Source organism: Xenorhabdus doucetiae (assembly GCF_000968195.1).
GTDB lineage: Bacteria > Pseudomonadota > Gammaproteobacteria > Enterobacterales > Enterobacteriaceae > Xenorhabdus > Xenorhabdus doucetiae.
Genome location: NZ_FO704550.1, coordinates 3,342,642 through 3,804,014, shown reverse-complemented (window position 1 = coordinate 3,804,014; position 461,373 = coordinate 3,342,642). Strand labels below are relative to the sequence as shown.

Below are 461,373 nucleotides of genomic sequence, written 5' to 3'. Positions count from 1 at the left end.
TAGCCTCTGTGCTGCCTTTCCATCAAGCGGTGATGGAGCACCCTGATTTTATTTCTGGTGATACCTTCAAGGTGCATACCCGCTGGATCGAAACGGATTTTGTGAATGAGCTGGAGGCTTCGTTGCGCCAGTTGCCGGTTGAAGATAAAAGTATTACCCGCACTTTTATTGAGATTGATGGCCGCAGGCATGAATTAGGATTGCCTGTAGATTTATTGGCGGGATTGGCACATTTAGCGCCTGTTGGTGAACAGCAATCTTCCCAATCTGCCATCAAGGAAAAATCGCCGGAAGATCCCCGTCAGGTCAAAGCGCCTATTTCCGGTATCCTGCACTCTTGGATGGTTAAAACAGGTGAGCAAGTCAGTGAAGGCGATGTAATTGCCGTTATGGAAGCTATGAAAATGGAAGTACAGATCCATGCTCATCGCGCAGGAAAAATCGCATTTTGTGTTCAGACAGGGGCTTATCAGGATGCAGAGTCTGTTCTGGCGCACATAGAGTAATTATTTTGGCTAAAACAGCAGGATCTGTTGATCCTGCTCCCCACATGACGGCATAAGACGTTGAAAAACACTGTTCCATTCGCCGAATTCAGGAGGAAGATCGCGCCAGAGAATCCCTTTGTATCTGTTAATAGAGTTCGCGGCATGATGGTGAGGTTGGGTTGTTTTTTTGGCGCTTAATGTCATCATTATCATTGGCGCAATAACTAAATGCGAAAAATGCAATTATTGATGGAATGATTATCGTGAAAAATAACCAAAACATTTTCATACCTCCTTCTTAGTAAAATGTTTATTAGGCATTCTATTTTACACATTCCAAAAGATCAAAGATTATTTTTTAGTCAATTTGAGGTTGCCGGATTACTATTACTGTGCCACGAATGTATCCAATGGCTTGATAGTGGATGTATTCTCAGATTTTCCAGATCCGCGTTGTCAGGGAAAGGTCGAGCACCTTTTTATTGATATCTTAGTGATAGCGGTGTGCGCTTCATGGACAGATATTGAACAGTGTGGCCAGCGTAAAAAGGGATTGGCTGCGTTTATTTCTTCAGAAAAGCGGGAAATTATCGCCATTGATAGTCAAAGTTCACGCCATTCGTTTGATAAGAAAATTGAACAAAGCCGATTACATGGAGAGTATCCAGATATGCACCATCCCCGTCTTTAAAGTTATTTACATTTCCCAAAGAAATGTAAATAATAATGCTTCTCAATAGTATCTTTGCTTAAAAATAAATGACTAAAATTACCCAAATTTACGCTAGCCTGGCGAAAAGTGGCCTGTGTGTTCCTTTGATGTCCGCATCAATGCTGACCGTTGCTATCTCTGCCAACGCATTTGCAACCACCGAAGAATCAACCAAAAAAGCAGCAATCACTGGCGATACACTTGTTGTTATTGCAGATAACAATGCAGAACAAGAGAGTGGAAAAGTCAACCGTAATGAAATCAAAGTCAGACAGGCACAAAGTGTCGGTGAGATTTTAAAAAATGTACCGGGCGTCCAAGCGGGTCACCCCAGCGCTTTAGGGCAGCGTTTCAAAATTCGTGGTATGGATGATCAATTTATCAACGTTACGGTTGATGGTGCACGACAAGAGGGATATCACTTCCATCATGCAGGCAACTACGGCATCGATCCTGAAATGCTCAAGCAAATTGATATCAGTGTCGGTACTAACAGTATTACCTATGATACCGGTGCCCTTGGCGGTGCCTTAAAATTTGAAACCGTTGATGCGGGGGATTTATTAGCGCCGGGCCAATTATTTGGTGCAAAAGGTAAATTAAGCTACGTCAGCAATGGTTCTGAGTTCCAGCAATCTTTAGCTACTTACGGCAGAGTAGGTGCCGTTGATTTATTAGGCTACTTTAACCACCGTGATATAAATGATGCTGAATCGGGCAGAGATAGCCGCGGAAGAAGCTCAATTCCGACCGATGGGAAACTGGTTAACTATTTATTAAAAGCGAAATTCAATCTGACTGATGAGCAGTACATCAATGTATCCAAAGAACATTATCAGAATGATGCGGAAACTAATTTCCGATTGAATTTTGGTTCAGATATCAATAAAGGGAGAAAAGGAAAGTACGCTTCAGAGCGTGATGCGTATAATCTCACTTACCGATATGTCCCCGCCGATAATGATTTCATTGATTTAAAAATTTCTGCCTATCACACCGAACAAAGCTTCAACCATATGAGGGAAGTCGGTGGGCCTGGAAAAGGATTTGACAGTATTGTTGAAACCCAAGGTATCAGGGCGCGTAATGTCTCTCATTTTGATACCCAGAAATTATCCCATGTTTTAACTTATGGGTATGAATATTTTGATACCAGAATGGCATACACTGATGTATCAGAAAATGTCCACAAAAAAGCGGTAGAAACCGGAAAATCATCATCTGTTTATTTGGAAGATGATATTCAACTTGCTGATTTCCACGTCATACCGGGTGTCAGATGGGATCATTACCAATACAACACGCTTAATAAAAAACTTGAACCGTTTGAGAGAACCTATGCGCGTATCTCAAAAGCATTGGGTTTGAAATACGAACTGGGTGCATCGACCACCTTATTTGCCAATTATACCGAACTCTTCAGAGGGCCGTTGGGCAAAGAAATTGGTTTGGGGCCAAGCAATCATAATGCTAATTTGAAAGCGACAACAGGGTACAACTTAGAAACGGGTGTAGCGGGAACCTATTCGAGTGTTTTTGCTGAAAATGACTCATTTACTGTCATCGGTAAAGTCTTCCAGACCAACTTCAAAGACCTGTCTACGACTTTAGCCAAGAGAACACTGGACAATATCCCGAAATCCAGATTGGAAGGGTTTGAATTAGCGACCAAATATAAACTGGATAATTGGTCCTTAAGAGCGACTTACGCCAAAGCGAATAACAAAATTATCAAAGGTAATGAGTTATTTGACAGAAGATTAGAGTTTACACCAACCATTGGTGATTCTTTCACTGTTGGCGGAAGCTACTTGTTTGATAAAACTGACATTGAACTCGGTTGGAATTCCCGCTTTGTCCGTTCAGCAAACGCGAAAGGGACTGATAGCGGTCAGGTGGTAAATGTACATAAAACAGGTTACGGCGTCAGTGATATGTATATTTCCTGGGCACCAAAAGCGGGTACATTCAAAAACACCGAAATCCAGCTTGGTATCGATAATGTCTTCGATAAACGTTACAACGAGCAGTCTTACTATCTGAATACGTATAAAGGGCAGGAAGAGAAAGGCCGTACCTATAAAGCGACCATTTCCTACAAGTTCTAATAAAAGTCTCAAGCGATACGTCTAATAAAAAGTCTGCGGCTTACCCGCAGACTTTTTTTCAAGGTTATCGCAACTACAGCGTAACAACCCCAATCAACGCGATAACCGTTAAAATCGCGGCGGCACCATAAAACACCCACTTACTGGCCGGAACAGGGATTTGCAGGTCGTGCATACCGTGATGCAGACGGTGCAGGCCACACCATAAGGGCAGGCTAATCATCAACAGCAAAAAGAGGCGGCCAATAAGACTCTGGCAAAATGTCAGGATGCGTTCATAAGAGAGCGCTTCGCCTGCCAATCCCAGAGGCAGCAGGATACCCAACAGCAGAATAATGGCTGGCGCAACGATGGCACTCCACATACCGCCGGCACCAAACAGACCCCAGAAAATCGGTTCATCGGAACGCTTAGGCACTTGATTCATCAGATCCTCCTTGGGGTCAGAAAAACAGGGCTACGCCGAAGATCACGGCGGTAGCAATCAGGGTGATGGCCCATAACAGCTTGATAATCGGCCCCGGTGACAGTTTCTCATTTCTGACAATGATATTGAGTGCCTTGGGCGCCAGTTCAAACCAGGTTTTGGTGTGCAGCAATGCCGCCAGCAGGGTGATGATATTAATCAGCAACACCAGTGGGTTTTGCAGAAAGGAGACAAACCCTGTCCAACTTTCCGGGCCACCTTTCAGGGCAAACAGACCGTAAAGTACCAAAACACTGAACCAAACGGTGGGAATGGCGGTGCCTTCACGCAACATATAGAAGCGATAAAAACCCAACTTACGCCACCAATTGGCTTCCATACCACGCACATAAGGCTTACGTTTCGTCGTCATTACTCTCTCCTTCCTTATTGTGGTTTCAGCATGGAGATCAGGAAATCTTTGGCACTTTCTGCCTTGCTTTGCTGGATTGCACCGGCGGGATCGACATGTTTCGGGCACACTTCAGAACAGTAACCGACAAAAGTACAAGACCAGACACCATTATCACTGTTGATTTGCGGCATGCGTGCTTGCTTGCCGTGGTCGCGGCTATCAAGGTTATAGCGGTGTGCCAGTGTGATTGCTGCCGGCCCGATAAATTCAGGGTTCAGGCCGAACTGGGGACAGGCGGCATAACACAGGCCACAATTGATACAGCCGGAAAACTGATGATATTTCGCCATCTGGGCAGGCGTTTGCACATTCGCGCCATCGGCGGGTTTGCGATCGTTGCCAATGATATAAGGCTTGATCGCTTCCAGGCTCTCAATAAAGTGTGTCATATCCACCACTAAATCCCGCTCAATGGGGAAGTTGCCCAGTGCTTCGACTTTCATTCCTTGGTCTTGGGCTATTCCTTGGGCGTAGTCGCGCAGGAAAACTTTACAGGCCAGCTTCGGGACACGGTTGACCATCATGCCGCAGGAGCCACAGATTGCCATACGGCAAGACCAGCGGTAAGCGAGGTCAGGCGCCAGATTGTCCTTGATGTAACCCAAGGCATCCAGCAGTGACGTTTGCTCATCGTAAGGCACTTCATAAGTGGCGAAATAGGGTTCACTGTCAATTTCCGGGTTATAGCGCATGACTTCCATGTTCATACTTTTCATCTCAGCCATTCGCTTGCTCCTTCTGTGCTTGCTCTTGTGCCGCCGCTTCACCCCCATAGACGCGTTTTGCGGGTTGGGATTTAGTGATCTTCACCTCACTGTATTCCAGACGCGGGGCACCTTCCGGGTGATAGAACGCCAGCGTATGTTTCAGGAAATTCTCATCATCACGTTCGGTACAACCTGCATCAAGACGCTGGTGGGCGCCACGGGATTCTTTGCGATTCATGGCGGAATGGGCCATACACTCAGCGACATCCAAGCCAAAGCCTAATTCGAGGGTGTAGAGCAGATCGGTATTGAAGACACTGGAACGGTCGCTGATTGCGATATGTTTGAAGCGTGCTTTCAATTCGGCAATTTTGTCGATGGTTTTCTGCATCAGCTCGGGTGTGCGGTAAATGCCGCAGCCTTCTTCCATTGACGTGCCCAGTTCATCGCGAATTTTCGCCCAGTTTTCGCCGCCTTTCTGATTCAGCAAGTTAGTGAGTTTATCTTCAACATCACGGGCTTGGGCATCCAGTGCGCTATGATTGGCGGGCTTTATTTCTTGGCTATGTTTGGCCGCTTCTTCACCGGCCAGACGGCCAAACACAACCAACTCAGCCAGCGAGTTAGAGCCGAGGCGGTTTGCACCATGCAGGCCAACCGAAGAACATTCCCCGACCGCAAATAATCCCTTGATACGGGTTTCGCCCCGTTGATCCGTTTCGATGCCTCCCATCGTGTAATGCGCCGTTGGACGAACAGGGATCGGTTCTTTGACCGGATCAACACCGACATAGGCTTTTGCCAGCTCACAGATAAACGGCAGGCGTTCGAGCAATTTTTTCTCACCCAAATGGCGTAAATCCAGATGGACGACATCGCCACGCGGCGTTGCGATGGTGCGGCCTGCCCGCCACTCATGCCAGAATGCCTGGGAGACTTTGTCGCGCGGGCCTAATTCCATATATTTATTCTCAGGATGGCCGAGCGGGGTTTCTGGCCCCAAGCCATAATCCTGTAGATAACGATAACCTTCCTTGTTCACCAAAATCCCGCCTTCACCCCGACAACCTTCGGTCATCAAAATACCGGAACCGGGCAGGCCGGTGGGGTGATACTGCACGAATTCCATATCGCGCAAGGGCACACCGTGGCGGAATGCGATCCCCATGCCGTCACCCGTGACAATGCCGCCATTGGTGTTATAACGGTAGACCCGTCCGGCACCGCCGGTGGCCATAATGACTGCGTTGGCACGGATCTGAACTTTCGTCCCTTCCATCATATTCAGCGCCACTAATCCGCGCGCTTGCCCGTCATCCACCAAAATATCGAGAACAAAATGCTCATCAAAGCGCTGGATTTGCGGGTACTTAAGCGACGTCTGGAACAGCGTATGGAGCATATGGAAGCCGGTCTTATCGGCGGCAAACCAGGTGCGCTCAATTTTCATGCCGCCGAAACGACGCACGTTCACCGAGCCATCGTCTTTGCGGCTCCACGGGCAGCCCCATTGTTCCAGTTGGATCATTTCTGTCGGGCAATGTTTAACAAAATACTCAACCACATCTTGTTCACACAGCCAGTCACCCCCGGATACGGTGTCGTTGAAGTGAAAGTCATAGGAATCGTGCGACTGAGTAACAGCGGCGGAGCCTCCTTCTGCGGCCACAGTATGGCTACGCATAGGGTAAACTTTTGAGATTAAGGCGATTTTAAGTTGAGGATGGGTTTCCGCAGCGGCGATGGCAGCTCGCAGCCCTGCACCACCGGCGCCGATAATCGCAAGGTCGACATTGAAGGTTTGCACTGCTCTTCTCCATTGTTTAAGTGGGAGCAAACAAAGTAAATAAAAATAACGATTTGGTTTCACTCTCTGTGACTGTTTGTATGGTTTAATTGTAGCGAATAATACGGCGGATAAATTTGATTTGAATGCGGGTTTTGTGGGTTTAATGCTGAAAATTTGTCTGGCGGCCTTGATATGAGTAAACTGCGCGTTTTGTTTTATTTTGGAGTCATAGGAATATGAACGAAATCGCGAATTGGCAGCCAAGTGCCCCTATCGCCAATTTATTGAAAAGGGCGGAGATCTTAGCAGAAATACGGCGCTTTTTCGCAGATCGTGGGGTGTTGGAAGTCGAAACGCCTGCTATGAGTCAGGCGACTGTCACCGACGTTCATTTGGTCCCTTTCCAGACACAGTTCGTTGGGCCGGGAGCGGCAGAGGGTTTGACCCTGTACCTGATGACTAGCCCTGAATACCATATGAAGCGTCTGCTGGCAGCCGGCAGTGGTTCCATTTATCAGATGGGGAAAAGTTTCCGTAATGAGGAAGCGGGTCGTCATCATAATCCAGAGTTCACGATGCTGGAATGGTATCGTCCGCACTACGACATGTATCGTTTGATGAATGAAGTGGATGATCTGTTGCAACAGATTTTGGATTGTGAAAGTGCTGAATCACTCTCTTACCAACAGGCCTTCGTGCGATATCTGGGGGTTGATCCCTTGACTGCAAGCAAAGAGAAATTGCGTGAAGTGGCGGCGAAACTCGATCTCAGCAATATTGCTGATCAGGAGGAAGATCGGGACACCTTGTTGCAGCTACTTTTCGTCATGGGTGTGGAACCCCAGATCGGCATTGAAAAACCTACATTTATCTACCATTTCCCTGCATCCCAAGCGGCATTGGCAGAAATCAGCAAGGAAGATCATCGTGTTGCGGAGCGTTTTGAAGTCTATTTCAAGGGCATGGAGTTGGCGAATGGTTTTCGTGAACTGACCGACAGCCATGAACAACGTCTGCGTTTCGAACAGGATAACCGTAAGCGTGAAGCGATGGGGTTGCCGGTTCAACCGATTGATGAACACCTGCTGGCTGCCCTTGCTCACGGGATGCCTGAATGTGCTGGTGTTGCATTGGGGGTGGATCGTCTGATTATGTTGGCATTGGGTGCTGAACGGATTAGTGAGGTGATTGCTTTCCCTGTGGGGATCTCATGACAAAATTATTGATGTGATACACCTGAATCACGAGAGGGGCAGTCTTGGACTGCCCCGCTATTTTTATTGATGCTCGTGATGTTTTCTCAGGAACTTGACGGCTAAATCAGGAAAATCGGTGAATGCACCATCAACATTAGCCTTGTCGAAAACGATATCGAATAATTGGTTACCGCTGGTGGCATATTTTGGTAATTGGTCGATACGGATAGTATAGGGATGTACCGCCAAATGGCTGGCGTGAGCCTCTTTCACCATCCCCGTCAACTTAACGTGGTTTGGCGTAGAGTCATTGGCGATAAGCATGTGGTAGTCAGGGCCGATGCCATCCGCATAGGTAGCCACTTCTTTCATCGCACCCGGTTTAAACATCCAGTCATAGCTATAATTTTGCCATGTGCCATCGGGTTTCTGTTCGTAAGTTTCGTTCCAGTCGGTGTAAGCGATAAGCTGAATCAGTTTCAGATCCATCCCCAATTTCGGCTCCAGCTCATTTTTAATGCGTTTGAGTTCATTGGCATCAAAGCATTGCAGATAAACTTTATCGCTCTTTTTGGTGTAGCCATACTGTTTCAGGACTTCCAGTACCTTGCTGGTGATATCTTTGCCTTCTTGACGATGGAACCACGGCGCCTTAATTTCAGGGTAGATGCCGATATTTTTGCCCGTGGATTTATTCAGACCTTGAATAAACTCCAGCTCTTCCTGAAAGGTATGAATGTGGAAATCGGATTTCCCCATGGGGAAACGTCCGGGATAACTCTGGACTTTTTTGCCATCCTTGATATCAAAACCCTCAGTAAATTGCAGTGACTTAATTTCTGGCAGGGTAAAATCGATAGCATAATAGCGACCGTCAGCACGGGCGCGGTTTGGGAAACGTTCTGCCACATCCGTTACGCGATCAAGGTAGTGGTCGTGCAGTACAATCAGTTGGTCATCTTTCGTCATGACCAGATCTTGCTCAAGATAATCCGCACCTTGTGCATAGGCCAGTGCTTTGGCGGGTAAGGTATGTTCAGGCAAGTAACCGCTGGCGCCACGATGAGCGATCACAATCTTATCTGCTGCATGGGCAATGCCTGACATTGATGAAGCTAACAAAATACCGGCCATAATTGCCTTGATAGGGGTCTGCATTGGGATTCTCCATTTATTCTAATTCGCCAATCGTATTCTACCTATTTTTAAATAAACAGAAGCATAAGGGGGAATAGGTTTTTTATCTTCAAATGTCTAAGAGCTGAATACATCAACGAAAGGCTAAGGGATGAATTAAATTATATTGATTACAGTCGATATGAAAAATATATCTATATGGGAATTAAATGTTCAATATCACTCATGAAATCGCAGTACAATTTTATTTTATTGGCATTGTACTGCGATTGATAGGGTGATTAATTAGCGTCTCTCAGTGATATCACTGACCTTGACGAGCCAATTCTTGTTTGTGTTTGTTTTCACTTAACATAACAAGCAGCAGCAGAATAACGGACAGGGCGCTACCGCCGATCATGACCATAAAGCCACCGTTCCAACCAAAATAATCAACGGTATAACCGACGATGATACTGGCCGCAACAGAACCCCCCAGATAGCCAAACAGACCGGTAAATCCGGCCGCGGTTCCGGCGGCTTTTTTCGGCGCCAATTCCAGAGCATGCAGACCGATCAGCATGACTGGGCCGTAAATCAGGAAGCCGATAACCAGCATACAGAGCATATCGATATTAGGGTTACCCGCTGGATTCAACCAGAATACGATAGTGGCGATGGTAACCAGTATCATGAAAAATACCCCTGTGGCACCCCGGTTACCTTTGAAGACTTTGTCCGACATCCAACCACACAGCAGGGTGCCTGGAATGCCCGCATATTCATACAGGAAATAGGCCCAGGAAGACTTATCCATAGTAAAGTCTTTCACTTCCTTCAAATAAGTCGGTGACCAGTCAAGAATACCGTAGCGCAGCAAGTAGACGAATACGTTGGCAACGGCGATCATCCACAGCAATTTATTCGGCAAAACGTACTGCATGAAAATTTCTTTTGCTGTCAGTTCCTTTTCGTCTTTTTCCGTATAATCCGGTGGATAATCATTTTTATACTCTTCGATTGGCGGTAAGCCACAGGATTGCGGGGTATCGCGCATTAAGGCGAAAACAATGATTGCCACCAGGATAGCCGCAAACGCCGGCATATAAAACGCGGCTTTCCAGTCATTGAACCAAGCCATACCCAACATAAACAGTAAGGGTGGAACGCCCCCGCCAACGTTATGGGCACAGTTCCAGACGGAAACAATGCCACCGCGCTCTTTCTGTGACCACCAGTGAACCATGGTACGTCCGCAAGGAGGCCAACCCATACCCTGAAACCAGCCGCAGAGGAACAGCAGAACAAACATGATAGCTATGCTGGAAGTGGCCCACGGGACAAAGCCCATAAACAGCATCACCAATGCCGCCAGTATCAACCCCGCAGGCAAGAAAACACGTGGATTAGAACGGTCAGAAACGGAACCCATAATAAATTTTGAGAATCCGTAGGCAATTGAAATTCCTGATAATGCAAAACCAAGATCGCCTTTGGAAAAACCCTGATCAATCAAGGAAGGGATGGCGAGTGCAAAGTTTTTTCTTACCAGGTAGTAAGCGGCATAGCCAAAGAAAATCCCTATAAAAATTTGCCAGCGCAAGCGACGATAGAGTGGATCTATTTCTTGCGCAGGCAACCGGGCCTTATGAGGCGCTGGCTTGAAAATACTTAACATATTTTTTGTCTCCACGTGACTTTTGTGTGAGCGAATCACCACCATTAAGCAGTGATGGCGTTAAACGAAAATTTTAACTATTTATTTTCTATATCGAAGCTAATATTAGCTGAAAACGACCTTATATGACTGTGAGGTATCGCTAACATATAGATATAATTTCGCAAAGTCGATAATTTTGAGTGAATTAGCACTTTTTTTGAATACAATGTATTTACGTTAGTGTGATGACTGTCACAGTAGGTGGTTTTTTGGTTATTTTTTATTTCCGGATGTTTAAGTTTTGTTGATATTATCGACCCAATAAAAGCTCAGTATTATTAGGGGAATTTTCCTGATGCAATAACCATGAGAAAAATAGATAAATATAATCCACACAAACGTTCCCATTATAAAAGTTATTTAATAAATAAACGGTACTTTTTTTGTGCCCACTGTTTTTAACAAGTTGTACTATTTACCTGATGGTGTTATTTAAATAATATTCTCATTTGTTCATGTAAATCATTTTTTATTTACATGCTTTGCGTTTTTTATAACGTGGTTATAAATAAAATGTTTGAAATTAAAATTCAAAATAACGGATATTACTACAAATGGTTATTCATGCTCATAATCGAAGTTTTTAAGCAGGGTTGAATAGCTATTTTTACGTTAAATATAATAATATCAATGTCTTAACTAAAATTGGTTACAGGCTGTATAGGCGTAATACACTCTGTCTTCCAAACAATAATTTGCTTTATATAAGTTGATTGTTCAATTAATAAAAGATTACAGATTAATACTAATTAATATATTTATTAAATTCGCGATAGATTTTCGCAATTTATTTTTCTAATTCAATTCGCGTCAACATAAGGTATTCGCAAATACTGAATGTAGACAACAGTTGAAAGATAACGACTACCCGCATTGATGCCTCTATTCATCATGAAAAGTGATGAAACCAATGAGGCTCAGAATGAGAGCATCATTATGAATACTGACACACACAAGGCAATATTACACACAGCATTGACTACTGGGCAAAAAAATTCTCCTGCTGTTAAACCTGAATTTGATCGTAATATCAGTTACATGACAGCAGATCTAGAACCGTGGTTTAACAACGTTCCTTCTCGGTTGGCTGAGTTGGCAAAAATGATACCTAATGCTATCGCTGTTTCTGATCCACATGAAACGTTAACATTTGGTGAGTTGAATCAACGCATTGAGAATGCGGCACATGTTTTGCGTGACCACGGCGTCAAAATGGGGGGCAATGTTGCCATTGCCGCCCGGCGGGGGATTGCATGGTTTGTCACCATGCAGGCAATTTGGCGAATTGGGGCGGTGTATATCCCCCTGAATACCATGATGCCAGAAAAACGCCTGAATGATATTCTCGCCAGTCTGCCGGAAAGTACTCTGGTATTTGACGATACAGTGTCGGCGGGGCTTAAGGCATCAACATTAATCGCTGTGGATACCCTTTTAAATAAGAGAGGCAAGGCTGAAATAGCAGAACATATTGATCCCCCTGTATTGGGTGATCATTCTGCTTATGTGATGTTTACTTCTGGCTCCACAGGATTGCCAAAAGCGGTACAGGTTCAGCATGACAATCTGGCTGCTTGTCTGTGCGGATTTGGCAAACTGTTGTCAATCAGTCAGCGTGACCACATGCTGGCATTAACAACTTTCTCTTTTGATACCTCCGTGCTGGAATTGTTGCTGACCCTCGTTCATGGCGGCAGTATCCACATCGCTTCAATTGATATTCAACGTGATGCAATGGCGTTATCTGAAACGCTGTCAGATCCACAATTCACTTTCGCCCAAGCAACACCGTTAACTTGGTCAATGGCCCTGAATGCGGGATGGAAACCTCGCCCTGCAATGAGCATGCTTTGCGGGGGAGAGGCGTTGTCACAAGATCTGGCAGATCAACTGACCGCTACCGGAGGCACATTATGGAACGTCTACGGTTCAACGGAAACGAGCATCTGGTCAACCGCGTTCCGCATGAAAAAAGGCGACAAGGTTCAACTAGGAGGGCCTATTCCGGGCACCAGCATTACGATTGTGGATAAACATTTACGGCCGGTTCCCAAAGGGACGGTAGGAGAAATTCTTATCGGTGGATTGGGTGTGACCGCAGGCTACCGCAATAACCCCATTGAGACGGTCAAAAGATATGTCCCCGATATAACTCGAAAAGGTAAAAGAGCCTATTTGACAGGCGATCTGGCACGCATGCTTGCAGATGGCTCTCTCATTTATATGGGGAGACTAGATGATCAGGTGAAAATACGGGGATATCGGATTGGTCTAGATGAGATAGAAATTGCCTTGAGAAAACAACGTGGCGTACAAGATGCCATTATCCGAGTCACAGGCAGTGGCGATTTTGCCAAGATCCAAGCGTTTGTCTTGTTCGATCCTAATTTGATTGTGCCGGAAGATTGGGTACGCGAGACCCAACTCTCTCTCAGGGAAGCTCTGCATGAAGCCTGGATACCTGGCGAATATTACCGTATTCCTTATATTCCGCAGACAAGCCGTGGTAAAAGGGATCAAAAACGGTTGGAAAACGTTGCGGAACGATTAAATGCCAGCTATGACCATGAGCATGACATAGTGCAGCCGCGAAATGAAACGGAAAAACGCGTTTATGAAATTTGGCATGGTTTACTGGGGAAGTCAGATCCGTTGCCCAACCATTACGGCTGAATATGTTCATCAGGTATGACGTTACCTGATAGGCATTGGATTCTTGCGTTATTTCATGTGCGATTCTTGCTCGTTTTTGTGCCTTATCAAATCTGTTTTTTGGGGCTTATTTGGGATACGAACTGTTTGGAAAACCGTCAGGGCGGGAATTCCCGCCCAAAAGTAGCAACATCAACTTAATACAACCAATCTTTACCCATTCGATCTGCGGCCAAAATTGCGGCGTAAACCTGCTCTGGGGTTACCGCAAATGGCATATTGTGGATGGTTTCACCTTCGGCGCAGCTTGCGATAGCGACTTGCATGATTTTTTGATGCAGCTTTTCATTATCACGTAAGCCCAATTGTTCCAGCGTGACGGGCAGTCCGACTTGTACGCAAAAATCGAGCACGGTTTCCAACTCTTCACTTGGGCTGTTTTCTAATATCAATTGTGTCAGGGTGCCAAACGCGACTTTTTCACCATGATAGAGGTGATGGCACTCTTCCAGCACAGTAAAACCGTTGTGGATGGCATGTGCGGCAGCCAGTCCCGCACTTTCAAAACCAATACCGCTCAGATAGGTATTGGCCTCCACAATATTTTCAACTGCCGGTGTACTAACACCGGCTTCTACCGCCAGTTTAGCTTTGTAACCTTCCGCCAGTATGGTTTCATAACACAGTTTTGCCAACGCCAACCCGGTGGTGGACGTCGCACCTCCCGCCATCGTGGGTTTATGGGCTGCACTATTGGCTCGCGCCTCAAAGTAGGTAGCGAGCGCATCCCCCATACCTGCCACAAGTAAGCGAACCGGTGCCTTGGCAATGATATTGGTATCCATCAGCACGATATTGGGATTTTGTGGGTAGAACAGATAGCTGTCGAATTCGCCGAGTTCAGTGTAAAGAACAGAAAGGGCACTGGTCGGTGCATCCGTTGACGCAAGGGTAGGCGAAATAATCACCGGTATTTTAGATTCGTGTGCAACCGCCTTGGCGGTATCAATCGTTTTTCCTCCTCCGATCCCGATGATAGCCTGACATTGATGTTGCAACAGAATGGCAGACAAGCGTTGGATCTCACTACGGCTACATTCACCATTGAAAAGTTCGAAATGGCTGGTGACTTCGTGTTCTTCTAAGCTCCTGCTGACGGTATCCCCAATCAGGTTCATCACGAAATTATCGGCAATGACGAAGACGTGGTCAGCAAGCATTTTGGTATATCGGCCAAGGTGGGATAACGCACCCGGCCCTTGGATATATTTGGATGGAGACTGGATCACTTTCAGCATAAGAAATATTCCTTAGTATGAGTTTACCTGCCCATTAACGCTATATGATATGAAAAACCACACGGCAAAACTATACGATAAAATAAACAAAGAAGTGATGAGCAAAAGCAGGAAATGGGGGATTTGAGCGGAAATATTTGCAAGAATGTTTGACACCCTGATGGATTCAGGGTGCTGTTTTTTTAGTGAGCTTTGATCAGCGTCTTATCTACTGTTTGAGCGAAAAAATGTCGCAGGATTAAGTTCAACAAAATGCCATAAGCGGGCAGGAAGAAGAGCATGCAGATAAACAGCTTGAAAGCATAATCCACTAACGCAATTTCTACCCAATGCGTCGCCATAAATACATCAGTGCTGCGGTAAAACGCGATAAAGAAAAAGGCCAGTGTATCGAGCATATTACCGAAAAACATAGCGGCAGCGGGCGCTATCCACCAGCGACTTTTTTGGCGAAGACGATTGAAGACACCGACATCTAATATCTGACCCAGCACATAGGCCATAAAGCTGGCGGCTGCAATCCGGGCGACAAACAGATTAAAGGTGCCCAATGTTTCGAATCCCTGCCAGGTTCCCTGGAAAAACAGCGCAGAAATTAGATAAGAGATCAGCAGTGCCGGCAGCATGACGGAAATAATGATCCGGCGAGCCAATGGCGCACCATAAATACGCACGGTCAGGTCAGTCGCCAAAAAGATAAAGGGAAAGGTAAATGCTCCCCAAGTGGTATGCAAACCCAAAATGGAGATGGGCAGTTGCACCAGATAGTTACTGGAAGTAATGATCAAAATGTGGAAAAGCGAAAGCCAGATCAATGCCGTGGCGCGTTGTTGCACAGTCAATTGGAACATATTGTACCTTTTTGGTGGATGGGGTGAGGGAACCCAAAAAAATCAATGTACCTGAAAGATCAGGCAGTCGGATCATACGAATTGTACAATAAAAGTAAAGTACGGCAGTTGACGATATTTTGTAATATAATCCACCGCCATAGATTGTTTGAACCTACAGAGATTGTTATGGCCGATGTTTTTGCCAACCCTGACAAAACACTTGATACATTGGGACTGCGTTGCCCAGAACCCGTCATGATGGTACGCAAGACGGTTCGCCATATGACGGCGGGTCAGACGTTGTTGATCATTGCGGACGATCCGGCGACCACCCGTGATATTCCGGGCTTCTGCCGCTTTATGGATCATGCGCTGATCGCCCAAGAGACAGCGCAAACGCCTTATCGATACCTGCTCAAAAAAAGCGAAAATTCTGTTTAATTGAGAAAAATATATACAATTAACTAGCAGAAAATAGGGATCGTGCTAGGCTTTAAATATGGCATTTGGTCAACTTATCACCTCGCTGAATGCCATATTCCTTTTTCCTTAATAGCAATCTTATGTACTTAATTTGTACTTAATTGTGATTTTTGAAAAGGTGCATAGTCGTACCATGCACCTTTTCAGTTTGTTATTTTCCTTTATGGCCTTTTGCCTGCTTGTGGCAATTCAGGTTGATGTTCCCTTCACTGCTTCTGTGATTTGCTCCGCAGCAATCGGACGGCGTTTGCGGTGACCAATGCTGTGGCACCCGAATCGGCCAGAACAGCCATCCAAAGTCCGGTGATACCCAATAGACTCGTGATAAGAAATATCGCCTTTAAACCTAATGCAATGGTGATATTTTGGCGAATGTTATAGTGAGTTGTTCGGGACAGCGCGATAATTTCAGGTAAACCAGTCAGCCGGTTGTGCGTCAGGGCGGCGTCGGCGGTTTCCAACGCCACATCCGTGCCGCTGCCCATAGCGACGCCGATACTGGCCGCTTTCATCGCCGGGGCATCGTTGATGCCATCGCCGACCATCATAGTGCGGTGTTTTTGATTCAACTCCGTGACTGCTTTCACTTTATCTTCCGGTAACAGCCCTGCCCGGTAATCGATGCCCAGCCGGTTCGCAATGGCGGCAGCGGCACGGGGATTATCACCGGTCAGCATCACGGCATCTATCCCCTGTTTTTTCAGGCTACGAATGGCGTCTATGGCATCCTGACGCAAGGTATCCTGCATCGCGATCAACCCCACAAGGAGATCATTCCGAATAACCGCAACCGCGGTTTTGCCACTGTTTTCCAGTTCAGTCACTCGCTGTTGCCATTTCTCGGACAATGTATTTTCCGGCAATCTGCCGGGGGCTGCGACGAGAATTTTCTGCTCCGATAATTGCCCCTCAACCCCTATTCCAGCCAGTGCCTTGCGATGTTCAGCTTCAACAATCGTCACGCCCCGGTTTTCTGCGGCATTCAGAATCGCTTTTGCTAAGGGGTGATGGGAGCCACTTTCCACCGCACCCGCCAGTGCCAGCAGGATTTCTGCGCTGATATTTTCCACGGGTTCAATGTCAGTTACCTGTGGTTTGCCTTCGGTCAAAGTGCCGGTTTTATCCAGTGCGATGGTGCTGACTAACCCCAATTGCTCTAAAGCTGCTCCGCCTTTGATTAAGGAGCCACGACGGGTCGCCGCGGCCAGTGCGGACGTAATGGCGGCAGGCGTCGAGATGACCAATGCGCAAGGGCAACCGATCAAAAGCAGAGTCAGGCCCCGGTAAACCCAGGTTTCCCATGAACCGGCAAACAACAGCGGTGGGATCAAGACCACCAGCGCTGAGAACAAGATAATCAACGGCGTATAGATACGACTGAATCGGTCGATAAAACGTTCAATTGGCGCACGACGCTCTTCCGCTTCTTCAATCAGTTGCAGGATGCGGTCAATGGCGTTGTGGCCCGGTTCAGAGATCACCTTCATCTGCACCGCACTATCGACAGAAAGACAGCCCGCGGCGACCTTTTCGCCTTGCAGCCGCTCAACCGGAACCGATTCCCCGGTCAGGGCACTTTCATCGAAACTGGCAAATGGGTTGAGGAGTTCGGCATCCGTCGGTAAGCGGGCACCTGGGGCGATTTCAATGATATCACCCGGACGCAGATCCGCAGCTGAGACGGTTTTCTTTTTTCCCTCTTTAATCAGCAAGGCTTGATCAGGCACCAATGCCATCAAGGCACTGACGCCACGACGAGCACGCCCCGCGGCATAGGATTCCAGTATTTCCCCTAATTTGAACAGAAGAATAACCATCGCGGCTTCTGCGGTGGCATCAATGAACAAGGCACCAATAGCCGCAACACTCATCAACGTTTCAATGGCAAAAGGGGTGCCGGAACGCATCAGTTTGATAGCCTTGGTCGCGACCGGATATAACCCAATCAGCGTTGTGATGATGAAAGCGATCCGTCCTGCGGGCGCATGGGCTGCTGAGATTCCCCAACTGACGAACATCAAAGCGGCCAGAATCAGGATTGGGGCGAAAGTCTTCCAGTGACTGACTGCCGGAGGTAGTTTAGAGGCCGAATTTGTCCCCTTGATTTCAAAGCCCGCCTGTTTTACGGCTTGCTCAACGGCGGCACGAATATCAATATCCGCATCGACCACCAGTTTCTCGGTGGTAAACAACACCTTGACCTGTTTGGCGTCTGGCAGTTTTTTCACCGCATTTTCGATCTTGCCTGCACAGCTTGGGCAATCCATGCCTTGGATAGTCCAGTGAAAACGTTGTTGTGCCGTTAATTCGGGAGGAGCGCTATCTTGCATGGCATGAGCATGATCGTGTGAACAGTGTGCGCCGCTATGTTTATGAGTATGTTCATGAGAATGTTCATGGGGATGCTCATGTTCATGTGAATGTGCTGCGCCGGTGGAACAACAAGCATGATTGGTAACATGCTGATGATCATCTTTTTGGCAAGATGAAGAATTGGGCTGTGATTGCTTATGTTTTTGGGAGGTGGAGAACATAGGCGACCTCTTAAATAGAGTTAATATTAATTATTAACGTTAACTCTACACATTGGAGTGAACTCCAGAGTCAAATCCGATAAGAGGAATTCTTTTGATGATTTGTGCTATTCAGGATAGATGCTCATCATCAATATCCTTCCTCTAAGAAATACGGAGTATGGAACGTTATTTTTTCTCTCGTTGATGCTCTTTTTGTTGTTTTTTTTGCCAGGCCAATAATTCAAAGACCCCGAAAAAGAAGATCTTGGTCTGGAGAAAACTCGACAGCTTTTGATCTTTGGGCTGGGAGTTTTTCAGCAGCAGCAACTGAAAAGCATGCATAATGACCGTAAATACCATCGCAATATCCATAAAATATCTTAATGGTTTAGGGAATGGGTGAAACAAATTGAAGATCATAATCCCCCACACTAAGATCATGATCCCTCTACCTAATTGAATAAACATCATCGACTCCAAAATCGTGTTTAAGCTGTTTGGACACCAGACTACGGGTGACGAATATATAACCGGTAAGCCACTTGCCCGGCGATTTTTTCCCGATGTAGTTGCCAGTTGGGCGGAACTTCTGTCGCAGCAGATTCTGCTTCTGCCTCAACATAAATCCAGCTTTCTTCTGCCAGCCAACCGTGGGTTTCCAATAAATGGATGGTTTCAGCCAACATTCCCTGACGGAATGGCGGATCGAGGAAAACCACATCAAACGGTGTTCCAACGCCGTTAAGGTATTGTAGTGCATTACCTTGTATCACATTGGCATTTTCAGCGTTCAGCATGGCTAAGTTAGCCGAGAGTTGTTTCGCCACATTGCGATCGTATTCAATTAAGGTCGCGTGACCTGCATAACGTGACAAAGCCTCAAATCCGAGGGCGCCACTGCCGGAAAAACAATCCAGGCAACGCGCCCCCTGAATCATTGGCATCAGCCAGTTAAAAAGTGTCTCGCGGACGCGGTCGGTGGTTGGGCGCAGGCCGGTACTCTCCGGCACCGGTAATTTTCTCCCGCGCCATTTTCCGCCAATAATGCGGATTTGCCCCAAAGACGCGCGCTGTGGTTTTTTAGTCATAATTTACATAGCTTAAGCATTTGTCATCCGATGCGATTAAATAATCTCTGGCGGAGACAAAAAGTGAATGAAAACGAAGAAATTCATTGATTAATTTACCACGAAATCCGCTATAGATATGTTTTGTGGTGTGATGAAAATGTTAGACTGGATTTTATCACCGTTAGAACCTATCTCAGTGGATATAACGACCCATATCTAATATTAACCGCGAGGAGTGTAGTGGCCGATGGCAAAAGAGAAAAAAAAGGGTTTCTTCTCTTGGTTTGGACTTGGTCGTCAAGATAAGCAACAGCAAGAGGAACAAGAAAGCGTTGCAGCAGAAGCAGCCGCCCGTCAAGCAGCAGAAGAGGCGGAGCAGCAGCGTTTGGCGGAAGAAGCGGCCCGCCGTGCAGCAGAAGAGGCAGAACAACAGCGTTTAGCGGAAGCAGCCGCCCGCCGTGCAGCAGAAGAGGCAGAGCAACAGCGTTTGGCGGAAGAAGCGGCCCGCCGTGCAGCAGAAGAGGCAGAACAACAGCGTTTAGCGGAAGCAGCCGCCCGCCGTGCAGCAGAAGAGGCAGAGCAACAGCGTCTGGCGGAAGAAGCGGCCCGCCGTGCAGCAGAAGAGGCAGAACAACAGCGTCTGGCGGAAGAAGCCGCCCGTCAAGCAGCGGAAGAGGCGGAGCAGCAGCGTCTGGCGGAAGCAGCCGCCCGCCGTGCAGCGGAAGAGGCGGAGCAACAGCGTCTGGCGGAAGCAGCCGCCCGCCGTGCAGCGGAAGAGGTAGAACAACAGCGTTTGGCGGAAGCAGCCGCCCGTCAAGCAGCGGAAGAGGCAGAGCAACAGCGTTTAGCGGAAGCGGCAGAACAAGTAACCTTACCTAAGGAACAAGAGCGGCCAACCAAAGAAGGGTTCTTTGCCCGTCTGAAACGCAGCTTAATGAAAACCCGTCAAAATTTTGGCTCCGGTTTTCTGGGGCTATTTCGTGGCAAGAAAATTGATGATGATCTGTTTGAAGAGCTGGAAGAGCATCTACTGATTGCCGATGTGGGTGTCGAAACGACCCGTAAGATCATCACCAGCCTGACAGATCACGCCAGTCGCAAAGAGTTGAAAGATGCGGAAGCGCTTTACGCTAAACTGAAAGAAGAGATGTCGGCTATTTTGGCGAAAGTGGATAAGCCGCTGGCGATCGAAAATAAATCACCGTATGTCATTCTGATGGTAGGCGTGAATGGCGTGGGTAAAACCACCACCATTGGTAAATTGGCACGTCAATTCCAGTCTCAGGGGAAATCCGTCATGCTGGCCGCCGGGGATACCTTCCGGGCAGCCGCAGTAGAACAATTACAGGTTTGGGGCGAACGCAACAAAATCCCGGTGATTGCCCAACATACGGGCGCCGATCCCGCCTCAGTGATTTTTGATGCCATCCAGTCAGCCAAGGCCAAAGGGGTTGATGTCCTGATTGCCGATACCGCAGGGCGCTTGCAGAACAAAGCACATTTGATGGAAGAGCTGAAAAAAATCGTTCGAGTGATGAAAAAACTGGACGAAGAGGCTCCTCATGAAATTATGCTGACGCTGGATGCCAGCACAGGCCAAAATGCAGTAAGTCAGGCTAAACTATTCCATGAAGCGGTAGGATTGACGGGTATTTCACTGACCAAACTGGATGGTACTGCGAAAGGGGGCGTTATCTTCGCCATTGCCGACCAATTTGAGATCCCCATCCGCTACATTGGCGTGGGTGAAGGCATTGAAGATCTCCGTCCATTTAAGGCAGACGATTTTATTGAGGCGCTTTTTGCCAGAGAGGATTAACTATCAATGATTCGCTTTGAACAGGTCAGTAAAGCCTATCTGGGAGGGCGGCAGGCGCTGCAAGGGGTGGAGTTTCATCTCCTTCCAGGGGAAATGGCATTTTTAACCGGTCATTCAGGGGCGGGTAAAAGTACACTTTTGAAACTTATCTGTGGCATCGAACGCCCCAGTGCCGGCCATATTTGGTTTTCTGGTCATGACATCAGCCGACTAAAATCCCGCGAGATCCCCTTTCTGCGCCGTCAGATCGGCATGATTTTTCAGGATCACCACCTGCTTTTGGATCGCACGGTATACGAGAACGTCGCCATGCCGCTGATCATCTCAGGAGCCAGTGCTGAGGATATTCGTCGGCGGGTATCTGCGGCATTGGATAAGGTCGGCTTGCTGGACAAAGCGAAAAATTTCCCCATTCAACTTTCTGGCGGAGAGCAACAACGTGTTGGTATTGCCCGCGCGGTGGTGAACAAACCCACGGTATTGCTGGCGGATGAACCAACGGGAAATTTGGATGGGGCATTATCAGAGGGGATCATCCGTCTGTTTGAAGAATTTAACCGAGTTGGCGTGACCGTTCTGATGGCGACGCATGATACCGCCCTGATTGAACGAAGAAATTACCGTATCTTGACCCTGAATCAGGGGCGCATGCAAGGAGGGCATCATGGTTAAGCATGTCCGTCATTTAGCGAAAAAAGGCTATTCGCCAAAATCCAAGTCCAGGTCATTGAAAGGGGGATGGCGCGTACAGCAGCGTTATGCGTGGAAAAGTACGCTGTCTGATATGTTCCGCCAGCCATTGGCGACGCTGTTGACCATGATGGTGGTTGCCATTTCCCTGACCTTACCGAGTGTGTTTTATATCGTTTGGAAAAACGTCGATCAAGCTGTGATGCAGTGGTATCCCATCCCGCAACTCACGGTCTATTTGGATAAGTCACTGAATGACAAGAGTGTCAAACAGGTCATTGATCAGTTGCAAGGCATGGACGGCGTGAAATCGGTGAATTATCTTTCCCGTGAAGATGCGGTAAACGAATTCCGGGCATGGTCGGGTTTTGCCAGTGCCCTGGATTTGCTGGAGGAGAACCCGTTGCCGGCGGTCGCCATCGTCTCGCCTCAATTGAATTTCCAAAGCAATCAGACACTCACGACATTGCGCGATCAGGTTGCGCAGATTAAAGGCATTGAAGACGTCAGGATGGATGATAGCTGGTTTGCCCGCCTGACCGCGCTGACCGTCCTTGTCGGCAGAATTGCGGCCGTGATAGGTATTTTGATGGTGGTTGCGCTACTCTTGGTCATTGGTAACAGCGTCCGGCTGAGTATCTTTAGCCGCCGTGAGACGATTAATGTCATGAAGCTGATTGGGGCAACGGATGGTTTTATTCTGCGTCCTTTCCTGAATGGCGGTGCCTTACTGGGCGTACTGGGCGCCATATTTTCCCTGATCCTCTCCTCTCTGCTGGTGTGGAAACTTTCCGATGTGGTCACGGAAGTCGCGAGTGTTTTTGGCACCAGTTTTAAGCTGCATGGCTTGGGATGGGATGAATCACTCTTATTAGTCCTTATTTCAGGTATGATTGGTTGGATTGCAGCATGGTTTGCGACAATTCAGCATTTGCGTCGTTTCAGGCCGGAATAGCGGCGTTGGTCAGGCTTGCCAGTGAACTTTTGGGCTTCATCGTGGTCGAAATCACAGTTATGATTTTGTATTGATGTTTACACTATTGAGATGATTTGAATATGATCGCTACGGTGGTAAAATAGACATATCTTTGGCTTGAATAACCCTCATGGGTTAACTCAGGCAAACTTGAAAGCCGTCAATTTAGATCTAATTTTGAGAGAATTTGAATGACAAAAGAAATGCAAACTTTGGCATTAGTTCCACAAGGTAGTTTGGAAGGATACATCCGTGCCTCCAATGCTTACCCTATGCTTTCCGCAGAGGAAGAGAGGGAACTGGCAAAAAGGCTGCATTACCAGGGAGATCTGGATGCAGCGAAAAAGCTGATTCTTTCTCACCTGCGCTTCGTTGTTCATGTTGCCCGCAGTTATGCCGGTTATGGTCTGCCGCAAGCGGATTTGATTCAGGAAGGTAATATTGGCCTGATGAAAGCGGTTCGTCGATTTAATCCAGAAGTAGGTGTACGTTTGGTTTCTTTTGCTGTTCACTGGATTAAGGCAGAAATCCATGAGTACGTATTACGTAATTGGCGTATCGTGAAAGTCGCAACAACCAAAGCCCAGCGTAAGCTGTTCTTTAATTTGCGCAAGGCGAAACAACGTCTGGGGTGGTTCAATCAGGACGAAATTGAGCTGGTTGCCAAAGAATTAGGCGTGACCAGCAAAGACGTCCGCGAGATGGAATCGCGCATGTCAGCGCAGGATATGGCATTCGATATGCCCTCTGATGATGATAATCATGACAGCCATCCCGTGGCTCCGGTGCTGTATTTGCAAGACAAGGCGTCTGACTTTGCTGATGGCATTGAAGAAGATAACTGGGAAAACCACGCAGCGGATAAACTTTCTGTCGCGATGGAAGGGCTGGATGAGCGTAGCCAAGACATCATTCGTTCCCGTTGGTTGGATGATGATAACAAAACCACCTTGCAAGAACTGGCAGACAAATACGGTGTATCTGCGGAGCGTGTTAGACAGCTCGAAAAAAATGCAATGAAGAAATTGCGACTGGCGATTGAAGCGTAATTTCTTAGACGACATCCCTGCTTGCCGGATTAAAAAGCGATAATGAGTTTATCGCTTTTTTTATACATACGTGCCAGAGAAGCGAGGAAATTCCATGATGAAAATTGTGATTGCTCCTGATTCGTTTAAGGAAAGCCTGAGCGCCCTGCAAGTCGCACAGGCGATAGAGCGGGGATTTAAAGAAATTTATCCACACGCAAACTATCTCACATTGCCTATGGCGGATGGTGGAGAAGGGACAGTCGAATCACTGGTTGCTGCCACAGGGGGAAAACGCATCGCATGTACTGTCACCGATCCCTTGGGGCAGCCGGTTGAGGCATTTTTTGGTCTGCTTGGCGATGGAAAAACCGCTGTGATTGAAATGGCCGCCGCTTCTGGCCTGCATTTGGTGCCGATGGCGCAGCGCAATCCGTTGCTAACGACGAGTTATGGAACGGGAGAGCTGATTCTGGCTGCGTTGGAACATGGCGTGCGCAAACTCATTTTAGGCATTGGGGGCAGTGCAACCAACGATGGTGGCGCAGGGATGATGCAGGCACTGGGGGCAAATTTACTGGATGGTGACGGCCGCATATTGCCATTTGGCGGCGCGGCATTGACCCGGCTGGAAAGTATCGACTTAACCCACCTTGAACCACGCCTTGGGAAGATTGAACTGACAGTAGCCTGTGATGTGAATAACCCGCTATGTGGTGAATCGGGGGCATCAGCCGTATTTGGCCCACAAAAAGGGGCAACCCCGGAAATGGTTAAGTTATTGGATTCGGCACTGCGTCATTATGGAATGAAAATGGAATCGCTCACAGGGAAAAGCATCATTGATGCCGCGGGTGCCGGCGCGGCTGGGGGGATGGGGGCTTCTTTATTGGGATGTCTGGGGGCGAAATTACAGTCAGGTATTGAGATTGTTATCGAAACCTTGAAACTGGAAGACGCTGTTCAGGGTGCCGATCTGGTCATTACAGGGGAAGGTCGTCTGGATAGCCAAACCCTGCACGGTAAAACCCCTCTTGGTGTTGCCCGTGTTGCGAAAAAGTTTGCTATTCCCACCATCGCTTTAGTTGGAAGCATGAGCCGGGATTATCATGTTGTTCATCAATATGGGCTGGATGCCGTATTTTCCATCATACCGGAAGTTTGTACCCTTTCAGATGCCCTTGCCAATAGCGCTGATAACTTACAGGTAACAGCCCGTAATATTGCCGCGGTTTGGGCGATTTCTCATTGAAAACCAAACGATAAAAAACGGCATCAGCAAGCAGAAGCAAGATGGTTGCAACTAAAAATATTCGCCGGCAGAGTTGATGACCATTAAGCAATTTATGCCGATATGGCTGAACCTGACAAGGGTCAGAAGCCTGAATGAGGTAATTGAAATGAGTAACACAACAGGCTTCTGACGAATTTATCTTGTCCCATTTAACAACCATTCTTTCCTATAATTGTTTCAGCAATGGGAATATATTGATCTACGAGTTTATTAACAGTGTTGTCCTCTTTCTTGTTTTCTTCGCAATCCAGGAAAAACCACCCAATTGGCGTATTTAATATCCGGGCAATTCTAACCAGATGGGCGATATTAATTCGGTTTGCGCCCGTTTCGTAACGTGAAAGTTGTTGTTGACTGATGCCAATTTGTTTTGCTAATGCTGTGGCAGTGATGCCCAGTTGTTTCCTTTTGGTCTGAATACGTTTTCCGACTAATAGGTTTGCATCTTCCATATCTTATCCTTTTTTAATCAGTAAGTTATGGCGTTATCAAGGAAAATTGCCGGAGCTTAAAATGAGTTCAATGTTCTGCTCCACCACTCGCTCGTAAAATAGAGCCTGCCTTGACGGATTCACTACCGTTCACGGTATGCCTATTGTTACCACCTGATTCGCCGTTTTGTTTTCTGACATGCGTCTTGTTTTTGTAATGAGATAATTTTTTTATTAACGTGTTGTAAAAAAACAGCCCTTCACCGAAACAAGGAGTGTCCTTCCATGATACGAATTACATTTCTCTGTTTTATCGCTTCCTCTGCACATTTTTGACTGCACCATCGCTATGGCTTAAGTAGCACTCCTGTTCTCCTTACATAAGAGATAACCAATATGCTCCTAACTCTTATCTTATGGGATTTTTTGTAATTTTATAAATATAATTATTTGATTTTTAAATATTTTTACGTATTTATGTAAGATAAATGCGTAAAAAACAACAAATTTATAACTAATCTCATATTAATTGGCATGTCTTATTCTTGTTGATGATTTTTGTGAGGTTATAAACTGGACAAAATATACCAAACTGTCTAGTTTGGATTTATAATCCATATGATTGATACTAAATAGAATTAAATTTTGGATATGTAATGCTTTGGAAACATTAATTCTGGTTGATCCTGCCATACTTGACTGGCATCAAGTGACATTTTTTCACCATCAATTTTATTTCAGCGCAATAAAATATGTGAATAACAAAAAAAATTCATATATTATAATTGCTTAAGTGGAATGATTTGTAGTATGTAATAAAATTTGACTTAAGTTACATTATGTAGGATTATGTTTACAGTTTGGTATAAATTGTTTTGTTTTTTAATAAAATTTTATCGATTTGACTTATATAAAGACATTTTAATGTTTTTATCTATTGTTGCGGTTGATTTACCATTTTTTAATTAAAAATATTATTTACTATTACCTTTTCCACTAAATAGACTTTTAATTCGTCTAAAACTGGCGTTCACTCGCACTTTTGAATTTTTTGCAAGCAGCAGGAGTATTCTTACGTGATATTGAGTTATGTCTGTTATTTTTTTATTAAAAAACAATAAGATACTTGGTTTTGTTGGGTGGGGAGTTGTTTTATCAACTTGTATTCCGTTTTTCTTTGATGATTTGTCTACGGAAAATCACGGCTTTGAGGTGTTTTTTCAGGATATTGTCCTAAAACCGAAAAAAAACACTTGCTGTTGTACAAGGTTCCCAGAAGAACATTGTCGTTAGGTAGGGATGTGTTATCGGCAGGACGGCAGATATAGAAGAAGAGTGTTGATGTTTTTCTTTGCAAGCAAATAAAGCACCGAAGTCATTAACATTCGGTGCCTATATTCTGCAAAATTAGCGGGCTATTAGGAAGATAATGCCATGCTTAAGGTCTTAGCCAGAATCGTTTTATTTTCACTATCTTCCATCAGGCTAAAATGATCCCCTGGAACAGAAGTTAATTGTAGCGAAGATTCGGGAACTATCTGTTCCCAACCTAACGATGGTTCCATCGTGATGGACTGTAGCACAACGTCCGTCACAAACGGGATCTGTGGATAAGATTTCATTGCATAGAATTGATGCAATGTTATTGCAAGGGATTTGGGTTCATAATCTTTGACCATTTGGACATAATTCCCCATCTGTTCCCAACGTCTGGCAATTAAATCAGCAGGTAGATTCGATGGGTATAATTCCAATTCCTGCGCGGCGGCAATAAATTGCACTAAATTCAGTTCGTCCATTTTCTGATGCAATGCCGCAATCTCCTGAGGATGTTCATCCACGGACTGCCTTGCCAATTCAGCCAGAAACTGAAGTTTAGGTTGAACGGCGAGCGTCTTGAAACGGTGAGGCGCAGGCGTATCAATCAGACCTAAAAAGTTGACTGTCTCTCCGGCATTCAAGAGTTGCTGGGCAATGGCATAAGCCAGTACGCCGCCAGAAGAGTAGCCGTATATCCGGTACGGGCCTTCCGCTCGCACCGCCTTCATAAAGGTGATCATTCTGGCTGCCAGCGCTTCAATGTTCGACATCCGCTCATCATTGAGGGACGGCCAAGGGAGCGCATAAATCGGGTAGTCCGCCTGAATATGCTGAGCCAGCCCGAAAACATAGGAATAGTCATCCATGCCGCTGGGAACAAAGAATAACGGCGGTTCGGTACCATCTGGTCGTATTGGTATGGCGCTGTTTTGTGATTGAGACAGCGGATTTGAGGCGATCTCTGCGGCCAGTTCCGCCAGCACCGGGAATTGGAACAGATTATTCAATGAGCAAATCAATCCTCGCTCTGCGGCCAAGTTGATCATCCGCATGGCAAGCAAGGAGTGCCCCCCCAAGGTAAAGAAATTGTCATGCCGGCCAATCCGCTCAATACCCAGTAATTCACGCCAGATAGCGGCCAGAACGATCTCTGTTTCCCCTTGCGGCGCTTCATAGATCTGACGGGCAAAAGCGTGCTGATCAGGCACAGGCAACGCCCGGTGATCCAGTTTGCCGTTCGGGGTCAGCGGAAAGGCATCCAGCCGCACAAAGGCTGCCGGCACCATATAGTCAGGCAATAAAGTTCTTAAATGATGATGTAATTGGCTTGCCAACTCGTTATCCTCTGGCGCTACAATATTATTCGCTTGCGCGACGATATAAGCCACCAGCCGTTTATCTTGCCCATCACCGCGCGCCAGTACCAGCGCTTCACGGACATCAGGGTGCTCCGTCAGCCGCGCTTCGATTTCCCCCGGTTCAATGCGGAAGCCGCGGATTTTAACCTGTTGATCATTACGGCCAACGAAGAGCAGATTGCCGTCCGGCAGATAGCGAACCAAATCGCCGGTTCGGTACATCCGTGCTCCTTTAACATCACTAAATAGATCGGTAAGGAAACGTTCAGCAGTCAAATCAGGCCGGTTGAGATAGCCACGGGTGACACCCGCACCACCAATGTACAATTCCCCCACCGCTCCAAACGGCGCTGGCTGGCCGTGACTGTCCAGCAGATAAATACGGCTATTCGCTGTCGGGCGGCCGATCGGGATCAGCCTGTCCGTAGAGTCTGGCGGGCAACGCCAGCAGGTGGCACAGACGGTAATTTCTGTCGGGCCGTAAGCATTAAACAGCGTTGCCCGGCCACGCAAGGCCTGAAACAACGCGGCACTTGGGGCTTCTCCACCCAGTATCAGGGTGGGTTTTATCGTGATCGCCGGCAAGTCAGCGCCATCGCGCAGCAGGGCCGGAGTCAAACAGGCGTGGGTGACCTGATGTTCTTCCAGATAATGCCAAAGGCGCAGTGGGTCTTGGCGAACGCTGTCAACCGGAATATCCAGGGTCGCACCGCTGCACAGTGCCAGCATGATTTCCCAGACACTGGCATCGAAACCCAATGAGGCAAACTGCAACATCCGGCTATCCGGGCGAATGTCAAATTGGCTGATTTTCTCCCAAATCAAATTAACCAAACCACGATGCTCTACCATTACCCCTTTCGGCGTTCCGGTGGAACCGGAGGTGTAAATCACATACGCCAGATGTTGTGCAGTCAGCACCGGGATGTCTGGATTGTTGCCTTGATCAATGTTATCCGGCTGATCAGGCGGGAGAGTGGGATCAAGTACCGTGAATGCGGCAAGCGCCTGTTCGCCTAGCACAGCCCGTCCAGTCTCATCCGCCAGTACCACTGACGGTGCCGAATCATTGAGCAGATAAGCCAGCCGATCGCCCGGATAAGCCGGGTCCAAGGGAACATAAGCCCCACCCGCTTTCAGTACCGCCAGAAGTGCGACCACGCTTGCCGGTGAGCGTGCAACACAAATCGCCACCCGTTGATCGGGTTCCACGCCCAGTGCCATTAACTGGTTGGCCAGTCGGTTGGCACGCGCGTTCAGTTCCGCATAGCTGAACGTTTGTGCTTCATAGACCAGCGCCGTTGCATCAGGATTGTTCTCCACCTGCTGTTCAAACAGGTGATGAATGCACAGTGCATCAGGATAAGTGGTTTGTGCGGCATGGCCGGTTTCCAACAGCAAATGCTTTTCCGCTGCCGGCAAAATATCCAGCTCTCGAACCGGCGTTTCCGGGGCAGACTCAAGGGCTGCCACTAAACTCTCCAGCGCCTGCTGCATATAACCGCATACCCGCCCGGCATCAAACGGCTGGACGATTTGCGCTGTCAGTCCCAAAGCATCGCCAAAATCTTCCACGGACAGCGTAAACGGATAGTTAGTCCGCTCCTGCGCACCAAGGAATTCGACACCCGGCATGATTTCATTCGACGTTGCCGCAGCCATATTGTGTCGGTAGTTCAGCAAGGTACTAAACAGCGGCGTTCCTCCTTGTACACTACTGCAACGTTGAGCCAGTGCCAGCGAGGCATATTCATGTTCCAACAATCCCGCCAGCCGCTGATGTGCGACCTGTACGCTGTCTCGCACCGGGGTATCATCCATATCCAGGCGCAGCGGCAAGGTATTGATAAACAGCCCCATGCCATTTTCAGCCCCTTCACCCGCCGCCATGCGGCCAAACAAGACGGTTCCAAAGACCACCTGTTGCTGTCCGCTGGTACGCGACAGCACTTGTGCCCAAGCCAGATGGCACAACGCCGCCAGACTGACCCCCAACCGCCGCGCCTGACCCCGTAAGCGGTCATTTAATTCAGCGGTTAACATCCGGTGTGATTCGGTCATCTGTGAACCATCATGGCGGACTTCCGCCAACCCAAACGGTAACGTCGGTTCATCGACCTCAGCCAGCATTTCAGTAAAGAAACGGGCGTGTTGTTCCTGACTCATGCCAAGCCGGGCTTGTGCCACTAGATTGCGGAAAGGTGCCGGCGTCGGCAGGTGGCTGTCTTGCTCGTCAAGGCAGGCCTGAACTTCATGACTCATCACATCCAGCGCGGTATGGTCACCAATTAAATGGTGCATCAGTTGCAACACAATCCAGCGGCCATCGTGCTCCTGTGCCACCATTTCTTTCGCTATGACAAAGCGCAGCAACGGTGCCTGCCCCAAATCGAGACGGTAATGGCGTGGGTTAAATCGTTGCGCCAGTTGGTCGCTGATCGCCCCGTCAGCCGGATCTAAGGTTAATTCCGTCACCGACAACGGCACCTGACGACAAACGACCTGAGCCGGCACCGATAATCCCTGCCAGATAAAGGCGGTACGCAGAATGTCATGGCGGTTAATCACTTGCTGTACGGCGGCCAGATAACGATCTAACAGAGTCCGGTCCGCAAAGGCCATTTGACCCGCCAGCAGATAGGGGTCGCCTTCATCGGCTAACAGATGGTGAAACAAGATCCCATCCTGCAACGGCGACAAGGCATAGATATCCTGAATATTGGCTATCCCGCCCGGCACCTGCCCGATGATGTGGTCGATTTCAGGTTGGGTGAGATCAATCAGCGGTAACATTTCTGGCGTTAACGCCGTGGTAGCCGGTGTAATCACGTTGGCCGGTACTTTTTCGGTCTGGTTCCGCTTCAATGTTTGCGCCAGTTCAGACAGCACCGGAGACTGGAACAGATCACGTACTGCCAGCGTTAAGCCCAAATGCCGCAGGCGTTCAACCATCCGTACTGCCAGCAGCGAATGGCCGCCCAAGGCAAAGAAACTGTCATACCGGCTGATCTGTTCAACGCCGAGTAGTTCGCGCCAGATGGCAGCCAGCGCGGTTTCGGTTTCTCCCTGTGGTGCCGCGTAAATCTGGCGGGCAAAGGCATCTTCGCCCGGCGCCGGTAACGCCCGGCGATCCAGCTTACCGTTAGGCGTCAGCGGGAACGTATCCAGTCGCACAAAGGCGGCCGGCACCATGTAGTCAGGCAACCGCGCACTCAGATGTTCACGTAGGTGGTTCACCAGCCCGCTATCCGCTGGCGCGACGACATAAGCCACCAGCCGTTTATCCTGCCCGTCCCCCAAAGCCAGTACCAGCGCTTCACGCACATCGGGGTATTCTGTCAGCCGGGCTTCGATTTCTCCCGGTTCAATGCGGAAACCACGGATTTTAATCTGCTGGTCGTTACGGCCAACAAACACCAGATTGCCATCCGGCAGATAACGCACCAAGTCCCCGGTTCGGTACATCCGGGCATCAGCGTTATCACTGAACGGATCGGTAAGGAAACGTTCGTCGGTCAGATCAGGGCGATTGAGATAACCCCGCGCGACACCGACGCCGCCAATATAAAGCTCACCCACGGCCCCTAACGGCACGGGTTGGCCGAGGGCATTTAACAGGTAGAGACGGGTATTAGCGGTTGGGCGCCCGATGGGAATGAATCCCTCGGTATTGTTCACGCCGGTATCATCTGACGGACAACGCCAATGGGTGGCACAAACGGTGATTTCTGTCGGGCCATACGCATTGAATACTGTGGCCTTGTGGCGCAGCGCCTTAAGTAACGCCGCACTGGGTGCCTCACCGCCCAATATCAGGGTCGGTTTTATCGTTATTGCCGGCAAATCAGTGCCATCGCGCAGCAACGCCGGAGTCAGGCAGGCGTGCGTCACTGATTGTGCTTGCAGATAATGCCACAGGCGGTGTGGGTCCTGACGAACCGCCTCATCAGGGATAACCAGCGTGGCACCACTGCACAGCGCCATCATGATTTCCCAGACACCCGCATCAAAACCAAATGACGCAAACTGTAACATCCGGCTGGTGGGAAGCAGATCAAATCGGGCGATTTTATCCTGAATCAGATTGACCAGCCCACGATGTTCCACCATCACCCCTTTGGGCGTGCCGGTTGAGCCAGAGGTGTAAATCACATACGCCAGATGACGGGAGGTCAGTGCCGGCCGTTGTGGATTGTGATCCGGTTGATCAGGCAATAAATTCGGATCAAGCACGGTCTGCCCCGCAAGCATGGGCTCACCCAAGGCTGAACGGCCGACACGATCTGCCAATAACAGAATCGGTTGTGCATCAGTCAGAATATGCGCCAAACGCTCACCCGGATAGGCTGGATCTAACGGTACATAAGCCCCTCCCGCTTTTAACACCGCCAACAGCGCTACTATTCGCGCCGGTGAACTGGCGACGCAAATCGCGACCCGCTGATCCGGCGCGACACCCAAAGCGATAAGCTGGTGCGCCAATCGGTTAGCATTTGCATTTAATTCGGCATAACTGAGGCGCTGATCTTCACACACCAGCGCCGTGGCATCCGGCGTTTTTTCCGCCTGCTGTTCAAACCGTTGATGAATGCACAACGCCTCAGGCCAGGCGGTTTCAGTGGCGTTCCAAGTGGTTAACAGCAAGGAGCGTTCCGTTGCCGGCAGAATGTCTAATTGCTGTACCGGCGTATCGGGCGCTTGCTCAAGGGCGTCTGCCAGACTTTCCAGCGCCTGCTGCATATAGCCGCATATCCGTTCCGGATCAAAGGGCTGCACCACTTGCGCCGTCAGCCCCAGATCCGTGCCGCCATCTTCTACCGACAACACAAACGGATAGTTGGTTCGCTCCTGTGCCCCAAGGAATTCGATGCCACTCACGATGTCATTCGGCGTTACCGGTTGGGTATTATGCCGATAGTTCAATAACGCATTAAACAGCGGTGTTCCACGGGCTACACCATTGCAACGTTGCGCCAGCGCCAGTGAAGCGTGTTCATGTTCCAGCAATCCTGCCAATCGGCCATGGGCTGTACGGACACTGTCCTGCACCGGAGTACTATCGATATCCAATCGCAACGGCAAGGTGTTAATAAACAGCCCCATGCCGCTGTCCGATCCTTCACCTGCCTGCATACGGCCAAACAGCACGGTGCCGAACACCACGCGATCTTGCCCACTGGTACGCGCCAGCACCTGCGCCCAAGCCAGATGGCACAGCGCCGCCACACTGACGCCCAACCGCCGCGCCTGACTGCGCAAGCGATCGTTCAGTGCTGCGGGCAACAGCCGGTGAGATTCCGTCACCTGTGAACCATCATGGTGCACTTCCGTCAAGCCAAAGGGCAGGGTTGGTTCCTCGATCTCAGCCAACATCGCGCTAAAGAAGCGCGTATGTTCTGCCTGACTGCCTCCCTGCCGTGCCTGTGCCACCAGATGGCGGAACGGCACCGGTGCCGGCAAGCTGTCTGTTCGCCCGGAAAGAAAGGCCTGAACTTCGCTGTTCATCACTTCCAGCGTGGTATGGTCGCCAATCAGGTGATGCAACAATTGCAGCACAATCCAACGGCCATCGCGCTCTGGTGCCACCACAAAACGTAATAAAGGTGCCTGACTCAGGTCAATACGATGCCGGCGCGGGTCAAAACGTCGGGCGAGTTGGTCACTGATCGGCCCGTCAGCCGGGTCGAGGGTCAATTCTGTCACTGACAACGGTGCCTGACGGCAAACGACCTGAGCCGGCGCAGATAACCCTTGCCAGATAAAGGCGGTACGCAAGATATCATGGCGGTCAACCACCTGCTGAACGGCGGCCAGATAACGGTCGAGTAACCGCCGATCGGCAAACGCCTGTTGCGTGATCAGCAGATAGGGATCGCCCTCATTGGCCATCAGATGGTGGAATAAAATGCCATCCTGTAACGGTGACAGCGCATAGATATCCTGAATATTGGCTATCCCACCCGGCACTTGTTCAACAATGCGATCAATGTCAGATTGCGTGAGATCAATCAGCGGCAACATGGCGGGTGTCAGCTTCGTCGTATCCGCAGTAATACCGTTATCAGGCACACGGATTTCATTAGGTTGAGTGAGGGAATGTTGAACCAGAGATTGCGCTAAGACACTTAAGGTCGGATGCTGGAACAGTGTTTGTACTGACAGACCCAAGCCAATCCGTCGTAAACGTTCAATCATCTTGACGGCCAACAGCGAGTGCCCCCCCAAGGCGAAGAAACTGTCATGCCGGCCAATCTGCTCAACATTCAGTAATTCGCACCAGAGAGTCGCCAAAGCGATTTCCATTTCCCCTTGCGGCGCTTGGTAAGCTTGGCGGGCAAAGGCATGTTGATCCGGGGCCGGCAGCGACTGACGATCCAGCTTGCCGTTCGGGGTCAGCGGAAAGGCATCCAAACGCACAAAAGCCGCCGGCACCATATAGTCAGGCAAAATCGCATTCAGGTGTTCACGCAGTCGGGTTGCCAGATTGTCTGCTTGTGTCTCAGCATCATTCGCTTGCGCGGTTATATCGTCCGCCTGAGCGATGACATAAGCTACCAGCCGTTTCTCCTGCCCGTCACCCAAGGCCAACACCAGTGCTTCACTGACCTCTGCGTGTTCAATCAGCCGCGCTTCAATTTCGCCCGGTTCAATACGGAAGCCACGGATTTTAACCTGTTGGTCATTGCGGCCAAGGAATTCCAGATTGCCGTCCGGCCGATAGCGGGCCACATCGCCGGTCCGGTACATCCGGGCATTCGCTGCCTCACTAAACGGATCAGGCAGGAAACGTTCCGCCGTCAATTCAGGGCGATTGAGGTAGCCGCGTGCGACGCCAACACCACCAATATACAATTCCCCCACGGTGCCTAATGGAACGGGCTGGCGGTGTTCATCCAATAGATAGAGACGTTTGTTGGCGGTCGGTCTGCCGATGGGGATTAATCCCCCGGTATAATCAGACGGGCAATGCCACGTCGTTGCACACACAGTGATTTCCGTTGGCCCATAAGCGTTAAAGAGATCAGCCCGGCCGCACAGTGCCTGAAACAGCGCGGGACTCGGCGCTTCTCCGGCAAATATGACGGTGGGTTTTATCGCTATCGCCGGTAAATCGGCACCGTCGTGAAACATCGCCGGTGTCAAACACGCGTGCGTCACCGCCTGTTCTTCCAGATAATGCCAGAGGCGCTGCGGATCTTGCCGCACGGCTTCTGTCGGAATGACCAGCGTTGCCCCACAACCCAATGCCATCATCATTTCCCAGACACTGGCATCGAAACCAAATGAAGCAAACTGCAACATCCGGCTGGTGGCATTAACCTCAAACTGGCTGATTTGTGTCAGCGCCAGATTCACCACGCTGCCATGTTCAATCATCACCCCTTTGGGGCGGCCGGTTGAACCAGAAGTGTAAATCACGTAGGCCAGATGCTGGGGAGTCAATTCAAAGACTTGCGGGTTATGCTCCGGCTGCTCCGGCAAGATATTCGGATCGAGCACTGTCAGCGGTGCCAGAACGTCTTCACCCAGCACGGCCCGCCCGGTATCGTCCGCCAGCAAAATAACGGGGGCGGCGTCAGTGAGCATATAAGCCAGACGTTCACCGGGATAGGACGGATCTAACGGCACATAGGCACCCCCCGCTTTCAGCACAGCCAACAACCCGATGATCCTCGCCAGTGAACGTGTCACACAAATCGCCACTCGCTGATCCGGCGCGACGCCCAAGGCGATAAGCTGGTGAGCCAGCCGGTTGGCGCGGGCATTCAATTCTGCATAGCTGAGCGTCTGATGTTCATACATTACCGCGCTGGCGTCCGGGGTCTTTTCTGCCTGTTGTTCAAATAACTGATGAAAACATACCTGAGTAGGATAGGGTACTTCGGCGGTATTCCCATGTTCCAACAAGCGGTTCCGTTCAGTGGGCGACAAGATATCGATAGCCGTCACTGATTGTTGCGGCTGGTTCACCATGGCCCGCAAGATGGCCTGCAAATAACCCACTTGTCTTTCAATCGTTTCATGGTTGAACAAGGCGGAAGAGTAGGTCAGTTCTCCCACAATTTCGCCTGCCTGCTCCGTCAATTCCAGTTGCAGATCGAATTTCGCGATATCGTATTCCTGTTTGAATGGCGTGACCGTCAATTCCGGTAGTTGCCACTCCTCAATTTCACTCTCCTGCCAGGCAAACATCACTTGGAACAGTGGCGTATGTTCCGGTCTGCGCGGTGGTTGAACAATTTCCACCACTTGCTCAAAAGGCAGGTCTTGATGATCCTGCGCGCCCAGTGTTGTCTGCTGCACACGCCGCAACAGTGTGACCACATCCGGCATACCGGACAAATCAATGCGCAATGCCAAGGTGTTGACAAAGAAACCAAGTAGCGGTTCTATTTCCCGCCGGTTGCGGTTGGCGCTCGGTATCCCAATCACCACATCATCCTGCCCGGACAAACGCGACAACAACGTCGCCCAAGCGGTCAACAGGGTCATAAACAGCGTGGTTCCGTGCTGTTGCCCCAACTGTTTTAGCGCTTGCACCAACGTGGCATCAAGGTGCACGGCGACCCGGCCGCCAGCGAATGATTGTTGGGCGGGGCGGGGTCTGTCGGTCGGCAATTCAAGTAATACCGGGGCATCTGCCAGCGTCCGGCGCCAGTAATCGCTCTGTGCTTGTACGCCTTCACCAGCAAATACCTGCCGCTGCCAGGCCGCATAATCAGGATATTGCAGGGTCAATGGCGGCAACGGATCAGGTTGTTGATTCAGGCAGGCAGCATAAAGTGCCGCCAGTTCTGATTTCAGTATCCCTAAAGACCAACCATCGGAGATGATGTGATGTTGCGTCAGTAAGAACAGGTGATCGTCTTCGGCCAATTGGATCAGTGAGCAACGAATCAGCGGGCCGTGGGCAAGATCAAACGGCGTTTCGGCTTCCTGTGCACATAAACGCTCAAGCTGTTTATCCATGTCAGATGTTTTATGGTCAAATGTTTTACGGTCAATTGTTTGGCGTAAATCGTATTGTTGCACCGGCAGACCCAACTCAGCCGGCAACAGTTTAACCTGAGGCTGACCCTCCACGGTGATAAAGAGGGAACGCAGCGCCTCATGGCGGGAAAACAGGCAATTCAGGGCTTCTTGCCAAGCAGAAAGGTTAAGCCGGCCGTGTAAACGCAGGGCGGTCGGAATATGATAGGTATCACTGACCCCCTCAAATTGTGCCAGAAACCACAGGCGCTGCTGACCAAACGATAAGGGCAGGGCGCGATCACGGGATATTGGCCTGATGTCAGGCAATGTATCCCTGTTCGCCGTGTCCGCATGGCGTTGGGCACTGATCTTCTTGGCAAATTCCGCCAGTGACGGCGACATAAACAACGTGGCTAATGGCAGATCGACACCGAAAGCGGCTAGTCGGTTCACCATCCGTACCGCCAACAAAGAATGTCCGCCCAAGGCAAAGAAATTGTCATAGCGGCCGATCTGCTCAATGCCCAATAATTCACGCCAGATAGCCGCCACGGCGATTTCCATTTCTCCCTGTGGCGCAACATAACTCTGGCGGGCGAAGGCATCTTCTCCCGGTACCGGTAATGCCCGATGATCCAATTTACCGTTTGGTGTCAGCGGGAAAGCCGCCAGACGGACAAAGGCCGCCGGCACCATATAATCCGGTAATACCGCACTCAAATGGGTGTGCAAACTGGCCGCCAATCCGCTATCTGCGTCGGCGACAACATAGGCAACCAAACGCTTATCCTGTTCCTCACCGAAGGTCACTGCCACTACCCGCGCTTCCCGCACTTCGGGGTGTTCTGCCAACCGGGCTTCAATTTCACCCGGTTCAATGCGGAAACCACGGATCTTGAGCTGCTGGTCGTTGCGGCCAACAAACACCAGATTGCCGTCCGGCAAATAGCGCACTAAATCCCCGGTTCGGTACATCCGGGCATCAGCCGCATTACTAAACGGATCAGTTAGGAAACGTTCGTTGGTCAGATCAGGACGATTAAGGTAACCACGGGCAACACCGGCACCCCCAATATACAATTCTCCCACCGCGCCCAATGGGACTGGCTGGCCGTGGTTATCCAGCAGATAAATACGGGTATTTGCCGTCGGGCGGCCAATGGGAACCCGCGCATCAGTACGGTTCACCCCGGTATCGTTTGGCGGACAACGCCAATGGGTGGCACAGACGGTAATTTCTGTCGGGCCATAGGCATTAAACAGGGTTGCCCGGTGACTCAGTGACTGAAGCAACGCGGAACTGGGCGCTTCACCTCCCAATATCAAGGTCGGTTTTATCGCTATCGCCGGCAAATCCGAGCCATCCCGCAGCAAAGCCGGAGTCAGGCAGGCGTGAGTCACCGATTGTTCTTCAAGGTAATGCCAGAGATGATGCGGATTCTGACGAACCGCCTCATCAGGAATAACCAGCGTGGCACCACTGCCCAATGCCATCATGATTTCCCAGACACTGGCATCAAAGCCAAATGACGCAAACTGTAACATCCGGCTGGCAGGGAGAAGGTCGAATCGGGCGATTTTATCCTGAATAAGATTGACCAGCCCCCAATGTTCCACCATCACCCCTTTGGGCGTCCCGGTTGAACCAGACGTGTAAATCACGTAGGCCAGATGGCGGGCGGTCAGGGCCGGCACCTGCGGATTGCTGTCTGGCTGGTCAGGTAAGCGATGTGGATCTAACACCGTCAGCCCGCTAAGCGCTGGCTTACCCAATGCCGCCCGCCCGGTACTGTCCGCCAGCACGATAGCCGGAGCCGCATCGGTCAGGATATGCGACAGACGCTCTCCCGGATAAGCCGGATCTAACGGCACATAGGCACCGCCTGCTTTCAGCACGGCCAGCACCGCGATCACCCGTGCCGATGAACTGGCCATGCAAATTGCCACCCGTTGATCGGGCATAACATTTAAGGCGATCAGTTGATGGGCCAGCCGGTTAGCACGGGCATTTAATTGCTGATAGCTGAGCGTCTGATTTTCATGCACCAGCGCGGTGGCTTCCGGGGTTTTCTCCGCCTGCTGTTCAAACAACTGATGGATACACTCTTGCTCAGGATAGGGGGTTTTGGTCGCATTCCACGTTTCCAGCAATAAGGTACGTTCCGGGGCAGGCAACACGTTTAGCGCCCGTACCGGCGTTTCCGGTGCCAGTTCAAGGGCAGCCGCCAGACTTTCCAGCGCCTGCTGCATATAACCGCATACCCGTTCTGAATCAAACGGCTGTACCACCTGAGCCGTCAGCCCCAGCGTAGTGCCGCCATCTTCCACCGACAGGACAAACGGGTAGTTGGTGCGCTCCTGCTCGCCAAGGAATTCAATACCCGGCACCGCCTCATGCGGAACCACCGGTTGCTCATTATGCCGGTAGTTCAACAGGGCACTAAACAGCGGTGTGCCGCCCTGTACCCCACTGCAACGTTGGGCCAACGCCAGCGAGGCATGTTCATAATCCAGCAATCCGGCTAATCGGGCATGTGCCGCCTGGACGCTATCGTGCAGCGAGGTATCATCGATATCCAAGCGTAGCGGCAGGGTATTGATAAACAGCCCCATGCCGCTGTCTGCGCCTTCCCCCGCCGCCATGCGCCCGAACAGCACCGTGCCGAACACCACTTTCTCTTGTCCGCTGGTGCGCGATAACACTTGTGCCCAAGCCAGATGACACAGGGTTGCCAGACTGACGCCCTGACGCCTTGCCTGTACACGCAGACGGTCATTCAGTGACGGCGTTAACATCCGGTGTGCTTGGGTGACTTGCGAGCCATCACGATGAACCTCGGTCAGCCCAAACGGTAACGTCGGTTCATCCACCTCCGCCAGCAGGTCGGTAAAGAAGCGAGTGTGTGCTTCCTGATTCACCCCCTGCCGCGTCTGAGCCACCAGATGGCGGAAAGGTACGGGGGCCGTCAGGTTATCGGCCTGTCCGTCAAGATAGGCCCGAACTTCTCGGTTCATCACTTCCAGCGTGGTATGGTCGCCAATCAGGTGATGCTGTAATTGCAGCACGTACCAGCGGCCATCCGTTTCCTGCGCGATGACAAAGCGCAGCAACGGTGCCTGACTCAGATCGAGGCGGTATTGGCGCGGATCAAAACGTTGCGCCAGTTGGTCACTGACCGACCCGTCAGCCGGATTCAGCGTCAGTTCAGTGACTGACAATGGTGCCTGACGCCAGACCACCTGCGCCGGCACAGATAATCCTTGCCAGATAAATGCGGTACGAAAAATATCATGGCGGTCAACCACCTGTTGTACCGCCGATAAATAGCGATCCAGCAAATCCCGGTCAGCAAAGATCATCGGATAAGCCAGTAAGTAAGGATCACCTTCTTTCGCCAGCAGATGGTGAAACAGGATGCCGTCCTGCAACGGTGACAGCGCATAGATATCTTGAATATTGCTTATCCCACCCGGCACCCGCCCGACGATGTGATCAATCTCAGGTTGAGTCAAATCAATCAGCGGTAACATCGCCGGGGTCAGCGCCGTGGCCGCCGGGGTAATGGCATTCGGCGGCACTGCCACACTCTGATGCTGCCCCAAGGTTTGCGCCAACTCTGCCAATACTGGCGATTGAAACAGGTCGCGGGCAGTCAATGTCAGCCCTAAATGGCGTAACTGTTCAATCATGCGCACGCCGAGCAGTGAATGGCCGCCCAGCGCAAAAAAACTGTCATGCCGGCTTATCTGTTCAATGCCCAGTAACTCACGCCAGATAACCGCCAATGCCATTTCCCGCTCCCCTTGCGGTGCAGTGTAAACCTGACGGGCAAAGGCGTCTTCTCCCGGCACCGGCAATGCCCGGCGATCCAATTTGCCATTAGGTGTTAACGGAAATTCATCCAAACGTACAAAGGCCGCCGGCACCATATAATCAGGCAAGCGTGCACTAAGATGTTCACGCAAATGGGCAGGCAATGCGTTATCCGGCTCTGCCAGCACATAAGCCACTAACTGTTTGTCCTGCCCTTCGCCCAACGCCAATACCACCGCTTCATGGATTGCTGAATACTCCACCAGTCGGGATGCAATTTCCCCCGGCTCAATCCGAAAACCGCGGATTTTCACCTGCTGATCGTTGCGGCCAAGGAATTCCAGATTGCCGTCCGGCAGGTAGCGGGCCAAATCGCCGGTCCGGTACATCCGCGCCTCCGCTGCATCACTAAAGGGATCAACCAAAAAGCGTTCAGCGGTCAGTTCAGGGCGGTTGAGATAACCGCAAGCTACTCCGTCGCCACCCACATAAATCTCGCCAACTTTCCCCAATGGTACCGGTTGTCCCTGTTCATCCAGTAAGTAAACCCGCGTGTTGGCAATAGGCCGGCCAATAGGAATATGGGTCGTTCCGGCGGCCAAGGTTTCAATTAGGTATGTGGTGGTAAAGGTGGTGCCTTCGGTCGGTCCATAGGCATTCAATAACCGCTGAGGTGGATTGTTGCGTAAAACTTGGGCAATGATATGCGGGTCAAGAACATCGCCGCCGACAATCAGGTTTTTCACCTGCGGCAAAACCGGGGATAACTCCGCCGCCAACCGGTTAAACAGGCCGGAGCTTAACCATAAGATATTAATTTTATGGTAGTTTAATGCCTGAATAAATTCCGCTGGCGTCAACAACGTGGTGTGGTCGATAACTACCAATGCTCCGCCATTGAGCAAAGGCGCCCACACTTCAAAAGTGCTGGCATCGAACGCCGGATTAGCCGCGAAAGCAACCCGGTCATTGGAGTTAATTTCAATATAGCCATTATTAATCACGAGCCGAACCACCGCGCGGTGAGGCACGATCACCCCTTTGGGAGTGCCGGTCGAGCCGGAGGTGTACATGATGTACGCGGGCGCAGTACTGGAACAAAGTAAGTCAGGATTAACGCTCTCTTCCGCCTTGTCCGCGTCTGTTTCCTCAGAGAGACGCATTAGCGGGACATCCAGATCCGCCGGGATAGTGGTTTGTGTATCGGTGAGCACCAATTTGGCTAAGCCGTCGTTTATCAGCCAGTTTTTTCTTTCGTCCGGCACACCGATATCGATAGGGACATAAACCGCGCCTGCCTTGAGAATCGCCAATTGAGCGACCACCAATTCAACAGATCGTTCTAACAGGATTGCCACATGATCATTCGGGCAAATCCCCCGTTTAATCAGTTGATGAGTTAGTCGGTTAGCACGGGCATTCAATTGCGCATAACTCAGGGTCTTATCCCCGGCGATTAACGCCGTCGCGGTCGGGGTTTTCTCCACTTGTCGTTCGAATAATTGATGGATACCTAACTGGTCAGGATAGACGGTTTCAGTGGCATTCCAGGTTTCTAACAACAGTGTGCGTTCAGCCCCAGACAACAAATTAAGTTTCTGAACAGATATATCGTCACTGACCTTTTCTGGCGGTATTTGTTCTAATTCAGCGTCAAAGATAATTTCCTTTTTAGCCCTGCTATCTTTCATCTACTTACTACCTCAACGAATCTGTTAGTTATTTGAAAACTGTCACTCTCAACAGTCATCACAAATGTTTTGCCGCTATTTCTTTTCGCAAAGAAATAAAAACGGGCACGCATCAGGCATCAATTAAGATTCTTAGGCAGCACATTCTCTTGGACGCTGGATGTAATAGACCGGTTAATAACCGCATAATTAAAAATTCGTAGGCAATTATTTTCCTGATAACGGAATAAACGATTCACAGAGTGAACCGGAAAAAGACATTCCATTTTTTTCCTATTTTTTATAAGCGCCATTGATTTTGTGCAATTTTTATTGGCCGACGCGGTATTCCATCACTAAATAAAAATGGATTTATTGAATATTTACTGGCATGAGTGCTAAATCCCTGCTGTATTTTGTCCACTTTTGAATTAATATCGTGTGTAAATTATTTCATTGAAAATTAAATGGTTAGAAAGACGGATTCCCCCTCCTGATCTTCAATTAACACCGGATTTACTTTGATAATTTTCTGCAAAACGGATCCGCCCGTATTCCCGCAGGAAACAGATTTCACCATAAAAACATTATTTCTAATTTTGTTATGTTGATTAATGTATATTTATACACGTAAATATCGTCAATCAGCCTGATTACAGGTTATTTTATAATAATCAAATTATACAACTAATGTAAACGTTAATTATATTTAACACCGAAATGAAATAGTTTCAAAATATAATTACCACATATATTTTTTATAATAATAAAGTAATATTACCAATGTGTATTGATTGCTTTTAATGTAATTAATAAATGGTTTCAGAATAAAAATAGATTATTTGTTTATTATTTTGAAATAAAATTGTCACTCAATTGAAATATATTTTATTTGTTATAAATAGGTTTTCAAAATAGTAGATCACTTGAAGGGAACTCAGTCCGATTTTCGCGATCTGATTAATCGCCAAATCAAAACAAATCCCAAAATGGACTGAGTCATGCCAATCATAACATCAATACCCCGAAATGAACGACGTCAAATGAAAAAAGCTATCCAGAAAACCCGGGATAAGAACTATGCACGTCGCCTCACCGCGCTCTTGATGTTGCATGAAGGGAGTACGGTTTCTCACGTTTCCAGAACGCTTCACTGTTCACGTTCTTCAGTTAATCGTTGGGTAAATTGGTTAACATTATACGGGTTGGAAGGGCTTAAAAGCCTCCCTGCGGGAAGGCCTGCCATCTGGAATTTAGCCCCGCTTCTCTCCGTCATTTCTTTCTTATTACAGCACTCTCCACAACATCTTGGCTATCTCCGTTCACGATGGAGCCTTGAACTGATTACACTTAAAATCAATGAGATACTGAATATATCGCTCCTCTCAAAGTACACTCTATCGCTACTTTTGTCGGGCGGGCATCGTTTGGCGAAGGGCGGCGCCAACCTTAAAATTACCTGACCCTGAGTATGATGAAAAAATGGCCAAAATCAGCGAGGCGTTATCCAATGCCTCAGGGAAACATCCTGTCTTATATGAGGATGAAGTGGACATCAACCTTAACCCGAAAATCGGTGCAGACTGGTGCTTCAAAGGACAGCAAAAGCGTGTTGTTACCCCCGGAAAGAACCAAAAACACTACCTTGCGGGTTGCCTCAATGCGAAAACGAAAGAAATCACGTATGTCGGTGGCTTGAGAAAGAACTCAGATTTATTTATCAAATTGTTAGATGAAATTAATCATCAATATACCAGTGCCAAGACAATCACGTTAATTTTAGATAACTATTGCATTCATAAGAGCCGGAAGGTCAGGGTTTGGCTGGCAAAAAATCCCCAATTTAACCTTCTCTTTTTACCGTCCTATTCCCCGTGGTTGAATAAAATTGAACGTCTATGGCAATCCTTGCATGAAACCGTGACACGAAACCACTGCTGCCAATTTATGTGGCAGTTGCTTCACCATGTCAAAATCTTCATGGAAACCGCTTCCTTACAACAGCAGAAACCGGGGATGAGAAAAATGGGTGTATCACAATTATGAAAACCTATTTATATCGTTATACTTCAAACGGCTTTCGCCTTATGAGCTACAATTTGAAATTGATAGGGTTATAGCGGGTCATGTATCTAATCTCTCAATCGATTCCGGTGGAATTTATCGCAACGCTCCCTCAATGTGTTTTTTTATTAGGGTACTATCTGAAATTTAAATTAGGTAATTATCTGATTTTATTTAAGAAGAGAGGTTAATCACAATTTAACTGGTGGGCTTTTATCCATGCTGGAATAGATAAGACTGGCTGTTATATCCTGTTTAATTGATGCTGTAATGAGCATTAATTGAAAATCAGATGACAGGAGACAGGAATGTCCTATCTTATTTACTTGTCGTTAAAGGGCAAGAAACAAGGCTTAATCTCGGCGGGCTGTTCAACCCCCGAATCTATCGGCAACCGCTATCAGGCCGGGCGGGAAGATGAAATACAGGTATTACACCTCAGCCACATGATGACCCGCGATCAGAACGTCAATCACCTTCCGGTCAGCTTTACCAAACCCATTGATAAATCTTCCCCGTTGCTGGGGTTGGCGATAGACAAGAACGAGTTGCTGGATGCCCTTTTTAAGTGTTACCGCGTAAACCTTGTCGGACAATTGGAATTTTTCTATGAGATCAAACTGACAGGTGCCACCATTGTTGATTTTTCCTGCCACTATCCGCATTCAATTGATGACAATGACCAGATCCCGTATGAAACGGTGCAGCTTGATTATAAGTCGGTGTCATTTACGCACCGCGCGGCAGGGACAACAGGCTATGCGATATCGCAATTGCAGGGGCGTGAAGAGGAAAGGCCGCTGCTTTCGGGGTTTTCGTCGTTGATTAAGCCACTTGAAACGGCAGTAGAAGACTTATTTAGCAAAAAATTTATGCTGAAAAATGAGGTTACTGGGGATAATTGTTGCCATGTTGCTTATGGTATTAATACGGCAAAGGGACTGAAAAAAGGCGTTTCGAAAGAGGCTGGTATCACGGATACGATAAATTCAAAAGTAGAAGAAGATCTCGAAGTTGAATATTTATACCAAACAAAAATAGGGATGAAAAAATGAGTATTTTAAAAACGAAAACCGTCAAAGGCGGTGCAACTACAACGATTCTATTTGATGAATTATCGCTTTATGATATTCCAAAAATCATGGATAAGATGGGGTGGACGACAGCATCAGCTTTGATGAAACATTGGTTTTCAATTACGCCAGCATTTAAATTTAATGACAAAACAAGAGGTGGTTTTGTCCGAGGTAATTCAATGGAAATACCGAAGGAAAGGGTGAATAATTCAATTGTAAAAATGGATTGGGCTAGAAATTATGACGTGGTAAATAGTTGCATTGATGATTTAAAAAATATTTGGGCAAGTCCAAATGGAAAGAAGCAATTATTTGTTAATGTCTTCGACAGAAATAAAGAAAAAGAAATAGATGGACTAATACATGTAGGTTATGAAAATAGTGCAATTGAATTAGATCATCTTGCTCAAGTTAATTATAAAGAATTTGGTTCGTATTTAGATACAATGGATGAATTAATGGGGGCGATAGGAGTTGGTACTTTGAAAGTTGCAGTAAGAGGTTATTTTGATATAAGGGGAAATAAAAAGAAATTCACAGTGGAAAATTTAGGGTTTTATATAAAAGATACCTATGATTTTACTGATAAGTATTATCCAGACAAAGGTATTATTTCTGATGGAAATAATATTGCAAGTGAGATATTAGGCATATGGTCAAGAGACGGTGTTATACCAAGAAAGGAAATCCCTGTATACATGGCAAGTTTCGCTTCTGGCGATTTTGGGTGGTTGTACAGAAATTATAGAGGTTATGTTCCTGTATTTAACAGAGACTTTAGAGAGTGGCAAAATATACATGATGAAGGTGGAGATTTTGTTGTATTTTCTGATGTGTTTTGGACAGAACCACTAGAAAAGGATAGAATAATATATGAAGGTAAGTAAGCTCCTTAAATATGGAGTCATATCTATATTTTTTCTATGGTGGTTTTTCTTATCACATGTAACCTTTTTACCGTCTTTTTTAGAGAATGGTGAACGTGAGAAAGATGATTATCATGTTATTTTCTACACCCCTCTTCCCGTGAATCCATTGGGTATCTGGTATCATATAAATTATCCAAGACCATACTTTGCAGTCCTGTACAAAGACAATAAATATATTGGTCAAAGCTCTCCATTCTATATTAGTAATGATTCTGATATGATGGGAGATAATTATGGTTTTCCTAATAATATGGACGACTACTTTTATATTGTTTGCTGTGAAGAGTACAATATTTCAATAAACCACAAAAAATGGTGGAGTCAAATCCTCCAATACTTCCATTTGTAAAGTTTAATATTTTGTAAATATTCCGTCCTCATGTTTTCGCAAGTTTATCCTCTGAATTTCAGGGGCTTTTTTATTATTTTCCGTTATGCTAAGAACGAAAATCTGCTAGTGTTGAAGAAATAACAACAAGTAAGGTGGATACATGAATAATAAGGTTATAGAAATACTCCAGTATGAGTTAAAAAAAGGAACAGGCAAACAGTTCCACAAAATCATGACAAGTATCAGCGTCCCATTACATCGCTCACAAGGAATTGATGTTGTGAGTTTTGGTAATTCACTACACAACCAAGATTATTATTACCTCATCCGAGCGTTTAAAGATATGGATGAACTATCAGCGATACAGGAAAGATTTTATAAAAGCGCTGAATGGATCAACGGTCCCAGAACAGGAATTATTGAGAGAATAGATAAGAGCGTTAAAACGGTTATCGAAATGCCTGTATCTACGATAGATGCCTTGCGAACCGAATAATGCCAGAAGGCTTATAGGTTTGTTCGGTGAACAATGTATCAACATTTGTATAAACACAAACAAAAAAAGCACAACAGTTATTCACTATTGTGCCTTTTCTTCAAGCAGTTACGAATGAACGATTAGTTCATGCCGTATTTTTTCAGTTTCTTACGCAGAGTACCACGGTTGATGCCCATCATCAGTGCTGCGCGAGTCTGGTTGCCACGGGTGTATTGCATCACCATGTCCAACAGTGGCTGTTCTACTTCAGCCAGTACCAGCTCATACAGGTCATTAACGTCTTGACCGTTCAGTTGAGCAAAATAGTTCTTCAGTGCTTGTTTAACTGAATCACGCAGAGGTTTTTGTGTTACCTGATCTTGTGAATTTACAGTAGCAACGGTTAGTACATCAGAATTTACGCGTTGTTCGAACATAGTTCTGTCAGCTCTTTTCTTTATTTACGCAAAAATTTTCGAAGTATGCCTCCAACGCCTCCAGCTGTTCGCTGGCATCCTCAATGGCGTTGAATGTGCGCCGAAACTGGTCAGCAGGGGCATGTTCCTTGAGATACCAAGATACATGCTTGCGAGCAATACGAACTCCTTTGCCTTGACCGTAAAAATCATGCAGTTCTCGCATATGCTCACTCATTAAACGCTGCACGTCGCCAAGGGGCATCGGTGGCAGCAATTCTCCTGTTTCCAGATAGTGCTGGATTTCCCGAAAGATCCAGGGTCTTCCCTGAGCAGCACGGCCTATCATTAGGGCATCAGCCCCAGTGTATTCAAGCACTGCTCTGGCTTTTAGCGGGTCAGTAATGTCACCATTGGCAATAATTGGTATGGCAACAGTCTGCTTAACTGTCCGAATGTTGTCGTACTCGGCCTCACCATTAAACAGGCAAGATCGTGTCCTGCCATGTATCGTAAGAGCCTGAATACCGCAACGCTCGGCCAATTGGGCAATTTCTACACAGTTACGTTCTTCCGGTGACCAGCCTGTGCGGATCTTCAAAGTGACAGGAACATCCACTGCATTGACTACCGCAGAAAGGATTTTTTCAACCAGTTCTGGATAACGCAGTAATGCAGAGCCTGCCAGCTTACGATTCACCTTCTTAGCTGGGCACCCCATATTGATATCGATGATCTGAGCGCCGTTGGCTACGTTAATTTTCGCTGCCGCCGCCATATCATCGGGATCACTACCGGCAATTTGTACAGAACGCACGCCGGGTTCGTCGCTATGAACCATACGCAGCCGGGATTTATCCGTCTTCCAAACTTGGGGATTGGAAGAAAGCATTTCTGAGACTGCCATTCCTGCACCCATGTGGTAGCAAAGAGATCGAAACGGGCGATCTGTAATGCCTGCCATAGGAGCCGCAATAAGACAGTTTTTCAACTGGTATTGTCCGATACGCATAGACGAAGAAAGAGTGGTCAACTGTGACTAAGGGCGCGTATATTACGCATTTTTCACAAGATATGAAAGGCCAAACTTTGAGCGAATCGATATTTATAACGGATTTTTTCCAGTTGATTTTTTCAGATTTGTTTAATTAGTCTTAAATAACATGTGGTTACATGTTTTTGATAAAATTTATTATTACTTATATTTCTAATCACAAAGAGAGCGGATTACCCCCAATTTGACCTCCCAAGTGATCATTTTAGTGGATAATCGCGCTTTGCAATAGGTATCAGGTGATTATTTTTTAATCCCTGTGATGCGGCACCATTCTTCTTGTTCAACGATCGGATCGACAATAAATTCATTGTCATAGGCTTGGGCAACACCTTCCGCCTGACTGGCCAGAACACCGGACAAGCCCAATAATCCACCCGATTTCGGCAGTGAGCCGATAACAGGGGCAAGTTCACGCAGTGGACCTGCCAAAATATTGGCGATCACGATATCGCATTCGAGGTCTTTAGGTTGGTCTTTAGACAGATAGAGCGTCAGTTGGTCAGAGACGCCGTTGCGTTCAGCGTTATCCCGGCTGGCTTGAATGGCTTGTGGGTCGATATCGATACCGATGGCGTGTTTCGCCCCCAGTTTCAGGGCGGCGATAGCCAGGATGCCTGAACCGCAGCCGAAGTCGATCACGGTTTTATCGGTGAGGTCAAGGCCATCTAACCATTGCAGGCAAAGAGAAGTGGTTGGGTGAGTGCCTGTCCCGAATGCCAGACCGGGATCCAGCATGACATTGACCGCCTGCGGGTCGGGCACTTCGCGCCAGCTAGGGCAAATCCACAGACGTTGACCGAAGCGCATCGGGTGGAAGTTGTCCATCCATTCACGCTCCCAATCTTTGTCTTCCAGTTGTTCAATTTTGTGGATAAAGCCTGTGCCCAGTTGGGGAACCTGCTCCAATTGGCTGACAACTGCTTTCATATCCATTTCAGCGTCATACAGGCCAATGACATCAGTATCGCCCCATAAACGGGTCTCGCCCGGCAGAGGCTCAAAAATGGGGGTATCATGGCTATCCTGAAAGGTGACCGAGACAGCCCCACTTTCCATCAGCTCATCGCCCAAGGCTTCCGCTTGTTGTCCCGTGGTGTTTAATCTTAATTGTATCCAAGGCATAAAAATTCTCGTTTTGTAAATGACGTTGTTGTATAAAATTAAATCGCGCCGCAATTATTGAGAAACAGCAGCTTGTTGTGTGCGTTTATTCCCCAACATATTCCCGATCCAAAATGCCAGTAAACTTAACAATAGTGATGGCACGATGGGATGGAAACCCAGAAGCTGGAGATTGAACGTTGCCAGCAAAGTATAACTTGCCGCACCGGTCAGCATTGAGCTGATTGCCCCTTGGGCATTGGCTTTTTCCCAATATAACCCCAGAACCAGCGGCCAGAGGAAAACGGCTTGCAGCCCTCCAAATGCCAGCAGGTTCAGCCAGATAATCATCTCCGGTGGACGCCAGGCTGCCAGCAGTAATAATGCGCCTAAAAACAGGGTGGAGTAGCTGGAGAGGCGTGAAAGTTTTTTCTCCTGACGGATCTGTTGTGGGTACAGGTTTAAATAGAGATCTTTGACGATAGTGGCCGAAGATTGCAGCAGTTGGGCATTAATGGTGGACATAATCGCCGCCATGGGCGCAGCCAGAAAAATCCCGGCGGCAACAGGCGGCAGCACGGTGATCATCAAGGTTGGGATCACTTGGTCGGGGATGGTCAGGTCAGGAATGATGGCCCGGCCAAGGGCACCCGCAAGGTGCATACCGAACATCAGGAATGCCATGATGAGGGTGCCAAGTACAATACCACGGTGAACCGCCTTGCTGTCTTTATACGAGATGCAGCGTACAGCGGTGTGTGGCAGCCCGACGACACCAAAGCAGACCAAGACCCAGAAAGACGCCATAAATGGCCCAGAGAGGATATTATCGGCACCATAAGGCGAAACCAGATTGGGATCGATGGTGCGCAGGGTAGTTACTGCCGCTGATATCCCGCCGGCTTTGTAGATAATGCCTGCCAGCAATAACACTGTTCCCAGCAGCATCACCAGCCCTTGCAGGGCGTCATTGAGGACACTGGCCCTAAAACCGCCAAATGCGGTATAGAGGGCAATTGACACGCCAAAAATCAGTAACCCGGTATCGTAGGGGATACCCGCCGCAGTTTCCAGCAAACGTGCCCCGCCAATGAATTGCACGGTCATGGCACCGACAAAAGCAACCAGCAGGCTTATGCTGGCAAACCAGACCAGAAAGCGGCTCTGGTAGCGCGCATACAGCATGTCATTGAGCGTAACCGCATTGTAACGGCGGGCGAGGATAGCAAATTTTTTCCCCAGTACGCTCAGTGAGAGCCAGATCGCAGGCAGTTGGATCAGTGATAACAGCACCCAACCGATACCATACTTATAAGCAGCACCGGGGCCGCCAATAAATGAGCTGGCACTGATATAGGTGGCGGTAATGGTCATGGCCAGTACGAAACCGCCCATGGAACGGTTGCCGAGAAAATACTCATTCAGGAATTCACCAGTTTGCCGGCGGCGATAAGCATAGATTGAGAGTATGAAAACCAAGGCCAGATAGCCCACGAGAGGCAGAATCACTTCACTTTGCATCACTATTCTCCAGTGTACGATCCTCCAGCGCACCATCCTCCAGCGGAATATCCTTGAACAGGTACTTCACCATCAACCCGCAAAGGATGATAAATAAGGTGGGTAGCAGCAGGCAAGCCAGCTCAAACCAGCGGGGCAGCCCGGTTATGCCGATGGCATCGCTGGGCAGGTAAGCACACAGAAGCCAACCAACGAGATAAGCCAATGTCAGGAATATTGCCCAGCGTGCTTCTTTGTTGGATTGAACAAATCGTCCGTCCATCCGTTCTCCGAGTAATTTACATGAAACAATATGGGAGGGAATTGTACGGTAATGTGCGGATTTATTCAGGGGAAAAATGGGTTGTGGAAATAAGAATTAAATCAGAATACTGTCTTGATTTTCAATGAAATAATATTTTTTAAAAGGTCGTATGTATTTTGTCTTTTGGTTAAGTTGTTATTTTGGAAGTCAGTATGTCCATATTCATTTAAATATTTATCGGGTGTTTTTGAACGCGGATTAAATAAAAAATCCCACCGGTAAAAGATGGGATTTTATTGATTTTAGGCAATGCTGCCTGAACGTTAGAAAGAAGACTTACTTATCCTGCAAGCCCAGTTTCTTCTCCAGATAGTGGATATTGGTGCCACCTTGCTGGAAGTTCTCGTCATTCATGATGGCCAGTTGCAGGTCGATATTGGTCTTGATGCCATCAATGATCAATTCGGCCAGCGCATTCTTCATGCGGGCAATCGCCACTTCACGGGTCTCGCCGTAAGTGATTAACTTACCGATCATCGAATCATAGTAAGGCGGTACGGTATAGCCTGCATAGATATGGGATTCCCAACGCACACCAAACCCGCCCGGCGAGTGGAAATGGGTGATCTTGCCCGGACTTGGCAGGAAGGTTTTCGGATCTTCCGCATTGATACGGCATTCGATCGCATGACCGTTGATTTCGATGTCTTCCTGTTTGATGGACAGCGGCAGGCCAGAGGCAATACGTAACTGTTCCTTAATCAAGTCAACGCCGGTGATCATTTCAGTCACGGGATGTTCAACCTGAATACGGGTATTCATCTCAATAAAGTAGAATTCGTCGTTTTCGTACAGAAACTCAAAGGTACCCGCTCCGCGATAGCCGATTTCGATACAGGCATTGGCACAGCGCTCACCGATGCTGCGGCGCAGCTCTGGTGAAATGCCCGGTGCCGGCGCTTCTTCCACCACTTTCTGGTGGCGGCGCTGCATGGAGCAGTCACGTTCAGCCAGATAGAGCGCATTACCCTGACCATCAGCCAAAACCTGAATTTCAACGTGACGTGGGTTCTCAAGGAATTTCTCCATGTAGACCATGTCGTTGTTGAACGCGGCTTTGGCTTCTGCGCGGGTCATGGCGATGGATTGTTCCAGATCTTTGTCGCTGCGGACAACGCGCATACCACGACCGCCGCCGCCGCCGGATGCCTTGATGATCACCGGATAACCGATGCGGTTGGCAATGACTTTGTTTTTCTCGGCATCGTCACCCAATGGGCCATCAGAGCCAGGAACGCAAGGAACGCCCGCTTTTTTCATCGCACTGATAGCGGAAACTTTATCGCCCATCAAACGGATAGTCTCTGCTTTCGGGCCGATGAAAATAAAGCCGGAACGCTCGACCTGTTCAGCGAAGTCGGCATTTTCAGACAGGAAGCCATAACCGGGATGGATGGCCTGCGCACAAGTGATTTCCGCCGCAGAGATAATAGCAGGAATATTCAGGTAACTTTTTGCCGAGGCGGCAGGGCCGATGCAGACGGTTTCATCCGCCAGCAGGACGTGCTTCAGGTCACGATCTGCCGCAGAGTGCACCGCTACGGTTTTGATCCCAAGTTCTTTACAGGCTCTCAGGATACGCAGTGCAATTTCACCGCGGTTAGCAATGACAATTTTTTCAAGCATGGGGTGCGCCTCGTTATTCGATGACGACCAATGGCTCGTCGAATTCAACCGGTTGACCGTCTTGAGCCAGAATCGCTTTCACGACACCTGTTTTGTCAGCTTCGATCTGGTTCATCATTTTCATGGCTTCAACGATACACAGGGTTTCGCCCTGATTCACATGCTGGCCGACTTCGATGAAAGGTTTCGCATCTGGGCTGGGTGAACGGTAGAACGTTCCCACCATTGGGGAGCGAACGATGTGACCGCTGATTTCAGCCGATCTGTCAGCGATGGCGGGTGCTGCGGGCGCTGCGGCATGCACTGGCTGCTGGGCAGGTGCAGAAATATATTGCTGGGTCACAGGGATTGCCGTGGCTACCGTTGTCCGGCTGATGCGTACTGACTCTTCACCTTCAGAAATTTCCAGTTCAGAAATGCCAGATTCTTCAACCAGCTCGATCAATTTTTTTATCTTACGAATATCCATGAGTGTGGTTCCGTACTTTTTCAGTCAATTAGTTGGATGTTGACAAGCGGTTGACCGCTGCCTGTAATGCGAAACGATAACCATCCGCTCCCAACCCGCAGATTACGCCGACTGCAATATCGGAAAGATATGAGTGGTGGCGGAATGGTTCGCGGGCGTGCACGTTGGAAAGGTGAATCTCAATAAATGGGATATCGACCGCCAGAAGTGCGTCGCGCAATGCTACGCTGGTATGCGTGTATGCCGCAGGGTTAATTAAAATAAAATCCGTATTGCCTCGCGCTGAATGAATTCTCTCAATTAATTCAGATTCTGCGTTGGATTGCAGATGGGATAATTCAGCCCCCGATTGGTGAGCTTCTTTTGACAGTCTGTTAACGATGTCATCAAGCGTTAACTTGCCGTAGGTCTCTGGCTCTCGCGTTCCCAACAGGTTCAGGTTGGGGCCATTCAAGAGTAAAATGCGAAACTTATCTGCCATTGTGCGGGTATCTCCGGCAATCTGTCAACAATCGACCAAGATAACTCGATGTTAACGGTTTGTCATCTCTTTCTGATATCTAGAATTGTAAATTTGGCGATAAAGCCCGACATTATAAACATATCGTGGCATTTGGCAGCAAAATACTGGTCTTATCAGCGCACCTTCACGATTGTCCTGCCCGTAATTTGATTGTTTATCAACTTATTGGCGTATTCGATCACGTGCTCTAGTGTAATTTCATTGGCGGTTTGTTGATAAAAGGCCGCTGGCAACAGCTTCTGCAAACGCTGCCAAATGGCAGAGCGTTTGGCGGCCGGAACCGTCACAGATGCCACACCCTGCAAGCGAACATTACGCAGGATAAACGGCATCACACTGGTGGGAAGCTGGCTGTCACTGGCCATGCCACAGGCCGCCACCGTGCCGTTGTAATGGATTTGGGCCAGCAATGTTGCCAAGGTTACGCCGCCAACCGTATCTATCACACCTGCCCAACGCTGTTTTTCCAGCGGGCGTGATGGTTGGTTGAAGTCACCGGCAGGCAAAACCGTATTTGCCCCCAGTGAGAGCAGGTAATCTCGACTATCGGGTTTGCTGCTAATCGCGGTCACGGAATAGCCCAGTTGTGACAGCAAGGTGATTGCCGTGCTGCCAACACCGCCACTGGCGCCCGTCACGGCAATCTCTCCGCTGTCAGGCGTTACCCCCCCTTGTTCCAACGCCATGACGCATAACATGGCCGTAAAACCCGCTGTGCCGATGATCATGGCTTGTCGGGGCGTTAATGCGTGCGGCAAGGGTGTCAGCCATTCACCCGATACCCGCGCTTGTTCTGCCAGTCCCCCCCAGTGCGTTTCTCCCACACCCCAGCCTGTCAGTAAAACCTGTTGCCCGACGTGAAAACGGGGATCTTCACAATGATGGACCACACCCGAAAAATCGATCCCCGGCACCATAGGAAATTGGCGGATAATCTTTCCTTTGCCGGTAATCGCAAGGGCATCTTTGTAATTGAGAGTGGACCAATGAATATCAACAACCACATTCCCCGCGGGCAATTGAGAGGCATCAATCTCTTGAATAGAGGCTGATAATGTTTCGTGTTGTTCCAGTAATAAGGCTTTCATGATAATTCTCCCTTGATGGGTATCTATCTGACATCACCACAATTTTTCATCACTACAATTTCTTATCACCACAATATAGATAAAATCTGATGTACTGAAATGGGCGGGCAACAATATTGTGATAGAGAGTGGTAAAACGGTGGTTACTTATTTTTGTTCAGGATGGTACTGGAAAAGATAATAATATATAGGCGCCCAAATATTATTCCTAATCTCACCAAATTCATCGATTGCTTTTATAATTAATACACTATCCCGCGTTGGAGCATGTGGGTTTTTGGGTGTATTGGCTGATTTTGAAGGGCGGTGATGAGATTATCGGTGAAATTAACCCATTTTTATGCAGTTTTTTTCTGCTCCGTTAGAGAAAAGTAACGTAGAATATCGTATTTCTGATGTGAATAACGTAGCCACTTTTATTGAAGTAGTAAAAGTAGTTAATTATGCGCCTTGTCGCTGCTTCATGTGGTTGGTAGAGTAGACGGACAATCTCCGTCCCCGGCTTGCAGGATTATCCTTTCGTTATGTTAAAGAAATTTCGTGGCATGTTTTCCAACGATTTGTCCATTGACTTGGGTACTGCCAATACCCTTATTTATGTCAAAGGCCAAGGAATAGTATTGGATCAACCTTCTGTCGTTGCCATTCGTCAAGACAGGGCTGGTTCACCAAAAAGTGTTGCAGCAGTAGGGCTGGAAGCAAAGCAGATGCTGGGACGTACGCCGGGTAATATCGCCGCTATCCGTCCCATGAAGGATGGGGTCATTGCTGATTTTTATGTTACCGAAAAGATGCTACAGCATTTTATCAAACAGGTTCACAACAACAGTTTCATGCGCCCAAGTCCGCGCGTGTTGGTCTGTGTGCCTGTTGGTGCGACCCAAGTTGAGCGTCGTGCCATTCGTGAATCTGCCCAAAGCGCAGGCGCCAGGGAAGTCTTTTTGATTGAAGAACCCATGGCGGCCGCCATCGGCGCAGGTTTGCCCGTTTCCGAAGCAACGGGTTCAATGGTGGTTGATATTGGTGGGGGAACCACGGAAGTGGCGGTTATCTCCCTGAATGGCGTGGTTTATTCTTCTTCGGTACGTATTGGTGGTGACCGTTTTGATGAAGCTATCATCAATTATGTTCGCCGCAATTATGGCTCCCTGATTGGGGAAGCAACGGCAGAGCGCATCAAGCATGAAATTGGTTCTGCCTATCCCACGGATGAAGTACGGGAAATTGAAGTGCGTGGCCGTAACCTTGCGGAAGGTGTCCCGCGCAGTTTTACGCTGAATTCCAATGAAATTCTTGAAGCACTGCAAGAACCCTTAACGGGGATTGTAAGTGCGGTGATGGTTGCTTTGGAACAGTGTCCACCAGAATTGGCCTCTGATATTTCTGAGCGCGGCATGGTGCTGACGGGCGGTGGCGCGTTATTGCGTAATCTTGACCGTTTGTTGATGGAAGAAACCGGCATTCCTGTTATTGTTGCTGAAGATCCACTGACCTGTGTTGCCCGTGGTGGTGGCAAGGCACTGGAGATGATCGACATGCACGGCGGCGATCTGTTCAGCGAAGACTGAAAGTAACTCTGCGAGCTGGGAGGTGGATAAGCTTTATCGCAGCCTCCTTGCTGACCGTTGCGGGGTTTTACCCTTTATAAGATAACACAGCCCGATAATACGCCATTTATGAAGCCGATTTTCAGCAGAGGGCCTTCTCTGCAACTACGACTCTTTTTTGCTATCATTATTGCCATTATTTTGGTTGTGGTAGACAGCCGACTTGGTGTTTTCAATAAAGTCCGTAGCTACATGGATACGGCTGTGAGTCCTTTTTACTTTCTTGCCAACGGGCCACGCCAGTTTTTGGATGGCATCTCAGAATCCCTTGCCAGCCGTAATCATCTTGAGCTGGAAAATAGAACCCTGCGTAACGAATTGCGGTTACAGGACAGTAAATTGTTGCTGTTGGGGCAACTGAAACAAGAAAACTCCCGTTTACGTGAATTACTGGGGTCGCCTCTGCGTAATGATGAACACATGATGGTATCGCAGGTGATTTCCGGGGGGATGGACCCCTATCGGGAGCAAATCGTCATTGATAAAGGGGCGAAAGAGGGAGTGTACGAAGGGCAGCCGGTTATCAGTGATCGGGGTGTGGTGGGGCAGGTTACTGCCGTGAGTCAGTTGAGCAGCCGGATATTGCTGATTTGCGATCCCTCTCACGCCATTCCAGTGCAGGTTTTGCGCAATGATATTCGGGTTATCGCGAATGGGGCAGGGTGTACGGATGATCTTCTGCTAGAACCTTTGCCAAGTGATACTGATATCCGCGTCGGTGATGTATTGGTGACATCGGGATTGGGGGGGCGTTTTCCTGAAGGTTATCCTGTAGCTGTTGTTTCTGCTGTCAAAATTGATAACCAGCGGGCCCATGCGGTCATTCATGCCCGTCCATTGGCGGAATTGCGGCGTTTGCGCTATTTACTGCTACTATGGGGAGCTGATAATAATCCGTCTGAACCGTTACCCCCTTCGGAAGTCTATCGGGCGGCCAATGAACGTTTGATGCAGATGTTACCACAGGTGTTGCCAAACCCATCAAATGAGATACCGCAATTGCCGGCACCCAAATCCGTAGAAAAAGAAACATCAGCGGAAAAACCGATATCGAAACCGTCATCACCCGCTACAGGAAATCATCAATGAGTCAATACCATAGCCAAGGACTTTGGGTTATTTGGTTATCTTTCCTGATTGCAATCGTGCTACAGATTATGCCGTGGCCGGAGCAATTCTTTATGTTCCGGCCCACTTTATTGATGCTGTGCTTAATTTACTGGTTGCTGGCGCTTCCTCATCGTGTCAGCGTAGGTACAGGCTTTGTCTTGGGAATGATTACTGACCTGTTGCACGGCAGTATTTTGGGCGCACATGCCTTGGCATTTAGCCTTATCAGCTTTCTGGTTGCTTTCAAATTCCAGCTTATCCGCAATATGGCGCTTTGGCAGCAAGCGCTGGTTGTGGTGGGGCTTTCAACATTGATGAACCTCTGCGTTTTTCTGGTCCATGCTTTGCTACTAAAACCCCTCTTTCATCCGGAAGTGTTCTGGAATGGGGTGGTTAATGGTATTCTCTGGCCTTGGCTATTCCTATTAATGCGGAAAATCCGTCGTCAATTTTCAATTCGTTAACGTAGTCTCCTAACAAAAAATAGCTGATGAGATAGATTCCTAAGGATTATTCACGATGAAAACCATTTACTTAGCTTCTGGCTCACCAAGACGGCGTGAGCTGGTGGAATTGTTGGATTTTAACTTTGAAATCCTGGCACCTCAGGTCGAAGAAAAATGGCGTGAAGGGGAGTCTCCACAGCAATATGTTACCCGGCTGGCCAGAGAAAAAGCGCGGGCCGGCGTCGCCATTGCGCCACACGATCACCCCGTTCTGGGGGCGGATACCATCGTTGTCTTGAATAACCGTATCTTAGAGAAACCGCGCGATCAGCAACACGCTGCAAAAGTGCTTAATGCTTTGTCAGGTCAGTGCCATCAAGTGATGACGGCTGTTGCTTTATCGAGCAGTCAACATACCTTGAGTGAGATAGTCATTACGGATGTGATATTCCGCCAGTTATCCCAACCGGAAATACAGGAATATATCGCCACTGGGGAGCCAATGGATAAAGCCGGCGCTTATGGCATTCAAGGTAAAGGCGGTTGTTTTGTCAGAAAAATTAATGGCAGTTACCACGCTGTTGTCGGCTTGCCACTGGTGGAAACCCATGAATTAATCACACGGTTTTTAGCGTTAGCAGATGGGAAGGATTATTCATGACAGCAGAGTTATTAGTCAATGTAACACCATCCGAAACGCGGGTTGCTTATATTGACGGCGGTATCTTGCAAGAAGTGCATATTGAACGGGAAGCTAAAAGAGGCATTGTCGGGAACATTTACAAAGGGCGCGTAAGTCGGGTTCTGCCCGGTATGCAGGCGGCTTTTGTGGATATCGGGCTGGAGAAAGCCGCTTTTTTGCACGCTTCAGATATTGTGCCGCATACGGAGTGTATAGCAGGCGAAGAGCGGAAAAATTTCCATGTCAGGGACATTGGCGAATTGGTGCGTCAGGGGCAGGATTTACTGGTTCAGGTCGTAAAAGATCCGCTGGGAACCAAAGGTGCCCGTCTGACAACGGATATCACCTTACCGTCACGTTATTTGGTGTTTATGCCGGGGGCATCCCATGTGGGTGTTTCGCAACGCATTGAGAGCGAAGAAGAGCGTGAACGCCTGAAAAGCATCGTCATGGCGTATTGTGATGAGCATGGCGGTTTTATTATCCGCACGGCGGCTGAAGGGGTGGGAAGCGAAGAGCTGGCACAGGATGCAGCATTTTTGAAGCGTCTGTGGAGTAAGGTGATTGAACGTAAAAAACGCAATATCACCAAAAACAAGGTTTATGGGGAATTGGCACTGGCGCAACGTGTTTTGCGCGATTTTGTCGGCGCTTCCCTCGACCGCATTCGCGTTGATTCCCGCCAGACGTTTGTCCAATTACAGGAATTTATTGATGAATATATTCCTGAGATGAACGCGAAACTGGAATATTATCAGGGAAATCAGCCGATCTTCGATCTGTATGACGTGGAACGTGAAATTCAGCGGGCGCTGGAACGTAAAGTAGAATTAAAGTCAGGTGGCTATCTGATTATTGATCAGACGGAAGCCATGACGACCATCGATATTAATACCGGTGCTTTTGTTGGGCATCGCAATTTAGAAGAGACTATCTTTAATACCAATATCGAAGCCACACAGGCGATCGCCCGGCAGTTAAGGCTGCGTAATCTGGGCGGCATCATTATCATTGATTTTATTGACATGGGTAATGGAGAACACCGTCGCCGTGTCTTGGCTTCCCTCGAACAGGCATTAAGCAAAGACCGGGTGAAAACAACCATCAATGGTTTTTCACAACTGGGATTGGTTGAGATGACGCGCAAGCGTACACGGGAAAGTATCGAACATATTCTGTGTGATCATTGCCCGACGTGTCAGGGACGCGGCACGGTAAAATCTGTCGAAACGGTATGTTATGAAATCTTGCGTGAAATTGTCCGTGTCAATCGTGCCATTGATGCGGATCGTTTTCTGGTTTATGCCTCTCCCACTGTCAGCGAAGTCCTGAAAGGGGATGAATCCCACGCATTGGCAGAAGTCGAAATTTTTGTAGGTAAACAGGTCAAAGTGCAGACAGAGCAGCGTTACAGCCAGGAGCAATTTGACGTTATTATGATGTAGAGCAATAGCGCTGACAACCAAGGAGAAATGCGTGAAGCGACTGCCGGGGATATTATTAGCGACAGCCGCAATAGTCATTATCATTGTGGCTTTGCTTGTCAGCGGGTTACGTTTTTTCCTGCCACATATCAATGAATATCGTCAGCAATTAGCCGAAAAAATGGCTGACGTGACGGGCATTCCTGTCAAGATGGGGGATATCAACGGTCATTGGGAAACGTTTGGCCCCAGTCTGGAAATTCGTGATATCAGTGCGAAAACGGAAGATGTCGATATTCATGCTAAAAAGATCACCCTTTCTTTGGATGTCTGGCGTTCCCTGTTACAACGGCGCTGGCATTTTCGTGATCTCTCTTTTTACCAGCTTCAGGTCAATTACAATAAAGCGTTGTTTGGCGAAGGTGGCGAAAACAGGCTTTCTCAGCCAGATAGCCTCTCGACGCTGTTTCTCGAACAACTCAATCATTTTGACCTGCATGACAGCCGGTTAACCTTTTTGACCCCATCGGGTGAAAAAGCCGATCTGCGCTTGCCGCAATTAACGTGGCTGAATAAAGATAACCGCCATCGGGCACAAGGCAGCGTCAACCTCTCTTCGATTAATGGGCAAGAAGGGGTTGTGCAGGTGAAATTTGACCTGAAAGACAGCAACGGAATGCTGGATAACGGCACGGTTTATTTGCAGGCTGATGATATCGATATGCGGCTGTGGTTAAGTCGTTGGTTAAAGGACAACACCGGCTTGGAGAATGCCCATTTCAGCTTAGCCAGTTGGATTACCTTGAAGGAAGGGCGAATTGATAGCGGGCGTTTGCAGCTCAGGCACGGTGGCGTCAACTGGCACGTCGGCAATGAAAAACATCAACTTGCCGTGAGTGACTTTCTGGTGCAGATGCGCCGTCAGGGCGAAGGGTGGTTGTTTGAAGTCCCCAATCTGGCCAGCCTGAAAACTGATGATCAACCGTGGCCACAGGGCAAGCTCTCGACCCTGTATGTCAAGCAGTCCCACGAATATCAGGGTAACGATCATTGGCGTATTCGAGCCGAAAATATCCGGCTTGAATATTTGAACGGAATATTGCCGACATTGTCTTTTGTGACACCCGCTTTTGTGACACCGGAGACCATCAAGGATTGGCAGCACCGCCAGCCGAAAGGCATGATTGACAACTTTGCCCTCGATATTACACCCGCGCATCCCAATGAGACGGGCATTCGCCTGAAATGGCGGGATGTCAGTTGGTTACGTTGGAAAGAACTGCCCTCAATCAGCCATTTCAGTGGCCGGTTAGAGGGGAATAAACAGGGGGGAAATGTCAATTTTGCACTGAAAAACAGCACCATTGATTATGGCGATAGGTTTCAGGCTCCGCTGGATATTGCCCGCAGCGCAGGGCAGATCGCTTGGAAAAGTGACCAAAATGGCACCCAGGTATGGAGTCAGGGGCTGGATTTGCAAGCCAAATCGCTCTGGTTCAATGGGGATTTCCATTACCTGAAACCGCACAACCAACCGCCGGTTTTGTCCATGTTAGCCGGGATTCGGGCTAGTGATCTGGGTGAAGCCTGGCGCTATTTTCCCAAACCCCTGATGGGCGATTCCCTGACCGACTATTTGACGGCCTCCCTGATTAAGGGAAAAGTCGATAATGCGACTCTGGTTTTTCGCGGTAATCCCCATGATTTCCCGTTTAAACAGAACCACGGTCAATTTCAGGTGCTGGTGCCTGTGCGCCATGCCACCTTTCAATACCAACCCAATTGGCCGGCGCTGTTTGATTTGGATATCGACCTGAATTTCCACAATAACGGATTGTGGATGCTGGCACAGAAAGCGCAGTTGGGAAAAGTGCAGGCGACGCAAGTGTCGGCCGTGATCCCCGATTATGGCAAGCATAAGTTGTTTATCGATGCGGCATTATCCGGCGATGGGAAGGGTATTCATGATTATTTCAACCACAGCCCGATGGCGGATACGATTGGTGGCGCATTAGAGAACTTGCAGCTTGATGGCCGGGTGGATGGCAAGCTCCATCTGGATATTCCCTTGCAGCATGGCGAAGTGGCGGCGAGCGGGGAAGTGGCGCTGAAAGATACCCATCTGTTCATTAAGCCATTAAACAGCAAGATGGAGCACCTTAATGGCAAATTTCGCTTTGACAATGGTCAGTTAAACAGTGAGACATTATCGGCCCATTGGCTGGGCAATCCCTTATCCCTGAAATTTGCTACCCAAGACCTGCCAAAACATTATCAGGTCGATGTGAAACTGGGTGCACATTGGGCGGCAAAGGCATTACCGGCACTGCCTGTGGAGATCCGGAACAAGCTATCTGGAGCGCTGAACTGGCAGGGAGATGTGAGAGTTACGCTGCCGTCTGATAAGTCTCCAGCAAATAAGTTACCGCGAAAGAAAGACGTGCAATATCGTGTCGCCATTAATGCAGATTTATCACATTTGAACAGCAAATTACCCATATTGGACACAGAATCGCTGAGAGAATGGAATAAGATTAATATTCATGCCGAAGGTGATATAAACCAACTCCGGATCAACGGATTAATGGGTAAGCGATACGCGTTCAACACGCAGTGGAAGTTGGAAGAAACACAGGCCAGATTGCAGCGAGGTATTTTTGATACCGATGGCAATGGGCTGCCTGCCCTGCCGAAAAAATCGGTGTTGGCACTCAATTTGCCGGCGATTGAGGGTGAAAAACTATTGGCACTGTTCGCTCCCTTGCGCTGGAACGCCTCGGAAGATAAGGGTGTATTGTGGCCAAATGTATTTGAAATTTCATTGCCTTCATTGGATCTTGTTGGACAGCGTTGGAATCAGCTCACATTCAATATCGTGCGACAAAACGGCGCAATAACAGTGAGTGCCAAGGGGAACGAAATTAATGGTCATCTTTTGATGCAAAAGCATAAACCGATGCAGGCATCCATTGATTATCTTTACTATGACCCCTTGTTTGCGGCAAATTCGTCGATGGATAACCCAAAGTCGGCGTCAGATAAGGCTCCTGCACCGCATTATGCGTTGAACCGTTGGCCGGCATTAGATGTCAAATGCGCAGAATGCTGGGTTGCCGGATTAAAACTCGGCAAAGTGTCTGGATCGATTATGCCGGAAGGGGATGCTCTGGTTTTGACCCACGGGAAAATGGAGAACAGCACTGGAAAGCTGACACTCTCCGGCCGCTGGGATGAAAACGATACCAGAGAAAGCAATACCAGAGAAAGTAATACCGGAAGCCATAGCTATATCAAAGGGCAGTTATCAGGCGAAAAATTCGACGATATGGCCGCTTATCTGGGCTTTATCGTGCCGATTGTGGATGCGCCTTTCAAATTTGATTTTAATTTGAACTGGCAAAATGTCCCGTGGCAGCCCGATCTCAAAACATTGAACGGAACGCTGACCGGAGACATGAAAAAAGGTGCCATCGCCAAGCTGGGAGGTGGCAGAGCTGGGCAATTATTAAGGCTCATCAGTTTTGATGCGTTGTTGCGTAAATTACAATTGGATTTCAGTGACACATTCAGTAATGATTTCAACTTTGATTCCATTCGTGGTGACGCAACGATAAAAAATGGCGTCATGTATACCGATAACTTTTTCATCGATGGACTGGCGGCGGATATCAATGCGACAGGGCAGACCGATTTAGTTAAGCGTCAGATCAACATGGAACTGGTCATCACGCCGGAAATTTCGACAACGGTGGGGGTTGCGGCGGCCTTTGCGGTCAATCCTGTGGCTGGTGCGGCAATTTTTGCCGCAACAAAAGCACTAAGGCCCTTATGGCACAAGATATCGGTGATCCGCTATCGGTTAACGGGCAGCCTAGAACAGCCTAAAATTGATGAAGTTTTACGTCAGCTTAAGGAGAATAAAGGGCCATGAGAAACGTCAATGTTGCACTTTTACAATTATGTAGTGGGACGAATGTTAAACACAATTTAGCGCAAATTGAGCAACAGATTAAGCAATTGCCAGATACCGTCAAACTGGTTCTGACACCCGAAAATGCGCTGTTGTTCGCTGATGCTGATACCTACCGCGCACAGGCAGAAACGCAAGGAAGCGGGCCAATGCAGCAGGCCGTGAGCGAGATCGCACAACGTTACGGCATTTGGCTGCTGATTGGCTCTATGCCGATGGTCAGTCGGGAAGATCCCACCCGTATCACAAGCAGTAGTCTGTTGTTTGATGATCAAGGAGAAATTCAAGCCCGTTACGACAAAATCCACATGTTTGATGTCAATATCAACGATGAACACGGTGCCTATAATGAATCCGCTATCTACCAGCGTGGGGAACATATCACCGTGGTTGATACCCCCGTGGGGCGCTTAGGGATGACGATCTGCTATGATCTGCGTTTTCCGGGACTGTTTCAGGCCTTGCGTGAACAGGGTGCGGAACTGATTTCTGTCCCCGCTGCTTTCACCCGCTTGACGGGTAAGGCGCATTGGGAGCCATTGCTGAGAGCCCGTGCCATCGAGAACCAATGTATTATTTTGGCACCGGCACAAGTTGGCGTACACGGTACGCGCAGAACCTGGGGGCACACCATGGCGGTGAGTGGTTGGGGAGAAATTATCAAGAAAAATGCTCTGACCGTCAGCGCATTGCAGCTTAATATCCGTCGGGATAGTTTGATTCACATGCGTGAGCAGATCAAAGTGGTGAAACACAATCGCTTCCGTCCACAACTGACTTCTTTGATAAAAAAGAATACCAATTAAAGTAAAAGAGTAATCAATATGAGTTTAACTTATGTCAGTGAATGTTTGCTGACTGCTAATAATTTGAATCATCAAGACTTATTTTCTGTACTGGGTCAATTGGCGGAACGTCGTCTGGACTATGCCGATCTCTATTTCCAATCCAGTTACCATGAAACATGGGTACTGGAAGACCGCATCATCAAAGATGGCTCCTATAATATCGATCAGGGGGTCGGCGTGCGTGCGGTCAGTGGAGAAAAAACGGGTTTTGCTTACGCAGATCAAATCACATTGAATGCGTTACAGCAAAGCGCCCAGGCTGCGCGCAGCATTGTGCGGGAAGCGGGTAATGGCATTGCGCATACATTGGGTGCAGTGGCGTATCCGGCACTTTATCCGACAGTTGATCCTTTGCAGAGCATGAGCCGGGAAGAAAAAATTGCGTTGTTGCATCGGGTGGATCACATTGCACGAGCGGAAGATCCCCGTGTACAGGAAGTCAATGCCAGCCTGACCGGGGTGTATGAGCAAGTGCTGGTCGCGGCGACAGACGGTACACTGGCAGCGGATATTCGTCCATTGGTACGCCTTTCTGTCAGTGTATTGGTGGAAGAAGGGGGCAAGCGTGAGCGTGGTGGCAGCGGTGGCGGTGCCCGTCATGGCTACGACTATTTCCTGCGTACCGAAGATGGCGAGATTCTGGCAGAGCAGTTTGCGCGTGAAGCGGTGCGCATGGCACTGATCAACTTGTCGGCGGTTGCCGCCCCTGCGGGCACCATGCCGGTGGTATTGGGTGCCGGATGGCCGGGCGTGCTGCTGCATGAAGCGGTCGGTCACGGTCTGGAGGGAGACTTTAACCGTCGCGGTACTTCTGTTTTCTCCGGCCAGATTGGGCAAAAAGTGGCATCAGAACTGTGTACCGTGGTTGATGACGGCACACTTGTAGGGCGCCGTGGCTCACTGGCCATTGATGATGAAGGGGTGCCGGGGCAATACAACGTGCTGATTGAAAATGGCATTTTGAAAGGCTACATGCAGGATAAACTCAATGCCCGCCTGATGGGTGTGGCGCCGACAGGTAACGGCCGCCGTGAATCCTATGCCCACCTGCCGATGCCACGGATGACCAATACCTACATGCTGGCAGGGAATTCCACGCCAGAAGAGATTATCGCCAGTGTGGATCGTGGGCTGTACGCACCGAATTTCGGTGGGGGTCAGGTGGATATCACCTCGGGTAAATTTGTTTTCTCGACGTCCGAAGCCTATCTGATTGAAAACGGCAAAATCACCAAGCCAGTCAAAGGGGCGACCCTGATTGGTTCTGGTATTGAAGCCATGCAGCAAATTTCCATGGTGGGCAATGACTTGGCACTCGACAAAGGGGTTGGTGTCTGTGGCAAGGAGGGCCAAAGCGTGCCGGTAGGTGTGGGGCAGCCAACCCTGAAACTGGATAGCCTGACCGTCGGCGGAACTGCCTGATAGTTTTTTGAGCGCTTTTCTTGAGCAAATAGCATGAATAAGGTCATCACGCGTTGCCAGACCATGATATGACGAAAAAGCAGGTTCGTCGCCTTGGCTGGCATACGCGTGAAGGCCATGTTTGTGAAGACATGGCCTGTTTCTGGCTCTTTATTCCGCTAATTGCTGTTTTCTGGCGGTTGTCGCGCTGGCTGAATGATTTCGTGCCAACAAGGTATAGATTGTCGGTAACACAAATAAGGTAAAGAAGGTCCCCACTAACAGGCCGGACACAATCACGGTGCCAATACCAAAACGGCTGTTCGCCCCCGCACCACTGGCAAATAACAGCGGGATCAGGCCGATAACCATGGCGGCGGTTGTCATCAATACCGGACGCAAGCGAATCTTAGCCGCCTGTAAGATGGCAGAGCGGCGGCTTATCCCTTCAATCGCCTGCAATTCATTAGCAAACTCCACCATCAGGATGCCATGCTTACTGATAAGGCCAATCAGGGTCACTAATCCAATCTGGGTATAAATGTTTAATGTGATATACCCCATTGCCAATGGGATCAACGCACCACAGATAGAAAGCGGGACAGTGATCAGAATAATCAAAGGATCAACCAGGCTTTCATATTGAGCCGCCAGAACCAGATAAATGATGATCAATGCTGACAGAAAAGCAAAAATCAGGGTATTTCCTTCCTGCTGATACTGACGTGAATCAGACTGCCAGTCATGGCTGAATCCCGCAGGTAAACGGTTTGCGATATCTTCAAGGAAAACGAGTGCTTGCCCCAGCGTTACGCCCTGAGCAGGAATGGCCTGAAAAATGGCTGCATTTTGTTGATTGAACTGGGTCAATTTATTGGGTTCAATTTTTGTCGAAACAGAAACAACGCTAGAAAGAGGGATCATGCTTTGGTTGTCGCTTCGTACATTTTCGCTTCGTATAAAGTGACGTGCCAACGCTTCCGGTGTTAACCGCTGACTGCGCAGACTTTGCGGGATGACATCATACGAGCGCCCTTCCATACCAAACCGGTTGATATAGTTTTCTCCCACCAGCACAGTCAGTGATTCGCCAATGTCCTGCATCCGAATGCCCAGACTATTGGCTTTAGCGCGATCAACCTGCACCTGTACCACCGGATTGTTATAATCAAGATCACTGTCTACAACGGCAAATAACCCACTTTGGCGTGCCCGTTGTTTGATCTCTTCCATTGTCTGATACAACACGGGATACCCCAGTGGACTGCGCAAGACCATTTGTATTGGCAAGCCGCCCGTGGAGCCGGGTAAAGGCGGAAGCTGGAAAATAAAAATACTGTTTCCTTCTACTGCACCGACGGCCGATTGTAACTGGCGCTGAATTTCCGAAGCTGTCCGCTTGCGTTCCTCCCATCCGGATAAACTCACGCCGCCAAAGCTCGACGATGGCCCGTCAGTGCCATTAATGATCCACGTTCCAACCGATTCCGGGATCTCGTTAAACACGCGCTCCAATTTATGAGCAAACCGCTCTACATAATCCAGATTGGCATGTTGGGGCGATTTTATCGCGGCCAGAACACCCGCTTGATCTTCCGTTGGTGCCAGCTCTTGTTTGGCTTGTTGATAGAGTAAAGGAAGACTGAAACAAACCAGCAACGCAAAGCCGCCGGTCACCCATCGGTGTCTCAGGGAAACATCAAGGGCAAGCGAGTAATAATGGGCCAGACCATCGAAAAATGATCCGGCTGCCTGAGCCATCCGGCTTTCCTGCTGTTTTGACTGCAAGAGAAAAGAACTCATTACCGGAGATAACGTCAAAGCAACAATGCCAGAGACAACCACCGCTCCCGCCAACGTCAGGGCAAATTCTTTAAATAGCGCCCCGGTCAGGCCGGACATCAACCCAATCGGCGCGTAAACCGCAGCCAGCGTCATCGTCATGGCAATGACCGGCCCGGCGACTTCCCGTGCACCAATTAACGCGGCCACCACCGGCGATTTCCCCTCCTCAATATGGCGATGCACGTTTTCCACCACCACAATGGCATCATCGACGACAAGGCCGATAGCCAACACCATTGCCAGCAGGGTCAATAAATTAATACTGAACCCAAATACCAGCATTAACCCTGCCGCACCCAGCATGGATAATGGGATAGCAACAATCGGAATCAATACACTGCGCAACGATCCCAGACAGAGATAGATCACCGCAATAACAATCATCAGCGCTTCCAGAAGGGTATGCGCGACTTCGTTAATCGACGCTTTAATAAAGCGTGAAGTCTCAAATGCTAACTCGACTTTCACTCCCGGCGGCAATGTTTTCTGGATATCCGGCAATAATCGCTTGATGCCGTCAACAATAATCAGCGGATTACCCGTTGGGGTAGAAAATAATCCTAAATGAACGGCGGACTTGCCATTCAACAATGCGCTGGTTTCTGTTGCCGCGGCGCCCAACTCGATGGTTCCGACATCTTTCAGGCGCACTAAGCCATTGCCGTCATGACGAATGACGAGATCACGGAACTCCTCAACATGGGTAAGATCGGTATTCACGCGGACATTCGAGATGACATATTCACCTTTGACTTTCCCCGGTGCCGCCTGATAGTTATTTTGCCTGACCGCTGCGGCAACATCTGCCGCCGTGATGCCGCGTCCGGCAAGGCGATCCGCATCCAGCCACAAGCGCATCGCCAGTTGTTGGCCACCAAATACCTGTACTTTGGATACCCCTTCGATAGAGGAAAACATCGGCTCAACCACTCTGGAAAGATAATCCGTCACGGCGGATACCGGTAAAGAATCGCTGGAAAATCCCACATACGCAACGGCCGTTGATTCCCCCGATGACAGTTCAATCACCGGATCGTAAGCCTGTTGCGGCAACTTGTACCTGACCTGATTCACTTTCGCCATCACTTGGGTCAACGCTTGGGTCGAATCACGGTTAAGCTCCATGCGGATAGTCACGCTGCTTCTACCTTGCACCGAAGAAGAAGACATATAATCCACCCCTTCAACCGAAGAGACGGCCTGTGAAATAGGCTGAGTCACAAATCCTTGGATCATATCCGCAGAAACACCCGGATATTCCGTGGTGACCGTGAGGGTTGAACTCTCCAACTGGGGATATTGTCGGATCGGCAATTGACTCAGGGCAAATAGCCCGAACAGAACGATCAGAGAACTGACGACCAATGCCAGTACCGGACGGCGAACGAAAATATCCGTAAATGTCATTGCCCTGCCTCCGCCGTGGATAACTGCGTTATTTTCAACGTATCATCAGCAGAAGCGATCACGGGGGTGCCATCATTCAATTTCAATTGCCCTGATGTCACGACCTGATCTCCCCGACTCACCCCTTTTTGGATCTCCACCAGACCCTCCCAACGTTGCCCCACATCCACCGGGACTCGCTTGACGGTCATGACCTGATTAGCCGACGACGGCGGGTTGACGACAAATACCGTACTCCCGTAGGCGGTATAGGTCACGGCGGTTTCAGGAAGGATTAAGCTCGGTGCTTTATCCTGATGCACAACCTGAATATTGGCGTACATGCCCGCTTTTAGCTTTCCATCAGGATTGTTGAGTATGGCCTGAACCTGCACCATGCGGGATTGAGCAATTAATGGATCAATGGCACTGATTTTGGCGGGAAACGTTTGATCCTGATATGCATCAACCCGCACATTCACCTGTTGACCCACTTTCAGTTCAGGACTGGCCTGTTCATCCAATGAAAAATTCAATCTGAGGTGCTTGGCATCCACCAAATTAGCGATGGGATCACCCGCTTGCAGATATTGCCCTTCATGTACCTGTCGGATACCTATCGTGCCGGAAAATGGCGCACGAATGGCTTTCTGGGCAATCAAGGCCTCGGTCTGGCGGATGGCGGCGCGCGCCATATCACGTTCAGCCTGTACACTATCCCATTGTGCGGCGGAAACAACATGACTGGAGAATAACTGGCGGGTGCGTTGATAAAGCTTGTCAGCATTTTTCCACTGCGCCTGCAATCGCACTAATTCGGCTTGTTCAATCGCATCATTGAGATGGACCAAGAGTTGACCTTTCTCAACATACTGCCCTGATGCAAACGCGATATGCGTAATACGGCCTCCGGTCTCTGCCGCGACATGAACCTGTCGGGCCGCCTCAAGCTCTCCCACCCCATGGAGGATTCTGGGAATATGGCGCTCTTTTACCTCCGCCAAGGCAACCATCACAGGGGGATAGGCCTGATTTTGCCTGTCTGATGTCGAACCATTCACGCGATAAATAGAAAAACCGACCATTCCCACCAATAAAACCGTTCCAAAACCCATAACCATTTTCTTTCTCATCATCTGCGTCTACCTTTTCTGTTTTTTTCTCAAATGGCTGGCAATCGCAGCCGCCATCAATCCGCCAATCACCGTGGTATGTTCAAGCGCAAAATAGAGGGAGGTTTTGGCGTACGCGCCAGAGAAAAGCCAAAAGGTATGCACAATAACAATGGTCAAAATGAGAAAAACGGACAGTATTCCGGCACCAAGCCAGACAAGGCGGTCAAATAAGATCAAGACTGAGCCGGAAAGTAAAACCAGGGCTGAAACGAGATTAAACAGCCAAGCCGGATGCAATCCCGCCGCGCGCATTTCTGCCAGACTCCCTTCGAAGTCGAGAAGTTTGGCCAGCCCGGAAGAGACGAAAATAACCAGCAGCAGTAACCGGACAACCCGCCACAACCCATTGCTCTCAAGTAGGTTTTCAATAAAACGTTGCATCATCTATTTTCCTGATCATTAAATAAAAACAACCCTGCCTTTCGGGTTCAAAAAAACGACAGAGCGATCTTTTTATGCGTTGACAGAGACAGCAATTCTGGACTATAAATCCTCAAGTTAACTTGAGGTCAATAGAGATGACAAAAGATAAAAGCATTGATTTCAATCGGGCTTTGACGATCGGCGAAGTCTCAAAACGAAGTGGCATTGCCGTTTCAGCGATTCATTTTTATGAAGCTAAGGGGCTGATCAAAAGTTCACGCAGCCACGGCAATCAACGCCGTTTTCCTTCCGTGGTTCTGCGCTATCTGGCCATTATCAAAGTCGCACAAAGTACCGGTATTCCACTTAAAGAGATTCAGGAAGTTTTAGGTCAATTCCCGCCCAACAGTAATTTAACGGCGGAACAGTGGCAGATAATCTCTTCGCAATGGCGGGACAGGCTGGATAAGCGCATTAATACACTGACTAAACTGCGCAACCACTTAAATAGCTGCATCGGCTGTGGCTGCCTTTCACTGACTGACTGCCCATTACGCAATCCGAATGATGTTTTGGGAGAAAAAGGAACAGGGGCTATTCTGTTGAAAAAAGGCTAAAAAACCAGATATAGTTTAATGAGTACTGTCTTGGTACGACAGCCATAACCCATCACCACTATAGAATAATGCCCCTTTTTGTATGGAACGCGATCAGTTATCTATATATTTCGGCAGTTCCATTTAAATTATTCTGACCAACAACCGAAATAATACGGAAATATTTGGCTCCAGCTTCCTCCGCTTTTTGGGATAATTTATCAGTGAGTGTATCCAGGGTTTCTGCACCTGTTACGGAAATAATTCCAACCTTTTCTCCGACAGCGGATTTAACCTCAGTCGCGGCTGATGAACCAAATGAAATAGCCGTTAATGCGAATAAGACAGCAATATATTTTGAAGTTTTCATCGTGTGATCCTATGGTTGTTTTCAATTTATGAAAAAGCTGTGCGGCAATTTTGCCCATTGACAGAAACGTCAGATGCACACTATAAAACCTCAAGTTAACTTGAGGTCAATAGGTAGGAAGAAAGATAAAGGCATTGATTTGAATAGGGCTTTAGTCATCATCTGCGGATAAGAAAAATATCCGCAAGTGACATTACCCGCGAGCAATTTGAGCGGGTATTAATAAAATCATGCTGGCACGCTGAATTTCTCCCAATGGAGTGAATCGAGTACTATTGAATTTAGCCACCATTTCTATTTATTAATCACATGGCTCTCATCGCCAGAAAAATATCTCTCAATATTTTCAAACGCGCTGGCAAAATACAGGTCATAACTGCTTTTTGTGACGTAACCAATATGCGGGCTGCAAAGTACGTTATTGCGTTTTAATAAAGGGTGATTGCTATCCCAGATTGGCTCAATATCAAAAACATCCAATGCGGCAAAACCCGGCGTGCCTAAATCAAGGGCTTTTTCCAGTGCTCCGGCTTCTATCAACCCTGAGCGGGCAGTATTGACCAAGAGTGCGCTGGGTTTCATGTTGGTTAAATCAGAAAACGTAATACCACCTGCGGTTTCTTTGACTAATCGTTGGTGCAGGGTGATGACATCCGAAGTCTGGAAAAATGCTGCACGGGAGTCGGGAACCATTAACCCTTCCTGGCGGGCTTGATTTTTGGCACGGTCTGAACCCCAAACCTGCACTTTCATATCAAAGGCTTGTGCGTACTTGGCAACCCGTTGGCCTATCTTGCCATAACCGACGATGCCAAGGGTTTTGCCCGCGACGGTATCGCCAAATTCAGTTTGCCAGTGCCCTTTTTTCATCATTGCGACAGAAGGTGCAAACCGCCGTATTGCGCTTTGAATTAACAACCAGGTTAATTCTGCTGCCGAAACCGGTGAACCCGTACCTTCAACAACCGCGATGCCCCGTTGTTTGCACAATGCCAGATCGATATTGTAAGCCACCCTTCCTGTCTGGCTGATGAGCTTTAGATTGGGCGTTTTAGCCAAAAATTTCTCATCAATCAGGGTTCTTTCGCGGATCAATATGAGGGCATCAGCTTTGGACAAATATTCTTCTGCTTTGGCATCACGGTCGAGGGCACCGAGGCAAACGACGTCAAAGTCACTGTTTTGATGTAAAGCCTGAATTTGTTTTGTGGCACGTTGATAATCATCAGGAATAACAACTAATGGCATGTGAAATATCCTTTAGATAAAGGCTGAGTGAATGTCGGGAAATAGAATGAAAATAAGGTTATCTGATTTTTGTTACAAATCCATAATATTTAACCAATATCATTAACTTAATCCGGTTAATGTCATGAAAGAGAAGGAGGAAAATAACCGCCAGTTCTTAATGAATTGGCGGTGATGGAGGATTAAGCGGATTCCGAGAGTTCTTTCAGATATTGGAAAATCTGACGGTAGGATTTAGGCGGCTTATTGGTTGCCTTCTCCTTTTTAGCATTACGCACCAATGCACGAAGTTGCTGGCGATCAGTATGTGGATACAGTGCGAGGACTTCTTCAAAGGCGTCATCACTTTCGATCAGTTTGTCACGTAGCTCTTCCAGTTTATGCAAAATAATGACTTGCTGGTTGTGACGGTTTTTCAGTTTATCCAATGCCGTGGTGATCGGCTCAGGATCGCGGGCACGCAACAATTTACCGATTAACTGTAACTGGCGGCGGCGTCCTTCCCGTTTGATTTTCTGTGCCAGCTCAATGGCGGCCAGCAAATCTTCATCCAGTGGAATGCGCTCCAGTTGGCCTTTACTGAGTTCAACCAGCTCCGTGCCCAACTTTTTCAGTATTTCCGCATCCCGCTTGATTTCACTTTTACTGACCCAAATTATCTCTTCTTCTTCCTCTTCAGCAGGATAATTGTCGAGCCAATCTTCAGGCTGCTTTGCCATAATTGTTTTCCTTCTAAAAAGGCCGGATAAGGTACGTTTTGCAGCATGACCTATCGTCCGGTGGGTGTTAACATCCTAATATTGTGTATTGTAACTGGGAAAATTGTCTGATTACCACCCGGCATTCGTATCGCGAACCGGAAGCAGGCATTTTTTCTGACGAATTCTCCCTTTAATTCATTGGATTACGGTTAATTAATGATAGTTACCAATCAACAAATCGCACAGCAGCGTAAGCAACTGGAAGATGCGGTTGCCCATGCTCTGGAATTAGCAAAAGCCGGTTGTGATGCGGCGGAAGTCGCCGTCAATAAAACGACGGGAATTAGTGTCAGCACCCGTTTTAGTGAAGTCGAAAATGTTGAGTTTAACAGCGATGGCGCACTGGGGATCACGGTTTATCACCAGCAGCGCAAAGGCAGCGCTTCCTCAACAGACCTTAGCCCAGAGGCGATTGCCCGCACGGTACAGGCTGCCATTGATATTGCGCGTTATACCTCCCCCGATCCTTATGCCGGCCCAGCCGATAAAGAATTATTGGCGTTTGAAGCCCCGGAGTTAGATCTTTTCCACCCCGCTGATCTGGATGCCGATAAGGCCATTGAGTTGGCAGCCCGTGCGGAACAGGCATCGTTGCAGGCAGATGAGCGCATTACCAATACGGAAGGCGGCAGTTTCAACAGCCATTATGGTATTCGGGTATTTGGTAACAGTCATGGCATGCTGCAAAGCTACTGTTCAAGCCGACATTCTATGTCGAGCTGTGTCATTGCCGAGCAAGATGGCAATATGGAACGCGATTATGCCTATACCCTCGGTCGCCATTTTGATGAGCTGCAATCACCGGAGTGGGTGGGGCAGGAGTGCGCCCGCCGTACACTTTCCCGTTTGGGCGCGCGTAAATTACCCACGATGAAAGCGCCGGTTATTTTTTCGGCAGAAGTGGCGACAGGGTTGTTCGGTCATTTGGTGGGTGCAATCAGTGGTAGCAGCATTTATCGTAAATCATCTTTCTTGCTGGATAGTCTGGGCCAACCGATTTTGCCTTCATGGCTGACGATTGAAGAACAGCCTCATTTGCTGCGTGGATTGGCTTCAACGCCTTTTGACAGCGAAGGTGTGCGTACCACCTCACGTGACATTGTTAAAGAAGGGATTTTGCAGACTTGGCTGCTGACTTCCTATTCTGCCCGTAAGTTGGGCATGGTGAACACCGGTCATGCAGGCGGCATTCATAACTGGCGCATTGCCGGGCAGGGGCTGGATTTTGCCGGCCTGCTGCGTGAAATGGGTACCGGCTTGCTCGTTACCGAGTTAATGGGGCAGGGCGTTAGTGCGGTGACAGGGGATTATTCCCGCGGCGCATCCGGTTTTTGGGTCGAGAATGGCGAGATCCAATATCCGGTCAGTGAGATCACCATTGCAGGTAATTTGAAAGAGATGTGGGCAAATATGGTGACAATCGGCAATGATATCGAAACACGCAGCAATATTCAGTGTGGTTCGGTGTTGCTGCCGGAAATGAGTATCGCCGGTCAATAATTCGCTTGTGATTGGCTAATAATGGAGTCAGGGCAGTTACCTGCCCTGACTTATTAAGGGTGAGCAATTTCTTTTCTGGCTAATTCAGCGAGGAAAGCAGAACGATTTTTATAGTAACCGTTTTCTTCAATGTAGCGATCTATAGCGGTTAATAGATTGCCAGGCATGGTTAAATTGAATTTGACCGCCTTTGACTCATATTTCGCAGGATCTAACTCAATCAGTGCAATAACTCCGCCATCCTCAGATAAGCGAGAATCATTGATGTAACCTGATGGGTCTTTAGGTGCGGGAACGTACCCGCCTTGCTCAGTTAAAACTTCCATGTGCTGGCCGAAAGCTTTTTCAGCATCACGGATAGCTTCTTCCAAGGTATTGCCGGCGAAAAAACAGCCTTCAACATCTGGAAAGTAACCGTCAAACCCATCTTCTGCTTTAAAGATAAAGAGCGGATAAATCATAGTATACCTCGTCGTTTTATGATGAGTCGTACAGAGAAGGAGCGGTCAGACCGCTCCTTGTGTTACAGCAATTTCAATCCTGAAATATTTTGTGCCTGCCGGATAACCCCTTTTGAAGCATCCTTTCTAGGATGCGGTACGGTGATTATCTTCGTGACTCCCGGCTTGGTTAATGTGACATGACTACCGTCTTGTCTATCCTTTATCCATCCATTAGCCATTAGGCGCTTTATTAACTCTGTACTGCTCATCAACCCTCCATTTCGTTAATGTGTAGGTATCATGCCCACAAATGGCCGGTAGGTCAATATTTCTATGGGTATTATACCCATGACTTTTTATGTATGTTATTTGCCCTTTTTCATGTTAAAGAATTCAGGGTGTGTGCGGGCTTGAGGGAAAGGGGAGTTGAAATTTATTGCTTCAATGCATGATTACTGGGGCTAGGTTCTATCTATAAGAAACAAAAAAACCACTTGCTAGGTAGTGGTTTAATGTATTGATTTTTTAAGGTATTTATCTGTGATACTCCCCTGCGGCTTCAGGTTGGTAAAGTATTTCCAACACTTTTAGCCGGGTTATTTCACCGTTTGGCAGCTGCCACGTGATTTCATCATTGACCCGCAGACCCAAAAGCGCCGCCCCCAACGGTGCCATGACGGACAGATGTTGAGTGCTGTCTTGCAGGGCGGCAGGATAAACCAGTGTACGGACACGTTCTTCATTGCTGCCCAGATCAATAAAGCGGATTTCACTGTTCATTGTGACCACATCGGCGGGAATATCTACCGGAGCCACGATTTCTGCCCGATCCAACTCTTCATTCAAAGCTTCTGCGATGCGGGTATTGGCAAATGCAGGTTGTTCCAACAGAGAATCTAAACGTTCGGCATCCAATTCATTGATAATGATTTTAGGTTTTTTCATACCACACTCCAAATTAGACTCAATATAAAATAACACCCCGCGTCGCAAGGAGGGGGGTGTTATTTTCAAAGTAATTTAAATGATATTAGGCTGTTCTGTCGTGAAAATAAAGAGATCATGATCACGAACTGTTTTGCATTGTTAATGAAACAAGGCTTATCCCGATGAAGGAAAAGAACAATCTGCCATCATTTCGGATCGTGGATTATTTGTCTGTGGTCACGACGATACGTGGGTTGGTTTCTCCCCAAATGGAAGAAAACTCAACAACGTGCATGCCGGCCCATTTCTGAATATCAGACTGGGTGATTTCGTCATTGCCTTGTTTACCGAAAATAACCACTTCATCGCCACTCTTCACGTCCGGCAGATCAGTGACATCGACCATCACGGTATTCATGGAAACGCTGCCGACAACAGGAGCACGGTGACCGTTGATCAGGACATAGGCTTTGTTTGACAGGGCAGAGCTAAAGCCATCGGAGAAACCCACCGGCAAGTTAGCGAGCTTGGAATCCCGTTTCAGAATATGAGTATTGTCGTAGCCGACACCGTTACCTTTAGGGTAAGGCTTCACCGAAGCCACACGGGTTTTCACTTCAATCAATGGCTTAAATTCCGGGTGGCTGGCGGTCAGAATGCCGTACAGCGCACTGCCCACGCGAGCCATGTCGAATTGGGCTTCAGGAAGGCTGAGTGAGGCAAAAGAGCTTGATGCGTGCAGCGTGATTTCATCTCTTTTCAGATTGGCGGTTTTGATCAACCAAGAAGTTTGTTCCTGGAAATTTTTAATGCTGTCACGGATAGCATCCATCCCAGTGAACGCATGGTGGCTCATCATGCCGACCAGTTTCAGGTTAGGCAATTGAGCGATTTCCAGCGCTTCTTGTTTGCCCTGCTCAGTTTTCATTTCCAAACCATTGCGGCTCATGAGACCGGTGTTCAGCATCAGATGGACGCGAATTTCTTTACCGTGTTTTTTAGCCAGCGCATCAATGGCCTTGGCATGATCCAAATCGCCGATCATCTCTTCCATCTCATAGCCCAGTGTGCTTTCGATTTCAGCGATGTCAGCCGTACGGACACGGAGCAGTTGTCCTTTAAAGCCGCTTTCACGCACGATGCGGGCTTCTTCATTACTGGTGATCCCGACGCAAGGTACGCCTGTTTTGATGATGGATGGCATCAACAGGCCGAGACCATGACCATAAGCATCACCTTTCAGAACCGCACACATTTTGGTGCCGTTGTTCAGCTTTTTTTGCAATGTGTGGATATTATTTTCGAAAGTGGTGGTATTGATTTCAACCCAAGCGTTATTGGTTGCTGCGATGCTTTCTGCGTGGGTGTTATCTAAAGAGAGCACGGGTGCTGCTTGAGAAACACCCTGAAACAGACTCAGTCCAAGCAGGATCGCTAATGTAGTTTTATTAAAACGCATGAAGTAAATCTCCAGTTTAGGATTTATGCGTGCAATGCACGGTACGTAAACGCCCCTTGATGATAAGTTTTTTATTAATATATTTCACATGGTTAACTTATTGAAAGCTAACATTTATTGTATATTTAATACTATTTATAAATAGTCAGTATGATTAACTAAGTTAATGGTTTCAGCCGATTGTTTTTAGGGTTGGAGAAGGATTTACAGGCAGGATATATGAAGGTTTTTTTATCTTTTGTCAGTTTTAATGACTTGTTTTTTGATATTGCCAAAATCTGTTATCGCCAAAAAATGTGAGTTAGCGATTGAAACAGAGATGAAGAAAATGGGAAGTAGTGCGGGGGGTTTTTAGGCAGTGAAATTGTCAGTGGTATATTTGAGATCTATTGGGTATATGCGCGATTATTCCTCATCAAACCCGGCGTTGAAAAGTTTGATAATCGCGGCCAGCGCTTGCTGTTCATCCGGCCCGCTGACCTCAACATCAATATGGCTGCCTTGTTCGGAATCCAGCATTAACATGGCTATAACGCTACGGGCTTCGGCCTGTAAGTGACTGCTGTTACGCAGAATCACTTCTGATTGAAACTGTTGTACCAGATCATAGAGTTTCATCGCAGGCCGGGCGTGCATGCCGAGCCGGTTTTTAATTTCAAGTCGTTGCTTGACTGTCATGGCTTGCGCGATTCATCTTATTTGCGTTTTTCCAGTGTGCGGTGACGCGACTGCACGTTTTTGCCACGGGAACGGAAATAATCGGCCAGTTGTTCTGCCACATAAACGGAACGGTGTTTACCGCCGGTGCAACCAATCGCGACAGTCAGATAGCTGCGATTGTTGGTTTCCAGCATGGGGAGCCAAAGTTCAAGGTAGCTACGGGTCTGGTAAATAAAATTATGTACCTCAGTATGACGATCCAAAAACGCGGCCACCGGGCGATCCAAACCGGTCATGGGGCGCAGTTTCGGGTCCCAGTGCGGGTTTGGCAGGAATCGCACATCGAAAACGTAGTCTGCATCAATCGGAATGCCATGTTTGAAACCAAAGGATTCGAACACCATAGTCAATTCCCTTTCCCGTTTGCCCAATAAGCGCGTCCTGAGCATTTCTGCCAGTTCATGAACGGACATTTCAGAGGTATCAATGATCAAATCAGCACGTGAGCGCAGCGGTTCGAGCAAATCGCTCTCTTGGTCAATGGCGCTTTCCAGTGACAAGTTTTTGCTGGATAGCGGGTGTAAACGGCGCGTGTCGCTGTAGCGACGGATCAGGGTATTACGATCCGCATCAAGAAACAGTAATTGTGGCGAAAAACTGTCCGGCAACCGTGTCAGCGCTTCTTCAAAAATTTCTGGCGACTCCGGCATATTTCTGACATCAATGCTAACCGCCGCCGAAATATCACGATCGGCCAGTGTGTTTGCCAATTCTGGCAACAACACCACGGGTAGGTTATCCACGCAGTAGAAGCCCATGTCTTCCAGCGCACGCAGGGCAACGGATTTCCCAGAACCTGAACGACCACTGACTATCATCAGCACCATGAGGTGACTCCCCCTAAATGTTTATAATTATAATCGCTATTTATTCAGTAATGATTTTATACAGTTCCTCATCACTCTGCGCGGAACGCAGACGACGGCAGAGATTTTTATCTGCAAGGCGCTTTGCAATCAATGATAGTGAGTGTAAATGGGTTTGACACTGGTCTGATGGCACCAATAAAGCAAACAGCAAGTCAACAGGTTGATTATCGATAGCATCAAAGGTAATGGGGTGTTCCAGATGCAAAAAGACCCCAACGGCATTGTCCGAACACTCTTTATCCAATTTGCCGTGAGGAATGGCAACCCCGTTGCCAATGCCGGTTGTGCCGACTTTTTCGCGGGAAAGAATCGCTTCGAATACGGTGTTTTCCGGCACTCCGAGCTGTTTTGATGCCAGCTCACTGATAATCTCTAAGGCGCGCTTTTTGCTCGAACAAGGGACGTTGTTGCGTGTACATTCGGGTGAAAGCACCGAGCTTAGTGGTAAATCTGTTTCGTTGTTCATTTCTTTATTCACTTAGGGCCTTGTTATACCAGATGCCTGATAAGGCATCTGGTATGGATTCACTGCGCTAAAACGAATCTATAGCGCGTAGTCGGTGCTATAGAAAGTGTTATAGAGAGAACAGTGATCATTTTATGACGGCCCCGTTGCCTGAAAGCGATTAATGTTGTCTCAATTTACTTTTGTGTTTGGTCAATTGACGCGCCAGCTTATCGACGAGTGCATCAATTGCCGCATACATGTCTTCATGTTCTGAGGTTGCATGCAACTCACCTCCATTAACATACACCGTGGCTTCAGCGATTCTTTGCACTTTTTCCACTCGGAGAATGACCTGGATGAGGTTAATTTTATCGAAATATTGATCCAATTTGCCGCATTTGGTGTTCACGACGTTGCGAAGTGCATCTGTGATTTCAATATTGTGACCTGTAACATTGAGTTGCATAGTGTTTTCCTTCTCTGTGTGGTTCAAACCAGTTTTTTACGTTGGTTTGAAGGCGGGATGGATAACGACTCTCTATATTTTGCGACAGTCCGGCGAGCCACTTGAATACCTTGTTCAGCAAGTATGCTGGTCAATTTACTGTCACTCAGTGGCTTGGCCGGGTTTTCTGCCGCGACCAGTTTTTTCACCAGCGCACGTATGGCGGTAGAAGAGGCTTCACCTCCGCTATCCGTATTGACGTGGCTGGAGAAAAAATATTTAAGTTCAACGATCCCGCGTGGACTATACAGATACTTCTGGGTTGTCACACGGGAAATGGTGGACTCATGCATGTCAACCTGATAGGCGATATCAGCCAGTACCAGTGGTTTCATGTGTTCCTCACCATGCTCAAAAAAATCTTGTTGCCGTTCAACAATGCAGCTTGCAACTTTCAACAGTGTTTCATTGCGGCTTTCGAGGCTTTTGATCAGCCACTTGGCCTCTTGTAAATTATTGCGTATGAACAAACTGTCACTTTCATTGTTGGCTCGTTGCCCCAGTGCTGCGTAGTGTTGGTTGATGCGCAGGCGGGGGATGCTATCGGTATTTAGCCTGACTTGCCAGTTTGCATTTTCTTTCTGTACCAATACATCGGGAATAACATACTCGGATTCACCGGTATTGACTATCAAACCCGGCTTTGGCTCCAGTGACTGAATGATATCAATAGCCCCTTTCAACGCACTCTCTTTTAATTTGCTCTGACGTAATAAATGACGGAAGTCCCGGTTACCCAGTCGTTCAAGGTATTTGCTGACAATCAGTCTGGCATCATTCAGGTGAGGTGTTTCCGGTGGCAGCATGGAGAGCTGGATAAGCAAGCATTCACGTAAGTCACGGGCGGCAACCCCAATCGGATCGAAATGTTGTATCCGCTTGAGAACGGTTTCAACCTCTGCCGACGTCAGCTCATCATCACCCATGCTGGCAAGGATCTCTTCAATGGAAAGGGTCAGGTAGCCGGTATCATCAATGGCATCAATGATTGACGTGGCAATGGCCGCGTCCGTTTCAGTAAATGGCGTTAATCCTGCCTGCCACATCAGGTAATCTTGCAGTGTTTGGGTGGTTTCTCCCTGATAGACGGGGAAATCCTCCCCGCTATAATCACTGCCGGTGCCTGAAGGCGTGCCAGCGGTGTAAATTTCATCCCAACTGGTATCCAGTGGCAGCTCTTCAGGCATCTCCCGCTGTTCAAGCGCTTCCCGGCTATCCATGACTTCCGTTTCGCCATCAGGCGCCTGATTCTCCACTTCCTGATGCAGATCATCTTGTTCAAGCAGCGGATTAGTTTCCAAAGCCTGCTGAATCTCCTGTTGAAGCTCAAGCGTAGAGAGCTGCAACAAACGGATGGCTTGCTGGAGTTGTGGCGTCATCGTCAATTGTTGACTGAGCCTGAGTTGCAAACTTTGCTTCATAGCGTTACCACTTTCTCCTTAATCTCGCCTGAATGGTTCCTTGAATCGCGCCTGATAGCAGGATAACCGTTAAAGACGGAAACCTTCGCCCAAATAGACGCGTTTGACTTGCTCGTTATTCAGGATGTCATCCGGAGTACCGTGAGCAATCAAATGACCTTGGCTAACGATATAGGCTCGTTCGCAGACATCCAGTGTTTCACGGACATTGTGGTCAGTAATCAGGACACCCAAACCGTAATCCCGCAGGTGTTGGATGATCTTTTTAATATCCAGTACGGAAATGGGGTCAACGCCGGCAAAAGGTTCATCCAACAGGATGAATTTGGGGTTGGCAGCCAGAGCACGGGCTATCTCCACCCGACGGCGTTCACCACCGGAAAGGGATTGCCCAAGGTTATCACGCAGGTGAGAGATGTGAAATTCTTCCATCAACTCTTCTGCCCGTGCTTTTCGCTGCTCTTGGGTCAAGTCCTTGCGGATCTCCAGTACTGCCATCAAATTGTCGAAGACACTTAAGCGCCGGAAGATAGAGGCTTCCTGAGGCAAGTAACCTATCCCACGGCGTGCACGCTCATGCAGGGGCAGCAGACTGATATCTTCTTCATCAATGGTGATCGCGCCGGCATCACGTGGAACAATGCCGACGACCATATAGAAAGTGGTGGTTTTACCTGCTCCATTGGGGCCAAGTAAGCCAACGATCTCCCCGGACTTCACGTTTAGGCTGACATTCTCAACGACCTTGCGGCCTTTATAGGCTTTCGCCAGATTTTCTGCATTTAGTATTGCCATCAGTCGTTATTTACCCTTTTTCTGAGCATCAGCGCCGTGAACACCTGAGCCTTTTTCCTGTAGCTGGGCAGGTAACAGGACGGTGGTGACATGTTTACCTTTATCACTAAAGGCTTCCATCTGTTGTGTTGGGACGAGATAAGTGATCTTATCGCCCTTGATATTACTGTCTAGCTGTTCAAGATAGGCATCACCGGTTAGCGTGACCAGCTCTTTGTCCATCTCATAGCGCATTTTTGCAGCATGGCCGGTGAGGGGTTTGCCATCATCTTGCAATTGATAAAACGTGGCCGGATTACCGTAAGCCTCGATAACGGTCTTGTTGGCATCCCCCTCAGGGCGGGTCACCACGACTTTGTCTGCACGAATGTCAATAGAGCCTTGTTTTACGATCACATTATCCGTAAAGGTGGCAATGTTTCCCGTTAAATCCAAAGATTGTCTTGCTGAGTCGATGGTAATGGGCTTTTTGGTATCCTCTTTCAAGGCCAGTACAGGCAGGCTGACGGCAAAAAGTGTACTGGCAATAACGGTATTACGGATTAGGTTGTTCATGTGGAATCTCATATTGAGTGGTCACCTTTTCAATCAATTCAGCAGTTTTATTTCGCAGATTGCCGCGCATTTTCATGCCAACAGATTTTAATCCGACACCGATAAGCGTCACGCGGTCATCGGATGCGACATCTTGTGTGGTGAGATTAACGGTCGCATTGTCTGTTGTGATCCGCTGCAATTGTGACGCATCGGTCAAGCTATCCACTTGGACATCCCCATACAGGTAAAGCATCTGATCATGGGTCAGTTTGGCTTTGTTGGCGCGTACTGTCCATGTCGCTATCGGGGTTCCGGGGGCACCATTCGGGTCAAATGTGGTCAATACGGGGTTAGTAAACCAGGTCAGTTTGGTTTCTGTATAGTTTTTAACATCATCAGCGACCAGTTTATAAGTCAGTTTTCCTGCCGGATCATAGACAAAAGTCACGGCTTCCTGTGTTTGATAAGTCGGATAACCATCATCCACAATCGCTGATGAAGTATCATCATTGACATTCGATAAATTCCAGCCAATCAGCGCAAGCGCGATCAGTGCCAGTATTGTGATCAGCCAGGATTGAATTTTACTCATTCTTTTTTCAGTTTTAATTTATATGGATAACCCTTTGGCACCTTCGAGCTTATTTTGCGCGAAGAGCACCAAATCACACAGTTCCCTGACTGCACCACGACCGCCGGCAATCTGAGTCACATAATCTGCTTTTGGCAACAGTAATGGATGGGCATCAGCAACGGCAACCGATAACCCCACTTGTGCCATGACAGGCCAGTCAATAAGATCGTCACCTATATAAGCGACGTGTTCTGGTTGCAACGCTAGTTTATCCAACAGTTCCTTATACGCCAAAACCTTATCGTTTTGTCCTTGGTAAAGATGTGTAATACCCAGAGTTTCTGCCCGATTTTCCAGCAGTTTTGCTTTGCGGCCGGTAATAATGGCAACCTCAATACCTGAGGTGATTAAACAACGGATGCCATAACCATCACGAACGTTAAAGGCTTTCAGTTCTTCGCCTTCATTGCCCATATAGATAAGCCCGTCAGACATCACGCCATCAACATCACAAATCAGCAGACGGATTTGACGGGCTTTTTCGATAATTGCTTTATTGACTGGACCATAACAGGTGTCCAGATACTCTTTTTGACTCATTAAGACATTCTCTTAAGATTAATATCATGCTTATTTATATCAGTTTACTTGCCTTACACGACGCCGGCCTGCAAAAGATCGTGCATGTGGAGCACACCCAGTAATTTGTCACCTTCTGTGACCAGTAGTGAGGTGATGTGGCGCAATTGCATCAGGTTCAAGGCATCAACCGCCAGTGCATTGGGTTTGATACGGATGCCACCGGCAGTCATGACATCAGAGATGTTTGCATGGTTTAAATCGATACCCATATCAAAAACACGGCGCAAATCACCATCGGTAAAAATACCGCGGATCTGCATGTCATCATCACAGATCACTGTCATGCCCAATTTTTTGCGGGTGATTTCCACCAACGCTTCGCGCAGCGTCGCGGTGTGGGGAACATGGGGAATGTCATCACCGATGGTCATTAAATCGCTGGCCAGTAGCAGAAGTTTGCGTCCCAATGCCCCTCCGGGATGGGAAAGCGCGAAATCTTCGGCAGTAAAGCCACGAGCTTGCAAAAGCGCAACGGCCAAGGCATCTCCCATGACAAGTGTTGCGGTGGTGCTGGTGGTGGGTGCCAATCCCAATGGGCAGGCTTCTTGTGGGACTTTGATGCACAAGTGGATATCTGCGGCTTTACCCATGTTGCTGTCGCGATTATTTGTCATGCAGATGAGTGGGACGTTCTGTCGCTTGAGAACGGGAATTAACGCCAGAATTTCATTTGATTCACCGGAATTGGAAATCGCCAGCACGATGTCTTTGGCCGTTACCATGCCGAGATCGCCATGACTGGCTTCGCCGGGATGAACAAAGAAAGAAGGTGTGCCGGTACTGGCAAATGTTGCCGCGATTTTTCGCCCAATGTGACCGGATTTGCCCATCCCCATCACAATGACTTTTCCTTCACAGGCAAACATTAATTCACAGGCTTGGCTGAAATCGTCATTAATATATTGCTCCAGGCCGGCCAGCCCTTCGAGTTCACTCTGTAATACTTCCTTACCTGCTTGCTGAAAATCGATCTTAGGCATGTTGACTTCCCACTCTTTTCCCATTCAATCGGCAATTACTCAGTACCGTAATAATTAGAAACAAAAAGTACGATAAAATACGCGATAAAACAGCCCAGTAACAAGATGCCGTTCAATCGGTTCAATCGATGCTTTCTTCCCAGACAAAAGACTGTGAATAGTACACTCGCCGCCATCATGACCCAAAAATCCCGCGAAAATGCGTCAGGTGAAAAGACGCTGGGGGAAAGGATGGCGGGAACCCCCAAGACAAGGGTCACATTGAATACATTCGAGCCAACGATATTGCCCATTGCCATGTCGTTCTCGCCTTTTATGGCGGCGGCAATGGTGGTGGCAAGCTCAGGCAAGCTGGTTCCCACGGCAAGAATTGTCAGGCCAATCACCAGTTCACTGACACCATAAATACGTGCAATCACGGTTGCATTGTCAATCACCATACGGGTGGAAATGGGGAGAATCATTAACCCCAAAACAACCCAAAGCAGTGCAATTCCTTTGTTGCCTTCGACAGGCAATTCTGAATTTCGTTCTTGGGTATAACTATCAACACGACTATTTTGGGAGAAAGTCGTCATCTTTATCATCAGTGAGATGAAAAAGAGGGCGGAAAGCACCAAAAGAATACCATCCAACCGGCTCAGGTATCCATTGGACAGTAAATACCCTGCAAATGCGGTGATCGCCAACATCAGGGGCACTTCTTGCCGCAGAATTTCTGATTTTACCCTGATTGGCCTGATAAACGCTGCAGCCCCCGTAATGAGCAGCAGATTAGTAATATTGGAACCAATGGCATTGCCCACGGCCATGTCCGGCTGCCCGTCTAAAATTGCGGTGACAGACACCATCAGTTCTGGCAACGAGGTTCCGATTCCCATAATGACCAAGCCGACAATAAAAGGGGGGATTTTCATGGTGCGGGCAAAAACCGCCGCACCATAAACTAATCTATCGGAACCATACACCAGTAAAATCAACCCGGTAATGAGCAGTACAATAGTCAGAAACATGGCGTGTCCCTTAAATCAGTTTTATTCCGAGCATAATGCTAATAATGGTTGATTTTTAAACATGGAACGTTTATTCAGCTAGACTTATACATTCTGACGATCAAGCGATAAAAAGTAAAATTTGTCACAACTTCGCTAACGCAAATTAGGCAATTTTTTGTAGTATGCATTATTAATTATTTAAATACAGTCATGAAGACAGTTCTATTAACGGTTAGGGGCTTCTAATAATGAGTCAACAAACAGCAAATCTTATTGAGATCTGCGGTATGTATTTCACCCGAGGCCAACGCCCGATTTTTGCTGATATTAATCTGACTGTTCCGAAAGGAAAAATTACCGCCATCATGGGACCTTCTGGTATCGGGAAAACCACCTTGCTGCGCTTGATTGGAGGGCAAATTCGTCCGGAACGCGGTGAGATTTGGTTTGATGGCGATAATATTCCGGCATTGTCCCGCCCACGCCTTTATGCTGCCCGCAAGAAAATGAGCATGTTATTTCAGTCAGGTGCTTTGTTTACCGACCTGAATGTCTTTGACAATGTGGCTTTTCCCCTGCGTGAGCATACCCAACTGCCTGAAGCGTTGATTCACACCACGGTGATGATGAAGCTGGAAGCGGTGGGATTGCGTGGTGCTGCGCACTTGATGCCATCGGAACTCTCTGGCGGCATGGCAAGGCGAGCGGCATTAGCCAGGGCGATTGCTCTCGATCCCGATTTAATCATGTTTGATGAACCTTTTGTCGGCCAGGACCCCATCACGATGGGCGTTTTGGTGAAGCTGATTGATGAGCTGAATCATGCGTTGGGAGTGACGTGTGTCGTCGTTTCCCACGATGTACCGGAAGTCCTGAGCATTGCCGATTATGCTTATATTGTGGCCGAACGGAAAGTGATCGCCGAAGGTACGCCAGATCAGTTGAGAACGAATCAGGATCAGCGGGTACGGCAATTTCTTGATGGGATTGCTGACGGGCCTGTGCCTTTCCGTTTCCCGGCCGGGGATTACAAAACTGAGTTATTAGGATGATGGAATGTTGATGTTAACACGGGCATTAGCGGCAATGGGCCGGCGCACGATTGAGGTGACGGCTTCATTCGGTCGTGCGGGCTTTATGCTGTTCAATGCCATCATTGGTAAACCTGAACCTGCCAAACAATGGACGCTATTGCGCCAGCAACTTTATAGCGTCGGTGTTCAATCACTGTTGATCATTGTGGTTTCAGGGCTGTTTATTGGCATGGTGTTGGCCTTGCAAGGCTATCTGGTTTTGACCACATTTAGTGCGGAAGGTAGCCTCGGTATGATGGTGGCGTTATCCTTGCTGCGTGAGTTGGGGCCAGTGGTAACCGCACTTTTGTTTGCGGGGCGGGCGGGATCAGCGCTGACCGCAGAAATTGGTTTGATGAAAGCCACTGAACAGATTTCCAGTCTGGAAATGATGGCGGTTGACCCGCTGCGCCGGGTCGTTGCTCCCCGCTTCTGGGCGGGGTTTATCAGTATGCCTTTGCTCTCTCTGATCTTTGTTGCTGTGGGGATTTTGGGCGGTGCCATGGTCGGTGTTGATTGGAAAGGTATTGATGGTGGCTTTTTCTGGTCGTCGATGCAAGCCGCGGTGGAATGGCAAAAAGATTTGCTCAACTGTTTTCTCAAGAGTGTGGTTTTTGCGATTACGGTAACGTGGATTGCACTGTTCAATGGTTATGACGCTATCCCAACATCGGAAGGGATCAGCAGGGCGACGACGCGCACAGTAGTTCATGCGTCGTTGGCGGTATTGGGTTTGGATTTTGTGCTGACAGCACTGATGTTCGGGAACTAAGTCGATGCAAAGCAAGAAAAATGAAATTTGGGTTGGGGCTTTTGTCTTGATTGCGCTGGCAGCAATCATTTTTTTATGCCTCAAAGTGGCAAATATCCAATCTTTCGGCAGTCAGCCAACGTATCGTGTCTATGCTGCATTTGACAATATCGGTGGACTGAAAGTCCGTTCACCGGTGAAAGTCGGCGGAGTAGTGATTGGCCGTGTGGAGAAAATCTGGCTGGATCACAAAACCTATACGCCACAAGTTGAATTAGATATTTTCACGCAGTACGACAATATTCCCAATACCAGTTCGCTCTCTATCCGAACGTCAGGGTTGTTGGGAGAGCAATATATTGCGCTCAATATCGGGTTTGATGACCCTGATTTAGGAACGGCTATGTTGAAAGATGGCGATCGTGTTGAAGACACCAAGCCCGCGATGGTACTTGAAGACTTGATTGGCCAGTTCTTGTATAAAAGTAGTAGCGTAAACAGTAGCGGAACTCAGGAAAAATCCGCTCTGGCACCTGAACAAACACACTAACCGGCAATCCACTGCTTAGGAGAAATAATACTTATGTTCAAGCGATTACTTATGATTGCGTTGCTGGTGGTTGCGCCATTGGCCAGCGCGACAGATCAAACCAATCCTTACGCATTGATGAAAGATGCAGCAGAAAAAACATTTACCCATTTGAAGGATGAGCAGTCGCAGATTCAAGCCAATCCAGACCTCTTGCGCCAGATTGTGCGTCAGGAATTGCTGCCTTATGTGCAAATAAAATATGCCGGCGCACTGGTTCTGGGGCCTTACTACAAACAAGCCACACCTGAGCAGCGTGAGGCTTATTTCAAAGCGTTTGAATCCTATCTGGAACAGGCATATGGTCAGGCTTTGGCGATGTATCATGGGCAAAACTACCAGATTGCCCCAGAACAACCATTAGGTGATAAAACAATAGTGGCTATTCGTGTCACGATTACGGATCCCAACGGGCAACCGCCAGTGCGTTTGGATTTCCAATGGCGTAAAAACAGCAAAACGGGTTATTGGCAGGCTTACGACATGATCGCGGAAGGCGTGAGCATGATCACGACCAAGCAGAATGAGTGGGTAGATATCCTGCGTCAGAAAGGCATTGATGGCCTGACTGAACAATTGCTTATCAGCGCGAAAGCCCCGATCACTTTAGAAAAGAAAAAGTGACATGGAAAAAGATACTCTTGATAACGGCATGATGAGTAAAGAAAAAATCAATCAGGAAACGGTGAGTTGGGAAAAGGACGGTAACACATTGTTTCTGCAAGGCACATTGGATCGTGATAGTTTGCTTCCCCTTTGGCAACAAAAAGAGCGTGCTCTGGAAGACATCGACAATATTGATGTTTCTCAGCTCAGTCATGTGGATTCCACCGGGTTGGCCCTGTTTGTCCAATTCAAAGGGGAATGTCAGCAACGTGGCAGGATACTGACTTTTTCAGGGGTGAGTGAGCGCTTGGGCACGTTGATAACGTTATATGGATTGCAAACATGTTTTGACGATAATCAGCCCAAGGCATAATTCTTTTTTTGCTAATCCACGCCCCTGTAAGCCATTCGCTTGCAGGGGCGTTTTTCTTGGTTTAAGAGTCGGCTGGATTCCATTAGGATAGGCGTCTACTATTATTTTCTAATATTTTCTAACGACGAATGTGAGCAATTTATGGATATTGATGAAATTAAAAAAGTGCTGATGGAAAATTTGGCACTTGATGAAGTTATCGTTAGCGGTGATGGCAGCCATTTTCAGGTTATTGTCGTTGGTGCCCTTTTTGATGGACTGAGCCGCGTTAAACAACAGCAAACAGTTTATGCTCCTCTGATGGAATATATCGCGGATAACCGTATTCATGCGTTATCAATCAAGGCTTATACCCCTGCACAGTGGCAGCGTGACCGCAAGCTTCAAGGGTTTTGAGGCTGTTTGCCTCGCCGCGGACAGCACACTTTGAATTAAATAATAGGATCATAACAGATGGATAAATTTCGTGTGAAAGGGCCTACCTGCTTGTCGGGAGAAGTGGCGATTTCCGGGGCAAAAAATGCCGCATTACCAATTATGTTCGCGGCACTACTGGCAGAAGAGCCGGTTGAATTACAGAATGTGCCTGAATTGAAAGACATTGACACCACGATCAAACTTCTCAATCGTTTGGGAACCAAAGTAGAACGTAACGGTTCTGTTTTTATTGATGCCAGTGGGGTCAACGAATATTGTGCCCCTTATGAACTGGTCAAAACAATGCGCGCGTCCATCTGGGCATTGGGGCCGTTGGTAGCGCGTTTCGGTCGGGGGCAGGTCTCTTTGCCCGGTGGTTGCGCCATTGGCGCGCGTCCGGTTGATCTTCATATTTCTGGTTTGGAGCAGCTTGGTGCAAACATCGAGCTGGATGAGGGCTATGTCAAAGCCACGGTAAATGGCCGCTTAAAAGGTGCCAGTATTGTGATGGATAAAGTCAGTGTTGGGGCAACGGTGACGATCATGACGGCGGCCACATTAGCAGAAGGCACAACCACCATTGAAAATGCCGCGCGTGAGCCAGAAATTGAAGATACGGCTAATTTCCTCAATACGTTGGGCGCGAAAATCAGGGGGGCGGGTTCCGATCGCATTGTGATTGAGGGAGTCGAGCGTTTAGGGGGCGGTGTTCATCGTATACTGCCTGATCGTATCGAAACCGGCACCTTCTTGATCGCGGCGGCAATTTCGCGTGGCAAGGTGATTTGTCGTCACGCGAAACCCGATACCCTGGATGCGGTTTTAGCTAAACTGCGTGAAGCGGGGGCAGATATCAACGTGGGAGAAGACTGGATTAGCCTTGATATGCACGGCCAGCGGCCGAAAGCAGTGACATTCCGCACGGCTCCACATCCGGGTTTCCCAACGGATATGCAGGCACAATTCAGCCTGCTGAATATGGTCGCGGATGGCGCAGGCATGATCACCGAAACCATTTTTGAAAATCGCTTCATGCATATCCCTGAATTGATTCGCATGGGTGCACGGGCTGAAATTGAAAGCAATACCGTACTGTGTCATGGCGTTGAACAATTATCGGGTGCTCAGGTCATGGCGACGGATTTGCGGGCTTCTGCCAGTTTAGTCTTGGCGGGTTGCATTGCGGAAGGAACAACAGTCGTAGACCGTATTTATCATATTGACCGGGGTTATGAGCATATTGAAGATAAGCTGCGTGGTCTTGGGGCAAATATAGAGCGCATTAAGACAACTGGCTAAACGAAATCGCCTCGCCCAACATGGGCGAGGATTAGTAACCATCAAACTCATCAATGGTGACGTTAAGTGTGAGGGAGGCACCATCGCGTAATACAGTGACAGGTACGACACTGCCCGGACGAATTTCCGCGACGCGATCCATCGTTTCGACGGGTGAGATTGCTGGCTGGTGATTGACGCTGGTAATGATATCTCCCACTTTGATACCCGCTTTTTCAGCAGGACCGTTTGGAGCAACCTGAAAAACACGTAACCCTTGGATTTGATTGATATGACTGCCTGATGAGCGAATATAGGGTAACTCTCTGGCAGTGATACCGATATATCCCCTGATAACCCGGCCATCACGGATCAATTTCTGCATAATGGTTGTCGCCAGTTTCGTTGGAATGGCAAACCCCAATCCTTCCGGTGTTGAACCAAACTCTGACTTATCGAACGTCAACGTATTGATACCCACCAATTCCCCTAGTGTATTGACCAAAGCACCACCGGAGTTACCTTGATTAATTGACGCATCTGTTTGCAGGAAATTCTGGCGACGTGTCGGACTAAGGCCAACGCGCCCGGTTGCACTGATAATGCCTTGCGTGATGGTTTGTCCCAAATTGTATGGATTACCGATAGCCAACACGATATCCCCCACATGAGCCATACGTTTAGGATTAATTGGGATCAAGGGAAGGTTTGTGGCATTAATTTTTAAGACGGCCAAATCCGTTGGGCCATCCGAACCGACTAACAGTGCTTCATAAAAGCGCCCATCTTGCAACGCAACAATAATGGAGCCTGCTTTATTGATGACATGCCTGTTAGTGAGAATATAGCCCTGTTCACTCATAATGACACCGGAACCCAAGGGAAGGAGTTCCCGGCTTTCATGGGAAAAACTGCCCATGCTGCTGCTATAAATATTGACCACGGCGGGAGCAGCCCGGCGGACGGCTTTGCTGAAACTGGATATTTTATCGCTGTTGTTGCCGCTCAGGAAATCCTTTAAGCCATTGGGACGCAGGGAAGGTATAGCAACCAGCAAAATAGCTGCAATCAATAAGCCTATGAGTATAGCGCGCAATAACTTGATCAGCATGACATTATTCAGTAGTAAGTGATTGAAGGAAGGATAGCACAGAAGTGGACAGACACAGCATCATACTGTGTCTGTCGTGGATACGATACTCTTCATCCATCCATCAATTAATTACGCAGTAATAGATAAACATTGTCGTCACCACGTAAGACATTCAGGGCGATAACAGAAGGCTTCTCTTCGGTGATCTTGCGTAATTCACTGATATTTCTTACACGCACATTGTTGGCACCCACAATTAAGTCATCTTTCTGTAAACCCGATAGGGCAGCCGGTGAATTCTGGATAATCGAATCCACTTTGATGCCTTGGGTTCTGTTTATGGTGGCATTGCTCAGGGTGGCACCTTGCAGGGCAATACTCAGTTTTTCTGCCTTGGTTGACTCACCTTCACTGTTATCCAGAATGACGGTGACTTCAAGGGGTTTTCCTTTACGCAGCAGACCAATTTTGATCTCTTTGCCTGGAGCGGTTGTACCCACTTTCGCCCGGAGTTCAGAAAAACTGCTGATTTTCTTGCCATCAAAGGAAATCAGGACATCGCCGGGTTTGATCCCTGCTTTAGCGGCGGCCGATTTAGGAATAACTTCACTGACGAATGCCCCTTGCTGCGCTTCAACATTGAGTGCCTGGGCGATATCTGCTGTCATTTCGGTTCCCTTGATACCGAGTATGCCGCGTTTGACTTCGCCGTGGGCAATAAGCTGGGCGGAAAGAGCCTTCGCCATATTACTTGGGATAGCAAACCCGATACCGACGTTACCCCCGCTTGGTGCAACAATGGCGGTGTTAATCCCGATCAACTCGCCTTGCAGGTTAATCAATGCACCCCCAGAGTTACCACGGTTAATGGAGGCATCAGTCTGGATAAAGTTTTCCAAACCTTCCAGATTCAGACCGCTGCGGCCAAGGGCGGAAATGATCCCAGAGGTGACGGTTTGCCCTATGCCAAATGGGTTACCGATGGCTATCGCGTAATCGCCAACGCGCAGTTGGTCAGAATCCGCGAACTTGATAGCCGTCAGGTTCTTGGCATCTTTCAATTGTAAAAGGGCAATGTCGGTTTGTGGATCAAGCCCAATGAGCTTTGCGGAGTATTTACGGCCATCGTTTAATTGAATGCTGATTTTATTTGCATTATTGATAACATGGCTGTTGGTCAAAACATAACCTTTTTGGGCGTCAATAATCACCCCAGAGCCTAAGCCTGTGAATGGACGCTTTCTGGGTTCTTGTGGCGGAAAAGCAGGTCCGAAGAAGAACTGGAAATCATCGGGTAATTGAAGCTGTTGGCTTTGCACTTCTGTACCCGAAACATGAACAGTGACAACAGAAGGCAGCACTTTTTCCAGCATGGGGGCGAGGCTGGGTGATCCTTGAGTGGCCATGGCAGCAGGTAAGGCTGCATGGCTTACCATTGGAACTGAAGCTAAAGACAGTCCGATACTAATAGCGAGTGCACTGAGCAATGTATTTTTTCTTTTCATGAATACGTTCTCTTAATACCTAAGCCTAATTGTTTCGATGCTGTTATGACTACCAATGATTCAGCAAAGTTCACTAATAAAGTCGTTTCAATGCGCTTCTTTACAGGTATTTACGTGAATTAAAAATAAAAAACAAAACTTTTTCTATTGAATGAAAGGCACCACACAGTGCCGTGGCAGCAGTGGTTACCACGGCAAAGTTTATGCGTTATTTATCTTGAATAGGACGGAATAAGCCAGATGCACCCTCAGAATAATCCCGCGGGGGCATGTTAGTCGTCACTTTATTTGTTTCGGCGTCGGATTCGGTCAGACGATAATTGAAAGGATTATCCTGTACCGGCATGTTAGGCATCAATTCATTAGAACTTTTCGCCATATGCTGATACAACTGACGATAATCGCGCGCCATATTGTCAAGTAATTCAGCGCTGCGGGCGAAATGGCTGACCAGCTCTTTGCGGTATTCTTCCAATTCAGCCCGATTTTTCTCCAACTCGGCCTGTAGCGCATTTTGTTGGCGTAGTTTTGAGCTGCCAAAGCGGACAGCCAGCGCGCCGACGATAAAACCAATGATTAATCCGATCAGTGCATATTCCCAAGTCATGGCAACTCCTTTAGTCACATCATTATTCTGCAATGTTCTAGAACCTTATCCCATATACTACAACGATCGGGATAGACTCTCGGTATCATGATGACCACTATAACCGTTAATTTAGTCAGAGTGGAATATTGATTATTATTTAATTTATTTGCTATCTGTACCTAATAAACTTCAAGTTGCATTGTGCAAAATTGTGTAAAACAGAGGCTGCCTTATTCTCCCTCGTGACGCGAGAGAGAATAAATATATCCCCAAGTACGCGGAGTATAATAGATATATTTTATACAGCTTTGCCAAAGCCGGTAGTCAAAAATTCGTCGCTAAAAAATCGTCAGCATAGGTAATTCGAATAAAAAATTTTAAGGATTTTTACTTTCATGACACCGATAACACCCTCATCACTCTATCAATTAGCACTGTCTGATGGCCAGTATCAACCTGACGAAGTACAACGCAATACGGTTGAACGTCTTGATATTATCCATCGTGAACTCATCCATGCCCGACCCTGCCCGACTCCGCAAGTCAGTGGACTGAAAGGCATATTGGGTAAGTTGTTTGGTCGGCAAGCCCTTGAGCAATGCCGCCCTGTTCAAGGACTTTATATGTGGGGAGGTGTTGGCCGTGGAAAAACGTGGTTGATGGATATGTTTTATCAAAGTTTGCCCACTGAACGAAAACTGCGTCTCCATTTTCACCGTTTTATGTTGCGGGTACATGAAGAACTGACTACGTTGCAAGGACAGGAGAACCCTTTGGAGAGCATCGCGGAGGGTTTCAAGGCGCAGACCGATATCCTCTGTTTCGATGAGTTTTTTGTCTCTGACATTACGGATGCCATGATCCTCGGTACCTTGCTGGAGGCTCTGTTTGCCCGGGGAATTGCCTTGGTAGCAACATCCAACATTCCACCGGACGAGCTATACCGAAATGGATTGCAGCGTGCGCGGTTTCTGCCTGCCATTGAGCAGATCAAACAATATTGCGATGTGATGAATGTGGATGCCGGTATCGATTATCGCTTACGGACACTGACTCAGGCTTATCTCTATTTGACGCCATTGTCAGAAAAAAATCGGCAGGCGATGCGGAGCATGTTCCAACGTTTGGCTGGGCGGGAAGGCGAGCCGAATCCGGTATTGGAAATTAATCATCGTGACATGCCGGCAATCCGTTGTGTTGATGGGGTGTTGGCCATCCATTTCAAAACACTGTGCGAAGATCCCCGCAGCCAACTGGACTATATTGCCTTGTCGAAACTTTATCATTCGGTTTTTTTACATGATATGCCCGTGATGACAGGATTGAATGAAAATGCGGCGCGGCGTTTTATCGCACTGGTGGATGAATTCTATGAACGCCAAGTGAAACTCATCATTAATGCTGATGCGCCGATGGAGCAGATTTATCAAGGTGAATTATTGACGTTTGAATATCAACGTTGCCTGTCCCGCTTGCAAGAGATGCAAAGTGAGGAATACCTGAAACTCCCACATTTACCCTGATTTCTTTATCAATAGGATAATTATTGAATTTGGGGTCGATTTTTTATGATGAGTTCTCTATAATCTTGCGACCCCACGTTACGAGCAGGATTTTTTATTTCCCAAAAAACTTGCATTAGTGCCGGCATAGGCTATTCGAAGGGGTAGGTTTGCTGGACATGAGTCGTGTGAACCTCAAAACAGTTTCTGAACATCGAGTGTTCACCAACGTGTAACTTATAATCGGGTAAGCTTTAATGAAAACTTTTACAGCTAAACCAGAAACCGTAAAACGCGACTGGTATGTTGTTGATGCAGATGGCAAAACTTTAGGCCGTCTTGCAACTGAAATCGCTCGTCGCCTGCGCGGCAAGCACAAAGCGGAATACACTCCGCACGTTGATACTGGTGATTACATCATTATTGTTAACGCAGAGAAGGTTGCTGTAACCGGCAACAAACGTGCTGACAAAATCTATTATCACCACACTGGCCACATCGGTGGTATCAAGCAAGCGACCTTTGAAGAGATGATTGCCCGCCGTCCTGAGCGTGTCATTGAAATCGCGGTTAAAGGCATGCTGCCAAAAGGGCCACTGGGTCGTGCAATGTACCGTAAACTGAAAGTTTACGCGGGCAGCGAGCACAACCACGCGGCACAGCAACCACAAGTTCTGGACATTTAATCGGGATTATAGGCAATGGCTGAAAATCAATACTACGGCACTGGTCGCCGCAAAAGCTCTTCCGCTCGTGTCTTCATTAAGCCAGGTAGCGGTAACATCGTCATCAACCAACGCAGCCTCGAAGTTTACTTCGGTCGTGAAACTGCGCGCATGGTTGTTCGTCAGCCACTAGAGCTGGTTGATATGATGAACAAACTGGATCTGTACATCACTGTTAAAGGTGGTGGTATTTCTGGTCAGGCAGGCGCAATCCGTCACGGTATCACCCGTGCACTGATGGCTTATGACGAGACTCTGCGTTCTGAACTTCGCAAAGCTGGCTTCGTGACTCGCGATGCTCGTGAAGTTGAACGTAAAAAAGTGGGTCTGCGCAAAGCACGTCGTCGTCCACAGTTCTCCAAACGTTAATTTATTGCCGCAATTGTGGCAGTGGGTTAAAGTTAAAAACCCGTCATTTTTATGGCGGGTTTTTTATTCCTTCAACTTTTTCACTCTTCGATAACGCTCTATTTTTGGCAAAAAAATAGCATAATTGGGAAATAAATTCCCAGACTCTAATATTTCATCATTAATTCTCAATGTACTTCCCCACAAAATGTGCAAAATCTGGTAGACTAATAACAATTTTTTGCCTTATCCATGAATTTGCCTGATTTGGCAGAGGTAAAACCGGAAGATAAAGGGGATAACCTCGGATAATAAGTGCGAAACAGGATGAGAATATGAGCGAGAATAGCCGCTGTTTGTTGAAGGGCTGTTCGTTCCTTTGTTTAGATAAACTTGGAGGTTTTCATGGCTGTCGCTGCCAACAAACGTTCGGTAATGACTCTGTTTTCCGGCCCGACCGACATTTTTAGCCATCAAGTGCGAATTGTACTGGCGGAAAAAGGGGTCAGCGTAGAGATTGAACACGTTGAAGCGGGTAATTTACCTCAGGATTTGATTGACTTGAATCCTTACCAGTCGGTTCCTACTCTCGTTGATCGTGAGCTGACCCTGTATGATTCTCGTATCATTATGGAATATCTGGATGAGCGTTTTCCGCATCCACCCCTCATGCCTGTGTATCCTGTCGCACGTGGTTCCAGTCGCCTGATGATGCATAGAATTGAAAAAGACTGGTATTCCCTGATGTATAAAATTCAGGAAGGCAGTGTGCAGGAAGCGAATGCTGCACGCAAACAGCTTGCTGAAGAATTGCTGGCTATTGGGCCGATTTTCAGAGAAATGCCGTTCTTCATGAGTGAAGAATTCAGTTTGGTGGATTGTTATTTGTCTCCGCTGCTGTGGCGTTTGCCTGTTTTGGGTGTTGAACTGTCAGGTTCTGGCGCAAAAGATCTTCAAATCTATATGCAGCGTGTGTTTGAACGTGACGCATTCTTGGCTTCACTGACGGAAGCAGAACGTGAAATGCGTTTACAATCACGGAGTTAATATATGGAGATGACTCAAATGTCTCCACGCCGCCCCTATCTTTTGCGGGCACATTATGAATGGCTGTTGGATAATGACATGACCCCGCATATTGTTGTGGATATTAACTATTATGGTGTTAATGTCCCGCTGGAATATGCACAAAATGGGCAAATTATTTTGAATATCTCGCCGAGAGCGGTTGGCAATTTACAATTGACGAACGATGAAGTGAGGTTCAATGCCCGATTTGGCGGTGTTGCTCGTCAAGTGAATGTTCCGATGGCGGCTGTGATTGCGGTTTATGCCCGTGAAAATGGCGCAGGAATGATGTTTGAGCCAGAACTTGCCTATGATGCGGACAATACGGGATCAGAAGAAATGGATACACCGACAGCAGATAATTTGGTGCTTATCCATAATAGTAAGTCGGCTAGAAAAGCCCCCCACCATGCTGATTCGCCAGATGACGAGCCACCTCCTCAACCGCCAAAAGGCCGTCCAACCTTGCGCGTCGTAAAATAGTTGATCAAAGCGCATACCCAATAGATTTCAAGTTGCATCCAGCAAGGCTGCGGCTTGAAAAGTGAAGGGGATCGTCAGGAACAAAAATAGAGGAGATATTGCATCTCCTTTATTTTTTAGTACTGCCAATGAATACTGCAATTGATTATTAATACTACAAACCATTAATACTATAAATAAGTACTATGCGCTCTCTCAAATGCCCATATGCAGGATTCGATATTATATCGATCTTCTCCCTTATTTGTTTTTTCCGCCAGTTTTAGGCTATCTATCATTTTCTTGGCAAATGCTCTCTGTTGACTCAGCCCCGTGATCGTTGGAGGCATATTGCAGATATCAGAGAATGAGAGTGAGCGGTGTGTTTTTGTCAATGCTAATACCTCTACAGGGTTTTCAACTAAAGCAATCGATAAAGCATTAATGATTTTCTGAGAAAACGCTGGATGAATATTCGGCGAGAGTTTAAAGGCAATTTGCAGCCATTGTTTATCACCGGTCGAAATATGATGGAGAATTTTGTCCTGCTCATATTCTGCGTTTATTTCGGCCACCACAGAATTGACTCCTCTTTCTTGTACTTGCTGAATAATTCTGGCAGGTGTAGAGAATTTGGCAAGCGAGGGCAAACTTATCAAGGAGATGAAAGAGAAGAAGAGTATCTGTATGGGTAAGCGCATCTGTTTCTACCTGTTATTATCACTTTAATGGTCTTTTATTTCACGTCTATTTAATCAGTTCTGCTAAGTCATTTTCTTTTCGAAAAAAAGAAACCTTATTGCTGTATTACGGTATTGCACTATTGCTGTACTGCTATATCGCATGGGAGATTAAATCGATATATTTAACTTTAGTGTATAAGAATAGTCGCATAAATCCCAAAAATACAACTAATCTGGTAGTAAAAGAAAATAAAAAAATGAGGGGGTTTTTATTTTTGAGATCTTCTCCGGCTAAAGGGCCGGAGAAGTCATTAGGAAAAGGAATTGAATCTACACTTCAAGATAATCGAGAATACCGAAAGCGGCTTTTCTGCCTTCATCAATGGCGGTTACGACCAAGTCGGAACCACGTACAGCGTCCCCACCCGCGAATATCTTTGGGTTACTGGTCTGGAAAGGCAGATCACTGGATTCTGGCGCGATAATGCGGCCTTTTTGGTCGAGCTTGACTTGATGTTCATCCAGCCAGCCCATCGTGTGAGGTTGGAAACCAAATGCCATGATCACTGCATCGGCTTCGAGCAAAAATTCAGAGCCTTGGATAATTTCAGCCTGGCGACGGCCTTTTTCATCGACGGCACCCAGTTGGGTCTTCACCACCTTGACACCACAAACCTGCCCGGCGCTGTTAATTTCAATGCGCACTGGCTGGAGGTTAAAGCAAAACTCTACCCCTTCTTCTTTCGCATTTTTGACTTCGCGGCGGGAACCCGGCATATTTTCTTCATCCCGCCGATAGGCGCAGGTAACCTGAGTTGCCCCCTGACGAACCGAAGTGCGGACGCAGTCCATTGCGGTATCACCACCGCCCAGTACCAAAACACGTTTACCCTTCATATCAATATAGGGCTGTTCAGGCAGGGAAGGGTAATCCATCAAATGACGGGTGTTGGCGATGAGGAAAGGTAAGGCGTCATAGACCCCGTCAGCGTTTTCGTTCTCCAACCCGCCGTGGATGGATTGATAGGTGCCAACGCCAAGAAAGACTGCATCAAATTCTTTGTTGAGTTCGGCCAGCGTGATGTCTCGGCCTATCTCGGTATTGAGGCGGAATTCAATCCCCATCCCGGAAAACATTTCACGGCGGCGGATCATCACCTCTTTTTCCAGTTTAAAGGCGGGAATACCAAATGTGAGCAAGCCGCCAATTTCAGGGTGGCGATCATAAACCACCACTTGTACGCCATTGCGGGTCAGGACATCGGCACACGCCAGCCCTGCCGGACCTGCGCCAACCACGGCAACACGTTTACCGGTTGGGATAACATGCGACAAATCCGGTTTCCAGCCCATCGCAATAGCGGTGTCGTTAATATAGCGCTCAATATTGCCGATAGTGACAGCGCCGAAGTCGTCATTGAGGGTACAAGCCCCTTCACACAGGCGGTCTTGCGGACAGACCCGCCCGCAGACTTCGGGTAAGCTGTTGGTCTGGTGTGATAACTCTGCGGCTTCGATGATGCGCCCTTCATTGGCGAGTTTCAGCCAATTCGGAATGTAGTTATGCACCGGGCATTTCCATTCACAATAGGGATTACCACAAGAGAGACAGCGATCGGCTTGTGCCTGTGCCTGAATTTCAGAAAAGGGTTCATAAATTTCAACAAACTCTATTTTTCTGATTTTCAATGACTTCTTCGGTGGATCGACACGTTGTAAGTCGATAAATTGATAAACATTCTGACTCATTATTGACTCCTTACTGTGCCTGAACCCGCAGTTCTGCTGAAGAACGGCTACGGTGCCCTAACAATGCACTGACATCACTGGATTTAGGTTTGACCAATGCGAATTTATTGACCCATTGAGACCAATTTTCCAGAATGCTTTCGCCGTGTTGAGAGTGGGTCAGGCGCACGTGTTCGGTGATTAACCCCCGCAGATGCTCTTTATGAATGGCAAGGGTATCGATTGAGAGCACTTCCACCAGTTCGGGATTGACGCGCTTGCGGAAGTCATCAAATTCATCCAGCACATAAGCAAATCCCCCGGTCATGCCGGCGCCGAAATTGACGCCGGTGCTGCCCAGCACACAGACAATCCCGCCGGTCATATATTCACAGCCATTGTCGCCGATCCCTTCAATCACCGTGATAGCCCCTGAATTACGCACGGCGAAACGTTCGCCGGCATGTCCGGCAGCAAAGAGTTTCCCGCCGGTTGCCCCATACAGGCAGGTATTGCCGATAATCGTGGTTTCGTGACTTTTAAAGGCTGAACCGGCAGGGGGAAGGATCGCAATGCGGCCGCCAGCCATCCCCTTACCGACATAATCATTGGCATCGCCGATTAACGTCAGTTCAACACCGGCTGCGTTCCAGACGCCAAAACTTTGTCCGGCGGTTCCACTGAAATTCAGTTTGATCGGATCGGCCGCCCGCCCCTGATCACCATACCGAGCCGCAATCTCACCGGAGAGAGAAGCACCCACAGAGCGATCCGTATTTTGGATATCAAAATAGAAGGTCTTGCTTTGCGAGTTCTCCACATAAGGCATCGCCTGGGTGACGATGAGTTTATTCAGCGTACCCTGGTCAAAAGGAGGATTACCTTCTGTGCAATGCAGCGCTTTACCCGTGTGAGGCTCTGCGGTTTCCAGCAAAGGCTCAAGATTGAGCTTGCTTTGCTTGGCCGAAATTCCCTCAAGGATTGCCAGCAAGTCTGTCCGGCCAATCAGGTCAGTCAGTTTTTTCACCCCTAATTGCGCCATTAACTCGCGTGTTTCCTGCGCAATAAAGCGGAAATAATGCATGACGCGTTCCGGCAGGCCGTGATAATGAGATTGGCGCAGTTTTTCGTCTTGCGTCGCAACACCGGTCGCGCAGTTATTTAAGTGGCAGATCCGCAGATATTTACAGCCGAGAGCTACCATTGGGCCGGTGCCGAAACCGAAACTTTCGGCTCCTAAAATAGCCGCTTTGATGATATCCAGCCCGGTTTTCAATCCACCGTCAACCTGAAGGCGGATTTTATGGCGCAGCCCATTGGCAACCAGTGCTTGTTGGGTTTCCACCAGCCCCAATTCCCACGGGCAACCTGCGTATTTGACTGAAGACAACGGGCTTGCTCCCGTTCCGCCATCGTATCCGGCAATGGTGATCAGGTCGGCATAGGCTTTGGCAACACCGGTGGCAATGGTGCCTACTCCGGGTTCGGAAACCAGTTTGACCGAGATCAGCGCCTTTGGATTGACCTGCTTAAGATCGAAAATCAATTGAGCCAGATCTTCAATTGAATAAATATCGTGATGGGGCGGCGGAGAAATCAGGGTCACGCCCGGAACCGAATAGCGCAGCTTGGCAATATAAGGCGTGACCTTATCGCCCGGCAATTGGCCGCCTTCCCCGGGTTTTGCGCCTTGGGCGACTTTTATCTGGATCACATCGGCACTGGCCAAATACGCGGGCGTCACCCCAAACCGGCCGGAGGCGACTTGCTTAATGCGGGATACTTTCTTGGTATGATAACGCGCGGGATCTTCCCCACCTTCGCCAGAGTTAGAAAAACCACCCAGCGTATTCATCGCTTCTGCCAGCGCCTCATGAGCCTCAGGGCTGAGTGCACCGATTGACATGGCGGCAGTATCAAAACGCTTAAACAGAGCTTCTGCCGGTTCCACATCGTCAATGCTGACGGGTTCACCTTTAGGCGCAAGCGTCAATAGATCGCGTAATGTGGCGATGGGACGCCCATTAACCAGCTCGGCATATTTCAGGTAATCACGGTAATCGCCACTGTGAACGGCGGCCTGCAAGGTACTGACAATATCCGGGTTATAAGCGTGATATTCGCCATTATGCACATATTTCAGCAGCCCTCCTTGATCGATGGTGTGGCGATGCAGCCATGCCCGTTTGGCAAGGTTACGCAGATCTTGTTCAAAATCGCTGAAATCTGCCCCGCCAATACGACTGACGACGCCATTGAAACAAATGTCTGTCACATCGGGATGCAACCCGACGGCTTCAAACAATTTGGAACAGCGATAAGAGGAGATGGTAGAGATGCCCATTTTGGACATAATCTTATACAGCCCCTTATTGATGCCATTGCGGTAATTCAGCATAACGCGGGCATACGGCGTATTGATGGTGCCGTCGTCCACCATTTTCCCCAGTGACTCATAGGCCAGATAGGGGTAAACCGCAGTCGCGCCAAAACCGATCAAGACCGCAAAATGATGGGGATCACGTGCACCGGCGGTTTCGACGATCAAATTGGTATCACAGCGCAGGTTTTTCTCCACCAAACAGTGCTGGATCGCCCCGACCGCCATAGGCGCAGGAATGGGCACGTTTTCTGGTGCAATATTGCGATCGGACAGCACCAGTAATACAGCCCCATGGCGAGCGAGATCTTCCGCTCTTTCACATAACGTTGAAACCGCCTGTTTCAGCGAGGTTTCCTGTGGATTGAAGGTCAAATCCAAGCGTTCAGCGCGATAATAGGACTCCTGATGGGTGGTCAGTTGCACAAAATCCGAGTAGAGCAGAACCGGTGATTCAAAGCACAGCCGATGCGCCTGTCCCTCCGCTTCACAAAAAACATTCATTTCCCGCCCGATGCGCGTCGCCAGTGACATCACATGGGCTTCACGCAAGGGATCGATGGGGGGATTGGTGACTTGGGCGAATTGCTGGCGAAAATAGTCGTAGATAATGCGCGGGCGGCTGGAAAGCACGGCCAGCGGCGTATCATCGCCCATTGAACCTGTCGCTTCTTGGCCATTTTCGCCGAGGGTACGGATGATTTGATCCAACTCTTCATTACTGTAGGCAAACTGTTTGTGATAAGTCGCCAACAAGCGATCATCCAAATCCCGTTGCCCGACTTGTTCTTCCGGCAACGCTTCAAATGGGATCAAACGCTTAACATTTTTCTCCAGCCATTCTTTATAAGGATGGCGGCTTTTTAAATCATTATCCGTCTCAGCCGAGTGGAGAATACGGCCCTCATAGGTATCGATGACCATTAATTCACCCGGCCCAACACGGCCTTTCTCGACAACTTCATCAGGCTGGTAATCCCAAATACCGACTTCGGAAGCACAGGTAATCAGCTTATCTTTGGTGATCACATAACGGGCAGGGCGCAGGCCATTACGATCCAGATTACAGGCGGCATAGCGCCCGTCGGAAATAACGATGCCGGCCGGCCCATCCCAGGGTTCCATGTGCATGGAATTAAAATCGAAAAACGCCCGCAGATCCTCATCCATATCCGGGTTATTTTGCCAGGCTGGTGGAACGAGCAAACGCATTGCGCGGATTAAATCCATCCCCCCATTGAGAAACAGTTCCAGCATGTTATCCAGTGAACTGGAATCAGATCCCGTTTCATTCACAAAAGGCGCGGCAGTCTGTAAATCAGGGATAAGCGGCGTGCGGAACTTATAGGCCCGCGCCTTGGCCCACTCACGGTTTCCCGTAATAGTGTTGATTTCCCCATTGTGAGCCAGATAACGAAAGGGCTGTGCCAACGGCCAGCGGGGCACTGTATTGGTTGAAAAGCGCTGATGGAACAAACAAATAGCAGATTCCATGCGCAAATCGGCTAAATCGGGGTAGAAACGCGGTAAATCCGCCGCCATGCACAGCCCTTTATAAATCGTAACCAGATTGGACAGGCTGCAAATATAAAAATCGTTATCGGTGATGCGTTTTTCGATGCGGCGCCGGGAAACGAACAGGCGGCGTTCCAGATCTTGCGCCCGCCATCCGGCCGGTGCGTTGATAAAAACTTGCTCAATACGGGGAAGACTGGATAAGGCAATATCACCCAAGATATCGCGATTGATAGGGACTTCCCGCCAGCCCACAATGGACAGGGTTTCATGTTGTAATTCCTGTTCGATAATATCACGACATGATTGGGCAATTTGGGCATCCTGACTGAGAAACAGCATGCCGACAGCATAATTTTTAGCGAGCCGCCATGACTGCTCGCTGGCGATCATCTGAAAGAAACGGTCTGGCTTCTGCATCAACAAACCACAGCCGTCCCCGGTTTTTCCATCCGCCAGAATCGCACCGCGGTGCTGCATCCTAGCCAGTGCGTGTATGGCGGTGCGCACCACCTTGTGGCTTGGCTCTCCTTCAATATGTGCGATTAACCCAAAGCCACAGTTATCTTTTTCCTGCAATCTATCATACAACATTGTAACGCTCCCCAAGTTCTGTCCGACTTTCTGTCTGACTCTCACATCACTCGCGAGATGGTCTAGAGATCTATTATTTCTACGGGCGTCTAATTCGCGCCCTCAGTAAAACGCCACTTGTTTTATTGGCATTAACAAGCGGTAAATCAAAATGATGTTATGTCATTTGTCACTGCATAAATATGAATCAGATAATTCTCTGACGGGTGATTTTCAGTGAATTCCCAACTTAACGGTAAAAATAGAGTAGGTCAAATAGTGTTAAATCACGTTTTTTGGCGATATTTTCTCTTTATTTTGTTGATTTTAATGAGTAAATAACGAATTTTTTGATTTTGTGACCAAGATCATTTCTATTAAATGATGTGAGTTATATCACTAAAATCACCACATTATCTATTTTAGATATGCTTTGAAACGTATTATTTGCGATATTTTAATCTAATTTTTCATCATAAATCGGATTTATATTGCATATTTTTCGATTTCTAAGAGAAAGTGATTGGGCGTTTTTTCGTCTAAAAAAGGATAACTGAAACTCAATTGCATAATTATTCTTATTTGTTGATGTTTTATTCCTTGCGGGAAATTGAGGGTAATATCCCTTAACGAAGTTGGGATTTTTTTACGTTATGATTCAATTTGGTGACTTTGACTGGGAATAATTTTTTACTGGGAGCGGTTATGAAACTCATTCGGGGGCTTGCCCAATATTATGTCGATTTAATGATGAAACTGGGGCTGGTGCGCTTTTCCCTATTACTGGCATCTGCTTTGGTGATCCTTGCGATGGCTATGCAGATGGCGGTGACATTCGTACTGCATGGAGAAGTACAGCTTATTGATTTAATTCGCTCCATCTTTTTTGGTTTATTGATTACTCCTTGGGCGGTCTATTTTCTCTCCATTGTTGTCGAGCAACTTGAAGAGTCCCGCCAGCGCTTATCGAGTCTGGTGGCAAAACTGGAAGAAATGCGTCAGCGTGATGCGACCTTAAACCAACAACTCAAAGAAAACATTGCGCAATTGAATCAGGAGATCAGTGACAGGGAAAAGGCGGAAAAAGCCCATTTGGTTTTGCTGGATAAGCTCAAACTGGAGATGGAGCACCGCGAAAAAACCCAGATTGAACTTGAACAGCAATCCGTACTGTTGCGTTCATTTCTGGATGCTTCGCCGGATTTGGTTTATTACCGCAATGAAGATAACGAATTTTCCGGCTGTAACCGGGCGATGGAGTTACTGACGGGCAAAAGCGAAAAACAGCTTATTGGCCTGACGCCGACGGATGTTTACGACAAAGAAATTGCCAGTAAGGTGATGGAAACCGACGAAAAAGTCTTTCGCCACAATGTCTCCCTGACTTACGAACAATGGCTGGTTTATCCCGATGGGCGCAAGGCCTGTTTTGAACTCAGGAAAGTCCCTTTTTACGATCGCGTTGGCAAACGGCATGGGCTTATGGGATTTGGGCGCGATATCACGGAGCGTAAGCGCTATCAGGATGCGTTGGAGAACGCCAGCAGGGATAAGACGACGTTTATCTCCACGATTAGCCATGAGCTTCGTACGCCTTTAAATGGCATCGTGGGCCTGAGCCGGATCTTGCTGGATACCGACTTAACCCCAGAGCAAAGTAAATACTTGGAAACGATCCATGTCAGCGCCATTACTTTGGGTAATATTTTCAATGATATCATTGAATTAGATAAAATTGAGCGTCGTAAGATCCAGCTTGATAACCAACCGATTGACTTCACGGGGTTTATGACCGATTTGGAGAACATTTCAGGCTTATTAGCGCAGCCGAAAGGGATTAAATTTGTTCTGGAACCAGAGCAACCATTACCCGCCAAGGTGCTGACCGATGGAACCCGTTTGCGCCAAATCTTGTGGAACCTGATTAGCAATGCCGTGAAATTTACCCCTAAAGGGGAAATTAAGGTGCGTATCTGGCGTGAAGAAGGGGAGCGCTTATTGTTTGAAGTGACGGACTCCGGTATTGGTATTCCTGCTGATGAGCTGGAAAAAATCTTCGCCATGTATTATCAGGTCAAAGACAGTGCGGGCGGGCGTCCTGCCACCGGCACCGGGATTGGCCTTGCTGTTTCGAAGCGCCTTGCCCAAAGTATGGGCGGGGATATCGTAGTGAAAAGTACATTAGGCAAAGGTTCTTGCTTCACGTTGTCTGTCATTGCCCCTGCCATTGATGAACAGCCCGAAGGGAAAGTTGAACAAGAGACGATGCCGTTGCCGGCACTTAACATCTTACTGGTCGAAGATATTGAATTGAACGTCATTGTGGCTCGTTCCGTACTGGAGAAACTGGGCAACAGTGTGGATGTTGCCATGAACGGTCATGATGCACTGGCCATGTTTGATCCTGATGAATATGACTTAGTGTTACTGGATATCCAATTGCCGGATATGACGGGGCTGGATATCGCCCGCCAATTGCACCAGCGTTACGCTTCTCAATCCTTACCGCCTTTGATCGCGCTGACGGCGAATGTATTAAAGGATAAAAAAGAATATCTTGATGCCGGCATGGATGGGGTGCTCAATAAACCTTTATCCGTCAAAGAATTGACTACCGTGATAGAAAAATATTGGGGTAAGGGAGCGGAATCTGAAAACATTTTACCGGAGGTGGATATGATGAATCGCGATGAAGAACGGCTGGATACGGAGATGCTAAACCAATATATCGAACTGGTGGGGGCAAAAATGATTGCCGATAACCTGGCTATTTTTGAAACCATGATGCCCGGTTACCTTGCCTTGCTGGACTCCAATATGACCGCCAGAGATCAAAAAGGGATCACGGAAGAAGCGCATAAGATTAAGGGAGCGGCGGGTTCGGTAGGGTTACGCCATTTACAGCAATTGGCGCAACAGATTCAGTCACCGGATTTACCTGCGTGGTGGGACAATGTTCAGGAGTGGGTGGATGAGTTAAAGTTGGAATGGAAGCAGGATATAGAAATATTAAGAAATTGGTTACCAAGCGTTACAAAAAAATAACCCCAACCGAAGTTGGGGTGCGCTAATACTGCGCCAACACCAGGGAAACTTGTTTACCCGCTTATCTATGGTTTATTTTCGATGCGAGCAATGAAAGAATTCTTTCACACAGAACACAAGTACCAACATAGCAAAGATAAGAATTTTTGTTACAAGATTCATTAAAATCTGTGATGAAGATTGGTGTTTAACCCTCTAAGGGGTTAAGCATTAATCTACTACAAATGGAGAGGAATATGAAATCGGTTGCCGTTATATTGAGTGGATGTGGAGTGTACGACGGAAGTGAAATTCACGAATCCGTTCTGACTATGCTCTCTTTAAGCCGTCTTGGTGCCAAAGTGTCTTTTTTTTCGCCTGATGAGGTACAACATCATGTTATTAATCACCTTAATGGAGAAGAGAAAGCAGAAAGCCGCCACATAATGGAAGAGTCAGCCCGTATAACACGGGGAAATATACAGCCTTTATCCAAAGTTAATATCAATGAGTTGGATGCGTTAATTATTCCCGGTGGTTTTGGTGCTGCCAAAAATTTATGTAATTTCGCATTCAAAGGATCAGATTGTGAAATAAATAAGGAATTATTAAGTATCGTGCAGGGCTTGCACCAGCAAGGTAAGCCGATGGGGTTTATATGTATTGCCCCGGTGATGGTGCCTAAAATATTAGGCAAACCGATAAAAGTCACCATCGGCAACGATCCAGAAACTGTGGCTCAAATAGAGAAGATGGGCGGGGTACATATTGAGTGTCCTGTTGATGATGTTATTATTGATTTTGAACACAAAATTGTAACAACACCCGCCTATATGCTCGCCGAATCTTTGGCTCAAGCGGAAAAGGGAATTGATAAATTGGTGAGAAAAATATGGGAAATGATTGAGTAAACGGATGAGAAATCCTTTTTCAATAGTGTGGCACTGGCTGAAAAGAATTGTCGTGTCGATCACAGTTCTATGGTTTGTTGCTGTCATCGCTTTTTCATTTCTGCCGGTGCCGTTTTCCATGATAATGATTGAGAGACAACTTGGCGCCTTAGCGTCAATTAATTTCTCTTATGTTTCTCGTTCAACATGGGTGGACCAGAATCAAATTTCACCTTATATGGCATTAGCCGTTATGGCCGCAGAAGATCAAAAATTCCCAAAACATTGGGGATTTGATTTTGATGCTATCGAAACGGCTATGGCATATAACAAAAAATATCAGAAACGAATTCGGGGAGCGTCAACCATTTCCCAGCAAACCAGCAAGAATTTATTTCTCTGGGAAGGGCGTAGTTGGATAAGAAAGGGGTTAGAGGCGGGAATGACCACCGTGTTAGAATTATTGTGGTCAAAGCAACGTATTTTAACGGTCTATCTGAATATTGCTGAGTTTGGCGATGGCATTTTTGGCGTTGAGGAAGCCGCCCGGCGTTATTTCGGCAAACCTGCCAGCCGCTTAACGGCTTCTGAATCTGCCTTGCTCGCTGCTGTGTTGCCGAACCCGCATCGTTATAAAGTCAATGCGCCCTCCAAATATGTATTGCAGCGTCAACAATGGATTTTACGGCAAATGCAGTTAATGGGGGGCGTGAATTATTTGAAACAAAATGATTTGCGATGGGAGAGGCGATAAGCCCTTTCCTCTCCCTATGATGCAGCCACATGCAATTTGCGTTTCTCCGCCTTATATCAAATAAGGCGGAATTTATTTGATTAAGCCAGAAAATCTTTCTGGCTGGCAATCAGCTTAGCACCACAGGCGGTTTGCATACCTTCCAGCGCAATCGGCGTACCATGCGACTTCAACGATTCACTCCCATCAATAATCGGATACGTTCCCTCGCATTTTGGACAAGTGACCAAATCGCCTTTGCCGGCAACCGGCACGCCCTGATAGGTATAACCGCCAATTGCGGTGATCACCTTGCCACCGTGATCGGTGGCATCATTTAAAAGAATCACTGCTTTACCTGCCATGTTTATCTCTCCGTTGTCATAGTGATATTTTTTAATATCCCAGTATCAAAAATGCTTTTTGTGGTGTTTACGATGAGACTTCGTAAAATGAACTGCGATATTATTATCACGGTTCCTGCTGTTTAATGTGTTGATTAAATAACGTTTATTGTGACTCCCACTGAGATGTATTATTTATTTTCCAATAGTCAATAGAGTCTCTGTTTAAGTCTATTTTACCGTCTGGGTATTCAACTCTGGATGGTTCCCCGCCTCCAGGGATAATAATCTTAGTGATTTTTGATTCATCTAATTTGGGATTGTAGTGAATATATCCATTCATTTTCTTTGATAGAAAAATTGTTGAATCCCCTTCTCCATTGGGTTTAATAAAAAATATTCTTTTATATTTCCCTTTAACTTCTTCATGAACGGGATAAAGTGTAGAAGTATAGTTTATAGTGTTATTTAGTTTGTCTTGATTAATTTTTCTATTTTTTTTGTCTTCTATATTTTTTATATGAAATACGGCCATTTTTCCTGTGCTAATCTGAATGTTTTTATCAATAACGTTTTTTTTATTATACTCAAGTCCTATTTTAATTGTACTTAGCTTCCAGTTACACCACCCCCTTCCATTAATAGGAATCTTTGTTTCTAATTTATCATTTTTATTAGGTTTTATGTCCCATTTAATCTCTCTTGTTCTATATTTTCTTCCGTTAGGAAGAAAATCTGAATCTAATTGTATTGTTGAGCATTTACTGGAAAAGTATTCTGCAAAAATTTTTGGTTTAGTATTATATGAAGAAATGCTTGATATTATAATAAATAGGTTTTCATAATTGTGATACACCCATTTTTCTCATCCCCGGTTTCTGCTGTTGTAAGGAAGCGGTTTCCATGAAGATTTTGACATGGTGAAGCAACTGCCACATAAATTGGCAGCAGTGGTTTCGTGTCACGGTTTCATGCAAGGATTGCCATAGACGTTCAATTTTATTCAACCACGGGGAATAGGACGGTAAAAAGAGAAGGTTAAATTGGGGATTTTTTGCCAGCCAAACCCTGACCTTCCGGCTCTTATGAATGCAATAGTTATCTAAAAATTAACCGGGATTTTTTTGGGCACTGGTATATTGATTATTAATTTATTCCTAACAATTGATTAAATAATTTTGAGTTCTTTCCCCAAGCCACCGAAATTACGTGATTTTTTTTGTTTTCGCCTTGAGGCAACCGGCAAGGTAGTGTTTTGGGTCTTTCCCGGGGGTAACAACACGCTTTTGCTGTCCTTTGAAGCCCCAGTCTGCACGATTTTTCGGTTAAAGGTTGATGTCCACTTCATCTTCATATAAGACAGGATGTTCCCCTGAGGCATTGGATAACGCCTCGCTGATTTTGGCCATTTTTTCATCATACTCAGGGTCAGGTAATTTTAAGGTTGGCGCCGCCCTTCGCCAAACGATGCCCGCCCGACAAAAGTAGCGATAGAGTGTACTTTGAGAGAGCGATATATTCAGTATCTCATTGATTTTAAGTGTAATCAGTTCAAGGCTCCATCGTGAACGGAGATAGCCAAGATGTTGTGGAGAGTGCTGTAATAAGAAAGAAATGACGGAGAGAAGCGGGGCTAAATTCCAGATGGCAGGCCTTCCCGCAGGGAGGCTTTTAAGCCCTTCCAACCCGTATAATGTTAACCAATTTACCCAACGATTAACTGAAGAACGTGAACAGTGAAGCGTTCTGGAAACGTGAGAAACCGTACTCCCTTCATGCAACATCAAGAGCGCGGTGAGGCGACGTGCATAGTTCTTATCCCGGGTTTTCTGGATAGCTTTTTTCATTTGACGTCGTTCATTTCGGGGTATTGATGTTATGATTGGCATGACTCAGTCCATTTTGGGATTTGTTTTGATTTGGCGATTAATCAGATCGCGAAAATCGGACTGAGTTCCCTTCAAGTGATCTACTATTTTGAAAACCTATTTATATTGACCATTGTATTGTGGGTTAATTGGAAAGTATTTATCGATCTGAGAATCGATGACTTCACCACATCCTGATAAGAATGGAGTAATTGAAGTAATAAAAATAAATTTTACTTTATTCATACCAATTAGCTCTTATTAGATTTTTCATTGTGTATAAAATAATCGAACGCTCGTTTCCCTGACTCACTTTCTTGACTAAAAGATAGTCGTGAACCAATTTGTTGCTCTAGTTTTAAAAAATATTGATAATTTAAATACTCCTCTTTCAATTCATCTCTTTGTTTATTCATCTTATCTTTAAAATTTTGCATCTTTTCCTTATAAATTATATTGTTATCAGGGATGCATAATGAAACGAGTTTTTCTTTTATAAAGTCTATATAAACTCCACTAAAATGATGAAGTATATTATTTGAGTTTGACTTATTGGGTTGCCTGTGATTTGGAAAGAAATTTTCGATTGCAGAATCGTTTGGTAATAATGATGGAACTAAATAGAAATTAAATTCTATCTTTTGGGGGGTGTTTATTGGAGAAATCAGATTTGCAGTGGAACCGTATATAACCTCTCCTTTAACCGGCGTGCCGGCCGGGATGTCAACGGTACCCTGTTGCTCTCCATCGGTGGGATAAAACTGCATGATTGTTGTGGGCGGAATGGGACTCAGGGCTAACGGCCAGATGCGGGACAGGATACCGTGGGTAATTTCGGGAAAATCATCTTCCAGCTTATCCCGTAAGTTGGAAACCAGCGCCCGCAGGTAGGCCAATACTTTCAGGTACAGCGATTCCTTATTGTTTTTCATTTAACTTTTTATATCCCTAATGCAATGATTAATAATTAATCGGCACATTATGGATAAAGTTTACGCAAAATCAATTGGCTATAATTAAAGGTGATTTATTGCTCTCATTTATTGATTGAAAATATTGATTAAATTCAAATTTTTTATGATTTGGGAAAAGTCTTAAGAGCAGCAAATAAAAAAGCGGCATAGATTCGTGCCGCTTTGATAATTTTCAGTTGAGATAGGTAAATGCGGTGGTGACTCGTTTTATGCCGCTGGTTTCGCTGGCGATTTTCGCCGCGGCAGCGCCTTCTTGTTGTGTGACGATGCCAAACAAAAAGACTTCACCATCTTCTGTCACCACTTTGATGCTGGATGATTTCACGGCATCGCTGGCTAAAATTTTGGAGCGTACTTTGGTTGTCAACCAAGTATCCGCGGAGGCCGTGGCTAACGTGACGGGATTACCCTGACGGATCTCGTTATATACCACGTCGGTGCCTTCAATTTTTGACGCAATCTGTTTTGCCCGTTCAGCCAGAGCCATATTCGGGCTTTGGCCTGTTAAAAGAATTTTACCCTGATACACCGTCACGACCACGCGGGCCTGGGACTTGATTTGTGCGTCCTTACTGATGGCATTGCTGACACGTGCTTCCAGCGTGGTATCGTCAACTTGTTGCCCGACGGTTCGCGGATCTGAACCGGCTTTTGTGGCAATCGCAGCGGAACCCACGACGGCGGCACCAATACATCCCTGCAATAGCATGGCACTGAAACAGACCAATAATAGAGAAAATAACCGCATGACTTGGCTCCTTATTCATCCTGATGAGGAAATAACGTGTTGTCGATTAAGTCGCACAGGCAGTTGATTGTCAACATATGAACTTCTTGTATTCTGACGCTGTGATGTGAGGGTATGCGTATCTCAACATCCTGAGGGCCGAGTAAACCCGCCAGTTCGCCGCCATCGTAGCCCGTCAGTGCGACAATCGTCATATCACGTGTCACCGCCGCTTCCACCGCTTTGATGATGTCCCGACTGTTGCCGTGGGTCGAAATGGCAAGCAGGACGTCCCCGGCATGTCCCAGCGCCCTGACTTGCTTGGCGTAGATTTCGTCAGGCTGCTTACTATTGGCGATAGCCGTGACCACGACATTATCAGCATTCAGCGACAGAGCAGGCAGACTTGGCCGATCGGTTTCAAAGCGGTTGATCATGCTGGCGGCAAAACGTTGTGCGGTTGCGGCAGACCCACCGTTACCACAGCAAAGAATTTTGTTGCCGTTCAGCAGTGATTGCACCATCATCATTGCGGCGCGTGCTATGGCGTCGGGTAATGCTTCTGCTGCTGCGATCTGAGTTTGAATACTCTCTGTAAAGCAGACTTTAATTCTATCCAGCACGTTATGACCTATGTATATTGGAATTATTGAGTTAGCGAGAACATTGAGCACCTAATAAAACAGGCTCTCATTCAGGGTGAAGGCGTTTTTCAGCCATTCAAATTTCTGTCCTGTTATGGCACAAACATCAAAACGGCACGGTGCCGTTTCCAGACATTCATTGCGTTGGGACAGCCAGACAGCCGCTGTATACAAGAGCTTTCTGCGCTTACTTTGGGTAATTGTAGCAATGGCTCCACCATATTGTGCATTCTGGCGGAAACGGACTTCAACAAATACCCATGTGTGTCTATCACGCATAATCAGATCGATTTCCCCGCCACGAATTTTCACATTCTCAGCAACGAAGACAAGCCCTTGTTTTTGCAAAAACAGTTTAACCTGATGTTCATAATGGCGCCCCAGCGCATAGTGATTGTTCGTCGGTTTTTTCATCCTGAAATGACCACGATATTTTTAATCATAGAGAATAATCACAACGTATTATTCACCTTATTGGGATTATTCCCTTGGCCAGCACTATTGGTATCAGTACCATCGGTATTTTCTGGGTTATCGATACCTTCTGGATTATGGGTATTTTCAGTGCGATTTTCGAGAGTGATGCGTCCATGATTGAATTGCATCCAAGGCAACTGACGCAAGACGGTACAGTTATCTGTCACGGAAAGCTCTCCCGAAGCGCCGCTCAGGTGGAATCCCATTTCTTGCTGCATTTGGGTAAATTGATTGGCCAGTGACCACGCATCAATGCCCATGGCATAGAGGCGCATCAGGGAATAATCATTGGCAAATTTTTGGGCTGCTTGCTGCATTAATGGCACATTGATGCCGGTTAGCAATGGGATGTCGCTGAACTGCATGCCATCCATCTCCAGGCGGAAATCAGGGCCTGAACCAGATTTATTACTGCGCGAACTGGCGTAGAGAGTGGGTTTTTTACGGGAACTGATGGCCATATCGATCATGGGCTTGATGATTGTCAACTCGTCTGCTGTCGCAACAATGTAAACGGCATCGACCGGGCCGGTGGCTGAACTGGCAGTACTCACCGGCGTACCGGACAAGCGAATGCCAACACCGCGATTCATGGATTGGCGCATTTCATACGGTGTGCCAAAAGTCTGTTGCAATACCGTCTGACCACCCAGTTTTTGCCACTCTTGTGCAAAGGCGTTGGCAACGCGGGTGCCTAATTCAGTACGAGGGATTAACACCAAGGGGTTACTCTTTTGCTGTTGCCAGATATGCAGGGCGGCATTTTTCGCCTCATCCTCAGGAGAGAGTGAGAAATAACAGATATTCGGCTGTCTTTGCGGCATATCGAGTTCATTAAGCGCCAGAATATTTAACGGCGTTTCAATTTGAGCCAATTGTTCCACATTGGGTTTCAGCAATGGCCCAACAACCAAGGTCACGCCATCTTGTTTAGCCTGTTCCAGCAGTTCGGTGAGTGGCTGGCTGTCGGTGTCATAGACTTTTACCGGTTGATTGTTTACTGGCTGATCATTGATAGGAGCATCATTAATCTCGGTATTTTCGGGACTGGCCGATGGTTCGGCGTTAACCGCTTCATTTGCATCGGTCGCATTGGTTGGCAATGATGATTCTGGCAACGAAGGATTTGGTAGCGATGGGTTGGGTAACGCTGGTTTTGGTAATCCTTTTTGTGCATCAAGGAAACCCTGACGAATCGCTTCACCGAATATTTTTGCCTGACCGCTCAAAGGCAGAAATAACCCAATCGTCGCAGGGCTGCCTTGGCCTTCTTGCAGCATTTGTTGCAGGGCAGTGGGTAAACTGCGCGCAGCCGGATTGTTGGGATAGCGGATTTGCCAATCGTGGATCGCCAGACGCAGTTTGTCGAGATCCTGTTTATTGGACTGCTGTTTATTGGATTGATAGGTATTGAGTAAATCAAGCCAGCCCTGCAACGTATATTCATTGGCATTAATCACCAATTCACTCATTTGCTGTGGGGAGAGTTGCGTCAGTAATTGCCAAGTCTCATCAAGGTTTTTTTGGCGGGCAGCGTCATCGGTGGCGTAAGACTCCAATGCGATGTAAGCACGGATAACCGCCAACGAGGGTTGATTGTGTGCTGCGTCAATAATGGCTTGGTAGCGGTTAATCTCTGCGCTGATATTGTCCTGAGGCGCAGAAGTGGGTTGCCCTTGCGGTTTGGGCATGGTACACCCTGCAATAATCATAGCTGACAGCAATGCTGTATAAACTAAACCAGTTTTGAAACGCACAAAAATTGAGGGAAGCATACTGTATCCAGTGATGTTTTTTTCAAAGATGCTCAATTTTAAATCGGTCATTCGGATGAAACAATGAATCAAACCAATCGAGCAGTGGTTACGACATCCACGCTGTATGTTGTGCCAACCCCTATTGGAAATTTGGGGGATATGACTCAGCGCGCTCTTGAAGTGCTTAAACATGTCGATCTGATTGCAGCAGAAGATACGCGACACACTGGCTTGTTGCTTCAACATTTTGCCATTAATGCGCGCATGTTCGCACTTCACGATCATAATGAACAGCAGAAAGCAGATCAATTGCTTACGAAGCTCGAACAAGGGGCAAGCATCGCATTGGTCTCTGATGCGGGGACACCGTTGATTAACGATCCGGGTTATCACTTGGTTCGCCGTTGCCGTGAAGCCGGCATCAATGTGGTTCCATTGCCCGGCCCTTGTGCGGCAATCACAGCCCTGTCTGCGGCTGGCTTGCCTTCCGATCGCTTTTGTTATGAAGGTTTTTTGCCTGCCAAAAGTAAGGGGCGTCAGGATACCTTGCGTGAGTTGGCACAAGAGCCACGAACGCTGATTTTCTACGAATCGACCCACCGTCTGCTGGACAGTTTAGAAGATATTGTCAAAGTGTGGGGCGCAGATCGCTATGTTGTGTTGGCGCGGGAATTGACCAAGACGTGGGAATCGATTCAAGGGATGCCCGCAGGTGAACTTCTGGCATGGGTCAGGGAAGATGAAACCCGCCGTCGGGGCGAAATGGTGCTGATTGTGGAAGGGTATCGCAAGCCCGCGGAGGATAGTTTGCCACCGGAAGCGTTGCGGACTCTGGCCGTGCTGCAAAAGGAGTTGCCATTGAAAAAAGCGGCGGCATTGGCGGCAGAGATCCACGGCGTAAAGAAAAATGCCCTGTATCGCTATTCTCTCGATAAAAACCAGTCGCTCGATCAAAACACGGCCTTGGATCAAATTGAAGAAGACGCTTAAAACCCCTATACATTGGATAGTAAACCTCTTATAATCCGCGCCGGAGTTGACCAGACAGTCGCTGCTTTATTGCTCTTTCGGGAGACGTAAAGGGGAGGAAAGTCCGGGCTCCACAGGGCAGGGTGCCAGATAACGTCTGGGAGGTGAAAGCCTACGACCAGTGCAACAGAGAGCAAACCGCCGATGGCCCAGTTTTGTTTGCAAAAACAAAGTTGGGATCAGGTAAGGGTGAAAGGGTGCGGTAAGAGCGCACCGCGCGATTGGTAACAGTTCGTGGCACGGTAAACTCCACCCGGAGCAAGACCAAATAGGGGTTCATAGGGTACGGCCCGTACCGAACCCGGGTAGGTTGCTTGAGCCAGTGCGCAAGTGCTGGCCTAGATGAATGGCTGTCCAAGACAGAACCCGGCTTATCGGTCAACTTCACAAATTTAGCCCTATAGAGCAGATGGCTTTATAGGGCTTATTTCTTTTTATTTGGCAGCAAACGGTTTGGCAGTAAAAGGAATTAGGCGAAAAAGGCATTAATCCGCTAAATCAATCAATAATCCGCGAAATGGCGTTTCCGCCTGTAATATCACTTTTTGCTCTTCCTGAATAAATACCCCATCCCCGCATTTTATTTTTACGTTGTTGTTTTTGTGACCCGCAGTGATTGCGTTTCCGCTAATGGATTGCAGGTAAGCATGTTTGCCGCGTAAAGCCAAAATCTGGCGGCTATGGGGATTAAGTACGAGATAGCTTATCCAGACTTGCTGACGCAGAGACATGCTATTGTTTTCTGACGTCGGAGAAGCCAGTAATGTGAGCGGCTTATCTGGCAGTACCTTGCGCTGTAATGGCTGTGTTTCTTGCTGAGGACAGGCATTGAGCCAGAGTTGCAGCCGAGTCAGTGGCATCGTGTCACTGGTATTGTGCTCACTGTAACGAATTCCCTGACGGGCAGAAAACAGCAAGCAATCCCCCTGCCGTGCATGAACGTGATTGCCTTCACTGTCCCGATATTGGGCTTCTCCTTGCAGGATAATATTCAGGACATCAACATGAGGGTAAGATTTGGGTTGGAATTCGGCTTTGGGGGCTAAAACTTCCTGATTAAGCACCCGCAGCGCTCGGTAGTTCAAAAATTTTGGGTCAAAATAGTGACCAAATGAAAAAGTATAGCGAGCCTGTAGCCAGCCATAATCCGCTTTTCCGCATTGATTTGCTGTTCTCGTTATTATCATGCCTGTTATCTCTTTTTAACCATAGATCTATGACCCTCGATCTTAATTATCTGGACGTTGAAATGTTAGCCAGTTAATCTGGTGACTATATTCAAAATTCCTGATTGAGAAAAATATGGGCAAAGAACGTGCGCTTACTTTGGAATCCCTGCGGGTCATGGATGCGATAGACCGGCGGGGAAGTTTTGCCGCCGCAGCGGATGAGTTGGGTCGGGTTCCTTCTGCACTGAGTTATACCATGCAGAAATTGGAAGAAGAATTGGATGTCGTCCTGTTTGATCGCTCTGGTCATCGCACGAAATTTACCAATGTTGGCCGGATGCTACTGGAGCGAGGGCGCTTACTGCTTGAAGCGGCGGATAAATTAACCGCAGATGCCGAAGCGCTTGCCCGCGGTTGGGAAACCCACCTGACGATTGTGTGTGAAGCGCTGTTTCCAATCTCATCACTTTTTCCGCTGGTGGATAAATTGGCGGCCAAATCGAATACCCAACTTTCGCTCATGACGGAAGTGCTGGCGGGGGCCTGGGAACGTTTGGAAACGGGGCAGGCTGATATTGTGATTGCCCCGGATCTGCATTTCAGGGCTTGCGCCGAAATAAATTCGCGAGTGCTTTATTCTATTCATAATGTCTATGTTGCTGGTGTGGATCATCCGATTCATCATGAACCGGAACCCTTGTCTGATGCCACACGGGTGAAATATCGTGGCATTGCTGTGGCGGATACGGCAAGGGAGCGTCCGGTGTTGACGGTGCAATTATTGGATAAACAACCGCGTTTGACGGTGAGTTCACTGGAAGATAAACGTCGGGCGCTGTTGGCCGGATTGGGCGTGGCAACCATGCCATACCCAATGGTGGAACACGATATTGCCGAAGGTCGCTTGCGGGTGATTGGTTCGGAATATAGCCATGAAACCAGCATTATCATGGCATGGCGGCGTGACAGCATGGGAGAAGCCAAGTCTTGGTGCTTGCGTGAAATCCCTAAATTGTTTGCGAAGAAATAATGCCAAAAGCCCCTGCCGGATAAACAGGGGCTAGCAAAGGAAAAGTAATTACCAATTTTTCTTCAATACATGGTCAAGACTAAATCTTCCCGGACCCATCATCGCCAGCAGCAAGTAGCCTGCGCCGATGGAGAAGTTTTTCAGGAACATGGTCAGGTTCATGTCATTTGAAAAATCACTGTGGAACAGCAGTGCAGTCAGGATACAGAAAATAAAAGTAAACACCGCCGTGGTACGGGTCAGCAGGCCGAACATCACCGCAAGCCCGCCACCCAGTTCAAGTAAGATAGTCAGTGGCAGCAGAATGCCCGGCACTTTCATCGCTTCCATAAATGCCTGCGTTCCCGCGTAGGCATCACCCAATTTTCCATATCCTGCGATAATGAAAAGCACGGAGATTAAAATACGGGCAACCAGCAGGCCGCTATCTTCAAATTTTTTCATGATTGTTTCCCAAAATACCGCAGGTAGCGATAAATAAGCTGTTTGTTTAGGTTTCATCGTCCAAAAAATGGACTAAATGGCACGATTTGTTCATCGTTATCGGATGGGAGGTATTCTAAAGAGAGGCATTATGGGTTGATAGTAAGGAATATTAACCATTTCATGCAGTTTTTTTGAAGGGATTATGGTCAGGGGTGATTTTTATATAGCGTATTCCGTACCATTTTCACGACGCCTAAGATACTGATCATACGGCGTGACCAGCGATAAAACCGCTTGGGGTGACGTAATCCATAAAGCAAAACAAGGCCAGAGCCAATGGCGATATAAGGCTTGAAAGCGGCGAGGGCTTGCCAGCCTTTATCATACGGTTGTGTGACTTCAAGCCATTTCCGTCCATAGGCAGCAAGCAACTGACGTTGTTGCTGGATTTCGTTTAATAACTGTTGCTTGCGCAACTTTCGCTGATAATGCCCAGATTTATTCATGCTGATCATCTTCCAGCATGTTGCGGTCAATGTTCAATTGCTCTCTGGTTGCGCTGAGAAAGGTCAATCTGCGGGCTTTTCTGAGTGTCCATATGGCACTCAAGACAGCGAGGAGCAGCAGGGTTCCGGCCATAATAACGATTGCCGTGATGCGGTAGGCGGGTTCGATGATCCAGAATACCAGCACCAATAGGCACATCAGGCCAAAGCCCGCGAATAGCAGCGTTAATCCTGCCAGCAGTAGCAATTGTATTAGTGTTGCCGCTCCCTTCTCCAACTCAACCGCAGCGAGTTGGAGACGGGTTGCAACCATATGCACAACCAGTGCGGCGATTCGCCGTACCGTATCAAACAGCCCTTTGCCAGGGCCTTTCGCGTGGGGGAGTTGAGTCATGTCAGCGCCTTGCAAGCAGAACGCCCAATATCACACCAATGGCCGCACCAATACCGACACCTGTCCACGGATTTTCACGCACATAATTATCCGCATGGCCGGCAATCTCTTTGGTTTGGCCGACCAGCTTATCGCTGGCTTCACTGAGCGTGACACGCGCATCTTTCAGCGTTTTTTCTGCTTTGCTGCGTAGTTTTTCCAGTTCCGCCTTTGGCTTGTCGCCGGCGTTATTGAGCACTTCTTCCAGCGTATCCGCAAGGGATTGTAATTCAGCACGTAGATCTTCAGAGCTTTTTTTCTGTGGCATTGCCCGTCTTCTTAAATATACGATGGATGAATTTCAAACATAGACGCTTTTAGCAGGAGAGGAAAGGTTGAATTGATGAAAAATTGTCACGAACGATTTTAATGGCGATACCCTGTGGTCTATTTCACGGCAATACCACAGGGAAACCAAAGAAAAATAAAGCGTTACGACAGCGGTTTATTCGTGCGCTTTTTGCGCCAAATCACCGTCAGGCTGCCAATTAAGCCAATGAATAACAGGCCGACAGGCAACAAAACCAAAAAATTCATCAGGTATTCTTCATACTGGCAAAACAGCGGGCTTTTACCCAGTGCGTAACCCAATGCGGTGAGAATAGCGACCCACAGGAACCCACTCAGCCAATTGAATAGTTGAAAACGCCCACTGTTTAGCCCCGCAAGGCCGGCCAGTGTGGGCAGCAATGTTCTGATAAACGCCAGAAAACGGCCTATCAGTAAGGCAGATAAGCCATGACGATGGAATAAGTTATGTGCGCGTTGATGATAATGTGCGGGAAGATGTGACAACCAGCCCTGAACTAATTTTGTATTGCCAAGCCACCTTCCCTGAAGATAGCCAATCCAGCAGCCAAGGCTGGCTCCGGCGGTGAGAATGGCTAAGGTTACAGGAAAACTCATGGCTTCTTTTGCAATGAGAACACCGACTAAGATCAGCAGGCTGTCGCCCGGTAAAAAAGCCGCGGGTAAGATCCCGTTTTCCAGAAACAGGATGGTAAAGAGGAGTATGTAGATTGCCCATACCAACGACGGATTAGCCAGTGTTTCGTAATCTTGGTGCCAGAGTGCATAAATAAGGTCTGTTACAATTTCCATCAAATGTTCCTAAAACGCGGATTAAGGATGACATCTTACTTCTATGGTGTATTTATGGTTAATTTCTATTAAATACGTTGTATACCCGTCGTCTTTCAAGCTGCCTCTTTGTTGGCTGCGCTCACTCACCCCAGTCACATAGTTATCTATGCTCCCGGGGATTCATTCCCTTGCCGCCGCGATGCAACTTGAAATCCATTGGGTATAAGTACAAAGTATTTAATATCAGTTGTCATAAAATGATCTCGAAATCCTTTCAAGATGGCCTAAAGATCGACTGGCACACTTTAACAAAATCAACAGTATCGAGACAGAAAATTTTGTTGATCAATTGAACATTTACCTCAAGGTAAAAGTAAGTTCATTTAGATATATCCGTTAATTAATCGTTTGATAATATTTTATAAAATAGCATTAACGTGTTATTTAGCATGCGGGTGGACTAAATTTACGTATATTTCCAGTTAAATTCACTATTACTCATTAATTAATAGTGAAAAGTAATCACTCCATCCTATCCATATTAGAAATAATCTGTCTCTATTATTGAAAGTTGTTTTTGGGTAATCATTTGAATTTATAACTTAATTTGGTTTCTTGAAGGTAGCGTCCATTACACCATGAATACATCTGAATGTATTGTGATGGGAAAATTGCAGTTTTGATCACACAAATGTAATCAAGTTGTTATCAATTGTTGGGTTGTCTGTATATTGCAACGAATGACTTTTTGCAGTTCCTTTAATTTCCCTTATTGGGAAAGCAAGTACAAAACATCAGGCTCGGCGAGCCAAAATACCAACAAATGGATAGGCTATGAAAAAACAACAAAAAGGCTTTATGCAGTTTATTGTACAAGGAAGCCTGGTAAAACAAATTCTTATCGGATTAATACTGGGGATATTACTGGCATGGCTGGCGCCTTCCGCGGCTAAGTCAGTTGAATTGCTGGGAACCCTCTTTATCGGTGCGTTGAAAGCGGTGGCGCCTGTATTGGTGTGGGTCTTGGTCATGTCTTCGATAGCCAATCATAAAGCAGGCCAAAAAAGTAATATTCGCCCCATTCTGGTCTTATATCTGGTAGGTACATTCTGTGCGGCTGTTGTAGCGGTCATTGGCAGTTTGTTGTTCCCATCGACGTTGACGCTGGTGACAAATGAGACTCAGGTGTCACCACCTGAAAATATCGTTGAAGTGCTGAGGGGATTGCTGCTGAATATCGTCGCTAACCCGGTTGATGCGATCCTGAAAGGCAATTATGTGGGGATTCTGGCATGGTCAATTGGTTTGGGCATTGCTTTACGTCATGCCAACGAAGCGACGAAGACAGTGATGCAGGATCTGTCAGGAGCCGTGACCCAGCTTGTGCGTGTTGTGATCCGCCTGGCACCTCTTGGTATTTTCGGATTAGTTTCCTCAACCATTGCGACGACCGGTTTTGAAACCTTGTTCGGTTATGTTCATTTGTTAACCGTGCTAATTGGCTGCATGATTATCGTTGCGCTAGTGGTCAATCCACTGATTGTCTATTGGAAAATTCGCCGCAATCCTTATCCCCTGGTTTTTGACTGCTTGCGCGAAAGTGGTGTTATGGCGTTCTTTACCCGTAGTTCAGCCGCCAATATCCCTGTCAATATGGCAATGTGCCGTCGTATGAACCTTGATGAAGATACTTACTCGGTTTCCATTCCCTTGGGAGCCACTATCAATATGGCGGGTGCGGCAGTGACGATCACTGTATTGACACTGGCAGCGGCGAATACACTGGGTATGGCTGTCGATATTCCGCAAGCAATATTGCTGAGCGTCGTTTCAGTCATTGCCGCCTGTGGATCATCAGGCGTAGCGGGTGGTTCATTATTGTTGATCCCTTTGGCGTGCGGCATGTTTGGTATTCCCAATGAAATTGCCATGCAGGTGGTGGCGGTAGGTTTTATCATCGGTGTATTGCAGGACTCTGCTGAGACGGGCCTGAACTCTTCTACTGATGTGCTGTTTACCGCCGCCGCTTGTCAGGCTGAAGAGTCCCGTATAGCCGCGGATCAACTGACACAGCGTTAACTTGAATTATTAGCGGTTATTAGCGGAATGAAAAAACGGTGATAATGGAGTGAATATCCATTATCACCGTTTTTGCCTGACACTTTATTTTTCTGACACTTTATTCGCCTTATAACTTAAGCGCCAGCCGGGTTCCCTGCGCGATAGCCCGACGGGCATCCAATTCGGCGGCGATATCTGCCCCGCCAATGATATGCACACTTTTTCCCATTGCCTGTAACGGTGGGAAGAGGGCTTTCAATGGTTCCTGTCCGGCACAAATAATCACATTATCCACGTCAAGGCATTGTTGTTCATCGCCACGGCGGATATGTAATCCCTGATCATCAATCTTCACGTATTGAACGCGGTTTAACATTGTAACGCCGCGCATCAACAGGCTGGCCTGATGCACCCATCCCGTGGTTTTTCCCAGACTCTCCCCGACCTTGGAATCCTTGCGTTGCAGCAGATAAATCTTGCGGGGGGAACGTTCGGCCTGCGCGCCTTCTGGCTGTAGTCCTCCCCGATGCCTGATGGTCCGGTCAATGCCCCACTCATGACTAAAAGCATGGCTGCTCAAGCTGGTGCTTTGCCCGCTTTGGCTCAGGTACTCCGCGGTATCGAAACCAATACCGCCCGCGCCGATAATGGCAATACGTTTGCCGACCGGCCGCTTGTGTTTTAAGACATCAAGGTAAGTCAGCACCTTTTCATGTTCAATGCCGTCGATATTGGGAATGCGTGGTGTGATGCCGGTTGCGAGAACAACTTCATCAAACGCTGCAAGCTGATCAGCCGTTGCCGTCTGGTTGAGGCGAACTTCAACGCCGTTCAAGGCCAATTGGCGGGAAAAATAGCGTAAGGTTTCATGAAATTCTTCTTTGCCGGGAATTTGCTTGGCGATATTAAATTGCCCGCCGATTTGATTTTCCCGTTCAAACAGCGTGACATGGTGCCCCCGGCTGGCGGCGGTGACGGCAAAGGATAATCCGGCCGGCCCTGCACCGATCACCGCGATAGTTTTGGGAATTTTTACCGGGGCGGCAATGAATTCGGTTTCATGGCAGGCGCGTGGATTGACCAGACAAGATGCCAGCTTGCCGACAAAAACTTTGTCCAGACAGGCTTGGTTGCAACCGATGCAGGTATTGATTTCATCGGCGCGGTTTTGTTCGGCTTTCAGGACAAATTCGGCATCCGCGAGAAGCGGCCGCGCCATAGAAACCATATCGGCGTAGCCTTCACTGAGAACTTGTTCAGCAATTTTGGGATCATTAATGCGGTTGGCGGTAACTAAAGGGATGTTGACTTTTCCCATCAATTTTTGCGTGACCCAACTGAATCCGGCTCTGGGCACCATCGTGGCAATGGTTGGAATACGGGCCTCATGCCAGCCAATACCCGTATTGATGATCGATGCACCAGCTTTCTCAATCGCCAGAGCCAGTTGTTCGATCTCTTGCCAGTTAGAACCCTCTTCCACGAGATCCAGCATGGAAAGGCGGTAGATAAGGATAAAATGCTTTCCCGTGATGGCGCGGACAGCTTTGACAATCTCGACAGCAAAGCGCATGCGGTTTTCGAAGGTGCCACCCCACTTGTCCTGTCGCTGATTAGTGCGTGTGACCAGAAACTGATTAATGAGATAACCTTCTGAACCCATGATTTCCACCCCATCATAGCCTGCTTGCTGGGCGAGTTGGGCACAGCGGGCAAAATCCTGGATGGTCTGATTGATATCTTCCTCAGCCATTTCTCTGGGCATAAAGGGATTAATCGGCGCTTGAATTGCCGAGGGCGCGACGGAATTTTTCTGATAGCTGTAACGTCCGGCATGCAGGATTTGCAACGCAATTTTCCCCCCAGCCTGATGTACCGCATCGGTAATGAGCTGATGATGCGGCAGTTGAGTTTCACTATTCAGGACGCTTGCCCCTGCTGCAACCACGCCCTGCGGGTTTGGTGCGATACCGCCTGTCACGATCAATGCGACGCCGCCCGCCGCCCGTTCGGCATAAAATTGTGCTAAACGTTGGGCACCGTCAGGGTATTCTTCAAGCCCTGTGTGCATTGAACCCATCAATACACGGTTTTTTAGTGTGGTAAAGCCCAAATCCAGCGGTGTAAGCAGGTGGGGGTAATTGCTCATTGCATTCTCCATCAAATATTTGGTAGCCCAAGAAATAAAACAGCCAAGTGGTCGGATGAGATGATGATTAAATTTAGACAGTTCCGGCATTATTGGAACCACTTTGTTAATTGATTGTGACAAATATCATGGAATAGCGCATCAATGACACCTTAATGAAAATCTATTGGGCTGGAATTGCCTCTTATTTGTGATTGTTTCTAGGGTTGTTATTTTTATGTGAAAATATTCTTCCATAATGCTAAATAAGAGTGGCAGAATTAAATCTTAGTAGAAAGACGTATGATGGAAACAAATATGGAGGATATAACGATGGAAAAAATAACAGATTGGGTTACATTGACCGGAAATAGTGTCACTTTAATCCCCTTGTCATATGACAGACATGATGAATTTGTTCGTGCCATTGAAGATGGGCAATTATATCAACTGTGGTATGCCAATGTGCCTGAACCCGTTAATGTTCATGCGGAAATTGAACGCCGTTTGTCCCTGCACGCCAAGGGCAGCATGTTACCTTTTGCTGTCATTAATAATGCAACGGGAATGGCGGTTGGTATGACATCCTATATGAATATTGATGCGAATACGCCCAGATTAGAAATTGGTTCTACATGGTATGCACATTCTGTCCAACGCACCGCGATTAATACGGAAGCAAAATTTCTATTGTTGCAGTATGCGTTTGAAGAACTGGAATGCGTTGCGGTGGAACTGCGTACCCATTTTTTAAATCACCAAAGTCGCAAAGCGATTGAACGATTGGGCGCTAAACTGGACGGTATTTTGCGTCATCACTTGCGTGCCAAAGATGGTTCGATAAGGGATACTTGTGTTTATAGCATCCTCCTTAATGAATGGCCCGCCATTAAAACGCATCTTATATGGTTAACGACGAAGCCACGTTGAGTACCCGATGGGTCTTCTTTTTTGTTTGGCTGGAAATCAGGTGGCGGAAAGGGAGGCCTTAATATTGTTTTCCAGATCATCCAGTAATTGATAGCGGCGGCGATATTCGGCGCGTTTTTTACTGGGGATATCATCCAAAGATTTTCTTTCTATGAATGATGGCAAATGGAAATCATTATTTTCCTTTCTGACGCCGCTTAGCGATTCCCAGAAAGCGTTATAATCGGCTACCATCTGATTTTTCTTTTTATGCCAATAACGAATGCTACGGTAGATATGGGTTTCGTTACTGACCGCTAAGATCTGTTCGCAATGCATATGCTCGGCAAAACGACAAATCGCCTCAATCAACAGGCGCTTGGGAAATAACCCATAACACTCTTTCGTCGCATGGCGGATAATCTCCAGCGCATTATCTCCTTTTGTTGGCCCTTGCAGTACACCGATAAAGAGTGTTTGTTTGCCATCAATCGTTAATAACGTAAATGCACATTTGGCCAGAATGACATTTTCCGCCGTGGTAATATATAAAGAGAGTTCACCTTCTTTATTCAGATTGTCCAGCGAATCAAGATATATCAGAAATGTTTCATTTTTCCCTTGAAGGGTTGCTAGTAAATAAGCCTGAATATCAAAGATCCGACTAATAACAGTAGGTTCTAATTGTTTGAATAATAATTGATAGTGCTCATTCAGGGCACCAACGATCTGCTTGCGCTTGAAATTAATGCTCAAGTATGGGCGATGTAATTTGCAAGGCAAACTGGGTTGTTTTTTCAAGATATCCAAATAGCGAGGCGTTCTGGCAAGGCCATTCAACAGTTTCAAGGTAGAAACGGGGGTCAGGAGACTGCGCAGGGCAAATTTGGTGCGATTGCTGGAAGAGTGCCAGTGTTCACCGGGAGTTACACGTTTTCCGATAAGATCAGCAAATAACTTCATTCCTGAAGAAGTAGGTGGTTGTAAATGATTCATTAATGCTTAAACTCAATAAAAACAAGAATATTGATACCCACTGGATTTCAAGTTGCAACGCAGCGGCAAGAGACAAAGCTCCACCCAAGAGCAGGGTGAATGCTATGTTTATCACTACGTAACTGGGGGGACGGACGTAGCCAGCAAAGCTGCAACTTGAAAGGTGGCGGGTCTATAAAAAATCCATTATATCATTGAATTACCCAGTTCTAATCAGATGTTTACAAAATATTCCATTACTTTAAATTTATTTATTTTTAAATAGGTTTTCATCATAGTGAGAATTTGTCATCTTGTCCGCGCGTCGTGCGAGACAAGATTTACTCCTATCATTATCGAGTTATTACTGGATGGGCGAAGATTGGAGGGCAAGCTTCATATGTAATAGGGGGAATGGATTTCCTTCTCCATCAAGCTCTGAGCGGGAAAATACCTGAAATCCCATATGCTGGTAGAAGCCAACACCTTGCCCATTTTGTTCGTTAACATCCAACTCGTTGACTTGTAATTCGTTAATGGCAAATTGCAGTAACATCTTACCGATCCCGGTTCCCCGTGCTTGTGGTGCAATAAACAACATTTCTACCCGATGTTGGGCGGTACTAATGAATCCTGCGATATTATTTTGTTCATCTACCGCCTTATAAACCGTGAGATTAGGTAAGTAGTCGTTAAGGATCTGTGGACGTAAAACCTCAATCATACTTTTGGGTAAAAAATCATGCGTGGCCAATACTGAGGCTTCCCACACCTGAATCAGCGCCGCGAAATCCGCTTCGGTGGCTGGTTGTATTTGCATGAATTATCTCTCCATTCAGATTATTTTGTTATTAGCTTGCCAATACACGGCCTTTGCGCTGCAAGCTCGCCAGCAGCATATAAAGCGCAGTTGCCAATAAGACAATAAAAAAGAAACTCATCAATCCATTGTGCTGAACTTTAAAGTAATGTTGTAGCATAAAATGCCCGGCTACCAGCGGGCCCATGGCGGAACCGATACTGTAACTTAGCAACATGACTTGGCTTGCCGCGACAATATAGGACGCATCCAGCTTGTCACAAGCCAAGGTGATCGCAATGGGATACAACGCAAAGGACGACATCCCCAAAAGCGCCAGTGCTACTATCATGATAATGTAATGTTCAAAGAGATACATGATTCCTATGGCGAAGACACCCAGTAATGAGACCATTGCCAATAGGAATATTTTGCTCATGATGACGGACAGCTTGCTGATAATCGGTTGTATCACCATTCCGCCCAGAATAATGGCTGCCATCAAGACACCCACCTGATCCGTACTGAAATGGCTCTGGCTGAGTGATAAAGGCATCAAACCATAGATAGTGCCCATCACAATACCCGACGTCATGCAGCCCACGATCGCGGGTTTGCTGAATTCGGTGATTTTTCTCAACGACATACTTTGGTGGCGGAGTGCAGGAGGCTGCCCATGACGCACGAATAATGGAGGCAAAATAGCGACAAACAGCAGTGCCGAAATCACCATAAAAGGGATCATCCCCTGAGTGCCGATAGGCCCAATCAATAACTGGCCTAAAGTTGTTCCACCGTAAAGAGAAGTCATATAAAAGCTCAGGCGTTTGGCGCGTTCTTTGGGATTATCGCCAATCAACAACCAAGATTCGACCACGACAAAAACGCCGGCAACCGCCACGCCAGCCATACACCGCACAAGTAACCAAATTTCTTTATTGGGAAAAAACGGCAATGCAATAACGGTCACTGATAAAAGCAATAAAAAAACAATAAATGACATACGGTGACCTATCTTGGCAATAACAGGCTCAATCATCATAGAACCTATCAGTAAACCGACATAATAAGCACTGGCTAACCAACTGGCATAAGCGGTATCAATGCGGAAACTTGCCATCGACAAAGGAATTAAGCTCATGAGGTAACCAGAAGCAATGGCAAAAACAGTTAAGCCAGCGACAGGTACAAATGCACTGTCATTGTTGCGCAGCAGTTTCACTACTGTCGTCTCCACATAAAAAATCAGTCAGAAATGCGCTGCTTCTCATCAAGAACTTGCCGAATGGCGGTCAAGATATAGGCCAAGGACTGGAATATATCTGGGTGATTTAAGCAGTAGGTCAGTGACTCAATAACCTTGAGTGGTGCGGACTATAGCCCTTTCTTACAAAGAGATACAACGAGAAAAACTGATACTCATGAGTGAAAAGATTTATGGAAAAAGGGAATATAAAGGAACGATGACGATGAGGTTTCGACAAATGGTTTGGAGGCTCATGTCGCTACCAAAATGGATAATAAGCCTGACAAAGCGCCGATTTTGAACCGGTGCTTTGTCAGCGGTCTTAACGCACTAAAACTAAGCCCAACGCCGGATCACAATCGAAGTATTGATCCCACCAAAAGCAAAGTTATTGCTTTGGATAAACTCGGTTTGGATGTTACGCGGCTGGTGGATAATATAATCTAACTCACCACAAGCGGGATCAATCTGGTTGAGATTGATAGTCGGGGCAAACCAGCCTGCATTCATCATTTCCAGGCTTAACCATGCTTCAAGGGCGCCACAAGCTCCCAGAGTATGGCCGAAATAGCTTTTCAGTGAAGAGATAGGTGTTTGGTTGCCAAAAATATTGGCGGTGGCGTGGCTCTCAGCCACATCCCCCCGATCGGTGGCAGTACCGTGGGCACTGATGTAACCGATATCGGCTGGCTGTAAGCCCGCGGATTTCAGCGCCATTTCAATGCATATTTGCATCGTTTCGGATTTTGGCTGGGTGATATGGGAAGCGTCACAGTTAGTGGCAAATCCGATGATTTCACCATAAATTTTGGCGCCACGCGTTTTGGCGTGTTCCAGTTCTTCGAGGATCAATGTCCCTGCACCTTCACCAATCACCAACCCGTCGCGATGAACATCAAACGGGGAAGGGGTGGTTTTGGGGGCTGCATTTTTCTGGCTGGTGGCGAATAGCGTATCAAACACGGCTGCTTCGGATGGACACAATTCTTCGGCTCCGCCTGCCACCATAACCGTTTGATAGCCATGACGGATAGCTTCCCACGCATAACCAATCGCTTGGCTACCCGATGTGCAAGCACTTGAGGTGGGGATCACCCGGCCGCGCAGACCAAAGAACAGGCCGGTGTTAACGGCAGTGGTATGCGGCATCATCTGCACATAAGTCGTGCCCGTAATGTTATTGGTGTGCTTTTCCGTCAGCATGGTTGCAAATTCGCTGACAGGCTTGGTACTGCCTGTCGAAGAGCCATAGGCAATGCCGGTTTCTCCGTTGGTCAGTATGGGATCACCAAGCAAACCTGCCATCTCCAGGGCCAGCTCTGTGGCGCGTGTTGACATCAGGGAAACCCGTCCCATGGAGCGAATGCGCTTGCGGGTATAGTGTTCGGGCAACATAAAATCCGTGACGGGTGCGCCGAGATGGGTATTAAGCCCGTCATATTCAGCCCATGCCGGCATCTGTTGAACGGCGTTGATCCCCGCTTTCAATCCCGCGGAAACCGATAGCCAATCCTGTCCCAATGCGGTAATGCCACCCATGCCGGTAATCACTACCCTGCGGGGCCTTTCCTGATGGGATGTCGCATTATGGCTCATAGCATCCCTCCGTTGATTGAGATGACCTGACGAGTCACATATCCCGCAATATCAGACATCAAATAACTGGCAAGACCCGCCACTTCATCCACTTGTCCCATGCGTTTCATTGGGATCATATTCATCGCTTCTTTCAAGGCGGCTTCTTCCATTTGAATCATGTCTGTCCCAATCAGGCCGGGCGCAATACAGTTCACGGTGATTTTTCTTTTCGCTAATTCGATGGCCAGCGCTTTTGTTGCCCCGATAATACCGGCTTTCGCGGCGCTGTAATTGACTTGTCCGCGGTTGCCCATCAAACCCGATACGGAGGATAACGTGATGATACGCCCTCCCTGACGCAGGCCGATCATCGGCATGATGCAGGGATGGATAACATTGTAGAAGCCATCTAAATTGGTATGGATGACACTATCCCAGTCATCGCCTGCCAGTGCCGGGAACGCCCCATCTTTGGCAATCCCGGCATTGCAGACGATGCCATAGTAAGCACCGTGGGTTTCGATGTCTTTTTCCAGTACTGCACGGCAGGCAGTGCGATCCGAAACATCAAAATTCAGTGTACGGCCACGGCCTCCGCTTGCCTGAATGTGTTCCAGTGTCTCCTTCGCACCCTTGGCATCGCGGTGATAATGCACAACGACCGTAAAACCCTCCGTCGCCAGTCGGCAGGCAATCGCCCGGCCTATCCCTTTGCTGGCACCGGTCACGAGAACTGAACGCATTATGCTACTCCATCCTGTTTATTTATGAGTTGTATAAGTTCTGTTTTGTTAGGTTGGTAGGTGTTCAGGCGGCCTGTCACCAGTACAGTGCCATAACAACTGATTTCACCTTCAAAACTGCCAAATTTTTCATCTTGCAGTAATAAATTCATCTGAATATCCAGTACGCTGCCTTGTGTGAAAGCAGGCACTTGGCAGCGTACTGCACGTCCGCCCAGTAACATGCCTAATGCGGAATCTGCTTCTTTTCTTTCTTTTCGGTGCCAGCCAGACCAGACACCAATGGCCTGAGCCATCATTTCAATGGCAAACCAACCCGGCAGGTGACCATCCTGATTGAGAAAGGGGGATAGCACACCGTCTCGGCTGACGGTAACCTGACAATGAACATGGTTGTCGGATACGTTGATCACCTGTTCCAGTAACACCATCGGTGCCTCATGGGGAAGATAACGATCCACGGGTAAATAGCGATCCACGGGTAAATAGTCAGGCATTAAGCCACTCCCAATATCAGGCTGGTATTGTTTCCACCAAAGGCAAAAGAATTTGACATGACAATCGGTTTTTCCAGTGGTTGTGATTGGGTCAGCAAACCACAAGCCGGCAGGGCGATATCAATGCCTGAGCGGGTAAAATCTTGAGCAGGTAGCGGTAAGTGTCGTGTCAGCAGTAACCAGCAAAGCCCGGCTTCACAGGCACCTGCGGCTCCCAGAGTATGGCCGGTTAAATACTTGGTCGAACTGCATGGGGTATTTTCACCAAAAATCTGATTGATGACGATCGACTCCATCTGGTCATTTAATTTCGTGCCGGTTCCGTGCAGGTTGATATAACCTATCTCTGCCGGCGAGATCCCGGCCTTTCTCAAGGCCATATTGATCGCTGCAATGGCGCCTCTCCCTTCAGGATGCGGGGCTGACATATGCCATGCGTCACTGGATTCTCCCACACCAAGTAAGGCTATCGGTTGAGGTTCTCGCGTTAGTAGCAGCAAGGTGGAGGCTTCTCCGATGGTGATGCCTTGGCGATCCTGACAAAAGGGTTCACACAAGGTTGGGGACAGGGATTCCAGACTATCGAAGCCATTGATTGGCATCCGGCTCAATGTGTCCGCACCTCCCACAATCGCGGCATCCACCAGACCCATTTCAATCAGGCGTTGACCGCTGATAATCGCCCGTGAACTGGATGAACAGGCGGTAGAGAGGGTAAATGCAGGCCCCTCAATAGCAAGGTAACGGGCAAGGAAGCGGGAAGGATCACCCAATTCCTGCTGGTAGTAGTGGTAATCGTGGTAAGACCCATGTGATTGCTGGTAGACCGTGCGGCTGACATGCTGATCACCCTCATCAAGGCCAGATGTACTGGTGCCCATGATCACGGCGATGCGCTCCCGACCATGACGGGCGATGGCTTCGTCCACTTGTGGCTTTATTTGCATCAAGGCAGCCAGTAACAACCGATTATTGCGGCTGTTGTGTTCAGACAGCATGTCAGGCATGGCGGGCAATTCAGCGTCAACGCCTCCCAGACAGCAGGTTTTGCCAGGTTGTAACCAGCCAGAGCGCTCATACATGCCGGGGGCTTGACCGAGCACGAGATTCTGCGCAATGTCATCCACGTTATCGCCCAAGGCATTGAGCATACCTACGGCAGAAATATAAATCATGTTTTACTCTTCCAAATGCTGAATGGCGATGTCATAACCAAAAATGAACTGCCGGACGTGAATCGGACGTCGTTTGCCATTTGGGGCATCATAATGAATCTCTGTGATTAATTTCCCTTTTTTGTCATGTAGCTGGCGCAGGTTATCACTGTCCTTAAGTGTCCAGCCATCGGGTAGCCGGTTCTGCCAGGCAGAAACAGGCCAATAACTGAGCATAATATCGGCCAAAACTTGATTGGCGGGAGGAAGTTCCGGCAAGACAAGGGACTGTTCGGTATGAATACCCTGTTTGTCGTAATCCAATTTGAACAACCGGATACCCAGTGAAGAGAGTCCGGCCAGCGACAGGTGTTGTTCATTGGCGTTGAGCAGCACAATCAACGATTGTTGTTTGCCTTTTACGGTAGCGGTTAACAGTTGCTGTTCATTAATCACCGGCGTTATTGTCGGTTCCGGCAATGAAACCCGTACACCCGGTTTCAGCCACGCACTGGGGCTGCCATCTTGCGGAGAGTTCGTACACGCTGCCAGCAGGCAGGTCAGGGACAGGATGAATAACCGTATCATGATTGCTTTTTCCTTTTTTGGCGCTCAGGCATGGCCAGTGGGGATAGCAGGAAAGCGGTCAAGATCCCGCTGCATAACACGATGCCAAAGCTACTGATGGCTTGGGTGCTACTGAATATCAACATGCCCAGTGTGAGCAATGAGGTACACATTGCCACGCTGATCGCCAAGAGTGAGGTCAGCGGCGTACCACGGGGATTGCTGAAAAACAGGCTGTAGTTGATGCCAATGCCAAGCACCAGCACCAGAGCCAATATGGAAAATAAGTTCAGGCTATGACCACTGAAACCGAGCACCGCCATCCCACAGCCAAGGGATAGCAGGGACGGCAATAAACTGATGGTTCCGCGACGCAAGCCGAGCCGTACCAGATAACTTATGGCGATCAGTACAATAGAAGCTGCCAGCAACCCGCCAAGCAGGGTTCGGTAAAATTGAAACATCTCATCGAAAGCCAGCTTGCGATCAACCCAACTGACGCCTTGCTGTTTTTCTGCCAACTGGCGCATCAAAACGCTGTCTTTAACGCCGTTGACAGGCAGCAGGACGCCACTGTGACCATTTGGCAGGGTTATCCACATCAGACGCCAGCCTTCACTGACCACACTGTTGAGCCAGTCATTTGGCGTGACGGTCATGGGGTGGAGATCCGGCGGTTTGATTGCCAGCCCGGCTTCTGTCAGGCGAGCCATGATATTGGGGGTAGCGGCTTTGATCAGCTCAAGATCTCTGTGTTGCTGAACAACAGAGGAGAGCGGGAATCGTTGGTAATGACTGAGATTACCTTGCTGTTTTTCTGCCTCTAATTCAGGGATAAAGGATTCCAGTCGTTGCAACGTTTTTTCTGCGTCATCACCGTAAATAACGAACCATTTTTGATCGCTTCGTTGTCCGGTGAGTGCAGCAATGCGTTTTTCCTGTTGATGGATATCCTGTGGCAGCGCCTGTAATTGGGCAATGTCATCATTGACTTGCAAACGGAACATGCCCAGTAGTGCAAAAATCGCCAGTACGGCAGGCAGGCCGATATAAAACCGCCGATTGTGCCGCCATAACGCCAGCCAACGCAGTAATATGATCATGGCGGGGACAGGGCGCACTGGCAGGGTTTTAGCCAACCGGGGATACCAACAGACGACGGTCAGGCAGGAAGCGGTCAAACCCGCCGCCGCGAACACCGCCAACTGGCGTAAGCCGGGGAAGGGGGCAAACATCATGATGAGATAGGCAATAACCGTGGTTGCCAATGCCATCAATAAGGCTGGCAAAACCTTCCGCATACTTTGCCACGGCGTCACTTCCTGACCATGTACCATGCGTTCGGTGAGATAGTAAATGGCGTAGTCCGCAGAAATGCCGATGATACTAAGGCTCATCACCAGCGTCATAAAATGAAGTTCGCCAAAGATCCCCAACGTCACTACCGTTCCTGCCAGCGCGCCAATACTGATGGATAGCACACACAGCAACAATGGTTTCAGGGAGCGAAAAACCCCGTAGATAAGTAGTAAGACACCCAGCACGGTGGCGCTGCCCAAGGTTGAAATATCGTGTTTTGCCTGCTGGGTCGCGTAATCACTGTAAAACAGGGTTCCCCGTGAAATCACTTCGGCGTCAGGAAATTGAGCTTTCAGCGCTTGCTGCAACTGACCCAATTCAGTGACAGCATGATGCCCCTGCTGCATATCAAAGGAAGCGCTTTTTAACTCCCCGTGAAGTAAATACCAGCTTCTTCCGGCTTGATCTTTGGCCACTAACCAGCCGTTCTGGAGCCGCAATTGGCTGGATGTCTGTTGCAGTGCCAGTTGTGAGCCTCTGACCAGCATCAAGGGATCGTTATTCAGCTCCTGCCCGCTGACGCCGGAAAATGCAGAATAAACCTGAGACAAAACCCAGTTTGCTTGCTGATTGCCGTCATCTGCCAGTCTGGCACGGGTAGCAGGATCGAGCATCGCATTACGGTGTTCATAGTAAAAACGCCCCCATGCCTGTTGCTGTTCTGCCGTCATTGGCCCTTTGACATGGGTCAGAAACGGTGCTTTTTGCAACTGTGCCAGCCAATATTGGGCGGGCGCGCTATCCTCTTTTTTCCCCGGACTCACCATCCACACCAGTTGGCGATCAAGACGTTGCATAAACTCTTCTTGCAAGGCGGGTGGCATGTTTCCCGCACTTTGTGCCGGTAATAATGCCAGTACACTGGTGGAAAGACGGGATTGGGGCAACAGGACGGCCATTAATACCATCAAGATAGCGCATATTAGCAGCCAGAATCGTGCCAGCAGACGTGGCTCAGAATGTGAAGCGTTGCTCTTCTTCATGGCTCAGCGTCTCTGGTGTTAATTGGTGTCGGGTAAAAGCAAGCTCGGTACGATCACCTTGGCGATCCGTCAGTAAAATAGCATCAAGGTTAGCCTGACCGTTCAGCGTAATCGCCGTGAACAGTTTATCCAAAGGCGAGGTTTTGGGTGTCAGTACCAAGCGCCATTTTCCCTGCCCAAGGTCATTGAACTCGATGTTGAAATTTTCTTCCAGTACCGCACGATCGGCCTGAAACAGCGCCCGCATCAAATGGTTGAACTGAAACAGTTGTGGATTGGAATCGGCGGTGATCACTTGGGGTGTTTGCCCCGCCATCACTTGCACCATACGGTTATCATCCAGCACCAGTGTCAGTGGAAACGGTTTTTGCTGATGCCACCATAGCCCTTTATAGTGTGAAACCAGCATTTCACCGCTGGAAGACAGGGGTTGAGGCATGCCTTGGATTTGTCGCACTTGGGTGAAGTGCGCTCTTACGACGGGCTGGTGAGCGAACCGTTGTTGCAATTCATCAAGGGTAATGGCCTGTGCCACGTTATTGAGTGTCAGCAAACTGGTTGTCAGAAACAGCAGTATCCCGCGCCATTTTTTCACGGCTTGACCCCCATGCGTTCAAACAGAATATCCGGGCTGACAAAGCTCATTTCCCGTGTTGCTTGAGAAACGGCGACCTGAATGGTATAGCCTGTGGTGGTTTTCTCTCCGCTGGCGGCATCAAAAACCTGATAAGCGATTTTCAGGCGATTCTCAAACTCTTCGATGGTGGCCCTGACACGTATTTTTTGTTCAAAGGACACGGAGGCTCGGTATTTGATTTTGGCGTCAACGACAGGCCAAACATAGCCGGATTCACGCATTTCCCGATAACCATAATGGATTTGGTTCATCAGGGCCTCGCGGGCAATTTCGAAATAGCGGAAGTAATTTCCATGCCACACCACGCCCATGGGATCAGCATCATGAAATGGCACCGTTAGTTCAACCTCAGCAGTAAAACGAGGATCAGTCAGCATTTTTTTATTCCTTATTTGTCCGGGCAGATGGCAATTGCCAAAAGTCGAAAAAATTAAACCAATCAAGCGGGGATTGCAGGGCATAATGTTCCAATCGGGAAGCGTAGCGATCCACCGCTTGCTGCAACGCCTGTTCTCTTTGTTGACGTGGCAGTTCCAGCGGATTGGCAAAGTGCTCACAATAAATTTTGAATTGGTTATTTTGCCGGAGAGCGAACATCAACAGCACCGGGCAGCGCAACACCGAAGCGAGGATAAACGGCCCTTGCGGAAAGGGAGCCGGATGACCGAGAAATTGACTCCATACCACGCGCTGGGTGTTGGCTCGCGAAAGATTAACGGCAACCCGATCACCGACAATGGCTACCCATTCGCCGGCATCAATTTTTTCTTTCAACAGGATGGCGGTATCAGCCCCGACATCCGTTACCGGCAATAAATTGATCCCCGCCTGTGGTGAGACTTCTTCAATGATCTGTTTGAACCGTTGAGCATGTTCAGTAAAAACCAGTGCATTGATCGTCTGTTTACCCGCTCGTTGAGCCAGTGCCCGGCAGACTTCAATATCCCCCAAATGTGAAACCAACAACAGTTTCCCGCTGGCATCGCCATCTAAAAGCGTCTGTTCTGCTCCCTGCGCAAACGCAATATCTTTGCCCCATTTTAGGTCACCCCGCCAGCTTGCGATTTTATCCAGCATGGCTCTGCCAAAACGCAGATAGTGGCGGTAACTATTAAGGTGTTTTGGCATAGCGATGCCCTTGTGTTGCAAGGTTTGTTTCAGTCGCTCAAGGTATTGGCGCGATGCCTGCCGCTGCGATCCACCCGTTGCCCAGAAATAGCCAACAACCGGGTAAAGCAGACACTCAAAGGGCTTGCGTCCGAACCCTCGGTAAACGGCCAGCATGAACTTCATGCCAAGCAACCCCTTGCGTTCTTGAATATCTGACCAATGACGGTGCTTACGCCATAACTGTTTACGCCATAATAGCGAAGGAATGCGCGGTAACATGCCGAAAAACAGGCGGGTGTGCATCCATGAGATACTGAGGTTATCCCTCAAGGCATCGAAATGAGACAGGCCATTTTCAGGATAAGTGACTTTTGTCGGCACAAATTGACTTTCTGTTCCCTGCCAATAGAGCCGCACCATGATTTCGATATCAAAATCCATGCGACGGCCAACTTCTTTGTTCGCCAACAGTTGCAGCGTCGGTGCCAATGGATAAACCCGAAAACCACACATACTGTCTTTGATAGATAAAGACAGTGTTTCCACCCAAACCCAGAAATGGGTGATATAGCGTCCATACAGGCGGGATTTTGGCACGGAAACATCATATTGTGGGCGGCCGGAAATTAAGTGATTGGGGTACTGCCGCGCCTTTGCCAAAAACAGGGGAATATCTTCAAGACAGTGCTGACCATCGGCATCAACTTGTAAAGCATGGCTATACCCTGAATCTGCGGCTGCCCGCATGCCTGCCATGACAGCTCCGCCTTTGCCCTGATTGTGTTCAAGGCGGATAAGCGTGACATTCGGCGTGGATTTCGCCAAACCTTCAAGGCAATGCTGCGTTTCAGGCTCACTGCCATCATCCACGATAAAACAGTGGAGATGATAAGGGGATAATCTTTCCAGTACCGCAGGCAGGGTTTTGCCGTGGTTATAACAAGGGATCACCACGCAGGGCGTCATCGTATTCACGCTCAACGACATAACTTTATCTTTCCTTGGCTGGCAGTCTGGCCTTCGCTGCCGTTGTGGGTATCCAGATCATAACGGAAGGTCAGCAGGTGTTTTTTTTCATCCCAGTTGATTTTCAACAACAGTGTGTTACCGGGTTGCAGGGGAAACTGGAATTTCACCATTTCAATCGAAGAAAAAGACCAGCCCGGTGCCAGCAAGGTTTGGGCATAGTGCATGACCCAATCGATTTGAGCCACGCCCGGCAGAAGGGGTTGCACGGGAAAATGTCCCCGGAACCAATCCAAAGTGGGGTCTAAATACAGTTGTATCATGGCTTCATGTTGAGCAGGTTGCTCGCGGTGAATTTCAATGGGTTTCATTAAATAGCTCCTGTAATGCAGGCCATGAGCGCTTGCTTTGGGCATTCAAGGGAATGGTTTCGACGACTCGCCAATAACGCGGTAATGCGACAGGTTCCAGCCAAGGCTTTAACTGGTGACGCCACGCTTTTGCCAGCTCGCGAATGCCTTGCTGCTGATAATGTTGGTAGGTTTCATGCTCTAACACGACGACCGCCCCAATGTGATTGCGTTTACCCCGATTAATGGGCAATACAGCCGCATCCGTGATCCCAGAAATTTCACACAGACGGCGTTCGATTTCTGACAGGGAGATGCGCTTTTCTTCAATTTTCACCAGACGGTCCCGACGCCCCAATAAGGCAAAATTCCCTTGGTCATCGAAGACCAACTGATCGTCCAGCGTCAGGCCAGCGGGATCAGGCAGTAGAGGCGAAGAAACACGTACACGCTTTTGGGCATCCTCCTGAAATGAAACACCTGCAAATGTCGTCCAGATTGCGTTGTCCGTTTTACGGCTTCGCCAGGCCATGATGCCCGTTTCGGTACAGCCATAAATTTCATGAGGAGGCGTATTGAGCCACCGCGTTGCCCGTTGTGCATAGGCAAAATGCAAAGGCCCACCCGCAGAGACGACAAAAGGGCAATCCGGGGCGGGAAGTTTATCATCAAGCCGTTGCAGAAAGGCGGGGCTACTGATCAGGGCACAGCGCGGGCTATGGGTTAGTTGTTCGGGAAATTCCACCATTTTGCGATCAAATGGTAACCCCAGTGACATGGGCAACCAGATGCGGAAAGTCAAACCATACAAATGCTGGTGGCTGACCGAGGATCTGATCACGCAGGATTGCAGCTTATCGCCCCACAGAGCAGCCAGCCATTGGGATTCAAGATCCATGACTGCCACGGATTTAAGGACTTGTTGAGGAACACCGGTTGAACCTGACGTGAACATCACTAAAGTGGCATCAGGCGGAATGGCTGGCAATGTGATATTAAGTGCAGTTTTGTCTGTCGCACCCATCTCTGGATTAGGGGGGGTAATCTGCCAGCAAGGGCAGGACAAGGTCAGCGGCAGATCCGTCAATACACCGTCAAACAGGGGTTGTTGTTCCTGCAATTGCGCTTCGCGGCAATGACCCGGAATCACCGGGATCTTACCCGCATGTAATGTTGCCAGCAGTGCGACACAGAAGTCATAGCTGTCATTAAAACACAGTGCCCAGCGGGAAGCTGCGTGCAGGTTTTGCAGGCGTAGATATAACGCGGTGACATCCTGCCGAAGTTTATTCAGGCTGACAGTATGATCGATCGTATGATCCCCCCAACTGACTCGCCTGTTGGGGCAATTGTCTTCCGATAGCCATTGGGAGATTGATCGTGCTTTTATCATTTTTTTACCCGTTGGCGTACCAGCCATTCAATGGAAATGAGCAACCCAATTAATAGGTAACTCACTATTCCGTTCCACAACGTCCACAACGTCATATCGCTATACAGGCAAGTTCCAAGTGCGACTGTGCCATTGAACATAAAGAACAGGCACCAGAGGTAAGTCACTTTACGTGTATAGATAACGCCTTCTGGGGGTAAATCAGGCTCTTTGATCCGCGCCATCCTTTCAATGACAGGTGGCCCATAACGCAAAGAGCTGCTAAACAGGATCAGCAGAACAGCATTCACAACCACGGGATAGTACATAAGAAGTTGATGATTGCGCAGGAATAAACTGGCCAGCCCCAAGATTATCCCTGCTATGGGCAATATCCAGCCGGTTTTCGGCTGATTGTGAGTCTGATGTTTGCTTAACCATAGTCGCAAAACAAAAAACAGAATAATGACAATTAACATGGCATGAAATTGACCGTAGTTAACCATCGCGAAGACCAAGAAAGGCCAGGCGATTAACATGACGGTATTGGCAATGCGGAGCAATAAAATCAATAACTTCAATTAACTACCCAAATGTTTGCTGTTTGTTTTGCTGATGGTTTATGGCTGATTATTGTTCTTTCAACAACTGTTCTACCGCATCCACGACATCCTGTACGGTACGGACAGACTTGAATGCTTCCGGTTTGATTTTGCGTCCGGTTTTCTTCTGTAAGTGGACAACCATATCAACGGCATCAATACTGTCGAGTTCCAGATCTTCATAGAGTCGTGATTCAGGCGTAATATCTTCGGCAGACAGTTCAAATAACTGAACCAATAACTGAGAAACTTCCTGAAAAATCTTTTGTTTTTCCATGATGGCACCTGCTCTTATGCTTTCTGTGATTGGATGTAAGCGGCCAGTGTAGCGACAGAAGTGAAGTGTTGACGCATCTCTTCGCTTTCAGAGGAGAGTACGATGCCATAGCAATTTTTTACTGCCAGCCCCAGCTCCAGAGCATCGATTGAATCTAAGCCTAAGCCGTCACCAAACAGGGGGGCATCGGTCTCAATCTCCGCAGGGGTAAGATCTTCCAGATTCAGGGTGTCTATAATCAATCGTTTTATTTCAATATATAACTCTTGCATCATCGTATCCGATATCTATTAGTTTGACGGTGTTAGTAATTGAGTAAGCTGGCGATTGAGTTGGCGGGCAGCGACGGCGTGCCCGTTTTCTGTATCAACCGCAAAATCTGCATTGGTGAGTTGATCACCAATAGTAATCGTATAAACGGGTTTTTTCGGTGGGATTTGATACCACTTGCTTTTTTTATCCAGCATCTTTTGGCTGCAAGTAATATGGATGATCCGTAAATCGCACTCACATCGCACGGCGATATTGGCGGCACCTCGTTGAAGTGAAATGGGATGGCCGGGCGTTGTGCGCGTGCCTTCTGGAAAAATCAGGATATTGTGACCGGAAACCAGTCGATCGCGGCAGACAGGGAGCAAAGTTTCTGCATCACGGTTGATCAGGTAACGTGCTGAACGGATTGCGCCGCTGACAAAAGGGTTACGCAGCAATGCTGCTTTTACGATGCAATCCACATCGGGCAGTTTCGAGGCCAGAATAACGTAATCCAGCAAGGTTGGGTGATTAGCAACAATCAAACAACCTTTATCCACACGGAGTTTATCCAATCCCCTGAAATGGTAATCCAGTACACCTAATTTTCGGGTCAGAAAAAGGAACAGACGAAAACTGAATGAAATGCTATGACGTGCAAGATGGCAACGCTTGTCTTCATTGCGTTGAAAAATCAGCAATAAATTAAACCAAATCAGGGAGAGTAGTAACCCACCTATACCAAACAGGGCAAAACAAAATCCGGTCATGAGCAGACGCCAGAACCAGTTAATGCGCCCAGTAATATTGGCTGAAATCCTTTTCATCATCTTATCGGCTCCAATTCCACTGACAATGATCCCCTGAGACAACGAAATGTTGTTCACCTCGTAACCAGCCATGAAGAAACTGGAGGCTTTGAGGAAGGCTGGGTTCTGTTTCCATGGAAGACTGCTTGGTACAGCTCAAACCAGCGCCTTGTTCCAGCAGCAGAGCGACCGCAAATGGATAGGTTGGGGTCTTGGCATCGATGACATTGTGATAAAAGCCGGGGATCTCACCCTCAAAATCGACGAATAAGACCTTACGATGACCCGCATGGATCAATGTTAAGGCTTCAAACAACCCTTGCTGAAAACTGTCAATACCTGCCGAAACGGAAGAGGAAACCAAGGGTGCTTTAGCGACAATGGTTAAATTTCCGACAGAGGAATTATGAACTGACATGGCAAAATTGGTTGGCGAAATACTCTCTTGTTGCGCCAAGTTTTGCAATATCTGGTAATTGCGCTCCAACTCGCCATGACGACTGGTATAGACAATGGCATCGACTTGATGGCGACGCAGGAGGCTTAAGCCACAGTCCACGGCAAGACGACTGCCGGAGCTTAAGCGGCGGGCTGTCATCATCGGTAATTGGGTACACTTTTCTAATGGCCGTGATTTATCAATAGCGGCGGGTAATGTCGCAGACCATGCTTTCCACTCCTCAGTAAGAGAAAGCCCCGGGGCGATGGCTTGCCAGTCTGTAATATCCAATGTCAATTTCATGAAATACCGTTCGTTACTGCTTCTTGCAGATCAGTAATGTATGACCCAGCCCTAACTGATCAATTTGGTTTTCTATTACCAACCCGGCTTTATTAAGGAATTGGGTAAAATCATCAATGCTGTAAAAACGACTATTACCATTTGCCATACAAGTAAAATAAAGCGAGGTCGCATTGAGGCTATAAGCTGCTGCTTCAAAAGGCTGGCAATCCCAAAACAGTTCCATGATGCAAATTCGTGCATCAGGTTTCATCGCTGCGGAGATCTTGCGTAAAATGCCTATAATTTGATCTTCGGAAAAACAATCCAAGAATTGGCTCATCCACCAGATATCTGCTTCTGTGGGTAAGTTGTTATCCGACAGCATATCAACAGGATAGCCAAAAATACGATCAGCCATACCTTGGCTGCGTATATTTTCTTCAGCCAATTTTATTTGCTGGGGTAAATCCAGAATAGTGACGCTGACTTTACTGTCATATTGGCAGCAGCGCAATGCCCATTTTCCTGTATTGCCACCGACATCATAAATCACCTTAGGATTCATGGAAAAAACCGTTTTCAACGCTGCACTAAAGGCGACATCAGAATAAAAATGATCAAATGAAAACCAACTTGTTTTTGCAGGTTCGGGTAATTGACTTAGGGCAGGATAAATCGTTGGCCATTCACCGAACACTTTTAATCCGGCAGGCTTATTTTTCAGAAGAGATTCTTTCAGGTAAAATAGCCCTTGATAACAAACGTCTTGAGTGAAATCCATATTGACGCGGGTCATCTTGTCATGTAGTAAATAATGCCCAATCTTGCTGATGAAATAATGGTCATCTTGTTTAATAATAATTCTGCCACTTAATCCCATATCCAGCAAAATACCTACACCGTAGCTGTCTAACGCGGAATTTCTGCAAATCTCATCTTTAGTTGCCCCATTTTTAGGGTTTTTATCCAAGAAAGATAAAATCCCGCAATCGCGCAGTCCAAGTGCAGTTTGAAATAGCATAGGGGCGAAAGCAATGCGTTGGGCTTCTGTAATCGCCTCAAGTGCACTGAGTTCATCTTTGTCATAATTATAGGGTGAGGTCATATATCCATATATCCGATAGGTAGCATATAGCCAGAAAGTATATTGACAAACTAAAGCCTATCCCGCCACGTCAGGATGTTTTATTTATCGGGATAGGCTTTAACATGGATGTTTATTGATTAGCCAGCAGGGCCAAATTTAATTGAATATCTCTATCCAAGTTATTGACCCAACGGTTATAGTTGCGGTGAATTTTTCCGTTATTTTCTCTTAGGTTATGGCTGTTGACATAATTGATAGAGTAGGTCTTGGCGGTATAGTTGATACGTATTTTGACGTCATGTTCCCGATTTTTCAGGAAGCCATCAATAACGCCGGGAGAGACTTCTGCCATTATCCATTTGCGTTTCTTACCCGCTTCCAAAATCGCTTTTTTCACGGAAGGTAGGGAGTTTTGGGTCATGATAGTGGTTTGGGGAGTTAATATGGGGACGTTACGGGCACAACCCGCGAGCGTGACAACGCAAGCCAGACTGATTAATAGCTTATGTGAAGTTTTCATTATTTTTCTCTTATTAGATGAAACGAGATAGATTGTAAGATAGTGATGTTACGCAAAATAGTTTAAATAAATTCTTACAATACTGCTATACCTTATAAACTGCAAATTGCAGCTCGCAAGACGAAAGCCATTTATTCTGCTGATTTGAAATTAGGCGGGTAATATTAATTTCCGCAGTTATTTATCGCCTGAATATACATTTTGTAATATGGGTGATAAAGAGCTTATTAATGATAACTTTGGTTATTAATCAGGTTCATGCTTGAATCCGGCATTAGGAGGATTCAAGTGGCGATTAGGGAAGCAGAAGGTATCCTAGAAAAAAATAAGGGGTCGCACTTTTGATGCAACCCCTTGATAATTCTGGTGGCCCCTGCTGGACTTGAACCAGCGACCAAGCGATTATGAGAACCTATAAGGATAACCAAGAATCAATAAGTTACTTTATTTATCATTGACATACATTGCCATTGTTTGCAATTTAATTGCCAATATATGCCATCTCTACCGCCACTCTATCGCCACTTGTCGCCAGTGGATTTAACCTGACTGCATCCTCTAAATGGTCGGGTGCAAAGTGTGCATATCGCATTGTCATTTTTATGTCAGTGTGGCCGAGTACACGTTGTAACACGAGTATGTTTCCACCGTTCATCATAAAGTGACTGGCAAAAGTATGCCTTAGAACATGGGTCAATTGGCCTGCGGGTAATTCGATATCGGTTCTTTCTAAGGCAGAACGGAATGCGCCATAACAATCGGTAAAGAGCCTACCTTTTTTATCATTTGGAAGAGAATCATAAAGCTCTTTGCTGATGGGTATCGTTCTGTTTTTTCTGCCTTTTGTATTCGTATAGGTAATTTTGTATTTTGCGAGCTGGCTTTTACGCAGTCCTTCCGCCTCTGACCATCTCGCACCTGTGGTAAGGCATATTCTGACAACAGCTTCCAAGTCCATGTGATCATGGCGTTTGCATTCAGCTAGAAGTAACGTAATCTGTTCGTGGGTAAGCCATGCCATTTCCATTTCTTCAGTACGGAAAGGGCGCATATTTTTTAAGGGGTTTTCCCCTTTCCATTCACCAAGGCGATTCAGCTCATTGAATACTGCGCGAAAGTAAGCCAGTTCAAGGTTAAGCGTGCGGGGTGAAACTTCTTTAACTCGATTAGAACGGGCATATTCCCCTTTGAGTCTTTTCTCTCTGTAGCGAGAAAACATCTGCGCATCGAAATCTCTGGCTAGTGGTTCGCCCATGCATTCGAAAGCATGATGCATTGCCAGTTGACGCTTAAGGCCGTCTTTAAGCGTGATACCATGAGCGCTATACCAAGCGTCAATAAGTTCTTTTAAAGTGCGCCTGTCTTCTTTCTCTTCCTGCCACGGGTTTTGTATTGTGTACTGTTCGAAAGCTAGGGCTTCACCTTTAGTGGCGAATTTTTTTCTAATACGTTTGCCTTTTGCTCCATTAGGGTAAAGTTCGCAAATCCATCCGCCCGCTGGGTTTTTACGAACAGTCATTGATTAATCTCACTATATATACCCACAACCCGACCCAATGTTTTTATATCATCAATACTACATTCAAAAGGTACTTTGCCGCCTGCTATATGTAACTTTTTACCCGGTAATTTAGTCAACTCACGAATACTAATAGCTCCTTCAATATCGACCAACCACATACCGTCGGACATTGATGCTGCTTTATCGATAAAATAAAGCTTTCCATCTGTACGAACAGCTATTCCTTTGGATAAGGGTTTCGAAAAAAAATGGCCATCAATACTAAGAGAATCCTCGCTTTTGAGGATTTCTTCACTTAATGTGAAAGCTTCAAGTTTTTTAGTGTCTACTGATGAAGATTTTCCATCGAATTGCTGTCCTTCTCCTGTCAATAACCATTTAAGACTTGCTCCAGTTTCTAATGCGCAATGTGCTGCAAAGTCATAAGAGATAGCACCACGAGTATATCTGTTAGACAGAGAGCTAGATGCTATGTCGAAGTGGTTAGCTAATTGAATTTTTTGAGAAAATCCATACGCCATGCAGATTCGATCCAGAACGTCTATGTTGCTCCACCCTAAAGAATCAATTCTCATTTCGATAAAACCTATTTACAGTTACTCAATATGGAGATATAGTTAGGCAATTAATGGCAATCATTGGCAAATAAAGGCACATTAATTGTAAATAATGTCAAAATGGGGATCATGCAATATGGCTTCTGAAACCGCAATCATTAAAATACCTGCTCCTGTCGTTTCTCTTCAAGAATTCGCATTCCTTGAGGGGGTTTCTGAACGCACCGCCTACCGCTGGTCTACTGGCGATAACCCTCGCTTACCAATTGAGCCGCGAGTTATCCGCAAAGGGAAAAAAAAAGCAGGTGGTCCCATTCGCATCTATTACGCACGCTGGAAAGAAGAACAGTTGCGTAAGGCGTTCGGTCATTCTCGCTTTCAACTCGTTATTGGTGATTGATTCATTTTATGTGAATCATAAGGATGCAACATGTTTGATTATCGCGTTTCCAAACAATCGCACTTTGATAATGCGTGTCGTGCGTTCTCCAATACGCATAAAGGTAGCTTAGTACAAATCGCGGAAGCTATCGGATTAACTCCGCAAATTCTGCGAAATAAATTGAACCCTGAGCAGCCTCACATGCTGACTTGTGTTGACTTGATGAAGTTAACGGATGTGACAGAAGACGCCTCCCTTTTGGATGGTCTACTGGAGCAATTACAGTGTCAGCCATCTGTGCCGGTTAATGAAGTTTGTGAAGCCAACATGCCAGGCTATTTATTAGGAGCAACGGCAGAAGTGGGCAAGCTGGCAAGTGAGGCTGTTTCGGGTGAGCGTCTTACTTACACCCGTGTGGCGGAGTTTAAGAAGACGGTTAATAACGCAGTCCGGTTATTAACCTTGGCGGGTGTAACCATATCATCAAGATTGCACTCAAACCCTGCGTTTAATTCGGCGGTTGATGCAGTGGCAGGGATGGGCGCATCGTTAGTCTGAGGTCAGCATGAATGCGTTAAAGCAACAGCAGCACCAGTACAAACTAACCAGTAAGTCGTTTCATACAAAGCAAAGTGACGGATTTATTTTTCCCATTGTCTTATGCTCCGTTGCTTATTTTATTCTGTTTCTTATTCGTGAGGTTTAAATGAACACCGAATACCATTTTGAATCAACAGAACAACGTGCTGTCGAGATGCCCTTTGAAATGCGCGTTAATGGTTTAAATTCAGTCGCTAAACTCAAAGCGGAAGTCTTTAAGTCGTCTGATAATAAAGAGTTGACGCTCTTTGTTGATGAAATGCGCAATAAACGCAATGCGCACTACGCGGATAATAAGCGTTTTTTAGCGGCTATTTTCTATCTTGCCTACATTCCCACAGAACGGCATGAGTTGGAATTAAATCAATTCACCCGTGAAGAAATGTGTAGCCTGATACGGGCAATAAACTTAATTAGGGCAGCAAGTCCATTATTGCCAAGTAAGTTATCGTTGCCCAATTAAATAACAATAATGACCGATTTAATTTTAATGGCGTCAACACGTCAGGGATTCTTTTTATCTAAAAACAGGAAATGAATAAATGGAAAATATAAATATTGAACAGTTAATAAAACAAGTCCGGGAGGATGAACGCAAGCATTATGCCGATTGGTATTCATCCCGTTTAGACAAATTGTCAACGTATGTTTTGAAAAACAAAATGGAATATTCCGCCAGTGCCGAACTTCTGCAAAGTGAATCCGAAAGCATCAACCGTCAAGCACAGGAGTGGAGTTATGTTTGATGTGATTGATCGTGCTTGCCAGCACGCAGAAAAAGTACTGGAACGCAGGATCGCAGAGCATGTAAACCGTCCTGTCAGTAGTTCAGCGTTTGAATGTGAAGATTGCGGCGAAGCAATTCCGGAAATACGCCGTACTGAAGTTATTGGTTGTTCTCGCTGTGTTGATTGCCAGAATGATTTTGAGTTAATTAATAAACATTATCGGAGTATATAAGATGGCTAATCTTCACTTTGTTAACCTTGATGAAAAATCCTTCTCTATCATCATAAATAATCAATACGATTGTATTGGCGTTATAAATGGCAATGGTAACGATTTTAATTTAGAAGCGTTAGAAAAATTCAGAAACTCTTTTGTTAGTGAAAGTCTAGGTGTTGAAAGCTTTTTTGGTATTGAAAGCTTTTTTGATAATCAGCATTTTCCTACCCGCTTTAAAAAAGGGGATTATGTCGTACTTTCTCGGGAAGATGGATGGGATTGGCTTGATGATATTGGATGCCGAATCACTGTGCTAATTGATGACGTTCATCATTTTCATAGCAGAATCAACACGAGCGATGAAATCAATGTGTTAGTTTATGCATATTCATTATTAACACCTGAGCATTTTTTTGATTCTGCTGATCACGTGATTGCCGCATATGATGCACGTCGCTCAGTGTCTGCCGGGGTTTGTGAGTGAACCCCGTACCAGAAAACAGCGGCACACAATCCCAACCGCGCCGCCAACGCAGCAAATTCCAGCCAGAGATGCCACAAAATGCAGCTCTGGCTGCGTGCGTTTCTTTACCGTGGGATAAACCTATCCAGCCGATAACAAGGCCGTTCCCGACTTATGCCGAGCAATACCAGAAGGAAGAAGAGTGCCGCGTGCTTGCAAAGGAGCATAAAGCGCGTGCCCATATTCAGGACTTATTGTGCGAGCTTAAAAATCAGCCCAGAGTTGTCCGCCTTGATGTCCATTACAAAGCGAGTGTTTTAGAAAAGGAGCAAGGGCTTTACCGTGCCGAGGCTTTTTTGTCTAAGACAGTCCTCGAACGCATCTTACCCCGCGTCAATTTGGTGACCGAGCGCTACCAGATCCAAGAAGTTGAGGCGGATAACGCGTTTTATCGGGATCGGTTTAACCGCATTCCGGATATGAAAAGGGAAGATATCGAGTTACTGTCGAGTGATATTGCTCAATTTGTCCTTCAGAAGTTGGAAACCGTCGCGAGTGAAAGGCCGGAAGAAAGCGATCTGAAAAGGGCGTATGCTTTATATCTGCGCGCGGCGGCGATCACTAAAGCTTATCGCCAGCCTGCCCCTTACTGGGATAAGCTGACAGGCCGCTTTTTTGCTGAAACTGAGGCTATCGCTGCTATTTCCCGTATGACCTCGGATAAATGGTGGTTAGGCCGCTTGCGCCGTCTGGCGGCCGAGTGGCGCGAGCATTTGCAGATATCCATCAACCGCGTCAGCAAGCAAGCCAGTATCTACGCCAGCAAGATGACCATTGCCGAATGGAAAGAGCAAAAGCACCGTACCAAAGAATTTATCAAGTCCATGGAGCTGGAAGATGAAGAAGGGAACCGCATCAGCCTGATTGATAAATATTATGGCAGTGTGGCTAACCCGGCGATCCGCCGTACTGAAATGATGGTGCGTATTCGCGGCTTTGAAAATATTTGCAATGAACTGGGTTACGTCGCTGAATTCTATACGTTAACTGCGCCCTCTAAATATCACGCCACAACCCGCCACGGACACCGCAACCGCAAGTGGAACGGCAGCAGCCCGGCAGACACCCAGAAGTATTTAAGCGGTGTCTGGGCAAAGGTCAGGGCTAAATTACACCGTGATAATTTGCGTATCTTTGGCATCCGCGTGGCTGAACCTCATCATGATGGCACGCCGCACTGGCATATGCTGTTTTTTATGCGCCCCGAACAAGCTGAGCAGATACGTGAAATTTTGCGCCATTATGCCTTTCAAGAAGACGGTGCCGAATTACGCACTGAAAAAGCCATGAAAGCCCGCTTCCATGCTGAGGTGATTGATCCGCAAAAGGGGTCTGCGACCGGGTATGTAGCTAAATACATTTCTAAGAATATTGATGGCTACGCGATGGACGACGAGCTGGATGATGAAAGCAACCGCCCCATTAAAGACGCCGCTATAGCAGCCAGTGCCTGGGCGGCGCGTTGGCGCATTCGCCAGTTTCAATTTGTCGGTGGTGCACCTGTGACAGTTTACCGTGAGTTACGCCGGATGGCCGATCATGAGACAGCCATGGGTTTAAGTGTGGAGTTCGCCGCCGTGCATGATGCTGCGGATAACGGGGACTGGGCAAATTATATCAATGCACAGGGTGGGCCTTTTGTTCGCCGGGAAGATTTGGTTGCCCGCCTGTGGTATGAAACTGAGCAGGAAACCAACGCCCACGGGGAAGATGTGATCCGGATTAAGGGGGTTTTCTCGCCTTTTGTCGGGATGGATACGCCGATATTAACCCGGTTGAAGAGCTGGAAGATTGTGCCGAAGTTGGCCGAAGCGACAGCGGAGGCGGGTTTTAGCGGTGCGTCCGCACCGCCTAGGAGTTCTGTCAATAACTGTACGGTGGCACACTGTACAATTGATAAGGCTATACAAAAAAGTGACCTGTGTCTGGATGAGTTTTACCACGGTTGGCTGCAACTGAGTCAGCCAGAACAGGTAAAACGGGTGCAGGAATCGGCTAATTTTCAGGACTTAGAAATGAGTGAGGGTTTAGCGCAGGCCTTAATCAGGGGGAGCAGTATGACGGTAGAGGGTCAGCGCTATCGCTTATCGATGTTTGGCCAAATCGTCAAAGCCAAGCCGCCGTATACAGAAAGAACAAAATCACTGCTGGACAGGGTAAGTAAAATTCCATCTATCAGTATGAATAATAAAGAAAATAATGGCGAACTAAAAGGCCATCAGCCGGGTATTTTGCAGGGAATATCTGAAAATACTACATTAATCACATAACTTACTATTTCTTAATGAAATTAATTCAATTGCTAATTATATTATTGGGCTGTTCATGCATACAGTATTATAAATGATGGAGCTATGATGTTTGATTCTTTGGATAAATTTGTTCTTTTGGAACGTATTGAATTAATTGCTAAAGTTGGGGGTTCGGAAGGTTGTAATGATAGGGACAGACAGGTGGCATTATATTGGGTTGGTGAAATGGTGGAACAGATTAAAGGGGAGCTGGTAATAGAAAAGCCACTCAATAGTGGCTCACGGTTAACATTAAGCGGCACTGCTCTGCAACAAATCTAAGGCCATCTGGCGCTGTTGCGGATTGAGGTTATTGATCACAGTCTGCAACAGGATATCACCTGTTTTTGCGCTGGGGCTGATAGTGTGTGAAAAGGTTAAATTCATCACAAACGTATGGCCGCACTCTACATCCGCACAGGCACAATAAATATCTGCAATTTCGTGGTGCATCCGGTTGGTTTTGCGAATGACAGCCTTAGCGCCGCACTCCGGGCAGGTTATTTTTAATACGCGCATGTTCCTCATTCCAAAAGTGTCGAATTTCTTCGATTTTACCATTTTCTTGCTCATTCTGCACCCGAACTTGCGTTATCTTGTTTGAAATGAAGGTGTAATATTTCTGGCACATCGCGGCGGTTTATCGCATTCATGAACATATTTTGCACGGGAATGACTTCATCCTTGCGATAGGCATCACGGGCTTTTTCCGGGTCACCCAACCCGCCGACGTTGGTCGGGATAATGCCCGCCAGTCCGGCCGGGAATCGGTGGGCGGTCAGCACATCCTGTGAACTGATGCTTTTCACATTGGCAAACTCATCATTGGCGGAAATATCCCCGACCGGAATAAACTTGATGCCGTCCGGGTCGCCATTGGGAATATTCACAAACAGGGTGTCAAAATTGCCGATCCCCTTGCTTTGTTGCAGTTTCCAGATAATTTCTTCCTCGGTTTCATCGGAGATATTCGGGTCGTTGGTGTAGATGATACCGCCCGTGTGGGCACCATTGTGGTAATAGCGGCGGCGGAATATGGTGGCTTCCGAGTTCAGCAAGGCAGCATGGATACCGCCGATATAATCCGGCAGGCCGTAAACCTGTTGCTGGGGATCATATTGCTTGATAAAAATAACCTCGTCCGGGGTGTAAACCAACGGTTCACCCTCCTGCAAGACCACAAAATCCCCGTCCTTACGGCGGCGCAGGTAGAGCGAGGGCAACACGTCCAGTCTCACCACATCGCCCCAGAAGTTGCACACTTTCAGGATGGCCACATCGCCGAAAATCAGGAAGTTCATCATGGCCGCCTTGAATTGTTCATGGCTCAGGCCGCCGCCGAGGTAATCGGAGGCAATCATATTGTGGCGGGCATAGAGCACGCCGCCATGCTGCCCGTTCATATTGGTCAGTTGCGCCAGTGCCAAACGGTCAATCGGCAGCGTGTAATGGTCATAATCATTGTCATACCAGATTTTCTGGTAATCGGTCTGGGTCGTCAGTATCGGCTCCGGCTTGCCCAGCGTGATCAGGCTCATTTTCCGTTGCTGTGGTTGGGGCTGTTTTGCCTTGGCGGTCTTCCTTAACGTCTTCTTGCTCATTATGCGGCCTTTTGGAATTGATATTTAGACTTGCGTTTCTTCTCGTAATTTAACGGTTCGTTCATCAGGGCGTGGGCGATAGCCCAGAACACGTCAGCGTGCCCGGTTTCCTGTGAACGGTCGGCCACAAAGGTCATGGCACCGCCTTTGCCCGTGGTGGTGTGCCGGATAGCCAGAAATGAGGCCAGGATTTCTTTTTGTTCCTGATCCCATTCCAGGCGTTCTTCACTGACCACATCGATCATCTTCATTACCAGTTGATTTTTGCTCTGCTGGCTGTAGTGGATAGCCTGCGTCTGGCGTGGGGCGAAGTCCTGTACCATCTCATAGACCCCGTGCCCAATCCCCGTGGTATCAATGCCGATATGGGTAAAGCGATAACGCTTGAACAACTCTTCAATCAGCTTCGCCTGATGCTTCCAGTTCATGCCTTGCCAGTAGAACGTGGCGAGCACCCGAAAGGCTTCGCCTGCCATCAGCGGCGGGGCGACAATCACAAAGGTGGAGGTATCACCGGAGCGTGCCGGGTCGAAGCCGCCCCAGACTTCACGCTCACCAAAGGGGCGCGGGGCGTTGGGGGCGTGGTCTTCCCACAGCCTGACTTCAACCCCGCATTTTTCCAGTTGGTGATATTTAAAGACCGATGCGCCGCTATCAACAAATACGCACATATAGAGCATGTTAAAGGTGTCAGCATTATACTTGTTGCGTAGACGGTCGATATTGGCAAGGTTATACCCACCTTTGATAGCATCGGCCATGGTGATGACATAACGCCACTGGCTATCAGGGCAATCGCGTCCGCCATCGCGGTATTCATCAAAAGCAGGAAAGGCCACATTCTTACGTTTGGCATCGTTGCCGCGCCATGTATCACCTGTCCAGAACGGGTAGGCGGAATGCGTTTTAGCACTGGGGGTTGAAAAATAAGTGGTACGCCATTGCTCAATAGTCGCCATTGCGGAAGCCACTTCATTCAGGTGCTTAAAATCAGGTATCCAAAAGTATTCATCACAATATAAATGACCGTTGTAAGATTGCGCGGTGTTCTTATTGGTGGATAAGAAACGCAGTTCAGCCCCATTGCTTAAGCGTATTGGGTTACCCGTCAGTGTTACACCAAAGAATTGCTCGGCAAAATTGACAATATAGGAGCGGAAGACTTCTGCCTGCGGTTTGGAGGCGGACATAAATATCTGCGGATTACCCGTTAGTACCGCATCTTCCAAAGCTTCAAACGCAAAATACCAGGTTGCCCCAATTTGGCGCGATTTTAAAATATTGCGTATTTGCTTATGCTTGTTGTTGCGCAGGTGTTTCTGATAGCCAAACAGATTGCCATCAACAAAGGTCTGGAAGTCTTCTTCCGTCAGCGCTGAAATATCATTTTTACGCTGGCGTTTCTTTTTCTTCGGCTCACCGTCACCGGATGGCACATCGTCACCGCCCGATTGTGACTGAACCTTAATTTCAGCCAGCTTTTCTTGGTGCTTATTCTCCTGTGCCATCAATTTCACATGATGGGCAATCAGGCGGTCGAGTTCGTCCAGCTCCAGCGCATTTTTATTATTACGTTCACTGAGCAGGGCAATACGGCGGTTGACTGCCTCAATCACACTTTCATGGCTGAGCATATCCGCCCAGCACCCTTTTTCCGCCCAGTAGTAAATGATCCGCCGATTGGGCAGGTTGAGTTCTTCGGCAATCTCTGCCGGGGTATAGCGGCGCAGGTAGAGCGACTTTGCCACTTTGATTAATTCATCCGAATATTTAGCCATGCCTTAAGCATCCTTGTCTTGAGTCACTTTATTATGCAGGGCGAATACCTTGCTTTCGTCCGGCCAAATTCGGTTTGATTCGGTTATGCGGGATATCCGAATTCATCCGAATTGCGCCCCTCGCGGCCGCCGATGGAATTCGCAATACTGTGTGGGAAGCAAACGAAAAGGATGCGATATGTCTCAGTTAATGACTAACTGGATATGTATTGCCATGGAGGGCGACACGGTTGATGGCCGGGATATGGAACCACAATGGATTCTGGATGCGGCCGAACTTTATGACCCTCAACTGTATACCGCCCTGATTTGGCCGGAACATGAACGCTGGATGGGGCCAATGGGCGAAGTGCTCGCGGTCAAGGCCGAACGCGGTGAGGACGGGACTTTGCGTCTTTATGCGCAATTGCGACCCAATCACCGTTTGTTGGACGCCAACCGGGACGGGCAACTGCTGTTTACCTCCGTGGAGTTTACGCCCGATGGTAACTGGCGCGGTACAGGCAAAACCTATCTGCAAGGGCTGGCAGTGACAAGTTCGCCAGCCAGTGTAGGCACAACCCGCCTACAGTTTAGTAAAAAGAAAAAATCTCATCGGTCAGGCACCTATAAGCCGCTGGTGATTGACGAAGTTAAACAGATTAAGGAAAGCAAGATGGCAAAGGCCAAAAAAGGATGGAGAAGTTTTTTTAACGTTGAAGAACCGGAAGAAACCCCGGCCGAAACCACGGGTGATGATGCGTTGCAGGCCATCGCTGAGGCACTGGCCGAGATGGATAAGCGCATGACCGCCGTTGAAAGCCAACTGGCATCCACTGAACAGGTCGTGGAAGAAGTACAGGAAGATGTCGAAACCGTTAAAGAAGTGGTTGATACCGAAGATTTTGCACTCCTGCGCGATAACCTGTCAAAGATTGTGAAAAACTTCAACAAGCTGGACACGCTGGCAACCCGTGTGCCGTCTAAAAACCCGAAAGGCAACAAAAACAAGCAGTTTAAATTTCTGTGATCCCTGACGGGAAAAAGCAAAGGGAAGAGCGATGCAATTAAATCAACGGGCGCGAGCCTTTTTACAGCAATATTCAGCGGGCTTGGCCGAATCCTATGGCGTTGAGGACACAGCGCGTTACTTTGCGCTGAGCGACCCTAAAGAAACCGCCCTGCGCAGTGCGCTGCTGGAGTCGGTCGAGTTCCTCAGCATGATCACCTGTGCGGATGTGGATCACCTGTCCGGCCAAGTGGTGTCGGTGGGCAACCCCGGCCTCTTTACGGGGCGCAAGAAAGATGGCCGCTTTATCCGTGCAACGGGTGTTGACGGCAATGAATATAAGTTGCAGGAAACCGATTCCGGTGCCGCGCTGAAATGGGACTTGTTGTCCATCTGGGCGAATTCCGGCAGTGAAGAAGAGTTTTTCCAGCGTATGCAGGCGTTTACCAATGAATCTTTTGCGCTCGATATGCTTCGCGTCGGCTTTCACGGCCAGCGTGTGGCGGAGACAACCAACCCCGACGAGAACCCGAACGGGGAAGATGTCAATAAAGGCTGGCACCAAATTGCCAAGGACTGGAACGGCGGCAAGCAGGTGATCACTACGTCAGTGAAACTGGATGAACACGGCGATTTTAACTCGCTGGATGCGATGGCGTCCGACCTGGTTAATACCTGTATTCCGCAACAGTTCCGCCATGACCCGCGTTTGGTGGTACTGGTCGGCGCGGATTTAGTGGCAGCGGAGCAGTACCGGCTTTATCAGGCTGCGGATAAACCGACAGAAAAAATTGCCGCGCAGATGCTGGGCAGCTCGATTGCTGGCCGTCCGGCGATGGTGCCGCCGTTTATGCCGGGCAAGCGCATGGTGGTCACCATGTTGCCAAACCTGCAAATTCTGACCCAGCGCAATACCCGTCAGCGCAAGGCGGAATTTGTGGACGACCGCAAACAGTTCGAAAACAAGTACCTGCGTAATGAGGGCTACGCGATTGAAACGCCGGAATTGTACGCGGCCTATGATGAGAACGCCGTCACGATTGGCAAAGTGGCCGAACCGGCTGAAAAAACGGGTACAGACTAATGCTGTCACCTGCCCAACGACACCGGGCAGCGGTTGAACTGCGCCAGAAACTGGCACGGCAACAAGCGGTTGCCATTGCGGACGGTGCCAGCCAGCACCTGCAAGCCCGTGCCATTGAGCAGGATGTCAAGCGGTTGCGCCAGTTAACGACAACGGCGGAACGGGTGGAGATGAAACGGCGGGAACTGCTGCCCAATTATCTCCCCACGGCACAACGCTATCTGGATGAAGGCGAGGTGTACTGCAACCCGATTTTTGTTTACTGCGTGATTTGGTTGTTTGATATCGGGGAGTTTGCCCACGGATTGGATTGGGCAGATATGGCCATTGAGCAAGGACAGCTCACCCCCGACCATTTTCGCAGTGGCTTTCCGGCGTTTGTGGCCGACACCGTTTTACTCTGGTCACAGGCGGAAGCCGAAGCGGGTAACCCGGTGGAACCCTATTTTTCAAGGACATTTCAGAATGTCACTGAAAAATGGCAAGTTCACGAGAAAATCAAGGCCAAATACTACAAATTTGCTGCCTTAAACCTGCTGAAAGGGGATAACGCCGAAATTAAGGCAAGTTCGGTGGAGAAACTGGATGTGCTGGAGCAGGCCGATAACTGGCTGACCAAAGCCCATCAGTGTAATCCCAAATCCGGGGTTAAAACCTATCGGCAACGGATTGCCGCCCGTATACGGGCATTATCCATGGAATAACAACGACTACCGCAAGCCGGAGCGGGCGCGGTGGAGGCATCGCAACGTGGTTGCAGATGGCCGTGGAAACCGGACAGCCCGCTTTTTTTCTCAGGAGAGGCACGATGTTTAATGGCAATACCGTGGATTACCGGGACGCCCCGCTGACCAATGACGGCTTTTGGCCGGATTTGAATTTGCGGGAATTTCAGGTTAACCGCAAGCTGCCTGCTGATCTGGATAACGACATGCTGGCCAATGCGCTGCTGGCAACGGTGGCCGAAATCAACCTTGACCTTCAACGCCTGAAATCGCGCTTGCAGGCCAAGGGCTACCGGACAGCGGCCAACGTGCCGGGCATTACCATTAATGGCAGCACCGCGTTGGTCAGCCAGTATAAAAAAGCGGTTTATGCGCGGGCAAAGGCCGATTTACTGGGGGAATATACGTCACTGGTCAGCCGTGCCCCCAATCCGGGACAGGAAAGCCCGGAAGTGCGCAATCGGCTGCTGGCCGAAGCCTCAATGGTGCTGCGCAATATGAAAGGACATGGACGCACAACGGTACGTTTGATATGAGCCAATTACAGCAATTAACCGCCTTTTTGCGGGAAAATCTGCCGGAACGGATTTGTGAGACGGAATTTACCAGCGAAATGGATGAAATCCGCTTTATTCCGGCGCAACGGGATCTCGGGCTGGGGCAATACCAGATGTTTGTCCAGCAATATGAAGCGGTGATTGCGTGGGGGCGTTTCCCCTATCGGGAGTGTGATCCGCGCAATATTCCGCTGTTGATTGATATCTGGCTGACTGAGCAGGGGGATAGCCTCAGTAATGCCAATGTTGAGCAGGAACGGCCGACCTTAACGGTGGAAGTGGATGGCGAGACGGCGGTTGTCGTGGTGTCGCTGTCATTGGCGGAACCTGTGGTGATACGGGAAGACCCCAAGGGCATGATCCCGTTTGACGGCAAGCGCTGGTCACTGGCTGAGGCTGAGGTGTGGTTTGCGGAACAAGGCGCGGTGCACAGTGTGGACGAAACCGGGGCAGCAATTGGGAACAGGGCATGATCCACGGCCAGTTAAACCGCAACCAGCTTAAGGAAATGCAGGACGCCTTAAGCCGTTTTGACCTGCCGCCGCAAAAACGGCAACGCTTGTTATGGCGCATGGCGAAATATGGACTGATTGATTCTGCGAAACGTCATATACGCAATCAACAATCACCGGACGGCGAAAGCTGGCCTGCCAGAAAAAGCCCGCGCCGCCAGAAGATGCTCAGGAATATGCCGAAACTTTTGCATATTCGGGAAATGCCGGAAATTGACGCTGTGCGCATTTATCTGCAAGGCGGGCATTACCGGAACGGCAAGCAGCCAGTGCCAGCGGGGGTTGTAGGCTATGCCCAGCAAAATGGGATGCGTTTTCAAATTACCCGGCAACAGGTGAAAAAAAACGTTGACCGTGAGCGGATGGCGACGATCAAGCAGGCAAAGAAACTGCGCACCTTAGGTTATAAAGTTAAAAAAGGTAAACGTTGGCGCAAACCTGCGATCAAGGAAATTACCGCCAATATGAAATTCATTCAGGCCGGAACCCTGATCCGCGTATTGAGCGGTGAAGAAACTAAAAGCAAATGGGAAATTACCATTCCTTCCCGTGCGTTCTTAGGCATGAACGAAGAAGAATTCAGCAAAGCGCTGGCGCGCCAGTTGCAAGGCATTGGATACGGCGCTTAGCGCCTGATAAGGGATTAGATTATGTGGCCACATGTTCAGGTTAACCAGGTTAACCAACTGCAAGGCGAAACCAAGGAAATAGAACGGGTCTTGCTGTTCTTAGGGGCAGGCAAGACCAACGTGGGCAAGACCATTGCCGTCAATACCCAGACCGACTTTGACGCCGTGCTGGGCACGGCACAAACCGCGCTGAAACGTCATGTACTGGCGGCAATGGCCAACGCCGGGCAAAACTGGTCGGGTTATGTGCATATCCTGCCCGAAGCGGCGGACGGGCTGGCTTTTGTCGAGGCGGTGACGGCGGCGCAACCCGTCGCCAGTGTTGAGGGCTATGTGCTGACCCTCGGTGCCAGTAAAGACATTATCAAGGCTGCCCAGACCCTGCGCGCCAATACGATTGCTAAATTTGGCCGTTGGCAGTGGGCAATTCTGGCCGTGGATGCGCCGCAGTCCAAGGAGGCGTGGGCGGATTACGTCACCCGCTTGGCCGAACTGCAAAAGGGCGAGGCCGTGGCATCAGTGCAACTGGTGCCGTGTCTGTGGGGCAATGAGGCGGGCGTACTGGCCGGGCGGTTGTGTAATCGTGCCGTCACCGTGGCCGACAGCCCGGCGCGGGTGCAGACAGGTGCCCTGATGGATTTGGGCAGGGCTGATTTTCCGCTGGATGGCACAGGCAAAACCATTGATTTAGCGACCCTGCAAGCACTGGAAAAACTGCGTTTCAGTGTACCGATGTGGTACCCCGATTATGACGGCATGTACTGGTCGGATGGCCGCACGCTGGATGTGGAAGGGGGCGACTACCAGAGCATCGAAAATTTGCGCATTGTCGATAAGGTCGCGCGGCGTGTGCGTTTGCAGGCGATTGCCAAAATTGCCGATCGCAGCCTGAACAGCACACCGGGCAGCATCGCCACGCATCAGGCTTACTTTGCCCGTACCTTGCGTGAGATGTCGCGCAGTAGCGAGATTAACGGCGTGACCTTTCCGGGCGAAGTGAAATCGCCGAAAGACGGCGACGTCGTGATCACATGGCGCAATAAAAACACGGTGGAAATTTATATCACGATCCGCACTTACGAATGCCCGAAAGGCATATCAGTCAGTCTGTTGCTGGACAGCCAACTGGAGAAAACCGCATGAGCCAGCGTATTTCAGGGCAGTCGATTGATTTTAATATGGACGGGGATCTGGTTCATGCCGAAAAGGTCAACCTGTCCATTACCGACAACACCGCCGCCGCGCAAACGCAGGGCGTGCCGGATGGTTATATCGCCGGGGATGTGGCCGCTGAGGGGGAAATTGAACTCAGTACCAAATACTTGGAGATTGTGACCGCCAAGGCGCGGGCGGCGGGATCATGGCGGGGCATTCAGCCCGTCGATTTGATGTGGTACGCCAAGGCAGGCAAGGAAGAGATCAAAGTGGAAGCCTACGGCTGCAAGCTGATCCTCAGTGACATTCTGGACGTTGACCCGAAAGGCGGCAGTGTCATGACCCATAAAGTCAAGTTTGTCGTCACATCACCCGACTTTGTGCGCATTAATGGCATCCCTTATCTGGAAGCGGAACTGACGCAAAGCCTGATAGGGTAAGGATGGGGTTCATGGAAGAACATGAAAAAACGTTTGTTACGCTGGTGCTATTGGGGGCACTGATTGCGTTGGGCAAAATGCTGACCGGCAACGAGCCGATCACCTTACGGCTGTTTATCGGCCGCATTATCTTGGGGTCGGCGGTGTCGGTGATGGCCGGGGCGTTGCTGATTTGGTGGCCGGGCATTAGCCCGGTAGCCGTGACAGGCATAGGCAGCGCCTTGGGGATTGCCGGATACCAGTTAATTGAAGTGTGGTTACGCAAGCGCGGCAGCGCGTTGCTGACAGGGAAGTTAAAAAAATGACGTTAAGTGAAAAACAACAGTTATTTGCGGTACTGGTTGCCCAATTGATCGAATGGGCAGACGAACGCGGCTATCGGGTAACATTGGGTGAAGCCTACCGTACCCCGGAACAGGCGGCGCTGAATGCCAAGAAAGGCACGGGCATTGCCAACAGTTTGCATACCCAGCGCTTGGCGCTTGACCTGAATCTGTTTATCCAGGGCAAGTACCAGACCCACAGTGACGCTTACCTTCCCCTGGGCGAATATTGGGAATCCCTTGGCGGCACATGGGGCGGGCGTTTCTCACGTCCCGATGGCAATCATTTCTCGCTGGCACATAACGGGGTGAAATGATGTTCAAGGCACTGCCGCTCTCTTTTTTGGTTGTGGCGCTGGCGTTCGGGGCGGGCTGGCAGGTCAATGATTATTACCGTGACAGCATCGAACTGGAAATCACACGGGCAGCGGCGGAAACGGGCGAACAAATCCGCCACGCCTTGCAAGCGGTTTCCAGTGCGTCCGCCCGCCAACTGGAAGAAAAACTAGAGGGGATCACCCATGCCGCCCCGCGAGAAATTCGTACTGAAGTGGTTAAGCCTGTTTTTACTGCTGTGTGCGTTAGCCCTGAGTTTGTCCGGCTGTACAACCAAACCGCCGACCAGATTGAGCGCACCTTATCAGGAAAACCTGCTGACACGGTGTCCGGCCAAATTACCGAAACTGGCCGGAACAACCGGAAATAATTTGGTTTATATCATCATGGAGTATTCCACCTTATATGGAACGTGTGCCGCCCGGCATAATCAATTAGTGGATGAAATTAATAAAAGAAAGGAAATTACAAAATGAAAGAAAATAAAATCATTACCTTAATTATCGGCGAAAAAGAAATAAACTTTGAACCGAATATTATTGCCTATAACAGCATGATTAATGATATGACGATGGATAATAAGATTGTTCCCATTGTCGCTTATTTACGTCGCATTGTGCAGCCTGCCTCAAAAGCGGCGCTGGATGAACTCCTGCAAATCCCCGGCGCAGCCATGCAGATTGTCGAGCGCGTGAATTCGGAATATGCGCCTAAATTGGAAATCGAAATAAAAAACTAAATGCGCGGGTCAGGGCGATTGATAATAGCTTATTCGAACAGGCATTAATATTACGCCGCCACTATTTACCGAATGAGCCGGATAATACCGAAAGTTTAGCCCGTGCTATTTGGCTGGATAACCGTTATTGGGAATATACGCGCGTGTCAACCGCCAATGGCATTGCGCTGGCATTTAAGGGTGAAGCATGAGTAACGAATTAGATTTTACCTTAAGTCTGATTGATAAAATCACCAAACCCCTTGCCAGTGTCAAAGCGTCGGTCGCGGGGTTTGCCGAGGCCTCACAGGATGCTTTCGGCAAGCTGGCCATCGGCGGGGCGGGGTTGGCCGCTTCGTTCTGGTCAATCAAGGGCTTTCTTGATCCGGCCATTGAAATGGAAGAAGCACTGCAAACCGCCTCCTTGCAGGGAATTGACAGCAATGTAATGGATAAGGTGGCGAAAGATGCCATGACCTTTAGTTCCCGCTATGGCAAATCGTCGATAGAGTTTGTGCAATCGGCGTCAGCCATCAGCAAGGCCATTGGCAGCCTGTCACAAAATGACCTGCCGCAGATGACCCATATCGTGAACACCACGGCCGCCGCCCTGAAAAGCAGTGCCGAGGATGCCAGCACGTATATGGGGCAGATGTTTGCCCAGTTCTCCAGCCATGCAAAAGACGTCGGGCACCTGCAATTTGCCGAAGAGTTGGCAGGCAAGGCGGTGTTGATGTCGAAAACCTTCGGCACTTCCATGACCGATATTGCCGATTTGATGGAGGGTGCCCGCGCAGCCGGGACAAACTTTGGTATCGGTATTGATGAACAGTTGGCGGTCTTGGGGGAATTGCAACGCTCGCTGGGTTCAGAATCCAGCGGGGCGTATGAGTCCTTTATCACCACGGCGGAAGCTGGCGGGAAGAAACTGGGGTTAAGTTTCGTTAATGCGTCGGGCAAATTGCTGTCCATGCCGGAAATGCTGGAGAAGCTACAGGCCAAATACGGCAAGAGCATTGAAGGGAACCTGAAAGCACAGGCAGAGATTGATGAAGCCTTTGGGGATTCCGCCGTGGTCATTAAACAGCTTTACGGCAATGTTGATGTGCTGCGCAAAAACATGACGGCACTCGGTGCCAATGACGGCATGAAGCGCACCCGCGAGATGGCCGAACGGATGGCGAACCCGTGGGAACGGCTGGAAGCGATTTGGCAGAATATCCGCATTGCCATTGGTTCAACCCTGCTGCCGGTGATTAAGCCGTTGGTCAATCAGATGGCGGATGCCAGTCAGACACTGGTGCGCTGGCTAAAACTGTTTCCTAATATCGCGCGTTGGGTCGGTTATATCTCGCTCGGTATCCTGAGCTTTGCCGCCGCAGGGGCGCTAGCCAATATCGTCATGGGGGTGTCCCGCTTTATCTGGCTGGGTTTAATTCCCTTGTGGAACACGGGGGCGTTTATGTTTTCCCTGTTGACGGGAAAAATGAACGTCATGTCAACAACCAGTACAAAATTAGCCAGCCTGTTAACGCGCCTGCGCGCCAGTCTGGTTATGACCCAGATAGCCTCTTGGGCAACGGCGGCCGGGTTTACGGCCATGGCATGGCCTGTGTTGGCGATCATTGCGGTGATTGCGGCGTTGGTGATTGCGGTCATTAAATTCTGGCAACCGATTAAGGCCTTTATTAAAGGGTTTATGCAGGGGTTCAGCGAGGCGGGCAGTTCGCTTGCCCCGTTGTCACCGGCTTTTGATGCCATAGGCGCGGCCATGGGGTTTGTCTGGGAGGGGGTTAAAAGCCTGTTCGGCTGGTTCGCCAAGTTACTGTCGCCGATCCAATACACTGATGAAGAGTTACAGGGAGTGACTGAGGCGGGCAGTTCGTTTGGCCGCATTGTGGCGGGTGCCATTGGCCTGATGATGATGCCGTTTAATCTGGTGATTCAGGTGATTGGCACGCTGATACAGGCGTTTCAACGTGCCGGGCAGTTGATTAGGCAGGGCTGGGATGCGCTGTGGAACTGGGTTGGCAGCTTTTCACTGGTGGATACTTTGTCCGGCATGGCGGACAGTGTCGGTGATCTGTTCAGTGGCTTATGGGACAGCATTAAAGCCTCATTCGGGGAAGCCTATAACTGGATTATCGAGAAGTTAAATTATATTCCGGGCATCAACATTGAAACCAAGGCCATTGAGGGCGCAGTTTCAACCCCTAAATCGGTTGTCCAGCCCTCCGTGGATAATCAGCAGGTGGCGGCGTCCATCATTACAGGCGGGCAACTGAAAGGCATCAACAAGGGCGGGCTGAGTCAGAACCTGAACAGTCATAAACAGACGTCAATTGATAACAGCCGCCGGATTGAAAACGTGACCGTCAAGGTCAACGGCAGCATCACACCGGAACAATTAACGGAATGGGAGCAGGTGGCTTATGGATGAGCCGAAATACATTGATTTATTGATAACCAAGGGCAACTTTACCCTGAACTCCGGGAATGAGCCGCGTTTTTGCCACAATCGCTTTTCTGTCGGTCAGGATTGTGTGCACGCCATTATGGAAAGTGGCCTTGCAACCGAACTGGTCGCAGAGCGCAGCCCGACCCTGCGCGCGGATATTCGCACCCAGATAGAAATTTTGGTTGAAGATGACGAAAGGATTATTCCGGGCACGGTCATCATTAACGAAGAGACGCCAACCCAGTTATGGATCACGGCGGAAACTTATGATTTTGGCCGCCTGAATGTGAGTGTGGGGCATGGAAACTAAACCGTCGATTGATTACGAAAAGGTACTGCGTGACAGCGGGATGCCGACCACGGAAGCCGATATCAGCGCCGCCTTTACCAAGGTTGTGGATGACGCCGGGTTAGTCACCAATACCTCGCGCATGTCCCCGTTCTGGCGGCTGGTCAACACCCTCGTGACGCGCCCGGTGTTGTGGCTGAAAGAGGCGTTAATCAACGTCACCCTGAAAAATATGTATCTGGCGACGGCATCGGGATCATGGCTGGATATGTTTGCATGGGGCGTCAACCTGAAACGCAAGCAGGCAACCGCCGCGCAGGGGGTGATCCGTTTCTACAAGGCGGCGGGAGCCTCGGCGGTGATGGTGCCTGCCGGAACGGTTGTCCAGACTGAGCGCATTAATGGCGAAATCTACCGGGTCAGCACCACGGAAAGCGTGGTGATAGCCGAAGGTGTCACCAGTGCCTTGCTGCCTGTGGCCGCAGAATTGGCAGGCGGTGCCTTTAACTTGGCATCCGGCTATTTCCGGCTCCTGCCTGTGGCAGTGTCCGGCATTGAGCGGGTACAAAATGAAGAAGGCTGGCTGTTAACGCCCGGCGCGGATGCCGAGTCCGATGATGATTTGCGTGACCGTTGCCGCAACCAATATAACCTGGTGGGAAACTACCACACCGATGCCGTTTATCGAGGCATGATAGCCAGCCGCGTGGGCTTGAGTATTGACCGCATCTTCTTTTTGCATGATGCGCCCCGTGGGGCAGGCACGGCCAATGCTTACCTGTTGCTGGATTCGGGCGTCATTAGCCAGCCGTTTATCAATGCGGTGAATGATTACATCAGCAATCAGGGGCATCACGGGCACGGGGATGATATGCAGTGCCTGCCGATGCCGGAAACCCATCATGTACTGACAGTAACGCTGTTTGTAGTGAATCTGGCGAACTACAGTCAGGAACAGATAGACACATTAAAAACCGATGCCGGCAACCTGATCCGCTGCGCCTTTCGGGAAAATACCGACTATCCGGTGAAGAAAACGTGGCCGTACTCGCGTTTTTCCTTTTCCAACTTGGGACGGGAGATCCATCGCGAGTTCAGCGAGGTGGAATCACTGACCTTTTCATTGGGTGACATTCTCAGTGAACTGAGTGTGCCGCGCCTGCAATCGCTCACGGTGGAGGTGAAAAATGGCTGAGTTCCGGGAACGTCTCGCCCGGCTGGCGTTGCCCTCATGGATGAACAAGGGCGAACCCGCCAAGTTATTGCAGGCGGCGCGGGTATTCTGGTTGGGCGTGTATGACTGGTTAAAGTGGCCGTTAGCCCAACTGGACGCCGAAACCTGTTCAGAGGCGCTGTTGTCGGTGCTGGCGTACCAGCGGGATATCCAGCGCTTTAACGGTGAACCGCTGCCGTTGTTTCGCAAGCGGGTGAAATACGCCTTTATCAATGCCAAAGACGCGGGCAGCGTGGCAGGTTTCATTGCCATCTTTGATCGGCTGGGCGTGGGCTATGTCGAATTGCTGGAGCGCCAGCCGGGCATTGACTGGGATGTGATTATCCTGCGCCTCAGCGACGGCCAGATAGCCGCCAATCCCGATTTGCTGATGAATATCATCCGCCAGTATGGCCGCACCTGCCGCCGCTACCGTTTTGAGGTGATCGCCAAAAATCAATTGCTGATGCGGGCAGGCAGCGTGGGGGCAGACTATTGCTGTTATGCCGCTGCCATGCCGACCCAGCCGTTATTGTTAAGAGTCGGCCATATCGCGGGCGTTGCCGTCTGTGACCATGCCAGCCTCAAGGAAAATACCGCACCGAATGTCACTTACGGTGCTTCATTATAAGGAAATAGAACATGTCCTCAGTGATTACCTTGGACTTTGAAAAATGGAAAGCGCAACAAGTCGCTGCCGGAAACGCAGTAATACTGGACGAGTTTATTTTTGCTAATGTGCCGGGTTTAGATCCGTCTCAGGATATTAGCCGCAGTGAGCAACTGCCTGCCGCGCAATATATCGTACACCGTCAGGCGGTGAATAAAACCGGGCTTGCCAGTGAGAACGCCGTGGCTTACAGCGTCACATTGGGCACCGAAGTGGGTAACTTTGATTTTAACTGGATTGGCTTGCTGAATAAGGCGTCGGGCGTGATTGGCATGATCACCCATGCGCCAGCCCAGAAGAAAATCAAGACCGCCAACGGCTTGCAGGGCAACGTCTTAACCCGTTCTTTCTTGCTGGAGTTTGACGGCGCGGCCAAAGAGACGGCCATCACCACGACAGCCGAAACATGGCAGATTGATTTTACCGCGCGTTTGTCCGGTATGGATGAAATGCAGCGCCTGATCAATACCGACAGCTACGGCGAGGCGGCTTTTTTCGGCGATGGCTTTGCGGTGATCCGCAACGGTGATCAGTACACGGTGAAAAAAGGGTTGGCCTATGTCGGCGGGCTGCGCGGGGTATTGGAACATGACCAAACGTTAAACACGATGCGCAATACCCGTGTGTATGCCGATTTTAGCTATCAGGGCAATCTGGTGAGCCAGTGGAAGACGGTTGTTAAAATTACCGTTGCGAATGACCTGAAAAATTATGTGGATGCGGCGGGGTATCCGCATTATGTGTTTGCGATTGCGAGTATTGATGGTAACGGGAATGTGATTGATTTGCGTCCTAAAGGCGCATTGAGTGATCGTGCTATTGCAGACCTCAATACCCGAAAAATTAACGGAAAATCGCTATCATCTGACGTCAATTTGAATGCGAATGATATAAATGCTGTTTCTGTGTTCGGAGGGGTGATCATTTCAGATAACAAAATAATCGAATTGAGAAACGCGACGCCGAACGCTGCAAACTATATTTATGGAACTGACGCCCGCGGAAATGCACGCTATCTGCTAGGTTGTGGTTCAGGAAAAAACACTGTGTCGTTAACTAATAACCAGACGCAAACTGATCTGGAGATCGGTGATAAACGCGCGTTTATCGACGGCGAGGAAATTGCAACGGTAAAAATAGTTAACGACAACGCTAACGGGCGAGTGCCAGTTACTCGGAAAATAAACGGAAAATCAATGCGATATGATGTTTTTTTGAATGCTGGCGATGTGAATGCGGTATCTGCATTTGGGGGTACAATTATTTCAGACAATAAAGTTATTGAATTGAGAAATGCGACGCCCGGTGCTGCAAACTACATTTATGGAACTGATGCCAGCGGAGACGCTCGTTATCTGTTGGGCTGCGGTGCCGAATCCAATCATGTGTCATTAACTAATGTGAAAACGAGTACACATTTAGAAGTGGGAAACGGGTCAGTATCGTTAAATGGGAAATTATTGGCTACCGTTGAAACCATCCCAACAGATATATTGGTTAAATCAACTACTGGACACTGGAAAAACGTTGACACAGGTATGATCTTACAGTGGGGGACAATCAATATGACGTATCCGGGGACGTATCCGATACAGTTCCCCGCAATGTTTCCAACGGAATGTGTCAATGTGCAGATGACAATATCAGATTCTGCCAATAATCCCAGTATAAACAATGTGCAGGCACGCGACCGCACCACAACGGGGTTTACTGCCATTACGGCGGAAAATGGTATCCAATGCAACTGGTTCGCAGTGGGGTATTAACATGAATTATATCTATAGTGCAAAAACTAACGCATTCTACCCGGTTGATTGGAAATCAGATTACATTAACGCAGGGTCATGGCCGGATGATGGGATAGTGGTTAATCAGGCTGTTTTCAACGAATTTGCAGGCAATGAGCCACCCATAGGGAAACTGCGCATTGCTGGTTATGGCGGATTACCTGCATGGGGAGATATTCCACCGCCGACACCGGAGGAATTGCAGAGCCAGGCAGAACAGGAAAAAAGGCAATTGTTGCGCGTTGCTAATGAAAAAATTGGTATTTGTCAGGATGCAGTTGACTTGAATATCGCTACAGTTTCGGAAAAAGTTGTTTTAAACGAATGGCGACGCTATAGGGTATTACTCAACCGAGTGGATTGCTCGACCGCCCCTGATATCGATTGGCCGGAGCAACCCGAATAATGCACTGGCAACGTAAAACCCTGCAATTGTCCCCGGCGCTGTCGGGGCTGTCTGCCAGCATCGTGCCCGTACACCCGTTTATTTACGGTGTCGGGCAGCAGGCCGACAGTGGCAGCTACTTAAGCCCGGCCAACGCCATTCATTACCTGTCAAATAAGCTGACAGGCGCAGGTCACCTGAATGCCCTTGTGTTAATGGTCTGTGCCAAGACCCACGCTGAATTTATGCAGCACTTAACGCAATTTTCATCCGTGTTGCCGTTGCCGGTCTTTTCCCAAGTCACGCGCATGGCAAAAACCGCCGAACGCCTGAGCATCAGCAAAATGCAATTGCCGGGCAAACAGGGCGGCGGGTTGCCACTGCCACAACCATTGTCAACCGCAAGTAGCCGCTTGGCCGCCAATGCCCAACTGATTGAACAGGCCAAAGCACAGGCCAGCGCGGGCAGCAGCCTTGCCGGATTAAAAGCACAGTTAAGCGGATTTACCACGGCCAGACAAAACGCCTTGCAGCAAGTCAGTGATGCCCTGAGTGGCGCAATGGGCAACACCGCCCCCGTTTGGGCATTTAGCGGAACAGGCCACGGTGCGCTGTTGGCCGAGAAGCTGCGCAAGGAAATACCGGAACCGGACGCCGTGTATACACTGGCAACCCTGTTTGCCGGAGACAACATCAGCGCATTAGAAAGGATGCTATCGCATGAGCCAAATTATCACCCTCGCCCTTGACGGCGAGGCCATCCCCTTAAAAAGCCTGACCGTCACCCCTTCGGTGATGTTTCAGGATCAAGACCAAAGCGGGCAGTCATCCAGCACCGCTGTAGCGGAACAGGGCATTAAGCCGAAAGAACTGCGCATCACGGGCGTGATTCCCTTTACTGAACAGAAAACCTTGTCGCGCCTGTTTGCGCTGGCCGAAGCCAAGGAAAACGGCAACCTGAAACGCTACCGGGTTGCCAACCTGACTGCGCAGGCCATTAATTTTCGCATTGGCACGTTCACGGGCACGATTGATGCCAGCAAGGTGGACGGCAAGCAGGCATGGCAGGTCACTTTTACCTTACGGGAACATTTATCGGTGTCGGAGAAACGCGATGCCCGTGCGGCCGGCAATATTCCGGCCAAAAAGCAGACCGGACAGGGCGGCAGTGCCGCCAAGGAAGAGCCGGAACAGTTAAGCTGGTTTGAACGAAAAGTGCTGAAACCGATTAATGACAAAATAGGGGCAGCTAATGAAACCGATTAACCGGCTTTATCTCTCCGGGGATGAAGTGCATCTGGTTGACGCCAATCTGATGCTGGAACTGTCAGCCTGTGGCCGGGGCTTTATCACGGCCGAGACGGCCACCGATTACACCGGAAAACTCGTCCGGTTGGATGTGGGTTACACCGATTTGGTGCTGCGCTGGTTTACGGGCTATGTGGAGCGTTCGCAGCCTGCCCAGAACGGCTACCAGCGCTTATTTGTGCGTGAGCTGGCCGGGGTGTTTGATCGTCCTTGGCCGTGCTCGTTTCAGCATCCGACCCTGCGCCAGATTGTGGACTACTTGCAGGCGCACAGCGGGCTGACCTTTATCTTGCCGCAGGCACCCTATACTGATAAACCGATCCCGCACTACACCCATAACGGCACGGGCTATCAGTTGCTGGCGAACTTGGGGCAGGTCTTCGCCATTGAAGATTATATCTGGCAACAACTGCCAGATGGTTCGGTGTATCTGGGCAGTTGGGCGCATTCGCTGTTTGCCGGGAAGCCCGTCGATATTCCCAATGAATTCAGCAAGAGCCAGTCCGCAGGCAATGCCATGACCCTCCCGATGATCCAATCGCTGCGCCCTGGTGTCGTGGTCAATCAGCAACGGCTGACCAAGGTCAACCTGAACAATGAAAACATGACCCTCACATGGCAGCCCAAAGGCCAACCGGAGAGTAAAACGCCCGCCCAGCGCCAGATTGATGCGGCTTACCCCGAATTATCGGCCGGGCTGCATTTGCCGAAATTCGCCCGTATTGAGGCGCACACCGAAAACACGGCCAGCGGCGATATTTCCGATCCCTTCCGGCCGCGCTATGCGGTTGATGTGCAATTGCTGGATGATAACGGTCAGGATGCTGCCGCCCCGGTTTATCAGGCTGTCCCGCTGCCGTTGCCAATGGCGGGCGGCGAATCGGGCATGTTCCAGTATCCGCCTATCGGCACAATGGTAGAAATTGCTTTTGAGGGCGGCCGCCCGGACAAGCCCTTTATCCGCCAGACCCTGAGCCAGGGCAACACCCTGCCCGATATCAAGCCGGGTGAACAGTTGCAGCAGCAGCGGGCGGAAGTGTCGCAAAGAGTGACGCAGGAGGGCAGTTGGATACGGCAAACTGACCAGACCATTAACGAGTCCTCCATGCACCGCATTGTCAAGGCCGACACGGAAACCCGCACCCTCGTGGCACGGGAAACCACGCTACAGGCCACGGACAAGACCACGGTGTTGGGCACATCGACCTTACTGGCGGGTGCAGTTCAGCAGATTGCAGACGGTGATTACTGCATGGCGACCTCATCAAATCTTGTCGCCAGCGTGGGAAAGGTCGCGGATATTGAAGTCGGCCAAAAGCTGATAGAAAAAATCGGCCTGATCCGCCAGAGCATCGCCGGAGCCAAGCAAGAGATTGTCGCGCCGGTGGTCTGGGTAGGCAGCCAGCAACTTAACGTGATGACCCTGATGTTAGATACGTTGGATGTAGTCAGGGAACTGGCCGAACTGACCGCCGCCCATACCCATCACAACACCGGCACCCCGGAGAACGCCAGCGCAATACGCAACACGGCGCATAAATCGGATGGGCTTAAACAGAAGTATTCGCCTGTGATTGGGTGAGTATCATCCCTTTGTATGAGATTTTTTACGCCATAGCATAGGTTGATATTTTATGTGTGAGTATTAGAATAGTAGATATCAATAAACGCTTTCATCTGATGGCTAGGAAGTTATCGCGCTGTGACTTAGGTTGCTCCTCCTTAGTCACCGTATGGATAACCATCCATCTCGTCAAAGTCAAAACAGAAAATCAACCTCACCAATTGATTTTCTGTTTTACCAAATTAACCCTGCTTCGGCGGGGTTTTTGTTTTTCTGGGGTAATAAAAAAATATTACAAATGCATTGACAAGGTAATAAAAAAATATTACTATTTTACCATGTTAAACAGAATGGAGGATGAGTGAAGCAGAGTGAGTTCAGGCGGTGGCTTGAGTCTCAAGGGGTGAAAATCAAGAATGGAAAGAATCACTTGATACTCTTATATGGAGACGCGAGAAGTGCAATGCCAAGACATCCGAGCAAAGAGATTAACGAAAAATTAAGGTTAGGTATCCTTAAACAGTTAAAACTCAAATAACTAACCAGCCCCTTAAGGGGCTGGTTCTTGGGCTAACTCTCATCACTATATGATTATGCGATATCCAGTCAATATCGAAGAAGACGGAACGAACTTGTTTGTCTCGTTCCCTGATATACCCGAAGCACTAACGTGCGGCGATGATTTGGCCGACGCAAAAGCGATGGCCTATGATGCGTTACTCACTGCTTTTTCCATGTACTTTGATGATGAGGATAAAGAAATTCCGTTACCAGGTCATACGGTAACAGAACACTATATTGATATTCCGGCCAGCGTTGCAGCTAAAATACTTTTGCTTAATGCAATGGTAAGGTCAGGCGTCAGCCGTTCGGAACTGGGGCGCCGTGTTGGCATTCAAAAGCAGAACGTCAAGCAATTGCTGGATGTGTATCACGCGACAAAGATTGACACAATAGAAAAGGCGCTATCAAGTTTAGGTTATGAATTAATCCTAACGGCTGCTTAACCTGACTGATAGTGCTTATCGTTAGATCAAAAGGCTACCCCTCTTTGGTGTAGTCTTTTTGTTTATGTTTTTACCCTCCTCATAAAGCGCAGCCCGCCGCACGCCACGCCGTTCACTGTCTCACTCGTTGCCCAGCCGTGGTTAATTTGGATCGCGTCCCTGCGTCGCGCTCAGGCTGCGCAATCCCCACGAAATAAAAGTAAACCCGACGTAAAACGGACTACACCGCACCCGCCTGCACGTTTTGGATCAAAAAATGTTTTCAGTTTTAAAATCTTACAAGACGAACCGCCAGACCGCGCCAGCACTGGCGGTGTGGGAGGAGTCGCAAAATGAAACGGGTGAAAAGATTTTCAGGAAATTACAGTTTTTGGATCAAAAACGGATCGCGGGGAAAGTATCATTGCATTGATATTAAAGGGAAAATCCTATTTTACGTGAGAATTAAGATCACGAGGAAAGGTTAAGGAGAATTTCGAAATGCAGCAATGGTGCGGTTTTGTGGTCATCAGGAAACTGAAATCAACAGAATCAATAAGCATCTTTTCACTGACCGAAAAAGTTTTTTTTGCTTGGTTTAATTGAATGAAAAACATCCGGTAAAAAATGGGATAGAGAATGCTAAAAAATTCTATCGCCATTTTATCGCCACTGATCTATAAAAACAAAAAAGCCACTTGTCTAAAAGTGGCCTAATATACTGATTTTACGGCTAAAATTTGGTGGCCCCTGCTGGACTTGAACCAGCGACCAAGCGATTATGAGTCGCCTGCTCTAACCACTGAGCTAAGGGGCCAGTGAAGTGGGGGAGATTATACGGTACAGTTTGGTCTTAGGTCTAGCCCCCCAAATTTATATGCGTGTTTTATATACAATAATGAGTCTCTTTTAACGCTTTTTAGCCTGTAGGAAGTCATCTGAACCCTTTTTTAGTGATGTGGGCTGCTTTTATAATAAATATTTCTGATTATTTACTGTGCTTTGTCCATAATTTGGCCAATATAATCTTGTCAGCATAGTTTTGTGTTTTTTATAAAAAATTTTGGTAAATCAATATGAAAAAATCCCCTTTATCAGCCGCTGTTTATGCCCATCACCAAATAGAGGATCACTTTTTCTCATCGATTAGCCAAATGTCTTGGCATATCAGTCAAAGTGTTCGGGCTTATGTAACAGGCGTTGAAACGCAATCATTGAACTTTTTATTGGTGACTGATATTGATGAGCAAACAGCAGAGGATCTACAAACAGGAATTCGATTGCTGGATGAGAAAACCTATGTCCCTTTTTCGATTGTCACCGTAGAACCCAATAGCCAAATTTTGGCGGTGATCCAGCAGGCTGGGTTTACGTTTGATGCTGATAGCATCACTACGGCTATGCAGCTTGATTTGGTGAATTGGCAAATGAACGCGGTACCCGCCCTGAAATACGAAATTCGACGTGTTGACCACGGCTTAGATCATTGGGCAATCCCGATAGAAAGTGCATTTGAGACCGGTGATGCTATTTCCGGGCAATACCAAAAATGTCATCAGGCGGCTTTGGATGCAGGAAAAAATCTGCAACATTATGCTTTGTATGTCGATAGCCAGCCAGTCTGTGCTTTAACCTTATCAAGATTAGATAATATTGTTCGCCTTGATGAGATCAGTACGGTGGTGGAAAAACAGAGAAGGGGATATGCGGCGGCTTTGATCAATGATGTGTTGAATGAAGCCAAGCAGCAGGGTGCAACGGCGTGCTATTTGGATGCTTCCAGCGAGGGTGATGGATTGTATCGGCGCATTGGGTTTGAACCATTGTTTGAATATCAATCATTTATCCGCCAATAATAAAAAAAGCGCCTGCCGAAACAGACGCTTTTCAGATTTATCAGCAAATTCGTTGATTAGTCATCAAGGAAGCTGCGCAATACTTCGGAACGGCTTGGATGGCGCAGTTTACGTAGTGCTTTTGCTTCGATCTGGCGAATACGCTCGCGGGTGACGTCAAATTGTTTACCCACTTCTTCCAGCGTATGGTCAGTGTTCATATCGATACCAAAACGCATACGCAGAACTTTCGCTTCACGTGCGGTCAGACCCGCCAGCACATCGTGGGTTGCTGAACGCAGGCTTTCTGACGTTGCTGAATCCAGCGGCAGTTCAAGCGTGGTATCCTCGATGAAATCGCCCAGATGTGAATCTTCATCATCACCCACAGGGGTTTCCATGGAGATTGGCTCTTTGGCAATTTTCAGTACCTTGCGGATCTTGTCTTCCGGCATCAACATGCGCTCTGCCAGCTCTTCCGGTGAAGGCTCACGCCCCATTTCCTGCAACATCTGGCGGGAAATACGGTTGAGTTTGTTGATGGTTTCAATCATGTGTACCGGAATACGAATGGTACGTGCCTGATCCGCGATAGAACGTGTGATTGCCTGACGGATCCACCATGTCGCGTAAGTTGAGAATTTGTAACCACGACGGTATTCAAATTTATCAACCGCTTTCATCAAACCGATATTACCTTCCTGAATCAAATCCAAGAATTGCAGGCCACGGTTGGTATATTTCTTCGCAATCGAAATAACCAGACGCAGGTTGGCTTCAACCATCTCTTTTTTCGCACGGCGGGCTTTCGCTTCACCGATTGACATGCGACGGTTGATATCTTTGACCTGTTCAATGGTCAGGCCGGTTTCTTCTTCAATCTGGCGTAACTTTTGCAGGCTACGCATCACTTCTTCTTCAACTTCCAGCAATTTGTCAGACCACGGCTTGTTCATGGCTTTTGCCGCGGTGAACCAAGTGTCGGTGGTTTCATTGCCAGAAAATAGCGTGATGAAGTTTTTCTTCGGCATCTTGCACTGCTCAACACACATCTTCATGATTTGACGCTCTTGAAGACGGACGCGATCCATCATGGAACGCATGTTGTTGACCAGATGATCAAACTGTTTTGGTACCAGACGGAACTGTTTGAATACTTCAGATAAAGTCAATATTTCTGCCGCGGTATTGGAATGGCTGCGACCATAAGCCTTGATCGCCTGACGAGTCAGTTCATATTGTTCACGCAGTTCGCAAAATTTCTGGCGAGCGAGTTCTGGATCGATGCTGTTATCATCTTCGCTGTCAGAATCATCTTCACTCTCTTCATCCTCGTCATCTTCGTCATCAAGCTCTTCCTGAGGAAGTTCTGAGCCAACGTGTGTGGCTGAAGGTGTCAGATCTTCTTCTGCGTTAGGATCAACGAAACCCGTGATCAAATCGGACAGGCGGCTCTCGCCAGATTCAACACGGTCGAACTGTTCCAGCAGGTAAGTAATCGCTTCAGGGTATTCAGCAACGGAGCACTGCACTTGGTTGATGCCATCTTCAATGCGCTTTGCAATGTCAATCTCACCTTCGCGAGTCAAAAGCTCAACCGTACCCATTTCACGCATGTACATGCGAACCGGATCGGTGGTACGGCCGATTTCTGACTCGACACTCGATAACACTTGTGCAGCCGCTTCCGCAGCGTCTTCATCTGTGTCGTTTGTGTTTTCTGCCAACATGAGATCATCGGCATCAGGTGCTTCTTCCATCACCTGGATGCCCATGTCATTGATCATTTGGATGATATCTTCTATCTGATCAGAATCGACGATATCTTCCGGCAGATGGTCATTGACCTCAGCATAGGTCAGATAGCCTTGCTCCTTACCTCGGGTGACAAGTAGCTTTAGCTGTGACTGCGGGTTTTGCTCCATAAGACGGTATCCACACTTCAGAGTATTGGTTGGTGTCGGTCGGCGAAACAAATATGCCAACAATAGTATTTAGGGGCGTTTTCATTGTATTGCCGCTGCCCTCAATTGCGGCAATTGTAGGGGTATCCACCCTACATAATGCGGCAGTTAAGCCGTGAATTCTGTATCTGTGATTTTAGGTTTTGGTTTAGAACCTGTTTCACCAAGCTATATTTTTATCGCGCGTTGTTTTCAACAAACTCATATCATCTTGAAGTAATATAGCCTTGCTGAAACAGATTCTTATTTCCTCGCGCTGGATTCAGAAATCAGCCAGACTTCTTTACGTTCTTCTGGTGTCAGGCCTTCCGTTCTCTCTTTGGCCATCAGAAAATTAAAACGTTCATCAAGTGCTGACGCGAAAAGATGGTTAAGTGCATCGCCAAAAGTTTTTTCAGCAATCTCTTCTATCTGTATATCGTTCCAGGCAGCGAGTTTTTCAAGCTGTTTCGCATATTTATTATCGCGGTATTGCTCCAACAGTTGCCCTGTGGTTAGACCCGGTTGAGCAAGGCACGTGTCGACAAGCTCTATGAATAATGGCAATCCTGCTATCTGGGTAGAAAACATTCCCTGTAATGGGGGAACTAGTGTCGCTAAATGCGGGTTCTGCACCAGCAATGCGATCAATATGCGCATTGTTGTTGGTTTCAGTTTTAGCGCCTGATAAGTATTGGTATCTTTTTTGACAAGTTTTGCCAGAAATCGTTCCAATTGTGTCGTATCAGGCGTACCTAACAAGTTTCCAAGCTCTTGCAGCAGGTAAAGTCGCAGTGTTTCCCCTGGGATTTTACTGATTAGCGGCATGGCCAGCGAACTGAGCTTAGTCGTTCCTTCCGGGTTACTTAAATCAACCTGTGGCAATAGTGACTCGAACAAAAATGCAGATAAGGTTAATGCCTTTTCCATCCGCTGCTCGAATGCTTCCCGCCCTTCTTTGCGAACCAGTGAATCAGGATCTTCGCCATCCGGCAAGAACATAAAACGTAATTGCCGGCCATCATTCAGATAAGGCAGCGCGGTCTCCAATGTCCGCCATGCAGCATCACGACCCGCACGGTCGCCGTCGTAACAACAGATAACATTATCGGTTGTCCTGAAAAGCAATTGAACATGTTCGGCCGTTGTGGATGTGCCCAGCGAAGCCACGGCATAGTCAATGCCAAATTGGGCCAGCGCAACCACATCCATATAACCTTCAACCACCAATAGCCTTGTCAACGATTTATGGTTTTGTTGGGCTTCATAAAGGCCATATAGCTGGCGGCCCTTATGGAAAATATCTGTTTCCGGCGAGTTCAGGTACTTGGGCAGTGCATCGCCCAGCACTCTGCCGCCGAAGGCAATCACGCGACCACGACGATCGCGGATAGGGAACATCACCCGCCCACGGAAACGGTCATAAGTCTGGCCTTGATCATTCGTGACCAGCATACCGGCATCGTCTAACTGTTGCTGCTCTTCCTCATTGTGGGCAAATGTTGTCAGGACATTATTCCACCCATTTGGGGCGAAGCCGATAGCGAAACGTTGAATGATCTCTTCACTGAGCCCGCGTTGGTTCAAATATTGCCGGGCTGATCGCGCGCCGGGGCTATTCAGTGAATGCTGATAGAAGCTGTTGAGCTTATCCATCAACTGGTAAAGATTTTGCCTTTGGTGACGTTCAATTTGACCGCCACCGGAGCCTGCTTCGTAGGGCACTTCCAGCCCGTGCATGGTTGCCAGTTCTTCGATGGATTCGACAAAGTCTAATCGGTCATAATTCATCAAAAAATCAATGGCATTACCATGCGCTCCGCAACCGAAGCAATGGTAAAACTGTTTGTCGCCATTAACCGTGAATGAAGGGGTTTTTTCGTTATGAAAAGGACAGCACGCTTGATGATTTTTACCTTTCTTTTTCAAAGGCACCCTAACATCGATCAAATCAATGATATCGGTTCTTGCTAATAAGTCATTGATAAATGCGCGTGGAATTCGTCCAGCCATAAGCCCTTTTACGCCTGTTGATGAACGAGAATAAGCCGCGCTTCCTTTGGGAAAGCACGGCCTTTAACTGCAGTAGTTTGTTAATACAACCACTAAGCGGACTGGCCGCAGAGATTAGTACAAACGAGTGCGGCGTGCGTTTTCACGAGCCAGCTTCTTAGCATGACGCTTAACAGCAGAAGCTTTAGCGCGTTTGCGCTCAGTCGTTGGTTTTTCATAGAACTCACGACGACGAACTTCTGCTAATACGCCTGCTTTCTCGCAAGAACGCTTAAAGCGACGCAGTGCTACGTCAAATGGCTCGTTTTCACGTACTTTAATTACTGGCATGTGCCTCTCACCTCAATAGAAATCGGGTTTGTCGCTGGCGCGATAGTGCCAGCCGTCTTTAAAATGGTGCGGAATTTTACTTCAATGAACACGGCTTTGTAAAGTGCCGAGGAAAATTGAAACCGATAACGCCACGGGTTACAGACTGCTTTTTTCGTACATAAGATCAGCAATCTGAGATTGGCGTTATTAACATTAACCACACAGGATATTCAAGTAGGGGATTGATTATAGACTAAACAGAAAAAATAGCCAGTCTGTAATTGACTCAAAGGTGAGAATGTTGATATGGCGAGTGATTGTCGACAGGGGATTTAAACGGGCAAAGGGACATCAACATAGCGGTTCATAAATAGATAATGGAACATAGATAGTGTTACACTGACGCCCGCTGGAAGTGATACGAATGATATAGTGACCAAACAACGAGACAATATATTGCAATGCGAGTTTTAGGTATAGAAACGTCCTGCGATGAAACCGGAATCGCAATTTATGATGACAAAACCGGTCTGCTAGCCAATCAATTGTACAGTCAGGTCAAGCTGCATGCTGATTATGGCGGTGTCGTGCCTGAACTGGCGTCCCGTGACCACATTCGTAAAACGGTTCCTTTAATTCAGGCGTCTTTGCAAGAAGCGGGCCTGACGAGTCAAGACATTGATGCAGTTGCTTACACCGCAGGGCCGGGATTGGTTGGTGCATTGCTGGTTGGGGCAACCATCGGGCGTTCACTGGCATTTGCGTGGGGTGTACCGGCGATTCCTGTGCATCATATGGAAGGCCATTTGTTGGCACCGATGCTGGAAGAAAACAGCCCTGAGTTTCCCTTTGTTGCCTTACTGGTTTCAGGCGGTCATACCCAGCTTATTAGCGTGACAGGTATTGGTGAATACACCTTGTTGGGTGAATCCATTGATGATGCCGCAGGTGAGGCTTTTGACAAGACAGCCAAACTGCTTGGTTTGGATTATCCGGGCGGGCCATTGCTTTCCCGCATGGCGCAACAGGGCAAGGCAGGGCGTTTTGTCTTCCCACGTCCGATGACCGATCGTCCGGGGCTGGATTTCAGTTTCTCCGGCCTGAAAACGTTCGCCGCGAATACGATCCGCAATAATATTCATGGTCATGATGTCGCTGAGGATGAGCAAACCAAGGCGGATATTGCCCGCGCATTTGAAGATGCAGTGGTGGATACGTTGGCGATTAAGTGTAAGCGAGCGTTGGAACAGACGGGATTCAAGCGCTTGGTGATGGCGGGTGGCGTGAGTGCAAACCGAACCTTGCGTAGCAAGATGCAGGAAGTGATGGAAAAGCAGGGAGGCGAAGTCTTCTATGCCCGACCTGAATTCTGTACTGATAACGGGGCCATGATCGCACTGGCCGGCATGATCCGCTTGCAAGGCGGCACTGCCGGTGAATTAGGCGTAACGGTGAAAGCCCGTTGGCCGCTGGCGGATCTTCCTGCTCTGCAAAAATAATAGCAAAACACGCGGTTTGAGATGGGCCATTATCCGCATAGGGAATACGCACAAGCACCCTCGTGCGTATTCCCTTAAGAGCGGTCGCCATTTTTACAGCGTGCATAAAGCTGAGCTGTTTATTGGCGGCTATCCGGTTTAGTCGTCTTGCTGCTCTTGTTCTTTAGTTTCTTGAATTTTCTCTTTATCCGTCATTTCCTGTTTCTTTTTCAATTTCTGCCAGATGCGGCTTTCCTGCCCTCGCCACAGGCGTTGAATATTATCGTGATGGCGTACCAGCACCAGACATGACAGCATGGCAACGGGAAACGTGAATTCAGGTTTGAACCACCAGACATAGAAAGGGGCGATAAGTGCGCTGACGATGGCGCCCAATGATGAGTAGCCGCTTAACAGCACCGTGAGTAACCATGTCCCGGCGACTAACCCCATCAGATCCCAACCGATGGCGGCAATGGCACCAAAAGCGGTGGCTACGCCTTTTCCGCCCTTGAAATGGAAGAAGATGGGATAAATGTGCCCCAGACAGGCAGCAATGGCGATAATGCCTAAATAAAACGGGGAAATGTCGAGTTTGTATGCCAGCCAAACCGGTATCAGCCCTTTTAAAACATCACAAACCAGTACGGCGAATGCAGCCCACTTACCGCCGATGCGCAGTACATTCGTTGCCCCTGGGTTGCCGGAACCATGCTGACGGGGGTTGGGAAGCCCTGCCAAACGGCAGATCAATATCGCGCTGGATATAGAGCCACATAAATACGCGAAGATGATCATGCCAAGCGCGATTGCACTCATAAGATATCTCCAATGAATAAGGGTCGTTTTCTTAAGTCTAACAATGGATAATACGCATATTTCGTCGGAAGTGGTATCTGGCGAACCGAAAAACGGGGAAAAGGTCGTGATGGATATCGTATTTATTGAAGAATTAACCGTGATTACCACGATTGGTGTTTATGACTGGGAACAGACCATTAAGCAGAAATTAGTGCTCGATATCGAAATGGGATGGGACAACAAACGCGCTTCTTCCAGTGATAATGTGGAGCACTGTCTGGATTATGCCAAGGTGAGTGAAGCGATTATTCATCATCTGTCAGGGCAATGTTTTGCGCTGGTCGAACGGGTTGCCGAAGAAGTGGCCGGTATTTTGCTAAATCAATTTCATTCACCTTGGGTCAGGGTGAAAATCAGTAAACCCGGTGCGGTCGCACACGCTAAAAGCGTAGGCGTAGTCATTGAGCGGAATGCGGGCTAATTGGCCGCTTTATTGGCTGGCTGCATGGAAAAGCGTCCCAATTTGATTAATCATTTGGGACGCTAAATCGATTGATTAACTTAATCAACCGACGATTGTTTCCAGTCTGCGATGGCCATGTGCCGTTGGCGTTCCAGTTCGGTGCGAATTTCTGCGCCCTGAAATCCTCGGGCAATGACGTCTTGAACGCTGACTTGACGGGCAATGGCAAACACTTCACGTAAATAACCCGCTTGTGGGTAAGATGCAGTTTCCTTTCCGGCGTACCCACAATGGTCTGCTTCACTACAGATAATCAGTTGTTCAATGCGTTGTGGCTTGCGCCAGGCATCCACGGCATTAAACAGGGTCAGCAGGGCTTCTGGTGACAATTGTTCTGCGCTATGTACCCAGCCGTGGTATTGCGTCACGATCATCGCTAAGTCGCGCGCTGAGTTGGGAATGCGCAGCCGTTCGCACATCTGTTTCAGCGATGTCATTTCGATGTGGCTGCATAGTGAGGCAAAACGAATGTCGGTCTCTTCACTCAATTGGGTGGATATTTGCAAAACCTGTAGTGCATGAAGCCCGGCGTCATGTTTAACCAGAGCAGCGCCAAACAGATTATCGATCTCAGGAAAGAGTACCGCCAATGCCCCGCAATCACGCAGAACCTGAAAATAGACTTGGGGTGATGGTGAGGTGAGTGCCTTTTCAGTTTCCCGCCAAACGCGCTCAGGGGTCAATGAGGACAATTCACCACTTGCAACCATTTCTGCAATAAGTGATTGCGTTTCTGGTGCAATGAAAAAGCCTAAATGGGCAAAGCGAGCCGCAAAACGCGCCAAACGCAGCACACGCAACGGATCTTCTGTAAACGCAGAGGAGACATGGCGCAACAGGCGATTGTTGAGATCATTAGCACCATGATAAGGATCGATTAATTCACCGTCAGGTGTTTGTGCAATGGCGTTAATCGTTAAATCACGGCGCAACAGATCTTCTTCCAGCGTCACATCGGGAGCAGCATAACAGCTAAAACCGGTATATCCCCGACCGGATTTTCTTTCGGTGCGAGCCAGCGCATACTCTTCATGGGTCTTAGGATGCAGGAAAACCGGAAAATCCTTGCCAACCTGTTGGTATCCCTGAGAAATTAACTCTTCTGGGTGACTTCCGACGACAACCCAATCCCGTTCGGTGATAGGCAGACCCAACAATTGATCGCGCACTGCGCCGCCAACCAAATAGACTTTCACGCTTACTTCCTTTCCTTGTTCCTGAAATCAGCTCATCCAACGATCTTTATTTTTACGGCGAGGGATAATGTGTGGCAGTATAAGCCCTAAAATCAGGCCGATCCCCGCAACCCCACCGCCATAAGCAAACCACTGCAAGATGATCGCTCTTTGTTTATCATCCAACTGCAAGTTGGCCGCTTCAACCTTTTTCTCAGCCACGGTTAATTTACTCTGGAGCTGGGCATTCTCTTTTTTCAGATCGTTAATGGCTTTATCGCTGGTTGCCACTTTGTTTTGCAACTCAGCGGTACGTTTATTCCACTGATCGTCAATGGTGGCCAGCTTCCCAGTCAGCGTTTTTATCTCCTGTTCCATTGCGGGAAGGCGTTCACGCAGGCTTGGAATGGCGCTGAGTTCGCTTGCGAGTATCCAGCTTGTCCGCCCTTTTTGGTCTTGAATTTGCAAGAAACCATTATCTGATCTAGGGCTGATTAAAGTGACCTCTTCACCGGCATTCAGTGAACCAATAATACGGTTTTTAATGCTTGGGCCGCTACGGATGTAAGCGGATAGCTCATCGGAAACATAGCGTTTTTCTTCAGCGTGTACGGATAATGGAAGAGTAAAACTCAATAACAAGATAAATAATCGATGTAGTTTTTGCATTCTGTGTTCAACTGTTCTTTAGTGTATGGATCAATCGAGTGTGGACTAATCGTAATTTAAACTACCTAAAGGATAGTAAAGAGTTAAGTTTATAGGTGCAATCAGTAAACCAGAATGAATGCGATATCAACAGACCGAATACAGGCCCTGTTGGTGGGTTTTTTGGCGAAGTGAATGTGATGTTGGTTGAGCTAACACCCTATTGTGGTTTATTTTTCTCTTCTGTGAGATCAATTGAGGGATAAAAAATATGAGTTCTGTAGAAATTGAATTGAAACTGTCCGTGCAGCCTGATGCGATACCGGCAGTTCGCCAGCAGTTATTTCAGTTTCCTCATGATTACACTTCACCCCAGCACCTGACGAATAGCTATTTTGAGACGCCGGATAACCAATTGCGGCGTTGGGATATGGGGTTGCGTATCCGTGGTTGCAACGGGCACTATGAGATGACCATCAAAACCGCGGGTAAAGTGATGGGAGGATTACATCAGCGCCCTGAATTCAACGTCCCTTTGCCGCAGCCTGAATTAGATTTAACCCGGTTTCCCAACGCTATCTGGCCTGAAAATACCGACCTTGTGCAGCTCCAGACCCAATTGACCGCATTATTCAGCACCGATTTTAACCGTGAAAAATGGCTTATCACTTATGGCGAAAGCGAAATTGAAGTCGTGCTGGATCAGGGAACGATTTTTTCTGGCAATAAAAAATCAGGGGATCAGGCTGCGCCGATTTGTGAATTTGAGCTGGAACTCAAACAGGGCAACGTGGCCGATATCCTGTCGTTGGCGAACCAACTGGCCTCACAAAATGGCCTGCGTTTAGCCAATAAAAGCAAGGCGGCACGAGGATATGCGCTGGTTTATAGTGTGTCACACGATGCGTTACCTAAAATGGCATTACCCAAAATCCCGGAGGAGTTGGATTGGCAGCAACCATTATCTGTGCTTTTGCCTGAAATCTTGGCGCAATGGCAGGAGCAGGAAGAAGGGTGGCTGGCGGGTTTGCCGGAAGGTAAGACCGGATTGGCGCAGGTTTTTCAGTGGATAATAACGTTGATTGAAAAACAGGCTGAACGTTTGCCGGTATTGGATTTACTGACTGATTTATTGCCGGAATTAAAGGCCGCCTTATCCATGAGCGGTTCAGGGGCTGAAAACGTGTCTTATAGCTCGTCTTGGTTGCAATGTAAGCTGGCGTTAATGCAGTGGCTGTTGGTTCAGTCCCGATAACCCTTTCGCTTTCGAGCATCTGTTAAAAAATCACCCCAAAACGGTCACTAAGGAATCCCTGTCATGCTGCCACTTTCATCGCCCTTAACCCGACAATTACAGCATATCCTTGCCAATCTTCCGCCATTAGAGGAAACAATCACCCCTTTTTCACCGGATGAGCAGGCGGTACTGTCATTGAGTGAATTTGTGGCAGAAAACCTGTTATCACATCCTGCATGGCTGGAGGAGATCCGCCAGCATCCCCCACATGCGGAAGAGTGGCAATATTATTCCGATTGGCTAAAACAAACGCTGCTGGCGGTCAACGATGAAAATGATTTGATGCGCAGTTTACGCCTTTTCCGCCATCGGATGCTGGTCAGGATTGCATGGTCACAGGCATTGCAAAGCAGTACCACAGAACAAACATTGCAGCAATTAAGTCAGTTGGCGGAAACCTTGATTATCGCCGCCCGCGATTGGCTTTATCTGCGTTGTTGCCGGGATTGGGGGACGCCGATCAATAGTGAGGGTGTAGCACAGCCGCTGCTGATTTTGGGCATGGGAAAATTGGGTGGCGGAGAGCTTAATTTTTCCTCTGATATTGACCTTATTTTTGCTTATCCGGAAAACGGCGTCACACAAGGCGGGCGTCGGGAAATGGACAATTCGCAGTTTTTTACTCGCTTGGGACAGAAGTTAATTAAGACACTGGATCAACAAACCGTAGACGGATTTGTTTATCGTGTTGATATGAGATTACGTCCGTTTGGTGACAGTGGGCCGTTGGTGTTTAGTTTTCCGGCATTGGAAGATTATTATCAGGAACAAGGGCGTGACTGGGAGCGTTATGCGCTGGTGAAAGCGCGCATTCTGGGCAATGATGATCAGTCTTATTGTCAGGAATTGCGCCAGATGTTGCGGCCGTTTGTTTTCCGGCGTTATATCGATTTCAGCGCCATTCAATCCTTGCGCAATATGAAGGGCATGATTGAACGGGAAGTCCGTCGCCGGGGATTAAAAGAGAATATTAAATTGGGTGCCGGCGGCATTCGGGAAATTGAGTTTATTACTCAGGTGTTCCAGCTTATTCGCGGGGGAAGGGAGCCAAGTCTACAAGCCCGCGCCTTGTTGCCGACCTTGAAAGCGATCGGCGATTTGGCTTTATTGCCGGCGGAACCCTTGCAGCAACTGGAAGAGAGTTACCTGTTTCTGCGCCGGCTTGAAAACCTGCTGCAATCTGTTCGTGACCAACAAACGCAAACCTTGCCCGATAACGAGCTGGATCGCGCCCGTCTCGCTTGGGGCATGAATTTTTCCGATTGGGATGCGTTGATGGCCGAAACCGAACGCAAAATGCGTGCGGTGCGGGGGATTTTCCAACAGTTGATCGGCGATGAAACTGAGGAGAATAGCGAGGAGGCCAGCCATGTTCCGTTTAAGAGCTTATGGCAGGAAGCCTTAAACACAGACGAACTTATCGTATTGATTCCTCATCTTGATGATGAAAAAGCCCAGAAAATATTGGATATCATGGCGCTTTTCCGTCAGGACGTCAGTAAGCGCACCATTGGCCCACGGGGCAGGGATGTGCTTGACCAGTTAATGCCGCGTCTGTTGGCAAAAATCAGCGTGCGGAAAGATGCGGATAGTGTTCTGGAACGGATTATTCCCCTGTTGCTCAGTATCGTCAGCCGCACGACCTATCTGGAACTGATGCTGGAATCAGAACAGGTCATGATTCATGTTATCCGGCTCTGTGCGGCTTCTCCGATGATCGCCAGCCAGCTTGCCGGCCATCCCTTGTTGCTGGATGAGCTGCTTGATCCCAAATCGCTGTATCAACCGTTGCCGATAGAGGCTTATCGCGATGAGCTTTATCAATATCTGCTGCGTATTCCTGAGGATGATGAAGAACAATTGCTGGAGGCATTACGCCAATTTAAGCAGGCCCAATTGTTGCGGATTGCCGCCGAAGACATTGCCGGCGTCTTGCCTGTGATGAAAGTGAGTGATCACCTGACTTATCTGGCGGAGGCCATTATCGAAGCGGTGGTGCGGCTGGCGTGGAACCAAATGACAAAACGCTATGGCGTACCGGCTCACTTATCCCAGCAACAGGGCTTGGGATTTGCCATTATTGGTTATGGCAAGTTGGGGGGCTGGGAACTCGGTTACGGCTCTGATTTGGATCTGGTGTTCTTGCTGGATTGCCCAATGGGGGTAATGACGGACGGGGCGCGTTCCATTGAGGCCCGCCAATTTTATTTGCGCCTTGCCCAACGCATCATTCATTTGTTCAGTACCCGAACGGCATCGGGCGTCTTGTATGACGTTGACGCGCGTTTGCGGCCATCCGGTGAAGCGGGTATGTTGGTCAGTACCCTTGAAGCCTTTGATGATTACCAGAAAAATGACGCGTGGACTTGGGAACATCAGGCGCTGATCCGTGCGCGCATGGTGTTTGGGGATGAGAAAATGCGCCATGAGTTTGAACGCATCCGCCGTGAAACATTATGCCTTCCCCGCGATCCCGATCTTTTGCGCCAACAAGTGCGCGAGATGCGGGAAAAAATGTATCAGCACTTGGGAAGTCATCAACCAAATCAATTTGATATCAAAGCTGATCCGGGCGGGATCACCGATATTGAATTTATTGCCCAGTATCAGGTGCTGCGTTATGCACCAGAAAATGCCAAGCTGACCCGCTGGTCTGATAATGTGCGCATTTTCGAACTCATGGCGCAGCATCATATTATGGATGAACAGGAGGCGATGGCGTTGACGCAGGCGTATATTACCCTGCGTGATGAATTGCACCGTTTAGCGTTGCAAACGTTATCCAGCCGGGTTGAAGCCGGACATTTCCGCCAACAACAAACCTTTGTGCGTGATAGCTGGCAAAAATGGTTGGAAAGTGACCTTAACGCATAAGTGATCTTAGTGTATCAATGATCGGGTACTGAGTTTGGTTATGGTAATATCCGCAACAGTTTATTTCTGATATTTGGAGCATGGGATGAAAGTAACACTCCCTGATTTTCACCGCGCAGGTGTTTTAGTGGTTGGCGATGTCATGTTAGATCGCTACTGGTACGGCCCAACCAGCCGCATTTCGCCGGAAGCCCCGGTGCCGGTGGTTAAGGTAGAAACCATAGAAGAGCGTCCCGGCGGAGCCGCTAACGTCGCCATGAATATTGCTTCCTTGGGCGCGAATTCACATTTGGTCGGTTTGACCGGCATTGATGATGCGGCGCGGGCATTGGGTGACAAACTGAGTAGTGTGAAAGTCCGGTGTGATTTTGTTTCTGTCCCAACGCATCCAACCATCACCAAACTGCGCGTCTTATCGCGTAATCAGCAATTGCTGCGTCTGGATTTCGAAGAAGGTTTCCAGAATGTGGATGCCCAGCCGATGCTGGAAAAAATTCAGCAATCCTTGCCTCATATTGGCGCGTTGGTACTGTCGGATTACGCCAAGGGTGCGTTAAGCCAGATTCAGGCGATGATCCAGCTTGCCAATGCCGCCAATGTTCCGGTGCTGATCGATCCGAAAGGCAGTGATTTTAACCGCTATCGCGGTGCAACGTTGCTGACGCCAAATATGTCAGAGTTTGAGGCGGTTGTCGGGCACTGCAAGGATGATGATGATTTAGTGCAGAAAGGCACGAAGCTGGTACAGGATTTGCAGTTGCAAGCGCTGTTGATCACCCGCTCTGAACGGGGAATGAGCTTATTGCGGGTTGGGCAGCCGCCTTTGCATTTGCCGACTCAGGCGCAGGAAGTGTTTGATGTTACCGGTGCCGGAGATACCGTGATTGGGGTATTGGCAACGGCATTAGCCGCTGGCAAGCCGCTGAACGAAGCCTGTTACCTCGCTAATGCGGCAGCCGGTGTGGTGGTGGGTAAGCTGGGAACGTCCACGGTTTCGTCGGTTGAACTGGAAAATGCCGTGCGTGGGCGTGCAGAAACTGGATTTGGCGTTATGAGTGAAACCAAGCTGAAAGACGTCGTTGCACAGGCGCGCCAGCGGGGTGAACGTATTGTCATGACGAATGGTTGTTTTGACATCCTTCATGCGGGGCATGTTTCTTATCTGTCTAACGCGCGTAAATTGGGTGATCGTTTGATTGTTGCCGTCAATAGTGATGCGTCCACCAAGCGCCTGAAAGGGGAAACCCGCCCGGTGAATCCGCTGGAACAGCGCATGATCGTGTTATCGGCGCTGGAATCGGTGGATTGGGTGGTGGCCTTTGAAGAAGATACACCACAGCGCTTAATCGCAGGTATCCTGCCGGATATTTTGGTCAAGGGTGGGGATTATCAGCCAGCAGAAATCGCCGGTAGCGAAGAAGTCTGGGCTGCGGGGGGAGAAGTTAAGGTATTGAACTTCGAAGAGGGTATTTCAACCACCAATATCATCAAAACCATTCAGCGCCAGTAACGTCGGCAGCCTATGCCGTTATGCTTTTTGCGAGCATAGCGGCAATCTTCTCACACAATTCTCATTAATTTCTCACATCATTGTTGCTATTCGGCTTGCTGGGTTTTCTTATCTGCATCTTCAAGGCGCGCTTCCAGCTCATTCAGGCGTTGTTCCATTGCCGCCAATTTTTCACGGGTGCGCAACAAGACTTGGGTCTGAACATCAAATTCTTCGCGGTTAACCAAATCCAACTTATTCAACTGGGATTGCAGAACGGTACGCAATTTTTTTTCTACATCATCGCCAAATTCTTTGACGCCTTTTGGCATGGCGTTGTGGAGCTGGCGGGCAATTTGTTCAATTTTCTTTGGATCGAGCATGATGATCATCCTTTATATAACGTAATTTTTTATGGCGCGTTTTATAGCGAATGTTTTATAGCATAACGGTATTGACGCTATTTTAATATCTTATGGTGAAAGCATAACTGATTGAGATCCAGCTTTCCTATTTGATTTTGTTGATTGCCCCCGCGGTTTATTAACGCTATAGTGAAACCGTTTATCTCAGGGCAGGGTGAAAGTCCCTACCGGCGGTAACATAAAATAGCGTGATCATTTTATGCAGCCCGCGAGCGCTCTGTTTGTTGCTCTCCTTGAAGAGAAATCGTCGGGGATAAAACAGAGGTCAGCAGATCCAGTGTGATTCTGGAGCCGACGGTGATAGTCCGGATGGGAGAGAATAACAGCATCAATCGAGTGCCTGCACTCGTCTGTTGTTTTTGTTGCCGTATTTTTGCGCAGCACGAACTCCTCAAAATTGCCCTGATTCTGGTAACCCATACATTTAAAGAGGTTTCTTTACCATGAATCAGACGCTACTTTCCTCATATGGAACGCCATTTGAACGTGTTGAACGCGCGCTTGCTGCTTTGCGTGCGGGTCGGGGCGTGATGGTACTGGATGACGAAAATCGTGAAAATGAAGGTGATATGATTTTCGCCGCTGAAACGATGACGGTCGAGCAAATGGCACTGACTATCCGCCACGGCAGTGGTATTGTCTGCCTTTGTTTGACCGAAGAGCGCCGTCAGCAGTTAAAATTGCCCATGATGGTAGAAAACAATTCAAGCCAGTACCAAACGGCTTTCACCATCACCATCGAAGCGGCGCAAGGCGTGACAACGGGGGTATCTGCGGCAGATCGCATCACCACCATTCAGGCTGCCATTGCCGATGATGCGCAACCGAGCGATCTCAATCGGCCTGGGCACGTTTTTCCGCTGCGTGCGCAATCGGGAGGCGTTTTGACTCGTCGTGGTCATACTGAGGCGACCATTGATTTGGTCAGAATGGCGGGTTTCAAGCCAGCCGGCGTGCTGTGTGAGTTGACCAATGATGATGGTTCAATGGCTCGCGCCCCACAAGTGATTGAATTCGCGCAACAGTATGATATGCCGGTCGTCACGATTGAAGATTTGGTGGATTATCGCTTAAAAATGGCAAAAGCAGCGAGCTGATGGGCTTTCCCATTCGCTTTTGCCGATTGAAATATCACACAATACGGTGAGACCCTACGCATGCACTTTGAGAGGCTACAGCCCACACCCTGTGGCCTTTCAGCATTTCTGACACCCTCCATCATTTTTTGATTGACGATATTCAAGGAAGGAAGGTCTGAATCTTGTCATAATTCTTTTATCATCATCCACAATTCATCATTTGAAATGTTCAATTTGCTGTAATAAGGGGCGAAAATGAGTCTCCTGAGAATGCCTGCTCTGTTCATTGGTCATGGCAGCCCAATGAATGCCATTGAAGATAACGATTACTCACGTGCTTGGTTTGAACTGGGGAAGAAATTACCCAGACCAAAGGCGATCCTTGTGATTTCTGCGCACTGGTACACGAAGGGTACAGCCGTGACGGCGATGGCACAGCCCAGAACTATCCACGATTTTGGCCGCTTTCCCCAAGAGTTGCATGAAAAACAGTATCCAGCCAAAGGTTTTCCGGGGCTGGCGGTATTGGTACAGGATATTCTTGAACCGGCGATAGCGGTCGAGACGGATTTTGAACAATGGGGATTGGATCATGGCTCTTGGGGAATATTGGCAAAAATGTATCCTGATGCTGATATTCCCGTTGTCCAATTGAGCATGGATCGCAATCAACCGGCTGCTTTTCATTATGAAATAGGCAAAAAATTAGCTTTATTGCGGGATGAAGGCGTCTTAATCATAGGCAGTGGCAATATTGTCCATAACTTGTCGGCCGAAAAACTGGGGGCAGAACCTTTTCCCTGGGCATGCTCGTTTGAGCAGTTTGTACGTGAAAGTTTGACCAGCCGGGAAAATCCTCATCCCCTGTTTAAGGCGTTGGACAGGGAAGATGGTCAATTGTCTAACCCAACGCCAGAACATTTTCTGCCATTATTGTATGTGATAGGGACATGGAATAAAGAAGAGCCGATTTCAACCCCCGTTGAAGGCATTGAAGACGGCTCCTTAAGTATGTTATCGATTCAGGTTGGTTAATTGAATTAATCCAAAATAATATGCGGGTAGAAACGTGACAGATCTTGGGTAATCAACTCACGGTCTTCACGGATACAGATACCCGCAGCTTGATCATCCACTAACCAACTCCCGATCAGCGCATAGTTATTCTCAAATTTCGGCAAGGCATGGAACTGTTGAACGATCATGCCTTCTTCCCCATAAGGGCCATCCGCACTGGCGACTTCACGGCCGTTTTCAATAATGCGAATATTGGCACCTTCACGGGAGAACAGCGGCTTAAGGACATAGCTATTCATGTCGGAAGGGCGTTCATCCGCAAAATAGGCCGGCAGCAAGTTAGGATGATGGGGGAACATTTTCCACAACATGGGCAGCAGCGCTTTGTTGGAAATAATGCTTTTCCATGCAGGCTCCAGCCAACGGACACCGGCATCAGCCAATTTAGTGGAGAACATTTCCCGCAGCATAAATTCCCACGGATACAGTTTGAACAGATTGCTGATCACCTGATCCTGCACATCAGTAAATTGCCCTTTCTCACCCAGCCCGATATCCTCAATAAACAGGAACTCAGTCGGGATACCGGCTTCCGCAGCACAATCCTGCAAATATTGGATGGTGCCACGATCTTCTTCACTATCCTGACAGCAGGCCATGTGCAGCAGGCCAAATCCATGACTTTCACGTAACTGGGCAAAACGCTCAATCAGCTTTTCTTGCAGGCTGTTGAATTGATCCGCATGGGCGGGCAGATTGCCTGCATTGATCTGGTCTTCCAGCCAGATCCACTGAAAGAAAGCGGATTCATACAGTGATGTTGGCGTATCGGCGTTGTTTTCCAGCAACTTGGGCGGATTTTTGCCGTCATAGGCTAAATCCAGGCGGGAATAGAGCGAAGGTTGGCTGGTGACCCATGAAGAACGGATAAACTCCCAACAGTGTTTGGGGATCTGGAATTGGGTCAGCAGCGCTTCGCTATCGACCACTTTTTCCACGACCTGCAAACACATTTGGTGCAGTTCTGCCGTTGCCTCTTCGATTTCTTCAATCTGGTTCAGGGTGAACTGGTAATACGCCTCTTCACTCCAGTAAGGCTGATCGTACATGGTGTGAAAATTGAAACCAAACTCTGTTGCTTTTTCGCGCCAATCCGGGCGCTCGGTAATACTAATGCGTTTCATCTTTGATTAACCACCCATCGAGCGGGAAGAATGGGAACTTGAGCCGGCAGACGAACGCTGCATGGCAGATTGCTTCGCTACGGATTCACCGAACCCACCACGGGTAATCGTAGTTGTGGTGGCGGGTTTTGGCGCCATTGCCGTTTTGGGGACGGTCATGCTGCGTCCACCCGCGGTGGCGGGGCCATAGCTTTTACCGGTCGCATCAACAAATTTGCCGTTAGCCGGGCTGGAGGCTGAATTTGATGTGAACAGCGGTTGTGAGGGTGCCGAGCTGCCGCCCATTAAGCGTCCCATCATATAACCCGCCATCAAAGGCATCCAGAAACTGCCGCTGCTGTTTTGAGCCTGAGCCTGACCGACGCCTGCCTGAGCAGGGGGTTGAGTACATTGCTGTTCACCGAATTCAGCCACACACTCTTCGCGAGTCGCATATTTTGGTGCGGTTTTTTCCGCTTCTTTCAGGGCGTTGTTGTAGGCGGTCTTGCATTGTTCGCTTTGAGAAGGATTCGCCTGAGAGCACTCATCGGCATTGGTATAGAGTGATACCGTTTCATCGCTCTGTTCACAGGCAGAAAGCATAAAAACAGCACTGACAGCAAGCGCGACAGGTGTCAGGCGATAGCTTCGCCAGGTTTTGCGGAAAGAATCGCGGTTTATCTCTTTTGTCCGTTTCATTGTCATAGGGGCATCCATCTTGAGGGTATCTGATTAAGATTAAGAGCATTCCCCATTTATCTTACCCAATGGGAGTGGTGCTCAGGATGTGCTAAAAAGCAGCCCACACAATCGGCGGGCTGCCTTCTTTTATTAGTATAGCGTTTTTAATATAACGTTTTTCAGACGAGAACGATAGGGCATTAAATCAGCGAACTGATGGCGTTTTCATCTCTTTAATAATATTGCTGGCAGAGGTTGAGATCTGTGCCCCCAACATTTTGTTTAATGCGATCAAATCGTTTTCATTCAGCGTGCCACGGGCTTGCTGAATATTTAACTGGGCCAGCAGGTAATCATAACGGGCTTTCGATAAGTTTTGTTTGGCTTGATACAGCTTGGTTGTGGCTTCCAGCACATCGACGATAGTGCGGGTTCCGACCTGATAACCGGCTTCCATTGAATCCAGTGAACTTTGTGCGGAGAGCACAGCCTGTTTATTGGCTTCAACACTACTGATAGCGGCAGAGATATTGTTAGAGGAAGAATGCACTTCCTGTATCACCTTGCGATAGGTATTTTCTAAGTCTTGGCTGGCACCGACAAAATTATATTTTGCTTGTTCCACTTGAGAATAGGTGGCTCCGCCGTTAAACAAAGGTAAACTCAAAGATAATTCTACTGAATTTCTGCCAGTATATTCATTTGAATATTGAGCTCCACGGGTATGGGAATTATTGATACCCGTGTTTGCACTGAGATTAACAGTCGGCATATAGCCGGTTTGTGACTCTTTGATTTGTTCGCGTCTTAAATCTTGCATTAAACGTGCTGATAACAAGCTTAGATTACGGGTTTCTGCTTCTTTTAGCACAGTATTAGCTGGTTCAGGTAGCTTAGTTTTGAACTGATCAATATTTAAGGCTGCCAATTGTGGATAGTAAGTTCCTGTGATCATGCGTAGTTTTTCCAACGCATTTTCCAGATTGTTACGGTCAGAAACTTCTTGTGCCAGAATAGAGTCATATTGGGCACGAGCATTTTGCACGTCAGTAATGGCAACCAGCCCCACATTAAAGCGTTGGGTAGTTTGATCCAACTGGCGGTACAGTGAGGCTTTTTGCGCTTCCGTATAGGTCAGGGCATCGATTTTACTCAGAACGTCAAAATAGGCTTGGGCTGTGTCCAGAATCAATTTTTGTTGTGCTGCCTGATAGCTGATATCTGCAATACCGGCATTTTTCTCCGATTGATTCAGTCGATTCCATTTTGCCATATCAAAAATGGTCTGGGTTAGTTTCAGTCCAGCACTTGTGCCATGAGATTCGCTGTTTCTGCTATCGCGGAACCCTTTACCATAATCAATGCCAGCACTTAAACCCAATTGAGGCAATAAAGTACTGCGCGCCTCATTAATTTTTTCAACCACAGAATTGCGATCCGCTTGTGCCTTAAGTAATTCGGGATTGGTTTCTTTCGCCTGCTGATAAATCTGGAGTAGATCGGCTGCATGGCTTGATGTACTAAAGCCTATCAAATTCATAGCGATAAAAAGAGAGAGCAATTTTTTCATTTGCGTTCCTTGTTGTGCAGCTATTTTGCTTACGGTTGCCCCTGCATAAAAACGAATACCACAGATTCTAGCAGAGAATATCAGCAGGGTAGGGTGGCTGTTCGTGCCATATTGTCTCATTTTTCAGCTTGTTTGTATCATCAAAATGAATTTATTTAGATCAATGCGGAAAAATACCTTTTAATAATAGGAAATTTTTTAAAAAAATCAGGAGATTTTATGTCTAAAGATCTTGCCGTTCCATGTACGTTTACTCAACAAGATGTGGAAATTCTGTCCCGAAAAACACTTTATCGCGGTTTTTTTAAAATGACGGAATATCAATTCAGGCACCGTTTATTTCGGGGTGGCTGGAGTGAAACCATTAAACGTGAAGTGTTTGAACGGGGTCATGCCGGTGTTTTATTGCCTTATGATCCGGTGCGTGATGAAGTTGTTTTGATTGAACAAATCCGTATTCCGGCAATAGAAACCAGCCAGACGCCGTGGTTGCTGGAAGTGGTTGCCGGCATGATCGAAGAGGGGGAAAACGCTGAACAGGTCGTCCGTCGCGAAGCCGTGGAAGAAGCCGGGATTGAAGTTAAGCGCTGCCAACCTGCACTGAGTTATCTTTCCAGCCCCGGAGGGACAACTGAACGTATGCATATTTTTGTCGGTGAAGTTGATGCGACTACTGCGTCAGGGGTTCATGGGCTGGAAGGTGAACATGAAGATATTCGCGTTTTGGTTGTGAGCCGCGAACAGGCTTATCAATGGGTAGAAGCGGGAATGATCGATAATGCAGCTTCCGTTATTGCAATACAGTGGCTGGCATTGCACCATGAAAAACTTAAGCAAACGTGGTTAGGGAATCATGACTAATTCACGTTGGAAAACGGGAAGTGTGCCCCAGCCAGCAGATCTTTTGCATCAAGACACGTTAAAATAATCCTTATGATCGACAGGAAAAGGAAACCTTTTGGAAAGCCTGCTTGAAATCCCTGTGGCAGAGGGTGCCACAGCCAGAATATTGCAAATCACCGATACGCACCTTTTTGCCAATAAAGGCGATTCACTGTTGGGCGTCAATACCTATCGCAGTTATCATGCGGTATTGGACGCGATCTTAGCGCAAAATCCCGCAATTGATTTGATCGTTGCGACTGGTGACTTGGTACAAGATCAGACTATCAATGCTTACCAACATTTTGCTGAGGGCATTGCCCGTTTGCCCGCACCTTGTGTTTGGTTGCCCGGTAATCATGATTATCAACCCGCGATGGTTGACACGTTGGCAGCCGCAGGCATTTCACCTTCCAAGCAAATATTTATCGGGCAGCATTGGCAGTTAATTATGTTGGACAGTCAGGTACAGGGTGTTCCCCACGGCGAATTGACGGATTATCAGCTTGAGTGGATGAAAAAATGCCTGAATGAGCACAGTGAGCGCCAGACGATTATTATGCTTCACCACCATCCGCTGCCGTCTGGGTGCACATGGCTGGATCAGCACAGTTTGCGTAATGCTCCCGAATTATCAGAATGCCTGAAAGGCAAAACACAGGTGAAAGCCATACTGTGTGGGCACATCCATCAAGAAGTTGATGAAATGTGGCACGGCATTCGTGTGATGGCAACCCCATCAACCTGTGTGCAATTTAAGCCGCATTGTACTAATTTTATGCTTGATACAGTGGCTCCGGGATGGCGTTATCTCGAACTGGCTGTGACTGGCAATCATCAAGAAGCGAAATTGCAGACACAGGTTCACAGGCTAAAGAGTAACGAGTTTTGCCCGGATTTAGATTCGGACGGGTATTAATGTCGACGTTACTTTATTTACACGGTTTCAATAGCTCACCGCAATCAGCGAAAGCGAACGCGCTGAAAACGTGGTTGCACCAGCAGCATCCTGACATTAACATGCTGGTGCCGCAATTACCCCCTTATCCCGAAGAGGCGGCCATCTTACTGGAAGAACTCGTGATGGAACATGCCGGTGAAAATATCGGGCTGGTGGGTTCTTCTCTGGGCGGTTATCTGGCGATCTGGCTTTCCCAGTGCTTTGGTTTACCCGCGGTGGTCGTCAATCCTGCGGTACGCCCTTTCGACTTGCTTCAGAATTATCTTGGGGAAAATGTGAATCCCTATACCAAAGAGCGCTATACTCTCGAACCAAGCCACATACATGATCTCAAAGTGATGCACATTGACCCGCTGGAATCCCCTGATCTTATCTGGTTATTGCAGCAAACCGGGGATGAAGTGCTCGATTACCGTCAAGCCGTTGCTTACCTGATGCCGTGCCGGCAGACGGTTGAATCTGGCGGGAATCATGCTTTTGTTGGCTTCGAATATTATTTCCCTCAAATCATCGACTTCTTGGGGCTAACCCGTGGCAATAGTAAAAAAATTGCCAAAAATAGGTAAGCGACTGGTATTATCTACAGTATATCAATACTGATTGGCCCTCTAATAACGAAGCAACCGACAGAATTACAACATGACTCAATCTAGTTACAACGCAGAGGCCATTGAAGTCCTCAGTGGCCTGGAGCCAGTTCGTCGTCGTCCCGGAATGTATACGGATACAGCCCGCCCGAACCATCTGGCACAGGAAGTGATCGATAACAGCGTGGACGAAGCTCTGGCTGGTCACGCGAAGCATATTGAAGTAATCCTTCACAGCGATCAGTCTCTGGAAGTGATAGATGATGGCCGTGGTATGCCGGTTGATATCCATCCTGAAGAAAAAGTTTCGGCTGTAGAACTGATTTTGACCCGCCTGCATGCGGGCGGAAAATTCTCCAATAAAAATTACCAATTTTCTGGTGGCCTGCATGGGGTGGGGATCTCCGTGGTCAACGCCCTGTCCAAGCGCGTGGAAGTGACGGTTCGCCGTCACAGTCAGGTACACCAGATCGCCTTCGAACATGGCGAGAAAGTGCAAGAACTGGAAATCATCGGTAGTTGTGGAAAACGCAACACCGGCACAAGTGTCCATTTCTGGCCGGATGAAAGCTATTTCGATATTCCCCGTTTTTCTGCCACCCGCTTGACGCATTTGCTGAAAGCCAAGGCGGTACTGTGTCCGGGCGTTGAAATTGTTTTTAAGGACAAACTGAATGAGACCGAGCAGAAATGGTGTTATGCCGACGGGCTGACCGATTATCTGCTGGAAGCCGTCAACGGGCTGGTAACCTTGCCACAAGCCCCTTTTGTCGGGGCATTTAGCGGGGACACCGAAGCGGTCGATTGGGCATTGCTCTGGCTGCCGGAAGGCGGAGAATTATTGACGGAAAGTTACGTTAACCTGATCCCAACGGTACAGGGCGGAACCCATGTTAACGGCTTGCGTCAAGGTCTGCTGGATGCCATGCGCGAATTCTGCGAATTCCGCAATATGTTGCCGCGTGGGGTGAAACTCTCCGCCGATGATATCTGGGATCGCTGTGCGTATGTGTTGTCCCTCAAAATGCAAGATCCGCAATTTGCCGGCCAAACCAAAGAGCGTCTCTCTTCCCGCCAATCAGCGGCATTCGTTTCCGGCGTGGTGAAAGATGCGTTCAGCTTGTGGCTGAACCAGCACATTCAGGATGCGGAGCAACTCGCGGAAATGGCGATCGCCAGTGCGCAGCGCAGAATGCGGGCGGCGAAGAAAGTGGTACGCAAAAAGCTGACCAATGGCCCCGCCTTACCGGGCAAATTGGCCGACTGTACGGTGCAGGATCTCAATGTGACCGAACTGTTTTTGGTGGAAGGGGATTCCGCCGGCGGTTCTGCGAAGCAAGCCCGTGATCGTGAATTTCAGGCGATCATGCCACTGCGTGGAAAAATCCTGAATACCTGGGAAGTCTCTTCGGACGAAGTGCTGGCTTCGCAGGAAGTGCATGATATCTCCGTTGCGATTGGCATCGATCCGGACAGCGACGATTTAAGCCAACTGCGCTACGGTAAAATCTGCATCCTGGCGGACGCCGACTCCGATGGATTGCACATCGCAACCCTGCTGTGCGCCCTGTTTGTCCGTCACTTCCCGACATTGGTGAAACGCGGGCATGTCTATATGGCCATGCCGCCGCTATATCGTATCGACCTCGGCAAAGAAGTGTATTACGCGCTGGATGAAGGCGAAAAAAGCGCCATACTGGATCGTTTGAGCCGCAAGCGGGGCAAGCCGAACGTTCAGCGCTTTAAGGGATTGGGTGAAATGAACCCCATGCAGTTGCGCGAAACCACGTTAGATCCCAATACTCGCCGTCTGGTGCAATTGACTATCGACGATGAAAATTATCAAGAAACCCTCTCAGTCATGGATATGCTTCTGGCGAAGAAACGTTCGGAAGATCGCCGTAATTGGCTGCAAGAGAAGGGTGATTCCATCGATATCGAAGTTTAATGTTGAATTTGGTGCATAAAATTGTGCGCACAGGTAGTCAATACAGATCCTGAGGAAATGAATACATGAGTGAGATAACTCACGACGGTGTGGAGCGTCAACCGCTTCACACGTTCACTGAAAACGCCTATTTGAATTACTCCATGTACGTGATCATGGACAGGGCGTTGCCGTTTATCGGTGATGGCTTAAAGCCCGTTCAGCGTCGTATTGTCTATGCGATGTCAGAACTTGGCCTGAGCAACAGTGCCAAATTTAAAAAATCTGCCCGTACTGTCGGTGATGTGCTTGGTAAATACCATCCGCATGGCGATGGGGCCTGTTATGAAGCGATGGTTTTGATGGCACAGCCTTTCTCATACCGCTATCCATTGGTGGACGGGCAAGGTAACTGGGGTGCGCCGGATGATCCCAAATCCTTTGCGGCGATGCGTTACACCGAATCCCGCTTATCCAAGTATGCGGAATTGTTGCTGAGCGAGTTGGGGCAAGGCACCGTCGATTGGATGCCCAACTTTGATGGAACCTTGCAGGAGCCTAAGTGCTTGCCTGCCCGCCTGCCCAATATCCTGCTGAACGGCACCACCGGCATTGCCGTGGGTATGGCGACCGATATCCCGCCCCACAATGCCCGTGAAATAGTGAATGCACTGATTGCCATGCTGGATAAGCCGGATCTCTCGCTGGATGAGGCCATGGAATACGTCAAAGGGCCGGATTATCCCACAGAAGCGGAGATCATCACGCCAAAAGAAGATATCCGCAAAATCTACAAAAATGGCCGTGGTTCCGTGCGGATGCGGGCAGTATGGTCGAAAGAAGAAGGTAACGTGGTGATTACGGCGTTACCTCACCAAGTCTCCGGCGCGAAGGTTCTGGAACAAATTGCCAGCCAGATGCGGGCGAAGAAATTGCCGATGGTGGAAGATCTGCGTGACGAATCTGATCACGAAAACCCAACCCGCCTGGTGATTGTTCCACGCACGAATCGCGTGGATGTCGAGCAAGTGATGAATCACCTGTTTGCGACGACTGATCTGGAAAAAAGCTATCGCGTGAATCTCAACATGATCGGCTTGGATAACCGTCCTGCGGTCAAAGGCTTGGTTGAGATCCTCAGTGAATGGCTGGTTTTCCGCCGCGAAACAGTCCGTAATCGCCTGAATCATCGACTGGAAAAAGTGCTTAAGCGCCTGCATATTCTGGAAGGTTTGCTGGCGGCCTATCTGAATATTGATGAAGTTATCCAGATTATTCGCCATGAAGATGAACCGAAACCGGTATTGATGCAGCGTTTCGGCTTAACCGAAACGCAGGCAGAAGCCATTCTTGAACTGAAATTACGTCACTTGGCGAAACTGGAAGAAGTCAAAATCCGTGGTGAGCAGGATGAACTGGCGAAAGAGCGTGACAAACTTCAGGCGATTTTGGGTTCTGAGCGTAAGTTAAACACGTTACTGAAAAAAGAGATTATTGCCGATGCAGAAAGCTACGGTGATGAGCGTCGCTCGCCATTGAAAGCGCGCACGGAAGCGAAAGCCATGAGCGATCATGACATCCTGCCTTCTGAGCCGATCACCGTCATCATGTCAGAAATGGGTTGGGTACGAAGTGCGAAAGGGCACGAGATTGATCCGGCTGGCCTGAATTACAAATCGGGTGACAGCTTCCGCAGTGCGGCGCGTGGCAAAAGTAACCAGCCGGTGGTCTTTATTGATACCACCGGGCGCAGTTATTCCGTTGATCCGCTAGACTTGCCATCGGCCAGAGGGCAGGGCGAACCGCTGACGGGCAAGCTGGCATTGCCGGCCGGGGCAACGGTTGAACATCTGCTGATGGCGAAAGAGGAACAGAAATTCTTGATGGCATCGGATGCCGGATATGGTTTTATCTGTACTTTCAGTGACTTGATTGCCAAAAACCGGGCGGGCAAGGCGATGATTACGCTGCCGGAAAATGCCAAGGTGATGCCGCCATTGGAAATCAGCAGTGAACAGGATGATATGTTGCTCGCGATCACCAAAGCGGGTCGCATGTTGATGTTTCCGGTCGCTGATCTGCCGCAGCTTTCCAAGGGTAAGGGCAATAAGATTGTATCCATCCCGGCGGCACAGGCTGCATCGGGTGAAGATATGCTGAGTTGGTTGCTGGTATTGCCGCCACAATCTTCCATTACGCTTTACTTCGGCAAGCGCAAGTTACTGCTTCGCCCGGAAGATTTACAGAAATTCAGGGCTGAACGAGGGCGTAAGGGAACGTCTCTGCCCCGTGGCTTGCAGCGTGTTGAGCGGGTTGAAGTGGAGATGCCCAAACCATTAAGCTACAAATTGTAAGATAAAAGGTATTCATCATCATCTTAGGCCAGTGTTATACACTGGCCTTTCAGTAAGAGGCCGCTATGCTCGCGATTATTCGGGGAATTATTGTTATTCTGTTTACGATACTGCTCTTTATTTTTGGCGGTATCTACTGTTTGTTCAGACCACGCAATCCAAGCCATGTGATGACTTTTGGCCGTGCGTTTGGCAAATTGCATAAAGTGTTTGGTATTAAGCTGCTGGAACGTATTCCGGCGGACGCTCAGGAATACGGGCCCAGCATTTATATTGGCAATCACCAAAACAATTACGACATGATTACCATGTCGAATGCGGTACAACCCCGTACCGTCACGGTGGGCAAAAAAAGTCTGGTCTTTATTCCCTTTTTTGGCCAGCTTTATTGGCTGACAGGGAATATTTTGATCGACAGGGACAACCGGACAAAAGCCCACGGCACGATTTCACAGGTTGTCGATCAGATCAAAAAAAACCGGGTTTCAGTTTGGATGTTCCCGGAAGGAACGCGCAGTCGTGGCCGTGGATTGATGCCTTTCAAAACAGGTGCCTTTCATGCCGCCATTGCTGCTGGTGTCTCTATCGTGCCCGTCTGTGTCTCTTCAACACACGATAAAATAAAACTGAATCGTTGGAATAACGGCACCGTGATTGTTGAAATGTTGCCGCCGATTGATACCTCGAAATATACCAAAGAGCAGGTGCGTGAATTGGCAGAACACTGCCGACAAATGATGCAAACGAAGATTGAAGAATTGGATAAAGAAGTTGAGGAACTTAATAAGCGTGGAAACTGAATAAGGATAGCGATATGATTGCGTTTAATAAATTAACGTTTTTATTAAACGCAATCGATAGAATAATAAATCCCGATAGCCACAATATCGGGGGCATTCATCCCAGTCACTATTTGAATTGTATACCTAAGAATTGTATACCTGAGAGTTTCAAACTTATTTCTGTCGTAGAGAGACTATTCCTTCTGTGGAGAAAATATGTCACTGAGTCGGCGCCAATTTATTCAGGCTTCTGGTTTGGCAATGTGTTTAGGGGCGCTTCCTTTTGTGGTTCGGGCCAATAAAAATCAACAAACAAAATTGCCGCTCCCTCCCTTACTGGAATCCCGAAGAGGGCAACCCCTGTTTTTAGCCATACAAAAAGCCACCTGGTCGTTTAACGGCCATAATAAGGCTCAAGTTTGGGGCATCAACGGGCATTATTTAGGGCCAACGATTCGGGTTCGCCGGGGGGAAGACGTCAAACTGATATATAGCAATCGGTTGTCTGAACCGGTTTCCATGACAGTCGGGGGGTTACTGGTACCGGGAACCTTGATGGGCGGTTCATCCCGTCTGATGTCGGCGGGGGAAAGTTGGTCGCCGGTGATCCCGATAAACCAAGTAGCAACGACTTGTTGGTATCACGCCAATACCCCAAATCGAATGGCACGGCATGTTTATGCCGGCCTTGCAGGTATGTGGTTGGTGGAAGACGAAAGCAGCCGCAGCCTGCCTTTGCCCAGACATTATGGTGTCGATGATTTCCCGGTTATTTTGCAAGACAAGCGGTTAGATAATTTTGGTGTGCCGCAATATAACCCGTCGGCTAATCAAGGTTTTCTTGGCGACACGTTGGTTGTGAATGGCGTCGAAAATCCTTTCGTGGAAGTTGCCAGAGGTTGGGTCAGGTTACGCTTATTGAATGCGTCTAATGCCCGACGATATCAATTACAACTCAGTGATGGGCGTCCTTTCTATATGATCGCGACTGATCAAGGCCTGCTGCCCGCTCCCGTGGCAGTACAGCTATTGTCACTCGCACCGGGAGAGCGCCGTGAAGTCTTGATTGATATGTCGCAAGTGGAAAGTGTGACTATTACTGCGGGGGAATCCGCAGGTGTTATCGATCGTCTGAAAGGCTTGTTTGAATCTTCAAGCAAACTGCTGTCAACCACGGTGTTAACCCTGAAAGCCAGTGGGCTGCTGCCTTTGGTGACCGATCAATTACCGGCTCAGCTTGTCGTCGATAATCCGCAGATCAACGACTCCATTCGAAGTCGTCAGATTGATTTAGGAAACTATTCACAAGGGATTAATGGCTCACTGCTGAATGAGAATCGAATCGATATCACAAGCCAGCAAGGCGCGTGGGAGCGTTGGATCGTCACAACGTCAATACCGCAGCCTTTCCATATTGAAGGGGCAAGGTTTAAGGTCATCAGTCTGAATGGTGATCGTCCAGAGCCACAGGATTATGGTTGGAAAGATACCGTTTGGATTGATAGTCGGGCTGAATTGCTGGTTAATATGATGCAGCCGTCTTATGAGCATTTTCCTTTCATGTATTACAGCCAAATATTAGAAATGGCAGATCGTGGCGTAGCCGGGCAGTTGCTGGTTAATCCTGCCGGTTCTTAAATGAAAACCTGTTACTGGTTAAACCCGATTCTACCACTGTTTTCGGTGGATTTTAGGTGAATATCAGGTAAATATTCTGTCAAGTTGGATAAGGTTGTTATTTTAGTGACAACTTATTAAGTAATAGATTGTTAAACAATGGATTGTTTAACAATTTATGAGCAAACTAACTATTTGTGGGAATAAGTGACTAATCTTATCGACTGAGAGTAACCCTTTCCGTATAGTGTCCCAAACTTTCATACTACTTGGCTGTAAGGTGATTTAATGATTATCAGCTTGATTGCTGCGATGGCTATGGATCGAGTTATTGGGATGGAAAACGCCATGCCTTGGACTTTGCCGGGCGATTTAGCCTGGTTTAAACGCAATACGCTCGGAAAGCCGGTTGTCATGGGGCGCGTGACTTATGAATCGATTGGTCGTCCTTTACCGGGGCGTCTGAATATCGTGATCAGCAGTCAACCTGCAAGTGATGATCGGGTCACTTGGGTGAGCTCTATCGAAGCGGCTTTGGCCGCCGTTGGCGATGTTGAAGAAGTGATGGTGATGGGAGGAGGAAAAATTTATGAGCAGTTTATTCCTCTGGCTCACCGTATGTATTTGACGCATATTGATGCGGAAGTGATTGGTGACACGCATTTCCCTGATTATGAGCCTGATGAGTGGAATTCAACGTTTACCGAATATCACGACGCAGATGAACACAATTCACACAGCTATTGTTTTGAAGTTCTGGAACGCCGAGAATGAGCTAATCTTACGTGCGGAGTGCTTTGAGGCACTCCGGCGTCACCGCTGAGATTTATCACTTATTGTCATTTAGTGAATAATGAATCCTGACTGAAATAGTGTTTATCCTCCCAACGAAGCAGGGTCAATTTCCCGCCCCAACAACATCCCGTATCCAGCGCGTAGATGCCGGCAGGTGTCCCCTGGCCTTCCAGTGCAGCCCAGTGACCAAAGGCAATGGAATAGTCTTCAGGAATGCGGCGCGGTAATTTGAACCACGGTTTCAGTGGGGCAGGGGCATTTTCCGGTTTGGATTTGCAGCTCATATCCAATTGACCGTTTGGAAAGCAATAACGCATGCGGGTCAAGGCATTGGTACTGTAACGCAACCGGGCAAGGCCGCTTAACTCTGGCGTCCAGTTATTCGGCATATCCCCATACATTTCGTTGAGAAACAACGGATAACTGTCACTGCGAAGAATAGCTTCCACTTCACGGGCGCATATTTTGGCGGTTGCCAAATCCCATTGTGGGGTGATCCCGGCATGTGCCATGACGAGCTTCAGTTCGTCATTGATTTGCAACACGGGCTGTTTTCTCAACCAATTGATCAACTCATCAATATCCGGTGCGGCGAGTAATTCAGCCAGCAAATCTTTCGCTTTATTGCGGCTGATTTTAGCGTAAACCGCCAACAGATGGAGATCATGATTGCCCAGTACGAGCCTCACCGCGGAACCGAGTTGCTTGATATAGCGCAGTACAGCCAATGAATCCGGGCCACGGGCGACGAGATCGCCTGTCAGCCATAGCGTATCTTCGCTGGGATTAAAATCGACTTGTTCTAACAAAGCGCGAAATTCACGATAACAACCGTGAATATCGCCAATAAGGTATGTCGCCATAATAATTAATTTATCAGTGTTGGAATAGCCAGCCGGAACACGGGAATGGCGACACGGAACGAACGGCCATCGTGATCAACCATTTCATAGTGGCCTTCCATTGTTCCCAGAGGGGTTTCCAAAATCGCGCCACTACTGTAGCGGTATTCTGTTCCCGGCGGGATCAAAGGTTGTTTTCCCACAACCCCTTCACCCTGAATTTCGGTTTGGTGACCATCACTGTTGGTAATGCGCCAGTAACGGCTAAGAAGTTGCACAGGGGAATGCCCAAGATTGCGAATTGATATTGTATAAGCAAACACAAAACGTTGTTGTTCCGGCTGTGATTGGCTTTCTACATAAGTACTTTGTACTTGGATATAAACTCTGGGTTCATTGAGCATAGGTGCCTCCTGTTGCTGCAACTTCTGTTGATTGGTTTAGGCAATTTTAGGTTGAGATGCTAACCAGTTTGCCATCTTACAGTATTGCTCGACAGAGATGTTTTCAGCCCGCGTACCGGGATCAACGCCTAGTTCAGATAACTGTTCAGCAGAAAAAATATTCCCAAGGCTATTGCGGAGCGTTTTTCTCCGTTGGTTAAATGCCTGAGTGGTAATCTGGGCTAACATGCGAATATTCTGAACAGGATAAGGCATGCTCTTGTGTGGGATCAAACGCACAATGGCAGAATCCACTTTCGGCGCAGGTGTAAATGCCGTCGGCGGTACTTCAAGAATAGGTATTACCTGACAGTAGTATTGTGCCATGACACTTAAACGTCCGTAGGCTTTACTGCCAGGCCCCGCGACCAGACGATTCACGACTTCTTTTTGCAACATAAAGTTCATATCAGCGATAGCATCAGTATAGCTGAAAAGATGGAACATCAACGGGGTCGAAATGTTATAAGGCAGGTTGCCAAATACGCGCAGAGATTGCCCGCGCTGTTTGGCGATCTGACCAAAATCAACCGTCATTGCATCTTGCTGAATGATGGTCAGCTTATCTTTCAGTTTGGGATGAACATGCAGGCGAGCCGCCAAATCGCGGTCAAGTTCGACAACCGTCATTTTATCCATGCGTTCGCCCACTGGCTCAGTCAGAGCTCCCAAACCGGGGCCGATTTCCACGACGGCTTGGCCGACCTGTGGGTTCATCGCATTGACAATACTATCAATGATAAATTGATCGGTTAAAAAGTTTTGCCCGAAACGTTTACGGGCGTGGTGCCCTTGATGGACTTTGTTATTCATTACTGTTTTGTATCATTTTAATTGCTAGATTCAATGCGGTGATAAAACTCCCCACATCAGCTTGACCTGTCCCTGCCAGCTCCAGTGCTGTGCCATGATCGACAGAAGTTCGGATAAATGGCAGACCCAGCGTAATATTCACTGCCCTGCCAAAACCTTGGTATTTTAACACGGGTAGCCCTTGATCGTGATACATCGAAAGCACGGCATCGGCATGATCTAAATATTTGGGCTGGAACAGGGTATCCGCAGGCAATGGACCTTCCAGCCATAGGCCTTCTGCCCTCAGACTGTCTAAGGCGGGAATGATGACATCGATTTCTTCATGCCCCATATGTCCTCCTTCACCGGCATGAGGATTCAGGCCGCAAACGTAGATATGGGGACGAGGGATACCGAATTTCGTTTTTAGATCGTGATTAAGAATCGTGATCACTTCCCGCAGGGAATCAAAGGTAATCGCTTTCGGGACATCCAGAATTGGCAGGTGCGTTGTTGCCAGTGCAACTCGCAGCTCTTCGGTTGCCAACATCATGACCACCCTTGAGCATTGGCTGTGGTCAGCAAAAAATTCAGTATGCCCGGTAAAAGGAACGCCTGCATCATTAATGACACCCTTATGCACAGGCCCAGTCACTAATGCTGAAAATTCCCCACTCAGACAACCATCGCAAGCTTTTGCTAAGGTTTTCGTGACATAAGTCCCGTTTTTTCGGTTTAACTCCCCTGCAATCGTCGGGGATTGAAGGTCAACGGGCAGAATAGTCAGGGTGCCGGCAGCTTGTGATGAAGTGTGTTCAGGGGAGTAAGTTTGTAGTTGCAGGGGTAAATTCAGTTGCTTGGCTCGCGAGAGCATTAGCTCCGGGTCGGCACAAACAACCAGTTGTATCGGCCACGCTTTTTGAGCAAGCGCAATGACTAAATCAGGACCAACCCCGGCTGGTTCGCCGGGGGTAATGATAATGGGTTTATTATTGTGCATCACTGTTATTGTGCATCGCGACTGTCTAAAATTTTCACATAAGCGGAGGCACGTAATTCCTGCATCCAGCTTTGTGCCTCTTCATTGAATTTGCGGTTGAATAGCAGGCGATAAGCACGATCTTTCTGTGCCGCATCTGTTTTATCGACTTTGCGGCTATTTAGCAGTTGAATTAAGTGCCAACCGAAAGCGGAGTGAACAGGCTGGCTGATCTCACCTTTTTGCAATTTCATCAACGCATCGCGGAAAGCAGGATCGTAAGCACTTGGCAAATTCCAACCCAATTCTCCACCACGCATGGCTGAACCGGGATCTTCAGAATGCTCTTTTGCGGCTTCTTCGAATGACGTTTTACCACTTAAGATCGCTTCTCTGAGCTGCATCAACTCGTTGCGTGCCTGCTCGTCATTCAGAATGGGGGATGTTTTCAGCAGAATATGGCGGGCTTCCACTTCGGTGACGGCAATGGGCATCTGACCACCACGGATATCATTCACTTTCAGAATGTGAAAACCCACACCGGAACGGATTGGGCCAATAATCTGCCCCTTTTGTGCCGATTGGAGCTGCGCAGCAAACAGGGATGGCAACTCTTGCAGTTTGTTCCAGCCCATATTGCCCCCTTTCAGGGCTTGGCTATCACCGGAATAGGTGAGTGCCAATTTGCCGAAATCCACGCCATTCTTGAGTTCAGACAAGATTTTTTGGATCGTGGTTCCCGCTTTTTCTACCTGTTCCTGACTTGGGTTTTCCGGCAAGGGGATCAGGATCTGGCTAATATTTAACTCAGAATCCTGACTATTTTGGCTGCTGATTTGGTTAGCCAGCGAATCAACTTCCTGTGGCAGGATAGTGACGCGACGGCGGACTTCATTGTTACGCACTTCTGCAATCATCATTTCCTTGCGGATCTGATTACGGTAGGTATCGAAGCTAATGCCATCTGCGACCAGATTTTGTTTCAACTGGGCAAGGCTCAAGTGGTTTTGAGCTGCAATATTGGTGATCGCAGAATCTAAGACTTGATCAGGAATAGTAATCTGCATTCGGTCTGCCATTTGCAGAATAATGGCATCCATAATCAAGCGCTCAAGGATCTGATGACGCAATGCTTTCTCATCCGGTATCTGCTGGCCTGCATGTTTTGCATTAAGTTTAACGGATTGTAAAAGGCTGTTGACGTCACTTTCCAGTACGACATCATTGTTAACAACGGCAGCGACCTTATTAAGCTCTTGTGGCGCGGCCATTGCGACAGAGTTTACTGAAAACATCAATCCGAAAATGAGCGATTTCCAGTTCTTCATACATTTCCCATCATATCAATCCCGCCTTGGCAGGGTTATTTTGTTTACATTGCGTTTATCGGTATCAGAATGCACGTTGGTATGGAAGAATACCTTGCTGCAACATTTTCTGACTGCCTAAACTATGATTGTTACTTAGGCCACGAAGTTCAATATTGAATGACCATTTATTGTCATATTGGCTGCTATCGAAGCGCCAGTCGGTGACCTTGCGTTCATAACCCACATTAACCGCCCAGCAACACGTGTTGTATTGCAGACCGACCATCTGGCTGGCGGGCTGTTTCTCTTTCGTATCGTAGTAATAAGCCCCGACAAACGCCCAACGATCGGACAATGGCCAGCTTGCCACCATGCCCACTTGAGAAATCCCTTGCTGATAAGCGGGCATCCTATCTCGATTATTCTTATCTTTGAGGGTGGCCTGGATATAATCGCGATCCACGAATCGATAGCTCAATTGAACCAAACGGTCAGCATCACGACGGTATTCTAGGACTGCATTTCCCATCGCAACACTACTCAGACGGGTGTCATATTGTAGTCCTCCCTTAAGCCCCCATGAGTCATTGATTTTCCATTCAGCATCTCCTGCCCATGTGACAGAACCAGTGTTTTTCTTAGTGCTGATAATGTCAGTTTTTTCTGGATCGGGGTTAGCATCTTTTACACGTGGAGACTCAAAGTAATAAATTTGACCTACGGATAGATTAAAACGTTCAACTAAATCCTCATCATAAATACGGGTGGTGATACCACTGGTAAATTGATTCGCTGATGAAATACGGTCTAAACCGCCATAGAAGCGGTCACGGAACAGACCGGTATAATTCGTCTGTAGTAGGGACGAATCGTAGTTATAGATGTTATTTTGATTCTTATAAGGCACATAAAGATACTGGATACGGGGTTCCAGTGTCTGAGTGTAATTCTGATCAAAATGCATAGTGCGTTCAAACACCATCTTGGCATCAGATTTAAACACTGGTAGGACACGAGTAACCGATCTTTCCAATGTAGGTGTTTCCTTTTGGGCTGAGGCAGGAATATCTTGTTGATAGTGAGTTGCCATCAATTTCAATTCATTATTGAGGCTAGCCCAGCCGTTGGAAAGTGGTAAATTGATGGAAGGTTCCAGATGCCAACGGGTTGCATTTGGTTGATCCTCACCTACGCTGGTTAATTTAGCGATTTGAGCATAAGAGCGGAAATCAAATGGCCCCAGATCATTCTTGTAGTAATTCATATCTAGCTGAGGTGCAGCTCGGTAGGCTTCTCCGGCATTACCTGCGGTAAAGATCTGGAACTGTTTGGTGGTCAATGTGGCATTCCAGTTTTTCTGGGCATAGCCAATACTGAACTTCTGGGTGGCATAGCCATCGGTACTGGAACCGTATTGTGAAGTGAAGTCACTGAAATAGGTTGGATCACTGACTTTGGTATAATCAGCACTAAAACGCCAAACCTGATTCATGACGCCACTGTGATTCCAGTAGAACAACCAACGGCTGTTACTATCCCGCTCAGGCTTGATATTGAGCCTTTTGTCCTCTTCATATAGACGGTCGCGCCCAATCCAATCCAGAGCCACTGTACCTGAACCCGCTTGGGTTAAATAACGGAACTCATTATCCAGCTTCAAACCACGCATCGTGATGAGATGCGGGGTAATGGTGGCATCATAGTTGGGGGCAATGTTCCAGTAATAGGGCAGCAGGAATTGGAAACCGTCTTTATTGGAAAAACTGGCGTTGGGGATCAAAAAACCAGAACGGCGTTTGTCTCCGATAGGCAATTGCAAATAGGGACTGTAAAACACCGGCACATTGGCAACGCGAAAGCGGGCATTCCAGATTTCAGCGACTTCTTCTTCACGGTCAAGGATCACCTCAGAACCCACAACGCTCCAGCTATCATTACCGGGCAGGCAGGAAGTAAATATCCCGTTATTCAAGATGGTATAGCGATTTTCATCACGCAGCATCATCTTATCTGCACTACCGCGTCCTTGACGGCCAACCATCTGGTATCTGCCTTGTTCTACGTCGGTATCTTTATTGTTCAGATTGGCCCACGCGCGTGGCCCTTTCAAGATGATCTGAGGGTCATCATAGCTGACATTACCGACGGCGGTTACCGTGCGGACAGGTTCTTTAGCTTGTGTCTGTTCGAGCCGGACTTTATCGGCGGTCAGGGTTTTATTGCCCTGTTGGATATCAACATTACCAATAAACTCAACCGCATTGGGATATTCACCGTGAGTATCATCGGACTTAATATAAATCGGCAGCTTATTCGGATCGCCTGTGATAATCGGCTTATCGTAAACAGGGACACCCAACATACATTGCGCTGCAAGGTCAGCATGTGCCTGCTGACTGTAAAGTGCTGCCCATACCATTGTGGCCAGCAGGGTAGGATAACATTTATTCATAGATGTTTATGCGGTTCCGTCATCAGTGGCATCGTGCCGGCAAACGCTCAGAGACTAACGTAGTTGAGAGATAGGCGCCAGAATAAAGTTTAACTTTGCTAATCTTGTTGTTAGGCACAGAGCTTAATGGAGAGTATGATAATGCAAAATTGCGCTCAGGGCATTGGGGAATTGAAGACTATATGCAGTATTGGGGAAAATTATTCGGATTAATATTTGGGATCGCGTCGGGTGCGGGTTTTTGGGGGATCGTGATTGGCTTGCTGCTGGGTCACCTGCTTGACAAAATCAGGATGCAGAAATTGGGCAGAAAGCCTAAAGGCCCAACCCGGCAGGCGCTGTTTTTCCGCAGTACTTTTCAGGTATTGGGGCACCTGACCAAAGCAAAAGGGCGGGTCACCGAAACGGATATCCAACTGGCCACTCAACTGATGAACAGAATGCAACTGCATGGTGAAGCCCGGCTTTCTGCACAGCAGGCATTCCGTGAAGGCAAGCAGCCTCAATTTCCCTTGCGTGAAACCTTGCGACAATTACGCCGTGCTTGCTTTGGTCGTTTTGACCTGATCCGCATGTTTCTGGAAATTCAGCTACAAGCCGCATTTGCAGATGGTGAACTGCATCCTAATGAAAGAAAGGTCCTGTTTGTTATCGCGGAAGAATTAGGGATTTCTCGCCTTCAATTTGAGCAATTTCTTGCCATGATGGAAGGGGGACGTCATTTCGACGGGCACCAGCAAGAGGAGCAATACCAACAGCATGGGCATTATCACGGCCATAGACAGCAGCGTGCAACACTGGAAGATGCCTGTAAGGTCTTGGGAGTCAAGGAACAAGATGATGCCACAACCATTAAGCGCGCTTATCGAAAATTGATGAGTGAACATCACCCCGATAAGCTGGTGGCAAAAGGTTTACCACCAGAAATGATGGAACTGGCGAAACAAAAAGCACAGTCTATCCAAGCCGCCTATGATTTGATCAAAAAAGAGCAAGGCTTTAAGTAACGCCTGTAGTTATTTATTCGTCAAAACAATCATATTCATTAAAACAAGCGTATTCGTTAAAAATCAGCCGGGCACTCAAAATGTATTGGCGTGCCATAAGCAGGGTGGGTGATGAACAGCGCTTGGGCATGCAATTGCAGGCGAGGTGCCAGTTCCCTTGCCTGCGTATGCGCATAGAACTTATCGCCCAGAATCGGATGGCCCAGTGCCAGCATATGCACGCGAAGCTGATGGGAACGCCCGGTGATCGGCGCCAGCCTGACCCGCGTTGCCTGCGCTTCATACGCCAGAACCTGATATTCAGTTTGTGCTGACTTACCTGTTTCAAAACAGACTTTCTGTTTCGGGCGATTCGGCCAGTCACAGATCAGGGGCAGGTCCACCAACCCTTTTTCCTGCGCCATCTTTCCCCATACCCGCGCGATATAGACTTTTTTCGGCTCACGCTCACGGAACTGACGTTTTAACTCACGCTCGGCGGCCTTAGTCAGCGCGACAACCATAATCCCGCTGGTCGCCATATCCAATCGATGGACAGATTCAGCGCAGGGAAATTCCGCTTGTATCCGCGTCATAATACTGTCCTTGTGCTCCTCTGCTCTCCCCGGCACAGAAAGTAAGCCACTGGGTTTATTGACAACCATAATGTGCTCATCCTGATACAACACATGTAACCAAGGATCGGTCGGGGGAAGATAAGACTCCAGCATAGTGGCTCCAATGGGTCGAAAAATGGGTTTGGAAAATAATCGAGTTGGGAAATAATCGGGTCGAAAAAATGACGGGGCGCATTCTATCAGGATATGGCTGACTATGTGAGATAAAACATATGTGAGATAAAACGCATGTGAGATAAAACTCAGGGGCATGTTGTCGAGGATGCCCCTGAGTTTACTGTTAGCTAATCGCCTTTGTTTTCTTACTGATGAGAAACCACCACCAAACGAATCGCATCCAGACGCCAGTTTGCCTGATCAAGATTGAGCAGCAGATGTTTATGCTCAGATTTAATCGCCTCCAGCTCATCATCACGGATATTCGGGTTAACCGCTTTCAGGGCTTCCATGCGTGACAATTCGGTCAACAGCGCTTCATCCGCTTCTTTCTTCGCCTTCGCGATCAACCCATGTGCTTGTGCTTCAACCAGCGGTTCAGATTGTTGCAAAATCGCATGAACCTCTTTCTGTACTGCATTCACCAGCTTGCTGGCGTTATGGCGGTTGATGGCATTGAGCTGACGGTTGAAGCTTTCAAACTCAACCTGAGGCGCCAGATTGGTGCCTTTCAGATCCAGCAGGAGGCGCACAGGTGTTGGCGGCAAGAAACGGGTCAATTGCAGGTGCTTCGGCGCTTGAGCTTCCACAACGTAAATCAACTCAACCAACAGCGTACCGACCGGCAGTGCCTTGTTTTTCAGGATGGAAACCGCACAACTGCCGGTATCGCCTGACAGGATTAAATCCAGCCCGTTGCGAATGATGGGGTGTTCCCAGCTCAGGAACTGAGTATCTTCGCGGGACAGGGCTTTTTCACGGTCAAACGTAATCGAGCAGCCATCTTGGGGTAAGCCGGGGAAATCCGGCACCAGCATATGATCGGAGGGATGCAGGGCAATAATATTGTCGCAGCGATCTTCCTGATTGATGCCGATGATATCAAACAGATTCAGGGCAAAATTCACCAGATCGGTATCTTTATCTTGCGCTGCAATTTTCTCTGCCAGTTTCTGGCCTTGCTCGCCGCCGTTGGAGTTCATCTCCAGCAGACGGTCACGTCCCTGTTCCAGTTGCTGTTTCAGCTTCTCATGATGCTCGCGACATTGTGCAATAAATTCATTGAAGCCCGTTTGCTCATTTGGCTTGGCGAGGAAATTCACCAGCGTTTCATAATATTTGTCATAGATGGAACGGCCGGTTGGACAGGTGTGCTCAAAAGCGTCCAGACCTTCGTGATACCAGCGCAGGAGAATGGATTGCGCTGTATTTTCCAGATAAGGCACACTGATTTTGATATCGCGGTTTTGGCCAATACGATCCAGACGACCGATACGCTGTTCCAGCAAATCAGGATTGAAGGGTAAATCAAACATGACAAGCTGATTGGCAAACTGGAAGTTACGCCCTTCTGAGCCAATTTCAGAACAGAGCAGCACTTGCGCGCCCTCTTCTTGGGAAGCAAAGTAAGCGGCGGCACGGTCACGTTCCAGCAAGGACAGGCCTTCGTGGAACACCGCACTGCGGATGCCTTCGCGTTCACGCAACACTTGCTCCAGTTGCAGCGCCGTTTCTGCTTTGGCACAGATCACCAGCACTTTTTCGTCGCGATTTGCCATCAAGAAACCCATCAGCCATTCTACGCGGGGATCGAAATTCCACCAGGTGGCGTTTTCCCCTTCGAATTCCTGATAAATCCGTTCAGGATAGAGCATATCTTTGGCGCGAGCCTCCACCGACTTTTTGGCCCCCATGATTTCAGAAACCTTGATCGCCGTCTGATATTGAGCCGGCAAAGGTAATTTGATCTCGTGCAATTCACGATGCGGAAAGCCTTTCACACCACCACGGGTATTACGGAACAGCAGTCGGCTGGTGCCGTGGCGATCCATCAGCATGGTGATCAGTTCGCGGCGCGCGTTTTCGCTCTCTTCATCCTGATGGCTGTTGGCGGCTTTCAGCAGCGGTTCAATATCCTGCTCGCTGATCAATTCGACGATGGCATTTTGCTGGTCATTATTCAGGGATTCACTGGACAACAGTAATGTCACCGCATCCGCGACCGGGCGGTATTTCTGTTGCTCATCAATGAACGCCTGATAATCGTGGAAACGATTCGGGTCCAGCAGGCGCAGGCGGGCAAAGTGACTCTCTTGCCCCAACTGCTCCGGGGTTGCCGTTAACAGTAAGACCGACGGGATTTGCTCTGCCAATTGTTCGATAGCCTGATATTCGCGGCTGGGGGAATTTTCGCTCCAGGCCAGATGGTGCGCTTCATCCACCACCATTAAATCCCAACTGGCTTCCAGCAGCAGTTCAAAACGCTGCTTATTGCGGCGAACAAAATCCAGCGAACAGATAATCAACTGTTCAGTTTCAAACGGATTATCGCTGTCATGCAGCGCTTCGCTGTATCGGCTATCATCAAACAGGGAAAAACGCAGATTGAAACGGCGCAGCATTTCGACCAGCCACTGGTGTTGCAGGCTGTCCGGCACAATGACCAACACACGTTCGGCACGCCCGGCCATCAATTGCTGATGGATAATCATACCGGCTTCAATGGTCTTGCCCAGACCAACTTCATCCGCCAGTAATACACGCGGTGCGTGACGCTTGCCTACCTCATTGGCAATGTGTAGCTGATGAGGGATCAAACTGGCACGAATACCGCGCAGCCCACTTTCGGCCAGACGGGACTGCTCGCTTAGGTGTTTACGGGCGCGAAAACGCAAGGCAAAGCGATCCATGCGGTCAATTTGACCGGCAAACAGGCGATCCTGTGGCTTGTTAAATGTCAGCTTGCTATCCAGAAAAACTTCCCGCAAGCAGATGTTTTCTTCTTCCGTATCCAGACGCGTACCCACATAGGTCAACAGGCCATTATCGAGTTGGACATCATTGATCTTGAGTTTCCAGCCTTCGTGACTGGTCACGGTATCGTCCACATTAAACATAACGCGGGTGATGGGGGAGTCATTGCGTGCGTAAAGGCGGTTTTCTCCGCTGGCAGGGAAAAGTAACGTCACCATGCGCGCATCAAGCGCCACGACGGTTCCTAATCCAAGTTCGCTTTCTGTATCGCTTATCCAGCGTTGACCAAGAGTAAATGGCATAAATTTTGGCTCAGTTTTCTGTTAGACAATATTATTTATGGTTGCAGGATGGCTGCTTTTGTTGGATATCGATTGTTATAGGTTTTGATAACGGGATCACAAAAGTGCAGTTGCCCATTGGAGGGGCGCTATGTTAATTGAAGCCGGGCAAGCCGTCACCTGCAAAAATATCCATTATTCGAAAGAGATGTTCATTTGCCCGGTCAGCAGGGGCATAAAGTCGTCCTGAATAAATGGCAGGATGGCATCGGCAATCGGTTTCAATTGCTTGTTGATATAGTGTTCATAATCGGGTGCCGAGGTTGGATTCTCTAAGGGTTCAGGGCCTGCTTGGGTCATGACGTAGTTGATCCAACCGCCATTTTGATACTGTAACGGACGATGATGCTGTTGATTATATTCATCCGCCAAACGTGCTGCCCGCACATGGGGCGGCACATTACGCTGATAATCAGACAACTTGCGGCGTAATCGCTTACGGTACACCAAACGATCATCAAACTCACCTGCCAGTGTTTTGGCGATATATTGCCGAATATAATGCTGATGCGGTTGTTGATGAAAAATCAGGCTATACAGCTCTTTCTGGAATATTTGTGCCAGCGGCGTCCAGTCACTCCTGACCGTTTCCAGCCCCTTGAAAATCACCTTATCACCGCTTAACCCGGCATAACGTTTTTTACTGCCTTGCTCTGCGCCGCGTACCGTTGGCATCAGGAAACGCCGATAGTGAGTTTCAAACTCCAGCTCCAGCACACTTTCAAGATTGAATTCAGCCTTAAGGTGATCCCGCCACCATTGGTTGACAAATTGTGTCAGGGAATGCCCGATTTGGCAGGCTTCCTCCTCGGAATGAGGTTGTTTTAGCCAGACAAAAGTGGAATCCGTATCACCATAAATCACCTGATAGCCTTGTGATTCGATTAACTCACGGGTTTGGTGCATGATTTTGTGACCACGCAGCGTAATGGATGATGTCAGGCGAGGATCAAAAAAATGGCAGCCGGAAGCGCCAAGTACACCATAAAACGCATTCATAATAATTTTCAGCGCTTGGGAAAGCGGCGCATTCTGTTGCTTTTTGGCCTTTTCACGTTCATGCCAGATTTGGGTGACAATATCCGGCAAACAGTGCTGTGTGCGGGAGAAAAATGCCTGACGAAAACCGGGCACGGCCTGTTGGCTATCAGGGTTGGCGAGACCCTCAACCAGCCCGACCGGATCAATTAAAAACGTGCGAATAATCGAAGGATAGAGGCTTTTGTAATCCAGCACCAACACCGAATCGTATAATCCGGGGAACGAATCCATCACGAAGCCACCGGGGCTATTGTCATCGAAATACGTTGGCAGAACGGGAGCCACATAACCAATACGGTGCATTCTTGGCAGATAAAGATGGGTGAATGCCGCGACAGATCCTCCGCTGCGATCCACCGCCAATCCTGTTACCGTGGCGCGCTCCAACAGGAAAGCCATCAAATCCGTCTTCTCAAAAATACGATTGACCAGAAGGCAATCCTGCAAATTATAGCGGGCGAGGGCGGGCTTATCTTCTTGAAAGCGACGATTGATCTCATCCATGCGATCATAAGGATTATCGACGGCTTTCCCTTCCCCTAACAGTTCGCGCGCGACGTACTCAAGACTGAAAGAGGGAAAATTCCACGTGGCGGTTTTCAGGGCATCAATACCATCAATGATCAGACGACCTTCTGCCGAAGCGAAAAAGTGCCCTGGTTTAAAACCGTGTTCCCGCCATTCGAGTACCGCCTGATTGCGCCCGAATTTTAACGGCACGTGATAGCGTTCAGCATGTTGCTGCAACACCCGCAAATCGAACTGAACCAGATTCCAGCCAATAATGGCATCAGGATCATAATCAGCCAGCCACTCATTGAGTTTTTCCAGCATCAGCGGACGACTGGCAACATACTCCAGTTTGAAACCGAGATCCTGTCGGTTATCCTTTGCTGCTCCCAACATAAATACCGTTTTCTCACCGCATCCGGCCAAGCCAATAGAATACAGCTCCCCATGTTGGCTGGTTTCGATATCCAGTGACACCCATTTCAAATGTGGCCGATAAGCGGGATTAGGTTTCATTTGATAACTGCCGTTGGGTTTCTGGCTGAACCAAACGGGAGCAGTAATAAAGCGCTCCATCATAAACCTATCGGGGGGACGAATATCGGTTTCATAGAGCGGGATATCTTGCTCTTTAAACACTTTTTCCAGTTGTTGTAACTGGCGATATTGCAGGCAATATAAGGCAGAGACCGGTTGGCGACTAAAATCTTTCAATGGCAAAGCTTTCAGTTCGCAGCCCCGCTCTTGGGTGAGTAAAGGTTCTGCTTTAGGCAGATCGTGTTGAGGAATAAAGGCCACCGCTTTTTGGTGCGGGATCGTAATACGGCGTGCACCCGCCTCCGTCGCCAGCCAATACACCAACTCGATACCTAATGGTGTCTCTTTCCAATGGCGGGTCAGGATAAAACCTTGTTCAACGTGATTTATCTGCATAATATTTTATCTTGTGAGAAATAAACCCTATTTCATTTCACGGAGGCCATTTCAATCATAGCATTAATTATGGTTATTTATACAGTGTTTTTTGCTGGGAATTTGACAGGGGAATACGTTTTTATAGTTATTGTGATTTATTATTTTATTAATTAATAAAAAGAGTATTTATAATGAATTTATTTTTACCAGAGAGATATTAACTACTTTAAATTATCAGAGAGATGACTTATTTTTTCTCATCTAATTAAATAGGTTTTCATAATAGTGAATGTTTGTAATCTTTTCATTTTGAAATGTGATTTAAACAGGCTGTTTTATTTACCTTTTGTTACTATGATTAATTGGGTAACATTCCAACGTTTTTTACTGAAAAAATAAAACATTAATTGAATCTGGTAAATATTGATGAATAAACCCAATCAACTGACGCAAACAGATATCAGAGCCTTACTCTTATTTTTCGCTTTTACCTTACTGTATTTGTTACCCGGTGTTTATGGACATACACCATGGAAACAAGATGAAAATTACAGTTTTGGCATTATTCACACGATGTATGAGACCGGGAATTGGTTGGTCACCATGAATGCGGGGCAACCTTTTATGGAAAAGCCGCCCCTGTATTATTGGACAGCAACGTCATTTATTCATTTGCTATCGCCTTGGCTGCCAATGCACGATGCAGCCAGAACAGCCTCTTTATTTTTTTCAGTGTTCAATTTCTCCTTTTTTATTCTATTGGCTCGCCGTGTATTTGATATCAAAAACTTTACAGACAGCCGAATATGGATAGCTTTTGCTTTGTATGCCAGTGCGCCCGGCCTGGTTCGCCATAGCCACGATATGTTTACGGATACCTCATTGATGGCCGGCACAACGATCGGGTTATATGGCTTACTGGGATTAATCAAAAACGAAAAAACAGCTTACTCCTGTTTGTGGTTGACCATGGGTACGGCGGTAACGCTTTTATCAAAAGGGGTATTTATTCCTGGGTTGTTATGGATTTGTCTTATTCTGGCACCCGTTTTCCTGAAACAGTGCCGAACCAAACAATATTGGCTCAGTGCGTTATTATCAGGAATTATTGCACTGGTTTTCATCCTGCCGTGGCCAGTGATGTTATTTATTGAACATCCTGATTTATTTAAAATCTGGCTTTGGGATAACAATATCGGTCGCTTTTTCGGTTTTTCGGTTGAAGATCTCGGCGCAAGGGGGAATCCGACCATGATCCCTGAGGCCGTGCTGTTGTTTGCCTTGCCAGCGGGAATATTGGCTTTTATCTTTATCTTGATGAACCCAATTAAAATTCTGTCAGACGAACATTATTTCCTTTGTGCTGCATTTGTTGTATTAGGTGTGGTGTTATTGCAAATCTCGGCCTCTGGCCGTGCATTATATTTACTGCCTTTTATTGCCCCAATGGCAATCTTGGCGACAGAGAGCTTTATTAAACTGCCTAAGATCATCTATAAATATTTCACCATATTTTCTTCCCTATTTTGGTCTGGGCTGATTATCTTTTTATGGATTTGTTATTTTTTATCTCTTTCCACTGATTATAAACATTGGTTAATGCCGTTTAGCCGATGGTTGCCAATGAGTTATCAGATGAATTTCTCGGGATTGATTGTGGCTATTGCTGCCTTGATCACGGCGATATGGATAGCGAAAAGCTGGCTCCTTGCTAAATCGCCGGCCTTACGCGCTGCCCAAAATTGGGTTTTGGGGATTGCTACAGTCTGGGGATTAGTCTTTACGTTATTTGTTGGCTGGATTGATTACACCAAAGGGTATAAAGAAACGTTTCTTGATTTAAAACAGACGCTGGCGGGGGTATATCAAGATCATCACTGTATGGCATCGTACAATATTGGCGAATCCGAAGCGCCGATGCTTTATTATTTTGCTCATGTCCTGCATCAACAACAGAATACGTTTGAAGCGCCTGAAAAATGTGATTGGTTGATTGTCTTATCCGAAGAGATAGCGCCAGCGCCTGAAGGGATGGAATTATATTGGCATGGGCACCGGGCACACCGGGATCGGGAGAATTTGGTGGTTTATAAGAAGATTGGGTTGGGTGATATATAACGATTTTAAAATCGTAGCCTATTTCCTTACCCCTCGCAGCGCGAGGAGTAAGGAATTTTCATAATTTTGAGTGTATCACTATGATGAAAACTTATTTTATAAGATTGTGATTATTATAAATTTGTAAATAGGGTGTTCATGAACGATTAAGTTTCTCTTTTAATTCCTTTACTTTCATTTCCAGATTATCAACGCCTTTATCAGCAGCTTTTTGGTACAATTCGAGTGCTTTTGCATAATCTTGCGGTACAACTTGACCAAGTTCATAAATCATTGCCAAATTTCTCTGGGCATAACCATCATTTTGAGCTGCCGCTTTAAGAAACCATTTCATCGCTTTGAGATGATCTTTTTTTACACCATTTCCATACCAATAAAGCTGACCAACATTATTTTGTGCCGTAGGATAACCTTGAGATGCGGCTTTCAAAAACCACTTCATCGCAACGGAACCATCTTTTGTCACGCCTAAGCCTTCCATGTAGAGAAATCCTAAGATATTTTGCCCATCGGCATTCCCCTGATTGGCTGATTGTGTACTCCATTCGATCGCTGTTTGATAATTTTGTTCTACACCTAACCCTTTAGCGTAGAAAAGACTTAGTTTAGCCTGCGCACTACTGTCCCCTTGTTCAGCCGCTTTGGTATACCATTTGACAGCTTCGGAGTAGTTTTGAGGTACCCTTAGTCCCTCACTATAAATATCTCCAAGTCTATTTTGTGAGCGGATATATCCCTGCTCAGCGGCTTTGGTGTACCATTTGATGGCTTCCTTATAATTTTGCTCTACGCTTAATCCATTAAAATAGAGGTATCCCATATTGGCTTGCGCAGAATCCACTCTTTGTCGAGCGGCTTTAGTGCACCATTTTAATGCTTCTTGATAATCTTGTGTTACACCTTTCCCTGTTATATAGAGATAGCAAAGGGACGCCTGTGAATAGGCATTTCCTTGTTTAGCTGCTTTGGTATACCAAACCACTGCTTCTTGATAGTTTTGTTGTATACCTAAGCCGTGATTATAAAGAGATGCAAGGAAAGATTGAGCATTTGTATTCCCTTGTTTAGCTGCTTGGGTATACCATTTGATAGCTTCTCTGTAGTCTTGTTGGATACCTAATCCTTTCTCATACAGTCTGCCCGTTTTATATTGCGCCGTAGTATCACCTTCTGTGGCTAATTTTAGGCAAACAGAAAATGATTGTTCATCTATTTTGCAAGGATCATTTGGCGTACATGCAGAGGCTAACAGGCCGAAACTGAGAAAAAAACAGTGTGATAATAAGCGTCTCATATATCTATTCCTTATTTTAGCGGGAATGTTCCATTACTTATGGAGTTTTTTAGTCAGTTCTTCCACTTTCAATACAACATCACTCGCACCGTTATCAGCGGCTTTTTTATACCATTCAAGGGCTTTTTCATAATCCTGTGGGACAATTTCCCCTCGCTCATAAATCATGCCTAGATTTCGTTGAGCTATTCCTTCACCTAGTTCTGCTGATTTAGTCAACCACTCTATCGCTTTTTTAGCGTCTCTTTTTACACCATCTCCATCCAGATAATGTGCAGCAATATTATTTGCTGCTGTAGCGGATCCTTGTTCTGCTGCTTTTAAAAACCATTTCATTGCCACTGCACTATTTTTTTGAACACCTAATCCTTCACTATAGATATAGCCAAGATTAGTTTGAGCACCTTCGTTTCCTTGATTAGCGGCTTGGGTATACCATTGGATGGCTTCTTTATAGTCTTGCGTTACACCTTGCCCAACATCATAGAAACGTCCCAGCATATATTGTGCGTAAGCATTCCCCTGTTCAGCGGCTTTGATATACCATTTGGCGGATTCGGTATAATTTTTTATTCCATCGATGCCATTGTAATAAAAAGCGGCAAGCTCAAGCTGCGCATCTATGTCTCCTTGGTTAGCTGCCAGGGTATACCATTTGATAGCTTCTTCATTATCTTGAATAACGCCTAAGCCATTCAAAGAAAGATATCCCATATTATATTGTGCAGTGTAATCACCTTGTTTAGCCGCTTTGGTATACCATTTGGCTGCTTCTTTATAGTCTTGCGTTACACCCAATCCCTTACTATAGAGATAACCAATGTTAGCTTGTGCACCGATATCCCCTTGTTTAGCTGCCGAACTATACCATTCAGCTGCTTTTTCATAATCTTGTGTTACACCTGATCCATAGTAATAGAGATCACCAAGATGATTTTGTGCAGCAATATCCCCCTGTTTGGCTAGCAGGAGATATCTTTCGGCCTCTGCTTTATAGAGTCTGTTCAATTTAGTTTGAACATCAGCATGACCTTGTTCCACTGATTTTTTATACCACGCAATGGCTTTTTGATAGTCTTTCTCTACACCTAGCCCTTCCTGATAAAATTCACCAAGGTTAGCTTGTGCATCGGCATTATTTTGATTGGCAGCATGGGTATACCATTTGAATGCCTCTTGATAGTTTTGTTCTACCCCTAATCCTGTCTCATACAGTTTTCCTGTTTTATATTGCGCTTTAGCATCGCCTTGATTGGCTAATTTTAAGCAAGCAGAAAAGGAAGTTTCATCTATTTGGCAGGGATCATTTGGAGTACATGCTGTTGTCAAAAGACCGAGGGTAAGAAAAAAACAGACTGGCGTTAGTCGTTCCATATTGTTATTCCCTATTTTTTATAGGTGCAATCGGTGGAAAAAGAATAACGCAAAACATTAGCAAAAATTATATTGGTTGGAAATGATATACAGGCTATTCAGTACTGTAATAAACAGAAGTTTTATTTCCTTATTCTGGTTATCAAATGAAGCTATTCTTTATAGACATGTATGGTTCTTTGTCTTAAAAAGCTGTTATCCCCAAAACCCCCGCCTCATCCACCTCGCCATTCACCAGCTTCTTCGTTTCTCCATCATAATGAATTTTTCCATCCACAATCAGCAGGGAACGCGGGGCGATTTTCGCGGCATCGTGAAGATTGTGAGACACCATCAGTAAAGTCATTTGTCGCTCATTGCATATCTGATCGAGCAATTCCAGCATTTCATTACGCAAAGCGGGATCAAGGGCTGAAAAGGGTTCATCCAGCAATAAAATCGGCTGGTGGCGGACTAAGCAACGCGCCAGTGCCGCCCGTTGGCGCTGCCCGCCAGAAAGTTGAGCCGGCAGGCGAGATAAACACGCCTCCAGTGATACCTGAGCGGCAATCTGTTGCAGCGTTTTCTTTTGCCCGGTGCTTAACCGCAATCCGGGGTGCAATCCCAAACCAATATTTTGCGCAATGGTCAGATGGGAAAACAGGTTATTTTCCTGAAACAGCATCGAAACAGGGCGTTTGGAAGGTGGGGTATTCGTATGATTTTCGCTATCCAGCCAGATATTACCTTGTTCTGGAAACTGAAAACCGGCCATTAAACTTAACAATGTGCTTTTACCCGCCCCGCTTGGGCCGAGGATCGCAATACGTTCTCCGGCCTTTACGCTGACATTAAAATACATGGCAAGGTGTTCATAAGTGTAAGTGATATTTTCAAGTTTAATCATGGCTTCGGCTCGGCAGGCGTTCAATCACAGTGAATAATATAAAACAGAGTAGCAGCAGCAGGAATGCGGTCACGGCACCATCCTGACTGCGATAGGCGCCAATTTGTTGATAAAGGTAATAAGGCAGGGTACGGAAATCTTCGTTGCCAAATAACGCGACCACACCAAAATCACCAATCGATAAGACACAGGCGAAAGCCAGTGCTTGTGCCAAGGACATTTTTAATGCCTTAAGCTCGATCCAGCATAAACGGTGAATGCCCTGAATATTGAGGGAATGGCATAAGGGGTTGTAACGCACGGCCAAATCACGCATGGGATTTTCCAATACTTTTAGCGCGTAAGGGATCGCCATCAAGGCGTTGGTCAGAATAATCAACCCGTAAGGTGATTGGGGTAGGCCAATAGTGGTGTTCAGCAGGAGAAAAAAGCCGGTCGCAAGCACAATGCCCGGCATGGCAAGGATCAACAATCCGCTGGTTTCCATTGCTTGTCCCCAGAGGGGGGAATGACGCAAACGTAATTCGCGGCTGCTCCAGAGCAACATCATGGTCAGGATGACACACAATAATCCCGCACCCAACGCAATGATAATGGAGGTTTTCAGGGCTTGCCATAAAGCTGGTTGGCTTAAGACAACAACAATATCACGGTTCAGGCCATCAACGATGACTGCCAATAAAGGGGGAAGCAACAGCAGTAACGCGACGCCAATCAGTAAACCATCAGATAATTTTCTCAGCCATGAATCCTGTGGATTACGCCACTGTTGTTGATGCCCGTAACCCACGGAAAGTGCCCCTTTAAGTTTTTGGCTGAGAAGTACCAGACCGAGGCAGCAAAAAAGTTGGATCAAGGCAAGCAGGGCGGCGTGACCCAGATCGTAGTCGTAACTGAGCGCCTGATAAATCGCCAGTTCGATCGTGGTTGCGGCAGGGCCACCACCCAGTGCAAGCACGGTAGCAAAACTGGCAAAGCACAGCATGAAAATCAGGGCACCGGTCGGTAAAATTTGGCGGCGCAGATAAGGCCATTCGATAAAACGAAAATGCTGCCATTCGTTCATACCAAGCTGGGCGGCAAGTTGCCGCTGCTCAATGGCAATATTTTCCAGAGATTGCAGCAATAACCGTGTTGCCATCGGTAGATTAAAGAAAATATGTGCCAGCAAAATGCCTTGCAGCCCGTAAGGTGTAAACCGATATTCCATGCCCAGCCATTGGCAAAGATTGGCCAGCCAGCCGGTCTGACCATACACGGTGAGAAGCCCGAACAGCGCCACCAAAACAGGCAGGATCAAAGTCATGGCGCATAAGCGCAGAAATAGCCTTTTTCCGGGAAAATGGCGTCGGTAAAGTGCCCGTGCCAGAAAAATCGCCGGTGTGACCGAGAAGACGGCAGAAAGAAATGCCTGCCAGAACGTGAATCGAATGACATGCCAGAGATAGCTGTCACTCAAGAACGCCTGCCAATGGCTTTCCGGCGCATTGAACCACAGCGTTCCAAATGCTGACAGGGCAACAATCACTAACAGGCCGGAGGCAATGATCCCCGGCAATAACCAACCCGCGATTAACGGCTTACAGCGCTTTGCCATGTACGGATCCATTTTGTACGGTGTTTTGCCACATCATCTGCGTTAAATTGCAGCGATTTCTCAGGAACAGGAAGTTGCCTGAAAACATCCGGCAAAGGAATATCAATCACGGGATACATCCATTGCGTGGTTGGAAGAACTTGCTGAAATGCCGGTGAGATCATGAATTTCATGAACTTTTGCGCCAGTTCCGGCTGTTTGCTGGAGGCCACCTGAGCCGCCACTTCAATCTGCAAGTAGTGTCCTTCCTTGAAAAGGGCAGCGGCATAATTATCTTTTTTCTCTGACATAATGTGATAGCCGGGTGACGTGGTATAGCTCAGTACCATATCCCCTTCACCTTTCAGAAACAGGCCATAGGCTTCACTCCAGCCCTTAGTGACGGTGAGTGTCTTTTTGGCTACTTTCTGCCACTCCTGTGCGGCCTTGTCGCCATAAAGCTCCTGTATCCAGAGCAATAACCCCAGTCCCGGCGTGCTGGTACGGGGATCTTGATAAATAATTTTCCAATTCTGGCGGCTATTGATTAATTCATCCATACTTTTTGGGGGATGAGGCAGGGTGTTTTTGTTGTAAATAAAGGCAAAATAACCGTAATCATACGGAATAAATGTCGTATTGTTCCATGTGATGGGTAATGTCAGTTTTGAGGTATCAACCTGACTCGATGTGAATAACCCAGTTTGTTGCGCGGCTTGGATCAGATTGTTATCTAACCCCAGTATAATATCTGCCGGTGTCTTTTGGCCTTCCATCCGCAAACGGTTCAACAAAGATACCCCGTCTTCCAACGCAACCAGTTTTAGTTCACAGCCACACTCTGCTTCGAAGGCTTTTTTGATGGCAGGCCCCGGCCCCCATTCAGAGGCAAAGGAATCATAAGTGTAAACGGTCAGTGTTGGTTTCGCCTGAGCTGTCTGAGCAAAGAGACTGGCAGAAATAGACAGCAGACCGATAGCGATAGTCATAAAACGGGAAAATAATTTCTTAAACACTTTGCTCTCCTGTCGTTGCAACGGATTAACGGTTGCAACATCAATAGTTAATAATATTGATGGTTATAAACATTAATAATTAATGTTTGTCAGTAGTAGACAGCAAAGGATCTGAGAAGGTGCTAAATGAAAATGACATCTGTTATATCAATGATTAGCGTCTCAAATCCCTACGACGGTACTAACCGGTTCAGGTTCGACGGGTTTGTTCTCAGCAATACTGTTTTATGACAGCCGCACCCCGTTGAGATAGCGGTATTGTAGAGACTTCGGTTGCGTCTGCAAAGTCTAATCATAGAGGTTTACCGCTTGGGATGAGTGTGAAACAATTAGCTATCTTTTTAAATTTGTTATACCGAGAGGTAGTCTGGTGATCGATGATGATGGCTACCGCCCGAATGTAGGAATTGTAATTTGTAATCGCCAAGGGCAGGTTTTGTGGGCCCGCCGTTATGGGCAGCATTCCTGGCAGTTTCCTCAAGGGGGTATCAATCCGGGGGAATCACCAGAACAAGCGATGTATCGCGAGTTGTTCGAAGAAGTTGGTTTAAATCGCAAAGATGTACGGGTTCTCGCCTCGACCCGGAGCTGGTTGCGTTACAAATTACCCAAGCGTTTGGTGCGTTGGGATACAAAGCCCGTTTGTATTGGGCAAAAGCAACGTTGGTTTTTATTGCAATTGTTATGTAATGAAGCAGATATTAATGTGCAGCGCAGTAAAACGCCGGAGTTTGATGGTTGGCGTTGGGTCAGTTACTGGTATCCTGTCCGACAAGTCGTTTCTTTTAAACGAGATGTCTATCGCCGCGTGATGAAAGAATTCTCTTCTATTGTGATGTCAGCGCAGGAACCTGCTTCATTATTACCTTCACCTTATTTACATCGTCGTAGAAGAAGCTAGGTCATTGCTATGCTCATGCGCTTACGGGAAATTGTCGAAAAGGTTGCGATGGCAGCTAATTTATCTGAAGCGCTTGAGCTATTGGTCAATGAAACCTGTCTGGCAATGAACACGGATGTTTGCTCTATCTATTTGGCCGATCACCAGCGGCAATGTTATTACCTGATGGCGACTAAAGGGTTAAGCAAACCGAAAGGGAAAGCAGTCAGTCTGGCCTTTGATGAAGGCGTTGTGGGTCAAGTTGGGCGTTTGTCTGAATTAATTAACCTCGCTGATGTGCGTGACCACCCTAGTTTTAAATATATTCCCCAAGTGAAAGAAGAAAACCTGCGGGCTTTTTTAGGTGTCCCGATTATTTATCGTCGCCAATTGCAGGGAATATTAGTTGTCCAACAGCATGAAAGACGCTTATTTAATGAAAGTGAAGAATCCTTCATGGTGACATTGGCGATGCAGCTTGCTGCCGTTCTCTCTCAGGCGCAAGCAAAAGGAGTATTCGGCCGGTATCGTCAGACCCGCATTAAGGCGCTCGCTATTTCTAACGGTATTGTGATGGCGCAGGGATGGCGAGATTGCTCACAACCGTTGCTGGAACAAGTCACGCAAGCATTAACATTGGATTATCAGGCGGAACGTTCAAGGCTGACGTCTGCCCTCGAAGAAGCCACCGCGGAATGCCGCCGTATCAGTAAGCGTTTTACCGCCAGTTCACAAAAAGAAAGCGCCGCGATTTTTGATCTCTATTCTCATCTATTAAATGACCCTCAACTCAAACAAGATCTGTTTTATTCTGTCGATAACGGTTTTGTGGCGGAATGGGCGGTTAAAACGGTGATTGAAAAATATGCCGAACAGTTTGCCAGCCTGCAAGATCCTTACATGCGGGAGAGGGCATCGGATCTGCGGGCGCTGGGTCAACGGGTACTGTTCCATCTGAATGATGCTTTCACGGGAACAAGGCAATGGCCGCAGCGCTTTATTCTGGTTGCTGATGAACTCAGTGCTAATCTGTTGGCTGAATTGCCGCAAGATCAATTGGTTGGCGTGATTGTGCGAGATGGCGCAACTCACTCCCATTCTGCCATACTGGTTCGGGCGATGGGCATTCCCGCTATCATGGGGGCGGATATCCAGCCTGCGCTACTACACAACCGGACGCTTATCCTTGATGGTTATCGCGGAGAGATTTTAATTGAACCAGAACCACTGGTTGCTCAGGAATACCAACAAATCATTGAGGAAGAACAAGTTCTCAGCAAGCTGGCGGAATGTGAACAGCAAAAGCAAGCGCGGTTAAAAAGCGGCGAACGCATTCTGGTGCAGCTCAACGCTGGCCTGAATTTGAAACATGAACAGCAGATAGAAGACAGTATTGATGGCATTGGGCTGTACCGCACAGAAATCCCTTTTATGCTGCACAGCGGTTTTCCATCAGAAGATGAGCAGAAAAATCGCTACCAAGAGATGCTGGAACTTTTTCCTGATAAGCCAGTAACGTTGAGAACATTGGATATTGGTGCTGACAAACAACTTCCCTATATGCCTATCCATGAAGAAAATCCTTGTCTGGGATGGCGGGGAATTCGCATTACACTCGATCAACCGGAAATATTCCTGATCCAGCTTCGGGCGATGCTAAAAGCCAATGCACAGACGGGCAATTTAAAAATACTCTTGCCGATGGTGACCAGTATTGAAGAAATTGATGAAGTTCGCAAATTGATTGAGCGAGCGAAAGCTGAAGTAGAGCAGGCATTAGCCGATACCATTACCATGCCCCAAATTGGCATGATGCTTGAAGTTCCCTCTACGCTTTTTTTGCTGCCTCAATTAAAGCAACGGATTGATTTTGTTTCTGTTGGTACGAATGACTTGACCCAGTACTTGCTTGCAGTGGATCGCAATAATACCCACGTCGCTTCGCTGTATGACAATTTACATCCTGCGGTGATCCGCGCCCTGAAACTGGCCTTTGATGAATGCCAACGCCTTGATCTCCCTATCAGCGTATGCGGAGAAATGGCCGGTCTGCCAATGGGAACATTAATATTGCTTGGTTTAGGCTATCGCAGCCTGAGCATGAGTGGCCGCAGCGTTCCGCGTACCAAGTATTTGCTGCGGCAGTTGGATGCCAGGGAGCTTGAGCACCTTATTGAATTGATATTGAAAGCCGAAACCAGCCATGAGGTAAAAGCGCTGTCCGCCGAATTTATGGAATCACAGGGCTTGGGCGGCTTGATTCGGGGTGGTAAGTAGTGTCTTTCAGCATTTTCATGCTTGCAACCACATGCCGTTTAGTGGTGAGCAAGTCACTTGCCTGTGCTATTATCCGTGATTATTTGTCTTAACCTATTCAAGTCATATAATTTATTCGCACAAGATCATTTATTCACAATATCATTCATTCACACAACATGATTTTTAGTGGGGAACGATGAGCACTAGCTATCTGGCATTTCCTAATATTGACCCTGTCATCTTTTCAATCGGGCCGGTATCCCTCCATTGGTATGGTTTTATGTATCTGGTCGGTTTTGTTTTCGCCATGTGGCTGGCAAATCGCCGGGCAGCAAAACCAAACAGTGGCTGGGACAAAAACGAAGTTGAGAACTTACTGTATGCAGGGTTTGTCGGGGTTTTCGTCGGTGGACGCCTCGGTTATGTTTTGTTCTATAATCTCCCAATGTTCCTGGATAACCCGCTTTATCTGTTTAAAGTCTGGGATGGGGGAATGTCTTTCCACGGCGGACTGGTCGGCGTCGTTTGCGCCATGTGGTGGTTTTCGCGCCGCACCAAGCGCCATTTCTTACAGGTCGCGGATTTTGTTGCTCCCTTAGTGCCTTTTGGTTTGGGCATGGGGCGTATCGGTAACTTTATCAATGGCGAATTATGGGGGCGGGTTACGCTTGATACGCCGTGGGCAATGTTATTTCCGGGTTCCCGCAGTGAAGATATCGCCATCGCCAGCGCCAATCCTTCGCTATGGCCCATTCTGGAAAAATACGGTGTCCTGCCACGCCATCCCTCACAGTTATATGAGATGGTGCTCGAAGGCATCGTATTATTTATCATCCTCAATTTATTTATCCGTAAACCGCGCCCGATGGGGAGCGTTTCAGGCTTATTCCTGATTGGTTACGGTGCATTTCGCATCATCGTCGAATTTTTCCGCCAGCCTGACGCACAGCTTGGGCTGTTTGAAGGGATAAGTATGGGGCAAATCCTTTCTGTCCCGATGATTTTAGCGGGAATACTGATGATGATATGGGCATATAAATACCCCGGCAACAAAACTCGCAATAACAAGGTACAAGAGGCAAAATGAAACAGTATCTGGATTTAATGAAAAAAGTGCTGGAAGAGGGCACAGCAAAAGATGACCGTACAGGAACGGGAACACTCTCTATCTTTGGTCATCAGATGCGTTTCAATTTGCAAGAAGGATTCCCACTGGTCACCACCAAGCGTTGTCATATTCGCTCGATTATCCATGAATTACTCTGGTTCTTAAATGGCGATACCAATACCCAATACCTGCATGATAATGGCGTGTCTATTTGGGATGAATGGGCTGACGAAAATGGCGATTTAGGGCCGGTTTACGGTAAACAATGGCGTGCCTGGGGCGCTGCGGATGGCCGTCAAATCGATCAATTGACGCAGGTTATTGAGCAGTTGAAAAGTGATCCTGATTCACGCCGGATCATCGTTTCCGCATGGAACGTCGGGGAATTAGATAAAATGGCATTGGCGCCATGCCATGCTTTTTTCCAGTTCTACGTCGCAGACGGTAAACTTTCCTGCCAGCTTTACCAGCGCTCTTGTGACGTGTTTTTAGGCTTGCCGTTCAACATCGCCAGCTACGCACTATTAGTACATATGATGGCGCAACAGTGTGATCTTGAAGTGGGTGATTTTGTTTGGACGGGCGGTGATACCCATCTTTACAGCAATCACCTGGAACAGACTAAACTGCAATTAAGCCGCGAACCCCGTGCGTTACCTCAGTTAGTGATTAAGCGGAAACCCGATTCACTGTTCGATTATCAATTCGAAGACTTTGAGATTGTGGATTATGATCCACATCCCGGTATTAAAGCCCCGGTTGCCATTTAATCCTCTTTTTCCATCCTCAAGTTTGAGGATGGAAAATGTATTTACCCACATCAATTATTCATTTCATTAATCATATTTCGAACTGAAAATTCATCCCGCGAGAACTTGACATTTTTTAATCAGCAAGTAGATTGACTGTTTATGATATTAACAGTAGGTGAAATGGGTATGTTAAATAATTCAGTAATTGAATCATCTTTTATGACTGGGCAATTAAGCCTGGATGCAGTGGTCATTGATCTATTCAAATATAGCGATGGATATATTGTTATTACAGACAATAGCCCTTTTTACCCCAAAAATTATAAATGGGGTGATCAAAAAAGTGATAGGGGAGTTATCACTTTTAATCATCATGAATTAAATATTATTAGGACTTATACTGCGGCTATCATTGACGGGCAGATTTATATTGACCAGAATATACCCAATAAATTAAATGCAGAAGATAAACTTATTCCGGCACACTATTTATCATCATTAAATGGTCTGGAAGATCAATTTATCATAGGTGAAAAAGTTAAATTATCTGTTGATGCTGAAACCAGACATAAAATCAGTGCCGCGCATAGCATGGCACACTTTATGTCTTTAGCCTTGAACAAAGCAGCTAATAAATATTGGAATAAAAGTTATGAAACGGATAGCTTAGGAAATTTTAACTTGGATAAAGCAGCAATATTTAAATCATCAATTTCTGAGTTAAAATCAATAGATATATATAGGTTTGGTAAATCGATCAAGAAAAAAGGATTTGATAAATCTTCATTTATGGAAAACATTGACCATGCCTGTGAAGAAATAAATATCACGCTGAAAAATTGGCTTGTAGCGGGGAGTGAAATACAGGTTGAATATACATCAAAAAATATTCAAGATTTACGATTATGGAAAAGTACAGTAGAAAATCACCCTGTTGTTATTCCGTGTGGTGGAACCCATATAATAAATACAGCAGAAATCAAGGATGTCAAAGTGGAAATAAACCCAGGGGAAAGTGACGAATATATTGTAATCATAACACATTGTGATTTGAGATAATAAAATATGATCAGTTTTGAATTAATGTCTGTATTTATTCTATTGGCATTGCTCTCTTACCTGACTCCTGGCCCTGATTGGGCTGTTATCAGTATTTTACCTCAACTTTATTAACCCATCACTGCCTCCTCTTAGACAAGTTATCATACTTGGTATGATTGACATTATTATTGGAGTTTCTTGGTGGATTATTATTCTGCTCTTTTTTGTTTTTATTGTAAAAGTCGAATTTTATTTTGTGAGCAGTTACGCAATTAAAATGTAACAAGACAAAATATCTATTTTTTCTTCAAACCTCTTCGCATAATCAAACCATGCCCCTGTTTATTTGATTTCTGATCGTAGATATTCCTATTGATCAACATTGGGCAGGATAGAGAAGTCAGGGAATGAAGGAATATAAATGTCTTCACCAGCAAAATGGATTTACCTTATTGGAGTTACTGGTAGCGATGCTCATTATTTCGATTAGCTTGTCTTGGGGGTTGTATCATTGGGGGAAATATCAAAGCCGTCTGCATTTGCAATCAGCGGTGCATAATGTGCTGTCTTTTATGGAAAGGCAGCAGGCCTTGGCAAATTATTTAAATCAGGATCGTACCTTATGGTTAGTGACAGGGCAGCCTTGGTGCCTGATATCGTCTGTCACCAAAATAACCGCTTGCGATGAAGGGGATGGGGAACGGGTTAATTCTCCTCATGACGAGGTGTTTTTGTCCTTTTCCACGACGGATCGCATTGATTTTTATGGCATCAGAAATACAGCAATGCCAGCCAGTTTCACCCTGACAAACCCAGCGGGTGAAATTAGTGTCGTCATTTCAGGACGCGGGAGGATCAGGACATGCAGCAATACCATTAATCCGCTTCCGCATTGTGAGGGAATAAAAAACCCGTGACGCCGACTCGTTTTTATTGCAAGCCAAAGCAGGAAGGATTTTCCTTGTTGGAAATCATGGTGGCGCTGTTAATCAGTAGCGTAATTTTTGTTGCCATGACAAAAACTTATCCGGTTCTGTCAGGCCAAATTCTCGATCTCTATCGAAAATATCGATTGCATTATTTGGTGGACAGAACCGCCCATCTGATGGAGAAAGATATCCGGCGGGCAGGTTATTGTCGGGATAGAAAACAATGCAAAGGTGATCCATTGATCATTCAACATAAAAATACGGAAGCGACCAACTCCTGTTTGATTGTGGCTTTTGATCTCAATTTAAATAATCGATGGGAAAAACCGGATCATATTGACGCTGAATTTTTTGGTTATCGCTTAAATAACCGTCTCCTTGAGTGGAAAAGGGGGGCGGCGGATTGTCAGGAAAGCGGTTGGGAAAGGTTATTTGATCCCAAAGAGGTTGTCATTAATCGCTTTCATCTTGAAAAATCACGGGCAAAAGACGGGGTGACTTTTATCACTTTGTCCATTGATGCCCATTGGTTGAAATCCTCATCAATAAGGCATCGCTATCAAGCGACAATCCGGCTGCGCAATATCAGGGAAAAGTGATATCAGGGAAAACATATGGCGGATAAGCAACAGGGCAATATTCTGCTGGTATCGATAATGATGCTATTGGCACTGAGTTTGATGATGTTGAAAGCGCTCCATTATCAACAGGAAAGCGCCATGTTGATGATGATGGATGAACAAAACTATTTGCAGGCTTTTGGGCGCGCTGAATCATCACTGGAATGGGGGAAGGTGCAATCATGGCCGATCCATCAGCAAGATGCAGGCGCTTGGTTTTGCCAGCAACACACTGAATTTCACTTAACCAGTTGCCTCAAGCACTATTCAGGCAATCTTTTCTTATTAAAAGGGGTTGCTCAATTTACCTCAGGGCAAAAACTTGAACTTTATCAATGGATGAAACAGATGAAATCCTTAAAGCAAGATACACTTATTTCTGGTGCACTGATCCCCATTGAAAGCGGTTGGCTGGATTTTTGTCCTGTCTCTCAGGCTGAATTTTGTTTATGAAAATACTGAGCTTATTTGGGCGACAAAGACAACAAGAGGGCATGAGTTTGCCCGAAGTCATGGTTGCGTCTGCCGTATTTGCGATCTCTTTATTGGGTTTAATGCGTTACCATCAAGCCTTGTCAGCTAATTTCCAACAATATTGGGGGCAGCTTAAAGCGGTACGATATGCCTATGACCAGTTAGAACAATACGAACGTTTGGCAGGCCAGATTGATTGGCAGAAAACGGCAGGAGAAACGATACCGCGGGGCTGGAAAGTGGAATTTCAGCGAGAATTTCACGCTTGGGGCTGCTATCAAGTAACGATTAAGCTGACAGTACATTACAATAAACCCAGTAAATTAGAACGTTGGTTTTGTACAAGTGGGAGCATTGATGTTTAGCGTTTATCATTCAAATCAGCTCGATATTCTCAAGGAGTTGATGGTGGTATTGATCGGGGAGAATCCCCTGTCTGACCCATTTGGCAAAGAAGTGATTTTGGTGCAAAGCCCGGGGATGTCACAGTGGTTGCAAATTCAGTTGGCAGAAAAACTGGGCATTGCGGCGAATATGGAATTCCCGCTGCCGGCCACGTTTATTTGGCAGATGTTTACGTGCGTGTTGCCGGATATTCCCAAAGAAAGTGCTTTCAGTAAGGATGCCATGAAATGGAAATTAATGGCCCTGCTGCCCGATTTGTTGACGGAACCGGAGTTTTCAGCACTCAGGCACTATCTTGATCAGGATATTGATAAACGCAAGATCCACCAGTTGGCGGGCAGGATTGCCGACCTGTTTGACCAATATCTGGTTTATCGCCCACAGTGGTTAGAAAACTGGGAAAATGGTCAATTAATTGATGGCTTGAGCAGCAACCAGTTATGGCAAAAAAGGCTATGGATTGAACTGACCGCCTATACCCGTCAGCTACAACAACCTTTGTGGCACCGTGCTAATTTGTACCAGCGATTTATCACGACCTTGGAAGCAGGGAATTTTCCCTTGGAGGATCTTCCCGCGCGCATTTTCATCTGCGGGATATCGGTATTACCGCCTGCTTACCTGCAAGTCCTCAAGGTATTGGGTAAACATATTGATATTCATCTTATGTTCACTAATCCATGCCAATATTATTGGGGCGATATTCAGAGTTATGCTTTTCTTGCCAAATTAGCCAGCCGTAAACCAAAACATTATAAAAACAATCAATTGCTGGAAAGATTTAAAGAGCCAGAAAACGCCTCATCGCTCTTTAATGAAGAAGGAGAGCAGGCGCTGAATAATCCCTTGCTGGCCTCTTGGGGAAAATTGGGCAGGGATCACCTTTACCTGTTGTCACAATTGGAGCCAGATTCTGATATTCATGCTTTTGTTGACTTAGAACCTGATTCTGTCTTGCACCAAATCCAACAAGATATCCTTAATCTTGAAGATCATGCCCAGATCGGTTCGACAGAAAATAGCTTCAAACATAGTCTCAAGAAGCGCCCATTTAATCGTGTTGATCGCTCCCTGACTTTTCATTCATGTCATAGCCCGCAAAGAGAGGTCGAAGTCTTACAGGATCAACTCCTGCATTTGCTGGATGATGACCCTTCGCTGACGCCGAGGGATATCATTGTGATGATGGCAGATATTGATAGCTATGCGCCCTATATTCAGGCGGTTTTTGGCAATGCTCCCGATGATCGTTATATCCCTTTTGCCATCTCTGACCGTAAAGTCCGTCAGGCACATCCTGTCTTACAGGCATTCATTACCTTGCTGGATTTGCCGCAGAGTCGGTTTACGGCAGAACAGGTATTGGCATTGTTGGAAGTCCCGGCCTTAGCCAACAAATTCGCGATTCAGGAGGACGGGCTACGTTTATTGCGGCGTTGGGTAAAAGAGTCCGGCATTTGCTGGGGGCTGGATGATGACAATATTGCCGCCTTATCTTTGCCTACTACAGGGCAGAATACCTGGCGTTTTGGTCTGACCCGCATGCTACTGGGTTATGCGATGGATAGCCATGCCGGGCCGTGGAATGAGGTTTTGCCTTATGATGAATCCAGTGGCTTGGCTGCCGAATTAGCCGGACAATTGGCCGAGTTTTTAATGGAACTGAATCGCTGGCGTAAGATTTTGAGCGAAGAACAGCAACTGACGGATTGGTTAGCGGTATGTCCGCAACTGCTGGACACCTTTTTCGACGCGGATGATGAAATTGAACTGGTTCTGGCGCTGATTACGCAACAATGGCAAAAAGTGATTGATGACGGCTTGAATGCGCATTATGGCGAAAGCATTCCTTTGGTGCTGCTACGCGATGAGCTGGCACTGCGTTTTGATGATGAGAAGATCAGCCAACGCTTCCTGGCCGGCGCCCTCAATTTTTGTACCCTGATGCCGATGCGCTCCATTCCGTTTAAGGTGGTTTGCCTGCTGGGAATGAATGACGGGGTTTATCCGCGTACTATTCCGCCGCTTGGGTTTGATTTGATGGCAGAAAAAACCCAGCGGGGAGACAGGAAACGGCGCGACGATGACCGCTATCTGTTTCTGGAAGCGTTAGTTTCGGCGGAGCAATTTCTTTATATTAGCTATATCGGTAAATCCATTCGCGATGATACGGCATGCAATCCATCCGTCTTGGTTAACGAATTACTGGATTATATTTGCCAGAGTTTTTGCTTATCCGGTGATGAAATGCGCAATGTTGATGACAGCGCCAAAAATGTCAGAGAGCATTTGCTGGCACAGCATACCCGTGTGCCTTTTGCGTCGGAAAATTTCTTACCTGACCACCAGTTACAAAGCTATGCCGCAGAATGGTTACCCGCCGCGACCCAGCAAGGGGTTTCAGTCACGGATTTTTGTCAGCCGATTGCTTTTGATCGCAGTGAGGTCAAAGAAGTGGCACTGGATGACTTGATCCGCTTCTATCGACATCCTGTCCGGGCGTTTTTTCAGCAACGGTTGAAAGTGCATTTTGTCATTGAAGAGATGGAGTTGCCGGAAGAAGAACCTTTTGTGCTGGATAACCTGCAACGCTATCAATTTAACCAACTCCTGTTAAGCATCCTGATAGAACAGGGAGCACCTGAATCGTTGTTCTGCCATCTCCGGGCGTCGGGAGGGTTGCCCTATGGTTCCTTTGGCGAAGTTTATTGGCTGGAGCAACTTGAATCGATGCAGCCCTTGGCTGCGAAGGTACGTGAAGAGAGAACCGCATCTTTTCCCATTGAGCTGTATGAGAAATTAGACGCTGTGATGTTGACCGGCAGAATTAATCAGGTACAACCTGACGGAGTTTTACGTTGGCGGCCAGTGAACTTAACGGCCAATGATGGCATCCAACTATGGATTGAACATCTTGCCTGTTGTCTTTCAGGTGCTGCCAGTGAAAGCCGCCTATATGGAACGGGTAAAAAAGGGAAAAAAGAGAAGGAAGATAAAAAGGTTTCAGAATATCGCTTCTTGCCACTGGAGCAGGATCAAGCGAAACACTATCTGAACCAGATGATCGAGGGCTATTTTCAAGGAATGTCTGAACCCCTCCCCTTGTTTTGCCGAAGCGGCTGGGCATGGTTAGTTGACTGTTTTGATAAGGAAACAGGAGAAATCGATTTTAGCGAAGAGATGCAACAACATGCTGAAAATAAATTCATGGAACAGTGGCTGGGAACCCATGACAGAAAAGGGGAAAGCGCGGATCACTATGTACAACGGGCTTTCCGGCAAGCTGATCAATCACTTTTGGAGCGAATGAAGCGTGAAATTCAGCGCTATTTATTGCCGATGGCACGTCACTCCAATGGATCATTATTGAAATAATTAGGGAGAATATTAGGTTATGCCTAAGTACGTTATCCGCATCATGACGATGCTCTTTTTGCTGTTTTTTGGGGCGACAGCCTATGCCCAATCGCCTTGGCAGCCATTACCCGATACGATCCACAAAAGTGATCGCGATCCTCGTCAATATAAAGCCATTAAATTGCAAAATGGGATGACAGTTCTGCTGGTTGCTGATGAGAAAGCCATTAAATCCTTGGCAGCCGTCTCGTTGCCGGTCGGTCATATGGAAAATCCAGATAATCAGCTTGGTCTGGCTCACTATCTTGAGCACATGGTATTAATGGGCTCCAAGCGCTATCCGCAGTCGGGAGGGTTTACTGAATTTTTGCAAAAACATGGGGGAAGCCATAACGCCAGTACAAATGCCAACCGTACTGCATTCTATCTGGAAGTTGAAAATGGCGCTTTGGCAGAAGCCGTGGATCGCCTTGCCGATGCGCTGGCTGAACCTCTGCTGGACCCGGTTAATGCCGATCGTGAACGTCATGCTGTTGATAATGAAATGACCATTGCTCGTGCGGGTGAAGGGCATCGCATGTGGCAGATCCGTTCCGAAACCATTAATCCGGCTCACCCCAATGCGCGTTTTGCCGGCGGAAACTTAGAAACACTCAAAGATAAACTTGGCAGCAAATTACAGACGGCACTGGTTGACTTTTACCAGCGCTATTACTCCGCCAATTTGATGAAAGGCGTGGTATATGGCCATCAATCGATTGATAAATTGGCGCAGATTGCGGCAGAAACGCTTGGACGTATTCCGGATCGGCATGCTTCGGTGCCGGCCATTACGGTGCCGGCAGTCACAGATAATGAAAAAGGCATCATTATCCATTATGTGCCGGCACAACCGCATAAAACCTTGCGACTGGAATTTAGCATTGCGGACAACAGTGCCGATTTTCGCAGTAAAACCGACGCCTATGTCGGGTATTTGATTGGTAGTAATAACAGTCAAAATACCTTAGCGGGTTGGTTATTGAAGCAAGGGCTAATCGAAAGTATCGACGCCAGTGCCAACCCCAAAACGGATGGTAACTCCGGGACATTTGATATTTATGTTTCGCTGACGGATAAGGGGCTTGAACAGCGTGATCAAGTTATCGCTGCCATCTTTTCTTACATTAACCTGCTAAAACAACAGGGTATCAATAAGCGTTATTTCGATGAAATGACAAATGTCTTTAATTTGTCTTTCCAGTATGCGTCAATCGTGCGGAATATGAACTATATTGAAGGGCTATCCGATGCCATGTTGCAATTGCCTGTTTCCCATGTATTGGATGCAGGTTATGTGGCAGATGCCTTCAATCCAAAAGCGATAGCCAGCCGTCTGGATGAATTAACGCCTGAAAATGCGCGCATTTGGTTTATCAGCCCAACCGAACCGCATAACAAAGAGGCTTATTTCGTACAGGCTCCGTATCAAGTTAATAAAATTACGCCAAAACAATTGACTGAATGGAAAAAGCTCGCAAAAGAAGATGTATTCTCGTTGCCTGAGTTGAATCCCTATATTCCTGATGATTTATCCTTGGTGAAAAAAACATCGGGTAGCCAAAAACAGCCTAAAATGATTTTGGAAAAGCCCAATGTTCGCGCGCTGTATATGCCAAGCCAATATTTTGCGGATGAACCAAAGGGAAGCATCATATTGGAGATGCGTCATCCTGATGGTATGAAAACCATTAAGGATCAGCTTGCCGATACGTTGTTTGCCTATTTATCTACTGCTGCCCTTGACCGACTGAATTATCAGGCATCTGTCGCGGGCATGTGGGTCTCAACCGATTATGCTGAGGGTTTGAGGATCATGGCAGGGGGTTTTACGCAACATTTACCCGAATTGTTAACCTCAGCCATAGAACAGTACCTCTCATTTGTGCCATCTCAGGAAAAACTGGAGCAGGCGAAATCATGGTATCGGGAACAAATTGAAGTCGCCAATAACAGCAAGGCCTACCAAATGGCCGTGCAGCCCATTTCCCAACTGGCGAATGTACCTTATTTTGAACAGGCTGAAAGATTGAAGGTGTTGGATACCATCACGATTGACGATATTGTGAAATATCGCCAAAAAATGATCCAACAGGCGGCTTTACAGGCGATGGTCTTCGGTAATTTCACCGAGCAGCAGGGTATTGACATCATTCAAGCGGCACAGCAGCAGCTTGCCAATCAAGGAACGGTGTGGTGGACGGGCGAACACGTTGTTATTGACCGTAATTATGCGGTTAATTTTAAAAGAACCGCGAGCAGTACGGATAACGCGCTGGCGGAAATCTATATTCCAACGGGGTATGACCGTATCACGGGATATGTTTATTCCAATGTGTTGAGTAGCATTTTGTCACCGTGGTTCTTTGATCAATTGCGGACGACAGAACAGCTTGGCTACGTGGTTTCAGCCTCCAACTCAGGAATAGGTGAACAATTTGGGCTGGGTTTTCTGGTGCAAAGTAACAGTAAACAACCGGATTACCTGCATCAACGTTATCAGGGCTTCTACCAACAGGCGGATAAAAAGCTGAAAGCGATGTCTGATGCTGAGTTTGAGCAGTATAAAAAATCACTGCTAACAGAAATGCGTGAACCTCCACAGACTTTCTATTCAGAAGTCGCGCGCTATGAGGGAGACTTTGGGCTAAATAACTTCAAATTTGATACCCGTGAGAAAACCATCGCCGCGCTGGAGAAAGTCACCAAAGCGCAGATCATTGCGTTTTATGAAAAAGCGGTGATTAAACGTCAGGGACTGGCGCTAATATCCCAAGTTACCGGAAAAAAAGGTACAGCTCCTCAATATGCAGAGCTGAAAGGCTGGAAAACTTACGATTATGTGTCAGATTTCCAGAAGCAATTACCGGTTAAGGTGAATGCTCTGTGAGCAAAGATAAACTTAACCCGTTAACACTGCCGCTGTATGGTCAGCGGCTGATCGAAGCTTCAGCCGGGACGGGAAAGACGTATACGATAGGCGTGTTGTATCTTCGTCTGCTACTGGGATTGGGCGGCTCTGCCGCCTTTTCCCGGCCGCTGAATGTCGAAGAGATTTTGGTGGTGACGTTTACGGAAGCGGCGACGGGGGAGTTGCGTGGACGTATCCGCGAAAACATCCACCAACTCCGCCTGGCTTGTATCCGGGAAAAAACGGCGGTTAGTGATCCGATTTATCAGCAACTGCTGAATGAAATTACTGACAAAGAAAGTGCGGCCAGTTGGTTATTGGCTGCTGAACGTCAGATGGATGAGGCGGCGATTTATACCATTCACGGTTTTTGCCAGCGCATGTTGGTACATAATGCGTTTGAGTCTGGTGTCCTGTTTGATCAAACGTTAATTCAGGATGAAAGTCAGTTACGTAAACAGGGCTGTGCTGATTTTTGGCGGCGTCACTGTTATCCCCTACCACTGCCCATCGCGGCGGAAATCAGCCGGATATGGAGTGGGCCGGAAGCCTTATTGAAAGAGATTGCGGACTATTTGCACGGGGATATGCCGTATATTGTCAATGCACCTGATAGTAATGAAACGCTGTTTAGCCGCCATCAGAAAATCATTGAGCAGATTGATTCGCTAAAGAGTCAGTGGAATGATGCCGCTGCCGGGTTAGAGAAACTGATTGCTGACTCCGGTGTTGATAAGCGTAGCTACAGCAAAAAGCATTTGCCCAATTGGTTGCACAGTGTTTCTGAATGGGCTAAATCGCCGACCAACGATTACCAGTTACCCAAAGAGTTGGATAAATTTTGTCAGTCGCGCTTGTCAGAAAAGACCAAAAAAGGCGAAGCGCCGCGGCATCCTCTGTTTGACGCGATTGAGGGTTTATATCAACAGCCGCTGACCTTGAAAGATATCATCATCGCCAAAGCGATCGTGGAAGTTCGCCAGTCCGTGGATCAAGAGAAACGGCTACGGGGTTACATGGGATTTGATGATCTGCTGACCCGTCTGGACAGTGCTTTGCAGCGGGCAGGCGGCGAGCAGCTTGCGGCTACTATTCGCCAGCGCTATCCCGTCGCCATGATCGATGAGTTTCAGGATACTGACCCGCAACAATATCGCATTTTTCAGGCCATCTATGGCGATCGATCACCAGATAATCCATCACCAGAGAATCAATCACCAGAAAATGGTTTGTTGTTTATTGGTGATCCCAAACAAGCGATTTATGCGTTTCGCGGGGCTGATATTTTTACCTATATTCGCGCCCGCTCGAACGTTAAAGCGCATTACACGCTGGAAACGAACTGGCGTTCTTCCGCCTCAATGGTGCAAGCGGTCAATAAACTGTTTTCCCGCCCGGAACAGCCATTTTTGTTTGGACAGATCCCTTTTATTAACGTGAATGCCGCAGAGAAAAATCATGGTCTGAAATTTTCCCTGCATGGGGAAGACCAAACAGCTTTGCGATTTTGGTTACAGTCGGGTGAAGGGGTTTCCAAAGGAGAATATGAACAGAGCATGGCCCGCCAGTGTGCTGCCCAAATACGGGATTGGTTACAGGCCGGGCAACAAGGGACGGCACTTTTATATCAGGCCAAAGATAAACCACGTCCGGTGATGGCGGCAGATATTACGGTGTTGGTGCGTGATCGCCGGGAAGCTTCTTTGATCCGTAAGGAATTGCATGCGCTAAAGATACCCTCGGTTTATCTTTCCAATCGAGAAAGTGTGTTTGATACGCCAGAAGCGAAAGATTTGCTGTGGTTGTTACAGGCCGTACTGGCGCCGGAAAAAGCACGTGAATTGAGAAGTGCCTTAGCCAGCAGTTTATTTGGTTTGAGTGCACAACAAATTGATCAGTTGAATCACGACGAAGCGGCGTGGGATCGTCTGGTTGATGAATTTGATGGTTATGCCCGTTTATGGCGTACCCGCGGCGTATTACCGATGCTGCGGGCGGTCATGGTGAAATACCGGATAGCCGAAAACCTGCTGGCAGGTGATGACGGCGAACGCCGGCTGACCGATATCATGCACATTGGTGAATTATTGCAGGAAATTTCTCAGCAATTAGATAGCGAACACGCCGTAGCCCGCTGGCTGGCGCAACAAATTTCACGCCCTGACCCGCAATCAGAAAACCAGCAACTGCGGCTGGAGAGTGATCGGCATCTGGTGCAGATCTGTACCATCCATAAATCTAAAGGGCTGGAATATCCATTGGTTTGCCTGCCTTTTATTTGTGGTTACAGGAAGCAAAAGCAGGCTGTTTATCATGATCGCCATAACTTTGAGGCACACCTCAATATTTCCCATGACGATGAAATGCTGAAAAAAGCCCTGGAGCTGGCGGATGAAGAGCGCCTGGCGGAGGATTTACGGTTGCTCTATGTGGCATTAACGCGGTCAGTTTATCACTGTAGCGTGGGTGTGGCTCCGCTTATCAAAGGGAATCGAGGGAAAGCCGGCGACACGGATTTGCACCTGTCTGCCCTTGGCTACCTGCTGCAAAAGGGGCAGCAAGGTGATGCAGCGCTATTGGTGAACAGTTTGAATGAGCTTGCCGATGACTGCGGCGATAACAGCATAGAAGTCAAGCGGCTGGGAGAGATTACTGACTCACAATGGCGTTCACAGGGTGAAAATAGTCTGTCGCTGGCAGCCAGAAAATTACGGCGTGCCGTTCGGGATGACTGGCGGGTGACGAGTTATTCGGGGTTACAACATTCCGCTTCTCCCGTGACTTCCTCAGCTTATGCAGGGGCATTGGGCGAATCAGTCGATGTGATTGTGCAATCTATTTCTCCGAAGCTGGATATTGAGGCGCGTGGTGAAAAGCAGGGAGAACAGGCATTACAGATGACGCCACATACTTTTCCCCGTGGGGCATCTGCGGGCACCTTTTTGCACAGTATTCTGGAAGATCTGGATTTCGCTCATCCTCCGGATCAGGCGTGGTTGGCGGAAAAACTGACTGCGACAGGATTCGATGAAAATTGGGCGCCCGTATTGGCACCGTGGATGAAGGATATCCTGTGCGCAGAGCTGAATGAGCAGGGCATGCAACTTGCCCGTGTGCCTCGCCACCTCCGGCAAAGTGAAATGCAGTTTTACCTGCCCGTGGATAAGCTATTGCATGCAAAGGAAATGGATAAGCTGACCCGTCGTTATGATCCGCTGTCTGCGCAATGTGCACCGTTGTCCTTCCAGCAAGTCAAGGGCATGTTAAAAGGTTTTATTGACTTGGTTTTTTGCTGGCAAGATAAGTTTTACGTCGTGGATTACAAATCGAACTGGTTAGGGGAGAACAGCCAGTCATATACGCGAGAAGCAATGGCAAGCGCCATAATCGAACATCGTTACGATTTTCAGTATCAGCTTTATACTCTGGCGCTGCACCGCTATTTGCGTCACCGGCTGGCCGATTATGATTACCGCCGACATTTTGGCGGCGTGATCTATCTGTTTCTGCGTGGCATTGATAAAGATAACCCTGGGCATGGCATTTACCACTACTTGCCTCCCTTTGAATTTATTGACCAACTGGATACGCTTTTTCGTGCTGTTGATGAGGAACAAAGCGTATGAGTGCCATGATGTCATTATTGCAACAAGCAGTGAGCCAGAAGCTGCTGCGTCCTTTGGATGTGCAATTTGCTTATGCGATGATCGAGGATGAAAATCCGCTGTTACTGTTGATTACGGCACTGTTAAGTGCTGAATCAGGCGCGGGGCATGTCTGTTTGCCGCTGGAGCGGATTGCGCCGAAATATTTTTTTGACGGCCGGCAACCGGAATTAGCAGCATCGCTTTGGTCTTTGGTCGGGGAACCCGGTCAAGCGCAGATTCTGGCGGTCTTGCAGGCCAGCCCGGCGGTGAGTGCGGGGGAATCTCCGGCACCGATGATCCTGACTCATCAGAGGGAAACGGGTTACCGCCTCTATTTACAACGCATGTGGCAAAGTGAACGGCGGGTGGCGGATTTTTTTGCTGCGGTGGCGTTGACTGAGGCTTTTGACCCAACCGCTCATGATCAAACTGCCCTTGATGAAATCCAGTTACGTCGCATCCTGGATGATCTTTTTGGTGTCACTGCTGGTGGGGAAATCGATTGGCAGAAAGTGGCGGCGGCAGTGGCGGTCACCCGCCGTATTTCGGTGATCTCTGGCGGGCCGGGAACCGGAAAAACCACGACAGTGGCTAAATTATTGGCTGCCCTGATTAAATTGCATGAAGGGAAAAAATTAACGATTCAATTGGCGGCACCCACCGGCAAGGCGGCGGCAAGGTTGACTGAATCGCTGAGGGAAGCGGTCAAAAAACTGGATTTGACGCCAGAACAGTGGCGCAGCATTCCAGAACAGGCGCAAACTCTTCATCGCTTATTGGGGGCACAACCGGATAGCCAGAAATTGCGTTATGGTCGTGATAATCCACTCTCCCTGGATATTTTGATCATCGATGAAGCCTCAATGGTGGATTTACCGATGATGGCTCACTTGATTGAGGCTTTGCCGTCGCAGGCGAAAGTGATTTTCTTGGGGGATAAAGACCAGCTTGCCTCGGTTGAAGCCGGAGCGGTATTGGGGGATATTTGTCGTTTCGCTGAACAGGGTTATAGCGCCGAACGTGCTGAACAGTTGGGGCGATTGACCGGGTGCCCGTTAACCGCTTATTCCACCTCAATTTCCGGTGAAAATGCGCCAGCCGTGCGGGATTGCCTGTGCCTGTTGCGCAAAAGCTATCGTTTCAACTCTGCGTCTGGTATTGGGCAATTGGCCTCTGCGGTGAATCAGGGGGATCGCGCGGGAGTCGCAGCGGTGCTGAATCACTCTTTTCCTGATGTCACTTTTTATCCCCTTGCAGAGGATGCAGATTATCAACGCCTGTTGGCGGAAACCGCTGCGGGGTATTACCCCTATTTGGCGATGGTCAATGAACGGGCAGCAGAAAAAACCATTTTGGCGGAGTTTAACCGTTTTCGCTTGTTGTGCGCGTTAAGGGAAGGCCCGTTTGGTGTGACGGGGATGAATCAGCGGGTGGAACAATTACTGCACCGGCAAGGCATGATTACGCTGCCCAAAAATGTGGAGAGCCGGGGTTATGTCGGGCGTCCGATTATGATATTGCGTAATGACAGTACGCTTGGGCTGTTTAACGGCGATATCGGGATTATGCTCAACAATCAGAATAATGAGCTGAAAGCCTATTTCCAGTTGTCTGATGGGCAGATTAAAGGCTTCCAGCCAAGCCGATTACCTCAACATGAGACGGCGTATGTGATGACGGTGCATAAATCTCAAGGGTCGGAATTTGAGCATACGGCCTTGGTCTTACCGACCCAATACTCACCGATAATCAGTCGGGAATTGGTCTATACCGCACTGACGCGGGCGCGGGAAAAATTAACGATTTATGCCCATAAGCCCGTGTTGGATAAGGCTGTGGCGACAACAACACAACGGCGAAGCGGGCTGGCCGAGTGGCTCAACCCGCAATAAAAAAGCGCAGAGTCTAAGGCTAATAAGCCTATAAATTCAGCATCAAGATCTTGGAACGGCGCTGGTAGTTATACAGCGCCTGTTTTTCCACGGGCAACATCTCTATTTCTGCGGGTTCAAAACCTTTCTCTTGAAACCAGTGAATACTGCGTGTTGTGAGCACAAAAAGTTTTTCCAGTCCGCCCTGTTTAGCCTGGTTGGAAATGGCATTGAGCAATATTTCCCCGCGAGAAGAGCTTCGGTAATCTGGGTGCACCGCAACGCAGGCCATTTCCCCGATTTTTTCATCAGGATAGGCATACAGTGCAGCACAGGCAATAGTGACATTATCAAGCTCTATCAGGGTGAAGTTATCAATTTCCATTTCCAGTTGTTCACGTGAACGGCGCACCAAAATGCCTTGTTGTTCCAGTGGGCGAATCAGCGCCAGAATGCCACCGATATCATTGATATTGGCACGGCGTATCTGTTCAGAACGCTCCATTACGATTTGCGTGCCGATGCCTTCGCGGGAAAATAACTCTTGCACCAATGAACCATTTTCTTGATAGCTGATCAAATGGCTGCGACGAACACCACGGCGGCAGGCTTTGATCGCTCCCCTTAAAAAACGCACGGTGCCTGAATGATAATCCCCGGCATTTTCCAATGCGTGCAGATGAACTTCGCCTTCATTGGGAAACATCTCTGATAACGTATTGCCTTCAACGTCAAGCACGCCCTGAGATGAACAAAACCCAATGAATTTTTCAGCTTTTAATTTGATCGCCAATTGAGTGGCAATTTCTTCGGAAGTGAGATTGAAACTTTCTCCTGTCACAGAAACCGCAACCGGCCCAATCAGCACGATAGTATCATTATCCAATTGTTGGTTGATCGCTTTCTCATCAATCCGGCGGACTCTGCCACTATGGCAATAATCGATGCCGTCATCAATTCCCAGAGGTTGGGCGATAACAAAATTTCCGCTGACAACATTGATATTGGCGCCTTGTAATGGTGTATTGTTCAAGCTCATGGAAAGACGCGCCGTAATCTCCAGTTGCAATAGGCCGGCTGCCTGTTTGACTAAATCCAGTGTCTTGGCATCGGTGACTCTGGTGTGTTTATGGTAAACCGATGGGTAGTGATGTTCGGCAATATTTTGTTCAATTTGTGGCCGCGCGCCATAAACGACGATTAAACGAATACCCAGATGATGCAGTAATCCAATATCGTTAACAATATTGGCGAAATTATCATGGGCGATGGCTTCACCGCCGAGCATAATGACAAAGGTTTTACCCCGATGTGCATTGATATACGGCACCGAGTGACGGAAGACTTCAACCAATTCGATACTGCGCTCTTTCATGAAACCCTCTCCGGATGAATATTTATTCGTATTTTTTGTATTTTTATTGTTTTTACAGGGAAATGGCAAGGGGAAATATGGATAAAAATAACGTTATTATTTATATTGGTATAAATAAACTAAATGACTTTGCAACACCGTAGATCACTTTCTTACCCCTCGCGTCGAGAGGAGTAGGGAAGTCCCATAAATTGAGTGTATCGCTATTATGGGAATTTATTGAGGGGATCAAAAAGCACATTTTTTGATGACAGATGTTCGCTAATTAATTAGAGTCTCCCCCCGCCGAACATTATGTTTGGCAAAAATTACTGCGTTTCGTTGTTTTTAAATGGAATAACCGATGAGTCATTCAGGCCATAATGCTTCACGTCGTCACCTACTGAAAGGTGCAGCCGCTGTATGGTTGTTAAGTATCAGCCCGATAGGTCATGCAGCGGCTGCAAAAGTCATTGCTGTGCGTATTTGGCCCGCATCAAGCTATACCAGAGTGACGCTGGAGTCTAATATTCCACTTAAATATCGTCAGTTTTCGCTTACGAACCCTAATCGTATTGTTATTGATTTACAGGGTATCCAGCTTAATAGCATTTTGAGCAGCATGGGGACGCAGGTTCAGCGGCGTGATCCGTATTTAAAATTGGTGCGAGCCGGGCAATTTAACCCTAAAACGGTGCGCTTAGTGTTTGAAATCAAAAAACCGGTCGCTCCGCATATTTTTACCTTACCGCCAATTGCTAAGTTTAAGCACCGTTTGGTACTCGATTTGTATCCCAAAAAGGCCGTTAATGCGGCTGATGATCCTTTACTGGCTCTGCTTGAAGAGTACAACAGTGGGGATTTGGAACAGCATTTGCCGGTGGAAACACGCAAACCGGGCAAGGCAGGTAAAGACCGGCCGATTGTGATTATGCTCGATCCCGGTCATGGCGGTGAAGATTCCGGGGCGATTGGAAAACATAAAACCCGTGAAAAAGATATCGTGTTGCAAATTGCCCGTCGTCTACAGGCGCTTATCAAGCGTGAGCCGGGCATGAAAGTTTACATGACGCGTAATGAAGATGTGTTTATTCCTTTGACGGTGAGAGTGGCGAAAGCCCGTAAAATGCGGGCGGATCTCTTTGTTTCTATTCATGCCGATGCCTTTACCAATCGTTCTGCACGGGGATCGTCCGTGTTTGCGCTTTCAACGAAGGGCGCGACCAGTAATAGCGCCCGTTTTCTCGCTCAGACTCAAAACGAAGCTGACTTGATTGGTGGCGTCAGCAAAAGTGGCGATAAATATTTGGATCATACCATGTTGGATTTGGTTCAAACGGCGACGATCAATGATAGCCTGAAATTCGGTAACGAAGTGCTCAAGCGAATGGGCAAAATCAATAAACTGCATAAAAATAGCGTCGATCAGGCGGGATTTGCGGTATTGAAAGCCCCCGATATTCCTTCCATTTTGGTAGAAACGGCCTTTATCAGTAACTTGGAAGAAGAGCGCAAACTGAAAACCGCAAAATTCCAGCAACAAGTGGCGGAATCTATTTTTGCCGGCATTAAGGCGTATTTCAAAAATGGGGCAGAATTGGCGCGGCGGTGAAATATCCGCCTTGGGTGATAAACAGGCGGTAAATAATATTGAAGTGCGAATTTAAAAATCAGTGGGAATTAGGTTATAAGACAAGTGGGGATCAAATAATAATCTGGAAAATAAGGATCAGGATAAATATTGAAGGGATAAGATAAGAAAGTAAGATTGGTTGCGGGGGCCGGATTTGAACCGACGACCTTCGGGTTATGAGCCCGACGAGCTACCAGGCTGCTCCACCCCGCGTCCGTCTAACTGCAAACTTGATTATCAATCGAACTGGTTGCGGGGGCCGGATTTGAACCGACGACCTTCGGGTTATGAGCCCGACGAGCTACCAGGCTGCTCCACCCCGCGTCCGATGTCGGCACACTATACGCTGGAACGAAGCAGTTGCAAGTTTTTTTATTGATATTTACTAAATTTGTTTGTTTTTTGGTTTTAAAATAGCCTGATTGTTTTGTTTTTACCCAATTTGCTTGGTCGAAACGGTAAGCTATTTTCTCTAACCATTTTCTCTAACTACATTTTATTATTTATGCGTGTTTGGTATTGTTCGTGATCCGAATAAGTGAAAGAGAGATAAGGCATTAGTATGAGAGTTTGGGGTAAATATCTTTTAGTTGGATGTGTCATTTCGTTATTAGCGGGATGTCATTTTCGGCCCACTGATCAGGCGCAGCAGTATAAGGATGGGCGGATTACCCAAAACCTCCAATTGGTTAATACCCCTAATGCCGAAGGTTCTCCGGTGAATGCCAAAGATTTTGTCACTCAGGTTAACTATATCAGCGAATCTTCCCCCCGTCTTTACAGCAATAACCGTGAACTTTTTGCTGCGATTGAGAGCTGGATGCTGTCCGGTGGTGATACCCGTGACCTGAATGGGTTCGGTTTGCAGGCTTACCAGATGGAAGGTGAAGATAACTACGGCAACGTGAAATTTACCGGTTATTACACGCCGGTTTTGCAGGCACGGCATACCCGGCAAGGGGAGTTTAAATATCCGTTGTATCGTATACCGGCTCATTCACGTTCCCGCTTGCCAAGTCGCGCCGCGATATACCGCGGTGCCCTGAACCCGAAATTTATTATCGGATACAGTAATTCTCTGATGGATAATTTCATGATGGAAGTGCAGGGGAGCGGTTATGTTGATTTTGGCGATGGACGTCCGTTAACCTTTTTCGGCTATGGGGGGAAAAATGGCCATCCCTACCGCAGTATTGGCAAGGTGCTGATCGACCGTGGCGAAGTGCCGAGTGGGAAAATGTCCATGAAAGCGATCCGTCAGTGGGGCGAACAGCACAGTGAAGCCGAAGTGAAAGAACTGCTGGAGCAAAATCCTTCATTTGTTTTCTTTAAACCTGAACCCCACACCCTCGTCAGAGGAGCCAGTGCGGTGCCTCTGGTTGCCAAAGCGTCGGTCGCGTCTGACAAATCATTAATCCCGCCCGGAACCGCGTTGCTGGCGGAAGTGCCTGTGCTGAATGAGATGGGCAAATTTACCGGCCAGTACCGGATGCGTCTGATGGTGGCGCTGGATGTGGGTGGTGCGATTAAAGGGCATCATTTCGATATTTATCACGGTGTTGGCGAGAAAGCGGGAGAAATGGCGGGTTTTTATAACCACTATGGCCGGGTTTGGGTATTGAAGAAAGCCTCATCTGGTTTTTTGGCGGCAAACCAGTAAGATCTCCCCAATTTAAACCATCAATCGATAACCTATCTCAATAGGGATAGGTTTTATGCGGTATTTATTTTTATGTGGGATTTTAGCCATGCAAGTTTCTCTCTCTGATGCCTATCTTCAGCGCTTCGCGGGTACGGCTCGATTATATGGTCAAAAAGCGCTTTCATTATTTGCCCGCTCACATGTTTGTGTGGTGGGCATTGGCGGAGTGGGGTCATGGGCGGCAGAAGCGCTGGCGCGTACAGGGATCGGAGCGATTACGCTGATTGATATGGATGATGTTTGTATCACCAACACCAACCGCCAGTTGCATACCTTGGTACAGAATGTGGGCTTGCCAAAAACGGACGTTATCGCCCAGCGGATACGCGCGATCAATCCTGAGTGCCAAGTCACCTGCGTTGATGATTTTGTCACCCCGGATAATGTGGCGGCATTGATATCCACCGATTTCAGTTATGTGATTGATGCCATTGATAGCGTGCGACCCAAGGCGGCGCTGCTGGCCTATTGCCGTCGCTATAAGATCCCGGTTGTGACGACGGGCGGAGCCGGTGGGCAGCTTGATCCTACCCAGATTCAGGTGGTGGATTTGGCGAAAACGGTGCAAGATCCCTTGGCGGCGAAATTGAAAGAGCGCTTAAAATCGGATTATCGCGTCGTGAAAAACGGCAAGGGCAAATTGGGCATTGACTGTGTTTTTTCCACCGAACAGTTAGTTTACCCGCAATCTGACGGTACAGTTTGTGCAGCCAAGGGCACGGCGGAAGGGTCTAAACGCATGGATTGTGCTTCCGGTTTTGGTGCCGCAACGATGGTCACGGCGACCTTTGGCTTTGTTGCTGTCTCCCACGCATTGAAAAAGATGGTGGCAAAAGCGGAACGGGAAAGTACGCAGTAACGCACTTAACGGATGTCGGTGCCAGCGATTTCCTGAAGCGTATTGATCAGGGATTTCACCCCATTGAGCCTTGAGCCACTGAGTTGTTGTTCAAGGCCAAGTTGCTGGAATAGCCCGGTTAAAGGTGTTTGCAACACCTGTTCTGGGGTTTTGCCCTCCACGGCAGTCAGCAGGATTGCCAATAATCCTTTGACAATCCGGCCTTCGCTATCACCATAAAAATGCAACCGGCCGTCTGCCAGCCGTTGATACCCCAGCCAAACCCGATTTTCACAACCGGATCTTTCGATATTGGGCTGTTTTAGCTCATCCGCCAACGGCGGCAGCTTTCTGGCCAGACCGATGAGCTGCCGATAACGATCTTCCCACAATTGGCATTGCTGAAAGTTTTCAATAAGTTGTTGCTCCGTGATTTCGGTGCCAAAAGGATGCGGAGCAAGGAGAGTGTCTGTGCGTTGTGTCATGGGGTGTTTATCTTGTTGTGTGTTTGTTGCTGATTATCCTTGGATAAGATTTGAGAATCATAGCAGTTATACTTTTAAACGAAAGTTATTGATACGGAAAATGACAATGCAAGGAAGGGTGAATAGCTATCATCATTATAATGTGTTGGAGTTTTCATCGAATTAATTTCCCTTAAGGTCGTGGAAAAAACAACCTTTTCGGAAGAAGTGTGATTTAAATCTAATTTTCATTGAAATAATAAATTTTAGATTTTTCCTCTCAATCAAACACAGTTTCAAAATAAAACAAAAGGGGATCTCCGAAGAGGCCGAAGAATGGCTTCTGGCAGGAAAATAAAAGCCGGATGAATCTAAGAAGATAAATTTAGTATATCAATTTGTTTTTTTATTAGGGTGCTATCTGAAATTTAAATTAGGTAATTATCTGATTTTATTTAAGAATAGAGATTAATCACAATTTTACTGGCGATCTTTTATTCACGCTGGAATAGATAAGTATTACTGTTATATCCTGTTTAATTGATGCTGTAATGAGCATCCATTGAAAATCAGATGACAGGAGACAGGAATGTCCAATCTTATTTACTTGTCGTTAAAGGGCAAGAAACAAGGCTTAATCTCGGCGGGCTGTTCAACCCCCGAATCTATCGGTAACCGCTATCAGGCCGGGCGGGAAGATGAAATACAGGTATTACACCTCAGCCATATGATGACACGTGATCAGAATGTTAATCATCTCCCGGTCAGCTTTACCAAACCCATTGATAAATCTTCCCCGTTGCTGGGGTTGGCGATAGACAAGAACGAGTTGCTGGATGCCCTTTTTAAGTGTTACCGCGTAAACCTTGCCGGACAGTTGGAATTTTTTTATGAGATCAAACTGACAGGCGCAACCATTGTTGATTTTTCCTGTCACTACCCGCATTCGATAGATGACAATGACCAGATCCCGTATGAAACGGTGCAGCTTGATTATAAGTCGATCTCATTCACGCATCGCGCGGCAGGGACAACAGGCTATGCGATATCGCAGTTGCAGGGGCGTGAAGAAGAAAGGCCGCTTTTATCCGGGTTCTCGAATGTTAAGCCGTTAATTGAAGAAACTCCGGTAAAACAATCTAAATACCATGCCCGCTATCGTTGTACAGATGACGAAGGCAACCTTTTAATTCAGCGTAAATATCGGGTTTGCCTGCCGGATGGTCAGATAAAAGAAGGCGTGACAGATAAGCAGGGTTTTACCCAATGGCATCTCACTGATGACAAAAAGAACCTGAGTTTTCATATTTTAAAGGATTAATACCATGCCGACCTATACCGTTCAGACAAAGATCGAATCCAATGTTCCTGCGGAAAACCTGCTTTACGATTTAACCATTTATCGTCAGGATGCAAAAGGCAATTTCCATATATTACTCGATGTTTTTCGGGAGAAACTACAGAGTAATTATGCAACACAACAGCATGTCACGCAGGTAACAGATGACTCTCTTTCCGTGATTTATATTATGCAAATGATGCTTTACCGTAAGCATGGTTCAAATACAATTCAGGCATTGCAAGCCCCGTTTAAAAAGATGTATACACTTGGTGAGTTTGTATCAGGTAAAGCTTGCTCGGATAAAAAACGGGAGAATGCCTGTTATTTTGAAAGTACGATTGAAACAAAACCTGTCAGCGATGGGGATAATACCGTTGAACTAAAGATTACTATTCCTGAAAGACCTTTTATTGCTAAAGAATATCCAGTTGGTCACCCACACGATCCGTTTGAAAAACGTAAAATTGAATCACAAATTCAGGATAGGTTGTCTAAAAGAACTTATCCGGATCAAAATGGAGCAAGTTTATGTGGCCCTGCTGCTTTTTTTTATTGCCTGCAAATAGACAGACCGGATATTTATGAGCAAGCTGCCCGCGAATTATGGAAATATGGCAAAACTAAAATTGGTCAACTGGAAATTAAACCGGGTGAGGGTTGCCGACATCCTAAAGGTACTTTTTATAATCAATATGGTGAAAGAATATCTGGGTTAGATTGGTTGACATTGGCAAGCTTAAGAGATTCAGAAAATATGATTATGAGTTATGATGAGGTTGATGATGAAGTGGCTGGTATTACAATGTGGGGAAAATTGACAGAATGGTTTGAAAAAGCGGGTTATGAAAAAGTGTTTAGTAATATTAGTTTAATGCATAGTAATAAAGAGGGTATCGAAGAACTGAATAATTATATTGAACAAGGTTATCATGTGGTTTCTTTAATTTCTGCTGGCATGTTAAAGAATATGAAAGAAACATCTGGAAAAAACCACTGGATTGTTTGGAAAGATAAAGTAAAAAAACATGAAAACAATGTTGATATTACATTGTTTTCATGGGGAGAGGTTAAGCCGTGGGTAAAAATAAATACTTCGTACGATTATTTTATTGAACATACTTTTGGAGGGTTGGTTTTTAAACCAATGAAATAAAAATGAGAAAAATAATATTGTTACTTTTTATTATTTTTACATCATCATGTAGCTCAACATCGGTATCTGTTTATCCCGAAGGAAACTATCTGCCGGATGCCACTGTAGGCAAGGAATATCATGTTTCTATTCTTATAGAAGGCGGTGGTGTATATTCCAAAACACCAATTATTATAGAACCACCTGATTCAGGAATCAAATGGAGTCCTCATAAAGAGAAATTTACACTTGATGGCAAGGAAAAAATATCAAACAATTACAACAAATTAATGATAATCGGCAAACCATCAAAAGTAGGGGAGATACATATCTCAGTAGGAGGAGGAGTTAGAGGAACAATGTTTTCAGGAAGCAGGGAGTTTAATAAAACCTACATAATAAAAGTCAAAGAATAGTAAGTTTAGCAGAATGGCGGTTTATACCGTCATTTTAAATGAAAATCTTTGTAAATATTCCGTCCTCATGTTTTCGCAAGTTTAGCCTCTGAATGTCAGGGGCTTTTTTATCATTTTTCACGATGTTAAATAGTGTCTTAAGCAGAATAACCAACCATAAAACACCATAAAAAAGCAACTTGAATTACGCCAGCAAAAAGCCGATTTAGCTACCCAGATGCGCACCCTGCTTACCAAAGCCGAAAACGAAAAGTGTTCACTCAATGCCGATGAAGCCAAACAGTTCGACGAACTGCGTCACTATATCGTGACCGGAGAGACCCGCGCCTTGTCTACGGGCGTGCTGTCCGAGGGTGGCTATACCGTTATTCCCAAACTGAACAAACAAATCATGCAGCAACTTACCTGTGAATCGGTCATGCGCCGGATACCCAAGCCGACAAAACCCGCGCTTTCGGCACCCTGCAAAAGCTGGAAGTTGTCAGCCTTGAGGCCGATAGCCTGATTGATCTTAAGTTCCTGCTCAGGAACAAGTACCGCAAGAATGCCGTATGAGGGATGAGGTACAAAAGCCAGTCACCATCACTCCCCCAACAACGACAGCGCAAACGTAACGGCGCTGATCAATCTGTCCGCATCTTGCTGGTTGTTATAAGGCATAAACGAAGCGCGCAGGCAGCCGCTGATCCCAAGGGCGTCCAGCAAGGGTTGGGCGCAGTGTTGGCCGGAACGCAGGGAGATATTTTGTTCTGCAATTAGCGTGGCTAAGTCACTGTGGTGTATTCCGGCGATATTGAAGGCCAGCAAGCTGGAACCCGCCGCCCGGTAACTGGTAAAACCTGCCAGCTTGCTGAGTTGTTGTTCGGTGTAATCCGTCAGGGCAATGGCATGGGATTCAGCCAGCGGGATATCAAGGGCTTTCAGCCATTCCAGGGTTGCGGCAAAGCCGACCACTCCGGCAACGTTGGGGGTTCCTGCCTCAAAACGATAAGGGACGGCTTCCGGTGTGAAACCGTCAAATGAGACATGGGTCAGCATCTTGCCGCCGCCGTGCCACGGAGACATCGCATTCAGACATTCACTTTTGCCATACAATACCCCCACGCCATTTGGCCCATACAGTTTATGGGCGGAGAAGGCGTAAAAATCGATATCCAGTTGCTGCACATTGACAGGCGCGTGCATGATACCTTGGGCACCATCGACCAGAACGCGGCAATCATATTGATGGGCCAGTGCCGTGACTTGCGCCAAATCGACGGCGGTGCCCGTCACGTTAGACATTTGGCTGATGGCGACCAAGCGGCTGTTTTGATTCAGCAGGTTTGCGAGGGTCGCGATTTCTGGCTGGCGTTGATTGCCAAGCGGCCATTTAACGATTTTAGCACCCGTCTGTTCAGCCAGAATCAGCCACGGCAGCAGGTTAGCATGGTGTTCCTGCTCGCTGACAATGATTTCATCGCCAACATGCAGGCGAGGGCGAAAGTAGCTTTGGGCGACCAGATTGATCGACTCCGTTGTCCCTTTCGTCCAGATGATATTTTCCGGCAGTGGCGCATGGATCAGTTCCGCCGCCAGTGAACGAGCTTGCTCATAACGGGCAGTGATGGCCTGCGCGGTGGCATGTTGGCTGCGATGTACGGTTGCACTGTGGTTTTGGTAATAGTGTTCAGTTGCTTCAATCATACATGCCGGCTTTAATGCTGTGGCTGCACTGTCCAGAAATGTGGTGGATTGTTGCAGGGCGGGAAATTGCTGGCGGAATTTTGCGGAGTCAAAAGCTTTCATAAACGGCGCTAATTTAATCGTTGTGTAATAAAGAATAAGTTTTTCTTTCACTCTTTTCTTTAACCAAGAGAAGCGGAATTTTACAGGAGAACGTCAGGAAAAAAAGCACCGCAATTGCGGTGCATAAAAAAATCACTATGGACAGACAGGGTAAATGTACAGGAAGTGAAAAAAAACAGTAGCTTAAGCTACAAAGTCTGGTTTTCCAGACAACTTGCAAACACAACATCACAACCACAAAGCCAAAAGTTTCAGTGTATCGCTACAAAGAGACTTTTCGTTCCGGCTTAGGAAGTGCGCACACTATAGGGATTTGCTGGTATATCATCAATGGACAAATTATAATGATTCGGATTATAAAAACTAATATCTGAATGAAAAGAGTTACCGGTATCGTCACTATCACATAAGAAACGAACATGTCTAAACGTTTGCCTCCACTCAATGCGTTACGCGTTTTTGATGCCGCCGCCCGTCATTTAAGTTTTACTAAAGCGGCAGAAGAATTATTTGTGACTCAGGCCGCCGTGAGTCACCAAATGAAAAGTCTGGAAGATTTTCTGGGATTGAAACTTTTTCGTCGCCGTAACCGGTCGCTGTTGTTAACGGAAGATGGGCAAAGTTACTATCTCGATATCAAGGAAATTTTTACCGCCATCAATGATGCGACCCGTAAACTTCAGGCGCGCAGTGCCAAGGGTGCGCTAACGGTCAGCTTATCCCCCAGTTTTGCCATTCAGTGGCTGGTGCCCCGGCTTTCTGGTTTTAACCAGAGTTTTCCGGGGATTGATGTCCGCATTCAGGCGGTGGATCGGGAAGAAGATAAACTGGCCGATGATGTCGATGTCGCGATTTTTTATGGCCGGGGCAATTGGCCGGGGTTGCGAACGGATCGCCTGTATCCGGAATACCTGTTGCCGGTTTGTTCTCCTTCACTGTTGACGGGAGATCGTCCGTTGAAAACCCCCTCCGATCTCGCCAGGCATACGTTGTTGCACGATTCATCGCGGCGGGATTGGCAAGCCTATATCCGCCAGCTTGATATGCAGCAGCAAATCAATGTGCAGCAAGGGCCGATATTCAGCCACAGCGCGATGGTGATCCAGGCGGCCGTGCACGGTCAAGGCGTGGCTCTGGCGAATAATGTGATGGCACAGAATGAAATTGATGCGGGGCGGCTGGTTTGCCCATTCAATGATGTTTTGGTCAGTAAGAACGCATTTTATTTGGTTTGTCACGATAATCAGGCAGAATTGGGCAAGATCGCCGCCTTCCGGAAATGGATACTGACTCAAGCGGCGACGGAGCAAGAAAGGTTAGGGTTTATCACCCAACACCCTTAATGGCTATCGCCAATAGCTGATAAACAGGAGCTGTGTGATGAGCAGTCGAATCATGCTGATTTTGGTTGGGATCAGTGGCTTTTTCTACGTGGCATTGGGCGCGATGGGGGCACATCTGTTGGCACCTGTCCTGACGCTGCGTCAGATGGAATGGATACATACCGGCCTGCAATATCAAGGGCTGCATACCCTCGCCATGATGGCGCTGGCCGCTTTATCGATGCGCCAGCCCGTCGCGCCATGGGGTTGGAGTGGGATTTTTTTCGCAGCAGGGATCGTGCTGTTTAGCGGCAGTCTTTATTGTCTGGCCTTTTTACCGCTAAAATTTCTGGTTTATTTGACGCCAATCGGTGGGTTCAGTTTTCTCATCGGTTGGTTATGTGTATTAATTGGCGCTCTGCGTCTAAGGAAATCGGCGCCCAGCCATGAATAAAGTTGTTTTATATTGCCGCCCGGGTTTTGAAAAAGAGTGCGCGGCAGAGATTACCGATAAAGCGGGTAAAAAAGAAGTTTACGGTTTTGCCCGTGTGAAAGAGAACAGCGGCTATGTGCTGTTTGAGTGTTATCAGCCGGATGATGCGGATCGCCTGATCCGTGAAATTCCGTTCAGTGAATTGATTTTTGCCCGTCAAATGTTGGTGGTGGGCGAATTGCTGAAAAATTTGCCGCAGGAAGATCGCATTACGCCGATTACCGGTATGTTGATGGGGGTCGTTGAACGGGCGGGCGAGCTGCGTGTAGAAGTGCCGGATACCAATGAAGGCAAGGAGTTGATGAAATTTTGCCGTAAGTTTACGGTTCCGCTGCGTAATGCCCTGCGGCAGGAAAAACTGTTGCTGGCGAAGGAAAGTCACAATCGCCCTGTGATCCATGTCTTTTTTATCGCACCGGGTTGCTGCTATGTCGGGTATTCCTACAGCAACAATAACTCCCGTTTTTATATGGGCATTCCTCGACTGAAATTCCCTTCCGATGCGCCAAGCCGTTCAACATTGAAACTGGAAGAAGCCTTTCATGTTTTCATTCCTTATGACGAATGGGAAGAGCGGCTGGACAGTGGCCTTCATGCCGTGGATCTCGGTGCTTGTCCGGGCGGATGGACTTACCAGCTCGTGAAACGCAGTATGCTGGTTCATGCGGTAGATAACGGGCCGATGGCGGATAGCCTGATGGATACCGGGCAAGTGAAGCATCACCGCGCAGATGGCTTTAAATTTGAGCCGCCGGTGAAAAACATTTACTGGCTGGTGTGTGATATGGTTGAAAAACCCGCCAAGGTTGCCCAACTGATGACGGATTGGCTGGTGCAAAGCTGGTGTCGTGAGGCGATCTTCAATCTTAAGTTGCCGATGAAAAAGCGTTATGAGGAAGTGGCGCATATTTTGCAAAAAATAGAACAGCAATTGAAAGAAAATGGTGTGAATGCGCAGATTCAGGCGAAACACCTGTACCACGATCGTGAAGAGATCACTGTACATGTTCGTCGTATCTGGTCTCTTTATGCCACCGAGCGGGATTATTGAGTCTCCTTGATTGCTAAGAAATAAGAATGCTGCCTTGTTGGCAGCATTATTCTCAACTTAAAACCTCTCCCGCAAAATTTATCGATAAATAATACCACCATCAGTAATAATTGATTGCCCTGTAATATAGTCAGAATCGTTACTAGAAAGAAAAGCAACTAACGCTGCAACATCATCTGGAGTTTGCGCTCTTCCTAATGCAATTTCATCGATAAATTTTTTATATGTTGTGCCTTTTGGGGCCCCTGTAATCTCTGAAAAACGCTCGTCAATCTCTATCCACATATCAGTTCCCACAATTCCTGGGCAATACGCATTTATAGTAATGCCGAAACTGGCATATTCTTTGGCAGCAGCTTGAGTTAGTGCTCTAACTGCGAATTTAGTCGCAGAATAGACGCCTAGCATGGCAAATCCGTCATAGGCAGCAATAGAAGCTGCATTAATTATTTTTCCTTTTTTATTTGATTTCTTAAACTGTTTGGCAGCAGCTTGAATCCCCCAAATGACCCCACCAATATTAACATCTAATATTTTATTTAAATCTTCGGGTAGTACATCTGCTATTTTTTTTACTTGAGATACGCCCGCATTATTAATCATTACATCAAGGCCTCCTAATTTATCAGCTGTATATTCAACAGCCTGATATACTTCATTCCTTTGACTAATGTCGGAAACTATAATTTCCGATTTACAACCTAATTTATCAACTTCTTCTTTGACTTTTTTTAGTTCATCTACATTCAGGTCAACAAGAGAAAGGTGGCATCCTTCTCTGGCTAATCTTAATGCAATGCCTCGTCCTATACCACGAGCTGCTCCCGTAATTAAAACTATCTTTCCTTTCAAATTTTTCATATATACTCCAGATTGTTTCACAATAAAATTTAATGGTTGCCATTGTTTATTAATGGAGATAAGTACCTGTTGTGAAAGTATAGCATTCATTATGTCATAATAGTTATTCTGAAAAATAAATTTTCAATAATTATTATATAACGTATATTCTAATCTATCACCAATTGAATGCTATTAAAATTAACGTATAATTTATATTATTGTGATGTTTTTAAATTATGATATAGTCATTCCTCCATCGACTATAATAGTTTGTCCAGTAATATATTTTGCTTCATTTGATGCTAGAAAACAAACTGTGTAACCAATATCTTCAGGAGTTCCCAATCTGCATGTTGGTATTTCATTTCTAAACTGTTTTAAATAATCGTCACCGAATTCTTGCAATCCTTCGGTTAATATATAGCCAGGCATAATGGCATTAATGGTTATGTTTTTTTCTGCATATTCGAGAGCTGCACTTCTCATAAAGCCCAATTGTCCTGCTTTACTCGCACTATAATGACTAGAACCTGAAATACCCAATTTCTCTCCCGTAATTGATGAAGTAATAATGATTCTTCCATTATTTTGTTTTTCCATGACGTTTAGGGCTGATTGCACTAAAAAAAATGTTCCTTTAAGATTGATGTTTAGGACATAGTCCCAATCTTCAACAGTCATTTTTTTTATATGATGTTGTGGAAAAATCCCTGCATTTGAACACAAAATATCTAGTCGACTATATTTTTTTACAATATGGTCGACAGCATTTTTGCACGCAATTTGGTTAGATACATCAAGTGGAATGAAATCAACTTCAAGCTCTTCTGCTACTTTTTGTCCATTGATACTATTAATTCCAGAAATAATAGGAATTGCACCTGATTTTTTTAACACTTTTGCGATTCCTTTCCCTATACCTTTTGTTCCCCCTGAAATAAGAGCTATTTTTCCTGTTAAATTAAACATAATAGTCCCCTTTAGAATATTATGGTGGGTTTGATAAAATTTAAATTATTTCCCAAGTATATCGATTGAAAATATATTTGTTAATGATGGCGAGTGATTTTTAAATGAAATTTAAATCCTTTGAAAACAGAAAATCAAATATTAATTTACATTGGAAATGAGTTTTTCATAAAGCAGCGTTAAGTTAAAAGACTTAATGCTGCTTTTAAACTAACATAACAACGTTGTTATATTTTCTAAATATTCATTTTGTCTTCGATGCTTTCAGTAGATGCCAGGAAATAAAGACTACTATTATAGTTAATATTGATGTTAACCAACTAGTAGTATTAATGGCGTTTGTAAAAGAATATGAGGCTGATTCAATTAATTGGCGCCCCTGACTTTCTGTCAGTGAATCTGCGACTACATAAGCTCCAGCTAAAGTTTCTAAAGCTAATCCTGTTTGTTCTAGAGAAACTCCATCTGGCAATGTCAAGTTTAAACGATAAAAAGCGGTGATTAATCCCCCTAAAATTGTTGTTCCAAGAACTACACCAACCTCGTAAGCTGTTTCACTGATTGCCGATGCTGCTCCGGCTTTGGAAGAAGGCACAGATGAAAGAACTAAGTCATTAGAAACTGAAGCGATTGCACCTACGCCTATGTTCAATAATGCAAAAGCGATAACTATTGAAGTTAAATAACTACCTATACAGGCAATTAAGAAAAATGCAGAACCCGCTAGTGCCAACAAAACGGGTACTAGCCAATATGTAGGGACTCTTTGTGCAACAGGTACAATTAAAATTCCAACAAAAATTGCAAGAATTTGACCAGGAACTAGAGCAAGACTGGCAGATATTGGTTTCATATCAAGCACAATTTGTAAAAATTGAGTAGCAAAAAATACAAAGCCAATCAGTAAACCTAAACTGAGTAAATTAACTATGATTGAACCAGTAAATACGCCATTACTAAATAGAGATATATCCATCAAAGGAGTTAATAACTTTTTTTGTCGACGGACAAAAAGAACTCCAGCAATAAAACCAATGATAAATTCTAAAACTACACTGATTTCGAATCCATTACTCGCTAACTGTTTAATCGCATACACAATTCCAGTCATTGCTATTATTGATAATAAAATGCTATAGACATCGATAATTCCCGTATTCTTTTTATCAGATTCAGGTAATAGAATAGTACCAAAAATTAATAAAGGTATTAATACAGGTACTGCTAATAAGAAAATTGAATTCCAATCAAAATATTGTAACAAAATACCGCCCACAACAGGACCAAGAGCAGAACCGACAGTTAATGTTGTTGCCCAAATTGCGACAGCTAAACGACGTTGTTCACGATTTTTAAAAAGAGAACTGATTAATGCTAAAGTTGATGGCATCAACATTGCACCGAAAAAACCAAGTGCAGCTCTCCCTATAATCAATTGCTCTGGGGATGTAGACAATGCTGTCAAAACTGAAACAACTGTGAATCCCAATGAACCAAATAATAATAAAAAACGGTGGCCAATACGATCACCAATGCTCCCCATAGAAACTAAAAGTCCTGCTAATACCAATGCATAAGCGTCAATTATCCATAATTGTTGGTTTGCACTTGGTTCCAGTGCACTTGCTATCTTTGGCAAAGCGAAACCTAAAATAGTATTGTCTACTGTGACTAATAAAACAGGTAGCATTAATATCAATAATCCTAGCCAATTACGAAGTCCCGCTTGCTCATTGGTTTTGGTAGTGCCACTAAATGACATCACTTTCACTCCTTCTTACTTATCTTCATTTAAAATTTGAAAAATGTGTTGACAATCAGTATAGCTAGTATAGAGCCATTCCCCTAATTTTAGTTTAATTTCATCTAAGGAATGATTAAATTCTACCTTATCTCCAGACTGAACCATTGAATCTAACAAAGATAATTCATCTAATATATTTTTACGAATTTCTACAGCCATATAATTTTCATATTGAATATCCCAATAAATTTCCTTTGGATTAACCAAGAGTCTTGACAATAAAGCTAACATTGTACGCATTGGAGGTGGGGTGATATTATATAACACATTTATATCAATTGAATTCGCTTTTAATGCCAAACCAAATGCTAGTATAAGTGCATGGGGTAACACTTGACATAGCGCCATGACTTTATCATGCTCTTTTGGTCGCATTTTAGTAATACGCATTTGAAACTTTGTCAATACTAATTCAATCCAGCCATGTTCATTATGCATATCTTCGATAATTAAAATTACGGGACGATTCTTCTCCTGTAGGGAGGGAGAAAACATGGGGTTAATACCAATAAAAGGTTGTTGAGGAGAAATAGTTTTTAATGAAGAGTAAAAAGGTTCTTGAACAGAGCAAGTTGACACTATCAATACATTATCGTTGATAGCTGATAAAACCCATGGCAATGCTTTAATTGCAACTGTTTCAGGTAACGTAAATATTATTACATCTGCTTCATTGAATATTTCATCAATATTTGAAATAGGATCTAATAAGTCTATTTGGGAATAAGATGTATAATTTCCTGAAAGTTGTTTATCTATTCCATGTACAGTATGACCAGAAGTAGAAAAAATACGTCCCAAAAAAGAACCTATAGCACCGTTACTACCTAGAATGACTATTTTAAGGTTATTCACATATTCCCCTTAATATCACTAAAACAAAAGTGTGGCACACTAGCTTTAACCAATGTTTCTTCGAACTCTCCATAAGGATCAGAATCAGCGACAATAGCACCGCCTATACCAAATTCTGCACATTTACCGCGTAATACTGCTGTACGTATAATAATGCTTAATTCTACTTCGCCGCTAAAAGAGAACCATCCAAGAGCTCCGGAATAAATTCCTCTAGCTGAAGATTCTAAAGAATCGATAATTTCCATTGTACGCTTCTTCGGTGCTCCAGTCATTGAACCTCCAGGAAAGCAGGCACGAACAGCTTCCATTACAGGCATATTATCTCTCAATTGACCACGTATTGTTGAAACTAATTGATGGACAGAAGAAAAACTTTCAATTTTGAATAGTTCAGGAACATGTACACTTCCCGGGGTACATACATGATTGAGGTCATGACGTACAAGATCAACAATCATTAAATTTTCAGCTCTATCTTTTTTAGAATTATTCAAATTATTCCATAGTAATTGATCTTCACTTTTTGTTCTTCCTCTTGCCCTTGTTCCTTTTATAGGTCTAGACTCAATATTTCTAGCGGAATCAATAGATAAAAACGTTTCAGGAGAAGCACTTAGTATATAAAAGTCACCGCATGATAAATATGCACCATAAGGAACAGGGCTTATATGACGCATTCTTTTATAAGCATAAAAAGGTGGATAGGTATAACTCATTTTTGCTCTGTTAGTTAAGCATACTTCATAAGATTCTCCATCTTTAATATACTGAAGTGTTTTTTCTATTTTATTTATATATTTTTCTTGAGAGTCTTTAAGGTCTATTTTATTGTATTCTACAGGCCCAGGAGAAAAGTTAGGGATGTTTTTCCTTATTTCTTTATTGTGTATAGGGATGTTTTTTGTTGACCATTTTGGAATATCTCCATAAGGTAGCAAAATACATTCGTAAATCTTTTCTGTAAAATGATCGAAAACAAAAAAATGGGGAGTGAATATCAATAAAAAATCTGGGTATTCTGAGTTGTGTTTTTTTTCTCCTATTGTTAGTGATTTTAGTTCATACCCTAGATAACCAATAAATCCTCCTTTGAATCCAAAAGGAAGTTCTTTAGGTGAAGATATTTCAATTTTTTCTAATAAAATAGATAATTGTGAAAAAAAATCACCTTGAATACAGGTTTCACCATCTGGGCCGATCATATTTAATGTTTCTGTTTGAACGCCGTACCGTATAATAATGGATTGCGAAGAATCATTACCACCCATTATTGAAAATCGAGATTTTGGATTATCGGATTTTTCACTGTCAAGCCAGAAGGCGTAATTTTCACCACCATAATTATGCATAAAAAATAGTTCAGGATCTATTTTTGTTTCATATTCACGGGCATTTAAAGTATAATGAGTTTTACCTCCTATTAGTAAATAGGAGTCAATTACTGAACAAGGGTTTTTTTCCCTTTTTTCATTATATTTTTTGGCTATTTCAATAAAGTTTTTCAGTATTTCATGTCCATATTCAGAATAAATGGATTCAGGATGAAATTGGACTCCAAAAATAGGTTTTGTTTTGTGTTCCACTGCCATGACTAAACCATCATCAGTCCAAGCTGAACATTTTAAATCATCTGGTAAGTTATTGCATATTAAAGAGTGGTACCTGACAACTTCAAAACGTTTAGGTAAGTTGTAAAACAAACCATCTTTTGTATGATTTATTCTGTCGCGATAGCCATGCACTGGTTTAGGTGCATGGTTTACAGAACCACCAAAGGATAAAACAATTCCTTGATGACCAAGACAAATCCCTAACAAAGGAATATTAGAATTTTGAATTACTTTAGAGCAAACCCCAAAATCATTGAATACAGATGGATGACCAGGGCCTGGTGAAATAACTACTGCATCATAGTTATTTATAAATAACTCGTCATAAGATACAGAGTTAGCCACTACAGCGGGTTCCACGCCAGTAACTTCGTATAAGTATTGAGCGATATTTTGTGTAAAAGAGTCGTAATTATCAATAAGTAGTATTTTCATCTTTATTTATCTTTATTTTTTAAAAAGTTTTCTATCAAGATACTTTCTTGATAACATGTTTCCTTAATAATTAAATCAAATATTGATTTTGTATACTCTTCTCTTAACTTGAATTCTTGAGATCTTTCTTTTAAATGCCTTTTCATAATGCTGAGACTCTGATATTTCTGATTCCTTTCAACGTCTTTTTTCCTGACGCCGTTTTTAAAAAAATTTTCACATTTTTAATCAGTTGCCACATAAATTGGCAACCATGATTACGGGTAACCGTTTCATGTAACGATTGCCATAACCGCTCTATTTTGTTCAACCAGGGCGAATAAACCGGAAGGAATAAAAGTGTCACGCTTGGATTCTGTCGTAACCACGCTTTTACTGACTTACTTTTATGAATAATGTAGTTGTCTAAAATCACGGTGAGCGTTTCTGCGTGACGATATTGGCGTTTTAATTCTTCTAACGTATTGATAAATAATTGAGCGCTTTTCTTCATGTAACCCGTAAAAACAATTTTGTTGGTCCGGACATCAAGACAACCCGCAACGTAGTATTTTTGATTTTTACCCGGCGTATTAATGCGTTTTTGCTGGCCTTTAAAATACCAGCCCGCCCCGATTTTCGGGTTCAAGTGAATATCCACTTCATCTTCATAAACAACAGGATGTTTCTCTGACGCCCGGGAAAGCGCTTCGGTAATGCGGGCCATTTTTTCTTCATATTCCGGATCGGGTAACTTGACTGTCGGGGCCGCTCTTCTCCAGACAATCCCTTGTTGACGGAAATAACGGTAAAGCGTGCTCATTGAAAGGGTGATATTAAGTAACCTTTTGATTAAAAATACAAAAAAGGCCAGGCTCCATCGGGAACCGAGATAACCGAACTGTTGGGGAGAATGTTCCAATAGATAAGACAGAAAAGGCCAAAGTGGGGTTAAATGCCATCGGGTATGGCGGCCTGCCGGTAAACTGAGTAACCCCATCCATCCCAGCTCCCTAAACCGCTTAATCCAGCGCCAGACAGAAGACTCAGCGCAACACAGTTTATCGGCCACTTGGGAGACCGGCTCTCCTTGGCATAACCAGAGTATGCCCATGATCCGGCGGGCATAATTTTTATCTGTGGTTTTTTGAACGACTTTTTTCATCTGGCGCCGTTCATTTCGGGAGGTTGGTGGTAAGATAAGCATAACTCAGTCCTTCCTTTTGCGGTTTCTTTTATTGCAATCAAGACATTCGCAAAAATAGGACTGAGTTTCTTTGAGACTCCTACCATTTTGGCAAGCCATTTAATAGTTTCATTAGTGAATTTATGCGTTGAGGTTGCATCATTGGAATATTTTTTTTTGCTTTTATTTCCGCTATTTTCATGCAGATACTCATGCGCTCAGAAAGAAGAGTAAGGATTTTAGCATTAATAATATCTAATGAATCCCTATATGGTTGTAATATATTTTGATGGTTTGTCTTCTTGGATTCGCATAGTAAGTGCAATTTCTAAGAAAGGCGGTCAGTTGCGTATAGGCCATAGTGCATTTTCCTTTGGCGAGAAAGATGCCTACTATAGCAACTGACCGCCTTTCTTAGAAATTGCACTTACTATGCGAATCCAAGGTACACCAAGATGAACATTACTGGTAGATGTAAAAACAACAACTGAATTCCCTCTGTAAATCTCTGATAACAATTCTTCTAATTGTTGTAGATATTGTGGGCGCATAGCTCCACGAGATGATGATAGATGAATTCCAGTTTTGCTCATTGCTTGTTTAGCTGCTTCTATTAAAGCGGGGTGGTTTTCTAAACCTAAATAAGAGCACGAAACAAATTCAGTAAAAGTTTTACCTTTATCTGTTGTGATTTTTTTGTCAATACGCTTCGTTACTGTGAAACCAGTTAAATCTTCTTTAATAGCTTGATTCAAAATGCCAGTTGTACGTGATTTACGTATTGTCATCCAATCTTGTTCATTTCTCTGATTCATTTGTGTTACTCCTGTAATTTGTTATTCACTAGATTAACTACTGAAGATTAAAAGTTATTTATACCAATAGTAATAACTGAAAGACCAGTTGTGTCTGAAAAATTATTATCAATAATTGTTCTAACTTGGGAAAAACCTTCTTTTAAAAATAGATTTCTTATGACATCTTGTTGATTTTCTTGGTGTTCAATAACCAACCATCCATTTGCTTTAAGAGATTGCTTAGATTGAATTATGATCAAACGAATTAAATCCAGTCCATCATCTCCAGAATATACGGAAACATAAGGATGATGTTTCTCCCATTCTGGTAATATTGAGTATTTTTCTGGTACGTATGGCGGATTAGCTACAATTAATGAGACTGACTCTTTAAATTTATCCAGTGATTGAAGATCACGTAAATCAGTTTGAAATGCTTGGGCCTTTATAGATAAACTAGATAATCTATTAATATTTCTTACTAAATATTGAAAGGCCACCGTATCGTATTCTACGCAAACAACATTTAAATCTGGACGACGTTTAGCGATTGATAAACCAATTGCACCACATCCTGAACATAAATCTAAGACAGTTGAATCAAAAGGAATGTTACTCTCTTTGTTAATCCATTTATGAATAAGTTGACTATGAGTGCGAGGAACAAATACTCCAGAACCAACAACTAAAGGTAATCCATCAAAATTTATAGAGTTAACAATATGCCCAAGCGGTATGCGATTACAGCGTTCATAAACTGCAAGCATGAATTCATTATAAGCTTGTTCTTTATTGCGTCTTTCCAAATAACGATCGACCAAACATTCAAGATCTGACTCGACATCCCAAATACCTGCTTCCGATAAAAGTTTCCTAGCATTATCAATAAAAATTTGATATTCATGAGAGAAATTCATGACCATACTCCATAGTAAGCATGTAATTTCTGACGCATTGATTCATAAAGGTAAGAAAATGCGACCAATTCTGGGGGAGGCGTAAAATGAGGATGGAGAGATTCAATCAAAGCCTGATAGTTTTCAGTTAGTCCCTTATCTAGCAATGGTAGCCAATAGGGTTTGATATCCCAACGATATTCATACCCTGTAGCAAACATTTGTTGAACAGTTTCTTTAACTATCAATTCACGAGGTAGGCCAGCTAATGGTGGGCGGATAGGGTTAAAATCCTCAAGGTTAATTTGCGAGTTTTCCACGCCAGTCAAAGAATTAGCAATATAATTAGCTAATAAAGGGGATTGGTGTAATCCATCGCGATATGTTCCAGTGACAAGCCATATATTAGTATCATCACATGGCCCTATTAATGGAAAACCATCAGCAGGAATGGGTCTATTGCCGACTTGAATTGAAAGAATTTCAGCATCATAAAGATTAATATCTAACTGCTCTAATGCACAATCTAGTAAAAATTGAACATCAGAAATTAAAGCATGTTTACGTGGTTTCTCTGCCAAGATATTGGTTGCACCAAGATATAAAATTCTCTCACCTCGTGGTACACAATGTAGGCCACATGCAAATGCCCTATTAGGAGTACGAATGACCGACGTTGGCAACTTTTTGCCTTCTGGTACCCTGACTAAAATTGATACACCATAACCTGCAAATATTGGAGGGATTCTTTTAGAAATTTCAGGTAAATTACATAGAAGTTCTAATGAGTTTACTCCTGCTGCGACTATAACCTTGTTTGCCTGCAAGCACTCTCCATTCAATAATTTAACTCCTATTGCCTTACCATTTTCAACTAACACACATTGAGCATTTTCTTCTATAATTGTTCCACCTTCCTTGATAAATGCTGCATCTAGCTTTTTAAGTAATAGATCAGAATTTACGGCATGTTCATCAGGAATATATAAGGCACGAAGTGGACGGACTAAATGGCTTGCCAAAATGGTAGGAGTCTCAAAGAAACTCAGTCCTATTTTTGCGAATGTCTTGATTGCAATAAAAGAAACCGCAAAAGGAAGGACTGAGTTATGCTTATCTTACCACCAACCTCCCGAAATGAACGGCGCCAGATGAAAAAAGTCGTTCAAAAAACCACAGATAAAAATTATGCCCGCCGGATCATGGGCATACTCTGGTTATGCCAAGGAGAGCCGGTCTCCCAAGTGGCCGATAAACTGTGTTGCGCTGAGTCTTCTGTCTGGCGCTGGATTAAGCGGTTTAGGGAGCTGGGATGGATGGGGTTACTCAGTTTACCGGCAGGCCGCCATACCCGATGGCATTTAACCCCACTTTGGCCTTTTCTGTCTTATCTATTGGAACATTCTCCCCAACAGTTCGGTTATCTCGGTTCCCGATGGAGCCTGGCCTTTTTTGTATTTTTAATCAAAAGGTTACTTAATATCACCCTTTCAATGAGCACGCTTTACCGTTATTTCCGTCAACAAGGGATTGTCTGGAGAAGAGCGGCCCCGACAGTCAAGTTACCCGATCCGGAATATGAAGAAAAAATGGCCCGCATTACCGAAGCGCTTTCCCGGGCGTCAGAGAAACATCCTGTTGTTTATGAAGATGAAGTGGATATTCACTTGAACCCGAAAATCGGGGCGGGCTGGTATTTTAAAGGCCAGCAAAAACGCATTAATACGCCGGGTAAAAATCAAAAATACTACGTTGCGGGTTGTCTTGATGTCCGGACCAACAAAATTGTTTTTACGGGTTACATGAAGAAAAGCGCTCAATTATTTATCAATACGTTAGAAGAATTAAAACGCCAATATCGTCACGCAGAAACGCTCACCGTGATTTTAGACAACTACATTATTCATAAAAGTAAGTCAGTAAAAGCGTGGTTACGACAGAATCCAAGCGTGACACTTTTATTCCTTCCGGTTTATTCGCCCTGGTTGAACAAAATAGAGCGGTTATGGCAATCGTTACATGAAACGGTTACCCGTAATCATGGTTGCCAATTTATGTGGCATCTGATTAAAAATGTGAAAATTTTTTTAAAAACGGCGTCAGGAAAAAAGACGTTGAAAGGAATCAGAAATATCAGAGTCTCAGCATTATGAAAAGGCATTTAGATCATTAGGATTAAGCCATTGTATTTCTCGTGGATCAATTGTTGAATAAGGAACTGAATAGTGAATAAGCGATTGCTCAATAGTATCATAATTGAGGCTATCAACTTCTTTCATTCCAGCAGTATTAAGAATTATATGAGTTCCTTCCGCTGTGAATAATGGTTTGTCATTACCGGAGGAATCAGATAGCCTTTTTTCCCATGTAGGCCAAAGCTTTTTAGCAATACAGTCCATATCTAACTTCAATTTTCCGTGTTGACTGGCCAATAAACCTTGTGTGATCTCACCAAAGCAACCATTCATAGCTCCTGCTGCTTTAGAGGCAGAATTACTTCTATCTGTATTGCCGACTCTACAAACAGAAACTCTCTATTTGCTAATTCATAGGATATGGAACTACCTATTGCTCCTGAACCAATAACAATAAAATCATATTTCATCGTTTATTTCCTATTTATTCAATAATGATTTAAATTAAATGAGTAAGTAAAAAATATAGTTATTAATTTTATTTGCTATTTTTTTGTAAAACCGATTGGAAATGAAAGTTAACGACAAATTACATTGATGTCAATCCTTTTTGTTAAAAAATAGGCCCTATATATTCGGGGTTATTTTTGTTATTATTTATATTGAAATTAAAACGTAGTGTTAATAGTGTTTTTTTTGTTGTAATTCCGGTCTTTTACTTAAAAAATTTAGTGTTTTGTTTAAAACGGATTGTTATGTTTTTTATTTGTCGTTTAATTTATTTTCTTATAATGTTATTAATTTTGTCTGTTTTTATAAATAATGATTTCATACCTATATTAGCTGGGTGTGTGATTATTTTTAATTAAAATTAAACAATGCCTATTGCGTTATAGTGATACTCATGACAATAACAAGGAGTAAATTATTAGTTACTTGTTCTAAATAATAGATTGCGAGTAGGAAATTCAATCAAAATTGAGCGATCTGATTAATAGCTAAACCAAAAATCACTCATCTGACTGAGTTATTCTCTGAATAAAAAATAAAAACATAATCCTTCCTTAAGATCAATTCCCAGCAGATAAAAACAACATTTCCCGGTAGTAAATAATGTTGTTTTTTAGTATCAAAAAAATTTCATTGAGAAATAAATAATTAATTACATAAATTAAATTTGCTCAATATGTATTCTAAAAAGATATATGAATTATTTTTACACAGGCCCTAACTAACGCTATTTTATTCTGGAGTTTTTCTTCTAAGGGCACCTTGGAAAGAATTTAAAACTCTTACTCCCGTTATTATAAAAATTTCGGGTTTTAGAATAGTTATCTTGTTGTTACAGGAGATTTACATGGCCTCAAAGAAAAAATATACCTATTCGGGGTTATCTGATTCCCATTCTGTTCAGGATGTTAATTCACTGCTCAATGCCTACGTGCCAAATTCTGATCCGGGTGTCCGTGTGGCACATAAGGTATTAGCCGATGAAGCGCCTAATGAGCTTTTGCGTGGAAATTATCACTGGACCAATAAATACGTTAATTCTTCCGGTACATTGGAATTATCGTACCATTTTCTGGAAACTGAGCCTTCTGTCCGTATTCAGGGTGCGAAATTTTCGATAATGCCGTTGTTTGATATTTCTGATTTCAGTGCCTTTAATGAAGAACAGAAAGATGCGGCAAGACTCTCTTTACAATCTTGGTCTGATGTTGCCAATATTAAATTTACCGAAGTAGATAGTATGAAAAAAGCCAATATCACTTTTGGTTTTTTTGATTACAGCAGCAGTGACGATTACGCATTCGCCACTTTGCCAAATGGGCAGAAAACGGCTTATTCTTGGTATCATGTTAAAGACCAGACTTTTGCTGATAATGATATTGGTGTGAATGGTTATGCCCGCCAGACGTTCACGCATGAAATTGGTCATGCATTAGGGTTGGAACATCCTGCCGATTATGACGCTTCTGATAAAATACGCCCAGGCTATATCAATTCAGCGGAATATTTCGAAGATACCCGTGCTCATACTGTTATGAGTTATTTCAGTGAAAAATATACAGGTCAAGATTTCAAAGGAAATTATTCATCGGCACCGTTGCTGAATGATATTTCCGCCATTCAGGATCTGTATGGCGCGAATATGGAAACCCGCACAGGGGATACCGTATATGGTTTTAATTCCAATACCGATCGCGATTTTATGACCGCTACTGATGCGAACAGCAAACTCGTCTTCAGTGTCTGGGATGCCGGCGGTGAAGATACCTTTGATTTCTCTGGTTTTAGCCAAAATCAGCGTATCAACCTGAATGAAGGTGCTTTCTCCGATGTTGGTGGCTTGAAAGGCAACGTTTCGATTGCCCGTGGTGTCGTGATTGAAAACGCCATCGGCGGCAGCGGTGACGATATTCTGGTCGGTAACAGCGCAGATAATATCCTGAAAGGCGGCGCAGGCGATGACGTCATTTATGGCGGTCTGGGCGGTGATCATCTGTGGGGTGGTGAAGGCAACGACACGTTTGTGTACTTAGACGGCAAAGAATCACTGAAAGACAATCCAGACTGGATCCACGATTTCGTCTCTGGTGAAGACAAGATTGACCTGTCTGATTTCAATTTCGGCGCTACCGGCGATATCAAATTTGTCGATGCGTTCTCAGGTAAGGCGGGCGAAGTGCTGTTCACTTATGATGAAGCGAATGATGTGACTGATCTGGAAATTAGCCTTGGCGGTGATCTGGCGGGCAATGATTTTCTGGTGAAAGTTGTCGGTCAGCCGTTGACGGAAGCCGATTTCATCGTCTAATTGCTGTTATCACCTTAATAAAATATTGCCGTATGCCCCTCAGGCGACGGCAGTATTATTGTGGAAATGAAAGATGATGGAACCCTTGCTTTGCGGTTATCGGTTTTATCGATCGAAACCGTTTTTATCAACCTTGATCTTATCGATAATTTTCTCTCTCTTTGTTACAGGAGGATGTATGGCAAGTAGTTTGAGACTTCCACCCGCTGGCGAGTTGAAAGGGTTATGGCAACTCTCCGATGGGAATAAGCAGTGCCGTATTGAATTGACGGATACGCGTTTAGCCGAGGGAACAGTTTGGGCGGCGAAAGGCGATGCTTGTGTCACTGAGTTAATTGGGCAGTCGGTTGCAGGATGGTATCCGTCGCCTGATGGCATCACGTTGACCGATAGTGATGGCAACAGCGTGGCCTTTTTCAGTCATGGGTCAGAACAGTGGATCGCTTATTTTGTTGATGGCCGGGAACTGACCCTGACACTCAATGGCTAATTCAGTCGTTCATGCCGATAACGCATTTATTTTGCTTCCGTTAATATGAAGGGATTGCAGTGAAATTACGCTTTCCGAAGGATGAAATCACGGAGGTTCTCCGTGCCCGCAGCAAGGTCTTCTGGACTATTGGATTATTTACGGCATTTATCAACTTGCTGATGCTGGTTCCCTCCATTTATATGCTGCAAGTCTATGACCGGGTGCTGCCATCCAGTAATGAAATGACCTTGCTGATGCTGACATTAATCACACTGGGGATGTTCGCCATGATGGGCGGGCTGGAATATATCCGCAGTCAGGTGGTGATCCGTATCGGCAATCAGTTTGATATGTGCCTGAACCAGCGGGTTTATACCGCTTCCTATGAATCTAACCTGAAAAACGGTTCCACCGATGCCGGGCAGATGCTTAATGACCTGGCGACCATTCGCCAGTTCCTGACGGGCAATGCCCTGTTTGCCTTTTTTGATGCGCCTTGGTTCCCGGTCTATCTTGGCGTTATTTTCCTGTTCAGCCCGTATTTGGGATTATTGGCGCTGGTGGGGGCGATCATGTTGATTGCGCTGGCCGTGCTGAACCAATGGCTGTCTCAAGCGCCTTTAGCGGAAGCCAGCCATCTTTCTTTACGTTCCGCTAACTTAGCCAGTACCAATTTGCGTAATGCCGAAGTGATTGAGGCGCTCGGCATGTTGCCGGCATTGCGCCAGCGCTGGTTTGGCCTGCATCAGCGTTTTCTCAATTTTCAGCGTATTGCCAGTGAACGTGCGGCCGCGATTACGGCGTTGACCAAAACGGTACGCATGGCGTTGCAATCGCTGATCCTTGGCTTGGGCGGCTGGTTGGCGATTGAAGGCCATATCACCCCCGGCATGATGATTGCGGGTTCTATTCTGATGGGCAGGGCGTTGTCGCCCATTGAACAGTTGATACAGGCATGGAAGAGTTGGAGCGCGGCGCGGCTGTCGTGGCAACGGCTGAATAAGCTGCTGCAAGCCCAGCCGGAACGTAAAAGTGGCATGTCATTGCCGCCGCCGAAGGGCGTGTTGCTGATGGAAAACGTTTCCGCCATGCCGCCGAGTAAAACACGGGCACGTCAGGTCGCGCAAAACGGAAATAGCCCCTATGTATTGCAGGATATCAATTTCGCGCTGGAGGCGGGGGATGTTCTGGGCGTGATTGGCCCCAGTGCGTCAGGGAAATCGACGCTGGCTCGCCTGTTGGTCGGGATATGGCCGGCACAGGAAGGGGTTGTACGGCTTGATAATGCGGATATCTACCAGTGGAACAAAGATGAGTTAGGCGTTTCCATTGGTTATCTGCCGCAGGAGATTGAACTGTTTGGCGGCACGATCGCGGAGAATATTGCCCGTTTTAATGAGATTGAAGCGGAAAAAGTCATTGAGGCGGCGAAAAAAGCCGGTGTTCATGAATTGGTACTCAATCTTGAGCGGGGATATGACACGGTTATCGGCGCAGGCGGCATGGGGTTGTCCGGCGGGCAGAAACAGCGGATCGGTTTGGCGCGTGCGCTGTATGGCAATCCATCGCTGGTGGTGTTGGATGAACCGAATTCGAATCTGGATGATATCGGTGAAAAAGCCTTGAGCCGTGCGATCGCCCAATTGCGGGAACAGGGGAAAACCGTGGTGGTTATCACCCACAGGCCGTCATTGCTCTCGCAAACCAGCAAGATTTTGCTGTTGGTACAGGGGAAAATGAAAATGTTTGGTCCTTCCCAACAGGTAATGGCGGCGCTGTCTCAGTCTCAATCGCCTTCACCATCGCCTTCACAACCACAGTCACCGCTAAAAACGGCCGAACGAGCCTCGTAACATGATTTCTATCCATGATTTTTATCTGGGAGTAAAAATGTCCTATCAGACGAATGCAAAGGATGCCCAACACGAGGCGTCGGAATTATTGCCGCTGGATGCCAATCGTTACCTGCGGATCGGTTGGCTGGTGATTGGGGTTGGCATTCTGGGTTTTTTCATCTGGGCGGCATTTGCGCCACTCGATAAAGGCGTGGCGTCATCGGGTACAGTCGTGGTGGATGGCAATCGCAAAACCGTACAATCCCCGGTAAATGGCATTATCAATCACATTCAGGTGAAAGAGGGCGAACAAGTGAAGGCCGGGCAGGTATTGGTTCAGCTCAGTCAGGTGCAGGTGAATGCCCAAATTGATTCCCTGAAACAGCAGCTTTATACCACCTTAGCCACCGAAGCCCGGCTGTTGGCCGAGCAGCAAGGGCAGGAGGACGTTGTTTTTCCTGAGTTTCTGAACCCGTCATCAGAGCCACGGGTTCATGAAATTCTGGCCTTACAAAAACAGCTCTTTTTATCCCGTCGTGAAATGTTGCGCAGTGATTTGGCGGGCATGCGGCAGGCCGAAGAAGGGCTGAATTTTCAAATCAAGGGGTTGCGGGCAGCCTTGGTAAGTAAACAGCAGCAGCAAATTTCGCTTAAGGAGCAGGTGACGAATTTGCAACCGCTGACGGAAGAGGGCTATTTCCCCCGTAACCGCTATCTGGAATTACTGCGCAGTCAAAGTGAATTAAGCGGCAATATCGCGGAAATGAGCGGCAAAATGGGGCAGCTTGAAAAGCAGCGGCAGGAAACGCAGCAGCGGATTATCCAGCGTCAGGCCGATTACCAACGGGAAGTGCGCAGCCAGTTGGCTGATGTGCAGGTATTGGCAAATGAGTTGAAAAACAAGCTGGAAACGGCGCAATTTGATCGGTCACAGACGGCCATTATTGCGCCGGCAGACGGCTCGGTGGTGGGGTTAACCGTATTTACGCAGGGCGGCGTGGTGGCTGCCGGCGAGAAATTAATGGAGATCCTGCCGACCCAGAGTGCACTGGAAGTCGAGGCGCGTTTGATGGTGCACCTGATTGATAAAGTTGCCGTGGGGCAAGAGGTTGATTTGATGTTTACCGCATTCAATCAGAACCGGACGCCGAAAGTGGCGGGCAAGGTGATGGTAATTTCTGCCGACCGTTTGGTCGATGAACGGACCAGGGAACCTTATTACCAGATGCGCTTGAGAGTCACGCCGGCAGGCATGGAGAAACTGGCCGGCCTGAATATCAAACCGGGGATGCCGGTTGAAGTGTTCGTCAAAACCGGTTCGCGTTCATTGTTGAGTTATCTGTTCAAGCCATTAGTGGACAGGGCATCGACCTCGCTGATTGAGGAGTAATGGGAATGTTGATGGTTCACCGCGTTGTCTGGTTTTTATCGATACTGCTGCTGGCGTTATCTCCCCGCTCTGCCAGTGCCCTTTCCTTAACGGAAGCCTATGCGCTGGCCTTGCAGCACGATCCGACCTTTCAGGCAGCGATTAAAGAGCAGGAAGCGGGTCAGGAAGAAAAAAACCTTGGGTTGGCGGAACTGTTGCCCAAGTTATCCCTGAGTTACCAGAATGCGCCCAAAAACTGGCAGCAGATGGAGTCGCAATCTTTCGATCCGCGGAACCGGATTGTCAGGGAGAGCCGTGACCGACAGTATCACAGTTATAGCGGGGCGGTTATCTTGACCCAGCCGTTGATTGATTTCGAAGCGTGGGCGCGTTATCGCACCCGTCAGGCTTACGCCCTGATGAGTGACAGCCGTTTTCGGGCGGACAGCCAGCAACTGGCGGTCAGGGTAGTGAACCATTATATGGCTGTCGCGTATGCGCAGGATAGGCTGGCGCAGGTTGTCCAGCAACGGGCAGCTTATGAGGCGCAACTGGAACGTAACCAAAAGTTATTCTCTTCCGGTGAAGGTACCCGCACCGATATCGCGGAAACCCAAGCGCGTTACAGTCAGGTATTGGCGGATGAGTTAGCGGTGCAAGATGAACTGGATGCCGCCATGCGTGATTTGCAGTTACTGGTTGGCATCCCGTTGCCGGTGGATTTGCCGGTTAATCGTTTATCCGACGCCCCGCGGTTCAACCCCCTCAAACTGGAACTGGCACATTACACCGATTGGGAACAACGGGCATTACGCCAGAATCCGCAACTGGCGGTTGCCCGCCAGAAAGTGGAGGTGGCGCATCATGATATTGCACGCAGCCGGGCGGGGTATCTGCCAAAACTGGAGCTGTATGCGTCCCACAGCGAAAATAAATCCAGCAGCGATAACAGCATCGATCAAAAATACCGCACAGATTCCCTTGGATTGCGCGTCTCCATGAATCTCTATAATGGCGGCGGGACGGCGGCGTCCGTGCGTCAATCCGCCGCCAACTATGGCAAGACGAAATTTGAAATGGATGCCCAGACGGGGGAGATCCTCAATGCCCTGAGACGCCATTATAACGCTTGCGTGAATGGCGAAAAGCGGATACGCGCTTATGAAATGGCGGTGGAAGCGGCGGCATTACAGGTAAAAGCGACACAAAAAAGTGTGGCACTGGGGCAGCGGGTAAATGTCGATATCTTGAATGCCGAACAACAACTCTACACTGCCCGTCGTGAACTGTCTCAGGCCAAATATGACTATATGAAAGCGTGGATTGGGTTATTAAATGAATCCGGCCAATTAAACGGTGAACATATTAAGTTAATTGCGGATTATTTTGGCTGAGGTGATCCCTTATCTCTTAATCAGCCGTAATTGCTGCAAATTTCCCTGCAATAACAAATCGGTTCTTAGCGAAGCTATTTCACGGCTGATATACGCCATTTCTTTGTGAGCGGCTAATTTTTTGCGCCATTTATCCGGTTGGGTATCCAAATGCTGGAACAGATTATCCAATGAACCCGCTTGTTGCAGCAGGGTGGCGGCTGTTTTGGGGCCAATACCCTGAACACCGGGGATTTTACTGCTGCTGATACCCGCAAGCCCCCAATAATCAGGCAGTTGGTGAGGGGCAACCCCAAATGCTTGCTGGACGAAGGGTAAATCCAGCCAGCGTTTTTGGAAGTAATCACGAATTTGGATATGGGGAGACAGAAGCTGGCAGTAGCCTTTATCGGTTGAAACGATCGTGACATGATACCCGCTCTTGGCGACTTTGGTTGCCAGTGTGGCGGCCAAATCATCGGCTTCATGCCCTTCTATGTGCCAGCAAGCGACTCCCAGCGCATCGAATGCCTGCTTAATGAATGGCATCTCTTGCTGCAAGTCATCCGGCATGGCCGCACGCCCTGCTTTGTAATCGGGGAAAAGTTGATGGCGCCAGCTATGGCTGCGATCATCTTCGTCAAATACCGCCACCGCATGGGTGGGGGAAGCGTGGGTGATTAACTGCTTTAACGCATGTTCACAGGCAGGGATGCAAGGGCTTCCCTGTACTGCATGAATGCGTCGAATCAGATTTAAGGCGTCTACAATTAAAAGGTGTATCATGGTCGTTATCTTCCCTCCGTGAGTTCATTCCCTGGCACCAGCCTCATGATTAAATAAATTTTCATCATAGTGAAAGTCTGCAATCTTGTCCCGCGCGTCGCACGGGACAAGATTGATGCCTGTCATTTTGAAACGCTATTTAAATTTTGATGAGGTATCTGCAATTTATTTGATTATGTCATAACAGGGTTGATAAACCGTCCCTCCGGGCAGTTTCATGCGATCCTGCTCGACAAAATCTTTCAGCAGGTGATCCATGCGATGCATCATGTCTACATCACCGTGGATTTTGAATGCGCCCTGTTTTTCTATGGCCTGAATCCCCGCTTCTTTGACATTGCCGGCCACAATACCAGAAAATGCACGTCGTAGGGCTGAGGCCAGTTTTTCCGGTGGCTGATTTGGGTATAAATTCAGGTTAGCCATATTTTCGTGGGACGGAATGAACGGCGACTGGAGATCAGGGCTGATTTTCAGTGACCAGTTGAAGCTATAGGCATCTCCGGTTGCACGGCGATTGTCCTGAACGTCCGGCATGGCTTTTTTCATGATGCGGGCTACTTCTGCCGGCGCATCCACAATAATGCGATAGTGGCGGCGAGCCTGTTTCCCCAGCGTATTGACGATAAATTCATCCAGCACCTGAAAGTAATTGGCGCTCTCTTTGGGGCCGGTTAAAACCAGCGGCAGAACTTGATCTTTATTTTCAGGGTTCATCAAGATAGACAGCAAATACAACAACTCTTCTGCCGTTCCGACGCCGCCGGGGAAGATAATAATGCCGTGGGCAATACGGACAAAGGCTTCCAGACGTTTTTCAATATCCGGCATGATGACCAGTTCATTGACCAGCGGATTGGGTGGCTCCGCCGCAATAATTGACGGTTCGGTAATGCCGATGAAACGACTTTTTCTGTAATTCTGCTGGGCATGCCCGACTGCGGCACCTTTCATTGGCGCTTCCATTGCGCCGGGACCGCAACCCGTACAGATATTGAGTTCACGTAGTCCAAGCTCATTGCCGACCTTGCGCCCGTATAAGTACTCTTTTTCATTGATGGAATGGCCGCCCCAACAAACAATCATATTGGGTTCTTCCGAGATATGCAGGGCTTTGGCGTTGCGCAGGATGGAGAAAATGGTATTGGTAATGTGCATACCATTTTCCATATTCAAATTATGTGCTTTCTGGGCGCTGGCAATTTGTGCGTGAACAAACAAAATATCGCGCAGGACAGCGAAAAGATTGGCTGCAGGGAGCGAATGATTTTGCCGTCAACAAAAGCGTCTTCCGGGGGATTGACGAGTTCCAGTTTTACGCCCCGCTCCCGACGCAGTACGCTGATATCAAAATCTTGATGTTTTGACAGTAACTCTTTGCTGTTATCTGTTTGACTACCAGAATTGAGAACCGCCAGTGAACAGTTACGGAAAAGGCGGTATAAATCACTGCTTGCGGTACGCTTAAGCATATCGACTTCAAGCTGAGAGAGTAAATCCATTGATCCTAATGGATTGACATGTGTAATCACGAATGACTCCTTTTACCCCGTGCGGGTTCGATTACTGGCGGGCTAACCTTCCTGTTGTGGGAACAAAGGCTTCATTACTGCGCCACGGATTGATATCCAATCCTCCCCGACGGGTATAACGAGCATAAACCGTGAGTGTTTCCGGGGCGCATAAGGCCATTAAGTCATTGAAAATACGCTCGACACACTGTTCATGAAACTCATTGTGATGCCGGAAAGACACTAAGTAGCGCAGCAGCTTTTCCTGATCGATTTTGGCGCCTTTATAGCGGATCATCACCGATCCCCAATCGGGCTGGTGGGTGATCAGGCAATTTGATTTCAGCAAATGACTTACCAGCGTTTCCTCAACCACAGGGCCGATTGCTGCCTGATTAAGATAATCACGATTGAATTGATAATCATCAATGTCAATATCCTGATTATCGATACATTCTCCGGCAAATTCGGCAATGGGCTGCTGGCTGAAAGCATGGAGGGGATGCAGAACAACTTCAATCTTGCCATTGGCGCAAACCGATAAATCGTGTTGCAAGGTTTTTTGTACCGTTTCCCAATCCGCAAAGCGGGTTTGGTTAAAACTGTTCAGATAAAGCTTAAAACTTTTTGATTCGATCAGATTTGTACTGGCTGCATCTAAACTGACATGGCCGATGGCAACTTGAGGAACGCCACGCGCGTTGAGCCAGGAAAGTTCGTACATTGTCCAGATATCTGCCCCATGAAACGGGAGATTGTCAGGATAGAGTCCAAGCGGCTCCCGGTTCAGACTGCGGGGAACCGCTTGTAATAATGTGGGATCGTAGTTATCGCGGTAGGGAGTGGGTTTACCCAATGTGAGTTGGGCGAGTGCCTGATTATCTTGATACAGAGACATTAGGATTCCTTGAAGCTGAACTATCTTTAGACGGTAAGGTAAGCCCGTAGTGTATCAAGGAATCCTGATGGTTCGTATTTTTATTGTGCATTGATATTAAGCGTAGCTCTTAAAATTCATCGTGTTCTATCATCCATTTTAATGCCTCTTCTACGAGGCTGAGTCTTTTGGCCTCAATGGAATTGCTGTAGATTTTTGGTTCCCCAGTTTTCGTATAGTATTGGATTTCATCACCAATCTTGAGAACGGTGGCATGACGTGTATATCTCTTTTCAAGAGATTCCCATTTTTGTTTGTTAACCGTTTTTAATCTTTCATTTGGGTGACATTCTAAGTAGGCATTAATAATACTTCTTGACTGAGCATGTTTAAAAAAATCAATAGGTAATAATTTTATAGCTTGATCAAGGTAGACAGCATTAGAACTAGCACAATCTTCATTATTATATTGACGACTATTTTCAGGATGGTATTTATCTTTTTCGAATATAAATGAAATTTGATCGTTAAAAAGTTTGTGATGTAATTCTACAAAGTGTGTTTGGTGCTTATACATTTTTTTCACGAAATGTACGGAAAAAATAAGACAATCAGCAGGGCTGTTTTGTATTTGAGAATAAATGTAAAGTTTTTTTAATTTTTCTGGATTTGAATTTAGAAAATTACGATGTATGTTAAAATGAATAAATGCATTAGATCCGATTCCTGAATCTATAGCAATGATAGAAATTCTCCCTTCGCTATCTTTGAACACATTGGTGGCGGTAAAGTGTTGTCCTGTGCCTCCGGTATTAGTTTGTAAAATAAATCTTTTATGGCTACTAGGCGGTAAATTATTTAGTATGTCTGGTGTAAGTAACTGTGATAATAAAAGTTCTGTATTCATATTAACATATTTCATATTAAGAACGTTTATTATTTGTCTAATGTTACCCTGATCTAGACTGAATTTATCAAATTGCTTGTGTGTTTCTTTTTTTCTGAGAATTTCATCTCTATATTCAAGCAAGTTATTTCGATTCATGTTTAATTCCTTATGCTATTCAAGGTGCTATCGATGGGGTATTATTGATTACGAATTATTAATGTTTTCTCGAAGAATTAGTGGATACATTCATTATATCCACTAATTTAATATTTAAGAATTTATACAGGAAACAATTTATCCAATAATGGCGATCTAAATAAGTGATGTGGATCATACTTCTGTAATGCTGAAACTGCCGAAACCCAGTTATTATCAGCAGGCAAGCCAGCAGTCAATGACGCCGGAATGATGTTGCCCAATACTTCCTGATCCTCCCATGCGCGGTTAGCACCATAAGCCCAGCCTTTACTCCATTCAACACGGGCGCAGGCATAAGAACCCTCAAACTCGTTGAATAGCCACTGTTCAAATTGACGACAAAATTCAATGGCATAGGGGGTTTCTGGAAAGGTTAAGACATCAAGCCAGACGGCGACATCCCATTCCGGTCGATCCAGCCGGGGGCGAATGGCTGATAGGGCAGAAACAGCCGCTTCGGCATACACCACTTCGGTGGGATCATCTAATCCAGTCACCCTAACTTCAAGTGGGCCATTGATCGGAAATTTCCCTTGGTTTGCATAGTGTTGTATTAATTGCTTCCAGTGAGTATAAAATTTATTCAATACCAGTTGGATATTTTTACGTTGGGTTAATACCGCATAACCATTGGCGGTAACACGCAATGTGGTGGGTTTGACATATAACAACAGGTTTTTACTCCAACCCCAGATATCTTTCCCACTATTTTGTAAGGCGGCATGGGTCAGTTGATATTGCATTTCACTCACCAGAGGCGTTATCAGCGGGAAATTAGCCAGAAGATTATCCGCGATATCCGATAGGGTGGGGGAAATATTATCGGAAAAGGGGTAGTTATAAGGTGCCTTAACTTCAATGCTGGCAGCCGGCTTGGTGGGAGCGACACTCCAGACTTTTAGCCACGGTGCAGGTGTAAAGGGGAATAAAATGATTTCAGCCCGACCACTTTTATCCAGAAAATCACTAAAAGTTCGTTTTTCTTTTGCGCTTTCCGGTGGGGCAAATAATTCATCTGCCGGAATATCGGTGAAACTCTGACAGCGAAGACGTTGATTTTTACCCGCCTGAAGTTGAACTTCCAAAATCAGCGAACAACCGATATGGGTTAATAACGGCGCGCAATCAGGCTCATGTCGCTCAAAATGCCTAATGGTATATTGCTGATTGTCTTTATCCCATACCACAGCAGAAAGGGATAATATCGCATTACTGAGAGAGCCGAATGTGTGCCCAGGCAGCGGGATCTCGTCAAGCGCTTTAATGGCCGTGCCATGCCCGTCGATGGCGAGAACCGCGCCGAGTGTCAAATCACCGGGCGCGGGGGTTGCCGTAAAGCCCAAGCCCTGTTCTTCCATTTGGGTCAGTAACGTTTCCATTAATATCCCGGTTTGTGCGGTCACGATGGAAAACTGAGAACGATGCTCGATATTGACATGGGTAAAATGAGCAGAAAGATCCAGCAGCATAATGCGATTTCTAAAACTTTGCCCTGATGCCAGGAGCAGTGGCGACCAATTATGTGATTGCCCGATGGGCCTTAATTTATAGTTTTCTTGCCATGCCCAATTCACCACGGAAATAATCTCTTCGGCTGTTTTCGGTATACAGCAAGGGATATTATCGGCACGAATTTCTCCTGACCAATTTTTAAAATTGATCATCTTCCACATCACTTCTTTGGGAAAGTTGGGTAAGTGATATTCTATTTCGGTAATTATCTCCTTTTGTAAGCAAATATCTTCTTTTTTAAGTGAATCTGATGATGGCATGTTTTATTTCCTTTGTTTTTAATTGGAAATCTATTGGCTATCAACAGAAAGCAATTTCTCCAATAACGGTGATCTGAATATGTGATGTGGGTCATAGGTATTTAATAAAGATATTACCGCAGTCCAATTATTATCAACAGGTTGACCCTCATTGAATGAAGCGGGAATATTATTTTTTATAATATCTTCATCTTCCCATGCGGCATTTTCACTGTATGCCCATCCCTTACTCCATTCGACGCGAGCCGCTGCGTAAGTACCATTAAATTCTTTAAATAGCCACTGCTCAAACTTGCGGAGAAATTGATGGGCATATTGCGTGATTGGAAAGGTCAATATATCGAGCCAAACTGCGACATCCCATTCCGGTTCGTCTGGACGGGGGCGAAGTGGGGACAATCCGGGAGCAACGGCGTTTTTGTCTATGACTTCGGAAGATGTATCCAGTCCGGTAACCCTCACTTCGATCGGGCCGTTGATGGGAAATTCTCCGTCAACCGCAAATTCCCCTAATAGTGTTCGCCATTGGCGATAAAACACATTCAGGACACGTTGAATATCAGCACGACGGGTTAAGATAGCATAACCATTGGCGGTCACACGTAATGTTGTGGGTTTGACATATAACAATAAGTTTTTACTCCAACCCCAGATATCTTTTCTTGAAGTTGATAGCAGAAGATCGGTATAGAAATATTGAAACTGGCCTAATATGGGAGTTAATGCGGGTTCAACATCAAGACAAGCCTCAAGGATCCCTGATACAAGATCAGAAATATTGTCGGAGAATGGGTAATTATAAGGCTCGGTCACTTCGACGCTGGAATCGGGTTTTTCAGGCGCAATACTCCAAACTTTTAACCAGGGTTTTGGGGTAAATGGGAATAAAATCACCTCGACCCGACCACTTTTATCCAGAAAATGGCTCACTGTTTGTGGCTTATTTTCTTTATCTTGTGAAAAGGCAAATAATTCAGCCGCAGAAATATCAGTAATACTTTCACACCGAAGATGTTGATTTTTCCCTGCCTGTAATTGGACTTCCAATATCAAAGCACTGCCTAAATGCGTCAGCAGAGGCGCGCAGCTTAATTCAGTGCGCTTAAAAACCTTAAGAATATATTGCTGGCGCTCTTTATCCCACACGACGGCAGAGAGAGACAATATCGCGTTGCTCAGGGAACCGTAAGTGTGACCCGGCTCGTTGTCTTCTCCACGCGCGTTGATGGCGGTTCCATGTCCACCAATTGCCAGAACACCGCCTAAGGTTAAATCGCCGGGCGCCGGTGTTGCGGTGAAACCAAGGCCGTGCGCTTCCATCTGCGTCATAAGTGCTTCCATCAGTACACCGGTTTGTGCGGTCACGATGGAAGCGGGAGAAGATTGCTCAATCGTGACCTGAGTGAAATGGGGTTGCAGATCCATGAGAATAAGATTTTTTGGTGCATCTTCTTTGGCGTTCAATATCAAAGGTGACCAATTATGTGATTGCCCAATCGGTCTTACCTTGTAATTTTGTTGCCAGGCCCAATTGACGACAGCCAGCACTTGCTCAACAGACTCTGGTATGCAGCATGGAACCTGATCTATTTTAATTTCATGTGACCAGTTATTAAAATTTCGATATTCCCATTTTACATCTTGGGGAAAGTTGATTAGCTCATCTGTTTGTTTGATGGTTATATTTTCACTGGATGATGTGTTTTCTTTTTTATTTGTGTGTAGTGAGTGCATGATTTTATATCCTTCATTTTAAATTGTTTTAATTGAATTTTTAGGTGAGTATGAATATATATTTATATTTTGTCGTGTTTTATTGTTTATATAATTTAATATGATTAATAGAAGTGGTGGTTGTTCTTAATTTATCTGAGTATGGTTATTGCTGCGTAATAAATGCGCCGAGTTATATTTATTATAGTCCTCATATTTTTCGATGACGGGGAGAGATTAAAAAATATTTTATTGAGCTAATTATTCTTGGGAATTCATTCTGTTGTCACTGTGCTGCAATTTTCAGGGTATTGGGTATAGAATAGAACGTTATTAAGCCTGAGCCTGAAAATAGGAATGATATAAGCATATGACCTTTAATGTGACAGAGGCACTCTCTGACTTTACCCGACGTTATGTTGAATTATGGCAACAGCAAACGGGGTTTCCGCCGGCCAGTAGTGCATTGTATGGCGTACCTTCACCCTGTATTGAGCGCACGGGAGAAGATGTGGTGCATTGGCTTCCCCGGCCATTTTCTGTGCCAGAAAAACTCAGTAAGGTAGAAATTGCGCTGGAGATCCGTTTGCAGGACGCTATCCATGATTATTATGCGACGCAGTTGGCGGGTGATATGGCCGCCAGTTTTGCCGGGCAAAATTTCAGCTTGATTCAGGTATGGAGCGAAGACGATTTTATTCGCTTGCAGGAAAACTTGATTGGTCACCTTGTTACCCAGAAGCGGTTAAAACTTTCACCGACCGTATTTATTGGCACGACGGATACCGAGATGGGGTTAATTTCGGTGTGTAATTTGACCGGGCAAGTGATGCTTGAACAGTTTGGCAGCCATGAAAGGAGAACATTAGCCGCAGATTTGGCCAGTTTCCTTGCGGTTATCACACCTGTCATGTGCAGTTAATTGCAGATATTGGTTGGGTTTTTTGTAAGAGATATCTCACATCGCGCGTGAGATATCTCTTTTAATCATGGCGTGAATATTACTCGATAAAATTATTTCTATTTTATATCAATAGAATGCGTGATGTTATCTGAGTGTTCATATTGCCATTTCTCTGACGATACGGATTCAGTGGCTTGTTTCAATAGCCCGAATCGTAGATCCTTTCACTGTTCCGCAAGGAACCACTGCACAACAATAACCAGGGAATAAATCCATCGGGAAGATGGTACAAGGATGATTAGGTACAGGCAGGAAGGCTAAAAACTATCAGTATAATGATTGAATAAAGGATATCTGACAGGGATGTATTTTGTCAGGGAAATAAACAGGAAATACCCCAAGTAGCAGGATTGCTATGACAGCCACTCAAGAGGAGAGGTAAAATCTCTCCTCTTACTTCACTTAAATTGCCGCAACTTTTCCTACCGTAACTTTTCCGCTGAAATCGTATCAATGATACTCTACGTCCCAATGACGTGGTGGCAGTTTCTGCCATCTGAGCAACAGATAAGCATCAGACGAAACATCATGAGTATCGAGACACAAATTCTACATAAATTACAGTCAATTGAAGCGGCCCTGAAAATGGTGGGCGTATGGCAGGATTATCCGCCTAAACCCGAAGCCTTTGAAAGCACCGAACCTTTTTCCATTGATACGATGTCAGCAGGCGAGTGGCTCCAGTGGGTGTTAATCCCAAGAATGCGCGCCCTGATAGAGCAAAAAGCCTGTTTGCCGACGGCATTCGCCATCGCTCCCTATTTTGAAGAAGTTTATAAAGAAGAAACCGAGCGTTATTTCCCTCTGCTTGAACATTTGCGGGCGTTGGATAACCTGTTTACGCAGGATGCCTGATATGCTGGAGATTATTTATCAGGATGAGCATATCGTTGCCGTCAATAAGCCTGCCGGCTGGTTAGTTCACCGTAGCTGGCTGGCTCGCCATGAGACGGTTTTTGTGATGCAGACATTGCGTGATCAAATTGGGCAGCATGTTTTCCCGGTCCATCGTCTGGACAGGCCGACATCGGGGGTGCTGTTAATGGCGCTTTCAAGCGAAGTCGCCAGAACACTGTCACAACAATTTGAATGCCACGAGATACAAAAAACGTATCATGCCGTTGTACGGGGTTATGTTGAAGGTGATGATATGATCGACTACGCCTTAATGGAGGAGTTGGATAAAATTGCGGATAAATTTGCGGATACAGACAGGGCCGCGCAACCCGCCGTGACTTATTACCGTTCATTGGCACAAGTCGAGTGTCCGGTTGAGATAGGGCGTTATCCGACATCACGTTTCAGTTTGTTGGCGTTGATGCCAAAAACCGGCCGGAAGCATCAATTGCGGCGGCACATGGCGCATATTCGACATCCGATCATTGGGGATACTACGCACGGCGATTTGCGACAAAATCGCGGTGTTGCTAAATATTATCAGACTGGCAGGTTAATGCTGCATGCCAGCCGGCTTCAACTCAAGCATCCTGTGACAGGAGAGAGTCTTCTTCTGACTGCGCGCTGGGACCCATCATGGCAGCATTTGCTTGAACAGTTTGGCTGGCAGGGTATTGTGCCTGATCTGGAATGTCTTACTATTCGTGAATGAACACATCATGAATGAACACATCATGAATGAACACAGTATCAAACCGGTTAAAGAGATCAATATTTATGGCAAAAATTGGTATTTTCGTTGGTACAGTTTATGGCAATGCGCTGGCGGTTGCGGAAGAAGCGCAGCAGATCCTAGAGCAGCAAGGACATGAGGTTGCCATTTTTGAAGAGGCAACTTTAGCGCAATGGCAACCGTATTTGCAGCAAGTTGTCTTAGTGGTGACCTCAACCACGGGGCAAGGCGATCTGCCTGACAATATCCAGCCGCTGTATAGCGAATTGAGTGATAAGTTGGGCTACCAGCCCGATCTGAGCTATGGCGTGATTGCGCTGGGCGACAGTAGTTACGACACTTTTTGTGGCGGTGGCTGCACATTTGATAACCTGTTACAGGAACAGGGCGCCAAACGCATTGGCGAGGTGCTTCGGATTGATGCGATTGAGGTCGCCGAACCTGAAGTCTTTGCCCAAGGCTGGATTGAGGAGTGGGGGACGTTGTTGTAAGTCAATGATTACACCGCTTAGGCCTTTATCGGGTTCGAGAATGTGGGCGGATAAGCGGTGTATGACAAGCGGATACCATTACTTACGGGTCAGCTTTTCCAAATCGGCTTCAATTTCTGCAATTTTATTTGCCACGACATGTTCAAGATGACGCAAGTCGTCGAGGATCTTGTGTTTCAAATCCACTTCAATCTGATCATGTTTGCAAATCTGATCCAACTCTTCAATCACATAACGCAGGTTAGTATTGATCTCCTTGATTTCTTTGTAACCTTGGCTTGAATGATCGTCAGAGATGGTCTTTAACTGGCGTGGGTACTTAAATTTAACGCTCTTGGCGAAGAATTCGCCCTTATCCTTGCGGAAATAAATCTTCAGAATATCGTTATTCGCTTCCTGACGGAGGCTATAGCGATCAATATCTTCAGGATGTGTGATCCCCAAACTTTTCAGATTATCGTACATAGCGCGCCACCTAGTCATCTAAATGAAATAGAAAAGGCAAAAAATAGTGGATTTATTATCCATTTCGTTATCGTTAAAAGTCAATGGGTTAATGGGATTTAAGCGTATCCACATAAAAATTAAAACAAATACATTGCTTGAAATCATCAATCAACATACATATGATTAGCTCATAACAAAAATGGAGCTTTAATCGTGGATTATGAACATGGACTAGAGGTTAGCAAAATGAAAGCACTCATCGGCGTAATGAATGAAGAGCTTATTCGTAAACGTATATTGGCAATCGCTAAGGGTGAATATAAACCACAACCCGATGAACCTAAGGTTTGGTTTACGTCTATGATAGCACTGGCACAAGTATTGAGTGAAAACAATATTGCTTTACTTCGTATGATGGATGAGCAAAAGCCAGAAACCATAGCCGAACTTTCTGGGCTTTCAGGAAGAAAACCGAGCAATTTGTCAACGACGTTAAAAACACTTAATCGGCATGGCCTTGTGCGGTTGGAAAAGAATGGAAAAAATGTCAAACCCATTGCTTTATTTACCGACTTTGAAATAAAGATTGAGCAGGATCTGACTGAAAGGATTATGAAAGCCTGTTCAAAAGGGAAAAAAGCGGCTTGAATGTGAATAATATGCTGTTTTTTTATAGATATTCTTTATGGCTATAGCCACCCAAAGGGGTGGCTCAGTTATTTTTAAATTTAATCAATATTTCTCAGCAATTCATTAATCCCCACCTTGCCACGGGTCTTGGCATCAACTTTTTTCACGATAACGGCGCAATACAGGCTGTAGCTGCCATCTTTCGACGGAAGGTTACCGGATACCACGACAGAACCCGCAGGGACGCGGCCATAATGGACTTCACCGGTTTCGCGATCATAGATTTTGGTGCTTTGGCCGATGTAAACACCCATTGAGATCACGGAGCCTTCTTCGACGATAACGCCTTCGACAATCTCAGAGCGTGCGCCGATAAAGCAGTTGTCTTCGATAATGGTTGGGTTGGCCTGCAATGGTTCCAGAACACCACCAATGCCAACGCCGCCGGATAAGTGGACATTTTTACCGATCTGGGCACAGGAGCCGACGGTGGCCCAAGTGTCTACCATGCTGCCTTCATCCACGTAAGCACCCAGGTTGACGTAAGAGGGCATCAGTACGGTGTTGCGGGCGATATAGGCGCCTTGGCGGACCGCCGCAGGAGGCACGACACGGAATCCTTCTTTTTCGAAACGTGCCTGATCATAGTCAGCAAATTTCATCGGGACTTTATCGAAATAGCGGCTTTCAGCGCCTTCCATCACCTGATTGTCATTAATGCGGAAGGAAAGCAGTACCGCTTTTTTCAACCATTGATGCGTTATCCACTTTCCATCGACTTTTTCGGCGACCCGTAGTTTGCCGCTGTCCAGCATTTGAATAACCTGATTGATGGCAGCGCGGGTTGCATTGTCAACCGTCATTGGAGTGATGTTTACGCGGTTTTCAAACGCAGTTTCGATAGTCGTTTGTAATTGCAGCATGAGTATGCGGTTCCTAATTTCTGTTAAGAGAGTCTTGTTATAGTTTATCCCGTGTGTCGAGGGTTTCTGTCAACCTTTCTGATAATTCATCCCTTATTTTTTGATGTAATGCGTTTTGATCTTTATCCGCTAAGACAAAAAAGTCTTCGACACGTTCACCGATGGTCGTAATGCGGGCGCCGTGCAGGGAAATATCTAATTCAGCGAAAATATTCCCCACCCGTGCCAATAATCCGGGCTGATCCAACGCGATCAATTCCATATAAGTACGGCGAGCATTTTTGCTGGGTATAAAGTTAACCTTGGTGGGAACGTTAAAATGGCGCAATTTGGCCGGCAGATTGCGTGCCTTTGGGACGTTAGGATGAGGATCGTTTACGACTTTCAGTAAGGCTTGCCGGATAGGTTCATGGCGGTCAAATGCCAGCGGATGGCCGTTAGGCTCCAACACAACAAAAGTATCCATCGCCATTTCATCCCGGTTGGTGAAGATTTGGGCATCGTGAACACTTAAATTACGCTTGTCCAACTCCCCAACAACGGCGGCAAAAAGCGAAGGCCGATCTTGGCACCAAATAAAAATTTCTGTCCCGCCGTGAGAAAATGCGGTGCTGATGAGTACCATAGGTTCCAGAAAAGTTTGGTGGATGGTGTGGTGGAGTAAGTGGCTGGCGTGCCACGCTAATTGATCAGGGGTATGACGCAGGAAATAATCCGCATGGCAACGGTTCCAGATATGGTGTAACCGCTGCTCGTCGATATTTTCTTGCCGCAGAAGCGTTAACGCTTGTATGCGATTATTGCGGATGCGCTCCCGTAAATCAGGGGTATTTTGAATCCCTTGGCGCAATTGGGTTTCCGTGGCGAAATAGAGTTCACGTATCAGGCTCTGTTTCCAGCTATTCCAGAGTTTGGCGTTGGTAGCACAAATATCTGCGACGGTGAGGCAGGCTAAGTAATTAAGACGGTTTTGGTTTTTAACCTGGCCGGCAAATTGCTGGATCACCTCAGGATCTTGGATATCCCGTCGCTGCGCCGTCACTGACATCAGTAAGTGGTCGCGAACCAGCCATTCCACTAATTCTGCTTCATGGTTGGTCAGGCCATGCTGTTGGGCAAATACGAAGGCATCTTTGGCACCCAGCTCAGAATGATCACCATTGCGCCCTTTGGCAATATCATGGAAAAAAGCCGCCAGCCGCAACAGCTCTGGTTGGGGGAGACGCGGATAAAGTTCAACACACAGCGGATGAATAACCCGGTTGTTTTCATCGGCAAAACTTTCCAGTTTTTGCAGTACGCGGATAGTGTGCTCGTCAACCGTATAAGCATGAAAAAGATCAAACTGCATCTGGCCGACAATATGGCTCCAAAATGGCATATAAGCGCCTAATACACTATGCCGGTGCATGGGGAGTAACGCTCCGGTAACGGCATGGGGATGGCGCAGAATAGCCATAAATATTTTTCGGGCGGCGGGGAACTCACACAAAGGCGTGCTCAGGTTTCTGCGGGCATAACGCAGTTGGCGCAGTGTCGTCGAATAGATCCCCTGAATGTCACGATATTCAGCCATGTGATAAAACAGGCGCAATATTGACGTGGGATCACGGCTAAACAGGGTTGCATCAATGAGATCGATCAGGTTTCCCCGCAATTGAAACTCGCTGTTCAGGGGACGGGGTTTCTCATTGGGCTGCAAGGCCAAAATGGCTTCATCAAACAGTTGCAGCAGCATGTTATTCAGCTCACTGACGCGACGGGTCACGCGATAAAAATCTTTCATCATTCGCTCGACAGGCTGATTTCTTTCTCCTTCATAGCCGAGCAGTCGGGCGACACTGAACTGGCGTTCAAACAACAGCCGGTTATCATAACGGTTAACAACCAGATGAAGCGCAAACCGGATGCGCCAGAGAAACGCCTGACATTCGTTCAGTTCGTTGCGTTCTTCCTGGGTCAGGAAACCAAAATTGACCATTTCATCTAAGGAGGTGGCACCAAAATGGCGGTGAGCGACCCAAAGTAAGGTGTGAATATCGCGTAACCCACCGGGGCTACTTTTGATATCAGGCTCCAGATTGTAACTGGTACTGTGATAGCGTTGATGGCGTTCTTGTTGTTCCGCAATTTTTGCGGCGAAAAATTGAGCTGACGGCCAAAAATCATCGCTGAAAATATATTTCTGCAATCGCAGAAATAGTGGTAAGTCCCCACAAATTAAGCGGGATTCAATCAGGTTAGTCGCGATAGTCGGATCGGAAAGGCCTTTTTGCTGGCATTCTTCGAATGTTCTGACACTGTGGCCGACTTCAAGGCGGATATCCCAAAGCAGGGCAATCAGTTGTCCGAGGCGAGTTGATTGCTCCTCAGTCAATGGCGATTCACTCAGGATCAACAGGTCAATGTCAGAGAGAGGATGTAATTCCCGGCGGCCATAGCCCCCTACGGCAATCAGTGAAAGGGAAGTTATCTGGTCAAACCCCTGTTCCTGCCAGAGTCGCTTTAAAAGCTGATCGATATAGTCGCTGCGGGTGTAAATCAGCGCATCCGGCGAAATGCCGGCCTTGAATGCCTGCTCAAGCCATAGCTGGAATTCATCAATATGCTGTTTAAGGGCAGGAAATTGCAGATCATCGTGGGAAAACTCCACCGGAGAAAGGGGAGGAACGGGTGCTTGCGCTAAGGAGATATCGACTGGCATATGCAGAAACCTATTATGAGAAAGCCCATGTATGAGAAAGCCCATGAGGAAACAGACCACGATGACCAGATTACTGAGAAAATGAGAGGATGAACAGGCATTATTGCCAGCGATTAAGGCTCCCTGTGAGTTGGCCGGGAACCTTAATTAATTGCGCTAGCGGGGAATTACGCGTTCACTAATACCGCAGAGATATGCGCTTCTTCCTCTTTACGCCATGTCATGATTTCACAACCATTATCGGTCACAACAAGGGTGTGCTCATACTGGGCAGACCAACCGCGATCTTTGGTTTTTACTGTCCAGCCATCTTTCATGCTGCGGATACGAAAATCGCCGGCGTTGACCATTGGCTCAATGGTGAATGCCATGCCTTTTTGTAAGACAACGCCGCCATCATCCGCATCATAGTGCAGAACGTGCGGTTCTTCGTGGAAGCCTTTACCGATACCGTGGCCGCAGTATTCGCGGACTACCGAGTAATCGTGGCTCTCCACAAATTGCTGAATGGCCTTGCCAATGGCACGCAGACGGATGCCGGGCTTGACCATTTTCAGGGCGAGGTACAGGCTTTCTTGTGTGATGCGACACAGGCGCTCACCCTGAATGGTTGGCTTGCCAACAATAAACATTTTGGAGGTATCACCGTGGAATTCATCTTTAATGACGGTCACGTCAATATTGACGATATCACCCTCTTTCAGCACCTTGTCATCGCTGGGAATGCCGTGGCAAACCACGTCATTAACAGAGATGCACACCGATTTAGGAAAGCCGTGGTAGCCCAGACACGCTGAAATAGCCTGCTGTTTTTCAGTGATGTGCTTGTGGCAGAGACGATCCAGTTCACCCGTAGTGACACCTGCCTTAACATAAGGCTCAATCATTTCCAGAACTTCGGCTGCCAGACGTCCGGCAACCCGCATTTTCTGAATGTCTTCTTCTGTTTTGATAGAAATAGCCATGAAATGGGTCCATTTAAGTCGAAAATTACCGACTACTTGATATTAATTAAAGGAAGTGTTGTTGGTAATGGTATCAGCCCACCGAATGGATGCCAATATAACCCGTATCTTTCAAACTTGGTTCATGTTGCTGTAACAAATGTTGGAGTCTGGTGGCGGTTTATGGTATAAAGCGCGCCGGTATTCTAGGTAATTGTTTCTGAACTGATGCAATTTGCCAGAGATACTAAATAAACTCATTATGTGTAAATAACACACACAGATCGGCACATACACCGGGGTGCTCTCATGCGGTTAATTCATTGATGTGAATGGCTTTCATCTGAGAGGGTCTGTTACGAATAACCCGCAGTTAAAGAGTCGGTGTCATGGGATCTGTGGAGGCATAACCCCAATTAACTTTATAGAGGTCTAAAATGGCAACTGTTTCCATGCGCGATATGCTGCAAGCTGGCGTTCACTTCGGTCACCAGACTCGTTACTGGAACCCAAAAATGAAACCTTTCATCTTTGGTGCGCGTAACAAAGTTCATATCATCAACCTGGAAAAAACTGTTCCAATGTTCAACGGTGCACTGGCAGAGTTGAACAAAATCGCTTCCCGTAAAGGTAAGATTCTGTTTGTTGGTACTAAGCGTGCTGCCAGCGAAGCAATCAAAGAAGCTGCACTGAGCTGTGACCAATACTTCGTTAACCACCGTTGGTTAGGTGGTATGCTGACTAACTGGAAAACTGTTCGTCAGTCAATCAAGCGTTTGAAAGATCTGGAAATTCAGTCTCAGGACGGTACTTTTGACAAGCTGACCAAAAAAGAAGCGCTGATGCGTACTCGTGAGCTTGGCAAACTGGAAAACAGCCTGGGCGGTATCAAAGACATGGGCGGTCTGCCTGATGCTCTGTTTGTTATCGATGCTGAACACGAGCACATTGCTATCAAAGAAGCCAATAACCTGGGTATCCCTGTATTCGCTGTTGTTGATACTAACTCTGATCCAGACGGCGTTGACTTCATCATCCCTGGTAACGACGACGCAATCCGTGCAGTTAAACTGTACCTGACCGCCGCAGCTACCGCTGTTCGTGAAGGTCGTTCTCAAGATCTGGCTGTTCAGGCTGAAGAAGGTCTGGTAGACGCTGAATAATAAGGCACGCTCATTTTTGTTTGAGCCCTTATTGACCAGGTATTGAAATATATTGGTTAGGGGGCCTGTCACGGCCCCCTTTATCTATCTGATATAGAACTTTTATCTGATATAGAACTTTCCACGCGGAATATTATCTTCCCGCGAGACACATCGAGGAATAAAACAAATGGCTGACATTACCGCTGCTCTGGTAAAAGAACTGCGTGAGCGTACTGGCGCAGGCATGATGGAATGTAAAAAAGCACTGGTTGAAGCAAATGGTGATATCGAACTGGCTATCGATAACATGCGTAAATCAGGGCAAGCAAAAGCGGCTAAGAAAGCAGGCCGTGTTGCTGCTGAAGGTGTTATTCTGGTTGAAGTTTCGGCTGATGCTAAATTCGCCGCTATCGTTGAACTGAACTGTGAAACTGACTTCGTTGCTAAAGATGCTGGCTTCCTGGCATTCGGTAAAGAAGTTATCGCTTCCGTTAAGGCAGACAAAAACGCTGACATCGACGCACTGAAAGCGAAGTTCGAAGAACAGCGCGCTAATCTGGTTGCGAAGATTGGTGAAAACATCAACATTCGTCGCGTTGCTATCCTGGAAGGTGAAGCTGTGGGTTCTTACCTGCACGGCGCGCGCATCGGTGTTCTGGTTGCGGCTGAAGGCGCAAGCGAAGAGCTGATCAAGCACATCGCTATGCACGTTGCTGCCAGCAAGCCAGAATATGTTAACCCAACTGACGTTCCTGCTGACGTTGTTGAGCGTGAGCATCAGATCCAGCTGGACATCGCCATGCAGTCTGGCAAACCTCGCGAAATCGCAGAGAAAATGGTTTCTGGCCGCATGAACAAATTCACCGGCGAAATCTCTCTGACCGGTCAGAACTTCGTGATGGACCCAAGCAAATCGGTTGGTGATCTGCTGAAAGAAAACAATGCTAAAGTAATCAACTTCATCCGCTTCGAAGTGGGCGAAGGTATTGAGAAAGTTGAAGCTGATTTCGCAGCCGAAGTGGCTGCAATGAGCAAACAGTCTTAATTTTCTTGAACGGAGCCGCCGATTGGCGGTTCTGTTTTATCTTATGATGAATTTTGACATCTGGGCTGTATAGCGTGGATGTGTCGTCGTTGAGTGAATCGTAATCAATCCCCAATATCCTTATCTGCTTAGGACTGAACACCATGGCAACCAATGCAAAACCCGTATATCAGAGAATCCTGCTTAAGCTCAGTGGAGAAGCCTTGCAAGGCGCAGAAGGTTTTGGTATCGACGCCAGCGTCTTAGACCGCATGGCTCAGGAAATCAAAGAACTGGTTGAGCTGGGTATTCAGGTCGGTGTCGTTATTGGAGGAGGCAACCTGTTTCGTGGTGCCGGTTTGGCAGAAGCAGGCATGAACCGTGTCGTCGGTGACCACATGGGCATGTTGGCGACGGTGATGAATGGTCTGGCAATGCGTGATGCTTTGCACCGCGCCTATGTGAACGCGCGTTTGATGTCCGCCATCCCACTAAATGGCGTGTGTGACAATTATAGCTGGGCTGAGGCGATCAGCTTATTGCGTCACGGTCGTGTTGTTATTTTCTCTGCGGGTACGGGTAACCCGTTCTTCACAACAGATTCCGCTGCCTGTCTGCGTGGCATTGAAATCGAAGCGGATGTTGTGTTAAAAGCAACCAAAGTTGATGGCGTCTATTCTGCTGATCCGGCAAAAGATCCGGAAGCCGTTCTCTACAATAAGCTCACTTATCAGGACGTATTGGAGCGTGAATTGAAAGTGATGGATCTGGCGGCCTTTACGCTGGCTCGTGACCATAACCTGCCAATTCGGGTCTTTAATATGAACAAACCAGGCGCACTTCGTCGTGTTGTGATGGGGGAAAGTGAAGGTACGTTGATTTCTCACGGCTGATTTTTCACCGTTTGTACTCAGAGACATCGGTGAAGTTTGACGGTATGATCACGGCCTGATGCGCCAAATGTAATGACACAGGGCCACATGCGCTTTAGCGTATTTGACTCACTTATCGGTGAATTACGCAGTGTGGCCTAGAAAATAACCATCTCCCAAGGGTTTGTAACGTGATTAATGAAATCAAAAAAGACGCACAAGACCGCATGGAAAAAAGCGTCGAAGCACTGAAAAATCAAATTAGCAAGGTTCGTACTGGCCGTGCTTCTCCTAGTCTGCTGGATGGCATCAGCATTGAGTATTACGGTTCTGCGACTCCATTGCGTCAGATTGCAAACGTCGTTGCAGAAGATGCCCGCACGTTGGCGATCACGGTATTTGATCGTTCCATGACTGCGGCGGTTGAAAAAGCCATTATGGCTTCTGATCTCGGCCTGAACCCCTCTTCTGCCGGGACCATTATTCGTGTTCCATTGCCACCACTGACAGAAGAGCGCCGTAAGGATCTGATTAAAGTTGTGCGTGGAGAAGCGGAGCAGGGTCGTGTCTCCATCCGTAACATCCGCCGTGATGCGAACGATAAAGTTAAAGCTCTGCTGAAAGACAAAGAAATCAGTGAAGATGAAGAACGTCGTTCACAAGACGACATTCAGAAACTGACTGACAGCTTTATTAAGAAAATTGATGAAGCGCTGGCAAATAAAGAAACTGAGTTGATGGACTTCTAATTGCCATTTCATGCCGACAACGCCGCACCCCTTGCGGCGTTGTTCTTATTCTGGATATTACACCTCTATCACATTTCTTTCTCAAGCGATGGACATAGCGATCCGCACCGCTCAAACTATGACGGTTCTCTGTTGCAATTTTCCATTGCGATTTTATATCAGTAGCATACTTAGAGTATAAAAATGAAACGGTTAACTATTCTTGGCTCAACGGGGTCGATTGGGAAAAGTACGCTTTCTGTTGTCCGAAATAACCCAGAGAAATTCAGTGTCGTGGCACTGGTTGCTGGGAAAAATATTGAAGTTATGGCACAGCAATGTTTGGAATTTCACCCGCAATATGCCGCCATGGCCGATGAGCCGTCAGCAAAGGCGCTGCGCCGATTATTGCAAGCGCAGGGAAGCCAAACTGAAGTGCTGTCCGGTAAAGAGGCTATTTGTGATTTAGCCGCATTGGACGACGTCGATCAAGTCATGTCAGCCATTGTCGGCGTTGCCGGTTTATTGCCGACCTTGGCCGCTATTCGTCAAGGCAAACAAGTGCTGCTGGCTAACAAAGAATCGTTGATTACCAGTGGCCGGCTGTTTATGGATGCGGTTGTCCGATATAACGCGCAATTGCTGCCCATTGACAGCGAACACAATGCCATCTTCCAAAGCCTGCCGGAGGGGGTTCAGCACAATCTTGGCAATATCGATTTAAAAGAGTACGGTATTTCCAGTATTATTCTGACGGGATCTGGCGGGCCATTCCGTAAGACGCCTTTGGATAAACTGCCTGACGTGACGCCGGATGAAGCCTGTGCCCATCCTATCTGGTCAATGGGGCGTAAAATTTCGGTTGATTCTGCGACCATGATGAACAAGGGCTTGGAATATATCGAAGCGCGTTACCTGTTCAATGCTTCCGCAGAAGAAATGGAAGTATTGTTGCATCCTCAATCCGTCATCCATTCAATGGTCCGTTATCAGGATGGCAGCATTATTGCACAACTGGGAACGCAGGATATGTGTACCCCCATCGCTTATGCCATGGCCTATCCTAACCGCATTCCATCGGGTGCAAAGCCACTGGATTTTACCGAATTGAGTAGGCTTACTTTTGAATCACTGGATTATCAGCGTTACCCTTGTCTGAAATTGGCGATTGAGGCTTGCCATCAAGGGCAGGCGGCGACAACGGCGTTGAATGCAGCCAATGAAGAAACCGTTGATGTTTTTTTGCAAGGTGGCATCCGTTTCACCGATATTGCGGCCATCAATCGACGGGTTGTTGAAAAAGTCAATTTATCTGAACCGCAAAGTATCGAAGAGGTCTTAGAAATCGATAACATAGCCAGAGTGTTAGCGAGAGAAGCCATAAGCACTTTCGCCAAATAACCAATTTTATTAATAAATATAGGTTTGCGTTTTGGCAAGTGATATAGTTCGCGGGTAAATTATAGTTGCTATAATAGCCGTTTCAATTATTGGGTGCCTACATTCTAATCATCGATAAGCGTGTAACCCTATCAGAGATAAAGGCTTTCATTCAGGTTGTACCCGAAAAATAGCCGTGATATCCGTGGTGATTGCTGACACGTGACACGGCTTTTTCATGTTTGGAAGTGATTGAGTTTACCAGAAAGTCAGCTTAGTTATTTAAGGATTATTTTGAGTGATATCTCCCAGTGATAGTGACTCATTGCCAGCATTGCCCAGACATGTTGCCATCATTATGGATGGTAATGGTCGTTGGGCAGAAAAACGCGGCAAATTAAGAGTTTTTGGCCACCGCGCAGGGATCAAAGCCGTGCGGAGTGCCGTGAGTTTTTCAGTGAAACACCACATTGAATCACTGACGCTCTATGCTTTTAGCAGCGAAAACTGGAATCGCCCACAGCAGGAAGTCAGTTCATTGATGGAGCTGTTTGTTTTTGCTCTCGATCATGAAGTCAAAAGCTTGCATAAACACAATGTGAAATTGTCTGTTATTGGTGATATCAGTCGTTTCAGTTCACGGTTGCAGGAACGTATTCGCCGTTCAGTGGAGTTGACAGCAGGCAATACCGGATTGCACCTTAATATTGCGGCTAACTATGGTGGTCGTTGGGATTTGATTCAGAGTTTTAAACAGATTGCTGAAAAGATTAAAGCCGATGAATTGACCCCCGAAGAGATTACCGAAGCGACAGTTGATAACTTCATCAATTTAAGTCAGCAGCCCGAAGTCGATCTGGTGATTAGGACGGGAGGCGAACATCGTATCAGTAATTTCCTGTTATGGCAGATCGCTTATGCAGAATTGTATTTTACCGATATACTTTGGCCTGATTTTAATGAAACTGTTTTTGAAGGTGCGATTAATGCCTTTGCCAAACGAGAACGCCGATTTGGCGGAACCATACCAGACGATGCCAAAGTGGGATCATAGGAGGAGAACTTGCTGAAGTACCGTCTTTTAACTACGTTGATATTGATTCCACTTGTTATTGTAGCGCTGTTTTTCCTCCCTCCATCTGGGTTTGGGCTGGTTGTCATTGCTGTTTCAGCACTGGCTGCATGGGAATGGGGGCAATTTGCAGGTCTCTTCACTCAGGCTAAACGTATTACGCTGGCTGTGTTATGTGCTGTCGGGTTATTGGCCTTGCAATATTCTTTAGCGGATTTTTCTCATCTCATTGATAAGCCACAAATTATCTATCTATTATGGGCGGGTATGCTGTGGTGGGTAGCCGCAATTTTATTGGTGGTGACTTATCCGGCTTCTGCTTCCGTCTGGAAATCATCAGTTGCCTTGCGTCTGCTATTCGGGGTGCTGACTATCGTGCCATTTTATTGTGGAATGATGGTGCTGCGTACCCAGGGCTATGAAAATAATCCCTATGATGGCGCATGGTGGTTGTTGTACGTCATGCTGTTGGTATGGGCGGCTGATTCAGGCGCTTATATTTTTGGCCGTACCCTGGGCAGGCATAAAATGGCACCCAAAGTTTCCCCCGGCAAAACGCTTGAAGGACTGGTCGGCGGGTTATTAACAGCCGCGCTGATTTCGTGGCTGTTCAGTAAATTTGCTCCTGTCCCCGCCATGCCAGAACATCTGTTGCTGATTTCTGCGGTAGTGGTGATTGCCTCAGTCTTTGGTGATTTGGCTGAAAGTATGTTCAAGCGGGAATCTGGGATCAAAGACAGTAGTCAATTGATTCCAGGGCACGGCGGTGTCATGGATAGGGTTGATAGTCTGACTGCGGCAGTTCCGGTGTTTGCCGGGCTGGTTATGCTGATTTCTTCTGGATTTACTCTCTGAAGGTACGTCATGGATATTCTCTGGAATCTGGCTGCATTTATTGTTGCTTTGGGTGTTCTCATCACAGTACATGAGTTTGGTCACTTTTGGGTTGCCAGACGGTGTGGTATCTACGTTGAACGCTTTTCCATCGGATTTGGTAAAGTGCTTTGGCGTCGGACAGATAAACAGGGAACCGAATACGTTATCGCCCTTATCCCCTTAGGGGGATATGTCAAAATGCTCGACGAGCGGGTAGGGGAAGTTGCTGCCGAACGTCGTCATATGGCATTCAATAACAAGACTATTGGCCAGCGCGCGGCAGTTGTCAGCGCTGGGCCAATCGCCAATTTCATTCTGGCGGTGTTCGCTTATTGGCTGGTTTTTGTGATTGGCGTGCCATCCGTGCGTCCGGTAGTGTTGGATGTTCAGCCAAATTCTATCGCTGCTCAGGCAAATATTTTGCCTGGAATGGAACTAAAAGCCGTTAATGGTATCGAAACTTCTGACTGGAACTCAGTACGCCTTGCTATGGTCGGCAAAGTCGGTGCAACATCCGTATCGGTGGATGTCTTACCCCTGAATGCGTTTGATGGTGTTCAAGAAAATCGTGTGCAAAAAACACTGGATTTGCGTCAATGGACCTTCGATCCCGCCAGGCAGGATGTATTGTTGTCTTTAGGCATTATGCCGGTTGTCCCACGGCTGAGCTCACAAGTGGAAAAAGTTTATCCTGCTTCAGCCGCTGAAAAAGCGGGTTTACAAAGTGGGGATCGGATCGTTAAAGTCAATGGTCAGGATGTCGATGTATGGCACACTTTTTCATCTTTTGTCAGGAATAATCCGAATATTCCTCTAAAATTGGACGTTGCGAGAGCAGGCGGAATGATTTCCCTGTCTCTGACCCCCGAAGTCAGAAAGTCATCCAATGGCCGTGAGGAGGGATTTGCTGGCGCCGAACTGAAAATCATTCCATTGGCGGATGAATACAAGGTTATTCAGCAATATGGACCTTTTTCTGCCATTTATGAGGCAGGAGACAAGACTTGGCAATTAATGAAGCTGACGGTCAATATGATCGGCAAATTGATTGTGGGCGATGTAAAACTTAATAACCTGAGCGGCCCGATTTCCATTGCCAAAGGCGCTGGAGTATCGGCGGATTCTGGCTTGGTGTATTATTTAATGTTTTTGGCGCTAATTAGCGTCAACCTTGGGATCATTAATTTGTTCCCATTACCTGTACTAGATGGTGGACACTTGCTTTTCCTTGCGATCGAAAAGATCAAGGGAGGGCCGGTCTCCGAGCGTGTACAAGACTTCAGTTATCGCATTGGTGCTATATTACTGGTGTTATTAATGGGGCTTGCACTTTTCAATGATTTCTCCCGCTTTTAAAGTGGGGGACCAGTTAGGAAAACGCATAACAACGATGGCGATGAAAAAGTTGCTCATAGCGTCGCTGCTGTTCGGCAGCGCCACTGCATACAGTTCAGACGGATTCGTGGTTCGGGACATTCACTTTGAGGGTCTTCAACGCGTCACCGTTGGTGCAGCATTACTGAACATGCCGGTTCGGGTAGGTGATACGGTTAGTGATGAAGATATTAGCCGCGCGATTCATTCATTGTTTGCAACGGGAAACTTTGAAGATGTTCGTGTCTTACGTGACGGCAATTCACTGGTTGTTCAAGTAAAGGAACGACCAACCATCGCCAGCATTACTTTCACCGGCAATAAGTCAGTGAAAGATGACATGCTCAAGCAAAATCTTGAGGCCTCTCGTGTTCGGGTAGGTGAAGCCCTTGACCGCACTATGCTGTCCAGCATTGAGAAAGGGCTGGAAGATTTCTACTACAGTGTGGGTAAATACAACGCAACCGTAAAAGCGGTTGTCACACCACTGCCCCGTAACCGTGTTGATTTGAAGCTCGTTTTCTCTGAAGGGGTTTCTGCCAAGATCCAACAAATTAATATTGTTGGCAATAAAGCTTTCTCAACCGATGAGCTGCTTAACCATTTCCAACTCAGGGATGATGTGCCTTGGTGGAACATGACGGCCGACCAGAAATACCAGAAACAAAAATTGGCTGGTGACCTTGAAACCTTGCGCAGTTTCTATCTGGACCGAGGCTATGCCCGTTTCAATATTGATTCGACCCAAGTTAACCTGACGCCAGACAAGAAAGGCATTTATATCACGGTTAATATCACCGAAGGCGATCAATACAAAATCGCTGGTGTTGATTTGAATGGTAATTTGGCGGGTTATCAGTCCCAAATCGGGGAATTGACGAAAATCGAACCCGGCTCGCTGTATAACGGTGCCGAAGTGACCAAGATGGAAACTGCGATCAAAAATCTGCTTGGTCGCCACGGTTATGCCTATCCTCGCGTCATGACCCAACCTGAAATCAACGACACCGATAAGACGGTTAAGCTGCTGGTGAATGTGGATGCCGGCAATCGCTTCTACGTGCGTAAAATTCGTTTTTCCGGCAACGATGTGAGTAAAGATTCCGTATTGCGCCGTGAAATGCGTCAGATGGAAGGCTCATGGCTGGGAAGTGATTTGGTTGAACAGGGTAAAGAACGCCTAAATCGATTGGGGTATTTTGACTCAGTTGATGTAGAAACTGAACGTGTACCCGGCAGTCCAGATCAAGTGGATATCGTTTACAAGGTCAAAGAACGCAATACGGGTTCTATGAACTTTGGGGTGAGTTTCGGTACTGAGAGTGGTATGGGTTTCCAAGTGGGTCTCCAACAAGCCAACTGGCTGGGAACCGGGAACTCCGTGAGTATTAACGCCAGTAAAAATGACTATTCAACGTCGGCGGATATCTCCATGACTAACCCTTACTTTACCGTTGATGGTGTCAGTTTGGGTGGGCGTGTGTTCTATAACGATTTCCGCGCCGATGATGCTGATCTGTCGAATTATACCAATAAAGCCTACGGTACTGAGGGCACCATCGGTTTCCCGGTGAATGAAAATAACGGTCTGTCACTGAGATTGGGTTATATCCATAACTCTCTGTCTAACATGCGACCACAAGTCGCGATGTGGCGTTATTTGAATAAAATGGGTAACCATCCAAACTTCAAAGACAAGGCGAAGTTTGATACCAATGACTTCTCAGTCACAATGGGGTGGGTTTACAACAATCTTGACCGTGGCTTCTTCCCCACTTCTGGCCTGAAATCCTCTCTGGATACGAAAGTGACTATTCCTGGCTCAGATAACCAGTTCTATAAAGTCACTTGGAACATGTCCGGTTATTATCCACTGGATGATGATCACGCATGGGTGCTGATGGGGCGCACACGCCTGGGATATGGCGGCGGGTTTGGTGGCAAGGAGATGCCATTCTATGAAAACTTCTATGCCGGTGGTTCCAACAGCGTTCGCGGCTTCCGTTCGAATAATATTGGCCCGAAAGCGGTTTATTTAACGACGGATAAGGAAGGTAAGCCTGTTCCTGAGAAAGATAGCCCATCCCGTGATGCGGTGGGGGGGAACGCGACAGCGGTTGCCAGTTTCGAACTGATTACCCCTACTCCGTTCTTGGATGCTAAATATGCCAACTCCCTGCGGACTTCGCTCTTTGTCGATGCGGGAACGGTGTGGGATACCAACTGGAGTAAGACTAACGCTGGGTTGCCAGACTACAGTAAGCCAAATAACATCCGTGTTTCGGCGGGTATTGCTTTGCAATGGATATCACCATTAGGGCCATTGAGCTTCTCTTATGCGAAGCCAATTAAGGAATATGCGGGTGATAGAGCGGAGCAATTCCAGTTCAATATTGGCGGGGTTTGGTAATTATTAACCATTCTTGCTAAAAATCGCCCTATTATTAGATAGGTAAAATAGCGTAGGTCAAAGGAGTTTATAGTGAAGAAAATAGTGTGTGCAGCAAGTTTAGGTATGGTGTTAGCGTTCTCTGCGGGTGTGCAGGCGGCAGATAAAATTGCTTTAGTGAACGTTGCTGAAGTTTTCCAACAGTTACCTGCCCGTGAAGCGGTGGCAAAACAGTTGGAAAATGAGTTTAAAGGCCGTGCAACTGAATTACAGCGCATGGAATCTGAGCTGCAAACCAAAATCCAAAAATTACAGCGTGATGGCTCAACAATGAAGGCCAGCGAACGCGAAAAATTGGAAAAAGAAGTGATGGCTAAACGTGATGACTTTGCTCAGAAAGCGCAGAACTTTGAAAATGACAACCGTCGTCGTCAGATGGAAGAGCGCAATAAGATCCTGAACCGCATTCAGGATACAGTTAAAGTGATTGCAGGCAAAGAAGGTTACGACCTTGTTCTGGATGCGAATACCGCTGTGTATTCTGCGTCTGGTAAAGATATCACCGCAGAAGTTCTGAAACAGGTTAAGTAAGTAGATGGTTTCAATTCGATTGGCTGATCTCGCTCAGCAGTTGAATGCGCAATTACATGGTGATGGCGATATCGTCATCACCAGTATTGCGCCAATGTATTCAGCGAATAACGAGCAAATTACATTTTTATCCGACAGTCGTTATACTGACAAACTGGCGGCTTGTCAGGCGGCGGCTGTTGTGCTGCGCGAAGCCGACCTCCCTCACTGCAAGGTTGCGGCCTTGGTGGTTAGTGATCCTTACCTCGCCTATGCACGCATGGCGCAAATTATGGATACAACCCCGAAACCTGCACAGGATATCCACCCATCCGCCGTGATCTCCCCTGAGGCTGTGCTGGGCGAAAATGTGGCGGTGGGTGCCAATGCGGTTATCGAATCCGGCGTTGTGCTTGGTGATAATGTGATCGTGGGTGCAGGTTGCTTTGTTGGCAAAAATGCGCGAATTGGTGCCGGAACCCGCCTTTGGGCCAATGTCTCGGTATACCATCATGTTGAAATGGGTAAGTCGTGCTTGATCCAATCAGGAACTGTTATAGGTTCTGATGGTTTTGGTTATGCCAACGAGCGCGGGAATTGGGTTAAAATTCCCCAGTTAGGCACAGTCATTATCGGGGATCGCGTTGAAATCGGTGCTTGCACGACCATTGATCGCGGCGCGTTAGATAACACTGTCATCGGTAATAGTGTTATCATAGACAACCAGTGCCAGATCGCTCACAACGTGACGATTGGAGACAACACCGCAGTGGCGGGAGGGGTCATCATGGCCGGGAGTTTGAAAATCGGCCGTTACTGTATGATTGGCGGAGCCAGTGTCATTAATGGGCACATGGAAATCTGTGATAAAGTGACTATCACGGGCATGAGCATGGTGATGCGCCCCATTACAGAGCCTGGTGTATACTCATCGGGTATCCCGTTACAACCAAACAAAGTTTGGCGTAAGACTGCCGCTCTGGTCATGAACATCAATGAAATGAATAAGCGGTTGAAGTCAGTTGAGCGTCAACTGGAAGGTGAAAACGAGTAATCATTCCCGCATCCTGGATAGACATTTTTGATTAAACGTTTTTAATTAGCATTTTTGGTTGTGCTTTTGATTTTTGCGGCCTGCCTGATAACTCTGAATTTAGAGTTAACGCAGGCCGTGTCGTTAGTATTATGATCCTTATATGACAGGAAGAGTATTTAGATGAGTGATAATCATACTCTGCAAATTGAAGAGATTTTAGATTTACTGCCTCACCGCTACCCGTTTTTGTTGGTAGATCGCGTTTTAGATTTTGAGGAAGGTAAATTTCTGCGCGCAGTCAAGAATGTATCATTTAATGAGCCATTCTTTCAGGGGCACTTCCCGGGTAAACCTATTTTCCCCGGTGTCTTAATCCTTGAGGCAATGGCTCAGGCTACCGGCATTCTGGCGTTTAAAAGTGTGGGATCACTGGAGCCGGGTGAATTGTATTACTTTGCAGCGATTGACGGCGCTCGCTTCAAGCGTCCGGTTCTGCCGGGTGATCAAATGATCATGGAAGTCGAATTTATTAAAGAACGTCGCGGTGTTGCGCGTTTCAGGGGCGTAGCGAAAGTCGATGGAGAAGTGGCTTGCGAAGCTGAAATGATGTGTGCTCGCCGTCGTGAGGCCTAATCCATGATTGATCAAACCGCTGTTATTCATCCCTCTTCCATTGTTGAAGAGGGTGCTGTTATTGGTGCCAATGTCCGCATTGGCCCATTTTGTTATGTCGGTGCTCACGTTGAGATTGGTGAAGGGACTGAATTGAAATCCCATGTTGTGGTTAACGGGATAACCAAGATTGGTCGTGATAACCAGATTTACCAATTTGCCTCCATCGGTGAGGTCAATCAGGATCTCAAATATCAGGGTGAACCTACCCGCGTTGAAATTGGTGACCGTAACCGTATTCGTGAAAGTGTTTCTATCCACAGAGGCACGGTTCAGGGTGGCGGGGTGACCAGAGTTGGCAGTGATAATTTGCTGATGATCAACGTCCATATCGCCCATGACTGCATTGTGGGTGATCGTTGTATTATTGCGAACAACGGCACATTGGGGGGGCATGTTATTCTGGGCGATTATGTCATTATCGGTGGAATGACGGCGGTGCATCAATTCTGCCAAATTGGTTCCCACGTGATGGTCGGTGGTTGTTCCGGCGTTGCTCAGGATGTTCCTCCTTACATCATCGCACAGGGAAACCATGCAACACCTTTCGGATTGAATATTGAAGGCCTAAAACGTCGTGGGTTTGACAAAGAATCGCTGCATGCCATTCGTCACGCCTATAAGACGCTTTATCGCAGCGGAAAAACGTTAGACGAAGCCAGACAAGACATTGGTCTTCAATCGGAAACTAACCCGCATGTGAAAATATTCAGCGATTTTCTGGAAAATTCCGCAAAATCCAGCCGTGGCATTATTCGTTAAGTAGATGAAGGATACTCCTTTGACTACCTTGTCTTCTGTTGATAATCAGCGCCCGCTGACAATTGGTTTGGTCGCCGGAGAAACATCCGGTGATATCCTTGGCGCTGGGTTGATTCGCGCATTGAAAGCAAAAATTCCGCACGCCCGCTTTGTGGGTGTTGCCGGCCCTCTTATGCAGGCCGAAGGTTGTGAAGTCTGGTATGAGATGGAAGAACTGGCCGTCATGGGGATCGTTGAAGTTCTGGGACGTTTGCCGCGTTTGCTGAAAATACGCAAGGAGTTAACCGCGCGTTTTAGCGCGTTGAAGCCGGATGTGTTTATTGGCATTGATGCGCCTGACTTTAACATTACCCTGGAAGGCCGGCTTAAGCAGCAGGGCATTAAAACGATCCATTACGTTAGCCCATCTGTCTGGGCATGGCGCCAGAAACGTGTGTTTAAGATTGGGCAGGCAACGGATTTGGTCTTGGCATTTTTACCCTTTGAAAAAGCCTTCTACGATCAGTTTAACGTGCCATGCCGGTTTATTGGGCATACGATGGCAGATGCCATGCCGTTGCAAACCGACAAAGCCGCCGCCAGAAATAGGTTGGATATTCCTCTGGCTGCCCACTGTCTGGCAATCTTGCCCGGTAGCCGCCATGCTGAAGTTGAGATGCTCAGTGCTGACTTCTTAAAAACCGCCCGACTATTGCGGGAGAAATTCCCCGATCTGCATGTATTGGTTCCTTTGGTTAATGCCAAACGGCGTGAACAGTTTCAGCGCATTAAAAACGAGACAGCACCGGATTTGCAGCTCCATTTACTGGAGGGGAAAGCGCGTGAAGCCATGATTGCCAGCGATGCCACTTTACTTGCCTCCGGTACGGCAGCGCTGGAGTGTATGCTGGCCAAATGCCCAATGGTGGTGGGCTATCGAATGAAACCGTTCACGTTCTGGTTGGCAAAGCGCTTGGTGAAAACCCCTTATGTTTCCTTGCCCAACCTGCTGGCAGGCAAAGAATTAGTTAAAGAATTACTACAGGATGAATGCACGCCCAAAGCATTGTCAGAGGCGCTGTTACCTCTTTTGCAAGGTGGCGCAGATGTGGAAGCGTTAAAACAGACGTTTTTGCATTTGCATGAACGCATTCGCTGTGATGCCGATGAACAGGCTGCGCAAGCCGTTCTGGAATTAGCGAGAAGATAATGGATTTTGTTTATCCACAGGCGAATTTGATTGCTGGTGTTGACGAAGTTGGGCGTGGCCCGTTAGTCGGAGCTGTCGTCACGGCGGCCGTTATTCTTGATCCGGCGAAACCGATTGCCGGCTTAGCGGATTCGAAAAAACTCACGGAAAAACGCCGTGAAGCGTTATATGTGGAAATAAAAGAGAAAGCCTTGTGCTGGAGTCTTGGTCGTGCAGAGCCGGAAGAAATCGATCAGCTCAACATTCTCCATGCCACCATGCTGGCGATGCAGAGAGCCGTTGAAGGGTTGGCCGTCACGCCAGATTATGTTTTGATCGATGGCAATCGTTGCCCGGCATTAACCATGCCAGCCCAAGCGGTTGTGAAGGGTGATAGTCTGGTGGCAGAAATCAGTGCGGCCTCTATCCTTGCCAAAGTGACACGGGACAGAGAAATGGCCGAACTGGATAAACAGTTCCCTGACTACGGCTTTGCGCAACATAAAGGTTACCCTACCGCCCTGCATCTGGAAAAACTGGCCTCTCTGGGCGCGACGGAGCATCATCGTAAAAGTTTTGCGCCAGTCAAACGGGCGCTAGGTCTTGGATAAAAATCTGGACAGATTATGACAGAACCACGTTTTGTACACTTACGTGTTCACAGCGATTATTCAATGATTGATGGCTTGGCCAAGACTGGCCCGTTGGTGAAAAAAGTCGCCAAATTGGGCATGCCAGCTTTGGCGATCACGGATTTTACCAACTTATGTGGATTGGTGAAGTTCTATGGCAGTGCCCACGGTGCCGGTATTAAGCCCATTATTGGGGCAGATTTTTATGTGGAAAACGATTTGTTGGGGGATGAATATGCCCATCTGACAATCCTGGCCCGCAATAATGAAGGTTATCAAAACCTGACCTTGCTGATCTCAGAGGCTTACCAAAAAGGGTACGGTGCGATTGGCCCCACCATCAAGCGGGAATGGCTGGTAAAATATAAAACCGGTCTGATCCTACTGTCAGGCGGGCGCATGGGCGATGTGGGTAAATTCCTGTTGCGTGGCAACCGTGTGATGGTGGAACAATGTCTCAATTTTTATCAGGAACATTTCCCTGACAGCTATTACCTTGAGTTGATCCGTACCGGGCGTCTGGATGAAGAAAATTATCTTCATGCGGCGGTGGCACTGGCAGTAGAAAAAAATCTTCCCGTTGTGGCCACTAATGATGTCTGCTTTCTGGAAAGCGAAGATTTCGACGCCCACGAGATTCGGGTGGCTATCCATGATGGTTATACGCTGTCTGATCCGAAAAGGCCTAAAAATTACAGCCCTCAGCAATATCTGCGCAGTGAACAGGAGATGTGCGAGCTTTTCTCAGACATTCCTGAAGCGCTACAAAATAGCGTAGAAATTGCTAAACGCTGTAATGTCACCATCCGTCTCGGTGAGTATTTCCTGCCGCAGTTCCCGACAGGAGAAATGAGCACGGAAGATTTTCTCGTTGAAAAATCCAAACAAGGGCTGGAGGAGCGTCTGGCGTTTCTCTATCCCGAACCGGAAATCAGGGCGCAGAAACGCCCGGCCTATGATGAACGCCTTGATATTGAGCTGAACGTTATCAACCAAATGGGATTTCCGGGTTACTTCCTGATCGTGATGGAATTTATCCAGTGGTCGAAAGACAATGGTGTTCCCGTTGGTCCGGGGCGTGGTTCCGGTGCCGGTTCTCTGGTGGCTTACGCATTAAAAATTACCGATCTCGATCCGCTGGAATTCGATCTGCTGTTTGAACGTTTCCTGAACCCTGAACGTGTTTCCATGCCTGACTTTGACGTCGATTTTTGTATGGAAAAACGTGATCAGGTTATCGATCACGTTGCCGATATGTACGGGCGGGATGCCGTATCGCAGATTATCACGTTTGGTACGATGGCGGCGAAAGCGGTTATCCGCGATGTTGGGCGTGTCCTTGGGCACCCTTATGGGTTTGTTGATCGCATATCAAAGCTGGTACCGCCTGATCCGGGCATGACGTTGGAAAAAGCCTTTGCCGCCGAGCCACAGCTACCTGAAATTTACGAGGCAGATGAAGAGGTTAAGGCGCTGATAGACATGGCGCGCAAGCTGGAAGGTGTCACGCGTAACGCCGGTAAACATGCGGGCGGTGTGGTTATTGCGCCCACCAGGATTACGGATTTTGCCCCGATTTACTGTGATCCCGAAGGGCAAAACCCGGTTACCCAGTTTGACAAAAACGATGTGGAATATGCCGGTCTGGTTAAGTTTGACTTCCTTGGCCTGAGAACCCTGACCATTATCAACTGGGCACTTGAGATGGTGAATGCCCGTCGTGCCAAAAAAGGGCTGGAGCCGATTGATATCGCGGCTATTCCGCTGGATGATCAGAAAAGTTTCGATATGCTGCAACGTTCTGAAACGACGGCCGTGTTCCAGCTTGAATCCCGCGGGATGAAGGACTTGATCAAACGCCTGCGTCCCGACTGTTTTGAAGACATGATCGCATTGGTGGCACTGTTCCGTCCGGGGCCGTTGCAATCCGGCATGGTAGATAACTTTATCGACCGTAAACATGGGCGGGAAGAGCTCTCTTACCCTGACGTTGAATGGCAGCATGAATCCTTGAAACCCGTCCTGGAACCGACTTACGGTATCATTCTGTATCAGGAACAGGTGATGCAGATTGCACAGGTTCTGGCAGGTTATACCCTTGGCGGGGCAGATATGCTACGTCGTGCAATGGGTAAGAAAAAACCCGAGGAGATGGCTAAACAGCGGTCAGTCTTTGAAGAAGGGGCGATAAAACAGGGCGTTGGTGGCGAACTCGCCATGAAGATCTTCGATTTGGTGGAGAAATTCGCGGGTTATGGCTTTAACAAATCGCACTCCGCCGCTTATGCACTGGTTTCTTATCAGACGTTATGGCTGAAAGCGCACTATCCGGCAGAATTTATGGCTGCTGTGATGACCGCGGATATGGATAACACCGAAAAAGTCGTTGGGCTGGTGGATGAGTGCTGGCGCATGGGATTGAAAGTGTTGCCCCCGGATATCAATAGCGGTTTATATCATTTCCACGTCAATGATGACGGAGAAATCGTTTACGGTATCGGTGCGATTAAAGGTGTGGGGGAAGGGCCGATTGAAGCGATGCTCGAAGCCCGACAGAAAGAAGGTCACTTTAAGGAGCTGTTCGACCTGTGCGCCCGTGTTGATATTAAAAAAATCAACCGCCGGGTAATGGAAAAGCTGATTATGTCCGGAGCCTTTGACCGGCTGGGGCCACACCGTGCGGCACTGATGTCCTCTTTGGAAGGGGCACTGAAAGCCGCGGATCAACATGCTAAAGCGGAAGCGACGGGTCAAACGGATATGTTTGGTGTGTTGGCCGAAGAACCCGAACAGGTTGAGCGTTCCTATGCCAGTACGCCAAAATGGCCGGATCAGGTGGTCTTGGATGGTGAGCGGGAAACACTGGGCTTGTATTTAACCGGCCACCCGATCACGGGTTATTTAAAAGAGATTGAACGATATACCAATGGATTGCGTCTAAAAGATGTGAACCCGACACCTCGTGGTCAAGTCACAACTGTGGTAGGTTTGGTGCTAGCGTCCAAAATCGTGACAACCAAAAGGGGAAACCGGATCGGGATCAGCACATTGGACGATCGTTCAGGGCGTCTGGAGATCATGCTGTTTTCTGATGCGTTGGAAAGGTATCAGCATTTATTGGAACAGGACAAGATTTTGATTGCCACCGGGCAAGTCAGCTTTGATGACTTTAGCGGTGGGCTTAAAATGACAGTGCGTGAATTAATGGATATCAGTGAAGCCCGTGAAAAATTTGCACGTGGGCTTGCTATCTCGTTATCAGACAGGCAAATTGATGAGCAATTATTGAACCGTCTCCGTGGTGCATTGGAGCCACACCGTTCAGGAACGATGCCGGTTCATCTTTATTATCAGCGGGTAGATGCCCGCGCCCGTTTACGATTCGGTGCAACCTGGCGGGTAACGCCAACAGACACCCTTTTGACCGATCTGCGAACTCTGCTGGGTAATGAGCAGGTAGAATTAGAATTTGACTAGAATAGGAACGTTATGAGTCTGAATTTTCTGGATTTTGAACAGCCGATTGCCGAGTTGGAAGCGAAAATCGATTCGCTCACCGCAGTTAGCCGTCAAGATGAAAAGCTAGATATCAATCTGGATGAAGAAGTCCAGCGTCTGCGGGAAAAAAGCCTGGAGCTGACCCGCAAAATTTTCGCTGATTTAGGGGCATGGCAAATTTCCCAGCTATCGCGTCATCCACTGCGTCCCTATACGCTGGATTATATTAAGCTCATTTTTACTGACTTTGAAGAATTAGCGGGTGATCGTGCCTATGCTGATGACAAAGCCATCGTGGGCGGATTGGCGCGTATTGAGGGTCGTCCAGTGATGGTGATTGGCCACCAGAAAGGGCGTGAAACGAAAGAAAAGATCCGCCGCAACTTTGGCATGCCATCACCGGAAGGTTATCGCAAAGCGTTGAGATTGATGGAAATGGCTGAGCGTTTCAAATTGCCAATCATTACCTTCATTGATACCCCCGGCGCATATCCGGGTGTCGGTGCAGAAGAGCGGGGTCAGTCAGAAGCGATTGCCCGTAACCTGCGTGAAATGTCGCGCCTTTCCGTCCCCGTCATCTGTACGGTGATTGGCGAAGGGGGTTCTGGTGGGGCTTTGGCGCTGAGTGTGGGTGATAAAATTAATATGTTGCAATACAGCACCTTCTCGACCATCTCGCCTGAAGGCTGTGCTTCCATTTTGTGGAAAAGCGCTGAAAAAGCACCATTGGCGGCTGAAGCCATGGGAAATACCGCGCCACGTCTGAAAGAGTTGAATCTGATTGATACGGTTATTGCCGAACCCCTGGGTGGTGCACACCGTAACTATGAAGAAACGGCTGAAACATTGAAAGCTCAATTGTTGGCTGATCTTTCTGCGTTAAGTGAGCTGGATAGTGAAGAGTTAGTTAACCGTCGTTATGAGCGCTTAATGCAATACGGTTACTGCTAAGGTTCGCAAGTAAAAAGGTTTACAGGTAAAAAGATCTGCAAATAAATTCTGGACGCTGGCTATTATTGAGGGTGGTTTTCACATAATACAGCGATATTTTTAATATCGCGAATAGCAGATGGAAAATTTATCAGGTGGAGAGCATTGAGGAACGGTAATTCCCTGGTCTTTCCACCTGTTTTGTTATTTATAGGGATGAAATAGGTGCCTTGTAGGCTGGGCTTTAAAAATAAATAAGTTGAGTTTTTCTATGGCCAAATATAAGTATCTTATTTATGCATTTTCTTGTGTGTTTATCTGGAGCTTTATTCCTTCTATATCGCGTTTTGGTCAGAAAGAGATGGATCACTTCCAATATTTATTCTGGTCAAACATTTTGTCTGTTTTGGCGGTATTTGTTGTCGCGCTGATGATGGGGAGAAGCTGGAAAAAACTTTTGTTCATCCCTGTTCCCGTTATGCTTAAGGTATTGATCTTAGGTGCTTTGGATTGTTTCTTCTATTTGCTGCTTTACTATGGCTATTCCATTGAGAATGGTGTTGCTGTTTTGGTGATCCAATATAGCTGGCCGTTAATGATTATTGGATTGTCATTTTTCCTGTTTAAAGAAAAATTGTCGATCAAGCAGATGATCGGCATTGCAATGGGCTTTATGGCGGTTGTGATTACCTTCACGAAAGGCAATATTACCGAGATTGCGGTAGAACATCCTCAGGCATTGTTGCTGGTATTTAGCGGGGCATTTTGTTTTGCCTTAATGTCGGTATTATCGAGGCAATTTGCGATTGATCCTTATATTAGTACATTTTGGGTATTTACCTGCTCTACCTTAGTATCCGCCGTATTTATGTTTGCTTTCAGCAGCATTAACGTCCCTGTCGGTGATTCTCTGATGCCAACGTTGCTTAACGGCATCATACTGAATGGGGTTTCTTATATTATTTGGTTCAAGGCCATGAACGCCCCTGATTCTCATAAAATTGCCTCAATCCTGTTTTTATCCCCGGTTTTGTCGATGATGTGGATTATCCTGTTTTTTGGTGATGCGTTTGTTCCGGCGTATGTGTTTGGGCTAGCGCTGGTTATCATTTCTGGATTACTTTGTATTAGTACTCAGAGAAAAACGTCAGAACAAAATAAATTAACAGATGATCTGATTGAGGATTGATTTGACGAATAAAGAGGAAAGGTTTGGCTCTATAATGGCAAGTTCTTATGATTTTCTGCTTACTACGTTAGCAGAACACATTGGTCAGCATAAAAAGATTTTGGTCGGATTTAGCGGTGGATTGGATTCTTCTGTATTGCTGCATTTGCTTGTTCGTTTGCGAACTCAAGCACATCAATTGAGCTGTGAACGAATAGCATTAAGGGCAATTCATATTCATCATGGTTTAAACCCAAAGGCGGATTTATGGGTTGAACACTGTCGGCAGGTTTGTGCTGACTGGCAGATTGATTTTCGCACTGAAAAAGTTGAGCTTAATACCCGCCGGCACGGGATTGAAGCCGCAGCACGAAATGCGCGTTATCACGCTTTCCAGCATGAGCTACAGCAAGGTGAAGTCTTAATGACGGCACAACATCTTGATGATCAGGCAGAAACGTTTTTATTAGCCTTGAAACGGGGCAGCGGTCCGGCTGGATTGTCTTCCATGCCATCCAGAATGCCGTTTGCGGGAACGACATTGATTCGCCCATTACTCAATATCAGTCGTGCAGAGTTGGAAGCCTATGCACAGACACAAAAATTACCATGGGTTGAGGACGACAGTAATCAAGATGATCGCTATGACCGTAATTTTTTGCGCCTGAATATCATGCCGTTACTCAATCAGCGTTGGCCCCATTTTCCGCAAGCTGTTTCCCGCAGTGCCAGCTTATGTGGGGAACAAGAACAATTGCTGGATGAATTGCTGGAAGAATCTTTGCATTCATTGATGACATCGGAAGGGGCAATCGCTATTCCTCCTTTGGAAAACAGTTCTGAAGCCAAACGGAATGCGTTGCTGCGGCGATGGCTTAATCAGTGTGGGGTAAAAATGCCGGCACGAGAGCAACTCCAGCGAATTTGGTCAGAAGTGGCACTTGCCCGGCAAGATGCAGAACCTCGCTTTAGAGTAGGGCAACAGGATATTCGTCGTTATCGGCAGCAACTTTGGCTGGTGCCTCAATACCAGAATCTGGCGGGATCTCTGCTTGAATGGGATTTACAGCAGGAATTGACGTTACCAGATAGATTGGGAACACTGCTCTGCGCTAAAGAAAAGCGTATTGAAAATGGTGTTCAAAACAGTATTGAAAACAGTATGACAGTGAGAAAGCCAAACCGTCATGAGCAAGTGACCGTGCGTTTCGGTGTTCAGGGCAATATCAGCATTGTGGGACGGCAACATTCCCGTCACAGTAAAAAACTGTGGCAAGAATTGGGGGTTGCGCCTTGGCTTAGGGAGAGAATCCCTTTGCTCTATTACAATGAACAATTGATTGCTGCGTTGGGCGTTTTCATCACTAAAGAAGGGCAGAGTTTGCCTGATGACGAGGGAATTTCAGTGCAGTGGCAGAGAACCACGCTTCATACTTAATGGCAGAGTGGGTTCTTTCCATTACTCGAAATTTTAAAAGCTAACTCATTGATTTAGGAGATTACATTACAAACAGTGTGATCTCTTCTTTCGCTAAAAAATTTAGTCAATTTATATTTTCATCTTGAAAATATAACAATGTGTACTATATTTTTATATATAAGCTAATCATATTTCTAAATGCCTATGTTTTAATTTTTCACTTTAAAAATTTGCTCGGGATTTAAATAAGTTTTTATAAAAGTGAGAGTTTGCAATCCTGTCGCGCGTGAGAAGATTTACTTCTATCATTTTGATACGCAATTTAAAGTCATTAACCATATGAATTGGACGGTTAATCTATAATAAAGTTATTGTGAATTCTTTTAATTTTATCGCCATCTGAAAACTGAAAGTAGAAAGTGAGCATTGATTAAATCATTATCGATATCCTTTGTTTTAAATAAGGTGGATAATATGATTGATGCGATTAATGAAAATGAAATTAAAGTTCAAGCGCTAAAAGTGTTTTCTAAAGAAATGCAAGGTAAGTTAGAGCAAAACAAACTTGATGAAATATACAAAAAATTTCTTTTAGGTGAAAAAGGTTATGCCTATAAATCAAGGCCTTATATTACCAGTTATGTTTTTTACACTCATGTGGAATTGGCTGTGAGTAATGGTTTTATATTTATTGGGCATGGGAATGTTGTAGATTCACCAGGTTCAGGAAGCTATTGGGGGAAACTTTATGCCAAAGATTTTGATAAATTACGCGCGAATACGGATTCTTTTTGGTACATTTCGGACTTAACCTCAGGAATATTCTTGTTTTTTGACCTAAATAGCACGTTATTAGCAAATTTCGTTGGATTTGGCATTTCGTCGGTTTTATCTTCAGGTACTGGCTATGGTTCTTGGTCATCTGTTCACTAAAATATTTTCCTCCACTATGGACACTATAGCAGCTTGATAATTGGCTTATAGGGGCTTATTTTTATATAAAAAGTCCTTATTGATATAAGGACTTTTGGAGGAAGGTGCTCATCGTTATTTGCGATCAGATTCAAGAATGCTCAATAATAATCGTTCCAATTTCTGGATTGCTGAAACTGATAATATAATCTAACCTAAGTTCACGGGTTCCTTCATTTGAATCAATAAGAAGATATTCAATTTTCTTTCTTAAAATCAGATCTTTGGCTTTCCCTTCAAAGATTTCACCATCCCGCAATTGGAGATGCAAATGTAGCTGGCGTTGGCAGGCTAGCTCAAGGTTATCGTAATCATCACAGTTAATTGGTTGATATTCTTCGTTATCTATAGACATATTTGCTCACCACTATGTTAGTGGCGGTTATCGTGCCGCCCGTGATTAACCTAAATCGAACGTAAAATGCTACTTACGACTATAGCATAGTCAGCCTCCTGTGATGACTGAATCAGTCGGTGAGAATTTTGCTGCGACAGGAAGCCAGTTAAACTTGTATCTTATCATTACACAATGAAATAGAGTCATACTATTTGATTTTTCTCTCTGCGCATTTTGGAATACGGTAAAGTAACGTCAATCTTGTTACATAAGGTTTATGTTTCATTTGAAGATCATTAATTATCTTTTTGAATTTATTGGATTAAATGATGAATAGAAAAATATTGTTTGCTTTGTTGGCTGCTGGTGTATTCACTGCGGTGGGATGTCAAAATCCTCCCGTAACACAGGATAGCCCTATATCTCAGGAGCAGCCCCAGTCAACCGAGAAAGTGTTTAGTGGTGTCGTGCCTTGCGCGGATTGTGCAGGTATCGAGACGACTTTACAGCTTGCCGAGGATGGGAGCTATATATTGGGGCAAACCTACTTGGAAGCCAAAAGCGAGAAAAATACGTTCTTTGAAACGGGTCATTGGGTAAGAAACGGTAAAAAGATCGTCTTGAGTGACCAAGACGGCAAAAAATCTTATTATCTAATGAAAGGTGAAAGCGTGGTTATGCTGGATATCAACGGTGAGCCAATTCAGTCAGACTTCAATTATGAACTGGATAAAGTAAAACCGAAAAAGCTGGCGGGAGAATACCGCTATTTTGCCGATTCGGCGCTTTTTACGGAATGTGGCACTGGAAAGCGTTATGATGCTGCTGAAAATATCGATTTAGAACGTGGTTACGGCGCGACGGGAGTGGAAGGCGGAACCCCGGTTTATGTGGAAATAGAAGGCTACTATACGCTGCGTCCTTCGATGGAAGATGGGTTGTTTGATCATGCGGTGATCCAAACAGGTAAAATTCGTTTTGATAAGGCCGCTTCCTGTCGTACCAAGAAATAATATACCCGTCGTCTTTCAAGCTGCCTCTTTGTTGGCTGCGCTCGTTCACCCCGGTCACATAGTTATCTATGCTTCCGGGGATTCATTCTCTTGCCGCCGCGATGCAACTTGAAATCCATTGGGTATACATATATTCGTCGTACTTCAAGATGCCTTTATTATCTCCCCGCGGCGCGGGGAGATAATAATCTGCTGCTTTCAGGCAAGATTAAGCCTGTTGAATATGGCCTTTCAGGTAACCAATAATTTCTTCCAGTTTCAGCATTTGTTTATCACCTGTGCGGCGGCATTTATATTCGATCTCACCGTTATCCAGGTTACGATCACCGATAACCAGCGTATGTGGTACACCGATAAGTTCCATGTCAGCAAACATCACGCCGGGGCGCTCTTTACGATCATCGAAAATGGCATCAATGCCGTTGGCACGTAAGTCTGCGTATAATTTCTCAGCAACTTCTTTCACCCGGTAAGATTTGTGCATGTTCATTGGCAAAATGGCTACTTGGAACGGGGCAATGGCATCCGGCCAGATAATGCCGCGATCATCAAAGTTCTGCTCAATGGCGGCGGCAACGATGCGGGTTACACCAATACCGTAGCATCCCATCGAGACAACTTGATTGTGCCCATCTTCATTTTGCACCGTTGCTTTCAGGGCGTCAGAGTACTTCGTGCCTAATTGGAAGATATGACCCACTTCAATACCCCGTTTGATTAACAGCGTTCCTTTACCGTCCGGGCTGGTGTCACCTTCGACGACATTACGGATATCCGCCACTTCTGGCAGGGGTAAATCACGCTCCCAGTTAATGCCGAAATAGTGTTTGCCATCAATATTTGCGCCGGCACCAAAATCGCTCATGACAGATACGCTGCGGTCAATAATGACAGGCATAGGCAGGTTGACCGGACCTAAAGAACCAGGGCCAGCGTTGACGATGGCACGGATCTCTTCTTCGCTGGCGAAATTCAGCGGGCTGGCGACCAAAGGCAATTTTTCGGCTTTGATCTCATTCAATTCATGATCACCACGCACCAGCAAGGCGACTAACTTGTGTCCGCTCTCTTCGGCGGCATGCACGATCAGTGTCTTGACGGTTTTTTCAATGGGCAGGTTGAATTGTTCGACCAATTCAGCAATGGTTTTGGCATTTGGCGTATCGACCAGACGCATCTCTTCAGATGGCGCAGCACGTTCCCCTGATGGCATAACTGCTTCAGCCAATTCAATATTGGCAGCATAGTTAGACTCGGTAGAGAAAACGATATCATCTTCACCGCTGGCGGCCAGAACCTGGAATTCATGAGAAGCACTGCCACCGATTGAACCGGTATCCGCCAGAACGGCGCGGAAATCCAAGCCGATGCGGGTAAAGATTTTACTGTAGGCATCGTACATCTTATCGTAAGTCTCTTGCAGAGACGCTTGGCTGGTGTGGAAAGAGTAGGCATCTTTCATGATAAATTCACGTGAACGCATCACCCCGAAGCGTGGACGGACTTCATCACGGAATTTGGTCTGGATCTGGAACAGATTGAGAGGAAGTTGTTTATAGGAAGTAACCTCGTTACGAACCAGATCAGTGATAACTTCTTCATGAGTCGGCCCCAAAACGAAAGGACGTTCTCCACGATCAACAAAACGCAGTAATTCTGGGCCATATTGCTCCCAACGGCCACTCTCCTGCCACAAATCTGCTGGCTGAACTACCGGCATGGAAACCTCAATCGCGCCTGCATTATTCATCTCTTCACGAACAATGTTTTCAACTTTTCTCAACACGCGAACACCTGTCGGCATCCAGTTGTACAGACCTGAAGCGAGTTTACGGATCATTCCGGCACGAAGCATCAGTTTATGACTGACTACCTCTGCATCAGCAGGTGTCTCTTTTAAAGTAGAGAGCAGATATTGGCTAGTACGCATAGTAAGTTTCCATTGGATAGCAAATTGCTTTTGGGCGGTAAGAGATTACCACTCAACCCAGAAAATAAAGACAAACCGCTAGTCTACCAGCGAGCTTGCGATGTCAAAAGGAGTTTTAACTGTGTTCGATAGAAACCACTTCGGTCATGGCATTAAGAACCCGCCAACGAACGTTGAAATCTAAGATGTGAGCGGCGTATATTCGGTTTTCCTGCGCTTTTTTGCGGTAGGCAGGACGGGGATCTTGCGCCAATATTTGGCTGATAAAACGCCTCAAGTGGGGGTAATTGGCTTGGTGGGATAAAAGTTGGCATTCGGCTTCTGGTGAGAAGTTAACTGCCATATCTGCATCGGGTGCTGCTTGGGCAAAACCGGCCTTGGCTTCTGGGTGTGATTCGGCAAAGGGCAGGTAAGGTTTGATATCGATAACTGGTGTTCCCTCCACCAAATCCAAACTCCCCAGTTCCAGAATGACACGGTTGTTCTCGCATTGAATGCCTTTTAATTCCACCAGCGACATGCCAACCGGATTGGGGCGGAAGGTTGAACGGGTGGCAAACACGCCCATTTTCGCGTTTCCCCCCAAACGGGGTGGGCGCACCAGTGGATTCCAGCCATCGTTCATAGTGTGATGAAACACAAAAATAATCCACAAGTGACTGAATTGCTCCAGCCCGCGTACTGCATCAACCTGATTGTAGGGCGCAAGTAATTCTAGCTGCCCTGTACCATCTTCGACCAAACCCGGTTGACGGGGAATGGCAAATTTCTCTTTGTAAGGAGAATGAATGGTTCCTATTTGCGTAAAATGAAAATCTGCCATGAGCGTTTTTTATAATGACAATTTGAATTAGTTATGGGTTGTCAGTAATGCTGACCCTTCACAAATGGCAATTTGGTAACAACCTTGACCCGGTAAAATGGCACATTGATGAAGTAAAACGGCATTTGCGTTGAGATAAGCGGCTTTTGCCAGCATGTTTTGCCGTGCAGTTGCGATACTGGCGGGAGAGTCTTGCAGCGTACTACGGCAGGATTCTCCGGCGACAATCCCCAGCTCTTTAAATGTCAAACTTGAAAGCTCATCTGGCTTGGTATACAGGCGGACATAAGAGGGCACTCTGTTTTCCTTGGCTGACGGGTGTTTCAACGTCGAGTCTGGCCTATCTGATTTATCGAATTGAGTGGGCAGTGATGTACACCCAGCGATAAAGAGCGCCATGAAACAGACAGGTAATACACGCATTGAGTTGAATCCCCGTATTGAAAAAATGGGTGGATATAAAAATATCCACCCAATGAGTTTAATCTTGATTGACTAAATAGGAAAGATTACCAGCCTTTTATTGCGCCACCCTTGAAGACTTCATGCGCTTCTTTTTCGACTTCTGGGGATTGGTACGCTTTCACAAATTTTTGCACATTTTCCGCATCCTTATTGTCTTCGCGGCTGACAATAATATTGACGTAAGGTGAGTCTTTATCTTCAACAAAAATCCCATCTTGTTCAGGTGTTAAACCAATCTGCCCTGCGTAGGTATTATTGATAATCGCGAAAGCAATCTTTTGGTCGTCCAGTGAACGTGGCAATTGTGGTGCTTCCAACTGCACGATATCTAAGTGCTTGGGATTGCCGGTAATGTCCAAAATCGTTGGCAGCAGGCCGACACCTTCTTTCAGCGTAATCAGACCTTGTTTTTGTAATAACAGCAAAGCGCGGCCTTGGTTAGTCGGATCGTTAGGGATGGCAATTTGAGAACCTTCCTGCAATTCATCCAGTGACTTAATTTTTTTGGAGTAGGCCGCCATTGGGAAAATGAAAGAGTTACCCACAATAGCCAATTTATAGTTACGCTCTTTCACTTGCTGATCTAAGAAAGGCTTATGCTGGAAGACATTCACATCAATATCGCCTTTACTCAATGATTCATTCGGCAGAACGTAATCATTGAATGTCGTCAGCTCAACATCAAGGCCATATTTATCTTTAGCCACTTGTTTAGCCACTTCAGCAACTTTAAGTTCAGGTCCTGCAATAACGCCAACCTTGATATGGTTTGGATCACGTTGTTCCTGTCCGCAACCGGCAAGAATTAATGTACCTAATAATGCACTGATTGCCGCAATGGATTTCAATTTCACTGACATATTTCACCCCTATTGAATACTGATATTTAACCTGTTTTACTCAAGTTACTGCGTACTGCTATGTTGAAATAATCTATTTACGATTGACGATCTTCACTAAACGATCACCGCCTACCTGAATCAAGAATACTAAAACAACTAATAATGCTAATACGGTATTCATCACGGTCGCATCGTAGCCGATATAGCCATATTGATAACCAATCTGCCCCAAACCACCGGCACCAACAGCGCCACCCATTGCCGAATAGCCAACCAAGGTAATTAACGTTATGGTTGCGGCATTAATCAAACTTGGCAATGCTTCTGGCAATAAGATCTTTTTAACAATCTGGAACGGTGTGGCCCCCATTGCACGTGCGGCTTCAATTAAGCCAGTCGGAATTTCCAATAAAGCATTTTCCACCATGCGGGCAATAAATGGCGCCGCTCCCACGGTCAACGGAACAATCGCCGCCTGCAAACCGATTGATGTCCCTACAATCAGGCGGGTAAACGGGATCATCCATACCAACAGAATAATAAAAGGTATTGAACGTGTAATATTGACCAATGCCGAAAGTATGCGATAAAGCGTACTATTTTCAATGACCTGACCAGGACGGGTAACGTATAAAAGTACACCCGCCGGCAATCCAATAACAAAGCCAAAGAAACCAGAAACAAAAGTCATGACGAGAGTTTCCCAGACTCCTTTAGCCAATAATAAAATCATTCCTTCAGACATAACCGAGAACCTCCACCTTCACATGATGCTCTTCTAAAAATGCAATTGTTGATTTGATGCTATCGCTTTCTCCATCTAATTCAGCCAGCATCACCCCAAATTTAACACCACCGGCGTAGTCCATCTGGGAGCTTAAGATGCTGATATCGATATTAAAGCGGCGAACTGCCATCGAAATTAACGGTGCATCGACTGACTTACCTGTGAATTCCAGTTTCAATAATGGGCAGCGATCAGGCGCTGATTCTGGTTGTAACTTCTGTAAGTAATCTTCAGGAATATCCAAATGCAACGTAGATTTGATAAATTCTTGCGCAACCGGCGTTTTAGGATGCGAAAATATTTCGCTCACAATATCTTGCTCAATCAATTGACCCCCACTGATGACGGCAACTTGATCACAGATACGTTTTACGACATCCATTTCATGGGTAATGAGAAGAATGGTCAATCCCAGTCGACGGTTAATATCTTTTAATAATTCCAGAATAGAACGAGTTGTTGCTGGATCTAACGCGCTGGTGGCTTCGTCACACAGAAGCACTTTAGGCGAGTTTGCCAAAGCCCGCGCAATAGCAACACGCTGTTTTTGACCACCAGATAAGTTGGCAGGATAAGCATCATGTTTGTCAGCGAGGCCAACTAACTCCAGCAATTCGTTAACTTTGGCCTTTATTTCCGCTTTTGGCGTGTTATTCAGTTCCAAAGGTAACGCAACATTATCAAAGACTGTTCTGGATGACAGTAAATTAAAATGCTGGAAAATCATGCCAATATGGCGACGTGCACGAGTGAGTTCACGTTCTGAAAGCGAAGTGAGATCCTGCCCGGCCACTAATACCTGACCCGAAGTCGGCCGTTCAAGCATATTCACACAGCGAATTAAGGTACTTTTACCAGCACCGGAAGAACCAATGACGCCATATATTTGCCCCTGTGGAACATGGAGGTTGATATCTGAAAGCGCTTTTATCGAGCGCGTTCCTTGTTGAAATATCTTGTTTATCTTAGTCAGTCTTATCATTTTTTTTCTTATTAGAAGTAGAGATGAATGACTTGAGAACCTTTCAACAAGTCACGAATTAAATTGGATGTTAAGGCGTCTAGACGTCCAAGTCAACAATGAATAAGTTAAATGCTGCATTTTCAATCAGTAATAAATCATGCGATACTGTCCGCTTATTACATTCTTGGAGTAATCAGGTGACGCAAGGTATTCCCGCCGTATTTTTAGATCGTGACGGCACGATTAACATCGATCATGGCTATGTACATGAGATAGATAACTTTCAATTTATTGATGGTGCCATTGAAGCCATGCTGGAATTGAAAAAAATGGGCTACGCCCTGGTTTTGGTGACAAATCAGTCAGGTATTGCCCGTAAGATGTTTACTGAAGATCAGTTCATGCAATTAACAGAATGGATGGATTGGTCATTGGCGGATCGCGGTGTTGATCTTGATGGCATCTATTATTGCCCGCATCATCCAGAAGCAGAGGATGGAGAATATAAGAAAAGCTGTGGCTGCCGTAAGCCGCAACCCGGAATGTTGTTAGATGCACAGGAAGCATTACATATCGATATGTCTGCTTCTTATATGGTAGGAGACAAAATAGAAGATATGTTGGCAGCCAAGGCAGCGGAAATCGGAACCAAGATTCTCGTTCGTACAGGAAAACCAGTAACAGAAGAAGCAGAACAAGCTGCGGATTGGGTCGTTAATAGCTTGTCAGACCTACCAAATGTGATAAAAAATAGGCAAAAATAACCTTTTGGGCGAAATTGTAAGCGCTTAAACAAGAAATCACAAAAAAGGCTTGCCTAAATCAGAAGGCTCCCTATAATGCGCTTCCGTTGTCACGACAAACACACAAACCTGTCGGGATGACAAAGTGAAAAGCCCTGAAAAATAAGGCTTGACACAATAAGAGGAAAGCGTAAGATACGCAGCCTCGCAACCCGGCAGAAACGGCCGGTTGCCAACGCTCTTTAACAAATTAATCAGACAATCTGTGTGGGCACTCGCAAGACACTATCCAACGCCGAAAGGCGGAAAATATTTAAAGTCTTGAAGAGTGACTAAGCAGTTAATTCATTATGAACTAACAGTGAAATTCTTTGAGCATCAAACACTTTGAATTGAAGAGTTTGATCATGGCTCAGATTGAACGCTGGCGGCAGGCCTAACACATGCAAGTCGGACGGTAACAGGAAACAGCTTGCTGTTTTGCTGACGAGTGGCGGACGGGTGAGTAATGTCTGGGGATCTGCCCGATGGAGGGGGATAACCACTGGAAACGGTGGCTAATACCGCATAATCTCTTAGGAGCAAGGTGGGGGACCTTCGGGCCTCACGCCATCGGATGAACCCAGATGGGATTAGCTAGTAGGCGGGGTAAGGGCCCACCTAGGCGACGATCCCTAGCTGGTCTGAGAGGATGACCAGCCACACTGGGACTGAGACACGGCCCAGACTCCTACGGGAGGCAGCAGTGGGGAATATTGCACAATGGGCGCAAGCCTGATGCAGCCATGCCGCGTGTATGAAGAAGGCCTTCGGGTTGTAAAGTACTTTCAGCGGGGAGGAAGGCGTAGGCTCGAATACAGCTTACGATTGACGTTACCCGCAGAAGAAGCACCGGCTAACTCCGTGCCAGCAGCCGCGGTAATACGGAGGGTGCAAGCGTTAATCGGAATTACTGGGCGTAAAGCGCACGCAGGCGGTCAATTAAGTTGGATGTGAAATCCCCGGGCTTAACCTGGGAACGGCATCCAAGACTGGTTGGCTAGAGTCTCGTAGAGGGGGGTAGAATTCCACGTGTAGCGGTGAAATGCGTAGAGATGTGGAGGAATACCGGTGGCGAAGGCGGCCCCCTGGACGAAGACTGACGCTCAGGTGCGAAAGCGTGGGGAGCAAACAGGATTAGATACCCTGGTAGTCCACGCTGTAAACGATGTCGATTTGGAGGTTGTGCCCTTGAGGCGTGGCTTCCGGAGCTAACGCGTTAAATCGACCGCCTGGGGAGTACGGTCGCAAGATTAAAACTCAAATGAATTGACGGGGGCCCGCACAAGCGGTGGAGCATGTGGTTTAATTCGATGCAACGCGAAGAACCTTACCTACTCTTGACATCCAGCGAAGCCTTTAGAGATAGAGGCGTGCCTTCGGGAACGCTGAGACAGGTGCTGCATGGCTGTCGTCAGCTCGTGTTGTGAAATGTTGGGTTAAGTCCCGCAACGAGCGCAACCCTTATCCTTTGTTGCCAGCACTTCGGGTGGGAACTCAAGGGAGACTGCCGGTGATAAACCGGAGGAAGGTGGGGATGACGTCAAGTCATCATGGCCCTTACGAGTAGGGCTACACACGTGCTACAATGGCGGATACAAAGAGAAGCGACCCCGCGAGGGCAAGCGGAACTCATAAAGTCTGTCGTAGTCCGGATTGGAGTCTGCAACTCGACTCCATGAAGTCGGAATCGCTAGTAATCGCAGATCAGAATGCTGCGGTGAATACGTTCCCGGGCCTTGTACACACCGCCCGTCACACCATGGGAGTGGGTGGCAAAAGAAGTCGGTAGCTTAACCTTTATGGAGGGCGCTGACCACTTTGTGATTCATGACTGGGGTGAAGTCGTAACAAGGTAACCGTAGGGGAACCTGCGGTTGGATCACCTCCTTAACCTGAGATAGTAGATTTTGTGCAGTGCTCACACAGATTGTCTGATAAAAGAAGAGACGGTATCGGTATAGGCTTGTAGCTCAGGTGGTTAGAGCGCACCCCTGATAAGGGTGAGGTCGGTGGTTCAAGTCCACTCAGGCCTACCAGTTCTACTTACCCTTGACGTTTTCAAGCGCTGCGTTGCTCATGTACTAACGTACACTGCGCGACTCGCGTTGAAATCGCCTGCGGCTAAGAGAATTGCAGGGCCATGATACAAATTATGGGGCTATAGCTCAGCTGGGAGAGCGCCTGCCTTGCACGCAGGAGGTCAGCGGTTCGATCCCGCTTAGCTCCACCATGACTCTTCAATGAAAACATTTTTCAGAACATACGGGAAAACCGTGTGGTGTGAAAAATTTGCTCTTTAACAATCTGGAACAAGCTGAAAATTTGAAACAATCAGTGACCGTAATGGGTCATTGATGAGTCTCTCAACACACTCCGACCTGAAGACACCTTCGGGTTGTGAGGTTAAGCGACTAAGCGTACACGGTGGATGCCTAGGCAGTCAGAGGCGATGAAGGACGTGCTAATCTGCGAAAAGCGCCGGTGAGCTGATATGAAGCGTTATCAGCCGGCGATGTCCGAATGGGGAAACCCGGTGCAATCCGTTGCACCATCATTCACTGAATCCATAGGTGAATGAGGCGAACCGGGGGAACTGAAACATCTCAGTACCCCGAGGAAAAGAAATCAACCGAGATTCCCCCAGTAGCGGCGAGCGAACGGGGAGCAGCCCAGAGCCATCATCATTGTCAGCGCCAGGAGAACGGTCTGGAAAGGCCGGCAGTAAAGGGTGACAGCCCCGTATCCGAAGGTGTTGGCAGTGTGAGCTCGATGAGTAGGGCGGGACACGTGGTATCCTGTCTGAACATGGGGGGACCATCCTCCAAGGCTAAATACTCCTGACTGACCGATAGTGAACCAGTACCGTGAGGGAAAGGCGAAAAGAACCCCGGCGAGGGGAGTGAAAGAGAACCTGAAACCGTGTACGTACAAGCAGTGGGAGCCCCACCACTAAGCCAGTGGTGAACTCCGAACGCATCTTTTGCTGGATGCCGGTTGGCGAAGCGACAGCGCCGCCCAACCGACAAAATCAAGCAGAGGGGGCTTAGTGGTGGGGTGACTGCGTACCTTTTGTATAATGGGTCAGCGACTTATATTCTGTAGCAAGGTTAACCGATTAGGGGAGCCGCAGGGAAACCGAGTCTTAACTGGGCGTTAAGTTGCAGGGTATAGACCCGAAACCCGGTGATCTAGCCATGGGCAGGTTGAAGGTTGGGTAACACTAACTGGAGGACCGAACCGACTAATGTTGAAAAATTAGCGGATGACTTGTGGCTGGGGGTGAAAGGCCAATCAAACCGGGAGATAGCTGGTTCTCCCCGAAAGCTATTTAGGTAGCGCCTCGTGAACTCATCTTCGGGGGTAGAGCACTGTTTCGGCTAGGGGGCCATCCCGGCTTACCAACCCGATGCAAACTGCGAATACCGAAGAATGTTATCACGGGAGACACACGGCGGGTGCTAACGTCCGTCGTGAAGAGGGAAACAACCCAGACCGCCAGCTAAGGTCCCAAAGTCATGGTTAAGTGGGAAACGAAGTGGGAAGGCTCAGACAGCCAGGATGTTGGCTTAGAAGCAGCCATCATTTAAAGAAAGCGTAATAGCTCACTGGTCGAGTCGGCCTGCGCGGAAGATGTAACGGGGCTAAACCATGCACCGAAGCTGCGGCAGCGACATTTTTATGTTGTTGGGTAGGGGAGCGTTCTGTAAGCCGTTGAAGGTTGGTCGTGAGGCTGGCTGGAGGTATCAGAAGTGCGAATGCTGACATAAGTAACGATAAAGCGGGTGAAAAACCCGCTCGCCGGAAGACCAAGGGTTCCTGTCCAACGTTAATCGGGGCAGGGTGAGTCGACCCCTAAGGCGAGGCTGAAAAGCGTAGTCGATGGGAAACAGGTGAATATTCCTGTACTCGGTGTTACTGCGAAGGGGGGACGGAGAAGGCTAGGCCGGCCGGGCGACGGTTTGTCCCGGTTGAAGCGTGTAGGTGGGATGATTTGGCAAATCCGGTCATCTGTATAACACTGAGGCGTGATAACGAGCCACCACGGTGGCGAAGCGGTTGGTGCCCTGCTTCCAGGAAAAGCCTCTAAGCATCAGGTAACATTGAATCGTACCCCAAACCGACACAGGTGGTCAGGTAGAGAATACTCAGGCGCTTGAGAGAACTCGGGTGAAGGAACTAGGCAAAATGGTGCCGTAACTTCGGGAGAAGGCACGCCGGCACTAGGTGAAGTGACTTGCTCACGGAGCCGAAGCCGGCCGCAGATACCAGCTGGCTGCAACTGTTTAATAAAAACACAGCACTGTGCAAACACGAAAGTGGACGTATACGGTGTGACGCCTGCCCGGTGCTGGAAGGTTAATTGATGGGGTTAGCGGTAACGCGACGCTCTTGATCGAAGCCCCAGTAAACGGCGGCCGTAACTATAACGGTCCTAAGGTAGCGAAATTCCTTGTCGGGTAAGTTCCGACCTGCACGAATGGCGTAATGATGGCCAGGCTGTCTCCACCCGAGACTCAGTGAAATTGAACTCGCTGTGAAGATGCAGTGTACCCGCGGCAAGACGGAAAGACCCCGTGAACCTTTACTATAGCTTGACACTGAACCTTGAGCCTTGATGTGTAGGATAGGTGGGAGGCTGTGAAGTGCGGACGCCAGTCTGCACGGAGCCATCCTTGAAATACCACCCTTGAATGTTTGATGTTCTAACGTGGGCCCGTTATCCGGGCTGCGGACAGTGTCTGGCGGGTAGTTTGACTGGGGCGGTCTCCTCCCAAAGCGTAACGGAGGAGCACGAAGGTTGGCTAAGCATGGTCGGACATCATGCGGTTAGTGCAATGGCATAAGCCAGCTTGACTGCGAGCGTGACGGCGCGAGCAGGTGCGAAAGCAGGTCATAGTGATCCGGTGGTTCTGAATGGAAGGGCCATCGCTCAACGGATAAAAGGTACTCCGGGGATAACAGGCTGATACCGCCCAAGAGTTCATATCGACGGCGGTGTTTGGCACCTCGATGTCGGCTCATCACATCCTGGGGCTGAAGTAGGTCCCAAGGGTACGGCTGTTCGCCGTTTAAAGTGGTACGCGAGCTGGGTTTAGAACGTCGTGAGACAGTTCGGTCCCTATCTGCCGTGGGCGCTGGAAGATTGAAAGGGGCTGCTCCTAGTACGAGAGGACCGGAGTGGACGCACCACTGGTGTTCGGGTTGTCATGCCAATGGCACTGCCCGGTAGCTAAGTGCGGAAGAGATAACCGCTGAAAGCATCTAAGCGGGAAACTTGCCTTGAGATGAGTCTTCCCTTGTCCCTTGAGGGCACTAAAGGAACGTTCGAGACGAGGACGTGGATAGGCCGGGTGTGTAAGCGTCGCGAGACGTTGAGCTAACCGGTACTAATGACCCGTGCGGCTTAACCTGACAACACCGAAGGTGTTTTGGGGTGATTTTGGGAGAAAGACGAAAAGTTTCAGATGAAAGAATGTCACAGCTTGTTCGGGATTGAAAACAGGATTTGTCTGGCGGCAATAGCGCGGTGGTCCCACCTGACCCCATGCCGAACTCAGCAGTGAAACACCGTTGCGCCGATGGTAGTGTGGGGCCTCCCCATGCGAGAGTAGGGCACTGCCAGACATTCAATTAGCCAAAAAAGCCATCCGTCACCGGATGGCTTTTTTGCGTTTGGCGTTCGAGAAATATTTTATTTATGAACGATTGATATTGGTCACGTAGTATAGTGACGATATTATCTTATTTTTTCTTCCTTATTCTGATTACTGTTTTCTATATAATAAAATGAAATAATTTCAATTTGAGTACAATAACTCGACATTCCCCTTCCCTTTGGGGTAAATTTAGCTATCTAGAAGTCTAAAATAACAAATTGAAATAGTCGAGGTTTTGAGTAATGCCAATTCGTGTACCAGATGAATTACCTGCAGTGAACACTCTTCGCAATGAAAACATCTTTGTCATGACCTCAACACGGGCCAGTATCCAGGATATTCGGCCATTGAAAGTATTGCTACTTAACCTAATGCCAAAGAAGATAGAAACAGAAAGCCAATTTATTCGGCTATTATCTAACACTCCGCTTCAAATCGATATTCAATTGTTACGTATCGATAGTCGTCAATGTAAAAATACCCCTGCCGAACATTTAGATACCTTTTATTGTGATTTTGATTCAATCAAAGATCAAAATTTCGATGGATTGATTGTCACAGGTGCCCCTTTAGGACTGGTTGAATTTGAGGATGTCGTTTATTGGCATGAGGTTGAAAGAATAGTTACTTGGGCAAAAGAACATGTTACCTCGACGCTTTTTGTTTGTTGGGCAGTTCAAGCTGCATTAAAAGTGCTTTATCACCTGCCTAAATATACCCGAAAAATTAAACTATCTGGTGTTTATTCTCATTCAACTTTAGATCCTTTGGCATTATTAACACGTGGATTTGACGAAACATTTTTTGCCCCTCACTCGCGTTTTGCGGATTTTCCTGAGTCTTTAATTCGTGAACATACAGATTTAGACATTTTAGCCAGTTCAGAAGAGGCGGGCGCCTATTTATTTGCCAGCAAAGACAAAAGATTAGTTTTTGTGACAGGGCATCCTGAATATGACGTAGGGACACTAGCTGCTGAATATTGGCGTGATCACGCCGCTGGTTTGGAACCAGAATTGCCAGTCAATTACTTCCCGAATAACGATCCTGACAGTAAACCTGTTGCGTCTTGGCGTAGTCATGGTCATTTACTCTTTTCAAATTGGTTAAATTATTACGTCTACCAAATTACGCCATACGATCTGGCTGTTATGAATCCCAGCTTAGATTGAGCTTGATTTAAGTTTTAGATAGAAAAATGAGAGTATGCTGAAGCGAGCCATTTCTCATTTTGTTAATTTTCTTGCCAGTATTGTTGTTCGACAGTCATTCGTCATTTTCCAAACATAACAAAAACTTAACATTTTTGTGCCTGATTTTTGGAAGTTATTTCCCTGTTTTTTTCTTGCTTTAATTATCTTAATTATTTGATTTTATTTAATTAATTTTCGTATTGTAAAATAATGGAAATGGTTTTTGATTTATTTTCTGAATTGGTTAGTCTTAATCAAGTGACTATTTAAAAGTGAAAAGTGGGGAGATTATGCAGCAGGCATCAGCAACCAAATTAACTTTTATAAAACCTTTTGGTGAGGCGGAAAAACAGGTGTTATCACCTGAATCAATTCGCTTTTTAGAGGATTTAATCGTTGAATTTTCTGACAGACGCACAAAATTATTGGATGCGCGTGTAGATTGGCAGAAAAAAATTGATAACGGTTCATTACCAGATTTTATTTCGGAAACCACTTCCATTAGAGATGGTAATTGGAAAATTCAGGGAATACCTGATGATCTCAAAGATCGTCGGGTTGAAATAACGGGCCCTGTAGAGCGTAAGATGGTCATCAATGCCCTAAATGCAAATGTGAAAGTATTTATGGCAGATTTTGAGGATTCATTAGCACCTGCATGGGATAAAGTTATCCAGGGACACATTAACTTACGAGATGCTGTTAATGGAACAATCTCATATGGCAATGAGCAGGGTAAACGTTATGAGTTGAAAGCGGACCCCGCAGTATTGATTGCCAGAGTGAGAGGATTGCACCTGTCAGAAAAACACATCCTCTACAAGAATGAACCGATTTCTGGTGGATTGTTTGATTTTGCCCTCTATTTCTATTTGAATCATAAGAAGTTACTGCAAAAAGGCAGTGGCCCTTATTTTTATCTGCCAAAAATACAGAGCTACCATGAGGCACAGTGGTGGAGTGACGTTTTCAGTTTTGCAGAATCACGTTTCAATTTGCCAACAGGCACCATTAAGGCAACGGTTTTGATTGAAACATTGCCGGCTGTATTCCAGATGGATGAAATTCTGTATCACTTGCGTCATCACATCGTTGGCCTAAATTGTGGACGCTGGGATTATATTTTCAGTTATATCAAGACCCTGAAAAACCATCCTGACCGCGTTCTGCCGGATCGCCAATCCGTCACGATGACCCAACCTTTCTTGAGTGCCTATTCTCGCTTGCTGATTAAAACCTGCCATAAACGCGGTGCATTCGCCATGGGAGGCATGTCGGCATTTATTCCTAGTAAAGATCCTGTGCAAAATCAGCAAGTTTTGGACAAAGTCAGGGCGGATAAAGAACTGGAAGCCAATAACGGTCATGATGGTACATGGGTCGCGCATCCGGGGCTTGCAGATATTGTCATGGCGGTCTTTGACACAAAATTGGGAGAGCGTCAAAACCAATTAACCGTTTTACGCGAGCAAGACGAAACGATTACGGCTGAACAATTGCTTGCACCTTGTTCAGGAGAAAGAACAGAAGCAGGAATGCGTGCCAATATTCGTGTTGCTGTTCAATACATAGAAGCCTGGATTTCCGGGAATGGGTGTGTACCGATTTACGGCTTGATGGAAGATGCGGCAACAGCAGAGATTTCCCGAACCTCTATTTGGCAATGGATCCGCCATGAAAAGTCACTCTCTAATGGTAAAAAAGTGACCAAGGAACTGTTCAGAGAAATGTTGAAAGAAGAGCTGGCCGTGATTAAACAGGAAGTCGGGGAGCAGGGCTTTAATCAAGGACGATTTGTAGAGGCTGCTGATTTGATGGAAAAAATTACCACTCAGGACGACTTAATTGATTTCCTAACGTTACCTGGCTATCAGTTACTAGACTAATTTAAACACCATAATGGCAAAAATATCCGATTAACTAAGTATAGGAAGTAGAACATCATGACCATTTCCCGGAAACAACAAATCGCTCAACTGGAACAAGAATGGCAACAACCACGTTGGAAAGGGATTACTCGTCCGTATAGTGCTGAAGATGTGGTTAAGTTGCGTGGTTCGGTCAACCCTGAACACACTTTGGCGCAAATGGGAGCGAAAAAGTTGTGGAAGTTGCTGAATGGTAATTCGAAAAAAGGTTATGTGAACGCGCTTGGTGCGTTGACCGGCGGTCAGGCACTTCAGCAGGCTAAAGCCGGTATTGAGGCGGTTTATCTTTCCGGCTGGCAAGTGGCGGCAGATGCCAATACCGCAGCGAGTATGTACCCTGATCAATCACTGTATCCCGTTGATTCTGTACCTAATATAGTTAAACGTATCAATAACAGCTTCCGTCGTGCCGATCAGATCCAATGGTCAAATGGTATCGATCCCGATAGCCAAAAATATGTTGACTATTTCCTGCCGATTGTCGCGGATGCGGAAGCCGGGTTTGGTGGTGTACTTAACGCATTTGAGCTAATGAAAGCGATGATTGAGGCGGGCGCTGCCGCAGTTCATTTTGAAGACCAACTGGCCGCAGTGAAAAAGTGCGGACACATGGGCGGCAAAGTGTTGGTTCCGACTCAAGAGGCTATTCAGAAGCTGGTGGCTGCCCGGTTGGCGGCGGATGTCTCCGGTGTACCAACCTTGTTAGTGGCACGCACTGACGCAGATGCCGCCGATTTACTGACATCGGATTGTGATCCTTATGACCGTGCGTTCATTACCGGCGAGCGAACCTGTGAAGGTTTCTATTGTACACGTGCTGGCATTGAACAAGCGATCAGCCGTGGACTGGCTTATGCCCCTTACGCCGATGTAGTCTGGTGCGAAACCTCTACACCGGATATTGAAGCCGCCCGCTGTTTTGCGCAAGCCATCCACGCGAAATACCCTGGCAAATTATTGGCGTATAACTGTTCGCCTTCTTTTAACTGGAAAAAGAATCTGGATGATAAAACCATTGCCAGTTTCCAGGATCAGTTATCTGCCATGGGATATAAATTCCAGTTCATCACACTGGCGGGCATCCATAGCATGTGGTTCAACATGTTTGATTTAGCCTACGATTATGCGCGTGGTGAGGGAATGAAACATTATGTTGAAAAAGTTCAGGAACAGGAATTCGCTGCCCTTGATCGTGGTTATACCTTCTCCTCACATCAACAAGAAGTGGGAACAGGATATTTTGATAAAGTGACCACGATTATTCAGGGAGAAGGCGCTTCTGTTACGGCATTAACCGGATCGACAGAAGAACAGCAATTTTAAGTTCACTATACCGATAGAAATAACAAATGATTGGGGAATTCCAAAAGGAATTCCCTTTTACTGCCGGATAAAGGTGGCTAAATATGGAAACAGATCTCGCTCATTTAATTGCACAAACCATTTTGCAGGGATTTGATGCGCAATATGGTCGATTTCTGGAAGTCACTTCTGGGGCACAGCAACGTTTTGAACAGGCTGACTGGCCTGCTGTACAACAGGCGATGAAAAAGCGGATTAACTTGTATGATCATCATGTCGGATTGGTGGTGGAGCAGTTGAAGCGTATTCACACTTCATTACAACATGATGAAGATGACATTGCTGAGGTCAAAGCGGTTTATACCCGTTTACTGCCTGACTATCCGCGTTTTGAAATTGCAGAAAGTTTTTTTAATTCGGTTTACTGCCGTTTTTTCAAACATCGTAATTTGAAACCAGACAATCTCTATATATTTTCTTCTCAGCCACCGGCTCGTTTTCGGCATATTTCTCGTCCACTATCACGGGATTTTTTGCCTAATGGTAATCTTGCATCCATGCTGCGAACCCTTTTAAATGATTTGCCATTACGGCTTAAATGGGAGGATTTGGAACGGGATATTGGTTATATCACGCAATATTTGCAGAATACATTTTCCCAATATGATTTATTACAGTCCACGTTCCAAATTGCTAATGAATTGTTTTACCGCAATAAGGCCGCCTGGTTGGTCGGAAAAATCAGAATGGGGTCGATGATTTACCCATTTTTGTTACCGATTCATCACAATGAATCGGGGGGAATTTTTATCGATACCTGTTTGACTAACCACGATGATGCCAGCATTGTTTTTGGTTTTGCCCGCTCCTATTTTATGGTTTACGCCCCTTTGCCTGCGGCTCTGGTTGAGTGGTTGCGTGAAATTCTTCCGACGAAATCCACGGCGGAGTTATACATGGCGATAGGCTGTCAGAAGCATGGTAAGACCGAATATTATCGTGAATATCTGACATTCATTAATTCCACTCAGGAACAGTTTACGATTGCGCCGGGAGTGAAAGGTATGGTGATGCTGGTTTTTACTTCCTCTTCATTTGATCGGGTATTTAAAGTGATTAAAGATAAATTTGCGCCCCAGAAAGAGGTTTCCGAAGAGCGTGTTCAGGCGTGTTACCGTTTGGTAAAAGAGCATGATCGGGTAGGAAGAATGGCTGATACACAGGAATTTGAAAACTTTGTCATTGCTAAACGCCATATCAGCCCTGAATTAATGGCAGAATTGCAAAAAGAGATCCCCGAAAAATTAGAAGACTTGGGCGATAAGATTTTGATAAAGCATCTTTATATGGAACGTAAAATGATGCCGCTAAATATTTATATGGAGCATGTCAATGAGGCGCAATTGAAGGATGTGATCGAAGAATACGGAAATGCGATTAAGCAACTGGCTGCTGCAAATATTTTTCCCGGTGATATGTTGTTTAAAAACTTCGGAGTCACGCGCCACGGAAGGGTGATTTTCTACGATTATGATGAAATCTGTTATATGACCGAAGTGAATTTCCGGGATATTCCTCCGCCCCGCTATCCAGAAGATGAGTTGGCTGGTGAACCTTGGTACAGTGTTGCTGTTAACGATGTTTTCCCAGAAGAATTTCGGCATTTTTTATGTACTGACAAACGTATTCGATGTTATTTCGAAGAAAGTCACCGTGATTTATTTCGAACAGACTACTGGCGGGCATTGCAGGAGCGTATCAAAAATGGATATGTAGAAGATGTTTTTGCTTATCGCAGTAGACAGCGATTTAGCCAGCGTAGTGAAATAAATTGATTTGGATAAATATTCGATAAGCCATGAATCATTTTTATCAATGCGAAAATTTTTTGACAGTCAATTTCCGCATTGGCGTTTAGATAAAACAATTACGCTCTGGTTGCTGCAATAGTCGTTGCTGAAATAGCAATACGTGCCAGTTCCGTAATCTGGGCATAATCTGCTTTTTTCAACGCATCATTCGGTACTAACCATGAGCCACCCACGCACAGAACACTATTCAGTGCCAGATAATCACGATAGTTTTCAGGAGAAATTCCCCCCGTTGGGCAAAAACGGACTTGCGGGAATGGGCCGGCAATGGCTTTCAGTGCCTTAACACCGCCATTTGCTTCTGCCGGGAAGAATTTGAAACAGTTCAAACCGTAACTCATCCCTGACATTAATTCAGAAGTCGTGGAAATCCCCGGAATAAGAGGAATGGAACCGCTAGCTGCCGCTTTTAACAACTCATTCGTCAACCCCGGACTCATGGCAAATTGGGCACCCATTTCAGTGACCGCAGCCAATTGTTCAGGATTAATAACAGTACCTGCACCGATGATTGCTTCAGGAACGTCTTTAGCGATAAGGCGAATGGCCTCCAGTGCACATTCGGTTCTTAAGGTCACTTCCAAGACACGAATTCCGCCGGCAACCAGTGCCTTTGCCAAAGGAACCGCATGTTCAATCTCATTGATCACAATGACAGGGACGATCGGGCCATCAGTCAGGATATTTTCTGCGGTTGTTTTCCAATGATTCATTAACCGTTCCTCCATTAAATTGAACCCCACCAGCAACTCGACCGACGGCACACCACAATGGCATGTGACTGATGGCATTTGGACAAAATTACTTAATGCCACCGTATTCCCGGCTAATGGCTTTTGCCGCCCGCATAACCAGAGCACCAAGTTCAGTAACACGTTCATCAGAGATGCGTGATACAGGGCCAGAAATAGAAATCGCGGCAAAGGCTTCATGATGTTCATCATAGATACAGGCAGCAATACAGCGTAATCCTAACGCATGTTCTTCATCATCAAATGAAAAACCTTGCTTGCGGATCTGTTCGAGATTGTCTGTTAATGCGGCGGCAGTGGTACACGTGTGTTGGGTATAAGTGTGCATGCCTTTTTTATGCAGCAATTGGAGGCGTTTTTGTTCAGACAGCGTAGCAAGCAGGGCCTTACCCGCGCCGGAAGCGTGCATGGGTAGTTTGCCACCAATGGGCGCGGACATTCTCATCAGCGCATTGCATTGCACTTGATCGACAATCACGGCTTCATATTCATCAAGATTAAGGATGGCAAGGTTGACGGTTTCACCGGAATCTTCCATTAATTGGCGCAATATAGGATGAACCAGCACCATCAGATTACGGCTTTGTAAGAAACTGCTGCCGACGACAAAAGCATGGGAAGCGATCACCCATAACCCTAAATCGCCTATTTGGCGAACAAAACCATGTTGTTGCAAGGTTGTCAAAAGACGATGGGTGGTGGAGTTAGGCAGACCGGATTGGATCGCCAGATCAGTCAGGGCAACGCCGACAGGCGAATCGGAAATGTATTCCAAAAGTGTCAACCCTCGGCTTAAAGATTGAACCTGACCGCTTGCAGCGGCACTGTTAGCGGTTATTTTCGTTTTTTTTGTGCGTTTGCTGGCAACGGCTGTGTTCATAAGATGCCCTCTGAATAATCGTTTATTTGCAGCAACGGTCGCTGCGATGGACACAAAATGGAATTTATTTTCATTTTCTTATTATGGATGATAACGAGGGTAAAAACACATCCGATGTGTTGGTAGTGGGAATTTAAAGATATCGCGTAAGAGTGTTTCATTAATTTTTAACGAGCGCTGGTTATTTCATCATAATTAGAGTACATTGTACTCTGTTATAAGGGAGGTTTGCCAGTGAGTTATGCGATAGAGTTTATTGAAACCCCACTGTTCACCCGGCAGATAAAACAGATCGCCACGGATGATGAGCTTAAAGAGCTGCAACGGGAGCTTATTGAATCACCGGATAAAGGCGATCTGATACGTGGTACAGGTGGGCTGCGCAAAATCAGGATGGCGATAGGCTCACAGGGGAAAAGCGGTAGTGCCAGAGTGATCTATTTTCTCGCGACCGAAGATATTATCTATTTGGTGATGGCTTATCCGAAAAATACGAAAGATAACTTAACGGATGCCGAGAAAATAGCACTGAGAAAACTGACTAAGTTACTGAAAGGTGAAGTGTAATATGACTTTTTTTGACGAATTGAAAGCTTCTCTCGAAGAAGCTGTAGACATAAAAAATGGTGCTAAATCACCAGATCGTGTCACTCGCTACGAAGTTGCTGACGTAAAAGCTATTCGTGCACAGCTTAACATTTCACAGGCAGAGATGGCGTCCGCACTGGGCACGAGTCTTGATACAATTAAAAGTTGGGAGCAAAAGCGTCGAAACCCGACCGGGCTGGCGGCAAAGGTGTTGGCGATCATCCAAGACGACCCGGATTTTTTTAAGGCGCTGGCGGCACATTAGAATTTTGCGTGATACGGTTCATTTCGGTACATACCTGTCTCTTGACCTCTAATATGTGACCAAGAGACAGCTCTTTATGCGGGTTTTTCTCGCGATGATAATATTGAATTTGTTTTTCATCCCTCAAACAAACTCTGATGCAATGTCTGAATAACCTGTTCTGCATCTTTACCCGGAACGAGCAGGCAGACATTATGGCTGCTTGCGCCACAGCTTATCATGCGAATATTAAAGGGTTCCAACACGCCAAAAATCCCTTTTCCCAATCCTTTGGCTCGTGAAAGTTCATTGCCGATAATCGCCACCAGTGCCATATCTTCTTCAACTTCCACCCGGCATAACGTAGAAAGTTCAGTGAGCAGCGCATTAGTCAGCAGGCTGCCATTGGTGCTGGTAGAACCTGTGGTATCCAGCGTCAGGGCAATGCTGACCTCGGATGTGGTAATCAAATCCACCGAAATATTATGGCGCGACAGCAGGGTAAATACTTCTGCCAGAAAGCCCCTTGCATGTAGCATTTTCAGGCTATGCAGGGTCAGCAAAGTTTGTTTGCGGCGCAAGGCTAATGCACGAAACAGCGGGGGATTTTCTGTTTTATCACACACTATTGTACCGCCTGCCTGTGGATCTTTGCTGGAGCCGACAAAGACCGGAATGCCGCAGCGAACAGCCGGTAGCAGCGTGGCAGGATGGAGAATTTTGGCGCCAAATGTCGCCATTTCTGCCGCTTCATCAAAGGCAATTTTATTGATGCGTTTAGCCGTGGGAACAATACGCGGATCGGTGGTGTAGATGCCTGGTACATCTGTCCAGATATCAACACGTTGTAAACCCAGCGCTTCACCGAGTAAGGCGGCGGTATAATCACTGCCGCCTCGCCCCAACGTCGTGGTACGGCCTTTTTCTTCCCTGCCAATAAACCCTTGGGTGATGACGAGGGTATCGTCCAGGCGGGAATAAAGGTGTTCCATTGCCAAAGTATGGAGCTGGAGCATATCTGGCTCTGCCCGCCCAAAGTTATCATTGGTGCGCATGATCCGGCGGATATCAAACCATTCGGCATGGGTATGGCGTTGACGTAACAACTCCACAAACAATAACGTGGACATGACTTCACCGTGGCTAACCAATTCATCAGTCAGTGCGTCTGAAGTGGCAAGCGAAGCGGCTTCTGACAGCATATCAATATTTTCCAGCAGGCGATCAATTTCCTCACGGAGCACATTAACTTCATTCAATCGGTCAATAATGGCATATTGAATGTCACGGATTTGTTTCAGGTAGTTCTCCCGTTTATCGCTATCGCAACCAGCCGCCAAGGCAACCAGCAAATTGGTCACGCCAGCGGAAGCTGACAGAACGACAACACGGACATTGGTGTTTGCCAAGATAATATCGGCGCAATGGCTCATGGCATCGAAGTCTGCCACACTCGTACCACCAAATTTTGCTACAACATACTGCGAGTCAGGAGATGAAACAGCACACATGGATGATAACCTTTTATTTGGAGAATCGTTCGAAGAGTCGGCTTTTAGAAATATCGGGTTAGGTGCACTGAGTCAATATTTGACGATGAAGCATAAATAATTTTCATGATGGAAATGAAATTATCGTTTTTGCCTATCTTCACAATTAAGGCTGGAAATCACGGGCTATTTTGACCAATATCAGTGATTACAAGGAAAGGGAGACGCATCACAGCATTAAATCGTTACAATCTGTGCATTCCTATTGTTTATTGACCGTTGATAGAGAGCATTATTCATGAAAAACACCAACCCTAGCCAGACCGAAGCCTGGAAAGCATTACAACAGCATTTTGAGCAAATGAAAGATGTGCATTTGCGGGATCTGTTTGAGCAGGACAAAGAACGGTTTACAGCATTTTCTGCGACATTTGAGCAGCAGATTCTGGTGGATTACGCCAAAAACCGCATTACCGCAGAAACACTGGAGAAGTTACAGGCATTAGCGCAGGAAACCGATTTAGCCGGTGCCATTCGCAGTCTGTTTTCCGGGGAGAAAATCAATCGTACTGAAGATCGTGCGGTGCTGCATATTGCCCTGCGTAACCGTAGCAATACCCCGATTATGGTGGATGGGGAAGATGTGATGCCGCAAGTCAATGCGGTACTGGCGAAAATGAAATCATTCAGTGAACGCATCATTAGTGGTGAGTGGAAAGGCTATACCGGCAAAGCGATTACCGATGTTGTGAATATCGGCATTGGGGGGTCTGATCTTGGCCCTTATATGGTGACAGAAGCGCTGAAAGCGTATAAAAATCATCTGAATATGCATTTTGTTTCCAATGTTGATGGCACCCACATTGCCGAAACACTCAAAACCTTAAATCCAGAAACCACCTTATTCTTGATTGCTTCCAAGACATTTACCACGCAAGAAACCATGACCAATGCACATTCTGCCCGTCATTGGTTCCTGCAAAGTGCCGTTGATGAAGCGCATATCGCAAAACATTTTGCGGCATTATCCACCAATGAACAGGAAGTCACCAAATTCGGTATCGATCCCCAAAACATGTTTGAATTTTGGGATTGGGTAGGTGGTCGTTATTCGCTCTGGTCTGCCATTGGCTTATCCATTGTCCTTTCCATTGGTTATGAGAATTTCGAACAGTTGCTCAGTGGTGCCCATGCCATGGATAAACACTTTGAGCAGACCGCCTTTGAGCAGAATCTTCCTGTTTTGCTGGCCCTGATCGGCATCTGGTACAACAATTTCTTTGGTGCGGAAACTGAAGCGATTCTGCCTTATGATCAATATATGCACCGTTTTGCTGCCTACTTCCAACAAGGCAACATGGAATCAAATGGCAAATACATCGATCGGAATGGCAATCCGGTGAATTACCAGACCGGGCCGATTATCTGGGGAGAACCGGGCACCAATGGTCAGCATGCGTTCTACCAGCTTATCCATCAGGGCACTAAACTGATCCCGTGTGATTTTATTGCACCGGCAATTAGCCATAATCCGGTTAGCGATCATCATAGCAAACTGTTGTCTAACTTCTTTGCACAAACGGAAGCGCTGGCATTTGGTAAAACCCAGGCGCAGGTGGAAGCGGAATTTGCGGCCGCCGGGAAAAATGCCCAGGACGTGGCGAATGTTGTGCCATTCAAGGTATTTGAAGGTAACCGCCCGACCAATTCCATTTTATTGCGCGAAATTACCCCATTCAGCTTGGGGGCATTAATTGCCATGTATGAACATAAGATCTTTGTTCAGGGCGCGATTTTGAATATCTTCTCATTCGACCAATGGGGCGTAGAACTGGGTAAACAATTGGCGAACCGTATTCTGCCTGAACTGCATGATGCCGAGGCGGTAACTAGCCATGACAGCTCGACAAATGGCCTGATTAACCGATTCAAAGAGTGGCGTTAATCTGAACTTCTCTATTCTCTGATTTCTCCTCACCTTAATACGTGCTGTCATTAAGGTGAGTTTTTTTGTAATTTACATAATTTGTTACCCACTTTTAATTTTATTGGTCTGCAACATGATATCCTCACTCCCCATTCGTTGTGCTGTCGGGGAAATTGAGATTCCCCGCAATGGGAAAATGATATGGCAGATAACACCCTATTAACTCCAACTTCCATCCACTGGTTATCGGCAGATGAGACTGACTTTATTCCTGCATCTGTTTTAGATTGGCTGGTGGAAGTCGATTCAATGACATGCCGCTTTGAACAACATTGCCAGCATGTATCGGTTGCTCCTTTTCGCGAAGGCTTTATCACTTTAGAACAGTTAGGTGATGAAAGTAAGCACTTACCTGTAAGTGGAAAATACTGGTTACGTGAAAGTGTCCTGTATGGGGATAATGTCCCGTGGCTTTTGGGGCGAACCCTTATTCCGGAGGAAACACTCACCGGCCCGGATAAAAAATTGGTCGATGTGGGCACTGTGCCGCTTGGTCGTTATCTTTTTAGTGGTAATAATCTAACGCGGGATTATATTCAAATAGGCCAGCAGGGAGATCGTTGGGCACGTCGTTCTTTATTGAGGTTGTCAGGCAAGCCACTGCTACTTACAGAGGTTTTTCTACCGGGATCACCTGCATATAAGATCAATAAAACGAAAGGGGAGAAAGAGATTGAAGGTCAGTATGGCGCAGAATAAATGGCGGGCTTATTGCCGTTTAATGCGTATCAATAAGCCCATTGGTGCATTATTACTTTTATGGCCAACCTATTGGGCATTGTGGATTGCCGCAAAAGGTCTGCCGGATTTGCACGTTTTGTTAGTTTTTACACTCGGCGTGTTTTTCATGCGTGCTGCCGGATGCTGCATCAATGATTTTGCAGACAGAAAATTTGATGGGTATGTAGAACGGACCAAATCCCGTCCCCTGCCTAGTGGCGACATTACCGAAAAAGAAAGCAAAATTTTGTTTGCCACACTGGTACTCATCTCTTTTGCACTGGTACTGACACTCAATAAAATGACGATTGCACTGTCGGTCGTTGGTTTGGCACTGGCGTGGATTTACCCGTTTGTCAAGCGTGTCAGCCACCTGCCACAAGTTGTGTTGGGTGCTGCTTACGGCTGGTCAATTCCTATGGCATTTGCCGCAGTAAGTGAGTCCTTACCTTTAGAATGCTGGCTATTATTCTTAACCAATATCATCTGGTCTGTGATTTATGATACGCAGTACGCCATGGTTGATCGTGACGATGACCTAAGGATCGGAGTGAAATCGACCGCCGTGCTTTTTGGGCGCTTTGATAAACTGATCATTGCTATTCTGCAATTCATCATGCTGGGCATTTTGGTTTTCGTTGGCGGGATGGTGAATCTGGGGGGAATCTATTATTGGACGGTATTGTTGGCGGCTGCGCTGTTCATTTATCAGCAGAAACTGATCACAAATCGGGAACGCTCTGCCTGTTTTCAAGCATTTATGAACAATAATTACGTCGGTATCGTGCTATTCCTCGGTATTTTTTTCAGCTATATCTAGGATAACGTGGCTTTAATATAACGGGCGGTAATCCGCCCGTTGATTTTTTGTCTCGTTATTGCTGGTCTTGGGCGACCTGTACCGGTTCATTTTGTTCCGGTGGCATGCTGACACTTTCAATCGTCAAGCGAATTTCAGGTGACATCAGCTCACTTAATACCTGATAGAGTTCCTGAGTGCTGGTGGTCATTATATCGTCTTTGTCTTGAATATAACCTTCTTCGCGCAGCGTATTAACCGAGCAGGCGAAAACGGCCTTGTCAAAGAACTCCGGCGCATTAATACCATGCAGCACTGACAGACGTTGTGCCAGCATCCGGCTCTCTTTTTCCAGTACACCACGGCTGATGTCAGGGGTGGCATTCAACAAAGAAAGCGTAATGGCATAACGTTGCAGCGTCTCCCTGATACCTGCCGCCAACAATTGCAGCGGGCGAATACGTGCAGGATTCAGCACCAGCATTCCTTGCTCTTTGTTGCAGATAAGACTTTGGCGTGCCAGCTCATCAATCAAGGTATTGACGACATCGGGCAGCGTTTCCTTACTGTAACGCATGAAAAGTTCCTGCTTGATCAGCGGATAGATCAGCGCGACCTGTCTGAGCAATTCACTGCGACTAATGCGGCGGTGATGCATCACAATACTGGTCATCAAGGATGGCAGGATCAATAAATGCTGGATATTGTTGCGATAATAAGTCATCAATACCGCGCTTTCGCGTGGCAGGATAATAATATCGCCCAGACTGTCCTTTTCAACCTCGAACTTATTCATCAGAAGAGCATGATCTAACAATTCTTCGGCGCTTTTGTTCGGCACCGTGATATCGCCAGTGTAAGGCACATTACGCAGTAATTGCAGATAGCAATCCAACTGCTCAATAAGCTGTTCGCGAGTGAGTGCTCGCTGACGTGAGGACAACAACGCCGTGGTGCACAAATTCATCGCGTTCGCTGCGGCGGCATTATTGATATTGACCATAATATTGCGAGACAGCTTACCGACGGTTGGCGCCAGCCAGGTTGGACGCTGAGATTCTATTGGGTCAATCGAGTCACGCCACTCTGGAACATGCTGGTTCAGGTATTGTACCAACGGGATCGGCTCACCAAAATTCACGTAACCCTGTCCGAGATTACGTAACTTGCGCAGCCCTCGCACCATCTGGAAAAAGCCTTCTTTTTCTTTGGTTGCACCGCGCAGCTCTTTGGCGTAAGTCGCCACTTCCATGACATGTTCATAACCGATATAGATCGGCACAATCGTGATGGGGCGAGATTCCCCGCGCAGCATCGCTTGCAAGGTCATGGAGAGCGTACCTGTTTTGGGATCGAGCAAACGACCGGTACGGGAGCGTCCCCCTTCGACAAAGTATTCAACCGAATAGCCACGGGCAAACAATTCACCGAGATATTCACGAAAGATCGTTGAATAGAGTTTATTGCCTTTAAAGGTACGGCGAATAAAGAACGCACCAAGACGACGGAATATCGGGCCAGCCGGCCAGAAATTCAGGTTAATGCCTGCTGCAATATGCGGTGGAACCAGCCCTTGGTGATAGAGCACATACGAGAGCAGCAGGTAGTCCATATGGCTGCGATGGCAGGGAACATAAACCAGCTCATGACCATCCTGTGCCAATTGGCGAACCCGTTCGGCATTATGCACATCAATGCCTTGGTACAGCCGGTTCCACGTCCAACTTAAAACGCGGTCGGTCAAGCGGACTGTTTCATAGGAAAAATCAGCCGCAATCTCTTCCAACATATTGATAGCATTCTGTTTTGCCTTTTCGGGCGAGATTTTCTTGCCACGGGCTTCATCAGCAATCGCTTTTTCTATGGCTTTTGAGGCCAGTAACTTGTTGAACAGATCCTGCCTGAGCGGCAAACGAGGCCCAACCGCCGCAAGACGCTGGCGGGAATAGTGCATCCGCGCCACACGGGCAAGTTTATTGGCGATAATATTATCCGTACCATGTTCATCGGCCATATGGCGTAAAGACACGGGGGTGGAAAAACGCACAAAACTATCCCGTCCAAGCCATAGGATCGCAAAAAGTTTCTGTACGCCATTAAGCAAACGTAATTGTGGCGCTGTATTTCCTTCTTGTCCTTCACGCCCCGGAGAGCGGCCAAACATGACGGAAACCGGCACCATCTGGATATTCAGATCGGGATTATTGCGATGCAAATCCAGATAGGAGTGAAAAATTTTCACCGATTCATGCTTTGGCGCATAACAACGGAACACACGTGGGCCGTTATCGATAAAGACATAACTGGGAAGCTGTGTGTCACCGATCTCCAAAGGCTCCAGTGGATCAGACAAATCTTGCGCCAGACATTGTTGACGCAGGGTCAATAAGTCTGTTTTTGAGTGGTACGGCAGTACGTACAAAATAGGCCGGGTCGTATCAAGACGCAGCTCCGCAATGGGGTCCGTAGGGATTAGTTTACTTTTTACTAAAAATTTTAGTGGTAAATTCAACAACTTATAATATATTTTACGCCAACCTGACATAACTGCTTTAAGCCTCTTGTTAGCAATGCGTCGCAAGGATACCAGAAACAGATTTTGAGATCTGTGGAAATAAGACAATAATAAGAGCTAAAAGTTATATAACCATACAATGATCAAGTTCATTAAAGAAAATTTTTATGGCAAATCAAGCAACAGGTTTAATCCGCATCATTAAAGCGGCTAAGTATTCGGCGAAAGGCATTAAGGCTGCATGGCAAAATGAAGCGGCATTTCGGCAGGAAGCCATTGTTGCCATACTTGCGGTTATCATTGCATTTGCCTTCGATTTTGGCTTGTTTGAGAGACTCCTGCTTATTGGCTCTATTATGCTGGTCGTCATTGTCGAAATCCTGAATAGTGCCATCGAAGCCGTGGTGGATCGTATCGGTAGTGAATATCATGAATTATCGGGACGGGCGAAAGATATGGGATCAGCGGCTGTATTGCTTGCTATTCTTCTGGCGCTGTTTACTTGGGGAATGATCTTTTGGTCGCATTTTATGCACTGAAGCAGCGTGTATTTTCATCAAAATACGTTATTTAGCTGCTTTTACATGCTAACAGGTTCCCAATTCGAATTTACCTGTATATACTCCCAGTTTGGCTGTATAAACAAACAGGGGGCGAAATGAAAGCATTAACTGCCAGGCAGCAGCAAGTTTACGACTTGGTGCGTGACCATATTTCGCAAACGGGTATGCCACCAACACGTGCTGAAATTGCTGCACGTCTTGGTTTTCGTTCACCTAACGCAGCGGAAGAGCATTTAAAGGCACTTGCGCGTAAAGGGGTGATAGAGATTATCGCTGGTGCATCCAGAGGTATCCGTTTGCTGCTCGAACAGGAAGATAATGGGGCGGGATTGCCGCTGATCGGTCGTGTTGCTGCCGGGGAACCACTACTGGCTCAGGAACACATCGAAAGTCACTATAAGGTTGATCCTGAATTATTCAAACCAAGCGCTGATTTTCTGTTGCGTGTCAGTGGGATGTCCATGAAAGACATTGGTATTATGGACGGGGATTTACTGGCTGTGCACAAGACACAGGATGTTCATAATGGGCAAGTCATTGTGGCGCGCATTGAAGATGAAGTGACAGTAAAACGCTTCAAACAAACAGGAAACACCATTGAACTGATCGCTGAGAATCCGGAATTTAAACCTATTGTTGTTGATTTGAGTGAGCAGAATTTCACGATTGAAGGATTAGCCGTAGGCGTTATCCGTAACGGAGACTGGTTCTGATCCTACTCTGTGGCGGTCATTTTTCTCAGTACCCGTTAAACTTAAGTTCAGCGGGAACTTGAAAAATAGATGATGATATCAGCGATGACCGCCTCATTGCTTAATCCGGCCTCAAGCGTTTTTTCTTATCTCTTTTTATTCTCTTCAACCGAATGATTATGCTGGCAGGTATCGTGCTCGGTGCAGGCTTCAATCTCATGGCAGGAAAAACACAGGCCATGAATTTCTATCACACTATTTCGCAAATGAAACCCGGTGCCTTGTGCTAACTGTTGAATGGCGGATTCAATATCTTTCGCCTCCTTTTCGGTCACTGAACCACAAAATTCACAGATAAACATCGCCGAAGTATGGCAAGGTTGTTCGAAATGATGGCAAATCACATAACTGTTTGTGGATTCTATTTTGTGAATAAAACCTTGTTCCAGCAAAAACTCTAACCCACGATAAACCGTTGGGGGCTTGGCTTGTGGTTCGACTTCACGCAACAAATCCAGCAAATCATAAGCGCTTATCGCGCCGGGCTGTTGAGTGATTAGACGAAGAATTTCAAGGCGTTGAGGTGTCAAACGAACCCCTCTTGACAGGCAGATTGCTTCAGCCTGTGCCAGTAACTTTTTTTGATTGATAGTTTTCATTACACCTCTCACACCGACACGATGCCAATACCTTTAATGTTATCATGTTTTTGAGTCTGAGAGTGGAGTCCCACACAATGCGCAGCCCCATTTTGGTCACTATCAGATGAGCCTGTTGTTGGAGGGATTCAGTTATAAAAATTAATCCGCGGATAAGAACGATAAAATAGGCTGAAAAACGGAGAAAATAAAACTGGAAATATTGGATAATAGATGAAGGTTTCGTTTAACCAATGACCATTTATTTTAATAGTTACACTTAGGAAGTAAGACATTTCAGTATATAACGATCCTTAAAATACAATTCACTTAATTAATGGATTAAAAATGAAAGAGTTATTGCAAAACCATCCTAATAATAGAGCGTTTCCGGTTAACAGTTTTCGGATAGTGAAAGAGGCTATCCTGAAAAAAAGAAAGATAAATTTTCTTAGCCCCATTCAGGCGATTGGCTTAGGCGTTCTTTGGATTACAACCATTTTGTTGATTGCATTATCAACAGGTATCACCGGATTGACCATTGATACTAATAACATACCATCAGCGGGTTATAGACTGTCAGCGATATTGATTGGTTTTAGCTTATTGGGCATATTCCTTTCTGTTTATACTTTTCTTCGCATCAAAAACCTTCCCGCCGCCGAACAGAAACGTTACTACATGCAGGCCGGATTATCGGTCTTACCGGAAGAAAAGCGTCAGGCATTACGGCTGCATATTGTCGGGATTTATTACGATGGATTTTGGGCAGAAACATTGGAACATTATCCGCTTGAAAGTCGCGTCTCTCAATATAATGAGAAATATCATTTTCTGCCTTTATCTGATCCTGAGCCTCATCAATCACAAATATATCAGGATTGGGGAATTCTTGATGAAAATGGATATATAAAAATACTGCATGAATTGTGGGCAGGAATGCATTCAGAACGTTTTGCAATTGATGCGGTTTTCACGGATGGAGAAATGTTTAAAGTGCTTGGCAGTTTGATAGAAGAATCTCCCGAATATGTCCAGCAATGTTCTCGTTCCATTGCGGGTCGGTCGCCGGCGTTACTTTGGGGATTTGATCTCTGGCGAGCGATTGTATTGAGCCGTAACTGTTTTGCTGCGGGTTATATTAGTGAAGAAACGGCGTGGAAAAATATACTTAAAACCGCCGATTATGTTTATGAAATTTTCGGCAGCTTTGATGAGTTTTACACGAATTATCGGTTAGGTAATGCCTATTGGAGCCGGGATTTTGATAGGGCGAAAAAACGTCTGAAAGAGTTCCGCTTTTATAAGGCCTATTGTGATTGGCCGATTGCTCAACTCCCTTGGCCAGAACCGAAAGGAATACCGATGGAGCAATATATGAAAGATGGCTTTGCTGATGCCGTTAATTCCATTTTACGGGATCAGATGGAAAGCCAGCAAAACGAAGACATGCTGAATGATGATAGCCATACTGAGATTCGTGTATTGCACTAATTTTATGTTTTAAAATAAATTTAATTTTATCAGATCAATTAAATATATTTTTGGGATATAGAAAAGTCGTTATCAGAGAAAAGCTGTATTGTCTCATTGTCTGACTGGCATTGATTTTGTGTCTGAACATTCGGCTATGGTATACTGCGCCGCTCCACGTAACCCCTGGTATCCTGAAACACCTTCTATCTGGTGTACTGAAAAAGCAAAAACAGACCCCAAATGCACGAACATAAAAAATCAAAAAATATGCCTGAAATCAACGGAAAAGCCCATAAATTCAAACCTTCCCGCTTCTCCGTTGCGCCCATGCTCGACTGGACTGACCGTCACTGCCGTTATTTCCATCGCCTATTAAGCAAGGAAGCGCTGCTTTATACCGAAATGGTCACAACGGGCGCGATTATTCATGGTAAAGGGGATTATCTGGCCTATAACGAGCAAGAGCATCCGTTGGCGCTGCAATTAGGGGGCAGTGATCCGCAGGCATTGGCGCAGTGTGCCAAGATCGCGCAGGAAAGGGGTTACGATGAAATCAATCTGAATGTCGGTTGTCCTTCTGATCGTGTGCAAAATGGCCGTTTTGGGGCTTGCCTGATGGGAGAAGCGGCGCTGGTAGCCGATTGTGTCAAAGCAATGCAAGATGTTGTGGATATCCCTGTTACCGTTAAAACCCGCATCGGAATTGATCAACAGGATAGCTACGAGTTTCTGTGTGATTTTATTGCCACTGTCGTGAAAAATAGTGATTGCGATAACTTTATTATTCATGCGCGTAAAGCGTGGTTGTCGGGTTTAAGCCCAAAAGAAAACCGCGAAATTCCGCCTTTGGATTACCCGCGCGTCTATCAATTGAAACACGATTTCCCACAACTGACGCTTTCAATTAATGGCGGCATTAAATCGTTGGAAGAAGCGAAACAGCATTTGCAATATGTCGATGGCGTAATGATTGGGCGGGAAGCCTACCAAAATCCCTCTCTTCTGGCACTTGTGGATCGTGAATTGTTTAACCAAACCGTTCCTGTGACCAATACGGTCGATGCGGTTAAGGCGCTTTATCCTTATATTGAACAAGAGTTGTCAAAAGGCACTTATTTAGGGCATATCACCCGCCATATTTTGGGTATTTTTCAGGGAATTCCGGGGGCACGTCAGTGGCGTCGCCATTTGAGCGAAAACGCCCACAAACCGGGCGCTGATATTAGGGTGATTGAAAACGCGCTGGAAATGGTGACAGAGCGGATGTAATCCGCCCAGATATTTTATGGAATTAATAAGCTGGAACCGTGAGTAGCACGGCTTTCCAGTGTCTGGTGTGCTCTTACCGCTTCGCTCAATGGAAACTTCTGATCCTCCGGTACATCCACATTGATTTTGCCGCTGGCAATTAAATCAAACAGTGCCTTGCTGGCTTCTGCCAACTCTTCGCGGCTGGTGATATAGCCGTTAAGAGAAGGGCGGGTGAGAAACAGTGAACCTTTTTGATTGAGAATACCTAAATTTACCCCTGTGACCGGCCCCGATGCGTTACCGAAACTGACCATCAAACCTTGGCGTTTCAGGCAATCGAGTGAATCGAGCCATGTCTCCTGGCCGACAGAATCATAGACAACGCCGACTTTTTCCCCGCCAGTAAACGTTAAGACACGTTCTACAATATTCTCGCGACGATAGTTGATGGTTTGCCACGCTCCCGCTGCTTTGGCAAGCGCGGCTTTTTCGTCTGAGCCGACCGTTCCAATCAACTTTGCACCCAGTGATTTTGCCCATTGGCAGGCAATTAAACCAACGCCACCGGCAGCAGCATGGAACAGAATAGTTTCTCCTGGCTGGATCTTATAGGTCAGATTGAACAGATAATAAACGGTTAAACCTTTTAAAAATGACGCAGCCGCTTGTTCGAATGAGATCTCATCAGGCAACAAGGCTAATTTGCTTTCAGGAACGTTATGTATTTCACTGTAAGCCCCTGAGGCAGACTGGGCATAAACCACACGATCACCGACTTTAATGGACGTCACTTTTGATCCAACTTGAGTAACAACTCCCGCGGCTTCTGTTCCCAACCCAGTAGGCAGATTGGCCGGCGGATATAAACCACTGCGTATGTAGGTATCGATATAATTAATGCCGATAGCTTTGTTTTCGACTTGGACTTCATCAGGTGCAGGGGCAGCAGGTGTAAATTCACAATATCGGAGTACTTCTGGACTGCCTGTAGCCGAAAATTCAATGTGTTTTGCCATAGTAACCCTCTCATTATATTAAAAATATTGGGAACAGCCTCGCATGTTTGCATTGCAATCGCTGCAAATAGCGTTAATGTGTCGGAAATCATTGCAGACTATATATATTTACTTTGTGTTTTGAAGTTTGTCCATGATTTTTATTTTAATCTAAAAATCAATCTGTTAGTAATACATTCAACTGTGTATTGTTCCAGTGTTTATTGACGTTTCCTCATTGTTACGGCACACTGTGTATAAACATTTGTATAAATATTTTGAGTGATCATGGCTGCCGAACTAAACAAGCTCAGTGACAAAAAACTTAAAAATTTGCACGGAAAAGAAAGGGATAATATTGAGTTTTTTGCTGATGGTGCTGGGTTGAGTGCCAAAGCATCTAAAGCAGGAGGTATTAGCTGGGTTTTTACTTATCGACTTGATGGTAAAAAGTTAAACCGCCTTACCATTGGGCGCTATCCTGATATGCCCCTCAAACAAGCTCGTGAAACACGGGACAAATGCCGTAACTGGTTGGCGTCCGGTAAAGATCCAAAGCTCCAATTTAACTTGGTGATGCAGGAATCATTAAAACCAGTCACCGTAAAAGATGCTATCGAATATTGGATAGAGCACTACGGTAGAGAGAATCGAGTGAATATCGATACCCTCATTCTTCAATTAGAGAAACATATTTATCCTTATATTGGTGAAATGGCATTGTCTGACTGTGAAACAATATATTGGCTGCAATGCTTTGATGGAATGAAAAAGAAAGCTCCAGTGGCTGCTGGTTCTGTATTTCAATTGTGCAAGCAAGCTCTAAAATTTTGCCGAGTCAGAAGGTATGCGATCAGCCATGTATTGGATGATTTAACTATTCAGGATGTTGGAAAAAAACAGAATAAAGGTCATCGGTATTTAGAAGATAATGAACTTGGTCAATTATGGGAATCCATAAATACAGGTATCTACCTACCTTATTATAATAATTTATTGAAAATATTGGTTGTATTTGGTTGTCGGACACGAGAAATCAGGTTGTCGAAATGTTTAGAATGGAATTTTAATTCTATGTTATGGACTGTTCCAAAAGAAAATAGCAAGACAGGTGAGAAAATTATTCGTCCAATACCGGAATATATGAAAGCTTTCTTAGAAAACCTTGTTTATCAAAACAATAAAAGTGGTTACCTCTTAGGAGAATTTAAAAAACTTGAAGCAGTCGCCCAATATGGCAGAAAAATATGGAAAAAATTAGAGCATGACGAGGAATGGTCTTTGCATGACTTAAGGCGAACGTTTGCAACTAAATTAAATGACATGGGCATAGCGCCACATATCGTAGAACAGCTTCTAGGCCATGCCTTACCGGGCATTATGGCTATATATAACAAGAGCCAATACTTGCCAGAGAAGTTAGACGCTTTAAACAAATGGTGCGAGCGACTGGATGTATTGGCGGGTAATTATGAGAATGTGGTTATATTAAAAGCAGTTCAATAATGGGAATTAATGAATTTGATGATGAACATCATAATTGTGATATGTACGTAACAAATGTGGCTTGCTTTCGTAAGAATTTCTATTAAGTAAAATATCCTCACAAAAACAACTAAACAGTGAGGGTAACATGACCATTCAGTATAATTCTCCTACACCAGAAGAACGCCGTTCTATCCTTTCCGACTATGGCGAACCTTATGATCGCCTTGTCCGCGAAAAGGAACGCCATCACATTACCTCTATTTCCAGAACGTCAGCATGGAAATTGGAAAATGAAGGGCGCTTCCCCGCCCGTAAGCCATTAGGCCGCAATTCTTGTGCTTGGTTGCTCAGTGATTTGTTGCACTGGGTACATAATCCGCCAATCGTAGAAAATATAAATAATCCGTATAGCCGCAAACCTACCAATTAAAAAATAACATCATGGAAAAATTAACTGCCTTAATTAGCAGTGGTCAGGCTCACTCTAAAAATAGCCTGATTTTTGGCATAAAGGGATATGATGGTAGATATTAACGATAGAAATTATTTGAAATTAAGTAACCATCAATTTGAGAAACAACCCTCTTTAAGAGGGTTAGTTGATTATTATTCAGATGATGCTTTAGTTTTACGCTGGCGGCGTTTGATTTCGCCTGACATAGCAGAAATGATGAATTGCGCGGTGCTTTCGCCTTCTTCTTTAAATTTTTCCATTGAATCAACAAGCTCATGTGGTACACGGGCTTCTAACTTTTTTGATTTTGCGTTTACTGCTTTCGTAGCCATATCTGTATCCATTAGTAGTTGGTGGCTGACAGTATACGCAAAAAATATTCATAAAAAAGAATTGACGTGGCTGACACTTAAAAATACGATAGTGGCTGACACCTTGAGCTATTCAGTGAATAAAAACAACAACGCCCCGAAGTGCAGCAACACTATCGAGGCGTCTAACCACAACATTATCGGAGCTAATGCCATGGCTGACACACAGTCTAACCAAACTCGCCCTAAATTTACATGCCTAATTGTGGCAAGTAATCAACGACTAACAGATCTTCATCCAGTGCGCCTTATCTCCGTTCAGGGGGTAAGCCATGTTTAAGATCATTGTCACTACAACAAATCAGCATACAGGCGAGATAAAAAAAGAAACTGTCCGCTACAAATACAAGACATTACGCGGCGCGGAGAAAGCCGCCAAAAATATTCGCGATATTTGTATGCCAGATAATGAAACCGTTGATACTGAAATCGTCAGCGTGTACGAGCGCAGAGCGCCGATATCACTGGATCAAGCCATGCACAATACAAGGCTGGCGGCCTCCTTATTTTACGTCATTCTTGAAAAAGCCAAGTCTGAATGTTCCATTGATTTAAATAACCTGATTGCGTTGGCCTGTGATATCAATCAGGAAGTCTACCATGCGCTTCAAGCGGCTGTGTATGAGGAATAAGCCATGAGTCAATCATCTGCATATGGATATAACAGCCGTAAAAACAATGAAGAAATCCGCCCAATAGACATTATCCATACGGTAAAAAAATCCGCCATGAATCATTGGCAAAGCCTGTTGCCCGCCTGTGGTGTTGAGGTTCCGGCAAAGGGGAAGCATGGCGCTTGTCCGATATGCGGGGGAACTGACCGCTTTCACTTCATCGACGATCACCATAACGGCGACTGGCATTGTCGCCAGTGTGATGAGCCGAATCATGGCGACGGGCTGGATTTAGTGGCAAGGGTTAAAGGGATCACTGTCTTTGCAGCCGCTAAGTTAGTTTCGGGTGCGCTGGCTCTGCCCTTACCGGAATCCAAGCCCGCCAGAAAGGAATCTCCAAAATCAGAGGCTCCCTCAATAATCGAGAAAGTGAACAGGCTCTTGTCTCAAGCCACGCTTGGGCAATCCGGCTATCTGGCGAAAAAGGGGCTGCAATGCCCCAAACAACGGTTATTGAAAGAGGGGATTTTATTACTGATCACCCAAACCCTGAACGGCCTATCACGGGTGCGCAACCATCAAGCCCAATGGTGAAAAGCGCCTTGTTGCAGGCTCACAGAAAAAGGGCAGTGTTATCCCCGTATCTGAGATAACCGGCACACCGGACACGCTCATCATTACAGAGGGCTACGCAACAGCCTTAACGGTCAGTCAGTTACATGATGGCGTAGTACTGGCAGCGCTTGATGAAGGGAACTTACCTAACGTGGCCGAACAGGTCAGAGAACGGTGGCCAGACGCGAAGATCATTCTTGCGGCCGATAATGATTGGCACGAACCGGGAGCGCTGGACAAAAACGGCAAACCCAAGAAGAACGTCGGCAAGATAGCGGCAGAGAAGACCGCCAAGGCGATTAATGGCTGGGTAACGCTACCCCCGACAGAGTATAAAGCCGATTGGGATGATTATCGCCAGCGCCACGGCATTGAAGCCGCAAAAAAAGCATTCAGTCACGGGCTATATCAGGTGGGGGAGAAAAAGGCAGTGAACGCAGAAGTAGCCGTGATCCACGAAAATAAGAAAAAAAGTCCCCATCTGGCACAAATGGCCGCCAGTCAACGCGGGGAACTGCTTGCTGAATATTACGGCAAAATGGCGGTCAATCCTGAAAGTGAGATGGTCTATCGCTATAATGGCGCAACATGGGAGACGGTGCCGGACAGTGAACTGCTCCGCGCAATGGTGGCAATCTTTAATCAGCATGAAACCCCTTATAGCCCGAATGGGATCAACAATGCTATCAGTGCCATGAAATTACAAATTCCGGTTATTGGTGAACGACGGCAGGATTTAATTGGGTTTAATAACGGTGTGTATGACTTGTCAGAACAGGTATTCAGGCCACATCAGCCGGCACATTGGCTAATGAACCATAACGGCATTGAATTTACCCAGCCCGCTATCGATGAAAACTTACAGGCTCATGCGCCTTATTTTTATCGCTGGATGTCTCATGCGGCAGGACAAGATAAAGATAAAATGGCGCGTATTAATGCCGCCTTGTTTATGATCCTGGCAAACCGTTATGACTGGCAGTTATTTATTGAAGTCACGGGCGAAGGTGGCAGCGGCAAGAGTGTATTTACTTATATCGCGACGTTATTAGCGGGTGAACACAATACCGCCAGTGGCAATATGAAAGCGCTGGATGAAGCGAGAGGCCGTTATCAATTTGTTGGGAAAAGCCTGATTACGCTGCCAGACCAAGTTAAATATGTCGGTGAGGGGGCGGGCATTAAAGCCATTACAGGCGGTGACCTGATTGAAGTTGACGGGAAATATGAAAAACAGTTTTCCACGATTATTAAAGCCGTGGTATTAGCCACCAATAACGAACCGATGAGCTTTACCGAGCGCAATGGCGGTATTGCACGGCGGCGGGTGATATTCCCGTTTAATATTCCGGTCAAGGAATCAGAAAAAGATCCACAATTGCCGGAGAAAATCAGCCGGGAACTACCGATAATTATTCGCCATTTATTAACCAAATTTGCCGACCAGAATAAGGCCAAAAAATTACTACAGGCACAACGGGATTCCAGCGAAGCGTTATCAGTGAAATGCCATTCAGATCCCTTATATCGCTTTTGTGGTTATCTGGTGTCCGTGGATAATATTGCCGGGATGAAGATGGGGAATAAAAATATCAGCCCACGGGTACCGCGTATTTATCTTTATCATGCTTATTTGTCTTTTATGGAAGCGCACGGATTTGAACGGCCGTTAACCCTGACAAAATTTGGTGATTCAATCCCCAAGATTATGCAGGAATACCGGAAGGACTATCGAAAAGTCAGGACAAAGCAAGGTTATTCGTATAACGTGGCGTTATCCGAAGAGGCCGAAGAATGGCTTCCGGCAGTGCCTGAACTGCGCAGAGGTTAACCCCCCAGATAAACTTTTGGTGTTAACTGTACACCCTATACATAAATTAGAATAATTATATGATATTAAAGGTAAAAATAAGGTGTATAGTTATCTTTTAACTGTACACCAACTATACACCCTATTCACTTGTTATTTTTTGTCGGGGTGAACAGTCGTGCACAGTTGGTGTATATCATGTACACCGTCACAAACTCAGGCAGGACAAGGCATTCAAGGGAAAATGCACAGGGTGTACAGTTGAGAGGGACAAAAAGATTTTCAGGGGGTATCTTCTGGCAGGCAAATAAAAGCCGGAGGAATCTAAGAAGATAAATTTAGTGCATCAATTTGTTTTTTTATTAGGGTACTATCTGAAATTTAAATTAGGTAATTATCTGATTTTATTTAAGCAGAGAGGTTAATCACAATTTTTCTGGCGATCTTTTATTCATGCTGGAATAGATAGGCATTACTGTTATATCCTGTTTAATTGATGCTGTAATGAGCATCCATCGAAAATTAGATTACAGGAGACAGGAATGTCATATCTCATTTACTTGTCATTAAAGGGCAAGAAACAAGGCTTAATCTCGGCGGGCTGTTCAACCCCCGAATCTATCGGCAACCGCTATCAGGCCGGGCGGGAAGATGAAATACAGGTATTGCACCTCAGCCACATGATGACACGCGATCAGAACGTCAATCACCTTCCGGTCAGCTTTACCAAACCCATTGATAAATCCTCCCCGTTGTTGGGGTTAGCAATAGACAAGAACGAGTTGCTGGATGCCCTTTTTAAGTGTTACCGCGTAAACCTTGCCGGGCAATTGGAATTTTTTTATGAAATTAAATTGACAGGCGCAACCATTGTTGATTTTTCCTGTCATTATCCGCACTCCATTGATGACAACGATCAGATCCCGTATGAAACGGTGCAGCTTGATTATAAGTCGATGTCATTCACGCATCGCGCGGCAGGGACAACGGGTTACGCAATATCGCAATTACAGGGGCGTGAAGAGGAAAGGCCGCTTTTGTCTGGATTTTCGTCGTTAATTAAGCCACTTGAGACAGCAATAGAGGCTTTATTTAGCAAAAAATTTACGCTGAAAAATGAGGTTACTGGGGATAATTGTTGCCATGTTGCTTATGGTATAAATACGGCGAAGGGACTGAAAAAAGGCATTTCGAAAGAGACAGGCATCACGGATACGATAAATTCAAAAGAAGAGGAAGATCTCGAAGTTGAATATTTATACCAAACAAAAATAGGGATGAAAAAATGAGTATTTTAAAAACAAAAACCGTTAAAGGCGGTGAAACTACAACGATTCTATTTGATGAATTATCGCTTTATGATATTCCAAAAATTATGGATAAGATGGGATGGACGACAGCATCAGCTTTGATGAAACATTGGTTTTCTTTTGAAAAAGATTTTAGATTGGATACTGAAACAAAAAGTAAATACATAAATGGACCTTCAATTAATATACCTCAAGAAAGGGTAAATGATTCAATAGTGAAAATGGATTGGGCGATGCACTATGAAGTAGTAAATAAAAAAATCGATGAGCTAAAGAACGTTTGGGCTAGTCCAAAAGGAAAAAAAAGATTATTTGTTGATATATATAAAAGAAATGAAAAAAATGAAGTGAATGGGCTTATAAACATAGGTGGTGAAGATAAGGCGGTTCAGCTTGATTATTACTCTCAAATTAATTTTAGAGAATTCGGTGAATATGATGATACAATTGATGAATTAATGGGAGCGATAGGAGTTGGTATTTTAAAAGTTGCAGTAAGGGGGTATTTCGATATAACAGGTGGCAGGAAAAAATTCATAGTTAAAAAATTGGGTTTTTATATAAAGGATACATACGATTTCAATGACCAACATAAGCCAATGGCGGGGATTGGCATTCCTGATAGATACAATATTGCAAGTGAGGTATTAGGTATATGGTCAAGAGATGGAATTGTTGCTAAAAAGGAAATGGCAGGATATATGGCTAGTTTTATGGCTAAAGATTTTGGGTGGCTATATAGACACTACAAAGGATATGTTCCTGTTTTTAACAGAGACTTTAGGGAGTGGCAAGACATCCATAAGGAAGGAGGGGACTTTATTGTCTTTTCTGATGTGTATTGGACAGAACCATTAGAGAAGGACAAAATAATATATGAAGATGATTAAATTTATAAAATATGGATTATTTGCTATATTTTTTCTATGGTGGTTCTTTTTATCACATGTAACCTTTTTACCATCTTTTCTAGAAAGAATGGAAAGAAGCGAAGATAATTACCATGTTGTTTTTTATGACACTCTTCCTATAAATCCAATCGGGCTTTATTATTTTTTAACAAAACCAGCACCCTATTTTGCTGTGTTGTATAAAGACAATAAATATATTGGTCAAAGCTATCCATATTATATGGTAAGTGATGCCATAATGATTGGAGATAATTACGGATTTCCTCATGGTAAATTGAATTATTTTTATATTTTATGTTGTGATGAATATGATATTCCAGTCAAGGATGAAGACAAAAAATGGTGGAGTCAAATCCTCCAATACTTTCATTTGTAAAGTGTAAGATTTTGTAAATGTTTCGTCCTCATGTTTTCGCAAGTTTAGCCTCTGAATGTCAGGGGCTTTTTTATCATTTTTCATGATGTTAAATAGTGTTTTAAGCAGAATAACCAACCACAAAACACCATGAAAAAGCTACTTGAATTACGCCAGCAAAAAGCAACCCTCACCGAACAAATGCGCACCCTGCTTACCAAAGCCGAAACTGAAAAACGCTCATTGACCGAAGAGGAAGCCAAACAGTTCGACGAACTGCGCAGCCAGTCCGATGCCCTGAATGCTGAAATTGCCCGCTACGAAGCCTTATCTGATGAAGAACGCCATCAGGCGAAGATCCAGCCGGCCAGCGAAAAACTCAGTAATGACGAACTGCGCCACTATATCGTGACCGGCGAAACCCGCACCTTGTCTACGGGCGTGCCGTCCGAGGGTGGCTATACCGTTATCCCTGAACTAAACAAACAAATCATGCAACAACTGACTGATGAATCAGTCATGCGCCGGATCTGTACCCTCAAGACTACGCGCAGCAACGAATACAAGCAGTTGGTTTCGGTCGGTGGGGCAGCGGTAGTACACGGGGAAGAGGGCAAGGCTCGCGGTGAGACTGGAACGCCGAAGATGGAAGAAGTCAGCATTAAGCTGTTCCCGATTTACGCTTACCCCAAGACAACCCAAGAAATCATCGATTTTAGCGACGTGGATATCTTGGGCTGGCTGACCTCTGAGATTGCAGACACCTTCGTCGATACCGAAGAAACGGATCTTGTCAGCGGTGACGGCAGCAAAAAAGCCAAGGGTTTCCTGTCTTATCCCCGTGATACCCAAGCCGACAAAGCACGCGCTTTCGGCACCCTGCAAAAGCTGGAAGTTGCCACTCTTGAGGCCGACAGCCTGATTGACCTTAAGTTCCTGCTCAGGAACAAGTACCGCAAGAACGCTGTTTGGGTGATGAACTCCAACACAGCCGCCAAGGTACAGAAGCTGAAAAACGGCAACGGCGATTATATCTGGCGGGAACGCTTGCAAGCCGGTGATCCAGATATGTTACTGGGCTTGCCTGTTCACTATCTCGAATTTATGCCAGATAACGTTATCGGTCTGGGTGACTTCAAGCGCGATTACTTCATTGTTGACCATGAAACAGGCACCCGCACCCGTCCCGACAATATCACTGAACCGGGATCTTATAAGGTACATACCGATAAGTATCTGGGTGGCGGTTTGGTGGACTCCAACGCAATAAAGGTGCTGGAACTGAAAGCCGGCAAATAAGCAAGAGGGGGCACAACGCCCCTTTTCAGTCTTGGAGTCCATAGATGAATAACGATTTTGAAATCCGCACCGCCTCTTTATCAGCGGCAGATAAAAAGCTGGTCGGTTACGCGATCCGGTGGAACAGCCGCTCACATCTCTTGTGGGATGAGTTCGTGGAACAGTTCGCCCCGAATGCCTTTCGTGCCAGTTTAACGGCGGGTACTGATGTCAGGGCACTGTATGAACATGATCACATGAACCTGTTAGGCCGTACCGCCTCCGGCACCTTACAGCTTAGTGAAGATGCTACCGGATTACGCTTCGAGTTAACCCCGCCTGACACCCAATTAGGCCGCGATGTATTAACGCTGGTTGAGCGCGGGGATATCTCCGGCATGTCCTTTGGATTCAGGGCATTGAAGGATCAGTGGGATATTGGTCAGGAACCGTATGTCAGAACCGTTTTAGAGGCTGAATTACGGGAAATTACGATCACCAGCCTGCCCGCCTACCCTGAGAGCGGGGTGGAGATTGCCAAGCGCTCACTCAATGGGGTTACGCCCCGTGCGGTTGATTTGCGTCATTACTGGCTGCAACTGTCTGAGGTGTAACCATGTGGCCGTTTAAACGAAAAGCGCCTGAAACCCGTAGTATGACGATGGAGGAGTTTCTTTCTCTGGCGGGCGTATCTAACACTAAATCGGGGGAGCATGTTTCACCGTCCACGGCAGAAGGGTTACCCGCCGTGATGAATGCCGTTACGGTCATTAGTGAAGCCGTGGCCTCTATGCCCTGTTACCTCTATCGGGTTGCACACCAGAACGGGACTGAATCCCGTGAATGGCTCAGTGATCACCCGGTGGATTACTTGCTCAATGAGCGCCCGAATGACTGCCAGACCCCGTACCAGTTTAAGCGAACATTGATGCGTCATTGCTTACTGAATGGTAATGCGTATGCGGTGATTGTCTGGGGGCGGGATGGTCAGCCGCAATCTCTCCACCCTTATCCTCCTTCTGCGGTCGTACCACAACGATTATCCGATCACCGGTTCGCCTATACCATCACCGAACCTTATAGCGGCAAGGTCAAAACCTATTTGCAGGAAGAAGTCTTACACCTGCGCTATGCCACCGAAGACGGTTTTTTGGGGCGCTCACCCGTTACTATTTGCCGCGAAACCTTAGGTTTGGGGCTGGCGCAACAACGCCACGGTGCCAGCATTATGAAAGAGGGCATGATGGCGGCGGGGGTGATTAAATCCGCTGACTGGCTGGACGGGACGAAAGGCGCTAAGGCACTGGAAGCCCTCGAACGTTATAAAGGTGCCCGTAATGCAGGTAAGACGCCTATTCTTGAGGGTGGGATGGAATACCAGCAATTGGGGATGAGCAACCAAGATGCGGAGTGGTTGTCTTCCCGTCGCTTCACCATTGACGATATCGCCCGGATGTTTAACGTCAGCCCAATCTTTCTGCAAGAGTACTCAAACAGCACCTACAGCAATTTTAGCGAAGCCTCACGCGCCTTTCTGACTATCACCATGCGCCCGTGGCTCGCCAACTTTGAGCAACAAATCAAAGCCGCCTTGCTGATGGCCTCGCCGAAACGGGGCGTTCGCTATCAGGTGGAGTTTGATACGGCCGACTTGCTGCGTGCTAACCCACGGGAACGCTTCCAGAGTTATGAGACGGCGATTAAGTCGGGGGTGATGTCACCGAATGAAGCCCGTGAACGGGAGGGCTTATCGCCGCGTGAAGGGGGTGATGAATTCAGCCAGGCATGGAAGCAAGAAATCCAGATCAAGCAACCACCGGAGGGCAAGGCATGAGGGCAGGCAGATTGCGGCATCGGGTGACTATTCAGAAAAATGAACAAAGCCGTTCGCCGATGGGATCAGTGATTAACAAATGGGTAGATGTTGCCGAAGTTTGGGCGGAGGTGAGAACGATCAGCGGGCGGGAACTCGTTGCATCGAGCGCGGTATTTTCGGAAGTGACTATCCGTATCTGGTTGCGCTACCGTGCGGATATCACCACAGGCCATCGCATTGTTTATCAAGGTAAACCCCTTACTATTGCCGTCGTTATCCCCGATACCAAACACACCCGTTTAGAACTGCTTTGTAAAGGAGGCGTGCGCAATGGATAAAATCGATATTCCCTTAAGTGAAATCAAGCAACATTGTCGGGTGGATGAAAACGACACCCGCGACAATGCGTTATTGATGGGCTATGCAGAAGCCGCACTGGAAGTCTGCCAGCAGCATATCGGCAAACGCTTTGATGAGGGCTTAGCCTTTACGCCCGCAATCAAGGTGGGCTGTCTGATGTATGTCAGCCTGTTATATGAACATCGGGAAATGGTGGCAGATAAGGAGCTGAAAGAAATCCCGTTCACTATCAAGTCCCTGTGGTCTGTCTATCGTGATATCGGAGTCTACTAATGCCTTGGCAACCTTTGAAACGTTGTACCTATCCCGGCTGCAAACAGCGGGTAAAATCGGATCGTTGTGATGAACACAAACGGGAAGCCCGGCGTAGGCAGGACAGCAAGCGAGGCTCAAGGCGTGAGCGCGGTTATACCCCGGCATGGGATAAATACCGCCTGCAATTTCTGAAAGCTAACCCGCTGTGTGTCCACTGCCTTAAGTTGGGTATCTACGCCCCGGCAACCATCGTTGACCACATCATCCCCATTGACGGCGGCAGTGATGTGCTGTTCTGGCCTGACTTCAATCACCAGCCCTTATGCAATAGCTGCCATAGTCGAAAGACGGTCACGACTGACCCCGCGACGAAAGAGAAACGAAGACAAGGACACTATCGGGAACAGGAAGAACGAGCGGCAAGGCGTCGGGGCTGGTTAGTGGTAGAATGAAACCATCACATCAAGATTAGGTATTGATAACAAAGAAAATGGTTTCACATGAAATGATTGGGGTGGGGGAGTAAAAAATGACAAATACCCCCCTCCGTGGCACCACCGCCGTCCTCAGATTTTTATGCGCGGCACTTTTTTAGATAGCAGTAATTCTTATAGGAAACAATACATTATGGCAAGGGCACCCAAACCCCCGGTTTACTTAAACGTTATCGCCGCCGATCAATGGAAATCGAAAGCAAAACTGTTAAATGAGCGTGACGACCTCAGCCCGGCAGACTGGAACAACTTAGAGCTGTATTGCGTCAATTATGCGATCTACCTTAAAGCCATTGAAGATATTGAACTGCGCGGGTTTGCGGTGGAAGGTTCACGCGGCGCGGCGACCAGTAACCCGTCATTAAAGGCCAAGGCCGACGCAGAAAAAATCATGATTAAAATGTCCTCCTTGCTGGGCTTTGACCCGGTATCACGGCGTAGAAACCCGGTGGAAACGGAGGCAGAGGACGAATTAGATCGCTTATGAACGCATGGGAACAGTACGCCTTTGATATCCAAAACGGCACCATTCCGGCCTGTCAGCGCCTGAAACAGGCGGTAAAACGCTACTATAACGACCTGAATAACCCGCTTTATACGTTTGATAGCGAGGTTGTCGGGCGTTTTATTGGCTTCTCCCGCCTCTGTCCGCACGTCAAAGGCCACTTGCGCGGTCAACCCATTGCCTTAGAGCCGTGGCAACAATTTGCCTTTGCTAACCTGTTCGGCTTCAAGGTGAAAGCGACGGGGCGCAGGAAATACCGCAGCGCTTATATTCAAGTGCCGCGCAAAAATGCGAAATCCACCGTGGCCGCGATACTGGCGAACTGGTTTCTGGTAATGGAACAGGGACAACAGGATATTTACACCGCCGCCGTCAGCCGGGATCAGGCGCGTATTGTGTTTGATGATGCCCGCCAGATGAGCCTGTTATCTAAGCCCCTAAAAAAGCGGGGTATCCATCCAGCAACACAAAATCACTTACACGAAGAGCAACAGCTTGTTAAAACCACTGGCCGCCAAAGCCTCGACGATTGAGGGCACCAATCCCAGTCTGGCCATTGTCGATGAATATCATCTACACCCTGATAATGCGGTCTATTCTGCCCTTGAATTAGGCATGGGTGCCCGCCCCGAAGGACTCCTGTTTGCCATTACCACGGCGGGCAGTAACGTGATATCGGCCTGTAAGCAGCACTATGATTATTGCTGTCAGATACTGGATGGCGAAGAGCAAAATGAATCCCTGTTTGCCCTGATCTACGAACTGGACGACGAGAACGAGATTGATGACGAATCCCTTTGGATTAAGGCCAATCCGAATCTCAATGTCTCCGTGGACAGTGCATCACTGCATGACACCATCCAGAAAGCGCGAGGCATTCCCTCACAATGGACAGAGATGCTAACCAAACGCTTTAATATCTGGTGTCAGGGTGAAACCCCGTGGATGGGCGAAGGGGCTTGGCAAGCCTGCCAGACAGATTACGATGAAAACGACCTCAAGGGGCTGGAGTGTTACGCCGGATTAGATTTGTCGTCAACAGGTGACATTACCAGTGTTTGCTACACCTTCCCCGTGGATAATGAACTGTTACTACTGACCCGCCATTACCTGCCCGAAGCGCAGTTACAGAACCCGGCCAACAAGAACCGGGCGGTTTATCGCCAGTGGGCGCAAGCGGGTTGGATACGTACCACAGCGGGCGACTGCATCGATTATGACCGTATCCGGGATGATATTCTCAAAGACAGCCAACAGTTTGATATCAAGCTGGTCGGCTTTGACACATGGAACGCCACACACCTAAGAACTCAGCTACAAGGGGCTGGTTTGGATGTTGAGCCGTTCCCGCAAACCTATCTGCGCTTTAGCCCCGTGGCCAAATCGGCCGAGGTATTCGTTAACCGCAAGGTGATTCGTCACAACGGCGATCCGGTTCTCGCATGGGCGATGTCCAATGTGGTGATGGAAACCGACGCGAACGCCAACATCAAGCCAAACAAGAAAAAGTCCGCGAACAAGATAGATCCGGCTATTGCGTTTTTGATGAGTTTTGGTACATGGCAGATAGAACATGAGGAATTTGCTTTCAGTCTGTCAGATGAACAGAAGCAGCGCCTTAAGGAGTTTAATGGGATATAACGCAAGAAGTTAAGCGGTTTTACTGATTCGCTTATTGAACTTAATAAACCAATTCGTTAAAGTACTCTCGCCATTGGCAAAATCCAATGGTCAGGGATTCGCAACCCTGTAATGATCGACCCACTGGTAGGATGTTTCTGCCAGTGCGCCTGCATTCGCCTTTTCTATGGCGGTTCAGGTAGGGGAGGCTTCGGCCTCGCCGGATTGGTTGATCTCCGGTATTGCGAACCCTGCTTGAATCGCCACCATCAATATTAATTAATGGAAGGGGTAGCAGGAATGAACAACGTTAGAAATGACTGGCATCAAGCCGATATTATTGCTGCATTACGTAAGCGTGGTACAACGCTTGCCGCAGTCTCCCGCGAAGCTGGACTCAGTTCTTCTACATTAGCAAATGTGTTATCACGTCCTTGGCCTAAAGGGGAATGGATCGTTGCTAATTATCTTAACATTCACCCGTCTGAAATTTGGCCTAGCCGTTATTTTGATATGAACGGTAACCTTATAGAACGCAAAGTTCGAGATAAGTCAGCAAAATAATTATTCTAATACCGAAAAACATCAGGGAAATAGTCACCTCGTCTAATTACTCGCTGCATTATTGGCTTTGATGAGGTGGCGCTATCGGTGAGGTTGTTGCGGAAAGGTCAGGTGATAACCGTGACGGGGAAGTCTTCTTACTGGCAGGGCTATCAGTTGGCTGTTACCTCCATCGCTTAATGGGTTCCGACGAACTGCGTCGCAATCTTCTATAATTTGTACATTTAATGTACTCACCATTTTTTATTGATCACAAATTCACTCTTAATTCTTTTCTTTCTTTCATATTGTTCTTATCTTATGTTTTGTTTATAGGTTCGTTCAGTGTTTTATGTGTAAACAATTATATAAACAAATAGTGAAAATTTAGTTAACAAATAACATTTATTCATTTAATATCAAGTAATTATGTCTTAACTGTAAGTGCAGACTATATATAATTACTCAAGGCAGTTTTCATGGCGTATACTGACGCACTATTTTCGTTTTTTGTTTAGTGAATTGATGCGGTATACATGGCTGGAAAAAAACCAACTAACAACAGTATGGCTGAACCAAAAGATCGCCAAGTGGAAGGGCTGAAACTTCCACCACACTCTTTGGAAGCAGAGCAATCCGTGTTAGGCGGTTTGATGCTGGATAATGAACGTTGGGATAATGTCTCCGAGCGGGTGACCAGCAATGATTTTTTCAGCCGTCCACACAGGCGTATTTTCGCTGAAATGCAGCGCTTGCTCGAAACGGGCAAGCCGATTGACCTGATCACATTATCGGAATCCCTTGAACAGAATGGGGAGCTCGATAATGTCGGCGGGTTCGCTTATCTGGCCGAATTGTCAAAAAACACCCCAAGTGCGGCGAATATCAACGCTTATGCGGATATTGTCCGTGAACGTGCCGTTGTACGGGATATGATCGCGGTGGCAAATGAAATTGCGGATGCGGGTTATGATCCACAAGGGCGAACCAGCGAAGAACTGTTGGACTTGGCAGAATCACGGGTATTCCAGATCGCAGAAAATCGGGCAAATAAAGATGAAGGTCCGAAAGGGATTGAACAGATTCTGGAAGAGACTGTTGAACGCATTGAACAACTTTATCAGCGCCCACATGACGGCGTAACCGGGGTTTCTACCGGCTACCAAGATTTGGATAAGAAGACGGCGGGCTTGCAGAATTCAGATTTAATTATTGTGGCGGCGCGTCCTTCAATGGGCAAAACGACCTTTGCGATGAACCTGTGTGAAAATGCCGCCATGATGCAGGATAAACCTGTTCTGATTTTCAGCCTTGAGATGCCCGGCAACCAGATCATGATGCGTATGCTGGCGTCCCTGTCCCGTGTCGATCAAACCCGTATTCGTACCGGCCAGCTTGATGATGAAGATTGGGCGCGCCTTTCCAGCACCATGGGAATTTTGCTGGAAAAACGCAATATGTATATTGATGACTCATCCGGTCTGACACCCACCGAAGTGCGTTCCCGTGCACGGCGGGTTTTCCGCGAACACGGCGGGCTTAGCTTAATTATGATCGACTACCTGCAATTGATGCGGGTGCCCTCTTTATCTGACAACCGAACATTGGAAATTGCGGAAATCTCCCGTTCACTGAAAGCACTGGCAAAAGAGCTTCAAGTGCCGGTTGTTGCACTCTCCCAGCTTAACCGTAGTTTGGAACAGCGAGCCGATAAGCGTCCGGTTAACTCCGACTTGCGTGAATCAGGCTCTATCGAGCAGGATGCTGACTTAATCATGTTTATCTATCGCGACGAGGTTTATCACGATAACAGTGAGTTGAAAGGCGTGGCAGAAATCATTATTGGTAAGCAGCGTAACGGCCCTATCGGTACAACAAGGCTAACGTTTAATGGTCAATTTTCACGCTTCGATAATTATGCTGGCCCAAGCTACAGCGACGAATAAACCTAAACATAAAAAAAGGGGATGAAATGAAAGCGGCAACTGCTGTTATCGACCGCCGCGCTCTGCGACACAATTTGCAACAGGTGAGGGCGCAAGCGCCTGACAGTAAACTGATTGCAGTTGTGAAAGCAAACGCTTATGGACATGGTTTATTAGAAACGGCGCACACCATGGAAGATGCTGATTGTTTCGGTGTCGCTCGCATTGGGGAAGCGCTAGCCTTGCGTAGTGGAGGGGTTGTTAAGCCCATCTTGCTGTTAGAAGGTTTTTTTGACGCGGCGGATCTTCCCGTTTTAGTCGTCAATCATATTGAAACCGTGGTGCACAATATTGAACAGCTTGAAGCGTTGGAACAGGCGGATTTATCCCATCCCATTAAAGTGTGGATGAAACTCGATACCGGCATGCATCGTCTGGGGGTCAGGATCGATGAAGCAGACGCATTTTATCAACGTCTGAGCCGCTGTCGTAACATTGAGCAACCCGTCAATATCATCAGCCATTTTAGCCGTGCAGATGAGCCTACCGTTGAAACGACTCAGCAACAAATTGAGCGCTTTATGGCATTTATCGCGGATAAGACCGGCGAAAAATCCATCTCTGCATCAGGCGGGATTTTATTATGGCCGAAAGCGCATTTGGATTGGGTGCGTCCCGGCATCATGCTGTACGGGGCATCACCAATGGCAGATAACACGGCTGCTGACTTCAATTTACTCCCTGCCATGACGCTGAAATCCAGCTTAATCGCCGTACGGCAACACAAAGCAGGTGAAGCCGTGGGATATGGTGGTACATGGCGCAGTGAACGTGACACCTGCCTTGGTGTTGTGGCGATGGGATATGGTGATGGCTATCCCCGCAGTGCGCCGGTCGGAACGCCTATCTTTATCAATGGCCGGGAAGTGCCACTGGTTGGCCGCGTCTCTATGGATATGATTACGGTGGATCTGGGGCCTGCATGTCAGGATAGAGTGGGGGATGAAGTCATCCTTTGGGGTAATCCCCTGCCTGTTGAAAAAATTGCCGGGCATTCAGGGATTAGCGCTTATGAATTGATAACGAAACTGACCTCACGTGTTGCAATGGAATATCTAGACGAATAATCCGGTAAGCTATATTGTCTATTATTACCTCTTTTAATCATTCAATAGCAGGGAGTAAACGTTAATGTTCCAACATGTTGATGCGTATGCGGGTGACCCTATCCTGTCGTTAATGGAAGAATTTAAAAACGATCCTCGCGCAGAAAAAATTAATCTGAGCATCGGGCTGTATTATGATGAGCAGGGAATAACGCCAAAATTGCAGGCGGTTGCCACGGCGGAAGAGCAAATGAGAGCTTTGCCACAGTCTGCTTCCCTTTATCTCCCAATGGAAGGCTTGCTTGCCTATCGCTCCGCGGTTCAGGAATTGCTGTTCGGCAAAGATCATCCATTATTAAACCAGCAGCGTATTGCCACGATTCAAACATTGGGCGGTTCAGGTGCATTGAAAGTCGGTGCTGATTTTTTACACCGTTATTTCCCTGATTCTGAAGTATGGTGCAGTGATCCCACATGGGAAAACCATGCCGCTATTTTTGCCGGAGCAGGCATCAAAGTGAATTATTACCCTTACTTTGATGATAAAACCAAAGGGGTAAAATTTGATGAAATGCTGGCAACATTCAAGCAATTGCCGGCAAAAAGCATTATCTTAATGCACCCTTGCTGTCATAATCCAACCGGCTCAGATCTCACCAATGACCAATGGGATCAGGTGGTTCAGGTTGCCAAAGAGCGAGAACTGATCCCTTTCCTTGATATCGCCTATCAGGGATTTGCCGATGGCATGGAACAAGATGCCTACGCGATCCGCGCAATGGCAAACGCGGGGTTACCTTGTCTGGTCAGCAACTCATTCTCGAAAATTTTCTCGCTGTATGGTGAGCGCGTCGGTGGATTATCCATTATCTGTGAGGATACAAAAGCGGCTGAACATGTCTTGGGGCAATTGAAAGCCGGTGTCCGCCGTATTTACTCCAGCCCGCCAAATTTTGGTGCACAGATTGTTGCCAGAGTCTTGGCTAACTCTGAATTAAAAAACCAATGGCTGGATGAAGTTGAACGGATGCGCTTGCGTATTCTGGAGATGCGGACAGTATTGGTCAATGCCCTACAAAAAGCCCTGCCAGAGAAAAATTTTGACCATTTATTAAGGCAGCGTGGCATGTTCAGTTATACCGGATTCAGTCAGGCACAAGTGACTAGATTGCGTGAAGAGTTTGGTGTCTATCTGGTCGGTTCTGGCCGCGTTTGCATGGCTGGCGTGAATCACCATAACGTACAGCGCATTGCCGAGGCATTTACTGCGGTGAGTCAGTAATTTTTTAACACTTCTCTTTGATTTTAATATCAAATCATTCAGTTAAAAAAACAGAAAGCCGCTTAAGTTATGCCGCTTTCTGTTTGAATAATTTCAATATAACAGGATTACTTTTTCAGTAACTGGTAGAACGTTGGGTTATCATCACATTGCCCACTACCGCATTCCAATACGGTAGAAACCAGGTTGGCTGCAATCAAAAATGCGAACAAACTCATGGCAATTTTGCCTGATGTTAGTGGAGTGTATCTTGCTGAATCCACATTACCTGCTTTCAGGGGCATGATCGCTGCGATGGCAATAATAGTCAGAATAGAGAGAATGGCAGCCCAAGTATAAAAATGCAGGCCGAAGAAAGTTGAACCATATCCGGTATCTCCCGGCATGATATGGAGGGAAACCTGACGCATGGCAATGAAACCCGTCACAATACAGCCAAGCAGTGAAAGACTATAATGGGCATTTTTTATGCCAAAATAAATATTAAATAAAAAGCCAAAGCCAATCATGATAATGCCCGCCCGCTGCAATAAACATAATGGGCAGGGAAGTTCAAAACGCGCTAATTGATAATAAAACGCGACGATCAAAATCACACTAATACCGAACAGCCCCAGAATATTCAAGGCCATTGCGAGGTTAATATTACGCGGTGCTGACAGTGTATTATTCATTACGGCCTCCGGTTAGAAAGAAAGATTCAAGGCATCAGTTGCATGATATTTAAACCAAAATACCGTGATGATAAATAAAGCAAACCAAAGAGTATACGTCAGCTTTTTCTTGCCAGTAATGACAGCGACGATGATCACTAGCGCAATTAAGAACGGTAAAAACATATACATGTTTAATCTCCATTATAAATTTAAAGCATATGTTATGCCATTATGGCATTAATGCTTCGGCAATGTGAGTATTAATAATATTAGATCAACAATACATTGCTAATTTATCAAAGGTTGTTTCGTTCGAAATGATCGTAAAAGAAGGCATTTCCTGCACGTATGAAAATGAAATTAGATAACAATTAGCTAGAAGATGAATAAAAACTCCCCACGAAGTGGGGAGGATTGTAGGTGATTTAGCCAAGAAATTAATAAATTAAACTCGTTCAAGTATCGGCTTTAAAAAGCGAGCCGTGTGAGATTTCTCACATTGAGACACTTCTTCCGGCGTTCCCGAAACCAGTATTTCACCGCCACCGCTGCCGCCTTCCGGGCCAAGATCGACAATCCAGTCAGCCGTTTTGATCACATCCAGATTATGTTCGATGACGACAATGGTATTTCCTTGATCGCGCAATAGATGCAGAACGGACAGCAATTGCTGGATATCCGCAAAATGCAGGCCAGTTGTTGGCTCATCAAGGATATACAGGGTTTGGCCTGTACCCCGTTTGGATAATTCCCGCGCCAGTTTTACCCGTTGCGCTTCCCCGCCTGAAAGTGTCGTTGCAGATTGCCCCAGGCGAATATAAGAGAGACCAACATCGATCAACGTTTGCAGCTTACGGGAAAGAGCGGGGATCGCATCGAAAAACTCACGTGCCTCTTCGATGGTCATATTCAGCACTTCATTAATATTTTTACCCTTATATTTGATTTCCAGCGTCTCGCGGTTGTAACGCTTGCCCTTGCATTGATCACAAGGCACATAAACATCGGGCAAAAAGTGCATCTCAACTTTAATGACGCCATCACCCTGACAGGCTTCACAACGCCCACCTTTGACGTTGAAACTGAAACGCCCCGGTGTATAGCCACGGGTACGGGATTCAGGAACGCCGGAGAATAACTCCCTGACAGGAGTGAATACGCCGGTATAAGTGGCAGGGTTTGAACGAGGCGTCCTGCCGATCGGACTTTGGTCGATATCGATAACTTTATCAAAATGCTCAAGGCCCTGGATATCGACATAAGGGGCAGGGTTGATATTGGTTGCTCCGTTTAACTGGCGCTGTGCGATAGGGAACAAGGTATCGTTAATCAACGTTGATTTACCAGAACCGGAAACACCGGTGATACAGGTAAACAGGCCAACAGGCAGTTTTAATGTCACTTTTTTCAGGTTATTGCCTTTTGCCCCAATCAATTTCAGCATTTTGTCTGGATTGGCAGGCACACGCTGCGGTGGAATGGCAATTTTATGTTCACCACTCAGGTATTTTCCGGTAAGGGATTTGGGACTCTCCATGATATCGCTAATCGTGCCTTCGGCAACAATCTCACCGCCATGTACGCCCGCACCTGGTCCGATATCAATAATATGATCAGCCGCACGGATGGCATCTTCGTCATGTTCGACAACGATCACGGTATTGCCCAAATTGCGCAGATGCAGCAATGTTTCCAGCAAACGCTCATTATCGCGTTGATGCAAGCCTATGGAGGGCTCATCCAGCACATACATTACGCCGACAAGACCCGCACCAATCTGGCTCGCCAAACGGATACGCTGGGCTTCCCCGCCGGAAAGGGTTTCTGCTGAACGGGAGAGAGACAGGTAATTTAATCCAACATTCACCAAGAATTTCAGGCGATCACGGATCTCTTTGAGGATTTTTTCGGCAATTTTGGCGCGTTGTCCACTCAGTTTCATATTTTGGAAAAACGCCATCGCATGGCCGATACTAAAATCCGAAATTTGCGGCAGCGTGGTATTTTCGATATAGACAAAACGCGCTTCTTTACGCAACCGGGTGCCGTCGCAGGAGACGCAAGATCGATTACTGATATATTTCGCCAACTCTTCCCGTACTGCGGTGGATTCCGTCTCTTTATAGCGGCGTTCCATATTATGCAGAACCCCTTCAAACGGGTGATGACGCACAGTCACATCACCACGGTCATTGGTATATTTAAATTCGATGGACTCTTTACCTGAACCGTATAAAACTACTTTCCGAATGGCCGGGCTTAATTGATTAAACGGGGCTTCAATATCGAATTTATAGTGTTCTGCCAGTGATCTCAGCATCTGGAAATAGTAGAAATTACGCCGATCCCAACCGCGGATCGCCCCTCCGGCAAGGGAGATACCTTCATTTTGGATAACCCGATCAGGATCAAAAAATTGCTGAACCCCCAGACCATCACAAGTTGGGCAAGCGCCTGCGGGATTATTAAAGGAAAACAGGCGAGGCTCCAGTTCACTCATGCTATAGCCACATATCGAGCAGGCAAAATTGGCGGAGAAAACCAACTCTTCGGCCGATGTATCATCCATATTGGCAATGACGGCAGTGCCACCGGAGAGCTCCAATGCGGTTTCGAAGGATTCCGCCAATCGTTGGGCGAGGTCAGCTCGTACTTTAAAACGGTCGATAACGACTTCGATGGTGTGTTTTTTCTGTAATTCGAGTTTTGGAGGATCGGACAGGTCACACACTTCACCATCAATACGGGCGCGGATATAACCCTGTGTCGCGAGATTATCCAGCAGCCTGGCATGTTCGCCCTTGCGTTCTTTGACGACAGGAGCCAGCAGCATCAGGCGTTGGCCTTCTGGTAGCGCCAAGACATTATCCACCATCTGACTGATCGTTTGTGCCGCCAGCGTGATATCGTGTTCAGGGCAGCGCGGTTCTCCCACCCGCGCAAATAGCAGGCGCAGATAATCGTGAATTTCAGTTATTGTTCCGACCGTAGAGCGAGGGTTATGGGAAGTAGACTTTTGCTCAATGGAAATCGCCGGGGATAGCCCCTCGATATGATCGACATCCGGTTTTTCCATCAGTGACAAAAACTGGCGGGCATAGGCAGAGAGTGATTCAACATAGCGACGTTGCCCTTCCGCATACAGGGTGTCGAAAGCCAAAGATGATTTACCAGAACCGGATAGCCCCGTAATAACTATCAGCTTGTCACGGGGAATAACTAAATTGATATTCTTGAGATTATGGGTGCGGGCGCCCCGAACTTCGATGTTATCCATATACCACTTCCCAGATTATTAATAGAGCAAAACTCGTAAACGTATTATTATTGCACAAACATGGCTGAATGGATATACAGTATTTGATGGCGAATCATGCTGTAACCATGGCAATGTAAAGTACGATGCGCTTCGCAAAGTATAATATAACGGGTCTCTGTTTAAACTTACTCCTCGCATGCTAAACTACTTTGCTTATAATTAGAGACATCCGTTTTTAGCAAAATTCATTTCATCAGGAGTATTCCCAATGGCCAGCAGAGGCGTAAACAAAGTTATTTTAGTGGGTAATTTGGGGCAGGACCCGGAAGTTCGCTATATGCCGAATGGCGGTGCCGTTGCCAACATTACTCTGGCAACGTCTGAGAGCTGGCGCGATAAGCAAACCGGTGAGATGAGAGAAAAAACCGAATGGCATCGTGTCGTGATTTTCGGCAAATTGGCAGAAGTCGCCGGTGAATATCTGCGCAAAGGTTCTCAGGTGTATATTGAAGGGGCTTTGCAGACTCGTAAATGGCAGGATCAGAACGGCCAAGACCGTTACACCACGGAAGTGGTGGTTAATCCTATCGGCGGTTCCATGCAGATGTTGGGTGGCCGAGGCGGTGCGAGCCAAGACGCACCAGCACAAGGTGGTTGGGGACAACCACAGCAGCCACAAGCTGCTCAGCAATTCAGCGGCGGCGGTGCACCATCTCGTCCGGCACCCTCTCCAGCGCCACAGAGCAATGAACCACCAATGGATTTCGATGATGATATTCCGTTCTAAAATAAACTTTAGTCATATCATATCGAACTAACCGTTTAGCCCCTGTATTTCAGGGGCTTTTAGTTTTTAATTTTTATTTGCAACTATGGCAGGTATTTTATTTTGAGATAATAAGAAAATTTAGCCTAACCAAGTTGACTAGACCAATAAAAACAAATATGCTCAAAATATATACCAAAAGAAGGTGGGATTATGGAAAAGGTTAACATCTACGATGCGAAAACTAACTTGTCCAGAATTGTTCAAGAAGTTGCTCGCACTGGAGAACCTGTGGTGATCGCCAAGAATGGTCATGCACTGGTTAAAGTCGTCGCATACAGAGAGGAGAAACCTAAGCGCAAACTAGGTTTTCTCAAAGGTAAAGGTAGTGTTCCCCCCCATTTTGACGATATGAACAGCGCCGAAATTGCTGACATGTTTGAAGGAAAATACTTTTAATGGACTTGCTGTTAGATACCAATATTTTGCTGTTTATGGCATATGAGCCGGAAAAACTACAAACAAGTGTTGTTGATCTTCTGGAAGATATCGACAAAACGCTTTGCTTTAGTGCAGCGTCAATATGGGAAGTTGTCATTAAAAGCAATTTGAATAAGCCTGATTTTTCCATAGATCCCAAACAGTTCAGGGATGGGTTGTTTGAGGCTGGATTGATTGAAATCCCCATTAAAAGTGAGCATACGCTCGTGGTATGCGATTTACCGGAAAAGCTACATAAAGATCCGTTTGACCGATTGATTGTCGCTCAGGCGAAACACAACAAAATCCCACTCATCACTAGTGATAGCAAGCTAATAGATTTTGTCAGGGATTACATTACCGTAATCCCTAATAGATAGCCAAATAGCGTTTAAACTTTTCCTGAAAGAATCAAATAAATAGCATGAGCAAATAAGAGGGTTCTATTCACCCAATCACTTTACCCAGCACCTGGCGAATATAGGAACCAGCACCCAATAACCCCGGCTTATCATGGGTAATCAGATACACCGGAATATCCTGCAAATAATTTGTAAATCGGCCTTTGCTTTCAAATCCCTGCCGGAATCCCGATTTTTGGAAGAAATCAAAGAAACGGGGAACGATACCACCCGCAATGTAAACGCCGCCAAATGCGCCAATATTCAGTGCCAAATTCCCGCCAAAGCGCCCTAACGCAGTACAGAAGAGTTCCAATGCCTGTTTGCAGGTCGGGCAATTTCCATTCAGTGCGCGGTCAGAAATATCACGGGGGGTAAGATCTTCGGCGGATTGGCCGTTCAGTTTCATCAGGGAACGATAAATGTTCACTAATCCGGGGCCGGAAAGGACACGCTCGGCGGAGACATGGCCAAATTCTTCCCGCAGTACGCTTAGCATGTGATCTTCTTCCACACTGTCCGGCGCAAAATCCACATGCCCCCCTTCACCGGGCAAGCTCATCCATTGGCTTCCTGTGTGAATAAGATGGGCGACACCCAATCCCGTCCCTGCACCATAAACCGCGATAGGGCGCTTGGCTTGTGGCTGTTTTCCGCCAATCTGGATCACATCCTCTGCTCCCAGAACCGGAATGGCGAGGGAAACGGCGGTAAAATCGTTAATCACCTCAAAACGCTCCCATCCCAGTGAAGCTTTCATTTGGCTGACCGAAAAACGCCAACTGTGGTTGGTCATGCTGATAACATCATCTGTCACCGGACAGGCAATGGCAATGCAGCCATAATTGACTTCACAATTTTGCTGTTTCAGGTATTGGCGGATCACAATTTCAAGCGAGGCATAATACGCACAGGGGTAGAATTCGACTGCGCTCAGTTGCCCAGTATCCACATCACATAATGCCAGCCGTGCATTTGTCCCACCGATATCGCCTACCAGGGCATACGTTGTCATGGTTTATCTCCTTTAAGTCTTAGAAATCTATCCTAATGAACCAGTCAAAAGTCGAATTGAGGAGATTCTACACAAGGTCAGGGCGAAAGGCCGCATAAAAATGTCACGCTAACGGCCCGTTTCGGTGAGACCAAGGCCACGCCGGCCAATGGCGGTTAAGCTGATGGCAGTAAAACGATCTTTCCAGTGCTTTTCATAGTCTTCACGGGAAAAATCAGCCGGAGAGGTGCCGTTCTCAAGCGATTTTGCCGCTTTATGTGCATAAGCCAGATTTCTGTCGCACAGAGGAGCCGCGGGAATATACATCACATTTCCCCAGCCTTGCTGATTTTCCACAGACGCGACGGAGTGGATAAGATCGCAGTGCCACCAGACAGAATCCCCCGCCTGTAAAGCGGGAATGCTGCATAGCCCGTTAATGAGGTGAGGATGCCATTTCGCCACAGTCGGCAGCGCCTTACCGGGCGCAACCCCGCAGAGTTCATCTTCAGGCACATCCTTTAGCAAAGGACGTATTAGCAGATAGGCCATCGCTTCCGGCACGGGAACAACATGCAATAACCCTTGATTGAGCGCCATATCCGACAGTGCCGTCCAACCCTGAAAGGTGCGAAAAATTGAGCATCGGGTAACGTTGTCCAGTTCATATTCGTTTATCTCTGGACGATGTGCGGCATCCCAAGGATCGTATTGGGCAAATTGGTGATTGAAAATATGCCGGAATACTTGTTGATAAGCCGGGTGCAGCCAACGTTCCAGGGCACCAGAGTCGGTATGGGCACCAAGTCCTTTGGAGATCGTGCCCGGCGGCCGGCGGCGAATGCGGTCGGGGTAAATGATGTTGACATCAGGATCAAACCAACGCACGCCATCAGATTCAAATTTCCACAGGCGATTGAGAAAAGATTGCACCTGCGCAATTTCTTCGCTCTGCCGGGCCTGCATCTGGGCCTGAGACCAGTAAATAGGGTAAATTTCCGGGCGGGAGGCTTCAAGGCTGCCGAAATAGTTATCACCCGTACCTTGATAAATGCCATCAAACTTATTGAGTTCAAGGTAATCGAGCAGGGATTTATCCCATGCCAGTGCCGTATCACGGGGGAAATTCTGCCTGACGATGACACATCCCCGTCGTTTAATTTTCTGGCGAAGTTCGGCGGAGATGCGGTTTTCAGCCACATCACGCCAGTGGATTTCAGGCCAGGCGCTGCCTGTCTCCTGTTCATCTTCTCTGGCGGCCGCGAGTTCTTGTTCTATTTTGTGACAAACCTGTGCGAACAAACCTTCAACATCCCCAATTTGCTTGCGCATCGCGTGTTTCATTTGACGGATGTTGTGGCGGTAATCATTTGGAAAGATGGCAGAAGTAAAAGAGGTATTCATAGCAGATCCTATTTGTTCACCATGACTTACGCATTATGTTCTGGCGGAGGAATTAGATCATATCTTGAGTGTTATAGGTGATGAGGCCCATTTCATCTGCCAGCAAATCCACGATTTTGATAACCGGGTTAGATGACCAGAGCGATTGTGATTCAATCGAGACGGTCAGTTCGTTTTTTTTCAGCCGATCACCGAATAGCATTATCGCTTTATCACCATGTTGTTTTGAGGCCCACGTAATCGCTTGGGCAGAGGGGTTATCCTGATAGATCTGGCTCGCCAGTGCTTGTGTGCCGGGATAGCTTTTGGCATCGGAAAGCAGGACATCTTTTGGATCGTAACCCCATTTGCGTAATATTCGCACATTGATATCCACCGTAATGAGATCAATGTTAGGGATCAGTTGGCTATAGACCAGCCTGTCCAATTTACTCAGATCGAAAGGCAGGTGATTACTGCCTGTCGGCACGTCGTGATAAATGGTTTCCATCACGGCCACGGAAATGCTCTCACCCCCATAGATAGTGGGAATGGGGTAACCTTGCGCATTTTTGCAGGGGCTGAATCTGGCGTTGCCTTTTCCCGGATTAAACTCGGTGCTTTTATATGCCTGATGATGAATGCGTTCGATCGTATTTTGGGCTTGCCAGATCCCCGTTTTAACCGATTTTCCATTGGGTGAATTAACCATGCAATGGTCCTTCTGCTTCTTGCCGCGCCGCATTTAATACCTCATCTGGGCGGCTCAGCAAAACGTCTTTCGGTTTTTCTTTGCCTAACCATGAGTTAGGGGTATTAAACCAAATCGCCATGCCCCAGGATGTTTTTTTTCCCTCAAAAATTTCAATAATCTCTTTGAGGATAGGGAGCGGCAGCCCGCCTTCATCCAGCGCATATTGCGGGTATAAATCCTTTCCTTTGACGGAAACTGCGAAGATTTTTTTCGCTTGTTTCCAGCGATTGGGCGTCGCACTGGGATTGAGCAACGAAAAACCCGCACCTTGGCTGAGTTCATACGCCGGAAGCCAGTTTGATTCCGCGAGGATTGAATTTTTCAGTGCTTCAATCCGATCTTTTTGCTTGGATGTTCTCCAGGAGTCTTTTGGCGTTTCTTCACGCAAGTTATCTGAATGCACATAACATTCTGGATTGATTATCTTGGGCGAAGCGTTGCGTTTTATGGAGGTCGCTGCATTGAGAGCACTTAGCAGGGCAATGCGCAGATCCCTGACATTAAGCTCTCCGGCTATCTCTTCCGGTAATTCAACCAGCAAGAAACGATCGGCTTCATGAGGTGGAATTTCTGTGACGTGAATATGCTCAATATGCTCTTGTTGATGCGAAAGAACATCAAGAAGGGAAATGTAACCTAAGCTGAGTGTTTTTTCTTTTGCCCTGCTTTTTCTTGCTACTTTGCTATTCACTTTTGCGCCCCTTATCCGTATTTGCCTGGGTAATGGATATCGTTGATATGGGTTATATCAACAATATCGCAAGGTCGCACAAAATATAGACAATTGCAATGCTTTCTACAACAGAACATGCTTGCTGATAACGATCAGGCGGTGGCGGTGAACTTCGGGATCATATCCCCAGCAGAATGTTTCCCATTTTTCAATGAGTTCATCCATTGATGAGACTTGGGTTAACGGACGATTCATTTCTGTTCCATCAGAGACATAGACGTGATATCCCGTTGCGATAGACCATGCAATCATGACCTGCCAAAAACGTTTACCATCGCCTGTTTGTTCTTCATCAGTGACAATAATGTTGTAGTTTTCTAATAGGTATTTGAAAAATTGCCGTGGAAAACCGCTTATCGCGTCTTGGTGTTCCGCAGAAAAAGTACGCCATACCATGATTTGGGTGCAGGTTTCTTTATCAATGATAATGTCTTTACGGAACGTAATCATCACGGCATAAACCGTTTCCGGATTATCACCGGTTGTTATCATACGAAATTGATTTTGCTTGAGTGATTTCACAAAACGGTATCCATAAGGGGCGATGAATCCCGAAAAAGTGAAATCTTGCACGCCATTTTCCAGAAAAGTTTTCGTATGTTCTCGGTTTTTCTCTGAAATACGTAATTTGCGATTGAATTCCGCATCTTGAATCAAATAAGGCATTGTTTGATCCCCGGTATTGCTATAACTCGACATGCTTTGCCCCCAATCACTGAAATTACCAGAAAGTTGTGCCAAAACGGTTTAAGACTCATTATACCTATCCTCGTAATTATTGAGCAAATATTCATCAATGTTAACAAATTGCCCGGTAAACATACAGGTGAAATGTGATTATCGCTTGATTCTTATCCCTGATTCACCGGATAATCATCCGCTTTACATTTTCTCGCACTTTCTTTATCTGAAAAGCCAAACGATTGCGCAAACGTGTGGCTGAGCCAATGGGTACAGAGGCAAAGAAATAGGGCGAGAGATTTTCAATGCGAAATATTCAACTACAAGCAGGGGAAAAACATGTCTGGCAGGCAGGCACCAACGCAATGCAAACTCGATAAGTATTTTAAGATTACTGAACGCGGATCGACGGTACGTCAGGAAATACTCGCAGGATTAACGACATTTTTGGCGATGGTCTATTCCGTAATTGTGGTGCCGGGGATGCTTGGGCAGGCGGGATTTCCTCATACCGCCGTGTTTATTTCTGTTTGTCTGGTGACTGGTATCGGTTCGTTATTGATGGGATTGTGGGTGAATTTGCCAATGGCGATTGGCTGTGCGATCTCGTTGACGGCATTTACTGCGTTCAGTCTGGTGCTGGGGCAGCAGATCAGCGTGCCGGTGGCACTGGGGGCGGTTTTCCTGATGGGCTGCTTGTTTACGGTCATTTCCGTGACGGGCATACGGGCATGGATCTTGCGTAATATGCCAATGGGCATTGCCCATGGCACGGGGATTGGCATTGGCTTGTTTTTATTGCTGATTGCCGCCAATGGCGTTGGTCTGGTGGTTAAAAATCCACATGCCGGCTTGCCTGTGTCCTTTGGCTCGTTGACTTCATTTCCCGTGGCGATGACGCTATTGGGGCTGGCAGGGATTATCGGTCTGGAACGCAAAAAGGTGCCAGGCGGTATTTTGCTGATGATTATCGCGATTTCTATTATCGGCTTGATTTTTGATCCGGCCGTTAAATATCAAGGCTTGTTTAAATTTCCCACATTGGGGGAAGATGGCCTGTCCCTGATGTTCAGTATGGATATTATGGGTGCTTTGCAGCCGATTGTCTTACCCAGTGTTCTGGCGCTGGTCATGACCGCCGTATTTGATGCGACGGGAACCATTCGGGCCGTCGCGGGGCAGGCGAATTTATTGGATCAGCGAGGCCAGATTATCAATGGTGGCAAGGCACTGACAGCCGATTCTATCAGCAGTATTTTTGCCGGTGCCATCGGCTCTTCCCCCGCTGCGGTTTATATTGAATCCGCCGCCGGCACTGCGGCGGGTGGTAAAACGGGTTTAACCGCTGCCGTTGTCGGTATCTTGTTCCTGCTGATTTTATTCTTGTCTCCGCTGTCGTATTTGGTGCCGGCCTATGCAACGGCCCCAGCTTTGATGTACGTCGGGTTACTGATGCTGAGTAATGTGCGAAAGCTGAATTTTGATGATTTTGTGGATGCGATGTCTGGCTTACTGTGTGCGGTATTTATTGTGCTGACGTGTAACATCGTGACAGGCATTATGCTGGGTTTCAGTACGCTGGTTGCCGGGCGACTTTTTTCCGGTGAATGGCGTAAACTCAATATTGGTACAGTTATTCTTACCATTGTATTGGTTGTATTTTATGCCGGGAATTGGGCTATCTAATTAAAAGCGTATGCGCAAACCCTAATCGTTTGCGCATTTTTTCTCTCTGTATCCTTTCAGGCTATTGTCAGAGATAGCCTAAAATGTGTTAATTTTTCAACACAGCCTTGCCGATAAGTATAAAATGGATAAATGAATCAGGACTTATTGATTCGCAATGTGATTGCTTTTTGATTTTCTTTAATAACAGTAATATTTATGGTTATTAGCGCTGTTATTAACTGTAAAAAACAGTCACAATCTCTTCACTGACGGATTTTTGGCAATTTGTAAGGGTAACATGGAAATATTCTTTACTATCTTGATCTTGATATTGGTTGTGTCAGTTTCTGGTGTGCTTACTAAAATGATTCCGTTCCGTGTCCCCTTGCCGATAGTGCAAATAGCAATGGGAGCGTTGTTGGCCTGGCCTCATTTTGGTTTACACGTGACTTTCGATCCTGAACTCTTCCTCGTTTTACTTATCCCTCCTTTATTGTTTGTTGATGGTTGGAAAACGCCGACCAGAGAGTTTTTCCAACATGGGCGTGAAATCGTTATCTTAGCTTTAGTATTGGTATTGGTGACGGTGGTTGGTATTGGCTATTTGATCTATTGGTTATTGCCGAGTATCCCACTGATTGCTGCTTTTGCTTTGGCGGCGGTATTATCACCCACAGATGCGGTGGCATTGTCATCGATTGCAGGCAAAGGGCGCATTCCTAAAAATATAATGGGCGTACTGGAAGGGGAAGCATTAATGAATGATGCTTCGGGTCTGGTTGCGCTGAAATTCGCTGTGGCGATTGCGATGGGCACGATGGTGTTTACCGTCACTGGCGCAACGGTGGAGTTCCTTAAGGTTGCGATTGGTGGTTTATTGTCGGGGATTGCCATCACCTGGTTGTACAGTAAATCACTGCGGTTGATGAGTCGTTGGAGTGGGGATGATCCCGCCACGCAAATCATGTTTATGATGTTGTTGCCATTCGCCTCTTATATGATTGCTGAACATATCGGTGTGTCAGGGATTCTGGCCGCGGTTGCCGCAGGTATGACCATCAGTAAGGCCGGCGTGATCCGCAATGCACCACTGGATATGCGTCTGCGTGCCGATAATGTCTGGGGGATGCTGGCCTTTGTCTTCAACGGTCTGGTGTTCATCATGCTGGGGCTGCAATTGCCGGATATCTGGGAAACCTCGGTGGCGCAGGCTGAACTTGATCCCAATGTTGAAACCTGGATGTTATTTACTGCCGTTGGGGTCATTTACGCTGCGTTGGTATTATTGCGATTTAGCTGGTTATGGCTGATGAAAAATACCAGCAAGATGCTGATAAAGCAAAAACCCCTCCAGTTTGCCACTTATACCACCCGTGAATTGTGTCTGGCTTCGGTGGCGGGTGTGCGTGGGGCTATTACGCTGGCGGGTGCGCTGTCTGTGCCATTGTTCCTGCCGGATGGTGATCCATTCCCGGCACGTTATCAGTTGATTTTTATTGCGGCGGGCGTAATTCTGTTCTCCCTCTTTGTGGGGGTTGTCGCATTACCTTTGCTGCTGCGTGGCATGAAAGTCGGCGATAAGCAGGCCGATCTCAATGAAATCCGAATGGCAAAAGCCGCCATGGCGGAAGTTGCGATTGTCAGTATGAATAAAATGGAAGAGCGTCTGTCGGCCAATACGGAAGAAAAACTGGATGCCGAAGTCATCAGCGAAATTGCGTCCAGGGTCACCGGTCATCTGCGGCGTCGTACTGCGGGAACGGATGAAATCGAGCATAACCTGCTGGTTGAAGATCTGGAGCGCCGCTTCCGTTTGACGGCATTAAGGGCTGAACGCGGGGAATTATATCACCTGCGCGCAACCCGTAAGATTAGTAATGAAACACTACAAACCTTGCTGCATGATCTTGATTTGCTGGAAGCGCTTTTAGTGGGAAAAGATCAATAAAAAGGTAAAAGACCAATAAATTATGTGGCTGTTAACGATCACAACATTTTTGTGGGCCGCTTCATTTAGCTTGATCGGCGCTTATCTCGCGGGTCAGGTTGATAGCTGGTTTTCTGTTCTTGTCAGGGTAGTCTTGGCAGCAATGGTATTTTTGCCCTTTTTGCGCTGGCGTGGGTTATCGCTGAAAGTCATTTCACTGTATATGGCGGTCGGTGCCTGCCAGTTGGGTGTGATGTATCTGTTTGTATTTCATGCCTATCACTATCTGACGGTGGCAGAATTTTTGCTGTTTACCATCATGACGCCGCTCTATGTCACATTAATTTATGATCTGATGGGGCGTCAGCGATTGCGCTGGGGTTATGCCCTGAGCTCTTTATTGGCCGTGGCTGGCGCTGCGATTATTCGCTATGACCGCTTAAGCGAATCTTTCTGGATTGGCTTGCTGCTAGTGCAATTAGCCAATATTTTCTTTGCGATAGGTCAGGTCGGTTATAAGCGCTTGATGGAGATCCATCCAATCCCGCAGCGGGTGGCATTTTCATGGTTTTATCTGGGCGCTTGTGTTGTCGCCACGATGGGCTGGTTGATATTTGGTGATCCGCAAAAATTGCCAACCACTCAGTTACAGTGGGGCGTCTTGCTTTGGCTGGGGGTTGGGGCATCGGGCATTGGCTACTTTATGTGGAATTATGGGGCAACCCAAGTGGATGCCGGAACACTGGCAATTATGAATAATATGCTGGTTCCGGCGGGGTTGTTGGTCAATTTTGCAATCTGGCAGCAGCACCCTAACTGGCTGAGTTTTACCATTGGAGGCAGCCTGATTGTTGCGTCACTTTGGGTGCACCACCGCTGGATACTGAAACCCGTTTCACCCACGGCAAATTGTCCACGGCGTGCTGACGCGCAGAACGAATAAAGGTATCAATCGCGGGTTGGCGCTGCTCCCCTTCCCGGCAGGCAGCGTACAACCTGCTCCATAATCCTTCACCCAGCGTTTGGGTAACAACCAATCCTTGCCTTTCGAAGGTTTCCACCGCCCAGTGCGGTAACGCGGCGATGCCCAAGCGGGCGGCAACCATCTGAATCAACAGTAACGTATTATCGACAGTTTTTAAGGTCGGCGTCACATCCGCCGGCTGGAGAAAACGTCGCCAGATATCAAGCCGTTGGCGCTGGACGGGATAAATCAACAATGTTTCAGCCGCAAGATCGTGTGGCAGAATCTCGCGTTTATTGGCCAGTGGATGGTCCGGTGCAATCACCAGTTTCACTTCATAATCAAACAGCGGCGTATAGTGCAGATGACTGTCTGCAATAATGTCAGAGGTCAGAACAATATCCAGCTCGCGTTTTTGCAGTGCAGGTTGAGGATCAAACGTCACCCCCGATTTGAAATCCACATTCACCTGCGGCCAACTGTCACGAAAACGCTTGAGTGCCGGGGTCAGCCATTGAATACAACTATGGCACTCAATGGCAATGCGTAAGTTGGTCTCTTCCGGTTCATGACATTGACGTAAGGAAGCTGTAACCAGCGGTAAGACTTGATCTGCTAACTTTAGTAATACTTCTCCTTGAGGTGTTAGCTTCAAGGGTTGGCTTTTGCGAATGAACAACTTAAATCCCAGCCGATGTTCTAATTCACTGAATTGATGGGAAAGGGCAGATTGTGTCTGATGCAAAGAATTTGCCGCCGCCGCGAGGGAGCCACAATGGTTCAATGCTTGCAGTGTTTTTAAGTGTTTTAATTCGATCATGAAAAACCTTCAAGTTGATAATGAATAAATTGCGCTTGTGGTTTATACACTACCTGTTGATTATAGAAGTGTAAACATCTAGACGGCTAAAATTTTATGGGTGACGACATGACAGTTTTGAATCATACATTGGGTTTTCCACGTATTGGCTTGAAAAGAGAGCTAAAAAAGGCGCAAGAGAGCTATTGGGCGGGCAAAATTTCTCAACAGGAATTGCTGGAGACCGGCCGTGAATTACGTGCACGTCACTGGCAACAACAACAAGAAGCGGGCGTTGATTTAGTCCCCGTGGGTGATTTTGCCTGGTATGACCAAGTATTGACCACCAGCCTGTTATTGGGCAATGTTCCACCGCGTCATCAAAATGAAGAGGGTAAGATTGATCTGGATACCCTGTTCCGTATCGCCCGTGGCCGGGCACCAACAGGAACACCGGCGGCAGCGGCGGAAATGACGAAATGGTTCAACACCAATTATCACTATATCGTGCCTGAATTTCAGGAAGGGCAAGCATTTAAGCTGGGTTGGACGCAATTGCTGGACGAAGTGGATGAAGCACTGGCATTAGGGCACAGAGTCAAACCGGTTCTTTTGGGGCCCGTGACCTATTTATGGCTTGGTAAGGTGAAAGGCAAGGCTTTTGATCGCCTGTCTTTATTGCAGGATATCCTGCCGGTATACCAGCAAGTGCTGGCAGAACTGGCAAAACGCGGCATTGAGTGGGTACAGATTGATGAACCGGCCCTGGTGCTGGAGCTACCAAAAGAGTGGCTGGCGGCATTCTCAACAGCTTACCAATCACTTGAAGGGCACGTGAAATTGTTGCTGACGACCTATTTCGATAGCATCGGCCACAATCTGGAAACCATAAAATCGCTGCCGGTGCAAGGACTGCACGTCGATTTGGTGGCAGGGCAAGATTCGCTTGAGAATTTGGATCAATCATTGCCAGAAGATTGGCTGCTTTCATTGGGGGTGATTAATGGCCGCAATGTTTGGCGAGCGGATTTGAGTGAAAAATATCAACTTGTTGCGCCATTGGTGGCTAAAAGAACGGTGTGGATCGGGACTTCCTGTTCATTGCTGCATAGCCCCATTGACCTGAATGATGAAACCGGATTGGATGAAGAAGTGAAAAGCTGGTTTGCTTTTGCCTTGCAGAAATGTGCGGAACTTTCTTTGCTGTCACAAGCATTGAATGCACCGGAAGGCAGTAAACAGGCTGAGCTGGATGCTTATAGTGCCCCTATTCGCGCCCGTCGCAGCTCCATCAGGGTGAACAATTCTGCGGTCGCTGAACGCCTTGCGGCGATTAAGCCACAGGACAGTGAACGTCATCAGGCCTACCCTGAGCGTGCTAAGCTCCAGCGTCAACGTTATAACTTACCGCTGTGGCCAACCACGACTATAGGCTCATTCCCGCAGACAACAGAAATTCGCAGCCTGCGTCTCGATTTCAAAAAAGGTCGGGTGGACAGTGCACATTACCGAACCAATATCAGTGACCATATCAAACAAGCGGTGCAAGAACAGGAACGTCTGGGGCTGGATGTATTGGTACATGGTGAAGCTGAACGTAACGACATGGTGGAATATTTCGGTGAACACTTTGACGGCTATGTCTTTACCCAAAATGGCTGGGTGCAAAGTTACGGTTCCCGTTGCGTAAAACCCCCGGTCATCATTGGCGATATCAGCCGGCCAGAGGCGATAACAGTAAATTGGGCGACCTATGCACAATCCCTGACGGATAAGCCGGTCAAGGGCATGTTAACGGGGCCGGTGACCATTCTCTGTTGGTCATTCCCAAGGGAAGATATCAGCCGTGAAACCATCGCTAAACAGATCGCACTGGCTCTGCGTGATGAAGTTGATGATTTGCAGAAAGCCGGTATTGGCATCATTCAAATTGATGAACCCGCACTGCGTGAAGGCTTGCCACTGCGCAGAGAAGAGTGGCAGGAATATCTGGCGTGGGCGGTGGATGCGTTCAAACTGAGTGCTGCCATTGCGGAAGATGATACCCAAATCCATACCCATATGTGTTATTGCGAGTTCAATGACATTATGCCATCCATTGCAGCGCTGGATGCGGATGTGATCACTATTGAAACCTCCCGCTCGGATATGGAGCTGCTGGATTCGTTTGAAGATTTCTCCTATCCGAATGAGATCGGGCCGGGCGTGTATGATATTCACTCACCCAACGTCCCGAGTGTTGAATGGATAGAGGCATTGCTGCGCAAAGCGGCTGATCGTATCCCGGTTGAGCGTTTATGGGTGAACCCGGACTGCGGTTTGAAAACCCGCGGTTGGACAGAAACCAGACAAGCGTTGGCCAACATGGTCGAAGCAGCAAAACGCCTGCGCGCTTCATTGAACAGTTAACTCAAATAAAAGAGACCCGCCACAGTGAATGCAGTGTGGCGGGTGAAAAGCGTTTGTTTCCCTGACAGCCCATCCCTGCTCTTCCATCCAATCTGGCAAAAGCCCAATGTCATCGTCTCCCATCTGTTGGTGGTTTTATCTGTTTTAACGGATAAAACACTGAGTTAGGTGCGTTTACGAGAATGAATTTCAAATTCACCTGATTTGGGGATAACGGGGATATTGGGGTATTAAGAAACTTTTCTTATGTTAATAACACTGATATGTGAAAGTTATTTTTCTGGTTATTGGTGTTAATTTTTTTAAGTACTCAAGAGAAATTAATTGCAAATTGGTTACCATAACCGCCCAATAACGTATTTAATTCATTCTCCATTGTCTCCTGAGTCCAAGTGATAAAACGTCGCCAATGGTATTTGGCTTGTTTCCAGACGATTTCAATCAAATTCAGCTCTGGGCTGTAGGCGGGAAGGTAGAATAAAAACAGGTTGTGTTCTCGTAACCAGCTATTTTTTTATTTTTTTTTCAAATCCCGTGAAGGAATCGGCACTTTTCCAACATAAAAAATTTCAGGGCGGTGGTCCCCTTGTTGGGGGAGGTGCTTTAAAAAATCAATCACTTCATTTCGCGTGATCTTCCTGGACGTTTTTTGGTAAAACAGCGTTTTATCGGTGTAATTTAACGCCCCCAGAACTGACCGCCTGTCATGTTCTTGAGGTTCAGTTTCATGGGGCTTACCCCGTGGACTCCATCCATATTGCACGGGAGGAGATGCGGCAAAACCCGCCTCATCAAAATAGACCAAAGGGTAATGGCCTAACTGTGCTCCAGCCTTAATTTTATTCAGCAAGGCGGATTTGTTAGCAAACTCCGTTTCGTTGCGCTTTTTTTAAGCGATAGACGGGTGCGTTTATAGGTGAGCCCCTGCTTTTTCAGGGTATTTGCCAGCGTTTCAAGCGTACAAGGCAGGGGCCCATGCTTTGCCTCAACGCACTGGGCTATCCGTGCGAGAGTTAGGGACTCTGCACAGGCAGCTTCGACCGCAGTGGCAATCATTTCAGGCGTCATAGCGAGATACCGGCCTCCAGCATGACCGCCTAATAATCCCGCTATCCCTGAATTGTGCCACATGTGAACCCAATTATAGATAACCCGGAGACTGCATCCTATTTCAGCGGTGATCTGGGACGGCTTGCTCCCTCTGGCAAGCATGAGCAAACCCGTTCCTCGCGTACGGATATCCCGGTGGGGATGATTCAAAGCGAGTTGTTGCAATGTTATTCGTTCAGGCTCAGAAAGTATTATCTTCGATTTCATAAGGACAGGCAGAAAATCAGGTTATCGTGTTATCGATTGTAACAGTAATGCAGATAGTTTATCTGATTAACTTAAAATCAAATTGTTATATTAAATTTTTCATGTGATATATAAATCTTGAATGTGATATTCATCGTTTTTTTGTGAAATTATCTATGTGAAGATTAAAAGGTAACAAATTGTCACACAACACCAGGGAACCTCATGAATAATTCAATACAAAAAATAGGGGTTATAGGGCTGGGAGCGATGGGAATGGGAATCGCACAGTCTTTAATTAGGGCGGTTATGGTTTTGATCTCAAGACCGAAGCCACAAGCAACTGAAAAAGGCGGATGCAAAGGTGTAAATCAATAGGTCAGGAACAAACTGTGTTTTTGGTAAGGATATACAAATTGAACATTTTTTGGTGAAAATAAGAAAGGGTTGGAAGTTGTATCAGAGGAACTAACAGTAATGGCTTCTAATCCTTTTGATTTTTCATATAGCTCAAATTAATTTTATTGTGATCATAACTGTTTGTAATACGTCGATAGTGAAAAATGAAATAGGTAAGAGGGCATATCTACCATTTACTTTTAGTCTTTAGGATCTGTAATAGGGGAATATGATTAATGTATTTGAGCGAATAACTTTCATAAAGAGAATATCATGACCATTAAACTGGGAGTGATTGCTGATGATTTTACTGGAGCAACAGATATTGCTAGTTTCATGGTGCAGGGTGGCTGGCGGGTTATTCAACTATTAGGCGTTCCAGACGAAAGCACACCTATTCCAGACGATGTCGATGCCATTGTTATTAGCCTGAAAAACCGTTCTTGTCCTGTTGAGGAAGCAATAGATAATTCACTGAAATCTTGCCAATGGTTACGGTATCAGGCTGATTGCCAGCAACTGTTTTTCAAATATTGCTCTACTTTCGATTCCACACCAGAAGGAAATATTGGTCCGGTTATTGATGCCTTGATGGATGAGCTTCACATTGATATTAGTCTGGTTTGTCCCGCTCTTCCAATTAACGGAAGAACGGTAGTACATGGACATTTATTTGTTAACGGACAATTACTGAACGAAAGCGGAATGCAATATCACCCCCTTACTCCGATGAAGGATGCTAATTTGCTGCGCTTAATAGAACAACAATCAAGGGGAAAAGCAGGATTAATCAACCTTAGTTGTGTTCGTGAAGGAAAACAGGCTATTTATCATCATTTGGAGTTATTACACCAAGACGGTGTTCGTTATGCGGTTATTGATGCTCTAGTTATGGAAGATCTATTACCGATTGCTCAAGCTGTATCAGATATGGTTTTGGTAACAGGAGGTTCTGGCCTAGGGGCTGCAATTGCTAGCTACCACACAGGGAAAACACTATCAGCATCAATACTTGGGGATATCCCACCAAACCAAGGTAGAAGGTCAGTTATTCTTGCGGGAAGTTGCTCGGTTATGACAAATCAGCAGGTTGCTGAATATAAAAAGATAGCACCTGCTATGGCAGTGAATGTGAGGGAATGTATTAACAACTCAGGATATGCTAACCAGTTGGTAGACTGGATCATTCAGCAACCAGTAGATGATCTTGCGCCGATGTTGTATTCCACGCAGTCCCCTAATTCGTTAAAAATGATTCAACAGGAATATGGAGCTTCGAAAGCCAGTAATGCGGTTGAACAGATTTTTTCTGACATAGCTAGCAAACTGAGACTACACGGATTTAATACTTTTATTGTTGCGGGAGGAGAAATTTCTGCCCAGATTGTACAAGGTTTGGGAATTTACCAACTCAGTATTGGCGTATCTATTTCCCCTGGTATTCCTTGGGTGTGTAATTTACAGAATGATTGCTGGTTGGTGCTGAAATCAGGCAATTTTGGTGGAAAAAATTTCTTTTTGCATGCACAGGAGATTTTTCATCGCCCTAATATGACGTCATGCAAATAAAGTGTTTTCTTATGATGATAGAACAACAGAGAGAAAACTGGTCAAGATCCAGCACAGAAGAAACAGAAGCACTGAGCGTGCGTTATCTCTAAGATAAGAAGGATGGGCCATGGTTAGGTTTGCTGCAAATTTGAGCACAATGTTTAATGAGGTTCCTTTTATTGAACGTTTTGCGAGGGCTGCGAATGCAGGATTCAGGGGTGTTGAATGTTTGTTTCCTTATATGGAACCAGCGGAGAAGATTGCAGCATTGTTGAGAGAACATCATCTGGCACAAATACTGTTCAATATGCCTGCTGGAGATTGGAGTTTAGGTGACAGAGGAATGGCTTGTTTACCAGGGAGAGAGAAAGTTTTTGCTGAAGGAGTGCATAAGGCATTGGAATATGCCTTGATATTAGGTTGTAAACAAGTTCATGCAATGGCCGGGAAGTGGAATAGCCAGTTTACTCAAGAACAACAATGCAAATGCTATATCAAAAATATTCAATACTCTGCGGACGTGATGGCTGAGTATGGTATTAATGTTTTAATTGAACCGATCAATGCCCACGATATACCAGATTATTTTTTGACAACACAGAAGCAAGCAGAGTCACTGTTAGAGACTATTGGCCGTAAAAATGTCTTTATTCAGTTGGATCTTTATCACTGCCAAGTTATGGAAGGTGATTTATTGCGAACGATAGAACGGTTGTGGGGTAAATTTAGCCATATTCAAATTGCATCAGTACCGGAACGTCATGAACCTGACACGGGTGAGGTCAATTATTTTTGGTTATTTAAGAAATTGGATGCGATGGGGTATCAAGGATGGCTTGGATGTGAATATTATCCGGCAGACCATACGGAGAAGGGACTTGGATGGTTGGTAAAATCCCAATCATGATTGTGAGCGGTAATGTAGCAGGAGAGATAATGACTCCCCCAGAACGTAGAGATTTTATTTACCGTCACTTACATGAATATAAGACGGTTTCCATCGGCGATTTAGTTGAATTGCTAAATGTTTCTCATATGACTGTGAGACGAGACATTCGTCTTTTGGAAGATGAAGGGAAAATCATTAGTGTTACTGGAGGTATTCAATTAAATAATGCCTTACGGCAAGAATTACCATGGAATGAAAAAGCCCTTATTAATCACCGCTATAAGCGTGTGCTTGGAAAATATGCGGCTTCATTAGTGAAAGATGGGCAGGTAGTTTATTTGGATGCGGGAACTACGACGTTTGAAATTGCGCAGGTATTGGCAGAACGTTTCAATCTTACTATTGTTACAAATGATTTTTCGATCACCCAATATTTGATAAATAAACCACAACTGAATCTGTTTCACACTGGAGGACAGGTGGATAAACGCAATTATTCCTGTGTCGGGAATACCGCAGCTATGGTATTACGTACTTTGAATATAGATATTGCCTTTATCAGTACAAGTTCATGGGATCTTGAACATGGTATTTCAACTCCTTATGAAGAAAAAGTTTTTGTAAAACAGATGTTATTAGAAATTGCTCGTAGAAAAATATTGATTTCTGATAGCAGTAAATATGGAAAATACGGCATGTTTCGCGTTTGTTCTCTCTCAAATTTGAATGACATAGTATGTGACGATAAATTACCGATATCAGAACAAAGAAAATTACAGGAAATAGGTCTAAAACTACATATTGTCGATGTATAAGAAGCACAAAAAATAAATTCTTATTTACGAAATAGTTCCAAGAGACTATGAAGGAGAAATTTAGATGAAAATTATCATTACTGGTGGTGCAGGTTTTCTGGGCCAGCAGTTAGCTTTTACTTTGCTTAAAAATTGTCATGGAATGAATTTTAGTGAGTTGATGTTAATTGATATTCAGTGTCCAATTTCTCCTATTAATGATCCAAGGGTACAATGTTTGGCAATGGATTTGGCGCAGGAAAACGTTGCTGAAAAATTAATTGATGCAGAGAGCGATGTTTTGTTTCATCTCGCAGCTATCGTTAGTAGCCATGCTGAACAAGATTTCGATTTAGGCATGAAAGTTAATTTTGATATGACAAGAAATTTATTAGAGTCAGCTCGTACTAAGAATCCATCATTAAAATTTATTTTCACTAGTTCACTGGCTGTATTTGGGGGAAACTTGCCGAAAACGGTCACAGAACATTGTGCTGTTAATCCACAATCCTCATATGGCACTCAAAAAGCAATGTGTGAATTGATGATTAATGATTATTCCCGAAAGGGATATGTCGATGGACGTGTTCTTCGTTTACCAACTATCAGCATCCGCTCAGGAAAACCCAATAAAGCGGCCTCTTCATTTGCCAGTGGAATTATTCGTGAACCATTACAGGGAAAAAGTTGTATTTGCCCGGTTTCTCGTGAGCTTGTTTTGTGGTTATCTAGCCCTGAAATAGTGGTGCGTAATCTCATACATGCAGTACAAATACCAGCCGAAAAACTGGCTATTTCACGCATTGTAAATTTGCCAGGAATCAGTATCACGGTACAAGAAATGATCGATTCGCTGAAAGAGATAGCTGGTCAAAAGGTAGTGGATCTTATTCGTTTTGAACTAGATGAAAGCGTTAATCAAATTGTGTCAAGTTGGCCCGGAAATTTTGACATTAGCCATAGTCTTGCTTTGGGATTCAGCGTTGGACATTCATTCAGTGATGCCATTCGTGCATTTATCGTCAGTAATCCGGATCTAAATGGGATTTTCTAATGGACTCTTACACCCCAATCCTTGGATTAGGAGTGGCGGTATTTACGCTGATTTTTCTGGTCTTGCGCACTCGTATTCATGTATTGCTTGCCATGTTGATTGCCGTGGTAATCGCGGGGATCTCTGGTGGCTTAACTATGAGCAATATCGTTGAAGTGATCACCAAAGGGTTTGGTTCGACATTAGGCAGCATCGGTATCGTGATTGGATTGGGATGTATGATGGGGCGGATATTGGAAGTCTCTGGTGCAACGGAACGGATTGCCTATAGCCTGATTCAATGTCTGGGGAAAAGGCGCGAAGAGTGGGCCTTGGCGATAACCGGTTATATTGTCAGTATCCCTATCTTTGTGAATTCGGCTTTTGTGATCCTCTATCCGCTGGTGAAGGCACTGGCGAAACAAGGTAAACGAAATTTACTGACATTGGGGGTAGCGCTGGCAGGAGGGTTGGTGGTAACACATCATATTGTTCCTCCAACGCCGGGACCGCTCGGTGTGGCTGGAATATTCGGGGTGAGTATAGGCTCAATGATGCTGGCAGGTATGGTATTGGCTGTACCCTGTGTTATTGGCATTACTTTTTATGCAAAGTGGCTAGAGACTAAATATCCTGAATATCAGTTTGCGGATACAGAAGAAAATTTGCAACAGATCCATCAGCATTATATGGAAGAAAAAGCTAATAAACGGTTACCAAGCTTATTTCTTTCTCTTTTGCCTATTATTGTGCCGATTATTCTGATTTTAATTAAAGCGATCAATAACATGATATTGGGAATGGATGGGTTTGTTGGAAAAGAAAAGTATTTCTATTTTCAGCTCCTTGATTTCCTTGGTACACCGATTATCGCACTGGCGATCAGTGTCTTGCTGGCAGTTTATACACTTATACCAAAAATCAGCAAACACGAAGTCATTGAACATTTGGAGTCAGGGGTACAAACAGCAGGTATAATTCTATTGGTTACGGGTGCGGGTGGGGCACTGGGAGCCGTGTTGCGTGAAAGTGGTACGGGAACTCTTTTAGCACAACAGGTTGCCAGCCTACCAATAACGCCGGTTTTGATCCCATTCATAATTGCTACATTAGTACGCTTGGTTCAGGGGTCCGGTACAGTAGCAATGATAACTGCGGCTTCCATTTCAGCCCCCGTAATCAGCCAAATACCCGGTATCAACATGTTACTGGCGGCTCAGGCAGCAGCTATAGGCGCACTGTTTTTCAGCTATTTCAACGACAGCCTATTCTGGATGGTCAACCGGATGATGGGCATTAAAGACGCAAAACAGCAAATGATCGTCTGGTCAGTACCGACAACCATTGCGTGGGGAATTGGATTGTGCGGTATATTGGTTCTTAACCTCATTATGTAAATCATCATTATTCAACCTCGCTCTGACAGTGACCCATTTTACTCCGGTCGCTGTCAGACACTTTTCCAGCAATCTCCTTCTTTCCATTGCAATTTTCACTCCCCGTCGCTTCGTTTTCATCGTTTTTCAACTATCCCTGTCTTGTAAAATCGCCCAACGCGCTATGAAGGCAGGTGCTTGCGATATACTGGTGGCGCAGGTTTTTGGCCAGCAGTGATTTATTCAGCGATGCCGTTCGTGCATTTATTGCCAGTAATACAGATTTGATGAGGTTTTATGATGGAGTTTTACATTCCAATGATTGGATTGGGCGTGGCGGTATTTACGCTGATTTTTCTGGTCTTGCGTACTCGCGTTCATGTGCTTATTGCCATGTTAATGGCGGCCATCATCGCCGGGATATCCGGTGGATTGACGATGAGCAATGTCGTTGAGGTAATGACGAAAGGATTTGGTTCGACATTAGGCAGCATCGGTATTGTGATTGGATTGGGATGTATGATGGGGCGGATATTGGAAGTCTCTGGCGCAACGGAACGGATCGCCTATAGCCTGATTCAATGTCTGGGGAAAAGACGTGAAGAGTGGGCCTTGGCGATAACCGGTTATATTGTCAGTATCCCTATATTTGTGAATTCGGCTTTTGTGATCCTCTATCCGCTGGTGAAGGCATTGGCGAAACAAGGTAAACGTAATGTCTTGTCCCTTGGGGTGGCGCTGGCTGGTGGGTTAGTGGTCACTCACCATATCGTTCCCCCAACGCCGGGGCCGCTTGCGGTAGCCGGAATATTCGGCGTGAGTATCGGCCAGATGATGCTGGCAGGCATGATACTGGCGGTTCCCTGTGTGATTGGAATCACCTGCTATGCAAAGTGGTTGGAGACGAAATATCCTGAATATCAGCTTGATAATACCGAAGAAAATGCAGAGAGTTTGCAACAAGCTCATCAGCGTTATCAGGCAGAAAAAGAGCAAAAACCGCTGCCGAGCCTGTTTCTTTCCCTTTTGCCGATTGTTGTGCCCATTATTCTGATGTTTATTGGCGTCATTAATGGAATGGTACTGGGAACGGATGAATTTGCTGGCAAGGAAAATGCTATCTATTTTCAGATGCTTAATTTTCTGGGATCACCGATTATTGCGTTGGCAATCAGTGTACTTCTGGCGGTTTATACCCTAATGCCAAACGCCAGTAAACACGAAGTCACCGAACATTTGGAAACCGGGCTAAAAAGTGTGGGCATTATTTTGTTGGTGTCAGGCGCGGGAGGGGCATTGGGCGCGGTATTAAACGAAAGCGCCACCGGGACAATATTAGCGCACTATGTTGCCAGCTTGCCAATAACTCCCGTTTTGATCCCGTTTATCATCGCAACGCTGATACGCATAATCCAAGGTTCTGGCACGGTAGCAATGATAACCGCTGCTTCCATTTCAGCGCCTATTATCAAGCAGATACCGGATGTGAATATGTTAGTAGCGGCGCAAGCCGCGGTGATGGGTACCCTGTTTTTTAGTTACTTTAATGACTGTTTTTTCTGGGTGGTTAACCGGATGATGGGAATTACCCATGTGAGGCAGCAGATTATCGTCTGGTCGATTCCTACCACAATCGCATGGGGAATTGGATTATGTGGTGTACTGCTGCTTAATCTTGTCATGTAAATAGCGATGGCTATTTTCTCTGTTAAATGTGATTTAAATCACAAATATGTGTATGCGTTTCTTTATGAAGTTAATTAAAGATGATTTAAATCACTAAAAAGTGTCAGAGTATTGACTAAATTTAGGTATTCATATTTTGAATCATGCCCGTTGAGGAGTCTGATATGTCTGATGTATTTCACTTAGGTATCACCAAAAGCGACCTGCAAGGCGCGACGCTGGCGATTGTGCCAGGCGATCCTAACCGTGTTGAAAAAATTGCACGACTGATGGATAACCCGGTACATCTGGCTTCCCACCGTGAATTCACCACCTGGCGTGCAGAAATTGACGGAAAGGCCGTTGTGGTTTGCTCTACCGGCATCGGCGGCCCCTCAACATCGATTGCTGTAGAAGAACTGGCACAATTGGGCGTGCGTACTTTCCTGCGTATCGGTACAACGGGGGCGATTCAGCCACATATTAATGTCGGCGATGTCTTGGTTACGACCGCCGCGGTACGGTTGGACGGCGCCAGCTTGCACTTTGCCCCAATGGAGTTCCCAGCGGTGGCTGATTTTGCGTGTACCAATGCACTGTACGAAGCCGCAAAAGCCTCAGGCTCTGCGACGCATGTGGGTATTACTGCCTCTTCCGATACCTTCTATCCAGGACAAGAGCGTTACGATACCTATTCCGGCCGTGTGGTTCGCCGTTTTCAGGGTTCTATGCAAGAGTGGCAGGAAATGGGCGTAATGAACTTTGAGATGGAGTCAGCAACATTACTGACGATGTGTGCAAGTCAGGGATTGCGTGCGGGGATGGTGGCCGGCGTGATCGTTAACCGTACCCAACAGGAAATCCCGGATGTTGAGTTGCTGAAAAAAACAGAAAGCAACGCGCTGGGAATTGTTGTGGAGGCCGCTCGCCGCCTGCTGTAATGCCTTTCATCAAGGGTCAGAGCATTCTGGCCCTGTCGTTTATGTTCTCTTCCCTTCATGGCAAAATCTGTTAATGTCATAACATTTTGTATCTTTTAATCGCAACAAGAGTAACTATGACCACAACATTGCTATCTCATCCTTCACTGCTTCCTTTGAATGGCGGCATTAATTTTCGTGATTTAGGTAATAACACACTGAATAATGGCGCTAAAATTAAATCAGGATTGTTATTTCGTTCCGGTTCACTGGATAAGTTGACAGAAAACGATCAGGCTTTTTTAGTCAGCAAAAACCTTTTACAGATCATTGATTATCGTGATAACAGCGAAATCATGGATAAACCCGATCAGGTATGGCAGGGAGCGCATTATCACCATGCGCCGGCCAATCCGCTTGCCAAAGAAGTGGATGCCAATCTGGATAAGTTAGGCAAGGAGATACTGGAGCAATTCGACGCGAAAGTCTTTATGTCTCGCTTATATGAATTGTTGCCCATCAATAACCCGGCTTATAAAACGTTAGCGACCTTATTGCTGCAACCAGAGAAAGGCGGGATTGTACAACATTGCGCGGTGGGTAAAGACCGGACGGGTGTTGGTTCAGCACTGGTTTTATTCGCATTGGGGGCGGATCTGGCTACGGTGATGGAAGATTATTTGTTGACCAATGTCACATTGGCACCGTACCGGGACTATTTATTGAATGAACACGCAAAAATGATGAGTGAAAGCGTAGTTGAAAAATTTGCCTATGTTTATTCAGTCAGGGAAGAGTTTTTAATGACTGCACTCAATAGCATTAACCAGCATTATGGCAGCGTGGATATTTGGCTGGAAAAAGATATCGGGCTGGATATGGCTGCGCGCGAAAAGCTACAAGCGTATTTTCTTGAATAAAAATATCAGGTTAGCATTGAGTTGATTGCTCAGGGCTAACCGATGACATCCCACTGATAATACAGGAAAGATTAATGTGAGTCTGCATGACATCATCGAACTGGTCGTAAACTTCGTAAAAGCCCATGAAATTTGGGCAATTCCCATCATTTTCCTGCTGGCATTTGGTGAATCGCTGGCATTTATTTCCCTGTTATTGCCGGCAACAATCATTTTGCTGGGATTAGGCGCATTGATTGGTGAAAGTGGGTTAACTTTCTGGCCAATCTGGGTGGCTGCGGCCGCCGGCGCTTTCTTTGGTGATTGGCTCTCTTACTGGTTTGGTTTTCATTACAAAGAAAATGTCGGCAAGATGTGGCCGCTTTCCCGCCATCCCCAAACCTTGGTGCGCGGACATCGGTTCTTTGAACGATGGGGAGTATGGGGTGTTTTCATTGGGCGTTTTTTTGGCCCGTTAAGGGCGGTTGTACCGTTGGTGGCGGGGATTTGTGCTATGCCAAGACGCCATTTTCAGCTCGCCAATTTCGCTTCTGCCTTGATTTGGGCATTCGGTATCTTAGCTCCGGGCGCATTTGGCCTGCGTTGGTTAGCCGAATGGATGGGATAATTGCGAGCCGCTTTGCAAACTGAAAGAAAGCCATAAAAATACTCTGGACATCTATACAGCCTCTACTTAACTTACATTTATTACAGCGGGTAAATCAAAATGGTGTTAGTGAGGGTGTTTAGGTGGATATCCAGTGGTTGTATATGCTAATTGGCGGCTTGAGTGGATTGCTGGGCGGAGGGATCTTCGTCTGGCTTTCTGTTCAGCAGAGAATCCGGCAAAAAGAGCAGGAACTGCGTGAATTATATAGCCAACTGGCGGTCAGCCATGAAAAGCTGGAACAATCCCATTATTGGCGTACTGAATGTGATCAACTAAACCAGGCGTTGTTGGCTCAACGCGAAATTAATAGCGTGCAGGAAGCGGAATTACGCGAATGGAGTACCCGGCTTGAAGAAACCCGGCTGGCCGCGGAGGAAAAACAGCGTTTATTGATCAACAGTGAACAACGATTAAGTAGCCAATTTGAAAACCTCGCCAATCGCATCTTTGAACATAATCAACGCCGTACCGACGAACACCATCGCCAAAACCTTAATACTCTTTTGATGCCCTTTCGTGAACAACTTGAGGGATTCCGCCGTCAGGTACAAGACAGTTTTGGGCAGGAGGCGCGTGAACGCCATACTCTGACCCATGAAATTCGTAATCTCCAGCAACTCAATGCGCAGATGGCAAAAGAGGCCATCAATCTCACAAAGGCGCTGAAAGGCGATAATAAAATGCAGGGAAATTGGGGAGAAATGGTATTAGCGCGGGTTTTGGAAGCATCCGGCTTGCGTGAAGGGCATGAGTTCGATACACAGGTTAATATCAAAGCTGAAAACAGCGCACGTTTTCAACCTGATGTGATTGTGCATCTGCCACAGGGAAAAGATGTCATTATTGATGCCAAAATGTCGCTGGTCGCTTATGAACGTTATTTCAACAGTGAGGATGAAGAGCAACAGGCACAGGCATTACAGGAACATATTAACTCAATCAAAGGGCATATTCGTGGCTTGAGCCGAAAAGATTATCAGCAATTGCCCGGATTGCGATCGCTGGATTATGTTTTGCTGTTTATTCCCGTGGAACCGGCTTATTTGGTTGCGCTCAATCAGGCGCCAGAGTTACTTGATGAAGCATTGAAACATAATATCATGCTGGTTAGCCCCTCCACGTTGTTGGTGGCTATTCGCACGATCAATAATTTGTGGCGTTATGAATATCAAAGCCAAAATGCCCGCCTGATTGCGGATAAGGCGGCCAGAATGTATGACAAAATGCGATTGTTTGTGGATGATATGCAGGGGTTGGGGCAAAGCCTCAACAAAGCACAGGCAAGTTACCATTTCGCCATGAAAAAGCTGGTTGAGGGCAGAGGAAACTTGATTAGTCAGGCCGAAGGATTTCGTGATTTAGGTGTGGATGTGAAACGTCCTATCGATTCACAATTAATTGATAAATCTTTTCAATCGTTGCAGATAAATGAGTGAACTCTGAATAGGGTTTTATCGGAAAGGCTGGTACACTGGCTATAAATTTTTTTTGAATAAAAAGCGGACAATTAACATGGCAGATCAATCAAAAGAAACCACTGATTTTGGTTTCCGCACCGTAGCCAAAGAAGAAAAAAAAGAGATGGTGGCAGAGGTGTTTCACTCTGTGGCCGCAAAATATGACTTAATGAATGATTTGATGTCATTTGGCATTCATCGTATCTGGAAACGTTTCACGATTGAAACCAGTGGTGTTCGCCGTGGTCATAAGGTGCTTGATCTGGCCGGCGGAACCGGTGACCTGACCGCAAAATTCTCCCGCATTGTGGGGGAAAAAGGTCAAGTGGTTCTGGCGGATATCAACGACTCCATGTTGAAAGTCGGGCGCGAAAAATTACGCGATATCGGGATCGTCGGCAATGTCAGTTATGTGCAAGCCAATGCCGAAGAGTTGCCTTTCCCGGATAACCATTTTGACTGTATTACCATTTCCTTCGGTTTGCGTAATGTCACGGATAAAGAAAAAGCACTGCGTTCCATGTATCGGGTACTTAAACCGGGCGGGCGTTTATTGGTGCTGGAGTTTTCCAAACCGGTACTGGCACCGTTGAGCAAAGTTTATGATGCCTATTCATTTCATGTCCTGCCTAAAATCGGCCAAATGGTTGTGAAGGATGCGGACAGTTACCGCTATTTGACAGAATCCATCCGGATGCACCCTGATCAGGAAACCTTAAAAAGCATGATGGAAGAAGCGGGTTTTGACCAGGTTTATTACACCAACATGACGGGTGGGATCGTTGCACTGCACAAAGGGTTCAAATTCTGACATGGAAACACCCTCATCAAGCCATAGCATGCGTCCTGCGATATCCCATGATCAGGTGCTGTTTCCGGCATTGACCGCCTTTCTGGAAACCACCCTGAATCATCTGTTATACCGTGAAGCGGTACTAAAGCCTGCCCGTTTAAGACTGGCAGGTAAAATACTGTCTATCGAACTAAAAGAAATCGAAACACCTTTGATACTGATATTCAGTGACAGGCGAGTGGATGTTTTGAGCCAATGGTCAGAGCCGGCGGATTGCTCAATGAAAGCCACGATCCCGGCGCTGCTCAAGCTACGAGATCGTCAGTGTCTTTCAGCCCTGATTAACAGCGGTGAAATGGTTATTGAAGGGGATATGCAGGTTATTCAACAATGGTCTGCTTTGCTGGATATGTCAGAGTGGGATCCGGCTCATCACTTTTCCCCTTATGTCGGTGATATTGTCGCGGAAGGTCTTAGCCGGATGATGAAGAAGGGTTTTGCATTTGCCGGCCATACCCTTGCAAGGAAGAAAGCGTATTTTACCGAATCATTGACGGAAGAATGGAACCTGGTTCCCGGTGCGTTGGAAGTGGCCTATTTCAGTGAAGAAGTTAATGTGGTTGCCAATCAGGTAAACCAACTCGAAAAACGCTTGGCGGCACTGGAGGGAAAGCATGACGCCCAGTGAAATTAGGCGACTTTACTTTATCATCCGCGTCTTTCTTACCTATGGGCTGGATGAACTTATCCCCAATATTCGCTTGACATGGCCGTTGCGTTTTGGGCGTTATTTCCTGTTTTGGCTCCCTAACCGGCATCAGGACAAGCCCCTCGGCGAACGCTTGCGGTTGGCATTACAAGAACTCGGCCCGGTCTGGATCAAGTTTGGTCAAATGCTCTCCACGCGCCGTGACCTGTTCCCGCCGGCGATCGCCGATCAACTTTCGATGTTACAAGATCGGGTGGTTTCTTTTGATGGCGCAGTGGCGCGAAAATCGATTGAAACGGCATTAGAGGGGCCGCTGGAAACGTGGTTTGAGGATTTTGATCCCCAACCACTGGCTTCTGCTTCTATCGCTCAGGTACATACTGCCCGGTTGAAGGAAAATGGCAAAGACGTTGTTCTGAAAGTGATCCGGCCGGATATTCTGCCCGTCATTAAAGCTGACGTGCGGTTAATGTATCGTTTGGCAAATCTGGTTCCGCTGTTGCCGGATGGTCGTCGTCTTCGTCCGCGTGAGGTGGTGAGAGAATATGAGAAAACCCTGCTTGATGAGCTGAATTTATTACGTGAAGCCGCAAACGCAATTCAATTACGCCGTAATTTTGAAGATAGCCCGGTGCTCTATGTGCCAGAAGTCTATCCCGATTATTGTCGGGAAAATGTTTTGGTTATGGAGCGCATTTATGGCATTCCGGTGTCAGATGTGGCGGCTTTAGAGGCGCAAAACACCAATATGAAATTATTGGCGGAACGCGGGGTTCAGGTCTTCTTCACCCAAGTATTTCGCGATAGTTTTTTCCATGCAGATATGCACCCCGGTAATATTTTTGTCAGTTATGACAAGCCGGAAGATCCGACTTATATCGGCATCGATTACGGTATTGTCGGCTCTTTGAATAAAGATGATAAACGCTATTTGGCCGAAAATTTCATTGCTTTCTTCAATCGTGATTATCGTCGGGTCGCTGAACTGCATGTCGATTCGGGTTGGGTGCCAGCGGATACCAATGTGGAAGATTTTGAATTTGCCATCCGTACCGTTTGTGAGCCGATTTTTGAAAAACCGCTGGCTGAAATCTCATTCGGGCATGTTCTGCTGAACCTTTTCAATACCGCCCGGCGTTTTAATATGGCCGTTCAGCCCCAGTTGGTTCTGCTACAAAAAACATTGTTATATGTTGAAGGCTTGGGTCGTCAACTTTATCCTCAGCTTGATCTGTGGAAAACAGCAAAACCTTTTCTGGAGGATTGGCTGCATGATCAGGTTGGCCTTCCTGCTATCGTGCGAGCCTTTAAAGAGAAGGCGCCTTATTGGGCAGAAAAGCTACCGGAGCTGCCGGAACTGGTGTATGGCACGCTTCAACAGCACCGACGTTTACAGAGCAGCATTGATCAGATATCGCAACAATTCAGGGAGCAACAGATCAGGCAGCGCAAGTCGCTTTATTTATTGGGGATTGGTGCAACGCTCTTTATCTGTGGTAGTTTGTTTTTCATCATCGATCAGAAACATCTGGCATGGGGCATGATAGGGGCAGGAATGGCAGCATGGGGATTGGGCTGGCGTCATTTAAACAAGCGTCAGTCGTGAATGAATATTAAATGAAAGTCATTCTGCTGCGATCCTTGGTATGATCCGTTATTCTCGAACATAAAGTTCGTCGTTTATAATTAAGTCACGAGTAATATTCTGATGAATAGAGGGAGGTCAGTATGGGTGGTATAAGTATTTGGCAATTACTCATCATTGCTGTCATTGTCGTTTTGGTGTTTGGTACGAATAAACTTCGCACCTTGGGTTCAGATTTGGGTGAATCCATCAAAGGCTTTAAAAAGGCCATGAGTGATGATGAAAAACCCGAACAGCCGGAAAAAATGAGTCAGGATGCTGATTTTGACACGAAAAACCTCACTGAAAAGTCTACGGCAGCGCAATCTGAAAAATCAGAGAATAAAAGTAAAGACAAAGAGCAGGTATAAACCGTGTTTGACATTGGTTTTGGTGAACTACTGTTAGTGATGGTCATCGGCTTGGTTGTTCTGGGGCCGGAGCGTCTGCCTATTGCCGTCAAAACAGTGGCCGGGTGGATTCGGGTATTGCGCTCGCTGGCGGCGAATGTCCAGAATGAACTGGCTCAGGAACTGAAATTGCAGGAGCTTCAGGACACGCTGAAAAAAATGGAAGAAAAAGCCGATATGCAGTCATTGTCGCCAGAATTGAAGGCAACCATGGAAGAATTAAAGGAAGCGGCGGAATCATTGAAAAAACAGTATCAGTTGCAGCCGGACGAAATGAGTGAATTGGAAGAAGACGAAACGCATTTTCATTCTTCGACATCCCAATCGGCTGAAAAACCAGAGCAACAGAAAAAAACATCTCCTGAACAAGCAAATGGCGAACACTGAAAACATGTCTGTGGATGATACCCAACCTCTTATCAGTCACTTGATTGAACTGCGTAAGCGGATTTTAAATAGCTTAATTACCGTGCTGATCGTGTTTCTGGCATTGGTCTATTTTTCCAATGATATTTATCGGCTGATTGCAGCGCCTTTAATGGATCAATTACCGAAAGGCGCAAACATGATTGCGACAGACGTTGCATCCCCTTTTTTTACCCCGATTAAACTGACTGTGATGGTGTCTATCTTTGTTTCGGCACCGATGATCCTTTATCAAGTCTGGGCATTTATTGCACCGGCACTGTATAAGCACGAACGCCGTTTGATTATGCCCTTGCTGTTTTCCAGTAGTGTCTTGTTTTATATGGGAATGGCATTCGCCTATTTTGTCGTTTTTCCCATTGCATTTGGTTTCTTTGTCAATACCGTGCCAGCCGGGGTGGTGATCTCGACGGATATCAGCAATTACCTGAGCTTTGTCATGGCGCTGTTTATGGCTTTTGGCGTTTCATTTGAAATACCCATTGCCATTATTCTGCTGTGTTGGAGTGGCGTAGTCACGCCACAATCGCTGAAAAGAAAACGGCCTTATATTTTAGTCGGGGCGTTTGTGGTGGGGATGCTGTTAACACCGCCTGATGTTTTCTCACAAACTTTGTTGGCGGTTCCCATGTATTTGCTGTTTGAACTGGGGATTTTGCTTTCACAGTTTTATGTTGGCAAAAATGTTGGCAAAAAAAAATAATCTGATGCCAAACATTCATGGTTATCGCTAACTGATTGAGGGTGTTAACATCATTATCACGAAACGATGCTTATTGACTCAGTCACCCAGCGCGTTGTCGCTGGGTTTTTTTACATTAGGAGAATGTATGAGCTATGTATTTCCGGGCGCATTTCCCGGTCGTCGTATGCGCCGTATACGCCGTCATGATTTTTCCCGCCGCTTGGTTGCTGAAAATCAACTGACGGTTAATGACCTGATTTATCCCGTATTTGTTATGGAAGGGTCAAATCAACGTCAGGAAGTACCGTCAATGCCAGGAGTGTATCGTCTGACAATCGATCTTTTGCTGAAAGAAGCAGAAGAGATTGCCCGACTGGGTATTCCTGTTTTGTCTCTGTTTCCGGTAATTGAAGCAGACAAAAAATCACTGGATGCGAAAGAGGCCTATAATCCAGACGGTTTGATCCAGCGTTCTGTGCGTGCCCTGAAAGATGCGGTGCCTGAATTGGGCCTTTTGACCGATGTCGCACTCGATCCCTTTACGACCCACGGTCAGGATGGGGTGATTGATCAGGATGGCTATGTTATCAATGACATTACCAAAGATATTCTGGTCAAGCAGGCATTGTCCCATGCGGAAGCCGGAGCTGAAATTGTCGCCCCAAGCGATATGATGGATGGCCGTATTGGTGCGATCCGTGAGCAGCTTGAGCTGGATAATTACATCAATACCCAAATCATGGCTTATTCTGCCAAATACGCTTCTTGTTACTATGGGCCATTCAGGGATGCCATTGGTTCCAGCGGCAACCTGAAAGGGGGGAATAAGATGACCTATCAAATGGACCCCGCCAACAGTGATGAGGCATTGCAGGAAATTGCGCAGGATTTGCAGGAAGGTGCCGATAGCGTCATGGTGAAACCGGGTATGCCGTATTTGGATGTGCTCCGTCGGGTGAAAGAGACTTTTGGTGTGCCGACATTTGCTTATCAGGTTTCTGGCGAATATGCCATGCATATGGCAGCCATTCAAAATGGTTGGTTGAAAGAGCAACCCGCGATTATGGAATCGTTATTGTGTTTCAAACGAGCGGGTGCCGATGGCGTGCTGACCTATTTTGCCAAGCGTGTGGCACAGTGGCTGCATGAACAAAAATATTGATTATCGCTATCGCGTGGTTATAAAAGAAAACGGGCAATTTTGCCCGTTTCTTAATTAGACTTTGATGAAGTGCTTATTATCCAAAACCTTAGAAACTTCTTTATTGAGAATATTCAGTAAGAGAATAGAACGGGTTTCCCCATCCGGTTCGTTATAAATGGCTTGAATACCCTCGAAGATCCCCTCAGTGATCAAGACCGTATCACCCGTAATTGGGGTCTCAGGTGCGATATATTCTTGCTCAGTCACAGACATTAATTCGTCGATTAATGTCTGTGGCACAATGGCAGGGTAAGTGCTGAACCGAATAAAATTATTGACACCCCGGGTTGAATTAACGGTAGTGGTATGAATAAGTTCGGGATCAAAGTGAACAAACAGATAATTGGGAAACAGGGGTTCGGTAACGGTGGTTCGTTTACCCCGAATGATTTTTTCAATTTTGGCTGTAGGTGTTAGGCAAATAACGTCCTGTCTCTCTAAGTTTTCTATTGCCCGAGTGACTTGCCCACGTTTACAGTAAAGAAGATACCAATTTCCCATAATATTTCGACTCCATTACGCAGAATGTCTAGCATAACAAAACCCGCACTCAAGGGTCATCAATAAAAATGGAACTTATTTAAAAGTGTAAGCCGTATTTTTTTATATTCTACCGCGCTTATTTTCAATAAAAGTCTCATTTCGTTATATCTGAGGAATCTGCCCCACAAGATTGCACTAAATCCATTGCCTTTTAGCGGGTTATGAGTTTACCTTGTAACCCTCATGAGAGGGTTTATAATGGCTTTCCCTCCTAAAAATCGGCACAAATGAATAATATGAAATATCGCGATCTAAGAGACTTTCTTTCCTTGTTGGAACAATCTGGTGAATTAAAACGAATTCGGATGGAAGTTGACCCCTATCTGGAAATGACTGAAATTGCAGATCGTACTCTTCGTGCCGGTGGGCCTGCTTTATTATTTGAAAATCCTAAGGGATATTCGATGCCTGTGTTGTGCAACTTGTTTGGGACACCTAAGCGGGTTGCCATGGGAATGGGACAGGATGATGTTAAGGCACTGCATGATGTGGGTAAGCTATTAGCTTTCCTTAAAGAGCCTGAACCACCAAAAGGCTTTCGTGATTTGGTTGATAAGCTGCCTAAATTCAAACAGGTTTTGAACATGCCAACCAAACGCCTTAATTCTGCACCTTGTCAGGAGCAGGTTTGGGCGGGGGATGAGGTGGATCTCAGCCGTATTCCGGTTATGCATTGCTGGCCGGAAGATGCCGCGCCATTGATTACATGGGGATTGACGGTCACTAAGGGGCCGAATAAAGAGCGCCAGAACTTGGGTATTTACCGTCAACAGGTATTGGGCAAAAACAAACTGATTATGCGCTGGTTATCACACCGTGGCGGGGCACTTGATTTTCAGGAGTGGTGTCAGGCACATCCGGGTGAGCGTTTTCCGGTGGCGGTTGCATTGGGTGCTGATCCAGCCACGATATTGGGCGCGGTGACTCCAATTCCTGATACGTTGTCTGAATATGCGTTTGCTGGATTATTGCGCGGGCATAAAACCGAAGTTGTGAAATGTCTCTCCAATGATCTGGAAGTGCCTGCCAGCGCTGAAATTATCCTTGAAGGTTATATTGAGCCGGGTGAAATGGCACCGGAAGGGCCATATGGTGATCATACCGGCTATTACAATGAAGTTGATATGTTCCCGGTATTTACAGTAACCCATATTACCCAACGCAGTGATGCTATCTATCATTCCACTTACACCGGGCGTCCACCGGATGAACCGGCAGTGCTGGGTGTTGCGTTGAATGAGGTTCTGGTGCCAATATTGCAAAAACAATTTCCTGAAATTGTGGATTTTTATTTGCCGCCAGAGGGCTGTTCTTATCGACTCGCGATCGTGACAATAAAAAAACAGTATGCAGGCCATGCCAAGCGAGTGATGATGGGTGTTTGGTCATATCTGAGGCAATTTATGTATACAAAATTTGTTATCGTTTGTGATGATGATATCAATGCGCGAGACTGGAATGATGTCATCTGGGCGATAACAACGCGAATGGACCCGCAGAGAGATACTGTCTTAATGGAAAATACCCCCATTGACTATCTCGATTTTGCCTCTCCTGTTTCTGGATTAGGTTCAAAAATGGGGTTAGATGCAACCAATAAATGGCCAGGAGAGACACAAAGGGAATGGGGGCGCCCGATAGTGATGAGCGATGAGGTTCGGGCCCGTGTCGATGAAATTTGGGATCAATTAGATATTTTGAAGCGATAAGAGGGAACGCATGACAATATTAAGTTGTAAAGTAACATCGGTTGACTCCATTACAGATACAGTTTATCGGGTTCGTTTATTACCTGACTCGCCTTTTTCTTTCCGTGCAGGGCAATATTTGATGGTGATTATGGATGAAAGGGATAAGCGCCCTTTTTCCATGGCATCACCACCGTCAGAAAAACAGATGATTGAGCTGCATATTGGGGCTTCTGAGCTAAATCTCTATGCGATGGCAGTCATGGATAGGATCTTGGATCAGAAAGTCATTGATATTGATATTCCACACGGTCAGGCATGGTTTCGTGAAGACAGTGAAAATCCGATGTTATTGATTGCGGGTGGAACAGGGTTCTCGTATACCCGTTCTATACTATTGGCCGCGTTGGAAAAAAATCCCAATCGTGAAATTGCTATCTATTGGGGTGGACGAGAGCTGCAACATCTTTATGATTTAAATGAGTTGCAGTTATTGAGTGAACGTTATCCCAATTTGACCGTTGTTCCGGTGGTTGAACAGGTTGATGAACACTGGCGCGGGAGAACCGGCACCGTGCTGAGCGCAGTTTTAGAAGATTTCGGCAGTTTGGCAAATCATGATATCTATATTGCCGGTCGCTTTGAGATGGCTAAAATTGCCCGTGAACGGTTCTGTAGTGAACGTGATGCCTCTGTTGATCGTATGTATGGCGATGCGTTTGAGTTTATTTGAGCCGTTTGTCGATAAGTCGTTTTACTAAATAAGAAATAAAAAACCCGCCCCTGACAGGCGGGAAACTACGGCAACAACTTATCAGAGTGATGCAATAGACAAGACAGACAAGGGAAAACCGTTAAATTTCAATCATTAAGTCGGCTACGTTCTCTATTCCAGTAGCCAACTTCTGATCGTTAGACTCTTTCAATAATCGTGGCGATACCTTGGCCTAACCCGATACACATGGTTGATAGCCCGAACTGAACATCTTTACGTTCCATCAAGTTAAGCAGGGTAGTGGTAATGCGAGTCCCAGAACAGCCTAATGGATGCCCAAGAGCAATTGCGCCACCATTTAGGTTGATTCTGTCATCCATACTCTCCAGCAGATTCAGCCCTTTTACACAAGCCAAGGATTGTGCCGCAAATGCTTCGTTCAATTCCATGACGCCAATGTCCGCAAGACTTAATCCGGCTTTCTTCAAGGCCATTTGGGTAGCAGGCACCGGGCCATAACCCATGATAGATGGATCACAGCCGACAACTGCCATTGAGCGGATACGAGCGCGAGGCTTTAACCCTAACTCTTTCGCTTTGCTTTCGCCCATGATCAGCATGGCTGAGGCGCCATCAGAAAGCGCTGAGGAGTTACCCGCCGTCACACTGCCGGTGACGGGATCAAAAACAGGACGTAGCGCAGCCAAATCTTTTAGATTAGTCTCTGAGCGGATCACTTCATCGAAAGTGACGAGTTTTATATTCCCGTCGGCATCATGTCCATACATTGGCACGATTTCGTTGGCGAACGCCTTTGATTCGGTGGCTTGTGCTGCGCGTTGATGAGAACGCAGGGCAAACTCATCTTGCATTTCACGGCTAATGTTATACATTTTGGCCAGCATTTCGGCTGTCAGCCCCATCACACCGGCTGCTTTGGCAACATTGCGGCTTAACTTAGGATGAAAGTCGACACCGTGTGTCATGGGAACATGCCCCATGTGCTCAACACCGCCAACCATCACAATACTGGCATCACCCGTCATAATCATGCGGGCACCGTCGTGCAGTGATTGCATTGAAGAACCACAAAGGCGGTTAACTGTGACGGCGGGGACGGAATGGGGGATCCCTGCCAGCAATGCCGCGTTACGCGCAATATTGAACCCTTGTTCCAGAGTTTGTTGCACACATCCCCAAGAAATATCATCGATATCTTCAGGTTTAACGGCAGGATTGCGCTTAAGTATGGATTTCATCAGATGTGCACTGAGATCTTCGGCACGGACCTGACGGAATACACCCCCTTTTGAGCGCCCCATTGGGGTACGGATACCATCAATAATAACTACGTTTTCCATGTTTTCAGACCTCACGCTTTTTCACCTGGATTAACAGCAAGTTCTGCCGGTGCAGGGTAGTAACTTTCATTGCTTTCGGATTTTGCTTTCAGGCCCGCAGGTACGTGATAGAGCGCGCCCAAGTGCGCATAACTTTCTGCCAGCTTCACGTAGGCTGCGGTTCCCATAGTATCCAAGTAACGGAAAACACCACCGTGGAATGGCGGGAAGCCCAAGCCATATACCAGAGCCATATCCGCTTCTGCCGGGCTGGCAATGACACCTTCTTCCAAACAACGAACAACTTCGTTAATCATCGGGATCATGGTTCGGGCAATGATCTCTTCGCCAGAGAAAGCCTGTTTCGGCTTGCTGATGCTGGCCAGTAACTGATCGGTCGTTTCATCCTGCGCTTTTTTCGGTTTGCCTTTTTTATCCTGGACATATTGATAAAAACCGACGCCATTCTTCTGACCATAACGCTGATTTTCAAATAATACATCAATGGCATCCCGATAATCGCGACTCATGCGGTCGGGGAAACCTTGGGCCATAACCGCCTGTGCATGGTGAGCGGTGTCAATGCCGACAACATCAATCAGATAAGCGGGACCCATTGGCCAGCCAAACTCTTTTTCCATGATTTTGTCGATTTGGCGGAAATCACCGCCATCACGCAGCAACATGCCAAAACCCGCCAGATAAGGGAACAATACGCGGTTGACAAAGAAGCCAGGGCAGTCGTTAACCACGATGGGGGTTTTACCCATTTTACTGGCATAGGCGACAACGCTGGAAATTGTCTTATCTGAGGTTTTTTCTCCACGGATGATTTCGACCAACGGCATACGATGCACTGGGTTAAAGAAATGCATGCCACAGAAGTTTTCCGGGCGTTTGAGTGATTTTGCTAATTCAGTGATTGGGATGGTGGAGGTATTCGAAGCTAAAATACAGTCATCGCTGATATAGGATTCTGCTTCTGCCAGAACGGCTGTTTTGATTTTAGGATTCTCAACCACAGCTTCAACCACAATCTGGGATTGCTCAATACCGGCATAATTCAGGGTGGGTTGAATAGATGCCAGAATCTTGGCCATCTTCATGGCATCTAAGCGCCCACGCTCAAATTGTTTATTCAGCAACTTGGCCGCTTCATTGACACCTAAATCCAGCGCTTTTTGATTGATGTCTTTCATCAGAACAGGAATGCCCTTGCGCGCTGATTGATAGGCAATCCCTCCTCCCATAATTCCCGCACCCAATACCGCCGCATGTTCAGGTGTCGTGACGGCTTGCAGGTGTTTTTTCGCCAACCCCTTAACATATTGGTCATTCAGGAAGATACCGACTAAAGCATGGGCGACAGGGGTGTGTGCCAATGATACAAAACTGGCGGATTCCAGTTTCAGGGCTTCATCGCGACCCAGTATCGCCGCTTTTTCAATGGTTTTTACCGCAGTGATGGGTGCCGGATAATGAGAACCGGCCACTTTCATGACCAACCCTTTTGCTACGGTGAAACTCATGGTACGTTCGATCTCATTGAGATTCAGTGGCATCAGTTTAGGCTGGCGAGCCGCTTTCCAATCTAAATCTCCTCGAATGGCTTGTTCCAACACTGAAACCGCAGAATCACGTAATTTTTCGGCAGAAACGACGGCATCAACCAGACCATTTTTCAACGCTTCTTCAGCGCCAATATCTTTTCCGGCGGAAATGATTTCGAGAGCATTATCCGTACCAATCAAGCGCGGCAGACGGACAGAACCCCCGAACCCCGGCATGATGCCCAGTTTTGTTTCGGGCAATCCGATACGCAGATCCGGGGAGGCGACACGAAAATCAGTTGAAAGGACTAATTCACATCCCCCGCCAAGGGCATAGCCATTGATAGCGGAGAGAGTTGGAACAGGGAGATCTTCTATGCGGTTAAAAATATTGTTGGCGAGATCCAGTAATTCGTGCAGTTTTTCTGCGGGTGCATTAAATAGCGATAAAAATTCTGTGATGTCTGCGCCGACAATAAACGCGGGTTTTTCAGAACGTATCAGCAACCCTTTTAGTTCAATTGCTTGCTCAAGGGCGGCAACGGCCTGATCCAGTGACGTCACCGTTTTTGTATCTAATTTATTAATTGCAGCCGGTGCATTGAAGATCAGTTCAGCAATGCCATCTTTCAGCCATTTTACTTGAATAGTTTCACTTAGGTAGAGCATGTCATTCTCCTCAATGAGTGCATACCATCTGGTATGACCAGATGAGGTTGATTGTGATTAATGTGTTAATTTAATGCAAACTAATGATTATTTTTTTGTAGGGCGGATCACAGGACAGATTTATGACAGGCAGTGATATATTTTGTTAGTGCTTTGAAAAATATAAATATATTTACTCAGTTTTAGAAAGGGTACTTTTCATGTGATAGCTCCCACTAGAGTGAATTGTGGTAATATTTAAGCTCCTGCCAAAAAATCAAAAGGCTAATTAAGATGGAAAAGTTAGCATCTCTGTACCAAGAACATATTAAAACCTTACAAAAGCGTGTCCGCGAAATCTTGGCTCGAACTCAGCTTGATGCCCTGCTTATTCATTCAGGTGAATCATTGCGGGTTTTTCTTGATGACAGCCATTACCCATTTAAGGTCAATGCCCACTTTAAGGCTTGGGTGCCTGTGACCAAAGTGCCGAATTGCTGGTTGTGGGTTGATGGTGTCAATAAACCCAAACTCTGGTTTTATTCACCGGTAGATTATTGGCATAGCGTGGAACCCCTGCCCAACGGCTACTGGACTGACGAAATAGACCTGTTTCATTTGGCAAACGCTGAAGATATCAGTACCAAACTAAATGGATTATCAAAACAGAACACCGCTTATATTGGTGAACAAACTGAGCGTGCCAAATCTTTAGGCATTCTTGATCACCATATCAACCCCAAAACCGTCTTGGACTATTTAGATTACCAGCGTTCCTATAAAACAGATTACCAATTGGCGTGTATGCGTGAGGCGCAGAAAACGGCCGTCAATGGTCATCAGGCCGCCTATGATGCCTTTTTGTCTGGTGTGAGCGAATTCGAAATCAATATGTTTTATTTGATGGCAACCGGGCACCGCGATACCGATGTTCCCTATGATAATATTATCGCCTTAAATGAAAATGGCGCGGTTTTGCATTACAACAAATTACAACAAAGGGTTCCGGCTGAAATTCGCAGTTTCTTAATTGATGCCGGCGCGGAATATCATGGCTATGCTGCGGATATCACCAGAACCTATGCCGCAAAACCGAATAATGATTTCGCTTCACTGATAAAGGATCTGAATGAAGAGCAACAAGCGCTCATCGGCACAATTAAAACGGGAAGTCGATATACCGACTACCATATTAATATGCATCACCGTATAGCCAAGATACTGAAAAAACATGATATTCTTCATGGTATCAGTGAAGAGGGCATGGTTGAGAAAGGATTGACAACCCCCTTTTTCCCACATGGACTCGGTCATCCTCTGGGTTTGCAGGTACATGATGTGGCTGGATTTATGCAGGATGACAGAGGAACTCACTTGGCGGCTCCGGAAAAGCATCCTTATTTGCGTTGTACCCGTATCTTGGAGCCAAGAATGGTTTTGACCATTGAGCCTGGGATCTATTTCATTGAAACTTTATTGGCGCAGTGGCGTGAAAGCGAATATCGCCAACATTTTGATTGGAAAAAAATCGATATGTTGAAACATTATGGCGGGATTCGTATCGAAGATAACATCGTTATTCACGATGGAAAAATTGAAAATATGACCAGAGACTTACAATTATCCTGATGAAGCCTTATTTGATCCCTGCGGATTCAGTCAGCTTTACTGAAGAAATAAAAAAGAGTCGTTTCATTACCCTGCTGGAACACACCAGCGGGGTGGATGAGGCTAAGTTATTTATCCAAAGCATCAAGGAACAATATTCTGATGCCCGGCATCATTGCTGGGCTTTTGTGGCAGGCGCGCCGGATGATTCCCAACAGTTGGGGTTTTCTGATGATGGTGAACCTACCGGAACTGCCGGTAAGCCTATGATTGCCCAGTTAATAGGAAGTGGCTTGGGCGAAATTACCGCGGTATCCGTTCGCTATTTTGGCGGCATAAAACTGGGTACGGGGGGATTGGTAAAAGCCTATGGCAATGGTGTGCAGCAAGCGCTGAAATTGTTGCAGACCGAATACAAAGTGCCACAGAAATTGTATCAGTTACAGTGTGAGTACTCGCATATTTCAATGGTAGAACAGTTGCTACACCAATTCTCAGGGCAAGTGATCGCCAGTGATTATGCTGAAAATGTCATGCTGCAAGTCTCGCTACCCGCTACCCTTGTCGGGGAGATAGGTGATAAATTACGGGATTTGAGCCGTGGTGCGCTGTTTTTAACACCAAAATCATAATTATTTCGTCATATCGGATTCTTAAGGAACCAGCCGAATGCATTTTCGCGCCATAACCCGTATTGTTGGGCTACTTGTTATTCTTTTCTCTGTCACAATGATTATTCCGGGCTTGGTGGCATTGATTTATCGCGATGGCGCAGGCAGGGCATTCAGCCAGACATTTATCTTTGCTCTCGTCATTGGCTTAATCTTGTGGGTGCCTAATCGGGAACAAAAAGCTGATCTTAAACCGAAAGAGGGTTTTTTGATTGTCGTCCTATTTTGGACGGTGTTGGGAAGCGTGGGGGCATTGCCATTTATTTTCTCTGAAAAACCTAACCTTTCAATCACAGATGCCTTTTTTGAATCATTTTCCGGCTTGACGACAACCGGGGCGACAACGCTTGTTGGCCTTGATTCCCTGCCCAAGGCGATTCTGTTCTACCGACAAATGTTGCAATGGTTGGGGGGCATGGGGATCATTGTGCTGGCTGTGGCGATCTTGCCGCTGCTTGGCGTTGGGGGAATGCAGCTTTATCGGGCAGAAATGCCAGGGCCATTGAAAGACAATAAAATGCGCCCCCGTATCGCAGAAACGGCCAAAACACTCTGGCTGATTTATGTCTTGCTGACCATCGCCTGTGCGCTGGCACTTTGGGGCGCGGGGATGTCGGTATTCGATGCGATTTCCCATAGCTTCTCTACCATCGCGATTGGTGGGTTTTCCACTCATGATGCCAGTATCGGTTTTTTCAATAGTCCGGTTATCAACACGATTATTGCCATTTTTTTATTAATTTCAGGCTGTAATTTCGGTCTGCATTTTGCGGTGCTGTCTGGACGAAGTTTGAAAGTTTATTGGCGTGATCCAGAATTTCGTATGTTCATCACTATTCAGTTGGCACTATTGGCAATCTGTATGCTGATACTCTGGCAACATTCCGTTTATGAATCAGAATGGGAAGCATTGAATCACGCTTTTTTTCAGGTTGTCTCTATGGCGACAACGGCTGGGTTTACTACGGACACTTTCGCCCATTGGCCACTGTTTTTACCTTTCCTGCTGTTATGTTCTGCATTTATTGGGGGATGTGCGGGTTCGACGGGCGGCGGTCTCAAAGTTATCCGTATCTTGTTGTTGTTCTTGCAAGGATCGCGTGAATTAAAGCGCTTAGTGCACCCGAACGCGGTGTACACCATTAAATTAGGACGGCGGGCATTGCCGGAGCGCATTATTGAAGCAGTATGGGGATTTTTTTCAGCTTACGCGCTAGTCTTCGTCATTAGTATGTTGTTACTGATCGCAACGGGTGTTGATGAGTTCTCTGCTTTTTCTGCCATCGCAGCAACATTAAATAACTTGGGACCAGGATTGGGTAGCGTTGCTGATAACTTTACGACGATGAATCCGATGGCTAAATGGATATTGGTTGTCACTATGTTATTTGGACGTTTGGAAGTGTTCACATTATTAGTCCTGTTTACCCCAACTTTTTGGCGCGAATAATGCGGGCATGGCATGGATAGTGATCCATTTTTATATGTGAAATTCTGTTTAATAAGGGCGTATCTATGAGCTATTTGTTGCTCTATTCTACTCAGGATGGGCAGACTAAAAAAATTGTTACCCGTATCGCCGAGAATCTCCGCCGTGCTGGTATTCAGTGTGATTTAAGAAATCTTTCGACAGTGAAGCAGGTCAACTTGCAGTCTTATCAAAAAGTCATGATAGGGGCATCAATACGTTATGGTCGTTTCAATTCCGTACTGCATCATTTTGTCATTCACCATCAAAAACTACTGAACCAAATGCCAACGGCCTTCTTTGGTGTCAATCTAACGGCGAGAAAGCCAGAAAAAAGAACACCAGAGACAAACGCTTATGTCCGTAAGTTTTTAATAAAAAGCCCGTGGCAACCTGATTTATGTGACGTCTTTGCCGGAGCGCTACGTTATCCACGTTATCGTTGGTTGGATCGCATCATGATTCAGTTCATTATGCGTATGACCGGAGGAGAAACAGATACAACAAAAGAAATCGAATACACCGATTGGGAACAGGTCGATCGTTTTTCTGAGGCGTTTTTGCAAATATCGTGTGATAAAGCGCCTTAAAAATCGTCTTTTCGCTGATTATTACCCCGTTTTGAGGAAAAAAACCACGAACGGAAAAAAAATCAAAAAAAACTATTGTCACTTCCGTAAAACTCCCTATAATGCGCCACCACTGACCGACGCCAAGCTGAGAACAGCCGCTGAGGGAAGCGGAAAGAAAGCGAAAATAAACGCTTGACTCCGGAGGCAAAAAGCGTAAGATACGCAGCCTCGCAACCCGGAACAAACGCCCGGTTGCCAACGCTCTTTAACAAATTAATCAGACAATCTGTGTGGGCACTCGCAAGACACTATCCAACGCCGAAAGGCGGAAAATATTAAAGTCTTGAAGAGTGACTAAGCAGTTAATTCATTACGAACTAACAGTGAAATTCTTTGAGCATCAAACACTTTGAATTGAAGAGTTTGATCATGGCTCAGATTGAACGCTGGCGGCAGGCCTAACACATGCAAGTCGGACGGTAACAGGAAACAGCTTGCTGTTTTGCTGACGAGTGGCGGACGGGTGAGTAATGTCTGGGGATCTGCCCGATGGAGGGGGATAACCACTGGAAACGGTGGCTAATACCGCATGAACTCTGTGGAGCAAGGTGGGGGACCTTCGGGCCTCACGCCATCGGATGAACCCAGATGGGATTAGCTAGTAGGCGGGGTAATGGCCCACCTAGGCGACGATCCCTAGCTGGTCTGAGAGGATGACCAGCCGCACTGGGACTGAGACACGGCCCACACTCCTACGGGAGGCAGCAGTGGGGAATATTGCACAATGGGCGCAAGCCTGATGCAGCCATGCCGCGTGTATGAAGAAGGCCTTCGGGTTGTAAAGTACTTTCAGCGGGGAGGAAGGCGTAGGCTTTAATACAGCTTACGATTGACGTTACCCGCAGAAGAAGCACCGGCTAACTCCGTGCCAGCAGCCGCGGTAATACGGAGGGTGCAAGCGTTAATCGGAATTACTGGGCGTAAAGCGCACGCAGGCGGTCAATTAAGTTGGATGTGAAATCCCCGGGCTTAACCTGGGAACGGCATCCAAGACTGGTTGGCTAGAGTCTCGTAGAGGGGGGTAGAATTCCACGTGTAGCGGTGAAATGCGTAGAGATGTGGAGGAATACCGGTGGCGAAGGCGGCCCCCTGGACGAAGACTGACGCTCAGGTGCGAAAGCGTGGGGAGCAAACAGGATTAGATACCCTGGTAGTCCACGCTGTAAACGATGTCGATTTGGAGGTTGTGCCCTTGAGGCGTGGCTTCCGGAGCTAACGCGTTAAATCGACCGCCTGGGGAGTACGGTCGCAAGATTAAAACTCAAATGAATTGACGGGGGCCCGCACAAGCGGTGGAGCATGTGGTTTAATTCGATGCAACGCGAAGAACCTTACCTACTCTTGACATCCACGGAATCTGGCAGAGATGCCGGAGTGCCTTCGGGAACCGTGAGACAGGTGCTGCATGGCTGTCGTCAGCTCGTGTTGTGAAATGTTGGGTTAAGTCCCGCAACGAGCGCAACCCTTATCCTTTGTTGCCAGCACTTCGGGTGGGAACTCAAGGGAGACTGCCGGTGATAAACCGGAGGAAGGTGGGGATGACGTCAAGTCATCATGGCCCTTACGAGTAGGGCTACACACGTGCTACAATGGCGGATACAAAGAGAAGCGACCCCGCGAGGGCAAGCGGAACTCATAAAGTCTGTCGTAGTCCGGATTGGAGTCTGCAACTCGACTCCATGAAGTCGGAATCGCTAGTAATCGCAGATCAGAATGCTGCGGTGAATACGTTCCCGGGCCTTGTACACACCGCCCGTCACACCATGGGAGTGGGTGGCAAAAGAAGTCGGTAGCTTAACCTTTTTGGAGGGCGCTGACCACTTTGTGATTCATGACTGGGGTGAAGTCGTAACAAGGTAACCGTAGGGGAACCTGCGGTTGGATCACCTCCTTAACCTGAGATGGTGAAATGTGAGTGTTCACACAGATTGTCTGATAAAAGAAGAGACGGTATCGGTATAGGCTTGTAGCTCAGGTGGTTAGAGCGCACCCCTGATAAGGGTGAGGTCGGTGGTTCAAGTCCACTCAGGCCTACCAAATCTTACTTATCCCGCGTTATAAACAAACTCGCTTATTTCAATAAGATTCGCTTGTTTATGCCTTGGCTAATCAAGATTGCGGCGTATATGATACGGAATATGGGGCTATAACTCAACTGGGAGAGCGCCTGCCTTGCACGCAGGAGGTCAGCGGTTCGATCCCGCTTAGCTCCACCATGACTCTTCAATGAAAACATTTTTCAGAACACAGGGAAAACCGTGTGTTGTGAAAAATTTGCTCTTTAACAATCTGGAACAAGCTGAAAATTTGAAACAATCAGTGACTTTAATGGGTCATTGATGAGTCTCTCAACACACTCCGACCTGAAGACACCTTCGGGTTGTGAGGTTAAGCGACTAAGCGTACACGGTGGATGCCTAGGCAGTCAGAGGCGATGAAGGACGTGCTAATCTGCGAAAAGCGCCGGTGAGCTGATATGAAGCGCTATCAGCCGGCGATGTCCGAATGGGGAAACCCAGTGTGATTTGTCACACTATTATTCACTGAATCCATAGGTGAATGAGGCGAACCGGGGGAACTGAAACATCTCAGTACCCCGAGGAAAAGAAATCAACCGAGATTCCCCCAGTAGCGGCGAGCGAACGGGGAGCAGCCCAGAACCAACAACGGCTTGTGTGTCAGTGGAAGCGTCTGGAAAGGCGCACAGTAAAGGGTGACAGTCCCGTACACAAAGATGCACCAGCCGGGAGTTCGATGAGTAGGGCGGGACACGTGGTATCCTGTCTGAACATGGGGGGACCATCCTCCAAGGCTAAATACTCCTGACTGACCGATAGTGAACCAGTACCGTGAGGGAAAGGCGAAAAGAACCCCGGCGAGGGGAGTGAAAGAGAACCTGAAACCGTGTACGTACAAGCAGTGGGAGCACCCTTTAGGGTGTGACTGCGTACCTTTTGTATAATGGGTCAGCGACTTATATTCTGTAGCAAGGTTAACCGCATAGGGGAGCCGCAGGGAAACCGAGTCTTAACTGGGCGTTAAGTTGCAGGGTATAGACCCGAAACCCGGTGATCTAGCCATGGGCAGGTTGAAGGTTGGGTAACACTAACTGGAGGACCGAACCGGCTAATGTTGAAAAATTAGCGGATGACTTGTGGCTGGGGGTGAAAGGCCAATCAAACCGGGAGATAGCTGGTTCTCCCCGAAAGCTATTTAGGTAGCGCCTCGTGAACTCATCTTCGGGGGTAGAGCACTGTTTCGGCTAGGGGGCCATCCCGGCTTACCAACCCGATGCAAACTGCGAATACCGAAGAATGTTATCACGGGAGACACACGGCGGGTGCTAACGTCCGTCGTGAAGAGGGAAACAACCCAGACCGCCAGCTAAGGTCCCGAAGTCATGGTTAAGTGGGAAACGAAGTGGGAAGGCTCAGACAGCCAGGATGTTGGCTTAGAAGCAGCCATCATTTAAAGAAAGCGTAATAGCTCACTGGTCGAGTCGGCCTGCGCGGAAGATGTAACGGGGCTAAACCATGCACCGAAGCTGCGGCAGCGACACGTTTGTGTTGTTGGGTAGGGGAGCGTTCTGTAAGCCGTTGAAGGTTGGTCGTGAGGCTGGCTGGAGGTATCAGAAGTGCGAATGCTGACATAAGTAACGATAAAGCGGGTGAAAAACCCGCTCGCCGGAAGACCAAGGGTTCCTGTCCAACGTTAATCGGGGCAGGGTGAGTCGACCCCTAAGGCGAGGCTGAAAAGCGTAGTCGATGGGAAACAGGTGAATATTCCTGTACTCGGTGTTACTGCGAAGGGGGGACGGAGAAGGCTAGGCCGGCCGGGCGACGGTTTGTCCCGGTTGAAGCGTGTAGGTGGGATGATTTGGCAAATCCGGTCATCTGTATAACACTGAGGCGTGATAACGAGCCACCACGGTGGCGAAGCGGTTGATGCCCTGCTTCCAGGAAAAGCCTCTAAGCATCAGGTAACATTGAATCGTACCCCAAACCGACACAGGTGGTCAGGTAGAGAATACTCAGGCGCTTGAGAGAACTCGGGTGAAGGAACTAGGCAAAATGGTGCCGTAACTTCGGGAGAAGGCACGCCGGCACTAGGTGAAGTGACTTGCTCACGGAGCCGAAGCCGGCCGCAGATACCAGCTGGCTGCAACTGTTTAATAAAAACACAGCACTGTGCAAACACGAAAGTGGACGTATACGGTGTGACGCCTGCCCGGTGCTGGAAGGTTAATTGATGGGGTTAGCGGTAACGCGACGCTCTTGATCGAAGCCCCAGTAAACGGCGGCCGTAACTATAACGGTCCTAAGGTAGCGAAATTCCTTGTCGGGTAAGTTCCGACCTGCACGAATGGCGTAATGATGGCCAGGCTGTCTCCACCCGAGACTCAGTGAAATTGAACTCGCTGTGAAGATGCAGTGTACCCGCGGCAAGACGGAAAGACCCCGTGAACCTTTACTATAGCTTGACACTGAACCTTGAGCCTTGATGTGTAGGATAGGTGGGAGGCTGTGAAGTGCGGACGCCAGTCTGCACGGAGCCATCCTTGAAATACCACCCTTGAATGTTTGATGTTCTAACGTGGGCCCGTCATCCGGGCTGCGGACAGTGTCTGGCGGGTAGTTTGACTGGGGCGGTCTCCTCCCAAAGCGTAACGGAGGAGCACGAAGGTTGGCTAAGCATGGTCGGACATCATGCGGTTAGTGCAATGGCATAAGCCAGCTTGACAGCGAGCGTGACGGCGCGAGCAGGTGCGAAATCAGGTCATAGTGATCCGGTGGTTCTGAATGGAAGGGCCATCGCTCAACGGATAAAAGGTACTCCGGGGATAACAGGCTGATACCGCCCAAGAGTTCATATCGACGGCGGTGTTTGGCACCTCGATGTCGGCTCATCACATCCTGGGGCTGAAGTAGGTCCCAAGGGTACGGCTGTTCGCCGTTTAAAGTGGTACGCGAGCTGGGTTTAGAACGTCGTGAGACAGTTCGGTCCCTATCTGCCGTGGGCGCTGGAAGATTGAAAGGGGCTGCTCCTAGTACGAGAGGACCGGAGTGGACGCACCACTGGTGTTCGGGTTGTCATGCCAATGGCACTGCCCGGTAGCTAAGTGCGGAAGAGATAACCGCTGAAAGCATCTAAGCGGGAAACTTGCCTTGAGATGAGTCTTCCCTTGTCCCTTGAGGGCACTAAAGGAACGTTCGAGACGAGGACGTGGATAGGCCGGGTGTGTAAGCGTCGCGAGACGTTGAGCTAACCGGTACTAATGACCCGTGCGGCTTAACCTGACAACACCGAAGGTGTTTTGGGGTGATTTTGAGAAAAAGACGAAAAGTTTCAGATGAAAGAATGTCACAGCTTGTTCGGGATTGAAAACAGGATTTGTCTGGCGGCAATAGCGCGGTGGTCCCACCTGACCCCATGCCGAACTCAGCAGTGAAACACCGTTGCGCCGATGGTAGTGTGGGGCCTCCCCATGCGAGAGTAGGGCACTGCCAGACATTCAATTAAGTGCTTGTTGCCGGCACAAAAGGCAGCAAGGGTAAAAAATTCGGTGGTGCGGTAGTTCAGTTGGTTAGAATACCGGCCTGTCACGCCGGGGGTCGCGGGTTCGAGTCCCGTCCGCACCGCCACCGTATTTAGATAACCCCTGAGAGATCTCTCAGGGGTTTTTCTATTTATTATCCAATCTATAACTCATTGCTTATTCTTATCATCTATTTTAAATTCGTTTATCTCTTTGATTTTTGGCAGATAACGAATCTAAAACTTTCATTTAGCCTATAATGGGACTTATCTACGTTGTAATAACAAATTTTATAAATTAATTCATTGTATGAAAAAGACTTTTAATTAATCAGATCGTTATATCTCTTCATCAGTTGAAAAGGAGGTCTTGGTTATTAGGGGATCTATATATTGCATCGCGGGAGGATTTATTTCTTAAAAATGATATTTATTGATACTTATCAAAATATATTAATGTTATTTTTAGCATTAAATAAACCTCTCTACTCATTCTAAAGTTTAATGAATAATTATTTTGCCAATATATTATGTTGTTAATCTATTGTTATACAATGATGCTGTTTTTTTAAGCGTTAGAGATTGAAATCATTTATCAAGATGTCATATTAGTAGAGGTAACAATGTTGAGGTAAGTAGGGGGAAAACTTGATCAGGAGCAGTTACTTAATAAAAAGCTGGGTGAAAAAAGATCACGCTCAAAAAAATTATGCCATGAGATATGTCGCTGGGCAGCCTGTGGAACGCATTTTTCCTACTTCTCAGCAATTACTTGAGGATGCGTTGTTACCTCATGGAGAACCGCTTCTTGCCAACGATCGAAAGCTTTCTGTTGCCATCTGGAATATCTACAAACAGCAGCGTCCGTCATGGCAAAATGTTTTGGCTTCTTTAATTGAGGAGAGTGATCTTGTTTTACTGCAAGAGGCACAAACGACCCCGGCTTTATTGAAATTTATTACAACCAGCGGGTTGATCGCGGATCAGGTTCCTGCATTTGCTATTCCCCAACATCCATCAGGCGTGATGACATTGGCATCGTCCTCACCGGTTTATTGTTGCCCGCTTCGTGAGAAAGAGCCGATATTCAGGCTCGCTAAATCATCATTAATTACGATTTATCCATTACCCGATGAACGTCAGTTGATGGTAATAAACGTGCACGCCATTAACTTTAGCCTAGGTGTCGATGGCTATAACCGGCAATTAAATAATATTGGCATCCATATCAGTTTACATAATGGCCCGGTTATTTTTGCCGGCGATTTTAATGCCTGGAGTCGGCAGAGGTTAAGAATATTGGAGCGCTTTGCACGCCGTATGCAATTGAGAGAAGTGCATTTTAATGATGATCATAGAACGATTGTTTTTGGCAAACCGCTGGATTTTGTGTTTTATCGTGAGTTAAACGTTTCGCGTGCAACCGTTGTCATGACCGGTGCTTCTGATCATAACCCTCTGATAGTGAATTTCTCTTTGTAACGTAACGATAACTGAGAGCAAATAAAAAAGCGTCGGAGATGGCCGACGCTTTTTAAAACAGGATTGATTAGCTTACTGATTGAAGGAGCGTTTTGTTGACAGTTGCTTCTTCACGCCGAAGAAATAGGCTAGTGTTAGCACAACAACCCAACCTATACCAACATATAGCGCATCTCTTGTTTGTTCAAAATAGCCCAACAAAGCGATAACACTGACCATAAAGATGATCGTAATGGCAGGGGCAATGGGCCACATTGGAATGGGGAATTTCAACGTCTTGACTTCTTCCGCACTCATTTGGCGGCGCATGGCAACATGTGAGACTAAAATCATCAACCAAACCCATACGGTTGCAAATGTAGCAACAGAAGCGATAAGAATGAAAATCTCTTTAGGAATGAGATAATTGAGAACCACGCCGAATAACAGAACCGTCGTCATGACAAGAACCGTCATCCATGGCACACCATTACGAGTCAGTTTCTTGAATGATTTGGGCGCTTGTCTTTCCTGAGCCATACCATACATCATCCTGCCTGCGCCAAATATATCGCTATTGATAGCAGAAATAGCTGCGGTAATCACAACCACATTCAGAATGTTCGCGGCTGAATTAATCCCTAAATGGGAGAAAATCTGGACGAATGGGCTTCCATCCTGACCAATTTGATTCCACGGATAGATGCTCATCAGGATACACAGCGTCAAAACATAAAAGATTAAGATGCGAAATGGAACAGCATTAATGGCTTTAGGGATCGTTTTTTCTGGATTTTTCGCTTCACTGGCCGTGATACCAATGACTTCAATGCCACCAAAGGCGAACATAACAATGGCGAGTGAAGCGATGACGCCACTGATACCATTTGGCATAAAGCCGCCATGTTCCCATAAATTGGACAAGCCAGTTGCATGTTCTGTTGTTTGCCCGAACCCGTATAGCATAATGGCAAGGCCACAGACAATCATGGCAATGATGGCCGTGACTTTAATGATCGAAAGCCAAAATTCCATTTCACCAAAGATCTTGACGTGACACAGATTCAAGGCACCAATAAAGCAGACAATCCCCAGCACCCAAATCCACTGATCAACATGTGGGAACCAGAGCTTCATATATGTGCCGAAGGCGGTAATATCAGCCAGACAAACAAACAGCATTTCAAGAACATAGATCCAGCCAGTTAAAAAACCGGCCAAAGGCCCCAAATAATGGCTGGCATATTGTGAAAAAGAACCAGAAACAGGATGATGGACGGCCATTTCGCCAAGTGCTCTCATCACGATAAATACGGCGGCACCGCCGATTAAATAGGCCAGCAATACAGCGGGGCCAGCTTGCTGTATCGCTGCTGCCGAGCCATAAAACAGCCCCGTGCCTATTGCAGAGCCTAAAGCCATGAAGCGAATATGCCGCACGCTTAGACCCTGTTTAAGCTGATTTTCATTATTTTGCATTCGTTATTCCCATCTATCCTTTCATGCCTGAGAGTATGTTAGGCATACGATGCCCTGTCTGGCGCGAGTTGCCAGCAAAAGCAACCTCGTACAATACCATAAAGATGGATGTTCGCGGGATAGATATCTGTAATAATAACGGGCAGTTTATTAATGCCAGAGTTTTTTTATGATTTACCCAATAAATGAAATCTTCCAAACGTTACAGGGAGAAGGCGTGTTTACCGGCGTACCTGCGGTTTTCATCCGATTACAAGGATGCCCGGTAGGATGTAGCTGGTGCGATACCAAACACACGTGGGAAAAAGAGGCTGATAAACAGCAGCCGATGGAAAATATCTTACTGAAATCACAAGACAGTGATCGGTGGGGAGTGGCGAATGCAAGGCAACTACTCAGTATATTCACTCGTCAAGGCTACAGCGCGAAACATATTGTCATTACTGGTGGAGAGCCGTGCCTGTATGACCTGCGCCCTTTGACTGAAACACTGGAAAGTGCGGGTTATCAATGTCAGATAGAGACAAGCGGCACACACGTGATCCAGTGTTCTGACAACACTTGGGTGACGGTTTCTCCGAAAGTGAAAATGCGTGGCGGATATCAGGTCTTGCCTGAAGCGATGAAACGCGCCAATGAAATCAAGCATCCGGTCGGGCGGCAGCGCGATATTGAAGCATTGGATGAATTATTGACGATGCTTGATGGCAACCCTGCTCCGGTGATTGCCTTACAGCCGATCAGTCAGAAAGAAGAGGCAACCCGCCTGTGCATTGAAACGTGTATTGCCCGTAATTGGCGTTTTTCGATGCAAACTCATAAGTATTTGAATATCGCCTGAATTTCATTCAGCACCAGCCTCTGGTGCTGAATCTTTACTGGCCTCGATAAATACAACCAGCGCTACAGGTTTCTTTAACCATAATCGCGCTGAGTTGAGGCAACGTCGGTTTTAACTGTTCCCAGATCCACTTGGCCAGGACCTCACTGGTTGGATTTTCCAGCCCAGGAATTTTATTGAGATAGTGGTGATCGAGCTGTTCCCAGATTGGTTTAAAGACCGCTTTTACATCGGCAAAATCCATGAGCCAGCCAGTGAGCGGATCGACTTCTCCGGTGATTTCCAGACGTACCATAAATGAATGCCCATGCAGACGCCCACATTTGTGCCCTTCAGGTACGTGTGGAAGGTGATGTGCTGCTTCAAATTGAAAATCTTTAAAGATGGTTGTACTCATTATGCTTTCCCCTGATGTCAAAAGGTCGGCTATTCTACCTGAACTTTGCACGCTTAACGTGATTTTTCTGGAGATAAAAAGCACGATGCTTAACGACTTTATCGATATATTAAATCTGTAAATAAATTTAGGCGTTTTGGTTATGATATATTGCGATCCTTTCTTTAAATACCACTCCTATTTTGAGATAACCTGACGCCTGATCCATGTTTATGATTTCTACACCATTTACAGCTACACCGTTTATAACGACAACATGCAATGACAGCATGGATTCTGGCTATAGCAAAGGGCACTGGGACAATGACCGCAAAACCACCTTCAACCGCATTACTACCTGTTTCTCCAGAACAATTATCACGCTTGCAATCTGCGATTAGCGATTTTTCTCCCCAGCAATTAGCTTGGTTGTCTGGCTATTTTTGGGGCATGGTGAATCACCAGCCACAAACAGAGACCGAAACACCAGCCGTTTCCGCTCAGGAAACAGTGACTTTGCTTTCTGCATCACAAACAGGCAATGCCCGTCGTTTAGCAGAACAACTGAGAGATTCACTCTTGGCTGAGGATCTCAATGTAAACTTGATTAACGCGGGTGACTATAAATTTAAGCAAATTTCCCAAGAACGTGTATTGATTATTATTGCTTCGACACAAGGTGAAGGTGAGCCTGCCGAAGAAGCCGTCGCACTCCATAAATATCTCCATTCCAAAAAAGCGCCGTCAATGAAAGAGACGGTATATGCCGTATTGGGTCTTGGGGATACGTCGTATGAAAACTTCTGTCAGGCAGGGAAAGATTTTGACCGTCGTCTGCATGAGCTTGGGGCGCAGCGTCTGCTGGATCGTGTTGATGCGGATGTTGAATACCAAGAACAAGCGGATCAATGGCGTCAGCAAATTACGGCTATTTTGAAGCAGCGTTTGTTCGTACAGGCGAAACCCGGACAGGCAAAACCAGCCACTTCACTGATCACTCCGGCACATGATAAACAAATCTATACCAAAGAAACGCCGCTGACGGGTTCTCTGTTGACTAACCAAAAAATAACGGGGCGCGGATCTGACAAAGATGTCCGCCATATTGAAATTGATTTGGGCGAGTCAGGCGCGCGTTATCAGCCCGGAGATGCCCTTGGCGTCTGGTTTGAAAATGATCCGGCTTTAGTGGATGAACTAATGGCTCTGCTTTGGTTGGACGGTTCAGAACAGGTGAATGTGCATGGAAAGGTATTTCCATTGCGTGAAGCGCTAATCAGCCATGTCGAGTTAACCCAAAATACCGGCGTGATTGTTGAGAAATATGCTGTACTGGCGAAGGATGAAAAACTGTTGGCGCTGGTGGCTAACAAACCCGCATTGCAGCAATACGCCCAGACAACACCAATTGTTGATATGGTCAGGGCGGTGGCTTCCCATCCAGAAGCCCAACAATTTATTGATTTATTGCGTCCACTGACACCGCGGTTCTATTCCATCTCTTCTGCACAATCTGAAGTGGAAAACGAAGTCCACATTACCGTGGGAGTCGTTCGCTATGACATTGAAGGGCGTGCCCGTACAGGCGGAGCGTCAGGTTATCTGGCCGATCGCTTGCAGGAAGACGACAACATCCGCGTGTTCTTAGAACCCAACGACAATTTCCGTTTACCCACAGATCCTAATACCCCAGTCATCATGATTGGTCCCGGCACTGGTATTGCGCCGTTCAGGGCCTTTTTGCAACACCGTGACAGTCAGGGGGCGGAAGGCAAAAATTGGCTGTTTTTCGGTAACCCACATTTTGTGGAAGATTTTCTTTATCAGGTTGAATTCCAGTGTTATGTGAAAGAGGGCTTATTGAGCCGCATTGATCTGGCATGGTCGAGGGATCAGCAGCATAAAGTCTATGTACAGGACAAACTGCGTGAACAGGGAGAAGCAGTCTGGCGCTGGATTCAGGATGGCGCCCATCTGTATGTTTGCGGCGATGCGAATCGCATGGCAAAAGACGTAGAACAAGCCCTATTGGACATCATTTCACAACAGGGTGGCATGGATGCTGAACAGGCTGATGAATTCTTGAGTGAATTGCGCCTTGAGCGCCGTTATCAGAGAGATGTTTACTAATTATGAGCAATGTGAGCAATGTGAGCAATGTGAGCAATGTGAGCAAAGAGAAATCAGATCCTTTGATCGTTGAAGGCAAACTGGCAGACAGTGAACGCATGAAGTCAGACAGCAATTATCTGCGGGGAACGATCAGCGAAGATTTAAACAATGGGCTGACAGGCGGATTTGAAGGCGATAATTTCCTTCTTATCCGCTTTCACGGCATGTATCAGCAAGATGACCGCGATATTCGGGCAGAGCGCGCAGAACAAAAACTTGAACCGCGCCACGCCATGATGCTGCGTTGTCGCCTGCCGGGTGGAATTATTACCCCAAACCAGTGGCTGGGCATTGATCGGTTTGCTACAGAAAATACGCTGTATGGCAGTATTCGATTAACCAACCGACAGACCTTCCAATTTCATGGGATCTTAAAAAATAACCTCAAACCGGCACACCAATTATTGGCACAGATGGGATTGGATTCACTGGCAACCGCCAACGACGTCAATCGCAATGTGCTGTGTACCTCCAATCCGGTGCAATCGGCTTTGCACCAACAGGCCTATGAATGGGCGAAAAAGATCTCGGAGCACCTGCTGCCCCGCACCAACGCCTATGCTGAAATCTGGTTGGATAAAGAAAAAATCGCCACCACCGATGAAGAACCGATTCTTGGCGCCACCTATCTGCCCCGTAAATTCAAAACATCGGTGGTGATTCCGCCACAGAATGATGTGGATCTGCATGCCAACGATATGAACTTTGTCGCCGTGGCAGAAAATGATCAGTTAATCGGCTTTAACGTGTTGGTGGGTGGGGGATTAGCCATGACCCACGGCGACAAAAAAACCTTTCCACGCCTGGCGAGCGAATTTGGTTTTATTGCACTGGAACACACACTGGCCATTGCGGAGGCGATAGTGACAACCCAACGTGATTGGGGTAATCGCACGGATCGTAAAAATGCGAAAACCAAATATACCCTTGAACGGGTGGGTATCGAAACTTTCAAACAGGAAGTTGAAAAACGTGCCGGTGTGAAATTTTCCCCCATTCGCCCGTATGAATTCACGGGTCGGGGCGACCAAATCGGTTGGTTAAAGGGCATTGATGATCAATGGCACCTGACCCTATTCATTGAAAATGGCCGTTTGCTGGATTATCCCAACAAGCCATTAAAAACCGGGATCGCAGAAATTGCCAAAATCCATCAAGGCGATTTTCGCCTGACAGCCAACCAAAACCTGATTGTGGCAGGGATACCGGAGAGTGAAAAATCGCGGATTGAAGAGATTGCCCGTGCTCATGGTTTAATTGATGAGAGCGTAACGACGTTGCGTCACCACGCGATGGCGTGTGTTTCATTTCCGACCTGCCCACTTGCGATGGCCGAAGCAGAACGTTTCCTGCCGGCTTTTGTTGACCATGTCGATGCGCTAATGGCAAAGCATGGCGTTGGCGATGAAGAGATTATCCTGCGGGTGACGGGTTGCCCCAATGGCTGTGGCAGGGCGATGCTGGCAGAAATTGGGCTGGTGGGTAAAGCGCTTGATCGTTACAACTTGCACCTCGGCGGAAATCGCATTGGTGATCGAATTCCCCGCATGTACAGGGAAAATATCACCTCAGCCGAGATCCTTGAGATACTGGATGAATTCATTGGTCGTTGGGCAGCGGAACGTCATGCCGATGAATGTTTCGGTGATTTTCTAATCCGCGCTGATATCATCAAGCCCGTATTGAATTCAGCCGTCGACTTTTACGACTGGCAGGAGGCGGTATGAGCCAACTGAATTTATCGGAGCTGAATTTACCGAAATTAACAGCACTGACACCAGAGCAACAAATTGCGTCATTGGCCGAAATCAATCAACAACTGGAAGCGCTGGATGCCCATGAGCGCGTGAAATGGGCATTAGAACATCTCTCCGGCGAATTTGTGCTTTCCTCCAGTTTTGGGATTCAGGCGGCGGTTTGCTTGCACCTTGTGACACGGGAGTATCCGGATATTCCCGTGGTGCTGACCGATACGGGATATTTATTTCCTGAAACTTATCAATTTATCGATAAATTAACGGAAAAGCTCAACCTCAACTTGAAGGTTTTTCGTGCAGAGCACTCTCCGGCCTGGCAAGAATCACGTCATGGCAAATTATGGGAACAGGGAATAGCAGGGATTGAGCGTTATAACCAAATCAACAAAGTTGAGCCGATGAACCGTGCATTAAAGACACTGCAAGCGCAAAGTTGGTTTGCGGGCTTGCGTCGTCAGCAATCAGAAAGCCGAACTCACTTACCGGTGCTGGCCATTCAACGGGGCGTTTTTAAAATCCTGCCCATTATCGATTGGGACAATCGGCAGGTACATCAATACCTGACAAAGCATGGCCTTGAATACCATCCATTATGGGAACAGGGTTACCTTTCCGTGGGAGATATTCATACCACGCAAAAATGGGAACCGGGTATGAGTGAAGAACAGACCCGTTTTTTTGGTCTGAAACGTGAATGCGGTTTGCACGAAAGTTAAATTAATATCACAGATCACAACCAGGCTTATCAGGCAGCGCATCTTGTAACATCTTGTAGAAGAAAGCGCTGCTTTTTTTGTGCTTATGCAATTCAGGAACAAATAATTACTTTTTGTCATTTCATAACCTGATCACAGCCTCATATATTCATCCTCTAGTCATCATAATAATTAAGAGCTATACCCTTCGTAACCTGAAATTCATAGGGTAAATCATGAAATAGGCTCTGACACAGGATAGTACAGGACAGTATTGTGGATTATTTACCTTTATTTATTGAGCTTAAAGCCCGATCCGTATTGCTGGTGGGAGGCGGAGAAATCGCCTCTCGCAAAGCAGACTTATTACTTCGTACCGGTGCCGCGTTAACGGTTGTTGCGCCTGAACTGCATGCAGAATTGCAACAACGCCATCAAAAAGGGGAATTTACGTGGTTACAGGGAACGTTTAACACCGAATATCTTGACGGCATATTTTTAGTCATTGCCGCGACGGACGATCACCACCTCAATCAGCATATTTTTACCGAAGCCAATCAGCGCGCTATCTTGACCAATGTCGTGGATAATCAATCTCTCTGTTCCGCCATTTTCCCCTCAATCATTGATCGCTCCCCGATTATCGTGGCGATCTCATCGGCAGGAAAATCTCCGGTTTTAACCCGATTATTGCGAGAAAAGCTGGAATCTTTGCTGCCATTTAGCCTTGGCGAGATGGCAAGTATCGCCGGGCGCTGGCGTGAACGGGTGAAACAGCGTTTTACCTCCCTGCGTCAGCGGCGTCATTTTTGGGAAAAAGCGTTCAATGGGCGTTTTGCCACACTGGTCGCCAATGGGCAATTACAGCAAGCCGAGGAGCAACTGGAACAGCAATTGGCTCACAATGATCCCCATCCGCAGGGAGAACTGGCGCTGGTCGGGGCAGGGCCAGGTGATCCGGGGTTATTGACTCTAAAAGGCTTGCAGGTGATCCAGCAGGCTGATGTCGTCCTTTATGACCATTTGGTGAGTGCAGAAGTGCTGGAATTAGTTCGCCGTGATGCAGACAAAATCTGCGTTGGAAAACGAGCGGGTGACCACTCAGTGGCGCAGGAAGAGATCCATGCACTTATCATCAAGCTCGCCAATCAGGGGAAAAAGGTCGTTCGCCTGAAGGGTGGCGATCCCTTTATTTTTGGTCGGGGTGGCGAGGAATTACAAATCGCCGCCGCCGCAGGGATACCTTTTCAGGTCGTGCCCGGCATTACGGCGGCGATAGGCGCTTCCGCTTATGCCGGCATTCCACTGACCCACCGAGAACACGCGCAAAGCGTGACTTTTATTACCGGGCATTGCCGTGAAAACGGCGCTGAACTGGATTGGCCTGCGCTGGCGCGGGGCAATCAAACATTAGCCATTTATATGGGGATTGTGAAAGCCGCCTTGATTAGCCAGAAACTGATTTCACATGGCCGGGATCGCAATACGCCCGTGGCCGTGATTGGTTGTGGCACTCGCCCGGAACAGCAAGTATTGACCGGAACCTTATCCGAATTGGAGCGATTGGCGCAACAAGCTCCATCGCCCGCTTTGCTGGTCATCGGAGAGGTGGCTCAGCTCCACCATCAGATAGCGTGGTATCGCCCTGCTGTGATTGATTTAGTATAAGGAGTGCTCGATGGACGAAAAAAGACTGACCCACTTACAGCAACTTGAAGCTGAAAGTATCCATATCATTCGGGAAGTGGCGGCGGAATTTGCCAACCCCGTCATGCTCTATTCAATCGGCAAAGATTCCTCTGTCATGCTGCATCTGGCCCGTAAAGCCTTTTATCCGGGAAAACTGCCTTTTCCTTTATTACACGTGGATACCGGCTGGAAATTTCAGGATATGTATGACTTTCGTGATCGCACCGCGGAAAAGTATGGCTTTGAATTGCTGGTTTACCGTAATCCCCAAGGAGAGGCTTTGGGAATTAATCCTTTTATTCATGGCAGTGCAAAACACACCGACATCATGAAAACAGAAGGCTTGAAGCAAGCGCTGGATAAATATGGCTTTGATGCCGCTTTCGGCGGAGCGCGGCGTGATGAAGAGAAATCGCGCGCCAAAGAACGCATTTACTCATTCCGCGACCGTTCCCACCGTTGGGACCCGAAAAACCAACGTCCCGAACTGTGGCGCAACTATAACGGCCAGATTAACAAAGGGGAAAGTATCCGCGTTTTCCCCTTATCCAACTGGACAGAGCTGGATATCTGGCAATACATCTATCTGGAACAGATCGAAATCGTCCCCCTTTATTTGGCGAAACCGCGCCCCGTTGTTCAGCGTGAGGGAACATTCATTATGGTTGACGATGACCGAATCGACCTGAAAGCCGGGGAAGTGATTAGCCAGCGCAAAGTACGCTTCAGGACACTGGGCTGCTGGCCACTGACCGGAGCGGTGGAATCAGAAGCAGAAACGCTGCCGGAAATCATCGAAGAAATGTTGATATCAACCACGAGTGAACGGCAAGGGCGGCTGATTGATAGTGATCAGTCCGGTTCTATGGAGCTGAAAAAGCGTCAGGGTTATTTTTAAGGAGTCCAGCTATGCCAGCACTTGCACATAATGAAACCATTGCCAGCCAGATCAAACAACAAGGCGGCGTTGAAGCCTATCTGCGGGCACAACAGGAAAAAGGATTGCTGCGCTTTTTGACCTGCGGCAGCGTAGATGATGGTAAAAGTACACTGATTGGCCGTTTGCTGCATGACACCCGCCAAATTTATGCGGATCAACTTGCCACCTTGCAAAGCGACAGCAAGCGAATCGGGACTCAGGGCGAAAAGCTCGATCTGGCTTTATTGGTTGATGGACTGGTGGCTGAACGGGAACAAGGCATCACCATTGATGTGGCTTACCGCTATTTCTCCACCGAAAAGCGTAAATTCATCATTGCGGACACACCGGGGCATGAACAATATACCCGCAATATGGCGACCGGTGCCTCAACCAGTGATCTCTCGATTTTATTAATCGATGCACGCAAAGGCGTTCAGGAACAAACGCGCCGTCACAGTTTTATCAGTACCTTGCTGGGTATTCGTCACTTGGTGGTGGCGGTCAATAAAATGGATTTGATGGCATATCAACAAGCTATCTTTGAACAGATCAAACAAGATTATTTGAATTTCGCCGCACAATTGCCTGCTGATTTAAACATCTATTTTGTGCCCATCTCGGCATTGGAAGGGGATAACATCGTCACCCGCAGTGAAAAAATGGCGTGGCACACGGGAGAAACCTTACTGGACATTCTGGAGTCCGTAGACGTAAAAACCAAAGCGACAGAACAGCCTCTGCGTTTTCCCGTACAGTATGTGAACCGTCCTGATCTGGATTTTCGTGGCTACAGCGGCACATTATCGTCGGGGATTTTACGGCCAGGCCAGCCAATAAAAGTGATGCCATCTGGTGCTGTTTCTACCGTAGAGCGCATTGTCACTTTTAATGGCGATCTCACCTTTGCCGTGCCCGGAGAAGCGATTACCCTCGTATTAAAAGATGAAATAGATATCAGCCGTGGTGATTTATTGGTTGCGGTTGAAGATCAAATGAAGGTTACTCGCCACGCGGTGGTGGATGTCGTCTGGATGTCAGAGCAGCCGCTGATTCAGGGGCAAAGTTTGGATATCAAGGTCGCGGGCAAAAAAAGCCGGGGAAAAGTCGATAATATTCAATATCAGGTGGATATTAACCATCTGACCCAGAAAGTCGCGGTTGAGTTACCGCTGAATGCGATTGGCCGGATGGAATTTTCATTTGATGAACCTTTATTGCTCGACAGTTATGCACAACATGCCGATACCGGGGGCATTATCCTGATCGATCGCCTGACCAATGTGACGGTAGGCGCGGGATTGGTGCATGAAATTCAGGCTGATGTTTACGAAGAGCCGAAAGAATACAGTGAATTTGAACTGGAATTTAACCGATTAGTTCGCCGTCATTTTCCGCATTGGGGAGTTCGTGATCTCTTGGGAGGAAAATAAGTGGCTCAGAACAATATCGTCTGGCATTCACATGCCTTGGACAGGGCGCAGCGGGAAAAGGCCAATGGGCATCCTGCCTTGGTGATTTGGTTCACAGGGTTATCCGGCTCAGGAAAATCCACCCTTGCGGGAGCATTGGAACAGGCACTGTTTGCACAGGGAATCAAAACCTACTTACTGGATGGGGATAACGTCCGTCATGGCTTATGCAGTGATTTGGGTTTTTCTGACACCGATCGGCAGGAAAATATCCGGCGGGTCGGAGAAGTCGCAAAATTGATGGTGGATGCGGGGTTGGTTGTACTGACGGCATTTATTTCTCCCCATCAAACAGAACGGCAAAAAATCCGCGAATTAATGGGAGAAGGGCGCTTTATTGAAGTGTATGTTGATACGCCACTGGAGGTATGTGAAGCCCGTGATCCCAAGGGACTCTATAAAAAAGCACGAGCGGGAGAATTGCACCATTTCACGGGAATTGATGCGGCCTATGAAGCGCCTGAACAGCCGGAAGTTTATTTGGATGGTTCACAGCCGATAGAATCTTCGATTGAAAAGTTGCTTTTTGCCCTGAAAAACGACGCTATCTTGCCAACTTAACTCTCAAATCAACGACCGAACCCAACAAATCATCATGAAACACATTATTATTGTTAGTGGAATAATGTGTTTCTACACTCATTTTATTCAGCACATTTTTATTCCGTCGTGCAGCCCTATTTCGCCATCATGTTTTTGACCGACCTGATAAATGGCTATGTAAATGGTTTTGCGGATGATTTTGTGAGAGTCAGTGGCGTCATGCTGTTAGTTGTGGGATGATTAGCGGGTTTTCAGGGGGGGAGATGGGCAAACTAACGCTACTATTACTGGTTTTGCTAGGTTGGTTACAGTATTCGCTGTGGCTCGGCAAAAATGGCATTCACGATTATGTGCGGGTTAAGGCCGAAGTTGATAAACAAGAGGTCGATAACCTAAAAATGAAAGCGCGTAACGATCAGCTATTTGCTGAAATCAGGGATCTTAAAGCGGGTCAGGAAGCGATTGAAGATCGTGCTCGCAGTGAATTGGGCATGATTAAACCCGGCGAATCTTTCTATCGTCTGGTGCCTGATACCTCAAAACAGAATGCGCAATAATCCTTAAATCAGAACAGTAAATAATAATCGAGATGAATAATTCACGACTTCATTCCTCTGCTGATGTTTCTCTTGCCGATCATGCTGAAATCATTGCCTTGATCCCTGCTGCGGGTATCGGCAGCCGGATGCAATCAGAGTGTCCAAAACAGTATCTCAACGTTGCCGGAAAAACGGTTCTTGAACATACCTTGGCGGCACTGTTTGAACATCCTCGTATACAACGCATTATTCTTGCGCTGAATCCCGCTGATACCCAATTTGGGCAATTACCCATCGCGTCTGATCCCAGAATTACGACCGTCATTGGGGGGACAGAGCGCGCTGATTCGGTACTGGCTGGATTAGATTATTTGGCGAGTTTACCGACAGACAGAACAACTTGGGTCTTAGTGCATGATGCCGCCCGTCCTTGCCTGCATCGGAACGATCTCGACAGTCTGCTGCGGATTATTGATCACCATGCCGCCTCTCCTGACATCTGCGGTGGGCTTCTGGCCTCACCAGTGAGGGATACCATGAAACGCATGGTATCGCCGGCAGAGGCAGGATCAGCCACAAACCCCCCATTGATTGCGCATACCGTTGATCGCAACGGGCTTTGGCATGCGTTAACCCCACAGTTATTCCCTTTGCCGCTATTGCGTGATTGCTTGATCAAAGCACTTGCCGAGCAAGCCTGCATTACCGATGAATCTTCGGCGCTTGAGTATTGTGGCTATCATCCCGTACTGGTCAATGGACGAGCGGACAATATCAAAGTGACGCAACCTGAAGATTTGGCACTGGCTGAATTTTACTTATCCCGAAAAGTTAAGGAACCTATCGTATGAGAATTGGACACGGTTTTGATGTGCATAAATTTGGCGGGGAAGGGCCATTGGTCATTGGTGGTGTCCGTATTCCTTATGAACAAGGATTGATTGCCCATTCAGACGGCGATGTCGCCTTGCACGCGGCCACAGATGCCCTGTTGGGCGCTGCGGCACTGGGCGATATTGGTAAATTATTTCCCGATACTGATCCGGCTTTTAAGGGCGCAAATAGTCGGGAATTGCTGAAAGAAGCCTACCGCCGTATCCGTGCGAAGGGCTATCGGATCGGGAATCTGGATATCACCATTATTGCGCAGGCACCGAAAATGTTGCCGCATATTCCCCAAATGCGGGTTAATCTGGCAGAAGATCTTGAATGTCATATCGATGATATTAACGTTAAGGCGACAACAACTGAAAAACTGGGGTTTGTTGGCCGCAAAGAAGGTATTGCCTGCGAAGCGGTTGCGTTATTAGTAAAATAACTGTTTATAAAAGAATTGATTGTAAAAGAATTGGGTAAAGAAATAAGCATGGCATTGAGTGAATTACATTGGTTTTATGGTCAACCGGAAGCGACCGGCGTTGTTAAAGCCACACCAGAAGATTTTATTGTTCGCGAAGACTTGGGATTTTCTCCGGATGGAGAAGGTGAACACTTAATGGTACATATCCGTAAAACGGGATGTAACACCCAATTTGTCGCGGATCATCTTGCCCGTTTTGCCAAAATAGCGGCGCGCTCTGTCAGCTATGCGGGATTGAAAGATCGTAATGCCGTGACGGAACAGTGGTTTTGCCTGCATTTGCCGGGAAAACAAGATCCGGACTTAGCGGCATTTCAACTTGAAGGTTGTGAAGTACTGGCAACGTCCCGCCAGAAACGCAAACTACGGATTGGTGCATTGAAGGGCAATGATTTCACGCTGGTATTAAGGGAAATCTCTGACCGGCAATCGGTGGAAAAACGCTTACAGCAGATCGCGCAAACCGGCATCCCCAATTACTTTGGTGAACAGCGTTTCGGACGGGATGGGCAAAATATCGTTCAGGCACAACGCTGGGCGGCCAATGAAATTCATGTCAAAGAACGCAGCCGCCGCAGTTTTTACCTTTCTGCTTGCCGTAGCGCTATGTTTAATGCCATTGCCAGCCGACGTATCGCACAGGGTGAACATCAGCAGGTAAAAAAAGGTGATGCGTTACAATTAACCGGGCGTGGTAGCTGGTTTGTGGCGGATGAATCTGAATTGTCGGTGTTGCAGCAGCGAGTCATGGATGGCGAGTTACAAATCACCGCGCCTTTACCGGGAGACAAAGCGTTGGGCACGCAGCATCAGGCTCTGAATTTCGAGCAGCAGTGTTTATTGGATTACGAATCGCTTTGGGCATTGGTCAAACGTGAACGCGTGGAGAGCGCCCGTCGGGCAATATTGGTGAAACCGCTTAATCTGCGTTGGGAATGGCAAGATGACCAAACCATCACCCTTCATTTCTCTCTGCCATCCGGTAGCTTTGCAACCAGTGTGGTCAGAGAACTTATCAATCAGGATCAAAATAAGGCGACGGATATTGCAGAATAATGGTTCTGGCTAGTTATATGGCCTGAATGCAAAGCGCTCCACAAAACTGTCAGCGTCATGCTAAGATCAAACCATTTTCTGATAGCCTTAATATTGTCCAATCATAGGTTATACCAGACAAACAGAACAACACAGGGTAAGTTATTATATTAACCTCTGTCATTCTTAATAAAATCAAAGAGATATATCAATGCTGCGGATATTGCTGAGTAACGATGATGGTGTCACCGCGCCGGGTATTCAAACCTTAGCGGCTACATTGCGGAAACACTATCATGTTCAGGTCGTTGCACCTGACCGTAACCGTAGTGGTGCGTCAAATGCCTTAACGCTGGATCGCCCTTTGCGCATCAATACGTTGAACAATGGTGATATTGCGGTTCAGGAAGGGACACCGACGGATTGTGTCTATTTGGGCGTGAATAATCTGGTCCGTCCTCGTCCTGATATTGTTGTTTCAGGCATCAACTGTGGCCCCAACCTCGGTGATGACGTCATTTACTCTGGCACGGTTGCGGCTGCAATGGAAGGGCGTCACTTAGGATTACCCGCACTGGCAGTCTCACTCAATGGCGACAAATATTACGACACAGCGGCAGAAGTGACAGTGCGTTTATTAGCTTTGCTGCAAAAATCTCCATTGAGGGCGGGCAATATTCTGAATATTAACGTTCCTGATATTCCCATTGAACAAATCAAAGGGTTTCGGGTGACGCGTTGTGGTAGCCGCAGTGCGGCTGAACACGTCTATGCCCTGGAAGATCCCAAAGGCAATATGCTTTATTGGATAGGCCCTCCGGGAGAAAAAAGTGATTTTGGGCCTGAAACGGATTTTGCTGCGGTGGAAGAGGGATTTGTCTCCATTACCCCCTTGCAGGTGGACTTAACGGCTTACAAAGCTCAAGAACTGATAAATGATTGGTTGGCAAAAGTCGGGGATATTGGGGAATGTTAAACCGGTCGATGAAAAATTTGCTGGCGCAATTGCGTCAGCAAGGGATTCACAATGAGCACCTATTGGAGATTATTGGCAGAGTACCTCGGGAATGTTTTGTAGACGAAGCCCTTGCACATAAGGCGTATGAAAATACCGCGCTGCCCATTGGTCATGGGCAAACCATATCCCAACCTTATATTGTTGCCCGCATGACAGAGTTACTGAATTTAACCCCTGAATCCAATGTATTGGAAATTGGGACAGGCTCAGGTTATCAAACAGCAATACTTGCCCATTTAGCCAAACACGTTTTTTCCGTAGAGCGGATTAAGGGATTACAGTGGCAGGCTAAACGCCGATTAAAACAACTCGACCTGCACAATATTTCAACCCGCCACGGTGATGGCTGGAATGGATGGCTATCAAAAGGGCCTTTTGACGCCATCATTGTTACCGCCGCACCACCCGAAATTCCGCAGGCGCTACTTCATCAGCTTGCCGATGGCGGTGTGATGGTTTTGCCCGTCGGTGAGCGTACTCAATTACTGAAAGTGTTACATCGTTATGGGAATGATTTTCATGGCGACATTATCGAATCTGTCCGTTTTGTACCCCTAATTCAAGGCGAGCTAGCATAATCAGCTAATTTATTTGACAGGAAATATTCAAATTGGCTGTTATTTTTTCTGAAATTAAGCAAAATGTTTCGCTTTAAGTCTTTAGTGATTCTAAATTTCTTTATAAATCATCGTTATTTGCACTTATATTTGCCTTTATGGGGGAATAAAGTATGAATCTAGGAAACCCAGTGAAAAAAATAAAGTGGATAATCGCTAGCACTGTTATGGGAGCCATGCTGGTAGGTTGTAGCAATACACCAAATCGTCCAGCCCCAATAGTGAATATCGATAATAAAGAGAAAAATGGAGGATTATTCTCCAGACCGTCATCAATTTCGACACCAATGCCATCTTCTCCTTCTTCAATTTCAACAAATCGCATATCAGATAATCATGCTGCTAAAAGCCGTCTGCCAGTGAATGATGCTGCTAATGGCAGCTCGTCTCAAGGGAGGATTGTCTATAGTCGTAACTACGAGAATATCCCCAAAGGAAGCTACAACGGGAGTACTTACACGGTTAAACATGGTGATACCTTGTTTTACATCGCCTGGATTACCGGTGCTGACTTCCGTGATCTGGCTCTCAGAAATAACATTTCAGAGCCTTATAGCTTAAATGTTGGCCAGATCCTGAGAATAGGTAATACAACCTCCAAAAATAGTGTATTAATAGCATCAAATAGCACTCAATCTAAAATTAAGCAGGTTGATTTTCAAAAAATTAATGCGTATCCTGCAACTATTGATAGACCAAGGTCAGGAAAAATGTTGCCAAAAGAAACTATTTCTGGTAGCGACGATGCCTCTACAAAAGTATCTACAGCAACGGATACGGGAATAAATAGCGCTATTAATGGTATTGATACTATTAATAGTTGGAGGTGGCCGGCAGAAGGAAAAATTCTCGAGGGCTTCTCTGATTCTAAAGGAGGAAATAGAGGTATTGATATTGCGGGAAGCCGTGGCCAACCTGTATTTGCAACAGCTAGTGGAAAAGTAGTTTATGCCGGAAATGCATTACGCGGATACGGCAACTTAATAATAATAAAACATAACGATGACTACCTAAGTGCTTATGCCCACAACGACACAATGTTAGTTCGTGAGCAGCAGGATGTTCAAGCGGGGCAAAAAATTGCCACTATGGGTAGCACCGGGACAAGTTCAGTAAGATTGCATTTTGAAATTCGCTATAAGGGAAAATCCGTAAACCCGCTGCGTTATCTTCCGCAGCGATAAACCGGGGCAGGATCTGAAATCCTGCCCGCATTATCATGGGTAGGAGCAGCTGATGAGCCAAAGTACGCTTAAAGTTAATAAGTTGTATGATGATGCGGATTTAGACGAAAATAGCATGGAAGCTGATGACTTTGATGAAGCGTTGCTGAAAGATGAGGATGAATTAACTGGTCTTGATGAAGATTTGGATTTGTTGCAAGGAGTCAACCAACGGGTGCTCGATGCAACACAACTTTATCTTGGAGAGATTGGTTTCTCACCTCTGCTGACAGCAGAGGAAGAGGTTCTTTTTGCCAGACGAGCACTGCGAGGAGATGTTGCTGCACGCCAACGTATGATTGAAAGTAATTTGCGATTGGTTGTCAAAATATCCCGCCGATATAGCAATCGTGGATTGGCACTGTTAGATTTGATTGAAGAAGGTAATCTCGGGCTGATTCGTGCAGTGGAAAAATTTGATCCAGAAAAAGGTTTTCGTTTTTCTACTTATGCGACATGGTGGATCCGTCAAACTATTGAACGTGCCATCATGAATCAAACTCGCACAATTCGTCTGCCTATTCACATCGTCAAGGAATTAAATGTCTATTTACGTACTGCAAGAGAACTGGCACATACATTGGATCATGAACCCAGTATCGAAGAAATTGCGGAAAAACTGGATAAACCTGTTGAAGACGTAAGTCGTATGATGCGGCTTAACGAACGCATTACTTCTGTCGATACACCAATTAGTGGCGATTCAGATAAAGCCTTATTGGATATTTTATCTGATGAAAATGACACAGGGCCGGAAACCACCATTCAAGATGATGATATGAAACAGAGTATCGTGAAATGGTTGTTTGAACTGAACGCAAAACAGCGCGAAGTTTTGGCTCGTCGTTTCGGTTTGCTTGGATACGAAGCAGAAACATTAGAAGATGTTGGACGAGAAATCGGCTTAACAAGGGAGAGAGTTCGTCAGATCCAAGTTGAGGGATTGCGACGTCTTAAAGATATATTGCATACCCAAGGCTTGAATATGGAATCATTATTCCGCACTTAGTTGTTTATACAAAAACAGCTTATAAAAAAGCAACTTATACAAAAGAAATTTATACATAGAAAATTTATACCTAAGAAATTTCAAATTGCAGCGTGGTGGAAAATAAATACATTTCCAGAACAGAGATAACTAGACAGCTAGATAACTCGGTGATTGGAAAATGTAGAAGTCATTTCCAAAGTGACAATTGAAAGATAAAGGTATATAGATAGTAATCCTAAGGTGGGCTAAATAAGCCCACCTTTTATTTATTCACTTATTTATACCCTATAAATTTCAAGTTGCCGCTCACAAAACGAAAACAGTTTATTATCTCCCCACGGCGCGGGGAGATAATAAATGCATTTTGTAGTACAACGAGTATATTTAATTTATCCATTTTAGATAATGGGAATACCACTATGAAATTTAAAATCACGATCGGGCGTTTGAATAAGCTCTGCTTCAACCTGACCGAAATAATTCACCCTTGCTGTAATATCTTCTTTAGATATTGACTGAGCCAGTGCCAAATAATCTTGATAATGGCGAGCTTCTGAACGCAGCAGGGAAATATAAAATTTACCCAGACCTTCATCCAAATGGGGAGCCAATTTTGCGAAACGTTCACATGAACGCGCTTCAATATAGGCACCAATAATCAACTTATCGACCAACGTATAAGGTTCATGGTGGGTGATATGTTGGAACAGGGATTTAGCATAGCGGCTGGCGCTGATATTGTCATAGCTTATTCCTTTGGCCTCCATGATTTCCAATACCTGATAAAAATGATGCAGCTCTTCCTTAATCAATAGCACCATCTTATCGATAAGATCCTGACTATAAGGTGATTTCGGCCGGGCGGTAATCTGCTTGGTAGCCTGATTTTTGCCTTTCAATGAATGGATATCGCCTATTTTTTTATAGGCAAAATCTTCATAGGGTTGAAACCAAGCCAGCAGAGTATCCGCACTCTCAGGATCAACGGCATATTTACGAATTAAGAACATGGCACTTTGTGCCGCTTTCAATTCACATAGCAGGTGATCGCGCAACAAAATCGGCAAGCTCGCGGGTTGGCGAGCTTTTTCTACCCACTGGTCGGGTGTTTCGCACTGCAAAAATTGATAAATGGGCGCTAACAGATTGGTATCAAACTTCATTGTTGTTCCAGTCGTTGCTGTTCCAATCATGGTTATTCCAGCCATTGTTAAACCATATCTTTCAGCCGATAAATCCATTCCAATGCCTGACGGGGTGTCAAGGTATCTGGATTGAGGTTTTCCAATGCTTCAACGGCCGGAGACGTTTCTTCTGTCAGCAGCGTTAATTGTGGTGTATCAACATAGCCGGCTGTCGCATGATTGGAGAGCGATTCCAACTCTTTCAATTTTTGGCGGGCGCGTTTAATCACATCGCGCGGGACACCCGCCAGCGAAGCCACGGCAAGCCCATAACTCTTGCTTGCTGCACCTTCCTGTACCGTGTGCATGAAAGCAATGGTATCGCCATGCTCGACCGCATCAAGATGGATATTGACGACGCCTTCCAGTTTTTCAGGCAGTGTTGTCAGCTCGAAATAGTGAGTCGCAAACAGCGTCATCGCCTTGATGCGGTTAGCTAAATTTTCAGCACAAGCCCAGGCAAGGGATAAGCCGTCATAAGTCGATGTACCACGGCCGATCTCATCCATCAAAACCAAACTGTGTTCTGTCGCGTTATGCAGGATGTTGGCGGTTTCGGTCATTTCCACCATAAAGGTAGAGCGCCCGGAGGCCAGATCATCAGAGGCCCCGACACGGGTAAAGATGCGATCGACAGGGCCAATAACCGCTTTTTCGGCCGGAACAAAACTGCCGATATAGGCCATCAGCGTAATCAACGCTGTTTGACGCATATAGGTACTTTTTCCTCCCATATTCGGGCCGGTAATAATCAGCAAGCGGCGTTGTGAAGAAAGCGTCAATGGGTTAGAAATAAACGGTTCGCTTAATACTTGCTCGACAACCGGATGCCGGCCACCGGTGATCTGGATACCGACTTTATCCGTCAGGGTCGGGCAGGTGTAATTCAGCGTTTCAGCACGTTCGGCGAGGTTTGCCAGGACATCCAGCTCTGACAACGCTTCGGCACTGGTTTGCAAATCGGCCAGATGAGGCAGCAACAGATCGAATAACTCTTCGTACAGCGCTTTTTCGATGGCAAGTGCTTTGCCTTTGGAGGTGAGTACCTTGTCTTCATATTCCTTTAATTCAGGAATGATATAGCGTTCGGCATTTTTCAGCGTTTGACGACGAACATAATGGATAGGGACTAAATGGCTCTGTCCACGACTCACTTGGATATAGTAACCATGTACCGCATTAAAGCCCACTTTCAGGGTATCAATACCGAGTTTTTCGCGTTCGCGTATCTCCAGTTTATCCAGATAATCACTGGCACCATCGGCCAGTGCCCGCCACTCATCCAGCTCCGCATTATAACCCGTGGCAATCACGCCGCCGTCACGCACCAGAACAGGCGGTGTTTCGACAATGGCTCTCTCCAGTAAGGTCTGCAATTCATCAAAATTCCCCACACGCTGCTGTAGTGCCTGAATATAGGGGAACTCGGAGGATATCAGGATCTGATGAATATCGGGCAATTGCTGGAAAGCATGGCGCATTCTGGCCAAATCACGGGGACGGGCAGAGCGAAGCGCAAGACGGGCGAGTACACGCTCTAAGTCACCGACCTGCCGCAAAAACGGCTGCAATTCATAGCCGATTTCCTGTAATGCGGAAATGGCTTGATGACGATTTTCCAGCACCGCTTTATTGCGGATTGGCGTATGCAGCCAGCGTTTCAGCATGCGGCTGCCCATTGGCGTCACACATTGATCGAGGACTGAAGCCAGCGTATTCTCAGTGCCACCGGATAAATTTTGCGTCAGCTCCAGATTACGGCGGGTGGCGGCATCCATAATGACTGTTTCCTGCTGACGCTCCATCGTCAGGCTGCGGATATGGGGCAGGGCAGTGCGCTGAGTATCTTTGACATATTGCAGCAAACAGCCGGCTGCACGCAGGGCGAGCGTCGCCTTTTCCACGCCGAAGCCAATCAAGTCACGGGTGCCAAATTGCAAATTCAGTTGCTGTCTTGCTGTATCCAGCTCAAACTCCCACATGGAGCGTCTGCGCAGGCCATGACAACGTTCAATCAGCGCCATCGGCCCAAAGGTTTCAGGATAGAGCAATTCCGCGGGACGAGTGCGTTGCAGTTCTGCGGCAATAGTCTCTTCGTCGGGCATCTCGGCAACCCGGAAACGGCCAGAAGTGATATCCAGCGTCGCGTAACCAAAACCCTGGCTATCATGCCAGATAGCCGCCAGCAAATTATCCTGACGCTCCTGTAGCAAGGCTTCATCAGTGACCGTACCGGGGGTGACAATACGGACAACTTTGCGTTCAACCGGGCCTTTACTGGTGGCAGGATCACCAACTTGTTCACAGATTGCCGCGGATTCACCGAGTTGTACCAGTTTTGCCAGATAGTTTTCAATCGCGTGATAAGGAACGCCCGCCATAGGGATAGGCTGACCTGCCGATTGCCCACGTTTGGTGAGGGAGATATCCAGTAACTTCGCCGCCTTTTTGGCATCGTCATAGAACAACTCGTAAAAATCCCCCATCCGGTAAAGCAGCAGAATATCCGGGTGCTGTGCTTTCAGGCGCAGATACTGCTGCATCATGGGAGTATGGCTATCGATATCCTTTGCTGGAGATTCTTTCATATTGACTTGATTCAATTGTATTATTCCTGTTGACTCAGTTGGGCCATCGACCTAAGTCAACCCATCTAAATGACAAAACCTAAATATAATCAGCTAAGGATGGAACGCTAATAGACCTCATCCTGGGCGAAAACGCTATCTTATCATTGATAATCTGTGTGATTCATCTGTAGATGCAATTAGGAAGATTTGCGCGGTAGGTTAGCAGGATTCCTCGCAGGAATGCATCAGATTTTTTCATCATTCAGCAGAATTGCGAAGTGGTTCGAATTAAATAAATGACGGGAGATAACGGATTCGTGCCAGTATGGATATTGGCTATTTGGATAAGGTATTAGCCTTTTCTGTACATACACCTGTGATTATGTGATGTTGCAGACAAACCTTGGTATACTTATTGTGTTGTGAGGTATTTCCTTATTTTCGATTTGACCATTGAGAGGCCGTGATGAGCAGCAATATAAAAAAGCAGATGAGTTATGCTAAGCCTTCTCGCGCGGACATTGCTCGTTCTGTAGCGACGTCAACAGCGGTTGAGACCGGCAAGCCTTCAGCCAAGATTGAGGCTTCGCTTGAGGTTGTGCGCAAGAAATTCGCCCATCTCCGTCTTGCGGTCTAATCACTTCTCAATGCTTTACTGACCCAGTGCCTCATTGGGTCGTAGTCCATTGACATACCTGCGTGGATAGCTGAAATATATTCAGTTTTGTTTTGCTCCCAGCTTTGATAGTCCAGCGGTTTATATCCTCCCTGAACAGCCATTACATCGGCTAAAAGCCGCGACAAGCGCCCGTTTCCCTCTCTGAATGGATGGATGAGTATCAACTCCACATGAGTTATGGCGATAGCTGCGATGAGTTGTTTTTCGTCTATGTTGGTACACGGCGTATAACGGGCAAGATACTTAGCGTCGAATTCGTTCAGTAGTTTTGGTACTTGTGCTGAGGGAGCAAACATAAAGTTGCCCTTGCTGATATTTACCGTTCTTTCTTGTCCAGCCCACTCGTAGATGTTACCTAACCAGCGACGATGCCAACTTTTCAATATGGCTACGGTGAGTGTCCCCATAGGAAACTGTTCTTCAAAAATAAATCGATAGAGCTGCTCTAACAGTACAAGTTCAGCTTCATCCATCTCATCAGAATCAGTAATTCCCAATTTGTTAGCCAGGACTTGCTCGCCAGAGTTTTTCTCATACTGGCCTTCACTACTGGATACATGGTATCGGTTCATGGGAACGCCCTGTGTCGATGGAGGAAAGATGCTTTGGAAAAACAGGGAAATTATAACACTGGATGGGCATAGCAACCATGTTCGTAAAATCAGTTCATCTGTAGATGCAATGAGGAAGATTTGCGCGGTAGGTTAGCAAGATTACTCGCAGGAATGTATCAGATCTTTTCATCATTCAGCAGAATTGCGAAGCGGCTCGAATTAAAATAAATGACGGGAAAAATTTATTGAGTATATTGGATAAATATTAATAATTGACAGAAGAAGAAGACATTATCGTGGCAACTTACCAACCTCCTTACACTATTACCCCAAACATACTTAATCGCGTGGTGGAAATCGGTGAACTATTGGGGCGTTGGTCAATGCAAGCGGCGATTTCTTCACCTTTATTACGTAAAGAAAATCGCATTCGTACCATACAGGCGTCATTGGCGATTGAGCATAATAGTCTGTCTACGGAACAAGTCACGGCCATTATTGAGGGGAAACGTGTGCTGGCTCCGGCAAGGGATATTCAGGAAGTGCGTAATGCCATATTAGCCTATGAAAAATTACCACATTGGCATAGCTCCCGCTTAACGGATTTACTGGCTGCGCATCGATTGTTGATGACTGGATTGGTTGATCATCCGGGGCAATTACGTCAGGGAGATGTGGGAATTTATCGGGAAAACCAGTTAATTCATATGGCGCCACCGGCTAATCAAGTATTGCGATTAATGGATGATTTGCTGACTTGGTTAAAACAAACTGATATTCACCCATTAATCGCCAGTTCAATTTTCCATTATGAGTTTGAATTTATTCACCCATTTACCGATGGTAATGGCCGCATGGGTCGTTTATGGCAAACATTGATTTTGAGTGAATGGCGTACTGAATTAGCGTGGCTGCCGGTAGAAACGTTAATCCATCATCAACAGCAACATTATTATCAGGTACTTAGGGAGTGTGACCGTACTAGCAACTGTACGCTGTTTATCGATTTTATGCTGGAAAAATTAGCTGAAGCACTTAAAGAAAGCCTGAGTCTTCCAAAACCAAATCCTGCCACAACGCCGGTAGAAATGTCGGTAGAAATGTCGGTACAAATGTCGGTAGAAAATCCACAATCTTTGAATGCCACGGCGCAGAAAATCTTATCTGTTATTGCTGCTCGTCCTGCTATCACCATCACTCAATTGGCTGATGAATTGGGGGTAAGTCGGCGCACAATAGAGCGAAATATTAAGCTATTGCAGGATATGGGGCGTTTGATGCGTGTCGGGGCGAAGAAAGGCGGTTATTGGCGGGTGAGTCAATAACGATCTTTTGTCTAACCCGTGTATGATGAAGAAGTTACCTACATAACTTGAATCAAGAGAAAAATAATATGTCAAGAAACAATGGAATACTGATAAAAGACAGGAGCGAAATCGAGAAGATGGAAATAGCGGGGCGCTTGACTGGTCAGGTGCTTGAAGCGGTTCGTTCGATGATTGTGCCCGGTGTCACGACCCTCGAAATTGATTCATTTTGCCATGATTACATTATCAACACCCTTGATGCGACACCGGGCAGCTTGGGGCAGTATGGTTTTCCTTATACGGTGAATACTTCCGTCAATCACGTTGTGTGTCATGGCTGGCCTTCCGAAAAGAAGCTGAAAAATGGGGATATCGTTAATGTGGATGTCACCGTCAAAAAAGAGGAATATTACGGCGACAGCAGCATTACATTTTGTGTCGGGGAAGTGCCGTCCCATGCCGAGCGCTTGGTTAATGTAACTCAAGAATGCTTATATCAGGCCATTAAGATAGTCAGGCCGGGCATCACGCTGGGGGATATTGGTCATACGATACAGCAGCATGCCGAAGCGAATAATTATACCGTGGTGCGTGAATATTGCGGCCACGGCATTGGTCGCAGTATGCATGAGGAACCCCAAGTTCTGCATTACGGCAAGGCGGGAGAAGGTATCATCTTGGAAGAAGGCATGACTTTCACGATTGAGCCGATGATCAACCAAGGCAAAAAGGACATTAAGCTGCATAAAGATGGCTGGACAGTCACGACCAAAGATCGTCGCTTATCGGCTCAGTTTGAGCATACCATCTTGGTCACCCATGATGGTTTTAAGGTGTTGACTCTACGGGATGAAGAACGCGAATCTTTTGAACGTTACCAGTCAATTAATCGGTAATCCATAATTTATTGTTCTGTTGCGTGATAGCGTCCCAATACTGTGTTGTACAGTGTTGGGTTTTGTTCAAATTGAATGAATTGACTAAATAAAAGTTCAGCTACGGCTATGTGAAATGATAGGGTGATTATGTCTTGGCTTTATAAAAACAGGAACCTCTCTTGTTTTATCGTTCTCTTTTTTCTTATTTTTCTGATACATAAGTGTTTGGGTTATCAGTTAAAATTAATATACGTTTTCAGTGCTTTTGCATTCTTTTTATTTTTAGCTGCAACCAGTAAACGAATCTATCTCTTTTTGCTTGTTTTTCTTTCCTTGGTCGGAATGCTCTATACCCCAATTGGCCTCAATTATGGTTATCCAGATGTCAATGCAGTTGGATCATTAATCTATACAAACAGCAATGAAACAGCGGAATATATTAGCGGGCTTTCGGTTTCCACATATTTAACCGCCATTGCCATTTTGGTTCTGATGATATTTGCGCTTAAGCTAAATATTACTTTATCAAGCAAAAGTAAAAAGTGGCTGTTTAGCCTGTTTTTCATTTCTACTTTCTGGTCACCGGCTAAAGGGTATATAAAATCGGGTTTTGAAGATAGTTCAGCACTTGTGGATACCAGTTTACCGGAAATTCGCTTTTTCAGTGATGTGTATCAGAGCTACCAAAAAGTCATGTCAGAAAATAACCGATTTGCCCAGATCATCAAATATCGGGATGACTGGCAACCGGTGGTGAAAGAAGAAAAGTATGACACCTATACCAATCTAACTTGAAGATGCAGGTTTTAAAATCTGAAAGTTGTCAGTCAGTCTAGTCGTGAGTTCTTTCGCTTTTTCTGGCAAAGTGACATGAAAAAAGTGACGAAGGGTTTCACGGAATGTCTTCGCATCCGGAAAATAAACATTGTTACGTACTTGCTCATTCATATACTTCCACAATCGCTCTATTGGATTGAGGTTTGGGCTGTAAGGCGGTAGGTAATGCAGTTCAATATTAAGGACATATGCCACCTCTTTCACCAATTCTGCCCGGTGGTAACCCGCCCCATCCAGAATAATATGAATTTTTTGCGAAAGTGGGTAAGTTTCTCTAATAGCGCCGAAAAAATACGCGATATTTTCGGCATTGATACTCGGGTATTCACGGATCACGGTGTCTTCAATTCGTTGTAAATTGAGGGCGCCCAGAAGATTGAGACGGGTACGACTGCCGGTGGTTTCGACCACTTTTACCTGATTTTTCCCCGCTTTCATCCAACCATAGCTGAGCTTTGTGGACTGCGAAGGATGCACCGCATCAATAAATAGGATAGGTTCATTCTGACCTGCCCGGTCTTTCAGAGACTGGTAGTCATCAATAAATTGTTGCTGCTTATCCGCATCGAATTTATGAGGGACGCCCTTCTGGCTTTTTGTAGCTGAAACCTTGTCGGTGAAGCCATTTCGTCATGCCTCCCACTCTGAAAGACACCTGCCAACGAGCTCGTACATAATCCACAATTTGAGCGGTCGTATGCAGCAAATTTGCCGTCAAATAATCAACCAGATCGGCGGTTTGTTTGGCAGAGAGATGGCTTTCAGAACCGCCATTTTCGGGGGTGAGTTTTTCCTGCGCGATGAAATCTTTTAGGTGACGGCTTACCGTAGTTTCATGAATACGTAAGGCCTGAGCAATCATCTGAGCTGTCCAGCCCTCTGACGCCAAAAGCACGGCCTTGATGCGATCACAGACTCGACTATCACGAGTGGTATCATGCATCAATTCGAGGGCACGTTTTTGTTCTGGTGTCAGATGAATTTTCATGATTGCAAGCATGATCGGGTTTGGATAAGAAATCAAGCATCTTCAATGGCGATTGGTATATATGATATTTCGGCTACATTTGCCATTGATATTTCTGGAATTAATATTAGTGCTG

At 46.8% G+C, this 461,373-nt stretch carries 401 protein-coding genes, 8 tRNA genes, 6 rRNA genes, 1 other RNA gene, 10 pseudogenes and 2 riboswitches (2 of these 428 running past the window's edge); of the genes and pseudogenes, 247 read left to right on the top strand and 179 right to left on the bottom strand.

All coding sequences use genetic code 11. The features are described 5' to 3' along the window. Nucleotides 1-506, top strand: the 3' end of a protein-coding gene (locus XDD1_RS16625) for an ATP-binding protein (RefSeq protein ID WP_045972918.1). The gene continues 1,270 nt to the left of window position 1, outside the view; only the last 506 of its 1,776 coding nucleotides appear in the window; the start codon falls outside the window, past its left edge; its stop codon occupies nucleotides 504-506. A gap of 9 nt (nucleotides 507-515) precedes the next feature. Here the strand turns inward: XDD1_RS16625 and XDD1_RS19520 are convergent, their stop codons facing one another. After that, a complete protein-coding gene (locus XDD1_RS19520; protein WP_167541637.1) occupies nucleotides 516-695 on the bottom strand; it encodes a transposase in 180 nt (59 codons plus the stop codon). A gap of 214 nt (nucleotides 696-909) precedes the next feature. On the opposite strand from XDD1_RS19520, the gene XDD1_RS16620 reads away from it, so the two are divergent. Both XDD1_RS16620 and XDD1_RS16615 read left to right on the top strand, forming a co-directional pair. After that, entirely contained in the window at nucleotides 910-1,179 is a 270-nt protein-coding gene (locus XDD1_RS16620) for a DDE transposase family protein (RefSeq protein ID WP_045972916.1), read from the top strand. A 68-nt stretch (nucleotides 1,180-1,247) separates the two neighbouring features. Beyond that, nucleotides 1,248-3,308 carry a TonB-dependent receptor domain-containing protein gene (locus XDD1_RS16615; protein ID WP_045972914.1) on the top strand — a complete coding sequence of 687 codons (2,061 nt, stop codon included), beginning with the start codon at nucleotides 1,248-1,250 and terminating at the stop codon, nucleotides 3,306-3,308. Between the two features lie 73 nt (nucleotides 3,309-3,381). Here the strand turns inward: XDD1_RS16615 and frdD are convergent, their stop codons facing one another. From frdD to frdA, 4 genes are read right to left on the bottom strand one after another with little or no spacing between them, the layout of a single operon-like run. Beyond that, entirely contained in the window at nucleotides 3,382-3,738 is a 357-nt protein-coding gene (gene frdD, locus XDD1_RS16610; RefSeq protein WP_167541649.1) for a fumarate reductase subunit FrdD, read from the bottom strand. A gap of 13 nt (nucleotides 3,739-3,751) precedes the next feature. Next, on the bottom strand, nucleotides 3,752-4,147 hold the full coding sequence (gene frdC, locus XDD1_RS16605; protein ID WP_045972910.1) for a fumarate reductase subunit FrdC: 396 nt from the start codon (nucleotides 4,145-4,147) through the stop codon (nucleotides 3,752-3,754). 14 nt (nucleotides 4,148-4,161) lie between these two features. Then, nucleotides 4,162-4,914, bottom strand: a complete 753-nt coding sequence (locus tag XDD1_RS16600) for a succinate dehydrogenase/fumarate reductase iron-sulfur subunit (protein ID WP_045972908.1) — start codon at nucleotides 4,912-4,914, stop codon at nucleotides 4,162-4,164. Continuing rightward, on the bottom strand, nucleotides 4,907-6,703 hold the full coding sequence (gene frdA / locus XDD1_RS16595) for a fumarate reductase (quinol) flavoprotein subunit (protein WP_045972906.1): 1,797 nt from the start codon (nucleotides 6,701-6,703) through the stop codon (nucleotides 4,907-4,909). Before frdA ends, XDD1_RS16600 begins: the two co-directional genes overlap by 8 nt. Before the next feature lie 218 nt (nucleotides 6,704-6,921). Here frdA and epmA point away from each other — a divergent pair, with 218 nt between their 5' ends. Then, nucleotides 6,922-7,899, top strand: a complete 978-nt coding sequence (gene epmA, locus XDD1_RS16590) for an elongation factor P--(R)-beta-lysine ligase (protein ID WP_045972904.1) — start codon at nucleotides 6,922-6,924, stop codon at nucleotides 7,897-7,899. Between the two features lie 63 nt (nucleotides 7,900-7,962). Here epmA and glpQ read toward each other — a convergent pair whose 3' ends face one another. Continuing rightward, on the bottom strand, nucleotides 7,963-9,039 hold the full coding sequence (gene glpQ, locus XDD1_RS16585; protein ID WP_045972902.1) for a glycerophosphodiester phosphodiesterase: 1,077 nt from the start codon (nucleotides 9,037-9,039) through the stop codon (nucleotides 7,963-7,965). 283 nt (nucleotides 9,040-9,322) lie between these two features. Continuing rightward, nucleotides 9,323-10,675 carry a glycerol-3-phosphate transporter gene (glpT, locus tag XDD1_RS16580; protein ID WP_045972900.1) on the bottom strand — a complete coding sequence of 451 codons (1,353 nt, stop codon included), beginning with the start codon at nucleotides 10,673-10,675 and terminating at the stop codon, nucleotides 9,323-9,325. A 1,080-nt stretch (nucleotides 10,676-11,755) separates the two neighbouring features. Here glpT and XDD1_RS16575 point away from each other — a divergent pair. Continuing rightward, complete coding sequence (locus XDD1_RS16575; RefSeq protein ID WP_231854424.1) at nucleotides 11,756-13,390, top strand: amino acid adenylation domain-containing protein; 1,635 nt, start codon at nucleotides 11,756-11,758, stop codon at nucleotides 13,388-13,390. Nucleotides 13,391-13,566: 176 nt separating this feature from the next. Here the strand turns inward: XDD1_RS16575 and XDD1_RS16570 are convergent, their stop codons facing one another. Both XDD1_RS16570 and XDD1_RS16565 read right to left on the bottom strand, forming a co-directional pair. Next, nucleotides 13,567-14,667: a glycerol dehydrogenase gene (locus XDD1_RS16570; protein WP_045972898.1), complete on the bottom strand. Its 1,101-nt coding sequence runs from the start codon at nucleotides 14,665-14,667 to the stop codon at nucleotides 13,567-13,569. A 182-nt stretch (nucleotides 14,668-14,849) separates the two neighbouring features. After that, entirely contained in the window at nucleotides 14,850-15,518 is a 669-nt protein-coding gene (locus XDD1_RS16565) for a 7-cyano-7-deazaguanine/7-aminomethyl-7-deazaguanine transporter (RefSeq protein ID WP_045972896.1), read from the bottom strand. 168 nt (nucleotides 15,519-15,686) lie between these two features. Between XDD1_RS16565 and tusA the strand changes: the two genes are divergently transcribed. Further along, nucleotides 15,687-15,941: a sulfurtransferase TusA gene (tusA, locus tag XDD1_RS16560; protein ID WP_045973754.1), complete on the top strand. Its 255-nt coding sequence runs from the start codon at nucleotides 15,687-15,689 to the stop codon at nucleotides 15,939-15,941. 248 nt (nucleotides 15,942-16,189) lie between these two features. Here tusA and XDD1_RS16555 read toward each other — a convergent pair whose 3' ends face one another. The 3 genes from XDD1_RS16555 to rsmD form a co-directional block, all read right to left on the bottom strand. After that, nucleotides 16,190-18,517: a zinc/cadmium/mercury/lead-transporting ATPase gene (locus XDD1_RS16555; protein ID WP_045972894.1), complete on the bottom strand. Its 2,328-nt coding sequence runs from the start codon at nucleotides 18,515-18,517 to the stop codon at nucleotides 16,190-16,192. A 168-nt stretch (nucleotides 18,518-18,685) separates the two neighbouring features. Beyond that, on the bottom strand, nucleotides 18,686-18,967 hold the full coding sequence (locus tag XDD1_RS16550) for a DUF1145 family protein (protein WP_045972892.1): 282 nt from the start codon (nucleotides 18,965-18,967) through the stop codon (nucleotides 18,686-18,688). A gap of 41 nt (nucleotides 18,968-19,008) precedes the next feature. Further along, a complete protein-coding gene (gene rsmD / locus XDD1_RS16545; protein WP_045972890.1) occupies nucleotides 19,009-19,587 on the bottom strand; it encodes a 16S rRNA (guanine(966)-N(2))-methyltransferase in 579 nt (192 codons plus the stop codon). A 229-nt stretch (nucleotides 19,588-19,816) separates the two neighbouring features. Between rsmD and ftsY the strand changes: the two genes are divergently transcribed. From ftsY to XDD1_RS16520, 5 genes are all read left to right on the top strand, one after another. Next, complete coding sequence (gene ftsY, locus XDD1_RS16540) at nucleotides 19,817-21,388, top strand: signal recognition particle-docking protein FtsY (protein ID WP_045972888.1); 1,572 nt, start codon at nucleotides 19,817-19,819, stop codon at nucleotides 21,386-21,388. Nucleotides 21,389-21,394: 6 nt separating this feature from the next. After that, the gene (ftsE, locus tag XDD1_RS16535; RefSeq protein WP_045972886.1) at nucleotides 21,395-22,060 is read left to right on the top strand and encodes a cell division ATP-binding protein FtsE; all 666 of its coding nucleotides are present in this window, start codon (nucleotides 21,395-21,397) and stop codon (nucleotides 22,058-22,060) included. After that, nucleotides 22,053-23,033 (top strand): permease-like cell division protein FtsX, encoded by a 981-nt coding sequence (ftsX, locus tag XDD1_RS16530; RefSeq protein WP_045972884.1) that lies wholly within the window; start codon nucleotides 22,053-22,055, stop codon nucleotides 23,031-23,033. The genes ftsE and ftsX overlap by 8 nt, the downstream gene beginning before the upstream one ends. Before the next feature lie 212 nt (nucleotides 23,034-23,245). After that, nucleotides 23,246-24,103, top strand: a complete 858-nt coding sequence (gene rpoH, locus XDD1_RS16525) for an RNA polymerase sigma factor RpoH (protein ID WP_045972882.1) — start codon at nucleotides 23,246-23,248, stop codon at nucleotides 24,101-24,103. 97 nt (nucleotides 24,104-24,200) lie between these two features. Next, the gene (locus XDD1_RS16520) at nucleotides 24,201-25,334 is read left to right on the top strand and encodes a glycerate kinase (protein WP_045973753.1); all 1,134 of its coding nucleotides are present in this window, start codon (nucleotides 24,201-24,203) and stop codon (nucleotides 25,332-25,334) included. Nucleotides 25,335-25,525: 191 nt separating this feature from the next. Here the strand turns inward: XDD1_RS16520 and XDD1_RS16515 are convergent, their stop codons facing one another. After that, nucleotides 25,526-25,828, bottom strand: coding sequence for a helix-turn-helix domain-containing protein (locus XDD1_RS16515; protein ID WP_045972879.1), 303 nt, complete (start codon nucleotides 25,826-25,828; stop codon nucleotides 25,526-25,528). Nucleotides 25,829-27,225: 1,397 nt separating this feature from the next. After that, nucleotides 27,226-42,963 (bottom strand): non-ribosomal peptide synthetase, encoded by a 15,738-nt coding sequence (locus XDD1_RS16510; RefSeq protein ID WP_045972877.1) that lies wholly within the window; start codon nucleotides 42,961-42,963, stop codon nucleotides 27,226-27,228. A 980-nt stretch (nucleotides 42,964-43,943) separates the two neighbouring features. Between XDD1_RS16510 and XDD1_RS16505 the strand changes: the two are divergent. The 5 genes and pseudogenes from XDD1_RS16505 to XDD1_RS16485 all read left to right on the top strand — a co-directional run bounded on the left by XDD1_RS16505 (nucleotide 43,944) and on the right by XDD1_RS16485 (nucleotide 47,838). After that, nucleotides 43,944-44,988, top strand: a pseudogene (locus XDD1_RS16505) (IS630 family transposase). Nucleotides 44,989-45,314: 326 nt separating this feature from the next. After that, nucleotides 45,315-45,773, top strand: a pseudogene (locus XDD1_RS20125) (Hcp family type VI secretion system effector); the annotation flags it as partial. Between the two features lie 284 nt (nucleotides 45,774-46,057). Then, on the top strand, nucleotides 46,058-46,969 hold the full coding sequence (locus tag XDD1_RS20120) for a DUF6402 family protein (protein ID WP_045972873.1): 912 nt from the start codon (nucleotides 46,058-46,060) through the stop codon (nucleotides 46,967-46,969). After that, the gene (locus XDD1_RS16490) at nucleotides 46,956-47,360 is read left to right on the top strand and encodes a DUF6201 family protein (RefSeq protein ID WP_045972871.1); all 405 of its coding nucleotides are present in this window, start codon (nucleotides 46,956-46,958) and stop codon (nucleotides 47,358-47,360) included. Before XDD1_RS20120 ends, XDD1_RS16490 begins: the two co-directional genes overlap by 14 nt. 142 nt (nucleotides 47,361-47,502) lie before the next feature. Then, nucleotides 47,503-47,838: an NIPSNAP family containing protein gene (locus XDD1_RS16485; RefSeq protein WP_045972869.1), complete on the top strand. Its 336-nt coding sequence runs from the start codon at nucleotides 47,503-47,505 to the stop codon at nucleotides 47,836-47,838. Between the two features lie 122 nt (nucleotides 47,839-47,960). Here XDD1_RS16485 and fis read toward each other — a convergent pair whose 3' ends face one another. From fis to acuI, 9 genes are all read right to left on the bottom strand, one after another. Beyond that, nucleotides 47,961-48,257 carry a DNA-binding transcriptional regulator Fis gene (fis, locus tag XDD1_RS16480; RefSeq protein ID WP_010847912.1) on the bottom strand — a complete coding sequence of 99 codons (297 nt, stop codon included), beginning with the start codon at nucleotides 48,255-48,257 and terminating at the stop codon, nucleotides 47,961-47,963. A 7-nt stretch (nucleotides 48,258-48,264) separates the two neighbouring features. Continuing rightward, the gene (gene dusB, locus XDD1_RS16475) at nucleotides 48,265-49,248 is read right to left on the bottom strand and encodes a tRNA dihydrouridine synthase DusB (protein WP_071827287.1); all 984 of its coding nucleotides are present in this window, start codon (nucleotides 49,246-49,248) and stop codon (nucleotides 48,265-48,267) included. Nucleotides 49,249-49,533: 285 nt separating this feature from the next. Continuing rightward, nucleotides 49,534-50,415 (bottom strand): 50S ribosomal protein L11 methyltransferase, encoded by an 882-nt coding sequence (gene prmA, locus XDD1_RS16470; RefSeq protein WP_045972865.1) that lies wholly within the window; start codon nucleotides 50,413-50,415, stop codon nucleotides 49,534-49,536. Nucleotides 50,416-50,469: 54 nt separating this feature from the next. Further along, the gene (gene panF / locus XDD1_RS16465) at nucleotides 50,470-51,915 is read right to left on the bottom strand and encodes a sodium/pantothenate symporter (RefSeq protein ID WP_045972863.1); all 1,446 of its coding nucleotides are present in this window, start codon (nucleotides 51,913-51,915) and stop codon (nucleotides 50,470-50,472) included. Continuing rightward, entirely contained in the window at nucleotides 51,905-52,177 is a 273-nt protein-coding gene (locus XDD1_RS16460) for a YhdT family protein (RefSeq protein ID WP_045972862.1), read from the bottom strand. The genes panF and XDD1_RS16460 overlap by 11 nt, the downstream gene beginning before the upstream one ends. 318 nt (nucleotides 52,178-52,495) lie before the next feature. Further along, on the bottom strand, nucleotides 52,496-53,845 hold the full coding sequence (gene accC / locus XDD1_RS16455) for an acetyl-CoA carboxylase biotin carboxylase subunit (RefSeq protein ID WP_045972861.1): 1,350 nt from the start codon (nucleotides 53,843-53,845) through the stop codon (nucleotides 52,496-52,498). A gap of 13 nt (nucleotides 53,846-53,858) precedes the next feature. Further along, nucleotides 53,859-54,314, bottom strand: a complete 456-nt coding sequence (gene accB / locus XDD1_RS16450) for an acetyl-CoA carboxylase biotin carboxyl carrier protein (RefSeq protein WP_045972860.1) — start codon at nucleotides 54,312-54,314, stop codon at nucleotides 53,859-53,861. Between the two features lie 28 nt (nucleotides 54,315-54,342). After that, nucleotides 54,343-54,795 carry a type II 3-dehydroquinate dehydratase gene (gene aroQ / locus XDD1_RS16445; protein ID WP_045972859.1) on the bottom strand — a complete coding sequence of 151 codons (453 nt, stop codon included), beginning with the start codon at nucleotides 54,793-54,795 and terminating at the stop codon, nucleotides 54,343-54,345. Nucleotides 54,796-54,950: 155 nt separating this feature from the next. After that, nucleotides 54,951-55,925, bottom strand: a complete 975-nt coding sequence (acuI, locus tag XDD1_RS16440; RefSeq protein ID WP_045972858.1) for an acrylyl-CoA reductase (NADPH) — start codon at nucleotides 55,923-55,925, stop codon at nucleotides 54,951-54,953. A gap of 524 nt (nucleotides 55,926-56,449) precedes the next feature. Here acuI and mreB point away from each other — a divergent pair. The 8 genes from mreB (at nucleotide 56,450) to tldD (ending at nucleotide 67,434) form a co-directional block, all read left to right on the top strand. After that, on the top strand, nucleotides 56,450-57,493 hold the full coding sequence (mreB, locus tag XDD1_RS16435) for a rod shape-determining protein MreB (RefSeq protein ID WP_010847922.1): 1,044 nt from the start codon (nucleotides 56,450-56,452) through the stop codon (nucleotides 57,491-57,493). 108 nt (nucleotides 57,494-57,601) lie between these two features. Next, on the top strand, nucleotides 57,602-58,621 hold the full coding sequence (gene mreC, locus XDD1_RS16430) for a rod shape-determining protein MreC (RefSeq protein WP_045973751.1): 1,020 nt from the start codon (nucleotides 57,602-57,604) through the stop codon (nucleotides 58,619-58,621). Next, a complete protein-coding gene (gene mreD / locus XDD1_RS16425; protein WP_045972857.1) occupies nucleotides 58,618-59,106 on the top strand; it encodes a rod shape-determining protein MreD in 489 nt (162 codons plus the stop codon). The genes mreC and mreD overlap by 4 nt, the downstream gene beginning before the upstream one ends. A gap of 55 nt (nucleotides 59,107-59,161) precedes the next feature. Then, the gene (locus XDD1_RS16420; RefSeq protein ID WP_045972855.1) at nucleotides 59,162-59,749 is read left to right on the top strand and encodes a Maf family protein; all 588 of its coding nucleotides are present in this window, start codon (nucleotides 59,162-59,164) and stop codon (nucleotides 59,747-59,749) included. After that, a complete protein-coding gene (gene rng, locus XDD1_RS16415) occupies nucleotides 59,746-61,215 on the top strand; it encodes a ribonuclease G (RefSeq protein ID WP_045972853.1) in 1,470 nt (489 codons plus the stop codon). The genes XDD1_RS16420 and rng overlap by 4 nt, the downstream gene beginning before the upstream one ends. A gap of 31 nt (nucleotides 61,216-61,246) precedes the next feature. Beyond that, nucleotides 61,247-65,125, top strand: coding sequence for an AsmA2 domain-containing protein YhdP (gene yhdP, locus XDD1_RS16410; RefSeq protein WP_045972851.1), 3,879 nt, complete (start codon nucleotides 61,247-61,249; stop codon nucleotides 65,123-65,125). Then, nucleotides 65,122-65,970, top strand: a complete 849-nt coding sequence (nit1, locus tag XDD1_RS16405; RefSeq protein ID WP_045972849.1) for a deaminated glutathione amidase — start codon at nucleotides 65,122-65,124, stop codon at nucleotides 65,968-65,970. Before yhdP ends, nit1 begins: the two co-directional genes overlap by 4 nt. An 18-nt stretch (nucleotides 65,971-65,988) precedes the next feature. Beyond that, complete coding sequence (gene tldD / locus XDD1_RS16400) at nucleotides 65,989-67,434, top strand: metalloprotease TldD (RefSeq protein ID WP_045972847.1); 1,446 nt, start codon at nucleotides 65,989-65,991, stop codon at nucleotides 67,432-67,434. 150 nt (nucleotides 67,435-67,584) lie between these two features. Here the strand turns inward: tldD and XDD1_RS16395 are convergent, their stop codons facing one another. Genes XDD1_RS16395 through XDD1_RS16385 form a run of 3 tightly spaced genes read right to left on the bottom strand, consistent with a single transcriptional unit; the run spans nucleotide 67,585 to nucleotide 72,200 of the window. Further along, complete coding sequence (locus XDD1_RS16395) at nucleotides 67,585-70,665, bottom strand: MexW/MexI family multidrug efflux RND transporter permease subunit (RefSeq protein WP_045972845.1); 3,081 nt, start codon at nucleotides 70,663-70,665, stop codon at nucleotides 67,585-67,587. Next, a complete protein-coding gene (locus tag XDD1_RS16390; RefSeq protein ID WP_045973749.1) occupies nucleotides 70,662-71,777 on the bottom strand; it encodes an efflux RND transporter periplasmic adaptor subunit in 1,116 nt (371 codons plus the stop codon). Before XDD1_RS16390 ends, XDD1_RS16395 begins: the two co-directional genes overlap by 4 nt. Nucleotides 71,778-71,786: 9 nt before the next feature. Then, complete coding sequence (locus tag XDD1_RS16385; RefSeq protein ID WP_045973748.1) at nucleotides 71,787-72,200, bottom strand: DoxX family protein; 414 nt, start codon at nucleotides 72,198-72,200, stop codon at nucleotides 71,787-71,789. 137 nt (nucleotides 72,201-72,337) lie between these two features. Between XDD1_RS16385 and soxR the strand changes: the two genes are divergently transcribed. Then, nucleotides 72,338-72,799 carry a redox-sensitive transcriptional activator SoxR gene (soxR, locus tag XDD1_RS16380; RefSeq protein ID WP_045972842.1) on the top strand — a complete coding sequence of 154 codons (462 nt, stop codon included), beginning with the start codon at nucleotides 72,338-72,340 and terminating at the stop codon, nucleotides 72,797-72,799. A 97-nt stretch (nucleotides 72,800-72,896) separates the two neighbouring features. On the opposite strand, the gene bhsA is transcribed toward soxR, so the two are convergent. The 3 genes from bhsA to yjgA all read right to left on the bottom strand — a co-directional run bounded on the left by bhsA (nucleotide 72,897) and on the right by yjgA (nucleotide 75,115). Further along, the gene (gene bhsA, locus XDD1_RS16375; RefSeq protein ID WP_045972840.1) at nucleotides 72,897-73,148 is read right to left on the bottom strand and encodes a multiple stress resistance protein BhsA; all 252 of its coding nucleotides are present in this window, start codon (nucleotides 73,146-73,148) and stop codon (nucleotides 72,897-72,899) included. A gap of 294 nt (nucleotides 73,149-73,442) precedes the next feature. Then, nucleotides 73,443-74,396 carry a D-2-hydroxyacid dehydrogenase family protein gene (locus XDD1_RS16370; protein WP_045972838.1) on the bottom strand — a complete coding sequence of 318 codons (954 nt, stop codon included), beginning with the start codon at nucleotides 74,394-74,396 and terminating at the stop codon, nucleotides 73,443-73,445. A gap of 182 nt (nucleotides 74,397-74,578) precedes the next feature. Further along, the gene (gene yjgA, locus XDD1_RS16365) at nucleotides 74,579-75,115 is read right to left on the bottom strand and encodes a ribosome biogenesis factor YjgA (protein ID WP_045972836.1); all 537 of its coding nucleotides are present in this window, start codon (nucleotides 75,113-75,115) and stop codon (nucleotides 74,579-74,581) included. A gap of 198 nt (nucleotides 75,116-75,313) precedes the next feature. On the opposite strand from yjgA, the gene pmbA reads away from it, so the two are divergent. Beyond that, the gene (pmbA, locus tag XDD1_RS16360) at nucleotides 75,314-76,657 is read left to right on the top strand and encodes a metalloprotease PmbA (RefSeq protein ID WP_045972834.1); all 1,344 of its coding nucleotides are present in this window, start codon (nucleotides 75,314-75,316) and stop codon (nucleotides 76,655-76,657) included. A 53-nt stretch (nucleotides 76,658-76,710) separates the two neighbouring features. Here pmbA and XDD1_RS16355 read toward each other — a convergent pair whose 3' ends face one another. The 15 genes from XDD1_RS16355 to XDD1_RS16285 form a co-directional block, all read right to left on the bottom strand. Then, the gene (locus XDD1_RS16355; RefSeq protein ID WP_045972832.1) at nucleotides 76,711-77,118 is read right to left on the bottom strand and encodes a type II toxin-antitoxin system HicB family antitoxin; all 408 of its coding nucleotides are present in this window, start codon (nucleotides 77,116-77,118) and stop codon (nucleotides 76,711-76,713) included. A 62-nt stretch (nucleotides 77,119-77,180) separates the two neighbouring features. Then, entirely contained in the window at nucleotides 77,181-77,369 is a 189-nt protein-coding gene (locus XDD1_RS16350) for a type II toxin-antitoxin system HicA family toxin (RefSeq protein WP_045972830.1), read from the bottom strand. A gap of 265 nt (nucleotides 77,370-77,634) precedes the next feature. Further along, nucleotides 77,635-78,045: a nucleoside diphosphate kinase regulator gene (gene rnk, locus XDD1_RS16345; protein ID WP_045972828.1), complete on the bottom strand. Its 411-nt coding sequence runs from the start codon at nucleotides 78,043-78,045 to the stop codon at nucleotides 77,635-77,637. 205 nt (nucleotides 78,046-78,250) lie between these two features. Beyond that, complete coding sequence (gene alr / locus XDD1_RS16340) at nucleotides 78,251-79,486, bottom strand: alanine racemase (protein WP_045972826.1); 1,236 nt, start codon at nucleotides 79,484-79,486, stop codon at nucleotides 78,251-78,253. A gap of 405 nt (nucleotides 79,487-79,891) precedes the next feature. Continuing rightward, nucleotides 79,892-80,164: a PTS phosphocarrier protein NPr gene (npr, locus tag XDD1_RS16335; protein WP_045972824.1), complete on the bottom strand. Its 273-nt coding sequence runs from the start codon at nucleotides 80,162-80,164 to the stop codon at nucleotides 79,892-79,894. A gap of 17 nt (nucleotides 80,165-80,181) precedes the next feature. Continuing rightward, on the bottom strand, nucleotides 80,182-81,033 hold the full coding sequence (gene rapZ / locus XDD1_RS16330) for an RNase adapter RapZ (protein WP_045972822.1): 852 nt from the start codon (nucleotides 81,031-81,033) through the stop codon (nucleotides 80,182-80,184). 40 nt (nucleotides 81,034-81,073) lie between these two features. Further along, the gene (ptsN, locus tag XDD1_RS16325) at nucleotides 81,074-81,541 is read right to left on the bottom strand and encodes a PTS IIA-like nitrogen regulatory protein PtsN (RefSeq protein ID WP_045972820.1); all 468 of its coding nucleotides are present in this window, start codon (nucleotides 81,539-81,541) and stop codon (nucleotides 81,074-81,076) included. A gap of 160 nt (nucleotides 81,542-81,701) precedes the next feature. Next, nucleotides 81,702-81,989 carry a ribosome hibernation promoting factor gene (gene hpf, locus XDD1_RS16320; protein WP_045972818.1) on the bottom strand — a complete coding sequence of 96 codons (288 nt, stop codon included), beginning with the start codon at nucleotides 81,987-81,989 and terminating at the stop codon, nucleotides 81,702-81,704. Nucleotides 81,990-82,012: 23 nt separating this feature from the next. Continuing rightward, entirely contained in the window at nucleotides 82,013-83,449 is a 1,437-nt protein-coding gene (gene rpoN / locus XDD1_RS16315) for an RNA polymerase factor sigma-54 (protein WP_045972816.1), read from the bottom strand. A gap of 69 nt (nucleotides 83,450-83,518) precedes the next feature. Then, entirely contained in the window at nucleotides 83,519-84,244 is a 726-nt protein-coding gene (lptB, locus tag XDD1_RS16310; protein ID WP_045972814.1) for an LPS export ABC transporter ATP-binding protein, read from the bottom strand. A 6-nt stretch (nucleotides 84,245-84,250) separates the two neighbouring features. Beyond that, the gene (gene lptA, locus XDD1_RS16305; protein ID WP_045972812.1) at nucleotides 84,251-84,799 is read right to left on the bottom strand and encodes a lipopolysaccharide ABC transporter substrate-binding protein LptA; all 549 of its coding nucleotides are present in this window, start codon (nucleotides 84,797-84,799) and stop codon (nucleotides 84,251-84,253) included. Then, nucleotides 84,780-85,373, bottom strand: coding sequence for an LPS export ABC transporter periplasmic protein LptC (lptC, locus tag XDD1_RS16300; RefSeq protein WP_045972810.1), 594 nt, complete (start codon nucleotides 85,371-85,373; stop codon nucleotides 84,780-84,782). Before lptC ends, lptA begins: the two co-directional genes overlap by 20 nt. A gap of 18 nt (nucleotides 85,374-85,391) precedes the next feature. Further along, complete coding sequence (kdsC, locus tag XDD1_RS16295; protein ID WP_045972808.1) at nucleotides 85,392-85,955, bottom strand: 3-deoxy-manno-octulosonate-8-phosphatase KdsC; 564 nt, start codon at nucleotides 85,953-85,955, stop codon at nucleotides 85,392-85,394. Between the two features lie 53 nt (nucleotides 85,956-86,008). After that, nucleotides 86,009-86,977 carry an arabinose-5-phosphate isomerase KdsD gene (gene kdsD, locus XDD1_RS16290; RefSeq protein WP_045973746.1) on the bottom strand — a complete coding sequence of 323 codons (969 nt, stop codon included), beginning with the start codon at nucleotides 86,975-86,977 and terminating at the stop codon, nucleotides 86,009-86,011. Between the two features lie 35 nt (nucleotides 86,978-87,012). Beyond that, complete coding sequence (locus XDD1_RS16285) at nucleotides 87,013-87,990, bottom strand: calcium/sodium antiporter (protein WP_045972806.1); 978 nt, start codon at nucleotides 87,988-87,990, stop codon at nucleotides 87,013-87,015. 230 nt (nucleotides 87,991-88,220) lie between these two features. On the opposite strand from XDD1_RS16285, the gene mlaF reads away from it, so the two are divergent. The 7 genes from mlaF (at nucleotide 88,221) to murA (ending at nucleotide 93,080) form a co-directional block, all read left to right on the top strand. Beyond that, nucleotides 88,221-89,024 (top strand): phospholipid ABC transporter ATP-binding protein MlaF, encoded by an 804-nt coding sequence (gene mlaF, locus XDD1_RS16280; protein ID WP_045972804.1) that lies wholly within the window; start codon nucleotides 88,221-88,223, stop codon nucleotides 89,022-89,024. 10 nt (nucleotides 89,025-89,034) lie between these two features. Continuing rightward, nucleotides 89,035-89,817, top strand: a complete 783-nt coding sequence (gene mlaE, locus XDD1_RS16275) for a lipid asymmetry maintenance ABC transporter permease subunit MlaE (RefSeq protein WP_045973744.1) — start codon at nucleotides 89,035-89,037, stop codon at nucleotides 89,815-89,817. Between the two features lie 4 nt (nucleotides 89,818-89,821). Beyond that, nucleotides 89,822-90,346 carry an outer membrane lipid asymmetry maintenance protein MlaD gene (gene mlaD / locus XDD1_RS16270; protein ID WP_045972802.1) on the top strand — a complete coding sequence of 175 codons (525 nt, stop codon included), beginning with the start codon at nucleotides 89,822-89,824 and terminating at the stop codon, nucleotides 90,344-90,346. A 33-nt stretch (nucleotides 90,347-90,379) separates the two neighbouring features. Next, the gene (gene mlaC, locus XDD1_RS16265) at nucleotides 90,380-91,009 is read left to right on the top strand and encodes a phospholipid-binding protein MlaC (protein ID WP_045972800.1); all 630 of its coding nucleotides are present in this window, start codon (nucleotides 90,380-90,382) and stop codon (nucleotides 91,007-91,009) included. Nucleotide 91,010: 1 nt separating this feature from the next. After that, complete coding sequence (gene mlaB, locus XDD1_RS16260) at nucleotides 91,011-91,364, top strand: lipid asymmetry maintenance protein MlaB (RefSeq protein WP_045972798.1); 354 nt, start codon at nucleotides 91,011-91,013, stop codon at nucleotides 91,362-91,364. Between the two features lie 141 nt (nucleotides 91,365-91,505). Further along, on the top strand, nucleotides 91,506-91,760 hold the full coding sequence (gene ibaG, locus XDD1_RS16255) for a BolA family iron metabolism protein IbaG (RefSeq protein ID WP_045972796.1): 255 nt from the start codon (nucleotides 91,506-91,508) through the stop codon (nucleotides 91,758-91,760). Nucleotides 91,761-91,817: 57 nt separating this feature from the next. Next, nucleotides 91,818-93,080 (top strand): UDP-N-acetylglucosamine 1-carboxyvinyltransferase, encoded by a 1,263-nt coding sequence (gene murA / locus XDD1_RS16250; protein ID WP_045972794.1) that lies wholly within the window; start codon nucleotides 91,818-91,820, stop codon nucleotides 93,078-93,080. 31 nt (nucleotides 93,081-93,111) lie between these two features. Here the strand turns inward: murA and degS are convergent, their stop codons facing one another. The 3 genes from degS to zapG all read right to left on the bottom strand — a co-directional run bounded on the left by degS (nucleotide 93,112) and on the right by zapG (nucleotide 96,264). Further along, nucleotides 93,112-94,170: an outer membrane-stress sensor serine endopeptidase DegS gene (degS, locus tag XDD1_RS16245; protein WP_045972792.1), complete on the bottom strand. Its 1,059-nt coding sequence runs from the start codon at nucleotides 94,168-94,170 to the stop codon at nucleotides 93,112-93,114. Between the two features lie 107 nt (nucleotides 94,171-94,277). Then, nucleotides 94,278-95,657: a Do family serine endopeptidase gene (locus XDD1_RS16240; RefSeq protein WP_045972790.1), complete on the bottom strand. Its 1,380-nt coding sequence runs from the start codon at nucleotides 95,655-95,657 to the stop codon at nucleotides 94,278-94,280. Between the two features lie 208 nt (nucleotides 95,658-95,865). Next, nucleotides 95,866-96,264: a Z-ring associated protein ZapG gene (zapG, locus tag XDD1_RS16235; RefSeq protein WP_045972788.1), complete on the bottom strand. Its 399-nt coding sequence runs from the start codon at nucleotides 96,262-96,264 to the stop codon at nucleotides 95,866-95,868. A gap of 377 nt (nucleotides 96,265-96,641) precedes the next feature. On the opposite strand from zapG, the gene zapE reads away from it, so the two are divergent. From zapE to sspB, 5 genes are all read left to right on the top strand, one after another. Then, nucleotides 96,642-97,769: a cell division protein ZapE gene (gene zapE / locus XDD1_RS16230; protein ID WP_045972786.1), complete on the top strand. Its 1,128-nt coding sequence runs from the start codon at nucleotides 96,642-96,644 to the stop codon at nucleotides 97,767-97,769. A gap of 236 nt (nucleotides 97,770-98,005) precedes the next feature. Continuing rightward, on the top strand, nucleotides 98,006-98,434 hold the full coding sequence (gene rplM / locus XDD1_RS16225; protein ID WP_038259580.1) for a 50S ribosomal protein L13: 429 nt from the start codon (nucleotides 98,006-98,008) through the stop codon (nucleotides 98,432-98,434). 15 nt (nucleotides 98,435-98,449) lie between these two features. Beyond that, nucleotides 98,450-98,842 carry a 30S ribosomal protein S9 gene (gene rpsI, locus XDD1_RS16220; protein ID WP_045972783.1) on the top strand — a complete coding sequence of 131 codons (393 nt, stop codon included), beginning with the start codon at nucleotides 98,450-98,452 and terminating at the stop codon, nucleotides 98,840-98,842. Nucleotides 98,843-99,226: 384 nt separating this feature from the next. Then, nucleotides 99,227-99,868, top strand: a complete 642-nt coding sequence (gene sspA, locus XDD1_RS16215; protein ID WP_045972781.1) for a stringent starvation protein SspA — start codon at nucleotides 99,227-99,229, stop codon at nucleotides 99,866-99,868. A 3-nt stretch (nucleotides 99,869-99,871) separates the two neighbouring features. Next, on the top strand, nucleotides 99,872-100,372 hold the full coding sequence (sspB, locus tag XDD1_RS16210; protein ID WP_045972779.1) for a ClpXP protease specificity-enhancing factor: 501 nt from the start codon (nucleotides 99,872-99,874) through the stop codon (nucleotides 100,370-100,372). 170 nt (nucleotides 100,373-100,542) lie between these two features. Here the strand turns inward: sspB and XDD1_RS16205 are convergent, their stop codons facing one another. From XDD1_RS16205 to gltB, 3 genes are all read right to left on the bottom strand, one after another. Next, nucleotides 100,543-101,052, bottom strand: a complete 510-nt coding sequence (locus XDD1_RS16205) for a hypothetical protein (protein ID WP_045972777.1) — start codon at nucleotides 101,050-101,052, stop codon at nucleotides 100,543-100,545. Between the two features lie 312 nt (nucleotides 101,053-101,364). After that, nucleotides 101,365-102,783, bottom strand: coding sequence for a glutamate synthase small subunit (locus XDD1_RS16200; protein ID WP_045972775.1), 1,419 nt, complete (start codon nucleotides 102,781-102,783; stop codon nucleotides 101,365-101,367). A 10-nt stretch (nucleotides 102,784-102,793) separates the two neighbouring features. Continuing rightward, nucleotides 102,794-107,251 carry a glutamate synthase large subunit gene (gene gltB, locus XDD1_RS16195; protein WP_045972773.1) on the bottom strand — a complete coding sequence of 1,486 codons (4,458 nt, stop codon included), beginning with the start codon at nucleotides 107,249-107,251 and terminating at the stop codon, nucleotides 102,794-102,796. Between the two features lie 684 nt (nucleotides 107,252-107,935). Between gltB and arcB the strand changes: the two genes are divergently transcribed. From arcB to mtgA, 3 genes are all read left to right on the top strand, one after another. Beyond that, the gene (gene arcB, locus XDD1_RS16190; protein WP_045972771.1) at nucleotides 107,936-110,275 is read left to right on the top strand and encodes an aerobic respiration two-component sensor histidine kinase ArcB; all 2,340 of its coding nucleotides are present in this window, start codon (nucleotides 107,936-107,938) and stop codon (nucleotides 110,273-110,275) included. Nucleotides 110,276-110,511: 236 nt separating this feature from the next. Then, on the top strand, nucleotides 110,512-111,165 hold the full coding sequence (gene elbB / locus XDD1_RS16185) for an isoprenoid biosynthesis glyoxalase ElbB (RefSeq protein WP_045972769.1): 654 nt from the start codon (nucleotides 110,512-110,514) through the stop codon (nucleotides 111,163-111,165). Between the two features lie 4 nt (nucleotides 111,166-111,169). After that, nucleotides 111,170-111,898, top strand: a complete 729-nt coding sequence (gene mtgA / locus XDD1_RS16180) for a monofunctional biosynthetic peptidoglycan transglycosylase (RefSeq protein ID WP_045972767.1) — start codon at nucleotides 111,170-111,172, stop codon at nucleotides 111,896-111,898. Between the two features lie 80 nt (nucleotides 111,899-111,978). Here mtgA and XDD1_RS16175 read toward each other — a convergent pair whose 3' ends face one another. The 8 genes and pseudogenes from XDD1_RS16175 to XDD1_RS16140 form a co-directional block, all read right to left on the bottom strand. Continuing rightward, entirely contained in the window at nucleotides 111,979-112,242 is a 264-nt protein-coding gene (locus XDD1_RS16175) for a PAAR domain-containing protein (RefSeq protein ID WP_052705733.1), read from the bottom strand. A 145-nt stretch (nucleotides 112,243-112,387) separates the two neighbouring features. Next, on the bottom strand, nucleotides 112,388-113,077 hold the full coding sequence (locus tag XDD1_RS16170) for a hypothetical protein (protein WP_045972765.1): 690 nt from the start codon (nucleotides 113,075-113,077) through the stop codon (nucleotides 112,388-112,390). Next, nucleotides 113,061-114,110, bottom strand: a pseudogene (locus tag XDD1_RS16165) (IS630 family transposase). The gene XDD1_RS16170 and the pseudogene XDD1_RS16165 overlap by 17 nt, the downstream one beginning before the upstream one ends. A gap of 230 nt (nucleotides 114,111-114,340) precedes the next feature. Further along, the gene (locus XDD1_RS20115; RefSeq protein ID WP_045972763.1) at nucleotides 114,341-115,021 is read right to left on the bottom strand and encodes a type VI secretion system baseplate subunit TssF; all 681 of its coding nucleotides are present in this window, start codon (nucleotides 115,019-115,021) and stop codon (nucleotides 114,341-114,343) included. Nucleotides 115,022-115,235: 214 nt separating this feature from the next. Beyond that, entirely contained in the window at nucleotides 115,236-115,811 is a 576-nt protein-coding gene (dolP, locus tag XDD1_RS16155) for a division/outer membrane stress-associated lipid-binding lipoprotein (protein WP_045972762.1), read from the bottom strand. An 11-nt stretch (nucleotides 115,812-115,822) separates the two neighbouring features. Beyond that, a complete protein-coding gene (gene diaA / locus XDD1_RS16150; RefSeq protein ID WP_045972760.1) occupies nucleotides 115,823-116,413 on the bottom strand; it encodes a DnaA initiator-associating protein DiaA in 591 nt (196 codons plus the stop codon). Between the two features lie 51 nt (nucleotides 116,414-116,464). Next, a complete protein-coding gene (locus XDD1_RS16145; protein ID WP_045972758.1) occupies nucleotides 116,465-116,848 on the bottom strand; it encodes a YraN family protein in 384 nt (127 codons plus the stop codon). 38 nt (nucleotides 116,849-116,886) lie between these two features. Further along, nucleotides 116,887-118,686 carry a penicillin-binding protein activator gene (locus tag XDD1_RS16140; RefSeq protein WP_084721154.1) on the bottom strand — a complete coding sequence of 600 codons (1,800 nt, stop codon included), beginning with the start codon at nucleotides 118,684-118,686 and terminating at the stop codon, nucleotides 116,887-116,889. A gap of 63 nt (nucleotides 118,687-118,749) precedes the next feature. Between XDD1_RS16140 and rsmI the strand changes: the two genes are divergently transcribed. Together rsmI and rnpB are read left to right on the top strand one after the other, a co-directional pair. Further along, nucleotides 118,750-119,658: a 16S rRNA (cytidine(1402)-2'-O)-methyltransferase gene (gene rsmI / locus XDD1_RS16135; protein WP_045972756.1), complete on the top strand. Its 909-nt coding sequence runs from the start codon at nucleotides 118,750-118,752 to the stop codon at nucleotides 119,656-119,658. Between the two features lie 42 nt (nucleotides 119,659-119,700). Further along, an RNA gene (gene rnpB / locus XDD1_RS18565) (RNase P RNA component class A) lies at nucleotides 119,701-120,087 on the top strand. A gap of 95 nt (nucleotides 120,088-120,182) precedes the next feature. Here the strand turns inward: rnpB and XDD1_RS16130 are convergent. Next, the gene (locus tag XDD1_RS16130; RefSeq protein ID WP_045972754.1) at nucleotides 120,183-120,884 is read right to left on the bottom strand and encodes a pirin family protein; all 702 of its coding nucleotides are present in this window, start codon (nucleotides 120,882-120,884) and stop codon (nucleotides 120,183-120,185) included. A 115-nt stretch (nucleotides 120,885-120,999) separates the two neighbouring features. Between XDD1_RS16130 and XDD1_RS16125 the strand changes: the two genes are divergently transcribed. Further along, on the top strand, nucleotides 121,000-121,896 hold the full coding sequence (locus XDD1_RS16125) for a LysR family transcriptional regulator (RefSeq protein ID WP_045972752.1): 897 nt from the start codon (nucleotides 121,000-121,002) through the stop codon (nucleotides 121,894-121,896). 48 nt (nucleotides 121,897-121,944) lie between these two features. Here the strand turns inward: XDD1_RS16125 and XDD1_RS16120 are convergent, their stop codons facing one another. The 5 genes from XDD1_RS16120 to XDD1_RS16100 all read right to left on the bottom strand — a co-directional run bounded on the left by XDD1_RS16120 (nucleotide 121,945) and on the right by XDD1_RS16100 (nucleotide 124,362). Continuing rightward, nucleotides 121,945-122,340, bottom strand: coding sequence for a DoxX family protein (locus XDD1_RS16120; protein ID WP_045973737.1), 396 nt, complete (start codon nucleotides 122,338-122,340; stop codon nucleotides 121,945-121,947). Between the two features lie 188 nt (nucleotides 122,341-122,528). Beyond that, nucleotides 122,529-122,828, bottom strand: a complete 300-nt coding sequence (locus tag XDD1_RS16115) for a YqjK-like family protein (protein ID WP_045972750.1) — start codon at nucleotides 122,826-122,828, stop codon at nucleotides 122,529-122,531. After that, a complete protein-coding gene (locus tag XDD1_RS16110) occupies nucleotides 122,821-123,222 on the bottom strand; it encodes a phage holin family protein (RefSeq protein WP_045972748.1) in 402 nt (133 codons plus the stop codon). Before XDD1_RS16110 ends, XDD1_RS16115 begins: the two co-directional genes overlap by 8 nt. Nucleotide 123,223: 1 nt before the next feature. Continuing rightward, nucleotides 123,224-123,529: a DUF883 family protein gene (locus XDD1_RS16105; RefSeq protein ID WP_045972746.1), complete on the bottom strand. Its 306-nt coding sequence runs from the start codon at nucleotides 123,527-123,529 to the stop codon at nucleotides 123,224-123,226. A gap of 164 nt (nucleotides 123,530-123,693) precedes the next feature. Beyond that, a complete protein-coding gene (locus XDD1_RS16100) occupies nucleotides 123,694-124,362 on the bottom strand; it encodes a DedA family protein (RefSeq protein WP_045972744.1) in 669 nt (222 codons plus the stop codon). Between the two features lie 816 nt (nucleotides 124,363-125,178). Here XDD1_RS16100 and sstT point away from each other — a divergent pair. After that, nucleotides 125,179-126,423: a serine/threonine transporter SstT gene (gene sstT / locus XDD1_RS16095; RefSeq protein ID WP_045972742.1), complete on the top strand. Its 1,245-nt coding sequence runs from the start codon at nucleotides 125,179-125,181 to the stop codon at nucleotides 126,421-126,423. 109 nt (nucleotides 126,424-126,532) lie between these two features. Here the strand turns inward: sstT and XDD1_RS16090 are convergent, their stop codons facing one another. Further along, entirely contained in the window at nucleotides 126,533-128,554 is a 2,022-nt protein-coding gene (locus XDD1_RS16090) for an NADPH-dependent 2,4-dienoyl-CoA reductase (protein ID WP_045972741.1), read from the bottom strand. A gap of 312 nt (nucleotides 128,555-128,866) precedes the next feature. Between XDD1_RS16090 and XDD1_RS16085 the strand changes: the two genes are divergently transcribed. Then, on the top strand, nucleotides 128,867-129,463 hold the full coding sequence (locus tag XDD1_RS16085; RefSeq protein WP_045973735.1) for a GNAT family N-acetyltransferase: 597 nt from the start codon (nucleotides 128,867-128,869) through the stop codon (nucleotides 129,461-129,463). 36 nt (nucleotides 129,464-129,499) lie between these two features. Here XDD1_RS16085 and XDD1_RS16080 read toward each other — a convergent pair whose 3' ends face one another. From XDD1_RS16080 to XDD1_RS15970, 23 genes are all read right to left on the bottom strand, one after another. Further along, complete coding sequence (locus XDD1_RS16080; RefSeq protein WP_231854423.1) at nucleotides 129,500-130,405, bottom strand: VirK/YbjX family protein; 906 nt, start codon at nucleotides 130,403-130,405, stop codon at nucleotides 129,500-129,502. 376 nt (nucleotides 130,406-130,781) lie between these two features. Continuing rightward, nucleotides 130,782-131,237, bottom strand: coding sequence for a GNAT family N-acetyltransferase (locus tag XDD1_RS16075; protein WP_045972737.1), 456 nt, complete (start codon nucleotides 131,235-131,237; stop codon nucleotides 130,782-130,784). Between the two features lie 31 nt (nucleotides 131,238-131,268). Next, nucleotides 131,269-132,438: an MFS transporter gene (locus XDD1_RS16070; protein WP_045972735.1), complete on the bottom strand. Its 1,170-nt coding sequence runs from the start codon at nucleotides 132,436-132,438 to the stop codon at nucleotides 131,269-131,271. Nucleotides 132,439-132,798: 360 nt separating this feature from the next. Continuing rightward, a complete protein-coding gene (locus XDD1_RS16065) occupies nucleotides 132,799-134,058 on the bottom strand; it encodes a beta-ketoacyl-ACP synthase (RefSeq protein ID WP_045972733.1) in 1,260 nt (419 codons plus the stop codon). Continuing rightward, entirely contained in the window at nucleotides 134,055-134,786 is a 732-nt protein-coding gene (locus tag XDD1_RS16060) for a 3-ketoacyl-ACP reductase FabG2 (RefSeq protein ID WP_045972731.1), read from the bottom strand. The genes XDD1_RS16065 and XDD1_RS16060 overlap by 4 nt, the downstream gene beginning before the upstream one ends. After that, a complete protein-coding gene (locus XDD1_RS16055; RefSeq protein WP_045973733.1) occupies nucleotides 134,783-135,262 on the bottom strand; it encodes an ApeP family dehydratase in 480 nt (159 codons plus the stop codon). The genes XDD1_RS16060 and XDD1_RS16055 overlap by 4 nt, the downstream gene beginning before the upstream one ends. Before the next feature lie 17 nt (nucleotides 135,263-135,279). Beyond that, nucleotides 135,280-136,455 carry a beta-ketoacyl-[acyl-carrier-protein] synthase family protein gene (locus XDD1_RS16050; RefSeq protein WP_045972729.1) on the bottom strand — a complete coding sequence of 392 codons (1,176 nt, stop codon included), beginning with the start codon at nucleotides 136,453-136,455 and terminating at the stop codon, nucleotides 135,280-135,282. Between the two features lie 3 nt (nucleotides 136,456-136,458). Next, nucleotides 136,459-137,022: a DUF3261 domain-containing protein gene (locus XDD1_RS16045; RefSeq protein ID WP_045972727.1), complete on the bottom strand. Its 564-nt coding sequence runs from the start codon at nucleotides 137,020-137,022 to the stop codon at nucleotides 136,459-136,461. Beyond that, nucleotides 137,019-139,343 carry an MMPL family transporter gene (locus XDD1_RS16040; RefSeq protein WP_045972724.1) on the bottom strand — a complete coding sequence of 775 codons (2,325 nt, stop codon included), beginning with the start codon at nucleotides 139,341-139,343 and terminating at the stop codon, nucleotides 137,019-137,021. The genes XDD1_RS16045 and XDD1_RS16040 overlap by 4 nt, the downstream gene beginning before the upstream one ends. Further along, nucleotides 139,315-139,917 (bottom strand): LolA family protein, encoded by a 603-nt coding sequence (locus XDD1_RS16035; RefSeq protein ID WP_045973732.1) that lies wholly within the window; start codon nucleotides 139,915-139,917, stop codon nucleotides 139,315-139,317. Before XDD1_RS16035 ends, XDD1_RS16040 begins: the two co-directional genes overlap by 29 nt. Before the next feature lie 17 nt (nucleotides 139,918-139,934). Then, nucleotides 139,935-140,357 carry an acyl-CoA thioesterase gene (locus XDD1_RS16030; RefSeq protein WP_045972722.1) on the bottom strand — a complete coding sequence of 141 codons (423 nt, stop codon included), beginning with the start codon at nucleotides 140,355-140,357 and terminating at the stop codon, nucleotides 139,935-139,937. A gap of 4 nt (nucleotides 140,358-140,361) precedes the next feature. Beyond that, complete coding sequence (locus XDD1_RS16025; RefSeq protein ID WP_045972720.1) at nucleotides 140,362-142,077, bottom strand: glycosyltransferase family 2 protein; 1,716 nt, start codon at nucleotides 142,075-142,077, stop codon at nucleotides 140,362-140,364. Continuing rightward, nucleotides 142,068-142,427 (bottom strand): ApeI family dehydratase, encoded by a 360-nt coding sequence (locus XDD1_RS16020; RefSeq protein WP_045972718.1) that lies wholly within the window; start codon nucleotides 142,425-142,427, stop codon nucleotides 142,068-142,070. Before XDD1_RS16020 ends, XDD1_RS16025 begins: the two co-directional genes overlap by 10 nt. After that, nucleotides 142,414-143,799 carry an AMP-binding protein gene (locus tag XDD1_RS16015; protein ID WP_052705732.1) on the bottom strand — a complete coding sequence of 462 codons (1,386 nt, stop codon included), beginning with the start codon at nucleotides 143,797-143,799 and terminating at the stop codon, nucleotides 142,414-142,416. The genes XDD1_RS16020 and XDD1_RS16015 overlap by 14 nt, the downstream gene beginning before the upstream one ends. Next, nucleotides 143,796-144,359, bottom strand: a complete 564-nt coding sequence (locus tag XDD1_RS16010) for a COG4648 family protein (RefSeq protein WP_045972714.1) — start codon at nucleotides 144,357-144,359, stop codon at nucleotides 143,796-143,798. Before XDD1_RS16010 ends, XDD1_RS16015 begins: the two co-directional genes overlap by 4 nt. A 49-nt stretch (nucleotides 144,360-144,408) precedes the next feature. Next, nucleotides 144,409-144,657 (bottom strand): acyl carrier protein, encoded by a 249-nt coding sequence (locus XDD1_RS16005; protein WP_071827286.1) that lies wholly within the window; start codon nucleotides 144,655-144,657, stop codon nucleotides 144,409-144,411. A gap of 14 nt (nucleotides 144,658-144,671) precedes the next feature. Then, nucleotides 144,672-144,929 (bottom strand): phosphopantetheine-binding protein, encoded by a 258-nt coding sequence (locus XDD1_RS16000; RefSeq protein WP_045972709.1) that lies wholly within the window; start codon nucleotides 144,927-144,929, stop codon nucleotides 144,672-144,674. An 18-nt stretch (nucleotides 144,930-144,947) separates the two neighbouring features. Next, nucleotides 144,948-145,739, bottom strand: coding sequence for a 1-acyl-sn-glycerol-3-phosphate acyltransferase (locus tag XDD1_RS15995; RefSeq protein ID WP_045972707.1), 792 nt, complete (start codon nucleotides 145,737-145,739; stop codon nucleotides 144,948-144,950). Between the two features lies 1 nt (nucleotide 145,740). Then, nucleotides 145,741-146,460: a beta-ketoacyl synthase chain length factor gene (locus tag XDD1_RS15990; protein WP_045972706.1), complete on the bottom strand. Its 720-nt coding sequence runs from the start codon at nucleotides 146,458-146,460 to the stop codon at nucleotides 145,741-145,743. Between the two features lie 13 nt (nucleotides 146,461-146,473). Next, complete coding sequence (locus XDD1_RS15985) at nucleotides 146,474-147,547, bottom strand: methyltransferase (protein WP_045972703.1); 1,074 nt, start codon at nucleotides 147,545-147,547, stop codon at nucleotides 146,474-146,476. Between the two features lie 112 nt (nucleotides 147,548-147,659). Then, complete coding sequence (locus XDD1_RS15980) at nucleotides 147,660-148,049, bottom strand: hypothetical protein (RefSeq protein WP_045972701.1); 390 nt, start codon at nucleotides 148,047-148,049, stop codon at nucleotides 147,660-147,662. 481 nt (nucleotides 148,050-148,530) lie between these two features. After that, nucleotides 148,531-149,568: a phage integrase gene (locus XDD1_RS15975; protein WP_045972699.1), complete on the bottom strand. Its 1,038-nt coding sequence runs from the start codon at nucleotides 149,566-149,568 to the stop codon at nucleotides 148,531-148,533. Further along, nucleotides 149,565-150,146, bottom strand: a complete 582-nt coding sequence (locus tag XDD1_RS15970; protein ID WP_045972697.1) for a phage repressor protein CI — start codon at nucleotides 150,144-150,146, stop codon at nucleotides 149,565-149,567. Before XDD1_RS15970 ends, XDD1_RS15975 begins: the two co-directional genes overlap by 4 nt. 118 nt (nucleotides 150,147-150,264) lie before the next feature. On the opposite strand from XDD1_RS15970, the gene XDD1_RS15965 reads away from it, so the two are divergent. The 8 genes from XDD1_RS15965 (at nucleotide 150,265) to XDD1_RS15930 (ending at nucleotide 155,151) form a co-directional block, all read left to right on the top strand. Beyond that, entirely contained in the window at nucleotides 150,265-150,528 is a 264-nt protein-coding gene (locus tag XDD1_RS15965) for a hypothetical protein (protein WP_045972695.1), read from the top strand. Between the two features lie 30 nt (nucleotides 150,529-150,558). Further along, on the top strand, nucleotides 150,559-151,068 hold the full coding sequence (locus tag XDD1_RS15960) for a phage regulatory CII family protein (protein ID WP_045972693.1): 510 nt from the start codon (nucleotides 150,559-150,561) through the stop codon (nucleotides 151,066-151,068). A gap of 148 nt (nucleotides 151,069-151,216) precedes the next feature. Then, nucleotides 151,217-151,573, top strand: a complete 357-nt coding sequence (locus tag XDD1_RS15955; RefSeq protein ID WP_045971866.1) for a DUF5347 domain-containing protein — start codon at nucleotides 151,217-151,219, stop codon at nucleotides 151,571-151,573. Between the two features lie 79 nt (nucleotides 151,574-151,652). Further along, entirely contained in the window at nucleotides 151,653-151,856 is a 204-nt protein-coding gene (locus XDD1_RS15950; protein WP_045971864.1) for a DUF2732 family protein, read from the top strand. Next, nucleotides 151,849-152,070 (top strand): TraR/DksA family transcriptional regulator, encoded by a 222-nt coding sequence (locus XDD1_RS15945; protein WP_045971862.1) that lies wholly within the window; start codon nucleotides 151,849-151,851, stop codon nucleotides 152,068-152,070. Before XDD1_RS15950 ends, XDD1_RS15945 begins: the two co-directional genes overlap by 8 nt. Before the next feature lies 1 nt (nucleotide 152,071). Beyond that, entirely contained in the window at nucleotides 152,072-152,539 is a 468-nt protein-coding gene (locus tag XDD1_RS15940; protein ID WP_045972691.1) for a hypothetical protein, read from the top strand. Between the two features lie 68 nt (nucleotides 152,540-152,607). Then, nucleotides 152,608-154,848 carry a replication endonuclease gene (locus XDD1_RS15935; protein WP_084721152.1) on the top strand — a complete coding sequence of 747 codons (2,241 nt, stop codon included), beginning with the start codon at nucleotides 152,608-152,610 and terminating at the stop codon, nucleotides 154,846-154,848. 84 nt (nucleotides 154,849-154,932) lie between these two features. After that, nucleotides 154,933-155,151, top strand: a complete 219-nt coding sequence (locus tag XDD1_RS15930; RefSeq protein ID WP_156979664.1) for a hypothetical protein — start codon at nucleotides 154,933-154,935, stop codon at nucleotides 155,149-155,151. Here XDD1_RS15930 and XDD1_RS15925 read toward each other — a convergent pair. Genes XDD1_RS15925 through XDD1_RS15915 form a run of 3 tightly spaced genes read right to left on the bottom strand, consistent with a single transcriptional unit; the run spans nucleotide 155,122 to nucleotide 158,248 of the window. Further along, a complete protein-coding gene (locus XDD1_RS15925; protein ID WP_045972687.1) occupies nucleotides 155,122-155,442 on the bottom strand; it encodes an ogr/Delta-like zinc finger family protein in 321 nt (106 codons plus the stop codon). The two genes, XDD1_RS15930 and XDD1_RS15925, sit on opposite strands and share 30 nt — an antisense overlap. Beyond that, complete coding sequence (locus XDD1_RS15920; protein WP_045972684.1) at nucleotides 155,439-156,470, bottom strand: phage portal protein; 1,032 nt, start codon at nucleotides 156,468-156,470, stop codon at nucleotides 155,439-155,441. Before XDD1_RS15920 ends, XDD1_RS15925 begins: the two co-directional genes overlap by 4 nt. After that, nucleotides 156,470-158,248, bottom strand: coding sequence for a terminase large subunit domain-containing protein (locus XDD1_RS15915; protein WP_045971855.1), 1,779 nt, complete (start codon nucleotides 158,246-158,248; stop codon nucleotides 156,470-156,472). Before XDD1_RS15915 ends, XDD1_RS15920 begins: the two co-directional genes overlap by 1 nt. A gap of 178 nt (nucleotides 158,249-158,426) precedes the next feature. Here XDD1_RS15915 and XDD1_RS15910 point away from each other — a divergent pair, with 178 nt between their 5' ends. The 24 genes from XDD1_RS15910 to XDD1_RS15795 all read left to right on the top strand — a co-directional run bounded on the left by XDD1_RS15910 (nucleotide 158,427) and on the right by XDD1_RS15795 (nucleotide 176,396). Beyond that, nucleotides 158,427-159,257 carry a GPO family capsid scaffolding protein gene (locus tag XDD1_RS15910; protein WP_045972683.1) on the top strand — a complete coding sequence of 277 codons (831 nt, stop codon included), beginning with the start codon at nucleotides 158,427-158,429 and terminating at the stop codon, nucleotides 159,255-159,257. 31 nt (nucleotides 159,258-159,288) lie between these two features. Further along, the gene (locus XDD1_RS15905; RefSeq protein WP_045972681.1) at nucleotides 159,289-160,320 is read left to right on the top strand and encodes a phage major capsid protein, P2 family; all 1,032 of its coding nucleotides are present in this window, start codon (nucleotides 159,289-159,291) and stop codon (nucleotides 160,318-160,320) included. Continuing rightward, nucleotides 160,320-161,024, top strand: coding sequence for a phage terminase small subunit (gpM, locus tag XDD1_RS15900; protein WP_045971851.1), 705 nt, complete (start codon nucleotides 160,320-160,322; stop codon nucleotides 161,022-161,024). The genes XDD1_RS15905 and gpM overlap by 1 nt, the downstream gene beginning before the upstream one ends. Before the next feature lie 104 nt (nucleotides 161,025-161,128). Next, nucleotides 161,129-161,581, top strand: a complete 453-nt coding sequence (locus XDD1_RS15895; protein WP_084721059.1) for a head completion/stabilization protein — start codon at nucleotides 161,129-161,131, stop codon at nucleotides 161,579-161,581. After that, nucleotides 161,578-162,075, top strand: a complete 498-nt coding sequence (locus XDD1_RS15890) for a phage tail protein (RefSeq protein WP_045972679.1) — start codon at nucleotides 161,578-161,580, stop codon at nucleotides 162,073-162,075. The genes XDD1_RS15895 and XDD1_RS15890 overlap by 4 nt, the downstream gene beginning before the upstream one ends. Beyond that, entirely contained in the window at nucleotides 162,072-162,743 is a 672-nt protein-coding gene (locus XDD1_RS15885) for a phage virion morphogenesis protein (RefSeq protein WP_045972677.1), read from the top strand. Before XDD1_RS15890 ends, XDD1_RS15885 begins: the two co-directional genes overlap by 4 nt. An 18-nt stretch (nucleotides 162,744-162,761) precedes the next feature. Beyond that, nucleotides 162,762-163,886: a DUF2586 domain-containing protein gene (locus tag XDD1_RS15880; RefSeq protein WP_197541034.1), complete on the top strand. Its 1,125-nt coding sequence runs from the start codon at nucleotides 162,762-162,764 to the stop codon at nucleotides 163,884-163,886. Next, nucleotides 163,883-164,338 (top strand): DUF2597 family protein, encoded by a 456-nt coding sequence (locus XDD1_RS15875; protein WP_045971842.1) that lies wholly within the window; start codon nucleotides 163,883-163,885, stop codon nucleotides 164,336-164,338. The genes XDD1_RS15880 and XDD1_RS15875 overlap by 4 nt, the downstream gene beginning before the upstream one ends. A gap of 11 nt (nucleotides 164,339-164,349) precedes the next feature. Beyond that, the gene (locus XDD1_RS15870; RefSeq protein ID WP_038268946.1) at nucleotides 164,350-164,643 is read left to right on the top strand and encodes a phage holin family protein; all 294 of its coding nucleotides are present in this window, start codon (nucleotides 164,350-164,352) and stop codon (nucleotides 164,641-164,643) included. After that, the gene (locus XDD1_RS15865; RefSeq protein WP_045971839.1) at nucleotides 164,640-164,978 is read left to right on the top strand and encodes a M15 family metallopeptidase; all 339 of its coding nucleotides are present in this window, start codon (nucleotides 164,640-164,642) and stop codon (nucleotides 164,976-164,978) included. The genes XDD1_RS15870 and XDD1_RS15865 overlap by 4 nt, the downstream gene beginning before the upstream one ends. Continuing rightward, nucleotides 164,978-165,367: a hypothetical protein gene (locus XDD1_RS15860; protein ID WP_045971837.1), complete on the top strand. Its 390-nt coding sequence runs from the start codon at nucleotides 164,978-164,980 to the stop codon at nucleotides 165,365-165,367. The genes XDD1_RS15865 and XDD1_RS15860 overlap by 1 nt, the downstream gene beginning before the upstream one ends. A 102-nt stretch (nucleotides 165,368-165,469) precedes the next feature. Then, nucleotides 165,470-165,736 (top strand): putative phage tail assembly chaperone, encoded by a 267-nt coding sequence (locus tag XDD1_RS15850; RefSeq protein WP_045971834.1) that lies wholly within the window; start codon nucleotides 165,470-165,472, stop codon nucleotides 165,734-165,736. Then, nucleotides 165,712-165,927, top strand: coding sequence for a DUF6890 family protein (locus tag XDD1_RS20420; RefSeq protein ID WP_408068295.1), 216 nt, complete (start codon nucleotides 165,712-165,714; stop codon nucleotides 165,925-165,927). The genes XDD1_RS15850 and XDD1_RS20420 overlap by 25 nt, the downstream gene beginning before the upstream one ends. Then, the gene (locus tag XDD1_RS15845; protein ID WP_045971833.1) at nucleotides 165,924-168,155 is read left to right on the top strand and encodes a phage tail tape measure protein; all 2,232 of its coding nucleotides are present in this window, start codon (nucleotides 165,924-165,926) and stop codon (nucleotides 168,153-168,155) included. Before XDD1_RS20420 ends, XDD1_RS15845 begins: the two co-directional genes overlap by 4 nt. Beyond that, the gene (locus XDD1_RS15840; RefSeq protein ID WP_045971832.1) at nucleotides 168,148-168,483 is read left to right on the top strand and encodes a DUF2590 family protein; all 336 of its coding nucleotides are present in this window, start codon (nucleotides 168,148-168,150) and stop codon (nucleotides 168,481-168,483) included. Before XDD1_RS15845 ends, XDD1_RS15840 begins: the two co-directional genes overlap by 8 nt. Continuing rightward, nucleotides 168,473-169,657 carry a baseplate J/gp47 family protein gene (locus tag XDD1_RS15835; protein WP_045971831.1) on the top strand — a complete coding sequence of 395 codons (1,185 nt, stop codon included), beginning with the start codon at nucleotides 168,473-168,475 and terminating at the stop codon, nucleotides 169,655-169,657. Before XDD1_RS15840 ends, XDD1_RS15835 begins: the two co-directional genes overlap by 11 nt. Continuing rightward, nucleotides 169,650-170,306, top strand: a complete 657-nt coding sequence (locus XDD1_RS15830) for a phage tail protein (protein WP_045971830.1) — start codon at nucleotides 169,650-169,652, stop codon at nucleotides 170,304-170,306. Before XDD1_RS15835 ends, XDD1_RS15830 begins: the two co-directional genes overlap by 8 nt. An 11-nt stretch (nucleotides 170,307-170,317) precedes the next feature. Then, nucleotides 170,318-172,111 carry a phage tail-collar fiber domain-containing protein gene (locus XDD1_RS18515; RefSeq protein ID WP_052705731.1) on the top strand — a complete coding sequence of 598 codons (1,794 nt, stop codon included), beginning with the start codon at nucleotides 170,318-170,320 and terminating at the stop codon, nucleotides 172,109-172,111. 1 nt (nucleotide 172,112) lies between these two features. Beyond that, entirely contained in the window at nucleotides 172,113-172,538 is a 426-nt protein-coding gene (locus XDD1_RS15820; protein WP_045972675.1) for a tail fiber assembly protein, read from the top strand. Then, nucleotides 172,538-173,266 (top strand): hypothetical protein, encoded by a 729-nt coding sequence (locus tag XDD1_RS15815; RefSeq protein ID WP_045971827.1) that lies wholly within the window; start codon nucleotides 172,538-172,540, stop codon nucleotides 173,264-173,266. Before XDD1_RS15820 ends, XDD1_RS15815 begins: the two co-directional genes overlap by 1 nt. Further along, nucleotides 173,238-173,783 (top strand): baseplate complex protein, encoded by a 546-nt coding sequence (locus XDD1_RS15810; protein ID WP_045972673.1) that lies wholly within the window; start codon nucleotides 173,238-173,240, stop codon nucleotides 173,781-173,783. The genes XDD1_RS15815 and XDD1_RS15810 overlap by 29 nt, the downstream gene beginning before the upstream one ends. Then, a complete protein-coding gene (locus tag XDD1_RS15805; protein WP_045972671.1) occupies nucleotides 173,770-175,407 on the top strand; it encodes a hypothetical protein in 1,638 nt (545 codons plus the stop codon). Before XDD1_RS15810 ends, XDD1_RS15805 begins: the two co-directional genes overlap by 14 nt. Nucleotides 175,408-175,750: 343 nt before the next feature. Continuing rightward, nucleotides 175,751-175,927, top strand: coding sequence for a type II toxin-antitoxin system HicA family toxin (locus XDD1_RS19690; protein WP_038268917.1), 177 nt, complete (start codon nucleotides 175,751-175,753; stop codon nucleotides 175,925-175,927). Nucleotides 175,928-175,982: 55 nt separating this feature from the next. Beyond that, nucleotides 175,983-176,396: a type II toxin-antitoxin system HicB family antitoxin gene (locus XDD1_RS15795; protein ID WP_038268972.1), complete on the top strand. Its 414-nt coding sequence runs from the start codon at nucleotides 175,983-175,985 to the stop codon at nucleotides 176,394-176,396. A gap of 720 nt (nucleotides 176,397-177,116) precedes the next feature. On the opposite strand, the gene XDD1_RS15790 is transcribed toward XDD1_RS15795, so the two are convergent. Next, nucleotides 177,117-177,192, bottom strand: a tRNA-Ile gene (locus XDD1_RS15790). Nucleotides 177,193-177,451: 259 nt separating this feature from the next. On the opposite strand from XDD1_RS15790, the gene XDD1_RS15785 reads away from it, so the two are divergent. Further along, the gene (locus tag XDD1_RS15785; protein ID WP_045972669.1) at nucleotides 177,452-178,231 is read left to right on the top strand and encodes a GNAT family N-acetyltransferase; all 780 of its coding nucleotides are present in this window, start codon (nucleotides 177,452-177,454) and stop codon (nucleotides 178,229-178,231) included. A 56-nt stretch (nucleotides 178,232-178,287) separates the two neighbouring features. Here XDD1_RS15785 and rpoD read toward each other — a convergent pair whose 3' ends face one another. The 3 genes from rpoD to rpsU all read right to left on the bottom strand — a co-directional run bounded on the left by rpoD (nucleotide 178,288) and on the right by rpsU (nucleotide 182,496). Further along, nucleotides 178,288-180,135, bottom strand: a complete 1,848-nt coding sequence (rpoD, locus tag XDD1_RS15780) for an RNA polymerase sigma factor RpoD (protein WP_045972667.1) — start codon at nucleotides 180,133-180,135, stop codon at nucleotides 178,288-178,290. A 282-nt stretch (nucleotides 180,136-180,417) separates the two neighbouring features. Beyond that, nucleotides 180,418-182,166, bottom strand: a complete 1,749-nt coding sequence (dnaG, locus tag XDD1_RS15775) for a DNA primase (protein ID WP_045972665.1) — start codon at nucleotides 182,164-182,166, stop codon at nucleotides 180,418-180,420. A gap of 114 nt (nucleotides 182,167-182,280) precedes the next feature. Continuing rightward, complete coding sequence (gene rpsU, locus XDD1_RS15770; protein WP_001144069.1) at nucleotides 182,281-182,496, bottom strand: 30S ribosomal protein S21; 216 nt, start codon at nucleotides 182,494-182,496, stop codon at nucleotides 182,281-182,283. A 443-nt stretch (nucleotides 182,497-182,939) separates the two neighbouring features. Here rpsU and tsaD point away from each other — a divergent pair, with 443 nt between their 5' ends. Continuing rightward, nucleotides 182,940-183,977: a tRNA (adenosine(37)-N6)-threonylcarbamoyltransferase complex transferase subunit TsaD gene (tsaD, locus tag XDD1_RS15760; RefSeq protein ID WP_045972661.1), complete on the top strand. Its 1,038-nt coding sequence runs from the start codon at nucleotides 182,940-182,942 to the stop codon at nucleotides 183,975-183,977. Nucleotides 183,978-184,115: 138 nt separating this feature from the next. On the opposite strand, the gene plsY is transcribed toward tsaD, so the two are convergent. Next, nucleotides 184,116-184,775, bottom strand: coding sequence for a glycerol-3-phosphate 1-O-acyltransferase PlsY (plsY, locus tag XDD1_RS15755; RefSeq protein ID WP_045972658.1), 660 nt, complete (start codon nucleotides 184,773-184,775; stop codon nucleotides 184,116-184,118). 109 nt (nucleotides 184,776-184,884) lie between these two features. Here plsY and folB point away from each other — a divergent pair, with 109 nt between their 5' ends. Continuing rightward, nucleotides 184,885-185,238 carry a bifunctional dihydroneopterin aldolase/7,8-dihydroneopterin epimerase gene (folB, locus tag XDD1_RS15750; RefSeq protein ID WP_045973723.1) on the top strand — a complete coding sequence of 118 codons (354 nt, stop codon included), beginning with the start codon at nucleotides 184,885-184,887 and terminating at the stop codon, nucleotides 185,236-185,238. Nucleotides 185,239-185,318: 80 nt separating this feature from the next. Here folB and XDD1_RS15745 read toward each other — a convergent pair whose 3' ends face one another. Next, nucleotides 185,319-186,476 (bottom strand): multifunctional CCA addition/repair protein, encoded by a 1,158-nt coding sequence (locus XDD1_RS15745; protein WP_045972656.1) that lies wholly within the window; start codon nucleotides 186,474-186,476, stop codon nucleotides 185,319-185,321. Between the two features lie 27 nt (nucleotides 186,477-186,503). Then, nucleotides 186,504-187,124, bottom strand: coding sequence for a TIGR04211 family SH3 domain-containing protein (locus tag XDD1_RS15740; RefSeq protein ID WP_045972654.1), 621 nt, complete (start codon nucleotides 187,122-187,124; stop codon nucleotides 186,504-186,506). 250 nt (nucleotides 187,125-187,374) lie between these two features. Here XDD1_RS15740 and XDD1_RS15735 point away from each other — a divergent pair, with 250 nt between their 5' ends. The 3 genes from XDD1_RS15735 to hldE all read left to right on the top strand — a co-directional run bounded on the left by XDD1_RS15735 (nucleotide 187,375) and on the right by hldE (nucleotide 192,784). Further along, nucleotides 187,375-188,358, top strand: coding sequence for a CYTH domain-containing protein (locus XDD1_RS15735; RefSeq protein WP_045972652.1), 984 nt, complete (start codon nucleotides 187,375-187,377; stop codon nucleotides 188,356-188,358). Nucleotides 188,359-188,421: 63 nt separating this feature from the next. Further along, entirely contained in the window at nucleotides 188,422-191,274 is a 2,853-nt protein-coding gene (gene glnE / locus XDD1_RS15730; protein ID WP_045972650.1) for a bifunctional [glutamate--ammonia ligase]-adenylyl-L-tyrosine phosphorylase/[glutamate--ammonia-ligase] adenylyltransferase, read from the top strand. 85 nt (nucleotides 191,275-191,359) lie between these two features. Next, nucleotides 191,360-192,784, top strand: a complete 1,425-nt coding sequence (gene hldE, locus XDD1_RS15725; RefSeq protein WP_045972648.1) for a bifunctional D-glycero-beta-D-manno-heptose-7-phosphate kinase/D-glycero-beta-D-manno-heptose 1-phosphate adenylyltransferase HldE — start codon at nucleotides 191,360-191,362, stop codon at nucleotides 192,782-192,784. Between the two features lie 86 nt (nucleotides 192,785-192,870). Here the strand turns inward: hldE and ubiK are convergent, their stop codons facing one another. Beyond that, nucleotides 192,871-193,146 carry a ubiquinone biosynthesis accessory factor UbiK gene (gene ubiK, locus XDD1_RS15720; protein WP_045972646.1) on the bottom strand — a complete coding sequence of 92 codons (276 nt, stop codon included), beginning with the start codon at nucleotides 193,144-193,146 and terminating at the stop codon, nucleotides 192,871-192,873. Nucleotides 193,147-193,324: 178 nt separating this feature from the next. Further along, nucleotides 193,325-193,513, top strand: a riboswitch (FMN riboswitch). Between the two features lie 118 nt (nucleotides 193,514-193,631). Between ubiK and ribB the strand changes: the two genes are divergently transcribed. Further along, on the top strand, nucleotides 193,632-194,285 hold the full coding sequence (gene ribB, locus XDD1_RS15715; protein WP_045972644.1) for a 3,4-dihydroxy-2-butanone-4-phosphate synthase: 654 nt from the start codon (nucleotides 193,632-193,634) through the stop codon (nucleotides 194,283-194,285). Nucleotides 194,286-194,522: 237 nt separating this feature from the next. Beyond that, the gene (gene ygiD, locus XDD1_RS15710; RefSeq protein WP_045972642.1) at nucleotides 194,523-195,302 is read left to right on the top strand and encodes a 4,5-DOPA-extradiol-dioxygenase; all 780 of its coding nucleotides are present in this window, start codon (nucleotides 194,523-194,525) and stop codon (nucleotides 195,300-195,302) included. A 5-nt stretch (nucleotides 195,303-195,307) separates the two neighbouring features. On the opposite strand, the gene XDD1_RS15705 is transcribed toward ygiD, so the two are convergent. The 3 genes from XDD1_RS15705 to tolC form a co-directional block, all read right to left on the bottom strand. Next, nucleotides 195,308-196,468 (bottom strand): glutathionylspermidine synthase family protein, encoded by a 1,161-nt coding sequence (locus tag XDD1_RS15705; RefSeq protein ID WP_045972640.1) that lies wholly within the window; start codon nucleotides 196,466-196,468, stop codon nucleotides 195,308-195,310. A gap of 6 nt (nucleotides 196,469-196,474) precedes the next feature. Continuing rightward, nucleotides 196,475-197,146, bottom strand: coding sequence for a DUF1190 family protein (locus tag XDD1_RS15700; RefSeq protein ID WP_197541042.1), 672 nt, complete (start codon nucleotides 197,144-197,146; stop codon nucleotides 196,475-196,477). 187 nt (nucleotides 197,147-197,333) lie between these two features. After that, nucleotides 197,334-198,698 carry an outer membrane channel protein TolC gene (tolC, locus tag XDD1_RS15695; RefSeq protein WP_045972637.1) on the bottom strand — a complete coding sequence of 455 codons (1,365 nt, stop codon included), beginning with the start codon at nucleotides 198,696-198,698 and terminating at the stop codon, nucleotides 197,334-197,336. Nucleotides 198,699-198,917: 219 nt separating this feature from the next. Between tolC and nudF the strand changes: the two genes are divergently transcribed. The 8 genes from nudF (at nucleotide 198,918) to folA (ending at nucleotide 208,582) form a co-directional block, all read left to right on the top strand. Then, on the top strand, nucleotides 198,918-199,559 hold the full coding sequence (gene nudF / locus XDD1_RS15690; protein ID WP_045972635.1) for an ADP-ribose diphosphatase: 642 nt from the start codon (nucleotides 198,918-198,920) through the stop codon (nucleotides 199,557-199,559). Nucleotides 199,560-199,656: 97 nt separating this feature from the next. Next, entirely contained in the window at nucleotides 199,657-200,499 is an 843-nt protein-coding gene (gene cpdA / locus XDD1_RS15685) for a 3',5'-cyclic-AMP phosphodiesterase (RefSeq protein WP_045972633.1), read from the top strand. After that, nucleotides 200,499-201,107 carry an esterase YqiA gene (gene yqiA / locus XDD1_RS15680; protein WP_045972632.1) on the top strand — a complete coding sequence of 203 codons (609 nt, stop codon included), beginning with the start codon at nucleotides 200,499-200,501 and terminating at the stop codon, nucleotides 201,105-201,107. Before cpdA ends, yqiA begins: the two co-directional genes overlap by 1 nt. Nucleotides 201,108-201,180: 73 nt before the next feature. Next, the gene (gene parE, locus XDD1_RS15675) at nucleotides 201,181-203,076 is read left to right on the top strand and encodes a DNA topoisomerase IV subunit B (RefSeq protein WP_045972630.1); all 1,896 of its coding nucleotides are present in this window, start codon (nucleotides 201,181-201,183) and stop codon (nucleotides 203,074-203,076) included. A 65-nt stretch (nucleotides 203,077-203,141) separates the two neighbouring features. After that, nucleotides 203,142-205,409 carry a DNA topoisomerase IV subunit A gene (gene parC / locus XDD1_RS15670; RefSeq protein WP_045972628.1) on the top strand — a complete coding sequence of 756 codons (2,268 nt, stop codon included), beginning with the start codon at nucleotides 203,142-203,144 and terminating at the stop codon, nucleotides 205,407-205,409. Nucleotides 205,410-205,474: 65 nt separating this feature from the next. Beyond that, complete coding sequence (locus XDD1_RS15665; protein ID WP_045972626.1) at nucleotides 205,475-206,209, top strand: 1-acylglycerol-3-phosphate O-acyltransferase; 735 nt, start codon at nucleotides 205,475-205,477, stop codon at nucleotides 206,207-206,209. 198 nt (nucleotides 206,210-206,407) lie between these two features. Further along, the gene (ftsP, locus tag XDD1_RS15660; RefSeq protein WP_045972624.1) at nucleotides 206,408-207,829 is read left to right on the top strand and encodes a cell division protein FtsP; all 1,422 of its coding nucleotides are present in this window, start codon (nucleotides 206,408-206,410) and stop codon (nucleotides 207,827-207,829) included. 270 nt (nucleotides 207,830-208,099) lie between these two features. Further along, the gene (gene folA, locus XDD1_RS15655; protein ID WP_197541041.1) at nucleotides 208,100-208,582 is read left to right on the top strand and encodes a type 3 dihydrofolate reductase; all 483 of its coding nucleotides are present in this window, start codon (nucleotides 208,100-208,102) and stop codon (nucleotides 208,580-208,582) included. 65 nt (nucleotides 208,583-208,647) lie between these two features. Here folA and apaH read toward each other — a convergent pair whose 3' ends face one another. From apaH to lptD, 6 genes are all read right to left on the bottom strand, one after another. After that, complete coding sequence (gene apaH / locus XDD1_RS15650) at nucleotides 208,648-209,466, bottom strand: bis(5'-nucleosyl)-tetraphosphatase (symmetrical) ApaH (protein ID WP_045972620.1); 819 nt, start codon at nucleotides 209,464-209,466, stop codon at nucleotides 208,648-208,650. A gap of 5 nt (nucleotides 209,467-209,471) precedes the next feature. Beyond that, nucleotides 209,472-209,849, bottom strand: a complete 378-nt coding sequence (gene apaG / locus XDD1_RS15645) for a Co2+/Mg2+ efflux protein ApaG (protein WP_045972618.1) — start codon at nucleotides 209,847-209,849, stop codon at nucleotides 209,472-209,474. 36 nt (nucleotides 209,850-209,885) lie between these two features. Then, complete coding sequence (gene rsmA, locus XDD1_RS15640) at nucleotides 209,886-210,701, bottom strand: 16S rRNA (adenine(1518)-N(6)/adenine(1519)-N(6))-dimethyltransferase RsmA (RefSeq protein WP_045972616.1); 816 nt, start codon at nucleotides 210,699-210,701, stop codon at nucleotides 209,886-209,888. Beyond that, a complete protein-coding gene (gene pdxA, locus XDD1_RS15635; RefSeq protein WP_045973721.1) occupies nucleotides 210,694-211,683 on the bottom strand; it encodes a 4-hydroxythreonine-4-phosphate dehydrogenase PdxA in 990 nt (329 codons plus the stop codon). The genes rsmA and pdxA overlap by 8 nt, the downstream gene beginning before the upstream one ends. Before the next feature lie 5 nt (nucleotides 211,684-211,688). Then, a complete protein-coding gene (gene surA, locus XDD1_RS15630) occupies nucleotides 211,689-212,990 on the bottom strand; it encodes a peptidylprolyl isomerase SurA (protein WP_045972614.1) in 1,302 nt (433 codons plus the stop codon). Nucleotides 212,991-213,054: 64 nt separating this feature from the next. Further along, nucleotides 213,055-215,424: an LPS assembly protein LptD gene (gene lptD / locus XDD1_RS15625; protein WP_045972612.1), complete on the bottom strand. Its 2,370-nt coding sequence runs from the start codon at nucleotides 215,422-215,424 to the stop codon at nucleotides 213,055-213,057. Between the two features lie 182 nt (nucleotides 215,425-215,606). Here lptD and djlA point away from each other — a divergent pair, with 182 nt between their 5' ends. After that, nucleotides 215,607-216,431, top strand: a complete 825-nt coding sequence (gene djlA / locus XDD1_RS15620) for a co-chaperone DjlA (protein ID WP_045973719.1) — start codon at nucleotides 215,607-215,609, stop codon at nucleotides 216,429-216,431. A 56-nt stretch (nucleotides 216,432-216,487) separates the two neighbouring features. Here the strand turns inward: djlA and rluA are convergent, their stop codons facing one another. The 3 genes from rluA to XDD1_RS15605 form a co-directional block, all read right to left on the bottom strand. Next, nucleotides 216,488-217,141, bottom strand: a complete 654-nt coding sequence (rluA, locus tag XDD1_RS15615) for a bifunctional tRNA pseudouridine(32) synthase/23S rRNA pseudouridine(746) synthase RluA (protein ID WP_045972610.1) — start codon at nucleotides 217,139-217,141, stop codon at nucleotides 216,488-216,490. Nucleotides 217,142-217,350: 209 nt separating this feature from the next. Next, nucleotides 217,351-220,260, bottom strand: coding sequence for an RNA polymerase-associated protein RapA (gene rapA / locus XDD1_RS15610; RefSeq protein WP_045972609.1), 2,910 nt, complete (start codon nucleotides 220,258-220,260; stop codon nucleotides 217,351-217,353). Between the two features lie 174 nt (nucleotides 220,261-220,434). Next, the gene (locus XDD1_RS15605; RefSeq protein WP_408068296.1) at nucleotides 220,435-222,777 is read right to left on the bottom strand and encodes a DNA polymerase II; all 2,343 of its coding nucleotides are present in this window, start codon (nucleotides 222,775-222,777) and stop codon (nucleotides 220,435-220,437) included. 414 nt (nucleotides 222,778-223,191) lie between these two features. Here XDD1_RS15605 and XDD1_RS15600 point away from each other — a divergent pair, with 414 nt between their 5' ends. Further along, a complete protein-coding gene (locus XDD1_RS15600; RefSeq protein ID WP_045972605.1) occupies nucleotides 223,192-224,883 on the top strand; it encodes an ArnT family glycosyltransferase in 1,692 nt (563 codons plus the stop codon). Nucleotides 224,884-225,019: 136 nt separating this feature from the next. On the opposite strand, the gene XDD1_RS15595 is transcribed toward XDD1_RS15600, so the two are convergent. The 5 genes from XDD1_RS15595 to thiB form a co-directional block, all read right to left on the bottom strand. After that, nucleotides 225,020-226,177 carry an SEL1-like repeat protein gene (locus XDD1_RS15595; protein WP_052705730.1) on the bottom strand — a complete coding sequence of 386 codons (1,158 nt, stop codon included), beginning with the start codon at nucleotides 226,175-226,177 and terminating at the stop codon, nucleotides 225,020-225,022. Between the two features lie 33 nt (nucleotides 226,178-226,210). Then, nucleotides 226,211-227,551 carry a tetratricopeptide repeat protein gene (locus XDD1_RS15590; protein WP_052705729.1) on the bottom strand — a complete coding sequence of 447 codons (1,341 nt, stop codon included), beginning with the start codon at nucleotides 227,549-227,551 and terminating at the stop codon, nucleotides 226,211-226,213. A gap of 184 nt (nucleotides 227,552-227,735) precedes the next feature. After that, a complete protein-coding gene (gene thiQ, locus XDD1_RS15585; protein ID WP_045972603.1) occupies nucleotides 227,736-228,437 on the bottom strand; it encodes a thiamine ABC transporter ATP-binding protein ThiQ in 702 nt (233 codons plus the stop codon). Further along, a complete protein-coding gene (gene thiP, locus XDD1_RS15580) occupies nucleotides 228,430-230,034 on the bottom strand; it encodes a thiamine/thiamine pyrophosphate ABC transporter permease ThiP (RefSeq protein WP_045972601.1) in 1,605 nt (534 codons plus the stop codon). The genes thiQ and thiP overlap by 8 nt, the downstream gene beginning before the upstream one ends. Continuing rightward, on the bottom strand, nucleotides 230,010-231,029 hold the full coding sequence (thiB, locus tag XDD1_RS15575; protein ID WP_045973714.1) for a thiamine ABC transporter substrate binding subunit: 1,020 nt from the start codon (nucleotides 231,027-231,029) through the stop codon (nucleotides 230,010-230,012). Before thiB ends, thiP begins: the two co-directional genes overlap by 25 nt. Nucleotides 231,030-231,178: 149 nt before the next feature. After that, nucleotides 231,179-231,283, bottom strand: a riboswitch (TPP riboswitch). A 116-nt stretch (nucleotides 231,284-231,399) separates the two neighbouring features. Between thiB and rppH the strand changes: the two genes are divergently transcribed. The 13 genes from rppH to recD all read left to right on the top strand — a co-directional run bounded on the left by rppH (nucleotide 231,400) and on the right by recD (nucleotide 251,343). After that, the gene (rppH, locus tag XDD1_RS15570) at nucleotides 231,400-231,930 is read left to right on the top strand and encodes an RNA pyrophosphohydrolase (RefSeq protein ID WP_045972599.1); all 531 of its coding nucleotides are present in this window, start codon (nucleotides 231,400-231,402) and stop codon (nucleotides 231,928-231,930) included. Between the two features lie 9 nt (nucleotides 231,931-231,939). Further along, a complete protein-coding gene (ptsP, locus tag XDD1_RS15565) occupies nucleotides 231,940-234,186 on the top strand; it encodes a phosphoenolpyruvate--protein phosphotransferase (RefSeq protein ID WP_045972597.1) in 2,247 nt (748 codons plus the stop codon). Nucleotides 234,187-234,364: 178 nt separating this feature from the next. Further along, nucleotides 234,365-235,255, top strand: coding sequence for a prolipoprotein diacylglyceryl transferase (lgt, locus tag XDD1_RS15560; protein WP_045972595.1), 891 nt, complete (start codon nucleotides 234,365-234,367; stop codon nucleotides 235,253-235,255). Beyond that, nucleotides 235,252-236,046 (top strand): thymidylate synthase, encoded by a 795-nt coding sequence (gene thyA / locus XDD1_RS15555; protein WP_045972593.1) that lies wholly within the window; start codon nucleotides 235,252-235,254, stop codon nucleotides 236,044-236,046. The genes lgt and thyA overlap by 4 nt, the downstream gene beginning before the upstream one ends. A 168-nt stretch (nucleotides 236,047-236,214) precedes the next feature. Continuing rightward, nucleotides 236,215-237,087 carry an alanyl-tRNA editing protein gene (locus XDD1_RS15550; RefSeq protein ID WP_045972591.1) on the top strand — a complete coding sequence of 291 codons (873 nt, stop codon included), beginning with the start codon at nucleotides 236,215-236,217 and terminating at the stop codon, nucleotides 237,085-237,087. A gap of 389 nt (nucleotides 237,088-237,476) precedes the next feature. Continuing rightward, a complete protein-coding gene (locus XDD1_RS15545) occupies nucleotides 237,477-237,986 on the top strand; it encodes a prepilin peptidase-dependent protein (protein WP_045972589.1) in 510 nt (169 codons plus the stop codon). Next, entirely contained in the window at nucleotides 237,983-238,597 is a 615-nt protein-coding gene (locus tag XDD1_RS15540; protein WP_231854422.1) for a prepilin peptidase-dependent protein, read from the top strand. Before XDD1_RS15545 ends, XDD1_RS15540 begins: the two co-directional genes overlap by 4 nt. A 15-nt stretch (nucleotides 238,598-238,612) precedes the next feature. Beyond that, on the top strand, nucleotides 238,613-239,071 hold the full coding sequence (locus XDD1_RS15535; RefSeq protein ID WP_045972587.1) for a YgdB family protein: 459 nt from the start codon (nucleotides 238,613-238,615) through the stop codon (nucleotides 239,069-239,071). Next, entirely contained in the window at nucleotides 239,068-239,457 is a 390-nt protein-coding gene (locus XDD1_RS15530; protein WP_231854421.1) for a prepilin-type N-terminal cleavage/methylation domain-containing protein, read from the top strand. The genes XDD1_RS15535 and XDD1_RS15530 overlap by 4 nt, the downstream gene beginning before the upstream one ends. Further along, complete coding sequence (gene recC, locus XDD1_RS15525) at nucleotides 239,450-242,872, top strand: exodeoxyribonuclease V subunit gamma (protein WP_045972585.1); 3,423 nt, start codon at nucleotides 239,450-239,452, stop codon at nucleotides 242,870-242,872. The genes XDD1_RS15530 and recC overlap by 8 nt, the downstream gene beginning before the upstream one ends. A 19-nt stretch (nucleotides 242,873-242,891) precedes the next feature. Beyond that, a complete protein-coding gene (ptrA, locus tag XDD1_RS15520) occupies nucleotides 242,892-245,783 on the top strand; it encodes a pitrilysin (RefSeq protein ID WP_045972583.1) in 2,892 nt (963 codons plus the stop codon). After that, nucleotides 245,780-249,430 carry an exodeoxyribonuclease V subunit beta gene (gene recB, locus XDD1_RS15515; protein WP_045972580.1) on the top strand — a complete coding sequence of 1,217 codons (3,651 nt, stop codon included), beginning with the start codon at nucleotides 245,780-245,782 and terminating at the stop codon, nucleotides 249,428-249,430. The genes ptrA and recB overlap by 4 nt, the downstream gene beginning before the upstream one ends. A 5-nt stretch (nucleotides 249,431-249,435) precedes the next feature. Then, nucleotides 249,436-251,343: an exodeoxyribonuclease V subunit alpha gene (gene recD / locus XDD1_RS15510; protein ID WP_197541039.1), complete on the top strand. Its 1,908-nt coding sequence runs from the start codon at nucleotides 249,436-249,438 to the stop codon at nucleotides 251,341-251,343. Between the two features lie 28 nt (nucleotides 251,344-251,371). On the opposite strand, the gene argA is transcribed toward recD, so the two are convergent. Then, the gene (gene argA / locus XDD1_RS15505; protein WP_045972576.1) at nucleotides 251,372-252,697 is read right to left on the bottom strand and encodes an amino-acid N-acetyltransferase; all 1,326 of its coding nucleotides are present in this window, start codon (nucleotides 252,695-252,697) and stop codon (nucleotides 251,372-251,374) included. A 343-nt stretch (nucleotides 252,698-253,040) separates the two neighbouring features. On the opposite strand from argA, the gene amiC reads away from it, so the two are divergent. Further along, nucleotides 253,041-254,288 (top strand): N-acetylmuramoyl-L-alanine amidase AmiC, encoded by a 1,248-nt coding sequence (gene amiC, locus XDD1_RS15500; protein WP_045972574.1) that lies wholly within the window; start codon nucleotides 253,041-253,043, stop codon nucleotides 254,286-254,288. Between the two features lie 157 nt (nucleotides 254,289-254,445). Here amiC and XDD1_RS15495 read toward each other — a convergent pair. After that, nucleotides 254,446-254,522: transfer RNA gene (locus XDD1_RS15495), tRNA-Met, on the bottom strand. A gap of 34 nt (nucleotides 254,523-254,556) precedes the next feature. Continuing rightward, nucleotides 254,557-254,633: transfer RNA gene (locus XDD1_RS15490), tRNA-Met, on the bottom strand. 238 nt (nucleotides 254,634-254,871) lie between these two features. On the opposite strand from XDD1_RS15490, the gene mltA reads away from it, so the two are divergent. Both mltA and tcdA read left to right on the top strand, forming a co-directional pair. Beyond that, on the top strand, nucleotides 254,872-255,969 hold the full coding sequence (gene mltA, locus XDD1_RS15485; protein ID WP_045972572.1) for a murein transglycosylase A: 1,098 nt from the start codon (nucleotides 254,872-254,874) through the stop codon (nucleotides 255,967-255,969). Between the two features lie 88 nt (nucleotides 255,970-256,057). Next, a complete protein-coding gene (tcdA, locus tag XDD1_RS15480; RefSeq protein ID WP_045973709.1) occupies nucleotides 256,058-256,870 on the top strand; it encodes a tRNA cyclic N6-threonylcarbamoyladenosine(37) synthase TcdA in 813 nt (270 codons plus the stop codon). A 5-nt stretch (nucleotides 256,871-256,875) separates the two neighbouring features. Here the strand turns inward: tcdA and csdE are convergent, their stop codons facing one another. Next, nucleotides 256,876-257,334: a cysteine desulfurase sulfur acceptor subunit CsdE gene (gene csdE / locus XDD1_RS15475; protein ID WP_045972570.1), complete on the bottom strand. Its 459-nt coding sequence runs from the start codon at nucleotides 257,332-257,334 to the stop codon at nucleotides 256,876-256,878. 568 nt (nucleotides 257,335-257,902) lie between these two features. On the opposite strand from csdE, the pseudogene XDD1_RS20310 reads away from it, so the two are divergent. From XDD1_RS20310 to XDD1_RS15455, 4 genes and pseudogenes are all read left to right on the top strand, one after another. Further along, nucleotides 257,903-258,361 (top strand): annotated as a pseudogene (locus tag XDD1_RS20310) (Hcp family type VI secretion system effector); the annotation flags it as partial. Nucleotides 258,362-258,638: 277 nt separating this feature from the next. Continuing rightward, nucleotides 258,639-259,808, top strand: coding sequence for a hypothetical protein (locus tag XDD1_RS15465; RefSeq protein ID WP_045972568.1), 1,170 nt, complete (start codon nucleotides 258,639-258,641; stop codon nucleotides 259,806-259,808). A 2-nt stretch (nucleotides 259,809-259,810) separates the two neighbouring features. Beyond that, nucleotides 259,811-260,203, top strand: coding sequence for a hypothetical protein (locus XDD1_RS15460; RefSeq protein ID WP_045972566.1), 393 nt, complete (start codon nucleotides 259,811-259,813; stop codon nucleotides 260,201-260,203). 166 nt (nucleotides 260,204-260,369) lie between these two features. After that, a pseudogene (locus tag XDD1_RS15455) lies at nucleotides 260,370-260,633 on the top strand (phage major capsid protein); the annotation flags it as partial. A 152-nt stretch (nucleotides 260,634-260,785) separates the two neighbouring features. Here the strand turns inward: XDD1_RS15455 and csdA are convergent. Further along, on the bottom strand, nucleotides 260,786-261,991 hold the full coding sequence (gene csdA, locus XDD1_RS15450; protein WP_045973704.1) for a cysteine desulfurase CsdA: 1,206 nt from the start codon (nucleotides 261,989-261,991) through the stop codon (nucleotides 260,786-260,788). A gap of 419 nt (nucleotides 261,992-262,410) precedes the next feature. Here csdA and XDD1_RS15445 point away from each other — a divergent pair, with 419 nt between their 5' ends. The 3 genes from XDD1_RS15445 to rlmM are packed head-to-tail and all read left to right on the top strand — an operon-like array spanning nucleotide 262,411 to nucleotide 264,857. Further along, nucleotides 262,411-263,334 (top strand): transcriptional regulator GcvA, encoded by a 924-nt coding sequence (locus tag XDD1_RS15445; protein ID WP_045972562.1) that lies wholly within the window; start codon nucleotides 262,411-262,413, stop codon nucleotides 263,332-263,334. Between the two features lie 37 nt (nucleotides 263,335-263,371). After that, entirely contained in the window at nucleotides 263,372-263,767 is a 396-nt protein-coding gene (locus XDD1_RS15440; protein ID WP_045972560.1) for a DUF423 domain-containing protein, read from the top strand. Next, the gene (rlmM, locus tag XDD1_RS15435; RefSeq protein ID WP_045972558.1) at nucleotides 263,760-264,857 is read left to right on the top strand and encodes a 23S rRNA (cytidine(2498)-2'-O)-methyltransferase RlmM; all 1,098 of its coding nucleotides are present in this window, start codon (nucleotides 263,760-263,762) and stop codon (nucleotides 264,855-264,857) included. The genes XDD1_RS15440 and rlmM overlap by 8 nt, the downstream gene beginning before the upstream one ends. A 78-nt stretch (nucleotides 264,858-264,935) precedes the next feature. On the opposite strand, the gene XDD1_RS15430 is transcribed toward rlmM, so the two are convergent. The 10 genes from XDD1_RS15430 to XDD1_RS15385 form a co-directional block, all read right to left on the bottom strand. Beyond that, the gene (locus XDD1_RS15430) at nucleotides 264,936-265,718 is read right to left on the bottom strand and encodes an acetoin reductase (RefSeq protein ID WP_045973702.1); all 783 of its coding nucleotides are present in this window, start codon (nucleotides 265,716-265,718) and stop codon (nucleotides 264,936-264,938) included. A 216-nt stretch (nucleotides 265,719-265,934) separates the two neighbouring features. Further along, nucleotides 265,935-266,669, bottom strand: coding sequence for an SDR family NAD(P)-dependent oxidoreductase (locus tag XDD1_RS15425; RefSeq protein ID WP_045972556.1), 735 nt, complete (start codon nucleotides 266,667-266,669; stop codon nucleotides 265,935-265,937). Nucleotides 266,670-266,913: 244 nt separating this feature from the next. Further along, the gene (locus XDD1_RS15420; RefSeq protein WP_045972554.1) at nucleotides 266,914-268,431 is read right to left on the bottom strand and encodes an MFS transporter; all 1,518 of its coding nucleotides are present in this window, start codon (nucleotides 268,429-268,431) and stop codon (nucleotides 266,914-266,916) included. Nucleotides 268,432-268,446: 15 nt separating this feature from the next. After that, nucleotides 268,447-269,328, bottom strand: a complete 882-nt coding sequence (locus XDD1_RS15415) for a prephenate dehydrogenase dimerization domain-containing protein (RefSeq protein WP_045972552.1) — start codon at nucleotides 269,326-269,328, stop codon at nucleotides 268,447-268,449. Then, a complete protein-coding gene (gene pabB, locus XDD1_RS15410) occupies nucleotides 269,325-271,376 on the bottom strand; it encodes an aminodeoxychorismate synthase component I (RefSeq protein WP_045972550.1) in 2,052 nt (683 codons plus the stop codon). Before pabB ends, XDD1_RS15415 begins: the two co-directional genes overlap by 4 nt. A gap of 142 nt (nucleotides 271,377-271,518) precedes the next feature. Then, a complete protein-coding gene (locus XDD1_RS15405) occupies nucleotides 271,519-272,562 on the bottom strand; it encodes an IS630 family transposase (RefSeq protein ID WP_045970159.1) in 1,044 nt (347 codons plus the stop codon). Nucleotides 272,563-272,641: 79 nt separating this feature from the next. Continuing rightward, a complete protein-coding gene (locus XDD1_RS20100) occupies nucleotides 272,642-272,755 on the bottom strand; it encodes a chorismate mutase family protein (protein ID WP_231854419.1) in 114 nt (37 codons plus the stop codon). Between the two features lie 178 nt (nucleotides 272,756-272,933). After that, nucleotides 272,934-273,356 carry a PLP-dependent aminotransferase family protein gene (locus XDD1_RS15395; RefSeq protein ID WP_045972548.1) on the bottom strand — a complete coding sequence of 141 codons (423 nt, stop codon included), beginning with the start codon at nucleotides 273,354-273,356 and terminating at the stop codon, nucleotides 272,934-272,936. A 47-nt stretch (nucleotides 273,357-273,403) separates the two neighbouring features. After that, nucleotides 273,404-274,255: a N5-glutamine methyltransferase family protein gene (locus XDD1_RS15390; RefSeq protein WP_045972546.1), complete on the bottom strand. Its 852-nt coding sequence runs from the start codon at nucleotides 274,253-274,255 to the stop codon at nucleotides 273,404-273,406. Then, nucleotides 274,252-275,256 carry an NAD(P)/FAD-dependent oxidoreductase gene (locus XDD1_RS15385; protein ID WP_231854418.1) on the bottom strand — a complete coding sequence of 335 codons (1,005 nt, stop codon included), beginning with the start codon at nucleotides 275,254-275,256 and terminating at the stop codon, nucleotides 274,252-274,254. The genes XDD1_RS15390 and XDD1_RS15385 overlap by 4 nt, the downstream gene beginning before the upstream one ends. Nucleotides 275,257-275,343: 87 nt before the next feature. On the opposite strand from XDD1_RS15385, the gene XDD1_RS15380 reads away from it, so the two are divergent. Continuing rightward, on the top strand, nucleotides 275,344-276,387 hold the full coding sequence (locus tag XDD1_RS15380; protein WP_045972544.1) for an IS630 family transposase: 1,044 nt from the start codon (nucleotides 275,344-275,346) through the stop codon (nucleotides 276,385-276,387). On the opposite strand, the gene XDD1_RS15375 is transcribed toward XDD1_RS15380, so the two are convergent. Next, nucleotides 276,382-276,702, bottom strand: a complete 321-nt coding sequence (locus XDD1_RS15375) for a hypothetical protein (protein ID WP_045972542.1) — start codon at nucleotides 276,700-276,702, stop codon at nucleotides 276,382-276,384. The two genes, XDD1_RS15380 and XDD1_RS15375, sit on opposite strands and share 6 nt — an antisense overlap. Further along, nucleotides 276,699-276,839, bottom strand: a complete 141-nt coding sequence (locus XDD1_RS20095; protein ID WP_231854417.1) for a hypothetical protein — start codon at nucleotides 276,837-276,839, stop codon at nucleotides 276,699-276,701. The genes XDD1_RS15375 and XDD1_RS20095 overlap by 4 nt, the downstream gene beginning before the upstream one ends. 887 nt (nucleotides 276,840-277,726) lie before the next feature. Between XDD1_RS20095 and XDD1_RS15370 the strand changes: the two genes are divergently transcribed. From XDD1_RS15370 to XDD1_RS15350, 5 genes are all read left to right on the top strand, one after another. Next, a complete protein-coding gene (locus tag XDD1_RS15370; protein ID WP_045972540.1) occupies nucleotides 277,727-279,187 on the top strand; it encodes a serralysin family metalloprotease in 1,461 nt (486 codons plus the stop codon). A 178-nt stretch (nucleotides 279,188-279,365) separates the two neighbouring features. Next, nucleotides 279,366-279,677, top strand: coding sequence for a protease inhibitor Inh/omp19 family protein (locus XDD1_RS15365; protein WP_045972538.1), 312 nt, complete (start codon nucleotides 279,366-279,368; stop codon nucleotides 279,675-279,677). Nucleotides 279,678-279,736: 59 nt separating this feature from the next. Beyond that, nucleotides 279,737-281,512: a type I secretion system permease/ATPase gene (locus tag XDD1_RS15360; protein WP_045972536.1), complete on the top strand. Its 1,776-nt coding sequence runs from the start codon at nucleotides 279,737-279,739 to the stop codon at nucleotides 281,510-281,512. Between the two features lie 37 nt (nucleotides 281,513-281,549). After that, a complete protein-coding gene (locus tag XDD1_RS15355; protein WP_045973694.1) occupies nucleotides 281,550-282,884 on the top strand; it encodes an HlyD family type I secretion periplasmic adaptor subunit in 1,335 nt (444 codons plus the stop codon). A gap of 11 nt (nucleotides 282,885-282,895) precedes the next feature. Beyond that, nucleotides 282,896-284,257: a TolC family outer membrane protein gene (locus XDD1_RS15350; RefSeq protein ID WP_231854524.1), complete on the top strand. Its 1,362-nt coding sequence runs from the start codon at nucleotides 282,896-282,898 to the stop codon at nucleotides 284,255-284,257. 9 nt (nucleotides 284,258-284,266) lie between these two features. Here XDD1_RS15350 and xni read toward each other — a convergent pair whose 3' ends face one another. The 6 genes and pseudogenes from xni to XDD1_RS15320 all read right to left on the bottom strand — a co-directional run bounded on the left by xni (nucleotide 284,267) and on the right by XDD1_RS15320 (nucleotide 292,003). Continuing rightward, complete coding sequence (gene xni, locus XDD1_RS15345; protein ID WP_045972532.1) at nucleotides 284,267-285,022, bottom strand: flap endonuclease Xni; 756 nt, start codon at nucleotides 285,020-285,022, stop codon at nucleotides 284,267-284,269. Between the two features lie 165 nt (nucleotides 285,023-285,187). Further along, a pseudogene (gene ppnN / locus XDD1_RS15340) lies at nucleotides 285,188-286,554 on the bottom strand (nucleotide 5'-monophosphate nucleosidase PpnN). Between the two features lie 31 nt (nucleotides 286,555-286,585). Further along, nucleotides 286,586-287,431 carry an NADPH-dependent 7-cyano-7-deazaguanine reductase QueF gene (queF, locus tag XDD1_RS15335; RefSeq protein WP_045972530.1) on the bottom strand — a complete coding sequence of 282 codons (846 nt, stop codon included), beginning with the start codon at nucleotides 287,429-287,431 and terminating at the stop codon, nucleotides 286,586-286,588. A 109-nt stretch (nucleotides 287,432-287,540) separates the two neighbouring features. Continuing rightward, nucleotides 287,541-288,455: a YopJ family acetyltransferase gene (locus XDD1_RS15330; protein ID WP_045972528.1), complete on the bottom strand. Its 915-nt coding sequence runs from the start codon at nucleotides 288,453-288,455 to the stop codon at nucleotides 287,541-287,543. 122 nt (nucleotides 288,456-288,577) lie between these two features. Then, nucleotides 288,578-290,269 carry a cholesterol oxidase substrate-binding domain-containing protein gene (locus XDD1_RS15325; protein WP_045972526.1) on the bottom strand — a complete coding sequence of 564 codons (1,692 nt, stop codon included), beginning with the start codon at nucleotides 290,267-290,269 and terminating at the stop codon, nucleotides 288,578-288,580. A gap of 30 nt (nucleotides 290,270-290,299) precedes the next feature. Then, the gene (locus tag XDD1_RS15320) at nucleotides 290,300-292,003 is read right to left on the bottom strand and encodes a cholesterol oxidase substrate-binding domain-containing protein (protein WP_045972524.1); all 1,704 of its coding nucleotides are present in this window, start codon (nucleotides 292,001-292,003) and stop codon (nucleotides 290,300-290,302) included. A 349-nt stretch (nucleotides 292,004-292,352) separates the two neighbouring features. Between XDD1_RS15320 and syd the strand changes: the two genes are divergently transcribed. The 4 genes from syd to XDD1_RS15300 all read left to right on the top strand — a co-directional run bounded on the left by syd (nucleotide 292,353) and on the right by XDD1_RS15300 (nucleotide 295,067). Continuing rightward, nucleotides 292,353-292,904, top strand: coding sequence for a SecY-interacting protein (gene syd / locus XDD1_RS15315; RefSeq protein WP_045972522.1), 552 nt, complete (start codon nucleotides 292,353-292,355; stop codon nucleotides 292,902-292,904). A gap of 570 nt (nucleotides 292,905-293,474) precedes the next feature. After that, nucleotides 293,475-293,801 carry a YqcC family protein gene (locus XDD1_RS15310; RefSeq protein WP_045973692.1) on the top strand — a complete coding sequence of 109 codons (327 nt, stop codon included), beginning with the start codon at nucleotides 293,475-293,477 and terminating at the stop codon, nucleotides 293,799-293,801. 1 nt (nucleotide 293,802) lies between these two features. Continuing rightward, nucleotides 293,803-294,555, top strand: a complete 753-nt coding sequence (gene truC, locus XDD1_RS15305; RefSeq protein ID WP_045972520.1) for a tRNA pseudouridine(65) synthase TruC — start codon at nucleotides 293,803-293,805, stop codon at nucleotides 294,553-294,555. 65 nt (nucleotides 294,556-294,620) lie between these two features. Next, nucleotides 294,621-295,067, top strand: coding sequence for a flavodoxin (locus XDD1_RS15300; RefSeq protein WP_045972518.1), 447 nt, complete (start codon nucleotides 294,621-294,623; stop codon nucleotides 295,065-295,067). 78 nt (nucleotides 295,068-295,145) lie between these two features. Here the strand turns inward: XDD1_RS15300 and XDD1_RS15295 are convergent, their stop codons facing one another. Then, a complete protein-coding gene (locus tag XDD1_RS15295) occupies nucleotides 295,146-295,532 on the bottom strand; it encodes a DUF3461 family protein (protein ID WP_045972516.1) in 387 nt (128 codons plus the stop codon). Between the two features lie 195 nt (nucleotides 295,533-295,727). Between XDD1_RS15295 and XDD1_RS15290 the strand changes: the two genes are divergently transcribed. Beyond that, the gene (locus XDD1_RS15290; protein WP_231854416.1) at nucleotides 295,728-296,162 is read left to right on the top strand and encodes an HVO_A0114 family putative DNA-binding protein; all 435 of its coding nucleotides are present in this window, start codon (nucleotides 295,728-295,730) and stop codon (nucleotides 296,160-296,162) included. A gap of 80 nt (nucleotides 296,163-296,242) precedes the next feature. On the opposite strand, the gene dapD is transcribed toward XDD1_RS15290, so the two are convergent. The 3 genes from dapD to map (XDD1_RS15275) all read right to left on the bottom strand — a co-directional run bounded on the left by dapD (nucleotide 296,243) and on the right by map (XDD1_RS15275) (nucleotide 300,736). Next, nucleotides 296,243-297,067 carry a 2,3,4,5-tetrahydropyridine-2,6-dicarboxylate N-succinyltransferase gene (gene dapD, locus XDD1_RS15285; protein WP_045972514.1) on the bottom strand — a complete coding sequence of 275 codons (825 nt, stop codon included), beginning with the start codon at nucleotides 297,065-297,067 and terminating at the stop codon, nucleotides 296,243-296,245. Between the two features lie 37 nt (nucleotides 297,068-297,104). Further along, on the bottom strand, nucleotides 297,105-299,771 hold the full coding sequence (glnD, locus tag XDD1_RS15280) for a bifunctional uridylyltransferase/uridylyl-removing protein GlnD (RefSeq protein WP_045972511.1): 2,667 nt from the start codon (nucleotides 299,769-299,771) through the stop codon (nucleotides 297,105-297,107). A gap of 167 nt (nucleotides 299,772-299,938) precedes the next feature. Continuing rightward, the gene (gene map / locus XDD1_RS15275; protein ID WP_045972510.1) at nucleotides 299,939-300,736 is read right to left on the bottom strand and encodes a type I methionyl aminopeptidase; all 798 of its coding nucleotides are present in this window, start codon (nucleotides 300,734-300,736) and stop codon (nucleotides 299,939-299,941) included. A 416-nt stretch (nucleotides 300,737-301,152) separates the two neighbouring features. On the opposite strand from map (XDD1_RS15275), the gene rpsB reads away from it, so the two are divergent. The 20 genes from rpsB to XDD1_RS18510 all read left to right on the top strand — a co-directional run bounded on the left by rpsB (nucleotide 301,153) and on the right by XDD1_RS18510 (nucleotide 324,364). Continuing rightward, nucleotides 301,153-301,878 (top strand): 30S ribosomal protein S2, encoded by a 726-nt coding sequence (gene rpsB, locus XDD1_RS15270; protein ID WP_045972508.1) that lies wholly within the window; start codon nucleotides 301,153-301,155, stop codon nucleotides 301,876-301,878. Nucleotides 301,879-302,047: 169 nt separating this feature from the next. Beyond that, nucleotides 302,048-302,905 carry a translation elongation factor Ts gene (gene tsf / locus XDD1_RS15265; protein WP_045972504.1) on the top strand — a complete coding sequence of 286 codons (858 nt, stop codon included), beginning with the start codon at nucleotides 302,048-302,050 and terminating at the stop codon, nucleotides 302,903-302,905. 143 nt (nucleotides 302,906-303,048) lie between these two features. Continuing rightward, a complete protein-coding gene (gene pyrH / locus XDD1_RS15260) occupies nucleotides 303,049-303,777 on the top strand; it encodes a UMP kinase (protein WP_045972502.1) in 729 nt (242 codons plus the stop codon). A 170-nt stretch (nucleotides 303,778-303,947) separates the two neighbouring features. Then, entirely contained in the window at nucleotides 303,948-304,505 is a 558-nt protein-coding gene (gene frr / locus XDD1_RS15255) for a ribosome recycling factor (protein ID WP_045972500.1), read from the top strand. 183 nt (nucleotides 304,506-304,688) lie between these two features. After that, complete coding sequence (ispC, locus tag XDD1_RS15250) at nucleotides 304,689-305,885, top strand: 1-deoxy-D-xylulose-5-phosphate reductoisomerase (RefSeq protein ID WP_045972498.1); 1,197 nt, start codon at nucleotides 304,689-304,691, stop codon at nucleotides 305,883-305,885. A gap of 337 nt (nucleotides 305,886-306,222) precedes the next feature. After that, nucleotides 306,223-306,918: a polyprenyl diphosphate synthase gene (gene uppS, locus XDD1_RS15245; protein ID WP_231854523.1), complete on the top strand. Its 696-nt coding sequence runs from the start codon at nucleotides 306,223-306,225 to the stop codon at nucleotides 306,916-306,918. Between the two features lie 9 nt (nucleotides 306,919-306,927). After that, nucleotides 306,928-307,791 (top strand): phosphatidate cytidylyltransferase, encoded by an 864-nt coding sequence (gene cdsA / locus XDD1_RS15240; RefSeq protein WP_045972496.1) that lies wholly within the window; start codon nucleotides 306,928-306,930, stop codon nucleotides 307,789-307,791. A 9-nt stretch (nucleotides 307,792-307,800) separates the two neighbouring features. Beyond that, a complete protein-coding gene (gene rseP / locus XDD1_RS15235) occupies nucleotides 307,801-309,168 on the top strand; it encodes a sigma E protease regulator RseP (protein ID WP_045972495.1) in 1,368 nt (455 codons plus the stop codon). A gap of 34 nt (nucleotides 309,169-309,202) precedes the next feature. Then, entirely contained in the window at nucleotides 309,203-311,596 is a 2,394-nt protein-coding gene (bamA, locus tag XDD1_RS15230; protein WP_045973688.1) for an outer membrane protein assembly factor BamA, read from the top strand. Nucleotides 311,597-311,668: 72 nt separating this feature from the next. Continuing rightward, entirely contained in the window at nucleotides 311,669-312,166 is a 498-nt protein-coding gene (gene skp, locus XDD1_RS15225; RefSeq protein ID WP_045972494.1) for a molecular chaperone Skp, read from the top strand. A 4-nt stretch (nucleotides 312,167-312,170) separates the two neighbouring features. Further along, entirely contained in the window at nucleotides 312,171-313,199 is a 1,029-nt protein-coding gene (gene lpxD / locus XDD1_RS15220; RefSeq protein WP_045972493.1) for a UDP-3-O-(3-hydroxymyristoyl)glucosamine N-acyltransferase, read from the top strand. A gap of 162 nt (nucleotides 313,200-313,361) precedes the next feature. Beyond that, complete coding sequence (gene fabZ, locus XDD1_RS15215; protein ID WP_045972492.1) at nucleotides 313,362-313,814, top strand: 3-hydroxyacyl-ACP dehydratase FabZ; 453 nt, start codon at nucleotides 313,362-313,364, stop codon at nucleotides 313,812-313,814. Between the two features lie 3 nt (nucleotides 313,815-313,817). Next, nucleotides 313,818-314,615: an acyl-ACP--UDP-N-acetylglucosamine O-acyltransferase gene (lpxA, locus tag XDD1_RS15210; protein ID WP_045972491.1), complete on the top strand. Its 798-nt coding sequence runs from the start codon at nucleotides 313,818-313,820 to the stop codon at nucleotides 314,613-314,615. A 4-nt stretch (nucleotides 314,616-314,619) separates the two neighbouring features. Next, nucleotides 314,620-315,804, top strand: a complete 1,185-nt coding sequence (gene lpxB, locus XDD1_RS15205; protein WP_045972490.1) for a lipid-A-disaccharide synthase — start codon at nucleotides 314,620-314,622, stop codon at nucleotides 315,802-315,804. Next, nucleotides 315,804-316,394, top strand: a complete 591-nt coding sequence (gene rnhB / locus XDD1_RS15200) for a ribonuclease HII (protein WP_045972489.1) — start codon at nucleotides 315,804-315,806, stop codon at nucleotides 316,392-316,394. The genes lpxB and rnhB overlap by 1 nt, the downstream gene beginning before the upstream one ends. 15 nt (nucleotides 316,395-316,409) lie before the next feature. Beyond that, nucleotides 316,410-319,892: a DNA polymerase III subunit alpha gene (dnaE, locus tag XDD1_RS15195; protein ID WP_045972488.1), complete on the top strand. Its 3,483-nt coding sequence runs from the start codon at nucleotides 316,410-316,412 to the stop codon at nucleotides 319,890-319,892. A 12-nt stretch (nucleotides 319,893-319,904) separates the two neighbouring features. Beyond that, nucleotides 319,905-320,864 (top strand): acetyl-CoA carboxylase carboxyl transferase subunit alpha, encoded by a 960-nt coding sequence (gene accA / locus XDD1_RS15190; protein ID WP_045972486.1) that lies wholly within the window; start codon nucleotides 319,905-319,907, stop codon nucleotides 320,862-320,864. Nucleotides 320,865-321,114: 250 nt separating this feature from the next. Next, nucleotides 321,115-322,032, top strand: coding sequence for a DMT family transporter (locus XDD1_RS15185; protein ID WP_045972484.1), 918 nt, complete (start codon nucleotides 321,115-321,117; stop codon nucleotides 322,030-322,032). Between the two features lie 34 nt (nucleotides 322,033-322,066). After that, on the top strand, nucleotides 322,067-323,449 hold the full coding sequence (gene tilS, locus XDD1_RS15180; RefSeq protein WP_045972482.1) for a tRNA lysidine(34) synthetase TilS: 1,383 nt from the start codon (nucleotides 322,067-322,069) through the stop codon (nucleotides 323,447-323,449). 456 nt (nucleotides 323,450-323,905) lie between these two features. Further along, a complete protein-coding gene (locus XDD1_RS18510; protein ID WP_052705728.1) occupies nucleotides 323,906-324,364 on the top strand; it encodes a VapA/VapB family virulence-associated protein in 459 nt (152 codons plus the stop codon). A gap of 130 nt (nucleotides 324,365-324,494) precedes the next feature. Here XDD1_RS18510 and rof read toward each other — a convergent pair whose 3' ends face one another. Next, entirely contained in the window at nucleotides 324,495-324,758 is a 264-nt protein-coding gene (rof, locus tag XDD1_RS15170) for a Rho-binding antiterminator (RefSeq protein ID WP_045972480.1), read from the bottom strand. Between the two features lie 308 nt (nucleotides 324,759-325,066). Here rof and nlpE point away from each other — a divergent pair, with 308 nt between their 5' ends. Continuing rightward, nucleotides 325,067-325,753, top strand: coding sequence for an envelope stress response activation lipoprotein NlpE (gene nlpE / locus XDD1_RS15165; protein WP_331710066.1), 687 nt, complete (start codon nucleotides 325,067-325,069; stop codon nucleotides 325,751-325,753). A gap of 208 nt (nucleotides 325,754-325,961) precedes the next feature. On the opposite strand, the gene proS is transcribed toward nlpE, so the two are convergent. The 6 genes from proS to metN all read right to left on the bottom strand — a co-directional run bounded on the left by proS (nucleotide 325,962) and on the right by metN (nucleotide 331,582). Beyond that, nucleotides 325,962-327,683, bottom strand: coding sequence for a proline--tRNA ligase (proS, locus tag XDD1_RS15160; RefSeq protein WP_045972476.1), 1,722 nt, complete (start codon nucleotides 327,681-327,683; stop codon nucleotides 325,962-325,964). 115 nt (nucleotides 327,684-327,798) lie between these two features. Further along, nucleotides 327,799-328,506 carry a tRNA (N6-threonylcarbamoyladenosine(37)-N6)-methyltransferase TrmO gene (tsaA, locus tag XDD1_RS15155; RefSeq protein WP_045972474.1) on the bottom strand — a complete coding sequence of 236 codons (708 nt, stop codon included), beginning with the start codon at nucleotides 328,504-328,506 and terminating at the stop codon, nucleotides 327,799-327,801. A gap of 27 nt (nucleotides 328,507-328,533) precedes the next feature. Then, a complete protein-coding gene (gene rcsF, locus XDD1_RS15150; RefSeq protein WP_045972472.1) occupies nucleotides 328,534-328,929 on the bottom strand; it encodes an Rcs stress response system protein RcsF in 396 nt (131 codons plus the stop codon). Between the two features lie 86 nt (nucleotides 328,930-329,015). Next, nucleotides 329,016-329,831: a MetQ/NlpA family lipoprotein gene (locus XDD1_RS15145; RefSeq protein WP_045972469.1), complete on the bottom strand. Its 816-nt coding sequence runs from the start codon at nucleotides 329,829-329,831 to the stop codon at nucleotides 329,016-329,018. A 73-nt stretch (nucleotides 329,832-329,904) separates the two neighbouring features. Next, entirely contained in the window at nucleotides 329,905-330,558 is a 654-nt protein-coding gene (locus XDD1_RS15140) for a methionine ABC transporter permease MetI (protein WP_045972467.1), read from the bottom strand. Further along, entirely contained in the window at nucleotides 330,551-331,582 is a 1,032-nt protein-coding gene (gene metN, locus XDD1_RS15135; protein WP_045972465.1) for a methionine ABC transporter ATP-binding protein MetN, read from the bottom strand. Before metN ends, XDD1_RS15140 begins: the two co-directional genes overlap by 8 nt. A gap of 179 nt (nucleotides 331,583-331,761) precedes the next feature. Here metN and gmhB point away from each other — a divergent pair, with 179 nt between their 5' ends. The 10 genes from gmhB to aceK all read left to right on the top strand — a co-directional run bounded on the left by gmhB (nucleotide 331,762) and on the right by aceK (nucleotide 344,264). Further along, nucleotides 331,762-332,328, top strand: coding sequence for a D-glycero-beta-D-manno-heptose 1,7-bisphosphate 7-phosphatase (gene gmhB / locus XDD1_RS15130; RefSeq protein WP_045973683.1), 567 nt, complete (start codon nucleotides 331,762-331,764; stop codon nucleotides 332,326-332,328). Between the two features lie 368 nt (nucleotides 332,329-332,696). Next, a 16S ribosomal RNA gene (locus XDD1_RS15125) occupies nucleotides 332,697-334,239 on the top strand. A gap of 69 nt (nucleotides 334,240-334,308) precedes the next feature. Beyond that, nucleotides 334,309-334,385: transfer RNA gene (locus XDD1_RS15120), tRNA-Ile, on the top strand. A 118-nt stretch (nucleotides 334,386-334,503) separates the two neighbouring features. After that, nucleotides 334,504-334,579, top strand: a tRNA-Ala gene (locus XDD1_RS15115). A gap of 171 nt (nucleotides 334,580-334,750) precedes the next feature. Continuing rightward, a 23S ribosomal RNA gene (locus XDD1_RS15110) occupies nucleotides 334,751-337,761 on the top strand. A 97-nt stretch (nucleotides 337,762-337,858) separates the two neighbouring features. Further along, nucleotides 337,859-337,974 (top strand): 5S ribosomal RNA (rrf, locus tag XDD1_RS15105). The 16S, 23S and 5S rRNA genes sit together here with 2 tRNA genes alongside, the layout of an rRNA operon. A gap of 274 nt (nucleotides 337,975-338,248) precedes the next feature. Further along, on the top strand, nucleotides 338,249-339,178 hold the full coding sequence (gene metA / locus XDD1_RS15100; RefSeq protein WP_045972463.1) for a homoserine O-acetyltransferase MetA: 930 nt from the start codon (nucleotides 338,249-338,251) through the stop codon (nucleotides 339,176-339,178). Nucleotides 339,179-339,486: 308 nt separating this feature from the next. Further along, the gene (aceB, locus tag XDD1_RS15095; protein WP_045973681.1) at nucleotides 339,487-341,085 is read left to right on the top strand and encodes a malate synthase A; all 1,599 of its coding nucleotides are present in this window, start codon (nucleotides 339,487-339,489) and stop codon (nucleotides 341,083-341,085) included. A 57-nt stretch (nucleotides 341,086-341,142) separates the two neighbouring features. Beyond that, nucleotides 341,143-342,450 (top strand): isocitrate lyase, encoded by a 1,308-nt coding sequence (gene aceA, locus XDD1_RS15090; RefSeq protein WP_045972461.1) that lies wholly within the window; start codon nucleotides 341,143-341,145, stop codon nucleotides 342,448-342,450. Nucleotides 342,451-342,533: 83 nt separating this feature from the next. Next, on the top strand, nucleotides 342,534-344,264 hold the full coding sequence (gene aceK, locus XDD1_RS15085; RefSeq protein WP_045972459.1) for a bifunctional isocitrate dehydrogenase kinase/phosphatase: 1,731 nt from the start codon (nucleotides 342,534-342,536) through the stop codon (nucleotides 344,262-344,264). A gap of 92 nt (nucleotides 344,265-344,356) precedes the next feature. On the opposite strand, the gene XDD1_RS15080 is transcribed toward aceK, so the two are convergent. Together XDD1_RS15080 and iclR are read right to left on the bottom strand one after the other, a co-directional pair. After that, nucleotides 344,357-345,013 carry a bifunctional 4-hydroxy-2-oxoglutarate aldolase/2-dehydro-3-deoxy-phosphogluconate aldolase gene (locus XDD1_RS15080; protein ID WP_045972457.1) on the bottom strand — a complete coding sequence of 219 codons (657 nt, stop codon included), beginning with the start codon at nucleotides 345,011-345,013 and terminating at the stop codon, nucleotides 344,357-344,359. Nucleotides 345,014-345,101: 88 nt separating this feature from the next. After that, on the bottom strand, nucleotides 345,102-345,932 hold the full coding sequence (gene iclR, locus XDD1_RS15075; RefSeq protein WP_045973679.1) for a glyoxylate bypass operon transcriptional repressor IclR: 831 nt from the start codon (nucleotides 345,930-345,932) through the stop codon (nucleotides 345,102-345,104). A 234-nt stretch (nucleotides 345,933-346,166) separates the two neighbouring features. Here iclR and XDD1_RS15070 point away from each other — a divergent pair, with 234 nt between their 5' ends. After that, nucleotides 346,167-346,499, top strand: a complete 333-nt coding sequence (locus XDD1_RS15070; protein WP_045972455.1) for a type II toxin-antitoxin system RelE/ParE family toxin — start codon at nucleotides 346,167-346,169, stop codon at nucleotides 346,497-346,499. Between the two features lies 1 nt (nucleotide 346,500). Then, nucleotides 346,501-346,785 (top strand): NadS family protein, encoded by a 285-nt coding sequence (gene nadS / locus XDD1_RS15065; protein ID WP_045972453.1) that lies wholly within the window; start codon nucleotides 346,501-346,503, stop codon nucleotides 346,783-346,785. Nucleotides 346,786-346,901: 116 nt separating this feature from the next. On the opposite strand, the gene lysC is transcribed toward nadS, so the two are convergent. After that, nucleotides 346,902-348,275 (bottom strand): lysine-sensitive aspartokinase 3, encoded by a 1,374-nt coding sequence (gene lysC / locus XDD1_RS15060; RefSeq protein WP_045972450.1) that lies wholly within the window; start codon nucleotides 348,273-348,275, stop codon nucleotides 346,902-346,904. A gap of 277 nt (nucleotides 348,276-348,552) precedes the next feature. Here lysC and pgi point away from each other — a divergent pair, with 277 nt between their 5' ends. The 3 genes from pgi (at nucleotide 348,553) to ubiA (ending at nucleotide 351,781) form a co-directional block, all read left to right on the top strand. After that, on the top strand, nucleotides 348,553-350,199 hold the full coding sequence (pgi, locus tag XDD1_RS15055; protein ID WP_045972449.1) for a glucose-6-phosphate isomerase: 1,647 nt from the start codon (nucleotides 348,553-348,555) through the stop codon (nucleotides 350,197-350,199). Between the two features lie 183 nt (nucleotides 350,200-350,382). Beyond that, complete coding sequence (gene ubiC, locus XDD1_RS15050; RefSeq protein ID WP_045972447.1) at nucleotides 350,383-350,940, top strand: chorismate lyase; 558 nt, start codon at nucleotides 350,383-350,385, stop codon at nucleotides 350,938-350,940. Continuing rightward, nucleotides 350,927-351,781, top strand: a complete 855-nt coding sequence (ubiA, locus tag XDD1_RS15045; protein ID WP_045972445.1) for a 4-hydroxybenzoate octaprenyltransferase — start codon at nucleotides 350,927-350,929, stop codon at nucleotides 351,779-351,781. Before ubiC ends, ubiA begins: the two co-directional genes overlap by 14 nt. A gap of 55 nt (nucleotides 351,782-351,836) precedes the next feature. Here ubiA and plsB read toward each other — a convergent pair whose 3' ends face one another. Then, entirely contained in the window at nucleotides 351,837-354,305 is a 2,469-nt protein-coding gene (plsB, locus tag XDD1_RS15040) for a glycerol-3-phosphate 1-O-acyltransferase PlsB (RefSeq protein ID WP_045972443.1), read from the bottom strand. 137 nt (nucleotides 354,306-354,442) lie between these two features. On the opposite strand from plsB, the gene XDD1_RS15035 reads away from it, so the two are divergent. Both XDD1_RS15035 and lexA read left to right on the top strand, forming a co-directional pair. Next, complete coding sequence (locus XDD1_RS15035) at nucleotides 354,443-354,814, top strand: diacylglycerol kinase (protein ID WP_045972441.1); 372 nt, start codon at nucleotides 354,443-354,445, stop codon at nucleotides 354,812-354,814. 119 nt (nucleotides 354,815-354,933) lie between these two features. Next, the gene (gene lexA, locus XDD1_RS15030) at nucleotides 354,934-355,551 is read left to right on the top strand and encodes a transcriptional repressor LexA (RefSeq protein WP_045972439.1); all 618 of its coding nucleotides are present in this window, start codon (nucleotides 354,934-354,936) and stop codon (nucleotides 355,549-355,551) included. A gap of 125 nt (nucleotides 355,552-355,676) precedes the next feature. Here lexA and zur read toward each other — a convergent pair whose 3' ends face one another. Beyond that, entirely contained in the window at nucleotides 355,677-356,189 is a 513-nt protein-coding gene (gene zur / locus XDD1_RS15025) for a zinc uptake transcriptional repressor Zur (RefSeq protein WP_045972437.1), read from the bottom strand. A 327-nt stretch (nucleotides 356,190-356,516) separates the two neighbouring features. Between zur and XDD1_RS15020 the strand changes: the two genes are divergently transcribed. After that, nucleotides 356,517-357,662 carry a DUF1266 domain-containing protein gene (locus tag XDD1_RS15020; protein ID WP_045972435.1) on the top strand — a complete coding sequence of 382 codons (1,146 nt, stop codon included), beginning with the start codon at nucleotides 356,517-356,519 and terminating at the stop codon, nucleotides 357,660-357,662. Between the two features lie 249 nt (nucleotides 357,663-357,911). Then, complete coding sequence (dusA, locus tag XDD1_RS15015) at nucleotides 357,912-358,913, top strand: tRNA dihydrouridine(20/20a) synthase DusA (RefSeq protein WP_148886155.1); 1,002 nt, start codon at nucleotides 357,912-357,914, stop codon at nucleotides 358,911-358,913. A 14-nt stretch (nucleotides 358,914-358,927) separates the two neighbouring features. Here the strand turns inward: dusA and XDD1_RS15010 are convergent, their stop codons facing one another. Continuing rightward, nucleotides 358,928-359,911, bottom strand: a complete 984-nt coding sequence (locus tag XDD1_RS15010) for a quinone oxidoreductase (RefSeq protein ID WP_045972431.1) — start codon at nucleotides 359,909-359,911, stop codon at nucleotides 358,928-358,930. Between the two features lie 267 nt (nucleotides 359,912-360,178). Here XDD1_RS15010 and XDD1_RS15005 point away from each other — a divergent pair, with 267 nt between their 5' ends. Further along, nucleotides 360,179-361,396, top strand: coding sequence for a tyrosine-type recombinase/integrase (locus tag XDD1_RS15005; RefSeq protein ID WP_045972429.1), 1,218 nt, complete (start codon nucleotides 360,179-360,181; stop codon nucleotides 361,394-361,396). 127 nt (nucleotides 361,397-361,523) lie between these two features. Continuing rightward, on the top strand, nucleotides 361,524-361,808 hold the full coding sequence (locus XDD1_RS15000) for a helix-turn-helix transcriptional regulator (RefSeq protein WP_045972427.1): 285 nt from the start codon (nucleotides 361,524-361,526) through the stop codon (nucleotides 361,806-361,808). A gap of 176 nt (nucleotides 361,809-361,984) precedes the next feature. Here XDD1_RS15000 and XDD1_RS14995 read toward each other — a convergent pair whose 3' ends face one another. Continuing rightward, nucleotides 361,985-362,164 (bottom strand): YlcI/YnfO family protein, encoded by a 180-nt coding sequence (locus XDD1_RS14995; RefSeq protein WP_045972425.1) that lies wholly within the window; start codon nucleotides 362,162-362,164, stop codon nucleotides 361,985-361,987. 311 nt (nucleotides 362,165-362,475) lie between these two features. Here XDD1_RS14995 and XDD1_RS14990 point away from each other — a divergent pair, with 311 nt between their 5' ends. The 17 genes and pseudogenes from XDD1_RS14990 (at nucleotide 362,476) to XDD1_RS14910 (ending at nucleotide 379,002) form a co-directional block, all read left to right on the top strand. Further along, nucleotides 362,476-362,835, top strand: coding sequence for a hypothetical protein (locus XDD1_RS14990; RefSeq protein ID WP_045972423.1), 360 nt, complete (start codon nucleotides 362,476-362,478; stop codon nucleotides 362,833-362,835). 96 nt (nucleotides 362,836-362,931) lie between these two features. Continuing rightward, nucleotides 362,932-365,263 (top strand): annotated as a pseudogene (locus XDD1_RS14985) (primase-like DNA-binding domain-containing protein). A 521-nt stretch (nucleotides 365,264-365,784) separates the two neighbouring features. Beyond that, nucleotides 365,785-366,243, top strand: a pseudogene (locus XDD1_RS20090) (Hcp family type VI secretion system effector); the annotation flags it as partial. Nucleotides 366,244-366,527: 284 nt separating this feature from the next. Then, entirely contained in the window at nucleotides 366,528-367,442 is a 915-nt protein-coding gene (locus XDD1_RS14975; protein ID WP_045972419.1) for a DUF6402 family protein, read from the top strand. Then, nucleotides 367,429-367,839, top strand: a complete 411-nt coding sequence (locus tag XDD1_RS14970; RefSeq protein ID WP_045972417.1) for a DUF6201 family protein — start codon at nucleotides 367,429-367,431, stop codon at nucleotides 367,837-367,839. Before XDD1_RS14975 ends, XDD1_RS14970 begins: the two co-directional genes overlap by 14 nt. Before the next feature lie 129 nt (nucleotides 367,840-367,968). Next, the gene (locus tag XDD1_RS14965) at nucleotides 367,969-369,117 is read left to right on the top strand and encodes a phage major capsid protein (protein WP_045972415.1); all 1,149 of its coding nucleotides are present in this window, start codon (nucleotides 367,969-367,971) and stop codon (nucleotides 369,115-369,117) included. 44 nt (nucleotides 369,118-369,161) lie between these two features. After that, nucleotides 369,162-369,710 (top strand): HK97 family phage prohead protease, encoded by a 549-nt coding sequence (locus XDD1_RS14960; protein ID WP_045972413.1) that lies wholly within the window; start codon nucleotides 369,162-369,164, stop codon nucleotides 369,708-369,710. Between the two features lie 2 nt (nucleotides 369,711-369,712). Further along, nucleotides 369,713-370,930 (top strand): phage portal protein, encoded by a 1,218-nt coding sequence (locus tag XDD1_RS14955; protein WP_045972412.1) that lies wholly within the window; start codon nucleotides 369,713-369,715, stop codon nucleotides 370,928-370,930. Further along, nucleotides 370,927-371,250 (top strand): phage head closure protein, encoded by a 324-nt coding sequence (locus XDD1_RS14950; RefSeq protein ID WP_045972410.1) that lies wholly within the window; start codon nucleotides 370,927-370,929, stop codon nucleotides 371,248-371,250. Before XDD1_RS14955 ends, XDD1_RS14950 begins: the two co-directional genes overlap by 4 nt. Continuing rightward, entirely contained in the window at nucleotides 371,243-371,545 is a 303-nt protein-coding gene (locus XDD1_RS14945) for a head-tail connector protein (protein WP_045972408.1), read from the top strand. Before XDD1_RS14950 ends, XDD1_RS14945 begins: the two co-directional genes overlap by 8 nt. After that, nucleotides 371,545-371,979 (top strand): HNH endonuclease, encoded by a 435-nt coding sequence (locus tag XDD1_RS14940; RefSeq protein ID WP_045972406.1) that lies wholly within the window; start codon nucleotides 371,545-371,547, stop codon nucleotides 371,977-371,979. The genes XDD1_RS14945 and XDD1_RS14940 overlap by 1 nt, the downstream gene beginning before the upstream one ends. Before the next feature lie 175 nt (nucleotides 371,980-372,154). Beyond that, nucleotides 372,155-372,508, top strand: a complete 354-nt coding sequence (locus XDD1_RS14935; protein WP_045972404.1) for a phage terminase small subunit P27 family — start codon at nucleotides 372,155-372,157, stop codon at nucleotides 372,506-372,508. Continuing rightward, nucleotides 372,505-374,167: pseudogene (locus tag XDD1_RS14930) on the top strand (terminase large subunit). Before XDD1_RS14935 ends, XDD1_RS14930 begins: the two are co-directional and overlap by 4 nt. 279 nt (nucleotides 374,168-374,446) lie before the next feature. Next, on the top strand, nucleotides 374,447-374,710 hold the full coding sequence (locus tag XDD1_RS14925; RefSeq protein WP_045960475.1) for a helix-turn-helix domain-containing protein: 264 nt from the start codon (nucleotides 374,447-374,449) through the stop codon (nucleotides 374,708-374,710). A 515-nt stretch (nucleotides 374,711-375,225) separates the two neighbouring features. After that, a complete protein-coding gene (gene dnaB / locus XDD1_RS14920) occupies nucleotides 375,226-376,635 on the top strand; it encodes a replicative DNA helicase (protein WP_045972402.1) in 1,410 nt (469 codons plus the stop codon). A gap of 26 nt (nucleotides 376,636-376,661) precedes the next feature. After that, entirely contained in the window at nucleotides 376,662-377,741 is a 1,080-nt protein-coding gene (gene alr, locus XDD1_RS14915) for an alanine racemase (RefSeq protein WP_045972400.1), read from the top strand. Nucleotides 377,742-377,805: 64 nt separating this feature from the next. Continuing rightward, nucleotides 377,806-379,002, top strand: a complete 1,197-nt coding sequence (locus XDD1_RS14910; RefSeq protein WP_045972398.1) for an amino acid aminotransferase — start codon at nucleotides 377,806-377,808, stop codon at nucleotides 379,000-379,002. 107 nt (nucleotides 379,003-379,109) lie between these two features. Here the strand turns inward: XDD1_RS14910 and XDD1_RS14905 are convergent, their stop codons facing one another. The 3 genes from XDD1_RS14905 to uvrA all read right to left on the bottom strand — a co-directional run bounded on the left by XDD1_RS14905 (nucleotide 379,110) and on the right by uvrA (nucleotide 382,935). Further along, complete coding sequence (locus tag XDD1_RS14905; RefSeq protein WP_045972396.1) at nucleotides 379,110-379,676, bottom strand: disulfide bond formation protein B; 567 nt, start codon at nucleotides 379,674-379,676, stop codon at nucleotides 379,110-379,112. A 12-nt stretch (nucleotides 379,677-379,688) separates the two neighbouring features. Beyond that, a complete protein-coding gene (locus XDD1_RS20085) occupies nucleotides 379,689-379,841 on the bottom strand; it encodes a DUF5993 family protein (protein ID WP_231854522.1) in 153 nt (50 codons plus the stop codon). Between the two features lie 262 nt (nucleotides 379,842-380,103). Next, entirely contained in the window at nucleotides 380,104-382,935 is a 2,832-nt protein-coding gene (gene uvrA / locus XDD1_RS14895) for an excinuclease ABC subunit UvrA (RefSeq protein ID WP_045972392.1), read from the bottom strand. Nucleotides 382,936-383,185: 250 nt separating this feature from the next. Between uvrA and XDD1_RS14890 the strand changes: the two genes are divergently transcribed. The 3 genes from XDD1_RS14890 to XDD1_RS14880 all read left to right on the top strand — a co-directional run bounded on the left by XDD1_RS14890 (nucleotide 383,186) and on the right by XDD1_RS14880 (nucleotide 384,543). Continuing rightward, on the top strand, nucleotides 383,186-383,704 hold the full coding sequence (locus XDD1_RS14890; RefSeq protein WP_045972390.1) for a single-stranded DNA-binding protein: 519 nt from the start codon (nucleotides 383,186-383,188) through the stop codon (nucleotides 383,702-383,704). A gap of 192 nt (nucleotides 383,705-383,896) precedes the next feature. Beyond that, complete coding sequence (locus tag XDD1_RS14885; RefSeq protein WP_045972388.1) at nucleotides 383,897-384,142, top strand: type II toxin-antitoxin system Phd/YefM family antitoxin; 246 nt, start codon at nucleotides 383,897-383,899, stop codon at nucleotides 384,140-384,142. Continuing rightward, entirely contained in the window at nucleotides 384,142-384,543 is a 402-nt protein-coding gene (locus XDD1_RS14880; protein ID WP_045972386.1) for a type II toxin-antitoxin system VapC family toxin, read from the top strand. The genes XDD1_RS14885 and XDD1_RS14880 overlap by 1 nt, the downstream gene beginning before the upstream one ends. 67 nt (nucleotides 384,544-384,610) lie before the next feature. Here the strand turns inward: XDD1_RS14880 and glk are convergent, their stop codons facing one another. The 5 genes from glk to XDD1_RS14855 form a co-directional block, all read right to left on the bottom strand. Then, nucleotides 384,611-385,579, bottom strand: coding sequence for a glucokinase (glk, locus tag XDD1_RS14875; protein ID WP_045972384.1), 969 nt, complete (start codon nucleotides 385,577-385,579; stop codon nucleotides 384,611-384,613). 108 nt (nucleotides 385,580-385,687) lie between these two features. Then, nucleotides 385,688-386,962, bottom strand: coding sequence for a DUF1479 domain-containing protein (locus XDD1_RS14870; protein WP_045972382.1), 1,275 nt, complete (start codon nucleotides 386,960-386,962; stop codon nucleotides 385,688-385,690). A gap of 52 nt (nucleotides 386,963-387,014) precedes the next feature. After that, nucleotides 387,015-387,653, bottom strand: coding sequence for an RES family NAD+ phosphorylase (locus XDD1_RS14865; protein ID WP_045972380.1), 639 nt, complete (start codon nucleotides 387,651-387,653; stop codon nucleotides 387,015-387,017). Beyond that, on the bottom strand, nucleotides 387,646-388,386 hold the full coding sequence (locus XDD1_RS14860) for a hypothetical protein (RefSeq protein WP_231854415.1): 741 nt from the start codon (nucleotides 388,384-388,386) through the stop codon (nucleotides 387,646-387,648). Before XDD1_RS14860 ends, XDD1_RS14865 begins: the two co-directional genes overlap by 8 nt. Nucleotides 388,387-388,491: 105 nt before the next feature. Beyond that, a complete protein-coding gene (locus XDD1_RS14855) occupies nucleotides 388,492-389,094 on the bottom strand; it encodes a hypothetical protein (RefSeq protein WP_197540995.1) in 603 nt (200 codons plus the stop codon). 354 nt (nucleotides 389,095-389,448) lie between these two features. Between XDD1_RS14855 and XDD1_RS14850 the strand changes: the two genes are divergently transcribed. From XDD1_RS14850 to XDD1_RS18965, 3 genes are all read left to right on the top strand, one after another. Continuing rightward, nucleotides 389,449-390,795, top strand: a complete 1,347-nt coding sequence (locus tag XDD1_RS14850; RefSeq protein WP_045972374.1) for an NCS2 family permease — start codon at nucleotides 389,449-389,451, stop codon at nucleotides 390,793-390,795. A gap of 280 nt (nucleotides 390,796-391,075) precedes the next feature. Next, nucleotides 391,076-392,725, top strand: a complete 1,650-nt coding sequence (locus tag XDD1_RS14845; protein ID WP_045972372.1) for a Na+/H+ antiporter — start codon at nucleotides 391,076-391,078, stop codon at nucleotides 392,723-392,725. Between the two features lie 22 nt (nucleotides 392,726-392,747). Beyond that, the gene (locus tag XDD1_RS18965) at nucleotides 392,748-393,647 is read left to right on the top strand and encodes a carboxylate/amino acid/amine transporter (RefSeq protein ID WP_071827284.1); all 900 of its coding nucleotides are present in this window, start codon (nucleotides 392,748-392,750) and stop codon (nucleotides 393,645-393,647) included. Here XDD1_RS18965 and metR read toward each other — a convergent pair. Then, nucleotides 393,532-394,488: an HTH-type transcriptional regulator MetR gene (gene metR, locus XDD1_RS14840; protein WP_045972371.1), complete on the bottom strand. Its 957-nt coding sequence runs from the start codon at nucleotides 394,486-394,488 to the stop codon at nucleotides 393,532-393,534. The genes XDD1_RS18965 and metR overlap by 116 nt on opposite strands. Before the next feature lie 108 nt (nucleotides 394,489-394,596). Between metR and metE the strand changes: the two genes are divergently transcribed. Both metE and XDD1_RS19510 read left to right on the top strand, forming a co-directional pair. Next, nucleotides 394,597-396,876 (top strand): 5-methyltetrahydropteroyltriglutamate--homocysteine S-methyltransferase, encoded by a 2,280-nt coding sequence (gene metE / locus XDD1_RS14835; RefSeq protein WP_045972370.1) that lies wholly within the window; start codon nucleotides 394,597-394,599, stop codon nucleotides 396,874-396,876. Nucleotides 396,877-396,900: 24 nt separating this feature from the next. After that, nucleotides 396,901-397,044: a hypothetical protein gene (locus XDD1_RS19510; RefSeq protein WP_156979663.1), complete on the top strand. Its 144-nt coding sequence runs from the start codon at nucleotides 396,901-396,903 to the stop codon at nucleotides 397,042-397,044. A 142-nt stretch (nucleotides 397,045-397,186) separates the two neighbouring features. On the opposite strand, the gene XDD1_RS20260 is transcribed toward XDD1_RS19510, so the two are convergent. The 3 genes from XDD1_RS20260 to XDD1_RS14825 all read right to left on the bottom strand — a co-directional run bounded on the left by XDD1_RS20260 (nucleotide 397,187) and on the right by XDD1_RS14825 (nucleotide 398,193). Continuing rightward, nucleotides 397,187-397,321 (bottom strand): hypothetical protein, encoded by a 135-nt coding sequence (locus XDD1_RS20260; RefSeq protein WP_269450524.1) that lies wholly within the window; start codon nucleotides 397,319-397,321, stop codon nucleotides 397,187-397,189. Between the two features lie 69 nt (nucleotides 397,322-397,390). After that, a complete protein-coding gene (locus XDD1_RS20075) occupies nucleotides 397,391-397,726 on the bottom strand; it encodes a transposase (RefSeq protein ID WP_071827283.1) in 336 nt (111 codons plus the stop codon). Further along, nucleotides 397,720-398,193, bottom strand: a complete 474-nt coding sequence (locus XDD1_RS14825; RefSeq protein ID WP_045968011.1) for a helix-turn-helix domain-containing protein — start codon at nucleotides 398,191-398,193, stop codon at nucleotides 397,720-397,722. The genes XDD1_RS20075 and XDD1_RS14825 overlap by 7 nt, the downstream gene beginning before the upstream one ends. 651 nt (nucleotides 398,194-398,844) lie before the next feature. Here XDD1_RS14825 and otnK point away from each other — a divergent pair. The 17 genes from otnK (at nucleotide 398,845) to hemB (ending at nucleotide 415,634) form a co-directional block, all read left to right on the top strand. Further along, nucleotides 398,845-400,140 (top strand): 3-oxo-tetronate kinase, encoded by a 1,296-nt coding sequence (otnK, locus tag XDD1_RS14820; RefSeq protein WP_045972368.1) that lies wholly within the window; start codon nucleotides 398,845-398,847, stop codon nucleotides 400,138-400,140. A gap of 109 nt (nucleotides 400,141-400,249) precedes the next feature. Next, entirely contained in the window at nucleotides 400,250-401,029 is a 780-nt protein-coding gene (otnI, locus tag XDD1_RS14815) for a 2-oxo-tetronate isomerase (RefSeq protein WP_045972366.1), read from the top strand. 29 nt (nucleotides 401,030-401,058) lie between these two features. Further along, on the top strand, nucleotides 401,059-401,826 hold the full coding sequence (locus XDD1_RS14810) for a DeoR/GlpR family DNA-binding transcription regulator (RefSeq protein WP_045972364.1): 768 nt from the start codon (nucleotides 401,059-401,061) through the stop codon (nucleotides 401,824-401,826). 64 nt (nucleotides 401,827-401,890) lie between these two features. Further along, nucleotides 401,891-402,859: a D-erythronate dehydrogenase gene (gene denD / locus XDD1_RS14805; protein ID WP_045972362.1), complete on the top strand. Its 969-nt coding sequence runs from the start codon at nucleotides 401,891-401,893 to the stop codon at nucleotides 402,857-402,859. After that, nucleotides 402,859-404,235, top strand: coding sequence for a GntP family permease (locus XDD1_RS14800; RefSeq protein WP_045972360.1), 1,377 nt, complete (start codon nucleotides 402,859-402,861; stop codon nucleotides 404,233-404,235). Before denD ends, XDD1_RS14800 begins: the two co-directional genes overlap by 1 nt. A 279-nt stretch (nucleotides 404,236-404,514) precedes the next feature. Further along, nucleotides 404,515-405,900 (top strand): GntP family permease, encoded by a 1,386-nt coding sequence (locus XDD1_RS14795; RefSeq protein WP_052705765.1) that lies wholly within the window; start codon nucleotides 404,515-404,517, stop codon nucleotides 405,898-405,900. 164 nt (nucleotides 405,901-406,064) lie between these two features. Beyond that, a complete protein-coding gene (gene udp / locus XDD1_RS14790; protein ID WP_045972356.1) occupies nucleotides 406,065-406,820 on the top strand; it encodes a uridine phosphorylase in 756 nt (251 codons plus the stop codon). A gap of 116 nt (nucleotides 406,821-406,936) precedes the next feature. After that, on the top strand, nucleotides 406,937-407,719 hold the full coding sequence (locus tag XDD1_RS14785) for a tyrosine-protein phosphatase (protein WP_045972355.1): 783 nt from the start codon (nucleotides 406,937-406,939) through the stop codon (nucleotides 407,717-407,719). 76 nt (nucleotides 407,720-407,795) lie between these two features. After that, entirely contained in the window at nucleotides 407,796-408,326 is a 531-nt protein-coding gene (locus tag XDD1_RS14780) for a DedA family protein (protein WP_045972353.1), read from the top strand. A gap of 143 nt (nucleotides 408,327-408,469) precedes the next feature. Beyond that, nucleotides 408,470-409,804, top strand: a complete 1,335-nt coding sequence (rmuC, locus tag XDD1_RS14775; RefSeq protein ID WP_045973676.1) for a DNA recombination protein RmuC — start codon at nucleotides 408,470-408,472, stop codon at nucleotides 409,802-409,804. 76 nt (nucleotides 409,805-409,880) lie between these two features. Then, entirely contained in the window at nucleotides 409,881-410,636 is a 756-nt protein-coding gene (gene ubiE, locus XDD1_RS14770; protein WP_045972351.1) for a bifunctional demethylmenaquinone methyltransferase/2-methoxy-6-polyprenyl-1,4-benzoquinol methylase UbiE, read from the top strand. A gap of 1 nt (nucleotide 410,637) precedes the next feature. Further along, the gene (locus XDD1_RS14765) at nucleotides 410,638-411,306 is read left to right on the top strand and encodes a ubiquinone biosynthesis accessory factor UbiJ (RefSeq protein WP_045972350.1); all 669 of its coding nucleotides are present in this window, start codon (nucleotides 410,638-410,640) and stop codon (nucleotides 411,304-411,306) included. Continuing rightward, on the top strand, nucleotides 411,293-412,933 hold the full coding sequence (ubiB, locus tag XDD1_RS14760) for a ubiquinone biosynthesis regulatory protein kinase UbiB (RefSeq protein ID WP_045972348.1): 1,641 nt from the start codon (nucleotides 411,293-411,295) through the stop codon (nucleotides 412,931-412,933). The genes XDD1_RS14765 and ubiB overlap by 14 nt, the downstream gene beginning before the upstream one ends. A gap of 122 nt (nucleotides 412,934-413,055) precedes the next feature. Then, the gene (gene tatA / locus XDD1_RS14755) at nucleotides 413,056-413,322 is read left to right on the top strand and encodes a Sec-independent protein translocase subunit TatA (RefSeq protein ID WP_045972346.1); all 267 of its coding nucleotides are present in this window, start codon (nucleotides 413,056-413,058) and stop codon (nucleotides 413,320-413,322) included. Between the two features lie 3 nt (nucleotides 413,323-413,325). Beyond that, on the top strand, nucleotides 413,326-413,748 hold the full coding sequence (gene tatB / locus XDD1_RS14750) for a Sec-independent protein translocase protein TatB (protein ID WP_045972344.1): 423 nt from the start codon (nucleotides 413,326-413,328) through the stop codon (nucleotides 413,746-413,748). A gap of 4 nt (nucleotides 413,749-413,752) precedes the next feature. Then, nucleotides 413,753-414,490 carry a Sec-independent protein translocase subunit TatC gene (tatC, locus tag XDD1_RS14745; RefSeq protein ID WP_045973674.1) on the top strand — a complete coding sequence of 246 codons (738 nt, stop codon included), beginning with the start codon at nucleotides 413,753-413,755 and terminating at the stop codon, nucleotides 414,488-414,490. A 127-nt stretch (nucleotides 414,491-414,617) separates the two neighbouring features. Next, a complete protein-coding gene (hemB, locus tag XDD1_RS14740; RefSeq protein ID WP_045972342.1) occupies nucleotides 414,618-415,634 on the top strand; it encodes a porphobilinogen synthase in 1,017 nt (338 codons plus the stop codon). Between the two features lie 54 nt (nucleotides 415,635-415,688). Here hemB and rfaH read toward each other — a convergent pair whose 3' ends face one another. Then, a complete protein-coding gene (gene rfaH / locus XDD1_RS14735) occupies nucleotides 415,689-416,177 on the bottom strand; it encodes a transcription/translation regulatory transformer protein RfaH (RefSeq protein WP_045972340.1) in 489 nt (162 codons plus the stop codon). Nucleotides 416,178-416,455: 278 nt separating this feature from the next. Here rfaH and ubiD point away from each other — a divergent pair, with 278 nt between their 5' ends. Together ubiD and fre are read left to right on the top strand one after the other, a co-directional pair. Next, complete coding sequence (ubiD, locus tag XDD1_RS14730) at nucleotides 416,456-417,928, top strand: 4-hydroxy-3-polyprenylbenzoate decarboxylase (RefSeq protein WP_045972338.1); 1,473 nt, start codon at nucleotides 416,456-416,458, stop codon at nucleotides 417,926-417,928. A 10-nt stretch (nucleotides 417,929-417,938) separates the two neighbouring features. Continuing rightward, nucleotides 417,939-418,640 (top strand): NAD(P)H-flavin reductase, encoded by a 702-nt coding sequence (gene fre / locus XDD1_RS14725; protein WP_045972336.1) that lies wholly within the window; start codon nucleotides 417,939-417,941, stop codon nucleotides 418,638-418,640. 179 nt (nucleotides 418,641-418,819) lie between these two features. On the opposite strand, the gene fadA is transcribed toward fre, so the two are convergent. Together fadA and fadB are read right to left on the bottom strand one after the other, a co-directional pair. Continuing rightward, nucleotides 418,820-419,983, bottom strand: a complete 1,164-nt coding sequence (fadA, locus tag XDD1_RS14720; protein ID WP_045972334.1) for an acetyl-CoA C-acyltransferase FadA — start codon at nucleotides 419,981-419,983, stop codon at nucleotides 418,820-418,822. A gap of 11 nt (nucleotides 419,984-419,994) precedes the next feature. Continuing rightward, a complete protein-coding gene (gene fadB, locus XDD1_RS14715; RefSeq protein WP_045972331.1) occupies nucleotides 419,995-422,181 on the bottom strand; it encodes a fatty acid oxidation complex subunit alpha FadB in 2,187 nt (728 codons plus the stop codon). 273 nt (nucleotides 422,182-422,454) lie between these two features. Here fadB and pepQ point away from each other — a divergent pair, with 273 nt between their 5' ends. The 11 genes from pepQ (at nucleotide 422,455) to XDD1_RS14660 (ending at nucleotide 433,556) form a co-directional block, all read left to right on the top strand. Then, nucleotides 422,455-423,789, top strand: coding sequence for a Xaa-Pro dipeptidase (gene pepQ, locus XDD1_RS14710; protein ID WP_045972329.1), 1,335 nt, complete (start codon nucleotides 422,455-422,457; stop codon nucleotides 423,787-423,789). Beyond that, complete coding sequence (locus XDD1_RS14705; RefSeq protein ID WP_045972327.1) at nucleotides 423,789-424,400, top strand: IMPACT family protein; 612 nt, start codon at nucleotides 423,789-423,791, stop codon at nucleotides 424,398-424,400. Before pepQ ends, XDD1_RS14705 begins: the two co-directional genes overlap by 1 nt. Nucleotides 424,401-424,437: 37 nt before the next feature. Beyond that, nucleotides 424,438-425,889, top strand: coding sequence for a Trk system potassium transporter TrkH (gene trkH / locus XDD1_RS14700; RefSeq protein WP_045972325.1), 1,452 nt, complete (start codon nucleotides 424,438-424,440; stop codon nucleotides 425,887-425,889). Nucleotides 425,890-425,954: 65 nt separating this feature from the next. Next, nucleotides 425,955-426,497: a menaquinone-dependent protoporphyrinogen IX dehydrogenase gene (gene hemG, locus XDD1_RS14695; protein ID WP_045972323.1), complete on the top strand. Its 543-nt coding sequence runs from the start codon at nucleotides 425,955-425,957 to the stop codon at nucleotides 426,495-426,497. Between the two features lie 393 nt (nucleotides 426,498-426,890). Then, nucleotides 426,891-428,433, top strand: a 16S ribosomal RNA gene (locus tag XDD1_RS14690). A 66-nt stretch (nucleotides 428,434-428,499) separates the two neighbouring features. Continuing rightward, nucleotides 428,500-428,576 (top strand) — tRNA-Ile (locus tag XDD1_RS14685). Nucleotides 428,577-428,679: 103 nt separating this feature from the next. Then, nucleotides 428,680-428,755 (top strand) — tRNA-Ala (locus XDD1_RS14680). A gap of 170 nt (nucleotides 428,756-428,925) precedes the next feature. Beyond that, nucleotides 428,926-431,836, top strand: a 23S ribosomal RNA gene (locus XDD1_RS14675). Nucleotides 431,837-431,933: 97 nt separating this feature from the next. After that, nucleotides 431,934-432,049: ribosomal RNA gene (gene rrf, locus XDD1_RS14670) — 5S ribosomal RNA — on the top strand. Between the two features lie 55 nt (nucleotides 432,050-432,104). Beyond that, a tRNA-Asp gene (locus XDD1_RS14665) sits at nucleotides 432,105-432,181 on the top strand. A gap of 607 nt (nucleotides 432,182-432,788) precedes the next feature. Beyond that, on the top strand, nucleotides 432,789-433,556 hold the full coding sequence (locus XDD1_RS14660; protein WP_045973672.1) for an endonuclease/exonuclease/phosphatase family protein: 768 nt from the start codon (nucleotides 432,789-432,791) through the stop codon (nucleotides 433,554-433,556). A gap of 72 nt (nucleotides 433,557-433,628) precedes the next feature. Here XDD1_RS14660 and XDD1_RS14655 read toward each other — a convergent pair whose 3' ends face one another. Next, complete coding sequence (locus XDD1_RS14655; protein WP_045972320.1) at nucleotides 433,629-435,014, bottom strand: amino acid permease; 1,386 nt, start codon at nucleotides 435,012-435,014, stop codon at nucleotides 433,629-433,631. A gap of 169 nt (nucleotides 435,015-435,183) precedes the next feature. Between XDD1_RS14655 and queE the strand changes: the two genes are divergently transcribed. Then, nucleotides 435,184-435,855 carry a 7-carboxy-7-deazaguanine synthase QueE gene (gene queE / locus XDD1_RS14650; protein WP_045972318.1) on the top strand — a complete coding sequence of 224 codons (672 nt, stop codon included), beginning with the start codon at nucleotides 435,184-435,186 and terminating at the stop codon, nucleotides 435,853-435,855. Nucleotides 435,856-435,889: 34 nt separating this feature from the next. Here the strand turns inward: queE and queD are convergent, their stop codons facing one another. Beyond that, nucleotides 435,890-436,252, bottom strand: a complete 363-nt coding sequence (gene queD, locus XDD1_RS14645; protein WP_045972315.1) for a 6-carboxytetrahydropterin synthase QueD — start codon at nucleotides 436,250-436,252, stop codon at nucleotides 435,890-435,892. A 303-nt stretch (nucleotides 436,253-436,555) separates the two neighbouring features. On the opposite strand from queD, the gene cysJ reads away from it, so the two are divergent. From cysJ to rpoS, 15 genes are all read left to right on the top strand, one after another. Then, a complete protein-coding gene (cysJ, locus tag XDD1_RS14640) occupies nucleotides 436,556-438,361 on the top strand; it encodes an NADPH-dependent assimilatory sulfite reductase flavoprotein subunit (protein ID WP_045972313.1) in 1,806 nt (601 codons plus the stop codon). 2 nt (nucleotides 438,362-438,363) lie between these two features. After that, nucleotides 438,364-440,130: an assimilatory sulfite reductase (NADPH) hemoprotein subunit gene (gene cysI / locus XDD1_RS14635; RefSeq protein WP_408068276.1), complete on the top strand. Its 1,767-nt coding sequence runs from the start codon at nucleotides 438,364-438,366 to the stop codon at nucleotides 440,128-440,130. Beyond that, a complete protein-coding gene (locus tag XDD1_RS14630) occupies nucleotides 440,127-440,876 on the top strand; it encodes a phosphoadenylyl-sulfate reductase (RefSeq protein WP_045972311.1) in 750 nt (249 codons plus the stop codon). Before cysI ends, XDD1_RS14630 begins: the two co-directional genes overlap by 4 nt. Before the next feature lie 255 nt (nucleotides 440,877-441,131). Beyond that, nucleotides 441,132-442,523: a siroheme synthase CysG gene (gene cysG, locus XDD1_RS14625; protein WP_045972309.1), complete on the top strand. Its 1,392-nt coding sequence runs from the start codon at nucleotides 441,132-441,134 to the stop codon at nucleotides 442,521-442,523. 10 nt (nucleotides 442,524-442,533) lie between these two features. Beyond that, complete coding sequence (gene cysD / locus XDD1_RS14620) at nucleotides 442,534-443,442, top strand: sulfate adenylyltransferase subunit CysD (protein ID WP_045972307.1); 909 nt, start codon at nucleotides 442,534-442,536, stop codon at nucleotides 443,440-443,442. Between the two features lie 11 nt (nucleotides 443,443-443,453). Further along, the gene (gene cysN / locus XDD1_RS14615; protein WP_045972305.1) at nucleotides 443,454-444,896 is read left to right on the top strand and encodes a sulfate adenylyltransferase subunit CysN; all 1,443 of its coding nucleotides are present in this window, start codon (nucleotides 443,454-443,456) and stop codon (nucleotides 444,894-444,896) included. Next, nucleotides 444,897-445,496 carry an adenylyl-sulfate kinase gene (gene cysC, locus XDD1_RS14610; RefSeq protein WP_045972303.1) on the top strand — a complete coding sequence of 200 codons (600 nt, stop codon included), beginning with the start codon at nucleotides 444,897-444,899 and terminating at the stop codon, nucleotides 445,494-445,496. It abuts the gene before it with no gap. Nucleotides 445,497-445,741: 245 nt separating this feature from the next. Beyond that, nucleotides 445,742-446,035 (top strand): cell division protein FtsB, encoded by a 294-nt coding sequence (gene ftsB, locus XDD1_RS14605; protein ID WP_045972301.1) that lies wholly within the window; start codon nucleotides 445,742-445,744, stop codon nucleotides 446,033-446,035. A 32-nt stretch (nucleotides 446,036-446,067) separates the two neighbouring features. After that, a complete protein-coding gene (gene ispD, locus XDD1_RS14600) occupies nucleotides 446,068-446,868 on the top strand; it encodes a 2-C-methyl-D-erythritol 4-phosphate cytidylyltransferase (RefSeq protein WP_045972299.1) in 801 nt (266 codons plus the stop codon). Then, nucleotides 446,865-447,335: a 2-C-methyl-D-erythritol 2,4-cyclodiphosphate synthase gene (gene ispF / locus XDD1_RS14595; RefSeq protein WP_045972297.1), complete on the top strand. Its 471-nt coding sequence runs from the start codon at nucleotides 446,865-446,867 to the stop codon at nucleotides 447,333-447,335. The genes ispD and ispF overlap by 4 nt, the downstream gene beginning before the upstream one ends. A gap of 48 nt (nucleotides 447,336-447,383) precedes the next feature. After that, a complete protein-coding gene (gene truD, locus XDD1_RS14590; RefSeq protein ID WP_045972295.1) occupies nucleotides 447,384-448,433 on the top strand; it encodes a tRNA pseudouridine(13) synthase TruD in 1,050 nt (349 codons plus the stop codon). Between the two features lie 190 nt (nucleotides 448,434-448,623). After that, nucleotides 448,624-449,388, top strand: coding sequence for a 5'/3'-nucleotidase SurE (gene surE, locus XDD1_RS14585; RefSeq protein ID WP_045972293.1), 765 nt, complete (start codon nucleotides 448,624-448,626; stop codon nucleotides 449,386-449,388). Further along, nucleotides 449,382-450,008: a protein-L-isoaspartate(D-aspartate) O-methyltransferase gene (locus XDD1_RS14580; protein WP_045972291.1), complete on the top strand. Its 627-nt coding sequence runs from the start codon at nucleotides 449,382-449,384 to the stop codon at nucleotides 450,006-450,008. The genes surE and XDD1_RS14580 overlap by 7 nt, the downstream gene beginning before the upstream one ends. Nucleotides 450,009-450,160: 152 nt before the next feature. Continuing rightward, nucleotides 450,161-451,231, top strand: coding sequence for a murein hydrolase activator NlpD (gene nlpD / locus XDD1_RS14575; protein ID WP_045972290.1), 1,071 nt, complete (start codon nucleotides 450,161-450,163; stop codon nucleotides 451,229-451,231). A gap of 52 nt (nucleotides 451,232-451,283) precedes the next feature. Continuing rightward, nucleotides 451,284-452,279 carry an RNA polymerase sigma factor RpoS gene (gene rpoS / locus XDD1_RS14570; RefSeq protein WP_045972288.1) on the top strand — a complete coding sequence of 332 codons (996 nt, stop codon included), beginning with the start codon at nucleotides 451,284-451,286 and terminating at the stop codon, nucleotides 452,277-452,279. A gap of 380 nt (nucleotides 452,280-452,659) precedes the next feature. On the opposite strand, the gene miaE is transcribed toward rpoS, so the two are convergent. Beyond that, nucleotides 452,660-453,454, bottom strand: a complete 795-nt coding sequence (miaE, locus tag XDD1_RS14565) for a tRNA isopentenyl-2-thiomethyl-A-37 hydroxylase MiaE (protein ID WP_231854521.1) — start codon at nucleotides 453,452-453,454, stop codon at nucleotides 452,660-452,662. A gap of 17 nt (nucleotides 453,455-453,471) precedes the next feature. Beyond that, nucleotides 453,472-456,033 carry a DNA mismatch repair protein MutS gene (gene mutS / locus XDD1_RS14560; protein ID WP_045973668.1) on the bottom strand — a complete coding sequence of 854 codons (2,562 nt, stop codon included), beginning with the start codon at nucleotides 456,031-456,033 and terminating at the stop codon, nucleotides 453,472-453,474. A 448-nt stretch (nucleotides 456,034-456,481) separates the two neighbouring features. Here mutS and XDD1_RS19685 point away from each other — a divergent pair, with 448 nt between their 5' ends. Then, entirely contained in the window at nucleotides 456,482-456,652 is a 171-nt protein-coding gene (locus tag XDD1_RS19685) for a hypothetical protein (protein ID WP_167541636.1), read from the top strand. Here XDD1_RS19685 and XDD1_RS14555 read toward each other — a convergent pair. Beyond that, the gene (locus XDD1_RS14555; protein ID WP_045972283.1) at nucleotides 456,649-457,266 is read right to left on the bottom strand and encodes a Fic/DOC family protein; all 618 of its coding nucleotides are present in this window, start codon (nucleotides 457,264-457,266) and stop codon (nucleotides 456,649-456,651) included. The two genes, XDD1_RS19685 and XDD1_RS14555, sit on opposite strands and share 4 nt — an antisense overlap. Before the next feature lie 278 nt (nucleotides 457,267-457,544). On the opposite strand from XDD1_RS14555, the gene XDD1_RS14550 reads away from it, so the two are divergent. From XDD1_RS14550 to XDD1_RS14540, 3 genes are all read left to right on the top strand, one after another. Then, nucleotides 457,545-458,573: a Fic family protein gene (locus tag XDD1_RS14550; RefSeq protein WP_045973666.1), complete on the top strand. Its 1,029-nt coding sequence runs from the start codon at nucleotides 457,545-457,547 to the stop codon at nucleotides 458,571-458,573. A gap of 68 nt (nucleotides 458,574-458,641) precedes the next feature. Next, the gene (map, locus tag XDD1_RS14545; RefSeq protein WP_045972281.1) at nucleotides 458,642-459,451 is read left to right on the top strand and encodes a type I methionyl aminopeptidase; all 810 of its coding nucleotides are present in this window, start codon (nucleotides 458,642-458,644) and stop codon (nucleotides 459,449-459,451) included. A 129-nt stretch (nucleotides 459,452-459,580) separates the two neighbouring features. After that, nucleotides 459,581-460,228 (top strand): hypothetical protein, encoded by a 648-nt coding sequence (locus XDD1_RS14540; protein ID WP_052705727.1) that lies wholly within the window; start codon nucleotides 459,581-459,583, stop codon nucleotides 460,226-460,228. Here XDD1_RS14540 and XDD1_RS14535 read toward each other — a convergent pair. Further along, nucleotides 460,220-461,258: pseudogene (locus tag XDD1_RS14535) on the bottom strand (IS630 family transposase). The gene XDD1_RS14540 and the pseudogene XDD1_RS14535 sit on opposite strands and share 9 nt — an antisense overlap. A gap of 32 nt (nucleotides 461,259-461,290) precedes the next feature. Then, nucleotides 461,291-461,373: the 3' portion of a hypothetical protein gene (locus XDD1_RS20255; RefSeq protein WP_269450522.1), read on the bottom strand. Its footprint extends 43 nt past the window's final position; only the last 83 of its 126 coding nucleotides appear in the window; its start codon lies off the right edge, out of view; the stop codon is at nucleotides 461,291-461,293.

Bases quoted from the DNA above. Each gene is read 5' to 3' on its own strand.
- XDD1_RS19520 (WP_167541637.1), bottom strand. From the start codon at position 695: ATGATGACATTAAGCGCCAAAAAAACAACCCAACCTCACCATCATGCC.
- XDD1_RS16615 (WP_045972914.1), top strand. From the start codon at position 1,248: ATGACTAAAATTACCCAAATTTACGCTAGCCTGGCGAAAAGTGGCCTG.
- frdC (WP_045972910.1), bottom strand. From the start codon at position 4,147: ATGACGACGAAACGTAAGCCTTATGTGCGTGGTATGGAAGCCAATTGG.
- XDD1_RS16600 (WP_045972908.1), bottom strand. From the start codon at position 4,914: ATGGCTGAGATGAAAAGTATGAACATGGAAGTCATGCGCTATAACCCG.
- epmA (WP_045972904.1), top strand. From the start codon at position 6,922: ATGAACGAAATCGCGAATTGGCAGCCAAGTGCCCCTATCGCCAATTTA.
- glpQ (WP_045972902.1), bottom strand. From the start codon at position 9,039: ATGCAGACCCCTATCAAGGCAATTATGGCCGGTATTTTGTTAGCTTCA.
- glpT (WP_045972900.1), bottom strand. From the start codon at position 10,675: ATGTTAAGTATTTTCAAGCCAGCGCCTCATAAGGCCCGGTTGCCTGCG.
- XDD1_RS16575 (WP_231854424.1), top strand. From the start codon at position 11,756: ATGACAGCAGATCTAGAACCGTGGTTTAACAACGTTCCTTCTCGGTTG.
- XDD1_RS16570 (WP_045972898.1), bottom strand. From the start codon at position 14,667: ATGCTGAAAGTGATCCAGTCTCCATCCAAATATATCCAAGGGCCGGGT.
- XDD1_RS16565 (WP_045972896.1), bottom strand. From the start codon at position 15,518: ATGTTCCAATTGACTGTGCAACAACGCGCCACGGCATTGATCTGGCTT.
- tusA (WP_045973754.1), top strand. From the start codon at position 15,687: ATGGCCGATGTTTTTGCCAACCCTGACAAAACACTTGATACATTGGGA.
- XDD1_RS16555 (WP_045972894.1), bottom strand. From the start codon at position 18,517: ATGTTCTCCACCTCCCAAAAACATAAGCAATCACAGCCCAATTCTTCA.
- XDD1_RS16550 (WP_045972892.1), bottom strand. From the start codon at position 18,967: ATGTTTATTCAATTAGGTAGAGGGATCATGATCTTAGTGTGGGGGATT.
- rsmD (WP_045972890.1), bottom strand. From the start codon at position 19,587: ATGACTAAAAAACCACAGCGCGCGTCTTTGGGGCAAATCCGCATTATT.
- ftsY (WP_045972888.1), top strand. From the start codon at position 19,817: ATGGCAAAAGAGAAAAAAAAGGGTTTCTTCTCTTGGTTTGGACTTGGT.
- ftsE (WP_045972886.1), top strand. From the start codon at position 21,395: ATGATTCGCTTTGAACAGGTCAGTAAAGCCTATCTGGGAGGGCGGCAG.
- ftsX (WP_045972884.1), top strand. From the start codon at position 22,053: ATGGTTAAGCATGTCCGTCATTTAGCGAAAAAAGGCTATTCGCCAAAA.
- rpoH (WP_045972882.1), top strand. From the start codon at position 23,246: ATGACAAAAGAAATGCAAACTTTGGCATTAGTTCCACAAGGTAGTTTG.
- XDD1_RS16520 (WP_045973753.1), top strand. From the start codon at position 24,201: ATGAAAATTGTGATTGCTCCTGATTCGTTTAAGGAAAGCCTGAGCGCC.
- XDD1_RS16515 (WP_045972879.1), bottom strand. From the start codon at position 25,828: ATGGAAGATGCAAACCTATTAGTCGGAAAACGTATTCAGACCAAAAGG.
- XDD1_RS16510 (WP_045972877.1), bottom strand. From the start codon at position 42,963: ATGAAAGATAGCAGGGCTAAAAAGGAAATTATCTTTGACGCTGAATTA.
- XDD1_RS20120 (WP_045972873.1), top strand. From the start codon at position 46,058: ATGAGTATTTTAAAAACGAAAACCGTCAAAGGCGGTGCAACTACAACG.
- XDD1_RS16490 (WP_045972871.1), top strand. From the start codon at position 46,956: ATGAAGGTAAGTAAGCTCCTTAAATATGGAGTCATATCTATATTTTTT.
- XDD1_RS16485 (WP_045972869.1), top strand. From the start codon at position 47,503: ATGAATAATAAGGTTATAGAAATACTCCAGTATGAGTTAAAAAAAGGA.
- fis (WP_010847912.1), bottom strand. From the start codon at position 48,257: ATGTTCGAACAACGCGTAAATTCTGATGTACTAACCGTTGCTACTGTA.
- dusB (WP_071827287.1), bottom strand. From the start codon at position 49,248: ATGCGTATCGGACAATACCAGTTGAAAAACTGTCTTATTGCGGCTCCT.
- prmA (WP_045972865.1), bottom strand. From the start codon at position 50,415: ATGCCTTGGATACAATTAAGATTAAACACCACGGGACAACAAGCGGAA.
- panF (WP_045972863.1), bottom strand. From the start codon at position 51,915: ATGCAAAGTGAAGTGATTCTGCCTCTCGTGGGCTATCTGGCCTTGGTT.
- XDD1_RS16460 (WP_045972862.1), bottom strand. From the start codon at position 52,177: ATGGACGGACGATTTGTTCAATCCAACAAAGAAGCACGCTGGGCAATA.
- accC (WP_045972861.1), bottom strand. From the start codon at position 53,845: ATGCTTGAAAAAATTGTCATTGCTAACCGCGGTGAAATTGCACTGCGT.
- accB (WP_045972860.1), bottom strand. From the start codon at position 54,314: ATGGATATTCGTAAGATAAAAAAATTGATCGAGCTGGTTGAAGAATCT.
- aroQ (WP_045972859.1), bottom strand. From the start codon at position 54,795: ATGGCAGATAAGTTTCGCATTTTACTCTTGAATGGCCCCAACCTGAAC.
- acuI (WP_045972858.1), bottom strand. From the start codon at position 55,925: ATGAAAGCCTTATTACTGGAACAACACGAAACATTATCAGCCTCTATT.
- mreB (WP_010847922.1), top strand. From the start codon at position 56,450: ATGTTAAAGAAATTTCGTGGCATGTTTTCCAACGATTTGTCCATTGAC.
- mreC (WP_045973751.1), top strand. From the start codon at position 57,602: ATGAAGCCGATTTTCAGCAGAGGGCCTTCTCTGCAACTACGACTCTTT.
- mreD (WP_045972857.1), top strand. From the start codon at position 58,618: ATGAGTCAATACCATAGCCAAGGACTTTGGGTTATTTGGTTATCTTTC.
- XDD1_RS16420 (WP_045972855.1), top strand. From the start codon at position 59,162: ATGAAAACCATTTACTTAGCTTCTGGCTCACCAAGACGGCGTGAGCTG.
- rng (WP_045972853.1), top strand. From the start codon at position 59,746: ATGACAGCAGAGTTATTAGTCAATGTAACACCATCCGAAACGCGGGTT.
- nit1 (WP_045972849.1), top strand. From the start codon at position 65,122: ATGAGAAACGTCAATGTTGCACTTTTACAATTATGTAGTGGGACGAAT.
- tldD (WP_045972847.1), top strand. From the start codon at position 65,989: ATGAGTTTAACTTATGTCAGTGAATGTTTGCTGACTGCTAATAATTTG.
- XDD1_RS16395 (WP_045972845.1), bottom strand. From the start codon at position 70,665: ATGACATTTACGGATATTTTCGTTCGCCGTCCGGTACTGGCATTGGTC.
- XDD1_RS16390 (WP_045973749.1), bottom strand. From the start codon at position 71,777: ATGAGAAAGAAAATGGTTATGGGTTTTGGAACGGTTTTATTGGTGGGA.
- XDD1_RS16385 (WP_045973748.1), bottom strand. From the start codon at position 72,200: ATGCAACGTTTTATTGAAAACCTACTTGAGAGCAATGGGTTGTGGCGG.
- soxR (WP_045972842.1), top strand. From the start codon at position 72,338: ATGACAAAAGATAAAAGCATTGATTTCAATCGGGCTTTGACGATCGGC.
- bhsA (WP_045972840.1), bottom strand. From the start codon at position 73,148: ATGAAAACTTCAAAATATATTGCTGTCTTATTCGCATTAACGGCTATT.
- XDD1_RS16370 (WP_045972838.1), bottom strand. From the start codon at position 74,396: ATGCCATTAGTTGTTATTCCTGATGATTATCAACGTGCCACAAAACAA.
- yjgA (WP_045972836.1), bottom strand. From the start codon at position 75,115: ATGGCAAAGCAGCCTGAAGATTGGCTCGACAATTATCCTGCTGAAGAG.
- pmbA (WP_045972834.1), top strand. From the start codon at position 75,314: ATGATAGTTACCAATCAACAAATCGCACAGCAGCGTAAGCAACTGGAA.
- XDD1_RS16355 (WP_045972832.1), bottom strand. From the start codon at position 77,118: ATGATTTATCCGCTCTTTATCTTTAAAGCAGAAGATGGGTTTGACGGT.
- XDD1_RS16350 (WP_045972830.1), bottom strand. From the start codon at position 77,369: ATGAGCAGTACAGAGTTAATAAAGCGCCTAATGGCTAATGGATGGATA.
- rnk (WP_045972828.1), bottom strand. From the start codon at position 78,045: ATGAAAAAACCTAAAATCATTATCAATGAATTGGATGCCGAACGTTTA.
- alr (WP_045972826.1), bottom strand. From the start codon at position 79,486: ATGCGTTTTAATAAAACTACATTAGCGATCCTGCTTGGACTGAGTCTG.
- npr (WP_045972824.1), bottom strand. From the start codon at position 80,164: ATGACAGTCAAGCAACGACTTGAAATTAAAAACCGGCTCGGCATGCAC.
- rapZ (WP_045972822.1), bottom strand. From the start codon at position 81,033: ATGGTGCTGATGATAGTCAGTGGTCGTTCAGGTTCTGGGAAATCCGTT.
- ptsN (WP_045972820.1), bottom strand. From the start codon at position 81,541: ATGAACAACGAAACAGATTTACCACTAAGCTCGGTGCTTTCACCCGAA.
- hpf (WP_045972818.1), bottom strand. From the start codon at position 81,989: ATGCAACTCAATGTTACAGGTCACAATATTGAAATCACAGATGCACTT.
- rpoN (WP_045972816.1), bottom strand. From the start codon at position 83,449: ATGAAGCAAAGTTTGCAACTCAGGCTCAGTCAACAATTGACGATGACG.
- lptB (WP_045972814.1), bottom strand. From the start codon at position 84,244: ATGGCAATACTAAATGCAGAAAATCTGGCGAAAGCCTATAAAGGCCGC.
- lptA (WP_045972812.1), bottom strand. From the start codon at position 84,799: ATGAACAACCTAATCCGTAATACCGTTATTGCCAGTACACTTTTTGCC.
- lptC (WP_045972810.1), bottom strand. From the start codon at position 85,373: ATGAGTAAAATTCAATCCTGGCTGATCACAATACTGGCACTGATCGCG.
- kdsC (WP_045972808.1), bottom strand. From the start codon at position 85,955: ATGAGTCAAAAAGAGTATCTGGACACCTGTTATGGTCCAGTCAATAAA.
- kdsD (WP_045973746.1), bottom strand. From the start codon at position 86,977: ATGCCTAAGATCGATTTTCAGCAAGCAGGTAAGGAAGTATTACAGAGT.
- XDD1_RS16285 (WP_045972806.1), bottom strand. From the start codon at position 87,990: ATGTTTCTGACTATTGTACTGCTCATTACCGGGTTGATTTTACTGGTG.
- mlaF (WP_045972804.1), top strand. From the start codon at position 88,221: ATGAGTCAACAAACAGCAAATCTTATTGAGATCTGCGGTATGTATTTC.
- mlaE (WP_045973744.1), top strand. From the start codon at position 89,035: ATGTTAACACGGGCATTAGCGGCAATGGGCCGGCGCACGATTGAGGTG.
- mlaD (WP_045972802.1), top strand. From the start codon at position 89,822: ATGCAAAGCAAGAAAAATGAAATTTGGGTTGGGGCTTTTGTCTTGATT.
- mlaC (WP_045972800.1), top strand. From the start codon at position 90,380: ATGTTCAAGCGATTACTTATGATTGCGTTGCTGGTGGTTGCGCCATTG.
- mlaB (WP_045972798.1), top strand. From the start codon at position 91,011: ATGGAAAAAGATACTCTTGATAACGGCATGATGAGTAAAGAAAAAATC.
- ibaG (WP_045972796.1), top strand. From the start codon at position 91,506: ATGGATATTGATGAAATTAAAAAAGTGCTGATGGAAAATTTGGCACTT.
- murA (WP_045972794.1), top strand. From the start codon at position 91,818: ATGGATAAATTTCGTGTGAAAGGGCCTACCTGCTTGTCGGGAGAAGTG.
- degS (WP_045972792.1), bottom strand. From the start codon at position 94,170: ATGCTGATCAAGTTATTGCGCGCTATACTCATAGGCTTATTGATTGCA.
- XDD1_RS16240 (WP_045972790.1), bottom strand. From the start codon at position 95,657: ATGAAAAGAAAAAATACATTGCTCAGTGCACTCGCTATTAGTATCGGA.
- zapG (WP_045972788.1), bottom strand. From the start codon at position 96,264: ATGACTTGGGAATATGCACTGATCGGATTAATCATTGGTTTTATCGTC.
- zapE (WP_045972786.1), top strand. From the start codon at position 96,642: ATGACACCGATAACACCCTCATCACTCTATCAATTAGCACTGTCTGAT.
- rplM (WP_038259580.1), top strand. From the start codon at position 98,006: ATGAAAACTTTTACAGCTAAACCAGAAACCGTAAAACGCGACTGGTAT.
- rpsI (WP_045972783.1), top strand. From the start codon at position 98,450: ATGGCTGAAAATCAATACTACGGCACTGGTCGCCGCAAAAGCTCTTCC.
- sspA (WP_045972781.1), top strand. From the start codon at position 99,227: ATGGCTGTCGCTGCCAACAAACGTTCGGTAATGACTCTGTTTTCCGGC.
- sspB (WP_045972779.1), top strand. From the start codon at position 99,872: ATGGAGATGACTCAAATGTCTCCACGCCGCCCCTATCTTTTGCGGGCA.
- XDD1_RS16205 (WP_045972777.1), bottom strand. From the start codon at position 101,052: ATGCGCTTACCCATACAGATACTCTTCTTCTCTTTCATCTCCTTGATA.
- XDD1_RS16200 (WP_045972775.1), bottom strand. From the start codon at position 102,783: ATGAGTCAGAATGTTTATCAATTTATCGACTTACAACGTGTCGATCCA.
- gltB (WP_045972773.1), bottom strand. From the start codon at position 107,251: ATGTTGTATGATAGATTGCAGGAAAAAGATAACTGTGGCTTTGGGTTA.
- arcB (WP_045972771.1), top strand. From the start codon at position 107,936: ATGAAACTCATTCGGGGGCTTGCCCAATATTATGTCGATTTAATGATG.
- elbB (WP_045972769.1), top strand. From the start codon at position 110,512: ATGAAATCGGTTGCCGTTATATTGAGTGGATGTGGAGTGTACGACGGA.
- mtgA (WP_045972767.1), top strand. From the start codon at position 111,170: ATGAGAAATCCTTTTTCAATAGTGTGGCACTGGCTGAAAAGAATTGTC.
- XDD1_RS16175 (WP_052705733.1), bottom strand. From the start codon at position 112,242: ATGGCAGGTAAAGCAGTGATTCTTTTAAATGATGCCACCGATCACGGT.
- XDD1_RS20115 (WP_045972763.1), bottom strand. From the start codon at position 115,021: ATGAAAAACAATAAGGAATCGCTGTACCTGAAAGTATTGGCCTACCTG.
- dolP (WP_045972762.1), bottom strand. From the start codon at position 115,811: ATGCGGTTATTTTCTCTATTATTGGTCTGTTTCAGTGCCATGCTATTG.
- XDD1_RS16145 (WP_045972758.1), bottom strand. From the start codon at position 116,848: ATGAAAAAACCGACGAACAATCACTATGCGCTGGGGCGCCATTATGAA.
- XDD1_RS16140 (WP_084721154.1), bottom strand. From the start codon at position 118,686: ATGCTTCCCTCAATTTTTGTGCGTTTCAAAACTGGTTTAGTTTATACA.
- rsmI (WP_045972756.1), top strand. From the start codon at position 118,750: ATGAATCAAACCAATCGAGCAGTGGTTACGACATCCACGCTGTATGTT.
- XDD1_RS16130 (WP_045972754.1), bottom strand. From the start codon at position 120,884: ATGATAATAACGAGAACAGCAAATCAATGCGGAAAAGCGGATTATGGC.
- XDD1_RS16125 (WP_045972752.1), top strand. From the start codon at position 121,000: ATGGGCAAAGAACGTGCGCTTACTTTGGAATCCCTGCGGGTCATGGAT.
- XDD1_RS16120 (WP_045973737.1), bottom strand. From the start codon at position 122,340: ATGAAAAAATTTGAAGATAGCGGCCTGCTGGTTGCCCGTATTTTAATC.
- XDD1_RS16115 (WP_045972750.1), bottom strand. From the start codon at position 122,828: ATGAATAAATCTGGGCATTATCAGCGAAAGTTGCGCAAGCAACAGTTA.
- XDD1_RS16110 (WP_045972748.1), bottom strand. From the start codon at position 123,222: ATGACTCAACTCCCCCACGCGAAAGGCCCTGGCAAAGGGCTGTTTGAT.
- XDD1_RS16105 (WP_045972746.1), bottom strand. From the start codon at position 123,529: ATGCCACAGAAAAAAAGCTCTGAAGATCTACGTGCTGAATTACAATCC.
- XDD1_RS16100 (WP_045972744.1), bottom strand. From the start codon at position 124,362: ATGGAAATTGTAACAGACCTTATTTATGCACTCTGGCACCAAGATTAC.
- sstT (WP_045972742.1), top strand. From the start codon at position 125,179: ATGAAAAAACAACAAAAAGGCTTTATGCAGTTTATTGTACAAGGAAGC.
- XDD1_RS16090 (WP_045972741.1), bottom strand. From the start codon at position 128,554: ATGAGCAATTACCCCCACCTGCTTACACCGCTGGATTTGGGCTTTACC.
- XDD1_RS16085 (WP_045973735.1), top strand. From the start codon at position 128,867: ATGGAAAAAATAACAGATTGGGTTACATTGACCGGAAATAGTGTCACT.
- XDD1_RS16080 (WP_231854423.1), bottom strand. From the start codon at position 130,405: ATGAAGTTATTTGCTGATCTTATCGGAAAACGTGTAACTCCCGGTGAA.
- XDD1_RS16075 (WP_045972737.1), bottom strand. From the start codon at position 131,237: ATGCAAATACAACCAGCCACCGAAGCGGATTTCGCGGCGCTGATTCAG.
- XDD1_RS16065 (WP_045972733.1), bottom strand. From the start codon at position 134,058: ATGAGCCATAATGCGACATCCCATCAGGAAAGGCCCCGCAGGGTAGTG.
- XDD1_RS16050 (WP_045972729.1), bottom strand. From the start codon at position 136,455: ATGATTTATATTTCTGCCGTAGGTATGCTCAATGCCTTGGGCGATAAC.
- XDD1_RS16045 (WP_045972727.1), bottom strand. From the start codon at position 137,022: ATGATACGGTTATTCATCCTGTCCCTGACCTGCCTGCTGGCAGCGTGT.
- XDD1_RS16040 (WP_045972724.1), bottom strand. From the start codon at position 139,343: ATGAAGAAGAGCAACGCTTCACATTCTGAGCCACGTCTGCTGGCACGA.
- XDD1_RS16030 (WP_045972722.1), bottom strand. From the start codon at position 140,357: ATGCTGACTGATCCTCGTTTTACTGCTGAGGTTGAACTAACGGTGCCA.
- XDD1_RS16025 (WP_045972720.1), bottom strand. From the start codon at position 142,077: ATGTCGTTGAGCGTGAATACGATGACGCCCTGCGTGGTGATCCCTTGT.
- XDD1_RS16020 (WP_045972718.1), bottom strand. From the start codon at position 142,427: ATGAAACCCATTGAAATTCACCGCGAGCAACCTGCTCAACATGAAGCC.
- XDD1_RS16015 (WP_052705732.1), bottom strand. From the start codon at position 143,799: ATGATAAAAGCACGATCAATCTCCCAATGGCTATCGGAAGACAATTGC.
- XDD1_RS16005 (WP_071827286.1), bottom strand. From the start codon at position 144,657: ATGGAAAAACAAAAGATTTTTCAGGAAGTTTCTCAGTTATTGGTTCAG.
- XDD1_RS16000 (WP_045972709.1), bottom strand. From the start codon at position 144,929: ATGCAAGAGTTATATATTGAAATAAAACGATTGATTATAGACACCCTG.
- XDD1_RS15995 (WP_045972707.1), bottom strand. From the start codon at position 145,739: ATGATGAAAAGGATTTCAGCCAATATTACTGGGCGCATTAACTGGTTC.
- XDD1_RS15990 (WP_045972706.1), bottom strand. From the start codon at position 146,460: ATGAAATTGACATTGGATATTACAGACTGGCAAGCCATCGCCCCGGGG.
- XDD1_RS15985 (WP_045972703.1), bottom strand. From the start codon at position 147,547: ATGACCTCACCCTATAATTATGACAAAGATGAACTCAGTGCACTTGAG.
- XDD1_RS15980 (WP_045972701.1), bottom strand. From the start codon at position 148,049: ATGAAAACTTCACATAAGCTATTAATCAGTCTGGCTTGCGTTGTCACG.
- XDD1_RS15975 (WP_045972699.1), bottom strand. From the start codon at position 149,568: ATGACTGTTCGTAAAAACCCAGCGGGCGGATGGATTTGCGAACTTTAC.
- XDD1_RS15970 (WP_045972697.1), bottom strand. From the start codon at position 150,146: ATGAGAATTGATTCTTTAGGGTGGAGCAACATAGACGTTCTGGATCGA.
- XDD1_RS15965 (WP_045972695.1), top strand. From the start codon at position 150,265: ATGGCTTCTGAAACCGCAATCATTAAAATACCTGCTCCTGTCGTTTCT.
- XDD1_RS15960 (WP_045972693.1), top strand. From the start codon at position 150,559: ATGTTTGATTATCGCGTTTCCAAACAATCGCACTTTGATAATGCGTGT.
- XDD1_RS15955 (WP_045971866.1), top strand. From the start codon at position 151,217: ATGAACACCGAATACCATTTTGAATCAACAGAACAACGTGCTGTCGAG.
- XDD1_RS15950 (WP_045971864.1), top strand. From the start codon at position 151,653: ATGGAAAATATAAATATTGAACAGTTAATAAAACAAGTCCGGGAGGAT.
- XDD1_RS15945 (WP_045971862.1), top strand. From the start codon at position 151,849: ATGTTTGATGTGATTGATCGTGCTTGCCAGCACGCAGAAAAAGTACTG.
- XDD1_RS15940 (WP_045972691.1), top strand. From the start codon at position 152,072: ATGGCTAATCTTCACTTTGTTAACCTTGATGAAAAATCCTTCTCTATC.
- XDD1_RS15935 (WP_084721152.1), top strand. From the start codon at position 152,608: ATGCCACAAAATGCAGCTCTGGCTGCGTGCGTTTCTTTACCGTGGGAT.
- XDD1_RS15930 (WP_156979664.1), top strand. From the start codon at position 154,933: ATGATGTTTGATTCTTTGGATAAATTTGTTCTTTTGGAACGTATTGAA.
- XDD1_RS15925 (WP_045972687.1), bottom strand. From the start codon at position 155,442: ATGAGCAAGAAAATGGTAAAATCGAAGAAATTCGACACTTTTGGAATG.
- XDD1_RS15920 (WP_045972684.1), bottom strand. From the start codon at position 156,470: ATGAGCAAGAAGACGTTAAGGAAGACCGCCAAGGCAAAACAGCCCCAA.
- XDD1_RS15915 (WP_045971855.1), bottom strand. From the start codon at position 158,248: ATGGCTAAATATTCGGATGAATTAATCAAAGTGGCAAAGTCGCTCTAC.
- XDD1_RS15910 (WP_045972683.1), top strand. From the start codon at position 158,427: ATGTCTCAGTTAATGACTAACTGGATATGTATTGCCATGGAGGGCGAC.
- XDD1_RS15905 (WP_045972681.1), top strand. From the start codon at position 159,289: ATGCAATTAAATCAACGGGCGCGAGCCTTTTTACAGCAATATTCAGCG.
- gpM (WP_045971851.1), top strand. From the start codon at position 160,320: ATGCTGTCACCTGCCCAACGACACCGGGCAGCGGTTGAACTGCGCCAG.
- XDD1_RS15895 (WP_084721059.1), top strand. From the start codon at position 161,129: ATGTTTAATGGCAATACCGTGGATTACCGGGACGCCCCGCTGACCAAT.
- XDD1_RS15890 (WP_045972679.1), top strand. From the start codon at position 161,578: ATGAGCCAATTACAGCAATTAACCGCCTTTTTGCGGGAAAATCTGCCG.
- XDD1_RS15885 (WP_045972677.1), top strand. From the start codon at position 162,072: ATGATCCACGGCCAGTTAAACCGCAACCAGCTTAAGGAAATGCAGGAC.
- XDD1_RS15875 (WP_045971842.1), top strand. From the start codon at position 163,883: ATGAGCCAGCGTATTTCAGGGCAGTCGATTGATTTTAATATGGACGGG.
- XDD1_RS15870 (WP_038268946.1), top strand. From the start codon at position 164,350: ATGGAAGAACATGAAAAAACGTTTGTTACGCTGGTGCTATTGGGGGCA.
- XDD1_RS15865 (WP_045971839.1), top strand. From the start codon at position 164,640: ATGACGTTAAGTGAAAAACAACAGTTATTTGCGGTACTGGTTGCCCAA.
- XDD1_RS15860 (WP_045971837.1), top strand. From the start codon at position 164,978: ATGTTCAAGGCACTGCCGCTCTCTTTTTTGGTTGTGGCGCTGGCGTTC.
- XDD1_RS15850 (WP_045971834.1), top strand. From the start codon at position 165,470: ATGAAAGAAAATAAAATCATTACCTTAATTATCGGCGAAAAAGAAATA.
- XDD1_RS15845 (WP_045971833.1), top strand. From the start codon at position 165,924: ATGAGTAACGAATTAGATTTTACCTTAAGTCTGATTGATAAAATCACC.
- XDD1_RS15840 (WP_045971832.1), top strand. From the start codon at position 168,148: ATGGATGAGCCGAAATACATTGATTTATTGATAACCAAGGGCAACTTT.
- XDD1_RS15835 (WP_045971831.1), top strand. From the start codon at position 168,473: ATGGAAACTAAACCGTCGATTGATTACGAAAAGGTACTGCGTGACAGC.
- XDD1_RS15830 (WP_045971830.1), top strand. From the start codon at position 169,650: ATGGCTGAGTTCCGGGAACGTCTCGCCCGGCTGGCGTTGCCCTCATGG.
- XDD1_RS18515 (WP_052705731.1), top strand. From the start codon at position 170,318: ATGTCCTCAGTGATTACCTTGGACTTTGAAAAATGGAAAGCGCAACAA.
- XDD1_RS15820 (WP_045972675.1), top strand. From the start codon at position 172,113: ATGAATTATATCTATAGTGCAAAAACTAACGCATTCTACCCGGTTGAT.
- XDD1_RS15815 (WP_045971827.1), top strand. From the start codon at position 172,538: ATGCACTGGCAACGTAAAACCCTGCAATTGTCCCCGGCGCTGTCGGGG.
- XDD1_RS15810 (WP_045972673.1), top strand. From the start codon at position 173,238: ATGAGCCAAATTATCACCCTCGCCCTTGACGGCGAGGCCATCCCCTTA.
- XDD1_RS15805 (WP_045972671.1), top strand. From the start codon at position 173,770: ATGAAACCGATTAACCGGCTTTATCTCTCCGGGGATGAAGTGCATCTG.
- XDD1_RS15795 (WP_038268972.1), top strand. From the start codon at position 175,983: ATGCGATATCCAGTCAATATCGAAGAAGACGGAACGAACTTGTTTGTC.
- XDD1_RS15785 (WP_045972669.1), top strand. From the start codon at position 177,452: ATGAAAAAATCCCCTTTATCAGCCGCTGTTTATGCCCATCACCAAATA.
- rpoD (WP_045972667.1), bottom strand. From the start codon at position 180,135: ATGGAGCAAAACCCGCAGTCACAGCTAAAGCTACTTGTCACCCGAGGT.
- dnaG (WP_045972665.1), bottom strand. From the start codon at position 182,166: ATGGCTGGACGAATTCCACGCGCATTTATCAATGACTTATTAGCAAGA.
- rpsU (WP_001144069.1), bottom strand. From the start codon at position 182,496: ATGCCAGTAATTAAAGTACGTGAAAACGAGCCATTTGACGTAGCACTG.
- tsaD (WP_045972661.1), top strand. From the start codon at position 182,940: ATGCGAGTTTTAGGTATAGAAACGTCCTGCGATGAAACCGGAATCGCA.
- plsY (WP_045972658.1), bottom strand. From the start codon at position 184,775: ATGAGTGCAATCGCGCTTGGCATGATCATCTTCGCGTATTTATGTGGC.
- folB (WP_045973723.1), top strand. From the start codon at position 184,885: ATGGATATCGTATTTATTGAAGAATTAACCGTGATTACCACGATTGGT.
- XDD1_RS15740 (WP_045972654.1), bottom strand. From the start codon at position 187,124: ATGCAAAAACTACATCGATTATTTATCTTGTTATTGAGTTTTACTCTT.
- XDD1_RS15735 (WP_045972652.1), top strand. From the start codon at position 187,375: ATGAGTTCTGTAGAAATTGAATTGAAACTGTCCGTGCAGCCTGATGCG.
- glnE (WP_045972650.1), top strand. From the start codon at position 188,422: ATGCTGCCACTTTCATCGCCCTTAACCCGACAATTACAGCATATCCTT.
- hldE (WP_045972648.1), top strand. From the start codon at position 191,360: ATGAAAGTAACACTCCCTGATTTTCACCGCGCAGGTGTTTTAGTGGTT.
- ubiK (WP_045972646.1), bottom strand. From the start codon at position 193,146: ATGCTCGATCCAAAGAAAATTGAACAAATTGCCCGCCAGCTCCACAAC.
- ribB (WP_045972644.1), top strand. From the start codon at position 193,632: ATGAATCAGACGCTACTTTCCTCATATGGAACGCCATTTGAACGTGTT.
- ygiD (WP_045972642.1), top strand. From the start codon at position 194,523: ATGAGTCTCCTGAGAATGCCTGCTCTGTTCATTGGTCATGGCAGCCCA.
- XDD1_RS15705 (WP_045972640.1), bottom strand. From the start codon at position 196,468: ATGAAACGCATTAGTATTACCGAGCGCCCGGATTGGCGCGAAAAAGCA.
- XDD1_RS15700 (WP_197541042.1), bottom strand. From the start codon at position 197,146: ATGAAACGGACAAAAGAGATAAACCGCGATTCTTTCCGCAAAACCTGG.
- tolC (WP_045972637.1), bottom strand. From the start codon at position 198,698: ATGAAAAAATTGCTCTCTCTTTTTATCGCTATGAATTTGATAGGCTTT.
- nudF (WP_045972635.1), top strand. From the start codon at position 198,918: ATGTCTAAAGATCTTGCCGTTCCATGTACGTTTACTCAACAAGATGTG.
- yqiA (WP_045972632.1), top strand. From the start codon at position 200,499: ATGTCGACGTTACTTTATTTACACGGTTTCAATAGCTCACCGCAATCA.
- parE (WP_045972630.1), top strand. From the start codon at position 201,181: ATGACTCAATCTAGTTACAACGCAGAGGCCATTGAAGTCCTCAGTGGC.
- parC (WP_045972628.1), top strand. From the start codon at position 203,142: ATGAGTGAGATAACTCACGACGGTGTGGAGCGTCAACCGCTTCACACG.
- XDD1_RS15665 (WP_045972626.1), top strand. From the start codon at position 205,475: ATGCTCGCGATTATTCGGGGAATTATTGTTATTCTGTTTACGATACTG.
- ftsP (WP_045972624.1), top strand. From the start codon at position 206,408: ATGTCACTGAGTCGGCGCCAATTTATTCAGGCTTCTGGTTTGGCAATG.
- apaH (WP_045972620.1), bottom strand. From the start codon at position 209,466: ATGGCGACATACCTTATTGGCGATATTCACGGTTGTTATCGTGAATTT.
- apaG (WP_045972618.1), bottom strand. From the start codon at position 209,849: ATGCTCAATGAACCCAGAGTTTATATCCAAGTACAAAGTACTTATGTA.
- rsmA (WP_045972616.1), bottom strand. From the start codon at position 210,701: ATGAATAACAAAGTCCATCAAGGGCACCACGCCCGTAAACGTTTCGGG.
- pdxA (WP_045973721.1), bottom strand. From the start codon at position 211,683: ATGCACAATAATAAACCCATTATCATTACCCCCGGCGAACCAGCCGGG.
- surA (WP_045972614.1), bottom strand. From the start codon at position 212,990: ATGAAGAACTGGAAATCGCTCATTTTCGGATTGATGTTTTCAGTAAAC.
- lptD (WP_045972612.1), bottom strand. From the start codon at position 215,424: ATGAATAAATGTTATCCTACCCTGCTGGCCACAATGGTATGGGCAGCA.
- djlA (WP_045973719.1), top strand. From the start codon at position 215,607: ATGCAGTATTGGGGAAAATTATTCGGATTAATATTTGGGATCGCGTCG.
- rluA (WP_045972610.1), bottom strand. From the start codon at position 217,141: ATGCTGGAGTCTTATCTTCCCCCGACCGATCCTTGGTTACATGTGTTG.
- rapA (WP_045972609.1), bottom strand. From the start codon at position 220,260: ATGCCATTTACTCTTGGTCAACGCTGGATAAGCGATACAGAAAGCGAA.
- XDD1_RS15600 (WP_045972605.1), top strand. From the start codon at position 223,192: ATGAATAAACCCAATCAACTGACGCAAACAGATATCAGAGCCTTACTC.
- XDD1_RS15595 (WP_052705730.1), bottom strand. From the start codon at position 226,177: ATGAGACGCTTATTATCACACTGTTTTTTTCTCAGTTTCGGCCTGTTA.
- XDD1_RS15590 (WP_052705729.1), bottom strand. From the start codon at position 227,551: ATGGAACGACTAACGCCAGTCTGTTTTTTTCTTACCCTCGGTCTTTTG.
- thiQ (WP_045972603.1), bottom strand. From the start codon at position 228,437: ATGATTAAACTTGAAAATATCACTTACACTTATGAACACCTTGCCATG.
- thiP (WP_045972601.1), bottom strand. From the start codon at position 230,034: ATGGCAAAGCGCTGTAAGCCGTTAATCGCGGGTTGGTTATTGCCGGGG.
- ptsP (WP_045972597.1), top strand. From the start codon at position 231,940: ATGCTCATGCGCTTACGGGAAATTGTCGAAAAGGTTGCGATGGCAGCT.
- lgt (WP_045972595.1), top strand. From the start codon at position 234,365: ATGAGCACTAGCTATCTGGCATTTCCTAATATTGACCCTGTCATCTTT.
- thyA (WP_045972593.1), top strand. From the start codon at position 235,252: ATGAAACAGTATCTGGATTTAATGAAAAAAGTGCTGGAAGAGGGCACA.
- XDD1_RS15550 (WP_045972591.1), top strand. From the start codon at position 236,215: ATGTTAAATAATTCAGTAATTGAATCATCTTTTATGACTGGGCAATTA.
- XDD1_RS15545 (WP_045972589.1), top strand. From the start codon at position 237,477: ATGAAGGAATATAAATGTCTTCACCAGCAAAATGGATTTACCTTATTG.
- XDD1_RS15535 (WP_045972587.1), top strand. From the start codon at position 238,613: ATGGCGGATAAGCAACAGGGCAATATTCTGCTGGTATCGATAATGATG.
- XDD1_RS15530 (WP_231854421.1), top strand. From the start codon at position 239,068: ATGAAAATACTGAGCTTATTTGGGCGACAAAGACAACAAGAGGGCATG.
- recC (WP_045972585.1), top strand. From the start codon at position 239,450: ATGTTTAGCGTTTATCATTCAAATCAGCTCGATATTCTCAAGGAGTTG.
- ptrA (WP_045972583.1), top strand. From the start codon at position 242,892: ATGCCTAAGTACGTTATCCGCATCATGACGATGCTCTTTTTGCTGTTT.
- recD (WP_197541039.1), top strand. From the start codon at position 249,436: ATGATGTCATTATTGCAACAAGCAGTGAGCCAGAAGCTGCTGCGTCCT.
- argA (WP_045972576.1), bottom strand. From the start codon at position 252,697: ATGAAAGAGCGCAGTATCGAATTGGTTGAAGTCTTCCGTCACTCGGTG.
- amiC (WP_045972574.1), top strand. From the start codon at position 253,041: ATGAGTCATTCAGGCCATAATGCTTCACGTCGTCACCTACTGAAAGGT.
- mltA (WP_045972572.1), top strand. From the start codon at position 254,872: ATGAGAGTTTGGGGTAAATATCTTTTAGTTGGATGTGTCATTTCGTTA.
- tcdA (WP_045973709.1), top strand. From the start codon at position 256,058: ATGCAAGTTTCTCTCTCTGATGCCTATCTTCAGCGCTTCGCGGGTACG.
- csdE (WP_045972570.1), bottom strand. From the start codon at position 257,334: ATGACACAACGCACAGACACTCTCCTTGCTCCGCATCCTTTTGGCACC.
- XDD1_RS15465 (WP_045972568.1), top strand. From the start codon at position 258,639: ATGCCGACCTATACCGTTCAGACAAAGATCGAATCCAATGTTCCTGCG.
- XDD1_RS15460 (WP_045972566.1), top strand. From the start codon at position 259,811: ATGAGAAAAATAATATTGTTACTTTTTATTATTTTTACATCATCATGT.
- csdA (WP_045973704.1), bottom strand. From the start codon at position 261,991: ATGAAAGCTTTTGACTCCGCAAAATTCCGCCAGCAATTTCCCGCCCTG.
- XDD1_RS15445 (WP_045972562.1), top strand. From the start codon at position 262,411: ATGTCTAAACGTTTGCCTCCACTCAATGCGTTACGCGTTTTTGATGCC.
- XDD1_RS15440 (WP_045972560.1), top strand. From the start codon at position 263,372: ATGAGCAGTCGAATCATGCTGATTTTGGTTGGGATCAGTGGCTTTTTC.
- rlmM (WP_045972558.1), top strand. From the start codon at position 263,760: ATGAATAAAGTTGTTTTATATTGCCGCCCGGGTTTTGAAAAAGAGTGC.
- XDD1_RS15430 (WP_045973702.1), bottom strand. From the start codon at position 265,718: ATGAAAAATTTGAAAGGAAAGATAGTTTTAATTACGGGAGCAGCTCGT.
- XDD1_RS15425 (WP_045972556.1), bottom strand. From the start codon at position 266,669: ATGTTTAATTTAACAGGAAAAATAGCTCTTATTTCAGGGGGAACAAAA.
- XDD1_RS15420 (WP_045972554.1), bottom strand. From the start codon at position 268,431: ATGTCATTTAGTGGCACTACCAAAACCAATGAGCAAGCGGGACTTCGT.
- pabB (WP_045972550.1), bottom strand. From the start codon at position 271,376: ATGAAAATACTACTTATTGATAATTACGACTCTTTTACACAAAATATC.
- XDD1_RS15405 (WP_045970159.1), bottom strand. From the start codon at position 272,562: ATGCTTATCTTACCACCAACCTCCCGAAATGAACGGCGCCAGATGAAA.
- XDD1_RS20100 (WP_231854419.1), bottom strand. From the start codon at position 272,755: ATGAGTATCTGCATGAAAATAGCGGAAATAAAAGCAAAAAAAAATATT.
- XDD1_RS15395 (WP_045972548.1), bottom strand. From the start codon at position 273,356: ATGAATCAGAGAAATGAACAAGATTGGATGACAATACGTAAATCACGT.
- XDD1_RS15390 (WP_045972546.1), bottom strand. From the start codon at position 274,255: ATGAATTTCTCTCATGAATATCAAATTTTTATTGATAATGCTAGGAAA.
- XDD1_RS15380 (WP_045972544.1), top strand. From the start codon at position 275,344: ATGCTTATCTTACCACCAACCTCCCGAAATGAACGGCGCCAGATGAAA.
- XDD1_RS15375 (WP_045972542.1), bottom strand. From the start codon at position 276,702: ATGAATGGTTGCTTTGGTGAGATCACACAAGGTTTATTGGCCAGTCAA.
- XDD1_RS20095 (WP_231854417.1), bottom strand. From the start codon at position 276,839: ATGAAATATGATTTTATTGTTATTGGTTCAGGAGCAATAGGTAGTTCC.
- XDD1_RS15370 (WP_045972540.1), top strand. From the start codon at position 277,727: ATGGCCTCAAAGAAAAAATATACCTATTCGGGGTTATCTGATTCCCAT.
- XDD1_RS15365 (WP_045972538.1), top strand. From the start codon at position 279,366: ATGGCAAGTAGTTTGAGACTTCCACCCGCTGGCGAGTTGAAAGGGTTA.
- XDD1_RS15355 (WP_045973694.1), top strand. From the start codon at position 281,550: ATGTCCTATCAGACGAATGCAAAGGATGCCCAACACGAGGCGTCGGAA.
- XDD1_RS15350 (WP_231854524.1), top strand. From the start codon at position 282,896: ATGGTTCACCGCGTTGTCTGGTTTTTATCGATACTGCTGCTGGCGTTA.
- xni (WP_045972532.1), bottom strand. From the start codon at position 285,022: ATGATACACCTTTTAATTGTAGACGCCTTAAATCTGATTCGACGCATT.
- queF (WP_045972530.1), bottom strand. From the start codon at position 287,431: ATGTCTCTGTATCAAGATAATCAGGCACTCGCCCAACTCACATTGGGT.
- XDD1_RS15330 (WP_045972528.1), bottom strand. From the start codon at position 288,455: ATGAATCGAAATAACTTGCTTGAATATAGAGATGAAATTCTCAGAAAA.
- XDD1_RS15325 (WP_045972526.1), bottom strand. From the start codon at position 290,269: ATGCCATCATCAGATTCACTTAAAAAAGAAGATATTTGCTTACAAAAG.
- XDD1_RS15320 (WP_045972524.1), bottom strand. From the start codon at position 292,003: ATGCACTCACTACACACAAATAAAAAAGAAAACACATCATCCAGTGAA.
- syd (WP_045972522.1), top strand. From the start codon at position 292,353: ATGACCTTTAATGTGACAGAGGCACTCTCTGACTTTACCCGACGTTAT.
- XDD1_RS15310 (WP_045973692.1), top strand. From the start codon at position 293,475: ATGAGTATCGAGACACAAATTCTACATAAATTACAGTCAATTGAAGCG.
- truC (WP_045972520.1), top strand. From the start codon at position 293,803: ATGCTGGAGATTATTTATCAGGATGAGCATATCGTTGCCGTCAATAAG.
- XDD1_RS15300 (WP_045972518.1), top strand. From the start codon at position 294,621: ATGGCAAAAATTGGTATTTTCGTTGGTACAGTTTATGGCAATGCGCTG.
- XDD1_RS15295 (WP_045972516.1), bottom strand. From the start codon at position 295,532: ATGTACGATAATCTGAAAAGTTTGGGGATCACACATCCTGAAGATATT.
- dapD (WP_045972514.1), bottom strand. From the start codon at position 297,067: ATGCTGCAATTACAAACGACTATCGAAACTGCGTTTGAAAACCGCGTA.
- glnD (WP_045972511.1), bottom strand. From the start codon at position 299,771: ATGCCAGTCGATATCTCCTTAGCGCAAGCACCCGTTCCTCCCCTTTCT.
- map (WP_045972510.1), bottom strand. From the start codon at position 300,736: ATGGCTATTTCTATCAAAACAGAAGAAGACATTCAGAAAATGCGGGTT.
- rpsB (WP_045972508.1), top strand. From the start codon at position 301,153: ATGGCAACTGTTTCCATGCGCGATATGCTGCAAGCTGGCGTTCACTTC.
- tsf (WP_045972504.1), top strand. From the start codon at position 302,048: ATGGCTGACATTACCGCTGCTCTGGTAAAAGAACTGCGTGAGCGTACT.
- pyrH (WP_045972502.1), top strand. From the start codon at position 303,049: ATGGCAACCAATGCAAAACCCGTATATCAGAGAATCCTGCTTAAGCTC.
- ispC (WP_045972498.1), top strand. From the start codon at position 304,689: ATGAAACGGTTAACTATTCTTGGCTCAACGGGGTCGATTGGGAAAAGT.
- uppS (WP_231854523.1), top strand. From the start codon at position 306,223: ATGGATGGTAATGGTCGTTGGGCAGAAAAACGCGGCAAATTAAGAGTT.
- rseP (WP_045972495.1), top strand. From the start codon at position 307,801: ATGGATATTCTCTGGAATCTGGCTGCATTTATTGTTGCTTTGGGTGTT.
- bamA (WP_045973688.1), top strand. From the start codon at position 309,203: ATGGCGATGAAAAAGTTGCTCATAGCGTCGCTGCTGTTCGGCAGCGCC.
- lpxD (WP_045972493.1), top strand. From the start codon at position 312,171: ATGGTTTCAATTCGATTGGCTGATCTCGCTCAGCAGTTGAATGCGCAA.
- fabZ (WP_045972492.1), top strand. From the start codon at position 313,362: ATGAGTGATAATCATACTCTGCAAATTGAAGAGATTTTAGATTTACTG.
- lpxA (WP_045972491.1), top strand. From the start codon at position 313,818: ATGATTGATCAAACCGCTGTTATTCATCCCTCTTCCATTGTTGAAGAG.
- lpxB (WP_045972490.1), top strand. From the start codon at position 314,620: ATGAAGGATACTCCTTTGACTACCTTGTCTTCTGTTGATAATCAGCGC.
- rnhB (WP_045972489.1), top strand. From the start codon at position 315,804: ATGGATTTTGTTTATCCACAGGCGAATTTGATTGCTGGTGTTGACGAA.
- dnaE (WP_045972488.1), top strand. From the start codon at position 316,410: ATGACAGAACCACGTTTTGTACACTTACGTGTTCACAGCGATTATTCA.
- accA (WP_045972486.1), top strand. From the start codon at position 319,905: ATGAGTCTGAATTTTCTGGATTTTGAACAGCCGATTGCCGAGTTGGAA.
- XDD1_RS15185 (WP_045972484.1), top strand. From the start codon at position 321,115: ATGGCCAAATATAAGTATCTTATTTATGCATTTTCTTGTGTGTTTATC.
- tilS (WP_045972482.1), top strand. From the start codon at position 322,067: ATGGCAAGTTCTTATGATTTTCTGCTTACTACGTTAGCAGAACACATT.
- XDD1_RS18510 (WP_052705728.1), top strand. From the start codon at position 323,906: ATGATTGATGCGATTAATGAAAATGAAATTAAAGTTCAAGCGCTAAAA.
- rof (WP_045972480.1), bottom strand. From the start codon at position 324,758: ATGTCTATAGATAACGAAGAATATCAACCAATTAACTGTGATGATTAC.
- nlpE (WP_331710066.1), top strand. From the start codon at position 325,067: ATGATGAATAGAAAAATATTGTTTGCTTTGTTGGCTGCTGGTGTATTC.
- proS (WP_045972476.1), bottom strand. From the start codon at position 327,683: ATGCGTACTAGCCAATATCTGCTCTCTACTTTAAAAGAGACACCTGCT.
- tsaA (WP_045972474.1), bottom strand. From the start codon at position 328,506: ATGGCAGATTTTCATTTTACGCAAATAGGAACCATTCATTCTCCTTAC.
- rcsF (WP_045972472.1), bottom strand. From the start codon at position 328,929: ATGCGTGTATTACCTGTCTGTTTCATGGCGCTCTTTATCGCTGGGTGT.
- XDD1_RS15145 (WP_045972469.1), bottom strand. From the start codon at position 329,831: ATGTCAGTGAAATTGAAATCCATTGCGGCAATCAGTGCATTATTAGGT.
- XDD1_RS15140 (WP_045972467.1), bottom strand. From the start codon at position 330,558: ATGTCTGAAGGAATGATTTTATTATTGGCTAAAGGAGTCTGGGAAACT.
- metN (WP_045972465.1), bottom strand. From the start codon at position 331,582: ATGATAAGACTGACTAAGATAAACAAGATATTTCAACAAGGAACGCGC.
- metA (WP_045972463.1), top strand. From the start codon at position 338,249: ATGCCAATTCGTGTACCAGATGAATTACCTGCAGTGAACACTCTTCGC.
- aceA (WP_045972461.1), top strand. From the start codon at position 341,143: ATGACCATTTCCCGGAAACAACAAATCGCTCAACTGGAACAAGAATGG.
- aceK (WP_045972459.1), top strand. From the start codon at position 342,534: ATGGAAACAGATCTCGCTCATTTAATTGCACAAACCATTTTGCAGGGA.
- XDD1_RS15080 (WP_045972457.1), bottom strand. From the start codon at position 345,013: ATGAATCATTGGAAAACAACCGCAGAAAATATCCTGACTGATGGCCCG.
- iclR (WP_045973679.1), bottom strand. From the start codon at position 345,932: ATGAACACAGCCGTTGCCAGCAAACGCACAAAAAAAACGAAAATAACC.
- nadS (WP_045972453.1), top strand. From the start codon at position 346,501: ATGACTTTTTTTGACGAATTGAAAGCTTCTCTCGAAGAAGCTGTAGAC.
- lysC (WP_045972450.1), bottom strand. From the start codon at position 348,275: ATGTGTGCTGTTTCATCTCCTGACTCGCAGTATGTTGTAGCAAAATTT.
- pgi (WP_045972449.1), top strand. From the start codon at position 348,553: ATGAAAAACACCAACCCTAGCCAGACCGAAGCCTGGAAAGCATTACAA.
- ubiC (WP_045972447.1), top strand. From the start codon at position 350,383: ATGGCAGATAACACCCTATTAACTCCAACTTCCATCCACTGGTTATCG.
- ubiA (WP_045972445.1), top strand. From the start codon at position 350,927: ATGGCGCAGAATAAATGGCGGGCTTATTGCCGTTTAATGCGTATCAAT.
- plsB (WP_045972443.1), bottom strand. From the start codon at position 354,305: ATGTCAGGTTGGCGTAAAATATATTATAAGTTGTTGAATTTACCACTA.
- XDD1_RS15035 (WP_045972441.1), top strand. From the start codon at position 354,443: ATGGCAAATCAAGCAACAGGTTTAATCCGCATCATTAAAGCGGCTAAG.
- lexA (WP_045972439.1), top strand. From the start codon at position 354,934: ATGAAAGCATTAACTGCCAGGCAGCAGCAAGTTTACGACTTGGTGCGT.
- zur (WP_045972437.1), bottom strand. From the start codon at position 356,189: ATGAAAACTATCAATCAAAAAAAGTTACTGGCACAGGCTGAAGCAATC.
- XDD1_RS15020 (WP_045972435.1), top strand. From the start codon at position 356,517: ATGAAAGAGTTATTGCAAAACCATCCTAATAATAGAGCGTTTCCGGTT.
- dusA (WP_148886155.1), top strand. From the start codon at position 357,912: ATGCCTGAAATCAACGGAAAAGCCCATAAATTCAAACCTTCCCGCTTC.
- XDD1_RS15010 (WP_045972431.1), bottom strand. From the start codon at position 359,911: ATGGCAAAACACATTGAATTTTCGGCTACAGGCAGTCCAGAAGTACTC.
- XDD1_RS15005 (WP_045972429.1), top strand. From the start codon at position 360,179: ATGGCTGCCGAACTAAACAAGCTCAGTGACAAAAAACTTAAAAATTTG.
- XDD1_RS15000 (WP_045972427.1), top strand. From the start codon at position 361,524: ATGACCATTCAGTATAATTCTCCTACACCAGAAGAACGCCGTTCTATC.
- XDD1_RS14995 (WP_045972425.1), bottom strand. From the start codon at position 362,164: ATGGCTACGAAAGCAGTAAACGCAAAATCAAAAAAGTTAGAAGCCCGT.
- XDD1_RS14990 (WP_045972423.1), top strand. From the start codon at position 362,476: ATGTTTAAGATCATTGTCACTACAACAAATCAGCATACAGGCGAGATA.
- XDD1_RS14975 (WP_045972419.1), top strand. From the start codon at position 366,528: ATGAGTATTTTAAAAACAAAAACCGTTAAAGGCGGTGAAACTACAACG.
- XDD1_RS14970 (WP_045972417.1), top strand. From the start codon at position 367,429: ATGAAGATGATTAAATTTATAAAATATGGATTATTTGCTATATTTTTT.
- XDD1_RS14965 (WP_045972415.1), top strand. From the start codon at position 367,969: ATGAAAAAGCTACTTGAATTACGCCAGCAAAAAGCAACCCTCACCGAA.
- XDD1_RS14960 (WP_045972413.1), top strand. From the start codon at position 369,162: ATGAATAACGATTTTGAAATCCGCACCGCCTCTTTATCAGCGGCAGAT.
- XDD1_RS14955 (WP_045972412.1), top strand. From the start codon at position 369,713: ATGTGGCCGTTTAAACGAAAAGCGCCTGAAACCCGTAGTATGACGATG.
- XDD1_RS14950 (WP_045972410.1), top strand. From the start codon at position 370,927: ATGAGGGCAGGCAGATTGCGGCATCGGGTGACTATTCAGAAAAATGAA.
- XDD1_RS14945 (WP_045972408.1), top strand. From the start codon at position 371,243: ATGGATAAAATCGATATTCCCTTAAGTGAAATCAAGCAACATTGTCGG.
- XDD1_RS14940 (WP_045972406.1), top strand. From the start codon at position 371,545: ATGCCTTGGCAACCTTTGAAACGTTGTACCTATCCCGGCTGCAAACAG.
- XDD1_RS14935 (WP_045972404.1), top strand. From the start codon at position 372,155: ATGGCAAGGGCACCCAAACCCCCGGTTTACTTAAACGTTATCGCCGCC.
- XDD1_RS14925 (WP_045960475.1), top strand. From the start codon at position 374,447: ATGAACAACGTTAGAAATGACTGGCATCAAGCCGATATTATTGCTGCA.
- dnaB (WP_045972402.1), top strand. From the start codon at position 375,226: ATGGCTGGAAAAAAACCAACTAACAACAGTATGGCTGAACCAAAAGAT.
- alr (WP_045972400.1), top strand. From the start codon at position 376,662: ATGAAAGCGGCAACTGCTGTTATCGACCGCCGCGCTCTGCGACACAAT.
- XDD1_RS14910 (WP_045972398.1), top strand. From the start codon at position 377,806: ATGTTCCAACATGTTGATGCGTATGCGGGTGACCCTATCCTGTCGTTA.
- XDD1_RS14905 (WP_045972396.1), bottom strand. From the start codon at position 379,676: ATGAATAATACACTGTCAGCACCGCGTAATATTAACCTCGCAATGGCC.
- XDD1_RS20085 (WP_231854522.1), bottom strand. From the start codon at position 379,841: ATGTTTTTACCGTTCTTAATTGCGCTAGTGATCATCGTCGCTGTCATT.
- uvrA (WP_045972392.1), bottom strand. From the start codon at position 382,935: ATGGATAACATCGAAGTTCGGGGCGCCCGCACCCATAATCTCAAGAAT.
- XDD1_RS14890 (WP_045972390.1), top strand. From the start codon at position 383,186: ATGGCCAGCAGAGGCGTAAACAAAGTTATTTTAGTGGGTAATTTGGGG.
- XDD1_RS14885 (WP_045972388.1), top strand. From the start codon at position 383,897: ATGGAAAAGGTTAACATCTACGATGCGAAAACTAACTTGTCCAGAATT.
- XDD1_RS14880 (WP_045972386.1), top strand. From the start codon at position 384,142: ATGGACTTGCTGTTAGATACCAATATTTTGCTGTTTATGGCATATGAG.
- glk (WP_045972384.1), bottom strand. From the start codon at position 385,579: ATGACAACGTATGCCCTGGTAGGCGATATCGGTGGGACAAATGCACGG.
- XDD1_RS14870 (WP_045972382.1), bottom strand. From the start codon at position 386,962: ATGAATACCTCTTTTACTTCTGCCATCTTTCCAAATGATTACCGCCAC.
- XDD1_RS14865 (WP_045972380.1), bottom strand. From the start codon at position 387,653: ATGGTTAATTCACCCAATGGAAAATCGGTTAAAACGGGGATCTGGCAA.
- XDD1_RS14855 (WP_197540995.1), bottom strand. From the start codon at position 389,094: ATGCCTTATTTGATTCAAGATGCGGAATTCAATCGCAAATTACGTATT.
- XDD1_RS14850 (WP_045972374.1), top strand. From the start codon at position 389,449: ATGTCTGGCAGGCAGGCACCAACGCAATGCAAACTCGATAAGTATTTT.
- XDD1_RS14845 (WP_045972372.1), top strand. From the start codon at position 391,076: ATGGAAATATTCTTTACTATCTTGATCTTGATATTGGTTGTGTCAGTT.
- XDD1_RS18965 (WP_071827284.1), top strand. From the start codon at position 392,748: ATGTGGCTGTTAACGATCACAACATTTTTGTGGGCCGCTTCATTTAGC.
- metR (WP_045972371.1), bottom strand. From the start codon at position 394,488: ATGATCGAATTAAAACACTTAAAAACACTGCAAGCATTGAACCATTGT.
- metE (WP_045972370.1), top strand. From the start codon at position 394,597: ATGACAGTTTTGAATCATACATTGGGTTTTCCACGTATTGGCTTGAAA.
- XDD1_RS14825 (WP_045968011.1), bottom strand. From the start codon at position 398,193: ATGAAATCGAAGATAATACTTTCTGAGCCTGAACGAATAACATTGCAA.
- otnK (WP_045972368.1), top strand. From the start codon at position 398,845: ATGACCATTAAACTGGGAGTGATTGCTGATGATTTTACTGGAGCAACA.
- otnI (WP_045972366.1), top strand. From the start codon at position 400,250: ATGGTTAGGTTTGCTGCAAATTTGAGCACAATGTTTAATGAGGTTCCT.
- XDD1_RS14810 (WP_045972364.1), top strand. From the start codon at position 401,059: ATGACTCCCCCAGAACGTAGAGATTTTATTTACCGTCACTTACATGAA.
- denD (WP_045972362.1), top strand. From the start codon at position 401,891: ATGAAAATTATCATTACTGGTGGTGCAGGTTTTCTGGGCCAGCAGTTA.
- XDD1_RS14800 (WP_045972360.1), top strand. From the start codon at position 402,859: ATGGACTCTTACACCCCAATCCTTGGATTAGGAGTGGCGGTATTTACG.
- XDD1_RS14795 (WP_052705765.1), top strand. From the start codon at position 404,515: ATGGAGTTTTACATTCCAATGATTGGATTGGGCGTGGCGGTATTTACG.
- udp (WP_045972356.1), top strand. From the start codon at position 406,065: ATGTCTGATGTATTTCACTTAGGTATCACCAAAAGCGACCTGCAAGGC.
- XDD1_RS14785 (WP_045972355.1), top strand. From the start codon at position 406,937: ATGACCACAACATTGCTATCTCATCCTTCACTGCTTCCTTTGAATGGC.
- rmuC (WP_045973676.1), top strand. From the start codon at position 408,470: ATGCTAATTGGCGGCTTGAGTGGATTGCTGGGCGGAGGGATCTTCGTC.
- ubiE (WP_045972351.1), top strand. From the start codon at position 409,881: ATGGCAGATCAATCAAAAGAAACCACTGATTTTGGTTTCCGCACCGTA.
- XDD1_RS14765 (WP_045972350.1), top strand. From the start codon at position 410,638: ATGGAAACACCCTCATCAAGCCATAGCATGCGTCCTGCGATATCCCAT.
- ubiB (WP_045972348.1), top strand. From the start codon at position 411,293: ATGACGCCCAGTGAAATTAGGCGACTTTACTTTATCATCCGCGTCTTT.
- tatA (WP_045972346.1), top strand. From the start codon at position 413,056: ATGGGTGGTATAAGTATTTGGCAATTACTCATCATTGCTGTCATTGTC.
- tatC (WP_045973674.1), top strand. From the start codon at position 413,753: ATGTCTGTGGATGATACCCAACCTCTTATCAGTCACTTGATTGAACTG.
- hemB (WP_045972342.1), top strand. From the start codon at position 414,618: ATGAGCTATGTATTTCCGGGCGCATTTCCCGGTCGTCGTATGCGCCGT.
- rfaH (WP_045972340.1), bottom strand. From the start codon at position 416,177: ATGGGAAATTGGTATCTTCTTTACTGTAAACGTGGGCAAGTCACTCGG.
- ubiD (WP_045972338.1), top strand. From the start codon at position 416,456: ATGAAATATCGCGATCTAAGAGACTTTCTTTCCTTGTTGGAACAATCT.
- fre (WP_045972336.1), top strand. From the start codon at position 417,939: ATGACAATATTAAGTTGTAAAGTAACATCGGTTGACTCCATTACAGAT.
- fadA (WP_045972334.1), bottom strand. From the start codon at position 419,983: ATGGAAAACGTAGTTATTATTGATGGTATCCGTACCCCAATGGGGCGC.
- fadB (WP_045972331.1), bottom strand. From the start codon at position 422,181: ATGCTCTACCTAAGTGAAACTATTCAAGTAAAATGGCTGAAAGATGGC.
- pepQ (WP_045972329.1), top strand. From the start codon at position 422,455: ATGGAAAAGTTAGCATCTCTGTACCAAGAACATATTAAAACCTTACAA.
- XDD1_RS14705 (WP_045972327.1), top strand. From the start codon at position 423,789: ATGAAGCCTTATTTGATCCCTGCGGATTCAGTCAGCTTTACTGAAGAA.
- trkH (WP_045972325.1), top strand. From the start codon at position 424,438: ATGCATTTTCGCGCCATAACCCGTATTGTTGGGCTACTTGTTATTCTT.
- hemG (WP_045972323.1), top strand. From the start codon at position 425,955: ATGAGCTATTTGTTGCTCTATTCTACTCAGGATGGGCAGACTAAAAAA.
- XDD1_RS14660 (WP_045973672.1), top strand. From the start codon at position 432,789: ATGAGATATGTCGCTGGGCAGCCTGTGGAACGCATTTTTCCTACTTCT.
- XDD1_RS14655 (WP_045972320.1), bottom strand. From the start codon at position 435,014: ATGCAAAATAATGAAAATCAGCTTAAACAGGGTCTAAGCGTGCGGCAT.
- queE (WP_045972318.1), top strand. From the start codon at position 435,184: ATGATTTACCCAATAAATGAAATCTTCCAAACGTTACAGGGAGAAGGC.
- queD (WP_045972315.1), bottom strand. From the start codon at position 436,252: ATGAGTACAACCATCTTTAAAGATTTTCAATTTGAAGCAGCACATCAC.
- cysJ (WP_045972313.1), top strand. From the start codon at position 436,556: ATGACCGCAAAACCACCTTCAACCGCATTACTACCTGTTTCTCCAGAA.
- cysI (WP_408068276.1), top strand. From the start codon at position 438,364: ATGAGCAATGTGAGCAATGTGAGCAATGTGAGCAATGTGAGCAAAGAG.
- XDD1_RS14630 (WP_045972311.1), top strand. From the start codon at position 440,127: ATGAGCCAACTGAATTTATCGGAGCTGAATTTACCGAAATTAACAGCA.
- cysD (WP_045972307.1), top strand. From the start codon at position 442,534: ATGGACGAAAAAAGACTGACCCACTTACAGCAACTTGAAGCTGAAAGT.
- cysN (WP_045972305.1), top strand. From the start codon at position 443,454: ATGCCAGCACTTGCACATAATGAAACCATTGCCAGCCAGATCAAACAA.
- ftsB (WP_045972301.1), top strand. From the start codon at position 445,742: ATGGGCAAACTAACGCTACTATTACTGGTTTTGCTAGGTTGGTTACAG.
- ispD (WP_045972299.1), top strand. From the start codon at position 446,068: ATGAATAATTCACGACTTCATTCCTCTGCTGATGTTTCTCTTGCCGAT.
- ispF (WP_045972297.1), top strand. From the start codon at position 446,865: ATGAGAATTGGACACGGTTTTGATGTGCATAAATTTGGCGGGGAAGGG.
- truD (WP_045972295.1), top strand. From the start codon at position 447,384: ATGGCATTGAGTGAATTACATTGGTTTTATGGTCAACCGGAAGCGACC.
- surE (WP_045972293.1), top strand. From the start codon at position 448,624: ATGCTGCGGATATTGCTGAGTAACGATGATGGTGTCACCGCGCCGGGT.
- XDD1_RS14580 (WP_045972291.1), top strand. From the start codon at position 449,382: ATGTTAAACCGGTCGATGAAAAATTTGCTGGCGCAATTGCGTCAGCAA.
- nlpD (WP_045972290.1), top strand. From the start codon at position 450,161: ATGAATCTAGGAAACCCAGTGAAAAAAATAAAGTGGATAATCGCTAGC.
- rpoS (WP_045972288.1), top strand. From the start codon at position 451,284: ATGAGCCAAAGTACGCTTAAAGTTAATAAGTTGTATGATGATGCGGAT.
- miaE (WP_231854521.1), bottom strand. From the start codon at position 453,454: ATGATTGGAACAGCAACGACTGGAACAACAATGAAGTTTGATACCAAT.
- mutS (WP_045973668.1), bottom strand. From the start codon at position 456,033: ATGAAAGAATCTCCAGCAAAGGATATCGATAGCCATACTCCCATGATG.
- XDD1_RS19685 (WP_167541636.1), top strand. From the start codon at position 456,482: ATGAGCAGCAATATAAAAAAGCAGATGAGTTATGCTAAGCCTTCTCGC.
- XDD1_RS14555 (WP_045972283.1), bottom strand. From the start codon at position 457,266: ATGAACCGATACCATGTATCCAGTAGTGAAGGCCAGTATGAGAAAAAC.
- map (WP_045972281.1), top strand. From the start codon at position 458,642: ATGTCAAGAAACAATGGAATACTGATAAAAGACAGGAGCGAAATCGAG.
- XDD1_RS14540 (WP_052705727.1), top strand. From the start codon at position 459,581: ATGTCTTGGCTTTATAAAAACAGGAACCTCTCTTGTTTTATCGTTCTC.